This is a genomic window from Nocardioides sp. AE5 (genome assembly GCF_031844485.1).
GTDB lineage: Bacteria > Actinomycetota > Actinomycetes > Propionibacteriales > Nocardioidaceae > Nocardioides.
Genome location: NZ_JAUZVI010000002.1, coordinates 1 through 447251 on the forward strand (window position 1 = coordinate 1; position 447251 = coordinate 447251).

Below are 447251 nucleotides of genomic sequence, written 5' to 3' on the forward strand. Positions count from 1 at the left end.
TCGCTGGCGTGGTCGGCAGGCGAAACGTTGCGCATTCGAGCCGCAGCGAGCGCGCCGTCGGCCGTTGCAACCCGTTGCCGACGAGGTCGCGGCAGTTACGGGCCTGATCGATCAGTTGTCGGTAGGTCTCATATCGGCGGTTCCACTTTGCTGTGCTTGACCGCGAGCCGGCTCTGGTTAGGGAGTTCCAACGCGCCTCGGCGGACAATCCGTTGCGAGTCGGAGGTGAGTCGCAGGCTGTGGGCGTCGGGTTGGTAGTGCAGGTGGGCGAGCAGATTGTCTGCGCTTGCAGCACCGGACACGATGGCTGATCTGACGTGCTGCCCAAGACTATGATCATTGACATAGACTAGAACGACATGTAAATTCCGTCGAACAGGGGTCTTTCGGCCTTGGTCTGGAGCTGACGATGGCGCCGAGATGGCCGGTGAGGTCGCTGCAGCACGCGGTAGACCTTTCTGTCGAGAATATGTTGAATGTCATAGACTGAGCCTGGCGTTAGATCGCCGAATTGCATGGGGGCGGCTGCCGTCGTTTCTGATAGGAGTGGGTTGTAGTGGAGGACCTCAACGGCCGAACGGCCTTCATCACGGGTGGCGCCCGGGGCATTGGGCTTGGCATTGCCCGATCGTTAGCCAAGCAGGGCGTAAAGCTCGCCATTGTCGACATCGACCAAGCAACCCTGGACGCTGCCAAGGCCGAGTTGTCGGAGCTGGTGCCGACCGAGGCGTTCATCCTCGACGTACGCGACAGGGAGCGGTACGTTGAGGTCGCTGACGAGGTGGAGAGCAAGCTCGGCCCAGTGTCACTCCTGTTCAACAACGCTGGAGTCACTGGCGGTGAGTCGACTGCCAAGATGACTTACGAGTCTTGGGACTGGATGCTCGATATCAATCTCGGTGGTGTGATCAATGGTGTCCAGACCTTCATGCCTCGGATGATCGAGCGCGGCGAAGGTGGGCACATCGTCAACACGGCCTCTGGGGCCGGCCTCGTCGTGATCGGGGCAGGCGTGATGTACAGCGCAGCCAAGTTCGGCGTAGTTGGGATGTCTGAGGCGCTCTGGCATGGGCTGTCGAAGTACGGCATCGGCGTCAGCATCCTGTGCCCCGGGTATGTTTCCACCGGCATCGTGGACAACTCGATCGCGTTTCGTACCGGCGACGATGGTACGGATCCCGCTCCCGACACTGCAAAGCGCGAGAATTCGCGGCATTCCATCGAAGGTGGTGTCTCGCCGGACTTCGTCGGCGACATTGTTCTCAACGCCATCAAGGGTAAGCACCTCTACGTCTACACCGACCGCATGATCGAGCCGTACCTTGAAGAGCGGCACAAGATGCTGACGAGCGCATTCGAGCCGCTTGAAGCGCTCCTGGCGGTCGCTCCTGACGTCAAGCAGGAGACCAGCGCGTGAGCGAGAGCGATTGGGAGTCGATCCGTTACGACGTGCCGCTGCCGAAGGTGGCGCGTATCGTCCTGGGCCGCCCCGAGAAGCGCAACGCCCAGAGCTATCACTTGCTGTACGAGCTGAATGAGGCGTTCGATCGTGCTGCGCAGGATGACGACATCAGCGTCATTATCTTGGCCGCCGATGGCCCCGACTTCTCCGCGGGTCATGACCTCAAAGACACCCGTAGGATGCAGGCATTCGAGGACTTCGACACCGTTGGCACTTGGTGTGGTTTCGGATGCGGCGGGGCCGAGGGGCGCATGGCGATCGAGGCAGAGGTCTACCTCGGGCTCTCGGAGCGGTGGCGCAATATCGCAAAGCCCACCATTGCCGCGGTGCAGGGCAAGTGCATTGCTGGCGGACTGATGCTGGCCTGGCCGATGGATTTGATCGTGGCGGGTGAGACCGCGACCTTCCGGAACAACACCATGGAGATGGGCGTGGCTGGCACCGAGTTCTTCCACGAGCCGTGGGAACTCGGTGTCCGTAAGGCCAAGGAGTTGATGTTCACCGCCGATGAGTACAGCGCCCAGGAGGCGCACGAGCTCGGCATGGTCAATCGAGTTGTGCCCGACGCCGAGTTGCAGGACTACACCCTGGCCCTGGCCGAGCGGATCTCGAGAATGCAGCTGTTCGCGCTGAAGCTCGCGAAGGCGGCGGTCAACTCTGCACAGGACCGAATGGGCCGCAAGGACTCGCTGCAGATTGGGTTCGCCCACCACCAGCTCTCCCATGCGCACAACCAGGAACTGTTCGGCTACGGCATCGACCCGGCCTTCATGGACCAGCTCGGCTATGCCCGGCCAGCATCCAAGGCAGAAAAAGCGAAGAAGGAAGAAGGAGTCCAGTCGTGACTGGTACGGAAACGTCGGCAACGGAGTATGACTCGATCGTCTACGAGGTGCCTGTCCCCAAGGTCGCGCGCATCGTCGTCAACCGACCTGACAAACGAAACGCCCAGAGCTATCGGATGCTGTACGAGTTGAACCAAGCGTTCGACCGTGCCGCGCAGGATGACGAAGTCAGCGTGATCGTGCTGGCCGCCGCAGGGCCAGACTTCTCCTCGGGCCACGACCTCAAGGACACCGAGCGGATGGAAGCGCTGGAAGAGTTCGACACCGTCGGTACCTGGTGTGGTTTCGGCTGCGCTGGCGCCGAGGGGCGCATGGCCATCGAGGAGGAGTTGTACCTCGGGCTCTCGGAGCGGTGGCGCAACATCGCCAAGCCCACGATCGCCGCCGTTCAAGGCCGCTGTATTGCCGGCGGTATGCAGATCATCTGGCCGATGGACCTGATCATTGCGGCAGACGATGCCAGCTTCAAGATCAACCCGATGGAGATGGGGGTCGCGTGCGCGGAGTTCTTTCACGAGCCGTGGGAGTTGGGCGTACGCAAAGCGAAGGAGATGCTTTTCACTGCCGACTTCTTCTCAGCCGAGGAGGCACGCCAGTTCGGCATGGTCAACCGCGTCGTGCCAGCAGACGAACTGCAGGACTACACGCTTGCCCTCGCCGAGCGGATATCGCGGATGCAATTGTTTGCGCTGAAACTCGCCAAGGGAGCGGTCAACTCCGCACAGGATCGCATGGGTCGCCACGACTCCCTCCAGGTCGGGTTCGCCTACCACCAACTCTCCCACTCCCACAACCAAGAGCTCTTCGGTATCCCGGCTGACCCGACTTTCATGAAGGCTTGGGGGCGAGCGCCTCAATGAGTGCCGTTACTGAAGAAGTACTGCCTCCCGCAGTCCGCACAGAGCTACGCGGCAAGGTGCTGTGGGTCCACCTGCAGCGCCCCGAGGTGCTGAACTCGATCAATGAGGAGATGGTCGACGGTCTCGCCGCCGCGCTCGATCGTGCCAGCGCCAAGGACGTGCGGGTCATGGTCATCCGCGGCACCGGCCGCGCGTTCTGTGCTGGCGCCGATCTGGTGCAGGTGCCGGGCGAAGAGGTCGACACCTCGCGAATGGAACAGATCGTCGAACGAGTCGCTGCGGTGGTGGGCGGCATCGCGAAGCTGCCCAAGCCGGTCATCGCGGGCGTCAACGGGATCACTGCCGCCGGCGGCCTGGAGATTGTCCTCGCCTGCGACCTCGTGGTTGCGGTCGAGGGTGCTCGGATCGCTGACGCTCACAGCAATTACGGTCTGCTGCCGGGTGCCGGTGGCTCTGCCCGATTGCCGCGGGCGGTCGGTACGCCGATGGCCAAGCGCATGATGCTGACCGGCGACTTCGTGACCGCCGAGGAGCTGGTTGCCAGCGGCTTCGTGACCGCCGTCGTCCCCATTGACCAGCTCGATGAGTGTCTGGAGGAGTTGAGCACGTCGCTCGCGTTGCGGAGCCCGCGCGTGATGACGGCAATGAAGCACCTTGCCGATGGCGCCTCCGACATCACGCTCGCAGAGGCGTGCGATGCCGAAGCGGTGGCGCTAAGGGCTTACTTGAAGACTCCCGACGTGCACGCCGGTCTGGCTGCGTTCCGTGAAGGCAAGCGTCCCGAGTTCGAGGACTGAAAGGTAACCCGTGACCGAAGTACGAGTCGTCGGAGTGGGCATGACCCGCTTCGGCAAGTTCCCCGATCTCTCGCCGAAAGCGATGGCTGCCGAAGTCGTGGCGGCAGCGCTCGCCGATGCCGGCATGGCGCCGGAACGGATCGGGGCCGTGTACGTCAGCAACGTATTTGCCGCCAGTCTCACCGGTCAGGAGTCTGTGCGCGGCCAGGTCTGGCTCGACGACACGGCCCTGGCGGGCGTTCCAGTCTTCAATGTGGAGAACGCGTGCGCCAGCGGCAGTACAGCTGTCGCCCTCGGCCGCATCGCGATCGCCGCCGGTGAAGTTGAGAACGTGCTCGTGCTTGGCCTGGAGAGGATGACCCACCCGGAGAAGGGGCGGGCGCTGCGGGCCATGGAAGGCGCGATGGATCAAGAGCGCCTTCCCGAGCTGCGGCGTTCGCTCGGCCTCGAGGAGGGACAGGGGTCGCCGTTCATGCAGGTCTACGCCGAGTATGCCCGCGCGTACATGGAGCGCAGCGGGGCTACCCAGGAGGACTTCGCGTCTGCGGCATCCAAGAACCACGCGCACGGCGCGCTGAACCCACGCGCACAGTTCCGGGATCGGTTCAGCGTGGAGGAGATCCTCGCTGCCCGGCCAGTCACCGGGCCCCTCACGGTGCCGATGTGTGCACCGATCGGCGATGGCGCTGCCGCAGCAGTGCTCACCGGGGCGACTTCGAAGGACGCGATGGCACGCTCGGTGCGACTGTTGTCATCGGTGGTGGGCTCGGGCGTGCGGGGTAGGTCGGAGCAAGTCGTCACCGACACCGCCCGTCGCGCCTTCGAGCGCGCTGGCATCGAGCCTGCCGACATCGACGTCCTTGAGGTACACGATGCCGCGTCGCCCGCCGAGTTCATCGTGCTCGAGGAACTCGGCATCGTCGCTCCCGGGGACGCGCCCGGCATGATCCGCGCGGGCGAGACCACCATCGGTGGTCGCCTCCCCGTCAACCCCAGCGGTGGGCTGGTCAGCAAGGGACACCCGCTGGGTGCCACTGGATTGGCGCAGGTGTTCGAACTGGTCGAACAACTCCGCGGCGAAGCCGGCGACCGCCAGGTCGAAGGCGCCCGTATCGCTGTCGCCGAGAACGCCGGCGGATATCTGGGTCCAGAACCCGCAGCTGCGGCAGTCACCGTCCTGGCGCGCTGAACAACAACCAAAAATCAAGGAGATCCACGTGGAGTTGTCAGGACGCGTCGCCGTCATCACGGGCGCAGGTTCGGGGCTCGGTCGTGCGGCCGCCGTACGCTTGGCGAAGCAGGGCGCGCAGGTCGCGCTGCTCGACGTGGACGAGTCACGCGTGGCTGGATTGGTCGACGAACTCGGTGCCGATGCTTTCGCGGTGCAGGTGAATGTGGGTGACACGCAGTCGGTTGCGAGCGCGATCAGAGCCGTTCTGGAACGGTTCGGCCGCATCGATGTGTGCGTCAACGCGGCAGGTGTCGCTACGCCCGGGGCGATCACTAACGGCGAGGAACCGCTACCGTTGGAAACCTTCCGCAAGGTGATCGATATCAATCTGGTCGGCCTGTTCGACGTGATGCGGCACTGTGTCACCGCGATGGTCAAGAACGAGCGGATCGACGGGGAGCGCGGGGTTGTGGTCAACGTGACCTCCGGCGCTTGGGACCAGGGCCAGCGGGGACAGGCGGCGTACGCCGCGAGCAAGGCGGGCGTTGTGGGCCTCATTCTTCCGACGGCACGCGACGTTGCTCGCTACGGCATTCGCGTCGTTGCGGTCGCGCCGGGACTGTTCGACACCACGATGGCGAGTGGTCTGTCGGAGAAGGTGCGGGCAGGGCTGGAACAGATGATCTTGCAACCCTCGCGTCTGGGTGACCCCGATGAGTTCGCTGCGCTGGTGCAGCACGTCGTCGAGAACCAGTACTTCAACGCCACCACGATCAACCTCGACGCCGGTGTACGGATGAGTTGAGCGGGACCGATATGACCACGGGCGAGAGGATCGGAATGAAGCAACGAGCGTGGGATGAGCCAGGTGCTGAGCAGGTCCTCGACGGGGTTTTCCGAATCCCCCTTCCGCTGCCCGATGACGGGCTGCGTGCGGTCAACGTCTATGCGATCTCAGAAGGATCCAGTGTCACCATGATCGACGCCGGCTGGGCGCTGGCGGAGAGCCTCGCGGCGCTCGAGCGAGGCCTGGCTGAGGCCGGGCACTCGCTGTCCGACATCGAGCAATTCCTGGTGACCCACTCCCACGGCGATCATTACGCCCAGGCGGCCACCGTCCGAAGGATGTTCGGGAGCGAGGTCAGCATCGGCGCCGGTGAACGCGGCTCGATCGAGGCGATGGCTGATCCGGCCTTCGAACCGTTCTCGAGGATCGAGCAGAGCCTGAAGAGGGCAGGCGCCGAAGAACTCCTCTCCGACATGCTTGCTTGGCGTCGTGGAGCACGCGACAAGGGGCCACACGTGCCGTGGGAGTTGCCCGACCGGTGGCTGAGTGCGGGCACCATCAGTCTGAAGTCGCGTGACCTGGAGGTTGTGGACACGCCTGGCCACACTGCGGGGCACGTCGTGTTCCATGACCTCGTCGCCGGCGTGCTCTTCGCCGGTGATCACGTACTGCCACGCATCACTCCTTCGATCGGGTTCGAGCCAGGCGGGGCGGATCTGCCGTTGGCTGACTTCCTGGACTCGCAACGCGTCGTTCTGGAGCGTCCCGACGCGCGCTTGCTTCCCGCGCACGGACCTGTCACGGACAGTACACATGCTCGCGCCGAGGAGTTGATCGCGCACCACGAAAAGCGTCTCGACGAGACGGCCGCGGCCGTCGATTCCGGAGCGAGCACGACCTATGAGGTGGCGCAGCACTTGGGCTGGACCCGGCATGAGCGCCGGCTTGCGGAGCTCGACATGTTCAACCAGAACCTCGCGATCGGCGAGACACGAGCACACCTCGACGTCTGCGTGGTCCGTGGCTGGCTGGACGCAAGTGAAGGGACGGACGGGATCGTGCGATACACCCGCGCCTGACGTTGGCAGGTGTTGCCGCGCCGGGCGATCACTGCAATCAGACAGGGTGACGTGCCGTCCCCAGTGGCGGCGCCTCGCCCCTGCGCATTTGTGGCCGGACTGGACTTCAGCCCAACTTGAGCGAGCGGCCGATGATCTCCTTCATGATCTCGCTGGTGCCGCCGTAGATGCGCTGCACGCGTGCGTCCACATAGGCCCGGGCGATCGGATACTCGGGCATGTATCCGTACCCGCCGTGCAACTGCACGCATGCATCGACGACACGCCCCAGCACCTCTGTGGTCCAGAGCTTCGCCTTGGCAGCGTCGACAGCGGTGAGGCGTCCCGTGGTCAGTTCCATAACGGCTCGGTCGACGTATGACTGCGTGATGTCGACCTCGGTGACGAGTTCGGCTAACCGGAATCGGGTTGCCTGGAACTCGCCCACTGCTCTGCCGAACGCTTGGCGCTGCCTGACGTAGTCGCAGGTCCACGTCAGTGCCGCGCGTGCTGAGGCGATTGCAGCCAAGGCAACTGAGAGTCGCTCCTGAGGAAGGTTGTTGGACATTCCTATGAATCCGTCACCTTCCTTGCCGAGGAGGTTCGACGTGGGCACGCGAGCGTCGGTGAAGAACAGCTCGGCGGTATCTTGGGCGTGCTGGCCGAGCTTGTCGAGATTCCGGCCGCGTTCGAAGCCCGGCGTGCCGCGCTCGATGACGATGAGGCTGAGCCCACCGTGCCGGTCGTCGCCAGTGCGTACGGCTGCCACGACGAGATCTGCGTTGATGCCGTTGGTGATGAATGTCTTGGCACCGTTAATCACGTAGTGGTCACCGTCGCGCACTGCCCACGTCCGGATGCCTGCGAGGTCGGAGCCTGTCCCGGGTTCGGTCATGCCGATCGCCGTGATCGTCTCGCCGGTCGCGATGCCCGGAAGCCACCGTTGTTTTTGTTCGTCGGTAGTGAGGTCCAGGAGATACGGCATCACCACGTCAGCTTGCAGTGATGCGCCGAGGACGGCAGGTCCGACGCCGAGCGCTGCGCCTTCTTCGATCATGATCGCGTTGTAACGGAAGTCGGCGATGCCGGCACCGCCGTACGCATCGGGCACAGCGGCAAACGCGCCGAGTTCTCCGAGCTTGGCGAACAGGTTGCGCGGCACGATGCCTGCCCTGGCCCATTCCTCGTAGTGAGGAACGACCTCCCTTGCCAGAAGACTCCGCATGCTGCGCCTGTAGGCCTCGTGCTCTGCCTCAAAGATGTTGCGATCCATCAACGCTCCTAGTGGACTGTGCGACGACCTATGTCTGATGACATAGAATAAGTCATTGAACACTATCTAGGATAGTGTGCCTCGAGTGCGTGCCTCTTCCAGAACATCCACCAGGGCGATGGTGCCGGTCCTGGTCTTGGGCGGGATTGTCTCTGCGCTCCAGTCCACGCTCGTGGTGCCGTTGCTTCCAGAATTCCCAGGGCTGCTCGACGTGTCCTCTGACGACGCGGCTTGGCTCGTGACCATCACGCTCATCAGCGCGGCGGTGTCCATGCCGATCATGGGCCGGATGGCAGATATGTACGGCAGGCGCCGGATACTGCTGGTCTCAATCGGCGCGCTGGTGGCTGGCTCGCTTGTCTGCGCGGTGGCGCCGGGCTTCCCGATGATGATGATCGGCCGGGGCTTGCAGGGCTGCGGTGCGCCGCTGGTTGCGATCGGCATCAGCATCCTTCGCGACACGCTTCGCCCCCGACAAATGGCACATGCAATGGCATTGATGAGCGCGTCGATCGGGATCGGCTCTGCGCTTGGTCCACCGGTCGCGGGTCTGCTGGCCCACGGGCTCGGCTGGCGTGGAGTGTTCTGGTCATCCACCGGTTGCGGGATTCTGCTGTTCGTGTGTGTGTTGGCATTCGTCCCGGCGTCACCCCTGCGGGCTCGCGGGCGCTTCGACATTGGTGGGGCGGTATTGCTCTCGATCGCGCTCGTCTGTGTGATGCTGCCGATCACCAAAGGAGCCGCATGGGGCTGGACCTCATTGGTTGTGGTTGCTCTCGCGGTGGCTGGGGTCGTGCTACTGGGTGGTTGGGCGTGGTTCGAGTTGCGGCTGGTAGAGCCGATGGTGGACTTACGTGCCGCAGCACAACGAACGGTGGCGATGGTCCATCTCGCTGGACTGTTTGTGGGGATCGCAACGTTGATGAATTCATTGGTGACCACCCAACTCCTCCAGTTGCCGCACATTGGTCACGGACAGGGTTTGAGCATCCTGGACACCGGAATCGCGATGATCTTTCCCGGCACTGTTCTCGTGCTCGCCTCCCCGCTAGCGGGGATGATGCTGAATCGTTGGGGCGGTCGCACCTCGCTTCTGGTCGGCTCAGGCGTGCTTGCTGCGGCGTACCTCGCCCGGATTCCCTTGTCCGGAAGTGTTGTTCAGGTAGTCGTGTCGTCCTGCATTGTGAGCGTCGGCCTCTCGATCGTGTTCACGGCGTTGCCGAGCCTCATTCTTGGATCAGTGCCAGCGAACCAGACCGCCGCCGCGAACAGCCTCAACGCCCTGGTCCGGACGGTGGGTTCGGCTGTGGCGAGCACCTCGGTCGCAGTGGTATTGGGCGCGAGCGAGCGATTGGGGACCGTGGCCGGGGGGCCAGACGCGAGAACTCTAGGTTGGGTGCTTCTATTTGCCGCCGCAGCAGCGCTCGCTGCGATGGTCTCGGCGGCCCTGATCCCGTCGCGGCGTCGAGCGGCGCGAGTTGGCAAAGACCCGATAGTGGCAACTCTATGTTGATGGACACATACTCGAATAGCGTGTATAGATTTCCCCAGAACAACAGGATGTGGTCGGAGTTCGCTTTCGACCCGGCAGCACGGAGGACATAAAGTGATCGAAGAGTCGGGAATCCTGCGTGGCGAGGAATTCGTCACCCTGGATGCGCTCAATCAGCGAGCCAGGCAGGCGGCGAGCGCACTGAGCTCGATCGGCGTGAGCGCAGGAGACCGTGTGGCGTTGCTGTTGCGCAATGACATTCCGTTCTTCGAGGCCTCGTTGGCTGCCGGGATGGTCGGAGCTGCGCCCGTGCCTCAGAACTGGCATGGAAAGCCCGAGGACGTGCTCGGTATCCTGCTCGACTGCAAGGCCAAGGTGCTGGTGGCACACGCCGACCTGCTGCGTCCGGTGCTCGGCCTTCTGCCTGAGGGTTTGGAGGTGCGGGTCGTCCCAACGCCGTACGACATCGGCGAGAGCTACAAGATCCCTAAGGAGGCGTGGGATGTTCCGGACGGCACGGTCGAGTGGGGATCCTGGATCGACGGCTTCGGGCCACGCACCGACGACCCTGTCGCCGCACCCTCGGCGATGCTGTACACGTCCGGGACCACTGGCAAGCCCAAGGGTGTGCGGCGCGAGGCGATGACTGTCCCGACGCCGTACCTCGCTGATCTCGCGAAGCTCAGCGGGTTCGGCCCAGGCGTCCGCGCGGTCGTGACCGGACCTCTTTACCACGGCGCTCCGCTGGCGTGGGCGATGGGTTGGGTGCGCAGTGGCGGTCTCATCGTGCTCCAGAACCGGTTCGACCCGGAGGATCTGCTTCGCCTGATCGACGAGCAGCGAATCACGAACCTGATGCTGGTCCCGATCATGCTGAACCGGATGCTCCAACTGCCAGCCGAGGTGCGTCAGAGGTACGACGTGTCATCGCTGCGGCACGTCACCATGGGCGCCGCCCCCTGCCCGCGCCACGTGAAGCAGGCGATCATCGAGTGGTGGGGTCCGGTCCTCATGGAGCAGTACGGCAGCCTCGAGATCGGCGTGGTGACCGGCGCCACCAGCGAGGAGTGGCTGGCGCACCCGGGCACGGTCGGCAAGGCGCTGGTCGACGTGCAGATCAAGATCCTCGATGCAGACGGCAACGAGGTGGAGATCGGCGAGATCGGCGAGATCTTCACCCGGATCGAGGGACAGTCCGACTTCGTCTACGAAGGACGACCCGATGCGCGTGCTGAGATCGAACGGGACGGGTTCCTCACTGCCGGCGACGTCGGCTACCTGGATGCGGATGGCTTCCTCTATCTCTCGGACCGCAAGAAGGACATGGTGATCTCGGGTGGGGTGAACATCTTCCCGCCGGAGATCGAGGAGTGCCTGCTCGCCATGCCGGGGATCCGCGATGTCGCGGTCTTCGGGATCCCGGACGAGGAGTACGGGGAGGCTCTGGCTGCTGCAGTGGAACTCGACGGCACAACGACCGTGGCAGCAGACGACGTGCGGGGGTTCGTCCGTGCCCACCTGGCCGGTTACAAGGTTCCCAAGGTCGTCGATTTCCTTGACAAGATCCCACGCTTGGACTCCGGAAAGATCCTCAAGCGTCAGTTGCGAGAGCCGTATTGGGCTGCAGCGGGCCGCTCGATCTGAGGCCCATCAACACGGAGCCAGGCAGTTGACAACCATTCATCCACGGGTGGCGAGCGCGAGTGACGTGCGGCTATGACCGGTAGGTACGGAGGCATGAAGTGATCGAAAAGTCGGGAATCCTGCGGGGCGATGAGTTCATCTCATCCGAGGAGTTGGATCTGCGCAGCAAGCAAGCAGCGACAGCGTTGAGTTCCATCGGTGTGGGTGCCGGGGACAGGGTTGCGCTGCTGCTGCGCAACGACATCCCGTTCGTTGAGGCCGTCCTGGCCGCCGGCCTGATCGGCGCAGCCCCCGTGCCACAGAACTGGCATGGTCAGCCCGAGGACGTCCTTGGTGTGCTGGTGGACTCCAAGGCCAAGGTCTTGCTGGCGCATGCAGACCTGTTGCGCCCGGTGCTCGACTTGCTGCCCGAAGGTCTCGAGGTCCGCGTGGTCGCAACGCCGCGGGACATCGGCGAGGCCTACGGCATCCCCAAGGGGTCCTGGACGGTGCCCGAGGGCATGACCGAGTGGAACGCCTGGGTGGACAGGTTCGAGCCATGGAGCGATGATCCGGTGCCTGCGCCGGGCGCGATGATGTACACCTCCGGCACCACCGGCAAGCCGAAGGGTGTGCGCCGCAAGGCTTGGGGGGCCGAGGCCATGGACGAAGGGGGCTACTACCCGGAGATGGCGACCTACTTCGGCATCACCTCGGGCGCGCGCGCTGTGGTGACCGGTCCGATGTACCACGGTGCCCCGTTGTTCTGGGGGATGGGCTGGATCAAGGCGGGCGGTTTCGTCGTGCTTCAGGCAAAGTTCGACGCCGAGGGTCTGCTGCGGTTGATCGACGAGCAGAGGATCAACAGCTTGTACCTCGTGCCGATCATGTACAGCAGGCTGCTCAAGCTGTCGGACGAGGTGCGCGAGCGGTACGACGTCTCCTCCTTGCGGCATGTCACCAATGCCGCAGCGCCGTGCCCCAAGCATGTCAAGCAGGCGATGATCGATTGGTGGGGGCCGGTCGTCTACGAGATGTATGGCAGCCTGGAGACCGGTGTCTGCACCGGAGCCACCGCCGAGGAATGGTCGGCGCACCCCGGCACGGTCGGCAAGGCGCTCCACGGGGTGGAGCTGAGGATCCTCGACGCGGACGGGAACGAGGTGCCGGTCGGGGAGACCGGCGAGATCTTCACCCGGATCGCTGAGCAGCCCGACTTCGTCTACGAGGGTCGCCCCGACGCGCGAGCGGAGATGGAGAAGGACGGCTTCCTGACCGCAGGCGACGTCGGATACGTCGATGTCCACGGATTCCTGTATCTCTCGGACCGCAAGAAGGACATGATCATCTCCGGCGGAGTCAACATCTATCCACCGGGGGTGGAGGAGGTCCTGCTCACCATGCCGGGCATCCGCGATGTTGCTGTGTTCGGCGTCCCGGACGAAGAGTTCGGGGAGGCGGTGGCCGCGGCTCTCGAACTGGACGGCAGCCTGCCGGTGACGGCCGATGACGTAAAGGCATTCGTGCGGACCCACATGGCGTCCTTCAACGTGCCCAAAGTGGTCGACTTCGTCGACCAGATCCCGCGACTCGATTCCGGGAAGATCCTCAAGCGCCAACTGCGTGAGCCCTACTGGGCCGCTGCTGGTCGCACCATCTGACGCGGTGGCCGCGCGTTCTGCTCCGGCGGCGACCTGAAGGCGTTCGCGCTCGACGACCTCTACGCGCTCCCCGGCCGGCAGGCGCAGCGAAGCCTGATCATCCTTACGGAGAGTTGAAGTCCGATGCCAGCAGGCCACTGGCGTTGATGCGCAGCATCACCAAGCCGGTGATCGCGGCGGTCAACGGTCGACCCACGGGCCGAAAACTCGGTCCGGAAACTCGTATCGAAGTCGTCGTCCGCGCTGGCTACGGAGCCAGCGCGCCTGGTGCTGGGAAAGTGCGGCCGTCGAGGCGCACCTAACCGGCATGAAGATCTCAGAGACGATGATCGGCGGTGTCCTCCAGCCGGGCCGCAACCTTCCGGTCCTTGGCGTGGGTGCGGACGATCGCATCGATGTCGTGGTTGAGGACGGCGAGACGTTGGGCCTTCCAGTCCAGGGCGAACCACTCGTGGGAGTGGCCGGAGTTCCGCCGCCCGCTGTGGCAAACAAGGTCTCTTGCGCATCACGGTATTGTCACGAATAGATAACAATGCGGATCGAGCGATGGCCGGGCGAGGAGTTCTCCCATGCATACCGCGGCGGACGTACAAGGTGGCGGGACGCCCGTCGCCAGGCGCGGACGCGCCTCGATCGCCCTCCGGTGCCTCGATGCAGCGGCAGCGTTCTTGGCCTTCGGTGTCGTCGGCATGGTGGTGTGGTGGCGTTGCCTCCGGCGACCGCTTCCCATGGGCTCACGCCGCTCGGTGGTCGTGGCTCGAAGCGGCACCTATTTCTTGGCTGTCCTGGTCCTCCTGGGGGCTGGCCTCGCCGTGCACCAACAGGCTCAAGGCCATGGACTGGCCTCTTGTGCCATCCATCTCGTCGAGCCGCTGCCGCGGCCCTGGAGATCATGAGCCGCTTCGCGGTCGACCCGCGCTGGCTCATCTACCTGCCGCCGACCATGTCGCCGGTCGCCACCTCCAGGCTTGATGGCTATCTCGAGCACCCCGCGCAGGCCTTCGACGAGTACGCCGGCTGGGGCGTCACCCGAGTCGTCTGCGAGGAGAAGCACATGGGCTCGCGTGCTGTTGCCGTCATCGCCCAGGATGCAGACGCTGCCGAGCGACGCTTCGGTGTCGCCGACGGGACCACAGGCGTCCTCTACACCCGTACCGGCCGGCCGTTCTTCGCCGACACCATTGAGCTCGTCGACCGGCTCACGAGGGCCGCGGCCCCGCTCTTCGAGTCGCTGGAGACCGACTGGCTCGCGCTCGACTGCGAGCTCTTGCCGTGGTCGGCCAAGGCCGTCGAGTTGATCAAGGACCAATACGCCTCGGTCGGGGCGGCGGCCCGCAACGTGCTGCCCGAGGCCCAGGCGCTCCTCGCGCAGGCAGCCGAGCGGGGATTGGACGTTGCGAGCCGGTCCGCCAAGGTCGACCGCAGGTTGGAGAACGCGCTGGCGTTCCGGGATGCCTACGCCGCTCACGTGCATCCGACAGACGGGCTCGACGGTGTCACGCTCGCGCCCTTCCAGATCCTCGCTGCCCAGGGGCGGGCACTCGCCCTGACCGAGTCGCATGAGTGGCATCTGGCTGAGCTCGCCAAGCTTCAGGGTGAGCTGATCACGCCCACCCGGCACCGCTTCGTCGACCTCTCGTCGGCCGAGGAGCGAGAGGCAGCCACCCAGTGGTGGCTCGACCTCACTGCCGGGGGAGGGGAAGGCATGGTTGTCAAGCCCGCCCACCTCACCGAGGGGCGCGTCCAGCCCGGGATCAAGGTCCGGGGACGGGAGTACCTGCGCATCATCTACGGACCCGACTACAGGGATGCGCTCGACGTGCTCCGCGAGCGCCACCTCGGCAAGAAGCGCCATCTCGCGCTGCGCGAACACGGTCTCGGACTCGAAGCGCTCACCTCGTTCGTCGACGGCGAACCGCTGTGGAAGACACACCAGGCAGTCTTCGCCGTCCTGGCGCTCGAGTCCGAGCCCGTCGACCCGCGGCTCTGAAGAGGGTCGGGGTGGAGTGCATCCTCGCCCTCCCGCGACTCACTGGAAGTCGCGGGAGGCATGCCGGGCCCGCAGCGCCTGCCCGGCTGCGGGGTGGACCGACTCCAGCGGCGCCAGCCGGTCGGCGACCAGGTTGGTGACGCCCTCGTTCCGTTCCAGGATGCCGCGGATCACCATCGCCGCGGAGTTGCGCGCAACGCGGCGGTAGCGGTGCCACAGGCCGACGCTGCAGACCACGTTGAGCATGCCGGTCTCGTCCTCCAGGTTCAGGAAGGTCACCCCGCCGGCGGTGCTGGGACGCTGCCGATGGGTGACCATCCCGGCCACGTGCACCCGGCGCCTGGGCTCGACCCCGGCGAGCTCGGCGACCGCCTTGACCCCGTGGTCGCGGAGCAGTTCGCGGAGGTGGTCGAACGGATTCGAGTCCGGGGTGATCCGGGTGGCCCACAGGTCGGCCAGGGTCTCCTCGATCGCACTCATCCCGGGCAGCGGCGGGGTGACCAGCCCGGGTGTGGCGCCCGGCAGGTGCTCCTCGGACTCGGTGCGCCCGGCATGCCAGAGCGCCTCGCGCCGCGTGTGCCCGAATCCGGCCAGCGCCCCGGCGGTGGCCAGCGCCTCCAGGTGCCGTTCGTCCAGCGCGGCCCGGCGGGCCAGGTCGACCAGGTCGGCGAAGGGACGCTCCCGACGGGCGGTGACGATCCGCTCGGCCACCTCGCGACTGACGCCGCGCACCGAGTCCAGCCCCAGCCGGACGGCGTACGCCGTGTCCCTGCGGTGTGCCGGGGTCGGGTCAGGCGTGCCGGGGACGAACTCGGTCCGCTCGTGGTCGCCGGCCAGGCACCCGGCGAGCCCGGTCGGCGACGGGGCGGAGCCGTCGATGAGTTCCAGGTCAGCGACCGCGGCCGAGCGTGCGATGTCGGGGCGGAGCACCCGTACGCCGTGGCGACGCGCATCGCCGACCAGGGACTGCGGGGAGTAGAACCCCATCGGCTGGGCCCGCAGCAGCCCGGCCAGGAAGGCGGCCGGATAGTGCAGCTTGAACCACGAGCTGTGATGGACGAGCAGCGCGAAGCTGAGCGCGTGCGACTCGGCGAAGCCGAAGTTCGCGAACGAGAGGATCTGCTTGTAGAGCGCGTCGGCGACCTCCCCGACCAGGCCGCGCTTCGCCATCCCGGCGAACAGTTGCTCCTTGATCGAATCGATCCGCTCGATGCCACGCTTGGAGCCCATCGCCCGGCGCAGCAGGTCGGCGTCGTCGCGGCTGCAGTCACCGATCACCACCGCCATCTCCATCAACTGCTCCTGGAAGAGTGGGATCCCCTTGGTCCGCTCCAGGGTGGGCACCAGGTCGTCGTGCACATAGCTGACCGGCTCCTTGCCGGTGGCGCGGCGGATGTAGGGATGCACGGAACCGCCCTGGATCGGTCCCGGGCGGATCAGCGCGATCTCGATGGCCAGGTCATAGAACTCGCGGGGCTTGAGCCGGGGCAGGGTGCCGATCTGGGCGCGGCTCTCCACCTGGAAGACGCCGATCGAGTCGGCCCGGCAGAGCATGTCGTAGACGGCCGGCTCCTCACGAGGGATGGTCTCCAGCGTCCAGTGCTCGTCGAGGCGCTCGCCGACGATCCGGATCATCGCGTCCAGGGCGCCGAGCATGCCCAGGCCGAGCAGGTCGAACTTGACCAGGCCCATCCAGGCAGCAGCGTCCTTGTCCCACTGCAGCACGGTGCGCTTCTCCATCCGGGCCCGCTCGATCGGGCAGACCTCGCTGATCGGCTGCTCGGTGAGGACCATCCCGCCGGAGTGGATGCCCAGGTGGCGCGGCGCCCCCAGCAACTGGGTGGCCAGGTCGACCACCGGGGCAGGGATGTCATGCTCCTCGCCCTCGGTGGCGATCCGGCTCCAGCTGTGGATCTGCTTCGACCAGGCGTCCTGCTGGCCGGGGGAATGGCCGAGCGCCTTGGCGGCGTCGCGGACCGCCATCTTGGGGCGATAGGTGATCACGTTGGCGACCTGGGCGGCGCACCGCCTGCCATAGGTCTCATAGACCCACTGGATCACCTCCTCGCGCCGGTCGGAGTCGAAGTCCACGTCGATGTCGGGCTCCTCGTCACGGTGCTCGGAGATGAACCGCTGGAATGGCAGGTTGTAGAACACAGGGTCGATCGCGGTGATCCCGAGCACGTGGCAGACCGCCGAACTGGCCGCGGATCCCCGTCCCTGGCACAGGATGCCCTGCCGGCGGGCGAAGGCGACGATGTCGTGGACGATGACGAAATAGCCGGCGAACTCCTTGCGCTCGATCATCTCGAGTTCGTGGGCGATCCGCTCCCGGGCCTCGGCCTCCAGGTCACGCGCGCCGTGCCGCTTGCCGCGATAGACGCGCTCGAACCCGGCCGCCACCAGCGAACGCAGGTGGCTGATCGCGGTCTCTCCCTCGGGGATCTGGTGCTGGGGCAGCCGCGGCCTGGCCTTCGCCAGGTCGAACCCGACCTCGTCGGCGATCTCCACGCTGCGCGCAACAGCACCCGGATGGCGGGCGAAGCGGCGCGCCATCTCCTCACCCGAGCGCAGGCAGGCGGCACCCCATGGCGGCAGCCAGCCATCCATCTCGGCCATGCTCCGCCGGGCCCGGATCGCCGCCATTGCGGCGGCCAGGCGATGCTCGGCAGCGGTGGCGTAGTGGACGTTGTTGGTGGCCACCATCCGCAGCCCGCGATCCTGGGCCAGCGCGGCGAGCAGGTCGTTGCGCTCGTGGTCGCCCGGCAGGCCGTGGTCGGTCAGTTCGACCACCACGTGCTCACTGCCGAAGAGGTTGACCATCCGGTCCAGCGCCGCTGCGGCCGCCCGTGGCCCGCCGGTGGCCAGGGCGGAGCGGACCATGCCCTTGCGACAACCGGTCAGCAACAACCAGTGCCCGCGCCCCTGCTCGGCCAGTTCGGCCAGGTCGTGGATCGGGCGCCCCTTGACCGCGCCGCCGTCGTCAGGGTCGCCGCGCAGGTTCGCCTCGGTGATCGCGGAGGCGAGGCGGTGATAGCCCTCGACGTCGCGGGCCAGCACCAGCAGGTGGCTGCCGCCGGGATCGGGTACGCCGCCCTGGGGGCCACTCAGCCCCAGGGAGAGTTCGGCGCCGTGGACGGTGACCAGACCGGCGTACTTCTGGGCGGTCTCGGCGAAGAGCGGTGCCCCGGCGAAGCCGTCGTGGTCGGTGAGCGCCAACCCGTGCAGGCCCAGCCGGACCGCTTCCTCGACCAGGCGGTCGGGACCGCTGGCGCCGTCGAGGAAGCTGAAGTTGCTGTGGCAGTGCAGTTCCGCATAGGGCACCACCGGGCCCTCGGGGCGGCGTACGTCGGCAGCGGGCTGGTAGGCCCTCCGCTTGCGGGAGCCGGGGCCCTGGTCGGGGGCAGCGTCCACAGTCCGCGCGGAGCGGGGACGCCCGGAGAGCCGGGTCTCCAGTTCCGACCAGGGCATGGCCGGGTTCTGCCAGCCCATCAGTGCACCTGCCTATTCATAGCCCGCCTCGGTCCACCACTGCCCGCCCTGGCAGCGCATCAGCCAGGCGGTGCCGTCGACGCCGACCACCTGGAAGCGGACGACCAGCGTGGATGCCGACGCCCCGGCGGTGGGCTCCCACCAGCCGGTCTCCACCGGCCATGGCCCCGCCCAGGCAGAGACCGGCTGCCAGGGGCCCTCGACGCCACGGTCGGGCCGGAACCAGGCAGGGGGACGGGCAACCATGCCCCGGTCGCTGACTCGCACCTCGCCGCCCTGCTGGTCGACCACGGCAGCCGGCCACGGCTCGGCAAGGACCCGGGTCGGCGCCGGTGGCGGGATGCTGCCCGGCCAGGGCAAGTCGCGGGGGCGCAGGCCCACCGGGCGCGTCCCCCAGGGCACCAGCGCCTGCCGCTCGGCGGGGGAGCGGCCGCCCTGCAGCACCGGCGCCACTACGGCGTCATGGCCCAGGAGCGCCTGCACCTTGGCGATCCCGCGGGCGACCCGCTCATCGCTGTTCCCGCCGAGCAGCGTCTCGGCATGGTCCGCGGCCGGTTCGACGGTCTCGGGGAGCAGCCGGAGGCGGCCAACCGGCCCGGGCATCGGCTGGCCACGCAACTGCCAGTGCACCCGGTCGATCAGGTCGACGGAGCCGAACCAGCTCGCATGCACCCAGCTCCGTGCCGAGGCGATGACGGCATCGCACTCGATCTCGATCCGGACCGCGGTGGCGACCAGGTGCCGCTCGGCCAGTTGCGCGACGAACCGGTCCGCGGTGCGCCGGGTGCTCATGCAGACCGTCTCGATCGAGGCCAGGGGCGGCTCGAAGGTGACCTCGCAGTCCAGGTCGGGCGGCGGGACGCGACCGGCCAACGGGCCTTGCACATCGCCCCGGGCCAGCCGGTGGATCCGGGCGCCGTACGCACCGAAGCGCCCCTGGACGTCACCGGCAGGCAGGGCCGCGAGGTCGCCGAGGGTGTGCAGGCCCAGGCGGCGGAGCAGGCTCACCGTCTCCGGATCGTCGAGTACGTCGACCGGCAAGGGCCCCAGGAATCGTGCCGCCCCCCCGACAGGGACCACCACGTTGTCCTGCTGCTCGGCGCGACGGGCGGCCTGCTCCGCGGTGAAGAGGTCGTCGGCGATGCCGATCCGGCAGTCCCACACACCCGCCTCGACGACCCGTTCGGCGATGATCGCGGCAGCGTGGGCCTCGCCGCCGTAGAAGCGTCCCGGGGCACGGAGGGCCAACAACCCCGGACGCATCGGCGCCACGCCGGGGCGGAGTTCCTCCACGGTGCGGATCACCGGCTCGAACGCCCGCGCGGTGCGCTCGGGGTCGTCGTCGAAGAGGGCAAGGTCGGGGCAGCGGGACTGGGCGTCGCGCCGGCGCATGCCGCGGCGTACCCCCTCGGCCCGGGCGGCGTCGTTGCAGGCGGCCACCCCGCCCTTGGCCAGGACTGCTGCCGGCGTGCCGCGGGGCAGGTCCGCGTCGGCCAGCGCCGCGACCACCATCCAGTCCGGGCACCAGAGCACCAGGGTCCGGGTGCGCCGTGCCGCGCTCATCCGGCCCGCCCGGCGAGCCCGCCCGCGAAGGCGTCCATGGCGGCAGGAGCGACAGGGGCGGACGTACGCCGTTGCTCCCGGTCCGGCCACGGGTGGAAGGTCGGCGTGGCCCCGGCACGGCGTACCGCGACGACGGCCCGGCGCTGCTGCAGGCGTCCGTGGCCCGGGCCGATCCCGGACCAGGTGGCGTCCTGCAGGCCCAGGCGGGCCTCGCACCCGGGCCACTGCCAGGTCGTCGTCCCCGGCCCCGACCTGGCGCTGGGCGGCCGAGGCACGTGCACCACGAGCACCGCGCCGTGCTTGCGCAGGCGTGCCCCGAGACGGCTGGCCAGGTGCGGATCGACCCCGGTCCGCAGGGTTGTTTCCGGAGGGCGCAGCACCAGGAGCTGGACCACGCCGAGCAGGGCCGCTGTCGCCTCCACCCAGTCCGGCCCCGGGTCGGGGACCAGCACGGTGCGGGAGAGGTCGACCCCCAGTTCCGTCGCCGCTTCTGCGCCGAAGTCGGGGGCGCCGACCACCGCACCCCACCCGCCGGCCGCCGACGGTCCGGCGAGCAGGGCCAGCGCCAGGGTGGCGTCATCGACCTGGTAGCTCCCCCCGGCCCGCAACCGGAGCGCCCCGGCCAGGGCCGGATGGGTGGGCAGGGCCTCCGGCGCCTGGCGTGCCTGGATCCGGTCGATCCGGTTGCGCAGGTGGGCGAGCACGGTCCCGCGGTCGGAGCCGGCAGGGGACAGGGTGGTGAGGGGCTCCATGCCCCCATGATCGAACAGGTGTTCGAATCTTGCAACTGGTCGCCTGCCCGGATCGCCGCCGGAGGAAACTCACTGCCGGGCCGGGGGCTCCATCCCCTCCGGCGGGGTCCAGTCCTCGGGCGGAGTCCCCATCTCGTCCGGGGGAGTCCAGCCCTCCGGCGGGGTGCCCATGCCCTCGGGCCGCTCACCGCCCGGACCACTGTCCGAACCGCCGCCCGGACCGCCAGCCGGTCGGCCGCCGCCCGGACCGCCGAACCCGCCGGCGTACTCGTTGGCCGTCGCCGTGGCGACGTCAGCCAGTTCGCCCGCCGCGCCGGCGCGGACGGTGTACGTCGCGCCGGCCTCGATGCCGGGGGCGGAGACGATCAGGGACGAGGTCTCCTGGGTGGCGGTGTGCGAGGCCACCGTGGTGCCCTCCGCGTCGACCACCTCGAGTTGCTGCCCGGTGGCCACCGTGGTCTCCAGTGAGGCAACGACCCAGCCCTGGTCGGAGTCGGCGCTCGGCGCGCCGGAGAGGCCACCGGTGGCGACCAGGGTCCCGCCGGTGATGTCGAAGGTGCCGTTGACGTCGATCGAGCCGTCGCCGCCTCCGCGGGCCGCGCTGTGCACGGTGACGCTGCCGCCGCTGAGCACCGCATTGCCGTTGGAGTCGATGCCGTCGGAGCCGGCCGCCACGGTGACCTCGGCGCCGGCCAGGGAGAGGAGTACGCCGTCCTGGACGGCCTCGCCGCCGTTGCCTGCCGTCGCGTTGAGCCCGTCGTCGGAGGCGGTCACGTCGACGGTGCCGCCGGCCAGGGTGATCTGGCGGGCCTCCAGACCCTCCACGGAGGAGGCGATGGTGAGCTCACCGGCGGTGACGTTGAGGGCGCCTTCGGCATCGATCCCGTCGTCGCCGGCATCGATCGTCACGGTGCCGCCGTCGAGCTGGAACCAGCCCAGTTCCTTGGCCTTGCCGCTGGAGGTCTCGGTGGACTCGTTGTCCGCCTTCAGTCCGTCGCCCTGGGCGTCGACGGTGATCGTGCCGTCCTCGATGACCAGGTAGTCCTTGCCGCGGATCCCGTCATCGACCGAGGTCACCTCGATGGTGCCGGACAGGATCACCAGCCCGTCCTTGCTGGTGATGGCGTCGTTGGTGTTGCCCGCGACCCGCAGCGTCCCGGTGCCGGCGATGGTGAGGTCGTCGCGGGAGAAGAGGGTGGCGTTGGGGTCGTCGGATTCCTCATCGCTGGACTCATCGGCGGACTCGTCGGTGGCCCGTGCGGTGGCGGTGTCGGCCAGGGTGTTCGTCGAGCCGTCGGCCAGGATCACCACGGTCTCGTCGGACTCCTCGACGACCAGCGGCGACGTGGTCGTCGAGGTGATCGAGACGCCGTCCAGGACGAGCTTGACCTTGCCGTCGGCGCTGCTGGAGACCACCACCTGGCCATCGGTCAGTTCGCCGCTGAGCAGGTAGGTCCCGGGTGCGGTAATGGTGACCAGGTCGCCGGTCGTCCGGACGGCATCGGCGCCGCTCCCGCTCGCCGAGGAGGCGCCGTCGGCGAGGTCGATCCGGGTGGCGTCGTCGACGTCGTACTCCCCGTCGTTGGTGTCGGCATGGGTGTCATCGAGGGAGGCGAGGCTGGCGACCGCAGAGGTGGTCGCGGAGGCATTGCTGGCCTCGTCGTTGCTGGTGCCGCAGGCGCCGAGGACGATCAGGGCGGCAGAGGCCGCGACGGCGGCACTCAGGCGGCGGCGGAGGGGGGACTGGTGCTTCATCTGGGTTTCCGTTCGTTGTGTGGAGGGGGATCAGTTGCTGCGGGGCAGGGAGAGGTGCTGGCCCAGGACCCGGTGCCACTTCAGGCGTGGCAGCGCGGGATCCAGTGCGGCCATGCCGACGCCGTACTTGGAGATCCGGAGTGGTCGGTGCCCGCGCCGCCACAGCAGGTGGTCGACGGGGGAGGGCGTGGAGCCGGTCTTCGTCTCCACGATGGCCACGCCGGGCCGTTCCAGGTCGCGGGGCGGCGCCTGCGGCGCCAGTGCCGTCCAGCCGAGGTCGACGTCGAGGGTGACCCGGCTCGCCGACTCGGGCAGGAAGAGGGTGGTGCGGTGATATCCGGTGACCAGGACGGGGTGGATCCGGTCGGCCACGGCGGTGCCGACGATGTCGGCCACGAAGCCATGTCCTGCCTCGGTCAGGGGAGCGACCTGTGACTCCGCCTCCGGGTGCTCGATGCGTTGCTTGAGGGTGGCGCCGCGGGCGGAGCGGGTCTTCACCTCCAGCCAGGTGCCCCCGGTGTCCAGGTAGGCGCGGGTGCGCACCTTCCAGCGGCGCCGGTGCCCTCGGCCGGCGGAGAGGTAGCTGTCCCGCTCCGGTGTGTCGAGGTACGTCGACCGGTAGCCGAAGCCGCGCCGGCCCGCGATCTCCAGGACCCGGGTGCTGGCCGGGACGGCGCGCAGGATCTCCTCGGCGGCCCGCACCGGGACGACGTACTTGCGGTCCACCCGGGTGAGCAGTTCGGCACGCTCGACGAGTTCCTCGAGCCCGATCGGGGCGAGCGTGTCCAGTGCGGTCGCGGCAAGCGTCGTCATCGCAGCACCTCCCGTGCCGGCACGTGCGCCTCCCGGTGGCGGACCAGGACCAGGGTGGTGTCGTTGACCAGGTCGACGCGGCGCACCTTGACCGCCAGCACCTCGGCGCCGAGCAGTCCGGCCAGGTGGTCGACCAGGGTGTCCTGGTCGGTGATCGCGCGGTCGAGCAGCAGTTCCTGGCTGCTGGTGCCGCGGCCGGGGACCAGCAGGTCGCCAATGCCGACCGCGATCACGACCGCGGCCATCAAGCCCACCTCGCGCAGGCCGGGGGACTGATTGAGCCCGGCCAGCAGGCCCAGGGTGAGCGCGGCGAAGTAGTAGGCGATCTCGCTCTGGGCCAGTTCCTCGGAGCGGAGCCGGATGATGGAGAGCACGCCGAACAGGCCCAGTCCCAGGCCGGCGCCGATGGTCGAACTGGCCAGTGCGGTGGCCACCGCCATCACACCGACGTTGACCGTCAGGAAGGCGACGACCAGGTCGGGGCGGCGGTGCCGGGGCAGGAAGAGGCCGAAGACGAGGATGCAGATCGCGATCAGGTCGATGGCCTGGAGGAGGTGGGGGGACAAGGTGGGCTCCCGTAGGTCGGTGATGTGTCGACCTCCAGTACGCCGCGCCCGGTTGTGGCCAGTCCCGGAGCCACCTGTGAGCCGGCTGTGGATCGCCTCTTGCGTCTGTGCTGTCGGCGCCGGGTGGCAGAGTGCAGTCGTGGCCCGGAAGAGAGAACGTCCCGACGTACCCGTGGCGATGCTCGAGCACCTGCGCGCGATCTTCGCCCGGCTGCCCCGATGTCATGAGGAGGATGCCTGGGTGGGGGTTCGCTGGCGTCCGGACGGCTCGACAGCCACCATCGCCCACATCTTCGGGGGCGAGGACCAGCGGTTCCGCATCGTCTTCCGGGCCGAGCCCGATGAGGTGATTGCTTTCGAGAACCTGGGCGAGCCCTATTTTCGCGGCGAGTGGGGAGGGAATCTGGTCGGCATGCTCCTCGATGACGACACCGACTGGGAGGAGATCGCCGAGTTGCTCACCGACTCCTTCTGTCTCCAGGCGCCCAAGGCGCTGGCCGCTCTCGTCGACCGCCCCGACCGAGGAGAGTGAGTCACAGTGGCCGGTCACCAGCTCGATCGACCCGCCTGAGGTCCAATCGCCCGGCAATCGCCGCTCGCGGCGATATCCTGTCCGTCGTCGGGCACACCGCCCACCACCTGCACTGATGGAGGACCCCATGGCCAACGTGATCGTGACCGGAGTCGACGGCAGCGAGCCGGCCGCTGCCGGCGCCCGGAAGGCCGCCGAGCTCGCCCAGGCCTTCGGCGCGAAGCTCCACATCCTCTCCGCCTATGGCGACTTCGAGGCGGAGACGCTGGAGGTCGGCTCGGAGAAGATCCTGCTCAGCAACGAGCAGGAGGCCGAGCAGACCGCGCAGCAGGTGGTCAACCAGCTCCGCCGCGACTTCCCGGAGGTCGAGATCATCGCGGCCCCGGCCGAGGGCAAGCCGGGCGAGGCACTGGTCAGGGCGGCAGAGGCGCTGGACGCCGACATCATCGTTGTCGGCAACAAGCGGGTGCAGGGCATGGCCCGCGTCCTGGGCAGCATCGCCCGCGACGTCGCGGCACACGCCTCGTGCGACGTCTACATTGCGCACACCCACCAGCGCTGACGGATGGCCAGGGGAGGGCGTGACCAGCGCGAGCCCATGGAGCGGCTGGTGCGGATCATGTCCGTGCTCAGCCAGGCCGGTCCGGACGGGGTCTCGGCCGAGGACCTGATCGAGGTCGGCCGCTTCGGCGACAAGGACCCGATCTCCCAGCTGACCCGTGAGTTCCGGCACCTGCGCAGCCAGGGCTGGACGATCGAGAACGTTGCCCCCACGGGCGCCGCTGCGCGCTACCGGATCCTCAAGGGCGACAACCGGTTGCGACTCGCGTTGACCCCGGGGCAGCAGGCTGCCCTGCAACGGGCCGCGCTGCTGGCCAACCGCGACGACCTGGTCGCCACGCTGGGCCTGCCCGACGCCGCCCGGCCGGCGGACATCTCCACCGACACGGTCGTGGTCTCCGGCGGCGAGGCGATCGAGACCGTGGCCAGGGCGGTGCGGCGCAACTGCCTGCTCACCTTCCGCTACAAGGGCAGTGCCCGCACCGCGCACCCGGCCTCGCTGGTCCACCGCAACAACACGTGGTACCTCACCGCCCTCGAGGAGGGCAGCACCGCCACCAAGAACTACGTCCTGGCCCGGATGAGCGAGGTCGCAGCCGGTGCTGCTGGTTCGGCCCGGCCGGTCGAGTCGGCGCAGCGCCTGGACCTGCACCCGATGCGGTGGCTGGTCGACGAGCCGACCCAGGTCACCTTGCGCACCCCCGTGCGCCACGTGCCCGACGTACGTCGCTGGCTGGGGGCCCCGCAGGCGGAGGAGGTCGACGGCGACGACGCAGTGCTGACGTACGTCGTGACCCACCGGGCCGCGCTCCGCTCGCGCCTCTATGTGCTGGGCACCCGGGTGGAACTGGTCGGCCCCGACGACGTACGCGAGGAAATGCTCGAGGAACTGCGCGAAATGGCAGGTGTGTGATGGCCGCAGTGCCGCAGTACGTTGCCCGGATCGCGCGCCTGCCCGGCGTCCTGGCGGAGCTGGCCGAGCATCCCGGGGGGATGCGCCTGGCCGACCTGGCCGTCGCTGTGGGTGCCGACGCCGACGAGTTGCGCGAGGACCTGCTCGCCTACTTCACCGCGGACCCGATGTGGACCCTGGGCCTCTCTCGCCCCTCCGTGCTGGAGTTCCTGGGCGCCGACGGCACCGAGGACGACCCGGCAGCGGCCGAGGTGGTGCGGGTGGTCTCCGAGGACGAGGACCTCGGCGTCGAGCACCTGTCCGCCGATGAGCTGGCGCTGATTTACTCGGCAGCCGTGGCCCTGCTCGACGTCGACCCCGACGACAAGGACCTGGCGGCGGCCACCGAGGTGATCAGCGCGACCATGCTGGGGACGGCGGACGCACCGGTCTCCGCGGAGTGGAACCATGCAGTGCCCGCCTTCCAGGAGGCGGTCGCGGACCGGCGCCGGGTCCGGATCACCTATTCACGGGCCTGGCACGTGGGCGTCGACGAGCGGGTGATCGAGCCGTTGCGCCTGGTCCAGACCCGGCGCGGCTGGGAAGTGGATGCCGGCCCGGTCGGCACGAATGGCGCCCTGCGCACCTACCTGCTCTCCAACGTCCGTGCCGCGGAGTTGACCGACGAGGTCTTCGAGCAACCGCCCGGGGTGGAGGCGCTGCTGGCCGAACAACGCCGGACCACCCGGGTGCGGATGGAGTTGCCGCACGACGCCCGCTGGACGGCCGACATGTACGCCGAGTCGGTCCACGTGGTCGGCGACGACGACGCCACCTTCACCGCTGACCTGGACCTGCTCGAGCCGGTCGGCTGGCGGGTCGGGCTGCTGATGCTGGCCGGGGGCCCCGAGACCCGGGTGCTCGACCCGGCCGGCCTGATCAGTGCTGGCCCGGAACTGGCCCGCGAACTGCTCGAGCACCACCGCGCCTGACGCCGCACGTCGGCCCCCCGGGCCAGGCGTCTGGCTCAGGCGTCGGGGGCGCGGCCCTTGTTCCGCTCGTGCTCGATGAAGACCATGCCGTGGTGGACCACGATCGCGGCGATGGTGCCGAGCGCGATGCCGGTGAAGGTGAGGTCGCCGCCGGTCAGGGTGAGGTCGCCGATGCCGATGATCAGGGCGATTGCTGCCGGGTACTGGTTGGCGGGGCGGGAGAAGTCGACCTGGTTGTCGATCCAGATCTTCACGCCGATCAGCCCGATCAGGCCATAGAGCGCGACCGTGACACCACCCAGCACGCCCCACGGGATGGTGCCCAGCAGGGCGCCGACCTTGGGGGAGAGGCTGAGCAGGATCGCGACGATGGCCGCCACCCAATAGGCGGCGGTGGAGAAGACCCGGGTCGCGGTCATCACGCCGATGTTCTCGCCGTACGTCGTGGTGGCCGAGCCGCCGCCGAAGCCGGCGAGGCCGGTGGCCAGGCCGTCGGCGATCAGGGCGGTGCCGGTGCGCTCGTTGATGGAGTCGTCGGAGACCAGGTGGGCCACCGAGCGGACGTGGCCGACGTTCTCGGCGACCAGGACCAGGACCACCGGCAAGAACATCGGCAGCACGGTCCAGGAGACCTCGGGCGTGGTGAACTCGGGCAGTCCGAACCAGTCGGCGTTGCGGACGGTGGCGAACGAGATGTCACCGGCGATGGCGGCCGCGACATAGCCGACCACCACGCCGATCAGGATCGAGAGCCGGGCCAGCAGCCCGCGTGAGGCGACCGCGACCACGACGATGGTGGCCAGGGTGAGGGTCGCCAGCCACGGGGCGGTCTGGTAGTTGTCGGTCGCGACGCCGCCCAGGTTGAAGCCGATCAGGGCCACGATCGCACCGGTGACCACTGGGGGCATGAGTGCGTCGAGCCAGCCGGTGCCGACTTCGTTGACGATGAAGCCGACCGCGGCCAGGAGCAGGCCGGTGACCATCACGCCGAAGAGAGCGACGCCCATCCCGCCGTCGGTCATCGCGGCCTGGATCGGGGCGATGAAGGCGAAGGAGGAGCCGAGATAGCTGGGCACCTTGTTGCGGGTGAGCACCAGGAAGAGCATGGTGCCGATGCCGGAGAAGAAGAGCGTCGTGGTGGGTGGGAACTCGGTCAGCAGCGGGACCAGGAAGGTCGCGCCGAACATGGCCACCACGTGCTGGGCGCCGAAGCCGATGGTCCGCGGCCAGCTCAGCCGTTCCTCGGGGCGGACGATCTCTTCGGGGGAGACGGTGCGTCCGTCTCCGTGCTTGATCCAGGGCACCGATGCCTCCAGGTTGGTCGTTCCCGGTGTGGCACCGGTGTGGGCGCCCGAAGTCTAGCGATTTCTCCGGGGCACGGTGGTGCGGGTGCAAGCCAGCGGCATCCGGCTTGATCAGGTACCCCCTAGGGGTATATGGTCGAGACTGGAAAGGGGACTAGATGACCGAGCATCATCACGGCTACATCCACGACAAGGATGCCTACCTCAAGAGGCTGCGCCGCATCGAGGGACAGGCCCGTGGCCTGCAGCGGATGGTCGAGGAGGAGAAGTACTGCATCGACATCCTGACCCAGGTCTCCGCGATGAACAGCGCCTTGCGTGCCGTCGCCCTGGGGCTGCTCGAGGAGCACCTGTCCCACTGCGTCGTCGACGCCGCCCGCCAGGGCGGTCCGGAGGCCGAGGAGAAGGTCCGCGAGGCCTCCGCCGCGATCGCGCGACTGGTCAGGTCCTGACCACCACATCCACCACCAGGACAGGGAGAAGAAGATGAACACCAGCACCTACACCGTCACCGGGATGACCTGTGGCCACTGTGTCTCCTCGGTCAGCGAGGAGATCGGCGAGATCTCCGGCGTCTCCGGCGTCGAGGTCGACCTGTCCACGGGACGGGTCACCGTGGTCTCCGAAGCGCCCCTCGATGACGCAGCCGTCAAGGCCGCCGTCGAGGAAGCCGGCTACCAGTTGGCGTGATCACGATGGAGACCAGCGCACCACTCCGCCTCCTGGGCTTCGCAGGCCTCCTGGTGATCGCCTTCCTGCTGGCCTTCGGGCTCGGCCGGGCCGTCGGCCCGTTCCAGGTCGAGCCCGCCGACGAGCACGGCACCCACGGCGCCCACGCCGCGGCGTACGACGGGATCCTCGAGGCAGGGAGCCAGCAATGACCACCGACGTCGAACTCGAGATCAGCGGGATGACCTGCGCCTCGTGCGCCAACCGCATCGAGCGGAAGCTGAACAAGCTCGACGGGGTCAGTGCCACGGTCAACTACGCCACCGAGAAGGCGAAGGTGAGCTTCCCGGACGGGATCACCACCGACGACCTGCTCGCCACCGTGGAACAGGCCGGTTATGCCGCACGGATGCCCGCCGCGGACGGCGAGGAGACGGCTGCGCCGGAGCACGATGCGTTGCTGCACCGCCTGCTGGTCAGCGCGGCGCTCTCGGTGCCGGTGATCGCGATGGCGATGGTCCCGGCCTGGCAGTTCGAGAACTGGCAGTGGCTCTCGCTCACCCTGGCCGCGCCCGTGGTCGTCTGGGGCGGCTGGTCCTTCCACAAGGCGGCCTGGGCCAACCTCCGCCACGGCACCTCGACGATGGACACCCTCGTCTCGATGGGCACCCTGGCCGCACTCGGCTGGTCGCTCTATGCGCTCTTCTGGGGCACCGCCGGTACGCCGGGGATGACTCACGCCTTCGAGTTCACCGTCGCCCGCACCGATGGCGCCGCCAACATCTACCTCGAGGCGGCAGCCGGGGTGACCACCTTCCTGCTCGCCGGCCGCTGGTTCGAGCACCGCGCCAAGCGCCAGTCCGGCGCCGCACTGCGGGCACTGCTGGAGATGGGCGCCAAGGAGGTGACCGTCCTGCGCGACGGCACCGAGCAACGGATCCCCGCCGAGGACCTGCGGGTCGGCGAACAGTTCGTGGTCCGGCCCGGGGAGAAGGTCGCCACCGACGGCGAGGTCGTCTCCGGCACCTCCGCCGTCGACGCCTCGATGCTGACCGGCGAGTCCGTCCCGGTCGAGGTCGGCCCCGGCGACGCCGTCGTCGGAGCGACCGTGAACGCCGGCGGACGACTGGTGGTGCGCGCCACCCGCGTCGGCGGCGACACCCAACTGGCCCAGATGGCTCGCCTGGTCGAGGACGCCCAGAACGGCAAGGCCCAGGTGCAGCGGCTCGCCGACCGGGTCTCCGGGGTCTTCGTGCCGATCGTGATCGCCCTGGCCGTCGCCACCCTCGGCTTCTGGATCGGCGCCGAAGCGGGACTGCCGGCCGCGTTCACTGCCGCTGTCTCGGTGCTGATCATCGCCTGCCCCTGCGCCCTGGGGCTGGCTACCCCGACCGCGCTGATGGTCGGCACCGGTCGGGGAGCCCAACTCGGCATCCTTATCAAGGGCCCCGAGGTTCTGGAGTCCACGCGCACCGTCGACACGGTGGTGCTGGACAAGACCGGCACGGTCACCACTGGCCAGATGGCGCTCCGCGAGGTCATCGCCGCCCCCGGCGAGGACGCCGCCGAAGTGCTCCGGCTCGCCGGGGCGATCGAGGACGCTTCCGAGCACCCGATCGCGCGGGCCATCGCGGACGCCGCCCGGGAAGCCTCCGGCACGCTGCCGGGCGTCGAGGAGTTCAGCAACGTCGTCGGCCTCGGCGTCCAGGGAGTCGTGCTCGACCAGGACCGCAGCCACGCCGTCCTCGTGGGGCGGCCCCGGTTGCTGGAGGAGTGGTCGCAACCACTGCCCCCCGAACTGGTCGAGCGACTGGAGCAGGCCCGGGCAACGGGCGGCACCGCCGTTGCGGTCGGCTGGGACGGACGCGCCCGCGGTGTGGTCGTCGTCGCCGACGCGATCAAGCCCACCTCACCCGAGGCGATCCAGCGACTCCGCGACCTCGGGCTCACCCCGGTCCTGCTCACTGGTGACAACCGGCAGGTCGCCCTTGCCGTGGCCGCCGAGGTCGGCATCGAGGAGTCCGCGGTGATCGCCGACGTACTCCCCGAGGAGAAGGTCGACGCGGTACGCCGCCTGCAGGAGCAGGGCAAGGTCGTCGCCATGGTCGGCGACGGCGTCAACGACGCCCCCGCGCTGGCCGCTGCCGACCTCGGCCTGGCCATGGGCACCGGGACCGACGTCGCGATCGAGGCCAGTGACCTGACCCTCGTCCGCGGCGACCTGAGGATCGCTGCCGACGCGATCCGCCTCTCCCGGCGCACCCTGGCCACGATCAAGGGCAACCTGTTCTGGGCCTTCGCCTACAACGTGGCCGCCCTGCCGCTGGCCGCCGCGGGGCTGCTCAACCCGATGCTGGCCGGCTTCGCGATGGCCTTCTCGTCGGTCTTCGTGGTGACCAACAGCCTGCGGTTGCGGGGCTTTCGAGCCCTGGGTTGAGGGTCCGTTTCCGCTCCTGCCTCAGTCGGCGGGGACCTGGTTCCGCGCCGAGGTGGAGCGGCCGAGGCGACGTACTTCCTCATCCATCTGCGGCAGCAGCGTGGCGGTGTGCTTGACCATTTCCCGGTCCACCAAGGGGCTGACCAGCAACGCGCGCCCCTTGCCGATCGCGCCGACCCAGCCGGGCACGAAGACCCGCCGCTTGCGCCCGGCCAGGCCCTTGACGAACCCGTCCACGCAGGCATCGACCGAGGTGGTCTGGTTCAGCGGGTAGGGCATCAGGTCGAGCATCTTGCGGAACGCGCTGAGGTCCTTCTTGGCATCGCGGACCAGCGGGGTGTCGATCCACGACATGTGCGCGATGCCGACCTCGACGCCCTGGTGGGCCACCTCCAGGCGCAGTGCGTTGGCGAAGTGCTCCACGCCGGCCTTGCTCGCGTTGTAGGCGGCCAGGCCGGGCACCGGCGTGAAGGCGGCCAGCGAGGAGACCACCAGGATGTACCCCTTCCGCTCGATCACCGAGGGCAGCGCCGCGCGCACGGTGTGGAAGACGCCGGTGATGTTGATGTCCACCACCCGGCGGAAGGTGGCCGGGTCGACGCCGAGCACGGAGCCATAGCTGGCGATGCCGGCATTGGCCAGGACCAGGTCGATGCCGCCGAAGCGGGCCACCGCCTGGGCGACGGCATCCTCCATCGAGGCCAGGTCGACCACGTCGCAGGCCACGGCCAGCACCCGGTCGGCGTCCAGCCCGGCGGCCGTCTCGGACAGCGCGGCCTCGTCGACGTCGGTGAGCACCACCCGGGCTCCGGCAGCGACCAGCGCCTTGGCGGTCTCGGCCCCGATGCCGCGGGCGCCGCCGGTGATCAGGACGACCTTGTCGGACAGGTTCTTCATCGATCCTCCCGGATCAGTCGGTGGGTGGGTTGGTGGGAAGTACGTCGCCGATCACGGTGTCCGGGTCGAGGGTGACCCCCAACCGGTTCGCGGCCTGGGAGAGCATGTCCCAGACGGCGTCACAGAGGAAGGCCGTCACCTGGGCGCCGCCCACCCGGGGCTGTTCCTGGCTGGTCCAGCGGTTCACCGCACCGTCGACCAGGCCGACGATGGAGAACGCCACGGTGTCGGCCAGCACGACGTCCTGGTCGAAGTGGGTGGCCATCGCCTCGATCAGGTGGGCGATGGTGAGCCCGATCGCCAGTCGGGTGCTGCTCAGCGCCGCGGAACCGTTCGTCCCGGAGACGCCTGCGCCGAGGAAGGCGTGCAGGCGGGGATGGTCGCGCACCCATCCGACGTACGTCGTCACGGCATGGTCGATGCCGCCGCGCACCGTGCCGCGGGGCTCGAGCGCCGGCGCCAGTTCCAGCATCAGGTGCTCGGTGATCCGGACCCGGATCTGCTCGTCGAGGTCGGCGCGGTCGGTGAAGATCCGGTAGACCACCGAGCGTGGCACCCCGGCACTGGTGGCGATCGCTTGGACGCCCGTGGCCTCGCCCTCGCGCTCGATCAGGTCGATCGCCGCGCCGAGGATCTTCTCCCGCCGCTCGGCCTTGTGCTGGTCCCAGCGCGTGGTGCGGCCATCGGTGCCAGGGTCCTCGCCGGGGGTGTCGGGATGGGACTTGTCGCCGGTCTTGGTCGCGGCATCGCGCAACTGGGCAAGTCGGCCGGGCAGGTGGGGCAGGTCGGCGAGCGCTGGCAGGTTCGGCAGGTTCGGGAGCGGGGGCTTCGGCAAGGGCATCGTGGGCTCCACCCTAGGGGAAGGGCTTGACTGGACACAATGTCCCACTTAGTTTGGTGCGACAAGGCGTCCAAGACAATCTCAGGCAATGAGGTGCCAGATGACCACCACCGCGCAGGCCAACAGTTCCCAGACCTACGAGGAGAAGCTGCAGACGCTCTCGGAGGCCTCGGTGCACCAGCACTTCGACGCGTTCGTCGACATCGACTGGGACAACCCCGACTACGCGATCCACCACGACGACCCGCGCTGGATCCTCCCCGAGGCAGACGTGCTCGGGCGCCATCCGTGGTACCAGGCCCAGTCGCGCGAGCGGCAGATCGAGATCGGGCTGCTCCGCCAGGCCAACGTCACCAAGGTCGGCCTCCAGTTCGAACAGGTGCTGATCGGCGGGATCATGCAGCACGCCTTCTCGCTGCCCAACGGCTCGCCGGAGTTCCGCTACTCCACGCACGAGGCGACCGAGGAGTGTCACCACACCCAGATGTTCCAGGAGTTCGTGAACCGCGCCGGGGTCGACGTCCCCGGGGGCAACCGCTTCTTCCGGACGGTCGCGCCGTTCCTGCCGCTGGCCGCGGCCGTCCTGCCCGAGGTCTTCTTCGTCGGCGTCCTGGCCGGTGAGGAACCGATCGACCACGTCCAGAAGTCCATCCTGCGCGCCGGCGACGACCTGCACCCGCTGCTGCAGCGGATCATGCAGATCCACGTCGCCGAGGAGGCCCGCCACATCGGCTTCGCCCACGAATACCTCGCCCAGCGGATCCCCGAGCTCTCCGGCCCGCGCAAGGCGCTGCTCTCCGTGCTCTACCCGGTGATCATGCGCACCCTGTGCGACATCATCCTGGTCCCCGGCAAGGAGATCACCGACCAGATGGGGATGCCACGCTCGGTGATCCGCGACGTCTACTGGAAGCAACCCGAGTCGCAGAAGGTGCTCCGGGACATCTTCGGCGACGTCAGGATGCTGGCCGAGGAGACCAAGCTGATGAACCCGGTCTCGCGTCTGGTCTGGAAACTCTGCCGGATCGACGGTCGGCCCTCGCGCTTCCGCAGCGAGCCGGCCTCGGCCGCAGCCTGAGCGAGACGCCATGCCCCACGTCGTCACCCAGTCGTGCTGCGCCGACGCCTCGTGCGTCCTCGCCTGCCCGGTCAACTGCATCCACCCCGCGCCGGGCGAGCCCGGCTTCGCAGAGGCGGAGATGGTCTTCATCGACCCCGGCTCCTGCGTGGACTGCGGTGCCTGCGTGACGGCCTGCCCGGTCGGTGCGATCAAGCCGCACACGAAGCTGACGGCAGCGGAGGAGCCGTTCCTCGCGCTCAACGGTGAATACTTCGTCGCCGAGCCGCACGCCGACCGGACACCGCTGGCCCTGGTCCCACCGCAGCGCCGACTCACCTCCCGCGCACCGGTCAGGGTCGCGATCGTCGGCGCCGGCCCGGCCGGTCTCTACGCCGCCGACGAACTGCTCAAGCACCCCGAGGTGAGCGTCGACGTCTTCGATCGGCTGCCCACCCCGCACGGACTGGCCCGCCACGGCGTGGCTCCCGATCACCAGACCACGCGGCAGGTTGCCGACCTCTTCACCGCGATCGCCGACCAGCCCGGCTTCACCTATCGCCTTGGCGTCGAGGTCGGCCGCGACATCAGCTTTGCCGACCTCTCCGAGCGCTATCACGGCGTGATCGTCGCGGTCGGCGCCTCGGCCGACAAGAGGCTCGGCATCGAGGGTGAGGACCTGCCCGGCAGTACGTCGGCGACCGACGTGGTCGGCTGGTACAACGGACACCCGGACCACCGCATCGCTCCCGACCTGGACTGCGAGCGGGTGGTGGTGGTCGGCAACGGCAACGTCGCCCTGGACGTGGCCCGGATCCTCACCACCGACCCCGACATGCTGGCCGGCACCGACATCGACCTTGACGCCCTGGCGGCGCTGGACTCCAGCCGGGTCCGCGAAGTGGTCGTGCTCGGCCGCCGCGGCCCCGCCCAGGCGGCGTTCACCACCCCGGAACTGATCGGCCTGGCCGCGCTGGACGATGTCGACGTCCTCGTCGAAGACGGAGGGGTGGCGATCGAGTCGACCACCACCGCGACCAAGGTGCTCGCCGAACTCGCCTCACGGCGACCGCGCCCGGGCCGTCGCCGGATCGTGCTCCGCTTCTGCGCCCAGCCCGAGCGCATCCTCGGCCCGGACCGCGTCACCGGCCTGGAGGTACGGCGTACCCGCCTGGTCACAGTGGACGGTGCGGTCACCGCCGAGCCGACCGGGGAGACCGAGGTGATCGAGGCCGGGCTGGTGCTCCGCTCGGTCGGCTATCGGGGGCGTCCGCTGCCGGACCTGCCGTTCGACGAGGCCCGCGGCATCGTGCCGAACCAGTCCGGCCGGGTCCGGCCCGGGCTCTACGTCACCGGCTGGATCAAGCGCGGACCGACCGGCTTCATCGGCACCAACAAGACCTGCGCCGCCGAGACCGTGGCTCAACTCCTCGACGACCTCGACGCGGGCGAGATCCGGAGCGTCGGCGCATTCGCTACGCCGCCACGACGTAAGCGTGCGTTCGTTCGCAGATGAGTGGAAACCGTTGCTCAGTCCGGCACTGAAGATGTCTCGACATGGGTCGCGTCGACAATGATCGAGAACGACATGACAGCGCCGTCAGGTCTTACGACCTCGTGGCCGAGCAAGGCGCCGGTCACCGGATCCGCATAAAGGATGTAATCGTCATCCCCAATGTCGCCGGGAATGAAGAGGCCCGTGCTGGGGCGGCCGATCCGATCTCGCGTCGGGCCGAGAGTCCGGACGTCAGCGCTCATCGTCAGCGCCTGCCACACCGCGGACATGGACCGTGGCGGGATGGCACCGTCGATCCGGGCAGTGATGATCGCTGTGACCAGGCAATGAGCCGTGCTGGTGCACTTCGCGGGATCCGACAGGAGTGTCGACGTCAGTGAGTCGGGGTCTGCCGGAAGTTCTTGAAGCGAGCCAGGAAGGGCTGAGGGACGTTTCGTTCTGGTGGCTGGCCCGGGGGTGTTCCACGTGGAGTCGGGGGGCAATGACACGCGCCCGCGGTCGTCCCAGGAGGCACCAGAAGCGCTGGTTGTCGTCGTAGTAGTTCCGTCGGATGACAGATATCGAGTAATCAGTTCGGGAGAAGGTTGGCTGGCGCTCTGCAAGGAACTCCAGTGGATGAGTCGAACTCGGGTGGTGCCGTCGGAGACCCGCAGCCAGGGTGCTTGCAGCGTGGCTTGGGCAAGGTCGTCGAGCACGGCGACAGCATCAGGGGCATCCAACATTCCGGAGCGATCCGTTGAGTCCAGTGGCGCCACCATGGGAGGGGGTGCGCTTGCTACCTCACGGTCCGGGGGCACCGGTTCCTCTGGAGGATCCACGACTGCCCAGAGCAACGCGATCGACAGCCCCATCGCGGCTGCAGCACAGACGATGCCAGTCAATGGGCGGAGCCAGTGACCCATGCCCAACGGTCGAGGACGCCACGCGCGTGGAGTGCCCACGATCGTGGTGTACGCGGCGTTCGACCGCGTGTCGGGCTCGTGGGAGGGCGCAGCACGGTCTCGATCCTTGTCTGCATAGTCCGGAGGGAGGCCAGCATCGTGCAGGAGGGCGAGTATCTCGGCTTCGAGCTCCTGCTGGGACGGGTGACCTGTGATCCTCCGGCCACGGTTCGGCTGCTGCTTCATGTTCCCTCCTCCTTGCGCCGGTATCGGAGCATCCGGGCGAGCCGGTCCTTGGCTCTCGCCAACCGCATGCTCGTGGCACCCGGACTTATGTCGAGTGCTTCTGCGATCTCATGGACGTGATAGCCCTCCATCACGAGCATCACCACCTGGCGATGTTTCGGTCTCAGCTGGCCAAGGAGCCAGTCGATCTCAGTGGCATCGCAGGCATCAACGATCTCCTGCGCGGGATCGGGCGAGACAGAGATTGAGGAACTGATCGTGACGCGCTCCACGAGTCGTGATCGGCGCGCCTGACCACGCTGCTTGTTGCGTATCTCCCCGAGGAGAAACGTGAACGTCCATGCTTCGAGTCGCAGGCGATCCGTGCGCGATGTGGGCGCAGGGAGTCTCTTGGTCCATACCGTGGTGAGTGCCGAGGAGGCAGCTTCATGTGCGTCGTCCGGGCACAGGCTCAGTTGGGCTCGCCGAAGCAGCCGCGGATACATCGCGGCGAAGAACTCCTCGAACTCAGCCTCGTTCAATGGCGCCTCTGGATGAGGGTAGTGGACGCTGACTCGCCTCGTAACCTCATGGGAAGGACGGGGGTGGAGCCTCGGAATCAACTGTCATGGCTATATGCAGTATTGAGGTCCGTGAAGTCAGCCGACGATCCGTCAGTCTCGTTTCCCAGCGGCCCAGTCCGCATGCAGCTGGCGGCAGATGAAGCCCGATGAGTCAAACCGATCGCATGCCCCATCTCGTGACACACCAGTTCCAGGCGATTGTTGTACGTAGCACCTGAGCAGCCAGAATCCACATAGACCTCGGCTGAGGTGATGTGAACGCCGCTGACAGGCGCGTAGGTGACCCCATACAGGGGTCCACACCCACTGCCGTCGAGTTGGGAAGCATAGAAGGGAACGCAATGGCTGCTGGTGCATGACGAATTTGACGTCACATAGACGAGGTCCAGCTTGGGAGCCTGATCCCAATCGATCGCAGCGGTATACACGGGCCAGGGGGCAGGAGCATAGTCATGGATGTACGCATAACCACGCGGGTAACCGGGCTCATAGTCATCCCAATGGCCGAACGTCCCTCCAAAGGCGGTGGCCCCGGTGAAGCACAGAAGGAACGAGGCGCAGAGAACGGAGAAAGTACGCATCTCAACCCACCTTGCCAAGCAGTCGAGGGTGCCCTGCTCGGGGCAGATCTCCGAGGCAGATGGTCTCGGTTATTGGGGTTGCGTCGGCGCTGCGGTGGTACGTGACGCGGGCGCAGTGACCATTGTCCTCGTCCAACGTGATGGTGGCGATGCGAGCACCGACCCCGCAGGGGCCCTCCACAGAGGTCGGCCCTTCTGGATCCGTGGTGCGGATGAATGCCCGGGCGCACTGGCTAACTGGCTCGGAGCTCGGCTCATCCGTGGGGAGTAGGACGCCATGGCCAGGCTCTGGGAATGGATCACACGGACCCACCGGCAGATGTGCTGCCTTGAGCCGGGTCACTGTCTCCTCGTCCGGGCAAGGGGGCGCGACTTCGCCTGGTTGGCCCTGGGATGCCTCTGACACCTCTGATAGGGACATGTCGTCTGAGTACCATTCTTCTGCCGTCACTGGATCGGGGCCAGAGGTCGGGGACCCCTCCAGTGCAACTGCAGCTCCGGTCGCCGCGCCGGCCAAGCCGACGACCGCCACTGCCGCGATCAGGTGTCTGTGGAGCATCTCGTCCTCCTCGGTGGATCCGTCCATCTGATCGGTACTGTCCGGGAGGGCGGGGAATCTCACGGTTCCCGTGAAATCAGTCGGTACGTGCAACGGCGCGCCACAACGTATGCACGCCCGGGAAGCCCTTCAGCTCCACGCTGACCGGGTCCACGAAGTCGAGGAACGGGTCGTCGCCGACGATCTCGCGCACCTCCTCGCTGACCAGGATCCGCTCGGCATCGGCCTGGGCGGCGACCCGCGCGGCCATCGCCACGTTGCGGCCGAACCAGTCGCCGTCGCGTTCGATGGCGGTGCCCACGTGCATGCCCATCCGGACCGAGACCGGCAGGCCGCGTCGTCCCTCGCTGAGCTGGGCCAGGCGGTCCTGGATGCCCAGTGCGGTCGCGATCGCGTCGGCCGGATCGGCGAAGACGACCATGAACCCGTCGCCCTGGGTCTTGACGACGTGGCCCCGGTGGGCGGCGATCTGCTTGCGCACCAGGGAGTCGTGGCGCTCGAGCACCTTGATCCAGGCCTGGTCGCCCAGCTTCTCGTTCATGGCGGTCGAGTCGACGATGTCGGAGAAGAAGATGGTGATGGTGCCGTCGGCGCCGGTCAGTTGGGCGATCTCGGACCGGTTGGCGATCGCGATCCCGGTCAACTCCTCGATCGAACTGGCCAGGAAGCCGGAGACGCCCTGCTCGCGGACCTTCGCCGCCGTGTCGACCACGGTGCGCAGGGCATGGGTGGTGACCTGCGTGGCCTGGCGGGCCAGGCTCGGCGGCCGTCCGGGACGGCGGTTGCTGGCCAGTTGCCGGCGCAGCGCAGCCAGTTCTCGGCGGGTGCGGGAGAGGCGCACCTGCAAGGTGATGGCCACGCCGAGGGAGGCCATCAGGGCGATGGCCAGGACGAGGGCGAGCACTTGCGCAGTCGGCACGCTTCGAAAGGTTACTGCCACGACGGCCGGGTTGCGTGCTGTCTCGCCGCCACCTGTCAGACTCGGCGGGCGATGACTTCGATGATCACTCCCGGGGTGGAGAACGACGAGGCCCGGCTCAGGGCGCTACGACGGATGCAGGGCGTTGCCCTCGGACTGCTGGTGCTGGCCGCAGTGGTCTATGTGCTGACCCGCGACCAGGACGGCTTCCTCGGGTTCGTCAACGCCGGCGCCGAGGCCAGCATGGTCGGCGCCATCGCCGACTGGTTCGCGGTCACCGCGCTCTTCCGCCACCCGCTGGGCCTGCCGATCCCGCACACTGCCCTGATCCCGCGCCGCAAGGACGACCTGGGCCGTGGCCTGGAGGAGTTCGTGGGGGAGAACTTCATGGCCGCCGACATCGTCCGCGAGCGGGTGCTGGCTGCCGAGCCGACCCGCCGGATCGGCGCCTGGCTGGCCGACCCTGCCCATGCCCGCAAGGTCACCGACGAGGTCACCGAGGTGGCCGCCGTCGCGCTCGGCAAGGTCCGCGACGAGCACATCGTCGAGGTCGTCGAGGCGGTTCTCGTGCCGCGCTTCCGGGAGGAACCGATCTCCCCGATCCTGGGCACCTTCGTCACCGAGGCGGTCCGCGATGACCTGCACCACGGTCTGGTCGACCTGGCCCTGGAGGAGCTCCACGGGTGGCTGGTGGAGAACCATGACACCTTCACCGAGGTGCTGGGGGAGCGGGCCCCGACCTGGGTGCCGCCCCGGATCAACGAGGCAGTCACCAACCGGCTGCACGCCGAGGCGGTCCGGTGGCTGGCCGACATCCGCTCCGACCCCGACCACCGCGCCCGCCGGGCACTCGACTCGATGCTCGCCCAGCTCGGCCAGGACCTGCTCTTCAATCCCTCCACCCAGGAGCGGGCGGAGAACCTCAAGCTCCGGCTCCTCGACCACCCCCAGTTCGCTGCCACCGGGATCTCGCTGTGGAAGGCGCTGCGCAATGCCCTGCTCGGTGCGCTGCAGGACGAGTCCGGCCCGCTCAAGCAGCGGCTCGCCGACGAACTGGTCGCCGTCGCGATCCGGTTCCGCGACGAGCCCGCGATGCAGCAACGGCTGGACGGGCTGGCCGCCGATGCCGTCGTCTTCGGGGTCAACCGCTATGGCAAGGAACTGACCACCGTGATCACCACGACCATCGAGGGATGGGACGGCAAGGAGGCCGCGAAGCGGATCGAGCTCCACGTCGGGCGGGACCTGCAGTTCATCCGGATCAACGGCACCATCGTCGGTGGCCTGGTCGGCGTACTGATCCACGCCATCTCGGTGCTGCTGCCCTGAGCCCGGTCGCCGTACGTGGTGGGACGCGCCGTACGCCGGCACTTGTGCGGTGCTGTTGACGAAATCGTGCGTCACAGCACTACTCAAGCGACACGGACCCCGCGTTACAACGGGGAGGAGGGTGCGAGAATCGCCGCCATGAGCAGCGACGTACCGATCCGTGATGACTCGATCCGCCTGGGGCAGTTCCTCAAGCTGGCCAACCTGGTCGAGGACGGCGCCGAGGCCAAGGCCGTGATCGCCGATGGCCAGGTGCACGTCAACGGTGAGGTCGAACTGCGCCGTGGTCGCCAGTTGGCGATCGGCGACCGGGTCACGCTCGGCGCGGACTCCCACGGGCCGGGCGCCACGGTGGCCGCCTACGACCCGGACGCAGACGACGGCCTGCCCTGGTAGGGACAGGCCGTCGGCAGGTGGTGTGCGTGCTCAGGAGACCTTGAGCAGGTCCACCACGAAGATCAGGGTCTCGCCGCCCTTGATGACGCCGCCGGCGCCGCGGTCGCCGTACCCCAGGTGCGGCGGGATGACCAGCTGGCGCCGGCCGCCGACCTTCATGCCCTGCACGCCGGTGTCCCAGCCGGAGATGACCTGGCCGATGCCGAGGCGGAACTGGAGCGGGGCGCCACGGTTGTAGGAGGCGTCGAACTCCTCACCGGTCGAGTGGGCGACCCCGACGTAGTGCACCGAGACGGTGTCGCCCGCCTTGGCCTCGTCGCCGTCGCCCTCGGTGATGTCGGTGATCACCAAGTCGGCCGGCGGCTCCGGGTCGAAGAATTCGATCTCGGGCTTCTCGTTGCTCACAGGGTGCCTCTCGGGTCTGGTTCGGGGTGGCGCAGGTTCAGGTCTGGTGCAGGTAGGTGTCGAGCTGGTCGCGTTCGAACTCGAGCTCGCCGATCCGGCTCTTGACCACGTCGCCGATGGAGATGATGCCAGCCAGCGAACCCTCGGCCAGCACGGGGATGTGCCGCACCCGGTGCTCGGTCATCACCTGCATCAGTTCGGTGACCGCGCTGGTGCCCTCGCAGCTGTGCACCACCGAGGTGGCGATCGCCGAGACCGGGGCATCGAGGAGGTCGGGGTCGTCGTTGAGGCGCCGCACCACGTCCCGCTCGGAGGCGATGCCGTCCACCGAGGAGCCGTCGCGGGAGACGATCAGCGCACCCACGTTGTGCTCGGCCAGCAGGGCGACCAGTTCCCGCACCGTGGCATCCGGCGCGACGGTGACCACATCCTGGCGGGGTTTGGCCCGCAGTACGTCGTTGATGAGCAAGGTGACCTCCTGGCGCAGGGGCTGTGACACGGGTCACGCTAGCGGGCGCCGAAGAGTTTTGAACAGGGTGCGCCCGCAGTGTGGGCCGTGATCAGTCGTCGCCCTCGCGGCGCCGCGAGCGCAGGTCGTGCACCGAGCCGCCCTGGTGCTCTTCGAGGGAGTCGGTCTCCGCGGCCGAGCCGAGGAAGGCCAGTGCGGCCTCGTGCAGGTGGGTGTTGCTGGCCACGGCATTGCCGCCGAACGGGCCGTCGGTGCCGTCCAGGGACGTGAACCGGCCGCCCGCCTCGCGCACGATGATGTCGAGCGCGGCCATGTCATAGAGCTCCAGTTCCGGCTCCGCGGCCAGGTCCACGGCCCCCTCGGCGACCATCATGTAGGACCAGAAGTCCCCATAGGCCCGGGTGCGCCAGCACCGCCGGGTCAGCGCCAGGAAGTCCTCGAGCCGGCCCCGCTCGTCCCAGCCCGACAACGACGAATAGCTCAGCGAGGCGTCCTCGAGGCGGCGTACGTCGGAGGTGTGGATCTGCTGCGCCTTGAGCAGGGAACGCCCGGTCCAGGCGCCGTTCTCCTTCGAGGCCCACCAGCGGCGCTGCAGCATCGGGGCCGAGACGACGCCGAGCACCACCTCGTCGTCGACGACCAGGGAGATCAGCGTCGCCCACACCGGTACGCCGCGCACGAAGTTCTTGGTGCCGTCGATCGGGTCGATCACCCACCGGCGCTGGCTGTGCCCGGTGGTGCCCTGCTCCTCGCCGACGACGGCGTCGCGGGAACGGACCCGGGACAGGGTGCGCCGGATGCCCTCCTCGACGGCCTGGTCCGCGTCGGTGACCGGGGTCAGGTCCGGCTTGCTCATCACGTGCAGGTCCAGGGCCTTGAACCGGGCCTGGGTGATGGAGTCCGCGTCATCGGCCAGCACGTGGGCCAGCCTCAGGTCGTCGGTGTAGTCGATCGCCATGGCAGCAGGCTATTACCTCCCGGCGCCCGCCCACCCACTGCGCTCGATGGGCGCAGCGGACCGATGACCCGATAGCGTTGCCTCCCATGGAGCTCAACGGACTTCCGGTCCACCCCCTCATCGTGCACCTGGCCGTGGTCCTGGTCCCCGCCGCGGCGGTGCTGGCCGCCCTCTATGGCACCGTGCCCGGATGGCGCTGGGCCCTGCGCTGGCCGACGGTCTGGGTGTCGCTGGGTGCGGTGGTCTCGGTCGCCTATGCCTGGGTCTCCGGTCGTGACCTGCTGGATAGGAAGCCGGAACTCGAGCCGATCATCCAGCCGCACCAGGAGCGCGCCGACATCCTCTTCTGGTGCGCCATCGTCTTCTTCGTGGTGGTCGTGCTGAGCGCCTTCTGGATGGGTGGGCCCTCGGGCCTCGTCTCCGGGAAGGGGGAGCGCCGTCGCCGCCCACCGGTGATCGAGCTGAGCCTGGCCGCGATGCTGGTGATCTTCGCGATCGTGTTGATCACGATGACGTTCGCCACCGGGGAGCAGGGCGCCCGCCTGGTCTGGGGCTGAGCCCGGGCCGACTCAGTCCGCGGCGGCCTCGCGGGAGGCCAGCAGTCGACGGAACGACTCCACCCGCTCGCCGTCGACCTCGCCCGCGGCCAGAGCGTCGTCCAGGCCGCACTCGGGTTCGTCCATGCCGTGGGTGCAGCCGCGCGGGCACTCCTCGGTCATCTCGTCCAGGTCCGGGAACGCCTCGATCAGGTTCTCCGGCTGCACATGGGCCAGCCCGAAGGAACGGATCCCCGGGGTGTCGATGATCCAGCCGTCGTCGTCGGGCAGCGGCAGCATGTACGCCGACGTCGAGGTGTGCCGCCCACGGCCTGTCACTGCGTTCACCACGCCGACCTCGCGCCGCGCCTCGGGGACCAGGGCATTGACCAGGGTGGACTTGCCGACCCCGCTGTGCCCGACCAGCACGCTGGTGCGCCCGGCGAGGACCTCGCGCACCGCCGCCACGTCGCCGCCGCGTTGGGTCACTACCCACGGGACCCCCAGCGAGCGGTAGGTCGCCAGCAGCGTCTCCGGGTCGGCCAGGTCGGCCTTGGTCAGGCACAGCACCGGCTGCATTCCCGCGTCGTACGCCGCGACCAGCGCCCGGTCGATCAGCCGCGGGCGCGGTTCCGGGTCGGCCAGGGCCGCCACCACCACCAGTTGCGACGCGTTCGCGACGATGACCCGCTCGACCGGGTCGTCGTCATCGGCGGTACGCCGCAGCGTCGTGGACCGCTCGCAGACCTCCACGATCCGGGCCAGGGAGCCGTCTGCACCCGAGGTGTCACCCACCACCCGGACCCGGTCGCCGACCACGACGCCCTTGCGGCCCAGCGGGCGCGACTTCATCGCCATCACCCGGGTGCCGGCCAGGTCCAGGGTGAACCGGCCCCGGTCCACGGTGACCACCAGCGCCTCGAGCGCATCGTCATAGGTCGGCCGGTCCTTGGTCCGCGGCCGGGTCCGCCGCCGGGGGCGGTCGTAGTGCTCGACGTCGTGCTCGTGGTAGCGGCGGCTCATCCCAACAGGCCGCCCCAGAACGAGGCGAAGTCGGGGAACGTCTTCGACGTGGTGTCGATGTCCTCGACCAGGACACCGTCGACGGCGGCGCCGATCACCACGCCGGCGTGGGCCATCCGGTGGTCGGCGTAGGTGTGGAAGGTGCCGCCATGGAGGGTGGCCGGCTCCAGGGAGAGCCCGTCACGGTGTTCGGTGACGCGGGCTCCCAGGGCACCCAGTTCGGTAGCGAGGGCGGTGAGCCGGTCGGTCTCGTGGCCGCGGATGTGCTCGATGCCGCGCAGGTGCGAGGGAGATCCGGCCAGGGCGCACAGGGCCGCCACGGTCGGGGTCAGTTCGCCGACGTCGTGCAGGTCCAGGTCGATGCCGGTCAACTGGTCCGGGCCGCTGACCCGCAGGCCGGCCTCCGACAGGGTCACCGTGCACCCCATCAGGGTGAGGATCTCGCGCAGCGCGTCGCCGGCCTGATGGGTCGCCGCGGGCCAGTCACGCACCGTCACGGTGCCGCCGGAGACGGCGGCCAGGGCCAGGAACGGGGCCGCGTTCGACAGGTCCGGCTCGATCAGGTGGTCCACCGGGGCGATCGGTCCCGGCGCGACCGTCCAGCGGTTGGCCTCGGAGTCGTCGACGTCGACACCGTGCTGGCGCAGCATCGCCACAGTCATGTCGATGTGCGGCAGTGAGGGCACCGGCTTGCCGTCGTGGCGTACGTCGATCCCGCGGTCATAGCGGGCGCCGGCCAGGAGCAGCGCAGAGATGAACTGGGACGAGGCCGACGCGTCGACCACCACGGTGCCACCGGCCACCGACCCGGTGCCGGTGACGGTGAACGGGAGCCGGTCGCCGTCCGAGACGTCGACACCGAGGCCACGCAGTGCGGTGAGGATCTCCCCGATCGGGCGGTTGCGCATGTGCGGGTCGCCGTCGAAGGCAATCCGCCCCCGGGCCAGTCCCGCCACCGGCGGCACGAACCGCATCACGGTGCCGGCCAGGCCGCAGTCCACCTCGGCATCGGCCTCGAGGGCGCCCGGGGTGACACTCCAGTCGTCGCCCGCGGTGTCCACGTGCGCGCCGAGCGACGTCAGGGCGGCGGCCATCAGCAGGGTGTCGCGCGAGCGGAGGGCGCGGCGTACCACCGAGGGCCCTTCGGCCAGCGCGGCCAGGACCAGGGCCCGGTTGGTCAGGGACTTCGATCCGGGCAGGGAGACGGTCACGTCGAGGCTGCGTGACGCCCGCGGTGCGGGCCAGTGCTGGGGGAGGGAGGAAGGGGTGACCACGGTTCGAAGGGTATCCGCAGCCACGCTCAGCCGATCAGGCCGGAGGACCAGGTGACGGTGTTGTTGCCCGGGTCGGCGTCGGTGAAGTTGTCCGCGGACACGGTGGCATGCACCTGCGAGAGGACGGCCAGGACCAGGACCACGGTGACCGACGGGCTCTCGGAGGTGACCGGGCAGGTGACCGCGTTGCCGGCCCTGGTGCACGAACCGGGTGCGACGCCGGCGGTGAGCAGGTTGCTGGTCAGGGTGATCGTGGCGGTGTCACCTGCCACCATCCCGGAAGCGGTGAAGGTCAGTTCGGTGCGCAGGCCCAGGCCAAGGGGGCGCTCGCTGACGGCGATCGTCAGGTCGTGGACCGGCTCCGGTTCCGGGGTCGGCTCGGGATCGGGAGTGGGGTCCGGGGTGGGATCAGGTGCGGGCGTCGGCTCGGGCGTGTGCGTCGGTGAAGCACTCGGCGGCGGCTGCGGCGTGGGCTCCGTTGTCGGGGGAGCCACCGGTGACGGCGGCGCGACCGCGCTCGGGCTGGCCACCGGTGCGCTGGACGCCGGAGGTACGACGACCGGCGCGCTCAGCGTGGGTGAGGCCGGTGCCTCGGACGAGGGCGCCGGCTCGACCGGTGCCGGGGATGCGGGGGCCGGGGCGGCCTGCGTCGGATCGGCCGGTGCAGTGGCCACAGGCGTCTCCAAGTCGGCCTGCGCCACCGGGTCGTCGTTCATGGTGACGGCGAGCGAGACACCGGCCACGGCAGTCACTGCGGCGACCGAACTGATCGCGGCGACCTGGCTGTTGGCGACGATGGCGTCCTTGAGCCGGCCCAGCAGGAGCAGCAGCCCACCCTTCCCGGCGATGGCGCCCACCGCCGAGGTGGCGCCGCCCAGGTAGGCGGCGCCGGCAACACCGCCGAGCAGCAGCGGCGCGAGCAGCGCACCGAGGTTGGAGTTCACCTCGGTGAGTTCGAGATAGATCGCCATGCATCCGCGGCACTCGTCCAGGTGCTGCTCCACCTTGGTGGTGTCCCGCTTGGCAAGGCCCTTGCGGACGTAGGCGCCGAGGTGTTCGTGGGTCCAGCGGCACTGTGCGTCATCGAGTTCTTCGGCATGGGAGTTCAGGAACGCCTGGCGCAGGCCCTCGCGGGCGCGGTAGGCCAGTGCCGAGACGGAGTTGGCGCTCATCCCCAGCAGGGGCGCCACGTCGGCCGGCTTGTGACCCTCCACCTCGGTGTGCCACAGCACCAGTTGCCACCGCTCGGGCAACGAGGCGAAGGCCTTGGCCGCGGCGACTGACTCGAACCCCTCCACGGCGGTGTCGCGGAACGGGACCCCGGGGTCGAACGGCTCCAGGTCGTCGGTGGTGTGCAGCCGCTTGGTGGCCCGGACCCGGTCGATGTGGAGGCGGCGTACCGAGGTGAGCAGGTAGGCACGGAAGGCCAGGTCCGGCCCGCCGCCGTCCTGGAGCACCTTGAGCACCTTGACGAACGCCTCGGAGACCAGGTCGTCGGCATCGGTCGGGTTGGTCAGTTGCCGGGCCAGGCGCCGGGCGGCATCCGCATGCCGCTCGAAGAGATCGCCGTACGCCGACAGGTCGCCGCCCCGGACGGCCGAGATCAACTCGGCATCGCCCGGTCCGTCGATCTCCGCAAGCGTGCTGGTCACACTCTTCCCAACGATCAAGGCCACAAATGATGACGCAACCAGACTAGGCCGTGTGGATGGCCTGCTCGCCCCGGTGCTGGCAGGGTGGTCGGGTGCGTCCACTGCTGCTCGTCGTCCCGGCCCTGGCGGTGCTGCTCGCTGCGGCGTGCAGCAGCGTCGACTCCGGCGGTCCCGGAACCGACGAGCCAAGCGGCAGGGCTGCCCTGGGTGCGTACGACGGCCTGTGCGGGTGGGCGCCGAGCCGCGAGGTGGAGCGGATCTTCGACGGGCCGGTGGTCATCACGGGTGGCCGGGAGTGCCGGATCGCGGCCGAGGGAGACCTGGAGCGCACCGGCGTCTTCCACTTCGTCCTCGAGCAGCACACCGGCCTCGACGACCTGCGTGACGAGGTCCGGGTCAGTGCCACCCGGGGCGGGTTCACGCTCTGCGGTGACGAGGCCGTCGAGTCCCACGGGATGCGGGTGCTGCGGATGCTCACCTGCCCGGGATCGAAGCAGGACGGCTGGGACTTCCGGGTGATGGTGGAAGTCGCCGACGGCAGGGTCCTTGCCTCCCGGCCCCAGGAGCATCCCGACGCAGGGGCGGCCGAGGCCGCGAGCCAGCGCTTCGTCGAGCTGCTCGAGGTGTACGCCGTCCACCTGCAGGGACAGCCACTGGTCAACGAGGTCAGTCCGGGGGAGTGGGTCGAGCTCTACAACCCCGGCCCGGAGCCCGTCGACGTGGGTGGGTGGCAGGTGGTGGCCACCGACCGGCGGGTGGCGTCCACCGCGGGTGGGGAGTCGGCCAGCCCCGCGGCCGGCGCCCATGCGGTCACCGTGCCCAGCGGGTCCACGGTGCCACCCGGCGGGCACCTCGTCATCGACCTGGGCGCCCTGGAGCCCGTCCCCGGCAAGGCACCCATGGTCGCGTTGGTCGATCCGGGCGGGCTCTGGGTGGACGAGGCCGCCGTCGGATTCGTCGACGCCGGCGAGGTGATCCGGCGCAACGGCGACGGCCAGCCCTTCTGCGGATTCGGCACCGACGGCGCCACGCCCGGGACGGCGAACCCGGTCTCGACGACCCGGTGTTGAGGTTGCCTCGGAATCGCCGTGAACTTTTCCTGCAGAACCGCGTCATGAACCATTCCGGCGCCCGTTCCACTCCTGACAGACCTGGGAGCAGGACACCGAGGGAGGAGCAGCCGTGGGGTTCTTTGCGACGCGATCGCGAACTGCCGCCACGGCGGATCCCGAGGCGAGGCCGGAGCTGGATCGAAGCGCGTTGGACATCCCCCAGCGCTTCGCAGCAGTAGGGGAGGCCCTCGCCTCGGGATCGGGCTCCGTCGGCCCCTGTGAGGTCGCCGGCACAGCCCTCGCTCAGGACGGCGCCTCGCTCGACGAGGCGCTGGACCAGTTGCACCGCACCACGCAGGCGGTGCTCGGCCAGGACCCGTCGTTCGACGACGTACGGGCGCTGTCGCGGGGATGGAGCGAGACCGCACTCGCCTATCTGCACCAGCTCAGCTGCGAGGACCCGCTGACCGGCCTGTCCAGCCTGGCCCACATCCGCAGCCGGCTCTCCGAGCTCTACCGGGGCACCGCCGACCCCGGCTCCGACCATGCCCTGGTCGTCCTGGACCTGCCCGACGCCGAGGCCACCGACGACTCGTTCACCCGCGCCATGCGGATGGCCCGGCTCGGCGACGTGGCCCGCACCGTCTTCGCGGGCAGCGAGAGCATCGGCCGCTGCGGGGAACGACGTATCGTGCTGCTCGCCGGCCGTGACGCCCGCCTGGGCCGCCGGGTGGCGTTGCTGCGCACCATGGTCACCTTCGGCGATCGTCCGGCCCGGCTCTGGATCGAAGGACTGCCGCCGAGCGACGAGGCCGCCGGGTTCCTGCTCGACGAACTGTGCCGGGGCTGACGCCGGACCCACCGTAGGCTGGGGGCATGTGCGGTCGTTATGCCTCCTCGCGCCAGGTCACTGACCTGGTCGACGAGTTCGATGTCGCGGAGGCGATGGTCGAGACACCCCTGGAGCCCGACTACAACGTGGCGCCGACCAAGGAGGTGTACGCCGTCCTGGAGCGCCCCGAACGGGCCGACCGGCCCCAGCAGCGCCAGCTGCGCGTGCTCACCTGGGGACTGGTCCCGTCCTGGGCGAAGGACCCGGCGATCGGCAACCGGATGATCAACGCACGGATGGAGACCGTCGCCGAGAAGCCGGCGTACCGGAAGGCCTTCGCCGCGCGCCGGTGCCTGCTGCCCGCCGATGGCTACTACGAGTGGTACCCGACCCAGGAACTGACCAAGGCCGGCAAGCCGAAGAAGCAGCCCTTCTTCATCCGGCCCGCCGACGGAGGAGTGCTGTCGATGGCCGGGCTCTACGAGATCTGGCGCGACCCGGCCCTGCCCGACGACCATCCGCACCCGTTCCGCTGGACCTGCACCGTGATCACCACCGACGCCGAGGACGACCTAGGCCACATCCATGACCGGATGCCGTTGATGGTGCCCGCCGACAACTGGGGGAGCTGGCTGGATCCGACCACGTCGGGCGCCGACCTGCTCGATCTGCTCGAACCGGCCGCTCCCGGCCGGCTGGTCGCGCATCCGGTCTCCGCGCTGGTGAGCAACGTGCGCAACAACGGTCCCGAGCTCACCGCACCCCTGCCCCTCGAGCCCGACCACACCGAGCACTGACGGAGCGCCCCATGCCCACCACCCGCATCATCGAGACACCGCACGGGCCCGGACGCCTGGTCTCCTCACGCTCCCCGAGTCCGTTCGCCACGCTGCTCATCAGCCACGGCGCAGGCGCCGGGATCGACACCCACGACCTGGCCGCGCTGGCCAGGCACCTGCCCGGGCAGGGGATCACCGTGCACCGCTTCGAACAACCCTGGGTGGTGGCCGGGCGGAAGGTGGCCACCCCGCCGCGCACCCTGGACGACGGGCTGATCGCGGCAGCGAGCAAGATCCGCACCCGTACGCCGTTGGTCATCGGGGGACGCTCGGCCGGGGCACGCTCGGCCTGTCGCTGTGCCCGTGACCTGGGTGCCTCCGGCGTCCTCGCCCTCTCCTTCCCGCTGCACCCGCCGGGCAAGCCGGAGAAGTCCCGGGTGGCGGAGTTGACCGGTGCCGGACTGCCCACCCTGGTGATCCAGGGAGCCCGCGACCCGATGGGGCGCCCCGAGGAGTTCCCCGGCGACACCAACCTGGTCGAGGTGCCGGGGGGCGACCACTCGCTGCGGGTGGGCAAGACCGCGGGCCTGGACATGAAGGAGGCCACCGCCCTGGTGGTGGAAGCCGCACTGGAGTGGATCGGCCGCGAGATCGGCCGCTGAGCACCGGTGGAATCAATCGGGCGGCGCCGCTGTTGGAACAGACATGCTCGCCACACTCGATCGAACCGAAGCGCCCTCGGCGCTAGTCTGGGACGCGATGACTGAATCCCTGACCAGCGACGTCGAGATGACCGAGCGCGACTTCGCCCAAGAGACCGATGCCGAGCGCTCGATGCGCTTCGAGCGCGACGCCCTGCCCTACCTGGACCAGCTCTATTCGGCCGCGATGCGGATGACCCGCAACCCCGCCGACGCCGAGGACCTGGTGCAGGAGAGCTTCGCCAAGGCATTCTCGGCGTTCCACCAATACAAGCCGGGCACCAACCTGAAGGCCTGGCTCTACCGGATCCTGACCAACACGTTCATCAACAACTACCGCAAGAAGCAGCGGCAGCCGCAACAGTCCATGGCCGAGGACGTCGAGGACTGGCAGCTCGCCCGTGCCGAGTCGCACCAGTCGACCGGCCTGAAGTCCGCGGAGATGGAAGCGCTCGAGCACCTGCCCGACTCGCAGGTCAAGGACGCCCTGCAGGCGCTGCCGGAGGAGTTCCGCCTGGCGGTCTACCTGGCCGACGTGGAGGGTTTCCCCTACAAGGAGATTGCCGAGATCATGGAGACCCCGATCGGGACCGTGATGTCCCGCCTGCACCGTGGCCGACGGCAGTTGCGCGCGATGCTCAGTGACTACGCACGCGACAACTACCTGTTGCGCCACAACGAGGAGGGCGAGGAGTCGTGAACCAGGAGAGCCAGGACTGTGCCGACTACCTCGAGCGCATCGTCTACCTGATCGACAACGAACTCGACGAGGCCGACTGCTCCGTGGTCCGGGCACACCTTGAGGAGTGCGGCCCCTGCCTGCACAAGTACGACCTCGAGCGCACGGTCAAGGCCGTGGTGGCCCGTTCCTGCAGCGAGTCCGCGCCCGATGGCCTGCGCCAGCGGGTCCTGGTGCAGCTGCGCCAGGTGCAGGTCCAGATCACCGAGGGTTGAGCCGGACCGGACCCGATTCGCGGATGGTGGCCACTTCCTGAGAAGATGGCCGCCGCAGACCTGTCAGGAGGACACGATGAGCAAGCGCGGACGCAAGCGCAAGGACCGCCGCAAGAAGGGCGCCAACCACGGCAAGCGCCCCAACGCCTGAGTCCTGCAGCGTTGGACCGGACCCCCGAGCCCATTGGCACGGGGGTCCTGCCGATTTCAGCCGACGGGCACAATCGACTCCATGGCCACTGCTGATCTGAACGCGAAGCGCACCTTCACCGTCACTGCCACCGACACCGCCGAGGCGGTCGGTTCCGGCTCGCTGCCGGTGCTCGGCACCCCACGGCTGCTGGCCTGGTGCGAGGCCGTCACCTGCGACGCGATCGCGCCGACGCTCGGCGAGGGGCAGACCTCGGTCGGCACCCGTGTCGCCCTGGAGCACCTGGCCGCCTCCCCGGTCGGGGCCGAGGTCGAGGTCGATGCCAGCGCGGCGTACGTCGACGGGCGCCTGGTCAGGTTCACCGTCGCTGCCCGGATGGGCGGCAAGCTCGTCGGCAACGGCGAGGTGACCCGGGTCGTCGTGGACGCGGAGAAGTTCCTCTCCCGGCTCTGAGGTGGAACCCCGCCGGCTGGCCGGCGCGTCTGTCAGGGTGAGGACCCACGACAGGAGTGGGCCGAGCCGGAAGGGTGCCGTGGACGCCGAGGACGAGTTCAGCGAGTACGTCGCTGCGCGCTGGGCACGCCTGGTCCGCGCGGCGGTCCTGCTCGGTGCCTCTCCGGCCGAGGCCGAGGACATCACCCAGACTGCGCTGACCCGCTGCCTGGTGCGCTGGTCGAAGGTACGCCGCGCCGCCGATCGGGACGCCTATGTGCACCGGGTGCTGGTCAACACGTTCATCTCGGCCCGACGCCGACGCTGGACCGGTGAGCGGCCGACCTCTGAGGTGCCGGAGCAGGCCAGCGGTGACCACGCCGAGCAGGTGGAGACCGCCGATCTGGTCTCACGCTCCCTGGCCCGGCTCAGCGACGAGCAGCGTGCGGTCGTGGTGCTGCGCTACTACGCCCACCTGGGTGAGGCGCAGACCGCGGCCGCGCTCGGAATTCCCGCTGGCACGGTCAAGAGCCGCCTGGCCCGGGCGTTGAAGGTCCTCAGCAACGATCCCGACCTGAGTGAGCTGCGCGGGCGATGAGCGAGGAGGAGTCGATGAGCGAGGAGAAGCTCGAACAACTGTTGGCCCAGAGTGCCGACCGCGTGCCGGTGGGTGAGCCGCCACTGGCGGCGATGCTGGCCGATGCCCGACGTAGCACTCGCCGCCGTCGCCTTGGCGTTGCGCTGGGCTCGGCAGCGGCGGTGGTCGCCGTCACGCTGGGTGCCTCCGTGCTCCCGGGCCTGGTTTCCGGACATGATCCGGAGCCGTCCGTTCCCGACCCCACCGGGGCGGCCAGCGGCACTGACGAATCGCTGCCCGGCCCCGGGATGCGCCTGGTCGGGATCGCGGACGTGGTCGTGGAAGTCCCCGAGGAGTGGGGGACCAATGAGACGCACTGCGGCACCCCGATGGCCGACACCGTTGTCGTCGACGAAGGGGTCATCGGGTTGTGCGCTGTTCTCCGACAGCCTGAGGTGACCAGCGTCCACCTCTCGGCGGGCCGCGCGCCTGTCGAGTTCCACCCGGATGTCGATGCCGAGGTGGATGGCGTTGCCGTACGTCGTGAGTCCACGAGTTGCGGGGATGCCTTCCACGGGGTGCTCACCTGTGCGAGCACGCTCTACTTCCCGCAGCGTGAGGTCTATGTGCGGGCGGAGTCCTCATCGGAGTCCGAACCGGAGGCGCGGCGCGAGGTCGAGGAGGCACTGGCCCGGGTCCACGTGCTTGCTGATCGGGTCGCGGTGCCCGGCTGGCGCTCGCTCACCTTCGATGAGCAAGGTGACGGTGCGGACGCGTACCTCGCCCTGCTCGCGGACCTGGGCCTGGAGGCCGAGGTGGTGGAGGAATCACACCCGGGCATGCCGCCCGGATTCGTGCTGGGCGCTTCTCCCGATTCCGGCACGGTTGTCGAACCAGGCAGCACGGTCACGGTGACCGTGGTGGCTCCCCAGGACCGGCTCGCCGAACGGATGTCCGCCGGGGTCAGCACCGACACACCTGAGGAACCGGACAGTATGCGCGAGGTCACCGACGCCGAACTGAGGGCAGGTGCCGACCTCACGGTGGCCGTCGGCGACACGGTCTGGGTGACCTGGAACGTGGAGCACAAGACGCTCCGGGTGACCAGCGAAGTGACCGGTGAGGACGTGCTCCGCACGGAGGAGTGGACCTGGGACAAGTGGACCGCCAGCGCCCCCGGGCAGGCCACGATCACGCTCTACGTCGAGGACGGCACCGAACGCGAACGCCTGGGCGAGGTCCGGGTGACGGTTCAGTAGGCGAACCGGAAGGCGACCAGTTCCACCCCCGGCGCCGGTGACCAGTCCCGCTCGGGTACCCGGAGGAAGCCGAATCGTTCGTAGAGGCGGTGGGCGGCAGCCATGCGCGGCAACGAGGAGAGCACCATCGCCCGGTCCCCGTCCTCGCGCGAGCGGTCCAGGCAGTGCTGCACCAGCACGACGCCGACCCCCCGCCCCTGTGCAGTGGGTGCCACCGCGAGCATTCGGAACTCGCCCTCGTCCTCGGTGCCGATCTCGCGCCAGGGCGACCCGTGCGGGCAGCGGGTCACCGACCCCAACAGCTGTCCGCCGTCCTCGGCGACCCACAGCTCCGCCTGCGCCGCCCGGGCCCCGGCACCACGGAGCTTCTCCAGGTAGGGATCGTCCGGGCCCAGGGTGAAGTCGGCGTACGCCGCCGCGGTGATGTCGCCGATGGCGGCGTACTCCTGCGGCGTCGCCAGCCGGACCCGCATCAGATCCCGAAGGTGTTGCGCGGGTACGCCGCATCGACGTCGGTGATCACGTTGACCAGGTAGGGCACCCCGGAGGCGAAGGCACGGTCCATCGCCGGACCGATCTGGGCCGGGTCGGTGACTGTCTCACCGGCGCCACCGAGTGCGGTGACCACCTCGTCGTACTTGGTGCGCTGGGCGAGGTCGGCGGCCACGTCATAGCCGTAGAGCATCTGCATCGGGCCCTTCTCCAGGCCCCACGCGGAGTTGTTGCCGCAGACCATCACCACGGGCAGGTCCTGACGGACCAGCGAGTCGACGTCCATCAGCGAGAAACCGGCCGCGCCATCACCGAGCAGCAGCACCACCTGCGAGGACGGGCGGGCCAGCCGGGCCGCCATCGCGGCGCCGAGGCCGGCGCCCAGGCAGCCGTAGGGGCCGGGGTCGAGCCAGCCGCCGGGACGCTTCGGTTCGACGAACTTGCCGGCGAAGCTGACGAAGTCGCCGCCGTCGCCGATCACCACGGCATCGTCGGCCAGGCGCGGCACCAGTTCGCCATAGATCCGCGCCGGGTGGATCGGGTCCGCCTCGGCGGTGAGCAGTGCGGAGTCGCGCTCGACCGTCGCGGCCACGGTCTCGGCCAGCGTCGCCACCCAGGGCTTCCAGTCCGGCTTGCGGACCACGTGGTCGAGCGCGTCGGCCAGGCCGGTGAAGGCCAGGGAGAGGTCGCCGTACGCCGAGGCGGCAAGCGTCGCGTGGCCGGAGACCTGGGCCTCGGAGTCGGCGATGTGCACCACGTCGGCCGGCTTCGCGCCGTCCTTGCCGCCGAACACCCCATAGCCGAGCCGGAAGTCCAGGGGAGTGCCGACCACGATCACGAGGTCGGCCTGCCCGAGCGCCTGGCCGCGCGCCTTGGTGACCAGCAGCGGATGTCCGCCGGGGATCACGCCGCGGCCCATCCCGTTGGTGATCGTCGGGATGCCGACCTGTTCCACGAACGCCAGGGCGGCCTCGTCGGCGCGGTCCATCCACACGTCGGTGCCCAGGATCAGCACCGGCCTGCTGGCGCCGCCGAGCAGTTCGGCGATCGCGGAGAGGGCATCCGGGTCGGGGGCCTGCGGGCTTGCTGCGCCCGGGCCGGGCCAGGGCACCTCGGCGGCGTTGAAGAACTCGTCCATCGGCACGTCGACGAAGACCGGGCCGCGGTGCGAGGAACCGGCCACGGTGAACGCCTCGTCCAGGCCCGGCGCGACATCGGCGGCGGTGGGCAGGGTGCGCGCCAGCTTGGCGACCGGGGCCAGGATCGGCGGCTGGTCGAGTTCCTGCAGGCTGCCGGTGCCCCATCTGTTCTGCGGTGCCCGGCCACCCACGACGACCATCGGGGAGCCGGCGAACTGCGCTTGCGCGATCGCGCTGACGCCGTTGGTCACGCCCGGGCCTGCCGTCAGCACCGCCAGACCGGGGGTCCGGGTCAGCTTCCCGGTCGCCTCGGCGGCGAACGCCGCGGTCTGCTCGTGGCGCACGTCCACGATCCGCATTGGGGGATCTGCCTTCACCGCGCCGTCGTACATCGGGAACACATGGGCACCGGAGAGGGTGAACATGGCCTCGACGCCGTGGGCGCGGGCAACGTGGACGGCGTGTTGGCCGGAGTGTCCGGAGAGTGTGACGTCGCTCATATGAGGAGGTTAGCGGGCCTCACCCACGGCGGGCACCCGCGGTCTCAACGCGGGCCGAGGTATTCGGCGTTCGTGGTGCGCAGCGCCTCGTTCAGGCCCAGCAGCAGGTCGGCGCGGATCGCCGGACGCGGGTTGGCCAGGGTCAGTTGCAGGTTCACCGAGCGCAGGAACGCCTGCGCATGGAACGCCGGTACGCCGGGTTCGAACGCGCTCGCCTGCACGGCCAGCCGGGCCACCCAGGGCTCGGCGACGGTGAGCGGCACCAGGTCGCGCCGGAGGATCTCCAGGGTTGCCGAGGCCAGGCGGTCGAGTTCGCCCTCGACCAGGGCCTGCTGGGTCGGTGCGAGGACCCGGTCGGCGATCACGTCGAGGAGCACGGTCAACTCGGGTGCGCGGATGCCCGGCGTCCCGGCCAGCGCGGCCAGGGCATCCGCGCCGTGGGCCACCGCATGCGCCCATCCCTTCCCCGGGACGATGCCGCGCAGGTCCTGTTCGGCCAGGAGCCACCCGGCCAGTCGGTCGCCCCAGGCATAGACCCGATCGGGCGGGAGGAGGTCGAGCTTGTTGTTGCGGCGCAGGCACTCGGCCATGACCAGCGCGGAGAAGCTGCGCCGAAAGACGGAGTCGGTGCCGGATTCGCCGAGGCCGACGTCCAGCCCCGTGGCCACGCCATCGCCCAGGCCGGCCAGGAGGTCGTCGTACACGCCCCGGGAGATCCAGGTGGCCAGCACCAGGAAGGCGGTGTCGTCACGGCGCACCGGATCGATGCTGCCCAGCATCGTGGTGAGCTCGACGGTGAGCTCATCCAGGGGCCGGTCTTCTGGCACCCGGAGCCCGCTGGCCCGAACCTGATCCCAAGACGTTCGTTCCATACCGACAGTTTGCCAGTGTGGCCCTGGAACGGAAGGGGTGGGTGCGCCCCTCCCACTAGGCTGTGCGCGTGCCCACACTCGACGAGCTCGCCGCGGCCCATACAGATCTCGACGCGGCCGATGTCGACTGGCTGCACCGGCTGATGGCCGACTGGCAGGTGATCGCGGACCTGGCCTTCGCGGACCTCGTGCTGTGGATGCCGGACCATGCGGGGAAGGGGTACTGGGCCGGGGGACAGATGCGTCCCACCACGGCGCCGACGGCGTTGCTCGACGACGTGGTCGGCACCTTCGTGGCCACCGGGCGCCGGCCCGAACTCGACCAGGCGATGGCAACCGGCGAGGTGGTCCGCCAGGGCGACGGTACGACGCGCAACGACGTACCCGTGCGGCTGGAAGTGATCCCGGTGCTGCACCGGGAGCGGGTGATCGCCCTGGTGGCGCGCAACACCAACCTGCTCGGCGTACGCACCACCAGCCGCCTGGAACTCGCCTACCTGCAGACGGCGGCCGACCTGGCCCAGATGATCAGCAAGGGGCACTTCCCCTCACCCGGCGAGCGCAGCGACCATGCCGACACCCCCCGGGTGGGCGACGGATTCGTCCGGGTCTCGGCCAAGGGCGTAGTCAGTTATGCGTCCCCGAACGCGCAGAGCATTTACCGCCGCCTGGGCCACACCGGCGACCTTGCCGGGCGGGTGCTGGTGGACCTGACCCGGCAACTGATCCCGCCGCGGCGCCGGCCGGACGAGGAGACGCTCAGCGCGGTGCTCGGCGGGCACCAGAACAAGGACGCCGAGATCGGCAGCGACGGGCTGGTCCTGGTCGCCCGTGCCATTCCGCTGCGACCGGCAGGGGAGCGGATCGGCGCGCTGATCCTGATGCGCGACGTCACCGACATCCGGCGCCGCGACCGCGAACTGGTCACCAAGGACGCCACCATCCGCGAGATCCACCACCGGGTGAAGAACAACCTGCAGACGGTGGCGGCGCTGTTGCGCCTGCAGGCCCGCCGGATGGGGACCCCGGACGCGAAGGCGGCCCTGGAGGAGGCGGTCCGACGGGTCGGCTCGATCGCGATCGTCCATGAGATCCTCAGCCAGGCGGTCGAGGAGTACGTCGAGTTCGACGAGGTCGCCGACCGGCTCGGGCGGATGGTGACCGAGGTCAGCGCCGTGGGCGAGCGGGTGGTGGTGCGCCGCAGCGGCACGTTCGGGGTGGTCTCCTCAGAGACGGCCACGAAGCTGGCGATGGTGCTCACCGAGGTGCTCCAGAACGCCGTGGAGCACGGCTATCGAGCCGGCGACAGCGGGCGGATCACACTGGAGGCGCAGCGCCTGGTCGGCAGGCTACACGTCACCGTCGAGGACGACGGCCACGGCTTGCCCGAGGGGTTCGACCTGGACTCGTCGATCAACCTGGGGCTCTCGATCGTGCGCACGCTGGTGGAGTCAGAGTTGGATGGTCAGCTCCACCTCGGTCCGGCGCGCCCGCCGGCGCCCAGCGGCACCCGGGTCCAGGTGGATCTTCCACTCGACTGATCCGAGGAGTGAGCCGGAGGTACGCCGAGGAACGAGGTGTGCCGCAGGTGAGCCCCGCAGGCATCAGGCCAATCCAGAACTGGATTGAGGCTCAGATCGAGCTGCGGACCCGTGCGCGCGCGTTGCGCCGCTTGAGGGCGCGGCGCTCGTCCTCACCGAGACCGCCCCAGACTCCGTGGTCCTGCCCTGCCTCCAGCGCCCAGGCGAGGCACTGTTCGCGCACCTCGCAGCGTCGGCACACCTGCTTGGCCTCCTCGATCTGAAGGATCGCGGGACCGGTGTTGCCGATCGGGAAGAACAACTCCGGATCCTCATCCAGGCACGCGGAGCGATGGCGCCAATCCATGGCGGGGCATTCCCTCTTTCGTCTGTCGTCGTCTGCGGCCGGGCCGCGGAAGTTTAGTGGTGCGCAGGGGCGTAGATCGCCCGAATCAGGCGCACGGAACAGGTTCGCAAGAGAATTGCTCCAAGACAACCCCTTACTGGGGTCACTTTGGTCACAAGTAGAGTTTCCCCCGTGACTCCCAGTGATCTGCCCGGCTCCGGTGCCCGGCCCCCGGCGCCGCTCCTGGTGGCGGCCAGCCTCACTGCGATCGAGGCCCTGGTGCTGGTCGGCTACGGGATCCTGGAGGTCGCGAACACCTCGACCGAGCGGCTGGCGATGGGGCTCACCTCGGCCGTCTTCTTCGTCGGCTACGGCGCCGCGCTGATGTGGGGAGCGTGGCTGCTGCAGCGCGGATCCAGCGGAGCACGGGCACCTATCGTGCTGACCCAACTCATCGTCCTGGGCGTGGCCTGGAGCTTCCGCGGAGGCGAGACGGCCGCCGTCTCGGTGGCCCTCACCGTGGTGGCGGTGGTGACCCTCGTCGGAGTCTTCCACCCGGCCAGCATCCGCTTCGTGGAGGATCCCGGGCTGCCCGAGGGCGAAGCCACCGCGGACTGACCTACCGCTGACTGACACCGAGGTCGGGGCGGCGCTCAGCTCTCCGCCAGCGCCTCGCGCAGGTGGTCCAGCGTCTTGGACAGCAACCGCGAGACGTGCATCTGGCTGACGCCGACCTCCGCGGCGATCTGGGACTGCGTCATGTTCTTGAAGAAACGCAGCATCAGGATGTTCTTCTCCCGAGGAGGCAACCGCTCCAGCAGGGGCTTGAGCGACTCGCGCAGTTCGACGTGTTCGAGCCCGGCATCCTCGATCCCCATCGTGTCGAGCATGCTCATCGCGCCGTCCTCGCTGCTCTCGCTGCCGGCGTCGAGGGAGAGGGTCGAATAGGCGTTGCTCGACTCGATGCCCTCGATGATCTCCTCGACCGGGCAACCGATCGCCTCGGCCAGTTCGGAGGGCGTGGGGGAGCGGCCCAGTGACTGGTTCAGTTCGGCCGTGGTGGCGCTGATCTGCATGCGCAGTTCCTGCAGGCGCCGGGGCACCCGGATCGCCCAGCCCTTGTCCCGGAAGTAGCGCTTGATCTCACCGATGATCGTCGGGGTGGCGTACGTCGAGAACTCCACGCCGCGATCGGTGTCGAAGCGGTCGACTGCCTTGATCAGGCCGATGGTGCCGACCTGGACCAGGTCCTCGAACGGCTCGCCGCGGTTGCGGAACCGGCGGGCACAGTGCTCGACCAGGGGCAGGTGCAACTGGACGAGTTCGTCGCGGGCCATCGAGCGGGCGGCCTCGCTCAGGTCGGCGTCCGCGATCTTCGTGAAGAGGGCGGCGCTGGCCTGCTTCACCGCGGAGAGCGGGGACTCCGGGGAGCCTTCGGTCTCGGCGCTCATCTCAGGCGTCAACCGTCGAGTGCATCGTCATGGCAACGACAAGGTTGCCGCCGTCGCGGCGCACTTCGGCATGCGTGGTCAGTGCACTGAGCACCTGCCAGGCAAAGCCCTCCTCCTCCGGCAACTCGGCACTGGCGCTGGGGACCGAGAGGGTGACGGTGAGCTTGCCGCTCTCCATGTGGAAGGCGCAGGTGAGGTCGGACCCGGGGGTGGCCGAGGGCAGCACCATGGCCGAGGCCTCTCCGACGGCCATCCGCAGGTCCTCGATGTCGTCGAGGGTGAAGTCCAGCCTGGCCGCCAGGCTCACGGTGGTGGCGCGCAGGACGGAGACATAGGCACTGTCCACGGGGATTCGGAGCTCGACGTCGGGTCGCATGCGCCCAACATATCGCGCGGGCCACCAGTTGCTCACGGCGTACGCCGTCGCGCCGGAAGCAGTGACCGCCGCCCACCCGGTCGGGTGGACGGCGGTCACGGGAATGGCTTCGTGCCTCAGGCCTTCTTGTTACGCCCGCTTCGCATACTCAGCGGCCGATTCAAGACCAAGAGGGCCTTCGTGCCTCAGGCCTTCTTGGTCTCCCAGAAGATCTCGGCGATCTCGTCGATCTTCGCCAGCAACTGGTCGGCCGCCTCGGGGTCCATGGTGCCCTTGGTGCCGCCGGCACCGGCGAGCTTGGTGGCCTCGTTGACCAGGGTGTGCAGCTGCGGGTACTTCTCGAAGTGCGGGGGCTTGAAGTAGTCGGTCCACAGCACCCACAGGTGGTGCTTGACCAGCTCGGAGCGCTCTTCCTTGATCAGCACCGCGCGGGTGCGGAAGTCGGGGTCGTCGCTGTCGTTGGCCTTGGCGATGACGGCCTTGATCGACTCGGCCTCGATGCGGGCCTGCGCGGGGTCATAGATGCCGCACGGCAGGTCGCAGTGGGCCGAGACCTCGACGGTGGGGGCGAACAGTCGCTGGAACATCCTGCGTCCTCTCATCAGACGGAACATGCATGTGACTGCGACACTACTCGGTGTGCAACAGCGTCGTCAGCCCGGTCCTGCCGAATCCGGATGCCGTCGTCCCGGCCTGGCCGTGGTCCGCGGACGGTCCATGGAGCCTGCCCTGCGCGAGGGCGATCGACTGCTGGTCCTCCACGGTGCACGGGTGCGCCCGGGAAGGATGGTCCTGGCCCGCTTCGTGGACGGGACACTGGCCGTCAAACGGGCGGTCGAACAGCGTGCCACCCGCGACGGGCGCCCGGGCTGGTGGCTGCTCAGCGACAATGCCGCAGAGGGCATCGACTCGCGCCATCGCGGCGTCGTACCGGCGGAGGACGTGGCCGCCGTCGTGCTGGCCCGGGTGTGGCCGCCGCGCCTACCGGGGAGTACGCCGAGCCGGCCCGGCCACGCGGGGTGACGCGCGTCTCATTCCGGGCGTGGCAAGGCTTGGCAACATGCATGCGCAGGTCCCACTGTGCGAGAATCCGGGCAGGGCGATCCCCTGGTCCGACAAGTTCCGCGAACCACCTCTGACGCGTCGAGCTGGGCCTGACCCACCACCCCTGTTCCCCGGAAAGATCCGCCATGCCTGCCTCTGAGAATGCCAACCCCACGGAGCACCCCTACAAGGGCGATCCGGTCTTCGACCTCCACGTCGGTGGGAAGATGGGCATCCACTCGGCAGTACCGCTCGCCGGTGCGGACGAACTCTCCCTGGCCTACACGCCCGGCGTGGCGCGGGTCTGCGAGTCGATCGCCGAGCACCCTGAGATGACCCGCCACTACACGTGGGTGCCGAACACGGTCGCCGTGGTCAGCGACGGCACGGCCGTGCTCGGTCTGGGGGACATCGGCCCCGCCGCGGCGATGCCGGTGATGGAGGGCAAGGCAGTCCTGTTCAAGCAGTTCGGCAACGTCGACGCGATCCCGATCTGCCTGGCCACCACGGACGTCGAGGAGATCATCGAGACCGTGGCCCGGCTCGCCCCCTCCTTCGGTGGCATCAACCTGGAGGACATCTCCGCCCCGCGCTGCTTCGAGATCGAGCAACGCCTCAAGGACCGCCTGGACATCCCCGTCTTCCACGACGACCAGCACGGGACAGCGGTCGTTGCACTGGCCGCGTTGAAGAACGCGCTCCGGCTCACCGGGCGCCCGGCCGAGAACACCCGGGTGGTCATCTCCGGCGCCGGCGCGGCCGGTGTCGCGGTCACCCGGATCATGCTCGAGGCCGGGATCCGCGATATTGCCGTCGTCGACCGCCAGGGCGTGTTGAACTCGGAGCGCTCGGACCTCACCCAGGTCAAGCGGGACCTGGCCCGTGACACGGCCGACAACTTCGGCCGCAGCGGTTCGCTCGCGGATGCGATGAAGGGCGCCGACGTCTACATCGGGGTCTCCGGTGGCAACGTGGAGGAGGAGATCGTGGCCTCCATGGCCGACGACGCGATCATCTTCGGCCTGGCCAACCCCACGCCCGAGGTGCACCCCGACATCGCCCACCGCCACGCCCGCGTGGTCGCCACGGGCCGCTCGGACTACCCGAACCAGATCAACAATGTGCTTGCCTTCCCGGGCATCTTCCGGGGCGCCTTCGACGTGCACGCCACGGCGATCACCGAGGGCATGAAACTGGCCGCGGCCGAGGCACTGGCCGCCCTGGTCGGCGATGAGCTGAGCGAGGACCTGATCATCCCCTCGCCATTCGACCCACGCGTGGGCCCCGCCGTTGCCGCAGCGGTCTCGGCCGCAGCCCGCCGCGACGGGGTGGCCCGGGTCCCGGCCCCGTAGTCGTCCCGGCCGCTAGACTCGCGCCATGTTCGCTGTCTACGCCGAGAGTTTCTCCAACGACGACCCGCTGAACGGGCTGGTGATCGGGGAGCGACCCGACCCGGTGGCACCCGACGGCTGGACCACGGTCACCGTCAAGGCCGCTTCGCTCAACCACCACGACCTGTGGTCGCTGCGTGGCGTCGGGCTGCGCGAGGAGTCGCTGCCGATGATCCTCGGATGCGACGCTTCCGGGCTCGACGAGGACGGCAACGAGGTGCTGGTCCATGCCGTCGTCTCCGACCCGGACTGGAGCGGTGATGAGACCTTCGACCCGAAGCGCTCGCTCCTCTCCGAGCGTCACCAGGGGACCTTCGCCGACAAGGTGATCGTGCCGCGGCGCAACGTGATCCCCAAGCCCTCCTCGCTCTCGTTCGAGGAGGCTGCCTGCCTGCCGACCGCCTGGCTCACTGCCTACCGGATGCTCTTCAGCCAGGGCAACCTCAAGGCGGGGGAGACCGTCCTGGTCCAGGGCGCCGGAGGCGGGGTTGCCACCGCACTGATCGTGCTGGCCCGGGCCGGCGGGCTCAAGGTCGTCGCCACCAGCCGTGACGAGGCTAAGCGGGCACGCGCCTTCGAGCTCGGCGCCCACGAGGTCTTCGAGTCGAACGCCCGCCTGCCGTTCAAGGTCGACGCCGTCATGGAGACGGTCGGCAAGGCGACCTGGTCGCACTCGATCCGGTCCCTGCGCCCGGGCGGACGGATCGTGATCAGCGGGACCACCTCGGGACCGAAGCTCGACGACGCCGAACTGACCCGGATCTTCTTCCTTCAGCTCAGCGTGATCGGCTCGACCATGGGCACCCGCGGCGAACTCGCTGCCCTGACCCAGATGCTGGACAGCACCGGCGCCCGCCCGCTGATCGACCGCACCCTGCCGATGAGCGAAGCCCGCGACGGATTCGCGGCCATGGCCCAGGGCGACCTGTTCGGCAAGATCGTCTTCACCCGCTGATGGCTCTGACCCACCTGGTCACCGGCGCCGGGTCCGGGATCGGTGCCTCGGTCGCCCGGGCCCTCGCGGCCCGCGGTGATGCGCTGTGGTTGCTGGCCCGCAACGACGAACGCGCTGCCGACCTGCGCGCTGACTTCCCGACGGCCCGTGTCGTGACGGCCGACCTGGCTGATCCCGAGGCGCTGGCCGGGCAACTGGGCCAGTTGCCGCAGCGGCTGGACACGCTCCTCCACGTCGCCGGGGCGGTCGACCTCGGCACGGTGGCCGAGCAGCCGATCGCGCAGGTACGCCGCCAGGTCGACGTCAACCTGCTCGCTCCGATGGAACTGACCCGGCTGTGCCTGCCGGCACTGCGTGCCGCCCGGGGCCTGGTCCTGGTGGTGAACTCCACCTCGGGGATCACGGCCAATCCCGATTGGTCGGCGTACGCCGCGTCCAAGTTCGGCGCCCGCGCCTTCACCGATGCGCTGCGCGCCGAGGAAGCAGCCCACGGGGTCCGGGTGACCTCGGTGCACCCCTCGCGGACCGCGACCCCGATGCAGGCCGAGGTGCACCGCCAGGAGGGGCGTGACTACGACCCCGACAGGTTCATCGCACCGGACACGGTGGCGGCGACCATTCTGCACGTGATCGACCTGCCCCGGGATGGGACCATCACCGAGGTGACGGTGCGTCCGGGGCCTCGGTGAGCGTGGCCGACGGCTCGGCGGCAACGCCTGTGTCGCGGACCAGGTAGATCCAGGGGAAGGCCCGATAGGCGACCTCCCAGCCATCCGGGCGATGGCGGGCGAGGCTGGTCCACCAGATCCGCTTGTGCTCCCACTGGGTCGCGGTCCTGACCATCTTGTGCCGCATCAGGCCGAGCTCGACACTGCGCCACCCCATCCGCCCGGCCACCTCGAGTTCACGCATCTCGTCGAAGGCGGTCACTGGGCCGAGCCAACGCTCCTCCGGGGGCAGGTCCAGCGCCTCGGGTTGCTGGCCGAACCGCTGCTGCGCAGCCTGCCGGGTCATCGCCAGTTCGGTCCCGATCGCGGCCCAACTGTGGCCCTCGCTGCGTGCTGCGCCCACCGCCTGCTGGAGCATCGTGCGCACCGATGCCTCGGCAGCGACCGTGGTGCGGAGCAGGGCGAGCGAGTCGGGGTGACCAGACCCGTTCACTGCCGACGTCATGGCCTCGTCGGACCGGGCGCTGGCGAGGATGGCCGCGCCGATGGCGTCGTCGAGGCTCGTCCGGTCCCCTTCCGGGTGCGGATCAGTCATCGTCGCGCTCCCGACTCGGCAGCCAGGCGTCCTTGCGGAACGAGCTCGCCAGGAAGTAGACGCCCAGGATGATGAGTGCGATGCCGGCCCCTTGCGCCATTCCCTTGACGAAGCCGTCGAAGTGGGGCGCCACGAACTGGGCCGTGGCGATGCCGAGGATGATCATGGCGATCCCGCTGGTGGTGGTCAGGGGAGCCGGTTGGTTCTTGGTCGTCATGATGTCAAGCATTGATTGACATCGCGACATTGTCAACCCACGGTTGACAATGTCGGTCGCGCCGGCCCGGAACGTTTGGACTGCTGGGGCGGTGGGAACCCGTGATGGCAGCGAAGACCACCCGGGGCCGTAGGATTCGGGCGAGGTTGTCTGATCAGAGAGGGGTGGATCCGGGTGGCAGGCCTGCCGCAGGAAGGACAGAGCTTCGGTCGCTACGACATCAGTCGTCGCATCGGCCGGGGCGGCATGGGCGTCGTCTATGCCGCTGTCCAGCGAGGCCTGGGTCGCGAGGTTGCCCTCAAGGTGCTTTCCTCCGACCTCTCCGACAGCGAGGAATACCGCCACCGGTTCCTGCGCGAGGCCGAGGTGCTGGCCCGGCTGGACTCGCCGCACATCATCCAGGTCCACGATGCCGGCGAGGAGGACGGATGGCTCTACATCGCCACCCAGTACGTCCCCGACGGCGACCTGCAGCAACTCCTCGCGGATTCCGGTCCGCTGGATCCCGCCCTGGCACTCGACCTGACCGGGCAAGTGGCCGACGGCATCGAGGCCGCCCACCGGGCCGGGATCATCCACCGCGACATCAAGCCCTCCAACGTGCTCCTGCGCCGCCGCGGTGACGACGAGATCCAGGCCTACGTCTGTGACCTCGGCATCTCCCGGGTGATGGATTCCCAGCACACCAAGACCCAGGGCGTGATCGGCACCTTCGCCTACATGGCGCCCGAGCGGCACGAGGGCCTCGATGCCACCGAGGCCTCCGACGTCTACGCACTGGGCTGCCTGCTGTGGGCCACCCTCTCCGGCCAGGCGCCGTACCGCGGCACCGATGGCCAGGTGCTGATGGGGCACCTGCAGGGAGCCATCCCGCAACTGCCCGCCACTGACGCGCGCAGCCGTGCGATCAACGACATCCTGCTCCGTTCGATGGCCAAGGCGCCCGGCGAGCGCTACCCGTCGGCCGAGGAGTTCCGGGCCGCCTGCGCCGCTGCCGCCCGGCTCGACGTGTCCGGCCCTGCCGTGCCGCCGGCACCGCTCAACTGGCCCGCGCCGCAGCAGCCGTTCCCGTCCGGCACCCAGCACCAGTCCGGACCGCAGGCGTCGCAGCATCAGTCCGGCCCCCAGCAACCGCCGTCGGGGCAGCAGTTCCAGTCCGGGCCGCAGCAGCATGCGGGTCCGCACTACCAGTCCGGACCGCAGACCTTCGCGGCCCAGCACCTGGCGCCGCAGCCTGCCCAGCAATGGTCCGCCCCCGCACGCCAGGGCAACGACAACAAGTGGACCTGGATCATCGGCGGCCTGACCGCAATCGTGCTGGTCATCGGAGTGGTCGTGGTGGTGGCGCTCAACGTGGGCGGCGACGACCCGTCATCGCCCGGCGGGGGCGGTGGCACGGGAAGTGTCGCCGACGCACCGAAGGACGCATCGGTCGACGACTTCTGCGCCCACTTCCCGGACACCCAAGGCACCGACTTCGACGCGATCAGGGCCGCCTATGCGGACCTGGTCGAGGTGGGCACCCCAGACGACATGACGGCCGCGCAGCGCAAGGGGTTCGAGCACTCCGCCGAGTCCGCACTCAACAGCAGTGACCTCAACGACTTCCAGGTCACCATGGGCGACCTTGCGCCCTCGGAGCGCACGGACGCCTACTCCTTCGACCTCTACGGACTGGGCGCCTGCAACTGACCGCCGCAAGCCCCGGCCACCTGGCCGGGGCGGGCTTCAGTCCTCGGGGTCGTCGAGCCGCGCCAACCAGGTGGCGAAGCGCTCGACCGGCACCTCGAACTCGGGGAAGGTGTCGGTGAACTCCTGGAGCCGATCGGCGATCCACGCCAGGGTGACCTCCTCGTCACCCCGGCGCTTCTCCAGCTCCTCGATGCCTCGATCAGTGAAGTACAACGCCAGTCACCTCGCTCAGTCGAACGCGGCGTCGATCAGGTTGCGCTGCTCCTCCTGGTGCCGCTTGGCGACACCGACGGACGGAGACGACGACGCCTTGCGGGTGATCGGCTCGACGGTCAGGCCCAGTTCGTTCCACACGTTGAGCGCGTAGTGCGGCCAGGGGCCCATGTTCCGCGGCTCGTCCTGCACCCAGCGGATCCGCTTGAGGTTCGGGAACTTCGCGACCTCGGCCTTGATCTCCTCGTCCGGGGTCGGGTAGAGCCGCTCCACGCGGGCGATGGCGAACTTCTCGCCGTCCTCGCGCTTCTTGCGCTCCACCATCAGGTCCCAGGTGACCCGGCCCGAGCAGAGCAGCAGCGTCTCGACCTTGCTCGCGTCGGCCTCGTCGTCGCCGATCAGCGCCCGGAAGGAGCCACTGGTGAAGTCCTCGGGCTGCGAGGCGGCTTCCTTCCGCTTCAGCATCGACTTCGGGGTGAAGACGATCAGCGGGCGGTGCTCCTCGCCGAGCGAGTGGCGGCGCAGCAGGTGGAAGTACGACGCGGGGGTCGAGGGCTGGGCCACGACCATCGCGTCCTCGGCGCACATCTGCAGGAACCGCTCGATGCGGGCCGAGGAGTGGTCCGGCCCCTGGCCCTCATAGCCGTGGGGGAGCAGCAGTACGACGCCGGACTGCTGGCGCCACTTCGCCTCGCCGGAGCTGATGAACTCGTCGATCACGGTCTGGGCGCCGTTGACGAAGTCACCGAACTGCGCCTCCCACAGGACCAGCGCGTCCGGCCGCGCCACCGAGTAGCCGTACTCGAAACCGAGTGCGGCGTACTCCGAGAGCAGCGAGTCATAGACGTAGAACTTCGCCTGGTCCTCGGAGAGGTAGCGCAGCGGCGTCCATTCGTCGGCGTTCTTGCGGTCGATGATGGTGGCGAACCGCTGCACGAACGTGCCACGGCGCGAGTCCTGGCCGGCCAGGCGCACCGGGCGGCCCTCCATCAGCAGTGAGCCGAAGGCAAGGATCTCGCCAGTGCCCCAGTCGATCGGGCCCTGCGTGATCGCCTTCGAACGCCGCTCGAGCTGCGGCATCACCTTGGGGTGCGGGGTGAACCCCTCGGGAGGCGTCACGTAGGCATCGGCGATCCGCTTGAGGACGTCCGTGCTGACGTGGGTGACGGCCTCGCCGGCAGGCTTCTCCGGATAGTCCGGCACCGTCGTCCACTGGTCCGGGACGCTGGTCGCCTCGCGCACCTCGGTGAAGACCCGCTCCAGTTGCTGCTGGTAGTCACGCAGCACCTGCTCGGCTTCCTCGATGGTGATGTCGCCACGACCGATCAGCGACTCGGTGTAGAGCTTGCGCACCGACCGCTTCTGCTCGATCAGGTCATACATCAGCGGCTGGGTGTACGACGGGTCGTCACCCTCGTTGTGACCGCGGCGGCGGTAGCAGACCAGGTCGATGACGACGTCCTTGGAGAACGCCTGGCGGTATTCGAAGGCCAGTCGGGCCACCCGGATGCACGCCTCGGGGTCGTCGCCGTTGACGTGGAAGATGGGCGCCTGCACCATCCGCGCCACGTCGGTCGCATAGAGCGACGAACGGGACGAGCCCGGCGAGGTGGTGAAGCCGACCTGGTTGTTGACGACCAGGTGGATCGTCCCGCCGGTGCGGTAGCCGCGCAGCTGGGAGAGGTTGAGCGTCTCGGCGACCACGCCCTGGCCGGCGAACGCGGCGTCACCGTGCACCAGCAGGGGGAGCACCGGGTAGAAGTCCGAGCCCCGGTCGAGCACGTCCTGCTTGGCGCGGGCGATGCCCTCCAGGACCGGGTCGACCGCCTCCAGGTGGGAGGGGTTCGCGGCGACCGAGACCTTGATCCGGTCACCGGAGCCGGCCACGAACTCGCCCTCGGCACCGAGGTGGTACTTCACGTCGCCGGAGCCCTGGACGGTGCGCGGGTCGATGTTGCCCTCGAACTCGCGGAAGATCTGGGAGTAGTTCTTGCCGACGATGTTGGCCAGCACGTTGAGCCGGCCACGGTGGGCCATGCCGATGGTGACCTCGTCGAGGGCAGCCTCGGCCGCGGCCTCGCAGATCTCGTCGATCACCGGGACGGTGGTCTCGGCGCCCTCCAGGCTGAACCGCTTCTGGCCGACGAACTTGGTCTGCAGGAAGGTCTCGAAGGCCTCGGCCTGGTTCAGCTTCAGCAGGATCCGCAACTGCTCCTCGCGCGGCACCTTGCTGTGCGGGATCTCGACCCGCTCCTGGATCCAGCGGCGCTGCTCGGGGTCCTGGATGTGCATGTACTCGATGCCGGTGGTGCGGCAGTAGGAGTCACGCAGGATGCCGAGGATGTTGCGCAGCTTCATGAAGCGACGGCCCTCGCCACCGAAGGAGCCGGTGGCGAACTCGCGGTCCAGGTCCCACATGGTCAGCCCGTGGGTCTCGACCTCGAGGTCGGGGTGGCTGCGCTGGCGGTATTCCAGCGGGTCGGTGTCGGCCATGATGTGGCCGCGCACCCGGTAGGCGTGGATCAGTTCGAGGATCCGGGCCTGCTTGGAGATGTCCTCGTCGTGGCTGGTGGCGATGTCCTTGGCCCAGCGGATTGGCTCATACGGGATCCGCAACGACTGGAAGATGTCGTCGTAGAAGCCGTCCTCGCCGATCAGCAGGCCGTGCAGGCGCTTGAGGAACTCACCGGACTGGGCACCCTGGATGACCCGGTGGTCATAGGTGGAGGTCAGGGTCATCACCTTGCTGATCCCGTTGCGGGCCAGCACGTCCTCGGAGGCGCCCTGCCACTCGGCGGGGTATTCCATCGCTCCGACACCGATGATGGCGCCCTGGCCCTTCATCAGGCGGGGCACGGAGTGGCTGGTGCCGATGCCGCCCGGGTTCGTCAGGGAGATCGAGGTGCCCTGGAAGTCGGCGACGGTCAGCTTGTTGTTCCGGGCCTTGCGGACAACCTCTTCGTACGCCGTCCAGAAGCCGGCGAAGTCGAGGGTCTCGGCCGCCTTGATGGCCGGCACGAGGAGTTGGCGGGTGCCGTCCGACTTCTGCACGTCGATGGCCAGGCCCAGGTTCACGTGGGCCGGGGTGATCAGGTTGGGCTTGCCGTCGACGACGTCGAATCCGGCGTTCATCTCCGGCATCGACCGGACGGCCTTGACCATCGCGTAGCCGATGATGTGGGTGAAGCTGACCTTGCCGCCGCGGGCGCGGGCAAGGTGGTTGTTGATCACCGTGCGGTTGTCCCACAGCAGCTTGACCGGGACGCTGCGCACCGAGGTGGCAGTCGGCACGGTGAGGGAGACGTCCATGTTCTGCGCGGTCCGCGCCGGGGCACCACGGAGCACGGTGAAGGTCGGCTCGTCGTCGTCCTCGGTGCGCTCGGCGGGCTTGGCGTCGCGCGGGGCCGGGTTCGAGGTGCCCTTGGCCGGCTCGGCGGCCTTGCTGACAGGCCGCGGCTTCGCCTCCGGGGCGGGGGCGGACTTCGGCTTGGCCTGGGCGGGTGCCGGCTTGGCGGGAGCCTCGGCCTTCGCGCCGTTCGACTCCGCCTTGGCAGGTGCCGGCTTGGCGGGGGCCGGGCTGGCCTGGGCAGGCGCCTTCGCCTCCGCGGCGGCGCCGTTGGAGCCACCCTGGTCCTTGAAGTACGCCGCCCACTCGGGGCCGACGCTCCCCGGATCCTGTTGGTATTGCTCAAACATCTCGTCGACGAGCCACTCGTTGGCTCCGAAGTCAATGAGCGGGTTGTTCTGAGAAGACTCAGCCACGGCTTGGTTCGCCTCTTCCGGTGCGGCAGATCGTGTGTGGTTCAGGATTCAAGCCACAAGGCTAGACCCACCGGACAACAAATGCGGAGTCTGGTCCGCCTTGTGTTGCAAGGTGTCTCCAGCGCCTTGTGAAGGAGGCTCGTTCCCCATGCCAGACCGGTCCCGAATCCGGCGTCCCCACCGGGCCCTCCGGGCAGTCGCGGCACTGCTCCTGGCAGGCCTGGTGACGGCCTGTTCCGGTGCCGGTGCCGGTGCCGGTGACAGTGGGCAGGCGGCTGCCCCCGACCCGCTCAAGTCCGGCCCGTCGGTCGGCGTGGGGGAGGAGCGGGTGGCGCAGGCCGTCCTGGACGCGGACCTCTCGGTGGCCACCGGCAAGATCGGTACGGCGTACGCGCGCGACGTGGCCCAGGACGTGGCCGGGGTGGTCGACGACTGGTTCGTGCGCGCCTATCTCTCCGGGCCGTGGCCGCGCACCGACTTCTCCTCGGCCTGGCGCAACTTCTCCCGTGACCTCGCCGCCTGGGCGAAGCAGGAGCGCTCGGTCACCTCCAATGCTGCACTCGGCGCACGCATCGACGCGGTCCGGGCGGAGCAGCGGGTGGTGCGCGTCGACGTACTCGGGGTGGACAGCAAGGCAGTCGGGGCGACGGCGCGGGTGCGCCTGGTCTTCGTCACCGACGGTGACGTCCGGTTGCGGGTGACCATCACGGGCGAACTCAACCTGCTGCCGTCCGGCGACACCTGGGCGGTCTTCGGCTACGACCTCCAGCGCACCCAGGAAGAACTTGCCACCCCGACACCGTCCGCGCCGGCGTCGCCGTCGCAGGAAGGGGCCACGCCATGACCCGCCGTACGCCGTTCCTGGTGGCACTGCTCGCTGTCGTGCTGCTCTGCGTCCCGAACAGTTCGGTCAATGCCACCAACGCGGTGCTGGTCGAGGTCGAGCAGGCCAACGGGGTCGATCTCACTCCGGACGTCACCTGGATCCTGGTGCTCGGCTCGGATGCGCGTCCGGGCCAGGCGATCACCCGCCAGCGGGCGGACGCGATCCAGCTGGTCGGCATCAACTCGAAGACCGGGGCGGCCACGGTGATCGGCGTGCCGCGCGACTCCTGGGTCTCGATCCCGGGGCGGGGCAACAACAAGATCAACGCGGCGATGTCGCTGGGCGGGCCGCAGTTGATGGCGCGCGCGGTCCAGGGACTGATCGGCATCGAGCCGGACTTCGTGATGGTCGCGGACTTCGTCGGCTTCCAGAAGATGATCGACGCGATCGGCCCGATCACGATCAACTCGCCACGTGCGTTCTCCTACCCCAACTTCGACCGCGGCCGGTTCGTCAAGGGGGCGAACCAGGTCAAGGGAAAGCGGGCACTGATCTTCGCGCGCGAGCGGAAGAACCAGCCACGCGGTGACTTCGACCGCTCGGCGAACCAGCAGGCGGTGATCCGGGCCATCCATGCCCGGATCCAGCAGAAGCAGACCACGCCCGGCTTCCTGGACAAGGGGGTGTGGGCGGTGCTGCGCAACATGGACATGCAGGTCTCGCCCGCGCAGGCCTACAAGTTGTCGCGTGCCATTGCCGCGGTGGACCCGAAGAAGATCACCGGGTGCGTGGTCGGGGGATCCGAGGGCACGACCGGGGGCGGGGCATCGGTGGTCTTCCCGAACCGTTCCCAGGCCCAGCGCTATGGCAAGGACGCCCGCGACGACGCGGTGTTGAAGTGTTGAGCGCCTCCGGCAGGATTCGAACCTGCGGCACCTGGTACCGGAAACCAGTGCTCTATCCCCTGAGCTACGGAGGCATGCGACCGGAAGACTACCGGTCGATACTGGAGTGAGGGAAACCGAGGTCCGCCGATAGGCTTGGCGGGTGACTCCCGAACAGCTTTCCACCGCAGTCGTCGACGCCCTCACCTCGCTCGTCGCCGAAGGGGCCCTGGCCCTCGACGGCGACCTGCCCACCCAGGTGACGATCGAGCGCCCCCGGCAGAAGGGCCACGGGGACTACGCCACCAACGTCGCGCTGCAACTGGCCAAGAAGGCCGGGACCAACCCCCGCGCGCTGGCCGAACTGGTCGCGGCCCGCCTCGGCGCGACCGAGGGCATCGCGGGTGTCGAGGTCGCCGGGCCCGGCTTCCTGAACATCACCGTCGACGCCGGTGCGCAAGGAGAGGTGGCCGCCCAGGTGGTCGCCGCCGGTACGTCGTACGGGTCCTCGACCGCGTTCGCCGGGGAGAAGATCAATCTGGAGTTCGTCTCGGCCAACCCGACCGGACCGATCCACCTCGGTGGCGTCCGCTGGGCAGCGGTCGGCGACGCGCTCGGCCGGATCTTCGAGATGACCGGGGCCGCGGTCACCCGGGAGTACTACTTCAACGACCACGGCGGTCAGATCGACCGGTTCAGCAACTCGCTCCTGGCCAGCGCCAAGGGCGAGCCTGCCCCCGAGGACGGGTACGGCGGCCAGTACATCCACGACATCGCCGCCGCGATCACGGCCCAGCACCCCGACGTCCTCGACCAGGCCGACGACGCGGCCCGGGAGACCTTCCGCGCGGTCGGGGTGGAGATGATGTTCGCCGAGATCAAGAAGTCACTGGCCGACTTCCGGGTCGACTTCGACGTCTATTTCCACGAGGACAACCTGCACACCAGCGGAGCGGTGGCCCGCGCCGTCGAGCGGTTGACCGAACTGGGCAACACCTACGAGGACGACGGCGCCATCTGGTTGGCCACCGAGAAGTTCGGTGACGACAAGGACCGGGTGATCATCAAGTCCGACGGCAAGGGCGCCTACCTCTCCGGCGACCTGGCCTACTACCTGGACAAGCGGGAGCGCGGCTTCGACCGCTGCTTCATCATGCTCGGCGCGGACCACCACGGCTACGTGGGCCGGATGATGGCCATGTGTGCGGCGTTCGGTGACACCCCCGGCGTGAACCTGGAGATCCTGATCGGCCAGATGGTCAACCTGCTCCGCGACGGCGAGCCGGTGCGGATGTCGAAGCGGGCCGGCACCGTGGTCACCATCGACGACCTGGTCGGTGCGATCGGTGTCGATGCGTCACGCTACGCGCTCTCGCGCTACAGCACGGACTCCCCGATCGACATCGACCTGGACCTGTGGACCAGGGCCACCAATGACAACCCCGTCTTCACCGTGCAATACGCCCACGCCCGGGTGGCCAGCCTGATGCGCAACGCCGCCGACCTCGGCGTCGAGGCCGCCAACCACCCCGACCTGCTCACCCACGAGAAGGAGGGCGAGCTGCTCCGGGCGCTGGCCGAGTTCCCGCGGGTGATCAAGGCCGCCGCCGAGCTGCGCGAGCCGCACCGGGTGGCCCGCTACCTGGAGGAGCTGGCCGGCACCTATCACCGCTTCTACGACAACTGCCGGGTGCTGCCGCGCGGCGACGAGGAGACCACCGACCTGCACCGCGCCCGGCTGCTGCTGGTCGACGCCACCCGGGTGGTGCTGGCCAACGGGCTGGGCCTGCTCGGCGTCAGCGCCCCGGAACGGATGTGAGCTGAGGATGCACGCACACGAAGCAGGGTGGGCCCATGCCCAGGGAGCCCGCGGCCCGTCCTGGCTGCAGGTGCCCGAGGACACCAACGCGCTGGTCCAGCACCTCTGGTCGAGCACCGCGCACAAGAACGACGACGGCGCCCTGGTCGTCGGGGGAGTGGACCTGCGCGACCTGGTCGCCGAGCACGGGTCCGCGGCGTACGTGCTGGACGAGGCAGACTTCCGGGCCCGCGCCCGCGCCTTCCGCGACGCCTTCTCCGACCAGGCCGGATGGGACGTCTACTACGCCGGCAAGGCATTCCTGTGCACCACCGTCGCCCGGTGGATCGTCGAGGAGGGGCTCTGCCTCGACGTCTGCTCCAACGGTGAACTGAGCGTGGCGATCCGCGCCGGGGTGGACCCCGCCCGGATCGGCTACCACGGCAACAACAAGACGGTTCCCGAGCTGGCCCGCGCACTCGACCTGGGCGTCGGGCGGATCGTGGTCGACTCCTTCCACGAGATCGAGCGCCTGGCCGCCCTGGTCGAGCAGACCGGGAAGCGCGCCCGGGTGATGGTGCGGGTCACCGCCGGTGTCGAGGCACACACCCACGAGTTCATCGCCACTGCCCACGAGGACCAGAAGTTCGGCTTCTCGATCACCTCCGGCGACGCCTTCGAGGCCGTACGCCGGGTGCTGGCCGCCCCGGGCCTGGAACTGCTCGGGCTGCACAGCCACATCGGCAGCCAGATCTTCGATTCCGCGGGCTTCGAGGTGGCCGCCCGCCGCGTCCTGGCCCTGCACGCCCGGATCATCTCCGAGTTGGGCGTGGAGCCGCCGGAGATGGACCTGGGTGGGGGGTTCGGCATCGCCTACACCACCCAGGACGACCCGTCCACGCCGGAGCGGCTGGCCGCGGAGATGCTCGCCATCGTGGCGCGCGAGTGCAGCGACCTGGGCATCGCGGCACCGCGGCTCTCCATCGAGCCGGGCCGCGCCATCGCCGGCCCGAGCACCTGCACCGTGTATGAGGTGGGCACCGTCAAGGAGGTCGCCCTCGACGGCGGGGCACGGCGTACGTATGTCAGCGTCGACGGCGGGATGAGCGACAACATCCGCACCGCGCTGTACGACGCCGACTACTCGGCGACCCTGGCCTCGCGACGCTCGGACGCGCCGCCGCTGCTGGCCCGCGTGGTCGGGCGGCACTGCGAGTCGGGTGACATCGTGGTCAAGGACGAGTTCCTCCCCGCGGACATCGCGCCCGGTGACCTGGTCGCGGTGCCCGGCACGGGCGCCTACTGTCGCTCGATGTCGAGCAACTACAACCACGCGCTGCGTCCGCCGGTGATCGCTGTGCGGGACGGAGTCGCGCGAATCATCGTCCGACGGGAGACTGAGGACGATCTTCTGGCAACCGACATGGGAGCAGTGCAGTGAGTCAGGCAGGACAGGGTGAGGACGCGAAGCGGCTGAAGGTGGCCGTCCTCGGGTGCGGTTCGGTGGGTTCCCAGGTGGTGCGCCTGCTCACCACCCAGGCCGACGACCTGGCCGCCCGGATCGGTGCACGGGTGGACCTGGTCGCCGTCGCCGTACGTCGCCTGGACGCGCCCCGCGAGGTCGAGGTGCCCGAGGGCCTGCTCACCACGGATGCCGACGCGCTCGTCGCCCGCGGCGACCTGGACCTGGTCATCGAGGTGATCGGCGGGATCGAGCCGGCCCGTGGCCTGATCCTCTCCGCGCTGGAGCACGGCGCCTCGGTGGTGACGGCGAACAAGGCGCTGGTCGCCGAGGACGGCCCGACCCTCTTCGAGGCGGCCGAGAAGGCGGGGCGTGACCTCTTCTACGAGGCCGCGGTCGCCGGTGCCATCCCGATCCTGCGCCCCCTGCGCGAGTCGCTGGCCGGCGACCGGGTCACCCGGGTGCTGGGCATCGTCAACGGCACCACCAACTTCATCCTCGACAAGATGGACACCACCGGTGCCGGCTTCTCCGAGGCGCTCGAGGAGGCCCAGGAGCTCGGGTACGCCGAGGCGGACCCGACTGCCGACGTCGAGGGGTTCGATGCCGCGGCCAAGGCCGCCATCCTGGCCAGCCTGGCCTTCCACACCCGGGTCGGTGCCGCCGACGTCTACCGCGAGGGCATTGCCGACGTCACCGCCGCCGACGTCGCCTCGGCGCGCGAGATGAAGTCGGTGGTGAAGCTGCTGGCAATCTGCGAGTTGCGTGACGGGGCGGTCTCGGCCCGGGTGCACCCGGCGATGATCCCGCTCAGCCACCCGCTGGCCTCGGTGCGCGAGGCCTACAACGCGGTCTTCGTCGAGTCGGAGGCCGCGGGCCAGTTGATGTTCTACGGCCCCGGCGCCGGCGGATCGCCGACCGCATCGGCCGTCCTCGGTGACCTGGTCACCGCCGCCCGCAACCGGGTCAACCAGACCCAGGGCCCGGGGGAGTCGGCGTACGCCGACCGGGTGGTGCTGCCGATGGGGGAGACGCTGACCCGCTATCACGTCGGCATCGACGTCGAGGACAAGGCCGGCGTGCTGGCCGCGGTGGCCACCGCCTTCGCCGAGCACGGCGTCTCGATCCAGACGGTGCGCCAGGAGGGCCGGGGCGCCGATGCCCAGTTGGTCGTGGTCTCGCACCGGGCCACCGATGCACAGTTGCGCGCCACGGTCGAGGCGCTGCAGGAGATGGACATGGTTCGCGAGGTCACCTCGGTGATGCGCGTGGAAGGGACGAACGAATGACCGGCACCGATGCCGCCCCCCGCCACCAGTGGCGTGGCGTGATCGAGGAATATCGCGAACTCCTCGACATCCCGCAGGACACGCCTGCCGTGACCCTGGGTGAGGGCGGCACGCCCCTGGTCGAGTCGCTGTGGCTCTCCGAGGTCACCGGCGGCAGCATCTGGCTCAAGGTCGAGGGCAACAACCCGACCGGGTCGTTCAAGGACCGCGGGATGACCACGGCCCTTTCCGTCGCCGTCCACCAGGGCGCCAAGGCCGTCGTCTGCGCCTCCACCGGCAACACGTCGGCATCGATGTCGGCCTATGCCGCCAAGGCCAGGATCAAGCCGATCGTGCTGGTGCCCGAGGGCAAGATCTCCGCGGGCAAGATGGCCCAGGCGATCATGCACGGTGCCCAGGTGATCATGGTCCGCGGCAACTTCGACGACTGCCTCACGCTCTCCCGCGGCCTGGCCGAGGACTATCCGGTGGCCCTGGTCAACTCGGTCAACCCGATGCGCCTGGAGGGCCAGAAGACCGCCTCCTTCGAGGTGATCGACCGCCTCGGTGACGCACCGGACTACCACCTGCTCCCGGTCGGCAACGCCGGCAACATCTCGGCGTACTGGCTGGGCTACAAGCAGTACGCCGACCTGGGGCGCGCCACCAAGCGCCCGGTGATGCGCGCCTACCAGGCCGAGGGTGCCTCGCCGCTGGTCACCGGCAAGCCGTTCCCGAACCCGGAGACCAAGGCGACCGCGATCCGGATCGGCAACCCGGCCTCGTGGAAGCTGGCCGAGGCCGCGGCCGCCGAGTCGCACGGGCGCTTCGCCTCGGTCACCGACGAGCAGATCCTCGCCGCCCAGTTCCAGCTCTCCAGCAACGACGGCGTCTTCGTCGAGCCCGCCTCGGCAGCCGGCATCGCCGGCCTGCTGCAGGACCTCGAGCGCGGGGAGTCGTACGCCGGCAAGACCGTGGTCATCACGGTCACCGGCCACGGCCTCAAGGACACCGTCACCGCGCTGGAGGGCTTCGGCGACGTGGTGGACAACGTGGTGGACGTGAGTGTTGAGGACGCCGCTGCGGCAGCCGGTCTCACCTGATGGCACGGTTCGTCGACGGTGAGGTGAGCGTCTCGGTCCCGGCCACCTCCGCCAACCTCGGCCCTGGCTTCGACGCGCTCGGCCTCGCCCTCGCCCTGCGCGACGAATTGACCGCCCAGGTCACAGACGGCGGGCTGGAGGTCGTGGTCGAGGGGAGCGGAAGCCAGGACGTGCCGCGCGACGAGTCGCACCTGGTGGTGCGGGCGATGCGCGCGGCCTTCGCGGCGATGCATGCCGATCCGCCGGGCCTGCGCCTGGTCTGTCGCAACGTCATCCCGCACGGCAGGGGACTGGGTTCCTCTTCCGCAGCGATCGTCGGGGGGATCGCCCTGGCCCGGGCGCTCGTCGCTGGCGGGATGTTGCTGATGGACGACACCGCTGCATTCGAACTGGCCGCGGGCATGGAGGGTCACCCGGACAACGTGGCGCCGGCCTGGTTCGGCGGCTTCGTCATCTCCGGCGAGCAGGACGGTGCCTGGTTCGCTACGAACTCGGCCCTCGATCCGCGCATCTCGGCCGTCGTCTTCATCCCTCCGATCCCGTTGGCCACCGAGACCGCCCGGGGATTGTTGCCCTCGACGGTGCCGCATGCCGATGCCGCGGCCAACGCCGGCCGGGCAGCGCTGCTGGTGGCCAGCCTGGCCTCGCGCCCGGAGATGCTGCTGCTGGCCACCCGCGACTACCTGCACCAGGACTACCGCGCGGCCGCGATGCCGGAGTCACTGGAACTGGTCCACCGGTTGCGTGCCGCGGGCCACCCGGCCATCGTCTCGGGCGCCGGGCCCACGGTGCTGGCCTTCACCGACGGGCCGATGCAACCGCTGAGCGACTGGTCACCCGGGCCGCGGGTGCTGCTCGAGCAGTGCCCGCCGGGATGGCAGGCCATGCCCCTGGACCTGGCCACGCGTGGCGTCGAGGTCCTGGGCTGAAGAACCGCCCCGTGAACGGCGCCTCGGTGGGTGCTAGGGTCGCTGCTGCGCCATGATCATCCGGCGCAGGCATCCGTGGTTCTGACCCTCGGATGCGGAACTCTCCAACACATCCCTCCCACATCGGCCCGCGTCTGCGTCGCATCGTCGACCGGCCGAACGGGAGCCACGAGCAGGCAAGGACCTCACGTGAGCGAATCCCCTGAACCGACCACCCCCACGGCCGACGCACCCGCGGCGAAGAAGCGCGGTGGCGGGCTGAACGCCATGCTGCTGGCGGACCTGAAGGCGATGGCTGGCGGGCTCGGGATCAGCGGAGCGGCCCGGATGAAGAAGGCCGACCTGGTCGCTGCGATCAAGGCGGCCCAGTCCGGTGGCAAGCCGTCCGGTGCTCCGAAGGTCGAGGCGCAGCAGGATCGGGCCAAGCAGGGTGAGGTTGACCGGGCCCCGGCCAAGGCTGGCGAGCCCAAGGCGAACGAGGGCCAGGCACGCGAGGGCCAAACCCGCGACGACCAGGCGCCAGCCGCCGGCCAGGGCGACGAGGGCCGCAACCGCACCCGGAACCGCAACCGCGACCAGAAGCAGGACCAGCAGCAGTCGAACCAGGGCCAGAACGAGAAGCAGCAGTCCAGCCAGGGTGACAAGCAGCAGAACGACAAGCAGGCCCAGGGCGACAAGCAGCAGCAGAACGAGAAGGGTCGCTCCGGCCAGGGCAAGCAGCAGCGCAACCAGAACGACAACCAGGCCCAGGGCGACAAGCAGGCCCAGAACGACAAGCAGCAGCACGACGGCGGGGACGACGAGGGCTCGGGCCGCAGCCGGCGTCGCCGCGGGCGCGACCGCACCGGGCGGGGCAACCGCAACGAGCCGGACACCACCATCCTCGACGACGACGTCCTGGTCCCCGCTGCGGGCATCCTGGACGTGCTCGACAACTACGCGTTCGTGCGCACCAGCGGCTACCTGGCCGGCCCTGACGACGTCTACGTCTCGCTCTCGATGGTGCGCAAGCACGGCCTGCGCCGCGGTGACGCCGTGGTCGGCCAGGTCCGCCAGCCCCGCGAGGGTGAGCGCCGCGAGAAGTTCAACCCGATGGTGCGCATCGATGCCGTCAACGGGGCCGACCCCGAGGCGATGGCCGAGCGGGCCGACTTCGACAAGCTGACCGCGGTCCACCCCTCCGAGCGGCTCCGGATGGAGACCACGGCCAGCGACGTGACCGGCAGGTTGATCGACCTCGCCGCACCGCTCGGCAAGGGCCAGCGGGCACTCGTGGTCTCCCCGGCGCGGGCCGGGAAGACCACCCTGCTCCGGTCGGTGGCCCACTCGATCAGCACCAACAACCCGGAGTGCCACCTGATGGTGGTCCTGGTCGACGAGCGCCCCGAGGAGGTCACCGACTTCCAGCGCTCCATCAAGGGCGAGGTGATCGCCTCGACCCTGGACCGCCCCGCCCTGGACCACACCACGCTGGCCGAACTCGCCATCGAGCGGGCCAAGCGACTGGTCGAACTGGGCCATGACGTGGTGGTGCTCCTCGACGGGATCACCCGCCTCGGCCGCGCCTACACGATGGCCAACCCGGCCAGCGGCCGTGTCCTCTCCGGCGGCGTGGACGCCGCCTCCCTGCACCCGCCGAAGAAGTTCTTCGGCGCCGCGCGGAACGTCGAGAACGGCGGCTCCCTGACCATCCTGGCCACGGCCCTGGTCGACAGCGGATCGCAGATGGACGAAGCGATCCTGGAGGAGATCCAGGCCGCGGGCAACGCCGAGATCCGGCTGCTCGGTGACCACACCGAGCCGCGCAGCCTGCCGGCGATCGACCTGGCCTCCTCGGGCACGCACCGCGAGGACCTGTTGCTCGGCGACCAGGAGATCGGCCTGATCAGGACGCTGCGCAGCCACGTCGCCGGCCTCGGTGGTCGGGAGGGGCTGGACTTCCTGCGCGAGCGCCTCTCCGGGTCGCAGAGCAACGTCGAGTTCCTGATGCAGTGGCAGCGCGACGGAGCCAGTCGCTGACGCACGGTCGGGAAGAAGGCACCCGGGAACAAAACCGGGTGACCGGCGGTTGACGAGGGTCGTGACACAGTCCCTCCCGACACAGACCGCCGCCGTGGCACCGACGACGCTCGAGGCCCCGCCGCGTCGGTTCCAGGTCGTCCTGGTCCTGGGCCTGTTGATCTCGCTGGGCCCACTCAGCATCGACATGTATCTCCCGGCCTTCCCGGAGATCAGTGACGAGTTCACCGCTGCCGAGTCGCAGGTGCAGTTGACCCTCACCGGCATGCTGCTCGGCCTGGCGTTCGGGCAGTTGGTGATCGGCCCCCTCTCGGATGCCTTCGGGCGCAAGCGCCCCCTGGTCGTCGGCCTTAGCGTGCACGCACTGGCCTCGGTGCTGTGCCTGCTGGCGCCGTCGGTGGAGGTGCTGGCCGGCGTACGGATCGTGCAGGGGTTCGCCGGCGCCGCCGTGACGGTCACCGCGATGGCGATGGTGCGTGACCAGTTCGCGGGCATCGAGGTGGCCCGGACCATGTCCCGGTTGATGCTGGTGATGGGTGCGGCGCCGATGCTGGCCCCGACCCTGGGCAGCCAGGTGCTGCGCTGGTCGGACTGGCGCGGGATCTTCGGGGTCCTGGCCGTGGTCGCGCTCGCACTGGTCACCCTTGCCCTGTTCGCGTTGCGCGAGACACTGCCGCCCGCGCGACGCCGCCCGGCCCGGGTGCGGGCCAGCCTGGCCACCTACCGCTCGTTGCTGGCGGACCGCGCCTTCCTGGCCGTGGCCCTGATCGGTGGGCTGATGATGGCCGCGATGTTCAGTTACATCGCCGGGAGTTCCTATGTCTTCCAGGACGGATTCGGCGCCAGCGAGCAGCAGTTCGCGGTCATCTTCGGGCTCAACGCGCTGGCGCTGATCACCGCCACCCAGGTCAACCCCACCCTGCTGCGCCGCTGGCGGATCATGGACGTGATGACCGCAGCCATGGTCGTCTCCGCCCTGGCCTCGACGTCCCTGGTCGTCCTCGGTGCGACGGGCGTGGGCGGCATCGCCGGTGCGGTGGTGCCCCTGGTCGTGGTGCTGGCCTGCAACGGCCTGGTCTCGCCGAACGTCCCGGCGCTGGCGCTGAACCGCCACGGTGAGGCGGCCGGTTCCGCGGCCGCGGTGCTGGGCTTCCTGCAATTCGGCATCGGGGGAGCGGTGGCGCCGGTGGTCGGGCTCTTCGACAGCGTCACCACCGTCCCGATGGGCGTGGTGATGGCGTCGGTCGTGCTCACCGCCCTGGCGCTGATGGTCTTCGTGGTCCGCCGCGACGAACAGGTGCGCACCTTCGCCTGAACGCAACGGTGCAGGTGCACCCGATCGGCCCCTGCGCGCGAGATTTCGGGGCCGATTCGGTGCATGTGCGTCGCGGGAATGTCCCGATTGGCGCGCGCGTTGACCGCAGTGGCACACTTGTGCGCTGGTTCCGGTTCACGCGTCCGCATCCGGCGGGAGCGACCCGGCGACCCTGAAGTGAGGACACCATGCAGAAGGACATCCACCCCGAATACGTGGAGACCCAGGTCAGCTGCACCTGCGGCAACACGTTCACCACGCGCAGCACCAAGACCGACGGCATCATTCGCGCCGACGTCTGCTCCGCGTGCCACCCGTTCTACACCGGCAAGCAGAAGATCCTTGACACCGGTGGTCGCGTCGCCCGCTTCGAGGCCCGCTACGCCAAGAAGGCTGACGCCAAGAAGTAGCTTCTCCACAGCGCCGGTCCCCGCCCACGCGGGTGACCGGCGCTGTCCATTTGGCATCAATCGGTCGGCAAGGGGAGGTTCTGGGTGTTCGAGGCAGTGGAGGGCCTGGCGGCCGAGCATGCCGACGTGGAGCAACGACTCGCCGAGCCGGAGACCCATGCCGACCAGCGCCTGGCCAAGCGGCTGAACCAGCGGTACGCCGAACTCTCGGCGATCGTGCGGACCTGGCACGAGTGGCAGCAACTCGGCGACGACGCCGAGGCGGCCCGCGAACTGGCCGGTGAGGACGCCTCCTTCGCCGACGAGGCCGAGGCGATCGAGGAACGGCGTACGGCGGTCGCCGAGCGCCTGCGCCACCTGCTGGTGCCGCGCGACCCGAGCGACGCCAAGGACGCGATCCTGGAACTGAAGTCGGGGGAGGGCGGCGAGGAGTCGGCCCTCTTCGCCGGTGACCTGCTGCGGATGTACACCCGCCACGGCGAGCAGCGCGGCTGGTCGCTGGAGATCCTGGACGCGACCGCCTCCGACCTGGGCGGCTACAAGTCGGTGACCGTCGCGGTGAAGGCGAAGGGCACCCCGGAGCCCGGCGAGGCGCCGTACGCACTGCTCAAGTTCGAGGGCGGGGTGCACCGGGTCCAGCGGGTCCCGGTCACCGAGTCGCAGGGGCGCGTGCACACCTCTGCAGCCGGGGTGCTGGTCCTGCCCGAGGCCGAGCAGGTCGACGTCGAGGTCGACGAGAACGACCTGCGCGTCGACGTCTTCCGCTCCAGCGGACCCGGCGGCCAGAGCGTCAACACGACCGACTCGGCGGTGCGAATCACCCACCTGCCGACCGGGATCGTGGTCAGTTGCCAGAACGAGAAGTCGCAACTGCAGAACAAGGAGTCCGCGCTGCGGATCCTGCGCGCACGCCTCCTGGCTGCGGCCGAGGAGGAGGCGATGGCCGAGGCCAGCGAGGCCCGCAAGTCGCAGGTGCGCACGGTGGACCGCTCCGAGCGGATCCGCACTTACAACTACCCGGAGAACCGGATCTCCGACCACCGCACCGGCTACAAGGCCTACAACCTTGACGCCGTCCTGGACGGTGACCTCGGGCCGGTGATCGACAGTTGTGTCCAGGCCGATCTGGCCGCCCGGCTGGAGGCGCTGGAGTCATGAGCAGTCGCAGGGTCAGTGCCGTGCTCCGCGATGCCGCGAGCCGGCTGGAGGAGTCCGGGGTCGCCAGTCCCGACCACGACGCCGCCGAACTCCTGGCCCACGTGCTGGGCACCACGCGCTCCCGGCTGCCCTTGGTCGACGACCCGGGAGCCGACCAGGTCGCCGAGTTCGGGGCACTGGTCGAGCGCCGCGCCGCCCGCGAGCCACTGCAACACCTCACCGGCCTGGCCGGCTTCCGGCACACCGAGCTCAAGGTAGGCCCCGGCGTCTTCGTCCCGCGCCCGGAGACCGAACTGCTGGCCGGCTGGGCCATCGAGGCCGCACAACAGGTGCTCGGCGAAAGCGGGCGCGCCCCGGTCGTGGTCGACCTGTGCACCGGCTCGGGGGCGATCGCCCGCTCACTCGCCCAGGAGGTCCCCGAGGCCCGGGTGTACGCCGTGGAGCTCGACGAGGGCGCGCACGCGTGGGCGACGCAGAACCTGGCCGGCACCGGGGTCGAGTTGCGCCACGGGGACATGGCCGACGCGTTCGACGACCTGGCCGGAACCGTCGACGTGGTGGTCTGCAACCCGCCGTACATCCCGCTCGAGGCATGGGAAACCGTGGCCGCCGAGGCCCGCGACCACGACCCGCACCTGGCCCTCTTCTCCGGCGACGACGGGCTGGATGCGATGCGGGTGCTCGAGCGCCGCGCCGCTGTCCTGCTCCGCCCGCGCGGGGTTGTCGGTGCCGAGCATGCCGACGTCCAGGGGCTGGCGGCGCCGCAGGTCTTCGTCGACGCCGGTCGGTGGAGCGACGTACGCGACCATCTCGACCTGGCAGGTCGTGCGCGCTACCTGACGGCGCGGCTGGCACGATGAGTCCCATGCGCTACCCGACCGCGGACGAGGCCGAACTGGAGGCTGCCGTCGAGGCCGCCACCGTCGCAGTACGCCGTGGCGAGCTCGTCGTGCTGCCCACCGACACGGTCTACGGCCTGGGCGCCGATGCGTTCGACCCGGCCGCGGTGGCCGCCCTGCTCGCCGCCAAGGGCCGGGGACGCGACATGCCCCCGCCGGTCCTGATCAGCGCGCAGACCACCCTGGACGCGCTGACCACCGACGTCCCGGCGTACGCCCGGACCCTGGTCGAGGCGTTCTGGCCCGGCCCGCTGACCATCGTGTGCCACCAGCAGCCCTCCCTGCAGTGGGACCTGGGTGACACCCGGGGGACCGTCGCGGTGCGGATGCCCGACCACCCGGTCGCGCTGGCACTCCTGGAACGGACCGGTCCGCTGGCCGTCAGCTCCGCGAACGTCACCGGCGAGCCGGCCGCCAGCACCGCCGAGGCCGCGGAAGAGATGCTCGGCGGCGCGGTCGCCGTGGTCGTCGACGCAGGTCCCTCCAGCGGCGCCGAGCCGTCCACCATCGTGGATGCGACCGGGCCCCAGGGGCGGATCCTGCGCCGCGGAGCGCTCTCCCTGGCCGAGCTGAACGAGGCGCTCGAACCATTCGGGGTGACCCTCGTGGACGAGGGCTGAGGGGGCCCGGTGCGGGAATACCTCCTCGTCTTCCTGGTCGCGGGCTCGGTGACCTATCTGCTCACCGTGCTCGCCCGCGAGTTCGCGATCCGGACCAAGGCCGTCGCCCAGGTCCGCGACCGTGACGTGCACGTGATCCCGATTCCCTACTTCGGCGGGCTGGCCATGCTCGGTGGCCTGGTCGCTGCCTACTTCGTCGCCCGCCAGTTGCCCTTCTTGTCGCTGAGTTCCCCGAACGTCTTCCGCGACGCCGGGGTGGTGCTGGTGGCCGGGGCGCTGATCTGCATGGTCGGGGTGCTCGACGACCTCTACGAGATCGACGCCCTGACCAAACTGGGCGGCCAGGTGCTCGCGGCCGGCTTCCTGATCGGGTTCGGCGTGCAATACCGCTTCTTCCCGGCGCCCGGGGACGGGCAGTTCGCCCTCGACCCGTCCCAGGCCGCCCTGCTCACCGTCTTCACCGTCGTCGCGACCGTCAACGCGGTCAACTTCGTCGACGGACTGGACGGGCTGGCCGCTGGCGTGGTCGGGCTGGGCGCGATCGCCTTCTTCCTCTTCTGCTACCAGATCGCGAACCTCAACGGACAGTCGCTGGCAGTCACCGGCGCCCTGCTCTGTGCGGCCCTCGGTGGTGCCTGCGCGGGCTTCCTGCCGCACAACTTCTATCCGGCCCGGCTCTTCATGGGCGACAGTGGCTCGATGCTGCTGGGGCTGGTCCTCTCCGCCTCGGCGCTCACCCTCTCCGGGCAGTTCTCGGTCACTGATGTCACCCAGGGCGGTGGCGGCTCGGACGCGAGCCTGGTGCCCACCCTGCTGCCGATCATCGTGCCGCTGTCGATCCTGGTCGTGCCGTTCGCGGACCTGGTCCTGGCGGTGGTGCGGCGTACCGCGCGCGGCCAGATGTTCTACCACCCCGACAAGCAGCACCTGCACCACCGGATGCTGGAGATCGGCCACTCGCACGGTCGCGCCGTGCTGATCCTGTGGCTGTGGGCCAGCCTGATCGGCTTCGGCACCGTGCTGATCAGCCTCTATTCCAGTGGCCTGACCTGGGTGGTGGTCACCGTCTGGCTGCTGGTGACGATGGCGCTCACCTTCCTGGTGCCGCGGATGAAGGGCGGCGACGTCGAGGTGCCGGCCGGCCGCTGATCCGGGCCTGCTGGGCGGTCGCGGCGACCCCGGTTTGGGGGAGCGGGGGGCGCTTGTGCTAACTTTCACAAGCGCTTTCCGAGCGCTTCTTGACCCCTAGAGGAACGGCCGCCGTGATGACGACCGAGTTGCAGCCCGCGAGTGCCCGCACCGGCGCCTCCGTGCTCCTCCTCGTCTCGGCCTCCACCCTCGCGATCGGACTGGTCGCCACGCTCGTCGGCGCGTTCGCCGCCGGCTCGTCGGCTGCCTGGGGTGCCCTGGCTGGCACGCTCCTGGTGCTGGTCGTCCTCGGTGGCGGCACGTACGTCGTCTCCGTGGTGGCACAGGTGATGCCCTCGATGTCGCTGCTGATCGCGATGCTCACCTACCTGTTGCAGGTGGTGCTGATGGGGCTCGTGTTCCTGGCCATGAGCCGCTCCGGCGCCCTCGACGGACCGGTCGACGCGCGCTGGCTCGCCGGCGTGGTGATCGTCGGGACGCTGCTCTGGCTGGGTGCCCAGATCGTGCTGACCACCCGTTTGCGCCTGCCGGCGTACGACCTGACCGATGCGAGTGCGCGATGAGGCCGCAGGGCTGCTATTGTCCGGTGCGCGATGGCTCAGCAGAAACCTCCCACCGAGCACACCGGCAGTTCTCCCGAATCGACCACCGATCAGCCCAAGGGCGATCCATGGCACGCGTTCGGATACCTGGTCTCCGGCGTGTTCGTCTACGGAGCGCTCGGCTGGGGTCTGGATCGCTGGCTCGGTACGACGTACCTGGTCGCGATCGGAATCCTGCTCGGGGCAGTGTTCGGGATCTACATGACCTGGGCCAGGTTCAGACAGCCGTCCACAGACCAGAAGTAGCAGTGCTGCCGATACAGGAGACACCGTGAGTTCGATCGCGACGTCCGATCTTCGCGCCGACGGCTTCGTGCCGCCGAGCCCGGGGGACTTCAACCTCCCCCCGATCGGCCCTGACAAGACCTTCGAGTTCCTCGGCGAGACGCACTACCTCGGGGTCACCAAGCCGATGATCCAGCTGGTCATCGTCGCTGGCGTGGTCTTCCTCCTCTTCTGGGCGGCCTCGCGCAAGCGCGCCATGGTGCCCAGCCGCCTGCAGTACGTCGGCGAGGCGGGCTATGGCTTCGTGCGCAACTCGATGGGCCGGGACCTGATCGGGTCCCAGGACTTCCAGCGGTTCACGCCGTACCTGTTCGCCCTCTTCTTCTTCATCCTGTTCAACAACTTCCTGGGCAGCATCCCGTTCTTCCAGTTCCCGACCTTCTCCAGGTCCGGTCTGGTCTATTCGCTGGCGCTGCTCAGTTGGGCGATCTACAACTACGTCGGGATCCGCAAGCACGGCTTCGGTGGCTACCTGAAGTTGATGTGCGTCCCGTCCGGGGTCAGCCCGGTGATGTACCCGCTGCTGGTGCCGCTGGAGTTCATGTCGAACATCCTGGTCCGCCCGGTCACCCTGGCCCTGCGTCTGTTCTGCAACATGTTCGCCGGCCACATGCTGCTCATCCTCTTCGCGCTCGGTGGTCAGTACCTGATCGTCGAGATGAGCGGCGCCTACGTGATCCCCGGCGTCCTGGCCTGGCTGCTCTTCGCGATCGTCACGGTCTTCGAACTGCTGATCCAGTTCCTGCAGGCCTACGTCTTCGTGCTGCTGAACGCCATGTACATCCAGGGCTCCCTGGCAGACGAGCACTGATCCGCTCCACCCAAGACTGCAACACCCAACACCCATAGTTTTCCAGCAAGGAAACAACCGAAAGGAACCCCGCCGTGGACGGCAACCTCAACATGATTGGTTACGGTCTGGCTGCGATTGGCCCCGGTATCGGTATCGGTCTGATCTTCGCCGCCTACATCAACGGTGTGGCGCGCCAGCCGGAGGCCCAGAGCCGCCTGCAGACCATCGCCATCCTGGGCTTCGCGCTCGCTGAGGCGCTCGCGATCATCGGTATCGCCCTCGCGTTCGTTCTCTGACCCAGCCTGAAGTAGGACCCGGAAGAAGGACCTGCCCATGCAGACACTGACCATCGTCGCCGCGGAGGGTCATGAGCTGAACCCGCTCATTCCCCACCCGGTCGAACTGGTGCTGTCCCTCGTCGTCTTCGGGATCCTCTTCTTCGCCGTGAAGAAGTGGATCGTGCCGAACTTCGAGGCGACGTACGCCGAGCGCACCTCGGCGATCGAAGGCGGCCTGGCCGCGGCCGAGACCAAGCAGGCCGAGGCAGACGCCAAGCTCGCCGAGCTGGACGCCCAGCTCGCCGAGGCCCGCCACGAGGCCGCGCGCATCCGTGAGGAAGCGCGCGAGCAGGGCGCGGCGATCGTGGCGGAGATGCGGGAGCAGGCCCAGGCCGAGTCCAACCGCATCGTCGAGCACGGCAAGGCCCAGATCGAGGCGGAGCGCCAGCAGGCGGTCACCTCGCTCCGCGCCGAGGTCGGCACCCTGGCGACTGGCCTGGCCGGCCGGATCGTCGGCGAGAGCCTGGACGACGAGGCTCGCCAGAGCCGCGTGGTCGAGCGGTTCCTGGCCGAGCTCGAGGCCGACGGTGCCGCGAACGGGGCGCGCTGATGTCCTTCCGTGGTGCTTCTGCCGGTGCCTTCGCAGCACTCCGTGACGACCTGGACTCGATGCTCGCCGGCGACCCGGCCAGTGCCGCCCAGGTCGGCAAGGAGCTGTTCGGGGTCTCCGGTGTGCTCCGCAGCGAGGCGAGCCTGCGTCGCGTGGTCACCGACCTGTCGGTGGCCGACGAGGCGAAGGTCGGCCTGGTCCGCGAGGTGTTCGGGGCGAAGGTCTCCGAGGCAGTGGTGGCCCTGGCCAGCGCCGCCTCGGGCCGTCGCTGGACCGCTCCGCGCGACCTGGCCGACGCATTGGAGCAGCTCGGCGTGCTCGCCATCGTGAAGTCGGCCGGTGATGACGCCGGTCGCCTCTCGGACGAGCTCTTCGAGGTGGGGCAGTTGGTGAAGACCAACCCCGAGTTGCGTGACGCGCTCTCCGACCCGGCCCGTTCCCAGCAGGACAAGGGCACGCTGGTCCGCGCCCTGCTGGAGGGCAAGGCGCTGCCGGCCACGATCGACCTGGTCGAGCAGTCCCTGGCCGGCACCCACCGCACCGTCGGGGTTGCCCTGGCTGCCTACCAGCAGGTGGCTGCCGAGGCGTACGGCCAGTCGGTTGCCGAGGTCCGGGTGGCTCGCCCGCTGTCCGATGCCGACCGGCAGCGGCTGGAGGGTGCGCTCTCGCGCCAGTACGGTCGTGCCATCCACCTGAACGTGGTCGTCGACCCGGACGTGATCGGTGGTCTCCGTGTGGAGATCGGCGACGACGTCATCGACGGCACCGTTTCCAGCCGGCTCAGCGACGCCGGCCGCAAGCTCGCCGGCTGACACCAGCCCGGCGCCCAAGACCTGAACCGAGCAGACTCAGAGATAAGGAAGAGTGATGACGGAGCTTTCGATCCGTCCGGACGAGATCCGGGATGCGCTGCAGCGCTTCGTGTCGGACTACAAGCCCGAGACCGCAAGCCGTGAAGAGGTCGGCACCGTTGCCGAGGCCGCTGACGGCATCGCCCGGGTCAGCGGACTTCCGTCCGTCATGGCCAACGAGCTGCTCGAGTTCGAAGACGGCACCCGCGGCCTGGCCCTGAACCTCGACACCCGCGAGATCGGTGTCGTCGTGCTGGGTGACTTCGCCGGCATCGAGGAGGGCCAGTCGGTCCGCCGTACCGGCGAGGTCCTCTCGGTCCCCGTCGGTGACGGCTACCTCGGCCGCGTGGTCGACCCGCTCGGCAACGCGATCGACGGCCTCGGCGAGATCGCGACCGAGGGCACCCGCGCCCTCGAGCTCCAGGCGCCCGGCGTGATGGAGCGCAAGTCGGTCCATGAGCCGCTGGCCACCGGGATCAAGGCGATCGACGCGATGACCCCGATCGGCCGTGGCCAGCGCCAGCTGATCATTGGTGACCGCGCCACCGGCAAGACCACCATCGCGATCGACACGATCATCAACCAGAAGCAGAACTGGGAGTCCGGTGACCCGGACAAGCAGGTTCGCTGCATCTACGTCGCGATCGGCCAGAAGGGCTCGACCATCGCCTCCGTGCGTGGCGCCCTGGAAGAGGCTGGCGCGCTGGAATACACCACGATCGTGGCGTCCCCGGCCTCTGACTCCGCCGGGTTCAAGTACCTCGCCCCCTACACCGGCTCGGCGATTGGCCAGCACTGGATGTACGGCGGCAAGCACGTCCTGATCGTCTTCGACGACCTGACCAAGCAGGCCGAGGCCTACCGCGCCGTGTCGCTGCTGCTGCGCCGCCCGCCGGGTCGTGAGGCTTACCCGGGTGACGTCTTCTACCTGCACAGCCGCCTCCTGGAGCGTTGCGCGAAGCTCTCCGACGAGATGGGCAAGGGCTCGATGACCGGCCTGCCGATCATCGAGACCAAGGCCAACGACGTCTCGGCGTTCATCCCGACCAACGTCATCTCGATCACCGACGGCCAGATCTTCTTGCAGTCGGACCTCTTCGCGGCCAACCAGCGCCCGGCCATCGACGTCGGTGTCTCGGTCTCCCGCGTGGGTGGTTCGGCGATGACCAAGGCGATGAAGGCGGTCACCGGTTCGCTCAAGGTGGACCTGGCCCAGTTCCGCGCCATGGAGGCGTTCGCGATGTTCGCCTCCGACCTCGACGCGGCCTCGCGCCAGCAGCTCGACCGTGGCCAGCGCCTGATGGCCCTGCTCAAGCAGCCGCAGTACTCGCCGTACCCGATCGACGAGATGACCGTCTCGCTGTGGACCGGTACGTCGGGTCGCCTGGACCGGGTGCCCACCGACGACGTGCTCCGGTTCGAGAACGAGTTCCTCGACTACCTGCGCCGCTCGCACGAGGGCATCCTGGCGGGCATCCGTGAGTCCCTGAAGTTCGAGGACTCCACCGAGGACCAGCTCGCTGCGGCCTACGACTCGTTCCTCGACCAGTTCGAGACCTCCGACGGCCAGTCGATCAAGGCCGGCAAGGAAGAGCACGAGGCCCTCGAGGACGACGAGCTCGAGCAGGAGCAGATCGTCAAGCAGAAGCGGGGCTGACCATGGCCCTCTCGGTGCGCGAATATCGCGCGCGGATCCGATCGACGGAGTCGATGAAGAAGATCACGCGCGCCATGGAGCTCATCGCTGCGTCGCGGATCATCAAGGCACAGCAGCGGGCCCAGGCGGCAGCGCCGTACGCCCGCGAGCTGACTCGCGCGGTCTCGGCCGTGGCCACGTTCTCCAACGTGGACCACGCCCTGACCACGGAGCCGGAGAACCCGAAGAAGGCCGCGGTCCTGATCGTGACCAGCGACCGTGGCCTGGCCGGCGCCTACTCCTCGAGCGTGCTCAAGGAGGCCGAGCGCCTGCTGGAGAAGCTGCGCAGCGAGGGCAAGGAAGCCGACCTCTACGTCTCCGGGCGCAAGGGTGAGGCCTACTTCAAGTTCCGCAACCGCCCCGTGGTGCAGGCCTGGACCGGATTCTCCGACCAGCCGACGTACGACGTGGCGCACGACATCGGCGAGACCCTGATCCAGGCGTTCCTCAATGACGACGAGACCCCCGTCGAGCCCGGCGTGGCTCCCGGGGTCGACGAGGTGCACGTGGTCTACACCCGGTTCCGCTCGATGCTGGTCCAGGAGCCGACCGCCGTACGCCTCCTCCCGCTGGAGGTCGTCGAGGGGGAGGAGCCGCCGGAGGAGTCGGAGCTGCTGCCGCTCTACGAGTTCGAGCCGTCGCCCGCCGACGTGCTGGACTCCCTGCTCCCGCGCTATGTCCAGAGCCGGATCTTCTTCGCCCACCTGCAGGCGGCCGCCTCCGAGCTGGCCGCCCGCCAGAAGGCGATGAAGTCTGCCACGGACAACGCCGATGAGCTCATCAAGAAGTACACCCGTATTGCCAACCAGGCTCGCCAGGCTGGCATCACCCAGGAAATCAGCGAGATTGTCGGTGGCGTGAACGCACTTGCCGACGCCAACGCCGGCCAAGACTGAAGCGGAGAAGTGAGAAGACTATGACTGCCACTGTGAACGAGGGCACCCAGACCACTGCGGGTGGTGTCGGCCGGATCAGCCGCGTCATCGGCCCGGTCGTGGACATCGAGTTCCCGACCGACGCGATGCCCGGCATCTACAACGCACTCGAGTGCACCTTCGACCTGGGCGGGGAGTCCAAGACGATCGTGCTCGAGGTTGCCCAGCACATCGGTGACGGGATGGTCCGCGCCATCTCGATGAAGCCGACCGACGGACTGGTCCGTGGTGGCCAGGTCGTTGACACCGGTGAGTCGATCACCGTGCCCGTGGGTGACGCCACCCTGGGCCGGGTGTTCAACACCACCGGTGACTGCCTCAACCTCGACGAGGGTGAGACCCTGGAGATCAACGAGCGGTGGGGCATCCACCGCAAGGCTCCGGCGTTCGACCAGCTCGAGTCCAAGACCCAGATGTTCGAGACCGGCATCAAGGTCATCGACCTGCTGACCCCCTACGTGCAGGGTGGGAAGATCGGTCTGTTCGGTGGTGCCGGTGTCGGCAAGACCGTGCTGATCCAGGAGATGATCGCCCGTGTCGCCAAGGACCACGACGGTGTGTCGGTCTTCGCCGGCGTGGGTGAGCGCACCCGTGAGGGCAACGACCTGATCGTCGAGATGCAGGAGGCCGAGGTCTTCGACAAGGTCGCCCTGGTCTTCGGCCAGATGGACGAGCCGCCGGGCACCCGTCTGCGGGTCGCCCTCTCTGCGCTGACCATGGCGGAATACTTCCGCGACGTGCAGAAGCAGGACGTGCTGCTCTTCATCGACAACATCTTCCGGTTCACCCAGGCCGGTTCCGAGGTCTCCACCCTGCTGGGCCGGATGCCGTCGGCGGTGGGTTACCAGCCGAACCTGGCTGACGAGATGGGCCTGCTCCAGGAGCGGATCACCTCGACCCGTGGTCACTCGATCACCTCGATGCAGGCGATCTACGTGCCGGCCGACGACTACACCGACCCGGCCCCGGCGACCACCTTCGCCCACCTGGATGCCACCACCGAGCTCTCCCGTGAGATCGCCTCGCTCGGCATCTACCCCGCGGTGGACCCGTTGACGTCGACCTCGCGGATCCTCGACCCGCAGTACATCGGCAACGACCACTACAACACCGCGGTCCGGATCAAGCAGATCCTGCAGCGCAACAAGGAACTGCAGGACATCATCGCGATCCTCGGTGTGGACGAGCTCTCCGAGGAGGACCGGGTCATCGTCTCCCGGGCCCGCCGGATCCAGCGGTTCCTGTCGCAGAACACCTACGTTGCCAAGCAGTTCACCGGCATCGAGGGTTCGACCGTCCCGGTCAAGGACACCATCGAGGCGTTCAACAAGATCGCCGACGGTGAATACGACCACGTGGCCGAGCAGGCGTTCTTCATGTGTGGTGGTCTCGACGACGTCGAGGCCAAGTGGGCCGAGATCCAGAAGAACCTGTGATGGCTGACGCACTGCGCGTGGAACTCGTGGCGGCCGACCGCCTGGTGTGGTCGGGCGAGGCCAAGATGGTCGTCGCCCGCACCACCGAGGGTGACGTCGGTGTGCTGCCGGGACACGCTCCCATGCTGTCCCTGCTGATCGAGGGCGTCGTCGACATCCAGACCCCCGAGGGCGAGACCTGGATCGCGGCCGTGGCACAGGGCTTCCTGTCCGTGGCCAACAACCGGGTCTCCATCCTCTCGGAGTACGCCGAGATGTCGCACGAGATCGACCTGGAGAAGGCGCGCCAGGACCTGGAGCGTGCCCATGCTGCAGGTGAGAACGACGATGCCGCCGAAGAGGCCGTCCGGCACGCCGAAGCGCGGGTCCGGGCCGTCGAGAAGGCCTCCTGAAGCAACCCCGATTCACCCTCCCGATAGAGTGACGCCCAGTCGCTTTGTTGGGAGGGTGAATGCCGCTCTGGCAGTGGATCGTGGACGGGCTCCTGGTGCTCGTCGCGGCGCTCGTCATCGCTGCCATGGCACTGGTCGTGCGCCGTCGCCTCATTTCCCGCGACGGCGGTACTTTCGAGCTCAGCATCCGGGCCCGCTCGGCCCAGGCTGGCCGCGGCTGGGTCCTCGGACTGGCCCGCTACCACGGTGACGAACTGCAGTGGTTCCGGATCTTCTCCCTGGCGCCGCGTCCCAAGCGCTCATGGCACCGCACCGACCTGGTCCAGACCGGGCGTCGCGACCCGGGCGGGGTGGAGCAGATGTCGTTGTACGCCGACCACGTGATCATCCTGGTCGACAGTGACGCCGGCCCCCTCGAGATGGCGATGAGCCCGTCCACGCTGATGGGCTTCCAGTCCTGGCTGGAATCGGCGCCCCCCGGGGCGGACTGGACCCAGCGTCCTCGTCGCTGAAAGACCCCGTCGTGCGCGCCTTGGCGGGCCCGATTAGGCTCGTGGCGACCTCATGGATCCCAGGGAGAGGACGATCGTGCAAGGCGCGACGCTCGAGATCAGGAACCTGACCAAGACGTTCGGCCCGGTGCGGGCCGTCGATGACCTCAGCTTCAACGTCCAGCCCGGGCGGGTCACCGGCTTCCTCGGCCCCAACGGTGCTGGCAAGACCACCAGCCTGCGGATGCTGCTCGGCCTGGTCGATGCCGATGGCGGCACGGCGACCATTGACGGCCAGCGGTACGTCGACCTGCCCAGCCCGGCGTCCGTGGTCGGGGCCGCACTGGAGGCAGCAAGCTTCCACCCGGGCCGCTCGGCCCTGGACCACCTGCGGGTGCACGCCCCGTTGGCCGGCGTCTCGGACGCCCGGTGCCATGAGGTGCTGGACCTGGTCGGCCTCGGTTCGGTGAAGGGACGCAAGGCCGGCGGCTTCTCGCTCGGCATGCGCCAGCGACTCGGCCTGGCCACGACCCTGCTGGGCGATCCCGGCGTACTGGTCCTGGACGAGCCCGCCAACGGCCTCGACCCGGAGGGCATCGTGTGGATGCGTGGCTTCCTGCGCCACCTGGCGCACAGCGAGGGGCGGACGGTGCTGGTCTCCAGCCACGTGCTCGGTGAGGTGCAGGCCACCGTCGACGACGTGGTGGTGATCGCCGGCGGACGCCTGGTCCACGAATCCTCACTGGCTGATCTCGTCGCGATGGCCGCCGACAAGGTCAAGGTGGTGACCCCTGACGTCGAGGGATTCACCCGGCTGGCCACCGAGCGGGGCTGGGAGTTCGAAGCGGTGAGCGGGGGACTGGTGATCCTCGGAGCGGCTCCGGCCGAGGTAGGGGCCGCTGCGTTCGCGGCGGGACTGGAGATCCACGGACTGGCGGGTGAGGGCCAGGGCCTGGAAGAGGTCTTCCTCTCCCTGACCGCCCCGCGTGAGGCGGAGGTGGCGGCATGATTGCCACGCTGCGCAGTGAATGGCGCAAGGTCGTCAGCACCCGGATGTGGTGGATCCTGGCGCTGGTCATGTTCGGCTACATGGCCTTCCTGGGTGCCGTGATCGGCTTCTCGGTGAGCCAGGCCAGCGGTTCCGGGGGTGGCGCCGGCATGGACGGCGGCGCCCTGAGCGGCCTGGAGGCCGCTCAGTCGACGTACACCATCGGCGCCTCGCTCGGCTATGTGTTCCCGCTGATCGTGGGAGCGCTGGCGATGACCGGTGAGTTCCGCCACCAGACGATCACGCCGAGCTTCCTGTTCCAGCCGCGCCGCGGGGTGGTGCTGGGGGCAAAGCTCCTGGTCAACCTGGGCATCGGTGTGATCTATGGCGTCGTCGGCACGCTGGGTGCTGTGCTGGGCGGGGCGCCGCTGCTCGCCACGCTGGGCGACGGGCTCTACCTCGGCAACGGCGAGGTGCTGGGCAACCTCTTCTTCTCCGTCATCGCGCTGGCCATCTGGGCCGTGATCGGGGTCGGCCTGGGCACGATGCTGCCCAACCAGGTGGCCGCGATCGTGGTGATCCTGGCCTTCACCCAGTTCGTGGAACCGATCCTGCGGATCGGCCTGATCGCCGGTGGCGACGCCGCCGACGTCCCGGCACTGGGTGACGTGGCGATGTTCCTGCCCGGCGCCGCGGCCGAGGCACTGGTCGGGTCGTCGTTCTATGCCGCCTCCGGCATCGGCCTGCTCGACCGCTGGGAGGGTGCGCTGGTGCTCGTCGCGTACGCCGTGGTCTTCGCCGTGGTCGGCCGGTTCACCACGCTCAAGCGCGACGTGACCTGAGCGAGGCCGTCAGGAGCGCTCGTCGGGCAGTCGCTCCATGGCCACGATCGGTATTTCTGGGTCCATCAGCCACGTGACGTCAACCCGAAAGGCGTCCGCCACCGCATAGATGGTGCTGAGTCGCGGATTCGCTGGACCGACCTTGCCGGTCTCGGGGTCGCGCTGATTGTTCCGGCTCCGCTCGATGTTCTGGACATGGTTGCGGCTGATGCCGGCCCGGTGGGCGAGTTCCTCCTGGGTCATTCGCCGGGCCTCGCGCGCAGCCTGCACCTTCCGCCCCAGCACTGCTGACACATGGGCGATTGCGGGATGGGTGGGTCTGCTTCGCACGGTCTCAACCTTACTCAAGCCCGGGCGCGCGGTGACTGGCATCGAATTGAAGGTGGCCCTGGGATCGAGATGACGGGACCTCAGCCGGTGGCTCGTGCCCGGTGCAACTCGATCGCCTCGCGCATCGCGTCGCGGACATAGGTCGGCACGGCGAGCCCCTGGCGCTTGGCCCAGAGCAGGTCGTGCTCGACGCGGCTGATCTCGGTGACGAAGACGTCCAGGTCGCCCTCGACGCCGAGGCTGGTCAGGACCCCACCGAAATCGGCCTTCTGCTCGTCGTTGTTGGCGCCGACGGGGGCGAAGGAGATCCGGCGAAGGCGGCCGGTGAGCCAGCGCTGCCACGGGCGCAACTGCTCGTCGAGGGCGGTTGCCGAGAGGCGGTAGAACGCGTAGTGCCCAGGCTCCTGGCGGCGGATCGGGGCGACCACCGTCTCCGCGATCGCGGTCTCCTCCAGTTCGCGCACCCCGTCGTACAACCGGTTGTAGGCCAGCACGGCCGAGCGTTCGGTGGCCATGCCGGTCAGGTAATAGAGCATCCGGACGATGTCATGGATCGGGGAGAGGTGTGCCAGCGCGCCGAGGATCCGGATCTTCGGTGAGACCGTCGTGGTGTCGGTGACCGCCGGCGGGCGACCGAGCCGGGTCTGCAACTCGTCCAGGATCAGGCCGTGGTGGATCTCCTGCGGCTGCCACACCTCGCCATAGAACCGCCGGTCGATGTCGGAAGCGCTGGGCAGCATCGCGGTCAGTTCGAGGACGTTGCGATCGACTTCGAGCTCGACCCGGGCCAGGTAGTCGAAGACATGGCCGAACCGCTCGCCCAGCACCTCGGGGCGGCGTACGGAATAGTCCACCAACTCCAGCGGCACCGGCGGGTGCTCGTCCTCGATCCGGTCGACGTGCGCACGCAGGCGGGCCTCGGCCGTGGGGGAGGTCATGGCGCCACACTAGTCTGGCGCCATGGCGACCCCAAGGATCGAGATCACCTTCTGCACCCAGTGCAAGTGGCTGCTGCGCGCCCAGTGGTACGCCGGGGAGTTGCTGCAGACCTTCGCCGACGAGGTCGGCGAGGTAGCCCTGGTCCCGGCCACCGGTGGCATGTTCCGGATCGACATCGACGGCACCGCGGTGTGGAACCGCAAGCGCGACGGCGGTTTCCCCGAGATCACCGACCTCAAGCGCCGGGTCCGCGACCTGATCGCGCCGGAGAAGTCACTGGGGCACGCTGACCGCAACGATTGAGCTTTCGCGCATCAACGAGTGAGCGTTCGTGGGTTCGCGCTCCGCTCGTACCTCGCTATCCGCGCTCGCCGCCGGGGACCCAGAGGACGTCGCCGTTCTCCCGGTTCGCGTGGCGGGCCAGGATGAAGAGCAAGTCGGAGAGGCGGTTGAGGTACTTGATGGCGAGGATGTTCATCGTCGCCTCGTGCTCGGCCCAGGCGGCCCAGCCAGCACGCTCGGCACGGCGTACGACGGTGCGCGCCACGTGCAAGTGGGCGGCAGCGGCGGTGCCTCCGTTGAGGATGAACGAGCGCAGGTTCGGCAGGTCCGCGTTGAACTCGTCGCACCATCCCTCGAGGCGGTCGATGTAGTCCTGCTCGACGCGCAGCGGGGGATATTCCGGGTCCTCGACCACCGGGGTGGACAGGTCGGCGCCGACGTCGAAGAGGTCGTTCTGCACCCGGGTCAGCACGGTGGCCACCGCCTCGTCGAGTTCGCCGGTGGCCAGGGCCACCCCGACGAAGGCGTTCGCCTCGTCCGCGGTCGCGTAGGCCTCCAGGCGCAGGTCGGTCTTCGAGGTGAGGCTCATGTCGCTGAGCCGGGTCTGGCCGGCATCGCCGGTGCGGGTGTAGATGCGGGTGAGGTTGACCATGTCTGGAGCGTAGTCGGCCAGCGCGGCCGCGTGCCGGACGCTCGCAGGTCGAAATCACATCAGCCACTCCAGTCACATAGCGGACACGGGCAGGGAGAAACGTCCGCCCTTGTGACGAAACCGGTCAGGGAAAAGAAATCCGTCGATTGGGACAACCCAATGAGTCCCCGACGCGTCATAGTGGTGAGAAGGAGTTCGCACGTGGGTGCTCGGGCATCCACGACGGAGGGAGAACGACAATGGACATCCGCTTCGATGGTCCGGCGCTCGTCCTGGCTGGGCACTTCGACGCCCGCAGCACGATGGAGGCACGTGCTGCCATCTATCAGCACATCGAGCAGTGCGAGGGTGACGAGGTGATCATCGACCTCACCGACGTGGACGGGGTCGACGTCACGGCGCTCAAGGTGCTCGCGGTCGCCACCCGCAGCGCGGGCCGCGAGGGGCAGCACCTGCGGTTGCGTGGCTGTGGCCCCGCCGTACGCCGCCTGCTCCACGTCTCCCACCTCTTCCGCCTGGTCGAGGTGGAGCGCGCCGCCTGAGCGACGGAGCGGCTGGCCCGGCGTTCAGCGGTTGAGGAGCGCAGCGATGTCCGGCGCAACGGTGAGCAGCACGCTGCCGAACAGGTAGACCACGGCGCAGGCGGAGATGGCCTGCAACGGCGGCGCCCAGCGGCGTACCGGGCGATGCAGGCGCAGCAGGCAGAGGACCACCGCCGAGGCGAGCCACACGGCGAGTCCGGCCGCCAACAAGGTGACGGCCACGCCCCCGACGACGGCAGCGACGAAGCCGTTGTGGAACAGGCTGCCGAAGAAGTCGACCGGTTCTCCGGAGAATGCCCCCATCAGCACCAGCAGCAATCCGATGAGGACCACCGCGGCGAAGAGGAGCATCGCCACCAGGGCTGCAGAGGCCAGGAAGCTGAACAGCCCGGTCCACAGCAGTGGTCGGTGCCACGTCGTCTCGGGGCTGCGCGGTGGGGGAACCGGCCACGGGTTGGTCACCCGCCGATGATGCCCGGATGTAGCCATCCCCACACGCGGACACGGTTACCGATCGGTCACGGACGTTCTAGGCTTCGCCCATGAGCACTCCTGAAGAGAAGCCCGTCACCAAGGATCGCCCCTGGGTGATGCGCACGTACGCCGGTCACTCGACCGCCGAGGCGTCGAACGCGCTCTACCGCACCAACCTGGCCAAGGGGCAGACCGGCCTCTCGGTCGCCTTCGACCTGGTCACCCAGACCGGCTATGACCCGGACAGCCCGATGGCGCGTGGCGAGGTCGGCAAGGTCGGCGTGCCGATCCCGCACCTGGGCGAGATGCGCAAGCTCTTCAAGGACATCCCCCTGGTCGAGATGAACACGTCGATGACCATCAACGCCGTCGCGATGTGGATGCTCGCGATGTACCAGGTGGTCGCCGAGGAGCAGAACCCCGAGATGGAGCCGGACGAGGTGGCCAAGCTGCTGGCCGGCACCACCCAGAACGACATCATCAAGGAATACCTCTCCCGCGGGACCTATGTGTTCGGCCCGGAGGCGTCGCTGCGCCTGATCGCGGACACGATCGCCTACACGGTGAACTACATCCCGAAGTGGAACCCGATCAACATCTGCAGCTACCACCTGCAGGAGGCCGGCGCCACGCCGACCCAGGAGCTCGCCTACGCGCTGTGTACCGCGATCGCGGTGCTGGACCAGGTGAAGAACTCCGGCCAGGTCAGCGACGATGACTTCGAGAAGGTCGTCGGCCGGATCTCCTTCTTCGTCAACGCCGGGGTGCGCTTCATCGAGGAGACCTGCAAGATGCGGGCCTTCACCGAGTTGTGGGACGAGATCACCCAGGAGCGCTACGGCGTCCAGGACCCGAAGATGCGCCGCTTCCGCTACGGCGTCCAGGTCAACTCCCTGGGCCTGACCGAGGCGCAGCCGGAGAACAACGTGCAGCGCATCGTGCTGGAGATGCTCGGCGTCACGCTGTCCAAGAGCGCCCGCGCCCGCGCCGTACAGCTCCCGGCCTGGAACGAGGCACTCGGCCTGCCGCGCCCTTGGGACCAGCAGTGGTCGCTGCGGCTGCAGCAGGTGCTGGCCTTCGAGTCCGACCTGCTCGAATACGAGGACATCTTCGACGGCTCCCACGTGATCGCGGCCAAGGTGGCCGAGCTCAAGGAGGGCGCCCGCGCGGAGATGGACCGGGTGCAGGCTCTGGGCGGCGCGATGGGCGGCGTCGACTACATGAAGTCCGAACTGGTCTCCTCCCATGCCCGTCGCCGGGCGCGGATCGAGGCGGGCGAGGAGATCATCGTCGGCGTCAACAAGTACGAGACCACCGAGCCGAGCCCGCTGACCGCGAACCTCGACGACGCGATCATGACCGCCGACCCCGGTGCCGAGGCCGCTGCCAAGGCCTCGGTCGAGGCGTGGAAGGCCGAGCGTGACGAGCAGGCGGTCGCCGACGCGCTGGCGAACCTGGCCGCGACCGCCAAGGGCACCGAGAACCTGATGCAGGCGACCCTGGCCGCGGCCCGGGCGGGTGCCACCACCGGCGAGTGGGCCGGCACGCTGCGTGAGGTCTTCGGCGAGTTCCGCGCCCCGACCGGTGTCACCGGTGCGGTCGGCGTGGCCGAGGCCGGCGCCGAACTGACCACGGTGCGCAAGCGGGTCAAGGCGACCGGTGAGGAACTCGGTGGTCGACTCCGCCTGCTGGTCGGCAAGCCCGGCCTGGACGGACACTCCAACGGCGCCGAGCAGGTCGCCGTACGGGCCCGCGACGCCGGGTTCGAGGTGATCTACCAGGGCATCCGGCTGACGCCCGAGCAGATCGTGGCGGCCGCGGTTGCCGAGGACGTGCACTGCGTGGGCCTCTCCATCCTCTCCGGCTCGCACATGGAACTCGTGCCTGCGGTGCTGGAGGGCTTGGCCGAGGCTGGCATGGACGACGTGCCGGTGATCGTCGGCGGGATCATCCCCGACTCCGACGGCAAGGCCCTGCTCCAGGCGGGCGTGGCTGCGGTCTACACCCCCAAGGACTTCGGCCTGACCGAGATCATGGGCGGGATCGTGGACGTGATCCGCAAGGCCAACGGCCTGGACGAGGAATGAGCCTGGACTGATGTCCGACCTGCAGTGCCCGGCACGGGTGTACGTCGTCCCCGGCAGCGTCCCGTCCGCGGACGCGGTGCCGGGCCTGCGGGAAGCAAACGTGGCGCGGGTCTATGGGGACTCGCTGGGGCTGGCCCGGGCGGTCACGCTGGCCGATGAATTGGACGCGCCCGTCGAGTTGCGCCTGGACCTGCCCCACCTGGCGGCGGACTCGCCGATCCCTGCGGTCCTGGACGACCTGGCCGACGTACACCGCGGCGAGGCGATCGCGCTGGTCGTCGACGTACCGGAGGCGCTGGTCTGCGATCGGGACATGGCGGGGTGGCGGATCCGGCCGATTGCTGCGACCTGAGTCACAGAAGGCAAGGCATCCCTAAGCCGGGCGGTATGCTCCTGCCATGGGCAAGGGCAAGAAGGTGAAGCCGAAGAGCAAGTGCTGCGAGTCGAAGGACCGCTGCACCCGCTGCCCCATCCGGATGCTCAAGGAAGGCACCCTGCCCGAGGGCTACACCGTCAAGAAGCGGAAGCTGGTCAAGGTCAAGGACCTGCCGAAGAAGGACCAGAAGAAGCTCGCCAAGGTCGCCTGATCCCGCGCGCCGCGGGCGCCGGTTCTGACAGACTCCTGCCATGGCACGTGTCATCGTCGTCGGCGCGGGCGTCGTCGGGCTCACCTGCGCCGTCCGCCTGCTCGAGCGCGGGCACGCGGTCTCGGTGGTCGCCCGCGACCTGCCACTGGAGACGACCAGTGCCGTGGCCGGTGCCTTCTGGTATCCCTACCGCGCGCTTCCCCGCGAGCGCGTCACCGCCTGGGCGGCTGCGTCGTACGCCGAGTACGTCGGCCTCTCCGCTGATCCCGCGAGCGGCGTGCGGATGCTGTCCGGCACCGAGGTGTCGCGTGAGCGACTGCCGGATCCCTGGTGGCGCGAGGCGGTGCCCAGCCTGGCCCGGGAGGTCGACGTGCCGCCCGGCTACGTCGACGGCTACACCTTCCGTACGCCGGTGGTCGACATGCCGGTCCACCTGCGCTGGTTGGTCGCCCGGATCGATGATCTCGGCGGCACGATCACCCGGATGAACCTCTCCGCGCTGCCCACCGGCGGTGACCTCGTGGTCAACTGCGCCGGCCTGGGTGCGCGCCACCTGGCCACCGACCGCACGCTGACCCCGGTGGCCGGCCAGGTGGTCGTGGTGGAGCAGTTCGGCCTGGACCGGTGGTGGCTGGATGCGGCCGGACCGACGTACGTCGTGCCCCGCGGTGAGGTGGTCGTGGTCGGCGGCACGGACGCGCCGGGGGAGTGGAACCGTACGCCGTCCCCGGAGGTGGCCGCCCGGATCCTGGCCCGTGCAGCGCGCCTGGTGCCCGCACTGGCGGATGCCCGGGTGGTGCGCCACAAGGTCGGGCTGCGCCCGGTCCGCCCGGCCGTGCGCACCGAGCGGGTCGGCGACGTGATCCACTGCTACGGCCACGGCGGCGCGGGGGTCACCCTGGCCTGGGGCACCGCCGACGAGGTCGCGGCGCTGGCCTCGCGCGGCTGAGGGTCAGGCCGCCAGGTCTCGCCTGCGCCGTCGCGCCCGGGCCACCGGGATGCAGAGCCCGATCGCCACCGCGGCGCCGGCGAGCAGGCACCACAGGCCGGCCTTGTCGCCCCAGATCCCGATCCCGGCGAAGCCGGCGATCATCGCGAAGACCATCACGAAGACGGCCGCCCCGATCCGGAACGAGAACTCGGCCAAGAACTCGCTCATCAGGGTGCGCTGGGGCGCCGGTGCCGGCGTCCGGCCGGGAACCGGGCCGACCGACACCACGGCCGACGGGTTCAGCGGGCCGTGGATGTGCGGGAAGGTGTCGTCGCCGACCGGCTCCTCGCGCCACGGCGAGGTGAGCTTGTCGGTGTCGATGGTGAGCAGCACCAGCGGTGTGCGTACGTCGGCGTAGTAGCGCTGCACGACGCCGGCCACCTGGTCCTCGCGCGAGGCGTGGATGAAGCCCTCCTCCTCGAGGGTGCGGTCCAGGGTGGACTGCGCATAGGAGCCGGCCAGCAGGGCGGCCTCCCAGCGGGACTTCTCGGCGACGTGGAAGATCAGCATGGGGGAGATGGTCTCATTCCCCGGCGGCCAGGGTGACCACGGTGATGTCCGACGGTGCGCCGACGCGGGTCGGCGGACCCCAGGCGCCGGCGCCGCGACTGACCACCAACTGGGTCGGCCCGTGGCGCTCGAGCCCGGCCAGGGTCGGGTTGACCCAACCGGCGACCAGCGGACCGGGCCAGACCTGGCCACCGTGGGTGTGCCCGGAGAGTTGCAGGTCGACGCCGCGTCGGCGGGCCTCGTGCACCTGGACCGGCTGGTGGGCCAGCAGCACCACCGGCCGGCTGGTGTCGCGACCGGCAAGGGCCCGGTCATAGTCCGGCCCGTCGTCGAACTGCTTGCCCATCTCGTCGTTGACCCCGGCCAGGTCGAACCACTCCAGCGCGACGTGCTCGTTGCGCAGCGGCGTGATCCCGAGGCTCGGGAGGTGGTCCACCCACTGGCGGGCGCCGGAGATGTATTCGTGGTTGCCGGTGACGAACCAGGTCCCGTGCGGTGCCTCGAGGCCGGTCAGTGGGGCGACTGCGTCCCGCAGGTCGTCGACATCCCCGTCCACCACGTCGCCGACCACGGCGATCAGGTCCGGGCGGGTGGAGTTGACCGTCTCCACGACGCGGGTCGCGAACCCGCGGCCCAGGGTCGGGCCCAGGTGGAGGTCACTGACCAGCACGATCCGGAACCCGTCGCCGCCGGGCGCGAGACGGGCCAGGGGCACCGTGACGTGGTTGACGCGGGGGCCGCGCAGCACGGCGTACGTGCCGCGGGCGACGGTCGCCGAGGAGAGGCCGAGGGCGCCGATCGCCACGGCCCGGGTGACGAACGCGCGGCGGGAGGTCGTCCCGGGCTCGGGCTCGGTCGCTCGTTCCGGCGCCTCGGGCGGCGCGGGTACGGCGGCCGGCCGGCGGGTCCACGCGAGGCGGACGAGATCGGCCACGACCAGCAGGCCCACGGCGTACATCAGCACCACCGGCCACAGCCAGCCCGGCCAGGCGAGCACCTGGCGCAGCGGGAACGGACCGCCGGACAACTGCATTGCGATGGTGGCGACCAGGCAGAGCGGTCCGAGCAGGAAGAGTGCGGCGAGTCCGTGGCGCAGGGTGCCGGGACGGGTCGTGTCGCGGACCAGGCGACGCCCTGCGTACCAGTGCGCGCCCACCACGAGCGCCAGGACGACCGCGAGCGCGAGCACGGCGAGCACCACCGTGGCGAGCGTTTTCATCCGGTCAGAAGAGGCGTTCGGTGGGGTCGTCCATGCCGCGCAGGGCGTCGTAGTCGACGGTCACGCACTGGATGCCGCGGTCGCCCGCGAGCACCTTCGCCTGGGGCTTGATCGCCTGGGCGGCGAAGATGCCGCGCACGGGGCCCTTCGCGGTCAGCAGCGGGTCGCGGTTGAGGAGTTCGAGATAGCGGGTGAGTTGCTCGACCCCGTCGATCTCGCCGCGGCGCTTGACCTCGATGGCGACCGATCCGCCGTTGGGGTCCTTGCACATCAGGTCGACCGGACCGATGGCGGTGGGATATTCGCGACGGACCAGGGTGAGGCCGTCACCAAGGCTGGAGGGGTGGTCGGCGAGCAACTCCTGGAGGTGCTTCTCGACGCCGTCCTTCTGCAGGCCGGGGTCGATGCCGAGGTCGTGCTCGGAGTCGGAGTGGATCTCCTCGAGCAGGATGCGCAGCGTGTCCGCGGGTCCCTTGCCCGAGGCCCTGCTGGTCACCGTCCACTCGATCTGGCCGTCCTCGGTGACGCCCTCGGTCAGCTTGCAGGGTGGGGACATCCAGTTCAGCGGCTTGTAGGAGCCGCCGTCGGAATGGACCAGGACGGACCCGTCGGCCTTGATCATCAGCACGCGGGTCGCCATCGGCAGGTGGGCGGAGAGGCGGCCTGCATAATCGACCTGGCACCGGGCTACGACGAGTCTCACGGGAGGCGAGGCTACCCGGTAGGTGTGCGGGTCCTGTGACCAGCATCTCGCGGGTGCGTATCGATTCGTGGAACAACGGGGTTACCAGTCGGTAGAACACGTGTCACAATCGGGCGCATGACTGACACCGCAGCCACGAACGAGCAGATCGGCAACGAGCTGGTCCTGCCCTACCTGAACCACGCCGTCCGCATGTTCGAGAGCGGTTATGCCTCAGCGGCGGACATCGACAACGCCATGCGCTTCGGCTGCGGTTACCCGCAGGGTCCGCTGGCCACCATCGACGAGATTGGTGTGCAGGTCGTGCGCGACCAGCTCGCCGCCCGCTTCGCCGAGAGCGGCGACAACCTGCACAAGCCCGCCGACCTGCTGGAGAAGCTCGCCGCCGAGGGCGCTACCTTCGCCTCTTCCGCCGGCGCCGCATCGGAGGCGACCCCCGAGTTCCAGCACGAGATCGCGCGCGTCGGCGTGGTCGGCACCGGGACGATGGCCTCGGGCATCATCCAGGTCTTCGCCCAGGCCGGCTATGACGTCGTCTTCATCGGTCGCGGCCAGGAGAAGCTCGACGGCGTGCGCGCCTTCATCGACAAGGGCCTGACCCGTCTGGTCGACAAGGGCAAGATCGACGACGCCGAGAAGCAGGCCGTCCTAGACCGCGTCCAGGGATCCACCAGCCGTGAGGACCTGGCCGACGTGGACATCGTCGTCGAGGCGATCGCCGAGGACCTGGCGATCAAGACCCAGCTCTTCGAGGACCTGGACCGCATCTGCAAGGACGGGGCGATCCTCGCCACCACCACCTCCTCGATGCCCATCACCAAGCTCGGTGAGGCCACCAAGCGCCCGGCATCGGTGATCGGCATGCACTTCTTCAACCCGGCCACCGTGATGAAGCTGGTCGAGGTCGTCACCACCGAGGCCACTGACGCAGCCGTGGACCAGACGGTGCTCGCGCTCTGCGCGAAGATCGGCAAGGTTGCGGTCTCCTGTGGCGACCGCTCCGGCTTCATCGTGAACTGCCTGCTCTTCCCGTACCTCAACGACGCGGTCAAGATCGTCGACGAGGGCCGTGGCGACATCACCACCATCGACGCGGCGATCAAGGAGCAGACCGGTTTCCCGATGGGTCCCTTCGCACTGCTCGACGTGGTCGGCAACGACGTGTCGCTGGCCATCCAGCAGGAGCTGCACGCCGAGTTCGGCGAGCCGGGCTTCGCCCCGGCGACCGGCCTGGAGAAGGTCGTCGCCGACGGCGCCCTCGGTCGCAAGACCGGCAAGGGCTTCCACGACTACTCCTGACCTCACGCAACAGCGCCCGCTGTCACGACCCCTCGCTGGTCGTGGCGGCGGGCGTTGTCCATGAAGCAGGCGTCGCGAGGATGGATGGACAGGTTCGTTCCTGACGGAACGGCCAGGCGCTCCAGGTGGATTGCCGCGTACCAGTCGCCGGGCGGCCGCAACGCCAGGCGGACCCGTACGCCGGCGTTGTTGGTGCTGCGACGGGCAACGTGTCCTTGTTCTGCGTCCACCGGAGCGATGCCAGCCACCTCGGCACCTGCCACCACGAACCCGGCCACGGTGGCGACGTACGGGATGGGGTGGCCGAGCTTCACCGCAAACCGGAGCAGGGCCGCCGTGATGAGGGCAATGTTGACCTCGGTCTTCATGCCCTGGCTGGTCGCGCGAGCGGGCACGCCCAGGTCGGGTCCGGTGGTGAGCGCTCCGACGATGACGCCGTTGTGCAGGGGTGGTGGGAGCGCGTCGGGGTCGAGTGCTGGCTTGACCAGCGACCGCACCCGGTCTTCGCGGTAGAGGAGCGCGCCGGCAGACCGGATCGGGCGGCCGGCGATCCCGGCCAGCAGGGCTCGGCGCGCGCTCTGGCGCGAGATGCCGAGCGTGCCCAGCATGGATGATGCCTGCCGTGCGCTCACGAGTTCGGGGGCGTTGGGGTGGGGTTCTGTGGTTTCCATGCCGGGACGGTAGGGCCAGGGGCCGACACTGACTGCACCACCGACTGTGCTGGCAGTTTGGGGAACCCGGCATGCGTGGAGTCAGGTGGGCCCGCGCGCGTGCTAAACCATGTGGACCACGTGGTCCACATGGTTTAGCAACCACTCGACTCCCTGTTCCGCCACCGCCTCAGCGCGGTGGATCGACCCGCTTGAGAGGATGGTTCCGTGACCACAATCGACCTCCACGTGACCGAACTGGGTGAACAGGGGCCGCGCGTCGTCTTCTGCCACGGCCTCTTCGGCCAGGGCAAGAACTGGACCACGATCGCCAAGGCGCTGGCGGATAACCATCGCGTCACCCTGGTGGACATGCCCAACCACGGGCGGTCCGGCTGGACCGAGCACCTGGACTACGTCGAGATGGCGAACCAGGTGGCGACCCTCTTCGACGCGAGTGACCCGGTTGCCCTGATCGGCCACTCGATGGGCGGCAAGGCGGCGATGCTGCTCGCCCTGCTCCACCCGGACCTGGTCGAGCGCCTGGTGGTGGTGGACATGTCGCCGGTCGATTACCACGGCCAGAGCGAGTTCGCCGGCTACATCGCCGGCATGCAGGCGATGGACCTCTCCGCGATCGAGAGCCGGGCCGATGCCGACGCGGCACTCTTTGCGGCCGCTCCGAACCGCACCGTGCGCAGTTTCCTGCTGCAGAACCTGCGCCGCGACACCGGGACCAGCCAGGACCCGAGCAGCCCGGGCTGGCGCTGGATGCCCAACCTCGACCTGCTGGGGCGCGAACTCTCCGTCCTCGGTGGCTGGCCGGAGGAACAACTCGGGGACACCGCGCCGTACGACTCTCGCGTGCTGTGGATCGGGGGCGCCGACTCGCCGTACGTGAAGGACGCCTATGCCCCGGCGATGGAGAAGTGGTTCCCGCGGGTACGCCGCGTGACGATCAAGGGGGCCGGACACTGGGTGCACTCGCAGCAGCCAGAGGTCTTCACCGAGGTGGTGCGGCGGTTCCTCGATGCAGACTGAGGTCCCCACCTCGCGCTTCGCCGCGGGGCTCGGGTTCGCGATCGCCTCGGCAGCCTCGTTCGGGCTCTCCGGCTCGCTGGCCCGCGGCCTGCTCGAGAACGGCTGGACGGCAGGCGCCGCGGTCACCGTCCGGGTCTGTGTGGCCGCGCTGGTCCTGCTGGTCCCCGCCTGGCTGGCGTTGCGCGGGCGCTGGGGGATGCTCCGCAGCCAGGCCGGCACGGTCCTGCTGTACGGCGTGATGGCCGTGGCCGGTGCGCAGCTGTGCTACTTCTACGCCGTCGAGCACCTGCAGGTCGGCATCGCCCTGCTCATCGAATACACCGCGCCGGTCGCCGTCGTGGTCTGGATGTGGCTGCGCCACGGGCACCGGCCGGGACGACTCACCCTGCTGGGTGCGCTCGTGGCAGCGCTGGGGCTGGTCCTGGTCCTCGACATCGTCTCGGGGGCCGATCTCAACGTGATCGGCGTGCTGTGGGCGCTCGGCGCGATGGTCGGGGCCGCGACGTACTTCGTGGTCTCCGCCGACGAGGGCAATGGCCTGCCACCGATGGTGCTCGCCGGCGGTGGCCTCGCCGTGGCCGCTGCCGTCCTCGGGGGAGCGGGCCTGGTCGGGGTGTTGCCGATGGCAGCCAACCTCGACGATGTCAGCTATGCCCCCGGGACCGTGCCGTGGTGGGTGCCCGTGCTGGCACTGGGCCTGGTCACCGCGGCGATGGCCTACACGACCGGGATCGCAGCGGCCCGTCGGCTCGGGTCGCGGCTGGCCTCGTTCATCGCCCTCTCCGAGGTGGTGATGGCGCTGGTCGCTGCCTGGATCCTGCTCGACGAACTGCCCCGGGCGGTGCAACTCCTCGGCGGCGCCTTCATCCTGCTCGGCGTCGTCCTGGTCAAGCTGGGGGAGCGGACGATCGAGATTGACGAGACAGAAGGGTTGCCCGTCGTCTGACGGTTCTCAGTCAGCGTCGCCGAAGCCGGACATCACGTCGCGCAGCGCGCCCAGCTGGGCGGTGATCGCGTCGCGCCGCTTGGCGAGGCGGTCCACCTCGGCGCGCACGGCTGCCAGTTCGCGGTCGGCGTCGGCCTGGCCGGTGGCGGTCAGGCTCTCGGCCTGGCTGCGCGCCGAGGTCACGATCTGCTCGGCCTCGCGCCGGGCACGGGTCAGCAGCGCCTCGGACTCCTCCTGGGCCTGCTGGCGCTGCGCCTGGGCCTGGTTGGCGGCCTCGGTGGCACGCTCCTCGGCGGCCGCAGCGCGCTGCTCGGCCTCCTCGACCAGGCGCCGGGTCTCGGCGGTGGCGCTGGCGTGGTAGTCGGCCGCCTCGCGGGCCAGGCGCTCCTTCTCCACGGCGAGGGTGCGGCGGGCCTCCTGCAGTTCGCGGTCGGCGCCCGCCCGGATCTTCTCCGCCTCGCGCTGCGCGGTCATCTTGAGGTCGTTGCTCTCCTGCTCGGCGGCGAGGCGGACCTGGTCGCTCTCCCGCTTCGCGCTCGCCTTGAGGTCGGTCGCCTCGGTCCGGGCCAGGGTGCGCTCCTGCTCGGCGTCGGCGATGATCCGGCCGCGCTGCTCGTCGAGCTCGGCGAGCTGGACCACCCGCATGTCCTCGGCCTCGCGCTTCGCGTCGGCACGGATCGCCTTCGCGTCGGCGTTCGCCTGGGAGCGGATCTCGGTGGCCTCGCGGACGGCCTGGTTGCGGATGTCCTCGGCCTCCTCCTCGGCGAGCCGGAGGAGCTCGTTGGCACGGCCGCCGAGTCCGGCGTACGAGGGGCTCTTCGACTCCGCGAGTTGCCTGCGCAGCGCCTCGGCCTCGCCCTCCAGTTCGATCACCCGCTGCTCGGAGATGCCCAGGCTGTTGCCCAGGCCCGCCTTCTCGGAGGTGAGCTGGCTGAGCAACTGGTCGACGGCGGCCTTGTCATAGCCGTTGCGGCGCACCACCGGGAGCGGCGGCAACGCCTGGGAAGCCGCGGCAGGGGCGGACGGGGTAGCGGCGACCGACCGGGCAGGGGCTTGGGCGGCAGCAGGCCGGGCCGGCGCCTGGGCGGGAGTCCGCTGGGGCTGGCCGGCAGGCGTGGCAGGCGGCCGCGCTGCGGAGCGCTCGGAGGTGGTCTCTGCGGCGGCCGGCTTCTGCTCCGCGTCGTCGCGCACCGCAGGGATCACCTGGGTGGCGTCCTCGGGCCCGGTGGGCGTGGTGCCGTCGGTCGGGGTGTCGTCGAAGATGGACAGGCCGTCGTCGCTCAATGCAATTTCCTTCATCAGTGGTGTCCGCCGCCAACAGTCTTGCCGATGGCCGGTAAAGAACCCACCCCGGCTCGCGCACGGGAGCGCGAACCGGGGTGGAACGTGGTGCTTTTTGGGATGGTTCAGATGTTGCGGAAGATGTTGATCTGGTCCAGGTGCTTCTCGCGCAGCTCATTGTCGAGGACGCCGAGGCCCTCGCTGGGAGCCAGGGCGAGGACGCCGACCTTGCCCTGGTGCTTGTTGTGGTGCACGTCCAGGGCAGCCTGGCCGACCTCGTCGAGGGTGTAGGTGCGCGACAGGGTCGGGTGGATCTTGCCCTGGGCGATGAGGCGGTTGGCCTCCCACGACTCGCGGTAGTTGGCGAAGTGGCTGGAGACGATCCGCTTCAGGTTCATCCACAGGTAGCGGTTGTCGTATTCGTGCATGTAGCCGGTGGTGGAGGCACAGGTGGTGATGGTGCCGCCCTTGCGGGTCACGAAGACGCTGGCGCCGAAGGTCTCGCGGCCCGGGTGCTCGAAGACGATGTCGATGTCCTCGCCGCCGGTGAGCTCACGGATCTTCTTGCCCAGGCGCAGCCATTCCTTGGGGTTCTGCTTCGTGCCCTCTTCGTTCCAGAACTGCCACTTCTCCTCGGAACGGTTGATGATGAGCTCGGCGCCCATCTTGCGGCAGATCTCGGCCTTCTCCTCGTTGGAGACCACGCAGATCGGATTGGCGCCACCGTTGAGGGCGTACTGGGTGGCGAAGCCGCCCAGGCCGCCGGAGGCGCCCCAGATCAGGACGTTGTCGCCCTGCTTCATCTGGCCACCGTTGCGCGAGACCAGCTGGCGGTACGCCGTGGAGTTGACCAGTCCGGGCGAGGCGGCCTCTTCCCAGGTCAGGTGCTCGGGCTTGGGCATCAGCTGGTTGGACTTGACCAGGGCGATCTCGGCCAGGCCACCGAAGTTGGTCTCGAAGCCCCAGATCCGCTGCTCGGGGTCGAGCATCGTGTCGTTGTGGCCGTCGGCGCTCTCCAGCTCCACCGAGAGGCAGTGCGCGACCACCCGGTCACCGGCGTTCCACTTGGTCACGCCGGGGCCGGTCTTCAGCACCACGCCGGACAGGTCGGAGCCCACGATGTGGTAGGGCAGGTCGTGGCGCTTGGTCAGCTCGGAGAGGCGGCCGTAGCGCTCCAGGAACCCGAAGGTCGGCACCGGCTCGAAGATCGAGGTCCAGACGGTGTTGTAGTTGATCGCCGAGGCCATCACCGCGACGTACGCCTCGCCCGGGCCGAGCTCCGGCAGCGGCACCTCGTCGAGGTGGAGCGACTTGCGCGGGTCCTTGTCCCGCGTCGCGACGCCCTCGAACATGTCCACCTCGTCCTTGTGCACGGTCACCGCACGGTAGGACTCGGGAAGCGCGAGGTTCGCGAAGTCCTCCGCACTGGTGTCACCGGCCTGGATCGCATCAAGAATGTGCTGCACTGAGAAAGCTCCTGGAGAAATTAGTGGGCGAGTCCGGCACAAGATACCCGTGGGTAACGCCCGGTGGGGTGAGGTGAGACCGAGGTCTCAGTGTGTTGCGTCGGCCGCGGGCTCGACCAGCTCGACGAGGACGCCGCCGGCGTCCTTGGGGTGGATGAAGTTGATCCGCGAGTTGGAGGTGCCCCGCTTCGGCTCGGGGTAGAGCAGGCGCAGGCCGCGCTCACGCAGCACTGCGGAGACCTGGTCGATGTCGGCGACCCGGTAGGCCAGTTGCTGCAGGCCGGGACCCGAGCGGGCGATGAACTTCGCGATCGTCGACTCGTCGTTGAGCGGGGCCAGCAACTGGATCCGCTGCGTCGTGGTGTCGCCGCCCTCGCGGTTGATCTGGACCATGGCCTCGCGCACGCCCTGCTCCTCGTTCACCTCCTCGTGCGCGACGACCATGCCGAAGCTGTCGCGATAGAAGGCGATGGCCTCGTCCAGGTCAGGCACGGCGATGCCGACGTGGTCGATGCACAGGAACAGGTTGTCGGGGATGTCGAGGGGTGCGTTCATGCCCCCATCGTGGCCCGTCCGCCCGTCGCCGCGTGACCACGTCCACATCAGGGACACATGTCCGGGGTGGTCCTCGCCGGGTTAGGCTCGGCGCCAGTACCAACCAGTCACATCCGTGAACCACCAGGAGGAACCACACATGTCGTCCACGTCCGGCGGATCCGTCATCATCGCTGGGGCCCGTACCCCGGTCGGTCGCCTCCTCGGTGGCCTCAAGTCCCTCTCCGCCGCCGACCTCGGTGGCGTCGCGATCAAGGGAGCACTGGAGAAGGCCGGCGTCTCCGGCGACCAGGTCGACTACGTGATCATGGGCCACGTGATCCAGGCCGGCGCCGGCCAGATAACCGCCCGCCAGGCCGCGGTCAAGGGCGGAGTCCCGATGGACGTCCCGGCGATCACCATCAACAAGGTCTGCCTCTCCGGCATCAACGCCATCGCCCTGGCCGACCAGCTGATCCGTGCCGGCGAGCACGAGGTCGTGGTGGCCGGCGGCATGGAGTCGATGACCAATGCGCCGCACCTGCTGCCGAAGTCCCGCGAGGGCTTCAAGTACGGCGACACCGCCTTGGTCGACTCGATGGCCTACGACGCCCTCTATGACCAGTTCACCGACCAGCCGATGGGCACGCTGACCGAGGCGACCAACGCCGACGGCGCCAGCCTGACCCGCGAGGAGCAGGACGAGTTCTCGGCCCGCTCCCACCAGCTCGCTGCCCAGGCATGGAAGAACGGCCTCTTCGACGACGAGGTCGTCCCGGTCACCATCCCCTCGCGCAAGGGCGACATCACCGTCAGCCAGGACGAGGGCATCCGCGGCGAGACCACCGCCGAGTCGCTGGCCGGCCTGCGCCCCGCCTTCTCCAAGACGGGCACCATCACCGCCGGATCCTCCTCGCAGATCTCCGACGGTGCTGCCGCCGTCGTGGTGATGAGCAAGGCCAAGGCCGAGGAGCTGGGCCTGACCTGGATCGCCGAGATCGGTGCCAGCGGCCAGGTCGCCGGCCCCGACTCCACACTGCAGCTGCAGCCCGCCAACGCCATCATCAAGGCGGCCGAGAAGGAGGGCATCGAGGTCTCCGACATCGACCTCTTCGAGCTCAACGAGGCGTTCGCCGCGGTCGGCATCGAGTCGGCCCGCAAGCTCGGCGTCGACGTGGACAAGGTCAACGTCAACGGTGGCGCCATCGCGATCGGTCACCCGGTCGGCGTCTCGGGCACCCGGATCGTGCTCACCCTGGCGCTGGAGCTGCAGCGCCGCGGTGGCGGCACCGGCGCGGCCGCCCTGTGTGGTGGCGGTGGTCAGGGCGACGCCCTGATCATCAAGGTCCCGGCCAAGGCCTGAACCAGCCGAAGCACACAATCCATTGGCTGAACAGCACGGAACCCCGACGGCCGGCCGACCCCGTGGTCGGTCGGCCGTCGCCGTTCCCGAACTCGTCGAGCGCGCCCGCAGTGGTGACCCGCGCTCGGTGGCGCGCCTGATCTCGCTGGTCGAGGACGCCTCGCCGCTGCTGCGCGAGGTGATGGCCGCGCTGGCGCCGTACGCCGGCAACGCCATCACCGTGGGCATCACCGGCGCCCCGGGCGTGGGCAAGTCGACCTCCACCAACGCACTGGTCACCGAACTGCGCAAGAGCGGCAAGCGGGTCGGCGTACTCGCCGTCGACCCGTCCTCGCCGTTCTCCGGCGGCGCCCTGCTCGGCGACCGGATCCGGATGGGGGACCACGCCACCGACAAGGACGTCTACATCCGCTCGATGGCCTCGCGCGGCCACCTGGGCGGACTGGGCTGGAGCACCCCGCAGGCGGTGCGGGTGCTGGATGCGGCCGGGTGCGACGTGATCCTGGTCGAGACCGTCGGCGTGGGCCAGAGCGAGGTCGACATCGCCGGACTGGCAGACACCACGCTGGTCCTGCTGGCGCCGGGGATGGGCGACGGCATCCAGGCTGCCAAGGCCGGCATCCTGGAGATCGGCGACCTCTACGTGATCAACAAGGCCGACCGCGACGGCGCCAACGCCGTACGCCGTGACCTGCGCAATGCCCTGGCCCTGGCCCAGCGGGAGGAGGACGCCTGGCGCCCGCCGATCCTGATGACCACCGCCGCCAATGGCGAGGGCGTCGCCGAGGTGGTCACCGAGATGGAACGCCACGCGGACTGGCTGCGCGCCAGCGGTGAACTGGCGCGCCGCCGGGCCCGCCGGGCCCGCGACGAGATCGAGGCGATCGCGCTGACCACCCTGCGCGAGCGGTGGAGCAGCCTGGGGTCGCACGAGTCCCTGGCCGGGCTGGCCGTCCGGGTGGCCGAGGGGACGACGGACCCCTACGCCGCAGCCGATGAGCTGCTCGACACGGTGGTCACCTAGCCGGCACCGATTCGGGCGCGCCGGGCGCGCCTCCCGCGCGAAACCCGGTCGGCTTGTTACAAATGGTGCTGAAGTGTCGGGAGTGTCCCGGCCCTGCCGTGCCCGCAACAGGATGGAGAGACGAGATGGACGCCAAGAAGGGCGTGCTCGCCGTCGTCGTACTGTTCGTCGGATTCTGGATGTTCAAGGACCCCAGCGGACTGGCCGACCTGGCCAGCTCCGGCGCCGGCAACGGCTGGAGCCTGCTCACCCAGTTCTTCGAGGCCACCATCAACTTCATCAACGAGCTGCTCTAGCAACGCCATGGGTGTGGTCCAGGCCCTGTCGGATCCCAACATCCGCAAGCACCTGCTCCGCGACGAGGGCGAGGTGATCGTTGACGAGGTGATGCACCACTGGGTGGTCTACGTGGTGCCAGCGCTCGAGATCCTGCTGGCCCTGGCCATCCTGGTCGCGATGCCGTTCGTGGACATCAACCTGGCCTGGTTCCCGTTCCTGCTGGCACTCGCGATCGCGGCACACGGCTGCTACAAGGGGCTGGCGCACTATCGGGACCGCTTCGTGATCACCAACATGCGCGTCTTCCGCGTGCACGGCGTCTTCACCTCCAACCTGGCCACGATGCCGATGAGCCGGATCCTCGACATCACCGTGGTCAAGCCGTTCCACGGACGCATCCTCGGCTTCGGCCACTTCGTCTTCGAGTCCGCCGCCCAGGCCCAGGGGTTGCGCGACATCCGCCACGTCGCCCGCCCCGACGAGCGCGATCTCTCCATCCAGCGGGTGGTCCAGCGCTCGGGCCTGCGCGGGCCCAAGGTGAACTGAGGCAGCGATGGCACTGGACTTCGACCCGATCGACGAGGCCGCACGACAGTGGGGCCTGCGCTGGGACGGCGTACCCCAGATGCATGCAGTGACCTCGCTGATGCGCGTGCAGCAACTCGTGCTCGCCCGCCTCGACGCACTGCTGCGGCCACACGGTCTCACCTTCGCCCGCTATGAGGCGCTGGTGCTGCTGACCTTCTCCAGCCGCGGCGAGTTGCCCCTGGGCAAGATGGGGGAGCGGCTCCAGGTGCACCCCACCTCGATCACCTCGATCATTGCGCGGCTGGTCGACTCCGGGCACGTCGTACGCCGACCGCACCCGCACGATGGCCGGGCCGTGCTGGCCGCGATCACCGATGCGGGTCGCGCCGTGGTGGAGGCGGCGACCGCTGACCTGGTCGGCGCCGGCTTCGGCCTGGAGGCGATGTCGGAGCCTGACCTGGCGCAACTCTCGGACCTGTTGCGTCCGGTTCGTCACTCTGCCGGTGATTTCTGATTCGAAGTGGGTAGGGTGCCGCACGTGAAACGCGTCCGCCTCCTGCTCGCTGCCCTGATGGTTGCGCTCCTGGCCACGGTGGGAACCGCCCCATCGGCCCTTGCCGACCAGGCAGTGCTCGACGGCGAGCCGGTGCCGGGCCTGAGCACCGATCCGGAGAACCCGGTGGACCTGACCGCTGGGCGCTGGCAGGCCACACTGGAGCCGACCGGCTCCGACCTCCAGTTCTCCTACACCCGCACTTCGCGTGACTCGAGCGTCTTCATCGCGGTCAACGGGGCGAGCACGGAGTCCGACCAGGGCTACGAACTGCGCACCTATGCCACCAACGCCGACCGGACCACGTGCGGGGATTCGCGCGTCTCGTCCTCGATGTCGATGCCGGCCCAGGTGCTGGGCGTCAACGTCGTGGTCGGTCCGAAGGAGCACGGCAGCCGGGACTCCCAGTGCCTGATCACCGACGTGGTCCGGTTCACCATCGGTCGCGGCAACGCGTCCTTCGACGAGCCACTCCCGCTCTCGATCACCATCGTGGAGGAGAGCCCGCTGCAGAACGCGTACGAGTCGCTGCCGACCCCGCCCGACGAGGATCCTGCCTTCGTCCCCCCGACGTCCTCGGAACCGACCGAGGTGGTCGGTGGCACCACCCTGGCCGATGCACCGCTGCTCGAGGACGGATCGGTCACCGGGACCATCGCCGAGGGCCAGCAGCTCTTCTACCGGGTGCACCTGGACTGGGGGCAGTCCGTGGCCGCCCAGGTCGACGTCGAGGCCCTGGACGAGGAGCAGCAGGAGATCGTCGGCGGCTGGTCGGTCGATGTCGGCATCTGGGGCTACAACCCGGTGCGCCGCAGCACCGGCTCACTCCTCGATGACACCGACACCTCGGGGCGGATCGGCGAGGAGGGCGACACCCTCACCTATGGCTACGGCCCGGTGCGCTACCTGAACCGCTATGGCGTCAACAGCGCCTATGCCCCCGGTGACTACTACCTGGTGGTGGGGGTCCCGCCTGCCGATGACCGGGAGGCGGTGACTCTCTCCTACACGTTGACCGTCGAGGTCCAGGGCGAGCCGGTCGCCGGTCCGACGTACGTCGAGGACGAGCCGTTCCTGATCGGTCCCGAGCAGCGCTCCGCCGTGGTCTCGGGGACGCCCCGGATGTCCGGGGACGAGTCGGACGCCTGGTTCACCGGCCGTCGGATCACCGGGCTGGGCCTCGGCGTCCTCGGCCTGGTCTGCCTGGGCGTGGGAGCCCTGCGCCTGCGCCGCTGAGCAGCGCCCGACCTGTGATCCCTGAGCAGTCCTAGGCCAGCAGGAACCCGGCGCCGACCAGGCAGAGCAGCCCGACCAGCAGCAGGAGGACGGCAGGCACCCGGGAATGGGAAGTGTCTGCACCGGGTGGCACGGGCTGGTGCATCGTCGGTGCGCCGTGGTCAACCCGCGTCATCGGCCGATGTCCCGGCGCCGACGACACGAGGGTCGAGGAAGCGGTGAGCGCGGCCGTCCCGCCGGGGCCGCCGACGGTGCCGGCCACGGTGGCCCCGTCCGGCGTGGTGGGCACGGGCGCCCTCTGGGCGAAGTGGTCGCGGATGAAGATCGACTCGTCCGGCGCCGGGGGCAGGGTCGTCGACCCCAGCGCGGCCAGTCGCTGCCGGAACTCGCTGGCGCTGGCAGGACGACGGGTGGCGTCCTCGTCGGCCGCCTCGCCGAAGAGTCGCAGCAGGGCGTCGTGGTTCGCCTCGCCGGTGGCCAGGGAAGTGACGTCGACGCCGTGGTTCTCCGCCGAGGGCCGCTCGCCGGTCAGCATCTCGATGCCGACCCGGCCGGCGGAGTAGATGTCGGAGCGGAAGTCCGGGTCCCCACCGCGCCACTGCTCGGGCGACATGTAGCCGGGGCTGCCGATCACCACCGAGGCCCGGGTCATCCGCGGCTCGTCCAGGGGCGCAGCGATCCCGAAGTCGGTCAACCGCAGGTGCGGCATCCGGTGCCCGGTGGGCTCCAGGAGCAGGTTGGCCGGCTTCACGTCGCGGTGCACGATGCCGGCAGCGTGGACGGCTTCGAGCGCCTGCAGCGTCTGGTCCACCAGCAGGGCGGCCCAGCGGACCGGGAGGACGCCGTGCTCCTTGATCAGGCCGGCCACCGAGCCACCGCGGACCAGGGGCATGGTGAAGAGCACCCGGTCGTCCATGCCGGCCCACGACTGTGGGGTCACCACGTGGTCATGGTCGATGCGCATCGACTGCTCCCGCACGAACCGGAGCAACGAGGCGGCATCCGACTGGCGCAGGATCTTGGCGGCCTTGACCTGGCCGTCCTGTTGGTCCAGGACGCACCAGACCGTGCCCATCCCGCCGGTGGCGATCGGGTCGAGCAGTTCATAGCGTCCAGCGAAGACTTCACCCACGGGTGTGACCCTACCCAGATCGAGCCCGTTTACCCCCGTCGGGGAAGATGGTGTCCATGAGCCAACAGCCGTTCTCCCGACCCGGTGCCATCGACCTGTCCGGACTGCGCAACCAGCCTGCCGCGGCGCCCGGGGCCGCGGCCCCTGGCGCCGAAGGCTCGACCGGCGGCGCCTACAGCGTCGTGGTCGACGAACAGAACTTCCAGGGCCTCCTCGAGTCGTCCCGCACCGCCCCGGTGGTGCTGGTCTTCCACGCCCCGTCGCGCTCTCCGGAGAGCAGCCAGATGGCCCGCGACGTGGAGACGGTCGTGGCCGAGCACGAGGGCCGGTTCCTGGCCGGCAGCGTCGACATCGACGCGGTGCCGAGCATCGCCCAGGCCATGCAGATCCCGCAGGTCCCGCTGATGCTGGTGATCCTCGACGGCCAGCCGGTCACCCAGCCGATCCCCGGGCCGGCCCCGATCGACAGCCTGCGGACCATGTTCACCCAACTCGCCCAGCAACTGACCGCCCAGGGCATCACCGGTCGCCACGCGCCGCGCTCGGGAGCCCCCAGCGCAGAGGGCGAGGAGCCCGAGGCGGACCCGCGATACGCGGCCGCCCAGGACGCGCTCGGCGAGGGCAACATCGACCTGGCCGTCGCCGAATACCAGAAGCTCATCGACGCCAACCCTGCCGATACCGAGGCCGCTGCCGGCCTGGCCATGGCCAAGGTGCTCCAGCGCACCCAGGGCGTGGACCTCAATGCCGCCCGGGAGGCAGCGGCGCAGGCGCCCGACGACATCGACGCGCAGACACTGGTCGCCGACCTGGACCTGCTCGGTGGGCACGTCGAGGACGCCTTCAACCGCCTGGTCGAGCTGGTTCGGCGTACTGCGGGGGATGAGCGGAACAAGGCCCGCACCCACCTGATCGGCCTCTTCGACGCCGTCGGCAACGATGACCCGCGGGTGATCCGCGGCCGGCAGAACCTGGCCTCCGCCCTCTTCTGAGCCCCGCATCTCCCAGCTGTAACGCGGGGGAACTGTCGCTTGAGTAGTGCTGTGCGCCTGATTTTCGTCAACACCACCGCACAAGGAGGAGGAGTGTGGGGTGCGGCGCTCAGGCCCCGCGTCCGGACTCGGTGTACGCCGGCCCCCGGCCGTCCAGGGCGGCCAGCGCCGCCTCGATCCGGCGGGCGGTGAAGTCCGCGGCACGCTCGTGCACCTCGGCGAGGGTGAGGAACTCGGCCGAGACGATCTCGCGCTCCTGCTTCACGATCCCGTCCAGCAGGCCGGGGTCGTGGACGCCACCGTCGAAGACGAGGCAGACCGCGTCGTCCCAGCCGCCCCACGGCGGCAGCCAGTCGGTGAGCACCAGCGGGCCGGCCTCGATCTCCAGGCCGAGTTCCTCGGTGAGCTCGCGCGAGGTCGCCAGCCGTGGCGACTCGCCCACCTCGACCACGCCGCCGGGCAGGTCCCAATCGCGCTTGTAGGTGAGCTGGCACAGCAGCACGCGCCCGGCGGTGTCGCGGATCAGCATCTGGCCGATCGCCCGCTTGCGCGGCAGGAACGAGTTGAGCAGGGTGCGGAAGGTCGAGGGATCGCTGAGCGGGGGATCGGTCGCCAGCCGTGCGGAGACGACGTACCCGGTGGTGGCCGACCGCTCCCCGGAGCCCGGCGCGATCCGGCTCAGGCCCTCACGCAGCAGTCCGGAACGGCTGGCCAGGCGCAGCGAGGCGTCGTCGTCGGAGGGCACCAGTGCCTCCACCCGCGACAGGCCCAGGCCACCCTGTCCGGCCTCGGTGAGGGCCCAGTCGGTGAGCAGGCGGACCGCGCGTACGCCGTTGCCGCGGCCCCGGTGGCGGGGATCCAGGCGCCAACTCAACCGGCCGGTGCCCTCGTCGAGCACCCGCACGGCGACCACGCCGACCGGCTCACCGGCGCGCTCCACGTCGAAGGAGTGGGCGCCGGTCTCGGCCGGGTCATGGGCCCGCAGTTCGACGGATCCGTCGCTCAGATTGGGCTGGTCGTCACTCACGCCGCCCACCCTAGACGGCAAAAAGCAGGCGACAGGTGTTGGCCGGCCCGGTTAGCCTCGTGGTCATGCATGGACCCATCGCTTCGATCAGGCTCCGCACCCGCCGCTGACGGCGGGACCGAGCCCTGATTCCTCCCGCCGATCCGGACCTTCCCGGGCGGCGGTCTCGTGCTGCCCGGATCCTCTCGATCCCAGGAGCTTTCCATGCACGACAACACCCAACATCCGGCACCAGTGGACCTGCCCGTCCCGGCCCGCGCTTCGGCACAGATCGTGGCGGAGTCGGTCCACCTGACCCGCGGTGGCCACCCGGTGCTCACCGGACTCGACCTGCGGGTCCCCACCCGCTCGCGGATCGCCGTGGTCGGTGAGAACGGTCGCGGCAAGACCACGCTGCTGCACCTGCTGGCCGGAACCTTGGCACCGGACTCCGGCCGGGTGCGCAGCATCGGGACGATCGGCGTGGCGGAGCAGGAACTCGCCATCGATGAGGAGACCACCGTTGGCGACCTGATCGGGGTCGCCCTGCACGGTCCGTGGACGGCGCTGGCCGCCCTGGACCGAGCCACCTCGGCCTTGGCCGACGGTGCCGCGGGCGCGGACGACGCCTATGCGGTCGCGCTGGACCTGGCCGAGCGGTTCGATGCCTGGGACGCGGAGCGCAGGGTCGACCTCGCCCTGGCCAGCCTCGGGGCCTGTGCGGATCGGCAGCGCCGCCTGGCCACGCTCTCGGTCGGCCAGCGCTATCGGGTCCGACTGGCCTGCCTGCTCGGCGCCGAGCACGACTTCTGGCTCCTGGACGAGCCGACCAATCACCTCGACGCCGCCGGCATCACCTTTCTCACCGAAAAGATCCGCAGCCACCCGGGCGGCGTCGTCCTGATCTCCCACGATCGGGCGTTGCTGCGCGACGTCGCCGACGCCTTCGTCGACCTCGACCCCAGCAGCGATGGCCTGCCGCGGATCCACGGCGGGGGCTACGAGTCCTGGCAGGAGATGCGACGCGGTGACCGCGAGCGTTGGGAGCAGGAGTACGCCGCCCAGTCGCGCGAGCACCAGCGGCTGGAGGAGTCTGTCCGCGCCGCCCAGGACCGGCTCAGCACCGGTTGGCGACCGGAGAAGGGCACCGGCAAGCACCAGCGCCAGTCCCGCGCCCCGGGCGTGGTGCAGGCGGTGCACCGGCAGCAGGCAGCCCTGGAGGCACACCGGGTCACCGTGCCCCCGCCGCCGTTGGCCCTGGCGATGCCGCAGGCACGGCGACTGCCCGGAATCATCCTGCTCCGTGCGGACTCAGTCGCGCTGGCCGGTCGACTGGAGCCGACCTCGGTGGCCGTGGAGCCGGGGGAGCGGCTGCTGGTCACGGGCCCGAACGGGGCGGGCAAGTCCACCCTGTTGCGGCTCCTGGCCGGAGAACTGGCACCGACCACGGGACACGTGCAGCGTGCGCGCACGGCCCGGATCGGGCTGCTCGCCCAGGAGTCGGGAGTGGCGACCAGCAGCCGGAGCCCCGAGCAGGTGTACGCCGCCGAGATGGCAAGCCTGGTCTCCGCAGGCGCACTCACCGAGCGGGAGGTGGTGCCGCTGGGTGCCCTGGGGCTGCTGGAGGGTGCTGCCCGGCGTACTCCCGCACGGCACCTGTCCCAGGGGCAGCAACGCAGGCTGGACCTGGCCCTGGTGCTGGGCAGCAGGCCGGACGTGCTGCTGCTCGACGAGCCGACCAACCACCTTTCCATCGCCCTGGTCGATGAACTCACCGAGGCATTGCGGGGCACCGGCGCGGCGGTGCTGGTGGCCAGCCACGACCGGCAGATGCTCCGCGACCTGGCCGGCTGGCCGAGGCTCGAGCTCGGTTAGGGGCGCCGCCTATGCCCGGTCGGCGACCAGACGCTCGATGCCGCGCAGCGGGATCGGCAGCCACGTCGGGCGGTGCGTGGCCTCGTGCACGCACTCGATGACGGCCCGCTCGGCCAGGTAGGCGTCGAGCAGGATCTCGCGGTGGTGGCTCAACCCCTCGGGCGCATAGGCGGCCAGGAAGCCCTCGGCGGCGTCCCGGGCCCAGGCGTCGGCCACGTCCTCGGCGCCGGGGAAGACGCGGGCGACCACGTTGGCCGCATAGTCCAAGGAGCGCACCATCGAGGCGACGTCGGCCCACACCGAGTCCGGCCGCAACCGGTCGGCGAGCGACAGCTCGGGTTCGCCCTCGAAGTCGATGAAGCGCCATCCCTCCCCGGTGCGCAGTGCCTGGCCCAGGTGCAGGTCGCCGTGGACGCGCTGCACCCGTACGCCGTCCAGCGTCCGCACCCGCTCGAAGATGGCCGACAGCCCGTCGCGATGGCCAGCGAGTTCGGGCACCACGCCGAGCGCGTCGAGCAGTCGCTGCTGCATCCGCGAGCACAGGTTGGCAGCCTCGGTGCCGCTGAGCACGTCAGTGGTGAACGCATCGGCCAGCAGGCCGTGCACCCGCAGGAGCGCCGCGCCGAGCAGCGGCGCCTCGGCGGAGAAGTCGACATCGGTGGACGCGCCCGGCGTGGGCGGTACGTCGTCGGTCGACGCCTCGGCGCACAGCGTGCGCACCGCGGCCGTGGCCAGGTCCCATCCGCCCGCACTGTCGTCGAGGAACTCCTGGAGCACGGCCAGGTGGAGCACCTGGCCGGTCGGCTCGTCGACGGTGTCGAGCCACCCGATCATCGCGGCCACGTCACCGGAGCCGGCCGCGGTCAGGGCACGGGGGAGTTCCACGTCGGGGTTCGGCCCGGCCTCGACCCGGCGGAAGAGCTTGAACATGGACTCATCGCCGAAGGCGACCAGCGAGTTCGACTGCTTGCCGGTGAAGGCACGCGCCCGGGCTGCGGTGTTGACCGCGCCCTCACCGATCCGGTGGAAGCCCAGCCCCGGGGCCGGGTCCCCGGCGAGGGCGGCCTGCGCGAAGGCGGCGATCACCTGGGCCATCGCCTCAGGATCGGCGATGGCGTCATAGGCGTGGGACCGTCCGTGGTCAGGGTCCTCCCAGACCCCGATCAGCGCCGCGGCCAGGCGCTCGTCCTCGGAGGGCCGCAACGAGACCAGCACCTGGTAGCGGTCGCTGGTCCCGTCGGGGAAGGTGACCGTGACCAGGTCGACCACCACGGCCGGTCCCTCCTCGGGCAACGGGAGGGCGCCCACCCGGCGTACGTCGGCAACGGTGAAGTCCTGCTCCGCACCGACGAACCAGTCGGCGGTGTGCAGGAAGTGCCGCAGGCCTGGCCTCATCGGATGTTCCCTTCGTCGGGCGGGAGCGGCGAGCCGTCCGGGGCCAGCCGGAACCAGTAGAACCCATGGCCGCCCAGGGTGAGCTGGTAGGGGGAGTGGTCAATCGTCGGGAACGGCACCCCGCCGGTCAACTCCACCGGCACCCGCCCGGCCCAGGGGGCCAGGTCCAGCGTGACGGGCTGCGGGGAGCGGGAGAGGTTGTGCACGCACAGGATCGCCTCGTCGTCGAGTTCGCGCACATAGGAGAAGACGGCCGGGTTCGAGCCGCCGAGGTCGATGAAGCTGCCCAGCCCGAACGCCGGGTGGTGGCGGCGTACGTGGATCATCCGGCGCGTCCAGTGCAGCAACGAGGACGGGTTCTCCACGCCGGCCTCCACGTTGACCGCCTCGAAGCCGAAGATCGGGTCCTGCACGGCCGGCAGGTAGAGCTTGCCGGGTGTGGCCGCGGAGAAGCCGCCGTTGCGGTCCGGGCTCCACTGCATCGGCGTGCGTACGGCGTCGCGGTCGCCGAGCCAGATGTTGTCGCCCATCCCGATCTCGTCGCCGTAGTAGAGCACCGGCGAGCCGGGCAGCGAGAGCAACAGCGAGGTGAAGAGTTCGATCTGATTGGTGTCGTTGTCGAGCAGCGGGGCCAGGCGGCGCCGGATGCCCATGTGGGCACGCATCCGGGGATCCTTGGCATATTCGGACCACATGTAGTCGCGGTCCTCGTCGGTGACCATCTCCAGGGTCAACTCGTCGTGGTTGCGCAGGAAGATGCCCCACTGGCAGTTGTCGGGCAGGGCCGGTGTCTGGGCGAGGATCTCCGAGATCGGCGCCCGCGATTCACGGCGTACGGCCATGAACAGGCGCGGCATCACCGGGAAATGGAAGGCCATGTGGCACTCGGTGCCGGCCATGCCGCCGGCGCCGTCCGGCTCCGGGCCGAAGTATTCGACCAGGTCACTGGGCCACTGGTTGGCCTCGCAGAGCAGCACCCGACCCGGATAGGAATCGTCGAGCAAGGCACGGACCTTGCGCAGGAACGCGTGCGTCTCGGGCAGGCTCTCGCCGTTGCTGTCCTCGCGCTCGTAGAGGTAGGGCACCGCGTCCAGCCGGAAGCCGTCCACGCCGCGGTCCAGCCAGAACTGCATCGCCTCGACCAGGGCTTCGTGGACGGCGGGGTTGTCGAAGTTCAGGTCGGGCTGGTGGCTGTAGAAGCGGTGCCAGTAGTGCTGCTTGCGGACCGGGTCCCAGGCCCAGTTGGACGTCTCGGTGTCGGTGAAGATGATCCGCACGTCCGGATAGCCGGTGTCGTCGTCGGCCCACACGTAGAAGTCGCCGTACGGGCCGTCGGGGTCGGCGCGGCTCGCCTCGAACCAGGGGTGCGCATCGCTGGTGTGGTTGAGCACGAAGTCGGTGATCACCCGCATCCCGCGCTCGTGGGCCTGGTCGACGAAGTGGGTGAAGTCGTCCAGCGTCCCGACCTCCGGGGCCACCTCGGTGTAGTGCGCCACGTCGTACCCACCATCGCGCAGCGGGGAGGGATAGAACGGCGGCACCCACAGGCAGTCCACGCCGAGCCAGGACAGGTAGTCCAGTTTCTCGGTCAGGCCGGCGAAGTCGCCGACCCCGTCACCGGTGGAGTCACGGAAGGAGCGGACCAGGACCTCGTAGAAGACCGCCGTGCGGAACCAGTCGTCACCGGGCATGCGGGCAAGCCTCGCCGATCACCCGGCACCGCGCAAAATGTCCGCTCAGGTGAGCCGCCCCGATGCCTTGGTGAGCTTGTTGCTGCCCGCCTTCGACTGCCAGGATGCGCCGTGGGTGAGCCCGCTGTCCGGGTCGGCCATGTCGTCGACGTGGAACCAGTCCGCCTGGACCCGCTGGGTGGTGAAGTCGACCACCATGCAGCCGGTGCTGAACCCCTCGCTGTACTTCACCCAGGGGTTGGCCAGGGCGTTGTTGGTGGTGAGCACGGTGTCCAGCACGTTGCCCACCCCCGGGACCACCTGGTTGATCATCGTGGCGACCGACGGGGAGGCGACGCCGGGGGTGATGAACTCGACGGCGACCGCCTTGCGGTCGAGCAGGTAGTGGTTGGTGCGCCGTGGGATCTCGGCGGCGAACGACTCGTGGACGTCGCCGGTCAGGATGACCACTCCGTCGACCCCGGCCATGCCCTCGACCAGGCGCCGGTGCTGGGCCAGGAAGCCGTTCCAGTCCTCGACATAGATCTGCGCGATCGGGTCGGCGAACATCTGCGACAACTGCGGGCCGAGCAGGTCGGTGACCTGCCCCGGGACATTGCCCAGGAGTTGCTGGGGGAAGAACGGCACCTGGTTGCCCAGGACCTTCCACCGCGAGGTGCTCGCGGAGATCCCCGAGATCAGCCAGTGCTCCTGCTCGGAGCCGATCATCGTCGCCTCCGGGTCACTGGAGCCCTTGCCCAGGTAGCCGTAGCCGAGCAGCAGGCTCTTGGGCGCCTCGCTGCGGAAGCGCCGTTCGTCGAGCATCCACAGGTCCACCGTCTTGCCGAACTGGACCCGGCGGTTGATCCGTGCCCAGTCGTCGGGATCGGTGTGCCGGATCGGGAGCCACTCCAGGAAGGCGCGCCGCCCGGCATCAGCACGGGTGGCCCACTCGCCCTCGGTCTGCGGGTCGTGGTTCTCGGCACCCTCGCGCCAGGTGTCGTTGGCGATCTCGTGGTCGTCCCAGACCGCGATCATCGGGTGCGCGGCGTGGAGCGCCTGCAGGTTCGCCTCCAGCTTGTAGCAGCCGTGGCGGGTGCGGTAGTCGCCCAGCGTGATGCACTCGTGCAGCGGGTCTGCGTTGCGCGGGTTGGCGGGATAGTCGGCGATCACGCCGCCGGGGGCGTATTCGTAGACGTAGTCGCCCAGGTGGAGCACCGCGTCCAGGTCCTTGCGCTGGGCGAGGAACCGGTAGGGCGCGAACCAGCCCCAGTCATAGTTGGCGCACGAGACCACGCCGAAGCGGATCGGCGTACTGCTGGCGGGTGCGGGCGAGGTCCGGGTCCGGCCGGTCCGCGAGGTGGCACCGAGGGCGGAGAAGCGATACCAGTACGTCGTGTGGGGAGCCAGCCCGCGCACGTCGACGTGGACCGTGTGGTCCCGCTCGGCGGTGGCCGTCACCTGCCCGCTGGCAACCACCTGGCTGAAGGCCTGGTCGCGGGACACCTGCCACGTCACCGCCACGGCCGGGCCCACCCCGGATCCCGGGACCGCCTCGACCGACGGGGTCACCCGGGTCCACAGCACGACCCCGTCGGGCAGCGGGTCCCCGGAGGCGACACCGTGCACGAAGGGAGCCCCTTCGGCGACCGCTTGCGGCCACTGCGCCAGCGCCATCACGGCGCCGGCGCCCAGCGTGCCGGCGATCAGGGTACGGCGACCGATCCCGGTCGTGACGATGCTGTTCATCCCAACTCCCCTTCCCATTTCAACTCCCGATGCTGGGCAGGTGGAAGGAGCAACGCACCTTGCGCGGATGCTCCGGGTCGAGTGCGTTGAGGACCAGGTCGGCAGCGGTGCGCGAGGAGACCACGGAGAGGTGGTCGGAGAAGTCGATCGCGCACGTGTCCTGGACCACGATGTTGGTCATCCCCTCCTCGATCCCGCTGGTCCACGGGATCACCACGTTGTCGTAGCGGGTGACGATGTTGGTGTAGGTGATGCCCTCGGTGGCCACCCCGCCGTCACGGATCGAGTCCAGGAACTCGGACGGGGGAGTCAGTTGCAGGCACGCCTTGCAGACCGGGCTCGCCTCGATCGCGTCGAAGCCGAAGGCGGCAGCCAGGGCCGGCAGGCCCAGGTTGGTCAGGGTGCCGTGCCAGGCCGAGGCCAGGCCGATGTAGTCATCGACGTACTCCGCGCCGCCGAGGAAGCGGACGTAGTACTGCGGCATCACGGTGCCCTGCGAGTGACCGATCAGGTCGACCTTCTCCGCACCGGTGGCGGCGAGCACCTGCTGCACGAAGTCGGCCAGCTCGGCGGCGCTGTCCTCGATCCGGTCCTGACCGCCGAGCAGTTCGCCGGGGGAGGAATTCATCCCGTAGTTGAGGGCGAAGACGCAGTAGCCCTCGTTCTTCAGCAGCGGGCCGTAGGTCTGCCAGTTGGTGGCCCGGTTGCCGAAGGTGCCGTGGACCAGGATCACCGGGTCCGGGTGCGCGGCGCTGGGCGTGCAGTCCCAGTCGTTGGTGCCGGGTGCGTTCGCGCCGGGCATGCCGCCGGCGATCACCGTCGGCAGGAAGGTGTAGGGGACCGGCAGGTCCTTCCCGGAGTCGTCGGCCGAGGCCGTGCCCCCACCCAGCAGGGAGAGGGCGAGCGCTGCCGCGGCGGCGCAGGCGAGCAGGGGACGGCGCATGGAGGTCCTTCCGGCAGGGAGTACGTCGCTGGGTCAACGATGCCGGTGTGATGCCGGTTACGCCGTGGGCTCGGTGGGGTCGGTGGCCGCGACCTGTTCGGCGACCGTCTCGGCGGCCGGTGGCTCCCAGGTGCTCGCCTCCACCGTGGCCTCCTCGGACTCGACCGTCTTGCGGGCCGCGCGGGCGCTGAGCAGCGCGATGATCCGGGCCACGACCAGGGCCAGGTAGAGCATCCCGGCGATCTGCTCCAGCATCACGATCGACCTGGCCTGGGGCCGGACCGGGACGATGTCGGAGAGGCCGGTGCTGGTCAGCGTGGTCACCGAGAGGAAGAGCAGTTCGGTCCAGGTGCGTGCCTCGTCGGCGGCGACCGCGGCGGTGAACGAACCCGGCCAGACCACCTGGGTGGCGGCGTACATGTAGGCAAAGGCCCAGGCCACCACGGTGAAGGTCGCGCCGGTGGCCCAGACCTCGTCGGCGGTGACCACGTCGTCGGAGAACATGTAGCGGATCAGCGCATAGGCGGTGTAGCAGTAGAAGAGCGCGTGCGAGACCGCCGACCAGAGCACCAGGGCGTCGTTGTCGGGGTGGATCACCTCCAGGATGGTCAGCACCACCACCGGGATCCCGATCCCCACCGCGACCCAGCTCAGGGCCGGGGTCATCCGCACCGCCATCACGGCGACCACCAGGACCAGCAGCGCGAAGATGCTGAACGCGGCCCGCCCGGCCGGCTGGTCGCCGAGCAACGGATAGACCACGATCCCCAGCAACTGGACCGCGAGCAGCACTGCGCAGGGGGTACGTCGGGCGCTGGCCAGCCACTGGGTCATGGTGGTTGATCCTGCCTCGCTAGAGTCGCACTGTCACCCCGGGGCCCGGCGCGGGCGCCCGGACCCCCACGACAGGAGATGTCAGGAGCCATGGGCGAATTCGTCAACCTCGAGGTGTCCGACGGCGTCGGCACCATCCGCCTCGACCGTCCCAAGATGAACGCGTTGAACATGCAGGTCCAGGAGGAGTTGCGTGCTGCCGCGCACGAGGCGACCGCGCGTGACGACGTCAAGGCCGTCGTCATCTATGGCGGGGAGCGGGTCTTCGCCGCTGGCGCCGACATCAAGGAAATGGCCGACATGTCCTACACCGACATGGTCGACCGCTCCGCCGGGTTGCAGTCCGCCTTCACCGCCGTCGCCGACATCCCCAAGCCGGTGGTCGCCGCGGTCACCGGTTATGCGCTCGGTGGCGGGTGCGAACTGGCGCTCTGCGCCGACATCCGGATCGCCGCCGACAACGCCACCCTCGGGCAGCCCGAGATCCTGCTCGGCATCATTCCCGGTGCCGGCGGCACGCAGCGCCTGACCCGACTGATCGGCCCGAGCAAGGCCAAGGACCTGGTCCTGACCGGTCGCTTCGTCAAGGCCGACGAGGCGCTCGCGCTGGGCCTGGTCGACCGGTTGGTGCCGGCCGGGGAGGTGTACGCCGCAGCGGTGGAGTGGGCGAGCCAGTTCGTCGGCGCCGCGTCGTACGCCGTACGGGCGGCCAAGGAGGCCATCGACCGCGGCCTCGAGGTGGACCTGCGCACCGGCCTGGAGATCGAGCGGATGCAGTTCGCAGCGCTCTTCGCCACCGAGGACCGGACGATCGGGATGGAATCGTTCCAGGCCAACGGCCCCGGGAAGGCGACCTTCAAGGGCGCGTGAGCGTATAGGGTGCCTGCGGAGAGCATCCGAGACGGAAGGATCGGCAGTGGCCGAGACGAACGACGAGAACGACGAAGAGGTTGCCCAGTCCCAGGGCCGCAACCGCATGACCAGGGGCGCCGACATCGACGTGGACCTGATCCGCACCCGGGTTGCCCAGGTGCTGTGGTTCCTGTGCGCCCTGTTCGCGCTGATCCTGGCGCTCGGGGCTCTCACGTTCGCGCTGAAGGCGAACACCGACAACAGCCTCGTCGGCTTCATCCGCGACACCGCCGACACCCTGGACCTGGGGATCTTCGGGATCACCAACGGGATCAAGGAGTTCGACGGTGAAAACGCCGAGGTCAAGAACGCCCTGTTCAACTGGGGCCTCGGTGCCGTCTTCTGGCTGATCCTGGGCCGTCTCGCGGACCGCTTCATCCGTCCCTGAGGCCCTCGGGCCAGCACCGCTGTGATGGATTGCACGCCGTGCTCCGGTTCACCCGGGGCACTACCACCTAGTAGCCTCACCCCGATCCCCCGGGATTGAGCAGGTCGCGCTGCGACCGTGCCGAAATCGACTGCACAGGAGGGGCCGAACCGGCCAACCACCATGAACATTGTTGTCCTCGTGAAGCATGTCCCCGACGCCACCGCCGACCGGCGGTTCGAGTCGGACAACACCGTTGACCGCGCTGGCGTCGACGGACTTCTGTCGGAACTCGACGAGTACGCCGTCGAGCAGGCTCTCCAGATCAAGGAGAAGTCCGACGGTGACGTCACCGTGACCGCGCTGTCCGTCGGCCCGGAGCAGGCTGCGGACGCGGTCCGCAAGGCGCTGCAGATGGGTGCCGACTCCGGCGTGCTGGTCTCCGACGACGCGATCGCCGGCTCGGATGCCGTTGCCACCTCGCTGGTCCTGGCCAAGGCAGTGTCCAAGATCGGCGAAGGCGGATCCGTTGACCTCGTCGTCACCGGCATGGCCTCGACCGACGCCGGCACCAGCCTGGTCCCGGCGATGCTGGCCGAGCGCCTCGGCCTGCCGCAGGTCACCTTCGCCTCCGTGGTGGAGACCCAGGGCGACCAGATCCGCGCCAAGCGCGACGGCGACGCCGCCACCGAGGTCATCGGCGCCACCCTGCCGGTGCTGCTCTCGGTGACCGACCAGACCGGTGAAGCCCGCTACCCGTCGTTCAAGGGGATCATGGCGGCCAAGAAGAAGCCGCTGGACACCTGGTCGCTGTCCGACCTGGGTGTCGATGCCGGCGAGGTCGGCCTGGACGCCGCGTGGACCGCGGTCGAGGAGACCACGGCCCGCCCGCCGCGCACTGCCGGCGAGATCGTCACCGACGAGGACGGCTCGGGCGCCACGGCGCTGGCCGAGTTCCTTGCCTCGAAGAAGTTCATCTGAGGAGCTGCGAAGAATGTCTGAAATCCTGGTTCTCGTCGACCATGTCGACGGAAGCGTCCGCAAGACCACCAACGAGCTCCTGACGATCGCCCGCCGCCTGGGCGAGCCGTCGGCCGTCTACATCGGCTCGGGTGAGGCCCCCGTCGACGCGCTGAAGAGGTTCGGCGCCGAGAAGATCTACGCCGTCGACGACGCGGAGATCAAGGGCTACCTGGTGGCCCCCAAGGCCGAGGTCCTGGCCCAGCTGGCCGAGAAGACCAGCCCCGGCGCGATCCTGATCCCGTCCTCCGCGGAGGGCAAGGAGATCGCCGGTCGCCTGGCCATCAAGATCTCCTCCGGCGTGATCACCGACGCCGTGGACGTCGCCGACTCCGGCGTCACCACCCAGTCGGTCTTCGCGGGCTCCTTCACGGTCTCCGCCAAGGTCACCAAGGGCACCCCGATCATCACCGTCAAGCCCAACTCGGCAGCGCCCGAGGAGGTCGACGGTGCCGGTGCCGTGGAGCAGTTCGCGGCCACCATCTCCGACGGTGCCAAGACCGCCCAGATCGTGGCCTCGCAGCCGCGCCAGTCAACCGGTCGTCCCGAGCTGACCGAGGCCGCCATCGTGGTCTCCGGTGGCCGTGGCACCGGCGGTGACTTCTCCGCCGTCGAGGCGCTCGCCGACGCCCTCGGTGCCGCCGTCGGTGCCTCGCGTGCCGCCGTCGACTCCGGGTGGAAGCCGCACACCTTCCAGGTGGGCCAGACCGGCAAGGTCGTCTCCCCGCAGCTGTACGTCGCCAACGGCATCTCCGGCGCCATCCAGCACCGCGCCGGCATGCAGACCTCGAAGACCATCGTGGCCGTCAACAAGGACGACGAGGCCCCGATCTTCGAGCTGGTCGACTTCGGCGTCGTGGGTGACCTGCACACGGTCCTCCCCGCGCTGACCGAGGAGATCAACAAGCGCAAGTGACACCCTGACGACGGCCGCCCTCCTGGATCCAGGATGGCGGCCGTCGTCATTTCCACGAACGCTCAATGATTGATGTCCGAAAGCTCAATCATTGCTGTGCCCGGGGGCGAGGACGGAGCGGATCCATCAACGATTGAGCGTTCGAGGCTCAACAGGTGAGCGTTCGTGTGTCCCCGGCGTACGTCGACCTAGGCTTGGCCGGGTGAGCATCGAACAGGACGTCAACGAGACCGCCCGGCGGGCGCGGGTGGCCAGCCACGACCTGGCCACCGCATCGCGGGCAGCCAAGGACACCGCCCTGGCCGCCATGGCGGACGCACTGGTCGCCAACGCGGCCCGGATCATCGAGGCCAATGCCGGCGACATCGCCCGCGCCGAGGCAGGCGGCACGCCACCCAACATCATCGACCGGCTCCGCCTGGACCAGGCGCGCATCGAGGCGATGGCCCAGGGCCTGCGCGAGGTCGCCGGGCTGGCCGATCCGGTCGGCGAGGTGATCCGGGGCGGCAACCTCGCCAACGGGCTCGAGTTGCGCCAGGTCCGGGTCCCGTTCGGGGTGGTCGGCATCATCTACGAGGCCCGTCCCAACGTGACCGCCGACGCGGCCGGGATCTGCCTGAAGTCCGGCAACGCCGCCCTGCTCAAGGGATCCAACAGCGCGCTGGGCTCCAACACGGCGATCGTCGACGTACTCCGGGGCGCCATCGAGGCGGCCGGCTTGCCTGCCGATGCGTTGCAGCTCGTGCCCGGTGACGGCCACGAGGGCGCGAAGGTGTTGATGCGGGCCCGCGGGTTGGTCGACGTGCTCATCCCGCGTGGGGGAGCGGGCCTGATCCGCAGCGTGGTCGAGGAGTCGACGGTCCCCGTGATCGAGACCGGCGTGGGCAACTGCCACGTCTATGTCGACGCCGGCGCCGACCTCGACAAGGCCGCCGCGATCGTGCTCAACTCCAAGACCCACCGCTCCAGCGTCTGCAACGCCGCCGAGTCGCTGCTGGTCCACGAGGACATCGCCGACGAGTTCCTGCCCCGGATCATCGAGGAACTCCACGACGCCGGCGTCACGATCCACGGCGACGCCCGGTTCTGCGAATACGACCACGTCGTCACCGCCAACGAGGCGGACTGGGACACCGAATACCTGGCCCTGGACCTGGCCGCGAGCGTGGTCAGTGACCTCGAGGCCGCGATCGATCACATCCGGCGCCACTCCAGCCAGCATACCGACGCCATCGTCAGTGAGGACCAGGCCGCCGTACGCCGTTTCGTCGCCGCAGTGGACTCGGCCGCGGTGATGGTCAATGCCTCCACCCGGTTCACCGACGGGGGAGAGTTCGGCTTCGGCGCGGAGATCGGGATCAGCACCCAGAAGCTGCATGCGCGCGGGCCGATGGGGCTGCAGGAGATGACCAGCACCAAGTACGTCGTGACGGGCGACGGGCATATCCGCTGAGCCACGGGGTACGGTTCGGTCCGTGCCGAAGAAGGAACGGGCGATCCACGCCGACGCCACCGCCGAGCGGTTGTTCACCAGCGCCACCGTCCTGACCTTCATCAGGACGATCGCCTCGCTGGTGCTCTGTCTGCTGGCGGTACGCGAGGAGTCGCTGACCCTCCTGGTCGTCGGGTTGGCGACGTACTGGATCGGGGACACGCTGGACGGCGAGATCGCCCGCTGGCGTGACTGCGAGACCCGCACCGGTGCGGTGATGGACATGCTCTGCGACCGGATCAACTGCGCGGCCTTCTACATCGGCTTCGCCTGGCTCGAGCCGATCATGGCGATCCCGGTCGGGATTTACCTCTTCGAGTTCATGGTGATCGACTTCTTCCTCTCCCTGGCCTTCCTGGCCTGGCCGATCCGCAGCCCCAACTACTTCTACGTCGTCGACCGCCGGATCTGGCTGTGGAACTGGTCGCGGCCGGGCAAGGCGCTCAACTCCGGCCTCTTCGCGGTGATGCTCTTGGTCACCGGCTGGTGGTGGCTCGGCGTGATCATCGCGATCGCCCTGCTCGCGCTGAAGTGCCTGTCGCTGAAGTGGCTGATGGACCTGGGGCTCCCGGTGCCCGAGGGCCGGATCGATGCTGCCCACGGGCAGGCCCCGGCCTGATGGGCCTCCTGGCGGCCACGTTCGGGCTCAGTGTCGCCTCTGCGCTGCTGCCGTTCATCAACATCGAGGTCTACCTCGCTGCGGTCGCCACCCAGGTGGGCACCGCTGGCGCACTCACCCTGGCGGTGGCGGCCGGCATCGGCCAGACGATCGGCAAGCTGGTCTGGTACTACGCCACCCGGCGAGGGATGGACAGCGCCTGGATGCGCAAGAAGCTGGAGAAGCCCAAGGCGAAGGCGTCGCTGGAGAAGTGGCAGGCGCGCGCCGACGGCCGGCCCTGGTTCATGGGCACGATCATCTTCCTTGCCGCCTCGGTCGGGGTGCCCCCGATGCTGGTGATGGCGGCGGTCGCGGGCACGGTGCGAATGAACGTGACGATCTTCGTGGTGACCTGCCTCGTCGGCCGGACGATCCGGTTCTGGGTGATCCTGGCCGGCGTGGGCTGGCTCTGGTTCTGAGGTACGCCGTGGCGCACGGGCAGACCTCGGCGCGCGGGGCCCGGGGGCTTCGGTAGGATTCCTCCCATGTCCTTGAACGCACTGGTCCTCTCCGCAGCCGAGAACTCCGGCGATGGCTCCATCCCGCCCATCGTGGTCGGTGGCGTCGCCCTCGGCATCCTCCTCTTCGCACTCCTGGTCGTCGTCGCGATCGGTGGCGGGCGCGAGCACAGCTGACCATGGCCGCTCGGCGCGTGGGGGTGATGGGTGGCACCTTCGATCCCATCCACCACGGCCACCTTGTCGCCGCCAGCGAGGTCCAGTCCTGGTTCGACCTCGACGAGGTCGTCTTCGTCCCGACCGGCGACCCCTGGCAGAAGTCGGAGCGGAAGGTCTCGCCGGCCGAGGACCGTTACCTGATGACGGTCATCGCCACGGCATCCAACCCCCGCTTCACCGTCTCCCGGGTCGACATCGACCGCGACGGTCCGACGTACACCATCGACACCCTGCGTGACCTGGGCGAGCAGCTGCCCGACGCCGAGCTCTACTTCATCACCGGCGCCGACGCGCTGGCCAACATCTTCACCTGGCGCGATGCCGAGGACCTCTTCGGCTTGGCCAACTTCGTTGGCTGCACCCGGCCCGGCTATGAGATGGAGGCGAAGATGCTCGCCGAGATCCCGACCGACCGGGTCACCATGGTGGAGATCCCCGCCCTGGCGATCTCGTCGACCGACTGTCGGCTGCGCACCCAGCGCGGTGAGCCGGTCTGGTACCTGGTCCCCGACGGCGTCGTGCAATACATCGCCAAGCACCACCTCTACCCACCTGGAGCAACCTCGTGACCGCAACCGAACGGGCCGTCGAACTGGTGCATGCCGCCGCGCGCGCCGCCTCCGACAAGCTGGCCCGCGAGATCGTCGCCTTCGACGTCTCCGACCAGTTGGCGATCACCGACGCGTTCGTGCTGGCCTCAGCGCCCAACGAGCGCCAGGTCAAGGCGATCGTGGACGAGGTGGAGGAGCAACTGCGCCGCCTCGACGCCAAGCCGACCCGCCGCGAGGGGGAGCGCGATGGCCGCTGGGTGCTGCTCGACTACGTCGACATCGTGGTCCACGTGCAGCACGAGGAGGAACGCGAGTTCTATGCGCTCGAGCGGTTGTGGAAGGACTGCCCGGTGATCGCACTGCCGGACGACGTCGTCTCCGCCGAGTCGTGAGCCGTCGCCTGATCCTGCTCCGCCACGGCCAGACGGCGTGGAACCTCGTTGGCCGGATGCAGGGCCACTGCGACGTCGAACTGGACGCCACCGGGCACGAGCAGGCCGCGGCAGCTGCGCCGTACGTCGCGGCGTACCAGCCGTCAGCCCTGTGGACCTCCGACCTCTCCCGGGCCGCCCGGACCGCGGCGTACGTCGCCCGGGAATGCGCCCTGGAGCCCCGGGAGGACGCGCGCTTCCGCGAACTCGACCTGGGGGAGTCGGCCGGTGTCCTCAAGGCCGACTATGCCCGCGACGAGCCGGACCTGTACGCCGCCCTGATGGCCGGTGACTTCAGTCGGATCCCCGGCGCAGAAGATCTCGCCACGATTGCGCAGCGCTTTGGTGCCGGGATCGACGAGGTGATGGCGAACCTGGGCCCGGCGCAGACCGCGGTCGTGGTCTCGCACGGTACGGCGATCAGGGCCGGCATCTGCCATGCCGTCGGCTGGCCCGCAGAGCTGGCCGGGACCCTGGCCGGGCTGGGCAACTGCCACTGGGCGGTGCTCACCGAACACCAGGGCCCGGGACGGTTCCGCCTCGAGACCTATGGCCTCGGGCCGGGCGACCCCCCGATTTCGCATCCGTGAACGCCTGTGGTTAAACTTCCCGACGTTGCTCAGCGTGAGCTGGCAATGGGGCTGTGGCGCAGCTGGTAGCGCATCTGCATGGCATGCAGAGGGTCAGGGGTTCGAGTCCCCTCAGCTCCACCGGTAGATGTCCGCAGGACGGAGACAGAAAAGGTCTCTGACCTGCGGACTTCGTCGTTGTGGGCCAGGTTGTCAGCGCAGTGCGTTCCGGTGTGACCCGTGCTCGCCATGGACAGGTTATGCTTACCTAACTTCATCGACTCGGGCGGTTGCCGGGCAAAGAAGCCTGGATGGCGTTGATGAGATCGACCAGGAAGCTTCGACGTGGATGCTGCGCCGCAGGGGTTGACGATGGACGCCCCCACGCATCACGCGCAGCCCAGGCCACCCAAGGTTCCCCGCTCCACTCCCGCTCCCCGGGTGGAGGTGCCGGTGGATCCGCAGCGGTGGGCGGAGGCATCCACGCCGCTGCTCGACGTAGGCAGTGATGGCCTGGTCCGGGTCAGCTTCGTGCTGCACGAGCCGGACGCGCAGGCGGTGCTGCTCTTCGTCAACCGGCTCACCGACGAGCGCAACCCGGACGCCAGCCTGATGACGCCGGCCGGGGACGGCTGGTGGACCCTGGGCTATCTGATGGAACCGGACTGGCGGGCCTCCTACTCCTTCATCGTGCACCGCGGCACCGGGGCCGGGCCGCGCCGTGGGAGGGCCGCGAGCAAGGAGTCCTGCGCTCGATCCTCGACGCCGGTGTGCCGGACCCGCGTGGCCGGCTCACCAGCCGCAACGGCCGCGGCCACCTGCTATCCGTGGTCGAACTGCCCGCGGCGCCCGCCCAGCCCTGGCGCTCCGGCCCGTCGTCGCGGCGTACTGCCGGGGAACTGGTCGCCGGACGGCGGGTGTGGCGCCACCGTACGCCGGGTGCCTCGCCCGCCGCCCCGACCTGGTCGGCGCCGCCGTGGCCCAGTCAGCCTCGCTGTGGCGCTCCTGGCCCGGCGAAGCGCTGGCCGCGGCCGGACCGGTGCGGGCACGTCTGGAGGTAGGCCGCCAGGAGTGGGTGCTGCTGGAGCCGAACCGACGTCTGGCCGCCGAGTTGACTGATGCGGAGGCCGAGGTGGAACTGGTCGAGTTCAACGGCGGCCACGACTACGCCTGCTGGCGAGGTGGCCTCATCGACTCCATCGCAGCGCTGCTGACCAGGACCGATGAATCGGAGGTACGCCGTGCCTGACATCGCTTGGTTGCCGCTGCTGGGGTGGGCGACGGTGATCGCGCTGGCCTGCGCCGTGGTGATCGTGGTGGGCCTGCTGGCTGCCTCCGACGCCTTGCTCAGCGACTATCCGCCGGAGCTGCAGGAGCGATATCGCGAACTGCACGGCGAGCAGTCGCGGCGTGGCCGGATCGTCGACGCCGTGCTGGGCACGCTGATGGCCGTGCTCGCGCTCGGACTCGGCGTCCTGGCCCTCGCGGATCTCGCCCCGGGCACCGGCCGCACCGGCGACTTCATCACCGGCGTCCTCCTGGGGCTGGGGGCGGGCGTCCTGCTCGTGGTCATCGACACCGTGGTGATCGACTGGGGGATCTTCTGTCGCCTCCAGCCCGGATTCGTGGTGCTGCCCGGCACCGAGGGCGACCCGGCCTATGCGGACTACTGGTTCCAGGTGCGGGTGATGTGGCCCGGCATCACGGTGTTGCTGGCGGCCATCGGCGTTGGCTATGGCCTGCTGGCCCTGGCCGTGACGGAGCTCGGGAAGGCCATCGGATGAAGATGAACGGCAATGATGGGGCAGGGGAGCAGCCCGCGGTCAACGCCCGGGCACAGGCAGAGTGGGGGACCAAGGCATCGCGGTGGGTGCGGGACGCGCGCCTGCTGGACCACGCGTTCGCGCCGTTCACCGACGCGGTCGTCCAGGCGGCCGACCTTGGTACGGCGTGGCGGGTGCTCGACGTGGGTTGCGGCACCGGCACGCTGCTCGAGGCCTCCGTGGAGCGGGGCGCCCGCGCCGTCGGTGTCGACATCTCCCTCGACATGGTGGAGGCTCCCGGCAGCGGGTGCCCCAGGCGCTGGTGCTCCGTGGCGATGCCCAGAGTGCCGACCTGCGGCGGATGACACTGGGCCGTCCCTTCGACCGTGTGGTCTCCCGGTTCGGGGTGATGTTCTTCGACAACCCGATCGCCGCGCTGGCCAACATCCGGACCGCCACGGCACCGGCGGGAACCCTGGCGTTCGTCTCCTGGCGGGCTGAGGAGGAGGACATGTTCTGGCATGGACTGCGCCGGATCGCCGCCCATCTGCCGGATCCGCCACCGCGACCGCCGGTGCGCCAGTCAGGCCCCCTGGGGTTGGCAGAGGCCGACCACATCCACCAGGTCCTCGCCGGCGCGGGATGGTCCGACGTGGTCCTCGAGCCGTTCGAGGCGGTGTGCGACTTCTGCCTCGACGGCAGCGACGGAGTGGAGCACCGCCTGGGATGGCGCTCTCTGGCACCCTGGGCTCCGCCGTACGACGAGCGGTGGCCGAGCACCGCCCCGACCTGGTGTGGGACGACCTGGTCGAGGAAGCACGAGTCGAACTGCGTGACCGGGCGGTCGAGGGTGGGGTCCGGTTCACGGCGCGGACCTGGTTGGTGACTGCTCGCAACCGATGACGGAGGCAAGAATCCCCGCCGGCGGGATCAGCCGTTTCCCGGACAAGCGTGCGCCGACCGTGATTGAATTTTTGCCTCGCTGCCTGACTGGAGGGACCCCCGACCGTGTACAGCCGATTCCTGCCATCCCTGTTCGCAGTTGCGCTCGGCGCAGCGCTCCTGACCGCGTGCGGGGGTGATGACGGTGGCGGTGGATCCGGTTCGGGTGGATCCGGGGATGACTCGTGGCACATCAACAACAAGCAGACGAGGTACCAGGACGTCTACTTCACCGATGAACAGGTCACGGCTGGCCTGGACCGGATGGTGCAGGAGGTGGTCGTGCCGAGGGCCGAGCGCAATGGCCGCGATGCCTCGGGTGCGCTCTGCTGGATGGTGGTCAACGAGGAGGGCATGCTGCGCCAGATGATGTGGTGCGGTCCGTTGGTCAACCCCGACGGCGTCGATGAGTGGTCGGCCTACCCCTTCGCAACCGAGGGGAAGGAAAGCGAGGGCGAGGAGATGCGGATCGTCCACGCCCCCATGCTGCGGGACACGGTGGGCACCAGGCTGGCCCCGAGCGACCAGCTGCGTCGCCCGGACGGCAAGGAACCTCCCGGGGGCGGCGGGCCGGGCGAGGCGCCCCAGGCAGCTGCCACGCCGGTGCCGAAGGAGGACTGTTCCGTGACCGGGACAATTGACTACGAGGGCACCAAGATCGACGTCGGACAGGCCGACTACGTCGACATCGAGACCACCGTGAAGCGGAACTCGCTGGTCGCTGCCGGTCAGCCGAGTGAATACATCATCGATCACCGGATCCGGGTCTGGGATGACGAGTCGGACTCCGGCCACCGGCTGAACCTCTCCTCGAACGGTCCCGTCGACGGGCCCTTCCAGGCCCGGTCGGTCTCGATCGATCCCTACCTGCAGACTCGCGAGCAGATGGAGCAAGGGCTGGGATCGAACCAGTCACTCTCGGCGCCCGTCTCGGGACCTGGCACCTTCGAGATGGCCGGGGTCGACGGCGCCCGGGTCGTCGCCGACGCAAGCCGGGAGACCTTCTCCGACCCGGTCGTCGCAGCGATCGACATCGAGGTCACCTGCCGGTGACCCAAGACGTTGGGCCAGCCTCCTCACGTGAGGTCAACTCGTCCACGCTGGCAAGGGTGCCTTGGAGTCGGGTGCCCTGAACGGGCACAATGAGGCATGGCCCCAACACAGGACAACCTGATCCGTGAAGTCGTTCCCAACGGTGGCGTCGTCGTCGGCGACGATGGGTCGCGACATGCCTCGCTGGCGGTGCGCTATGCCGTCGAGGAAGCCGCCCGTCGTGGCACCACCCTGCACGTGGTGCGCGCCTGGACGATCATGAGCTCGGTCCATCCCGCAGGCGTGCCGCTGGGGATCACCCCCTCCGTCCTGGAGATGGAGGAATCGACGCTGGCCGCGGAACAGGAACGCGTCGCACGGATCGTGGGCGACACCGTGGCCACGGTGCAGGTGCACACGGCCTACGGGCCCTCGGCCCAGGCGCTGATCAAGGCGTCCGAGACCGCAGAGGTGCTGGTGGTGGGCAGCCGCGGACGCGGCGGGTTCAAGACCCTGGTGCTCGGCTCGGTTGCCGATCAGGTGATCCGGCACGCCCAGTGCCCGGTGATCGTGGTGCGCAACTGGGGCAACCTCGACAAGGCCATCGAGGAGACCCAGCCGGCGCAGGCGTGATGACTACGCCGTCTGGTCGGTGACCAGGCGGCGCAGGCCGGGCGTCACCTCGACATCCGAGGTGGTGACCACGGCATGCGTGACCCGCATGCCCGACGGCAGCCCCGGGGCCACGAACGGTGCGCCATCACCGACCGAGGGCAGGGCTGCCACCGGATGACCGGTGATCCGGCGCCGGAGTTGCTCCTCGACGGCGTCACGCAGTGCCGGCCCGTCGAGGGCGGAACCGACCGGCAGCGGTGCGGACGCCTCGATGACCGCCTCGACCTGCAGGTGGGCGGTTGCCCCGTCGGCGGTGTTGGCCCGGGCCACCGCCCAGATCTGCCACGGTCCACCCCGCGCCACCCTGCGGCGCTGCCGGATGAGCAGGACGGCGGCAACGGAGAACACGACGACCGTGATCGCGACTCCCAACAACACCTGGCCCATGGCACCATCGTGGCCGCCCCGGTCCGGCGAACCCATGGGGTGGAGTGCCCATCTGGCACAGTTGCCCCATGGTCCGCAGGCACGGCTTCTCCCTCTCTGCGCGGGTGATCCTGCTCAACGGGGCCCTCTTCGCCCTCGGCACTGCCCTCCTCGTCTTCACCCCGGCCACCGTCTCGGCGCGACCACTGCTCTCCGAGGGCGTGGTGCTCCTGGTCGGCCTCGGCGTGATGATCCTGGCCAACGCCGTGCTGGTGATGGGACTGCTCCGCCCGCTCGAGCAGTTGACCCGCGACGTCGAGCGGGCCCGCTCCACCGAACCGATCGACCGCGTCCCGGTGCCAGGGACCGGCATCGCCCGCGAACTTGCCACCGCGATCAACGAGTTCCTGCGCCGCCTCGAGGTCGGCCAGCGCGAGGGGCAACTCGCCGCCCTGGCCGCCCAGGAGTCGGAGCGGGCCCGGATCGCCCAGGAACTCCACGACGGTGTCGGCCAATCCCTGACCGTGGTCCTGCTGGAGCTCAAGGCGATCGCCGCGACCACCAGTGACCCGGCCACGGCCGCGAGCCTGGAGCAGACCCGTGAGGTGGCGCGCACCAGCCTCGACGAAGTACGCGGCGTGGCCCGGCAATTGCGCCCCCATGTGCTGGAGGACCTCGGCCTTCACAGTGCCCTGGCCTCGCTGACCACCAGGCTCTTCGCCGGCCGCACCCACGTGGTGCGTGGCATCGCCCCGGGCCTACCCGCGCTGGACGACGACGTCGAACTGGTCGTGTTCCGGGTCGCCCAGGAGGCCCTGACCAACGTGGCCCGCCATGCCGAGGCGGACACCGTCGAGTTGACGCTCACCCGGGTTGGCGCCGACGTGGTGCTCAGCGTTGCCGATGACGGACGTGGACTCCCACCCGGTGCCGACGGGACGGGGCTGCGCGGCATGGGTGAACGTGCGGCGCTGGTCGGCGGCAGGCTCGACGTCGGTCGCCGCGACGGCGGTGGCACCATGGTGCGCCTGACGGTGCCGCACCGCGACCTTGCCGAGGAGGCACGATGAGCGCCCCCGCCCGGATCCTCCTGGCCGACGACCACGCCCTGGTACGCCGTGGTGTCCGGATGATCCTGGACCAGGAGCCGGACCTGCAGGTCGTGGCGGAGGCCGGCGACGGCGCCGAGACGATCCAGGTGCTCCGCGAGGTGGAGGTTGACCTCGCCGTCCTGGACGTGGCGATGCCCCGGTTGACCGGGCTCCAGGCCGCGCGGGAGATCTCCCGCCGCAAGGAACCACCGAAGATCCTGATGCTCTCGATGCACGACAACGAGCAGTACTTCTTCGAGTCGCTGCGGGTCGGCGCCAGTGGATATGTGCTCAAGTCCGCGGCAGACCGGGACCTGGTCGATGCCTGCCGGGCCGCGCTGCGAGGTGAGTCGTTCCTCTATCCGGGTGCGGAGTCGGCACTGGTGCGCGACTACCTCGGCCGGATCAAGCGGGGCGAGCGCCTGCCCAACGCGGTGCTGACTCCGCGCGAGGACGAGGTGGTCAAGCTGATCGCCGAGGGCTACTCGTCGCGCGACATCGCCGCAGAGCTGACCATCAGCGTGAAGACGGTCGACCGGCACCGCGAGAACGTGCTCGGCAAGCTCGGCATGCGTGATCGCACCGAACTGACCCGCTATGCGATCCGGGTCGGCCTGATCGAGCCCTGATCGCGCGCCATGCGCGTTGTCGTGTCGGCTGCAGTCACTGGGTGACAGCAGACGACATCGCAACTCGTCTCCACACTCCTCGCTCACACGGGGTTTGTTTCGCGCGAGGCTGCGGGGCTCGCCTGCGGCACGCCTCGTTCCTCGGCGTACCTCCGGCTCACTCCTCGCTCACGCTGGGCTCACGCGATGGTCATCCCACCATCGACCGGCAGGGTCTGCCCGGTGATGTAGCCGGCAGCGTCCGAGGCCAGGAAGACCGCGGTCGCGGCGAGTTCGCGGGGGTCGCCCTTGCGGCCGGTCGGGATCCGGGTCTGCTGCTGCTCCAGGTAGCCGGGCGGGTACTGGTCGGTCATCTCGGAGGTGAAGAAGCCCGGCGCGATCGCGTTGACCCGGATCCCCTTGCGGCCGGTCCACTGCTGGGCCAGGTCGCGGGTGAGGCCGATCAGGCCGGCCTTGCTCGCGGCGTACGCGGCCTGGGGGAGGCCCGCCGTGGTGATGCCGAGCACCGAGGAGATGTTGATGATCGAGGAGCCCTGGCCCATCACCCGGCCACAGGCCTGCGCCATCCAGTAGCAACCGTTCAGGTTGACGTCGATGACACTGGTGAACTGCTCAGGGGTTTCCCGCGTGGCCGGGACCGCAGTGCCGATGCCGGCGTTGTTGATCAGCACGTCCACTCGACCAAACTCCGCCATTGCCGCGTCGACGAGGGCCTGGCAGTCCGCCTGGACGGCCACGTCGGTGGCATGGGTGAGCACCTTACGGCCCGCGTTGCGGACGAGCTGGGCGGTCTCCTCGAGGCGGTCGACGCGACGGGCGCCGAGCACCACGTCCGCCCCGGCCTCGGCGAATCCCTGGGCGAAGGCGACACCGAGGCCGCTGGAGGCGCCAGTGACGATGGCGACCTTGCCATCGAGTCGGAACATGTCAGTGAGGGTCATGGCCGCCACTATAGGCAGCGCGTGCCCGGGAACCGACCGCTCCCGGGCACGCGCTGTCGAACTGGTGGCGCCGGATCAGGCCACGACGTCCTCGTCAAGACGACGACGCATCACCATCAGGGTGGTCCCGAGCAGCACCGTGCCGGCGGCACCGCCGAGCAACCACGGGCTCATCGAGGCGCCGGTGGGCGGCATGTTGCCCTCCAGGTCCTTGTCGTCGCCTCCCTCGGCAGCGACCAGGCGGAGTTCGGCCCAGCCGATCAGGGCGCCGGTCGCGTCCTGGACCACCAGGCGGTGCGTGCCCAGTGCCGCATCGGTCGGGATCGTCACCCGGGCGGTGTCGTTGGCGCCCACCACGGGGCTGCCCAGCAACACCGGGTCCGAGTGCAGCCACACGTGCACCGACTCCCCGGCTGCGCCGGGAACGGTGACGGTGATGGTCTCGCCCGGGCGTGCCGTGGCGGGAGCCTGCACACCACCCCGGTTCGCGTCGACCAGGTCGTCCTCATCAGTGGCCGTCGGCTTGTTCGGGTTGGTGACCGGCGGGTCGACGATCGGGCTGGTCGCCGCGCAGTCACCAGCGGCCCGGCGCAGCGAGACACCGTCGTGCGGGGTGTCGGAGATCCACAGCACCGTGGGTACGCCGTCGGGTTCCCCGGCACACCACTGGATGGCCAGGCCCTCGTTGGTGAAGCCCGGGTTCATCCCGGTCGGCGCGGCGTACGTCCCGGCCAGCGTCAGGGTGCCGCCGTCGAAGACATACCGGGCGTGCCGGTTGTCGCAGAGCTCGTCGCACAACGCCCACAGTTCGTTGCCGCCGGCGCGCCAGTCGAGGCCCATCACGACCTCGACCGCCTCGGTGGAGGTGACCTCCTGGAGCAGCGTGACCGTGCCGTCGGCCTCGAGCACGACCACCATCAGCGCGCCGGTCTGCTCCACGGCCACGGTGAAGATGCCGCCGAAGTGGTCGCCGAAGTCGGCGGGGGAGTACGCCGCCCCCGTGCTGTCGGTGATGCCGAGGCGGGTGGCGTCGGCATCCGCGATCCACTCGATCGCCTCGATCCCGGCATTGGAACCGATCTCGCCGACCAGGCTGGTCAGGTTCCACTCGTGGGTGGTCTCGCTGGCCCCGTCGGCGCCGGGCACGACCCGCAGCACCGAAGGACGGGAGACGTTCTTGAACTTGTTGTCGCGCTCGGTGGAGAGGAAGATCGCGCCGTCTCCGGCAACGGTGATGCCCTCGGCGTCCGGCTGGCCCGAGCCGTCCGGATAGGTCGGCACCCACGAGGCGGCGATGGTGAAGATCCCGTCCTTCTCGACGAGTTCGAAGATCTCCGCGTTGTCGTTGTTGACGCCATAGACGGTGCCGTCGGCGGCGATGTCCAGGCCGGACATGTCCTCGCCCCAGGTGCCGGGCGCGACCGCCTCGGTGATCTCGTTGCCGAACGGCCAGGCCTCGGTCTCGAAGACCGGTTCCTCGACCTCGGCGCACGCGTTGGCCATCTCGAAGGTGGACTCCGCCGTCGTGGCGAACGCACCGGTCATGTCGGGGCAGCGGCCATAGGTGGTGGTGGCGTGGGACTCCCAGGCGAAACTGGCGACGAGATTGCCCTCGGCGTCACGCAGCGTGACGGCGTCGTTGCCGCCGAGCCCGAAGTCGGGCTCGGTGAAGATGGCCTTGTAGCCGCCGGACTCGATGGTGGTGCCGGCCGGGAACACGATCGGGTCGTGGCTCGGGTCGTTGTCGACCAGGGTCCAACCGGAGATGTCAGCGGTGTTCACCGTGTCCCGGTTGGCCAGTTCCACCCAGTCGCCGCGGCTGTCGCCGTTGGACTCGACCTCGTTGATCGTCACCGGAGAGTCGATCGGGCGGGGCAGGTTGGCGGCACCCCGGGTCGGCTCGGTGTCGACGAAGTCGCCGGTGCCGTCGGGCAGGCGGCCCTCGGAGAAGGCGTGGTCGGTCCACGCATAGGAGTCGACCAGCCCCAGGCCATCGGTCAGGTAGAGGCGGATCATGTCGGCCTTGCCGAGCCCGAAGCCGGCGTCGGTGGCGCTGGTCTCGATCACCAGGAATCCGCCCGCCGCGATCACGGAACCGCTCGGCAGGACCAGGTTGCTCAGGTCGTCGTCATCGCGCAGGACCCAGCCGGAGACATCGACCGGTGCGGTGCCGGTGTTGAACAACTCGACCCAGTCCTCGCCGCCGAGCGGGTCGTCGGACATCACTTCGTTGACCACGACCGGTGAGTCCGCGTCGTACGTCTCCTGCGCGGCGCGGGCGACGTTGGGGGCGCCAGGCGTTGGCTCGGTGTCGACGAAGTCGCCGGTGCCGTCGGGCAACCGGCCCTCGGAGAAGGCGTGCTCGGTCCAGCCATAGGAGTCGACAAGTTGGCCATCGGGGGTGAAGATCCGGGCCAGGTCCTCCTTGCCCAGCCCGAAACCGTCGGCGCCGGATTCCGGCTCGACCACGTAGTAGGCGCCGGGCTGCACCACGGTGCCGGCCGGGATCCGCAGGTTGCGGCTGTCGTTGTCGTCACGCACGATCCAGTCGGAGATGTCGACCGGTGTGGTGCCGGTGTTGATCAGCTCGATGAAGTCCGGTGCGCCCAGCGCACTGTTGGACTGGACCTCATTGATGCGGATCTGGGCGTCGGCCGCGTGGGATGGGCCCATCATGGCCAGTCCGCCGACCAGCGCGGCGAGCGCTGTGGCGGAGAGGGTACGTCGAAGCACGAGGACTCCTTGATCTCGGGGACGAGCGGAGTCTGGGAGCGGCGTACGAACAGGTGGTGAATCAGCCGCCAACGCCAGGCACACGCCAGCGGGCGGTCTGGCGCCAGGTCAGCGCCACTCGACGGGGGCACCGTCGATCGCGTCGTACGCCGTGCCGGTGGACGCGAAGCGCGCCGCTGTCACGGCGCCGTCACTGCCGACCACGACGGTGCGGCAACTCTGCACCGCGGTGCCCGGTGCGGCGCCAGCCGCGAACGCGTGCGCGTCGCAGCCGGTGATCGGCGCCACCCCGACCAGGGCACCCGCCGGCCCATCCGGGCCGAGGCCGTCGACCAGCCTGGCCGGGTCCAGTCCGCCCGCCTCGCCGGAGACGAGTTCTGCGCTCACCCGCAGGTGGACCGGGGTGACGCTCGCCGGATCCACCTCCAGGCCGAGGGCGGTGAGGTCCTCATTGCTGCCGGCCACCACGGCGGTGACGGTGAGCCGCACCACCACCTCGCCGCCCCCGTGCTCCACCGGGAGCAGGGCTTCCTGGCCCCAGGCCAGCGTGGTCCCCGCAGCGGTCATCGCTTCGCCGCCCATCCCGTCGGTCGGGCTCGCCTCGGCGCTCGGCTCGAGGGTCGCCTCCGCGCTGGGCTCCTCGGCCGGCGCGGAACTGCCCGGTTGCTCGGGTTGCACACCGGGCTCGTCGCTGCCGGAGCAACCGGCGACGGCCAGGGCCACCGCGAGGGTGAGGCCGCCCAGCAGGTGCGCCGTGGACATGGGTTCCTCCCGGTGGACGATGGGTGGTGCTGGTGGCGAGGGTAGACGACGGACGCTGCGCTATCATCGGGCCCATGCGAAACCTGCTCCTCCTTGACCAGCCGCGCTGAGGACACGAACCGGTTCACCGCCGGAGGCAGCGCGGCCGCCCTCCTGTCCGGAGGGTTTTTTTGTGCCCGGGCAGCGCCCGGGGTGGAGCAGGCACCGCCAGAGACGATGAAGGGACCCAGATGAGCGAGCAGGCAACCGACGGTTACGACGCCGAGGCGATCCAGGCCAAGTGGCAACCGGTCTGGGAAGAGCTCCAGCCGTTCGTCGCCGCCGACGACTCGCCGCGCGAGAAGCGCTATGCGCTCACGATGTTCCCCTACCCCTCGGGCGACCTGCACATGGGCCACGCCGAGGTCACCGCGCTGCACGACGTCCTGGCGCGCTACTGGTGGCAGCGCGGCTATGAGGTGATGAACCCGATCGGCTGGGACTCGTTCGGCCTGCCCGCGGAGAACGCCGCGATCCGCAACAACGAGCACCCGGCGACCTACACCTACGGCAACATCGAGACCCAGGCCGAGTCGTTCCACAAGTACGCCGTCTCCTTCGACTGGTCGCGCCGACTGCACACCTCCGACGTGGAGTACTACAAGTGGACCCAGTGGCTCTTCACCCGGTTCCGCGAGCGCGGACTGGCCTACCGCAAGGCATCCCCGGTCAACTGGTGCCCCTCGGACCAGACCGTGCTGGCCAACGAGCAGGTGCTGGCGGACGGCACCTGTGAGCGCTGCGGCGCCACGGTCACCAAGCGCGAACTGACCCAGTGGTACTTCAAGGTCACCGACTATGCGCAGCGCCTGCTCGACGACATGGACGCACTGGTCGGCAAGTGGCCCGACCGGGTGCTGACCCTGCAGAAGAACTGGATCGGCCGCTCCGAGGGCGCCCACGTCGACTTCGTGCTGAACCTGGCCGACGGCTCGACGAAGGACGTCACCGTCTACACCACCCGACCCGACACCATCTTCGGCACCACCTTCATGGTCGTCGCCGCCGACGCGGCTCTGGCCGGTGAGATCGTCGCCCCGCAGCAGCGGGCGGCGTACGAGGCGTACCTGGAAGAGGTGCGCAAGGCCTCCGACATCGACCGCCTGGCGACCGACCGTGCCAAGACCGGCGTCGACCTGGGCATCACCGCGACCAACCCGGTCACCGGCGCACAGATCCCGGTCTGGGCGACCGACTATGTGCTGGCCGACTACGGCACTGGCGTGGTCATGGGCGTCCCCGGTGGCGACCAGCGCGACTGGGAGTTCGCCACCGTGATGGGCCTGCCGATCGTGCGGACCACGCAGCCACCGGCCGACTTCGACGGCGAGGCGTTCAGTGGCGAGGGCCCGGCGATCAACTCCCCGGCAGCCGGCACGACCGCCGGCCTGGACATCAACGGGCTCGACGTGGAGGCGGCCAAGCGGGCCACCATCGACCACCTGGAGCAGCAGGGCACCGGCCGCGGCGCGGTCAACTTCCGGCTGCGCGACTGGCTGCTGTCACGCCAGCGGTTCTGGGGCTGCCCGATCCCGGTGATCCACTGCGCCACCTGCGGCGAGGTCGCCGTCCCCGACGACCAGCTGCCCGTCGTACTGCCCGACCTCAAGGGCGCCGACCTGAAGCCGAAGGGCGTCTCGCCGCTGGCCGCCGCGACCGACTGGGTCAACGTCGACTGCCCCTCCTGTGGCGGCCCGGCCCAGCGCGACACCGACACGATGGACACCTTCGTCGACTCGTCCTGGTACTACCTGCGCTACTGCTCGCCGCACTACGACCAGGGCCCCTTCGACGTCGAGGCGGTGCGCCAGTGGGGCCCGATCGACCAGTACGTCGGCGGCGTGGAGCATGCGGTGCTGCACCTGCTCTACTCGCGCTTCTTCACCAAGGTGCTCCACGACATGGGCATGGTCGACTTCGTCGAGCCCTTCACCGCGCTGCTCAACCAGGGCGTGGTGATCAACGAGGGCAAGAAGATGAGCAAGTCGCTGGGCAACGGCGTCAACCTCGGCGAGCAACTGGCCGAGTACGGCGTCGACGCGATCCGGCTGACCCTGGTCTTCGCCGGTCCGCCGGAGGACAACATCGACTGGGCCGACGTGTCGCCGGCCGGGTCGCTGCGCTTCCTGCAGCGGGCCTGGCGGCTGAGCGGCGACGTGACCAGCGAGCCGGGCGTCGACCCGGCCAGCGGTGACGTGGCCCTGCGCAAGGTCACCCACAAGATGCTGCACGAGGTCGAGACCCTGGTCGAGGCGCACCGCTTCAACGTGGTCGTGGCGCGCACCATGGAACTGGTCAACGCCACCCGCAAGGCGATCGACTCCGGGTGCGGCCCGGCCGACCCGGCAGTGCGCGAGGCCGTGGAGGCCGTCGCGATCCTGTTGTCCCTGGTCACGCCGTACACGGCCGAGGAGATGTGGGAACGCCTGGGCCACCAGCCGACCGTGGCCCGTGCCGGTTGGCCCACCGTGGACCCTGCGCTCCTGGTCGAGGACGCGGTCACTGCGGTGGTCCAGGTGCAGGGCAAGGTCAAGGCCCGCCTGGAGGTCTCGCCCGACATCAGCGCCGCGGACCTGGAGGCCGCCGCCCTGGCCGACCCGGCGATCGCCGCGCTGGTCGAGGGCAAGACGGTGCGCAAGGTGATCGTGCGGGAGCCGAAGCTGGTCAATCTCGTCGTGGGGTGAGAGGCGCTAGGATCCCTGCCATGACGGATGGGCGGATTGTCGTGGTCACCGACTCGACCGCGTCCCTGCCCGCCGACGTGGTCGAGGCCTCGGACGTGGTGGTGATCCCGCTCCAGGTCGTGATCGGCGCGAACTCCTACAGCGAGGGCGTCGACGACGGCGCCAGCCCCGCGATGGTGGCCGCGGCGCTCAAGGAGTTCACCCCGGTCTCCACCTCGCGCCCCTCGCACACGGTGATGCTGGAGGTCTACGAATCGCTGGCCGCCGAAGGCGCCACCGAGATCATCTCGATCCACCTCTCCGGCGAGATGAGCGGGACCTTCGACTCGGCGTACGTCGCCTCCGGCCAGGCCCCGGTCCCGGTGTACGCGGTCGACTCGCGCCAGGTGGGCCCGGCCACCGGGTACGCCGTACGCGCGGCGTTGCAGGCACTGGCCGATGGAGCGACGGCAGCCGAAGCCGCCGAGGCGGCCCGGGAGCGCGCCGAGGCGTCGTCGTCGCTCTTCTATGTGGACACCCTCGAATACCTGCGCCGTGGCGGCCGGGTCGGCGGCCTGGCTGCCCTCCTCGGTGGTGCCCTGGCGGTGAAGCCGTTGCTGCGCATCGAGGACGGCAAGATCGACTCGTTCGAGAAGGTGCGGACCGCCGGCAAGGCACTCGGCCGCCTGGAGGACCTCGCCGTCGAGGCCGCCGCCGATGAACCCGTCGAGGTCACCGTGGCGCACCTGGCCAGTCCGGCCCGCGCCGACCAGTTGGCCACGCGGCTCACCGCGCGCCTGGACCTGGTCGCGCCGGTGCGGACCACCGAGCTCGGGGCGGTCCTCGGCGCGCACGTCGGACCGGGCATGGTCGCGGTCTGCGTCGCCCCCGCCCTGGCCGTCGACGTGGAGCAGCGCTCCCTCGAAGCGGCCCGGGAATCCGAGGGCGAGGAACCCGACGGACCGGGCGACGCAGAAGAGTCGGCACCGGCCTGAGACCGCCTCCGTGCAGCAAGATGCACGGATTCCACGCGGTTGTCCACAGGCTGGCCGAGGGGTCCTTTCGCGGGCGCGGCAGGCGTCCTAGTTTCGGCGCATGCTTTCGCGAGGCCGTTCACCAGAGCGCAACGAGGCGGTTGCCCGCCGGCTTGCCCTGCTCAGCGCCGAACTCGGCGTACCCGATCCGGGCGAGGAACACACCCGGGTGCGCCAGGTGCACGCCGTGGAGTGGACCGGCGACGAGGGGGAGATGGCGCTCGCCGACGACGGGGGCAGGGGAGCAGACGACCTGGTTGAACCGGGCGAGCCGGCCGAGCCGCCGCAGATCCGCGCTCCCGGGCGCCATGCGGCCCCGCGACGCTCCCGCTGGGTCGACGCGTCGTTCCTGCGGGGCCGCGTCGCCCTGACCGCGGCCCATGTCGCAGTGCTGGCGGTGGTGGCCGCGCTCGCCCTGGCGATCACCACCTGGTGGGTGCTCCGCGACGGCCCGGGGACCCCGCTGGTGGCGAGCAGTTCGAGCGCTTCACCCCTCGCCTCGGGGATGCCGTCGGGAGCGGTCGCCCCCGATGGGACGATCTCCGGTGCGGCGCCGGAAGCGGACCCGGCCGCCGACCTGGTCGTCGACGTCGCCGGCAAGGTACGCCGCCCCGGCATCGTCGTCCTGCCACCCGGGTCGCGGGTCGTGGACGCGATCGAGGCCGCTGGGGGACCTGCCAAGGGGGCTGACCTGACCGGGCTCAACCAGGCCCGCCTGCTGGTCGACGGGGAGCAGATCCTGGTCGGCGTCCCGCCGCCACCCGGCGTCGCGCCCTCGGCGGCGGCAGCGCCCGGCGGTGGTCCCGGGGCAGAGGGGCTGGTCAACATCAACACGGCCGCAGCGGCACAGCTCGAGGCGCTGCCCGGGGTCGGCCCGGTGACCGCGCAGGCGATCGTCTCCTGGCGTGAGGCGAACGGCGGCTTCCGCAGCGTCGACCAGTTGCTGGAGGTGGACGGCATCGGGGAGAAGACCCTGGCGCGGATGGCGCCGATGGTGACCCTCTGATGCCCGAGCTCGAGCCGGACCCGCTCCCGCCGGTCCGGGACTTCCGGATGCCCGCGGCCGGGCTGGCCGCGTGGGCCGGGGGCATCGGTGGACTCACCGCTCCGGCCCTGGCGCCCCTCGTGCTGGCGTTCGTGGCGCTGCTCGGCCTCTTCATGGCCCGCGGCCAGGGCCGCTCCGGCGTACGCCGGGCGATCGTGGTCTGGGCGGTGATCGCCCTGGCCGTGGGTGCCAGTGCGGCCTTCCGCAACGCCTCGGTGCGCGACAGCACGGTGGCCGAACTCGCCTCGTTGCGCAGCATGGTCGAGGTGCGGGTCACCATCACCTCCGACCCACGCCAGGCGCGCAGCCGGTTCGCCACCTCGGTGGTGATGCGTGCCGTGGTCACCGAGGTGCGCGGCGACGGGGAGGCCCATCCGGTGCACACGCCGGTGCTGGTGATCGCGGACTCCACCTGGCACGCGACCGAACTGGGCAGCGACCTGCTCGTGTGGGCACGACTGGGCCCAGCAGAGGGCCACGACGTGGCGGCGGTGCTGACCCCGCGGGGGCCACCCACGGTCATCGCCCCACCATCGTTCCTGTGGCGCGGCTCGGCCGTGTTGCGCGCCTCGATCCGCGACGGCGTCGCCGGCCAGCCGATGCCGCAGCGTGCCCTGGTCCCTGCCCTGGTCGACGGCGACGACACGGCGATGCCGGAGGAGGTCCAGGAACAGTTCCGCACCACCGGCCTGACCCACCTTCTCGCCGTTTCCGGGACCAACCTGACCCTGGTCGTCGGGTGCCTGCTCGTGCTGGGCCGCTGGTGCGGCGTACGGGGGCGATGGCAGTACCTGCTCGGCGCGCTGGGCATCGTCGGGTTCATCCTGCTCGCGCGCACCGAGCCGAGCGTGGTCCGCGCCGCCGCGATGGGGACGGTGGCGCTGATCGGGATGGGCGCCAACGGCACCGACCGCGGCGTACGGGCCCTGGGCGTGGCCGTGGTGGCCCTGATGGTCTGGGACCCGTGGTGGGCGATCACCGTGGGATTCGCGCTCTCGGTGCTCGCCACGGCCGGGATCCTGTTGCTGGCACCGGCCTGGGCCGAGGCGATGTCGGGCTGGTTGCCGCTGCCGGTCGCGCAGGCGATCGCGATCCCGGCCGCGGCCCAACTGGCCTGTACGCCGGTCGTCGCGGCGATCTCCGGGCAGGTGAGCCTGGTCGCGGTGATCGCCAACCTGGCCGCCGCGCCCCTGGTCGCACCGGCCACCATCGGTGGGCTGCTCGGGGGAGTCCTCGGCCTGCTCTGGGCGCCGCTGGGCAGCGCCTGCGGCTGGGTCGCGTGCTGGGCGGCGAAGGGCATCATCGCGATCGCGGAAACGTGTAGCGGGCTCACCCTGCCGGCGATCGACTGGGGTACGTCGCTGTGGCCGCTGGCCCTGCTCACCGTGCTGTGCGCGGTGCTCGCCGTGACCGCCGGACCGTTGCTGGCGCGTCCCGCCACCGGGGTGGGCTGTTGCGTGCTGATGGTGGTCGTGGTCCTGGTCCCGATGCCGACCCCCGGTTGGCCGCCGGGCGGCTGGGTCATCGCCGTGTGCGACGTCGGCCAGGGTGATGCGGTGGTGCTCAACGCCGGGAACGGCAACGGGGTGCTCATCGATGCCGGACCGGACCCGGCGGCGGTGGATCGATGCCTGGCGCGCCTGGACGTCGAAGCGCTGCCGGTGATCGTGCTCAGCCACTTCCATGCCGACCACGTCGACGGCCTCGCCGGGGCAATCGACGGGCGACTGGTCGGCGACGTCCTCATCAGCGCGCTGCGTGACCCACCGGCCCAGGCCACCACGGTGGCCGAAGTGCTCACCCGGGCAGGGAACGGCGGCGCCCGGGTGCCGTCGTACGGCGAGGCCATCGAGGTGGGCCAGGTCCGGATGCAGGTGGTCGGCCCGGTGCCCGGTCTGGTCTTCACCGGCAACGCGAACAACTCCTCGCTGGTGGTGCTCGCCGAGGTCCGGGGCGTCAGCGTCCTGTTGACCGGGGACGAGGAACCCCAGGCGCAGGCCGCCCGGGCACGGGCGCACCCGGGGATGGTCGTCGACGTGCTCAAGGTGCCGCACCACGGCAGCCGCAACCAGGACCTCGACCACCTGCTCTCCCTGCAACCGCGGGTCGCCATCGCCTCGGTCGGCGCCGACAACGACTACGGCCACCCGTCCCCGCAGACGATGGATCCGCTCGCGGAGGCCGGCGCCGCGACCTATCGCACCGACCGCGACGGCGATGTCGTGGTGGTCCGCTCCGGGGAGGGGATCCTGGTGCGGACCCGCGGATGATCCCGGCGTCCCTCCGGTGCAGTCGTGTCGGTGCCATGTGGCAGGCTGTCGCCCGATGGCAGGCAATCGAGCAGCAGAGGTGTTGGGCCGGGTCACCCTGGTCACCGGTCCCGAGGAGTTCCTCAACGAACGCGTGGTGATGGATGCCCGCGCCCAGGTGCGTGCCCACGACGCCGAGGCCGAGTTCTCCGAGGCAGCCGGTGGCGACCTCTCCCTGGCCACGCTCGGCGAACTCGCCGCACCCTCCCTCTTCTCCACCACCCGCTGCATCGTGGTGCGCCAACTGGAGAACCTGCCCGAGGAGTCGGTGGCCGGGCTGCTCGACTACTGCGCCGACCCCGCCCCCGACATCGCCCTGGTGCTGGTCCACAGCGGCGGCCAGAAGGGCTCCGGCGTGCTGAACAAGCTGCGCAAGGTGGCTGCGGTCAGCGAGCACAAGTCGGCTGCCTTGAAGGCATCGGAGTTCCCGCGCTTCGTCAGCGCCGAGGTGCGTCGCCACGGTTCCCGGATCGATGACGAGGGCGCCGACTTCCTGGTCCAGGCGGTCGGCTCGGACCTGCGTTCGCTCTCCGCGGCCGCGCACCAGCTGGTCAACGACTTCCCCGGCGAGGGCCTGGACGCGGAGAAGGTGAAGCGCTACTTCGGAGGCCGGGCCGAGGCCAAGTCGTTCGCGGTCGCCGACAACGCGTTCTTCGGGCGCCGCGCCCGCGCCCTGGAGGAGCTCCGCTGGGCGCTGGACGGCGGCACCTCACCGGTGCTGATCACCTCGGCGTTCGCCGGGGGCGTGCGCGGCCTGGCCCGCTATGTCGCGGCGCCGCGGGGGATGCGGGATGCGGACCTGGCCCGGGAGGTCGGCGTGCCGCCATGGAAGCTGCGCACCCTGCGTGACCAGTCGCGGTCGTGGTCCCCGGCCGGCCTGGCCTCGGCGATCCGGGCGGTGGCCCAGGCCGATGCCGACATCAAGGGTGCCGCACATGATGCGGCGTACACGCTGGAGAAGCTGGTGCTCACCGTCGCCAGCCTGCGCGACCAGCGCTGACGCGCCCGGAAATGCAAACGAGGCGCCGACCCGTCAGGGTCGACGCCTCGGAGGCAATGATCAGAGAGCGGCGGCGCGCTTGGAGATCGAGGACTTGCGGTTGGCGGCCTGGTTCTTGTGGATGACACCCTTGGAGGCGGCCTGGTCCAGCTTGCGGTTGGCCTCGCGACCGGCGGCCAGGGCGGCGTCCTTGTCGCCGGCCTCGGCGAGCTCGCGGAACTTGCGGACCGCGGACTTCAGGCCGGTCTTGACCGCCTTGTTCCGCTCGCGGGCGGCCTCGTTCTGGCGGTTCCGCTTGATCTGGGACTTGATGTTCGCCACGTTGCTGCGCTTTCAGTTGGTGGGACGGGATGGAAGTTGATGGTGGACCGGCGGGAACTACGGTCCGCGGCACGTCAGCGAAGAGGGCGCCAGACATGCAAGGCGAGACTCTATCAGCGGCCCGGATCCGCCCCAAATCCGCTCAACTGCCCCACCCGCGCCGCTCGGTGAGCCATTCCCACACCACTTCGCCCTGCCAGCGCTGGGTGTCGCGCAGGTGCGGGGAGGTGGGCGGCACCGGGTCGCCGGCGGACTTCAGGAAGTGTCCCGCGAGCAGCGCCAGGACGACGTCGACGTGCTCGGCCGGTACGTCGCGGGTCAATGCACGCGAGGCAAGCACCGCCTCCACATCCAGGCCGTCGGCGCGGGGGCCGATCAGGGCGGAGACCGTGTCGAACCACGGCGCCGCCAGCACCGGCCAGTTCCAGTCACAGATCCACAACCGGTCCTTGGTGACCAGGACGTTGTCGTCGCGGATGTCGGTGTGCTGCACCGTCTCACCGGCCAGCACCTCGGTGAAGCGGGCCGCCAGCGCCGCGGCTTCCTCGGCATGGACCAGGTCGGGGTGGCGCTCGCGGATCGTCTCCCAGTACGCCGGCAACCCGGCCAGGTCCTCGCCGATCGGGTCCAGCCGCGCGCCGGCAGGCACCGGGGTCGAGGCGACCTGCTCGAGCGCGTCCAGGAGCAGGTCCAGTTCGTCGCTGCGCCACGGGCGTCGCGGCAGCGAGCCGGCGACGTACTCGAAGCCGAGCACCACCCACTCGTCGTCGTGCGACCAGAGCAGGCGCGGAGCCGGGACGAGCGGTCCGAGGAACCGCAGTTTGCGCGCCTCCTCGCGGTAGGAGTGGGCGAACATCCGCTGCGCCTTCACCGACGCGGCCTTGACGAAGTGCTGCGAGCCGTCGGCACAGGTGAGCACCGAGGCGAACCCGGGGGTGAAGCCGCCGTCCCGGGAGTCGGCGCTGACCACGGGCGATCCGCAGTGCCGCTCGACCAGGGCGCGGATGTGCGGAGGGAGGAAGCGCCACTCGAGGCGGCGTGCGGTGCGGCCGCTGGGCGGCGGGTCGATGGTGGGGCTCACGGCGACAGATTCTGCCGGGTATCCGGTTGCGCCACGGCAGGCGGATGCGATCTGCTGCCCCCATGCCCGCACTCGTCCGCCCCACGCCCACGGTGATGGCGTCCTTCCTCGAGGCCATGGAGGAGTTCGCCGCCGAGGGGGCCAAGGGCACCCAGACCACGACCTGGATCCAGTCACACGGCGACACCTGGCGCACGCCGGACGGCTTCGTCGCCTTCACCGAGCGGATCAACGCCGAGGCGACCAACCCTGCGGTGCTGCCACCCGGCTGGGTGCTCACCACCACCCGGTGGCTGGTCGAGGGGGAGACCTACCTGGGCCGGATCGCGGTGCGCCACGAACTGAATGCCTTCCTGGCCGACGTCGGTGGCCACATCGGGTACGACGTACGCCCCTCGGCACGGCGCCAGGGACACGCCACCACGATGCTGCGCGACGTACTCCCGGTGGCCGCCGGGCTCGGGATCGACCCGGCCCTGGTCACCTGCGACGACGACAACACCGGCTCGATCAAGGTGATCGAGGCGTGCGGGGGAGTGCTCGAGGACATCCGCGGATACAAGCGGCGCTACTGGGTGCCGTCCGGGTGAGTGCACCGGTTCGGTGCTGGGGCGGGTGCATGGGAGAATGCCCGGAACCCGATCCATGCACGTCCGCTTGTGCCGAACTGTCCGAAAGGGCCACGTGAGCCTCAAGAATGCCCCGCAGCCCGGGCACACCGATCCCGCGATCATCCGCAACTTCTGCATCATCGCGCACATCGACCACGGCAAGTCGACCTTGGCCGACCGGATGCTGCAGCTCACCGGCGTCGTCGACGAGCGCGCCGCCCGCGCGCAATACCTGGACCGGATGGACATCGAGCGCGAGCGCGGCATCACCATCAAGTCCCAGGCCGTGCGGATGCCGTGGACGGTGAGCGCGGAGTCTGCCGACGCCCACGACGACCTCGACGCCGGCACCTACGTGCTGAACATGATCGACACCCCCGGGCACGTCGACTTCACCTACGAGGTCTCCCGCTCCCTGGAGGCCTGCGAGGCAGCGATCCTGCTGGTCGACGCCGCCCAGGGCATTGAGGCGCAGACGCTGGCCAACCTCTACCTGGCGATGGGTGCGGACCTGCACATCATCCCGGTGCTCAACAAGATCGACCTGCCCAGCGCCAACCCCGAGAAGTACGCCGCCGAGCTCGCCGGGCTGGTCGGCTGCGAGCCGTCCGACGTGCTCCAGGTCAGCGCCAAGACCGGGCTCGGCGTCGCGGCGCTGCTCGACGAGATCGTCCGGCAGACCCCGGCCCCGGTCGGTGAGGCGGAGAAGCCGGCCCGTGCGTTGATCTTCGACTCCGTCTATGACACCTACCGCGGCGTGGTCACCTATGTCCGGGTCGTCGACGGCGAGCTCACCCACCGCGACCGGATCAAGATGATGTCCACCGGCGCCACTCACGAGATGCTCGAGCTCGGCGTGATCAGCCCGGAGCAGGTCAAGGCCGGCAAGATCGGCGTCGGCGAGGTGGGCTACCTGATCACCGGCGTGAAGGACGTGCGCCAGTCCCGGGTCGGCGACACGGTGACCACCCAGAACCACGGCGCCACCGAGTCGCTCGGTGGCTACAAGCACCCCAACCCGATGGTCTATGCCGGGCTCTACCCGATCGACGGCGACCAGTTCGGCGACCTCCGCGAGGCGCTGGAGAAGCTGCAGCTCAACGACGCCGCGCTCACCTATGAGCCGGAGACCTCCGGCGCACTGGGCTTCGGCTTCAGGTGCGGCTTCCTCGGCCTGCTGCACATGGAGATCACCCGCGACCGGCTGGAGCGCGAGTTCAACCTCGACCTGATCTCGACCGCACCCAACGTGGTCTACGAGGTGAAGATGGAGGACGGCAGCGAGCACGAGGTGACCAACCCCAGCGAGTTCCCCGAGGGGAAGATCGCCGAGGTCCGCGAGCCGGTGGTGCGCGCCACGATCCTCTCCCCGTCCGACTACATCGGCGCGATCATGGAGTTGTGCCAAGCCAAGCGGGGCAACCTGCAGGGGATGGACTACCTCTCCGAGGACCGGGTCGAGATGCGCTACACCCTGCCGATGGGCGAGATCGTCTTCGACTTCTTCGACCAGCTCAAGTCGCGGACCAAGGGCTATGCCTCGCTCGACTACGAGCGGACCGGCGACCAGGCCGCTGACCTGGTCAAGGTCGACATCCTGCTGCAGGGCGAGCCGGTGGACGCCTTCTCCGCGATCGTGCACCGGGATGCGGCGTACTCCTATGGCCTGATGATGGCCGGCAAGCTGAAGGACCTGATCCCGCGCCAGCAGTTCGAGGTGCCGATCCAGGCAGCCATCGGCGCCCGGGTGATCGCCCGCGAGACCATCCGCGCGATCCGCAAGGACGTGCTCGCCAAGTGCTACGGCGGCGACATCTCCCGCAAGCGGAAGCTGCTCGAGAAGCAGAAGGAGGGCAAGAAGCGGATGAAGATGGTCGGCCGGGTCGAGGTGCCCCAGGAGGCCTTCGTCGCAGCGCTGTCCACTACCCAGCCCACCGAGGGAGCCGGCAAGAAGTGAGCTGGCAGAACCGGGTCGTCTGTGGCTTCTTCCGGGTTGCCATGCGCCCCGCGTTCACCACTGCGGAGAAGGGCGAGCAGATGCTCGCCCATGCCCAGGGCCCCGGTACGCCGCCACGACGGCTGCTGCGCCGTCACCCGGTCACCTCGCGCCGCGTCGCGGGCCACGACGTACACACGGTGGAGCCGGCTGCCGGGATCCGCAGCGACGCGATCGTCCTCTACCTGCACGGCGGCTCCTACATCAACCAGGTCATCAAGCAACATTGGGACCTGATCGCCGACATTGCCGATGCCACCGGGTGCGCGGTGGAGGTCCCGATCTATCCGCTGGCGCCGTCGGCGACGCTGCCGCAGATGCTCGACTTCCTGCTGGAGGTGGTCGACACCCTTCCCGCAACGAAGATCCGGGTGGCCGGCGACTCGGCGGGCGGCGGCCTGGCCCTGCTGCTCGCCCAGCGGTTGCGTGATCGCGGCACCTCGCCGGTGGAGTCGGTCGTGGTGATGGCGCCCTGGCTCGACCTGGCCATGGACAATCCCGGGATCGACGCGGTCGAGGCGATCGACCCGTGGCTGGCCCGGCCGGCGATGCGCCCGATCGCGGCCGCGGTCGCCGGCGACGTGCCCGTCGACGACCCGCGGGTCAGCCCGGTGCGCGGTGACCTGGCCGGTCTGCCGCCGATCACGGTTCACGTCGGCACCCGCGACATCACCCTGCCCGACTGTCGCCTCCTCGTCGAGCGGGTGCATGCCGCGGGAGGGGCCGCCGAGCTCGTCGAGTCGCCGGGCTCGCCACACGTGCACCCGATGCTGCCCACACCCGAGGGGCGGGCAGCGCGCGCATCCCTGCTCTCCACGTTGGCCGCAGGCGCCCGATGAACGCCTCGGTGCTCCAGATCAGCGTGGGCCTGCCCCGCGACGAGGAGTGGGCCGGCAAGTTGAAGCGCACCGCAATCGACAAGCGTGCGGTCACCGATCCCGTCGTCGTACGTCGCCTGGGCATCGTCGGTGACCAGGTCGCCGACACCGTCCATCACGGCGGCGCTGACATGGCGGTCTATGCGTTCGCCCGCGAGGACCTGGACCGCTGGGAGCGCGAACTCGGTGCCCCGATCCGCAACGGCGCGTTCGGGGAGAACCTGACCACGGTCGGCATCGACGTCAACGAGGCCCTGGTGGGGGAGCGGTGGCGGATCGGGGAGGTGCTGCTCGAGATCGCCAAGGTGCGGATCCCGTGCAACGTCTTCAAGAACTGGATGGGGCTGGGCGGCTATGACGACACCGCCTGGGTCAGGCGGTTCACCGCCGACCAGCGCCCCGGGCCCTATCTGCGGGTCCTGGAGGAGGGCCGGATGCGGGCCGGCGACGAGATCGTCGTCGAGCACCGCCCGGAGCATGGGGTCACCGTGTCGCACATGTTCCGGGCACTGACCACCGAGCAGCACCTGGCCCCCGACCTGCTCGCCATCGAGGGCCTGGCGGAGTCCGTGAGGGCCCGAATCATGGGGTGAATCCCCCAAATCCTGCCAACTCTGGTGAGATGCCGTGTACCTGCGGGTAATAGTGATCTAGGTTACGTGTCATGCCGATCAATCACGACGCTTCCTTCATCGAGACGATGCCCAAGAACGTCGCGGTCCAGTTCCTCGACCGCGTCAAGAAGTCCGGCCCGCACGAAGCCTTCCGCTATCCGGTGGGCGATGACTGGGAGTCGGTCACCTGGACCGAGGCCGGGAAGCGGGCCAGCAACCTGGCCGCCGGCCTGATGTCGCTCGGCATCGAGCCCGAGCAGCGCGTCGGGATCGCCTCCACCACCCGTTATGAGTGGATCCTGGCCGACCTGGCCGTCACCCTCTCGGGTGCGGCCACCACGACGGTCTACCCGAGCACCAACGCCGAGGACACGGCGTACATCCTGGGCGACTCCGAGTCGCGGGTGGTCTTCGCCGAGGACGACTCCCAGATCGCGAAGCTCGTCGAGCACAAGAACGAACTCCCGCACCTGACCAAGGTGGTCACCTTCGACGGCGCCGCCGACGGCGACTGGGTGATCTCCCTGGCCGACCTGGAGGCGCTGGGCGAGGCCTACCTGGCCGAGAATGCCGACGCCGTCGTCGAGCACGCCGAGGCGATCCGCCCCGACCAGCTGGCCACCCTGATCTACACCTCCGGCACCACGGGCAAGCCCAAGGGCGTCCGGCTCCAGCACCGGGCGTGGGTCTTCGAGGGCGAGGCGATCGCCAGCCAGGGCATCCTCGACGAGTCCGACCTGAACTTCCTGTGGCTGCCGATGGCGCACTCCTTCGGAAAGGTGCTGCTCTCGGCGCAGATGGCCTGCGGGTTCGCCACCGCCATCGATGGCCGGATCGACAAGATCATCGACAACCTGGCGGTGGTGAAGCCGACCTTCATGGGCGCGGCACCGCGCATCTTCGAGAAGGCCTACGGCCGCATCGTGACCATGCAGGAGGCCGAGGGCGGCCTGAAGGAGAAGCTGTTCAACAAGGCGTTCGCGGTCGGCCTCGAGGTCGACCGGCGCAAGGCCGAGGGCAAGTCGATCCCGTTCCTGCTCAATCTGCAGCACGGCCTCTTCGACAAGTTGGTCTTCAGCAAGGTCCGCGAGCGCTTCGGTGGTCGGGTCCGCTTCTTCATCTCCGGCTCGGCCGCGCTGAACCGCGAGGTCGCCGAGTGGTTCCACGCCGCCGGCATCCTGATCCTCGAGGGCTACGGGATGACCGAGAACGCCGCCGGTGCTGCCGTCGGCCACCCGGACGCCAACAAGATCGGCACCGTGGGCACCCCCTTCCCGGGCACCGAGATCAAGATCGCCGAGGACGGCGAGGTCCTGGTCCGCGGCCCGCACGTGATGGAGGGCTACCACAACTTGCCCGAGCAGACCGCCGAGACGCTGGTCGACGGCTGGCTGCACACCGGTGACATCGGTGAACTCGACGCCGAGGGCTACCTGCGGATCACCGACCGCAAGAAGGACCTGTTCAAGACCTCTGGCGGCAAGTACATCGCACCCTCGGCGATCGAGTCGCAGTTCAAGGCGGTCTGCCCCTACGCCAGCCAGTTCCTGGTCGTCGGCAACGAGCGCAACTACTGCGTCGCGCTGATCACCCTCGATCCGGACCAGGTCGCCGGGTGGGGCGAGGCCAACGGCATGGCGGGCAAGTCCTACACCGAGATCGTGCAGAGCCAGGGGATGAAGGACCTGATCGCCGGCTACGTCGAGGAGCTCAACGGTCGCCTGAATCGTTGGGAGACGATCAAGAAGCACGCCATCCTGGACAACGACCTCAGCGTCGAGACCGGTGAGTTGACCCCATCGCTCAAGGTGAAGCGGAAGGTCGTGGAGTCGAAGCACCAGGACGTCATCGACGCGCTCTACGCCTGATCCCCTCCGGGACAGCCGCCGGGCGGCTGGGAGGATGGCACCATGCCTCCTGCCCTGCCGCCCGGCGACCCGGCCCCTGCCGACGGTTCGCTGCCGGACACCGCCTTCGACGGTGCTGAGCGGCGCCGGTTCGGCTTCTATGTCCACGTGCCGTTCTGCACGGTGCGCTGTGGCTACTGCGACTTCAACACCTACACCGCAGCCGAGCTGGGCGAGGGCGCCAGCCGGGCGACGTACGCCGAGACCGCGATCGCCGAGGTCCGGATGGCCCGCCGCGTGCTGGGCGACCTGGACCGGCCGGTGGAGACGGTCTTCTTCGGCGGAGGTACGCCGACGCTCCTGCCGCCGGCCGACCTGGTCGCCATCCTGGGCGCGATCCGCGACGAGTTCGGGCTGGTCGATGACGTCGAGGTGACCACCGAGGCGAACCCGGACAGCGTGGACCTGGCCGACCTGGAGCGCCTGCGTGAGGGCGGCTTCACCCGCCTCTCCTTCGGCATGCAGTCGCACCTGCCGCACGTGCTGGAGGTGCTTGAGCGCACCCATGACCCGCGTCGGGTGCCGACGGTGGTGCAGTGGGCCCGCCAGGCGGGCTTCGAGCAGGTGAGCCTGGACCTGATCTATGGCACGCCGGGGGAGTCGATGGCCGACTGGCAGGCCTCCCTGGCTGCGGTGCTGGCCTGTGGACCCGACCACGTCTCGGCGTACTCCCTGATCGTCGAGGAGGGCACCGCGCTGGCTCGGCGGGTGCGTCGTGGCGAGGTGCCGATGACCGATGACGACGACCTGGCCGACAAGTACCTCGTCGCCGATGCGGCCCTGCAGGCGGCCGGCCTGGGCTGGTACGAGGTCTCCAACTGGGCCACCGAACGGGGCCAGCGCTGCGAGCACAACATGCTCTACTGGTCCGGCGATGACTGGTGGGGTGTCGGCCCGGGTGCGCATTCGCACGTGGGCGGGGTGCGTTGGTGGAACGTGAAGCATCCGGCGGCGTACGCGCAACGGCTCGCCGGCGGGGTGAGCCCGGCGCTGGCGCGTGAGGTGCTCGACGAGGAGACCCGGCGGGTGGAGCGGGTGCTGCTCGAGGTGCGCCTGGCCGATGGCCTGGCGCTCGACGTGCTCGACGAGGTGGGCCGGGGTGCGGTGGCCGACCTGGTGGCACGCGACCTGGTCACCGTGGCGGGTGACCGGTTGGTGCTGACCACCGAGGGGCGCCTGCTGGCCGATGCGGTGGTCCGCGACCTGGTCTGAGCGGCGGCCGGTGGCGTCGGCCGGGACCTCAGGTGGTGACGAAGTCGATCAGTTCCTCGACCCGGCCGAGCAGCGCCGGATCCAGGTCCTGGAATCCGCGTACGCCGCCGAGGATGTGCTTCCAGGCCCGGGCGATGTCGGTCTGGTTGCGGTGCGGCCAGCCGAGTTGCTGGCACACGCCGTACTTCCACTCGATGGTGCGCGGCACGTCCGGCCACCGCTCGAAGCCGAGCCGCTGCGGCTTGACCGCGGCCCAGATGTCGATGAACGGGTGGCCCACGATCAGCACGTGCTTGCCGACCGGTGAGTGCGCGATCGAACTGGCGATCCGGCTCTCCTTGGACCCCTTGACCAGGTGATCGACCAGGACGCCGACCTTCCGGTCCGGTCCCGGCTTGAAGTCGCGCAGGTGGTCGGAGAGGTCGTCGACGCCGCCGAGGTACTCCACCACGACGCCCTCGATCCGCAGGTCGTCGCCCCAGACCTTCTCGACCAGTTCGGCATCGTGGCGGCCCTCGACGAAGATCCGGCTGGCCCGCGCCACTCGCGCCCTGGCGTCATGGACCGCGATCGAGCCCGACGCGGTCCGGGTCGGCTTCGCGGGCGCCTTGAGCCGGGTCGGGCGGGTCAGGATCACCGGCTTGCCCTCGAGCAGGAAGCCGGGCCCGAGCGGGAACGTACGCCGCTTCCGGCAGCGGTCCTCCAGGGTCACCGTGTCGATGTCGCGGTCGACGGCGACCACTTCGCCGCACCAGTCGGTGGTGATCTCCTCGAGCACCATGCCCAGGTCGGCCTCGACTTCCACGGCACGGCCGTTTCTGGGGGCACGCCAGTCGGTGGAGAGTACGTCGGAGCCATAGCGATCGCGCGGGGAAGTCACCCGACCGAGGCTAGTTCGTTCAGATCAGCGGGAGGCGCTTCGACGCGCGGGGCAACTGGTGATAGCCACGGCGTACGGCGTGCTCCAGGCGGTCCTGTGGCCAGGGCCACTCACCCTGCGCCAGGGCCTGCGAGGCCGGTACGCCGCGCCCGGCCAGGTCGCGGATGGTCTCGGCGACGATGCCGATCCCGGCCCGTTGCTCGTGCACGAAGTCGAGGCCGACCACTGCGCCGTGCCCGGGGATGACGACGGTGGTGTCGGTCATCAGTGCGATGACCAGGTCCAGCGACGTCGGCCATTCCATCGGCCAGCAGTCATCGCCGTACGCCGGGGGAGCGGACTCCTCGACCAGGTCACCGGCGACCACCACGTCCGCGTCCGGCACGCGGACCACCAGGTCGCCGGCGGTGTGGCCGCGCCCGGGATGGAGCAGTTCGACCTGGCGGTCGCCGAGGTCGAGCACGCGCGCCGAGGAGAAGGTATCGGTGGGCACCGCCACCGGTGATGCGTCGATCTCCGCCGCCCGCTCGCCACCGCCCTCGCTGCCGTCGTACGGCGCCCGGTTGGCGCCGAAGGCGACCAGCGCCTCCGCGGTGGCCTCGTGGGCATGGATCGGGACCGCGCCCAGGGCGGCGTTGCCCAGGACGTGGTCGAAGTGCGCGTGGGTGTTGACCGCGGCGATCACCGGGCCGGCGCCGAGGCGCTCGATGGCGGCCAGGGTGCGGGTCATCTCCCGGCTGGAGGCCGTGGTGTCCACCACGACCACGCCGTGCTGGCCGCCGATCACCGTGGTGTTCACGTCGAACCACGGGTGGCGGATCACCCAGATGCGGTCGGCGACTTCGCGCGGCAAGGCAGGGGAGGAGGGCACAGGTTCAGGGTAGCCACCGCAACGATTGAGCTTTCGCGCATCAACGATTGAGCGTTCGCGACGCAACGAGTGAGCGTTCGTGGGTCAGCAGATGCCGGAGTGCAGATGGGAGCTGAGCAGGGCGGCGAGTTCCTCGGGGTCGCGGGCCGGGCGGGGGAAGTCGATCCTGCTCATGTGGCCGCCCTCGGGCTCGAGCCAGGAGAGGCGCAGGCCACTCGGGGTGAGGTCGTGCACGGCGACGCCCAACACGTTGCCGACCCGCTGCCCGGTCGCCATCGCGACCGCCTGGCGCAGTTCGTCCTGGTGGCACTCGTTGGCATGCGCCATCGTGCCGCGCAGGTAGCCGGCGTTGAGCCGGTGGGCGGGGCTGCGGAACTCGCGGGTCGGCACCGTGGTGTGGCGCTCGGCGCCGTTGCTGGTGGAGACCAAGGTGACCAGGCCGATCTCCAGGGTGATCACCCGGACCACCTGCTGGTGGGCACATCCGCCGGCCAGGCGCAGCCGCCCGGCCAGGATCACCGACTCGTCGCCCGGCGCCAGGTCGCTGGAGATCCGCAGCAGGGCGTTGCTGGCCTGGGACGCGGCGCGGTCCAGGACGCTGTCGATGGGGGCCAGGAAGGTCGGGATGCCGCAGTCGTCCTGGACGGTGACGCCCTCGGAGAGGTCGTACGCCGCGCCCTCGACGACCAGGTCCACCGCCGAGGGGGCGGCCAGGATGCTGCGGGCGTGGCCGGCCAGGGCTGCAGGGTCGTGCGAGGGTTGGGTGATCGGCATGTAGGGATCTCCTTCGTGATGACTAAGGTGAGCCTAACCTCACTTCAGCGTGATCGGCAACGGTGGTCCGCCATTTTGCCGACGGGCGAGTAGGATTGGCACTCGAAGTTGATGAGTGCCAGACGGATGGCGCAGGAACGGACCGGACCAGACAGGAGTGCTGCAGATGATGGAAGATCGTCGCCTCGCCGTGCTCCGGGCGATCGTCGAGGACTACGTCTCCACCGAGGAGCCGGTCGGGTCCAAGGCACTGGTCGAGCGCCACCAGCTCGGCGTCTCGCCGGCCACGGTTCGCAACGACATGGCCGCCCTCGAGGACGAGGGGCTGATCCACCAGCCGCACACCAGTGCCGGCCGGGTGCCCACTGACAAGGGCTACCGCCTCTTCGTCGACAAGCTCACCACGCTCAAGCCGATGAGCGCACCCGAGCAGCGCGCCATCGCCAACTTCCTGGAGGGCTCGGTCGACCTCGACGACGTGGTCCAGCGCAGCGTGCGCCTGCTCGCCCAGCTGACCCGCCAGGTCGCCGTCGTGCAATACCCGACACTGAGCCGCAGCACCGTGCGCCACGTCGAGTTGGTGGCCCTGGCCCCGACCAGGCTGCTGATCGTGCTCATCCTCTCCACCGGGCGTGTCGAGCAACGACTGGCGGATCTGGCCGACGAACTCGACGATGAGTCACTGGCAGTGCTGCGCAGCGCGGTGAACCTGGCCATCACCGGCGAGATCATCGCGGAGGCGGTCATGGCACTCGACGGCGTACCGGAAGCGGTCGAGCCGACCGTGCGGCCGGCCGCGGAACTGGTCTGCGCCACCCTGGCCGAGGCGATGAGCGACCACCGCTCGGACGAGCGGATCCTGGTCGGCGGCACCTCCAACCTGGCCCGGTTCGGCGAGGGGTTCGACACCACCCTCCGGCCACTGCTCGAGGCGCTCGAGGAGCACGTGGTGCTGCTCAAGCTCCTCGGCGAGACCGGCGCCGCGGGTGCCCTGACCGTGCGGATCGGTCACGAGGGCCCCTACCAGGAACTGGCCGGCACCAGCGTCGTGGCGACCGGCTACGGTCCCGAGGACCAGGCGGTGGCCTCCCTCGGCATCGTCGGCCCGACCCGCATGGACTATCCGGGGACGATGACGACCGTGCGGGCCGTGGCCCGCTACATGTCACGGATCCTCGACGAAGCGTGAACCACACCAGCAACGAGAAGGACTCATGAGTCAGGACCTCTACCAGCTCCTCGGCGTGCCCCGTGACGCCGAGCCGGACGCCATCAAGAAGGCCTACCGCAAGTTGGCCAGACAGCTGCACCCGGACGTGAACCCGGACCCCGAGACCCAGGAGCGGTTCAAGGAGGTCTCGATGGCCTACGAGGTGCTCAGCGACCCGCAGAAGCGCGCCGCCTATGACCGCGGCGGCGACCCGTTCGGGGGCGGCGTGGGCGCCGGTGGCTTCGGCCAGGGCGCCGGCTTCTCCTTCACCGACATCATGGATGCCTTCTTCGGCGGCCAGGGCGGCGGAGGCGGTGGCGGTGGCCGGGGGCCCCGCCCGCGCGTACGCCGGGGCCAGGACGCCCTGATCCGGCTCGAGGTCGAGCTCGCCGAGGCCGCCTTCGGGGTGACCCGCGAGCTGAAGGTCGACACCGCCGTGGTCTGCGAGACCTGCCACGGCGACGGTGCCGCACCCGGCAGCAAGCCGGTCACCTGTGAGACCTGCCGCGGCCAGGGCGAGGTGGCCCAGGTGCAGCGTTCCTTCCTCGGCGAGATCCGGACCCTGCGCCCGTGTGCGGCCTGCCGGGGCTTCGGCACGATCATCCCCGACCCGTGCCGCGACTGCTCCGGTGAGGGCCGGGTCCGCTCGCGCCGCAACCTGACCGTCAAGATCCCCGCCGGTGTCGACGAGGGCACCCGCGTCCAGCTCAGCGGTCAGGGCGAGGTCGGCCCCGGCGGCGGTCCCGCCGGCGACCTCTTCGTGGAGATCCACGTCGCCGCGCACAAGACCTTCACCCGCCACGGCAACAACCTGCACTGCGAGGTCACCGTGCCGATGACCGCAGCCGCCCTCGGGGTCACCCTGACCCTGCCCACGCTGGAGGCCGACCTGGCTGGGCCGGACTCGGAGCTGGAGACCTCCTTCGACCTCGAGATCAAGCCCGGCACCCAGTCCGGCACCGAGCAGGTGCTGCGCGCGAAGGGCGTCCCGGGCCTGCGCAACGTCGGTCGCGGCGACCTGGTCGTCACGGTCGCGGTGGAGACCCCGACCCGCATCGATGCCCGTCAGGAGGAACTGCTCCGCGAGCTGGCCGCGCTGCGCGGCGAGGAGCAGCCGGACGGCGGCGTCCAGGCCACCCAGAAGTCCGTCTTCGGGCGCCTGCGCGACGCGTTCCACTGATGTCGCTCCCGGTCCACCTGGTCCCGGCACTGGTCGGCGTCGCCGTCGGTGATGTGATCGAGGTGACCGGGGATGAGGCGCACCATGCCGTCGCGGTACGCCGGATCCGCGTCGGCGAGCAGGTGGTCCTCACCGACGGTGCCGGGATCGCGGCCACCGGCACCGTGACCGGGACCGGAAAGCGCCGCCTCGACGTCGAGGTCACCGCGCTCGAGGAAGCGGCCTTGCCGACGCCGCAGGTCACCGTCGTCCAGGCCCTGCCCAAGGGGGACCGCGGCGAACTGGCGGTCGAGGTGCTCACCGAGATCGGCGTACAGCGGATCGTGCCGTGGGCCGCCGAGCGCTCGGTGGCCGTGTGGCGCGGTGAGCGGGCGGCGAAGTCCCACGCGAAGTGGGCGAACACCGCCCGGGAGGCCGCGAAGCAGGCCCGGCGCTCGTGGTTCCCCGAGGTCACCGAGTTGGCAGGCACCGCCGCGGTGGTGGAGATGCTGGCCGGCGTGGACACGGCGGTCGTGCTGCACGAGGCGGCCACGGTGCCCCTGGTCGACGTACCCCTGTCGGCATCGGGCACGATTGCCCTCGTCGTCGGCCCCGAGGGTGGGATCAGCGACAAGGAGCTCGAACTCTTCACCGCAGCAGGTGTCACGCCGGTGCGGATGGGGCAAGAGGTGATGCGGACATCCACCGCCGGCGTTGCCGCGGTGGCCGCGCTCCTCTCCCGCACCGCCCGGTGGGGGAGCTCCCCGGACCATTGAGAAGATCAGGAACGCTGGAGACATGATGCAGATCAAGCGACGGGTGCTCGGACTCGTCCGCGGCGCCTTGCTCAAGGTGATGCCCGCCCAGACCATCGACCTCTCCCGCCTGGACAAGGTCCCCGAGTCGATGGGGTGGCCGCTGAAGCGGGACGGCTTCGACCCGACGCCCCGGATCGCCGAGACCCGCACCACCGAGCCGGTCCACCACCTCACCTCGCTGATGGGGATGGGGATCTGGCTGGTCACCGGCATCGACGAGGGGCGGGCGGTGCTGCAGGACACCTCCTACAGCACCGACATCCGTCCGTACGTCGGAGCGCGCGGGGCGGCCGACGGCGACATCGGCGGCCTTGGCTTCACCGATCCGCCCGACCACACCCGGCTGCGGAAGCTGATCACGCCCGAGTTCACCATGCGCCGCCTGGCCCGGATCCAGCCGATGATCGACGCCATCATCGAGCGCCAGCTCGACGAGATCGCCGCCGCCGGGGCGAACGGCGAGGTGGTGGACCTGGTGCCGACCTTCGGCTTCCCGGTGCCGTTCCTGGTCATCTGCGAGCTGCTCGGCCTGCCCGACCGCGACCGGCAGACCTTCATGGACCTGGGCAGCGCCCGCTTCGACGTCACCCAGGGCGGCACCGGCTCCCTGGGCGCCATCTCCGAGTCGCGGGAGTTCCTCAAGGAGGCCACCCGCAAGCAGCGCCTGGATCCCGGTCCCGGCCTGATCGGCCAGATCATCCGCGACCACGGCGACGAGATCAGCGACTACGACCTGGCCGGCCTGGCCGACGGCGTCTTCAACGGCGGCATGGAGACCTCGGCCTCGATGCTTGCCATGGGCACCGCCGTGCTGCTCGGTGACCGGAAGTCCTGGGACCGGATCCGCACCGACGAGGCATCGGTGGACCCGATCGTCGAGGAACTGCTCCGCTATCTCTCCGTGGTCCAGGTGGCCTTCCCACGGTTTGCCAAGCAGGACGCGCTGGTCGGCGACAAGCAGGTCCGCAAGGGCGACGTGGTCCTGGTCTCGCTGCCCGGCGTCAACCGGGACCCGGCCTTCGGCGATGCGCCCGACTCCTTCGACCCCGACCGGGTGCCGGACCGCTCACACCTGGCCTTCGGCCACGGCCTGCACCGCTGCGTCGGTGCCGAGCTGGCCCGGATGGAGCTCCGCGCCGCCTTCCCCAAGCTGGCCCAGCGCTTCCCCGACATGGAACTGGTCACCTCGGGAGTCGACGATTACGGATTCCGTGAGTCGTCCATCGTGTACGGCGTGGAGTCGGTGCCGGTGCGCATCACTCGATGACGATCGTCCGGGTGTCCTCGGCCGGGCCGTTGCCCTCGGCGCCACCGGACGGATCGTCGTTGAAGGCGCGGAAGGTGTAGCTGCCCGGGGCCAGGTCGGAGACGTCGATCTCCTCGCTCTGCCAGGCCCAGAGGCGTTCCTCATAGGCGCCCTCGGCCATGCCGAACCCCTCCTTGACCACGGTGCCGTCGGCGTCGATGATCTCCCAGCCGAACCAGGCCTCGAAGCCGTTGTTCACCCCGGTTGCGGTGAACGATGCGGAGACGGCCTCGCCCTCGGCCGGGGTGGTGATGTTCATCAACGACAGGGTCTGGGTCAACTGGCCGTTGGCGAGCGGTTCGGCGGTCGGTACGCCGAGCACCATGTCGGTCGGTTCGCCGTCGAGCAGGATCTGCACCGGGTGGCGACCGGAACCGATCGCGGCCTGGGCGGTGTAGATGAGCTGCTCCACCGACAGTGCCGCCTCACGCTCGTCCATCCCCGAGGGGCGCTCGCGCAACGGCGTCTGTCCGGAGCGGAGCCGGACGGTCAGGATCTCGCCGGAGATGTCGCCGTCCTGCGGGGTGTCGATGGTGGTGCCGACCGGCCAGGCGTGGCGATAGTCGGGGTCGACCGGGTCCGCGGAGACAGCAGCCGACAGTGCTCCCTGGAACCGGTCGGCCCTGTTCTCCGGGTCAGGGATCCGGACCTGGTGGAACTCGCGGAAGAGGACCGCCTGGCCGGGGCCGTCGCCGAGGTAGTAGACCGGCAGCGCGACCGGCGTACCGGTCTCCTCGGGGCCGTCAGGACCGTCCGGGTCACCGGAGGCATCGGGGGAGGGCGGGGTGGTCTCCTCGCCGCCGTCGGTCTGGCTGGTGGCCGGGCCCGGCTCCTGGGAGCTGGGGGCGTCGTTGTTGCCGAGCACGGCAACGGCGGTGACCGTGGCTGCCGTGGCGACCACGGCTCCGGTCACGGCATAGATCCAGGGGCGACGGTTCTCCATGCTGCTCACCTTCTTCGTCTGGTGGCGGATCGCCTCGAGGCGATCGCCGGGCTCCACATCACTGACTGCGTCCTCGAGCAGCCGGCGGATGGCCTCGGTGGACTCCGGCCGGCCCGTGTCCTTGTCGTGTGAGCTCATCGGTCCTCCTCCATGGCTTCGCCGAGCTGCTTGCGCAGCGCTTGGGTGCCACGCGATGCGTGGCTCTTGACCGACCCCGGGCTGATGCCGAGGGTCGCTGCGATCTGGGCCTCGGTGAGGTCCAGGTAATGACGGAGCACCAGGACCTCGCGTTGCCTGCGGGGCAGCGCGGCCAGGGCCTCGAGCACCGCCGTACGTCGTTCCGCGGCCAGCACCCCGGCATCGGCACCGGGTGCGGTGAGCGGCGCCTGGTCGGCCTCCTGCTGCACGTGGCGGTCGACCACCTTGCGGTGGCGTAGCACCGAACGCGACCGGTTCACCACGGCCTGGCGCAGGTAGGCGAGCGCCTTGTCGGGTTCACGGAGCTTGTTCCAGCGACCGTGCATGGCGACGAAGGCGTCCTGGACCACTTCCTCGGCGGTGCCGAGGTCGCGGACCAGCAGCACCGAGAGCCGGACGAGGGAGCGCCAGTGGGCGGCGTACAACTCCTCGACGGCGGCGTCGGCGTCCGTCGCATCGGGCACGGTCATCGCGCCGATCGCTCTGGAATCTGCTGCATGGGTCATCACGCTAGTTGCACGCGCGAACTGGACAGATGGTTTACCGCGGTGTCGGAAGAAATCTATGCTCGCCACCATGAACGCCCCCACCCCGGACCCCGACTGCATCTTCTGCAAGATCGTCGCCGGCGAGATCCCGGCCACGATCGTGCACGCCAGCGACGACTCGGTCGCCTTCCGTGACGTTGCGCCCCAGGCGCCGACGCACGTGCTGGTGATCCCGCGCTCACACTACGAGAACGCGGCCGCCCTGGCCGACCACGAGCCGGCGACCCTGGCTGACCTGTTCACCACCGCCCGGGCGGTTGCCGAGGCCGAGGGGCTGGCGGGATATCGCGCCGTCTTCAACACCGGAGCGGCGGCCCAGCAGACCGTCTTCCACGCCCACCTGCACGTGATCGGCGGCCGGGAACTGACCTGGCCCCCGGGCTGAGGCGAAACTGGGTGTGGGTCGCGGCGCTGCCCGCCGTAGCATGGAGGACCTGATGACAGATTCCTCCGCAACCCGCTCCAGCGTCCCGAAGACGAAGCACACCGTCGTGGTGCCCGCCAGCGTCAACATGGTCAGCCTGCTCGGCCCCAACGACGAGCACCTGGCTCTGGTCGAGCGCGCCTTCGCTGCCGACGTACACGTGCGGGGCAACCAGATCACCTTCCACGGCGAGCCGTCCGAGATCGCCCTGGCCGAGCGCCTCCTCGACGAACTGGTGACGATCATCCGCACCGGGCAGCCGGTGACCCGCGAGAGCGTGGAGCGCTCCATCGACATGCTCCGTGCGGACACCGCCGAGAGCCCGGCGGACGTGCTGTCGATGAACATCCTCAGCAACCGTGGACGCACGATCCGCCCCAAGACGCTGAACCAGAAGCGGTACGTCGACGCGATCGACGAGCACACGATCACCTTCGGGATCGGGCCTGCCGGCACCGGGAAGACCTATCTGGCGATGGCCAAGGCGGTCCAGGCGCTCCAGGCCAAGGACGTCAGCCGGATCATCCTGACGCGTCCGGCCGTCGAGGCGGGGGAGCGGCTCGGCTTCCTGCCCGGCACGCTGAGCGAGAAGATCGACCCCTACCTGCGGCCGCTGTATGACGCGCTGCACGACATGCTCGACCCGGAGCTGATCCCCAAGTTGCTCGCTGCCGGGACCATTGAGGTGGCGCCCTTGGCCTACATGCGCGGGCGGACATTGAACGACTCCTTCATCATCCTCGACGAGGCGCAGAACACCTCGCCGGAGCAGATGAAGATGTTCCTGACCCGGCTCGGGTTCGGATCCAAGATCGTGGTCACCGGTGACATCACCCAGGTCGACCTGCCGTCGGGGGTGAAGTCGGGGCTGCGGATCGTCGAGGGGATCCTGGACGAGGTGAAGGACATCTCCTTCCAGCGCCTCAGCGCACACGACGTGGTCCGCCACCGCCTGGTCGGCAAGATCGTGGCCGCCTATGACGAGTACGACGCCAAGGGAGAACGCCGGTGAGCATCGAGGTCCTCAACGAGTCCGGTCACGAGCTGGACGTCTCGGCACTGGCCGCGCTGAGCCGCTTCGTGATGGACCAGATGCGGGTCCACCCCGAGGCCGAGCTCTGCATCAAGGCCGTCGACGAGGAGACCATCGCCGAGTTGAACGAGCGGTGGATGGAGAAGGAGGGGCCGACCGACGTGCTCGCCTTCCCGATGGACGAGCTGCGGCCCGGGCTGGTCAACGAGGAGCCGGAGGAGGGCGTCCTGGGCGACCTGGTCCTCTGCCCCGCGGTGGCCGCACGCCAGGGCGAGACGGCCGGCCACGACACGGAGGCCGAGATCGAACTGCTCACCGTGCACGGCATCCTGCACCTGCTCGGCTATGACCATGCCGAGCCCGAGGAGCACAAGGAGATGTTCGGACTCCAGGACGAACTGCTCGTCCGGTGGCGCTCGGCGGAGCGACAACAGTGACCGGAGCGGACGTCTGGCTGCTCGGCTCGGCGGTGGTCCTCGTCGTGCTGGCGGGGGTCTTCTCCGCGGCCGACGCGGCGCTCTCGTCGTTCTCGCGGGCCCGCGCCGAGGAGATCTCCGCGGAGGGGAAGGCGGGCGCGAAGCGGCTGATCGAGATCATCGACGACCCGGCACGCTACCTGAACACCGCGCTGCTGCTGCGGTTGCTCTGCGAGGTCTCTGCGATCGTGCTGGTGGCGCGGTTGGTCTCGGAGAACCTGGCCGGCTGGTGGCTGAGCCTGGGCGTGTCGATCGCGGTGATGCTGGTGGTCTCGTTCGTGGTGATCGGGGTTGCGCCGCGGACCCTGGGTCGCCAGCACTCCACCACGCTCTCGCTGTTGCTGGCCGCTCCGATCCAGTGGGTGACCCGGATCCTGGGGCCGATCCCGCGGGTTCTGATCCTGCTCGGCAACGCGCTCACCCCCGGCAAGGGATTCAGCGACGGCCCGTTCTCGACCGAGACCGAACTGCGCGAACTGGTCGACATGGCCGAGGCGTCCAGCCTGATCGAGGACGTCGAGCGGAAAATGATCCATTCCGTCTTCGAGCTCGGCGACACCACCGTGCGCGAGGTGATGGTGCCGCGCAACGACGTGCTCTACATCGACCGCCACAAGAACCTGCGCCAGGCGCTGTCGCTCTTCCTGCGCAGTGGCTATTCGCGGATGCCGGTGATCGGGGAGAACCTTGATGACGTGGTGGGATTCGCCTATCTCAAGGACGTCACCAAGCGCGTCTTCGACCACGCCGAAGCGGAGACGACCGAGCGGATCGACCAGTGGATGCGGGCGGTGCACTGGGTGCCGGACAGCAAGCCGGCCGACGACGTACTCTCCGAGATGCAGGCCCGGCGCCAGCACATAGCGGTGGTGGTCGACGAGTACGGCGGGACCGCCGGGATCGTCACGATCGAGGACGTCCTGGAGGAGATCGTCGGTGAGATCACCGATGAGTACGACCAGGGCGAGGTGGCCATCGAGGCGTTGGAGGACGGCAGCATCCGGGTCTCTTCGCGCTATCCGGTCGATGACCTGGATGAGTTGTTCCCCGGGCTGGTCCTGGTCGAGGACGACGTGGACAGTGTTGGTGGCCTGATGGCCAAGGAACTGGGTCGGGTGCCGATCCCGGGATCGACGGTGCAGGCGCACGGGTTGCGGTTCCTGGCCGAGGAGTCGACCGGGCGGCGCAACAGGATCTCGACGGTGCTGATCCGCCTGGTGGAGCCGGTCGAGGAGGAGTCCTCGTCGGCTGACTACGCTGAGCCCCATGCCTGAACCCGAACTCACTGCCGAGGACCGCAAGCTGGTCACCCTGGCGCGTGCGACCCGCGCGCGCATCGGTGCCGCCGAGGGTGCGGCGGTGCGCGACGAGAACGGTCGCACGTACGCCGCCGGAACGGTCGACCTGCCGTCGTTGCAGGTGAGTGCGGTGCAGGTCTGCGTGGCGATGGCGATCTCGTCGGGGTCGGCAGGCCTCGAGGCCGTCGTGGTGCTGGGCGAGTCGGGCCAGGTGGCCGCTGGTGATCTCGCCGTGGTGCGGGAGTTCGCCGGGGCCGGGGTGCCGGTCCATGTGGGCGATGCCCGCGGGAAGATCAGCGACTCGGCCTCATCCTGAGTTGTCCACAGGCTGCGTGGGACGCCTTTCCGGATTGTCGGGTTCGTTCTAGGGTCTTGGGTGTTTTCGCCGTTCGTTGTTGTCTCGGGAAAGTGGACGGTCTGATGGGTTTGATGCGACGGGTCGCGGTAGTCGTGGCGTGTGTGCCGGTGTTGGTGCTGGCTGGTTGTAGTGACGACGAGCCGTCCGAGCCGGTGGAGTTGCCGTCGTTGTCGCCGTCAGCAGTGGGGTCTGCGTCTCCGTCGCCGAGTGCGTCGGAGTCGGTAGGGGTCGAGGAGTTGCCGGCGAGCGAGGTGGAGCCGGAGGAGTTCGTGCGTGCGTGGTTCGAGGCGTACAACGAGTTGGTCCTGACCGGCGACGGAAGCAGACTGCGAGCACTCAGCGTCGAGACGTGCGGGACGTGCGAATCGATTGTCGAGGCTTACGCACAGGTCTACGCAGACGGTGGCGAGATCAGCATTGCCGATGGTGCACCACCTGTGGAGGTCATCTCGTTGGAAACCGAGGAGAGTGAGGAGAGTTCGGAGCGCGTCGAGGTACGGGTGGTGAACAAGGCGAACCGAGGGTCGATTCGTCAAGATGCAGCTGGTGACAGTGAGGAGTTCCCGGCCGAGACCGATACGTGGGGATTCTTTCTGACCACGACGGATGGCTTCTGGCGCGTCCTTGAAATTGGGATTGAGTGAGATGCATTGTTCCAACGCGCGTCGGGTCTTGGTGGGCGTCGCGTCAATCCTGATTGCTTTCTTGTCTATGGCGACATCGGCAGATGCTGACGAAGGCTCGTCCCCCAGGAACGCCGAGACCTCTCCCTGCGCCGAGCGAATGGACGCTGCGGTCGGACGGCACGGCGTACGACTCAAAGCGCACCAGCTATCGGGTTGTAGCGGTGGTCGGGCAACCACTGCTGTGCCGAGGGTGGAGTGGCGTCGTACCTCGGTGCCGACCGTGGTGGGGTCGTTGGAGTGGGAGCACTGTTTCCAGTTCTTCGAGCAGGTGGGCAATGCGGATCGTCGTACGGTGACGAATCGTTGCGCTGAGATGGTCGAGGGTGGCGTGGACACGGCGACCTTGGTGCGGCAGGCGTTCGAGGATGTGGTGATCCCGGCGTCGGCGGTGGTGGTGCAGCCGCCGGGTGGGGTGACGTTGGTGAATCTGGAGACGTTGTTCCGCACGGAGGCGGCGCCGTTCGAAGAATCGGTGTCGTTGTTGGGGCGTCAGGTGGTGTTGCGGATCCGTCCGGTGGAGTTCGTGTGGCATCCGGGCGATGGGTCGTCGTTCTCGACGACGTCGCCGGGGAGGGTGTTCGAGAAGGGGCGTCCGATGAGTGATTACGTCTCGCATACCTACCCGGATGTGCATGAGCAGGTGATGGTGAGCGTGGATGTGGTGTGGGCTGCGGAGTACAGCGTGGACGGTGGTCCGTTCCTGCCGGTCGCAGGCACGGTAACCACCAGCGGTCCCGGTGTCGGGTTGCAGGTGAAGGAAGCGGTTCCGGTCCTGGTCTCGGGTGGTTGAGGTCGGATGGGTGTAGTGCGACGGGTCGCGGTGGTCGTGGCGTGTGTGCCGGTGCTGGTGCTGGCTGGTTGTGGCGATGACGAGCCGGCCGAGCCGGTGGAGTTGCCGTCGCTGTCACCGTCGGCGGGATCGTTGCCGGGCGTGTCGGCGTCGCAGGGTGCGGAGGACCTGCCGGCGAGTGAAGTGGAGCCGGCGGAGTTCGTGCGTGCGTGGGTGGATGCGTACAACGCGGCCACGCTCGATGGGGACACGACGCGGATGCGCGCGATGAGCGCTGAGGAGTGCATGACGTGCGACGGGTTTGCCACGCAACTTGAGGTGATTTACGGCGCCGGAGGATCAATCACGACTTCTGATGAGCCAAACGTCGTGCTCTCCGTGCGGGAGAAAGCAGGGGAGACGTCCGCCCCTGGCATGACGCGCATGTTGGTCGAACTGCGCTCCAACGCTGGCCGGACGGAACCCGGCGATGGTCAACCCACGATTGACTTCGAGGAGACGGAGGAGTCATGGATCATCGACCTGCAACGATCGACGGCGTGTGGCGCGTCGACGAGATCGGCGTGTGAGTGGTACTGACCAGGGCAGCGCAACCTAGCGCTTGATCTCGGGAAGAGCGCAGTCTGATGAGGTTCGTACGGCGGGTCGCGGTGGTCGTGGCGTGTGTGCCGGTGTTGGTGCTGGCCGGTTGTGGTGACGACGAGTCGGCGGGTGAGCCGGTGGAGTTGCCGTCGTTGTCGCCGTCGGTTCCGGAGTCGCCGAGCGTGTCGGGGGCGCTGGGGGTTGAGGAGTTGCCGGCGAGCGAGGTGGAGCCGGAGGAGTTCGTGCGTGCGTGGGTGGATGCGTACAGCGAACTCGTCCTCACCGGTGACGGGACCCGGCTCCGAGCTATAAGCGCCGACTCGTGCAGTGGCTGCGACGAGGTGACTGGCGCTTATGAGGCGATCTACCAAGCAGGGGGCAGCATCAAGACTGACGGCGAGCCGAACACTGTGACGGCGGTGGTCGCGGATGAAGCAACAGAGAATGGGGTTCGGCTCGTTGTCGACTTCACGTCGGCTCCCGGTCGTGCCACCAAGAGCGCGGGTTCTGACGAGGTCGAGTTCGATGCCACCGCTTCATCGTGGGTCCTTGACCTTGATTCCAGCGCAGGGAACTGGAGAGTCCTGAGGCTGGCTGTCGAAGGGTGAACTGCCTCGTTTCGACTGACCCTGTCGAACGGGAAGGCTGGGTCAGGTGAGGGTGATCTGCTCCGCCAGCCACATGCCGTCCTTGAAGACCAGGGCGACCTGCATGCGATAGTTCCGGGGAGACCCATCGGGGATCGCCGTGTTGGTGATTTTTCCGCTGGCAACCACCACGGCCAGGGCACGGTTCGGTTCGAAGGTGGCGAGCCCGACCACGGAGACCTCGCTGATCTGCACCGTCTCGGCCTCGACCACCGCGGCCTTGACATCGTCCAGGGACCCTTCGTACTCCTCCCGGAACGCCCCCGTGGTGAGGGCCAGCAGTCGGCTCATGTCGTCATCAACCGTCCGGTGGTCGATGTTCGTGAACACCACGGCGATCTCGGCGGCCGCATCCATCGCGGCGGCGCGTTCGGGATCACCCTCGTCTTCCTGCGGAGCGGTCTCGCCCTCGGTCGCCATTGAGTCGATGAGCCAATCGCCATCGACCCGCACGAGGCCCGTCACGATCGATGACGTGACGACCTTGGGCTCTGCGCCGTCCGGTTCGGTGGTCTGGTCCATGAACAGCACCACGGTCGCTGCGTCCTCAGCAATACCGACCAAGCCAGCATCCACGACGGTGGTCGTCGTACGCGCCTTCTGGGCAGTGATCTCGGGCAGGATGGACTCCCAGATCTCCTCCCACTCCGCGTAGTAGGAATCGGTCAGCAACGATTGAACGGTCGCGGCCTGCGTCTGGCTCGACTGCCAGTCGTAGCTGAAGAGGGTTTCTGCGCCAGACGTGGCCGCGGCAAGGCTCTCGGCGCGATCGGCATCAGTGGGCTGCGTTGGAGTTGGCGCCTCTCCTGCTGGAGAACTGCTCGATGGCGCGCTCGCCGCCGGACCCATCACCGCGACGGCGCCGTCCTCGGATCCGCACGAGGACACGAGGGGAGCGAGGAGGAACACGATGAGTACGCCGAGGCGCGCCGAGCTCTGCACGCGCCGATGCTACTACGCCTCGGGTGTGCGTCTGGGTGTTGTGTCGGGGGTGTGTGCGAGGGTTGAACATGGTGACCCATGCGATGAGCTGAAACATGGTCTGACCTGCGGAAACAATCCCCACAACCTCCCTCAAAAGTATTGTTTTCGAACACCCGTCCGCGGTAGAATCGGGCCCATGACCATCACCGATCACACCCACCGCCACGGCCCCGTTCCGGGTGCTGGTGACGTGCTGGGTGATGCGGTCCGGTGGCGTTGGGTGGCCGACGATGCGGAGCGTCAACTGCTGGTCACGGCGGTGGCGTGGGCGCACGCACACCCCGCCGACGGTGACGAGGAAGCCGTGACTGGGCCGTGCCTGGTCGACGGCACCGAAGTGCCGGACTGGGATGAGTTGCCGGCAGTGGCGTGGGACGCAGGTGTCGAGTTCGCCGCCGCGCTGGGGATGTCACAGGCCGCGGGGGAACGGCTACTGGTCGAGGCGTTGGAGTTGCGGCACCGGCTGCCTGGTGTGTGGGGTGAGGTGCTGGCCGGTCGGGTCCAGGCGTGGCGGGCCCGTCGGATCGCGCAGCACACCCTCGGCCACCCCGGTGATGTGGCGGCGTGGGTCGATGAGCGGGTAGCTCCGGTGGCGGCACGGGTGGGTGTGGGCAAGCTGGACAAGTTGTTGGACGAGGCGATGTTGCGGTTGCATCCTGCGGAGCGGGAGGCAGCGGACAAGGCTGCGTTGGATGCGCGGCAGGTGCGGATGTTGGCGAATGTGTCGGCCTCGATGGTGGCGCACATCGTGATCGATGCTGACTTCAAGGACTGTGATGACTTCATGTCCACCGTCAACGCGCTGGCGGCGCGGTTGGGGGAGGCAGGGTGTGAGGAGTCCCTGGACGTACGACGGTCGCTGGCGGTGGGGATCCTCGCGGACCCGGAGGCTGCGTTGACGCTGCTCAACAGCAGCCCCGACACCGACACCGACACCGACGAGTCTGCTGCCGCGCCGCAGTCCACCAAGCCGGCGCGGCCCGGTGCCCGGCGCAAGCAGATCCGTCTGGTGGTGCACCTGTCCGCGGACGCCCTCACCCGCCACAGCCACAGCCACAGTGACTGCGGGTGCGGGTGCGGGTGCCCGGACGCGGTCGCGTTGGGGCGCCTGGGCCGTGAGGATGTTGCGGTGTTGGCGTCGATGGTGGCGAACTGGTGCGGCCGTTCGGATACTGATCTGGTGGTCACCCCGGTGATTGATACCGGTGAGCACATCCACGTGGATCGTTACGAGATCCCCGACCGCCTTGTCCGCCAGGTCGAGCAGGCCCATCCGACGTGCGTGTTCCCGTGGTGCACCCGAGCGGCCAGGGCATGCGACAAGGACCACATCGTCCCCCACGGCGAGGGCGGCGCGACCTGCAGTTGCAACCTGGCGCCGTTGTGCCGGCGTCATCACCGGTACAAGACGTTGACGGGGTGGGATTACCACCAACCCAGTGCGGGGGTGTTCGTGTGGACCTCCCCGCGGGGCAGGTGTTACCTGCGTGACCACAGCGGCACCGTCGACCTCACCGCACCCACCGGGCCCACCGATGGCTGCGCCGAGCGTGCCGCCGCGCACGAACGGGCCGCGGGACGCGTGGTCGAGCACCAGTGGACACCAGATGACCTACGCGAGCACCGCGAACACCTCCAGACCAACCTCGCCGCCGTCGCCAGTGCGTACGGTCCGCCGGGGTGGCCGATCGACCCACCCGATGACCTGTGCCACCGCGGTGAATACGAACACGTCCCCGAACCGTGGGAACCCGAATGGGACCAGTACGCCAGCCCCGGCACCCCACCCTGGGACCCACCACCAGCAGCAGTCGACGACGACACCCCACCCTTCTGACGAACACCGAGGCCTGCCGCGCGTTTCCTACACTCGGGGGCGTGGAAGCCGATCGCCCTGAACCGCTACCCGAGCCGATGGCCCGGGTGCTGGGCGACTACGAACGCCACCTCGCGGTCGAACGAGACCTGAGCGAGCACACGGTCCGCGCCTATCTGGGTGATCTGGAGTCGATGCTCGAACATGCCCACCGGCTCGGGCACGAGGACGTCACCACCATCGACCTGAGGGCGCTGCGCAGTTGGCTGGCCAAGCTGCAGAGCATGGGCATGGCCCGCACCACGATCGCGCGGCGCGCGACCGCGGTCCGGGTCTTCACCACCTGGCTCGCCCGCACCGGACGCGCCCCGCTCGACGCCGGCCAGCGCTTGGCCAGCCCCAAGGCCCACCGCACCCTGCCCGAGGTTCTCCGGGCCGACGAGGCCATCTCGCTCGTCGAGCAGGCAAGTGAACTGGCCGACGACGACAGCCCCCTCGGGATCCGGGACGTCGCCATCCTCGAGTTGATGTACGCCACAGGCATCCGCGTCGGAGAACTCGTCGGGCTCGACATCGACGACATCGACTTCGACCGCAACGTGATCCGGGTCCTCGGCAAGGGACGCAAGGAGCGCACCGTCCCGTTCGGGCAGCCAGCCGCGGCAGCGCTCAAGCGCTGGCTCGCCGGCGCGCGCGCAACCGTACGCCGCGACGGTGCCGGCCCGGCGCTCTTCCTGGGCGCTCGCGGGCAGCGGATCAACCAGCGCGCCGTCCGCACCCTCGTGCACCAGCGCATCGCCGACGTCGACGGAGCGCCCGACATCGGCCCCCACGGACTCCGCCACTCCGCGGCGACCCATCTCCTCGAAGGCGGTGCCGACCTGCGCACTGTCCAGGAGCTGCTCGGCCACGCCTCCATGGCGACGACGCAGGTCTACACCCACGTCAGCAGCGAACGCCTCCGCTCGGCGTACAAGCAGGCGCACCCGCGCGCCTGAGCGAGCGCGCCCGGGGGAGCGCAGATCACCTGCGTGCGTCCAAGGCGCCGCCGAGAGCAGTCGGCGAACCGGAAGCGCCCGGTGGTCCGGGGCCGTCGCGCGGCACGCCGTCCAGCGGCAGCAACCGGACGCGTCGTACCCCGACCAGGTCCAGTGGATCGAGGTATTCCTCCCCGCGCAACCACCCCCAGTGCAGGCACGCGGCCGGTGCACAGTGCGAACCGGCCAGTTCCAGCCACCCGATGGGCTGGGCACCGGCAACCTCGTCACCGACCGACACCATGGCAGCCACCGGTTGGTACGTCGTCCGGGTGTCGCCATGGTCGACGACCACCACGCCCCGCCCGGCCAGTGGACCGGCGTACGTGACCGTCCCGGGCAAGGTGGAGCGGACCACCTGGCCTGCGGTGCCAGCCAGGTCGACGCCCCGGTGACCCGCGCCCCAGCGGACATCCAGGGGAGCGAAGGGCTGGATGACCGTGGGGCGCGGATCGAGTGGCCAGGCTCCGGGGGGAAGAGCCTGGCCACCCGGGTCTGCGGCCGCGCCGGGAAGCCCGACGAGGAGGCTGGAGACCGCGCAGGCCAGCCACGTCACCAGGGTCAGGAAGCGCATCCGCATGCGGCAACACTGCCCCCGCGCTGCCCGGTCCGTACGACGTACGCCGGCGCCTGTGGAAAACTCGGCCGGGGAGCGAGCCTGTGGACGGAAAGCGGGTTCATCGCGGGCACCTGCGGCCCGCCGCCCTCCGATTCGCCCTGCATTGCCCGGATCAACTAGGCTGATCACTGCAATCCGCATGGATTGACTTCGCACGCTCGCAGACCACGACCCAGTCGTGGGCGACGGTCCTCGGTCCCGATGCAGATCGGGTCGGATCTTCGCGCGACGTCAGGGCAACCGGCACCCGCCGAGTTGCAGCAACTGAAAACAACGCTGGCCGGTGCTCGGCCTGCCTCCCGATCGGTCCGCGAGGGCCGGATCCGGGCCAAGGCAGGCACCACGAGGACGGGCCACACAACTGAAAGAAGGACCATGGCAGTCGTGACCATGCGCCAGCTCCTCGAGAGCGGCGTCCACTTCGGGCACCAGACCCGTCGCTGGAACCCGAAGATGAAGCGCTTCATCATGACCGAGCGCAACGGCATCTACATCATCGACCTGCAGCAGTCGCTGGCCTACATCGACCGCTCCTACGCCTTCATCAAGGACACCGTCGCCAAGGGCGGCGTGATCATGTTCGTGGGCACCAAGAAGCAGGCCCAGGAGGCCATCGCCGAGCAGGCCACCCGCGTCGGCATGCCCTACGTCAACCAGCGCTGGCTGGGCGGCATGCTCACCAACTTCTCGACCGTGCACCAGCGGATCAACCGCCTCAAGGAGCTCGACGACGTCGACTTCGACAACGTGGCGGGCTCCGGTCGCACCAAGAAGGAACTGCTCCAGATGAAGCGCGAGCGCGACAAGCTCGACCGCACCCTGGGCGGCATCCGTGAGATGACCCGTACGCCGTCCGCCGTCTGGATCGTCGACACCAACAAGGAGCACCTGGCCGTCGAGGAGGCCCGCAAGCTGCGGATCCCGATCATCGGCATCCTGGACTCCAACTGCGACCCCGACCTGGTCGACTTCCCGATCCCGGGCAACGACGACGCCATCCGCGCGGTCGGCCTGCTGACCCGCGTCGTCGCTGACGCCGTCGCCGAGGGCCTGATCGCCCGCTCCGGCGCCAAGGCCACCAACGACGAGGCCGCCGAGCCGCTCGCCGAGTGGGAGCGCGAGCTCCTCGAGGGTGACGCGGACAAGGCCGCGGTCGAGGCCACCGGTGGCGACGCCGAGAAGACCGACACCCCCGCCTCCGAGGCGACCGGTGCGGCTTCCGAGGCTGCAGAGGCCGCCGAGGTCAAGCCCGCCGAGGCCAGCGGCGACTCCGCCCCGGCCAACGAGGACGGCTCCGGCCCCGAGGGCTTCGAGATCAAGGGCAACAAGGACTCGATGAAGTTCCACGCCCCGACCAGCCCCTGGTACGACCGCACCAAGGCCGAGGTCTGGTTCAAGACCGCCGAGGCTGCCGAGGCCGCAGGCTTCGTCAACGCCGAGAACAAGGCCTGACCTTCAGCGCCATCGCCTGAAGAGAAGGCAAACGCTTCACCGGCGGCCGTGCCCGGACCGGGCACGGCCGCCGTTCCAGATCACGCACCGAATTCCAGGAAGCAGGACAATGGCTAACTTCTCCGCCGCCGACGTCAAGAAGCTCCGCGAGCTGACCAGCGCCGGCATGATGGACTGCAAGAAGGCTCTCGACGAGGCCGACGGCGACTTCGACAAGGCCGTCGAGATCCTCCGCGTCAAGGGCGCCGCCAAGGCTGCCAAGCGTGGCGAGGAGCGCGAGGCCTCCGCTGGCCTGGTCGCCCACTCCGGTGGCGCCCTGGTCGAGCTGAAGAGCGAGACTGACTTCGTCGCCAAGAACGACGACTTCGTCGCCACCGCGCAGCGCATCGCCGATGCCGCCAACGAGGCGAAGGCCAGTGACACCGAGGCGCTCAAGGCCGTTGCCCTCGACGGCAAGACCGTCGGCGAGGTCGTCGAGCAGCTCGCGATCACCATCGGTGAGAAGATCGAGCTGGGCGAGGTTGCCTACTTCGAGGGCAAGTCGGTGGTCTACCTCCACCGTCGCGCCGCCGACCTGCCGCCCGCCGTCGGCGTACTCGTCGAGTACGAGGGCGACAACGAGGAAGCCGCCCGTGGCGCCGCGATGCAGATCGCTGCCATGCGTCCGCGTTACCTGACCCGCGACGAGGTCCCGGCCGACGTCGTGGAGAAGGAGCGTGCCATCGCCGAGGCCACCTCGCGCGAGGAGGGCAAGCCCGAGCAGGCCATCGCCAAGATCACCGAGGGTCGCCTCAACGGCTTCTTCAAGGACATCGTCCTGCTCGAGCAGGCCTCGGTGACCGAGTCCAAGAAGACCGTCAAGGCCGTCCTCGACGAGGCTGGCGTGACCGTTACCCGCTTCGCGCGGTTCGAGGTCGGCGCCTGAAGTACCACGACAGGCAGTAGGGTTTGATCGGTTCCGCATCCGGGACCGACAGACCACGAGGAGGCCGGTCCCAGATGATCACCACATCATCACCGGGCCGGCCTTCTTGCTGCACCGGCACCATCGAAGGGAACAACGGGTGAGCTACAAGCGCGTCCTCCTCAAGCTCTCGGGCGAAGTATTCGGCGGAGGGGAAGTCGGCGTCGACCCAGACGTCGTACAGAAGGTGGCCCGCGAGATCGCGGCCGTCGTCGAGGCCGGCACCCAGATCGCCATCGTCACCGGCGGGGGCAACTTCTTCCGCGGCGCGGAGCTCCAGCAGCGCGGCATGGACCGGGTCCGTGCCGACTACATGGGCATGCTCGGCATCGTGATGAACTGCCTGGCGCTGCAGGACTTCCTGGAGAAGGAAGGCATCGACACCCGCGTCCAGACCGCCATCACCATGGGCCAGGTGGCCGAGCCGTACATTCCGCGCCGGGCCATCCGCCACATGGAGAAGGGGCGCGTCGTGATCTTCGGCGCCGGCATGGGCATGCCGTTCTTCTCCACCGACACCGTGGCCGTCCAGCGGGCGCTGGAGAGCCGGTGCGACGTCGTACTGGTGGCCAAGAGCGGCGTGGACGGCGTCTACACCGCCGACCCCAAGAAGGACCCGAACGCGGTCAAGCTGGACTCCGTCACCTATGACGAGGCGATCGCCCAGGGCCTGCAGATCATGGACCAGACCGCGTTCGCCCTGTGCGGGGAGAACAAGCTCCCGATGGTCGTCTTCGGGATGCAGCCCGAGGGGAACATCCTGCGCGTCGTCCAGGGTGAGAAGATTGGCACACTGGTCAGCGCTTCCGCATGACCCAGCCCACGTCCCAGACCGGGACAACCGCAATGCCTGAGGAGAAACCGTGATCAACCAGGTCCTGTCCGAAGCCGACACCAAGATGGGCAAGTCGGTCGATGCGACGCGCGAGGAGTTCGCGGCAATCCGCGCCGGCCGGGCACACCCGAGCATGTTCTCCAAGCTCGTCGCCGACTACTACGGCACGCCCACGCCGATCCAGCAGCTCGCCTCCTTCACGGCTCCCGAGGCGCGGATCATCCTGATCCAGCCCTACGACATGGGTGCCATTGCGGCGATCGAGAAGGCGATCCGTGACTCCGACCTGGGCGTCAACCCGGCCAACGACGGCAAGGTGCTCCGCTGCGTCTTCCCTGAGCTGACCGAGGAGCGCCGCAAGGAGTACATCAAGGTCGCCCGCGCCAAGGCCGAGGACGGCAGGGTCTCGGTCCGCAACGTCCGTCGTACGGCGAAGCAGGGCCTGGAGAAGATGGAGAAGGACGGCGAGGTCGGCAAGGACGACGTCACCGGGGCCGAGAAGAAGCTCGACGCGACCACCAAGAAGCACACCGACGCGATCGACGAGATGCTCAAGAACAAGGAAGCCGAACTGCTCGAGGTCTGAGGACCCGAGGAGGAGACATCCATGACGTCAGCCAAGCCGGCCGTGCCCGGGGACGAGAAGCCGGCCAAGGACCACGGCCGCGCGGGCCGTAACCTCCCCGCAGCGATCGGCTCCGCTGCCGTCCTCCTCTCGGCAGTCGCGCTCTCGCTGGCCTTCTGGAAGACCGGCTTCCTGATCATCGTCGGGATCGCCCTGGTCGCGGCCATCTGGGAGATGCGCCAGGGCCTGCTGCCCAAGGGCATCGACCTGCCCGAGCAGCCGCTGATGATCGGCGGCGCGGTGATGATCGCAGTCGCCTACTTCTGGGGTGCCAACGCGCTGGTCACCGCCACCGCGGTCAGCGCCCTGGTGGTGATGCTGTGGCTGCTGCGCCGCGGCATCGACGGCTTCGTCAAGAACGCCACCGCAGCGGTCTTCACCCTGATCTACATCCCCTTCCTCGGCTCCTTCGCCGCCCTGATGCTCGCCGAGGGCGGGACGGTCGACTTCGAGCGGTGGGACAACGGGGTCAAGGGGATCATCGCCTTCGTCCTGGTCACCATCGCCTCCGACACCGGCGGGTACGTCGCGGGCGTGCTGTTCGGCAAGCACCCGATGGCTCCGGTCATCTCGCCCAAGAAGTCGTGGGAAGGCTTCGGCGGTTCGCTGGTGGCCTGCGTCGCGGCCGGCATCGTGCTGGTCCTCTGGCTCGAGGGCGACTGGTGGGTGGGGGTCTGCCTCGGCCTGATCGCGGTGGTGATGGCCACCCTGGGCGACCTCGTCGAGTCGGTGATGAAGCGCGACCTGGGGATCAAGGACATGAGCCAGATCATCCCGGGCCACGGTGGCGTGATGGACCGCCTTGACTCGCTGCTGGCCACGATCGCGCCGATCTGGCTGCTGCTGCACTACCTGGTCTTCTGACCCCGGACTCGCTCAGCCCAGCTGGACGCGGACATCCGCGGTCAGCTTCTCCCACTCCGCCTCGGACCACTCGTCCTCGGGTGCGGCGTACTGCAGGACCAGGACGTTGGTGTCCAGCGACCTGACCAGCATCCGCGAGTGGTACGTCGTGCCGTTGGTGGTCGTGTACTGCACTTCCTGGCTCAGGAACTCCAGGTCGCCCCGGTCCGAGGGCAGGGTCGTCGTGGTGGGGTCTGCGGCGCTGACGGACTCGACGCCGGGGGAGTTCTGCTGCGCGCTGTAATAGGTGTCCAGGTAGGCCCTCGAGTTGCCTTCGTCGTCGCCGCCCTGGGTGCCCTGGTCGAGCTGGAAGCTGGTGAAGAGCCCGCCGGCCCTGGACAACTGGTTGACCCCGTCCTGGTCGATGACCGTGAGCGTCCAGCCGTCCACGCTGAGCGGGAACTCCCACACCGGGCGAGTGCTCCCGGTGGTGAAGTCGTCGGCGAGGCTGATCCGGTCCGCGGACGTGGCTGCCTCGCTGGCGGGTCCGTCGGTGGTCACCGCGTTCTCGTTGGTGCTGTTGCCGCAGGCGCCAGCGAGGAGCAAGGTCGCCAGTGCGAGCGCGGGGGCTGCCAGCAGGGTGGTCGATCGGGTCGATGCCATGCCATCGAGTCTGCGCGGTTCGGTGTGGCTCGAAACCAATCCGACGCCAGGAACGTCACACTGGTGAGGAGAGGAAGGTGTCCCGTGAAGCTCTTGCCCCGCACATCGTCGTACGCCGTGTTGCCCGCGGTGGTCCTGGCCCTGCTGCTGTTCGCCGCCTGTGGTTCCTACCAGGGCATGACCCCCGGCACCGACCCGGTTGGCAGTTGGGTGGTCACCTCGATCGTCGAAGCGGGCGAGGTGAAGGAGCCCGTGGACGGCACCGAGATCGGCATCGAGTTCACCGATGACGAGGTGCGGCTCCAGGCCGGGTGCAACTCGATCAGCGGGCGCTGGACGCTGTCCGGCGACGAACTCAACGCCGGGCCGATGATGCAGACCGAGATGGGGTGCGACCCGCCGCGGATGGAGCAGGATGCCTGGTTGGTCCGCTTCTTCGGCGCACCGGTCACGATCGGCGCCGATCCGCTGACGCTCACCTCGGGTGACACCACCCTCACGCTCACCCCGCGCGGCACGGTCCACCCGGATCGCGACTTCACCGGGGTGACCTGGCACCTCGACACGATCATCGAGGGCGAGTTGGCCAGTTCGGTGCCGGCCGGCGTCGAGGCAACGTTGGCCCTTGACGAGGACGGCAACGTCTCCACCCATGACGGCTGCAACGGCGGGAGCGGCACGGCCACGGTGAGCGCCGACACCATCACGTTCTCGGGGATGATGAGCACCCTGATGGGATGCATGGATGCCCGCGGCGAGGTCTCCACGACGTACCGCAGCGTCCTGACCGGGACGGTGACCTGGCAGATCAGCGGCGACCGGCTCAAGATCACCAACGGCGAGCGGACGCTCGGTTTCGTCGCCGGCTGAGTCGTCGTGGGAGACTGGTCGGGTCATGACTGAACCGACCAAGACCGAGCCGATCAAGACACTGCCGCTGGTCTTCGACGAGCCCCGCGGGCGCCGGAAGCCACCGCGCCACCTTGCCGACCTCGACGAGGCCGGCCGCAAGGCGCTGCTCACCGACGCGGGCCTGCCGGGCTTCCGGGCCAAGCAACTCTCGAACCACTACTTCGCGCGCCTGGTCGACGACCCCGCGGAGATGACCGACCTGCCAGCCGGTCAGCGCGACGAACTCGTCTCCGCGCTGCTGCCGAGCCTGATGACGCCGGTGCGGACGATGGAGGCCGACAAGGGCGCCACCGTCAAGACACTGTGGAAGCTCTTCGACGGGTCCCTGGTCGAGTCCGTGCTGATGCGCTATCCGGGCCGGGTGACGATGTGCGTCTCCAGTCAGGCTGGTTGCGGGATGGCGTGTCCGTTCTGTGCGACCGGCCAGGGTGGACTGCAGCGGAACATGTCCACCGCCGAGATCGTTGAGCAGGTGGTCGCCGGCGCCCGGGCGCTGGCCCGCGGCGAGGTTGCCGGGGGAGTGGGCCGCGTCTCCAACGTGGTCTTCATGGGCATGGGCGAGCCGATGGCCAACTACAAGGCGATGATCGGCGCCGTACGTCGTCTCACCGATCCGGCGCCTGCCGGGCTGGGCATGAGCGCCCGCCACGTCACCGTCTCCACCGTCGGCCTGGTGCCGCGGATGCTGCAACTGGCCGACGAGGGCATCCCGGTCACCCTGGCGCTCTCCCTGCACGCGCCCGACGACGAACTGCGCAACGAACTGGTCCCGATCAACACCCGCTTCTCCGTGGCCGAGACCGTGGACGCCGCGCACAACTACTTCGCGAAGACCGGGCGCCGGGTCTCCATCGAATACGCCATGATGCGCGACATCAACGACCAGGCCTGGCGCGCCGACCTGCTTGCCGACGTGCTCAACGAGCGCGGCCGCGGCTGGGCCCATGCGAACCTGATTCCGCTGAACGAGGTCCCCGGATCCCAGTTCACCCGCTCGCGCGAGGAGGACATGGAGGAGTTCGTACGCCGTCTCGAGGCGAAGGGCATCTCCACCACGATGCGCGATACGCGGGGCAATGACATCGACGCTGCTTGTGGGCAGTTGGCTGCATCGGAGTAGATCGGCCGGTATGCGTCTCAGCCGTTCGAGACGACGAGCGGTGCATACGTGCCATGAGTGGCGGAAGCCCCGGTTACAGTGCCGACATGGCGAACGCGAAGGACCTTCGGGCTGATCCGGCATACCAACAGTTGATCGATCTGGCTCGAGTGACGGGAGACATTGACCTAATCAAGGCAATGGAGCACCTGGGTCACAATTCTCGTCTCGACAAGAACTTCGTGATCTACAGCCGCACTAGCGGTGTGGGCAAGGCCGCTTTCAAGACGTTGGGGCTGCCGCCCGCAGGGATTACCGTTCGCCAAGCCCTAGAGCGGGCATACGCCTACGCAAATTCGCGCGGTGGCCGCGACAATGAGGAATTCGCCGATGCGCTACGTAGGTATATCGGCGTTGCGGAAGGGTCAACGTCGACGGAGGCTGTTCCAGACGTCAACCAACGCCGTATTGACTACATCGAACTACGTTTGCCGACTCACAAGTTGCCGCCCCTTGGCCTGGACACCGTCCGTGATGGCGTACTCATCGTGCCTCCTCACGTTGCCGTGGTTCGACATGCTGCATGGGAAACCTGGACTCCGGGAGCCACGTGGCAGAACAGGACCCATTGGGGTGGGAAGATCCCGTTGGGCCTTGAAAGCGAGGGCAGCATCCGGCACGACGTTGCGCGAGCATTGGCGGCCCATGACTCGCACGAGCTAGCGGCGCTTGCAGCTCATCCCGGGTGGGAATGGGCAGCCAGTTTGATGCCATCCGTGTCGGGGGAACCGCCGGCAGGCGATGTTCCTGTGGACTCCGGCTCTGTGGAGAGGTATGGGGCAACGGGCGGTGACGTCGGAGGCGCTCCCTATCGGCGTCAGGAACGCCAACCCGCCCCACATGATGAGGCGAAGGTGTTTTTGCGGAACCCGGATCTGATCGATCGGGGGACGGTAGCTCACATGGACATGCAGGATCTTCTAGGCGACATCGTTGAAAGCCGCGGACTCGCGCCGCTCCAGCCGCTCGGCGGTGATCCACAGTTCGACCTAGCCTGGCGCGATGGTTCCTCGGTAGTCGTCTGCGAGATTAAGAGTTTGACCGTGGACAACGAGGTCTCACAACTCCGGTTGGGATTGGGGCAAGTTCTCAGTTACGTCTACAAACTCGATTGGCTAAGGGTCGATAAGGTCCGAGCCGTTCTTGTCGTTGAGCGTGAACCTGTCGACCCCGATTGGGTAGGCATTTGCGCCGACAATGGCGTCACATTGACCTGGGCTCCGGACTTCCCGGGCCTGTTCCAGTCTGGGGTGCCGACGCAGCAGGAGGAAGGTTCGCCTGGCGAAGGCCCCGGCGGGGGCAAGTCGCGAAACCTTCATCACAGGGTCTTTCCGTATATGGATCATTTCGTGCAGTACGCAAACGACCGCGGGCCAGAAGCCTCGCCCTGGATTGTGCGGGATCGGTCGACGGCACTGAGAAACGAACGGCAGGGGCGAGGCCGCGCGCTTGGTCGGCGCTGGGCTCCTGGCGAATGGGAACAGGTCATCAGCAGTTCGCCGGCGGACGAACGGTGAGCGCCGCTTGTCGGTTGATGACCAGGTCGGTGCTGCCGCGTAGCATGTATCTATGACTGTTCCGGCTGAGGTTCTCGACGCAGTCCTCGGTCTGCCCGAGGAGGTGCAGGACGAGTTGGTGCACGAGCTCGCGGCTCGCCGCCACGGTGGCACACCTGCGGACCCTGCGTGGGACGTCGAGATCAGTGACCGGGTGGATGACATCGTGAGTGGTCGCGTGGAGACGATTCCGCTGTCGGAGATCAAGGCGGAACTCGCCGCTCGACGGGCTGCACGCGGCGCATGAAGGTCGACCCCGGGTTCCACCCGGAGGCGCGTGCTGAGTTGCTGGCGGAGATTGACTATCTCAATCACGAGCGGCCAGGTCTCGGTGACGAGTTCGAGCAGGCGCTCTACGCGGCGGCGGACATGATCGAGATGTGGCCGAACGCCGGCGCGATATGGCCAGATCTGGCGACGAGCGTCAACGTGCGGTCACTCGGAGTTCGGCGCTTCCCCTTCCGCGTTGTCTACATCAACGAGGGCAATCCGTTCACAGTCGTAGCAGTCGCGCACACGTCGCGGGAGCCTGGCTACTGGAAGCATCGTGTCACGTAGCCAGGGTTCACTCCTGGGTGGTCTCTAGCGATTGTTCATCCCGTTGAACGAGGTCCCCGGATCCCAGTTCACCCGCTCGCGCGAGGAGGACATGGAGGAGTTCGTACGCCGCCTCGAGGCGAAGGGCATCTCCACCACCATGCGCGACACGCGACACCCCGCCGACCTGTCTCACGGTCATACGCTTGACCCATGAATGATCCGGTGAGCGTTCGAAACCTCCGCAATCGCGGTGGGGCCGTCCTGGATGCGGTCGCCCGCGGAGGCGCTGTCGTCATCACGCGTGACGGTGTGCCCGTGGCGGAACTGCGCGCGGCCGCGGGCACCTCCCCGAGAGGCCCCTGATCACCACCGTCACGCTGGCAGAGTTGTCCGTCGGCCCGTTGGTGGCAACGGACGACCTCGAGCGGTCCCGTCGCCAGGCGAGCCTGCGAGCACAGGGCCGGAAGCCTGCTGCGCGCGCCTATGACGCGCTCATCGCGGCGACCGCATTGGCTTCGTCGCTGCCGCTCTACACCTGCAACCCGGACGACTTCGCGGGCATCGAGGGTTTGCACGTCCACCCCGTTCCGGGCCCGCCCCGGGCTGCCCCACCAGCGGCTGAAGACGTTGGCGTGACGTTCACGCGGGCGCAACACGCACCGCACGCTCCGTTCCGGAGAGGTTCCTAACTTCAGCTGTGGACAATGCCTCCACCCTGAAGGGGAAGCCATGCGCCTGCGTCACTCCGACCGCCTCCGCGTCCTGATCGTCTCCGAGTCCTTCCTTCCGCAGATCAACGGCGTCACCAACTCCGTACGCCGTGTCCTGGAGCACCTGGCACGTGAGGGGCACGAGGCACTGCTGATCGCTCCCACGGGACCCGAGGAATACTGCGGGTTCCCGGTGATCACCGCGCGCGGGGCCAGCCTGCCGTTCTACCAGGATTTCCGGATCGGCCTGGAGACCCGACGCCGGCTGCGCCACGAGATGCTGCGCTTCGACCCGGACGTGGTCCACATCGCCTCGCCGGCCACGCTCGGCCACCAGACCGTCCAGGCCGCGAACGACCTGGGCATCCCCACCGTCGCGATCTACCAGACCGACCTGGTCGGCTTCGCCGAGCAATACCGGATCCCCGGCGGCCCGCAGGCGATGGCCGCCCTGACCAGGCGGATCCACACCCGGGTCACCCGCACCCTCGCCCCGTCCACCGCCAGCCTGTCCCAACTCGACCGCCTCGGCATCAGTGACCTCGCCCTCTGGCCGCGCGGGGTGGACCTCGACCAGTTCGACACCCACCGCCGCGACGCAGACCTCCGGACACGGCTCGCCCCCAACGGCGAACTCCTGGTCGGCTACGTCGGACGCCTTGCCGCCGAGAAGGAACTTCACCTGCTGACCCACCTGGACGACGTCGACGGCATCCGCCTGGTGCTGGTCGGTGGCGGACCCGAGGAGGACCACCTGAAGCGGCTCCTGCCGAACGCGGCCTTCCTCGGCGTCCTGCACGGCGACGAACTCGGCGCGGCGTACGCAAGCCTCGACGTCTTCGTCCACACCGGCCGCCACGAGACCTACTGCCAGTCCGCCCAGGAAGCCCTCGCGGCCGGCGTACCCGTGGTGGCGCCCCGGGCCGGCGGCCTGATCGACGTGGTTGCCGAAGGAGCCGGCTTCCTCTACGCCCCCGGAAGCGGCGTCGACCTGCGCGGCCACGTCACCCGGCTGGCCGGGGACCCGCTGCTGCGCCAGCGGATGGCGATCACCGCACGCCGCAGCGTCGAGGAACGCTCCTGGCCGCGGGTCTGCGACCTGCTCATGGAGAACTACCGCCAGGTCATCGTCGGAGGCGACGGAGTCCGGGCCGTGGCGTGAGGCCCGGAAGCGGGTTTCGACCAACCACCTGCGTGGCATGCTTCCCTGCGGCACTGACCGGAACCGCAGGAGGAACGCATGTCGGCAACACCCCGCACCATCGAGCAGGTGGAGCTCACCAAGGCGAAGGGGATCCTCGACGAGATCTCCGGCGCCTTCTCCAAGCGGGTTGTCGGCCAGGAGCAGCTGCGCACCTCCCTCCTGGTCGCGATGATGGCCGAGGGGCACATCCTGCTTGAGAGCGTCCCGGGGCTCGCCAAGACACTGGCCGCCTCCACCCTGGCCAAGGCAGTCCGTGCCGACTTCGCCCGGATCCAGTGCACCCCCGACCTGCTGCCCTCCGACATCATCGGCACCCAGGTCTATGACCCCCGCAACCACGAGTTCGAGACCCAACTCGGCCCGGTCCACGCCAACTTCGTCCTCCTCGACGAGATCAACCGCGCCAGCGCCAAGACCCAGTCTGCGATGCTGGAGGCGATGCAGGAACGCCAGACCTCCATCGCCGGCGTGATCCACCCGCTGCCCACCCCGTTCATGGTCCTGGCCACTCAGAACCCGATCGAGGAGGAGGGCACCTACCTGCTGCCCCAGGCGCAGATGGACCGCTTCCTACTCAAGGAAATCGTGGAATATCCCCGCGACCACGAAGAACTCGAGGTCCTCAACCGCTTCGACAGTGGAGCACTCGGCACCGGCAGCACCATCGCCTCGGTGGTCACCCCCGACCAGGTCGGCTACCTGCAGCGCCTCGTCGAGCGGGTGTACGTCGACCCGGTGATCAAGCGCTACATCGTCGCCCTGGTCCACGCCACCCGCGACACCGCAAACGTGCTCGGCCCCGGCTTCGGCAACTGGGTCGAGATCGGCGCCAGCCCCCGGGGCACCATCGCCTTCTACCAGGTGGCCCGCGCCCTGGCCATCCTCGCCGGCCGCAACCACGTCATCCCCGAGGACGTGCGGCACCTGCGCCACTCCATCCTGCGCCACCGTATCCACCTGACCTTCGAGGCGCTCGCCGAGCGGGTCATGCCGGAGACGGTGATCGACGCCGTCTTCGCCGCCGTACCGGCGCCCTGAGGAACCGCGGATGACCACCCACCTGACCCGGGTCAAGGCCCGCATGACCATCCACGCACACCGCAAGGTGCGCGGGTTGCTGGAGGGCGAATACGCCTCCCTGCAGACCGGTCGCTCGATGGACTTCAACGACCTGCGCGAATACGTGCGCGGCGACGACGTCAAGGACATCGACTGGAAGGCGTCGGCGCGCACCCGCGCCCTCCTGGTCAAGAGGTACGCCGCGGCCCGCAAGCACAACATCATGCTCGTCGCCTCCACCGGTCGCTCGATGGCCGCGATGAACGACCTGGCCGTGCCCAAGCGCGACCTGGCCATCACCGTCGCCGGCGTGATCGGCTATCTCGCGGTCAAGCACGGCGACCAAGTCGGCCTGGTCCACGGCGACGCCGACCGCTGCCGCCAACTGCCGCCGGCCGGGGGAGAACTCAACCTCGAATACCGCCTGGCCGCCCTGCACGACGCGATCGACGTCGCCGCACCGCCCACCGACCTCAAGGCGGTGCTGCGCCACGTCACCCGCACCGTGCGCCGGCGCACCATCATGTGCGTGATCTCCGACGAGTACGACGTCGACGAGGAGATGCGCCAGATCCTGCGCCGCCTCGTCGTCCAGCACGAGATGCTCTACGTCTCGATCGGCGACCTCGACCCGACCAGAGCCGCCGGCGCCTCGGCCCTGGTCGACATCGACTCCGGCGGGCTGGTTCCCGACTGGGCGCGCGACGACGAGCAACTGCGCGCCGAGTACGCCGCACTCCTGGCCGGCCAGTCCAGCGACATGCGCCGCGAACTCGACGGGCTCGGCATCGTGCACCAGAGCGTCCATGACCACGAGAGCGCCGTGCACGCGGTGCTCGCCATGCTCGAGAGGCACCGCCATGCCGGCCGCCGATGAATTCACCGGCCCGGTCGGCTACTCCTCGCTGTGGGTGTGGCTCTCGATCCTCGCCGTCATCGCCCTCGGACTGTGGTTCCTGGGCGTGTGGGCATGGTCGATCAGCGGCCACCCCAAGCCCCCGCCACCCCGTGACCCGGCCCGCGCGCGCGGCGAGGCGCTCGGCGAACTGGACAGGATCGGCCACCGGGTCGCCACCGGTGAACTGGGCGAGCGCGAGGGTTACCAGCAGATGAGCGGCGTGGTGCGCGGCTTCGTCGCCGAGGCGACCGGCCTGCCCACGCACACGATGGCCCTGGCCGACCTGCGCGCCCTGGGCATCGAACCCGTGGCGGAGACGATCGCGCTGATGTATCCACCCGAGTTCGCCCCGGAGGACGACGCGGCCCCCGAACCGCTGGCCGACACCCTGGCTCGTGCCCGGAACGTGGTGGCGACATGGAACTGAAGTGGACCTGGCTGGTCATCGTCCTGGTCGTCGTCACGATCGCCTGGATCCTGCTCTGGTCGTTCCCCTCGCCGTTGAACCGCGCGCCGCGCAACGCACTGCCGGTCGCGCACGCCGCACGACTGCGCCGGATCCCGCGCTACCGGACCCTGGCCGCGCGCCGACGGGTGGAGATGGCGCTGCGGGTCGCCGCAGTGCTGGTCCTGATCGCCGGCTGCATCCTGCTCTCCGGTCGCCTGGTGGAGACCAAGACCCACCAGGCGGAGAACACCAACCGCGACATCATGCTCTGCCTGGACGTCTCCGGATCGATGATCGATTACGACGCCCAGGTGGTGGAGGAGTTCCAGCGGATCACCGAGGGCCTGGAGGGCGAACGGATCGGGCTCACCATCTGGAGCGGCGTCGCGGTCACCGTCTTCCCGCTCACCGACGACTACGAGTTCATCGTCGACCAACTCGACCTGGCCACGGAGAAGTTCAACTCCTACGACTACAACTACGTCGCCGGCACCTACCTAGGCGACGAGCGCGCCTCGCTGGTCAGCGACGGACTGGTCTCCTGCGTCGAGCGCTTCGACCGGCCCGACGAGGAGCGCGGGCGTGCCGTCGTACTCGCCTCCGACAACGACCCGCAGGGTGAGCCGATCTACACCTTCGACGAGGCCGCGCAGTACGCCGCCGACCGCAACGTCGTCGTGCACGGACTGGGTACGCCGGAGATGGACTACCTGCCCGGCTCCGTCGAGGAGTTCGAGCGGGCGATGAAGACCACCAAGGGCACCTTCTCGGTCTTCGGTGAGGACGGTACGGCGGCGAGCATCGTCGACCAGATCAACACCCTCGAGCAGGCCCGCAGCAAGCAACCGGCCCGCACCACCATCCTGGATCGCCCCGGCCTCGGCGCCGCCCTGATGGGGGCCGGGCTGTTGCTGGTGGTCGCGGCCGGCGTGAGGAGGAAGTCATGACCAGCGTCCTCCTGCTCCGCCCGATCATCCCCGCCTGGCTGGTGCTCCTGCTGGCGTTCGCCCTGCTCGGCGTGGCGGCGTACTTCCTCCAGACCCGTCCCCGTGAACGGACCACCTGGGTGATCCGCGCCCTGATGATCGTCGTCGGCGCCACGGTCCTGCTCCGTCCCGGAGTGGGGCAGGCACACGTCGAATCGGTCAACACCAACCTGGAAGTGCTCGTCGTCGTCGACCGCACCACCAGCATGTCGGCCCTGGACTGGGACGGCGACCAGCAGCGACTCGACGGCGTACGCGAGGACCTGGCCGCAATTACCGAGGCGCTGCCGGGCGCCCGCTTCGCCCTGCTCACCTTCGGCCGCTTCGTGCGCACCGAACTGCCGTTCTCCAGCGACAGCGGGGCGTTCCTCGCGGCTGCGGAGACGATGCGGCGCGAGGAACCGTTCGACGGCGTCGGCTCGACCCCCTCCATCGCCCTCGACGAGATGATCGCCACCCTGGAACGCTCCGCGGACCAGCACGAGGACCGCGAGCGGGTGGTCATCTTCATCTCCGACGGGGAGAACACCAGCGAGAACCCGCAGGAATCCTTCGCCCCCGTCGCGGACCTGATCGCCGGGGGAGTGGTCCTCGGCTACGGCACCACCGAGGGCGGCAGGATGCAGATCGACCTGGAACGCCCCGACGCCGGGTGGGTGCGCGACGAGGCCCGCGCATCCGACGCACTGTCGAAGATCGACGAGGAGAACCTGTCCCGGATCGCTGACGAGATGGGCGTCTCCTACCTGCACCGCACCGGACCGGGCGGCCTCGACGAGTGGGCCGAGGACTTGCGCAGTGACTTCCGTGCCGCCGGTGGCGGGGATGCCCAGGCCAAGCACGAGCTCTACTGGATCTTTGCGCTGGTCCTCTTCGGCCTCGCCCTGGCCGAGTTGAGGATCAGCTGGCGCGGGTTGCGCGCCGCGCACAAGGAGGTGGCCTCGCTGTGAGCATGACGAACCGGGCCCGGGCCCACACCCGCAACATCCTCTTCGCCGTCGGCATCGTCCCGGCGGTGCTGGTCCTGGTCTTCGTGACCAAGGTCGGCCTGATGCTCTCCGCGCAGGCCGCCGGCGACTCGGCGTACGACGATGGCGACTACACCAAGGCCGGTGAGGAGTTCGATGCCAACACCGGCACCAACATCTTCCAGTCGTGGATCGCCCACTTCAACCGCGGTGCAGCGCTCTTCCAGGCCGAGGACCACGAGGGCGCCATCGCATCCTTCGAGAAGGCACTGGCCAACGTCCCCGACGACAAGGAGTGCAAGGTGCGGATCAACATCGCCCTTGCCCACGAGGCGATCGGTGACGGACTGGTCGAGACCGACCCCCAGGGCGCGATCGATCGCTGGCAGTCCGGGCGGGACGTGCTCGCCGAGGGCGAGTGCCCCGACCGGGACGAGGACGCGAAGACCGTCGACGAGCGGCTGAAGAAGAAGATCGAGCAGGAGCAGAAGAAGCAGGAAGAGCAGCAGGACCCCGACGAGAACGACCCCGAGGAAGAGAAGAAGAAGCAGGAAGAGGAGGAGAAGAAGAAGCAGGAGCTCGAGGAGCGCAACAAGCAGGGGCGCGAGGACCGCAAGGACCTCGAGCAATACGAGGAATACCCCTACGAGGAGCGCCAGCCCGGCTACAGCTGGTGAGCCTCAGCCGATGATTGCGGCGGCCTCGTCGAGCGAGTCGACCAGGTGCACGTGCTCGCCCATCTCCCGCTCGGCGGCCAGCGCCTGCAGCAGCGGCCAGGCCGGCAACTCCCGGGTCCAGTGGTCCACCCCGACCAGCACCATCGGTGCCACCGAGTCGGCGTCGGCGTAGTAGTTCTCGCACGCGTCCTGGAAGATCTCCTGCACCGTGCCGGCCGCACCCGGCAGGAAGACGATCCCGGAGCGGCAGATCTCCAGCAGGATCGCCTCGCGCGTGGCGTTGCGGAAATACTTCGCGATCGCGGTGGGGAACGCGTTCGGCGGCTCGTGGCCGTAGTGCCAGGTCGGGATGCCCAGCGACTCGCCGCCCGCGGGCCACCGCTCGCGCACCGCGAACGCGGCCCCCACCCAGGCGCCGACGTCGGGCCGGAAGTCGGGCACCCGCCCCAGCAGCGCCAGCGCGGCGTCCAGGTCGGCCTCCGGGGTCCCGGCAAGCCAGGCACCCAGGTTCGCCGCCTCCATCGCGCCGGGCCCGCCGCCGGTGGCCACCGTGTGGCGTGCCCCCAGCAACTGCCCCAGCCGGGCGGCCCCGGCGTACGCCGGAGTGTTGCGCGCCAGGGCATGCCCGCCCATCACGCCGACCAGGCTGCGCCCCTGCACCCATTCGCCCAGCGCGTCGTCCATCGCGTGGTCGTGCAGGGCACGGGCCAGGGTGGTGTCGGTGTTCTCCGGCTGTTGTGACCAGCCATAGACCCGCGCATCGAGGGAGTCCGGATAGGCAGCCGTGTCGTAGAGGTCGCCGGCGGTGTAGAGGCGCCCGCGATAGGTGTCCAGCGGCACGTCGGGGATCGTCGGGAAGACGATGCCGCCGCGCGCCCGCACCGACTCCTCGTCGCCCTCGGCGAAGGTGCAGCCCAGGAAGAGGGCCCCGGCCACGGGCACCTGGGCCAGTTCGGCGCTGCGTTGCGAGACGTCCACCGACTGCAGGTGCCAGCCGGCCAGCGACCGGGCACGCATGATGCGACGATCGAAGTCGGCCAGCGACTCGACCTCGATGACGGGACCACTGCTACGGCGCACGAGACGAACCTAGCGGCTCAGAACGCCCCTGCGACCAGGTGGGCGAAGAGGGCGTCCTCGTCGGCGATCTCCGGGGCGAGTCCGTGGTGGCGGAACCAGGTGCACACGTTGCGACAGTCGCGCATCAGGAAGTCCAGGCCCTGCCGGTTGCCGGCCAGGTCGACCGCCTGCGGCAGGTCGATGACGACCAGCCGTTCACCCGTGGCCAACAGGTTGTACGCCGAGAGGTCACCGTGTGCGATCCCGTGCCGGGCCAGGATGGCCAGGGCGGCCCGTAGCTGCTCGAAATAGTCGCGGAGGAGCCCGGGCCCGGGCCGTGCCTGCGCGAGGCGCGGTGCAGGCAGCCCGTCCGTGTCCGTGATGAACTCCATCAGGATCTCGGTGCCGTCGAGCTGGACCGGGTAGGGGACCGGTGCGCCGGCCAGCCAGAGTCGACACAGACATTCCCATTCAGAGGCCGCCCACTGACCGACCGCGACGTGGCGCCCGAAGTTGGACTTGGCCTTGATCGCCCTGGCGTCCCGGGAGCGTCGGGTGGACCTGCCCTCGGTGTAGACCTCGCTGCGGTGGAACGCCAACTGGTCACGGCCCTTGTACCGCTTGGCGGCCAGCACCACGCCCGGTTGGCCGGGAACTGCGCGCTCGAGGAGGAAGACCTCGGCCTCCTTGCCGGTCTTGAGGATGCCCAGCTCGGTGTCGAGTGCACCCTGGCTGGTGACCACCCACCCGGGCCGGGGCTCGGGACCACGGCACAGTGGCTCGACCGAGGCCCAGGTGGACCAACGCTGGTCAGCGCCGGGTTCGTCGAGTGGTTGGAAATCGAAGTGGAATGTCATGCGAGGAGCTCCGAACGTGAGAGGTGTGGTCTGCGGACAGGCCAAGGACGCTGGGTGACATGTCAGCTCCTCTCAGTCGGCACGGGTCCTCGCCGGGACGCCGTAAGGTTGCCCCGAGTCTTGTCCCGCCATCGGGACAGCGCAACTGAATTACCCGAGGAGGAGACCGTGCCCCTGGCGTGGTTCCGCACCCCGAGCGGCGAGGAGCCCGGTTCCCTGAACCTGGCCTACAACGCCGTGGACCTGCCCGTGATCCGGGGGCAGGCCGAGGAGCCGGCCCTGATCGGCGACGAGCCGATGGACCGTGCCGGGTTGCTCGAGGTCTCCGCGGCCCTGGCCGGTGCGCTGAAGGCGCTGGGCACCGCGCCCGGCACCCGCGTCGGCGTGGCACTGGCCGATCCGGTCCGCGAACTCCTGGTCTTCCTCGCTGTCGCCCGCCTCGGCGCGGTCCACGTCGACCTCACCCCGGACCCGGTGGCACGCCTGGCGGAGCACGCGCCCCATGTCGTGGTCACCGACCGGCCACTCGACCTCGCCGGCCACGCTCCCGCAGCCGTGGTCACCCTCGACATCGACGCCGTGGACGGACCACGCGAGGAGGCACGTGACCTGGACTGGGAGACGGCGCTGCGGGCCGGCCGCACCGACCCGGCCGGATGCGAACCGGTGGCGCCGGGCACCACGGCGTACGTGCTGGAGGCCGCGGTGGTGCTGGGCGACGAACTGGCCGATGACCGGTTCGGGGCGATGATCGCGGACCTGGCTGCAGGACGGCCCGTGGACCCGGCTGGCAAGATGGGCCGGTGACTTCCCGCGACATCGTCATCCTCGGCTCCACCGGCTCCATCGGCACCCAGGCGCTCGACCTGGTCCGTGCCAACCCGGACCGGTTCCGTGTCGTCGGCCTGACCGCGGGCGGGTCCAACCCGGAACTCTTCGAGGCCCAGGTCGCCGAGTTCTCACCCGTCTTCTCCGGGCTGGGGGAGGAGGCCTCCGTGAAGGCTGCGTCGATGGGATGCGACGTGGTGCTCAACGGGATCACCGGCGCCGTCGGCCTGCGGCCCACCCTGGCTGCCCTCGACGCCGGCACCACGCTGGCCCTGGCCAACAAGGAGTCCCTGATCATCGGCGGCTCCCTGGTCACCGACCGCGCGGCACCCGGCCAGATCGTCCCGGTCGACAGCGAGCACTCGGCGGTGGCGCAATGCCTGCGCGGCGGCACGCCCGACGAAGTACGCCGCCTGGTGCTGACCGCCTCCGGTGGCCCGTTCCGGGGCCGCACCCGGGTCGAACTGGACGGCGTCACCCCCGAACAGGCGCTGAACCACCCGACCTGGTCGATGGGCCCGGTGATCACCGTCAACTCCGCGACCCTGGTCAACAAGGGCCTGGAGGTGATCGAGGCCCACCTGCTCTTCGGCATCGACTTCGACCGGATCGAGGTGGTCGTCCACCCGACCTCGGTGGTCCACTCGATGGTGGAGTTCGTCGACGGCTCCACGCTGCTCCAGGCCAGCCCGCCGACGATGATGATCCCGATCGCGCTCGGCTTGGACTGGCCCGACCGGGTGGCCGACGCGGCACCGCCGGTGGACTGGTCGCGCCCGGAGACCTGGCAGTTCTTCCCACTCGACGACGATGCCTTCCCCGCGGTCGGCCTCGCCCGGCGCGCCGGACAGGCGGGCGGCACGGCACCGGCCGTCTACAACGCGGCCAACGAGGTCTGCGTCGAGGCGTTCCTCTCCGGACAGCTGGCGTTCAACGGCATCGTCGACACGGTGGCGGGTGTTCTGGCGGCGTACGACGTAGATTTGGGCCAGGAGATGACCGTCGAGACGGTCCTGGCCGCAGACGCCTGGGCCCGCCAGGCGGCAGCAGACGCGATCACCGCAGCAGGCGAAGGGAGCCACCGGGCATGACGGCGCTCTACTACACGCTCGGCGTGGTGATCTTCGTCGTCGCGATCCTCGTCTCGATCGCCCTGCACGAGCTCGGCCACATGGTGTGGGCCAAGAAGTTCGGCGGCAAGGTCACCCAGTACTTCGTTGGGTTCGGCAACACGCTGTGGTCCAAGCGGATCGGCGAGACCGAATACGGCATCAAGGCCATCCCGCTCGGCGGGTTCGTCAAGATCGTCGGCATGCTTCCCCCGGAGAAGGAGGCGAGCGCCGAGACCGTCATCGATGAGCACGGCAACGAGGTGGTCCGCCTCCGCCAGTCCAACACCGGCATCTTCACCCAGCTGATCAGCGACGCCCGCTCGGCCGAATGGGAGCTGATCCAGCCCGAGGACTCCGACCGCCTGTTCTACAAGATGCCCTGGTGGAAGAAGGTCATCGTGATGGCGGCCGGACCGTCGGTCAACATCCTGATCGCCTTCTTCATCTTCGCGGCCCTCTTCGCCAGCTACGGCAACATCGGCGACCAGCGCTCGGACCCGGTGGTGCGCGCCGTCCAGCCGTGCATCGTGCCGTACGCCGAATCCGGCCGCGAGTGCACCGCCGACGACCCGGTCAGTCCCGCCGTCGATGCCGGCCTGCAGATCGGCGACGAGATCGTCGCCTTCAACGGCACCGAGATCGACGGCGACTGGGCCCTGCTCACCCAGATGATCCGCGACAACGCCGACGGCGCAGCAGCGCTGACCGTGGTCCGTGACGGCCAGCGGGTCGAGCTCACCACCAACACCGTGATCAGCGACCGACCCACCTCGATGACGGACGAGACCCTGCGCGCGGTCGGCTTCCTGGGCGTGGTCCCCGAGTCGCACCTGGCCACCGGAGGTGTCCTCTACACCCTGGACCAGATGGGCGACATGACGGTGCGCACCGTCGAGGCGCTGAGCACGCTGCCGGCCAAGGTCTGGGACGTCGGCCAGGCCATCATCGGCCTGGAGGAGCGCGACCCCGAGGGCCCGATGAGCCTGGTCGGTGGTGGCCGGATCGCCGGCGAGACCGCCGCGCACCAGGAGTTCCCGGTCAAGGAGAAGGCAGTCCTGCTGCTGATGCTGATCGCCGGGTTCAACTTCTTCATCGGCATGTTCAACTTCGTGCCGCTGCTGCCGCTCGACGGCGGCCACATCGCCGGAGCGCTGTGGGAAGGGTTCCGCCGCCGGCTGGCGAAGATCTTCAAGCGGCCCGACCCCGGCTATGTGGACGTGGCGAAGCTGCTGCCGATCGCCTATGTGGTCGCCGGCGCCTTCCTGTTGATGAGCGTCGTGCTCATCATCGGTGACCTGGTGGTCCCGATCTCGATCAGTTGACCACCAAGAAGCCCCCGATCCCCTCGGAGATCTGGGTCCTGGTCGCCGCAGCGTTCGTCATCGCGCTCGGCTATGGCCTGATCTCCCCGGTGCTGCCGGCCTATGCGCGCAGCTTCGACGTCGGGGTCGCGGCCGCCTCGGTGGTGGTCTCCGCGTTCGCCTTCTTCCGGCTCGTCTTCGCCCCCGCCGGGGGCGCCCTGGTGTCCCGGCTGGGGGAGCGGCCCGTCTATCTCACCGGCCTGCTGATCGTGGCCGCCTCCTCGTTGGCCACCGCCTTCGCCCAGTCCTATGCGCAACTGCTGGTGCTGCGCGGCCTGGGCGGGATCGGGTCGACCATGTTCACCGTCTCGGCGATGGCGCTGCTGGTGCGCCTGGCCCCGCCCGCGATCCGGGGCCGGGTCAGTTCGGCGTACGGCTCGGCCTTCCTGGTCGGCGGGATGATCGGTCCGCTGGTCGGGGGTGGCCTGGCCGGATTGGGGCTGCGGGTGCCGTTCATCGTGTACGCCGCGGCGCTGGTGGCGGCCACCCTGGTGGTGGGCATCCGCCTCTCGGGCACCCGGCTGCGCCCCGACCCCACCCGATCGGCGCCGCCGCCGATGCTGCTCGCCGAGGCGCTGGCCTCGCCGACCTATCGCGCAGCGCTGGCCTCCGCGTTCGCCAACGGCTGGTGCAACTTCGGGGTCCGGGTCGCGGTGCTGCCGCAACTGGCCGTGGCCATCCACGACGACACCTGGGTGGCCGGCGTGGCCCTGGCCTGTGCCGCGGTCGGCACCGCGATCACGCTGCAGTTCAGCGGCTCCCTGGCCGACCGGCTCGGGAGGCGGCCGATGGTGCTGGCCGGGCTGGTCGTCACCGCCGTGGGGCTGGGCGTCATCGGGCTGGTCACCGACCTGGCCGGCCTCCTGGTCCTCTCCGCCTTCTCCGGGGTCGGTGCCGGCCTGCTCAACCCGGCCCAGCAGGCGGCCGTGGCTGACGTGGTGGGCCAGGACCGCTCGGGTGGCAAGGTGCTCGCCACCTTCCAGATGGCCCAGGACGCCGGCGCGATCGTCGGACCGGTGCTGATCGGGGTGGTCGCCGACCAGGCCGGCTATGACTGGGCGTTCATCGTGACCGGTGTGGTGGCGCTCGTCGCCGTCGTACCGTGGCTGAGGGCACCGGAGACCGCACCTGTCCCACCGGGCGCAGCCACGTAGACTCGCCACCATGACCGCGATCAGCCTGGGCATGCCTGAAGCCCCACCACCGGTGCTCCATCCGCGTCGCAAGAGCCGCAAGATCAAGGTCGGCAAGGTCGACGTGGGCGGGGACGCGCCCGTCTCGGTGCAGTCGATGACCACCACCGTGACCTCGGACGTGAACTCCACGCTGCAGCAGATCGCCGAACTCACCGCCGCCGGGTGCGACATCGTCCGGGTCGCCTGCCCCAGCCAGGACGACGCGGACGCGTTGCCGGCGATCGCGCAGAAGGCGCAGATCCCGGTGATCGCCGACATCCACTTCCAGCCGAAGTACGTCTACGCCGCGATCGACGCCGGATGCGCTGCCGTCCGGGTCAACCCGGGCAACATCCGCCAGTTCGACGACCAGGTCAAGGAGATCGCGCGCGCCGCGAAGGACGCCGGCACCTCGATCCGGATCGGCGTCAACGCAGGCTCGCTCGACAAGAGGCTGCTGGCCAAGTACGGCAAGGCGACCCCGGAGGCGCTGGTCGAGTCCGCGGTCTGGGAGGCCAGCCTCTTCGAGGAACACGACTTCCACGACTTCAAGATCTCGGTCAAGCACAACGACCCCGTGGTGATGTCGCGGGCCTACGAGATGCTCGCCGAGCGCGGTGACTGGCCGCTGCACCTGGGCGTCACCGAGGCCGGGCCCGCGTTCCAGGGCACGATCAAGTCCAGCGTCGCCTTCGGCTACCTGCTCGGGCAGGGGATCGGCGACACCATCCGGGTCTCCCTCTCCGCACCCCCGGTGGAGGAGGTCAAGGTCGGCATCCAGATCCTGCAGTCGCTCAACCTGCGCCCCCGCAAGCTCGAGATCGTCTCCTGCCCGTCCTGTGGACGCGCCCAGGTGGACGTCTACAAGCTCGCCGAGCAGGTCACCGCCGGCCTGGAGGGCATGGAGGTGCCGCTGCGGGTCGCCGTGATGGGGTGCGTGGTGAACGGGCCCGGCGAGGCACGCGAGGCCGACCTGGGCGTCGCTTCCGGCAACGGCAAGGGCCAGATCTTCGTCAAGGGCGAGGTGATCAAGACCGTGCCGGAGTCGCAGATCGTGGAGACCCTGATCGAGGAAGCGATGCGGATTGCCGAGACCCTCGAGCCGGTCGAGGGCGGCGCTGCCGAGGTCACTGTCGGGTGAACCCGGTTCGGGTGCTCGGGCCCGAGGACGTCGAGGCGTTCCTCGCCCTCACCGCCCAGGACCCGGTGGTCAACGTCTTCGCGGAGTTCCGCGCTCGCACCACGCGCCTGGACCCCCGCTGGCTGGGCGGCCAGGTGGTCGGACTGCATCGCAGCGGTGAACTCGTCGGTGCGCTGCACCTGGGCGCGAACCTGGTCCCGGTCGGCATCCAGACCGACGACGTAGCGGCGTTCGCCGAGGCGGCCATGCGGGCCCGGGGGAGGGTCTCCACCATGGTCGGCCGATCGGCGCCGGTCGAGGCGATCTGGCGCCAGGTGGGCCCACGCTGGGACGAGCCACGCGACGTACGCCCGGGCCAGTTGCACATGGAGATCGCCGGGCCGGCCCAGGTTGAGCCACACCCCGACGTACGGCGGACCAACGCGGACGACTTCGACGCCGTCTATCCGGCATGCGTGGCGATGTACACCGAGGAGGTCGGGGTCTCGCCGGAGCTCGGCGGCGCCGCGATGTACCAGACCCGGGTGCGCCAGCTGATCGGGCGCGGCTGGCAGTTCGCGATCATCGAGGGCGGCCGCGCCATCTTCAAGGCCGAGGTCGCCTGTGCCTCGCCGTACGCCGCCCAGGTCCAGGGCGTGTACGTCGTCCCCGACCGCCGCGGGGAGGGCCTGGCCAGTCACGGGATGGCGGCGGTCGCGGAGATGATCCGCGCCGACGTCGCGCCGGTCGCCTCGCTCTACGTCAACGCGCACAACCTCTCGGCCCGGCGCGCCTATGAACGGGCCGGCTTCACCGAGACCGCGAAGTTCACCACGATCATGTTCTGAGCGCGCTGGCGCCCGATCAGGATGACCCGGTGAGCATTCCCACGGACGTCCTCGGCCTGGCCGGCATCTTCGCGGTCTCCGGCACCATCCACCTGGTCCGTCCCCAGGTCTACGAACCGATCGTTCCGAAGTTCGTCCCGGCGCACCGTGAGATGGTGCTCGGGTCCGGCGTGGCCGAACTCGCCTGCGCCGCTGGGCTGCTCCACCCGCGCACCCGGCCGGCCGCCGGCTGGGCCAGCGCGGCGCTGCTGCTCGCGGTCTATCCGGCCAACTTCAAGATGGCCGCCGACGCCCAGCGCAGCCACAACACCGCGCTCAAGGTCGGCACCATCGCCCGGCTGCCGCTGCAAGTGCCGATGATCCGTTGGGCACTCAAGGCGGCACGTGGGACGGACCGGGCCTAGGGCTGCCAGACCACCTCGAACTCCTCCAGCACCACCATCGTCTCGTCGGTGACCTCGGGTTCGGCGCCGGTGATCGCGGCAGTCTCCGCGAAGAAGGCACGGTGCACCTCGCGCCAATGCGCCAGGCTCAGGTCACCCTCGCCCTCGCGACGGGCATGCTCCTCGTCGACCGTGCCGAACGGGACCACCCGCACCCCGGTGGTGGCGATCAACACCCGGGGCCGGCCCGAGCCGTCCAGGATGATGGAGAGGTTGCCGGTCCGCGGCAGTTCTTCCTCGCCGTAGTCGCGCAGCGCCGAGGCGGTGGCCGTCTTGGTGCCGTCGAGCACCAGTTCCACCAGTTCGTCGGCGGTCTCCGGATCCGCGCCGAACGCCCAGGCCGGCGGACGCATGGCCTTGCCGGGGTCGGCGCCGAGGTAGAAGCCGAGCGGATTGACCCGGGCGTGGACGTGCGCGTCCTCCCAGAAGGCTTCGATCCAGGCGTCGTTCCCGGGCTGGTCCGTCTCCTCGTCCATGGTCGGAACCCTACGGGTGAAACCCGGATGAATGCGGCAGCGCGCGGCGGATAGCCTTGCCGCCATGAGTGAAACCACCGGGACAGGTCGATCCGCTCGCGTCCTGCGCATGTCGAACCTCTTCGTCCGCACGCTTCGCGACGACCCCGCTGACGCAGAGGTGCCCAGCCACCGGCTGCTGGTGCGGGCCGGCTACGTACGCCGTGCCGCGCCGGGCATCTACACCTGGTTGCCGCTGGGCCTGCGGGTGCTGCGCAACGTCGAGGGCATCATCCGCGACGAGATGGACGCGATCGGCGCCCAGGAACTGCAGTTCCCCGCGCTGCTGCCGCGCGAGCCCTACGAGGCGACCAACCGGTGGACCGAGTACGGCGACGGCATCTTCCGGCTCAAGGACCGCAAGGAGGCCGACTACCTGCTCGGCCCCACCCACGAGGAGATGTTCACCCTCGCGGTCAAGGACATGTATTCCTCCTACAAGGACCTGCCGGTCTGGCTCTACCAGATCCAGAACAAGTACCGCGACGAGGCGCGCCCCCGCGCCGGGATCCTGCGCGGGCGTGAGTTCGTGATGAAGGACTCCTACTCCTTCGACACCACCGACGAGGGCCTCGACGCGTCGTACGCCGCCCACCGCGACGCCTACATCAAGACGTTCGACCGCCTCGGCTTCGAATACGTCATCGTCAAGGCCACCTCCGGTGCCATGGGTGGCTCCCGCTCCGAGGAGTTCCTGGCCAAGGCGGACGTCGGCGAGGACACCTACGTCCGATGCACCGACTGCGACTACGCCGCCAACGTCGAGGCGGTCGCCGTACGTCCTCCTGCGAAGCAGGCGTACGACGACGCACCCGCGGCCCACGCGGAGCAGACCCCCGACACGCCCACCATCGAAACGCTCGTGGCACACCTCAACGAGGCGTTCCCCCGTGACGACCGGCCCTGGGCTGCAGGTGACACCCTCAAGAACGTGCTCGTGGTGCTCAAGCACCCCGACGGCACCCGCGAGCCCCTGGCGATCGGCGTGCCCGGCGACCGCGAGGTCGACCAGAAGCGCCTCGAGGGACAGTTGGAGCCGATCGAGGTCGAGCCGATGGACGAGGCCGAACTGCGCAAGCACCCCGCCCTGGTGAAGGGCTACATCGGCCCCGCCGTGCTCGGCGAGGAGTCGCAGTCGAAGATCAAGTACCTGGTCGACCCCCGCGTGGTCGAGGGCACCCGCTGGGTCACCGGCGCCAACGTCGACGGCCAGCACGTCATCGACCTGGTCGCCGGTCGCGACTTCACCCCCGACGGCACGATCGAGGCCGCCGAGGTGCGCGACGGCGACGCCTGCCCCAACTGTGAGTCCGGCACACTCCAGGCCGCGCGTGGCATCGAGATGGGCCACATCTTCCAGCTGGGTCGCAAGTACGCCGAGGCGCTCGACCTGAAGGTGCTCGACGAGAACGGCAAGCTGGTCACGGTGACCATGGGCTCCTACGGCATCGGTGTCTCGCGTGCGGTCGCCGCGATCGCCGAGGGCAACAACGACGAACTGGGCCTGGTCTGGCCCCGCGAGATCGCCCCCGCCGACGTGCACCTGGTCGCCACCGGCAAGGACCCGGACGTGTACGCCGCAGCCGAGCGGATCGCGGCCGACCTGGCCCGTGCCGGGGTCGAGGTGCTCTTCGACGACCGCCCGACCAAGGTCAGCCCCGGCGTGAAGTTCAAGGACGCCGAACTGATCGGCGTCCCCACGATCGCCGTGGTCGGCCGGGGCCTGGCCGAGGCCGGCACGGTCGAGGTCAAGGACCGCCGCACCGGCGAGCGGCAGGACGTGCCGCTCGGCGACATCGTCCGCCACCTGACCGAGATCGTCCGGGGCTGAGCCGACAGCGTGGTCGCCGACCTGCTCCGGGTGGCGGGCGCGCTGGCGCTCCTGGCCCTGCTCGTCTGCCTGCTGCTGGCGCTCTTCGGCAAGGGGCCGGTCGGGCGTGAGGTGGCCCGGCGGAGCAGGGAGCGCCGCGACGACCTGGCCCGGATGGCTGCCGGGCACGGGTGGTGGAGCGGCCAGGACGACGACGTCGCGGATCGGGCCTGGGACGACACGCTCTCCGGCTCGCGTGCGCCGCTGTGCTGTGAACTCCTGATCGACGGGGGAGACGACGGGTTCGTTGCCGAGACGTGGCTGCTCCCCGGCAGGCACCACCAGCACCTGCTGCGCCTGCCGTGCCCGGGAGCGGGGAACTTCCTGGTCCGCGGGCTGCCGCGCAAGGACGAGTTGCGCCTCTTCCCGGCCAGGTTCCGCAACGATGCCGGTTTCGTCCAGTTCCACACCCCGATGCTGGTCGGCGGCGACTTCGCCGGCGTCCAGGACCGGCTGGGCCCCTTCATCGAGGCCATCGAGGCCAGCCGCGCCTGGGTGGTCGGCACCGGGGACGAACTGGTGGTGATGACCGGCAGCGATCCGAGCCCGGCGGACTTCGAACTGCGCCTGGCCCTGGGACGTGCCCTGGTCCGGGCCCTGGCCGGCGAGGATCGGGTGGATTCCTCGCCACCAGGTGACTGAGAATCCACCCGATCATGCTGCCAGTGCGCAGCGTGGGCAGGGTCGGGGTGCGCCGGCCCAGCCGCGAAGCTGCAGGAGGCGCCCGATCTTGGCGGCCGTGGCGCATGCCCGGTCGAAGACCTGCCCCCACCCCAGGCGCACACTGGCCAGCGCATCGATGGCGGCATCGAGGTCGCGGTCGAGGTCGGCGTCGCGTTGGTGGGGACCTGCATGGAAGATGCGTCCGTCCAGTTCGACTATCTGGCCGAAGTCCTCGTAGAGGACGTCGCGATACAGGGACTCCTGCCCGGGAGGTCGTGCCTGGCGCACGGCACGGGGCAAGCCATGGGGACGTTCGACGAGGGTGAGATAGCCGTGCTCCAGCACGGAGCAGGTTCCCTGGGTGACATCGGTGAGCACGCCGTTCAGGAAGGTACGCCGGCCCACGCGGCTCCGACGGGACAGTGCCGCCAGCAGGCGGGGCGCTGTCGTCTGGCGCGCGGAGACCACACCGGCCAGCACGCCAATGGCATCCAGGTCGCACCTCGCGGCCGCAGCAAGGTCAATGGCGGCTTCCTCCAGGCGCATCCGTGGTGGCGACAGGTTCCACTGGACCCGCTCGTCGAACTGGTGGGTGCGATGGATGACGATGCCGGGCCTGCTGACCACCGTGCGACGGTGGTCGATGGCCACGTGGATGGCATGGTGCTCGCGCAGGATCGGCGAGGCAAACCGCGAGGCCGGTTGGGCTGCGCGCATCGCAGACTCGTGCGAGAGCACGGCGGGCCATGCGTAGAGCACCGCGGCCCACGCCTCCTGCAGCCAGGTGAGCGGTCCGGTGTGATCGGCGTAGACGCCTGGGTGCACGGCCCTGAGGTCGTTGTGCCGCAGGAGCCGGCGCAGGTCGTGATCAGCGAAGCCGTGTGCCAGCGCCTGTTGCCGGCTGATCATGCCTGACTGGCGATGGCTGAGTTCCGAGATGCTTTCCATCCCTCGATCGTCGTCAGTCGAGCGCTGGGGCGCCACCGCGATCTGGCGACCTGTGGACAACCGCGCACCGCCTCCCGAGGATCGGGTGGATTCCTCGCCACCAGGTGACTGAGAATCCACCCGGTCAGGGATCCGCGGCGGCATCCCAACAGTTGCGGAAATGTGCAATGCAAGAACCTGCAGCAGACAAACAGTGGGTTTTGCATGGGTTGTAGGGAAAGATCATTCCCGGCGGTGTTCACATCCTGGTGGACACACCGACGTCGGGGCAGGTCTCGGGGCTACCCCGGCGTCGGTACACCGCCCCATCGCCTCGGTGTCAGTCCGGAATGCCGGGCAGGACCCGCGCAGTCCCGCCGAAGGCCATCTCCCGCTTGGCGGCATCGACCAGGGCGCTGATCGCCCAGGTCCGCAGGTGGTCGCTGGAGCGGCCGACCAGGTCGGCGTACGCCCGGGCGCAGCCCTGCTCCACCGACTGCGCCGTGGCCTGGATGCCAGCAGGGGTGGCGACGTCATGCGTCAACTCATAGGCGACCTCGGCGGCGACCGGGTCCTGGTCGAGGTCGCGGATCCACCGGATCACCTGGTCGCGCCGCCCGCGGTGCACCGTGTAGGCGCCGGTGATCGCGGCGGCCAGTGCCTCCTGGCTGGAGCGGGAGACCTGTCCACCGAGCACGCCGTGGATCCACACGGCAGCGTGCTCGGCGGCCAGGGTCGTCTGGAGTGCCTCGATGCTCACGCCTGCTCCTCGGGTGGCGGCGGCAGGGCCGCGATGTGCTGGGCCACCCCGGCAGCCATCGAGGCCAGGACCCGCGCCAGCGGCCCGCTCCCCACCGATCCGGCGAGCCGGACCAGCGTCTTCTGCAGTTCGTCCTCGCTGAGCACGACCAGCTTCCGACCGTCGCGAGCGGTCTGGGGCGGGGCGGGCGGCTCCGAGGCGCCCGCGGACGGCGGGGCCGATGCGTCCACGGCGGGAGGCGCTTCGAGCAGGGCCAGGTCGGCCGCATGCATCGCCGCCAAGGGCGCCAGCGCGTCGGCCAACACCGGCAGCGCAGCCTCCACGTCGACCAGCACGGCGTCCGCGGCCCGCAGTGCGGCGATCGCCTCATCGACCTGTGCGTCGTCGTCCGGCTCGGGCGGTTGCTCCGCCGTCGGGGAAGGGCTGCCCTCGGTCCACTTGCAGGCAGTCAGGGCCGCCAGCAGGGGTGCCCCGACCAGCGTCGTACGACGCAGCACGGGGACGGGGGAGGACGGCACGCGCAGACTCTAGCGCCCGGTGTGCGCCGCTGGGGCAAGCCGCTATGGTTGTCGCTCACAACAGCACACGGAGGTCGCCCATGAGCAGCGCCAAGCCTGACGCAACCAGGGAACGCATCGAAGCGGAACTCACCGACCCCCTGTCAGCCCTCGGCCTCGACGTCGAGGCGGTCGAGATCACCCCGGCCGGCAAGCGCCGCGTCCTGCGGGTCGCCGTCGACAAGGACGGCGGCGTCACCCTCGATGACGTGGCCGCCGCCACCCGCGAGGTGGAGCGGGTCCTCGACGAGGGAGACGCGATGGGGGAGCACCCCTACACCCTCGAGGTCACCTCCCGCGGTGTCGACCGTCCGCTCACCTTGCCGCGCCACTGGCGCCGCAACGCGGACCGCCTGGTCAAGGTGGACCTCGTCGAGGGCGACGGCTTCGAGGGCCGGATCCAGGAGGCCGCCGAGACATCCGCCACGGTGCTGGTCGACGGTGCCGTGCGCGAGGTCGCCTATGCCGACGTGGCAAGGGCGAAGATCCAGATCGAGTTCAACCGAAAGAGTAAGGACGCCTGATGGACATCGACATGAGCATTCTCCGCATGCTGGAGAAGGAGAAGGAGATCAAGTTCTCCGTCCTCGTGGAGGCCATCGAGCAGGCCCTGCTCACGGCGTACCACAAGACACCCGGCGCCCAGCAGCGTGCGCGGGTCGAACTGAACCAGAAGACCGGCCACGTCACGGTGCTGGCAGCCGAGGTCGACGAAGAGGGCAACGTGCTCACCGAGTACGACGACACTCCCGACGGGTTCGGCCGGATCGCGGCGACCACGGCGAAGCAGATCATGCTCCAGCGCCTGCGTGACGCCGAGGACGAGGTGAAGTTCGGGGAGTTCTCCGGCAAGGAGGGCGACATCATCTCCGGGATCATCCAGCAGGGGCGCAACCCTGACGACGTGATGGTCGACCTGGGCAAGCTCGAGGCGATCCTGCCGCTGGGCGAGCGGGTGCCGGGGGAGAACTATGACCACGGCACCCGGATCAAGTGCATGGTGGTCTCGGTGCGCAAGGGCATGCGTGGCCCGCAGATCACCCTGTCGCGGACCCACCCCAACCTGGTCCGCAAGCTCTTCGCCCTCGAGGTCCCCGAGATCGCCGACGGCACCGTCGAGATTGCCGCCATCGCCCGCGAGGCCGGCCACCGCACCAAGATCGCGGTGCACTCGAAGGTCCCCGGCGTCAACGCCAAGGGGGCCTGCATCGGGCCGATGGGCCAGCGGGTGCGCAACATCATGTCCGAGCTGCACGGCGAGAAGATCGACATCGTGGACTGGTCCGAGGACCCCGCCGAGCTCGTCGCTGCGGCGCTCTCGCCGGCCCGGGTCAGCAGCGTCGAGATCGTCTCGCTCGCCGAGCGGTCGGCGCGCGTAGTGGTCCCGGACTTCCAGCTCTCACTGGCGATCGGCAAGGAGGGCCAGAACGCCCGCCTCGCCGCCCGCCTGACCGGGTGGCGCATCGACATCCGCTCGGATGAGGCGTGAGGGCCGGTTCGGTATCGGCGCGGCCAGGGGCTAGACTGACCGACGGTGGATTCCACGACTGACATTCCTGCGCGCCCCGGCCCGGTCCGGACGTGCATCGGGTGTCGGACGAGGGCCGCCAAGGCTGAGTTGATGCGGGTCGTTGCCGGCTCGGATGCGCACGGGACAACCGTCGTACCCGATCCTGACGGCACGGCCCACGGTCGCGGTGCGCACCTGCACCCCACGGCCGCATGCTTCGCACTGGCACAGCGCAGACGTGCTTTCGGAAGGGCCCTGAGGCTCACCGGAGGCGCTGACGCGAGTGCAGTCGGGGCGTGGATCGACGCGCTGGAAGAGAATCCGTGATCAACCGACCAGGAACTGGAGCAGCAGCTCATGAGCACTCGATGAGTACTTCCCGATGAGTTTGCACACCCACTAACGGCCGCGCATCACCCTCCCTGCACTCGGCAGGGACCGGGGCGTGGCCAGAAGGAGAAACGTGGCCAAGCCCCGAGTACACGAACTAGCCAAGGAATTCGGCGTCGAGAGCAAGGTTGTTCTCGAGAAGCTGAAGGAGATGGGCGAGTTCGTCAAGTCCGCTTCGTCGACCGTGGAGCCCCCGGTCGCCAACCGGCTCAAGAAGGAATACGGCGAGCAGTTGAAGTCTGCTGCCGCTCCTGCCGAGCCCGCTGCCAAGAAGGCAGCCCCCAAGCCTGCCAAGAAGGCAGCAGCCAAGAGCGCCGAGCCCGAGGCGACCGCGGCAGCCCCCGCCGAGGAGGCTCCTGCGGCGAAGAAGGCCGCGCCCAAGCCGGGCGCACCCAAGCCCGGCCCCCGCAAGGCTGCGCCGGCCGAGGAGCCGCCGGCACCGGTGGAGGAGAAGGCGTCCGCGCCTGCGCCCGAGGCCCCGAAGCCCGCGCCCAAGGCTCCGGCCCCCAAGGCGCCTGCGCCGCGTCCGGTCGGCAAGCCCGGCGGTACGCCGCGCCCGGGCAACAACCCGTTCTCGTCCAGCCAGGGCATGGGCCGCCGACCCGCCCCGGCCGACCGTGGACCGGGTGCCGGCGCCGGCGACAACCGTCCGCCGCGCCCGCCTGCCGCGCGTGAGGGTGGCGGTGCCCCGGGTCGTCCCGGCATGCCCCGCCCCAACCCGGCGATGATGCCCAAGTCCCCGGCAGCCTTCGGCTCCGGCCCCGGTGGCCGTGGTCCCGGTGGCCGTGGTCCGGGCGGCCCCGGCGGCCGTGGTGGCGCACCCGGTCGTGGTGGCCCCGGTGGTCGCGGTGGCGCACCCGGTGGCGGTGGCGCTCCGGGCCGTCCCGGCGGCTTCGCCGGTCGTCCCGGCGGCGGTGGCCGTCCCGGCCAGCGTGGCCAGACCCAGGGTGCCTTCGGGCGTCCGGGTGGTCCGTCGCGCCGTGGTCGCAAGTCGAAGCGGGCGCGTCGCCAGGAATTCGAGGCCATGCAGGCCCCGACGATCGGCGGTGTGCGGGTCCGCAAGGGCGACGGCGAGACCGTGCGCCTGGCCCGCGGTGCGTCGCTGACCGACTTCGCGGAGAAGATCAACGTCGACGCGGCTGCCCTGGTGCAGATGCTGTTCTCGCTCGGCGAGATGGTCACGGCCACCGAGTCGGTCAACGACGAGACGCTGGAGCTGCTCGGCGAGGAGCTCAACTACGTCGTCAAGATCGTCTCGCCCGAGGACGAGGACCGCGAACTGCTGGAGTCCTTCGACCTCGAGTTCGGCACCGACGAGGGCGACGAGGAAGACCTCGAATACCGTCCGCCGGTGGTCACCGTGATGGGTCACGTGGACCACGGAAAGACGCGCCTGCTCGACTCGCTCCGCAAGGCCAACGTCGGCGCCAAGGAAGCCGGTGGCATCACCCAGCACATCGGTGCCTACCAGGTCTCCACCGAGGTCGACGGCGAAGATCGCCGGATCACCTTCATCGACACCCCGGGCCACGAGGCGTTCACCTCGATGCGTGCCCGTGGTGCCCAGGCGACCGACATCGCGATCCTGGTGGTCGCAGCCGATGACGGCGTGATGCCCCAGACCGTCGAGGCGTTGAACCACGCCAAGGCGGCCGAGGTGCCGATCGTGGTCGCGGTCAACAAGATCGACAAGCCCGACGCCGACCCGACCAAGGTCCGCGGCCAGCTCTCCGAATACGGCCTGGTGCCGGAGGAGTACGGCGGCGACACCATGTTCGTCGACGTCTCGGCCAAGGCCGAGCTCAACCTGGACAAGCTCCTCGAGGCCGTCGTGCTCACCGCCGACGCGTCGCTGGACCTGCGGGCCAACCCCGACCAGGACGCCCAAGGCCTCGTCATCGAGGCGCACCTGGACCGCGGTCGCGGCCCGGTGGCCACGATCCTGGTCCAGCGCGGCACGCTCCGGGTCGGCGACTCGCTGGTCGCCGGTCCGGCCCACGGCCGCGTCCGGGCCATGCTCGACGAGTTCGGCGAGAACATCGAGGAGGCCGACCCGTCGCGCCCCGCCATGGTGCTCGGCCTCAACACCGCTCCCGGTGCCGGCCAGAACTTCATCGTGGTCGAGGACGACCGGATGGCCCGCCAGATCGCCGAGAAGCGTGAGGCGCGCGAGCGTGCGGCCATGCAGGCCAAGCGCCGGGTGCGGCGTACCCTCGAGGACTTCATGGCCTCCATGGAGAAGGGCGAGAGTCAGGAGCTCAACCTCATCCTCAAGGGCGACGTGTCCGGTTCGGTCGAGGCCCTCGAGGACTCGCTGGCCCAGATCGACGTCGGCGACGAGGTCTCCCTGCGCGTCATCGACCGCGGTGTCGGTGCGATCACCGAGACCAACGTCGACCTGGCCGCTGCCTCCGACGCCATCATCATCGGCTTCAACGTCCGCCCGCAGGGCAAGGCGAGCCAGATGGCGGACAAGGAAGGCGTCGAGATCCGCTACTACTCGGTCATCTACCAGGCGATCGAGGAGATCGAGGCAGCGCTCAAGGGTATGCTCAAGCCGGAGTTCGAGGAGGCCCGCCTGGGCCAGGCGGAGATCCGCGAGATCTTCCGCTCCTCCAAGACCGGCAACATCGCGGGCTGCATGGTCACCGAGGGTGTCATCCGCCGCAACGCCAAGGCGCGCGTCCTGCGCGACGGCTCGGTGGTGGCGGACAACCTCGACCTGGCCTCGCTGCGCCGCGAGAAGGACGACGCCTCCGAGGTTCGCGAGGGCTTCGAGTGTGGTCTGGTGTTGAAGAACTTCGGCGACATCAAGATCGGCGATGTCGTGGAGTCCTTCGAGATGCGCGAGATCCCGCGCAGCTGATTCACCCCGGATGAGTGCCCAGGTGGTTGCTGCGGCGACCACCTGGGCACTCGCCCCTTTTCTGAGAGAGTAGGAACATGGCCAGCCCACGAGTCCGCAAGATCGCCGACCGGATCAAGATCATCGTCGCCGAGATGTTGGAGCGCCGGATCAAGGATCCCCGCCTCGGCTTCGTGACGGTCACCGATGTCCGGGTCTCCGGCGACAGCCAGCACGCGACCATCTTCTACACCGTCCTCGGTGAGGAGGAGTCGCTGGCCGGCACCGCCGCGGCACTGGAGTCGGCCAAGGGTGTGATCCGCTCAGAGGTCGGCAAGCAGCTCGGCATCCGCCACGTGCCGAGCCTGGAGTTCATCCACGACGCGCTGCCGGAGACCGCCCGCCAGCTCGACGACGTACTCGCCCGTGCCCGGGCCATCGACGAGCAGGTGGCCGCCACCCGGGCCAACGCGCAGTACGCCGCGGGGGAGGACCCCTACAAGAAGCCGCGCGCGGTCGAGGAGGATCCGGCCGAGGATGACTGAGGTCACCGACGGCCTGGTCGTCGTCGACAAGCCCGCGGGCATCACGTCACACGACGTGGTCTCGCGGGTTCGTCGTCTGGCCGGCACCCGCAAGGTGGGCCACGCCGGCACCCTGGACCCGATGGCCACCGGGGTCCTGGTCCTGGGCGTCAACCGTGCCACCCGGCTGCTGGGCCACCTGATGCTCACCGAGAAGGCCTACGACGCAACCGTGCGGCTCGGGGCCTCCACGACCACCGACGACGCCGAGGGGGAGGTGCTGGCCACCACGCCGGCCGGGCACCTCACCGATGCCGCGGTGCGGGAGGCGATCACCGCGTTCGTCGGTGACATCGAGCAGGTCCCGACTGCCGTGTCCGCGATCAAGGTGGACGGCAAGCGCGCCTACCAGCGGGTGCGCGACGGCGAGGAGGTCGCGTTGAAGGCCCGGCCGGTCACCGTCCACGAGATCGTGGTGGGGCAGATCCGTCGCCCCGACGAGGCAGGACTCGACGCGGACCTCTCGGTGCGCTGCTCCAGTGGCACCTACATCCGGGCGATCGCCCGCGACCTCGGCGCGGCCCTCGGGGTCGGCGGACACCTCACCGCCCTGCGTCGCACCGCGGTCGGCCCCTACGCACTGGAGCAGGCGCACACCCTCGACGAGCTCGCCGACGAGTTCCGGCTGCTGCCGATCGGCGAGGCCGCGCGCCAGTACTTCCCGGCCGTCGACCTTGACGCGGAGCAGGCAACCGATGTCGGCTTCGGTCGCAAGATCGACCTGGCCCTCGACGGGCTGACGGCGCTCTTCTCCCCGGAGGGCGACTTCCTCGCGCTCTACGAGCCGCGTGGGGGGCAGGCGGCCGCAGTCGCCGTGTTCCGATGAGCAGCCTGCTCTGGCTGCGCCGAGACCTCCGGCGCCTCGACCTGCCAGCACTGGGTGCCGCCCGCGACGAGGGCGGGCCGGTGGCGGTCGCCTTCGTGGTCGATCCACGGTTGTGGAACGCGGCAGGGGCCGTACGACGCGCCTGGGTGGCCGCCAACGTGCTCGCCGTCGCGGAGCGTTTCGACCAGCAGCTGGTGCTGCGTGTGGGGAACCCGGCCGAGGTGCTTCCCGCGTTGGTGAGCCAGCTCGAGGTCGGCGGCGTCCATGTCAGCGCCGAGACCACGCCGTACGGAGCTGCCCGAGACGCCGAGGTCGAGCGAGCCCTGTCGGTGCCGCTGGTGCGCACTGGATCGCCCTACGCGGTGGGCCCCGGCCTGGTTCGCAACGGGACCGGCGGCCGCTACAAGGTGTTCACGCCCTTCTCTCGCGCCTGGCGCGAACGTGGTTGGCCCGATCCGGCGCCCGAGGTGCGTGCGCTGGAGCTGGTCGAGGCCGGCAGCGGCAACGAGCAGCGCCACGCCGAGAAGCTGCTGCGCGACGCGGTCGCGGACTGTCCGATCGAGCTGCCCGCAGCCGGCGAGGAGGCCGCCCGCCGCCGGTGGCGGGAGTTCCTCGACGAACGCCTGGATGCCTATGCCGGGGCGCGCGACAACCCCGCTGTCCCCGGGACGACCGGGCTCTCGCCGTACCTCAAGGTCGGCGCGATCCACCCCCGCACGATGCTCGCCGACCTGGCCGGGGAGCAGGCAGAAGGCGCCCGGACGCTGCGCGACGAGATCGCGTGGCGTGAGTTCTACGCCGACGTCGTGCATCACGAGCCCAACAGCGCCTGGCGTGACCTTCGCCCGCTGGGCATCGAGTACGACGACCCGCGCGACGCCGCCGGGCTGGTGCAGGCCTGGCGGGAGGGACGCACCGGCTTCCCGATCGTGGATGCCGGCATGCGCCAGCTCGCCGCGACTGGCTGGATGCACAACCGGGTACGGATGATCACCGCCAGCTTCCTGACCAAGGACCTGCACCTGTGGTGGCCCGTGGGAGCGCGGCACTTCCTCGACCTGCTCATCGACGGCGACCTCGCCTCCAACAACCACGGCTGGCAGTGGGTGGCCGGCACCGGCACCGACGCGTCGCCGTACTTCCGGGTCTTCAACCCGGTCACCCAGGGGCTGCGGTTCGACCCGAACGGCGACTACGTGCGTCGGTGGGTGCCCGAGCTCGCGGGTCTCGCCGGCAAGGCTGCCCACGAACCTTGGAAGCACGGGGGATCCCCCGGTTATCCCGAGCCGATCGTGGACCACGCCCAGGAGCGGGCCGAGTCCTTGGAGCGCTACGGCAGGCGGTCCGGATGATCGGCTGGCTGCACAACACGCTGTGGCACCAGGTGCCCCGTGACCACCGCGACGCACCGCACGTGCTGCGCCGACGCCAGGTCGTCTGCGTGGTGGTCGTGGTCCTCGGCGCGGTCCTGCTGGGCGTCGCGCTGCGGATCCCTCCGGGTGACGATGCGTTCCTGTGGTCCTCGCTGGCGCTCAGTGCGCTGTGGATCGCGGGCGGGTTCGCCTCGGGACCGTTGCACCTCGGCTTCGTCACCGACGACGAAAGACTGGTGCGCCCGGTCGTTCCGGCGGTGGCCCTCGGCCTCGCGCTGGCCGGCATCTTCTGCGTCGGTGGCCTGGTGGTGCGCGAGATCCCGTGGCTGGGGGAGCAGGTGCGCAACGTGCTCGAGCACGGGTCCCAGGGTGCGGGCCCGGCGGTGCTCGTGGTGGCAGTGCTCACCGGCATCGCCGAGGAGGTCTTCTTCCGGGGCGCCGTCTATGCGGCCGTGCCCAGGCGGCCCCTGCTGGTCACCACCGTGGCCTACGTGGTGGCCACGCTGGCCACCGGCAACCCGATGCTGGTCTTCGCCGCCGTTGTCCTCGGGCTGGTGGTCGGCCTGCAGCGGCGTGCCAGCGGTGGGGTGCTGGCGCCGATCCTCACCCACGTCACGTGGTCGGTGGTGCTGTACTTCGCCCTGCCGCAGATCTTCGGGGTCTGAACCACCGCCTCACTCGCGGTGCCCGCCCTCCTCGAGCGCACGACGTACGGCCTCGGCGTAGTCGACCGGCTCGCCCGGGACGATCTCCCGGATCGAGTCGTCGGTGACCACGACCTCGATGTCCATCGAGTCGATCAGGTTGCGCCCAGTCGTGATGTCGACGTCGGTGACCAGGGCGAGCCAGTAGGACGAGAGCCGAGGGGTGAGCACCGGGACGGAGACGATCGGGCGACGGCGGCCGGTGCCGACCTCCGAGGCAACCTGGAGCATCTGCACGTAGTCGAGTGCGTCCGGACCGCCGATCTCGAAGACCCGGTCCAGTGCCTCGGGGCGGCCCAGGACACCGGCCAGGTAACGGATCACGTCGTCGACCGCGATCGGCTGGGTGCGGGTGCGCGCCCAGCGCGGCGTGACCATGGCCGGAAGGTTCTTGACCAGCTGCCTGGTGATCTCCCACGAAATGCCCCCGGCGCCGACGATGACCGCTGCCCGCAGCACCGTGACCGGCACCGTGCCGGACTGCAGGATCCGCTCGACCTCACGGCGCGAGCGCAGGTGGGCCGAGAGCTCGTCGTCCTCCGCCCCCAGGCCACCGAGATAGACGATCTGCTCCACGCCACCCGCCTCCGCGGTCGCGACGAAGTTGCGCGCGGCCCGCGCGTCGACCTCCTCGAAGTCGGGCCGGTCCAGCGAGTGGACGAGGTAGTAGGCCACCCGGACCCCGTCGAGGGGCTCGATCAATGACTCGGCGTCGGAGACGTCACCGTGCACCGCGGTGCCGGGACCGTCGTAGTCCGACGGATGGCGCGTCATCGCACGCACGTCGTGACCGTCCTCGACCAGTTGCTCCACCAGTCGGGAGCCTATGAATCCGGTGGCGCCCGTGACCAGGACCGGCGATGTGGATGGCATGCGCGCCATCCTCGCACGCGGTCCGAAACGGCCTCGGTATTGTGCAGCCCGTGCAGATCTGGCGTTCACTGGGCGAGGTGCCCGACGACCTTGCGTCGACGGTGGTGACCATCGGCAACTTCGACGGCGTCCACCTCGGCCACCAACACGTCGTACGCCGTGCCCGCGAGGTGGCCGAGGAGCGTGGCTGCAGCACGGTTGTCGCGGTGACCTTCGACCCGCACCCGATGGCGGTCCTGCGCCCTGAGCACGCCCCCAGCATGTTGACCACCGTCGAGCAGCGGGCCGCCCTGTTGGGCAAGGCTGGCGTCGACCACGTCCTCGTCGTTCCGTTCGACAGGGAGATCGCCGGCTGGACGCCGGAGGAGTTCATCGACCGGATCCTCGTGGACGCCCTGTCCGCGTGCGCCGTCGTGGTGGGAGCCAACTTCCGCTTCGGGAACCGGGCCCGCGGGGACGTCGCGACGCTGGCCGCTGCCGGCGCCGAGCGCGGCTTCACTGCCGAGGGCATCGAGCTCGATGGGGGGCCGCAGGTCTGGTCCTCCACCTATGTCCGCACCTGTCTGGCGGCAGGAGACGTCACCGGAGCGGCCGAGGCGCTCGGGCGCCCGGTGACGGTGCGCGGCGCGGTCGTCAAGGGGGACCAGCGCGGTCGAGACCTCGGCTTCCCGACCGCCAACCTGCCCTCCCTGGACGGTGGTGGGGTGCCGGCCGACGGGGTCTATGCGGGCTGGTTGAGGCGGCTCGACACCGACGAGACATTCCCTGCCGCCATCTCCGTGGGCACCAATCCCACCTTCGACGGAGAGCGCGACCGCCGGGTCGAGTCCTACGTCCTGGACCGGACCGACCTGGACCTGTACGGCGTGGAGGTCGAGGTGACCTTCGTCGAGCGGATCCGTGGGATGGTGCGGTTCGAGGGTGTCGAGAAGCTCGTGGAGACGATGAAGGACGATGTGGTCAGGACCCGCGAGATCCTCCACGCGCCGCCGACGACGCCGTAATCTGGCGCGATGAGCTCGGGAATCACAGACGGATCAACGCAACGACAGGTGCTGCTGCCAGGGCTGGCCGTGGGCGTGTCCGTGGTCGTCGCGATCGTCGGCACCCTCGTCAGCGAAGTCCTGGCCAAGAGCTGGGACCGGTTCGTCGAGGACTACGAGAGCGTGCTGGCCGTCTGGGTCCTGCACTCGTTCACGCTCTTCGGCGTCAGCGGCCTGGTGGTCGACCAGCCCGAGTTCGTGTCCGGCGGGTTCCCCGGGTTCGTCGCCGGCATCCTCGTCCTGGCCCTGGTCGGCTTCGGGGTTGCGGCGATCGGCACCATCATGGCTTCTCCGCGTGGCTGCCCGGCTATCTCGTCGGGGCGGTGGTCTTCGCGCTCGTCGTGTTCCTGATGACGTGGGCGGGGCTGCGTCGGGGCGCGTCCGAGGTGACGACCCTGGTCCACACCTGGCTGGGCGTGGTGATCGGCGCTGCCGCAGGCGTACTGGCCGTGGCGAGCATGCGGGTCCTCGACAACGAGCTGAGCGACCGCCAGTTCACCGACTGGTCGTTGCTGCTCATCGGGGCGCTGCCCGGCGGCTACTACTGGGGCATGGTCGCCGGCCTGCTGGTCGGCGCGTTCGCGATGGTGGTCGCGGCCGTGACGGGCTCGAGACGACGCAGGGCCGAGTGGGCGGCGTCGAGTGCCCCTGATTCGGAGAACCACCTTCCGCACTGATAATCTCGTCCGGTTGCCCGCGAGGGCACGACTGTTGACTGCCGTGAAACGGCCGCGGATCCAGAGAGCCCCGGGGACAAGCCCCGGAGCGCCGCGCAACGGAGAACCCGGAAGGAGCCCGCAGATGTCCATCGGTACCGACGCGGAGACCAAGAAGAAGATCATCGCTGAGTACGGCAAGTCTGAGGGCGACACCGGTTCGCCCGAGGTCCAGATCGCTCTCCTGAGCCACCGCATCTCGCACCTGACCGAGCACCTCAAGCAGCACAAGCACGACCACCACAGCCGTCGTGGCCTGCTGCTCCTGGTCGGCCAGCGCCGTCGTCTGCTGAACTACCTGCAGAAGACCGAGATCGAGCGCTACCGCTCGATCGTCGAGCGCCTCGGCCTCCGCCGCTGATCCTTGAGGGAGCGGTCACCCGCCACGGGTGACCGCTCCTTCGCTTTTGTCGGGTCCGGGCGATAGAGTCGGCCCCGGCAACACAACTGAAAATCCAGAATCATCACCAGGAGCGACCCGCACCACGTCCGGCCCGGTCCTCGGTAGTGGCCTTCAGAGCAACAGTTCTGCGGGCCTCGATCGAAGACCGGCCCCAGTCCCGCAGCAGCGGGACAGGCGGGAAGCACTTCGATGCACCGCACATCGGCGGGCCCCTCCGCGAGAGGGGTCAATCGAGGCGGACGCGCGGATCGCTCCGCGAACAGAACAGGGATTGAACCCTTGACAGAAATCAACGCGGACGGACCCGTCATCTCCGCAGTCGAAACCGTTCTCGACAACGGCAAGTTCGGCACCCGCACCGTCAAGTTCGAGACCGGGCTGCTGGCCCGCCAGGCCGCCGGATCGGTGACTGCCTACCTCGACGACGAGACGATGCTGCTCTCGGCCACCACGGCCGGCAAGCACCCCAAGGACCACTTCGACTTCTTCCCGCTCACCATTGACGTGGAGGAGCGGATGTACGCCGCGGGCCGGATCCCCGGCTCGTTCTTCCGCAGCGAGGGCCGCCCGGGCGAGGACGCGATCCTCACCTGCCGTCTCATCGACCGCCCGCTGCGGCCCACCTTCAAGAAGGGCCTGCGCAACGAGGTCCAGGTCGTCATCACGGTGATGGCGCTGGACCCCGACCAGCCCTACGACGTGCTGGCGATCAACGCCGCGTCGCTCTCCACCCAGCTCTCCGGCCTGCCGTTCTCCGGCCCGGTCGGCGGCACCCGGATGGCGCTCATCGAGGGCCAGTGGGTGGCATTCCCGACCCACAGCCAGCTCGAGCAGGCCGTCTTCGACATGGTCGTCGCCGGTCGGGTCACCGAGTCCGGTGACGTCGCCATCATGATGGTCGAGGCCGAAGCCACCGAGCAGACCTGGGACCTCGTCCAGTCCGGTGCCCAGGCGCCGACCGAGGAGATCGTGGCCAGCGGCCTCGAGGCAGCCAAGCCCTTCATCAAGCAGCTCGTCGCCGCCCAGGCCGAGCTCGCCAAGGAGGCCGCCAAGCCGGTCGCCGAGTTCCCGATCTTCCTCGACTTCGAGGACGACGTGTACGCCGCGGTCGAGGCCGAGGTGGGCGAGGCCGCTGCCGAGCTGTTCAGCGTCGGCGGCAAGCGTGAGCGCACCCTGTCCAAGCAGGAGCGTGACGACGAGCTCGAGAACATCAAGGCCCACCTGGTCGAGAAGATCGCCGGCCAGTTCGAGGGTCGCGAGAAGGAGATCGGTGCCGCGTTCCGTGCGCTGACCAAGAAGCTGATCCGCCAGCAGGTGCTGCGCGACAAGGTCCGCATCGACGGCCGTGGCCTCGCCGACATCCGCCCGCTGCACGCGGAGACCGCGGTCATCCCGCGGGTTCACGGCTCGGCCCTCTTCGAGCGTGGCGAGACCCAGATCCTGGGTGTCACCACGCTGAACATGCTGACCATGGAGCAGAAGCTCGACACGCTCTCCCCGGAGACGAGCCGCCGCTACATGCACAAGTACGTCTTCCCGCCGTTCTCCACCGGTGAGACCGGCCGGGTCGGCTCCCCGAAGCGTCGTGAGGTCGGCCACGGTGCGCTGGCCCGCCGCGCGCTGCTGCCGGTGCTCCCGACCCGCGAGGAGTTCCCCTACGCGATCCGCCAGCTCTCCGAGGCGATGGGCTCCAACGGCTCCACCTCGATGGGCTCGGTCTGCGCCTCGACGCTGTCGCTGCTGCAGGCCGGTGTGCCGCTGCGCGCTCCCGTTGCCGGCATCGCGATGGGCCTGATCTCCGACCAGGTCGACGGGGAGACCCGTTATGTCGCACTGACCGACATCCTCGGCGCCGAGGACGCCTTCGGCGACATGGACTTCAAGGTCGCCGGCACGCGTGACTTCGTCACCGCGCTCCAGCTCGACACCAAGCTGGACGGCATCCCGGCCGAGGTCCTGGCCGGTGCGCTGACCCAGGCCCGCGAGGCTCGCCACGCGATCCTGGACGTGATGGCCGAGGCCATCGACGCTCCCGAGGAGATGTCGGTGCACGCCCCGCGGATCATCAGCGTGCGGGTGCCGGTCGACAAGATCGGCGAGGTCATCGGCCCCAAGGGCAAGGTGATCAACCAGATCCAGGACGACACGGGCGCCACGCTCTCCATCGAGGACGACGGCACGGTCTACATCGGTGCGACCAACGGCGAGGCCGCCGAGGCTGCCCGCCAGGCCGTCAACGCGATCGCCAACCCGACCATGCCCGAGGTCGGCGAGCGCTACCTCGGCACCGTCGTCAAGACGACCAACTTCGGTGCGTTCGTCTCGCTGCTGCCGGGCAAGGACGGGCTGCTGCACATCAGCAAGCTCCGCGCCCTGGCCGGTGGCAAGCGGGTCGACGCCGTCGAGGACGTCGTCTCCGTGGGCCAGAAGGTCCAGGTCGAGATTGCCGAGATCGACGACCGGGGCAAGCTCTCGCTGATACCCGTGGTCGAGGAGGCAGACTCCACCGACGAGGCAGCCGAGGCAGTCGAGGACGGCGCCGAAGGCTGAGCGTGACCACGAAGAACAACCCGTCGACCGGCCAGCAGGCAACTGCTGGCCGGTCTTCGGTTCCCCAGACCCAGCCCCAGGCCCAGCGCCGGCCCCGGCAGCAGACCTCGACCGTGCTCACCGTCACCGACGACACCGGCCAGGTGACCTCCACCGTGCGGCGTACGGTGCTGCCCGGAGGGCTGCGCGTGGTCACCGAGCAGATGGTCGGTGTCCGCTCCACCGCGATCGGGGTCTGGGTGGGCGTCGGTTCCCGCCACGAGACCCCGCGGCTGCACGGTGCCTCGCACTTCCTCGAGCACCTGCTCTTCAAGGGCACCTGGGAGCGCTCCGCGATGGACATCTCGGTTGCCCTGGACGAGGTGGGTGGCGAGTTCAACGCCTTCACCGCCAAGGAATACACCTGCTTCCATGCGCGGGTGCTCGACCACGACCTGCCGATGGTCATCGACGTGCTGGGCGACATGATCACCAACTCGCTGATCACCGCCGAGGACGTCGAGGCCGAGCGTGAGGTGATCCTCGACGAGATCGCCATGCACGACGACGACCCGGACGACGTGGCGCACAACCTGTGGGCAGCCCAGGCCTGGGGGAGTACGCCGCTGGGGCGCCCGATCGCCGGCACCGAGTCCTCGATCCGCGGCCTGGGCCGCGACCAGATCGCCCGCTTCCACCGCACGCACTATCGCGGCGACAACATGGTCATTGCCGTCGCCGGCAACCTGGACCACGCCACCGTGGTGCGCCAGGTCCGGGCCGCCTTCGGCCGCAACGGCTTCCTGGCCGGCGCCGGGGCGCCGCGCACCGTGCGCACCGCGGCCAGGCCACGCCGGCTCACCCCGGGCGTGGCCCGGGTCCAGCGTCCCTTCGAGCAGGCGAACGTGGTGCTCGGGGTCAACGGCCTGGTCCGCGGCGACGAACGACGCTTCGCGCTCGGGGTGCTCAACACCGCGCTGGGCGGGGGCACCTCGTCGCGCCTGTTCCAGGAGGTCCGCGAGCGACGCGGACTGGCCTATTCGGTCTTCTCCTTCGCCAGCCACCACGCCGATGCCGGCATGGTGGGCGTCTCGGTGGGTTGCCTGCCGGCGCGCCTGGACGAGGTGCTGGCAGTGGTGCGGGCCGAACTGGCCACCGTCGCCGAGCACGGGATCAGCGCCGAGGAACTCGAGCGCGGCAAGGGCATGCTGCGCGGGGGACTGGTGCTCGGCCTGGAGGACTCCGGGTCACGGATGTCGCGCATCGGCAAGGCCGAACTCGTCGGTGACGAACTGCTCGGCCTCGACGAGGTGCTGGCGCGCATCGATGCGGTCACCCTGGACGACGTACGCCGGCTGGCGGCGGACTTGTTCGCCCAGCCGGAGGTGCTGGCGGTCGTCGCTCCCTGACCCCGCTGGGCCTCAGGCGGCCAGGGCGAGCCAGGCGGTGCCGGCGCAGGCGCTGGCCCACAGCACGCTGGAGAAGGTGCCGATGATGAACCGCTCGGCTGCGCCCGGCGTCTGGCTGCGTAGTTCCGCATAACGGCCCAGGCCCTTGAGCGCGAGGATGATCGCCAGTCCGCTGGGCCAGCCGGCGACCACGCAGACGAAGACGCCGGCCCGTTCCAGGCCTCCGATCCATGCCCCGCCGCGCAGCACCTCGCCGGCCTGGCGCATGGATCCCTCGGCTGCGGTCTCCTTGCCGTCGATGAGCCGGAAGATGCTGGTGGTGACCACGCCGCCGCCGGCGATGGCGAGCAGTCCCAGCAGCGCCACCGTGCAGGAGAGGCGGAAGTCGTCGCCGGGCAGGGCCGAGGCCCGGAAGCCGAGCAGGGCTGCACTGGTGGCCAGGCCGGCGACGAGCAGGAGCGAGAAGGCTGCCTGGGCGAGGCCGGGGACCCGCCACGAGGCGAGCGCGACGGCACAGGTGAACACCAGCAGCGCCAGCACGAGCACGTCCACGCCTTCCTCCTCCTCCTCCTCCTCCTGTGTTCGTCCTATCTTGCCGGGTCGGCCAGGGCTTCGCCGATCAGGTCGGTGACCAGGCTCCGGGCCCGCTGGTCCTCGACCAGTCCGGCGGCCCGACCGCGCTGGCTGACCGCGGACTGGCTGACGCCGAGCCGTTCGGCGACCTGGGTGTGGGTCAGGCCCTCGGCGACCAGGTCCGCAACCTCCCACCCGCCGCGGGTACGCCGGGCGAGGAGTGCGGCCCAGAGCCAGAGCACCGTCTCCAGTCGTTCACCGTAGTCGCTGTCGGTGACGACACTGATCCGGCCGGGTGCGTTCTTCGCCCGGGTCACGGCGCTGCGCGCGTGGACGTACGCCGTGCCCCGGCCGGCACGGGCCGAGTCGGGGAGTGGTTCGTCCACGGCGCCGATGCCGATGCCGATGTGCCACGCGTCGCTGCGGATCAGGTCGGCCAGGGTGGTGGCCACGGCCCCGGGGTCGACGAAGAGCGCCTGGATCTCGTCGCCCGCGGTGCGCTCGAAGCCAAGCAGGGCGCCGGCGCCGTACTGGGTCACCGCGTCGGGGACCAGGTCAGTCCCGGCGCGGCTGGAATGCTGGTCGACGGTGAGTACGCAAGCCTTCATCCACCCTCCATAAGGTTGTAACCTGATATCAGATCATATCAGGAAATAAACTTATGAGTCAGCGGCGACCGATCAGGCCGACGGCGGCCGGGTTCTTGCTCTCCACCACCGAGACCCGGAACCCCGCCTGGACCAGCGCCTGGGAGGCCTTCTCCAGGGCAGTCGGGAACTGGTCGGGACGGGCTGCGTCATAGAAGAGATGGATGCTGCCGCCGGGGGAGAGGCGCTCGTGGAGCAGGGTGAGTTCGTCCTGGCAGTCGCGCACCCAGAAGAGGTTCACGTTGAAGGCGAAGACCTTGTCCAGGCGCTTGACCGGGATCCGCAGGGTGGCCAGGTCGATGTGGCGCACGGAGAGCCGGCCGGCTGCGACGTACTCCGCGCAGCGCCGCTTGGTGCGGTCCACGCCGGACTCGGAGCGGTCGATGGCCAGCAGCTTCCCGGTCTTCAGGCGGCTGCAGATGACCTCGGCGGCGTACCCCTGGCCGCATCCCACTTCGAGCACCTGGTCGGCCGGCTGGACGTCGAGGACGTCCACGGCCCAGAGGATGCGTGCTGGAATTGTCTGCCTCACCATGGGCACAAGATTGCCACTAGTCGGTGCGGATCGGCTGGACTGACCCCCGGAACGCGATTCGGGTCGCGTAGGTTTGCCCCCGTGACTGCACAGATTGCGAAGGTGGGCGTGCTCGGTGCACGCGGCAAGGTCGGCGCGGAGATCTGCCGTGCCGTCGAGGATTCCGACCGCTTCGAACTGGTCGCCCAGATCGACGTCGGGGACGACATCGCTGCCCTGGTCGAGTCCGGGGCCGAGGCGATCGTCGACTTCACCCACCCCGACGTGGTGATGGAGAACCTGCGCTTCTGCATCGAGAACGGCATCCATGCCGTGGTCGGCACTACCGGCTTCGACGAGGAGCGCCTGGCCCGGCTGCGCGCCCTGCTCGACGATGCGCCCGGGGTCGGCGTGCTGATCGCGCCGAACTTCTCCATCGGCGCCACCCTGATGATGCGCTTCGCCACCATCGCGGCACCCTTCTATGACTCGGTGGAGGTCGTCGAGCTGCACCACCCGACCAAGGCCGACGCGCCCTCGGGGACCGCCCGGCGTACGGCGGAACTCATCGCCGCGGCCCGGCGCGAGGCCGGCTGCGACCCGATGCCCGACGCGACCTCGACCGCCCTGGACGGCGCCCGCGGCGCGGACGTCGACGGCGTTGCGGTGCACAGCCTCAGGATCCGCGGCATGGTCGCCCACCAGGAAGTCGTGCTCGGCGGCCCGGGGGAGACCTTGACGGTGCGCCACGACTCGATGGACCGCGCCTCGTTCGCCCCTGGCGTACTCACCGGCCTGCGCGAGATCGCGGCACACCCCGGCCTGACCGTCGGCCTGGAGCACTTCCTCGACCTCGACTAGCCCACGAACGCTCACTCGTTGATGTCCGAAAGCTCAATCGTTGATGGGTTCGTGAACGCATCGGGAGCGTTTTGCGGCGTTTTGCAGTTTGTCGCAATGCAGGAACCTGCAGTGGCTCTGCCCTTCACAGTTACCCGGGGGTAATGGAACGCTGGTGGTGGGGAGGGAGACCCCGCACTGCAACGGAGGCTCAACCACCATGCGAATCACTCCAGCTTGGGCAGGACTCGGTCTGGCCACGCTCGCCACCGGACTGCTGTTCAGTACGCCGGCCACGGCCGACCCGACTGACCCCGGCTCTGAACGTCCGACGGCCGTCGACGCACTCCAGGCGAACCCGGAGGCGGCGCTCGACTCCGACGGACAGGCATTCACGGTCAGCCAGGTGATGACCGACCCGGACGGCACCACCCACGTGCGCGTCCAGCGCAGCTATCGCGGCCTCGAGGTCGTCGGTGGCGACATGGTCGTCCATCAGGCCGCGGACGGCACACTGGAGGCGGTCAGCCAGAGCCTGGAGCGGGTGCTCAACCTCGGCGTCAAGCCGACCGTGCACGGCACCACGGCCGAGCGTACGTCGCTCGCCGGGCTGCTCGACTCGATCACCGGACTGGAACTGCTGGAGAAGGCCACCCTGCTCATCGACGCCACCGGCGCCACCCCCACGCTCGCGTGGCGCGTCGTCACCGGCGGGATGCAGGCCAACGGCACCCCGAGCCGCCTGGCCACCTATGTGGACGCCAAGACCGGCAAGGTGATCCGCGAGGAGCAGCAGATCGTCAACGTGGAGGGCGAGGGCCACACGCTCTACAGCGGCACGGTGGACCTGCACGTCACCCAGTCCGGCTCGTCGTACACCCTGACCGACCCGGTGCACGGCAATGCCAAGGTGACCGACATGGGTAACGGGACTGACAGCATCCTGTGCACCCTGCTCGGCATCGGGTGCAGCAACGGGTCGACGATCACCAGCAGCGACCCCGTCTTCGGCAACGGATCGAACTCGGACCGGCAGACCGCTGCTGCGGACGCCGCCTATGGCCACGCGCAGACCTACGACTACTTCAAGAACGTCCACGGTCGCAACGGGATCTTCGGCAATGGCGCCGCGGCACCGAGCCGGGTCCACTACGGCAACAACTACGCCAACGCCTTCTGGGACGGCGAGAAGATGACGTACGGCGACGGCGACGGCGTCAACGTCGGTCCGCTGGTCTCGCTCGACGTCTCCGGGCACGAGATGAGCCACGGCGTCACCGAGAACACCGCCAACCTGACCTACTCCGGTGAGTCGGGTGGCCTCAACGAGGCGACCTCGGACATCTTCGGCACGATGGTCGAGTTCCACGCCAACAACTCCGTGGACCAGGGCGACTACTACATCGGTGAGCAGTTCGACCTGAAGAACGGCGTCGGCTTCCGCCGGATGGACAAGCCCAGCACGGACGGCAACTCCCAGGACTGCTGGACCACCGGCACCAAGAACCTGGACGTGCACTACTCCTCGGGCGTGGGCAACCACTTCTTCTATCTGCTCGCCGAGGGTTCGGGCGCGAAGACGATCGGCGGCAAGGCGCACAACTCGCCGACCTGTGACGGGTCGACGATCAACGGCATCGGCCGCGAGAAGGCCGCCGCCATCTGGTTCCGCGCGCTGACGACGTACTTCACCTCCAGCACCAACTACGCCCAGGCCCGCACCGCGACGTTGAACGCGGCCAAGGACCTGTACGGCGCTGGCAGCACCGAGTACAACGCCGTCGCCGCGGCCTGGACCGCGGTGAATGTGAACGGCTGAAGCCTCGCTCAGAGCGAGGTGTGCAGCCGCACCTGCTTGACCTGCACGGCGCCGTCGCCGTGCAGGTCAAGTTCGCGGTGGGCCGAGTCCGGCGCCCAGCCGGACTCGGTGAGGAAGCCACGCAGTACGTCGTCGGTGGCGTTCACCCAGACCACCGCGCGGGTGAACCGGTCCGCGGCCAGGGTGTCGGCACAGGCCTGCAGCAACCGGGATCCGTGCCCGCGACGCCGCTCGGCAGGGTGCACGTGGAACTCTCCGACCTGGCCATCGGCGACCGGATCGGCGTCGGGGTCGCCGGCAGGGGAGGTGACCGCGAAGCCGACCACCCGGTTGCGCTCCAGCGCGACCAGCACCCGGTTGCGCGCGTCACCGGGGCGACCCAGCGCCTCGGACCAGGTGCGTGCGAAGTCATCGGTGTCGAGCCCGGCCAGCACGTCTGCTGGCAGCAGGTCGGCGTACACCTGGCGCCAGGCGGCCACCTGGACGCCGGCAATGCCCGCGGCGTCGTCGCGCCAGGCGATCCGGACGGAGACGTCGGCTGAGGGGCGGTCCATGCCGGCCATCCTGACAGGTGGTTGTCGCTCCCGGCGGCCCCGGGCCGGACATCTTGTTACGCACGCCCTCGTCGGGTGGACAAATTCGTAACAAGGACTGTTACCCTCGTCACATGTACGGCAACGACTTCTCGACCCCTGTCACCGGGGAGCAGGGGACAGAGTCGTTCCGTCGGGTCCTGGCCGATGGTGGCCGGATCGAGCCCCGCGACGAGATGCCCGAGGGCTACCGTCGCACCCTGGTCCGCCAGATCGCCCAGCATGCCCACTCGGAGATCATCGGGATGCAGCCGGAGGGCAACTGGATCTCCCGGGCGCCGAGCCTGCGGCGCAAGGCGATCCTGATGGCCAAGGTCCAGGACGAGGCAGGGCACGGGCTCTACCTCTACGCGGCTGCGGAGACGCTTGGTGTCGACCGCGCGGACCTGCTCGACCAACTCCACGACGGCCGGCAGAAGTACTCCTCGATCTTCAACTACCCGGCGCTGACCTGGGCCGACACCGGCGCCATCGGCTGGCTGGTCGACGGCGCAGCGATCGTCAACCAGGTGCCCCTGTGCCGCTGCTCCTACGGCCCCTATGCGCGCGCCATGGTCCGGGTCTGCAAGGAGGAGTCGTTCCACCAGCGGCAGGGCTTCGACATCCTGCACACCTTGGCCCACGGCACCCCGGCCCAGAAGGCGATGGCCCAGGACGCGGTCGACCGCTACTGGTGGCCGAGCCTGATGATGTTCGGTCCTCCCGACGACGACTCGCCCAACTCGGCACGCTCGATGGCCTGGGGGATCAAGCGGTTCAGCAACGACGAGTTGCGCCAGAAGTTCGTCGACATGACGGTGCCCCAGGCGCAGGCCCTCGGCCTCACCCTGCCCGACGACACGATCGCCTGGAACGACGAGCGCGGCCACTACGACTTCGCCACCCCCGACTTCGCCGAGTTGTTCGACGTCGTCGCCGGCAAGGGCCCGTGCAACGCCCAGCGGATCGCACACCGGGTGCAGGCACATGCCGACGGCGCCTGGGTCCGCGAGGCCGCCGCGGCGTACGCCGAGCGGCAGGCCACGCAGGAGGGTGCCGCATGAACCGCGAACCGTTGTGGGAAGTCTTCATCCGTTCCCGGCGCGGCCTCTCCCACGTCCACGCCGGATCACTGCACGCCGCCGACGCCGAGATGGCGCTGCGCAACGCCCGCGACGTCTACACCCGCCGTCAGGAAGGCGTCTCGATCTGGGTCGTCCCCTCGGCCCAGGTCACCGCGAGCAGCCCGGACGAGAAGGACTCCTTCTTCGACCCTGCAGCGGACAAGGCCTATCGCCACCCGACCTTCTACGAGGTCCCCGAGAGGGTGCCGCACCTGTGACCACCCGGCTCCACCCCGACACCGCCACCTATGCACTCGCGCTGGCCGACGACGCCCTGGTCTCGGCCCAGCGACTGGGCTGGTGGATCAGCCGGGCACCGATGCTGGAGGAGGACGTGGCGCTGGCCAACATCGGCCTCGACCAGCTCGGCCAGGCCCGCGCCCTGCTCTCGTACGCCGGCACTGCCGACGGGCGTGACGAGGACCAGTTGGCCTACTTCCGCGACGAGCGCGAGTTCCGCAACGTCTGCCTCGTCGAGCGGGAGCAGGCGGACTTCGGGGTGACGATGGCACGCCTGCTCGTCCTCGCCACCTGGCAGCACACGCTGTACGACGCGCTGCGGGGGAGCAGGGACGCCACCCTGGCCGCGGTCGCGGCCAAGGCCGTCAAGGAGACCGCCTACCACCTCGACCACGCCCGCTCCTGGGTCGTGCGGTTGGGGGACGGGACGGAGGAGTCCCACCGGCGCATGCAGGCAGCGCTGGACCACGAATGGCCGTGGCGCGAGGAGCTCTACGACAGCTCCTTCGTCGCGGGAGAGTTGATCGAGTCAGGCGTGGCTGTCGACCCGGCCGCCCTGCGGACATCAGTGGAGGAACAGTTGGAACAGGTCCTGGCCACCGCCACCCTTGCCGTCCCCGACGTGCCACCGGTCATTTCCCGGGGCCGCAGCGGACTGCACACCGAGTCCATGGGCTACCTGCTCGCCGAGATGCAGCACCTTGCCCGGTCCCACCCGGGAGCGACGTGGTGAGCGCCCCCAGCATGGTCCGCACCCGTGCCTGGTCCCTGGTCCGCTCCATCCCCGACCCGGAGATGCCGGTGGTGACCATCGAGGACCTGGGCATCCTGCGTGACGTCGTGGAGCACGACCAGGGATCGGTCCACGTGACGATCACCCCGACCTACTCGGCCTGCCCGGCGATGGAGACGATCCGCGATGACATCATCCGGGTGCTCACCGAGGCCGGCTTCTGGCATGTCGACGTCGAGTTCGTGCTGGCCCCGGCCTGGAGCAGTGACTGGGTGACGCCGCTCGGTCGCACCAAGCTGGCCGCCAACGGGATCGTCCCGCCGCAGCGGGCCCCGGGCGCCCGTGGTCAGGCCGCCAGCGATCCGGTGGCGCTGCCCCTGGGTGCCCGGTGCCCGCGGTGCGACAGCAGCCGGACCAGGGAGACGAGCCGCTTCGGGGCCACCTCCTGCAAGGCGCTGTGGGTGTGTCGCGACTGCCTGGAGCCGTTCGAGTCGTTCAAGGCCATCTGAATGGCAGGCCCCGCCACCAGCCACGCCCTGCTGGTGGCCCGGGTGGAGCCGCTTGCCGAGGACGCGATGGCGCTGACCCTCGACGTACCCCCGGAGCTGGCCGACGCCTTCGCCTTCGAACCCGGCCAGCACCTGACCCTGTGCTGCGCCGACGGCGTACGCCGCAGCTACTCGATCTGCGCGAGCCCGGCCGCCGGCCAACTGCAGGTCGGCATCCGGCAACTTCCTGACGGCTGGTTCTCCACCGGCGTGCTGCCGCACCTGCACCCGGGCGACACGCTCGAGGTGATGACGCCGACCGGCCGGTTCGTTGCCCGCCCGGAGGTCGGTGCCTGCAAGGAGTACGTCGCGATAGCGGCCGGCTCGGGGATCACCCCGGTGCTGCCGATCGCCCGGGCCCTGCTCGAGGGCGAACCTGCCTCCCGGGTGACCCTGGTCCAGGCCGACCGCACCCATGCCTCGGCGATGCTGCTGGACGAGGTCCACGAGGTGAAGGACCGGTTCCCGGACCGCTTCCGGGTGGTGCACGTGCTCTCCCGCGAGCAGCAGGAGGCCGAGCTCCTCTCCGGACGGCTCGACGGCGAGCGGCTACGGCAGCTGGCCGCGACCCTGATCGACGTCGACACGGTCGACGAATGGTTCCTGTGCGGTCCGCAGGCGATGGTCGTCGACCTTGCCGCGACCCTGGCCGACCTCGGGGCCACCCGGGTGCACACCGAGCTCTTCCATGCCGAGCCCGGCCCCAGACAACCGGGGAAGGTTGGCGCCGCGGTGGATGAGGGGAGCGGGGCGGCGGAGTGCGAGGTCACCATCCGCCTCGATGGACGCAGCACCACGCTCTCCCTCGACGGCGCCGGTGAACCGGTGCTCACCGCGGCACTGGCCCGCCGGGGCGACCTGCCGTTCGCCTGCCGCGGTGGTGTCTGTGGCACCTGCCGCGCCCGCGTGGTCGAGGGCACGGTGGAGATGGAGACCAACTGGGCCCTGGAGCCCGATGAGGTCGCGGCGGGGTACGTGCTCACGTGCCAGGCCCACCCGACCTCGGCCAGGGTGGTCCTCGACTACGACGGCTGAGGCCGCGGGTGGATCAGCGGTAGCGCTCGGGCAGCGCCTCGCCGATCTTCCGCTGCGGCTTGGGCAGGCGCAGGAAGCGCATGTTCACCGCACGCATCACGGCGTACCAGACCACGCCCTTGAGCGACTCCTCAGGGAAGCGGGCCCGCACCTCGCGCCGCACCCGGAACCGGAGCCAGCCGATGTCGAGGATGACCAGGATGATCGTGACGATCCACAGCGTGGAGGAGAAGAGGCGCATGTTCTCGCCCAGGACCCCCGTGCCGAGGATGATGATCAGCAACAGCATCGGGGCCAGCAGTTCGGTGAAGCCCAGGCGCGAGTCCACGAAGTCGCGGATGAAGCGGCGTACCGGCCCCTGGTCGCGGGCGGGGAGGTACTTCTCGTCGCCCGACTTGAGCGCCTGGCGGACCTGGCGGCTCGACTCGACGCGCATCTCGCGCTGCTTCTTGCGCATCGCCTTGGGGTCCTGGGCGAGCTTGGCGCGCTCCCGTGCCGCGGCCTCGGCCTCCTTGCGGGTCGGCGTCGGTCGGCCCTTGCTGCCGGGGCGCTCGGGGCGGGGCTCGGTCTGCGCGGGCACTTCTTCGGTGGTCTTGCGACGGAACAACTCAGGCGGCCTTTGTCGGGAGGGGATGCGGCGGTCGGCCCAGCCTACCGCGCCCCCGCCTGTCGCCCGGCTTGGCGTTTGGCCCTAGGGTTGACGGGAGAAAGAGCCATCCCGACCAGACAACACACGTCGTACGACGACGAACCAGAGGGGATCCGCATCCGATGAGCCTGTGGCAGCGATTCACGATGATCTTCAGGTCCAAGGCCAACGCCGCCCTGGACAGGGCCGAGGACCCGCGCCAGACGCTGGACTACAGCTACCAGCGGCAACTGGAACTGCTCTCCAAGGTACGCCGTGGCGTGGCCGACGTGGCCACCAGCCGCAAGCGCGTCGAGTTGCAGATCAACCAGCTCGAGCAGCAGCAGGCCAAGCTCCAGTCCCAGGCGCAGAAGGCGTTGGACATGGGCCGCGAGGACCTCGCCCGTGAGGCGCTGACCCGCAAGTCCGCCCTGACCAGCCAGATCAACGACCTCAAGGTGCAGCACGCGAACCTGCAGGGCGAGGAGGAGAAGTTGACCCTGGCCCAGCAGCGACTGAACGCCAAGATCGAGTCCTTCCGCACCCGCAAGGAGACGATCAAGGCCAACTACACCGCTGCCGAGGCCCAGACCAAGATCAACGAGGCGCTCTCCGGCATCGGCGAGGAGATGGGCGACGTCGGGATGGCGATCCAGCGCGCCGAGGACAAGACGGCCAGCATGCAGGCACGTGCCGGCGCCATCGACGAGTTGCTCGCCAGCGGCGCACTCGACGACATGTCGAACCCCGGCGGACAGGACGACATCGCCCGCGAACTGGAGTCGATGAGCTCCCAGGCCGACGTCGAGGCCGAACTCGCTGCCCTCAAGGGTGGCGGCGCGGCCCCGCAGGCCATCGACGCACCTGCCGCCGAGGGGGACATCCTCCGTGCCGAGGGGCAGAAGGTCGAGGAGTCGAACGGGGGCCAGGCATGATCGTCAGGATCCTGGGCGAGGGCCAGTTCGACGTCGCCGACAGCGCCAACGACCGACTCAACCGTCTCGACGAGGCGGTCGAGGCCGCCGTCGAGTCGGGTGACGAGACGGCCTTCCGGGCCGCCCTCGGCGAGCTGCTCGAGGTGGTCCGCAACATCGGCAGCCCGCACGACGCCGAAGGGCTGGAGACCTCCGACGTGGTGCTGCCGCCGGCAGACGCCACCATCGACGAGGTCCGCGACATGCTCAACGACGATGGCCTGATCCCCGGGTGAGCTGACCGCACGTGGCGCATTCGAGATTCATCAAGGATCGTGGCCTCACCTTCCGGATGACGGTCACCATGTTCTTGCTGGGGGCGCTCTTCGTCGTCTTCATGGTGGTCCTGATGGGCGCCGCATGGGGTTCGGGCAACGCCGGCCTGGTCCCGATCATCGGCGTGATCGGGCTCGGCATCGCCTTCTACCAGTGGTGGAGCTCGGACAAGGTCGCGATGCGGGCGATGCGCGCCCGCGAGGTCTCCCCGGCCGAGGCCCCCGAGTTGCACGGCATGATCGACCGGCTCTGCGCCATGGCCGACATGCCCAAGCCGCGGGTGGGCGTGGCCGACATGGACCTCCCCAACGCGTTCGCCACCGGGCGCTCGCCCGAGCGCGCCGTGGTCTGCGTGACCACCGGCATCCTGCGCACCCTTTCGGCCGAAGAGCTCGAGGGCGTCCTGGCCCACGAGCTCTCCCACGTGGCGCACCGTGACGTGATGGTGATGACCGTCGCTTCCTCGGCCGGGATCGTGGCCGGCATGATCACCCAGTCCATCCAGTACGGCGGACTCTCGCTGCTCGGCGGGCGGGGCCGGAGCAACAACAACAACAACGGTGCGCTGCCGTTCTACCTGGTGGCGATCCTGGTCAGCCTCATCGTTTACGCGGTCAGCTTCGTGTTGACCCGGATGCTCTCGCGCTATCGCGAACTCTGCGCGGACCGGGCTGGTGCCTACCTGACCATGAAGCCTGCCGCACTGGCTTCGGCGCTGCAGAAGATCACCGGCGAGATGGCCGCTATCCCGCAGAAGGACCTGCGCGCCACCGGCGCGATGAACGCGTTCTTCATCGCCCCGGCGATCAGCGGTGCGAGCCTGAAGACGCTCAGCTCCACCCACCCCTCGCTGGAGCAGCGCCTGGAACAACTGGCGCGGATCCAGGCCGAGCTCGGAAGGCAGATGGGCTGATGGGCTTCTGGAGTTCCGTGCTGGGCCGTTCGAAGCAGGCGCCGGCGAAGCTCGACTCGCTCTTCATGGTGCCCAGCGCCGCGGTGACCCTGCAGACGGCGGCCGGCCTTGCCCCGACCGGGACCGGGTCGGTCTGCTATCGGGCAGTGGTCGGTGCCGCCTTTTCCCAGGCGCAGGAGGAGATCGTCTCCCTGCTCAACGACGCCCCGGACGCGCCTGCGGTCGAGGTGAGCACGGACTCCTACGGCTACACCTGGCTGGTGGTGCACCGTGACCCCGAGGACACCGCAGGGTTGTGCACCGACCTGCACGCGGTCAACACCATCCTCGAGCAGCAGGGGTTCGGCAGCGGCCTGCTCTGCTCCCTGATCTCCTTCGCGGACGCATCGGGGCGCCGGGCCGGACTGGTCTACCTCTACAAGCAGGGCACGTTCTATCCGTTCGCCCCGCAGGACACCGACGGGCAGCGCCGCGACAACCTGCTCGAGATCCAGGTCCGCGACACACTCGCCGCCGAGTTGCCGATGGAGAAGGAACTCTCCCGGTGGCTGGCCCTCTGGGGCGCACCCGGCCTGTGAGGGACACCAACCGCTAGGGTTGGCGCCATCCAAACGGGGAAAGGTGCCTGGCGTGTTCGCGTTTCTCATCATCGGTGCCGTCGGCATCCTGCTCCTGGTCTTCTCGCTCGTCCTGGGCGACCTGCTCGACGGTCTCTTCGACTTCGGCGGTGACCTCTTCTCCGGTGCCGCACTGGCTGGCTTCCTCGGCGCCTTCGGGTTCGTCGGCGCGTTGGCCTACGACAGCACTGACAACCTGATCGCCTCGATGGCGATCGGCATCGTCTCCGGCCTGGTCGTCGGCGCCGGCGCCGGCTTCGCGTCGTACCGGCTCAAGCAGGGCGGCGACGAGGCCAACGTGCGCACCGGTGACCTGACCGGTCACCCCGGCACGGTGATCAGCACCATCCCCGACGACGGTTATGGCGAAGTCTCCATCGTGGTCGCCGGTCACATCACCAAGCTCAACGCCCGCGCCGAGGGCGGACTCGCGACCGGTACGCCGGTCACCATCACGGCCATCCTCTCCGCCACCGCGGTGCTCGTCGAGCGCCGCGCCTGATCCCACCCAGGAGTCCCCATGTCCCCGACCCTGCTTGCCGTCGTCGGCATCATCGTCCTGCTGGTCCTGCTCGGGGCCCTGGTCACCACCCGCTACAAGGTGGCTGGTCCCAACGAGGCCTTCATCATCACCGGCCGCAAGGGCAAGGCGGTGAAGAACCCCGAGACCGGACAGATCTCCACCGACCTGTCCGGCCAGAAGGTGGTGATGGGTGGCGGTGTCTTCGTCATCCCGTTCGTGCAGAAGGCACACACGCTCGACCTCTCCTCGCGCCGGATCATGGTGCAGATCCGCGGGGCCATCTCCGGCCAGGGGGTCAAGCTCAACCTCGAGGGCGTTGCCATCGTCAAGGTGGGTGGCAACGAGGACTCGATCCGGGCTGCCGCCCAGCGCTTCCTGACCCAGCAGTCCGAGGTGGAGACCTTCACCCAGGAGACCCTGGCCGGGTCGCTGCGCTCCATCGTCGGATCGCTGACCGTGGAGCAGATCATCCGTGACCGGGCCGCCTTCGCCCAGCGCGTCGCTGACGAGGCCGAGGCCTCGCTCACCGGCCAGGGGCTGGTCCTGGACACCTTCCAGATCCAGGACATCACCGACGACGGCTCCTACCTGGCCGACCTGGGCCGCCCCGAGGCAGCGAAGTTGATCCAGATCGCCTCCATTGCCGAGGCGGAGGCACGGCAGGCCTCCGAGCAGGCCCGGATCGCGGCCGAGCAGGAGATCGCTATCGCGCAGCGGGAGTTGGCGCTGAAGGAGGCCGAGATCAAGGCCGAGACCGATGCCGCCCTGGCCACTGCTGCCGCGGCCGGCCCGCTGGCCCAGGCCGATCGCGACCAGGCCATCCTGGCCGAGCAGGAGAAGGTCGCCGAGCGCCAGGCCGCGCTGAAGGAGCGCCAGCTGGACACCGAGGTCCGCAAGCCCGCCGACGCCGAGCGCTACCGGGTGGAGACCGAGGCGGAGGGGCGTCGCAACTCGCAGGTCTTCGACGCTGACGCTGCCAAGCTGGCCGCGATCGCCAAGGCCGAGGCCGAGGCCGAGCGTGACCGGCTCACCGGTGTCGGTGAGAAGTCGCGGCGTGAGGCGCTCGCCGAGGCCGAGGCGATCGAGGGCGCCAAGCGCGGTGAGGCCGAGAAGGCCCGTCGTGTCGCGGAGGCCGATGCGGTCCGTGCCGAGGGTGAGGCAGAGGCTGCTGCGATCCTGGCCCGCGGTGAGGCCGAGGCCGAGGCGATGAACAAGAAGGCGGAAGCGTTCGAGCAGTACAACGACGCGGCCGTGCTGCAGATGCTGATCGAGATCATGCCCAAGGTGGCCGGCGAGGTGGCGGCCCCGATGTCCAACATCGACAAGCTGACCATCGTCTCCACCGAGGGCGCCGGCGAACTGCCCCGGCAGGTCACCAACAACATGTACCAGGTCATGGAGTTGCTCAAGAACATGACCGGGGTTGACGTGGAGCGGATGCTCCAGGGGTTCGCCCAGCGCGCAGAGGGCGAGCCGGGGCAGGACGCCCAGGGCGACGTCGTACCCCTCGGGGAGGCCTGAGGCCCCGGCCGCCTCAGTCCTTCGCCGCGGTCCGGCCGGGCAGGTCGAGCATCCGCTGCAGGGCGACGTCGGCCTCGCGCATGGTCGCGGGATCGACCTCGATCACGTTGACCTCGTTGCCCTCGACCAGCGACTCCAGGGTCCAGACCAGGTGCGGCAGGTCGATCCGGTTCATCGTGGAGCAGAAGCAGACGGTCCGCTCGAGGAAGGCGATGGACTTGTCCGGGTGGGCGTCGGCCAGGCGCTTGACCAGGTTGAGCTCGGTGCCGATCGCCCAGCTGGAGCCGGCAGGCGCCGCCTCGATGGTCTTGATGATGAACTCGGTCGAGCCGACGTAGTCAGCCTTGGTCACTACCTCGTACTTGCACTCGGGGTGGACCAGGATGTTGATCTCGGGATCCTGGGCGCGCAGCTCGTCGATCACGTCGGGGCTGAACCGCCCGTGCACCGAGCAGTGGCCCTTCCACAGGATCATCTTCGCCGCGCGCAACTGCTCGGCACTGAGCCCGCCGCCGGGCAGCAGCGGGTTCCACACCACGCAGTCGTCGAGGGAGAAGCCCATCTTCAGCACGGCGGTGTTGCGGCCCAGGTGCTGGTCGGGGAAGAAGAGGACCTTCGCGTCCTCCTTCTGCTCGAACGCCCACTCCAGGGCGACGTCGGCGTTGGACGACGTACACACGGCGCCGCCGTTGCGCCCGCAGAACGCCTTGATGTCGGCGCTGGAGTTCATGTAGGTGATCGGCACGACCCGGTCCTGCACCCCGGCATCGGCCAGCGCGTCCCAGGCGTCCTCGACCTGGCCCAGGCGGGCCATGTCGGCCATCGAGCAACCGGCTGCCAGGTCGGGCAGGATCACCTTCTGTGCCGGCGAGGTGAGGATGTCGGCCGACTCGGCCATGAAGTGCACACCGCAGAAGACGATGTATTCGGCCTGCGGACGCGCCGCCGCGTCGCGGGCGAGCTTGAAGGAGTCGCCGGTGACGTCGGCGAACCGGATGACCTCGTCGCGCTGGTAGTGGTGGCCGAGGATGAAGACCTTGTCACCGAGCTTCGCCTTGGCCGCCTCGGCACGCGCGACCAGGTCCGGGTCGGAGGCCGGCGGCAGGTCGCCGGGGCACTCGACGCCACGCTCCGCGTCGAGGTCCTTGTCCTTGCCGAGGGGGAGGAGGGGGAGTTCCACGGTGGTCATGCGCCCCATCCTAGGCCCGCCCCCTTCTGCTCAGAGCAGCGAGCCGTGGTGGATGTACGGCGCAGGCGGCTTCATCCCACGCAGGCACAGGTAGCCGCCCTGATGGATCGAGAGGCGCGCCGCCACGGCGACGTCGAGTGCCCACGCATTCACATCGGTCAGGTGGGCGATCTCTAGGGGCACCTCGGGGGAACTGGCGGCCAGCGCCTCCCAGGCCAGGTCCACAGCAGTACGCCGCGTGGTGGCGGCGAGCAGCACCGGCGCGCCGGTGGCGTCGACGTACGCATACCCCTGGCCACTCGGACGATCCGCGACCAGCAGGCGGTATTGGGCCAGCAGCAACTCGTGGTCGCTCAGGTGTGCGGCGCCCCGGGTGCGCCGATCGAGTGAGTCGAGCAGGTCGACGTCGCCGGCGCTGCCCTCACGGACCCGGTCGACCACCGGCAGCACGCTGCGCTCAACGGTCCCGCGCACCTGCATCTGCGGGTGCAGGGTGAAGCCGGCCAGGCGATAGCGGCGCACCGCGGCCGGATCGGCGGAGGCAGCCAGCATTCCCCGCAGGCAGTGCTCGCCGTGCTGCATCGAGGCAGCCAGCAACTGGGCACCGATGCCCCGGCCCTGCAATTCCGGGGAGACGGCGAAGGACGACAGGATCCACATCAGTTCCCGGACCCGGGAGATCGCGCAGCCGACCACCTCGGAGTCGACCTCGGCCACCCAGCAGCCGCCCGGATCGGTGCGCAGGGTGTGCCGGGTGCGACGGATCCAGTTCGCTCCCGCTGCGGCGGTGCGTTGCTCGGGCACCGGGAGTTCGCGGGGCATCAACCGCTGGTCGACCAGGTGGAAACTGAGCGCAGTGAGACGCTCCATGGCCTCCAGGTCATCCTCGCGGGCAGGGCGGATCAGCATGATGGCTCAAACCATGCCAGATCCGGTGGCGCCGGGCCCCGGGTGCAGGATGGGGCCATGCGTGTCCTCATCGCCCCGGACAAGTTCGCCGGCACCCTGACCTCCCTGGAGGCGGCCGAGGCGATCGCGACCGGCTGGGCCGAGCATGCGCCCGATGACGAACTCGACCTGTGCCCGATGGCCGACGGCGGCCCGGGGTTCGTCGACGTACTCCACGCCGCCCTGGGCGGGGAACTCCTCGCGGTGACGGTCCGGGGGCCGTTCGACTCCCCGACACCGGCCACCATCCTGGGTGTCGGGGACACCTTCTATGTCGAGTCCGCGCAGGCCTGTGGCCGCGACCTGGTCGGCGGCCGGGATGCGGAGCGGGCCAACACGTACGGCGTGGGCGAACTGCTGGCGCGTGCCGTCGACGCGGGTGCCCGCACCGTCGTGGTGGGCCTGGGCGGTTCGGGGACCAACGACGGGGGAGCGGGCCTGCTCGCGGCGCTCGGCGCGGTGGGGGACGAGCCGCTCGACCAGGGGGTGGCCGGGCTGATCGGCCTCTCCACCCTGGACCTGTCCGGGGCCGCGGACAGGGTCGACGGCGTACGCCTGGTGGTCGCCAGCGACGTGGACACCGTGTTGACCGGGCTCTTCGGCGCCACCAAGACCTTCGGCCCGCAGAAGGGGATCAGCGAGGAGCGACTGGTTGCTGTCGACGCGATCCTGACCGAGTACGCCGCGGTGGCCGGTCGGCGGATGGCGCTGGAGAAGGGCGCGGGCGCGGCCGGCGGACTGGGTTTTGCGCTGATGTTGCTCGGCGCCACCCGTACGCCGGGCATCGAACTGGTCGCCGACGCGGTCGGCCTGGCCGAGCGGGCGCGCCGGGCGGACCTGGTGATCACCGGCGAGGGCGCCTTCGACTTCTCCAGCCGCTCGGGCAAGGTGCCCCACGGCGTCGCGACGATTGCCGGCGAGGCGCTGCGCCCGTGCGTGGCGCTGGCCGGGCAGGTGATGATCGGGGCGCGCGAGATGCGCGCGCTGGGCATCGAGTCGGCGTACTCGGTGGTGGACCTGGTCGGCGCCGGGCCGGCGTTCGCCGAGCCGGGCCCGTCCCTGGCCCAGCTCGCCCGGCGGGTGGCGCGCTCCTGGTCCCCACAGTGAGGTTCGCAATGATTCGGTCGCAGCTGGGGGAATAACCACGCGTGTGGGAGGATTGGGTCCATTGAAGAGCCAAGATTCCTTGGGCGACACCTGATTGGGAGCAGAGATGACTGAGCAGCTCGACACGGCCGGCGAGCACCGCACGGACCAGATCAACCTTTCGTCGGTGGCGGCGACCAAGGTGAAGAGTCTCCTCGAGCAGGAGGGCCGCGATGACCTGGCCCTGCGGATCTCCGTGCAGCCCGGTGGCTGCTCGGGCCTGCGCTACCAGCTCTTCTTCGACGAGCGGAGCCTCGACGGCGACGTGGTCACCGACTTCGACGGCGTCAACGTCGTGGTCGACCGGATGAGCGTTCCCTACCTCAACGGTGCGGTGATCGACTTCGTCGACACCATCGAGAAGCAGGGCTTCACGATCGACAACCCCAACGCCACCGGCTCGTGTGCCTGCGGCGACTCGTTCCACTGAGCCGAAGCGGCACAGACGAAGCAACACAGACGAAGCAACACAGAGGAAGCAACACAGACGAAGCCCCCGCCGAACATCGGCGGGGGCTTCGTCATGGGTGCCCGGCGCGCGGGTGAGGGAGGGGCCCAGGGAGAGGGGCTTGCGCGCCGGAAGTCTCAGTCGAGGTGCAGGTGCAACCCCGAGGCGAGGTGGGCTGCCCGGTCCGAGACCTGCCACTGGGTCGGCGGGTGCTCGACGGGGGCCGCGGCGCGGTCGACGGCCCGGGGTGCGGGGATCCGCAGGCGGGCACCGACGGCCCGGCAGTCGGCGTGCATCTGGGTGGGCGTCTCGGCCTCTGCGTACGGCGTGCTGCTGCCGGCAAGAATGCTCATGACGTCGACGCTATTCGTTACCAATTGGTACTCCAACCGGTACCGACTAGTAGTGTTCGGCAACATGTCACTGCTGATTGCGGGCTCCATCGCGACCGACCACCTGATGACCTTCCCGGGCAAGTTCTCCGACTCGCTCGTGGTCGATCAACTGGACAAGCTGAGCGTCTCCTTCCTGGTCGAGGACCTCGAGGTACGCCGCGGTGGCTGCGCCGCCAACATCAGCTTCGGGCTCGGCAACCTGGGCCTGCGCCCGATCCTGGTCGGCGCCGTCGGCGAGGACTTCGCCGACTACCGCGCCTGGCTGGAGCGGCACAACGTGGACTGCGACTCGGTGCACGTCTCCGAGACCCGGCACACCGCCCGCTTCGTGTGCACCAACGACGCCGCCCACGCCCAGATCGCCTCGTTCTATGCCGGGGCGATGAGTGAGTCGCGTGAGATCGAGCTCAAGCCGATCGTGGACCGCGTCGGCGGTCCGGACTACGTGCTGATCGGGCCGGACGACCCGGAGGGGATGCTGCGCCACACCGACGAGTGCCGCTCGCGCGGCTACCGCTTCGTCGCAGACCCGTCCCAGCAACTCGCCTTCGGCGAGGGGCCGCTGATCCGCCAGCTCATCGACGGTGCGCACATCCTCTTCTCCAATGAATACGAGGCCTCGCTGATCACCCAGAAGACCGGCTGGTCCACCGAGGAGGTCCTGGACCGGGTGGGCACCTGGGTGGTGACCCTGGGCGCCGCGGGCGTCCGCATCGAGCGCAAGGGCGAGGAGACCATCACGGTCGCCGCGGTCCCCGACGTACAGGCAGTCGAGCCCACCGGCGTCGGCGACGCCTTCCGTGCCGGCTTCCTGGCGGCCCTGACCTGGGACCTGGACCTCACCCGCGCGGCCCAGTTGGGCTGCCTGCTGGCAGTGCACGTGGTGGAGCAGGTCGGCACCCAGGAATACACGCTGGGCCGGGCGGCCTTCCTGCAGCGCCTCGAGGACACCTACGGTGCCGAGGCGGTCAAGGACATCGAGCCGCACCTGGTCACCATCCGCGGCTGACGCGGGGCGGGGGTCAGCGGGCGTCGGTCCGGCGGACCAGGAAGACCGGTACGCCGTCGTCGGCGGTGGCCTCCCCGGCGTACTCGTGGCCCCGCATCCGGCACCACGCCGGTACGTCGATCCGTGCGGCGACGTCCGTGGCCGCGACCCCGATGAGCTGGCCGACCGCCACGTCGCCGATGTGGCGGGCGAGTTCGATGATGGGTGCCGGGCACCGCATCTGCCGGCAGTCCAGTTCCAGCCATTCCTGGGCCCCCGGGGCGCCGTCCGTTCCGTTCACAGCCCGGCCTCCGCACGCAGGTCGCGTACGACGTCGGGCAGCGCGGCCAGGAAGGCGGCCACGTCCTCCCGGGTGGCATCGCGGGTCAGGGAGAGGCGGACGTTGCCGTGGGTGAGCACGCCCATCGCGGCCAGGACATGGCTCGGTTCCAGCGCGGAGGAGGTGCAGGCGGACCCGGAGGCGATCGAGAAGCCGCGCCGGTTGAGCTCGCCCACCAGCGCTTCGCCGTCGACGTAGAGGCAGGAGAAGGTGACCAGGTGCGGCAGGCGGTCGTCCGGGTCGCCGACGACCTCGACGTCGGGGACGGTGCGGGCCACCTCGGCGCGGATCTCGTCGATCAGGGCCGCCTGGTGGGCCGCGGTCTCCTCGCGCTCGGCGACCACGGCCTGGAGTGCGGCTGCTGCGGCGAGTGCAGCGGGGACGTTCTCGAAGCCGGTGCCGTGCTCGTCGACCCGGTCGTCGCCGGGGAACGGGTTGCGCCACCGGGTGCCCTTGCGGACCAGGAGTGCCCCGACGCCGGCCGGGCCTCCCCACTTGTGCGCCGAGACCGCGGCGGCGGCCCACCCTTCCGGGAGCGCGACGCGGCCGGCCGAAGCGCACGCGTCGGTGAAGAGCGGAGCGTCGGTGGAGGCGGCCACCTCGGCGACGGGCTGGAGGGTGCCGACCTCGTGGTTGGCGCTCTGCAGGGCGATCACTCCGACCGGCTCGTCGGGCAGGCCGGGCTGGACGCGTCCGGTGGCGTCCACCTCGATCCGGGCCACCCGGCCGCCGCGGGCCTCGTGCCACCTGCCGGCGTGCACGACCGAGGAGTGTTCGACCGCGCTGTGCACCAACAGGTCGCTGGTGCGGGTGCGGGCGGCCAGCAGGCCGAGCACGCCCAGGTGGACGGCGTGGGTGCCGCTCGGGGTGAAGGTCACCTCGTCGGCACGGACCGCCAGGCAGTTCGCGATCACCTCGCGTGCGTTCTCGAGCATCAGGCGGGAGTTGCGGGCCTGGTCGTGCAGGCGGCGGGGGTCGGCGTACCCGTGTTCCAGGGCGGCCAGGAGCGTGTCACGGGCCGCCGGATGGAGCGGCTCGGAGGAGGCGGAGTCGAAGTATCGGGAATCAGCCACGAGGGTTGGGCTCCGAGGTTTTGCTCACAGCCGGGAACATACCCGTGCCCTCCTGCCCCAACCCGGCTCGGGGTCCGCTAATGTTCGTTGTAATTCCGTGAAGTCTTAGAGAGAGGCTCGTTCGTGGGTCTGCAACTCCCGAAGCGTGTCCAGCGGGTGGCAGCTGGCACGATGCTGGGTTCCAGCCTCCTGCTCGTTGGTTCCTGTTCCGCCGAGGACAAGGCCCAGGCAGAGCGCTGGGCCATGCCGGCGACGTCGCCTGCCACCGAGCAGGCCGTCCACATTGCCGAACTGTGGAAGTGGGCGTGGATCGCGCTGCTGATCACCGGTGCCGTGGTCTGGTTCCTGATCTTCTTCGCTTCCTGGCGCTTCCGGCGCCGCAGCGAGGACGAGATCCCGGTGCAGACGCGCTACAACCTCCCGGTCGAGGTCTTCTACACGATCTTCCCGGTGATCATGGTCCTGGTCTTCTTCTTCCACACCGTAGAGGTGCAGAACAAGATCCTCGAGCACGACCCGGACCCGGACCACGTGGTCCAGGTGGTCGGCCAGCAGTGGTCGTGGACCTTCAACCACAGCGATGACCCGAAGGACCTGGAGGGCCCGGTCCACTACACCAGCGGCACCGCCTCCAAGATCCCGACGCTGGTCCTCGAGGTGGACAAGACCACCGAGTTCAAGCTCTCCTCGCCCGACGTGATCCACTCGTTCTGGATCCCGGCGTTCCTGATGAAGATGGATGTCATCCCCGGCCAGGCCGGTGAGGAGCGCAACTCCTTCCAGGTGACCCCCACCAAGGTCGGCACCTTCAAGGGCAAGTGCGCCGAGCTGTGTGGCACCTACCACTCCCGGATGCTCTTCGATGTCAAGGTCGTCACCGCTGACGAGTACGCCGCCTACCTGGCGCAGCTCGAGGCCGACGGCTTCACTGCAGACGCGCCGCTTCTCGGTGGTTCGGACGCCGTCACGCAGGCAAATGCCAACACCAACCACGGAGGCGAAGAGTGACCGCCACTGCCGCACGGCCATCCACTGATGTGGAACTGCCCGAGCGCAAGCCGCTGGGCAAGCAGATCTTCAAGCTGCTCACCACCACCGATCACAAGCTGATCGGCAAGATGTACCTCGTCACGTCGTTCGCCTGGTTCATCCTGGGCGGCATCATGGCGCTGATGATCCGCTCGGAGCTCGCGTTCCCGGGCAACCAGGTGGTCTCCGACGAGACCTACAACCAGCTCTTCACGATGCACGGCACGATCATGCTGCTGCTCTTCGCGACGCCGCTCTTCGTCGGCTTCGCGAACGTGATCATGCCGATCCAGATCGGGTCGCCCGATGTGGCCTTCCCGCGCCTCAACATGTTCAGCTACTGGCTGTTCCTGTGGGGCGGCCTGATCGCCGCAAGTGGCTTCCTGACCCCGCAGGGCGCGGCCTCGTTCGGCTGGTTCGGCTATGCACCGCTGTCGAGCTCGCTCCGCTCGCCGGGCATCGGTGGCGACCTGTGGATCATGGGCCTGTGGATGGCCGGTATCGGCACCATCCTCGGTGCGGTCAACTTCATCACCACGATCGTGTGCATGCGCGCACCGGGCATGACCATGTTCCGGATGCCGATCTTCACCTGGAACGTGCTGATCACCAGCCTGCTCGCCCTGCTCGTCTTCCCGATTCTCGGTGGCGCACTGCTGATGCTGGAGGCCGACCGAATACTGGGCGCCCATGTCTTCGACGCCAGCCATGGCGGCGCGATCCTGTGGCAACACCTGTTCTGGTTCTTCGGACACCCAGAGGTGTACATCATCGCCTTGCCGTTCTTCGGCATCGTCACCGAGATCCTGCCGGTCTTCAGCCGCAAGCCGGTCTTCGGGTACGTCGGCCTGGTCGGCGCCACCCTGGCGATCGCGCTCCTCTCGGTCGCCGTGTGGGCGCACCACATGTACGTCACCGGTGAGGTCAACCTGGCCTTCTTCTCCGGCATGACATTCCTGATCGCCGTGCCAACAGGTGTGAAGTTCTTCAACTGGATCGGGACGATGTGGGGTGGATCCATATCCTTCGACACCCCGATGCTGTGGACCGTCGGCTTCCTGACCACCTTCCTCTTCGGTGGCCTGACCGGCGTCATCCTGGCCAGCCCGCCGCTGGACTTCCACGTCTCGGACTCCTACTTCGTGGTGGCGCACTTCCACTACGTGGTCTTCGGCACCGTCGTCTTCGCGATGTTCGCCGGCTTCTACTTCTGGTGGCCGAAGATGACCGGCAAGATGCTCGACGAGCGACTGGGCAAGCTCCACTTCTGGCTGCTCTTCGTCGGCTTCCACCTCACCTTCCTGGTCCAGCACTGGCTGGGTGTCGAGGGCATGCCGCGCCGCTACGCCGACTACCTGCCCGATGACGGCTTCACCGTGTTGAACCAGGTCTCCACCGTGGGTGCGTTCCTGCTCGCGGCCTCGACCCTGCCGTTCTTCTACAACATGTACATCACCTCGAAGAAGCCGATGGTGAACGTCGACGACCCGTGGGGTTGGGGCCGCTCGCTCGAGTGGGCCACCAGCTCGCCGCCGCCGCGCCACAACTTCCACTCCATCCCGCGGATCCGCTCGGAGTCGCCTGCCTTCGACCTCCACCACCCGGAGATCGCAGCGCTGGAGCTCGAGGAGAACGACGCGATGCGCGAGGGTGAACTGGCCGACGCGCCGACCGTCGATGGCCGTGAAGCCATGCTCGACGAGCGCACGAACGACAAGCCGGAGGGCAACGCCTGATGAAGTCAGAAACACTCGTCTTCGCCGCCTGCACGATCTTCTTCGGCCTGGTGGCGCCGGCGTACTGGTTCATCACCGAGGCCGGTGACACCGGCGCGGACTGGACCGGCACCACGGCCCTGGTGATGACCACCCTGCTGGTCGGCATGATCACCATCTACCTGGGGCTCCACGCCCGCAAGATGGACGCCCGTCCCGAGGACCGCAAGGACGGCGAGATCGCCGACGGCGCCGGAGAGCTCGGCTTCTTCCCACCGTACTCCTGGTGGCCGCTGTGGTGCAGCGTCACGATGGCGACCTGCACGATCGCGGTGGCGTTCGCCGCCTGGTGGCTGCTGATCATCGGGCTCGCCTTCGGTGTCCTGGCCCTGTGCGGCTGGATCTTCGAGTACTACCGGGGCGAGTTCGCCCACTGATCGACCCGTTGCGGATCCCGCGGAGCGTGTGAGCACCTTCACCCGGTCCGCGGGATTCGTGCTGTCGGTGCTGGCGAGTACCCTGTGATGGTTGCGCCGACCGCGCACATCCCTCCAGTCCGCCCCCGGGAGCACGAGAATGTCCCCATCGCTGGCGCACCAGCGCCTCCGCCGTACGCTCGGCATGGCCGCTGCGACGGCCCTCGTCGTCGGTGCCCTCTCTGCCTGCACCGGTGCTGATGCGGACCAACGCAGCAACGCCCCCGGTGACACGCGTTCCTCGCACGAGCCGAGCCCGACGACCGAACCGGTCCAGCTGGCGTCGAATGTCGATGACATGGCCGAGGTGCCGGTCGACACCCTGGTCAGCTTCGAGGCGATCGGCGGCGTGCTGGAGAAGGTCACGCTGAGTGACGGCGAGGGCAACCAGATTGCAGGGGACCTTGCCGAGGCGGGTGCCGGATGGACGGCCAGCGAGCGCCTCGAGCCCGGCACGACGTACACCCTGGCCGCGGTGGCCCGCAACGAGGCCGGTGGCACCGAGCAGTTCTCACGCGAGTTCACCACCGAGGAACTCACGCTCGACCAGCAGACCTTCGCCTCGATCGCCCCGCTGGACGGCGAGACGGTCGGGATCGGCATGCCGGTGGTGGTCCACTTCGACCTCGCGGTGAGCGACCATGCCACCTTCGAGGAGCACATGAGCGTGACCAGCACGCCTGCCCAGGAGGGATCCTGGCACTGGGTCAGCGACCACGAGGTGCACTACCGCCCGGCCGAATACTGGCAGCCGGGCACGAAGGTGCAGGTCGACCTCGACATCAACGCGCTCCCGGCCGGCAACGGCATCTATGGACAGGACGCGCGCAACATCTCCTTCGACGTCGGGGAGGCGGTGGTGAGCAAGGTGGATGCAGCCGCGCACACCATGCAGACCTACGTGAACGGCAAGCTCGTGCGCACCATGCAGATCACCACCGGCAAGGACGGGTTCACCACCCGCAGCGGCGTGAAGGTGATCATGGAGAAGCACCGCCGCAAGCGGATGAACTCCGAGACCGTCGGCATCCCTGCGGGTTCCGCAGAGTCCTATGACATCGCGAACGTCGAATACGCCATGCGGGTGACCAACAGCGGGGAGTTCATCCATGCCGCGCCTTGGTCCGCCGGCTCCCAGGGCAGCGCCAACGTCTCACACGGGTGCACCGGGATGAGCCTGGCCGACGCAAAGTGGCTCTACGACCTCTCCAAGCGCGGTGACGTCGTGGAGTTCACCGGCACTGACCGCCCGATGACCCTCTACAACGGCTACGGTGACTGGAACGCATCCTTCTCCGAGTACGCCGAGGGTTCAGCGCTCTAGCTCCATCCGGGTCAGGCGGACCTCGTCCGCTGCAGGTACGACGGTGATCACCACGTTGGCCGGGCTGCCCAGGTCACGGCGTACGCCGGGCACGTCGACCATCCAGCCGTCAGCGGTCTCTCGTGCCGTGGCGGGTTCGTTGTTGACCCGGAAGGCGACCGGTCCGTCGGCAGTCCCGGTGAGCCGCACCTGCAGGTCGCGTCCGGCCAGGTGGTCGGCGAAGCCGAGGCTGGCTGGACCGGTCGCGGTGATCCAGGTGTTGCCGCTGGGTCCGCCCCAGCCATCCAGCAGCCAGGGAGTGGTGCTCTGGGTGGGTGCCAGGTCGACCGGGCCCCGATAGGGGGGCAGCACCAGGGGGCACAGGAATCCGCGCGACATGATCACGTCGGTCAGCAGCCGCTTGCGGGTGACGCGCCCGATTTCCTCACACCCCTGGATCTCCTGGTCCGGATAGATGGTGAACGCGACGAAGTCAGCATCCACCATGCCGTCGTCGGTCGACGGCTCGAGGAAGGGGGCCAGGACGCTGAGCGGGCCGCGCGCGCAGTCGTGGCCCAGGACCAGCCAGGACTGGCCCCCGGGCGGCATGTGGCGCAGCGGCCGACCAGCAGCATCCGCCATCACCCCACAGACGATGAACGAACCCGCCGGCAGGTCATCGGCATACTCGCGCAGGCTCGCCTGCCAGAAGTCGGGCGCGGACTTCTGGACGTCCAGGAACGATGAGGAGACGTTCGCGTACCCGTAGGCGTAGGGGAAGAGTTGCACCATCGCCACAGTCGGCAACAGCATGCCGGCGACAGCGACCCCGGAAACCGCCTGGCGCGCCCGGGCACGGAAGGTTCCCATCAGCGTGGCGGTGCCGAGGGTGATCAGGATGGCGACGGCCGGGATGGCGAAGAGGACGTGCCGCAGGCCGCCGCTCACATGGGAGGCCTGGAGCCAGATCAGCGTGGGCAGCAGGAGCGCTTGCGCGGCCACCATGGCCACCTTCGTGTGTTGCGCGTCCCACCTGGGGAGCCGCAGGCACCAGGCACCGAAGCCAACCAGGCAGCCCACCACGCCCAGGAGCAGGAGCAGGTCCGGGACCGTGCCCACGGCATAGCCCGGCAGCAGCGTCCAGGAGCGCACGCCCTCATAGCCGGCGGATTCGGTGGCGGAGTCGAGGAGCCAGTGGGGGTTTGTGTAGAGGTTGGGGTAGGTGAGGGCGAGGGTGGTGAGGGCGAGTGCGGTGGCGACCAGGGGTGGGGTGAGGGGGCGCCAGGGGTGGGGGGTGGTGGTGCGGTGGAGGGTGAGGTGGAGGACGAGGAGTGCTCCGGTGGCGCCGAGGCCGGGCCAGAGGGCGGGGCGGGTGCCGAGGGTGAGGAGGATGCCGGTGTAGGCGAGGGCGAGGGTGGTGAGGTGGTGGCGCCAGGGGCGCTGGTGTGTGTGGGTGAGGGTGTGGATGCAGGCGAGGGTGAAGAGGGTGTAGCCGGTGGCGACGGGGATGTCCTTGATGTTGAACATGGCGTGGCCGGTCCACATGGGGAGGCTGAGGAGGATGGCGGTGGTGATGAGGGCCCAGCGCCAGGTGCCGGTGATGATGCGGGTGATGGTGGCGGTTGCGGTGGTGCCGGCGATGGCGATGGTGGCGATGGTGAGGTGGCGGATGAGGTAGGCGTTGGTGGTGGTGGAGACGGTTGTCCAGGTTTCGTTGCCGGTGAGGGTGTTGGCGAGGTGGGCCAGGAGTGCGGTGATGGGTCCGTAGACGTAGCGGTCTTCGACCCAGGTGCCGGGGGTGCCGTGGGTGGTGAGGTCGTCGTCGAGGAGGTACCAGCCGTGGGTGAGGTAGTTGTGGAGGCGGGCGGTGTGGAAGGTTTCGTCGACGGTGACGCCGGTGCGGATGGCTCCGGTGATGAGGATGGCGAGTCCGGTCAGGCTGATCGCGCCGGCGATCCAGAGGAGCCACACTGGCGGCGCCGGCCACCTGCTGCCTGCAGCGGCCGGTTTCGTCTCCTCGTGCACGCCTGTCCTCGTCGTCGTGGGCATCGCTCCCACATCCTAGGCGGAGCCTGATCAGCCGCCGATGACCTCCACCCGGGTGAGCCGCACCTGGTCGCCTGCCGACGGGTCCGCGCCGTGCGTGGGGTCGACGGTGATCACCACGTTGCCGGCCATGCCCACCTCGGGACGGTCGCCAGGGACCTCCAGGATCCACCCGTCGGCGACGGGCGTGACCGCGGCGGGTTCGTTGTTGATCCGGAACGTCGGGGCACCCTCCGCGGTGCCGGTGACCATCACCCGGACGCCGCCGTCGTAGGGGAGGTGGAAGCCGAGGCTGGCCGGTCCGGTCGCGGTGATCCAGCCATCTCCACCCGTGCCACTCCACCCACCCAGCAGGGTCTCCGCCCCGTTGCCGGCACCGTCGAGGGCGACCGGTCCGGCGTACGTCGGCAGCACCAGGGGACAGCGCCACGCGGTGGCGATCCGGACGCGCTCGGCGAGGCGGTGGCGGGTGACCCGGGCCAGTTCGGTGCAGCCACGGACCGGGTGTTCCTTGACCACGACGGCGATGAACTCGCCCTCCACCCGCTCGTACGACGACCCCGCGTCACGCCACGGCGCCAGTTGCCCGGTGCCGGGATGGGCGCAGTCCTGAGCCAGGTCGAACCACGACTGGCCACCGAAGGCGACCATCCGCAACGGTCGTCCGACCTCGTCGACGTCGGGGCTGCAGACCACGAAGGCGTCAGCTGGGAGCGCCCGGGCCACTTCGCGCATGCTGGCCCGGTAGTCATCGGGAGGCAGGCTGAAGCTGCCCGGGGGATCGAACCCGGAGGAGGCCAACACGTTCTGGTAGGCGTACGCATACGGGAAGAGCTGGACGCTCACGATCATCGGCGCCACCATCCCGAGACCGATCAGGGATGCGGTCCACTTGGGGCGGGATCGAAGCAGGTGCGCACAGCCGAGGGTGATCAGGACGGCGACCGCAGGCGCGGCGAAGAGGACGTGGCGCAGGCCGCCGCTGATCGGCGCCGCCTGGAGCCAGACCAACGTGGGCAACAGGAGTGCCTGCGCGGCCACCATCGCCACCTGGGCATGTCGGGCAGACCAGTCCCGCTGGCGTAGCCACGCCGCCAGGCCCGCCAGGGTGCCCACCACGCCCAGGACGAGCAACAGCAACGGCACCGTCATCACCACCGCTGAGGGCAGCATCCACCACGAGTTGGTCCCGCGATATCCGGCGGATTCGGTGGCGGAGTCGAGGAGCCAGTGGGGGTTTGTGTAGAGGTTGGGGTAGGTGAGGGCGAGGGTGGTGAGGGCGAGTGCGGTGGCGACCAGGGGTGGGGTGAGGGGGCGCCAGGGGTGGGGGGTGGTGGTGCGGTGGAGGGTGAGGTGGAGGACGAGGAGTGCTCCGGTGGCGCCGAGGCCGGGCCAGAGGGCGGGGCGGGTGCCGAGGGTGAGGAGGATGCCGGTGTAGGCGAGGGTGGCGGTGGTGAGGTGGTGGCGCCAGGGGTGGTGGGGTGTGCGGGGGTGGGTGAGGGTGTGGATGCAGGCGAGGGTGAAGAGGGTGTAGCCGGTGGCGACGGGGATGTCCTTGATGTTGAACATGGCGTGGCCGGTCCACATGGGGAGGCTGAGGAGGATGGCGGTGGTGATGAGGGCCCAGCGCCAGGTGCCGGTGATGATGCGGGTGATGGCGGCGGTTGCGGTGGTGCCGGCGATGGCGATGGTGGCGATGGTGAGGTGGCGGATGAGGTAGGCGTTGGCGGTGGTGGAGACGGTTGTCCAGGTTTCGTTGCCGGTGAGGGTGTTGGCGAGGTGGGCCAGGAGGGCGGTGATGGGGCCGTAGACGTAGCGGTCTTCGACCCAGGTGCCGGGGTTGCCGTGGGTGGTGAGGTCGTCGTCGAGGAGGTACCAGCCGTGGGTGAGGTAGTTGTGGAGGCGGGCGGTGTGGAAGGTTTCGTCGACGGTGACGCCGGTGCGGATGGCTCCGGTGATGAGGAGGGTGAGGCCGGTCAGGGTGATGGCGCCGGCGAACCACACCAACCACACCGGCGGCACCGGCCACCGATGATCGTTGGTCGGCGACGTCGCCGAGCGGTCCTGCTCCTGCACGCGGTGCAGCCTAGCCGCCGGCCCGGTCGGCGCCTCGCTCAGCCGATCAGGGCTCGCACCCGGGGGAGCACCTCAGTGCCGTAGAGCCCGATGGAGTCCATCAACTGGCCGTGCGGCATGGTGCCGTTGCTGTACTTGAGGTCGAAGCGCTCCAGCCCGAGCGTCTCCACGGTCGTGGCGATCTTCTTCGCCACTGTCTCGGGTGAGCCCACGAAGAGGGCCCCGGAGTCCGCCTCGGCCTCGAACTGCTCGCGGGTCACCGGCCCCCAGCCCCGTTCGCGCCCGATCCGGTCCCGGTTGGCCTTGAAGTGCGGGTAGAGCTGCTCCCGGGCCAGCGCGTCGGTCGCGGCGACGTGGCCGGGGGAGTGCGCCCCGATCGGAAGCGGTGTCGAGCCGAACTCGTCCAGGGCACGGCGATAGAGATCGGCGTACGGCGCGAAGCGGGCCGGGGCGCCGCCGATGATGGCCAGCATCATCGGGATCCGGTGGCGTGCAGCACGCACCACCGACTCGGGCGAGCCGCCGACACCGACCCACGCCGCCAGTGAGCCGGCCTCGGTCTTCGGGAAGACCTGGGTGAGCGGCAGTGGCGCCCTGGTCGTGCCCTGCCAGGCGATGGGCTCCTCGGAGCGCAGCCGGGCGAAGAGGTCGAGCTTCTCCTCGAAGAGGACCTCGTAGTCGGCAAGGTCGAAGCCGAAGAGCGGGAACGACTCGGTGAACGAACCGCGTCCCAGGGTGACCTCGGCGCGGCCGTTGGAGAGTGCATCCAGGGTGGCAAAGCGTTCGTAGACGCGGATCGGGTCATCGGAGCTGAGCACCGTCACGGCGGTGCCGAGGATGATCCGTTCGGTGCGGCTCGCCGCTGCGGCAAGGACCATGTCGGGGGAGGAGACCGCGAAGTCGTCGCGGTGGTGCTCGCCGACGCCGAACGCGTCGACCCCGACCTGGTCGGCCAGGGTGATCTCCTCGACCACGTTGCGGATCACCTGGGCATGGCTCAGCGGTGCGCCGTCCTGGTCATGGGTGACGTCGCCGAAGGTGTCGAGTCCGAACTTCACGTGCTGGGCCATGGGGTTCCTTCCAAAGAGGTTGAAGGATCAACCACAAGGGGTGTGTAGTTCATTCCCGGAGACGTGGAAGGCCCCGTGCCCCCAACGGGGACACGGGGCCTTGGATCACGCTCGATCAGTGATCGCCGCGCAGGGTCTCGCCCTCGACCTCGTGGCGGCCATCGAACTGGTGGCCGTCCGCGGAGTGGTCGAGGCCCGCCTCGTGCTCGTGCTCGAGTTCGTGGGCCAGGTGCTCGGCCCCCTCCTCGATCTCGGCCGTGGTCGGCTTCTGGACGTTGTCGCCGAACATGTACGCCGACAACTTGCCGCGCAGGCCGTCCATCTTGCCGGCGCCCCCCTCGACGCCATTGGCGTCCTCGGAAGCACCGGGCACGTAGACCTCGTCACGCTCACGCGCAGTGAGGGTGTAGGCACGCTCCGGGTCGATCGGCAGGTGCCGCTCGGAGTAGCCGCCCTCGGGCGAGCGCATGATGATGCCCGACTCATAGCCGTGGGTGAGCATCTCGTTGTCGTGGCGCTGCAGCGAGATGCACCAGCGGCGGACGAGGATGAACACCAGTGGCGGGATGATGAAGATGGCAGCCCGCATGAAGTACGTGATGTGGTTCAGGTTCAGGTGGAACAGGACCGCAACCACGTCGTTTCCGCCAGCGATCCACAGCAGGCCGTACAGCGACATCAGCGAGACCAGGAACGCGGTCCGCGTCGGTGCGTTGCGGGGCCGCTGCAGCAGGTGGTGTTCCCGCTTGTCGCCGGTCACCCAGGCTTCGAGGAACGGCCAGGAGAGCACCAGTGCCAGCAGCGCGATCGGAGCGAACATGCCGGGCAGGAAGATGTTCCACGAGATCGTGATCCCGAAGATGTGCGACTCCCACCCGGGCATGATCCGCAGCATGCCCTCTGCGATGCCCATGTACCAGTCGGGCTGGGATCCTGCGGTCACCTTCGATGGGTCATAGGGACCGTACTTCCAGACCGGGTTGATGGTCATCAGCCCACCCATGATGGCGCTGGCGCCGAACACGATGAAGAAGAAGCCACCGGCCTTGGCCATGTAGACGGGGAGCATCGGGAAGCCGACGACGTTCTCCTCGGTGCGGCCGGGGCCAGGCCACTGCGTGTGCTTGTGGTAAACGAGCAGCAGCATGTGGGCCGCGATCAGGGCCAGGATCAGCGCCGGCAGCAACAGGATGTGCGCCATGTAGAGGCGCGGGATGATCACGTCGCCGGGGAACTCGCCACCGAACATGAAGAACGACATGTAGGTGCCGACCACGGGCGTGGCCTGGACCATGCCCTGGGCGATGCGGAGACCGGTGCCGGAGAGCAGGTCGTCGGGGAGTGAATATCCGGAGAAGCCCTCGACGATGCCGAGCAGGATCAGCAGGCCACCGATGACCCAGTTGATCTCGCGCGGCTTGCGGAACGCGCCGGTGAGGAAGACGCGCATCATGTGCACGAGCATCGAGGCGATGAAGAGCATCGCCGCCCAGTGGTGCATCTGGCGCACCATCAGGCCACCGCGGATGTCGAACGAGATGTCCAGCGAGGAGGCGAACGCCTCGGACATGTACATCCCGCGCAACTGGTCATAGGTGCCCATGTACTGCACCTCGGCCATCGACGGCTTGAACCAGAAGGTCAGGAAGACGCCGGTGATCAGCAGGACCACGAAGCTCCACAGGGCGATCTCGCCCAGCATGAAGGACCAGTGGTCGGGGAAGACCTTGCGCAGGTTCTTCTTGGCAGCGGTCGCCAGTCCGAGTCGCTCGTCGGCCCAGCCGACGACCTTGCCGCCCTTGCTGGCCTTCTTCGGCGCAGCAGCGGTCTTGCCGTTGGTCGTGGCAACGGTTTCGGTGCTCACTTCGAGTCACGCTCCCAGTAGCTCGGGCCGACAGGTTCGGTGAAGTCGCTCTGGGCGACCAGGTAGCCGTCCTCGGAGACCTTGATCGGCAGCTGCGGCAGCGCCCGGGCGGCGGGCCCGAACACGACTCGACCGCTGTCGGCGAGGTCGAAGGTCGACTGGTGGCACGGGCAGAGCAGGTGGTGCGTCTGCTGCTCGTTGAGCGAGATCGGGCAACCCACGTGGGTGCAGATCTTGGAGTAGGCGACGATGCCCTGGTGGGTCCAGTTCTCGCGGCCCTTGCCGTGGGTGATGTCCTTCGGCTCCATCCGGAGCAGGATCAGCGACGCCTTGCCCTTCTCGATGTGCAGCGGAGCACCTTCGAGGTAGTCGACGCCCTCGCGCTTGAGGGAGGCGTCGTGGAGGTGGACCAGCCCCTCGGGCTGGGCGTTGAGCAGGTCACCGACCTCGAGGTCCTCTGGGCGGATCGGCGTACCGGTCACGTCCCGCACGATCCGGGTGCCCTCCTTCCACACCGTCTTCTCGAGCGTCTTGCGCCGCACGCTGGAGGTCGCCACCGGCCCCAGGTCGGTCAGGCCGACGATCAACGGCAGCCCGGCGAAGGCAAGGGCACCGAGCAGGGTGTTGCGGACAAGGGGGCGCCGGGCGATGCCCGACTCCTCGAGGCCGGCCTGCAGGGCGGCGAGGGTCTCCTCGCGGTCCTCCTCGGAGGAGGCGGCCGGGTGGCGCTGCTCGCTGATCTCCACGTCGGACATCAGCTTGCGGGCCCAGTGGATGACACCGATGCCGATGAACATCATGGTCAGGCCGAGGGTCACGCCCAGCGCGACGTGGGAGGCACCGAGGCCCCAGAAGGTGTCGGTCGCCTCGCGGGTGCCGTCCTCCTCGAGCTTGCCGAGGTCGAGGCTGAAGTAGGCCACGACGAACAGCACGGCCATCACCATGGAGAGCAGGAAGAAGAAGGCCACCTGCCTCTCGGCACGGCGCTCCGCCTTGGGATCGATGTCCGTGGGGCGCGGGGTGTGCGCGGGGAGACCTGGGTCAGCGATCGGTTCCTGGACTGCTGGCAGGTTGTCGGAGTGGTCGCTCACGCCTCTTCTTCCTTCTTCTGGGAGCGAGTGGTGTGGGCCGCGATCCAGTAGGCGAAGCCCACCAGTCCGCCGATGCCCACCAGCCACGCGAACATGCCTTCACTGACGGGGCCGAGACCGCCGAGGCTGAAGCCACCGTAACCGGGGTTGTCCTCGATCGAGTTCAGGTAGGCGATGATCGCCGCCTTGTCCTCGGGGGCGATGTTGCCGTTGGAGAAGACGTCCATCTGCGCCGGGCCGACCAGCATGGCTTCGTAGATGTGCTTGTCCGAGGTGTTCTTCAGCGTCGGTGCCACCTTGCCCCACGGCATGGCGCCACCGGAGGCGTCGAAGTTGTGGCACGCCGAGCAGTTGGCCAGGAAGAGCTGGCCGCCCTTGACGATGGCTTCCTGGCGCTCGTCGCCGGTGAGGTTGAGGGTGTATTCGCTCTCGTCCGGGATGGCGGGGCCGGGGCCGAGCGAGCCGACGTACGCCGCGATCGCCTCGATCTCGTCCTGGGTGTAGACCGGGTGCTTGGGCGGGCCCTGCTGGCCGGGGATCTGCAGTGGCATCCGGCCGGTGCCCATGAAGAAGTCGACCGAGGCGGGGCCGACACCGATCAGCGAGGGGCCGTACTGGCCGTTCTGGCTGCTGACGCCCTCGCCGTTCTGGCCGTGGCAGAAGGAGCAGCCGACCAGGAAGAGGTCACGACCTTCCTGGATGAGTGCCTCGTCGCTCTTGGCCTCGTTGTCGGCGTTGGCCGGCGAGAACGCGGCGTACAGGGATCCAGTGAGGAGCAGCCCGAGCAGCATGACCATCAGGCCAGCAAGGGGTCCGCGGCGGAGTCGTGAGACACGGCCGGCGGAACGATTCAGGAGACGCACGAAATCAGTCCTAGTTCCTAGTACGGAGTTACTGGATCAAGTAGATGGTCGCGAACAGGGCGATCCACACCACGTCGACGAAGTGCCAGTAGTAGGACACGACGATCGCGCTGACGGCCTGCTCGTGGGTGAACTTGCGGGCCAGATAGGTGCGCCCGAGCACGAAGAGGAAGGCGACGAGCCCACCGAACACGTGGATGCCGTGGAAGCCGGTCGTCAGGTAGAAGACCGACCCGTAGGCGTTCCCGCTCATCGTCACGCCGTGGTGGACCAGCTCGGCGTACTCGAGGGCCTGGCCGCCGATGAAGACGGCGCCCATGATGTACGTGAGGATGAACCACTCACGCAGGCCCCAGCCGCGCACGTTGAGGATGGACCCAGTGCGCCCCACCTGGCCGCGCTCGGCAGCGAAGACACCGAGCTGGCAGGTCACTGAGGACAGCACCAGGATCGAGGTGTTCGTCGCCGCGAACGGGAAGTTGAGCAGCGCGGTCTCGCTGGCCCACAGGTCAGGGCTCTGTGCCCTGATCGTGAAGTAGGCAGCAAACAGCGCAGCAAAGAACATCAGCTCACTCGAGAGCCAGATGATCGTGCCCACGCTGACCATGCTGGGACGGTCATGATGCCCGTGTAGACGGGACGCCGGAATCGCAGTTGCAGTCGCCACGGGCCTCATTATGGCTGTTCCTCGCGCCGAGGGCACCCCGACCCCCTGAACTTGTACGTCATAAAGTTCACACTGTGCTGAATTTTGCCTCGATCGTGCCGTTGGTGAGCGAGCTGGACCTGCCTCGATTCACCTTCTCCAGGGTCTTCACGGAGTGGGCCATCGACCCGTTCCTCTTCGTGGCGACGGTCTGGGTGACCGGTGCCTACCTGATCGGGGTGGAGGTGCTCCGGCGCCGGGGGGACCGCTGGCCGATCGGACGCACCATCGCCTTCGTCGGGCTCGGGATGGGCGGATTCTTCCTCGCGACCACCTCGGGCGTGTCGGTCTATGACACGACCCTGGTCAGCGTGCACATGGTCCAGCACATGATCCTGTCGATGTGGGTGCCGATGTGGCTGGCGCTGGGTGCGCCGGTGACGCTGGCGCTGCGCACCCTGCCGGCCACGCCGCGCCGCTGGCTGCTCGCCGTGCTCCACTCGCGGGTGGTGAAGGTGCTCTCCTTCCCGCCGCTCACCCTGGTGCTCTACATCGTCTCCCCGTGGGCGCTCTACTTCTCCGGTTGGTACGACGCCTCGCTGGCCTCGACGTACGTCCACGAGATGATGCACGTCCACTTGGTGCTGGTCGGGGCGCTCTTCTTCTGGCCGCTGATGGGCGTCGACCCCATCCCCGGTCGGGTCGCCTATCCGTTCCGGCTCCTGCTGATCTTCATCACCCTGCCGTTCCACGCCTTCCTGGGCGTCACGATCATGGGCCAGGGCACGGTGATCGGCGAGGAGCACTACACGATGCTGCGCGAATCGACGCCGATGGCGGCCTGGTTGCCCGACATGCTCGCCGACCAGAAGGTTGCCGGCGGCATCCTGTGGAGTTCCGGTGAGTTCGTCGGCCTCTTCTTCTTCGGGGCGCTCTTCGTGCAATGGATGCGCCAATCCGTGAAGGAGGCCGAACGGGAGGACCGACGCCTCGACCGGGAGGACGCGCGGGCCGCGGCTGCAGCGCGCAAGCAGGACGGCTAGCATCGACCTCGTGACCGACACCACTCCGCTCCAGATCCTGGTCTACAGCGACGACGTCGACACCCGCCAGCAGGTGATCCTCGCGCTGGGCCGCCGCCCGCACCCGGACCTGCCCGAGTTCGAGTACGTCGAAGTCGCCACCGAACCGGTCGTGATCCAGCACTTGGACGCCGGCAACATTGCGCTGGCGATCCTCGACGGTGAGGCGGTGCCGGCTGGCGGCATGGGTATCGCGAAGCAACTCAAGGACGAGATCTTCGAATGCCCGCCGGTGCTGGTGCTGATCGGCCGCCCCCAGGACGCCTGGCTGGCGACGTGGTCGCGTGCCGAGGCTGCGGTATCGCACCCGATCGATCCGATCGAGCTCTCCACCGCCGTCGTCGACCTGCTCCGTTCTCGGACCCCGGTGCGATGAGTGCACTGAACTGGCCAGACGTCCTCACCACGGCCGTCGGCCGGATCGACCTGTCGAGCGAGCAGACGCGCTGGGCGATGGGCGAGATCCTCGCAGGTGAGGCGACGCCGGCACAGGTGGCTGGTTTCGCCGTGGCGCTGCGAACCAAGGGGGAGACGGTCGACGAGGTCACCGGCCTCGTGGAAGCGATGTTCGAGAAGGCGGCGCCACTCGACATCACGGGACGCAGCCTCGACATCGTCGGAACGGGAGGGGACCGCTCCTTCTCGGTCAACATCTCCTCGATGTCGGCCATCGTGGCCGCCGGTGCCGGTGCACAGGTGGTCAAGCACGGCAACCGATCCGCGTCGTCGAAGTCCGGGTCCGCTGACGTACTCGAAGCACTCGGTGTCCGCCTCGACCTCGATCCTGCCGGCGTGGCCCGGGTGGTCCAGGCTGCAGGCATCACGTTCTGCTTCGCCCCGATCTTCCACTCCGCCCTGCGCCATGCCGCCGTGCCGCGCAAGGAACTGGGCATCGCCACCTTCTTCAACCTGCTCGGCCCTCTGGCCAACCCGGCACGACCCGCCGCCCAAGCCATCGGCTGTGCGGACCAGCGACTGGCGCCGGTGCTGGCTGGTGTCTTCGCGCAACGCGGTGTCGATGCCCTGGTCTTCCGCGGGGATGACGGACTGGACGAACTGACCACGACCACCACCTCGGCGGTCTGGGCGGTCCGTGACGGTCACATGGAGCGGACCACTGTCGATCCGCGTGAGTTCGGCATCGCGCTCGCGACTCCCGAGGACCTGCGTGGCGGCGACACCAGCCACAACGCCAACGTCGTACGCCGCCTCCTGGACGGGGAGACGGGGCCTGTGCGTGACGCGGTGGTGCTCAACGCGGGTGCTGCCCTGGCGGTCTACGACTCCTATGGCGATGACCTGCAGACCGCGCTGGTCGCCGGGATCGCCAAGGCGTCGGAGGCCATCGATTCAGGCGCCGCCAAGGCAGCGCTTGACCGGTGGGTCGAAGCCTGCGCGCAGGCCTGAGTCGGGGGCTCAGGGCCCCTGGAAGCGTGGTTTGGCTGCAGGAGACGGCGTGCGCGTGATGGAATCACGCCATGGTTGCGTTCACGTCGTCGACTCGGCGCTCGGCATGCGCAGTCTTCGTGGTCCTCTTCGGGATCTTCGGTCTGACCGCTCACGCGTCCAGCTTGGACGTGGCCAGCGCCGATTTCGCGGCCTGGCAGGTAGCAACCGCAGGCGAGCGAACCTTCGTGGGTGACAGATGGCCGGGGCTGGATGAACACCCGATCCGTCACATCTGGATCGTGGACAATGCCAGCGGTGACGAAGCGATCGGGAGATCGTCTGGGGTCATCGCAGCTTCCATCCCGGCCTATTGGCTGACGCAACCGGACAACCTGGTCCACTGGCCCGCGAACCTGACGGCTGCTGGCCTGAGCGCAGTCGCCATCACCCTCTTCTACCTCCTGTTGCTCCCGCGATTGGGCCAGAAGAACGCCATGGTTGGTGCGGCTGTCCTGGGGCTGACCACTCCGGTCTGGAGCGTCGCAGCTGACGGGATGTGGCCGCACACACTGACAGTGCTCGGGATCATCGGCATGGCCTGGGCCGCGGACAGGGAACGCTGGTGGCTCGTCGGGTTCTTCGGGGGAGTCGCCCTATGGGGACGATTGCATGTTGCGCTGATCTGTGCGGTCCTCGGCATCGCCGTAGCACTGGCCAGGAAGTCGCCGATCATCGCGGTGAAGGTGGGTGCGGCGAGTAGCGCCATGCTGGCCTTGAGTTGCGTGTGGACCCGCTGGTTCTACGGCACCTGGGACCCGACTGCCGGATACCGCGTCGGTGACTTCGGGGACTACGCCAGCTCCAACCGGTTCGACGTCCTCAACCACCTCGGCTTCTGGCTAGCCCCCGATCGAGGACTCCTCGTCTGGACTCCGATCATCCTGGTGCTGGCTCCCTCCCTGATTCGAGGTTGGCGTGAACTTCCTGACTGGTCGCGTCACCTGCTGCTCGGTGGACTCGCCTATCTGGTCCTGCAAGGTGCGATGAATCGCTACAGCGGCGGGAGTTCCTTCTTTCCCTACCGACTCCAACTTGAGACGTTGGCCGCTGCCGCACCGGCCTTGGCGTTCTCGGCAGTTCGGATGACGGCAGTGACCAAGCGAATGTTCGCCGACGTCGCCATTCTCCAAGGCGGCGTCATTGCGGCGGGCGCGGTCGGCCTGCTCGTGATGGGTGAGGTGAACGGCGACCGGAACGAACTGCTGTTGCAGGCAACCACGCTCGCGTTCCTGGTGGTGGTGTCGTTCCTGGCATGGCGCTTGGCCCAGTTCGTGGTGCGCCGCGAGGCGGCGTTAGTGCCTCGGACTGAAGGGGAGGGCTGAGGTCGTGCGTATTGTCGTGCAGGTGCCGTGCCTCAATGAGGAGGAGACGCTGCCCAGCGTGCTTCAGGCGATTCCTGACAGCATCCCGGGAGTGGACGAAATTCTGGTGCTCGTCATTGATGATGGGTCAACCGATCGCACATCGGAGGTTGCACGGGCGCATGGGGCGGACCGGGTGCTCCGGCACACTGCGCCCCAAGGCCTCGCACGATCGTTCCATGACGGGGTGCGGGTGGCTCTTGAGATGGGCGCGGACATCCTGGTGAACACGGACGGCGACAATCAGTATCCCTCCGAAAGTATTGGGGATCTGGTGGCTCCCATCGTCGCCGGTGAAGCCGACATCGTCGTTGCTGATCGTCAAGTGCACCTGGTCGAGCACTTCTCCCGCACCAAGGTCTTCCTTCAGCACCTTGGCAGCCGTGTGGTCAGTCGGGTGGCAGGGGCGACGATCCCGGACGCAGCGAGTGGTTTCCGCGCCTACTCCCGCGAGAGCCTCATGCGGCTGAACTCCGTCACCCGGTTCAGTTATGCCATGGAGACGATCATCCAGGCTGGCAGTCAACGGTTGGCGATCGCCAGTGTGCCGATCCGGACGAACCCAAAGACGCGCGAGTCACGCCTGTTCAAGTCCACCGGCCAGCACGTAACCAAGTCAGCCGCGGCGATCATCCGGTCGTACATCATGTACAAGCCGTACACGATCTTCGGGTTCCTGGCGGCAGTCGCCGCCATCCTGGGCATCACGCCGTACGTGCGGTACGCGATCCTGCTCTATCTCGGTGAGCAAGGCGGACACCTTCAATCGCTGCTCGTCGGCGCAGTCCTCCTCATCCTCGCGTTCCTGGCCGGGATGCTGGGCATCGTCTCTGACCTGATTCGCACCAACCGGATCTTGCTGGAGGCGGGTTTGGAGCATGCCAAGCGAAACGAGTTCGAGCGCAGGTCACTCGGTGGTGGGCGGCTTCATGAGGACCACGCCATCTGACTCGCGCGACACGGTCCAGCCCGAGGTATGGATGAGCGCATAGGCAAGGCGCGACTCTGCGTCGAGGAGGGCAACCGTTGGCCCGATCTCGTCGAGGCGGCTGTCCCACCCGGGGTCAACCTTGGTCAGCGTGACGTTCCGGTCGAGTTCCTCGGTGGTGTAGATGTCGCCGTAGCCGCTGACCACGAAGTCGAGTTCGGGGTGCTTCCACATCAGGTAGCCGCCCCACTTCCATTCGTTCAGTACGACGGCCCCGGCGGGGAGGGCAGCGAGGTCCTCCTCGATGCGGTCGGGGAGTTCTGGCCCCACTTTGAGGGTGTGCGGGGCGATCAGCGGCAGGGCTGCGACAGCCACCACCCATCCGACCCACGCGAGACGGCGATCGCTTCCGGTGGTGGCTTCATCCTGTTCGGGGACCAAGCGAGTTAGTGCGGCCGCCGCTACCGGAGCGACGAGAGCGGCACCGACGGGAACAGTGCGCATCGAGTAGAGGCACCACGCCCCGGCGATCAGGAAGAGCAAGCCGTGCAGCCAGCTCACCTGGCCGGTGCGGAACCAGGCCAGCAGGACGAGCGCCAGCAGTGCGCTGAGGATCATGGGTGAGCCGTCAGTGAAGTCGGTCGGTCCCCACTCGGCGAAGTAGCTCCCTCGAGAGTTCACGGTGAGCACCTCGGTCAGGAGGCGAGGTCCGACCGGGGTGAGTGCGCAGGCCAGCAGGCTTCCCAGCGGGACGAGCAACGCCTTGAGGCGCCGCAGGTCGCGTTCATCGAGGCTGATGCCCACCGCCGCAACCACGGAGATCACGATGCCAACTGGCCACAATCCGTGCAGGCTCGCCCACGCCCACGTCATCGGGATCAGCCACCACCGGAGTTTCCCGTCACGTGCGGTGGCCAGCCATGCGCCAACGGTGCAGGTGATCAGGACGTAACTGATCACCTGTGGTCGTGCCGAGAGCCCGTAACTGGATCCCAGGAAGGCCGCGCCCGCGACCAGGGTTGCTACCAGCGGTGCAGACCACGCACGACAGGTCAGATAGAGGACCAGCAGGTAGGTCACGTAGGCGACGCCAGCTAGCACGGCAACTGCGGTGGTTCCGCCCGGATCCTCGGTCCGCGCCATGGTCATCTGGCTGAGCCACTGGGTGGGGACCCAGTCACGGGTTCCGAAATCGGTGACGCTGCCGGGGGAGCGGATGCTCCAGTCGGCCAGGAACTCGGATCCGAACCGCAAGTGGAAGAACGTGTCGTCGTTGGTGAGAGTCAGCGCTGCACGTCGTACTGCCACAGCGAACAGGATCGCCAGCGCCACGAGGGGGAGGACCTGGCGCACCAGGCGCGTCACGAGATCAGGCGCGGGAGGGGTCTCTGCGGGGTGGTCCACCGGCACACCTTCCCACGATGATGTGCTTCCCGAGGCTGCTTTGGTCAATCGAGCCCGAGGGAGAAGGCCGACTCCAGATCGTGTTGGGAGTAGGCACGGAAGGCGATGTGCGTCTCGGTGGCGAGGACGCCATCGACCTTGTTGAGCTTGTCCGCCACCACCGAGGCGATGGCCTCGTGGTCGCTGACCCGGATCATCGCGATCAGGTCGATCTGTCCAGTCACCGAATAGACCTCACTGACGCCGTCGAGGGCGGCGATCTGCTCGGCAACTTCCGGGATCCGATCGACATCGGCGTTCACGAAGACAATGGCTGTGATCACGCCCACCACCGTAGCGGGTGAGGGCCTGTTCAGCGGGCAGGTTGATGGACCGGAGTGACGTCGCGCCTGTCGTCGAAGGGGACCAGGTCGCGACGCGAAGCCTCGACTGCTTCGTGAAGGGCCACATGACTCCGGGCCCCGCCGAGGGGACTCGACCACTCGCCGATGACCTCCACCAAGCGGATGCCCTCGCCCTCCAGCCAGCCGAGCACCTTCTCCGACTCCTCGGCCGAGGCTGCAGGGACAGGCCCAGGGCCACCCATCACGGTCTCGGCGCTCGCCCTCAACTGTTCCACGAAGACCTGCGCGTCCATCCCAGATGGGATCACCCCGGCCGCGGCCAAGCGGCCGAACCTGGCCACGTGGACATGCCAACGGCCATCTGCCTCCCGGCGGGCTGCGACCAGTTCTGGGCACTGGGTCAGGGCGCGCAGGCGCTGTGTCCGCGCCGCGGCACGGATGAAGGCAGCCAGCCGGTCCCGGTGGATGGTGGCCTCCTCATAGCGCTCGTCGGCGACATGATCCGCCATCCGCTTGTTCAGCGCATTGATGACCGGTGCGGGGTCGCCGTGCAGTGCATCCTTCAGGTTGGTCACGACGGTGGCGTAGTCCTGCGGATCTACGCTGCCGTCGCACGGTGACAGGCAGCGTCCCATCTCGGCCAGGACGCAGGCGCTCCGCGAGGGCGCCAGGGGCAGGCGGCCGCTGCACTGGCGGATCGGGAACGCCTCGTGCAACGCGGCAAGACAGCGTTCGGCCGACGGGCGCGATCCGAAGGGGCCCAGGTAGTCAGCATCGTCATCGAGGACCTTGGTGACGATGGACAGGCGCGGCCAGGGTTCCCGGGTCACCTTGATGAAGCGTCCCTTCTCGGGAAACTTCGAGCGTCGGTTGTAGGGCGGCTTGTGCTCGGCGATCAGGCGGAGTTCGCGGACCTGCGCCTCGAGGACGGTGGCGCACTCGATGCCGGTCACCTGCTCGGCAATCGCGACCATCTCACCCATCCGTGAGCGGGTCTCCGAGGCAGTGAAGTAGGAGCGGACTCGGGTCCGCAGGTCGCGTGACGTCCCGACGTACAGCACCCGGTCCTGGCGGTCACGGAAGAGGTAGACCCCGGGAGCGTGGGGGAGCGGATCGGCCAGGTGCCGCTTCTTCCGCTGGGCCGTGGTCACCTTGGACGTGAAGGTCTGCAGTTCCTCCAGTGTCACCACCCCGAGGTTGCCCAGCCGCTCCATCAGGCCATGCAGCACGTGCACGGTTGCCTGCGCGTCGGCCAGTGCGCGGTGGTTGGGCGTGGTCGGGCTGTTGAACAGGGCCGCAAGCGAGGAGAGCTTGCAGTTGGGGGCGTCATCGCGCGTGATTACCCGGCGGGCGAGACGAGCGGTGTCCACCACCTCGAACTTCGGCCACGGGCGTTCCTGCTGGGCGGCGAAGTGTTGCAGGAACCCGACGTCGAACGGGGCATTGTGGGCGACCAGGACACACCCCTGGGCGAACTCGAGGAACGCGGGCAGGGCAGCCTCGATTGGCGGTGCCGTGGCCACCATGTCGTTGGTGATCCCGGTCAGCACTGCGATGAACGGCGGGATGTGGCCATGGGGGTTGACCAGGGTCTGGAACTCGCCGAGCACTTCGCCGCCGCGCACCTTGACCGCGCCGATCTCGGTGATCATGGAACCGGCCGCGGCCGATCCACCTGTCGTCTCGAGATCCACCACGCAGAAGGTGATGTCGCGCAGGGGACGACCAAGTTCGTCGAAACTGCGTTGCGCCTCCCAGCGCGAGGACACAATCTGATGGGTGCTGCTCATGTCCACCGACGCTAGACGTGGGCACCGACAGAACCCGGCAACCACGCCCCCTAGGCTTGGAACGTTCGCCCAGAGACACGACCAAGGAGTCACCGTGACCGTTGAGATCCCCGACACCACCAACCGCTGGCGGTGTGGCGGCTGTGGAAACCTCACGCGCTTCGACGTGACCCGCACCCGCAAGACCGAGGAGTACTGGCACTTCGACCTGGCCGGTGAACCGGTCATCGAGTCCACCGAGGTCAAGGCAGAGGTCGTCGAAGAGGTCACCTGCCGCTGGTGCGGCCGTAGCGATGCGATCGAACTGATCGCGCGCAACGACGCGCCGGTCGCCGACGACCCGGCCAAGGACGCCGACGGAGCCTGACCCGATGAACAGTGACGTACCGACCCCGGGGCCGATGCCCGCGGCGGTGCGTCTGCGTTTGATCACGCTGACGGCCGACGCGTTGCCGGCGATTGGAGATCCTCCTGCCGCGCTGCGGAAGGTGGCAGACTTCGCCCCCGCCAAGCGGGCCCGGTTGGGCGGCAACCAGATCGCGGCCGCACTCGAGGCTGACCCGGACTTCCGGTCGCATGTCGCGACCCAGGTGGCGCTCGTGCTCCCGGCACTCTCGGAGTGGGTGGAGCAGGGGCAGGTGCCCCAAGCCGCGGACCCCGTCGATACGGCGGTGGTGCTGTGGTTGAAGCGGCCCCAGGGCTGGGAGGAGGCCTATACGGACGCCCTGCGCGGCGTACAGGTGGCAGGTGCACCCCAGGACAACTCGCGGCTTGGGAAACTCGAAGCGCGCCTGGCCAAGGCTGAGCAGGCCACACGGGACTTGAAGAGTGAGCACCGGGCGCGGATCGACGAGATCAAGGCCGAGAACACCGCCCTGCGGCGCAAGCTGGGGGAGGCCCGAGCAACGCTGCGCGGCTCGGGTGAAGAAGCCCAGGAACAGGTTCGCCAAGCCCAGGAGAGGGCAGAGCGTGCCGAGGCGGAGCGGGCCACGGCTGAGGCCGAACTGCGACGGGTCAAGGCCACCCTTGCCGAGGCGCAGTCACAACTCGGCGCGGTGCGCTCCGAGGCACGGACCGAGCGTGACGCGACGGCGTTGCGTGCCCGGTTGCTCCTCGACACCCTGCTCGAGGCAGGCCAGGGCCTGCGCCGCGAACTTGCCCTGCCGGCCGTGTCGGGGAGCCCGGGTGAGCACGTGGAGGCAGAGGTCGCCGCAGCAGGCACCCGCGAACCCTCCAGCGCCGGTGCGCTTGGACCGGCAAGCCCGGCGTTGCTCGAGCAGCATCTGGCGATGCCACGGGCGCGGTTGATCATCGACGGTTACAACGTCTCCAAGTCGGCCTGGCCCACCTCGTCACTGGAAGCGCAGCGAGTCCGGTTGCTCACTGCGCTGGGCCCGGTGGTGGCGCGCTCAGGAGCCGAGACCACTGTCGTCTTCGACGCGGCCTCCCAGAGCCACCGCGGCGTCGCCAACGCGCCGCGCGGGGTGAAGGTCCTCTTCAGCCCTGAGGGCGTGATCGCCGATGACGTGATCCGTGATCTCGTTGCTGCCGAGCCGCAGGGGAGGGTCGTGGTCGTGGTGACCTCGGATCAGGAGATCGTGCGCGACGTACGGCGGAACGGCGCGCGAGCAGTGGCATCAGCCGCGTTGATAGCGCTGCTCGGAGGGTGAACCGGGGCGATCGCCGAGCAAGTGTCGGTGCCCTCTGCGAGTCTCTGGACAGCCGGGATCCCTGCCCGGAACCCTTCGAGACGAGGAGCAACGGATGACCTTGCGAATCGATTGCGACACCTGTGAGGTGCGCGGCCTGGCCTGCCACGACTGTGTCGTCACTGTCCTGCTCGGGCCACCTCCGGAACTGGCCTTCGACGACGAGGAATGCCGGGCACTGGATGTGCTGGCCTCCTCGGGCCTGGTGCCGCCGCTGAGGATGGTAACGCCAGTGAGCGGACCCCAGGTCGAATCGGCCTGACCAGCGGCACTCCGGGAGTGACGAATGGGACGGATGTGACACACGTCATCTGAAATGCTGAAATTCATCCACGACATGGGTCACATGGGTTTGCTCGGGCCTGCTGCCCCGTCTAGCCTGTGTGCTTGGTTGCCTGTACCAGTTGGTCACACCGGACCAGCTCAGGCGCCACGCCGAATCCAGACCCGTGTGGCGGGGAAGTCGTGTCGGGTCTGGAGCCGGGGAACCAATCCCCTGGGGTGAATCACGCACGAGGCAGCACCACTGCGGAATGCGTGTAGGGAAACTTTGTGCCCGAACCCGACAGCTCACCTGGTAGGCGTAGAGCAAAGAGGAGTACGTCCGCCCCCATGCATCACGGACGGAAGCGTGCCATCGCGGCACTCGCCAGCACCACCGCAGTCCTTGCAGTTAGCCTCATGCCGGCCGCTCCGAGCTTCGCCGACCCGGACATCGATGACGTCCGCGCGCAGGTGGACAAGCTCGAGCACGAGGCCGAGGCTGCCACCGAGCGCCACCACGACGCCAAGCTCAAGCTGGACGAACTGACGGCCGACCTCAAGGCACTCAAGGCCGACGAGGCAGCCCAACAGGCCACCGTCGACGAGCTGAGCGAGTCGGTCTCCGACTCGATCGCCGCGCAGTACGAGGGCCGCACCCTGTCCAACGCCGGACGCCTCGTGCTCTCCGCGGACCCCGAGCAGTTCCTCGACGACCTCACCACCCTGTCCGCCTACAACGACGTCCAGGCGCAGCGTCTCGAGAGCTACAACCGCGAGGTCACCGCGCTGGAGATTCGCCGCGAGGCCACCCAGAAGCGGGCCGACGAGCTGGCCTCGACCGAAAAGACGCTGGCCGCCAACAAGGCCGAGGCAAAGGAGAAGCTGGCCAAGGCCGAGCAGCTCCTCTCCCGCCTCAGCGCCGCCGAGCGCGCCACCCTTGCCGCTCCGGCGGGAGGCAACTCCACCAGCAACTCCGCCTCGCGCAGCACCGAGCGCGTCGAGATGAACGTGGAGGTCTCGGGCCGCGCTGCTGATGCGGTGAACTACGCGCTCGCCCAGGTGGGCAAGGGCTACCGCCACGCCGGGGTTGGCCCCAGCTCGTTCGACTGCTCCGGCCTCACCATGAAGGCATGGGCCCAGGCCGGCGTCAGCCTGCCGCACTCCTCGCGCGCACAGATGGGTTCCGGCACCCGGGTCTCCATCGACGCGCTGCAGCCAGGTGACCTGGTCTTCTACTACAGCCCGGTCAGCCACGTTGGGATCTACATCGGCAACGGCAAGATCGTCCACGCGGCCAACCCGCGTACCGGGGTCGCTGTCGCCGGCGTTCGCTCCATGCCGTACAGCGGCGCCGTCCGACCCGGCTGATCCAGCTGAACAGTCTCCTGCCGAAGGCCGGCCGTCCACGATGGTGGATGGCCGGCCTTCTGCTCGTGTTGGCAGCAGTGCTGCTGGCCGTCCTGTTCGCCGTGGTGGGCCGCGACGCCGAGCCCCTCACCGACCCGCGCCTCTCCTCGCCCGCGGGACGACAGGATCTCGCGGCTGTCGCGCTCTCCGGTGTCGTGGACGGCGTACGGACCGGCGATGCTGCCGACTTCCGCGCGGTGGCGACTCCCGAGGTGGCGCAGCGCTTGTCTGACAATGCCCAAGCGCTGCACGTGGCGGATTTCTCACTGCGCTATGTCGACGAGGACCGCGCCCTCTCGGCCGGCCTCCAGCAGGGACAGTGGGCAGCCGCTGTCGATGCCAGTTGGCGCTTCGACGGATTCGACCCCGGCCCGGCCTGGGCGGAGATCACGGTGACCTTCGCGCTCGAGGACGGCCAGGCGCGTATCACCGGGTTCGGCGGTGGCTCCCGGCGTACTCCGTTGTGGCTGTTGGCTGGCCTCGCCGTTGATCGCACCGATGACGCACTGGTGATGGTGGCGGGGGAATCCGTGGGTGAGTACGCCACGCAGGCGCGCGAAGCCGTCCGGGTGGTGCGGGCCATGCTCCCGGACACCGAGCAGGGACTCGTCGTCGAGGTGCCCGCCAACACCGGCCAACTCAACGCGATGCTCGACGCCGACGAGGGCGAGTATGACAACATCGCCGCCGTGACCACGACCGTGGACGGATCCCTGACACCAACATCGCCCGTGCACGTGCTGGTGAACCCGCAACTGTGGTCGGGCTTGAAGGCGCAAGGTGCCCAGGTCGTGATGAGCCACGAGGCGGTCCATGTCGTCACCGGAGCCGCGACCACATCGGGAGTGCCCCTGTGGCTCCTGGAGGGATTCGCCGACTATGTGGCGCTGCGTGACGTGGACCTGCCGCTGACCACTGCCGCAGCCCAGGTGATCGCCCGGGTGCAGGAAGAAGGTGTCCCCGATGCGTTACCCGGCAGCGTCGAGTTCAACTCGCGCACCAGCCACCTGGGTGCCGCCTATGAGGCGGCATGGCTCGCCTGCCGGGTCCTGGTCGGCGAGGGCGGCGAGGATGCGCTGGTGGACCTTTACAACGACGTCTCGGCAGGGGCGTCGCTGCCCGATGCGCTGCAGGAACACTTCGGGCTGACCGAGGATAAGTTGGTCGGGCTGTGGCAGGACGAACTCGAGGCTCTGGCGCGATGACGGACACGCCTGCACACCACACACGGGTCGCCTGGCTGGTGACGGCCGTCGGGGCAGTGGGCTTCCTCGGCATGGCCGCCCTGCTGGTGCCGTGGAACCCGGCGCCGGGAGGATGGCCCGAGCCGGCGGCGGCAGCCTCCGTCTTCTCTGCCGATGAGGTCGCGCGCGGCGAGGAGTTCGCTCGCTGGAATCGGGTATTGAGTTGGAGCGCGCTGGGCGTTTCGTTGCTGGTGGCTTGCGGGCTCGGGTTCACTCGGGTTGGTGCTGGACTCCTCGGTGGGCGTGCAGAGCAGGGATGGCGCAGTCACTGGACAGTCAAGGTCACGTGCCTGAGTGCTGTCGTCCTGCTCATCGGCGAACTCGTCACGCTTCCCTTCGGGCTCGCCCTGCGCTCCCGACGGGTCAACCACGGGCTGACCCAACAGGCGCTCCCTGACTGGGCGGTGGACCAGGTTAAGGGCTACCTGCTCTCGGTGGTGGTCGCCGCTGTCGCCTTGATCGTGCTGGTCGGATGTGCGCGCAGGTGGCACCGATGGTGGCCAGCGGTGGCCGGGGGGATCTGCGCGGGGTTGGTTGTGGCCGGCTCCTTCGCCTATCCAGTGGTCGTCGAGCCCCTCTTCAATGACTTCGCCTCGATGGAAGAGGGACCGCCGCGTTCCGAGATCCTCGACCTAGCTCGGGTCGAAGGAGTCGCGGTGGACGACGTGCTGGTTGCCGATGCCTCCCGTCGGACCACCACGTTGAATGCCTATGTCTCGGGCTTCGGAAGCACCCGGCGCGTGGTCGTCTATGACAACCTGCTCGAGTCGCAACCCGAGGACCAGGTGCTCTCCGTGGTGGCCCACGAACTGGCCCATGCCAAGCACGACGACGTGCTGGTCGGCACGGGACTGGGCGCGTTCGGCGTGATGGTCGGGATCGGCCTGCTGGGAGTGATCACCGGCAGCGGCCTGGTGCGGCGCCGGTCCGGGACAGACGGACTGCGTGACCCGCGCTCGGTGGCGCTGGTCCTGGCCTTGATGGCGGTGGCGACGGTGCTCTCCAGCCCGGTGCAGTCGACGATCAGTCGCCACGTGGAGATGCGGGCGGACACGGACGCACTTCGGGTGACGGCACCGGAGGCGATGGTGGAACTGCAGCGGCAGTTGTGCCTGCGCTCGCTCTGCGATCCGACGCCGCCAGCGTGGTCGCAGTTCTGGTTCGGAAGCCACCCGACGGTCCTGGAACGGGTCGCATTGGCGCGCGTCGCAGCAGGGGATCAGTCGGAGGGATAGACCGACTCGATCTCGGAGGTGTCGAAGAGGTCGAGCACCTCGCGGCCGAAGAAAAAGACGGCGGCGAGGATCACAATGGCGATCAGGGTCACCAGCAGCGCGTATTCAGTCGCGGTCGCGCCGCGCTCGTCCCGCTGGCGATGCGGGTCTGCTGGTGCCATGAGGATCCCCAAGCCGTGGGCGGTCGATGTGTTCAGCGAAATTGCGACTGCGGCCACGCGGGGTGCGTGGCCGCAGTCGATGACCGGATGAGGTCAGTTGCCTGTCGGGTTGTCGATGGAGGAGCCTGCCTCGGTGAACATGTCGCTGAGGGTGCCACCCAGGAAGTAGACCGCGGCGATGATCACGACGGCGATCAGGGCGACCAGGAGGCCGTACTCGACGGCGGTGGCGCCGCGCTCGTCGCGCTTGTTCTGCTCGACGGTCATGAAGGCCAGGAACTTGGCGTAGAACTCGATCATTTTGTTTCCCCTTAGAGATGAAGCGAACCCACATGTTCGGCTTGTTTTCTCGAGCCCCTCGACTCGAACAAGACAATCATCACCCGTCGGGGACACCCGGTACATCGGGAGTTCAGCCGCGAGGACATAGTCATTTATGACTATTCCGCGCCTAGTCATTTCAGGGTGAGACCGAGCTGAGCAGGTTGAGCCGCATCGCCGTGACAAGAGCCTGGGCCCGGTTGGTGGCTCCGAGTTTCTGGTAGATCTTCGCGATGTGCGTCTTCGCCGTTGACTCGCTCATGTAGAGCTTCCCGGCGATCGCAGCCGTGCCCAGGCCCTCGGCCAGCAGCGTCAGCACCTCCTGCTCCCGCTCGGAAAGGCGTGGACGGTCGTCGTTGGCGCGCCGGAGCATGGCGCCGGCCAGATTGGAGCACAGGAACGTCTTGGGGGAGACCGCCGCGTGCTTGGCGGCGCTCACCACCTCCTTCGACGGTGCGTCCTTGCCGACGAAGGCAGAGGCGCCGGCCTCCATGGCGGCGAAGATCTGGTCGTCGCCCGAGTGCATGGTGAGCACGACCAGGCCCATCTCCTGGTTCTGCTTGCGGATCGCGCGGATGATGTCCAGGCCGGTGCCGTCTGGCAACTGCAGGTCGGTGACCACCACGGTCGGACGCTGGGCGGAGATCACGCTCAATGCCTGGGCGACGCTGCCGGCCTGTCCGACGATGGTCATGGCTGGGTCCCGCTCGAACGAACGGGCGAGCCCGGTCCGGATCAACTCGTGATCGTCCACCAGCACGACCGTGGTCGTGGGTTCAAGGTTCTCCTGGGCAGTCATGACTGCCATCTTGCCGGAGATCAGGCGCGCGTGGGAGAGTTCTGCGCCGACAAGGTCACGGTGAGTTCGACCCCGCCGTGCTCGGTCGAGTTCTGCAGGGTCAGCTCGGCACCGACCCGGCGGGCACGCTCCCGCATGATCCGCAGCCCGTGCGAGTCGTCGCGTGCCGATTGCAGGCCCCGACCATCGTCCACGACCCGGATCATCGCGTGCGGCGGATGGACCGTGCAGTGCACGATGATTCGCGATGCCCGGGCATGCTTGACCGCGTTGTTCATCGCCTCCTGGGCGATCCGGAGCAACTCCGACTCCACCCCGGCACGGAGCCGGGTCTCACCCTCGTCGAGGACGACCTCGACCGGGATCCCGGCACGGCTCTGGATGTGTCCGGCCAGGGCCCGGATGCCCTCGCCCAGGCTCGCCGCGCCGGCGGCATCGTTGCGCAGGCTGAAGATGGAGCGACGAAGCTCAGCCACCACCCGGGTCAACTCGGTGCGCAACTCATCGACCTGCTCAGTCTGCTCCTGATCGGTCGCGGTCTCCTCGAGGCCGTCGATCAGGTAGCCGAGTGCCGCCAGGTCCTGCGCCACGCCGTCATGCAGGTCGCGGGCCAGCCGGTGCCGTTCCTCGGCGGTGGCCTCGTCGCGCACCGTGGTGAAGAGGAGCGCCGTGTCGAGCTGGATCGCCTCGGCGGCGAACTTCCGGCTCAACTCCTCCATCTCTGCCTGCAGGCGTGACGCGTTGGGGCGATCGTCGGCCAGGATGCCCCCGACCACGGCCACCACGCCGGCGTCGGTGAGCAGTGGAAAGGCGAGTTCACTGCCGTCCTGGACGGGAGCAGCCGTGGTGAAGACGCGATCGATGAGAGACTCGCGCAGCGCCATGCCGCTGGTCTTGACGTCCCCCTCGACCAGCGGCGTCGGACCATAGAGGGAGGGCGTGTAGAGCACCGCACCCACCAGGGGGAGTTCCTCACGTGCCTGGTCGAGCACGTTCTGACTGATCCCCACCGGATCGAGGCCGTCGACCAGGTCACCCGACAATTCGATCAACTGCGCGATCAGGGCGCGTGCGTCGCGATAGGAACTGGCCGTGGTCGGTGCCTGGAAGCGCAGGTTGTGTACCAGCGCCGCGATCGCGCCGAACCCGAGTCCTACCATCAACCAGGTGAAGACGGCGAAGAAGGTCTCCGAAGTCTGCTCGATGCCGGAGTTGGGGACGATAGTGGCCACCAGCACGACCACCTCGGCCAGCGCGACCTCCAGCATGCCCCTGCTGCCGCGGACCATGCCGCCGATGAAGATGGGCAGGGCAATTGCCGGGAGCAGCACGCGGGAATCGGCAAGCGTCCAGGCAGCGAGGAAGGTCACCAGGCTCGCCTCGAGGACGAGTGCCGGCATCACCGGGATCCGGTGCAGGCCTTCGACGAAGATGGCCCCCATCCAGACTGCCGCGACCAGGATCACGTTGAGGATCGGCCCGTATTCGCCGGTGAAGGCGACCGGGGCGGCCAGGAGGATCAGGGCGAAGACCCGGGCCCCGGCTGTCACCGAGGCATAGCGGGACCTCTCGTCGACCTCGGTCATCGGTCGGAGAATGCCTCGATCATGCTCAGGATGCCTGGCCCCATCACCACGATCATCAGGCAGGGCAGGATGAAGAGGATCACCGGGACCATGATCTTCACCGGCACCTGGGCGGCCTTCTCCTCGGCGCGCTGGCGTCGCTTGGTCCGCATCTCGTTCGACTGCACCCGCAGCACCTGGGCGACCGGGATGCCGACCGCATCGGCCTGGACCATGGCACTGGTGAACGACTTCAGGTCGGGGACCGTGCTCCGCTCACCGAGTCCGCGCAGGGCATCGCTGCGGCTCCGTCCGATCTGCATCTCCTGGAGCGCCCGGGTCAGTTCGCCGGCCAGGGGGCCGCCGGTGTTGCGGGCGACCTGCTGCAGGGCGGCATCGAAGCCGAGGCCGGCCTCCACCGAAATGGTGAGCAGGTCGAGCGCGTCAGGCAGGTCCTTGAGGATCTGCTCGTTCCGCTTCTCTGCGGTGTTGTAGAGGTAGATGTTCGGCGCATAGAAGCCGAGCACCAGGCAGACTGCCGCGATCAGCACGCTGATCGGCCACGGCGGGCCAGCCAGCAGGATGACGTACGCCGCCAGGCCCGCCCCGACGAAGGTGCCGAGGATCTTGCCCGAGGAGACCCGGTCCACGGTCCACCCCTTGGGGTTGCCGGCCCGGTCGAGTTGGCCGCGGATCCGTTCGGCCTGGTCCGCACCGGTGATCCGCCGACCGAAGCGCTGCAGGCGGTCGAGCAATGGGTTGAGCACCCGCTCGGTGAACGGCTTGTCCGCCTCCTTGGTCAGTTCCTCGGGGCTGCCGGTCATTGCCTCCAGCACCTCGAGCGAGCGGCTGACCCCGCTCCGCTCGGGGGAGAGGCCCCCGATCGCGGCGAAGACGATGAAGAGGGCGACGAAGATCAGGATTGCGCCGAGCAAGAGTTCCATCTCAGACCTCCACCTTGACGATCTTCTTGATCACGACGCCGCCCAGCGCCAGGGCAACCACGGCAGCGACCAGCATCAACAGGCCCAGCGGTTCACTCCACAGGCGGCTCACGTATTCGCGACGGAAGAGCAACATGTAGAAGAACATCCCCACCGGAAGCGCAGCCAGGATCCATCCCGACAGGATGCCCTCGGCGGAGAGGGTCTTCACCTGGCGCCGCAGGTAGTCGCGCTCGCGCAGCGTGTTGGCGACCGTGGAGAGCAGTTCGTTCAGGTTGCCGCCGACCTGGCGCTGGATCCGGATCGCCATCACGACCCAGGCGAAGTCCTGGCTCTCGGTGCGCACCGCGACCTCTTCGAGGGCGTCGACCAGCGGCACTCCGAGACGGCTCTGGACCAGCGCCTGCTTGAACTCGCCGGCCACGGGCTCGCGGCCCTCCTTGACCACGCTGTCGATCGACTGCGCCAGTGACATCCCGGCGGAGAGCGACCCGGAGATCAGCGTGAGGGTGTCGGCCAACTGCGAGTTGAACGCATCCATCCGCTTCTTGCGCTGCCTGCCCAGCCACAGCCACGGCACCAAGCCACCGACCGCCAGGAAGAGGATGATGAAGAGCGGGTCGCCCTGGCCGAGCAGGGCACCGATCAGGCCCGCGACGATCGTGATGCCACCGTGGATCAGCACCCACTCGGCTGCCTTGAGCTGTGATCCGGCTGCGACCAGGCGCTGGCTGATCCGGGCCTCGAGTCCCTTGTTCCGCTGCAGCATCGAGGCCGCGGCACTCTTGGCGTTGTCGAGGGTGAGCACCGGCTCGCCGCCCTGGCTGGCGGCAGCGGCAGCGGCCTCACTGCTGCCGCCCATGCCGTACGCCGCGATCCGCTGCTCGGCGGTCGGGCCCTTCTTGGGCTTGCCGGCCGACCACATCAGGCTGCCCAGGACCACCAGGAGACCCAGGCCGATGGCCGCCAGTCCGGCGTACATCATGTTCTTGCTGATCGTGGTGCCCGAGCCTTCGGAGGTATTGTCGGTCTCCGCCGGGGCGACAGGCTCCGGCAGCGCCTCGTCGCGGATCTTGGCGTGCGTGCTCGTGCTCAGCTCGCCCGCGCTCACCTCGATCGTGGCCGCCGTGCCGCGGATCGCCTCCGGGATGGTCGCCGTCACCACGAGTTGCCGGTTCAGGGACTCCGCCTCGGCCTCGAACGCGTCGGTGAGTGCTTGCGCATCGGCGGCGATGACCTCGCCGCCACCGGCCGTGGCGAGTTCCTGGAGCGGGGCCAGCTCGTCGTCGTCGAAGTCGAGGGCGACCACGTCGACCCGGACCCCGGCTTCCTGGACTGCGGAGATCGCGGCGGCGGCCTCGGTCTGGCTGTTGTCCTCGCCATCGGAGAGCAGCAGGATGTTCCGCTGACCCTCAGTGCCAGCCAAGGCGGCGGCCGCGATCAGCGCGTCGTTGAGGTAGGTGTCCGCGCCCAGGTCGAGGTCCTCGATGATGGCCCGGGCGGCGTCGCGATCGGTGGTCGGCTCCAGGGCTGTGGCCACCGTGCCGTTGAAGGTGACGATGCCGACCCGGACGTCCTCGGGCACCGAGTCGAGGAAGGTGGTCGCCGCCTCCCGCGCCGAGGAGATCCGGCTGCCCGACATGCTGGTGCTGGTGTCGATCGCCAGGATCGTGGTGCGCTGGATCTGCGGCGCCCCGCCAACGGGGGCCACCTCGATCTCGGCGGGTTCCCCGTCGAAGGTGACGCTCAGGTCGTCCGCGGTGACCGAGCCGTCCTCGGGCGTCGAGACGAGCAGCTGGACCGTCTCGCCCTCCGGCTGCACGTGGGCGATGGCCAGTTCGTCGGCGGCAGCGGCAGGGGACAGGCCCAGGAACGTGGCGCCCAGGCCGACCGCAGCAGCCGCGGCGATGGCGCGCAGGCCACGCACGGTGCGGGTGGCGTCCGAGCGGGACGAGGTGGCCATCAATTGCCGTCCACGGCAAAGAGCACCGGGTCGACGGTGACGTTGGAATAGGCCATCTTCTCCAGGAACTTCGGGCGCAAGCCGGTCGAGCGCAGGTGTCCACGCGAGCGTCCGCTCTCGTCGAATCCTGCCGAGTGGTCATAGACGAAGACGTCCTGGAGGGTGATCACGTCACCCTCCATCCGCTCCACCTCGGTGATGTGGGTGATGTGGCGCGAGCCGTCCTTGAAGCGGGTCTGGTGCACGATCAGGTCAACCGCCGAGGCCACCTGCTCCCGGATCGCCTTGATTGGCAGGTCCATCCCGGCCATCAGCACCATCGTCTCGATGCGGGACAGGGTGTCGCGCGGACCGTTGGAGTGGACCGTGCAGATGGAGCCGTCGTGACCGGTGTTCATTGCCTGGAGCATGTCCAGTGCGGAGGCGTCACGGACCTCACCGACGATGATCCGGTCGGGCCGCATCCGGAGGCTGTTCTTGACCAGGTCGCGGATGGAGACGTCGCCGCGGCCCTCGATGTTGGCCGGGCGGGACTCCAGGCGCACCACGTGCTCCTGCTTGAGCTGCAGCTCGGCGGCGTCCTCGATGGTCACGATCCGCTCGTCGCTGGGGATGAACGAGCTGAGCACGTTGAGCGTGGTCGTCTTGCCGGCGCCGGTGGAGCCGGAGACGATGATGTTCAACCGGCCCCGGACGCAGGCGTCCAGGAAGTCGGCGGTGCGCTGGCTCAGCGAGCCGAACGAGATCAGGTCGGCCACGGTCAGCGGGTCGGCGGCGAACTTGCGGATCGTCAGTGCCGATCCGTCGATCGACAGGGGTGGGATCACCGCGTTGACCCGGGACCCGTCGGGCAGGCGGGCGTCGACCAACGGGCTCGACTCGTCCACGCGGCGACCGATTCGGGAGACGATCTTGTCGATCGTGCGGCGCAGGTGCAGTTCATCGGCGAAGCGGGCGTCCACGGCTTGGAGGCGACCGTGCTTCTCCACGAAGACCATGTGCGGGCCGTTGACCATGATCTCGGTGACCTCAGGGTCACGCAGGAACGGCTCGATCGGCCCATAGCCGAGGATGTCGTCGGTGATCTCCAGGGTGACCTTGGTCCGGTCGGCGTTGCTCAGCGGCCGCTCCTGGGAGCTGAGCACGTCCTTGAGGACCTGGCGGACCCGGCTCTCCAGCTCGGCCTGGTCCAGGTTGGCGTCGTACAACTGGGGACCCAGTTGCTTGAGCAGCTCGGCATGCACGTTGCCCTTGAGTTCTTCGAGGCGGTCCTGCTGTGCGCTGGCGGCACTCGCCAGGCGACGGCTGACCACCGTCTCCACCTCCGGAGCGGCGGGTGGCGGGGTGGCCACGCGCTTGCCGGTCACCGGGGTGGCGGGCGCGGCGGGCTCGGCCTGGTGGCGCGGGTTCGGCTCTGCCGGAGCAGCATGGCTGCCGGCGCCAGCATCGGTGCCGTCGGCTGCGGCCCGGGCCCGGGCGATCCGATCTCCGAGACTGCTCATCAGGTCACCTCTTGTTCCGGCGCCAGCGACCGCGTCGCTCGGCTTCGTCGTGGTCGGCCACGCGTGCGCTGGCCAGGGTCGGAGTCGGGACAACGGGCTTCAGGGAGTCGCCGACGCCCTCGGCCAGTGTCGTCGCCAGCGCGTTGAAGGCCTTGCTGGCAGGGTGGGACGGGTTGCTGATCACGATCGGCTTGCCGGCATTGGTGGCTGCGGCAATGTCGGTCGACGACGGGATCATCGTGGTGATCGGCATGCCGAGGATCTGCTGCACCTTCTCCGGGTCCAGGCCCACTGCGTCGTCGGCGCGGTTGAGGATCAGGTGGCGACTGCCCTGGGCGATGTTGAGCAGGTCGAGTGTCTCCAGGGCGACCTTGACGTTCTTCAGCGTCGGCACGTCCAGGGTCGCCACCACGACGCAGTCATCGGTCTCGTCGAGCGCCTGCAGGGTCTGCTCGTCGAAGTTGGGGCAGGTATCGACCACGATGTAGTCGAACTCGTCACGCAGGGTGCGCAGCATCCGGGAGACCAGGGTCGCGGTGACCCGGTCGCGGGCGTCGGGCAGGCTCGGCGCGGCCAGCACCATCAGGGACTGTTCGTGGCGGGTCAGCAGTGACTCGACCATGGTGAAGTCGATGACGTTCTCGCCGCCGATCGCCTCCTCGATGGTGTGGGCCGGGAAGAGCTGCATGGTGATCGCCACGTCGCCGAAGGCCAGGTCGAGGTCCACCAGGCAGACCTTGCGCGCGCCCTTGTTGGCCAGGGCTAGCGCCAGGTTCACCGACGTCGTCGTCTTCCCGACACCGCCCTTGGGGGAGAAGACGGTGATGATGTGGCCGGTGCGCGGCTTGGCTGCGGCAGCAGCGGCCGGGCCGGTGTGCAGCGCGGACCACAGCTGGTGGGCGCGCGAGATCGCGTTGGTGATGCCGTCGTAGTCGCTGGTGCGTACGACGTCACGACATCCCGCCTGCATCGCCCGGTAGAGCAGGTCGGTGTCCACCTCGTGGCGGACCAGGATCACGCTGGTCGACGGGCGGGTGTAGCGCAGGCTCTCCGACAGGGTCGTCGCTTCCTCCAGTGCGACACCGGGGCCGATCACCACGGCGTACTCCTCGCCCTGGTGGGCGAGCCAGGAGTGCAGCGTCTCGCTGCTGTCGACCACGTGCGAACCTGCCGGGAGCAGGGCACTGAGCTGGTCGACGGTTGTCGGGTCCTTCTCGACGATGACTGGCATCAGTTCCTCACTGGAAGAGGTTCTCTCCGTTGACTCCGCTACCGCGGCGGTTGACCTCGCTGCTCTCGGTGAGCAGGCCGAAGGCGAGGTCGCCGTTGCTGGTGGCGAAGATGACCTTCTCCGCATCCTGCTGGCTCAGCGCCAGGGTCAGCAACGTCTTGGGCAGCTGTTCGGTCGTGGCCTGTCCGGACCCGTCGACCCGGGTCGAGGTGATCGTCGACGTGGTGCCCACGCCGAGCACCTGGACCCGCTCCAGCAGCAGCTGGGTGGCCGGGCCGCCGGTGGTGGTGGCGGTCAGGAAGACGGCCACCTCCGAGCCGGGGCTCACGAAGCCGGCGACGCGGGCCGGGTCGCTCAGGTTCACCGAGATCGCCAGCATCCCGTCCGGGATGGCCAGGGACGTGTTCTCCACGGTGCCGCCCCAGCGGTTCGCGGTCAGCTGCTCACCCTGGAAGATCCGGGTCACCGCGATCTGGCCGCTGAGCGCCTCGAGGTCGGTCTGGGCGCCGTCGAGGACCTGGTCGCGCGGGACCGGCGTCATCTGGAACTTGCCGGCCGCCACGGCGTCGTCGAACTTCTCGCCGGGCTCGATCGGCTTGATCACCTTGAGCACGTCGGTCGCCTCGATCTCCTCCTTTGCACGATCGTCGGCAGCCTGCACGTAGAGGAACACCAGCAGGGTCCCCAGGGCAGCGATGACCGCAGCGAGGACGAGGAGGATCTTCCGACGGTCCATGACACCTTCTTCGAGGTCGAGCGTGGTTGAACACCGACAACGGCCGGACCGTGGGGACCGGACGCGTCATCATTGTGGTGGTTGTTACTGCAAGGTTCCACCATCTGCCCCACACGTGACCACAGGTTTCGTCCATATAGCCCAGATGGACTAGTCCTATCTAGTCATTTCGGATAGGGCTGCTCCCCAATATGGGAGCCTCAGCCGTCGTAGAGCGCGGCCACGTCATCGCGGTGCTCGCGCATGACCACGTTGCGCTTCAACTTCAGCGACGGCGTCAACTGGCCGTCCTCCTCGGTCCAGTCGATCGGCAGGATCGTGAACTTGCGGATCGACTCGGCCTTGGAGACGGCCTTGTTGGCCTCGTCCACGGCGCCCTGGATCTCGGCGACCAGGTCCGCATCGTCGACGTTGTCGCCGATCGACCCGGACTTGCCGTTCTCCTTCGCCCAGTGCTCGAAGTGCTCCGGGTCGATGGTGACCAGGGCGGCGATGAACGGCTGCCCGTCGCCGACCACGACGCACTGGCTGACCAGCGGGTGCGCCCGGAGCCGGTCCTCGAGCACCGCTGGGGCAACGTTCTTGCCGCCGGCGGTCACCAGGATCTCCTTCTTGCGGCCGGTGATCTTCACGAATCCCTCGTCGTCGAGCTCGCCGACGTCCCCGGTGTGGAACCAGCCATCGACCAGGGTCTCGGCGGTCGCCTTCTCGTTGTTCCAGTAGCCGGCGAAGACCTGGCCACCCTGGAAGAGGATCTCGCCGTCGTCGGCGATCCGTGCCGTGGTGCCGCCGAGCGGACGGCCCACGGTGCCGACCTTCTGGGCATCCGGCAGGTTCACCGTCAACGCTGCGGTGGTCTCGGTCAGGCCGTAGCCCTCGAGCACGTTGACGCCGATGCCGCGGTAGAAGTGGCCCAGCCGCTCGCCCAGCGGCGCCCCGCCGGAGACGGCGTACTCACAGTTCCCGCCCAGCGCCGCGCGCAACTTGCCGTAGACGAGCTTGTCGAACAACGCGTGCTGGCCGCGCAGCAGCAGCGGGACCCGCCCACCGTCCTGGGCCCGGCTCCACGCGATCGCCGTGGCGGCTGCCTTCTCGAAGATCTTGCCCTTGCCATCGGCGGCTGCCTTCTGCGAGGCGGTGTTGAAGACCTTCTCGAAGACCCGCGGTACGGCGAGGATGAAGGTCGGCTTGAAGACCCCCAGGTCGTCGACCAGGTTCTTGATGTCGGCCGAGTGGCCCAGGCGCACGCGTGCCTTGATGCAACCGACCTGGATGATCCGGGCGAAGACGTGGGCCAGCGGCAGGAAGAGCAGCGTCGAGGCGTCCTCGTCACCGAAGAGGCGCTCCAGTTCGTGCACGGCAACGCCGAGCTCGAACATGAAGTTGCCGTGGGTCAGCATGCATCCCTTGGGGCGGCCGGTGGTGCCGGAGGTGTAGATGAGCGTGGCCAGGTCCAGCGGCGTCGCCGTGGTACGCCGTTCCTCCAGCGCCTCGTCGCTGACGTCGGCACCCAGTTGGGCCAGGGTGTCGACCGCGCCGTCGTCGATCGACCACACGTGTGCCAGCTCGCCCAGTCCCTCGCGCAGCGGCTCGACGCGGGAGAGGTGGTCGGCGCCCTCGACGATGATCGCCCTGGCGCCGGAGTCCTCCAGGATCCACTGGATCTGGTCGCTCGAGGAGCTCTCATAGATCGGCACCGTTGCCGCACCGGCGAACCAGATGGCGTAGTCCAGCAGGGTCCACTCATAGCGGGTCTTGGCCAGCAGGGCGACCCGGTCACCGACCCGGACGCCGGCAGCGATGAGCCCCTTCGCCGCGGCGACGACCTCGTCGTGGAACTCGGACGCGGTCACATCGCTCCACCCGGAGCCGTCATTGCGGCTGAAGACGACCGTGGTGCCATGCTCACGCGCATTGGTCACCACGTCATCAGTGAGGTTGCCCGTCGCGGGGATCGTGACGGGCAGCGGCGAGGCGAATTCGCGCATGTCGGTCTCCTGGAAGTCCGGTGGAAGCTGTCATCGGAACGTTACCGCCACGCGGCGTGACCGGGGGATCCGGTACGCTCGCCCCAGCAGCGACCCAGCCCACCACGGGAGCCCGGAATGGCCGAACAGACTTCTTCCTCGATCGTCGTCGACGCGCCTCCGGCCGCGGTGATGGACGTGATCGCCGACTTCCCGGCGTACCCGGCCTGGGCGAAGGGGATGAAGAACGTCAAGGTCGTCGAGGACGGCGCCGAGGGACGCGCGAAGCAGGTCTACTTCGAGCTCGACGTCGCCCCGATCAAGGACGACTACACACTGGCCTACACCTGGGACGGCGACCGTGAGGTCACCTGGACCCTGGTCGAGGGCAAGATGCTGCGCGCACTCGACGGCACCTATGCCCTGCGTGACCTCGGCAACGGCTCGACCGAGGTGACCTATCGCCTCGCCCTCGACGTCGCGATCCCGCTGATCGGCATGCTCAAGCGCAAGGGCGAGAAGATCCTCATCGACACCGCGCTCAAGGGACTGAAGAACCGCGTCGAGTCGCTGTGAGCGACCACTGAGCGTGCGGATCCTCCTCTTCACCGGCAAGGGTGGCGTCGGGAAGTCGACGGTCGCTGCCGGCACCGCGGCCCTGTCCGCCTCCCGGGGCCTGCGCACGCTGGTCCTCTCCACCGATGCCGCGCATTCCCTGGCCGACGCCTTCGCCGCACCCGTCGGGGCGGAGCCGACCCGGGTGGCCGAGAACCTCTTCGTTCAGCAGGTCGATGCCCAACGCCGCTTCGAGCAGTCGTGGGCCGACATCCAGGGCTATCTGCTGACCGTGCTGGACGTGGTCGGCGTGGACCCGGTCGCAGCCGAGGAACTCACCGTCATCCCCGGGGCGGAGGAGATCTTTGCCCTGCTCGAGTTGCGCCTCCACGCGAGCTCGGGGGAGTGGGACGTGATCATCGTCGACTGCGCCCCGACCGCGGAGACGCTGCGCCTGCTGGCCTTGCCTGAGGCGCTGGGGTGGTACATGGAGCGGATCTTCCCCTTCGGGCGCCGGATGGTGCGCACCCTCAAGCCGGTGCTCTCCAAGGCGGCCGGCGTGCCGATGCCCGAGGACACCGTCTTCGATGCCGTGCAGCGCCTGCACGGGGAACTGGACGAGGTCCGCGCCCTGCTCAGCGGCCCCGGGGCCAGTGTCCGGGTCGTGCTCACGCCGGAGACGGTGGTGCTGGCCGAGGCCCGGCGTTCGTTCACCACGCTCTCCCTCTTCGGCTACCGCGTCGACGGCGTCGTGGCGAACCGGATCTTCCCCGACGAGGGCGGTGACGCGTGGCGCTCGGGCTGGGTCGCGGCCCAGGAGAAGGTGCTCCTCGAGATGGAGCAGTCCTTCGCCGGCCTGGCCCGCTGGCGCTCCACCTATCGCACCGGTGAACCGGTCGGCGTCGAGGCGCTGCGCCTCCTGGCCGAGGACGTGTACGCCGGCACGGATCCGCTCGCCGAGCCTTCCGGCGACGGGCCGCTGCGGGTGGAGCGGACCGCCTCCGGTGCCGTGCTGAGCCTGGCCCTGCCGTTCGTGACCAAGGGTGAGGTGGATCTCAAGCGGCACGGCGACGAACTGGTCGTCACCGTGGCGTCGTATCGTCGGCTTCTCTCCCTGCCCGCCGGGCTGGCCCGCTTCCGGGTCAGCGGTGCGCGTGTCGAGGGTGGAGCACTGCAGGTTCGATTCGAGGAGACGGCAACGTGAGCGACGACCACAAGGGTCCCGACGAGGTCGGCTCGGTCGCGGAAGAGGCGGCCAAGCTCTTCGGTGCGCTCTCGGAGTGGGCCAAGGAGAACGGTGACGGCATGGCCGACGGTGTTGCGGGCATGGCCCAGGGCGCCGCGCACGCGTTCAAGGACGCGAGCGAGCACATCGCCACCGACGCCGAGGAGTGCAAGTTCTGCCCGGTGTGCCGCACCATCCACCTGGTCCGTGACCTGAGCCCCGAGGTGAAGACGCACCTGGCCGTGGCCAGTGCGTCCCTGATGCAGGCCGCGGCCGCCCTGCTGGCGACGGCTGTGCCCGACGAACAGAAGGCCTCCTCGGCGCGCGGCGACGACATCGAGCCGATCGACCTGGACCAGGACTGGCCCGAGGACTGATGGGCGCCACCATCGGCATTGACGTCGGCGGCACCAAGATCGCCGGGGCTGTCGTCGACGACCGGGGCACGATCGGTGAGCGGCTCCAGGTGCCCTCGCCGGCAACCGACTCCGACGCCCTGGTCGACGCGATCAGCGACATGGTGGCAACGCTGCAACGCGGGGGCCGGGCCGACGCGGTCGGGATCTCGGCCGCCGGGTTCGTGGCCGCGGACCGCTCCACGATCCTCTTCGCCCCGAACCTGGCCTGGCGCAACCTGCCCCTCGGCGCCGAGATCGCCCGGCGTACCGGCCTGACCGCGGTCGTCGAGAACGACGGCAACGCCGCCGCCTGGGGCGAATACGTCCACGGAGCAGGTGCCGGGACCGGCTGTCGCGACCTGCTGCTGGTCGCCATCGGCACCGGCGTCGGCGGCGGCATCGTCATGGACGGAGCCCTGCAACGCGGCGGCTTCGGCATCGCCGGCGAGATCGGCCATGTGCGCCTGGTCCGCGATGGATTGCCCTGTGGGTGCGGCCGCCGTGGCTGCCTGGAGCAGTACGGGTCCGGCACCGCGCTGGTCCGGTCCGCGCGGGCCGCTGCCGCTGCGCACCCGGAGGCCGCTGCGGCCCTGGTCACGGCAGCCGGAGGCAGGGTCGAGGAGATCGATGGCCCGGTGATCACCGACCAGGCACGACAGGGCGACCCGTTCGCGGTCGACCTGCTGGCCGGGCTCGGCACCTGGCTCGGTGAGGGACTGGCGCAACTGGCCTCGGTCCTCGACCCGCAGCTGATCGTCGTCGGCGGCGGAGCAAGCGATGCCGGCAACCTGCTGCTGGCGCCGATGCGTACGACGTACGCCGAACACCTCGGTGGCGGGAGCAGCCGTCCGGTCGCACCGATCGTCGTGGCCACGCTGGGCAACCAGGCCGGCATCGTCGGCGTGGCGCACCTGGCAGCACGGGCCGCGGGCGCCGACGCCTGACAGGATGGGGCGATGGGCGTCTACATCGGCATCGACGTCGGCGGCACCAAGGTGCTGGCCGGTGTGGTCGACGCACGCGGGCGGGTGGTGCGCACCGTCCAGCGCTCGACCCCGGGACGCAGGGTTGACCCGGGCCTGGTGGAGCAGGCACTGAGCGACGCACTTGTCGAGGTCGCCGGCGATGACGAGGTGCTGGGCGTGGGCCTGGCTGCTGCCGGCTTCGTGGACGCTGCCGGACAGAAGGTGATGTTCGCCCCGCACCTGCCGTGGGTCGAGGCGCCGGTCCGCTCCCGCCTCGAGGAGTGCTGGGGCGTGCCGGTCGCACTGGAGAACGACGCCACCGCAGCGGCGCATGCGGAGATGACGCACGGCGTGGCTGCCGGTGCCGAGGACGCGATCATGGTCACCCTGGGCACCGGCATCGGCGGGGGACTGGTCATCGGCGGTCGCCTGCATCGGGGGCGCAATGGGATGGCCGGCGAGTTCGGCCACATGCAGGTCGTGCCCGACGGCGCCGAGTGCGAGTGCGGCGGACGCGGTTGCTGGGAGCAGTACTGCTCGGGGCGGGCCCTGGTCCGCTTCGCGCGTGACCGGTTCGGGAGCCAACCCAGCGTGCTGGAGGAGTCCTGCGGCGGCAATCCCGGCGCCCTGACCGGGCCGATGGTGACCGACGCAGCGGGCGAGGGAGACCTGCTGGCACTGGCGGCGTTCCGCCACGTGGGTGACTGGCTCGGCGTCGGCCTGGCCAACCTCAGTGCTGCGCTCGACCCGGACTGCCTGGTCGTGGGCGGGGGAGTCTCTGCCGCCGGTGACCGGTTGCTCGCCCCAGCGCGCACGGCGCTGCAGCGCTCACTGGTCGCTTCGGGTCATCGACGGGTGCCGCCGCTGGTGGCGGCACGGTTCGGCCCCCAGGCCGGCCTGGTCGGGGCTGCCGACCTGGTCCGCCAGCAGGTCGCCCGGGCCGGGCAGTGAGGACCCTCAGAGGCGGGCGCCGTCGTCGCCCGGGCGTCGCGGCTCGTCCGACATGGTCTTGACCAGGTAGACGAATCCACCCACGAACGCCGCCGCCAGCAGCACCGCCCAGATCCCGCGGAACGGGCGACCGGCCACCAGCGCGACCAGCATCAGGAGCGGTGCGCCGAAGAGGCCGAGCCAGGCCAGCAACCGGCCGGGTTCCGGTGCCGGCACCGGGGGTGGTGGTGGCGGCACGAAGCGGTCGTCGCCCTCCCAGACCGACCGCAGCGGGTCCGGGTCGGGTTCGGCGTCAGGTTCGGGTTCGGGATCGGGCTCCGGGTCGGGGGTCGGCGGCTGCAACCGGAGGGTGAACGAGATCCGTACGCCGGGGCTGGGCTCAGGCGGGTCCTCCACGGAGGGCACGTCCCCGTAGTTCTCGACGATCTCCTTCCAGAGTTCGTCCTCGTCGCGCGGATCCACGCCACCAGCCTACGTGCGACTCGGTGGCCGGCTCAGGCGTTCTCGGGGCGCAGGGGGTGGGTGACGGCGTGGATGAACTCCAGCGACTCCTCGAAGATCACCGGGGCGTCGTTGTCCAGGGTGGCCACGTGGTAGCTGTTGCGTAGCACCCGCTCGACGACCTCGTGCGAGCTGACCGAGGCGGCGATGATCCGGGCGGACGACGGGTCCACCACGTGGTCGACCGCGGAGCGGAAGAGCCGGATCGGCGCCACCACGCGCGACAGGTCCGCCCGCAGCGGCTTCCACGCCTGCACCATCGAATGCAGGGCGTGCAGCGGGGTGCGGTCATAGCCGCCCTCGTCGACGCCGGGCTTCTTGATGTCGTTGCCGATGCCGGGCATCGACGCGAGCACCTTCTTGACCAGCGGCACCGCCAGCAACTGCTTGTTGTTCGAGGCCACCGCAGGGTTCACCAGGAGCAGGCCGGCCACGTCGTCGGGCCGGTCCACGGCCAGTTGCAGCGCCAGGGCGCCGCCCATGGAGAGGCCAGCGACGACGACCTTGTCATTCTCGGCCAGGAGCTTGTCGAAGGCCCGGGTCACCTCGGCGTACCAGTCGTCCCAGCGGGTGTCGTTCATCTCCTGCCAGGTGGTGCCGTGGCCGGGCAGGCGCGGCACCTCCACGGCGTACCCCTGGAGGGCGAGGAACTCGCCCCACGGGCGCATCGAGGCCGGGGAACCGGTGAAGCCGTGGCTGAGCAGCACCCCGACACGCTGGGTGGGCGCGCGGGTCGCCTCGGGTCGGGCCGGGATGGAGAGCGGGGCTAGCCGGTCGTCAGTGGGCACGCCTGTGATTGTGCACCATGCGGACCGTCGAGGGGGACTGAGGTGGTTGATGGGATTTGCGGCTACTGTTTCCGTGTCACCGCATCGGCGGCGATGTTCCGCGTACGTCCCGGGAGGTCAAGGCGAGTGTTCTACTGGTTCCTGAAGTTGATCGCTCTCGGGCCGTTGTTGCGTGTCATCTTCCGGCCGACGTCACAGGGGCTCGACAACGTCCCCGCCGACGGTCCGGCCATCCTGGCCAGCAATCACCTCTCCTACTCCGACTGGCTCTTCATGCCGCTGACCCTGCCGCGGCGGGTCTCCTTCGTGGCCAAGGCGGAATACTTCAACACGCCGGGCATCAAGGGCTGGTTCCAGAAGCACTTCTTCCGCGGCTCGGGCCAGATCCCGATCGACCGCTCGGGTGCCAATGCCGCCGAGGGCGCGCTGATCTCGGCCAAGCAGGTGCTGGGTCGGGGAGAACTGTTCGGGATCTACCCCGAGGGCACGCGCTCGCACGACGGCCGCCTCTATCGCGGCAAGACCGGTGTCGCCCGCCTGGCGCTGGAGACCGGCGTCCCGGTGATCCCGGTGGCCGTGGTCGGCACCGACGTGGTCGCCCCGCCCGGCAAGACCTTCGGCAAGTTCACCCGGCCAGAGGTCCGCTACGGCGCCCCGCTGGACTTCTCCCGCTATGAGGGCATGGAGAACGACCGCTACATCCTGCGCTCGGTGACCGACGAGATCATGTACGAGATCATGCGTCTGTCCGGGCAGGAGTACGTCGACATGTACGCCGCCCGCGCCAAGGAGGAGTCCAAGCGCCAGGAGAAGGCGGCCCGCCAGGCGGCGGAAGGCTCCCCGGGCGCGGACGAAAAGAAGGCGTCCTGAGCGCCACCACCGTGGCGCCAGGCCGACCGGCGGACGTTGCCGTCGAGGATCGGCTCTTCCGCGGACTGGCCGTCCTGCGGATCATCCTGCTGGCCAACGCCATCGGGGTGAACCTCTACCGGCTCGACAACTTCCACCATCCGCGGATCGGCCTGGCCGTCGTGGCGGCGATGGCGCTCTGGACGGGCGTGGCGATCTGGCTCTTCGCCGACCACGCCCGTCGTACGCCGTTCTGGCTCGGCGTCGACCTGGCGCTGGCCCTGGCCGCGCTGGTCGCCACCCCGGTGGTGAAGACGGAGTGGTTCAACGCCTCCATCCCCGGCTTCTGGATCGCCGGGGCGCTGCTGGCCTGGGCGGCCCACTGGCGCCTGCCTGGCGGGCTCTTCGCGGCACTGCTGCTGTGCACCGCGGACCTGCTGTTGCGCAAGGAGATCAGCCAGACCAACTATGGCCACGTCTTCCTGCTGGTCCTGGCCGGGTCACTGGTCGGCGACCTGTGCGGGTCGCTGACCAGGATGGCCCGCGAGCGTGACGAGGCCGAGCGCGCGGCGGCGGTGGCGAGCGAGCGGGAGCGCCTGGCCCGGGCTGTCCATGACGGTGTGCTCCAGGTGCTGGCGCTGGTCCAGCGCAAGGGTGTCGACCTCGGCCCCGAGGGCGCCGGCCTGGCCCGGTTGGCGGGGGAGCAGGAGGAGGCGCTGCGCGCGATGATCCGGCAACAGGACACCCTGGCCACCCCGGATGCGCTCACCGACCTGGCCGGAGCCCTGGAGCGACTGGGCACCCGGCAACCACCGCACACGCGTGTGGTCACCCCGGGCCACACCCTCGACCTGCCCGCGCACACCGTGGCCGAGGTGGTCGCGGTGGTCCAGGCCTGCCTGGACAACGTGGTGGCCCACGTCGGCGAGGACGCACCGGCCTGGGTGCTGCTGGAGGACCTGGGCGACACCGTGGTGGTCACCGTCCGCGACGAGGGCCCGGGCATAGCGGAGGGCCGCCTCGACCAGGCTGCGGCCGATGGCCGCCTCGGCGTCACTTCCTCGATCCGTGGACGGATCGCCGACCTCGGTGGCACCGCCACCCTGGTCACCGGCCCGGGGCAGGGCACCGAGTGGGAGTTCACCCTGGCCCGGCAGAACCCCTAGGTTGGCCTCGTGACGATCCACAAGGAGCACCCCTTCCTCGAGCCCGAGGCGAACCGGGATCCGGTACGCCGCCTGCGCGGTCGCCTGGGCGGCCCGGTGACGCTGTGGACCAGCGGGGAGGACGGGAGTCGTGCCGGGCTCACCGTCTCCTCGATCATGGTCGCCGCCGGGGAACCAGGGCGCCTGATCGGCCTGATCGACCCCCACGCGGACCTGATGGACCGCCTCGAGGAAACCGGCCGGGCGGTGATCCAGTTGCTCCACTATCCGCACCACAACCTGGCCGACGTCTTCGCCGGGCAGGTGCCGGCGCCGGGCGGGATGTTCGCGCAGGCATCGTGGAGCGAGAGCGAGTGGGGCCCGGTGCTCGACTCGGTGACGTCGTGGGCCGGCGTACGCCTGGAGTCGGCGACCGAGGTCGGCTGGTCGAACCTGGTCACCACCGTGATCGAGCACGCCGTGATCGGCGAGGAGGACGACCCGCTGGTCCACCGGCGGGGGCGTTATCTGGCCCCGTCGCGGACCCGCACCTGAGCACCCTGCCCAACCTGCTGGAGGAGAGCCTGATGGACCCGATCCGGGTGATGGTCGTCGACGACCACCCGATGTGGCGCGACGCGGTCGAGCGCGACCTGGCCGCCGCCGGCCTGCAGGTCGTGGCGGTGGCCGCCAACGGCGCCGAGGCGCTGGCCCGCTTCGGTGCGGCCCGGCCCCAGGTGGTCGTGCTCGACCTGCAGATCCCGGCGCCCAACGGCGTCGAGGTCACCGCGGAGATCGTGCGCCAGGACCCCTCGGTGCGGGTGCTGATCCTCTCTGCCTCCGGCGAGCAGGCCGATGTCCTGGCAGCGGTCAAGGCCGGCGCTACCGGCTATCTGGTCAAGTCCGCCTCCCGGGAAGAACTGCTCGACGCCGTGGGGCGGGTGGCCGCCGGTGACACGGTCTTCACGCCGGGGCTGGCCGGACTGGTGCTGGGTGAATATCGCCGGATGCTCAGCGAACCGGACGCCAACGACCAGCCGCAGTTGACCGAGCGGGAGACCGAGGTGCTGCGCCTGGTCGCCAAGGGGTTGTCCTACAAGCAGATTGCCGAGCGGCTGGTGCTCTCCCACCGCACCGTGCAGAACCATGTCCAGAACACGCTGCGCAAGTTGCAACTGCACAACCGGGTGGAGTTGACCCGCTATGCCATCGAGCAGGGCCTGGACGACTGATCCGTCCCGTGCCGGCGTCAGTGGGCGCGCGCGGGGTGTGCCTTGCCGCCTGCAGGTGAGTCGTCGACCAGGTCGTGCTGTACGCCGTACCGGGTGCGCAGCCGCTCGTCCTGCTTGTCGCGATAGCGCAGACCCAGGCGGGTGCGCAGTGGCTTCACGCCCGGCATCCGGTCGAGCAGTGCGTTGAGGGTGGCCAGGATCGGGCCGAGCACCCGCAGCACCGCGGTCATCCGTGGGGCCCGGTCGACCCCCAGTTCGTCCGCGATCTGGTCGCCCAGGAAGATCCGCTCCAGCGCGGCCACTGTCGGGGGTGCCATGTGGTGCAGTTGGCGGGGGAGGATCTCCTCGATCTCGGGGACCAGGAACTCCTCGTTGATCGCGGCGACGAGGCTGCGGCAGTAGTCGTCGACCTCGGGCCGGGTGAGCAGGTAGAGGTCTTCGAGCACCTCCTGGTCGTGCTGGTTGACCGGCAGCAGGTTCTCCTCGATGCCGAGCAGGTGCCCCACATAGCGCCACGAGCGGTAGTATGCCTCGACCTCGTCGGGCTGGTACGGCGCGCCGATCGCGCGCATTCCGCGCAGCGGGATCAGGCAGAACTCGATCAGGGTGTAGGCCAGGAATGCCTGGCAGATCGGCACGCCCCAGGCGTCCTCGTCCCATTCGGGGGAGCGGGAGAGGCTGTGCCGGACCAGGGCATGGATGATCCGCACCCGCACGGTCAGTTCGAACCCGTGGGAGTAGCGGCGCAGCCCGCCGCGCTCGTTGATCGCGATCAGCCAGGAGCCGACCTCGATGGTGCGCATGCCGGCGTTCTCCACATAGCGGCCGGTCAGTTCCAGGGGCCGGGAGGCTGCCGAGTTGGCATAGCCGCTCACCAGCGAGGCAGCACCCAGGGTGATCCCGGCCTGGCGGGTGTAGCGCGGCAGGTGCCGGGTGTGGTCATCGATCCAGTCGAGGTCCAGCCAGGCGGGGATCGTGTCGAGTTCGGCGAAGAGGTCCCGCAGCGACTGCGGCGCGTTCGGCACGGCGTCGATCCCCTTGCGGCAGGCGGTGCGCAGCATCTTCATCGCCTTGCCGTGGCCGATCTCGGCGAAGTCGGCGACGAAGGCGTCGGCGAGTTCGTCGCCGCGCCACATGCCGGCGAAGTAGGTCTCGGCCTTGGCGCCGAAGCGACGCACCGCCTCATCGACGTTGCGTGCGGTGGTCGGGATCTCCGGGTGGGCCTCGGGGCGGATCTGTGGTGTGGCTACCATGCAGTGATCATAAAAGTGGATAACTCTCATCTTCTATTCACTTTTTCTGGCAGGTCGACCATCGGAGCGAGGCGGCACTTCCATGGCTCAGAAACAGCGGATCAGGCCCCGGCAGGAGCGCGCCATCCAGATGCGGCGCGACCTGCTCGATGCGACTGTGCAACTTCTGGGTACTGTCGGGGCGGATCGATTGACCACCTCGGCCATTGTCGCGCAGGCGCATGTCAGCTCGGGCACGTTCTATCGCTACTTCAACGACAAGGCCGAGATCCTCGAAGTGCTCCGTGACGAGGCGGTGGTCGCGATCCGGGCGGACCTGATGGCTGGCGTGGCCCGGGCCATCGACATGGAGTTGCACGCCGCGATCCACGAGGTGGTCCAGACGCTGGTCGTCGCCTTCGAGCAGCACCGCGATGTGCTGGCGGCGATGGTCAACTCGGTCGCCAGCGGGACCCAGTCCAACATCATGCCCGAGCTCGAGCACGACCTCTTCCAGTTGGCTCGGGTGATCCCGGCACGCCACCTGCCGGAACTCCCGCCCGGGCAGATCGACGAACTGGTCTTCATGACGATGGGCGTCACCAACGCCACCTGCCTGCGGATCGCTCTGGACCGTCCCGAGGGTGCCTCGCGGGAACGCCTGATCGACATCGCCGCGGCCATGCTCGCCGCGGGCTTCACGGCGTCCGCCTGATCGACCTGCCTAGAATCACCCAGGTGACGACGCTGCTCGAGGCTGCCGATGGGCTCTATGCGCTGCCGCTGCCCGAGTTCACGCAGGCGCGCGACGCGCTGGCCCGCCAGGTGCGCGAGGAGGACCGTGACCTGGCCGCCCGGGTCAAGGCATTGCGCAAGCCGTCCACCGCTGCCTGGGTGGTCAACCTGGTCGCCCGGCGCGAGGCGGAACAGGTCGACCAGGTGATCAGCATCGGTGCCGCGTTGCGTGAGGCGCAGTCCGGCCTCGACGGCGACGAACTGCGTGCGCTGACCCGGCAACGGCGCCAGTTGACCGCCGCGCTGGCGCGCCAGGCCCGCGGTCTCGCCTCGGGGCACGGCGTACGGGTCAGCGGCGCAGTGGCCGACCAGGTGGAGGCGACCCTGACCGCGGCCATCCTCGACCCGACGGTGGGCGCAGCAGTGCGGAGCGGGCTGTTGGTCGCACCGGTGGTGGCCACCGGCGTCGGCGAGCTCGACCCGGGCACGTACGTCGCCGTGCCCGACGCACTCGGCTTCACCCCGATCCCTGTTGCCGAGCCGGTGCCCGGCCCGCCGGACCTGCACGTGGTGCCGGACCCGGACGCGGAGGCGAAGCGGATCGCGGCCGCACGCGAAGCGCTCGCCGAGGCAGACGCCGACCTGGCCGGTGCCGAAGAGGCCGTTGCCGCCGCCACCGCCCAGGTGGACGAACTCGAGGCCCACACCCTGCAACTGCAGGCAGAGATTGACGAACTGCGACGGCGGGTCACTGAGCTCGAGACCGAGCAGGACGAGATCGACGACGAGCTCGGCGAGGCCCGGAGCGTGGTGGCCGAGGCCAATGATGAGCTCCGGGCCGCACGCGCAGCACGCGACAGCGCCGCCGCGAGGCTGGACCGGCTCACCTGCCGCCTCGGCGTCCTCAGGTGTCAACTGGTGCCGTCTCGGCGCAGGTCAGGCCCAGCCCTTCGAGCGCTCCACCGCCTCCAGCCACCGTGCATGTGCCGCCTCGGCCTTCCCGCGGTCAGTGGCCGGGGTGAAGTCACGGTCCAGCTGCCAGGTCTGGCGCAGGTCATCGGTGGAGTCCCACACCCCCGTGCCGAGCCCGGCCAGGAACGCAGCGCCGAGGGCTGTGGTGTCCACGATCCGGGGACGCTCCACGGTGATGCCGAGCTGGTCGGCCTGGAGCTGGCAGAGCAGGTCGTTGCCCGCAGCGCCGCCGTCCACCTTGAGGCGGCTGACCTCGGGCATCGTAGCGAGCACGTCGCGCACCTCGAAGGCGATCGCCTCGAGGGTGGCCCGCACGATGTGGGCCCGGGTGGTGCCGCGGGTCAGGCCGATGATCATGCCGCGCGCCTGCGGGTCCCAGTGGGGGGCGCCCAGGCCGGTCAGGGCCGGGACGAAGACGACCCCGTCGGAGGAGTCGACGGTGCCGGCGATCGCGGCGGTCTCCGAGGCCGAGCCGACGACCTGCAGGCCGTCGCGCAGCCACTGCACCGCGGCGCCGGTGACGAAGATGGATCCCTCGAGCGCATAGGTCAACTCACCGTCAGGCGAGCGCCAGGCCGCGGTCGAGAGCAGCCCGGCATCGCTGCGTTCGAGGGTGGTCCCGGTGTTGGTCAGGATGAAGGACCCGGTGCCATAAGTGCACTTCACCTCGCCGGGATCGAAGCAGGTCTGCCCGAAAAGGGCCGACTGCTGGTCCCCGGCCAGGCCGGCAATGGGCAGGGAGAGGCCGCAGAACGACTTCGGGTCGGTGACGCCGACCTCACCCCAGTTCGGCACGATCTCGGGCAGCGCGTCACGCGGCACCCCGAAGAGGTCGCACAGCTCCTCGGACCAGTCGCCGGTGGACAGGTCGAGGAGCAGCGTGCGGCAGGCGTTGGAGACGTCCGTGACGTGCCACGTGCCCCGGGTCATCCGGGCGACCAGGTAGGACTCCACGGTGCCGATCGCATAGCGGCCCGAGGTGACCAGCGCCCAGGTGTTCGGCTCGTGCTCGGCCAGCCACATCAGCTTGGTCGCAGAGAAATACGGGTCCAGCCGCAGCCCGGTCAACTCACGAACCCGGTCCTCGTGGCCGGCGTTGCGCAGGCGCTCGCAGATGTCCGCCGTACGCCGGTCCTGCCACACGATGGCGCGCCGCGGGGAGCCGAGCGTCTCGCGGTCCCAGAGCATCACCGTCTCGCGCTGGTTGGTGATCCCGATCGCGGTGAGCTCCCCGTCGTACGCCGCGAGCACTTCGCGGGTCGCCTCCAGGGTGGCCTGCCAGATCTCCTCGGGTGCGTGCTCCACCCAGCCGGGTTGCGGGAAGTGCTGGGCGAACTCCTGGTAGCCGCGGGCGGCGATGGTGCCCTCGGGGGTCACCGCCAGGGCGGTCACCCCGGTGGTCCCGGCGTCGATCGCGAGGATGCTCACTGGTCCGCTCCTGTCGTGGGTCCGGAGGCGCGCAGGATCGCCAGCACCCGCCGGTCGATCCACGACCCGGTCGGCGCGACCCGCATCTCGTAGTTCTCGGTGCCAGCCCACTCGAGCAGGTCGTCGTGGCCCAGGGCCCGGACCAACGCGGTGATCTCGGCATCGAGTTCCTCGGTGACCGGGATCTTGTCCTCCTCCACCGTGGCGGTCAGGAAGAGGTCGTTGAGCTCGAGGAGGCGGGCGAGCTCGGGGATCGGGGTCGCGTGGTCATCGACGCGCAGGTCGACCGCCACGTCGTCGTGGCCGCCGTACCCGGCGCCGTCACGGACCACCAGCAACGCTGCGGACTGCCGGCCGCGGCGATCGCCACCGGCATCGTCACCGGCGCGCAACGCCGCCAGCAGCCGGTCAGCCAGTGGCGCACCGGGATCGGAAGCGGCCCAGGCCTGCTCCATCGCCTCGACCACCTCGGGGCCGGTGAGGATGTTGCCCTGGATCGCGTAGCCGTCACCGACGATGCCGCCGGCCCAGTCGTGGCACGCCGGCCCGGTGTGCGAGGCAGCGACCCCGTCCATGTCCACGATGCCGACCTGGCGATGGTCGCGGTCGGGATCCTCGACGAGCAGGTGGTCCAGCGCCACCGGCGCGGTCGCGCCCTCGTCGAGATGGGCCAGGGCGAGCCCCTTGTACGCCGTGTTCGCATTCGCCTGGGTCGCCACGGCACCGATGCCCGCCACTGCCGCCGGGACGGCGTTGCCCACCGCGAGGAACTTCGAGGCAACCGCCACGCCCCAGGACTCACCATCTGCCGACCTGGCCACGATCGAGAACGTCATGGCAGGGAGCCTATCCGCACCTCGCGCGACACACCGGCGGCACGAGGGGGTGCCCAAGAACGCCGATTGGCGACATGATGGGGGAATGCGGCACCGGTGCACCGGTGCCGACGGATCTTGGGAGGACCTGATGTCTGCAGCGTCGGAAGAGAGCACGGAAGCATCCGGAATCGGCGAGACCGAGCTCAACCGGGCCATCGGGCCCAGGTTGTTGTTGCTCTTCATCGTCGGGGACATCCTCGGCACCGGCATCTATGCGCTCACCGGTGACGTCGCGGGCCAGGTCGGCGGTGCCGCCTGGGCCCCGTTCCTGGTGGCCTTCGCCGTGGCGACCGTGACGGCGTTCTCCTACCTCGAACTGGTCACGAAGTATCCCCAGGCCGCCGGTGCGGCGCTCTACACGCACAAGGCTTTCGGGATCCACTTCGTCACCTTCCTGGTCGCCTTCACGGTGATGTGCTCCGGGATCACCTCCGCCTCGACGGCGGCCAGTGCGGTGGCCGGCTTCTTCAGCGATGCGTTCCAGCTGGGCTACGAGGCCGGCAGCACCCCGCTGCTGCTGATTGCGCTGATCTTCATGGTGCTGATCGGCCTGCTCAACCTGCGCGGCGTCAGCGAGTCGGTGATGGCCAACGTGGTGCTGACCCTGGTCGAGCTCTCCGGACTGCTGATGATCATCTTCATCGGCCTCTATGCGATGAGCGACGGCAAGGCCGACTTCTCCCGGGTGGTGGTCTTCGAGGCGGCCGGCGACAAGTCGCTCTTCCTCACCGTGACCACCGGCACCGCGCTGGCCTTCTTCGCGATGATCGGGTTCGAGGACTCGGTGAACATGGCCGAGGAGACCAAGGACCCACAGCGCGACTTCCCCAAGATGATGCTCAGCGGACTGGGCCTCGCTGCAGTGATCTATGTCCTCGTCGCGGTCACGGCGGTGGCACTGGTCCCGGTCGGTGACCTCACCGACCCGGACAAGCCGAGCGCACTGACCCAGGTGGTCGCGGCCGGGGCGCCGGGCATGCCGTTCGACCGGATCTTCCCGTTCATCGCGATGTTCGCCGTCGCCAACACGGCACTGATCAACATGCTGATGGCCAGCCGGCTGCTCTATGGCATGGCGCGCCAGGGCGTGCTGCCCGCAGCGCTGGGCAAGGTGCACCCGGGGCGGCGTACGCCGTGGGTGGCGATCCTGTTCACCACCGCGCTGGCCATCGGCCTGATCACCTATGTGGTGCTGGCATCGCGCTCGGAGTCGTCGGCCAACACCGTCAAGCTCCTGGGCGGCACCACCGCGCTGCTCCTGCTCGCCGTCTTCACCGTGGTCAACATCGCGCTGCTGATCCTGCGCAAGGACAAGGTCGCCCACAAGCACTTCAAGTCACCGACGGTGTTGCCCTACGTGGGTGCGGTGACCTGCGCCTTCCTGGTCGGGCCGTGGGCACGGACCGAGGACCAGATGGACCAGTACGAGATCGCCGGCATCCTGATCGCGCTGGGTGTGTTGTCGTGGCTGATCACCTGGGCCTTCACCCGTGGCAAGCGGAAGGTCGAATACACCGGGGAATGACCGTGGCGGCGCCGACGTAGGATCGCGGTGTGATCCCAGACCTCGCTGCCCTGCACGCCCAGGGCGCCGCACAACAGCCGACGTATCCCGACCCGACTGCGGTCGACGCAGCGGTTGCGCGCCTGCGCAGCTTCCCGCCGTTGGTCTTCGCCGGGGAGTGCGACGACTTGAAGGGGAAGCTGGCGGCCGTCTCCCGCGGCGAGGCGTTCCTGCTCCAGGGCGGCGACTGCGCCGAGACCCTGGCCGGAGTCACCGCGGAGAACGTGCGCAACAAGCTGCGCGTGCTGCTCCAGATGGCCGTCGTGCTTACTTATTCCGGCTCCGTTCCGGTGGTCAAGCTCGGCCGCCTCGCCGGCCAGTACGCCAAGCCCCGCTCGAGTGACTTCGAGACCCGCGAGACCCCTGAGGGTCCGGTGACCCTGCCTGCCTACCGTGGTGACGCGGTCAACGGGTTCGACTTCACCGCCGAGGCGCGGATGCCGGACCCACACCGCCTGGTCGACGTCTATAACGCCTCCGCGGCTACGCTGAACCTGATCCGTGCCTTCGTCAACGGTGGGTACGCCGACCTGCGCCAGGTCCACACCTGGAACACCGACTTCGTCCGCGAGTCGCACCATGCGCAGCGCTATGAGCAGATGGCCAACGAGATCGAGCGGGCGCTGACCTTCATGAAGGCGATCGGTGCGAACCCGGACGAGTTCCATCGCGTGGACTTCTACTCCAGCCATGAGGCGCTTGTCCTGGAATACGAGCACGCGCTGACCCGCATCGACTCGCGCACGGATCTCCCGTACGACGTGTCCAGCCACTTCGTGTGGATCGGGGAACGCACCCGCCAGATCGACGGCGCCCATGTCGAACTGCTCAGCCGGATCCAGAACCCGATCGGGGTCAAGCTCGGGCCGACCACGACTGCCGACGACGCCCTGGCGCTGGCCGCGAAGTTGAACCCCGCCAACGAGCCGGGCCGGCTCACCTTCATCACCCGCTTCGGTGCCGACAAGATCCGTGAGGGCCTGGCGCCGGTCGTGGAGAAGGTCACCGCCGCGGGCACCAACGTGGCCTGGGTCTGCGACCCGATGCACGGCAACACGTTCACCGCCTCCTCGGGCTACAAGACCCGCCGCTTCGACGACGTGATCGAGGAGGTCCAGGGCTTCTTCGATGTCCACCGCGCCCTGGGCACCTGGCCCGGAGGCGTACACGTGGAACTGACCGGCGACGACGTGACCGAGTGCGTCGGCGGCGGCGAGGAACTGGCCGAGATCGACCTGGGCAACCGCTATGAGTCGGTCTGCGACCCGCGTCTGAACCGGGTCCAGTCGCTCGAGTTGTCGTTCCTGGTCGCGAAGATGCTGCGCCAGGCCTGAGCGGACCAGTCACCCGGCGGACCGAACGGGTGCACATGCACCGGAACGGCCCCGGAAACCTCGCTTCAAGGGCCGATCGGGTGCACATGCGCCGGTGCGCGCTCGGCGGCGTACGCCGGTGCGGCAGGATGGTCGGGTGAGTGACATCGTTGACCTGCGCAGTGACACCGTGACCAAGCCGACGGCGGCGATGAGGGCCGCCATGGCCGCTGCCGAGGTGGGTGACGACGTGTACGGCGAGGACCCCACCGTCCGCCAACTCGAGGAGCGGGTCGCGGACCTCCTCGGTCACGAGGCAGCACTCTTCACCCCCTCAGGCTCGATGGCCAACGTGCTCGCGGTGCGCACCGTGGCCGGGGTCGGCCAGGAGGTGCTGTGCGAGGCTCGCGCCCACATTGCCCGTGCCGAACTCGGTGCGCACGCGGCGCACACGGGGGTGACCATGCGCACCTGGAGCGATCCCGGGGGTGGCATCGACCTGGCCGCGATCCGCGACCTCTATGCGCCGGACATGGGGCCGTTCTTCGTGCCCACCGCGGCGATCTCCGTGGAGAACACGCACAACTTCGCCGGGGGAGCGGTGCTGCCCTGGGAGGACCTCGAGGCATTGCGCACGTACGCCGACGACACCGGCGTCGCGATCCACCTCGACGGGGCACGGATCTGGAACGCCCACGTGGCCACCGGCCGGTCGCTTGCCGACTATGGGCGCATCGCCGACGTGGCGGCGGTCTGCCTCTCCAAGGGTCTGGGGGCACCGATCGGGTCCCTCATGGTCGGCTCGGCCGAGGCCATCGCGGAGAGCAGGGTGTGGCGCAAGCGGATGGGCGGCGGGATGCGCCAGGTCGGCATCCTGGCGGCCGCCGGCCTGCATGCGCTGGACCACCACATCGATCGGTTGGCCGAGGACCATGCGCATGCAGCGATCCTGGCCGAGGCGATGGGAGTCACCAGCAGCACCAACATCATCCTCGCCGAACACCCGGAGGCGGCGCGCGTGGTGGCAGAGGCCGCGGAGGAGGGCATCCTGGTCTCCGCTGTCGGCCCGACCTCGGTGCGCGCCGTCACCCACCTGGACGTGGACCGGTCAGCGGTCGAGCGTGCCGCTGTCGTGCTCGCGCGGATCTTCGCCCAGCAGTGAGGTTGCCTGCGGCTGGCTCGGGGGAGGGGCGGAGGATGCTGTCTGCGGTGCAAATGACCGACAGCCGCCGGCCACGGGAGTGGCCGACGGCTGCCGGTGCGGTTCGCTACTGCTGCGGGGGAGGCTGCTGTCCCCACTGCTGCTGGGGCGGCTGACCGCCCTGCGGCGGGGGCTGCTGGCCCCACTGCTGCGGCGGCTGGCCACTCTGCGGGGGAGGCTGCTGGCCCCACTGCTGCTGGGGCGGCTGACCGCCCTGCGGAGGAGGCTGCTGACCCCACTGCTGCTGCGGTGGTGCCTGCGGGGGAGGCTGCTGGCCCCACTGCTGCTGGGGCGGCTGACCGCCCTGCGGCGGGGGCTGCTGTCCCCACTGCTGCTGCGGCTGGCCCTGTCCGCCGGCCTGCTGCTGGACCGAGTTGGCCATCCCCTTGGCCTTGGCGCTCAACGCGTTGAGGTCAAGGTTGTTGGTGACCAGCAACAGGATCGCGCCGATCACGAGCGAGAACAGGAAGATGAACGCGGTCGTCTGGACAGCTTCCAGGCCTATCCAGGTCGTTGACTTGGTGTCGTCGTCCCTGTACGCGACGTGGGCGTTGGAGAAGCGAACCAGGAACGGGATGAAGACCAGCAGGCCCCCGACATAGACGAGCACGTTGCGCAGCACGCGCGACTGGTCGGTCGACTTCCAGATCACCACATAGAGGGCCACCGCGATCACGGCCAGGGCAATGACGGGGGAGATCCACATGAAGCCGTTCTCGTCACCGATGTCGCCGAGGCGATCCAAGTTGTCCTTGGACTTGTTGTCCCCGCCGTATCCGCTACCGAACCCGGCAAAGACGCCGATCCCGGTCATCCACGTTCCGAGGGCTGGCAGCAGGGCCAGCATGCCCATGAACTCGGGGAAGCCTCGGCTGTCGTCGTCGCCGATCATGATCGCGGCGATGAAGAAGAGCCCGGCCACCAAGGCAAGCGCCACGAAGGCGACGTAGCCGAGCAGCGGGGTGGCAACCCAGTCGTGGACCACCGCGAACTTCGCGGAGAGCCAGTCACGGCGCGCCAGGATGGCCAGGGCGAGCAGGGTGAGCAGGAGGAAGAAGCCCAGGAAGATGGCACCGGGGATGGACGACCAGGTGCCGTCGCCGCCGCCGGGCATGGACAGGGGGGTTTCCGCATACGCGTCGATCTCCGGAGACCAGATCCGCAGCGCGATCATCAGCACAACCAGTCCACCGGTCAGCACCAGTGCGGCGCGGATCGCGTCGAAGAGCGCGTCCTTGGCATTCGGGTAACCCGCGGTGACCTTGCGGAACAGGAAGACCGCGGCCCCGAGGGCGAGCACGGTGGCCAGGAACGGGTGTTGGCCGATCGAGAGGCTGGCGTCATCCCCATGGCTCTCGACGATGTTCACGCCGAACGCGGCTCCGGTCAGCATCAGGGTCATTGCCAGGCCCTGGACGAAGTCGAAGTCGTCCATCGTGGTGAAAGCGGCCAAGGCGCCGAGGAGCAGGGCGACGCCGAGTGCGGCGCCGGCAACCAGGGCCATGCCACCCCAGTTGCCGACCAAGAGCTTGGAGAAGTCGAACTGCGGCGCTGCATGCGGCGGCGGGGTGAACTGCGGTCCCTGCGGACCACCCTGCGGGGCGCCGTACATCGGCTGGTCCTGCTGCTGTGGCTGTCCCCACTGCTGCTGGCCCTGCGGAGCGCCCTGCTGCGGTGCACCCTGGGGAGCGCCGTACGCCGGCGGAGCAGCTGGCGGTGGGCCCGGGGGAGCGGCCGGGGGCGGCGTCCACTGCTGCTGTGCCGGTGGCTGGTTCTCTGGCCGGCCCGCGGGCCGGACCTGGGTCACGTCCTCACTGCTGGCCTGCGGGGCGAGGGAAGCGCCGCAGGAACCACAGAAGGGACTGTCACCGCCGACCTGCGCACCACACTGGGGGCACTGGCTCATGGTTGACTCCGATCATTTCTCGTCGGGGAGAGAATTTCTTCATCGACACCCTAGACGGTGCAGCGCCCCGTAAGGGCAGGAGTCGACCAATTGGAGGCCTTCCTACCCAGTGAAGAAGCGGAGAAACCGTCAGCCGGTTCGTCCGCGCACCACAACCTCGCCCATCGCAGTCACGTCCTTGGCCAGCTCGCCGGTCGGCTCGTCGCTCACCTTGGTGATCTTCATGATGACCTTGCCCGAAGCGATGGAGTTGACCGCCAGCACCTGCATCTCCGTGGTCTCCGCCAGGGTCTGGGTGACCGTGGTCCCGTCGTCGAAAGTCCACTCGACCTCGAGCACCCGGCGATTGCGGTCATACCAGTCAACGGTGCGGTCACCGGCCTTGTCCTTCTTGGCGTAGCCGTTGACCAGGCCGACCTCCATCACCGTGGTCCCTGCGGGCAGGGTGAAGGTGACCGTCGCGCCGCTGGCATCGCCGGCCAGCCGGTATGCGGTCGAGGGGTCGCCGTCGAGGAGGTTGGTGGCCGGGTAACTGACCTTGTCGCCCTTGAGGTCGACCCCGGGCGCGATCGGGTCCGGGCCACTGGCCTTGACCTGCTTGCTGATGTCGAGCGGGGGACCGCCGGGGTTGGTTGGTGCGGTCGGCTCGTCCTCGTCTTCGCTGGGCGGTTCGCTCGCAGGTGGGTCCGAGGGGTCCTCGTCATCGGGCTCGGCATCCGCCGGGGAAGAGGGAGTGTCCTTCGCGACCGTGTTGTCGGAGTCGTCGTCGCGGGTGGCCAGCCAGATGCCACCTGCGGTGAGTAGGAGCAGCACCAAGACCAGGGGAACGGCCCACAGGGCCGGACTGCGGCGGCGTTCTTCGTCGTCGGGGCCGCGATGGATGCCCCCTGCGGGGGCGGGTTCCGGATTGCTGAGCCATGCCGGAGGAGCCTGGTACGACGGGGACTGGGGCGGCGCGGCGTGTGGCTGCGGGGCCTGTGGTGGTTCGTCGGCGAAGAGTGGATAGCGTGCGCCGGTGGCCGCGTCAGGCTGCACGGCGGGCATCCGCGGATTGGTCCGCTCCGCGGGGCTCTCCTGGTGGTTTCCGGGAACAGCCGGCGCGGCGGGGGAGACGGCAGCGCCACAGTTGGTGCAGAAGCGGCCGACGCCCAGCACGGCGCCGCAACTCTTGCAGAAACTCATGGTCCTCCCTCGTGTCAGCGAGGCAAAGCCTAGGCGACACCCCGAAACGGACGAAATGCAGATCCTGGACCGGGAGAGGCTCAGCCCTTCCGCGCCAGGGACGACGAGTCCACGCGTCCGAGGGCCGGCGGGAGTTGCCGCACAGCCTTGGCCAGGTCACGCAACTCGGTGCCCAGGAGGGCCTGGGGACCATCGCACAGTGCAGTCTCGGGCTGTGGGTGCACGTCGACGATCACCCCGTCCGCGCCGACGGCAATCGCAGCACGCGACAGGGGTACCACCAGGTCCTTGCGCCCGGCCGCATGCGACGGGTCGACGATCACCGGCAGGTGCGTGGTGGCTTGGGCCACTGGAACCGCGGAGATGTCGAGCGTGTTGCGCGTGGCCGGTTCGAAGGTACGGATCCCGCGCTCGCACAGGACGATGTCGAGGTTGCCCCGCTGGGCGACGTACTCCGCGGCCATCAGCCACTCCTCGATGGTGGCACTCATCCCGCGCTTGAGCAGCACCGGCTTGCCGGCCTCGCCGACGGCCTGGAGGAGGCCGAAGTTGGCCATGTTGCGGGTGCCGATCTGCAGCAGGTCGGCGTGCTCGGCAACGGCCGGTACGTCGCGTGCGTCGACGACTTCGGTGACGATCGGCATCCCGGTCGCCTCGCGCACGCTGGCCAGGATCTCCAGGCCCCGCTTCCCCAGGCCCTGGAAGGCGTAGGGGGAGGTGCGCGGCTTGTAGGCACCGCCGCGCAGGATCGTCGCGCCGGCCGACTGCGCCATCCGGGCCGCCTCGACGGTCTGCTCGGCCGACTCCACGGCACACGGACCGGCGATGAAGGTGAACGAGTCCGGGCCGATCGGCACCTGGTTGCCCTTCGGGCCGATCCACACCGTCGAACGCGCCGGGTGGTGCTGGCGGCTGACCAGTTTGAACGGATCGGAGATCCGGTGCACGTCGGCGACACCGGCGAAGGTGCGCAGGTTTAGGTGGTGGAACGACTCGATGTCGCCGACCAGGCCGATGATGGTGCGCACCTTGCCCCGGGAGACGAACGCCTCCCCGCCCACGTCCTCCACCCGCGAGACGACACGCTCGATGTCCTCTTCGGTGGCTTCGGGAGACATGACGACGACCATGCCTCGAGCCTAGTGGCGCGGGACGTCGCCGGCCGCGCGGAATCAGGATGCGGGACTACCGGGCAGTAATCACGGCAGGGCGGAGCCGCCGCGGGGCGAGGCGCCGGAGGGTGCCGGTCAGCCTGCCTGTTCGCGGAGCTTCTTGAGCAGGTCCACGTCCGGGTTGCCCGCCTCGCGCGAGCCCGGCGTCTCCAGGATGAACGGCACGCCCTCGGTGGCCGGGTGGGCGAACAGGTCCCGGAACGCGTCCTCGCCGATGTGTCCGGCGCCGATGTTCTGGTGGCGGTCCTTGAAGGCGCCTCGCACATCCATCGAGTCGTTGGCGTGGATCAACCGCAGGCGCTCCGGCCCGCCGATCTCCACGATCCGCTCCAGCGTCGCCGCGGTGCCGCCCGGTTCATCCAGCGGTGCTCCCGCGGCGAAGACGTGGCAGGTGTCCAGGCAGATGCCGGCCTTCGGGTGGAAGTCGACCGCCGCCAGGTAGGGGTCCAGGTCGTCGACCCCGGCGCACAACGAGCGCCCCTGCCCGGCGGTGGGCTCGAGCAGCAGCCACGGGGCGTCGTCGTCCTCGAGCGTCTCCAGCAGGGGCAGCAGTCCTTCGCGCACCTGGCGCATAGCCGCGTCGTACTTCTCGCTCGAGTTGCTCGGATCGACGTACGACCCGGTGTGCACCACCACGCCCTCGGCGCCGATCTCGGCGGCACGCTTCAGGTTGTGCGCCACGGTCGCCACGGACTTCTCGTACGTCGAGGCGGTGGGCGAACCGAGGTTCACCAGGTACGGCGCGTGGATGAACGAGCGGATCCCGGACGCCGCGCACTCCTCACGGAACCGTGCGTCCTGGGCCGGGTTGCCCGCAGAAGCCGCCCAGCCACGCGGGTTGCCGACGAAGACCTGGAGCGTCTCGCAACCGAGGTCGCGCATGTCGGCCAGCGCCCCGGAGGCCAGTCCCTTGCCGACGGTGACGTGGGAGCCGATGGGGTTGCGGAGCGAGAGATCAGGCATGGGAGGAGCCTAGCCCGGCTCACTCCTCTCACACGATGCTGATGGGTGCGAGCCTGCGGGGCTTGCCTGCGCCGGACCTCCTCCGTCGGCCCGACTCCGGCTCACTCCTCGTCTCACACGATGACAATCGTCACCGTGCTGCCCTTGGGTGCCTTGCCGCCGCTCGGCGACTGGGTGAGCACGAAGTGCAGGCCCACATAGTTCTGGTGCTGCTCGACCTTCACCTTGAACCCGGCATCCTCCAGCGCCTTGGTGGCAGCCTCCACACCCATCCCGCGCACCCGTGGCACGTCGACCATCTGCGGTCCCTTGGAGACCTCGAGGGTGATCGTGTCGCCCTTGAACACCTCGCCGCTGCTGGGGGACTGGCTGATCACGTTGCCCTCGGCGACGCTGTCACTGAACGCCTCGGTGGTCTCCACCTTGAGGTCCAGTTCCTCCAGGGCCTTGGTCGCCTCGCTGGCCTTCTTGCCGGTCCAGTCGACCACCGGGATCGGTTCGGGGCCCTTGCTCACCGTGATGTCCACGGTGGTGCCCGGCTTGAGTGAGGTCCCGGCCGCCGGATCGCTGTCGATGACCTGCCCCTCGGGCACCTCGTCGTGGTAGACCTCGATCGCCTTGCCGAAGTCGAGGTTCGTGTCCTGGATCGCCTTCTGGGCCTCGTCGACACTCATCCCCTCGACGGTGGGCACGTCATAGCGTTCCTTGCCCAGGGAGAGCACCACCGTCACCTCGCCGCCGTCGAGGACCCGGTCGCCGGGCTTGGGGTCGGTGCTGATCACCAGCCCCTTCTCCACGGTCTCGGAATAGACCGGATCACCCTCGACATAGGTCAGCCCGGCGCCCTCGAGGCGATCCTTGGCATCGGCGGCGGAGAGGGAGAGCACGCCGGGAGTCGTGGTGTAGCGGGCGAAGCCGAACCACCACGCCCCCAGGCCCACGGTGAGTGCCAGCACGATCGCCACCAGCACCACGACGAGTCCCTTGCGCGAGTGGCGCTGGGATGCGTCGGGGGCTTGCTCCGGTGCGGCACCGGGACCGACCGGCCCTGCGGCGTACGGGCCCTGGGGAGGGGGCGTCGCGCCGACGGCGATCATGCTGGTGTGCTCCGCGGCAGGGGCGGCGCCAGACTCCTCCAGGGGATCCTTGGCCGTGTCCTCGCGGGGAGCCGGCGGCGCCGGGACGGGCGCCGCCACGTCCTGGTCGGCGGCATCGGGGGCGTCCTCGACCTCGCGCGGAGTCGCGGCCGGGGAAAGGTCGGCGACCAGGTCCGGATCGTCGACGACGCCCTCGGCCAGGGCCTGCTGCACCCGGTGCACCTGGTGCAGCAGCACGCCGGCGTCGGCAGGTCGCAACTCACGATCGCGTGCGGTAGCCCGGGCGACCAGTGCATCGACGTACGCCGGGATCCCCGGCGCCAGTGCTGAGGGGGGACCGATGTCCTCGTGCACGTGTTTGTAGGCCACCTGGATGGGGGTCTCGCCCTCGTGTGGCTTGCGGCCGGTGAGCAGTTCGTAGAGGACCACCCCGGCGGCGTACACGTCGGCTCGGGCGTCGGCGCGACCGTCGACGACGAGTTCCGGAGCGAGGTAGGAGACCGTGCCGATCAGCACCCCACCGGTGGCCGTGTGCTGGGTGTCGGCGCTGATCGCCTTGGCGAGGCCGAAGTCGGCCACCTTGATCCGGGGGGCGGCTCCGTGGGAGGCGCCGGTGTCCTCGGCGATCAGCACGTTCTCCGGCTTGATGTCGCGGTGGATCAGGTTCGCCCGGTGCGCCGCACGCAGGGCGGAGAGGACGGGCTCGATCAGCGCCAGTGCCTTCTGCGGCGCCATCGGTGCGTCCTTGGTGATCACGTCACGCAGGGTGTGCCCGGGCACGTACTCCATCGCCAGGTAGACGGTGCCGTGCTCCTCGCCCTGGTCGAAGACGTTGACCACGTTGGGGTGCGAGAGCCGTGCGGCGTGCCGGGCCTCGCGCACGAAGCGGGCAGCGAAGTCGCCGTCCTCGCCCATGCCGGGGTGCATCACCTTGAGCGCCACGACGCGGTCCAGGCGCTCGTCGTGGGCCTCGTAGACCGAGGCCATCCCACCGCTGGCGATCCGCGCATCGATGCGATAGCGCCGGTCCAGGACACGCCCGATCAACGGGTCGCTCGGATCCCGTTGGGTGCCTGGCTCCACTGTTCGACCTCCGTGCACGGCTGGATGGGGAAGGATCCGCCTCGCCCAATCCTACGGATCGGGCGATGGTGACCGTCGCCATGAGGCCGTTCCGGCGTGGCGTCCGTGGTACGCCGGAACGTCTGCGGAGCGGGTCAGGCGGGGTTCCAGCCGCCCTTGAGGCGCTCGCGGAGTGCCTTGACGTTCTTCACGTATGGCTTGCTCGCCTGGTAGATCCCGTGGCGGCGGACCGCCCCGATGCCCTGGTAGTACGCCGCGATCTGGTTGTCGAGGCTGGACGTCTGGCGATCGAGCACCTTGAGCAGGAGGACGCCGGCCAGGACGTTGTCCCGGGTGTTGCGCAGGTCCAGTTTGCAACCGGCGTACTGCTCCATCCAGTCACCGGTGCTCGGCAGCACCTGCATGGCGCCGATCGCGTTGGCCGAGGAGACGTGGTGCATCCGCCAGCCGGCCTCCTGCCACGAGATGGCGAGCGCCAGGTAGGGGTCGACGCCCTGCGCCCGGGCGGTGTCGATGATGATGCGGCGTACCTCCGCGCGGGACGGATCGGACGCCTTGGGGGTGGCCTTCGCCGGCTGCTTGCGCGTCGCGTCGTTCTTCTGCGAGTCCGCCTTGGGCTTTGTCGTGCCGACAGCAGCGTCCACCACCGGGATCTTGATCTCCTGGCCGACCCGAAGGGTCCCCTTGGAGTCCAGGTTGTTGTAGCTGATCAGTTCCCTGGTCCAGGCGCGGTACTTGACGGCCAGGCCGGTCGCGGTGTCGCCGGGCTTGACCGTGTACGGGACCAGTGTGCGGCCGGGCGGGAGTTGCTCGTCAGCCGAGGCGGAGGAGGTCAGGCCCGGTGCGAGGGTGACCATCAGCAGGCCGGTCAGCACAGCGGCGGCGCCCCTGGCCAGGCGATGGACCGAGCGCGGGGCACCGGGGTTTCGACGGTTGCGGGCAGTGGGCTGCATGGCGCGGTCCCTTCGTCCGTCGCCCGGTGCCCGGAGATCCGAGTCCTCCGTCTGGTGCACGAGGGCAACCCCACGACGGTAACGGAAGTGGCTGCTGATGCTCAAGGGGTGCATGTGGCGGGACGGATCGTGGGCCGAGGATGTGGAAGAGTTGGCCCCATGAATGACCTCGCTTCCCTGGTCGACGAATGGCTCGACTGGTCCCAGGCCGCAACCGCGCTCGGCGTCAGCGTCAACAAGGTCCGCACCATGATTCGCGAACACGACCTGGCGGCTGCGGTGCCTGCCGAGGGTGCTGGACAGCAGGTGCCTGCGCTCTTCATCCAGGACGGTGTCGTGGTCAAGGGACTCCCCGGCCTGCTCACCCTCTTCCACGACGGAGGATGGGACGACCGGGAGTGCATCGAATGGATCTTCACCGACATGGACCTGCCCGGACGCCCGATCGACGCCTTGCGCGAGAACCGGGGCTCCGAGGTGAAGCGGCGCGCCCAGGCCGCCGCACTGTGAGGCAACCCCAGTGATCCTCGACCAGCGCTCCGGCTGGCAACGCTGGGCGATCACGGTCGTGGTCGCCCTCGTCGTGGGCCTGGGCTGGTTCCTCACCACCGACTGGTCCGGTGACCCGGACCAGGAGGAGCGCACCGACCCGGTCTCCGGGCTGGCCTGGGTCGACGTGGACGACCTCCCCGTTGAGGCACACGACACCCTGGAACTGATTGACGCCGGTGGACCGTTTCCCCATGACCGCGACGGGATCACCTTCGGCAACCGCGAGGGGATCCTGCCCGAGGCCCGACGCGGCCACTATCGTGAATACACCGTCGAGACGCCGGGCCTGGACCACCGCGGCCCGCGGCGCATCGTGACCGGGGGCGAGGACGCGGGCCACCCCGACGAGTTCTACTGGACCGAGGACCACTACGAGTCCTTCGAGAGGATCGCCCGATGAGTGGGTTGGCGCACCGATGAGCGGGTTGGCGGGGCTCCTGGCCGGCCACGACGCACCGGCAGTCCATCTCTGGGAGGCGGCCTTCCCCCCGGAGGAGGTGGCTGCGGCGGTCGACGGCGCCGGCTGGTCGTTCGGGTACGTCGACGGGTGGCGCGACCAGGAGAAGCGCGCCGTCCTGGCTGCGCTCGGCGAGGCGCTCGGGTTCCCGGCGTACTACGGACGCAACCTGGACGCGCTGGCCGACTGCCTGGCGGACCTGGAGCACGACACCGTGCTGCTCTGGGACGGATGGGCGACACTGGCCCGAGGCGACCACGGATCGTTCACCGCACTGCTGGAGGTGCTCGCCGAGCGGACCCGCGCGACGGGCCCCCGGTTCGCCGTCCTGCTGCGGGGGAGGGGACCGGAACTGCCCGGGGTCACCCTGTTGCAGTAGCCCCCGGCCGGTCAGATCACCCGTTGGGTGACCGCGGCGGAGAGCAGGCGGAGCGCGTCGCGCGCCTCCTCGCGCAGGGGGGCACGCTCGAGAGCCGCCACCGAGTCGCGGGCCAGGTCGGCGATCATCTCCTCGACCCGGTCATGGGCGCCCGAGTCGACGATGATCCGGCGCAGGCGGTCCACCGTGGCCAGGTCCAGGTCCTGGCCGAGGGAGGAGTCGAGGAGGGCAGCCTCGTCGGCCGGACTGCTGGACAGTGCCTCGGCCACCAGGACGGTGCGCTTGCCCTCCACCAGGTCGTCCCCGGCCGGCTTGCCGGTGACCTCCGGGTCGCCGAAGACCCCGAGTTGGTCATCGCGCAACTGGAACGCCTCGCCCAGCGGCAGGCCGAATCCGGTCAACGCGGTGATCATCGCGTCGTCGGCCCCGGCGAGCGCTGCCCCGATGTGCAGGGGACGCTCGATCGAATACTTCGCGGACTTGAAGCGCAGCACCGTCATCGCGGTGGCCACGTCCGCCTTGCCCCGCGCCTGGACCGAGACGTCGAGGAACTGGCCGGCGACGACTTCGGTGCGGCAGATGTCGAACATCCGCATCGCGGCCTCGACGCGTTCGGGAGGCAGGCCGCAGGTGCGCAGCATCTCGTCGGCCCAGGTCAGCAGCAGGTCGCCGAGCAGGATGGCCGCCGCCGCGCCGTACTGCTCGGGGTTGCCACGCCAGCCGGCCGTGCGGTGCTCGCCCTCGAAGGCGCGGTGGGTGGCGGGGTGGCCCCGGCGGGTGTCGGAGGCGTCCATGTAGTCGTCATGGACCAGGGCGCTGGCATGGAGCAATTCCAGGCTGGCGCACGCCTTGAGGAGGGCGGTCTCCTCGTCGGGGGAGGGCGCGGCGACCGCGCGGTATCCCCAGTAGCAGAAGGCGGCGCGGAACCGCTTGCCGCCGGTGATCGCCTCGCGGGCGGCATCGAGGAGTCGGGCAGCATCCGGGCCGAGCGGCGCCAGGCGCGTGGTCTGTGCGGTGAGGAAGTCGTCCACCACCGCCTGGAGTCCGGCCCGGAACGCGTCGGTGTCGGCGGCGGGGGTTGCGCTGGCTTCGGTCACGCCTCGACCCTAGCCAACGGTGTTCTGACGGGTGGACAGCGGCTGGGGCGTACGGGAGTGCTCCCTATGCTTCGGCCATGGACACCGACGAACGCCCCGGCATCGGGGAGTTGATCCGCACCGGCGAGCGCTCCTTCTCGTTCGAGTTCTTCCCGCCGAAGGACGAGGCCGGCGAGGCCCAGTTGTGGCAGGCAATCCGCGAGCTCGAGCCCTATCGCCCCACCTTCGTCTCGGTGACCTATGGCGCTGGCGGCACCACCCGTGACACCACGGTGGCGATCACCGGACGGATCGCCCGGGAGACCGCGATGGTGCCGTTGGCCCACCTGACCTGTGTCGGACACACGGTCGAGGAACTCCGCGGCGTGGTGACCTCGCTGGCCGAGTGCGGCGTACGCAACGTGCTCGCCCTGCGTGGGGACCCGCCGGGCGGCCCCGGCTCGCCCTGGGTGGCCACCGACGGCGGGGTCGACCACGCCTCCGACCTGATCCGGGTGATCAAGGAAGCCGTCGACGTCACGGTCGGCGTCGCAGCATTCCCCGAGGGGCACGTGGATGCACCTGACCTGGATGCCGATGTCGCCGTGCTCAAGGCGAAGCAGGACGCAGGCGCGGAGTTCGCGATCACCGACATGGTGCTGCGCGCCTCCGACTACTTCGGGCTGCTGGAGCGCGCTGCCGCGGCAGGCGTCGACTTCCCGATCATCCCCGGTGTGATGCCGATCCTGAACATCAACTCGATGCGACGGATGGCCGAGTTCTCCCGCCGCGAGATCCCCGCCGAGGTCGTTGACCGCCTCCGTCCCTTTGAGGACGACAAGGACGGACTGCGGGCCGAGGGGATCCGGATCGCGACCGAGATGTGCGACGAGATGCTCGCTGGCGGCGCGCCAGGCCTGCACTTCTACACGCTGAACCGCTCCAAGGCGACCCGGGAGATCTTCGAAGCACTCAAGATCACCGCCTGACCTTCCCGGTTCAGCCGGCGCGCTCGATCTCCTGCACGACCAGGGCTGCGGAGAGGCCGACGAAGGGGATGCCGGCGCCCGGAGTGGCGTGGGTCCCGGCGGCGTACACGCCCGGGATCGGGGTCGTGGTCTGGAGCCGGTGGCGCAGCGTGTTGCGCCCCTGCCACAGCACGCCCATCGGGGAACCGTTGAACTCGCTGACCTGGGTCCGCGGCGAGCGGTCCACGCGGACCTCCACATGGGGGCGGATGTTGATGCCCTTGCGTTGCAGCCCGAGCACGATGTCCTCGGCGAGCAGGCCTCGGCCGAAGAGGGTCCACGCCTGGCCGCCGTCGGGTGCGGTCCCGGAGCGACGGACCACGATCAACGGATCGCCGTGGAAGACGGTCTCGTGGCCGAGTTCGGGGATGTCGTCGCCGGTCAGGCCGACATGGCAGACTACCGGCGGGATGGCCGGCATGGTGCGGCGTACGTGCGTGGCCAGGGCAGGGATCTGGCGTGGGTCGACGGCGCAGACCACCACGTCGGCGTCCACTTCTCCCTCAGGGGTCGCCACCGCCACCGCACGACCGCCACGGACGACGATGTCGGTGGCCGGGGTGTTGAGCCGGACGGTGACGCCGCGGGTCTCCAGTCGCTTCGTGAGGACGTCGGCCAGGCGCCCCAGCCCGCCCTCGATCCGCCAGCCGCCGAAGCGCTGCTCGATGTAGGCCTCCATGCCGAGCCAGGCCGGTACGTCGCGGGGGTCGTGGCCACCGAAGACGAACGGATGGGCGGCGACCTGGCGCAACCGGTCGTCCTTGAGGGACTTCTTCAGCCGCTTGGCGAGCACCTCGCGGGTGAACAGCCTGGCGGTGAGTTCCTTGTCGGCCAGGTCGGCGATCCAGGGGCGCTCCAGGTAGTTGCGGCGGATCGCCTCCCAGTCCTCGGTGAAGGACTCGACGTGGTCGCACCAGCGTTGCCCCAGACCGGTGCCGAGCTCCTCGAACGCGTCGTACTGGGCGGCGCGGGAGCCCCCGGGCAGGGCCAGGACGCTGCCGTCGGTGAAGTGGTGCTCGCGCAGGACGTCCTGCGGGACCAGGTCGATCTCGCGCTCGAGCGGTCGTCCGGACTTGCGGAAGAGGTCACGTACGACGCCCGGCAACAAGGTGGTGGAGGGGCCGGCGTCCCAGGTGAAGCCCTCGGCGGAGACCGTGCCCAGCGCGCCACCGAGGCTTTCGCGTGCCTCGAGGAGGGTGACCTCGTGGCCGAGCTTGGCCAGCCGGGCAGCCGTGGCCATGCCACCGAAGCCGCCACCGATCACCACTGTTCGCGTCATGCGCCGAAGACTAGTGGTCACCATCCGTGGTTCAGGGGAGGGCCGCACGGCGCCGTTGCCGACGCCGTTGCCAGAACCGGCGGACCAGCCGCGCGACGTAGGCGAGCACGACCATTCCGATCAGCAGGAAGGCGGCTGCGAGGCAGGCCGCGGCGATCGGATGCTCGATGGCGAACCAGACCACACCGATCACTGCCGCGTCCTCGACCAGGCTGGCGAAGATGTTGCTGGCAGGTTCGGGTGAGGTGTTGATCGCCATGCGCCCCCCGGTCTTGACCAGGTGCGAGGCCAGGGCGGAGCCGCCGCCGACGACACCGCCCACGGCTGCATTGAGGGAGTCGGCATCGCCAGCGAGCATGATGCCGACCACGGCGCCGGCGATGGGCCGGATCGCGGTGGAGATGATGTCCCAGGCGGAGTCGACCAAGGGAATCTTGTCGGCCACGAACTCCATGCAGTAGAGCAACGCCGCCACGCCCAAGACGTCCCAACGCCCGAGCACGTCGGGCACTTCGGTGAAGTTGCCGAAGCGGTCACTCAGCCCCAGGACCAGGACCACCAGATAGGCATTGACGCCGCTTGCCCAGCCGCTGGAGAAGACCAGGGCGAGTGATTCCATGTCGTGTTCCCGGCACGGGCCGGCTCAGGCCCCGGTGACCCGGGCCAGGGTCTCCTCGTCGCGGGCGATGACCGCGGTGCCGTCGTCGAGCGTGATGATCGGGCGCTGGATCAACTTCGGGTGCTCGGCCAGTGCCTTGATCCAGTCCGCACGGTGCTCGGCGTCCTTGGGCACCTGCTTGAGGTTGATCTCGCGGGCGATCGGCTCGTTCATCCGGACGATGTGCCACGGTTCCAGGTCCAGGCGGGCGAGCACGTCCTCGATCTCGGCCACCGTGGGAGGGGCGTCCAGGTAGCGCCGCTGGGTGTACTCCGCGCCGGCCTCGTCGAGGGCCCCGACGGCAGTGCGGCACTTGGAACAGGCCGGGTTGATCCAGATCTCCATGTCCTCAATCCACCTCGATCTCGGTTGCGCCGGTCATGGTGACCAGCTCGTCGTACGTCGTGCTGAAGACCGCGGCCGGATGGCCGGCGGCAGCCCAGATGGTGTCATGGCGGCGCAGCCAGCCGTCGACGTACGTCGTGATCGGGGTGGGGTGCGCGATCGGGGAGACGCCGCCGATCACCTGACCGGTGGCGGCCTTGACGAAGTCGGGCTTGGCACGCCGCAGCGGGCCGGGCAGGGCGGTGCCGAGCCTCTGCTCAACGGCGGCCGTGTCGACCCGATGGGCGCCGCTGGTCAGGATCAGGACAGGGGTGTCGGAGGCATTGAAGAGCAGGCTGTTGGCGATCGCGCCCACCTCGCAGCCCAAGGCCTCGGCGGCCAGGGCGGCTGTGTGCACGGAGTCGGGGAGCACGACGATCTCGCCGCGTCCACCCTTTTCGGCCAGGGCGTGGCGGAACCTCGCGATCGAGGGGTGTTCGGACATGTCCCGAGACTAGTCCGGGAGAAGAAGGGGTTGAGCGGCGGGCGCAGGAGGTATACCTTGGACTTGTTCGAACGTGTGTTCGAACTGCTCCCGGCGGGGCGCCCTCGACCCCCGCCCCCGCCGGGAGCAACTGTCGGGGGTGGGTGGTGACCTCGGGGCAGACGCGCGACAAGGAACCCAAGGAGACGACGATGACCATGGCCCCCAACCCGTACTGCCTTCCCGCGACCACCCACTCCTACCTTGAGCGAGCGGCGGAGTCGTTGCGCGAGGCCATCACGACCACCGAGGTCCCGACCCGTTATGCCTGCGCCCATGTGGCGGCACTGCGGGCAGCGGCCGCCCTGATCGCAGCCCGGTCGGTCCCGGTGGCCGCAGGCAAGCGCCGCCGGCCGCAACGGAACGCCTGGGTCCTGCTCGCCGACCTGGCGCCGGACCTTGCCGAGTGGGCGGGGTTCTTTGCAGCCGGCGCCAGCAAGCGGGCCGCGGCGGAGGCAGGATCGAGTCGCGCCGTGACCGAGCGTGAAGCCGACGACCTGGTCCGTGAAGCCGATCGCTTTCTGGCGATCGTCGAGCAGCACCTCGGCCTGGCAGCCCACGTGCCCTTCGAGCAGCAATTGCCCTGGCGCCCCGGGCTCAGCGCCTGACCTGCTCCGTGCGGCGACTCGTCCAGTGGCGATTCGTCTAGTGTTGACGGCATGTCAGCCAGTGAACGCAGGGGAGCCGCCCGGACGTCGATCGTGTGGGAGTCGCTGCAGGGGATCCTCGGGTCCGACAGTGACGTCCTCGACATCGGGGGCGGCACCGGAGGCTTCGCGGTCCGGGTGGCTGAACTCGGTCATCGGGTCCGTGTCATCGACCCCAGCCCGGACGCACTGGCCGCGCTCAGCCGACGGGCCCAGGAAGGTGATGTCGCCGACCGCGTCACCGGGCAGCAGGGAGACATCTCGACCCTGCTCGAAGCAGTCGGCCCGGAGAGCGTCGACGTGGTGCTGTGCCATGGGGTGCTGGAGGTCGTCGACGACCCTGCATCCGCCCTCGCCACACTTGCCCAGGTGCTCCGCCCGGGAGGCACCCTCAGCGTCCTGGCCAACCAGCGCCACGCGGCCGTGGTGGCCCGCGCCATTGCCGGCCACTTCGGCCAGGCCCGCGAGATCCTCGACGGGGCTGCAGTGGGCCGCTCCGGGCACCGCTTCACCAGTGACGAGATCACCGGCCTGCTGGACGGTGCCGGCCTCCGGGTGACCTCGATCCATGGCATCCGGGTCTTCGCCGACCTCGTTCCCGGATCGTTGCTCGACCTCGAACCCGGCGCCACCCAGGCACTGCTGGACCTGGAGCGCGCCGTGGCCACCCGGAGTGAATACCTGCCCCTGGCCACCCAGGTGCACGTGCTCGCCACGCGCTGAATCCGGCGCGGCATGAACGTCGTGTGTGTTCGTGCAGTGGTCAATTTCGCCCGGGAGGTACCACCTTTGCGTGGGGCTGCCTAGACTTGGCCATGAAGGACCACATCCACGCACCGCGCAGGGGAGGAAACCGTGCCGCTCTCGGAAGAAGAATTGCGTCTGCTCGAGCAGATGGAGCGCGCCCTCTCCGAGGAGGACCCCAAGTTCGCCTCGGCGCTGCGCGGGACCACGTCGCGGCAGGCCGCACGCCGTAAGGCCGTCGCCTCCGGTGCGGTCTTCATCGTCGGCATCGCCCTGCTCATGTCAGGCGCGATCTTTGCGGTGATCCCGCTCGGCATCATCGGCTTCATCGTGATGCTGGCCGCTGCCACCTATGGACTGGCCGCCCTCCGCGGCGGAAACGCCGCGCCCAGCGCCGAGGCGCGTCCCAGCGGACGCGACGGCTTCGGTGTCATTGACGGGGGTCGTGCCCACCGCACCCGCAAGCCGCGCTCGTCCACTCCGTTCATGGAGCGGATGGAAGAGCGCTGGCGTCGCCGGCGTGACGACGGCGGCTTCTGAAGCGGGAGCCTCCCGGTCAGTCCGCGTGGTCCCCGACCAGGGGTTCGTCCTTGTCGTCCAGCGGTACGTCGCGACGCAGCAGTGAGCGCGGGGTCCAGGTCGCGCGGATCCGGGTGTCGCGACTGACGCCGTTCTCCAGTGCCTGTGTGCAGAGGGCGACGTCGCTGCGCAGCACGCTCACCTCGTCCTGATCGGGGCGGGCCGCATAGCGGTGCGCCTCCAGTGCGACGACCAGTCGCCGGATGGCCGCCGTCGCTTCGGGATTGATCTGGGGACCGGTCTGGGGGAGTCGCACCGTCCGGTCCTGCTCGGGCGGGCCGAACCACCGGGTCACGGCGGCTCCGGTGGCGCGCGGCGACTTGCCCGCGGGCCAGCCCCGACCCAGGTCCAGGCACACGTCACGCAACTCGGACCATGCCGCCTCAATGGGGGGCAGGTCGCCGTTCCAGCGCCGGGCAGTGCGACCGCGGCGCAGCAGGCGAGGTGCGAGCAGCAGGGCGACCAGGACGAGCAGGATGCCCAGCACCCACAGCACAGGGGTCCAGGAGAAGTTGTCCTGGTCCGTATTGCCCTGGGCCTCGGGGACGTCGGGGGCCTGGCTCGGCGCGGCGGAGGACGGGGCTGCCGAAGTGGGTGCTTCGGTGGGTTGATCGGTGGGTGCCTCGGTGCTGGTCGGATCGTCGACTTCATCGGTGGTGTACGGCGGGACTGTGCCGATGTGGGAAGCGGGGGTCGGCTCGAAGCGCACCCAGCCATAGCCCGCGAAGTAGAGCTCGGGCCATGCATGCAGGTCGTGCGAACTGAACTCATAGAGCCCGTTGTCGAGCACCTCGGCGCGGTAGAACCCCACCGAGACGCGGGCCGGGATGCCGAGGTGGCGCGCCATCACGGCCATGGCCGAGGAGAACTGCTCGCAGTAGCCGACCCGGTCCTCCAGGAACTCGGCCAGGGCGTTGTTCCCGTTGCCTGCGTTGGGCTCCAGCGAATAGGTGAAGCCCCCGGAGTTGCGGAACCAGTCCTGCAGGGCGAGGGCCTTCTCGAAGTCGGTCTCGGCGCCCTCGGTGACCTCCTCAGCCGCCGCCGCGACGGAGCCCGGGAGCCCCGCAGGGGGAGCCCCATAGGTGCTGTTGATCCGCGAGGGCGGATCACCGGCCTGGGCAAGGTCATCACCGGTGATCCGGGGAATCATCTCGGTCAATGAATAGGTGAGCCCTGCGGTGGTCGTCCTGCTGTTCGCGGAGTGGATGTCCAGCACCGCGGCGTCATAGCGCCAGTCCTTGCCGGCGCGGACCGCGCTCACCGAGCCGGGGGTGGGCAACCAGAGGGACTTGAGTTCGGGGAGTGCCGCGATCGTCCACTCCTGGCTCGACGTGGGCACGTCGAAGCCGAGTCCGATCGGACGGGGCATCTCGCCGTCGGCGGTGTTGTTCTCCGAGAGCGAGCGGTCACCGGGGCGCCATGCCTCGCCGTCATAGACGGTGAGCACGGCGGTGCGCAGGTATTCCGGCTCGGCTCCGGTGGTGCGCACCCGCAGCAGTCCGATGTCCTCGCCGCGGACCAGGTCGCGCCGCAGGTCGGTCATCGGGTTCATGATCCGGATCTCGTCGTCGCCGGGGTTGTTGCCGTCGTCGGACCCGAGGAGGTCCAGCCCCATGGTGGGCAGGGCCAGCGGGACCACCAGGGCGAGCAGGACCGCCGCGACGCCGAGGGTGAGTGGGTGGCGCTGTGGGTCGTGCGACGCAAGGGGGCCAGTGCCACGGGTGGTGCCGTCCGCGCCGAAGCCACGTCCCCAGCGGCCCACGACACTGTTCTCCTCCAGCGCCAGCATGGCCATGAAGCCGACCGCGGCGAGCACGAAGACCCACCACTGCACCGACCGTTCCAGGATGCTCACAGGCAGCGCGTGGACCACGAGCAGGGGCAGTCCGGCCAGTGCGGCTCGCCCGATGGTCACGGCCAGCAGGTCGACGAACAGGTGGCACAGGAGGCCACCGCCGACCAGGACGGGCAGGGCGTGGTGCAGTTCGGCCGGGACAGGGGCCGCATAGGTCTGCAGGATGTCGACGGAATCGACGAATGCCTGCGATGTGGTCCGCACCGAAGCAGGGGTGGGCAGCGGGCCCGATCCCCAGATCCCGTTGAGGTAGACGAGGATCCCCAGCAACTGGCTGCTCACCACGAAGGGCAACGGCATCCGCACCCGGCGGGCGACGGCCCCGACCGCCGAGGTCAGCCCGATGCCGAGCAGCAGGAGGACCAGCAGCTTCGAACTCGGCGCAGCGAAGCCGCGCCAGGCCAGCAGGGCGACCCACGACGTGGCGGCAGCGGTGAGGACGATGGCGGCGGTGGCCAGCCCGGACCGGCGTCGACTCATGGCGTGCCCGCCTTCGGGGCCGTCGTACGGCGTTGGGCGAGGTCCTCCCACAGTCGTGGCAGGCGGTCCTCCGGTCCGGCAACCACCACGCGCCACCCGAGACCGGCCAGGCGGGTGGCCGCGGCGTCCCCGGCCTGGGCCAGCTGCTGGCCCCTGCCCGTGCCCCAACGGCCGACGTCCAGTGCCACGGCCATCGGGTTCGAGCCGTTCAGGCGCATCCTGCGCAATGCCTCGTGGTCGTGGTCGTCCATGGCTCCGAGGATCCCCACCAGCATCCCGGTCCTGGAGGAGTCGCCCATCCAGGACGTGTCCAGGTGTGCCTGGTGGGACAGGTTGACGACGGCGAGTGCTTCGAGCAGCGGGAGGACGTTGGCCGAGGTGCTCCGTTCGTGCCACGGGATCGAGGGGTCCTCGCCCTCGGCCGTGACCAGGCGGACGATGAAGCCGCGCTGGGCCAGGTGGACCGCGACGGAGGCAGCCATCGAGACGGCCGTCTCCAGGGATGAGGCTGCACCGCGGCCCTGGTGGGCGCTGGAGCGGTTGTCCAGGAAGATGGTCGCCCGTGACTGCCAGGGCTGCTCCTCCCGGCGCACCATGAGTTCGCCGGACCGGGCCGAACTGCGCCAGTGCACCCGCCGCAGGTCGTCGCCGTGGCGGTATTCCCGGACGGTGACGTCCTCGGCAGAACCCGTGGCGAATGCCCGGGGGCGGTTGTCCCCGGACCCGGTCCAGGCCCCGGCGATCGGGACCGCGGGCAGGTCGATGGTCCGTGGCGTGACGGTCACGGGCACGGTCGCGTGGAAGGCGCGCACCACCTCGACCAGGCCGAACGGGTCCCGCAGGCGAACCGTCATCGGACCGACCGGGAAGCGGCCGCGGACGTCGGAGCGGATCTGATAGGTCACCGTGCGGCGTTCCCCGGGGCGCACGCTGGGGAGGACGAACCGTGGATGGGATCCGAGGACGAAGGGCAGGGTGTCCTCGAGCAGCATCAGTCCGGTGCGGCGACGCCCCTCGTTGACCAGTTCCAGGTGGACCTGGGACGTCGCGCCTGCGCCGACCAGTTGGGGTTCGACGGTGCGGGTCAGTGCGAGTTGGTAGCGACTGCGACGGACCACCAGCACGGCGACCAGGGCGAGCGCGGCCACCAGTACGCCGATCCGGGCCAGCGAGCGCTGGTCCAGCAGGATGGCGCAGACCACTGCCGTCGCACCGGCCGCGACGAAGGCGCGGCCGCGGACGGTCAGGGTGGAGCTTCGCGCAGCCATCCGGCGCCTAGGAGGTGGGGACCGGGACCGAGGCGAGGATGCCGTCCACGATGGCGCCGGTGTCCCGGTTGCCCATCGATGCCTCGACGCTGGGGATGAGCCGGTGGCTGAGCACCGGGCGGGCCATGGCCGCGATGTCGTCGGGGATCACGAAGTTGCGGCCCGCCATGGCCGCGGTGGCCTTGGCTGCCCGGACCAGTTGGAGCGAGGCCCGTGGGGAGGCGCCGAGGTTCAACTCGTGGGTATTGCGGGTGGCCGTTGTCAGGTGGACGGCGTAGCGCAGGACCGACTCCGCGGTGTGCACTTGGCTGACCACGTCCACGGCCCGGCGGATCTCCTGGGCGGTGGTCACCGCACGCAGGTCGTCCAGGGGGCTGTGGAGGGAGTGGGAGGCAAGCATGGCGATCTCGGAGGAGACCACGGGATAGCCCATCGAGACGCGGGCCATGAAGCGGTCGCGCTGGGCCTCGGGTAGGGCATAGGTGCCCTCCATCTCGATCGGGTTCTGGGTGGCGATCACCATGAAGGGAGCCTCGAGTTCCCAGGTGCGGCCATCCACGGAGACCTGCCGCTCCTCCATGCACTCCAGCAGTGCGGACTGGGTCTTGGGGGATGCCCGGTTGATCTCGTCGCCGACCACGATGTTGGCGAAGATGCCACCGGGGCGGAACTCGAACTCGCGCGTGTCCTGGTTGAAGATGCTGACTCCGGTCACATCCGAGGGGAGCAGGTCGGGGGTGAACTGGATCCGCTTCACGGTCGAGTCGATGGAGCGGGCAAGCGCCTTGCTCAACATCGTCTTGCCGACGCCGGGCACGTCCTCGATCAGCAGGTGGCCCTGGGCCAGCAGGACGGTGACGGCGGTGTTGACCACCTCGTCCTTGCCGGCGATGACTGCGTTGATGTTCTCGCGGACCAGGTCGGCCACGTGCCTCACACCGGAGACGTCTACCTCCACCGCCACGGTCATGTCCTTCCGGGAGTCGCTGCGGCAGCCCTGTCGGGGTGGGTGCCGGATCCGTGCCAGTCAAGCCTAGGGGTGGTTGACCCGGACGCCGATCTCGCCACCCGACACCGGAAGTCCTGCCGCGGCGCACCACTTTGCTCCACCACCGCTCGCCATTTCTCCCCACCGGCACACCACCATTCTCGGTCGATGGCCCGAAAACCGGCCCTGGCCTGCGCAAACGCAGATCCGGGGCCAGGCATTGCCGAGCGAGGGCTGCGGGCGAAGTGCGCGATTCCCGGGCGAGAAACGCAGAAAAACACGCATGGAATGGTTGACGGGGGAGGGAAGTGGAGTAAAGTGGTGCGCAGTGGAGGAAGACGGGCTCGAAGGGGTGGTGCCGGATGTTCTTCGGCACCTACACGCCAAAGCTCGACGAGAAGGGCCGGCTCTTCCTCCCGGCAAAGTTCAGAGAGGACCTGGCCGAGGGCCTGGTGGTCACCCGAGGGCAGGAGCGCTGCCTGACGGTCTGGTCGCTGGAGGACTTCGGACGCCTGACCGACCGGCTCCGCGAGGCGCCGGTGACCAACAAGGGCACCCGTGACTACGTCCGCATGTTGTTCGCGGCCGCGTCGCAGGAAGTCCCGGACAAGCAGGGTCGGATCGGCATCCCGGCAGTGCTGAGGGAGTACGCCTCACTCAGCAAGGACGTGATGGTGATCGGCGCGATGAACCGGATCGAGATCTGGGATCCCGCCTCGTGGCAGTCCTACTCGGAGGAGCAGGAGCAGAAGTTCTCCGAACTCAGCGACGAGGTCTTCCCCGGGATCTGAGCCAGGCCCGACACAGCACGACTCAACTCAACAACGGATCGCAGGACGAGGTCTCGAGCCCGCTCCCCGCACGTCGTCTGGGGCACCTTCCCCGGTTCCAGAAGACAACTTCCCCCTTGGGGAGCGGGCAGGGACCTGGCCTTGCGATCCGGATCAGCACCTTCTTGATGAACCACGCAGTCCTACAACCACCAGCCAGGGGTCGAGACCATGAGCCTGAGTGTCAGCGGCACAGCACGACCGACACCACGTGTGCGCCACCAGGTGCGCGACGCGGTGAGCGTGATGCTCTTCTCGGTCGGTGCCTCGCTCGCCCTGACGGCTCTCCTGGCCGTGGTGATGACGTTCGGGCAGCTGGGCTGAGCAGATGACCAGCCCGCAGCACGTCCCGGTCCTCCTCGACCGGGTCGTGGAGCTCATGGCTCCCGCCCTCGAAACTCCCGGCGCCATCATGGTCGATGCAACCCTCGGCCTCGGCGGCCACAGTGAGGCCCTCCTGGAGGCATTCCCCCAGGCCAGGTTGATTGGCATCGACCGCGACACCGACGCGCTCGCCCGGGCCGGTGCCCGGCTGGCGCCGTACGCCGACCGGACCGACCTGGTCCACGCGGTCTATGACGAACTGCCCCGGGTGCTGGCCGAGCGCAACCTCGACCACGTCGACGCGGTCCTCTTCGACCTCGGCGTCTCCTCGATGCAACTCGACATGGCCGAGCGTGGCTTCGCCTACGCCCAGGACGCCCCGCTCGACATGCGGATGAACGACCAGGACCCGCGCACCGCAGCCGACGTCCTCAACACCTACCCGCTCGACGAACTGACCCGGATCCTGCGCGACTACGGCGAGGAACGGTTCGCCCGGCGGATCGCCCAGCACGTGGTCCGCGAGCGCGAGCAGGCGCCGTTCACCACCTCGGGCCGCCTGGTCAGCCTGCTGTACGACGCCATCCCGGCGCCGGCGCGGCGTACCGGGGGACACCCGGCAAAGCGCACCTTCCAGGCGCTGCGGATCGAGGTCAACGACGAGATCAACGTGCTGCGCCGCGCGATCCCGGCAGCCCTGGCCGCCATCGGCCCCGGCGGACGCGTCGTGGTCGAGGCCTACCAGTCGCTGGAGGACCGGATCGTCAAGCAGGCGTTCGCCGAGGTCTCCAGCAGCGACGTACCGCCCGACATGCCCTTCATCCCGGCCGGCCACGAAGTGGACTTCCGCGTCGTCACCCGTGGCGCGGAAAAGGCAGTGGAACCAGAGATCACCAGCAACCCACGCGCCGCCTCGGTCCGGCTGCGCGCCATCGAACGCCTGCAGGCCCGGGGCGGAAAGGACAAGGCATGAGCAGTCCGCTTCCCCTGAGCAGGGTCCGCGTCCAGCGGATCGCCGAGTCCGCCGTCGAGCGGGCCCGCCTCAGCGTCGTGCCGCGCCTTGACCCGCACGCGCCGCGGGTTCCGTTCGTCACCCTGGTCAGCCTGCTCCTGGTCGCCGGGGTCGTCGGCCTCCTGCTCTTCAACACCACCATGCAGCAGAACGCGTTCGCCAACACCGCCCTGGAGAAGCAGGCGCGGGAGCTGAGCGACCGCCAGCAGGGGCTCCAGATGGAGCTCGACGAACTGCGCAACCCGCAGCGGGTGGCCGAGAAGGCACAGGAGCTGGGCATGGTGCCCTCCCTCAACCCGGCGTTCATCAACCTCTCCGACGGAACGATCCTCGGCAACCCCGTGCCGGCCAAGGCCGAGGACGGCATCGACGTACGTCCGCCGGAGGCCAAGAAGCCCGCTGAACTCGACCCGGCCCCGCTGGTGATCAAGGTGCCCGCACAGCCCGAGGCGAGCGCCGACACGGACCCAGCCTCACCGGATCGGGACGCGGCGGCGGGTAGTAATGACTCGTCCAGCAACGACCGAGGAGACCGGAGCAGCCAGTGAGCCGTCGACCACCTGCGGCCCGCACCCGTGGTGCGCGCCCGGGCGACGCCGACCGCGGCAGGGCGATGTTCCGGCTCCGATTCGGCTTCATCATCATCGCGATGGTGCTCTCGGTCTTCGGTGCCCGGCTGGTCCAGCTCCAGGGCCTCGACCCCAACGCGTACGCCGCGATGGCGGCCGCGGAGGGCATCGTCAAGGTGGAGTTGCCGGCCACCCGTGGTGCGATCGTGGACCGCAACGGGGTGGAACTGGCCAGCTCCATCGACGGCATGATGATCGTCGGCGACCCGCAGATGACCCGCGCGCACGCTGCCGAGATCGCCACCCGCCTGGCTGACGAGGTCGGCGTCGACTACTTCACGGTCCTGGACCGGTTGCGCCGCCAGGACACCCGTTTCCAGTACCTGGCCCGGCGGGTCCCGGCGACCCTGGCCACCAGGGTGGTCCGCGAACTGACCGCCGAGGGGTACAAGGGTCTCTCCACCCGGCGCGACCCGATGCGTGACTACCCGGCCGACGACGTGGCGGCCAGCCTGATCGGCTTCATCGGCGAGGACGAGGCCCTGGCCGGCTTCGAGCGGACCTTCGACGAGCAACTCTCCGGTGTCGACGGCTCCACGACCTACCAGGTCGGCGCCGGCAACCGGATCCCACTCGGGGAGAACACCACGGTCAACCCGGTCAACGGACAGGACCTGGTCCTGACCATCGACCGCGACCTGCAGTTCTATGCCCAGCGGGTCCTGGCCGAACGGGTCCGCGAGGTCAAGGGGGAGTCCGGCACGGTGATCGTGATGGACACCCGCAGCGGCGAGATCCTGGCGGCCGCGGACTATCCGACCTTCGACGCCAACGATCCGCTCGGCTCGCCCAAGGAGGACCTCGGCGTCCGGTCAGCCAGCGAGACCTACGAGCCCGGCTCGGTGCAGAAGGTGCTCACCTTCGCGTCCCTGATCGATGCCGGCAAGATCACGCCGCGCACCCGGCTCGAGGTGCCCGAATCCCTGCGCCGCAACGGCCACACCGTCCGTGACCACTGGTCCCACGGCGACATCCGGTTGACCGCAGCCGGCGCCCTGGCCAAGTCCTCCAACATCGGGACGATCCTGGCCGCGGAGGAACTCGGCCACGAGGAGCTCTACGACTACCTGAGCAAGTTCGGCCTCGGCCAGCACACGGACCTTGGCATCCGCGGCGAGACCCGTGGCGTGCTGCCGGCTCCCGAGACCTGGTCGGCGATCAGGCACGCCACGATCGCCTTCGGACAGGGCCTGAGCGTCAACGCCTTCCAGATGACCGCAGCGATCAATGCCATCGCCAATGACGGCGTCCTGGTCAGCCCCAGCCTGATCCAGGGCAAGGCAGTCACCGACAGTGGCAATGAGGTCGGCACCGACACGACGACGCGCACCCGGGTGGTCAGCGAGGACGCAGCCCGGCAGACCGCGGAGATGATGGAACTGGTCACCGATGCCGAGGACGGCATCGCCAAGGTCACCAACATCCCCGGCTACCGGGTCGCCGGCAAGACCGGCACCGCGCAGCGGGTGGGCAAGGACTGCGGCTGCTACGACGGCACCTTCACCGTCTCCTTCGGCGGCTTCGCGCCGGCCGACGACGCCCGGTTCACCGTCTACGTGATGATCCAGAACCCGGCCAAGGGGTACGGCGGTGGTTCCGCCGCCGGTCCGGTCTTCAAGAAGGTGATGACCCACCTGCTCAGCAAGTACGCCGTCCCCCCGACCGGCACCCCCGATCCGGCCCTGCCCGTCGAGTGGTGAAGCAGGAAAGCGGCGCACGCCGCGATAGCCTCGCGCCGTGGTGAGCAGTGACGCCCTGCGGGCGACCCGACCGAGTGCTCCGACCGCGTCGACGCTGGCGCAGGTGGCGCAGTGGCTGGACCTGCCGTCCCCGGACGATGCCGGCACGACCCGGGTCACCGGCCTGAGCCTGGGCTCGCAGCGCGTGCTGCCCGGAGACCTGTACGCCGCCCTGCCGGGCGCCCGCGTCCATGGTGCGACGTACGCGCGTGATGCGGTGGCTGCCGGCGCGGTGGCGATCCTGACCGACCCGGCCGGCGCAGCACTGCTCCGCGACCCGGCCGGAGGGCCGGGCAATCCGGGCGTGCCCGTGCTGGTCGTCGACGACCCCCGCGACAGGCTGGGTGCGCTCGCCGCGCGCGTGCACGACAACCCGGCAACCAACCTGGCGATGATCGGGGTCACCGGGACCCAGGGGAAGACCACCACCACCCGGTTGCTGGAGATCGCCCTGCAGGCCGCCTCCGTCCCGGCGGCCGTGGTCGGCACCGTCGGCACCCGCATCAACGGTGTCGACATCCCCACCACGCTGACCACGCCGGAGGCACCCGACCTGCACGCGCTGTTCGCGTTGATGGTCGAGCAGGGCGTGCACACGTGCGCGATGGAGGTCTCCAGCCACGCCCTGGTGATGGGGCGGGTGGACGGCATCGTCTTCGATGTCGCCGTCTTCACCAACCTGGGTCGCGACCACCTCGACTTCCACACCGACGTCGAGGACTACTTCGCCGCCAAGGCACGGCTGTTCACCCCGCAACGGGCCCGGCGCGGGCTGGTCAACCTCGACGACGACCACGGCCGGCGCCTGCGCGACGAGGCCAAGATCCCGATCCGCACCTTCGCGCTCAACGACGCCTCCGCCGACTGGCGTGCGGTCGACCTCGACCTGCAGCCCCAGCGCTCGGAGTTCACCGTGCTCGGGCCGGACGGGATCCGGGTGCGCACCTCGGTGCCGATCGCGGGCGACTTCAACGTCGCCAACGCACTGGCCGCGATCGCCGCGGCAGCGGAGGCCGGGCACGACCCGGAGCAGGTGGCGCAGGGCATGGCCCGCGGTGGCGGTGTCCCCGGACGTCTGGAGCGGGTCGAGGTCCCCGGCGGGATCACTGCCGTGGTCGACTACGCCCACAAGCCCGACGCGGTCGAGGCCGCGCTGACCACCCTGCGTCCGCTGACCAGCGGCCGGCTCATCATCGTGATCGGGGCCGGCGGCGACCGGGACAGTGGCAAGCGTCCGGTGATGGGCGAGATCGCTGCGCGCCTGGCCGACCTGGTCGTGGTCACCGACGACAACCCGCGCACCGAGGACCCGGCCGCGATCCGCAGCCAGGTGCTTGCCGGTGCGGCCGGTCCCGGCGAGGTGATCGAGGTGGCCGGCCGCCGGGCCGCGATCCGGTCTGCACTGGAACAGGCCGTGGCCGGCGACATCGTGCTCGTGGCCGGCAAGGGCCACGAGACCGGACAGGAGATCAACGGGGTGGTCCACCCCTTCGACGACCGCGTCGTGGTCGCCGAGGAGGCCGGTCGATGATCACGATGACCCTGGCCGAGATCGCCACCGCCACTGGCGGCACCGTCGACGGCGATCCGCACCTCGAGGTCACCGCACCGGCCAGCCAGGACAGCCGCACCGTCGAACCCGGCGGGCTCTACGTGGCCATCGTCGGCGAACGGGCCGATGGCCACGACTTCGCGACCCAGGCGGTCCAGGGCGGCGCAGCGGCAGTCCTCGGCACCCGCGTCACCGGCGTACCGACCGTGGTCGTCGATGACCCCGTCGTCGCACTCGGGCGCCTGGCCCGCCACCTGCTGACCCGCCTGCCCGACGTCACAGTCCTTGCGCTGACCGGCAGCCAGGGCAAGACCGGCACCAAGGACTACCTGGCCCAGGTGCTGGCCCGCTCGGGGGAGACCGTGGCCACCGCAGGCAACAACAACAACGAACTCGGCGTGCCGCTCACCGTGCTCCGCGCCACGGCCGACACCCGCTTCCTTGTCGTGGAGATGGGAGCGCGGGGCGTCGGCCACATCGCCTACCTGTGCTCCATCGCCCCGCCCGACGTAGCCGCCGTGGTCAACGTCGGCAGGGCGCACCTGGGCGAGTTCGGCTCGCGCGAGGCGATCGCGCAGGCCAAGGGGGAGATCATCGAGGCGCTGGGCGCCGACGGGGTCGCCGTACTCAACGGGGACGATGCCCTGACCGCGGCGATGGCCGAGCGGACCGCCGCCCGGGTGGTCCGCTTCGGTACGACGCCCGGCTGCGAGGTCACCTGGGCCGACGCCCGCCGCGACGACCTGGGCAGGCCCGGCGCGACGTTCGGGATCGGCGCGGAGACCGGCTGGGTCCAGTTGCGCCAGATCGGCGACCACCAACTGGCCAATGCCGCCGCCGCAGCGGCCATGGCCACCGCAGCCGGCCTCGCCCCCGACCAGGTGCGCGAGGGACTGGCCGAAGCCGTCTCGCTGTCGCGCTGGCGGATGGAGACCACCGAGGTGCCCGGGGGGCCGGTGGTGATCAACGACGCCTACAACGCCAACCCCGACTCGATGCGGGCCGCCGTCGCCACCCTGGCCTCGATCGGTGCTGCCCGGGGCAGCCGCACGGTCGCGGTGCTGGGCGAGATGCTGGAACTGGGCGAGGCCACCGAGGCCGAGCACCGGGCGCTGGGGGAGGCCGTGGTCGCAGCCGGCATCGACGTGCTCGTGGTGGTCGGGGCCGAGGACGGAGGAGCGGCACCCATCGCAGCAGGTGCGGAACGCGTCACATCCGACCACACGCTCGTGGTGTCCGCGCCGGATCGTGACCTGGCTCTGGCATGGTTGCGGCACAATGTTGGTGCCGGAGACGTGGTCTTGGTGAAGGCATCACGCGGACCGGCGCTCGAAACGATCGCCGACGGCCTCGTGGCTGCCGCCCGACCAGGACCAGGAGCGGAGGAACCCCAGGCATGAGAGCAATCCTGTTCGGTGGCGGGATCTCGCTGCTGGTCTCCCTGATCGGGACCCGCTATGCGATCCGCCTGCTCGCTGCCAAGGGGTATGGCCAGGAGATCCGTGAGGACGGACCGACCAGCCACCACACCAAGCGCGGCACCCCGACGATGGGCGGCATCGTCATCATTGCCGCCACGGTCCTCGGCTACACCTTCGCCAAGCTGATCACCCGGGACCTGCCCACCGCCTCGGCATTGCTGCTGCTCTTCCTCTTCGCCGGGATGGGCCTGGTCGGCTTCCTCGACGACTTCATCAAGATCTACAAGCAGCGCAACCTCGGCCTGCGCAGCAAGGCGAAGATGATCGGCCAGACGCTCATCGCGCTGGTCTTCGGCATCCTCGCGCTCTCCCCGTGGCTGGAGGACGGCCGCGGACAGACCCCGGCCTCGCAGCACCTCTCCTTCATCCGCGACACGTCGTGGGTGCTGCCCAGCGTGCTGGTCGTCGCTCTCTTCTGGGTGATCATCACCGGCACCAGCAACGCGGTGAACCTCACCGACGGACTGGACGGGCTGGCAGCCGGCGCCTCGGCACTCGTCTTCGGTGCCTACACCCTGGTCAACATCTGGCAGAACAACCAGTGGTGCGGCCAGGCCGACATCAGCTATGGCCAGTGCTACGAAGTGCGCGATCCGCTCGACCTGGCCATCGTCGCGGCCGCGATCACCGGGGCCTGCTTCGGCTTCCTGTGGTGGAACGCCTCGCCGGCACAGATCTTCATGGGCGACACCGGATCACTGGCCCTGGGGGGCGCGCTGGCCGGACTGGCGATCCTGACCCGCACCGAACTGCTGCTCATCGTGATCGGTGGCCTCTTCGTCATGGAGACCGTCTCGGTGATGCTCCAGGTGGGCTTCTTCAAGCTCAGCAAGGGCAAGCGGATCTTCCGGATGGCGCCGATCCACCACCACTTCGAGATGCTCGGCTGGGAGCAGGTCACCGTGGTGATCCGGTTCTGGATCATCACCGGGCTCTGTGTCGCCGGTGGGCTGGGCATCTTCTATGCCGAATGGGTGGCCGGCACCTGATGGTCGACCTGGACTCCCTGGGCCGCAACGACTCGTGGGACACCGTCACGGCTGCCGTGGCCGGCTTCGGTGTCTCGGGATTCGCCGCCGCCGACAACCTGCTCTTCCTCGGGGCGACGGTGATCGCCCTGGACGAGAACCCTGCCGGCAAGGAGGAGAAGGCTGACCTGCTGCGCACGCTGGGGGCCGACATCCGCCTCGGCCCCGGGGCCACGGCGACCCTGCCCGACGGCGTCGACGTCCTCGTCACCTCACCCGGGTGGCGCCCCGACGCACCGCTGCTGGCCCAGGCCCGCGAGCGCGGCGTACCGATCTGGGGCGAGGTCGAACTGGCCTGGCGGCTGCGTGACCCCGACCATCCCGCACCCTGGCTCGCGGTGACCGGGACCAACGGCAAGACCACCACGGTGCAGATGCTCGACTCGATCCTGCGGGCAGCCGGCCTGCGCAGCGTCGCCGTCGGCAACGTCGGCCTGCCGATCGTGGAGGCGGTGATGGACCCGGAGCCGTACGACGTCCTGGCCGTCGAACTCTCCAGCTTCCAGCTCCACTACACCGACTCGATGAGCGCCCATGCCGCCGTGGTGCTGAACCTCGCCGAGGACCACCTGGACTGGTACACCGGCCCCACCGCGATGGCCGACTATGCCGCGGACAAGGGCCGCGCCTACGAGCACGTGCAGCGCGCCTGCATCTACAACGTCGCCGACCCAGCGACCGAGGAACTGGTCCGCGAGGCCGACGTGGTCGAGGGCGCCCGGGCGATCGGGTTCACCCTCGGCATGCCGGCCGTGGGGCAGGTCGGGATCGTCGAGGACCTGCTGGTCGACCGCGCCTTCATCGAGCAGCGCGAGTCGAGCGCCGCCGAACTGTGCCGGATCGGCGACCTGGCCTCACCCGCCCCGCACTTCGTGGCCAACGCACTGGCCGCTGCGGCGCTGGCCCGGGCCCACGGCGTGGACCAGGCAGCCGTCCGCGACGGGCTGCGCGCCTTCCGCCCCGACGGCCACCGGATCGCCCACGTCGCCGAGCACGCCCAGGTCACCTGGATCGACGACTCCAAGGCGACCAACCCACACGCCGCGCTCTCCTCGCTCCAGGCCTTCGAGCCCGTCGTCTGGGTGGCCGGGGGACTGGCCAAGGGGGCACGGTTCGAGGACCTCGTCTCCCGGGTCCGCGAGCGGTTGCGCGGCGTCGTACTGATGGGGGCGGACCGCAACGTGATCGCCGACGCGCTGGCGCGACACGCACCGGATGTGCCCGTCATCGACATCACGGACGGGGAGACTGGGGCCGAGGAGGATCCTATGGATCGCGCCGTTGTGGCGTCCGCCGGGCTGGCACAGCCGGGGGACACCGTGCTGCTCGCCCCGGGATGCGCCTCGATGGACATGTTCGCCAACTACGGTGAGCGAGGAGACCGGTTCGCCGCCGCCGTGCAGCGGTGGATCGCACGACAGACCTGAGGGAGGGCAGCCAGGTGGCCACCACCACGTCCCAGCGGACGACGAAGCAGGACCAGGCCACGCAGCCCCCGAACCGGATCGCGGCGACCCTCGCCTCGCTGCGGGCCGCGCTGGACCGCCCGCTCACGTCGTACTACCTGCTGCTGGGCGCCTCGGCGCTGCTGCTCACCGTGGGCCTGATCATGGTCCTCTCCTCCTCCAGCGTCTATTCGTTCCGCGAGTCCGGGGACTCCTACGCGGTCTTCAAGCGCCAGTTGACCTGGGTCGCGATCGGGCTGCCGCTGGCGTTCGTGGTCTCCCGGATGCCCCGGGCGGTGCTGCGCAAGCTCACCTGGCTCGGCCTGGCCGGCGCCCTGGTCCTGCTGGCGCTCACCATCGGCCCGATGGGGCTGGTCCGCAACGGCCAGAAGAACTGGCTCGGGCTGGGCCCGATCGTCATCCAGCCCTCCGAGATGGCGAAGCTGGCCGTGATCCTGTGGGCCTCCCACGTGTACGCCGTCAAGCACCGCCGGCTGGACCAGCTCGGCCACGTGCTGATCCCGGTAGTGCCCGGCATGGCCGCCGTGGCTGCCCTGGTGGTGTGGCAGCGCGACCTCGGCACCGCCCTGGTCGTCTTCGCGATCATGCTCGCGATGCTCTGGGTGGTCGGCGCGCCGGGCAAGCTCTTCGCATTGACCTTCTCGGTGATCGCGGTGGGCGCCTTCTACATGGCCACCACCAACGACAACCGGCGCGGACGCCTGCTCAACTTCATCGACCCGTTCGCCGACTACCACGACGCCGGATGGCAGCCGGCCCACGGCCTCTACGCGCTCTCCACGGGAGGCTGGTTCGGCCAGGGCATCGGCGCCAGCCAGCAGAAGTGGGGCGACCTGCCCGAGGCGCACACCGACTTCATCTTCGCGGTGCTCGGCGAGGAACTGGGCCTGGTCGGCACCCTGCTGGTGCTGATGCTCTTCCTCACCATCGCCTTCGCCGCGATCCGGGTCGCCTCCCGGACCCAGGACCCGTTCGTGCGCTACACCAGCTTCGGGATCACCGTCTGGCTGCTCGGGCAGATGATCATCAACGTGGGCATGGTGCTCGCCTTGCTGCCGGTGATCGGCATCCCGCTTCCCCTGATCTCCTATGGTGGATCCGCGCTGCTGCCCTCCCTGATCGCGCTGGGCCTGCTGATCGGGTTCGCCCGTTCCGAACCGGAGGCAGCACGGGCCCTGGCCGCCCGCAAGCGCAGCCGCTCCGCCGGCCTGTCGGCCGGCACGTCACGACGAGGAAGATGATGAGAGTCCTGCTCGCCGGTGGAGGATCCGCCGGCCACACCTCACCCCTGCTCGCGACCGCCGCCGCACTGGCCCGGCTGGAGCCAGCAGTGGAGATCACCTGCCTGGGCACCCGCGAGGGCCTGGAGGCACGCCTCATCCCCGAGGCCGGCTACCCGCTGGAGTTCGTGAACAAGGTGCCGCTGCCGCGTCGCCCCAACGCTGACCTGCTCCGGGTGCCCGGCCGGCTCCGCGGCGCCCGCAACGCGGCACTGGAAGTGGTGGACCGGATCCGCCCCGACGTCGTCGTGGGCTTCGGCGGCTACGTCTCGGTGCCCGCCTATCTCGCGGCCCGCAAGCGTGGCATCCCGATCGTGGTGCACGAGGGCAACGCACTGCCCGGCATCGCCAACAAGCTCGGCGCCCGGATGACCACCTCGGTGGCCACCTCCTTCCCCGACACCGACCTGCGGCACGCGACGTACACGGGGTTGCCGATCCGGCGGATGATCAGCCAGCTCGACCGCTCGGCGCTCCGCGCCGAGGCGCGGACCAGCTTCGGTCTCGACGCCGAACGGCCCACCCTGCTGGTCACCGGCGGGTCGCAGGGCGCCCGGCGGATCAACCAGGCAGTCGCGGGTGCCTCGGCCCAGCTCGGCGCGGCCGGTGTCCAGGTGCTGCACGTGGTCGGCCCGCAGGGGGAGGCCTCGCCGGAGCAGACCGGAGTGCCCTACGTGGTGCGCAACTACGTGGACCGGATGGACCTGGCGTACGCCGCAGCGGATGCGGTCCTGTGCCGCTCCGGCAGCAACACCGTCACCGAGGTCTCCGGGGTCGGCCTGCCGGCCGTCTACGTGCCCCTCCCGATCGGCAACGGCGAGCAGGCCCTCAATGCCCGCCCGGTCGTCGACGCCGGCGGCGGCCTGCTGGTCAGTGACGCCGCGTTGAGCCCGGAGTGGATCGGGACCGCACTGGCCGAACTGCTCACCGACGCCGACCGCCTGGCCGCGATGGGCGCCGCAGCAGCAGGCGTGATCCCCCTCGACGCCGACGAAAAGCTGGCCCGGATGATCCTGGCGGCACGCCGATGAGGGTGCCGATCCCACAGACCATCCCGGCCGCGGAGGACCTCGGACGCGTCCACTTCATCGGCATCGGCGGCGCCGGGCTCTCCGCGATCGCCCGGATCCTGCTAGCGCGCGGCGTCACGGTCAGCGGAAGCGACGGCACCGACTCCCCGGTCCTGGCCGCGCTGCGCGACCTGGGCGCCCGGGTGCACGTCGGGCACGCCGCCGACCATGTCCGCGACGTCGACACCCTGGTCGTCTCCACTGCCATCCGCGAGGACAACCCGGAATACCTCGCCGCACGCGAGCAGGGCTTGCTGATCCTGCCCCGCTCGGCGGCGATGGCCTCGATCATGGCCGGCCGCCGGGCGATTGCGGTCGCCGGCACGCACGGCAAGACGACGACGACCTCGCTGCTGACCGTGGCACTCCAGGCCGCCGGTGAGGACCCGACGTACACGATCGGCGGCGACCTGGCCAGCTCCGGAGTCAACGCTGCCGAGGGCACCAGCGACGTCTTCGTCGCCGAGTCGGACGAGAGCGACGGGGCCTTCCTGGTCTATTCGCCCGCGGCGGCGATCGTGACCAACATCGATGCCGACCACCTCGACCAGTGGGGCACCGAGGCGGCCTACCAGGCCGCGTTCACCGACTTCCTCGACCGGATCGACCCCGGCGGGCTGCTGGTCACGTGGGCCGACGACGACGCCACCCGCCGCCTGGCAGCAACCGCCCGCGACAAGGGCCTGCGGGTGATCACGTACGGCGAGTCGCCTGACGCCGACCTGGTCGCCGAGGGGTTGCGCCACGAGGGGACCACCACCACCTTCGCGGTACGCCGTGGCGGTGAGGTGCTCGGCGAGATCACGCTGCGCGTGCCGGGCCGGCACTACGTGCACAACGCGCTGGCCGCGCTGGCCATCGGACTCGACCTGGGACACGGCTTCGCGGACCTGGCCCGGGGCCTGGCCGGCTTCACCGGGACCCGGCGCCGGATGGAGTTCAAGGGCGAGGCCGGCGGCGTACGCGTCTATGACAGCTATGCGCACCACCCCAGCGAGATCCGGGGCGACCTGCAGGCGGCCCGCTCGGTGGCCGGCGAGGGCGCGGTCGTGGTGGCCTTCCAGCCCCACCTGGTCTCGCGGACCCGGATCTTCGGCACCCGGATGGGCGCCGAGCTCGGCGCGGCCGACCGGGTCGTCGTCCTGGACGTCTACCTGGCTCGCGAGGAAGCCGACCCCGAGGTGACCGGAGCGATGGTCGCGGCGGCGGTGCCGCTGTCGCCGGACGACGTCAGGTTCGAGCCGGACTTCGACCGCGTGCCCGCGGCACTGGTGGAGCTGGCTTCGCCGGGCGACCTGGTGCTGACCCTGGGCGCCGGGACGGTGACGGCCTTGGGCCCGGTCGTCCTCGACGCACTGTCCCGTCAGGCGGCGACGGAGAACAATGCTTGAGCGTTGGCGCCGGGAGCGGCCCGACGAGGCGGAACTGACCCGGCGGCGGTTCGCGCGGCGCCAGTGGGCCGGTCGCTGGTTGCGCATGCGTGCGGTGGTGGTCGCCGCCGCGGTGCTGGTCGTCCTCGTGATCGGCGCCTGGGCGGTCTTCTTCTCCTCCTTGCTGGCCGTCGACGGCGTCGAGGTCGAGGGCAATGACCTGCTCACCGTGGAGCAGGTCGAGGCCGCAGCCGCAGTGCCCCACGACGTACCGCTGGCGCGCACCGACCTGGATGCGATCCGCGACCGGGTGGAGGAGTTGCCAGCAGTCCGTACGGCGGACGTGTCGCGCAAGTGGCCCGACGCGATCCTGGTCAAGGTCACCGAACGGGTCGCGGTGGCCGTGGTGGAGGCCGGCGGCGAGTTCCGGGGCATCGACGCCGAGGGCGTCGCCTTCCGTGACTTCGCCGAGCAGCCCGAGTCGCTGCCGCTGATCAAGATCGACGAGGACACCGCCGCCGACGCCCGGGCCGAGGGTGCCGCGGTGATCGCGGCACTGCCCGACGACATCGCCCAGCAGGTCGAGCACCTGGAGTTGCACAGCATCGACCAGATCAGCCTGCAGTTGCGCGACGGGCGCGTGGTCCAGTGGGGGAGTGCGGAGGATTCGGCTGACAAGGCCCGGGTCCTGGCGGTCCTGCTGGACGAGGTGGAGGCCAAGGAGTACGACGTCACCGTGCCCGGCCAGGCCACGACCCGCTGATTTCTTCAGCTTTTCTCGCCACGCGCCGCGTGTCTGCGTGATTCGTGGCTCCGCGCTGCCTACTGTCTTCGGCATCGAGAGGTTGACATAACTATAACCCTCTACTTCAGGGTTAGGGTTTCGTTCCAGCCGATCGTCTTCCCCGCCCAACCAGCCAGGCCCACACCGGACACGAGTCCACCGTGGGCACACACAACGATCAGCGAGAGGCGAAATCGCCGTGGCAGCAGCACAGAACTACCTGGCCATCATCAAGGTCGTCGGCATCGGTGGGGGTGGGGTCAACGCCGTCAACCGGATGATCGAGGTCGGCCTCAAGGGTGTCGAGTTCATCGCGATCAACACCGACGCGCAGGCGCTGTTGATGAGCGATGCCGACGTCAAGCTCGACATCGGCCGTGAACTGACTCGCGGCCTCGGCGCCGGCGCCAACCCCGAGGTCGGGGCCAAGGCGGCCGAGGACCACGCCGACGAGATCGAGGAAGTGCTCAAGGGCGCCGACATGGTCTTCGTCACCGCAGGCGAGGGCGGCGGCACCGGCACCGGCGGGGCCCCCGTCGTGGCCCGGATCGCCCGCTCCCTGGGCGCCCTGACCATCGGTGTGGTCACCCGCCCCTTCGCCTTCGAGGGACGCCGCCGGGCCAACTCTGCGGAAGAGGGCATCTCCCAGCTGCGCGAAGAGGTCGACACCCTCATCGTGATCCCCAACGACCGGCTCCTGTCGATCTCGGACCGCAACGTCTCCGTGCTGGACGCGTTCAAGCAGGCCGACCAGGTGCTGCTCCAGGGTGTCTCCGGCATCACCGACCTGATCACCACGCCCGGCCTGATCAACCTCGACTTCGCCGACGTGAAGTCCGTGATGGCCAACGCCGGGTCCGCCCTGATGGGCATCGGATCCGCGCGCGGGGAGGACCGTGCGGTGGCCGCGGCGGAGATGGCCGTCTCCTCGCCCCTGCTGGAGGCGAGCATCGAGGGCGCCCACGGCGTGCTGCTCTCCATCGCCGGCGGTTCGGACCTGGGCCTCTTCGAGATCAACGAGGCCGCCGCACTGGTTGCCGAGTCCGCGCACAACGAGGCCAACATCATCTTCGGTGCCACCATCGACGACGCACTCGGTGACGAGGTGCGGGTGACGGTGATCGCTGCCGGGTTCGACGGCGGCATGCCCCAGCGGCGCAACGAGGGGACGGTGCTGCGGCGCCAGGCGCCGCAGCAGACCCAGGGCGAGACCCGGGCCGCGGCCCAGGCCATTGCCGGCCAGCGCCAGGCCCAGCAGGGCAATGGCCAGGGTGCGGAGCAGGGCTCGCGTGGCCCGGCCACCCCGGCCGGCCAGCCGGCGACGTCTGCAGGATCGGCCCCGGCGCAGCAGGCCCAGCAGGGTGGCCAGGGTCGTCCGCCGGCCCAGTCGCCGTCCAACCCGGGCCAGGCCCCGGCCCAGCCGCGCCAGCAGCCACGCCAGGTCCAGTTCGACGACGACGAACTGGACGTGCCGGACTTCCTGAAGTGACCGCCTGAGCCGTGTTCGCCCATCGCGAGGCCCGAGCCGGCGGCGTCGACACCGTCGGTCTCGACATCGCCTTCACGGATCGCCACGGCATCACCGGTGCGCTCGACCTCCAGTGGGAGGGGGCGCCGGGATCGGCTGCGGACGGTTCCGGGCTCGAAGCCATCGCGCAGAGCATCGGCGGCCCGGTCGTCGGGATGCGCCAGGTCCATGGGACCGCCGTGGTCGAGGTCGATGGCGCGGTGGCGGACGCATCCGTCGAGGCGGATGCGATCCTCACCCGCACCCCTGGCGTCACCCTCCTGGTCCGGGTGGCCGACTGCGTCCCGATCCTCCTGGCCGACCAGCGGGCCGGGGTGGTCGGAGCGGTCCACGCCGGACGCCAGGGCGTGCTGCTCGACGTGGTCGGGGCGGCAGTGGAGCGGATGCGCGCGCTCGGCGCGCAGGAAATCGAGGCATGGGTGGGGCCGCACGTGTGCGGCGTCTGCTACGAGGTACCCGGCGCCATGCAAGACGAGGTCGTTGCCGCCATCCCCGCGACGAAGAGCGTCACCTCCTGGGGCACGCCGGCGCTCGACCTCGGGGCCGGGGTCCGCGCCCAACTCGAGGCGGCCGGGGTCCCGAGCCACTCCGTCGACCGGTGCACCCGCGAGGACGAGGACCTCTGGTCCTACCGCCGCCAGGGGGCGGACGCCGGGCGCCTGGGCGGACTGATCAGGATGGTGCCATGAGCCAGGCACGCCACGACGAACTCTCCACCAACCTCGACGACGTACGACGCCGGGTCGCCGCGGCATGTGCCGCTGCGGGCCGGGGGAGCGACGAGGTGTCGATCACCGTGGTCACCAAGTTCTTCCCCGCCAGCGACGTCCGCATCCTGGCCGGGCTCGGCGTCACCGACGTGGGGGAGAACCGCCACCAGGAAGCCGTCGAGAAGTCGGCCGAGTGCGAGGACCTGGGCCTGCGGTGGCACTACATCGGCGGACTCCAGTCCAACAAGGCCGCCGCGGTCGCGGCGTACGCCGACGTGGTCGAGTCGGTCGACCGGCCCAAGCTGATCGGCCCCCTCGCCCGTGGCGCCGAGGCCCGCGGGCGCCCCCTGGACTGCCTGGTCCAGGTCAGCCTGGACCCGCCGGGCACCCAGCACCGGGCCGGCGTACTGCCCGACGACCTGACCGCGCTGGCCGCAGGCGTCGCCGGGAACGAGTTCCTCAACCTGCGCGGGCTGATGGCGGTGGCCCCGCTCGGCGAGGACCCCCGGGCCGCCTTCGATCGCCTCTCCGTGATCGTGGACCGGTTCCGCGCGGACCACCCCGGGGCGAGCGTCCTCTCGGCCGGGATGACCCAGGACATGGAAGAGGCCATTTCATGCGGCGCGACACACGTTCGTGTCGGCCGCGCGGTGCTCGGTGAGCGCCCCACGATCAAGTAGTGTCCACAACACAGAAGCGCTCGAACCCGGGCGCGGATTTCGGAGGAAAGTCACATGAGCGGCGCGATGCGCAAGATCGGTGAGTACCTCGGCCTGGTCGAGGACGCTGGTCGGTACCCTGACGACGAGGCCTATGACGAGTACGCCGAAGACCGCGGTGGCCACGAGGAGCCGCGTCCGGCCCCGGTGTCCAGCATCTCCGAGCGCCGTCGTCCCCAACCCGTCGCGAGCCCAGGAGTGGTTGCAGAGTTGTCCCGGATCACCACGCTGCACCCCCGCACCTACAACGAGGCGCGGACGATCGGCGAGAACTTCCGGGACGGCGTCCCGGTCATCATGAACCTCTCCGAGATGGACGACAACGACGCCAAGCGCCTCGTGGACTTCGCTGCCGGCCTTGTCTTCGCCACCCGCGGCACGATCGAGCGGGTCACGAACAAGGTGTTCCTGCTCTCGCCGCCCAACGTGACGGTGGCCGCAGAGGACAAGGAGCGGATCGCCGAGGGCGGTTTCTTCAACCAGAGCTGAGCCGACACTCGTGGAACTCATCGGGACGATCCTCTATGTCGTCCTCTTCTCCTTCATGGTCCTGCTCTGGACCCGTTTCATCTTCGACTGGGTGATGGTCTTCGCGCGATCCTGGTCACCCAAGGGACCGCTGCTCGTGGTCCTGGAGATCGTGTATTCGATCACCGATCCACCGATCAAGGCGCTGCGCAAGGTGATCCCGCCGCTGCGGCTGGGCAGCATTGCTCTGGACCTCAGTTTCCTGATCGTGCTGGTTGGCACCTACCTTTTGATGCGCCTCAACTACGTGATCTTCCTGAGCGCCTGATTGCTCTGGTGACTTCGCGACAGGCGTGGGGCAGGCGCTATTGTTTCGAACGACAGAACTTCCGATGACTATTGAGAATGGGTGAGGTCATGCCGCTGACGCCTGAGGACGTGAGCAACAAGCGCTTTACTCCGGTCCGGCTCCGTGAGGGCTACGACATGAGTGAAGTCGATCAGTTCCTCGATGAGGTGGAGGCCGAACTGGCACGGCTCACCAAGGAGAACGACGACCTGCGGGCCAAGCTGGCTGCCGCCCAGTCCGGCGCCCCGGCCGCGGTGCCGACCCCGGCCCCCGTGCAGGAGAAGAAGCCCGAGCCGGTCCCGGAGCCCGCGCCGGTCGCGGCTGCTGCGCCCGCGGAGCCCGAGACTATCCGCGTCGAGACCGTCGCCCAGGCGTCGAACGCCGCTGCTCGCCTGCTCGAGCTCGCCACCCGCAACGCGGACGAGCTGGTCGACGAGGCCAAGAATGAGGCGGACCGGATCGTCGGCGCTGCCCGCACCAAGGCCGAGCGCCTCGAAGCCGAGGCCAAGACCAAGGCGGACCGCCTCGAGTCCGACGCCCGGACCCGTTCGCAGATGCTCGACTCCGAGACCGCCGAGAAGCGCCAGCAGATGTTCGGCGACCTGGAGAAGGAGCGGGACAAGCTCAACGCAGAGGTCGAGACGCTGCGCTCGTTCGAGCGTGAATACCGCTCGCGCCTGAAGAGCTACTTCTCCCAGCAACTCGAGGCGCTGGAGGTCAGCCCGGAGAGCGGCTTGCCCGCCGGCTCTTCCGACGCGCAGCCCCCGAAGCGGCTCCGCTCGATCCTCGGCGAGGACGAGGGCTGAGGTCCCTGCAGCACTGATTCGTCGACTGGCCGGTCCCGCAGGGGACCGGCCAGTCGTCATTTGTCCACCATTGCTGCGCGGCGGTTTGAGTCACCCCCGGCGGTGCACTAGCCTCCGTGCCACTTGACTGTGGTTCCTGCCACACTCACCACGGCCACGAGGAGGCCCTTTCCATGGCACGCAGCACGAAGAAGTCGTTGGCGGGCACGGCAGCTGCTGCAGCGAAGAAGGTCCTCTCCCGCAGGCCGCGCAAGGCCGCCGCCACGGACGCGCCCGCGAAGAAGGCCGCACCCGCCAAGAAGACTGCGCCGGCCAAGAAGACTGCGCCCGCGAAGAAGACTGCGCCCGCGAAGAAGGCGGCGCCCGCGAAGAAGGCAGCACCGGCCAAGAAGGCGGCGCCCGCGAAGAAGGCCGCACCGGCCAAGAAGGCCGCACCGGCCAAGAAGGCCGCACCGGCCAAGAAGGCCGCACCGGCCAAGAAGACTGCGCTGGCCAAGAAGACTGCGCCCGCGAAGAAGGCCGCGCCGGCCAAGAAGGCCGCGCCCGCGAAGAAGGCAGCGCCCGCGAAGAAGGCCGCGCCGGCGAAGAAGGCCGCGCCGGCGAAGAAGGCTTCGCCGGCGAAGAAGGCTTCGCCCGCCAAGAAGGCCGCGCCTGCCAAGAAGGCCGCGCCTGCCAAGAAGGCAGCACCCGCCAAGAAGGCAGCACCCGCCAAGAAGGCAGCACCCGCCAAGAAGGCGGCACCCACGAAGCTCAAGGTCCGTGAGGACGAAAGCGCCTGGACCAAGGCCGAACTCGGCGAGGTCGTCAAGGACCTCAACGAACTGGCCGCCCGCCTGCACGGTGAGATCGAGGAGCAGGAGCAGGAACTCGCCGACCTGATGCGTGACGCCGGTGATGGTGCCGGGCACGACCAGGCCGACATGGGCGCGACCAGTTTCGAGCGCGACCACGAGTTGACGCTGGTGGCGAACTCGCGGGAGATGCTCACCCAGATCGACCGCGCCCTGGCCCGCATCGACGACGGCACCTACGGCATCTGCGAGTCCTGCGGCAACCCCATCGGCAAGAATCGGTTGATGGCCTTCCCGCGTGCGACACTGTGCATGTCATGCAAGCAGCGAGAAGAGCGCCGCTGAACAGCGGGGAGTCGGACGAGCCGGCACACGACGTCGAGGACGAGACCACGGCGGACGATGCGCCCGAGCAGCCCCCTGCTCGCCGTACGCCGTACCTCCTGCTCTTCGCACTGATCGCGGCACTCGGACTCGGCCTCGACCAGTGGACCAAGCACTGGGCCGAGAACAGCCTCGAGGGCCGCGGCACCGTCGAGGTCGTCGGCAGGTGGCTCGGCTGGCACCTGACCTACAACTCGGGTGCCTCCTTCAGCATGGGCACCAGCTATACCGAGGTGCTCAGCGTGATCGCCATCGGTGCGGTGTTGGTGGTCCTGTTCATCGCCCGCCGCCTGGCCAGCACGACCTGGGCCGTCGCGCTCGGCGTCCTCCTGGCCGGTATCGGCGGCAACCTGACCGACCGCATCTTCCGGGCGCCCGGTGTGCTCGAGGGCCACGTGGTCGACTTCATCCGCCTGCCGAACTGGCCCATCTTCAACATTGCCGACATCTGCATCACCGTGGCTGCCGCACTGATCATCATCCAGACCATCCGCGGCATCCGCGTCGACGGCCTGCGCCACGAGTCATGAGCGACCACCGGACAGTGCTGGTCCCCGAGGGGCTGGCCGGGGAGCGTGTCGACGCGGCGATGGCCCGGATGTTTGGCGTCTCCCGGACCCGCGCAGCCGAACTGATCGCCGAAGGGCACGTGCAGGTCGACTCCGGTGCGGTGGCCAAGTCGGACCGGGTCCATGCCGGCGCGATGCTCGAGGTCACCTTCCCCCAGCGCCCGGATCCGCTCGCGGTGAAGGCCGAGATCGTCGAGGGGATCAAGATCATCCACGATGACGACTCGATCGTGGTGATCGACAAGCCGGTCGGGGTCGCCGTACACCCGTCGATGGGGTGGACCGGACCGACCGTGGTCGGCCACCTGGCCGGGGCCGGCTACCGGATCGCGACCAGCGGCGCCTCCGAGCGCCAGGGCATCGTGCAGCGGCTCGACGTCGGTACGTCGGGAGTCATGGTGATCTGCAAGTCCGAGCACGCCTACTCGGTGCTCAAGAACGCCTTCCGCCACCGCACCGTCGACAAGACTTACCACGCGCTCGTGCAGGGCCACCCGGACCCGCTCAGCGGCACCGTGGACGCACCCATCGGGCGCCACCCGAAGTCCGACTGGAAGTTCGCGGTGATGGCGGACGGCAAGCCGAGCATCACCCACTACGAACTCCTCGAGGCACACCGGTTCGCCAGCCTGCTGGAGATCCACCTGGAAACCGGCCGGACCCACCAGATCCGGGTGCACATGTCCGCGCTCAAGCATCCGTGCGTGGGCGACCTCACCTACGGCGCCGATCCCACCCTGGCCCGCCGCGTGGGCCTGGAACGGCAGTGGCTGCACGCGGTCAAGCTCGGCTTTGAGCACCCCGACACCGGCGACTACGTGACCTACGAGTCCAGCTATCCCGACGACCTCGCTGCTGCGCTGGACACCATCCGGGACGCCCACTGACATCGTTGCTTGCCAATTGAGAGGATCGCGGCATGCCAGCCGAGTTCTCCCTGCGCCGCGCCGACGCCGCTGACCTGCCCGCGATCGCGACCGTCCTCATCCAGGCGCGTGCTGCTGCGGTCCCGGCGATGCCCCCGGCCGCCCACGACGCCGACGCGACCGTGGCCTGGGTCCAGGGCTGGGACCTCGCCGAGCGCGAGGTGTGGGTGGCCGAGGCAGGCTCCGGCGACGGGGTGGTCGGCTTCCTCGCGCTGACCCCGACCTGGCTGGACCACCTGTACGTCGCCCCCGCCGCCCAGCGCCACGGCGTCGGCAGCGCCCTCCTCGACGTAGCCCTCGCCACCCGGCCCCGTGGGTTCGGGCTGTGGGTCTTCGAGACGAACGAGCCCGCCCGGCGCTTCTATCGCCAGGCCGGCCTGATCGAGCTGGAGCGGACCGACGGTTCGGAGAACGAGGAGGGCGCGCCCGACATCCGGGTGGTGTGGCCCGGCGAGCGGCCGCTGGAGTTCCTGCGCTCCGAGATCGACCAGGTCGACGGGCTCCTGGCCGACCTGCTGGCCCGCCGGGTCGCCCTCACCGCGGCCGTCCAGGTCCGCAAGCCCGTCGGCGGCCAGGCCGGCCGCGACCCCGTGCGGGAGCGCGAGATCGCCGACCGGATGGCGGCCCGCGTGCCCGCCCTCGGTCCGGAGCGGGTGGCCCGGATCGTGGACGCGATCATCACCGAGAGCCTGGACGCCACGCACCGCTGAGGCCGCGAACACGGTCGAGGTGGATCGAGTGTCGGTGGGTCGACGTACTCTCGTTCCGAGCATCACCTAGGCTGGGATCCTTCCCCGCCGAAGGCCCGGCAGGCCTCCTGCCAGGCTCGCTCCACGCGACGTCCGAAAGGTCATCCCAGCTCCATGTCAGCAGCCTCCGGCGACGGGTTCGCGCACCTGCACGTGCACACCGAATACTCGATGCTGGACGGCGCGTCCCTGCTCGACGGCCTCTTCGCCCGGGTGCGCGACCTGGGCATGACGTCGATCGCGATGACCGACCACGGCAACCTGCACGGCGCCTACGACTTCTGGTCGAAGGCGAAGAAGTACGACGTGAAGCCGATCATCGGGATCGAGGCCTACCTCACGCCCGGCACCCAGCGCGGTGAACGCCGCCGGGTCCGGTGGGGCAAGGGTGACGTCGCCGAGGAGGGCGGCAACGACGTCGCCGGTGGCGGCGCCTACACCCACATGACGATGTGGTCGGAGTCCACGGAGGGGATGCACAACCTCTTCCGTCTCTCCTCGCGCTCCAGCCTGGAGGGCTACTACTTCAAGCCCCGGATGGACAAGGAGATCCTGGCAGAGCACAGCAAGGGGATCATCGTCTCCACCGGGTGCCCCAGTGGCGCCATCCAGACCCGGCTCCGGCTGGGCCAGTACGACGAGGCCGTCCGCGAGGCCGGCGAGTTGCAGGACATCTTCGGGCGCGACAACGTCTTCCTGGAGTTGATGGACCACGGCATCGACATCGAGAAGCGGGTCCGCGACGACCTGCTCCGGCTGGGCAAGCAGATGGGCCTGCCGCCGATCGCCACCAACGACTCCCACTACAACAACCCCGAGGACGCCGACGCCCACGACGCCCTCATCTGCGTTGCCTCCGGCAAGCGGATCGCCGACCCCAACCGGCTCAAGTTCGACGGCGGCGGCTACTACATCAAGTCCGCAGCCGAGATGCGCGAACTGTGGGCCGACCGCTTCGGCATGCCGGAAGCGTGCGACAACACGCTGCTGATCGCGGAGCGCTGCCAGGTCGAGTTCACCGAGTCCACCGGTGGCTACATGGCGCGCGCCGACATTCCCGCCGGCGAGACCGAGGAGTCGTGGTTCACCAAGGAGGTGTGGCGCGGCATCGAGGTGCGCTACCCCGGTGACCGGCTCACCCAGGAGGTCCGCGACCGCGTCGAGATGGAACTCGCGATCATCTCGCAGAAGGGGTACTGCGGTTATTACCTGGTGGTCGCCGACTTCATCCAGTGGTCCAAGGCCAACGGCATCCGGGTCGGCCCCGGCCGCGGTTCCGGTGCCGGATCCATTGCGGCGTACGCACTGAGCATCACCGACCTGTGTCCCCTGGAGCACGGCCTCTTCTTTGAGCGCTTCCTCAACCCCGAGCGCCCCTCGATGCCCGACTTCGACATTGACTTCGACGATGCCCGCCGCGGCGAGGTGATCGCCTACGTCACCGAGAAGTACGGCGCCGAGCGGGTCGCCCAGATCGCCACCTTCGGCCGGCTCAAGGCGAAGGCCGCGATCAAGGACGCCGCCAGGGTGCTCGACCACGGCTTCGCCATCGGGGACCGGATCACCAAGGCGTTCCCCGCCGACGTGATGGGCAAGGGCGTCCCACTCAAGGAGCTGTTCAACCCCGACCACAAGCGGTACGGCGAGGGCGGCGAGTTCCGGGCTCTCTACGAGCAGGATCCCGACGTCCGCAAGATCTACGAGACGGCGGTCGGCCTCGAGGGCCAGATCCGCAACTGGGGCGTCCACGCCGCCGGCGTGATCATGTCCAGCGAGCCGCTGATCGACATCGTGCCGATCATGTCGCGGCCCCAGGACGGCGCGGTGATCACCCAGTTCGACTACCCGATGTGCGAGTCGCTCGGCCTGGTCAAGATGGACTTCCTGGGCCTGTCCAACCTGCGCATCCTCGAGGACGCACTGGCCAACATCGAGCTCAACCGGGACGAGAAGGTGGTCCTGGAGGAGCTGCCCTTCGACGACCGCGCCACCTATGAGCTGATGGGGCGCGGCGACACGCTCGGCGTCTTCCAGCTCGATGGTGGCGGGATGCGTTCCCTGCTGCGCTCGATGCAGCCGGACAAGTTCGCCGACATCACCGCCGTCAGCGCGCTCTACCGCCCCGGACCGATGGGCGCCGACTCGCACAACAAGTACGCCCGCCGCAAGAACGGCCGCGAGCCGATCGAGCCGATCCACCCGGCGCTCGAGGAGGCGCTGGAGCCGGTGCTGGGGGAGACCTACGGCCTGATCGTCTACCAGGAGCAGGTGATGGCGATCGCCCAGGTCCTGGCCGGGTTCACCCTGGGCGCCGCTGACAACCTGCGCCGCGCCATGGGCAAGAAGAAGAAGGAAGAACTCGACAAGCAGTACGCCGGGTTCCAGGCCGGCATGCTCGAGCGCGGCTATCCGCAGGACGCGATCGACACCCTGTGGGCGATCCTGCTGCCGTTCTCCGACTACGCCTTCAACAAGTCGCACTCCGCGGCGTACGGCGTGATCACCTACTGGACGGCGTACCTCAAGGCGAACTACCCGGCCGAATACATGGCCGCGCTGTTGACGTCGGTCAAGGACGACAAGGACAAGATGGCGATCTACCTCAACGAGTGTCGCCGGATGAAGATCAAGGTCCTCCCGCCCGACGTCAACGAGTCCGCCCACAACTTCACGCCTGTCGGCACCGACATCCGCTTCGGCCTCACCGCGATCCGCAACGTCGGGTCCAACGTGGTGGCCGGCATCGTCGAGGCCCGCGAGGAGAAGGGTCGCTACACCGACTTCAACGACTTCATGGACAAGGTGCCCGCGAGCGTGTGCAACAAGCGGGTGATCGACTCCCTGGTCAAGGCCGGGGCGTTCGACGACATGAAGCACAAGCGCCGGGCGCTGGTGGCGATCCACGAGACGGCGGTCGACCAGTACGTCGACATCAAGCGCAACGAGGCGATCGGCCAGGACTCCCTCTTCGCGGGGCTGGACGGGCTCGACGAGGCCGACGCCGGATTCGGGATCAGCGTGGCCATCCCCGAGATCGACGAGTGGGACAAGATGACCCTGCTGGGCCACGAGCGCGACATGCTCGGCCTCTACGTCTCCGACCACCCGCTGATGGGCCTGGAGCACGTGCTGACCCAGGGCACCGACTGCAGCATCGGTGAACTCGTGCTCGACGAGGAACGCCCGCACGGTGCGCAGGTGACGGTCAGCGGACTGGTCACCACCGTGGCCCGCAAGATCACCAAGCGCGGTGACCCGTGGGCCACCGTCACTCTGGAGGACCTGGACGGCGCCATCGAGGTGCTCTTCTTCCCGAGTAGCTATCAACTGGTCAGCCCCTACCTGGCCGAGGACTCGATCATCCGGGTGCGTGGCTCGCTGAGCCGCGACAAGGACCAGCCCGAGCTCCGCGGTCAGGAGGTGAGCCTGCCGGACATCAATGAGGGGCCGGGCGGACCGGTCACCGTCTCGCTGCCCTCCACCCGGTGCACCGCCCCGGTGGTGGAACAACTGGCCGAGGTGCTCCGCACCCACCCGGGCATGTCCGAGGTGAGGCTCAAGCTGCTCAGCCGCGGCTCGACCACCGTGATGAAGCTCGACGACAAGCTGCGGGTGACCCCCACCCCGGCGCTCTTCGCCGACCTCAAGCAACTCCTCGGGCCGGGCTGCCTTGGCCAGTGAACGGACGGCCCGCGCGCTGCGCCAGGCCCTTGTCGTCGTGCTCACCTTCATCGTGGCCGGTGTGGTGTGCGGCTGGTTGTGGCACCAGGTGTGGGCACCCGCACCCGAGGGCTTCGTTTATCAACACGTGCCGCGGTTCGAGGACGACGAGGTGATCCGGAGCACCGGGCTCTACTTCCTGATCGCCGCCGCAGCCGGGTTGCTCCTCGGCCTCGTGCTGACCTGGTGGTTCGAGGCGGACGAGGTGATCACCCTGGCCGCGGTCGTGCTCGGCGCGCTGGTGGCTGGTTGGGTGATGATCGGGATGGGCGCCTGGCTGGGGCCCGAGTCGATGGAGAAGGTGGCCGCCGGCGCGGAGGACTGGACCGAACTGAAGGCCTCGATGGAGGTCGCCGGCGCGGCCCCCTGGGTGGCCTTCCCGGGCGGCGCGCTGGCCGGGGCGTTCGTCATCCTGGTCTGCTTCCGCAGCCGCGCCGAGGCAGCAGCCCGGGCCCGGGTCAACGCGTTCGACGAATCGGCGCCGTGACGGCACCGGTCACCCGGGCCAGGTCCGTGGGGGCCAGGCCCAGGTCCAGGCCGCGACGTCCACCCGAGACATAGACCACCGGGTGGGCCAGCGCCGAGTCGTCCAGCACCGTCGGCAGTGCCTTCCTCTGCCCGATCGGAGAGATCCCGCCCACGACGTACCCACTGCTGCGCCGGGCCCGGGCCGGGTCGGCCATCGCACACCGGGAGGCGCCCAGGGTGCGTGCCAGCGCCTTGAGGTCCAGCTCACCGGCGACCGGCACGATGGCGACCACGAGGCGTCCGTCCGCGTCGGCCAGCAGGGTCTTGAACACCTGCTCCTCCGCAAGCCCCAGCGCGGCCGCGGCCTCCGCGCCATAACTGGCCGAGCGCGGGTCATGGTCATAGGTGTGCACGGTGTGCTCGATGCCCGCCACGGCCAGCGCCACGGTTGCCGGGGTGCCCGCGCTGCCCTTTGACTTCTTCGCCATCTCCAGCTCAGTTCGGTGACCAGCCGGTGCGCGACACCTCGGTGGCGGGCAGGGAGGGCAGGGCCTGCATGGCCCGGATCTCCTCGTGCATCATCTCGGTGAGCATGGCCAGGCGCAGGGCGGTGTCGGTGGCCTCCAGCAGTTCCTGGCGCTGGGCGAGGGTGAGCAGGCAGGTCGCGGCGAGCACCCACGACAGGTACGTCGGGTCGTCGGGCAGGTCGCCGCTGAGGACTTCCTCGCCGCGGATCTGGCTGAGCACGGTGCGATAGTCGTCGAAGGCCTGCAACGCGCGGGCCGTGATCAGCGGGTCGACGCTCTCCTCGTCGTCGGGCAACACCTCGATCTCGCCGGCCAGGAACTCCCCGGTGCTCTCCAGGCTGTCGAGGCGGAGCCGGCTGCGGCCCACGGCGACGATGTCGAAGCTGCCGTCGGGGTGTTGGGTGACCTCGGTGAGCTGCAGCACGCAGCCGATCCGGTGCAGTGACTGGCCGCCGCGCTCGCCGACCTCGTAGCCCTCCCGGATGGCGCACGAGCCGAAGACGCGCTCGGCGGGGTCGTCGATGCGCAGCAACTGGTGGACGAGTGCACGATAGCGGTCCTCGAAGACGTGGAGCGGGATCGTGATGCCGGGGAACAGCACGGTGTTCAGGGGGAACAGCGGCAGCTTCTCGGTCATCCGGTCAGCCTATCGGCTGTCCGGACGACCTTCTGGTTGCCTGCCTGGTTGTGCGACAGGGCAGGATGGCGCCTGTGCCGGATGTGTATCCCCAGGAGGACCGATGAGACGTGTGATCGCGGTTGCGGCCGGAGCCTGGCTGCTGATCGACCTGCTCCGGGTCTGGGCGCCGTCCTTGATCACGATCTTCGGCCAGGCCGCGTCCACCCCGGCCGAGTTGATGGGCGCGTTCGCGCTGGGCTGTGTCCTGGCCGGCCTGCTGCCCCGGATGGCGGTCCGGCTCGGGGTGCCACCCATGCCGGTGCTGCGCGGCGTACTCGTGGTGGCCCTGGCCGCCCGGGCCGGGCTGGCGTTCACCGACGGGGGAGCGGCGCAGCTCTGGGTCGCCTCCGTCGGAGTGGCTGCGGCCGTGGCCTGGACGGTGCTCGCCGCGGAGCACCTCGGTGCCGAACTCGTCGAGGGCTGGTTGGTCGGCATCGCGCTGGCCACCGTCACCCATGCCGGGCTGGGCACCTGGGGTGCGGTGTGGCGCGACGACGCCTGGGGCTGGTCGCTGCTCGCGCTACAGGTCGTGCTGGTCGTCTCCACGCTGCGCGAGGAGCCGTCCGGTCCCGCCCCGGCGCGCCTGGCGCTGGCGATGCTGCCGGCCTGGCTGGTGGCGGGCATCTGGGCGGCCAACCCGGCCCGCGCCTCGGTCGCCTCGCCCGACGCCGGCCCGATGGTGGTGGTGCTCGCCGTCCTGGTCGCCGTGGGACTCGCTCGTTGGGCACCCGCCCGCCCCGACCTGACCCGCCGGGCGCTGCCGGTGGCGGCAGCAGTCCTCACCCTGGCCTCGGCGCTGGTGCTCCTGCCGGTCAACTCACCGCCCTGGTTCCTGATCGCCTTCGCGCTGGGCATGCCCGCACTTGCCGTGGTGCTGGTCGGGATCGACCTGGTGGGGCGCGCCGGTGGCACCGGCGGAGCCGTGGCATGGGCCGCCTCGGGCGGTGCGCTGGCGTGGGTGGTCCTCTTCTTCGTCTACTACGCGGGCTATGACCTCGGCTATCGCGCGGACCTGGCGATCGTGGTGCTCTGCGTCGCACTGGTGGCGCTCGGGGTCACCTCGGCCGAGGTTGCGCAGACCGCAACGGACACGACGTACGCCGGGGTGACCCGGGCGCGTTCGGGCCTGCGCGCCGGTGCCGGGATGGCCGCAGTCTGCGTCCTGGTCGCGCTCTTCGGCCCGCACGTCACAGTGGCGCCGGTCACCGACGGAGTCACCGGCGACACCGACGGCGGCCTGCGGGTGGTCGCGTGGAACCTGCGGATGGGCTATGGGATCGACGGCCAGTTCGATCCGGCGGCTGTGGCCCGCGAGATCGCCGCCCAGGACCCGGACGTGGTGCTGCTCAGCGAGGTGGACCGCGCCTGGCTGCTCAACGGCGGCCAGGACCAGTTGCAGGTCCTGGCCCGACTCCTGGACCTGGACGCCCACTTCGGGCCCGCCGCGGACGCGGTCTGGGGCGACGCGATCCTGACCAACCTGCCGATCACCCGGGTCAGGTCACAGCCGCTGGACTCCTTCGGAGCGGTCACGGGTGCGCAGGTGCTCGCGGGCACCGTCACCAAGGACGGACAGGCCTGGGACGTGCTCTCCACCCACATCCAGCCCCATCCGGTCGACGAGGGGGAGGACGGCTCGCTGGCCCAGGCCCTGATCATCTCCGGCCTGGCCCTGCGCATGCACGAGAGCGGCAACCCGACGATCGTCGGCGGCGACTTCAACCTCGAACCGGGCGACCCGTCGTGGGACGTGATGACCGGCACCGGCCTGGTCGACGCGCTGGACGGGGCCAGGCCGCTGCCCACCTCGCCCGCGGACGCCCCCGAGCAGCAGATCGACCACGTCTTCACCAGCCCGGACCTGGCCGCCAGCGACGTGGTCGCCTTCGGCCGGCAACTCTCCGACCACCTGGGCGTGGCGGTCACCTTGCGACCTGCCCGGTGAAGCCACGGTGAGCGGCGCCACTCGCCGGGTGTCGCCCCTCGAAACCCGGTCGAGTCCACCGGTCCGGCCCGCCTAGAATCACCACCATGATCCGACGCATCGACCTCCGTGGAAGCAGCGCTGCTCCCGTCGACTACCGGAGCGTGGTCCCGCGCTCCGAGTTCGACGTGGAGGCCGCCCTCCATGTGGTGCGCCCGATCTGTGACGACGTACGTGACCGGGGTGTCGAGGCGATCCTCGAATACTCCGCCCGCTTCGACGGCGTGGAGCAGTCCGACATCGCCGTGCCGCGCGACGCGCTCCGCTCCGCGCTGGCCGCACTCGACCCCGCGGTCCGGGCCGGGCTGGAGGAGTCCATCCGGCGCCTGCGCGCCACCTGCGAGGCCGAACTCGAGCACGACGTGGTCACCGACCTCGGCCCCGGTGCCACGGTGACACACCGGATGGTCCCCGTCGAGCGGGTCGGGCTCTACGTGCCCGGGGGCCTGGCGCCACTGGTCTCCAGCGTGATCATGAACGTGGTGCCCGCTCAGGTCGCCGGCGTCTCCTCGATCGCGCTGACCTCCTCGCCGCAGGCCGAGCACGGCGGACTGCCGCACCCCACCATCCTGGCCGCCTGCGAACTGCTCGGCATCGACGAGGTGTACGCCGTCGGCGGCGCCCAGGCGATCGCCATGTTCGCCCACGGCGCCGGCCCGTGTCGCCGCGTCGACCTGGTCACCGGACCGGGCAACATCTACGTGGTCTCCGCCAAGCGCCTGCTCAAGGGCCTGGTCGGGATTGACTCCGAGGCCGGGCCCACCGAGATCGCCGTGCTCGCCGACGACACCGCAGACCCGGCGTACGTCGCGGCCGACCTGATCAGCCAGGCCGAGCACGACCCGCTCGCCTCCGCAGTGCTGGTCACCGACTCCGAACAACTCGCCGCCGACGTCGAGGCGGAACTGGACAAGCAGGTCGCGGTGACCCGCCACGTCGAGCGGATCCGCACCTCGCTGTCCGGCCAGCAGTCCGGGATCGTCCTGGTCGACGACCTCGAGCAGGGCCTTGCCGTCGTCAATGCGTACGCCGCGGAGCACCTGGAGATCCAGACCCGCGACGCGTCCGCCCTGGCCGCCCGGGTCCGCAACGCCGGCGCGATCTTCGTCGGATCCTTCGCCCCGGTCTCCCTGGGCGACTACTGCGCGGGTTCCAACCACGTGCTGCCCACCGCCGGCTGCGCCTGCCACTCCTCGGGGCTCTCGGTGCGCTCGTTCCTCAAGGCCGTGCACGTCGTGGACTACACCCGCGACGCCCTGGCCGAGGTCGCCGACCACGTGGTCACCCTCGCCGAGGCCGAGGACCTTCCCGGCCACGGTGCCGCGGTCCGGGTCCGCTTCGAGAGCGGGAGCTGAGCATGCCCGCGACCTTCCCGCCGCTGCGCGAGGAGTTGCAGGGCATCGAGCCGTACGGCGCCCCGCAACTCGACGTACCCGTGCAACTCAACGTCAACGAGAACCCCTACGGGCCCTCGCCGGCCGCGGTCGCCGACATCGCCGCCGCCGTCGCGGCAGCGGCCGGCACCCTGAACCGCTACCCGGATCGCGAGTTCACCGAACTGCGCACCGGGCTGGCTGCCTACCTCAACACCGACGGCGGCTCCGGGATCACCCCGGAGATGGTCTGGGCGGCGAACGGGTCCAACGAGGTGATGCTGCAACTGCTGCAGGCCTTCGGTGGCCCGGGCCGGACCGCGCTGAGCTTCGCACCGACGTACTCGATGTATCCCGAATATGCCCGCGACTCCAACACGACCTGGGTCGTGGGGCACCGGGAGGGCGACTTCTCCCTCGACCTGCACCACGCCCGCGCCCTGATCGCCGAGCACCAGCCCCACGTCGTCCTGCTGCCCTCGCCGAACAACCCCACCGGTACGGCGCTGCCGCCCGAGGTGGTCGGGGTGCTCTGCGAGGCGCTGGCCGCGCTGCCCCACGGTGGGATCCTGGTCGTCGACGAGGCGTACGGCGAGTTCCGCCGCGAGGGCACCCCGAGCGCACTCGAGTTGCTGCCCGTCCACCGCAACCTGGTGGTGTCGCGGACGATGAGCAAGGCCTTCGCCCTGGCCGGTGCCCGGCTCGGTTACTTCGCCGCGGCGAAGGAGATCTGCGACGCGATCCGAGTGGTCCGTCTGCCCTACCACCTCTCCGCGGTCACCCAGGCCACCGCGATCGCGGCCCTGCGCCACGCCCCCGAACTGCTGGGCCGGGTCGACGACCTGCGCCGCGAGCGGGACGAGTGCGTACGCTGGCTCCGTGGACAGGGCCTGCAGGTCGCCGACAGCGACGCGAACTTCGCGTTCTTCGGCACCTTCGCGGACCGGCACGCCGTCTGGCAGGGTCTGCTGGACCGCGGCGTACTGATCCGGGAGACCGGACCCGACGGATGGCTCCGGGTGTCGATCGGCACCCCGGAAGAGATGACGGCCTTCAGGGACGCCCTGACCGAGGTCATGAAGGAGAACGAGGCATGAGCAGGACCGCGCGGATCGACCGGGAGACCAGCGAGTCGAAGATCCACGTCGAGCTCGACCTGGATGGCACCGGCAAGCACCAGATCTCCACCGGGATCGGGTTCTACGACCACATGCTGACCGCGTTCGCCCGTCACTCCCTGGTCGACCTGGTCGTGCACGCCGGCGGCGACACCCACATCGACTCCCACCACACCGTCGAGGACACCGCGATCGTGCTCGGCCAGGCGATCCGCCAGGCGCTTGGCGACAAGAAGGGCATCCGCCGCTTCGGCGACGCGACCGTGCCGCTCGACGAGGCGCTGGTCCAGGCCGTCGTCGACGTCTCCGGGCGCCCCTACTGCGTGCACACCGGCGAGCCCGAGGGCCAGGAGCACGTGCTGATCGGCAACCCGGCCGGCAACTTCTTCCTCGGCTCGCTGACCCGCCACGTCTTCGAGTCGATCAGCTTCCACGCCCACATCGCCCTGCACGTGCGGGTGCTGGCCGGCCGCGAACCGCACCACATCGTGGAGACCCAGTTCAAGGCATTCGCCCGCGCCTTCCGCGACGCGATCGCCTTCGACCCGCGCGAGACCGGAGTGCCCTCCACCAAGGGTGCCCTGTGACCGGGAAAGCACTGTGACCCGACCGCACGTGGCGGTCCTCGACTACGGCTCGGGGAACCTCCGCTCCGCGGTGCGCGCCATGGAGCGGGCCGGCGCCGAGGTGACGCTGACCTCTGACCGCCAGGTCGCCCAGGAGGCCGACGGGTTGCTGGTCCCCGGAGTCGGGGCGTACGCCGCCTGCATGGCGGGGCTGAGCGCCATCCGCGGCCAGGAAGTCATCGGCCGGCGCCTGGCCGGTGGACGCCCGGTGCTCGGCATCTGCGTCGGCATGCAGATCCTCTTCTCCCGCGGCGTCGAGCACGGCGTGGAGACAGCCGGTTGTGATGAGTGGCCCGGCACCGTCGAGCGGCTGCAGGCACCGGTGGTGCCGCACATGGGGTGGAACACCGTCGAGGTGCCCGCCGAGAGCCGCCTCTTCGCCGGGATCGCGGACGAGCGCTTCTACTTCGTCCACTCCTACGGTGTGCGTGAGTGGGAACTGGTCACCAACGACCGCACCCGGGCACCCCTGGTGACCTGGACCGAGACCGGACCGGACGCCGAGCGCGGCGACCGGTTCGTCGCCGCGGTGGAGAACGGTCCGCTCTCGGCGACCCAGTTCCACCCGGAGAAGTCCGGCGATGCCGGGGCTGCGCTGCTGCGCAACTGGGTGCTTTCCCTCTGAGCGCACCGCCCACAAGGCAGGACATCGTACGGGCCGGCACCGCGCTCCGCCTAGGATCAGCGCCATGAGTGACTACCTCGAGCTGCTGCCCGCCGTCGACATCGCAGGGGGCCGGGCCGTCCAGCTGGTCCAGGGCGTGGCCGGGTCGGAGAAGGTCTTCGGCGACCCGATCGAAGCGGCCCTGCGCTGGCAGGAGGCCGGTGCGGAGTGGCTGCACCTGGTCGACCTCGACGCCGCCTTTGGCCGTGGCAACAACCGCGAGCTCCAGGCGAAGATCGTCGGCGCCCTGGACATCAAGGTCGAGATGAGCGGTGGCATCCGCGACGACGACTCCCTCAAGGCGGCGATGGACGCCGGCTGCCGCCGGGTCAACATCGGCACCGCCGCGCTGGAGCAGCCCGAGTGGTGTGCCCGCGCCATCGCCGAGTACGGCGACCGGGTGGCGATCGGCCTCGACGTCCGCGGCCGGACCCTCGCCGCGCGCGGCTGGACCCGCGAGGGCGGCGACCTCTACGAGGTGCTCGCCCGGCTCGACTCCGAGGGCTGCGCCCGTTACGTGGTGACCGACGTGAACAAGGACGGCATGCTGCAGGGCCCCAACCTGGACCTGCTCCGCGATGTCTGTGCCGCCACCGACGCACCCGTGGTCGCCTCCGGCGGCGTCACCGAACTGGCCGACCTGGAAGCACTGCAGGGCCTGGTCGCCGACGGTGTCGAGGGCGCCATCATCGGCACCGCGCTCTATGAGGGCCGCTTCACCCTGGAGGACGCCCTCGCGCTGACCCTGCCCGGGCGGGCCTGAGCCGATGACCCTCGCCGTACGGGTGATCCCGTGCCTGGACGTGGATGCCGGCCGGGTGGTCAAGGGGATCAACTTCAAGGACCTGCGCGACGCCGGGGACCCGGTCGAACTGGCCCGTACCTATGACGCCGAGGGTGCCGACGAGCTGACCTTCCTCGACATCTCCGCCTCCCACGAGGGGCGCGCCACCACGATGGAGATCGTCTCGCGCACCGCGGAAGAGGTCTTCATCCCGCTCACCGTCGGCGGTGGCGTCTCGTCGGTCGAGGACGTGGACCGCCTGCTGCGGGCCGGCGCGGACAAGGTCGCGATGAACACCGCCGCGATCCGCCGCCCCGAACTGATCGCCGAGGTGGCCGACCGGTTCGGCAACCAGGTGCTGGTCCTCTCGGTGGACGCGCGTCGCGCCGCCGGCACCGACTCCGGCTTCGAGGTCACCACCCACGGTGGGCGCCAATCCGCGGGACTGGATGCGATCGCATGGGCCGCCCGTGCCACCGAACTCGGTGCAGGCGAGATCCTGCTCAACGCGATGGACGCCGACGGCACCCGGGACGGATTCGACCTGGAATTGCTCCGCGCCGTACGCCGGGAGGTCACCATCCCGGTGATCGCCTCCGGTGGCGCCGGCGCGGTGGAGCACTTCGCACCGGCCGTCGACGCCGGGGCCGACGCGGTGCTCGCCGCCACCGTCTTCCACTTCGGCACGCTGCGCATCGGCGACGTCAAGGCGGCCCTGGCCGAAGCAGGCCACCCGGTCCGCTGATCCTGGCCCTCGCCACACGGTAGGGCTCCCCAGAGCCTGGCGGGGCGTGCCACGATGGTGAGGAGACTGGATGTGTCACTGCGGTCAGGAGATGTCATGTCAACGGACGCCTTGCAGCGCACCCCGATGCCCTTGGCGGACTACCTCGCGCTGCCGGAAGGCATCCGGGCCGAGTGGGTCGACGGGATCGCGATCGTGACCCCGACGCCAACGGCGCCGCACCAACGCATCTCGTTTCGACTCGCGAACGCCATCGACGAAGGGTGCCCCGGGCTGTTCATGGTGGAGGCGGTTGGCTGGCGCACCTCGGCGACTCGTTACCGGATCCCCGACATCATTGCGACCACCGAGCCCTTCGACGGCTCCTGGGCCACCACGACACCGGTGATCGCGGTCGAGATCCTCTCGCCCGGCACCCGAACCGAGGACACCGTGCGCAAGTCGCACGAGTACGCCTCCGCGGGCGTGGCGCACTACTGGATCGTCGACCGGGAGCGCCACATCCTTACGGCGCTGGTCAACAGCGGCGACGGCTGGGAAATCCTTCTCGAACTCACCGCGGAGCAGCCCGACGGCAGCATCGGCGTCGGAGACCACGGCACGGTCGAAATCCGCCTCGACCGCCTGTTCGCGACCTGACCTGCCGGGCCCACCGCGGGCCCTGCACTCGGGAATGCCCGGAGCCCAGGCGTGGTTGGGCATGCTGGCTGGTGCAACAGCCGTGGCGGAAGGGACAGGTTGAGCAGGGGCACGCGTACGTCGACGATGCGGGACGGTTTCCGCGTCCTCGGTGTGGCGATCCGCAAGGAACCCTGGATCTTCACCCTCTCCACGCTGGGCAGCATCCTCTTCGGAGCACTCACCGTCGCGGACGCATGGGTGCTCGGCTGGGCCACCGAGCATGCGGTGATCCCCGCCTTCGAGACCGGTGAGATCGATGCGGGCATCCTCTGGGCGGTGCTGGCGCTCTTCGTCGGCGTCGCGATCCTGCGGGCCGTCGGCATCGTCGCCCGACGCCTGGGTGCCGGGATCATGCAGTACCGGATGCAGGCGCACACCCGCCGTGCCGTCACCCGCCAATACCTGGACCTCCCGATGGAGTGGCACCAGCGCCATCCCACCGGCCAGTTGCTCTCCAACGCCAACTCCGACGTCGAGGCGGCCTGGTTCCCGATCGCGCCGCTGCCGATGGCGGTCGGCACCGTGGCGATGATGGCGATCGCGATCGTGCAGATGCTCGTCGCCGACCTGGTCCTGGCCCTGGTAGGCCTGCTCGTCTTCCCGGTGGTGATCGCCGCCAACATCGCCTATCAGCGTGCCTCCTCACCGCTGATGTCGCGGGCCCAGCAGTTGCGCGCCGAGGTGAGCGAAGTCGCCCACGAGTCGTTCGACGGCGCGATGGTGGTCAAGACCCTCGGCCGCGAGGGCGAGGAGACCGACCGGTTCGCCGCCAAGGTCACCGACCTGCGCGACGTACTGGTCCGGGCCGGCCGGATCCGGGCACTCTTCGACCCGGCGATCGCGGCGCTCCCGAACCTGGGCGTCCTGGTCGTCCTCGGTGTCGGGGTCTCCCGGGTGCTCAGCGGTGCCGCCGACGCGGGCTCCGTGGTCACCGTCGCCTACCTGCTCACCATCGTCTCCTTCCCGATCCGGTCGATCGGCTGGCTGCTGGGCGAGTTCCCGCGCAGCGTCGTCGGCTATCAGCGGGTCCGCTCGGTGCTCGATGCCACCGGTGAGATGGAGTACGGCGAAGCCCGGCTCCCACGGGCCACGGCCGGTGCCGCGCTCGGCGTCACCGGCGTCGCCTATGCGTACGACGCCGACCAGGCACTGCTGCGCGAGGTGAGCTTCGACGTCGCTCCCGGCCGGACTGTCGCCCTGGTCGGACCCACGGCAGCAGGGAAGAGCACGCTGACCAACCTGCTCACCCGGCTGGTCGACCCGGACGCGGGCACCATCCGGATCGACGGCGTGGACCTGCGCGACCTCGCCCGGGGCGAACTGGCCAGCGCCGTTGCCGTCGTACCGCAGACCGCCTTCCTCTTCGACGACACCGTCCGCGACAACATCACCCTCGGTGCCGACGTCACCGACGAGGAGGTCTGGGCCGCGTTGCGGACCGCGCAGGCCGATGGATTCGTGGCGGCACTGGCCGACGGCCTCGACACCCGGCTGGGGGAGCGGGGTACCTCGCTCTCGGGCGGCCAGCGCCAACGCCTTTCCCTGGCCCGCGCACTCGTCCGCAAGCCCCGGCTGATGATCCTCGACGACGCCACCTCCGCCGTCGACCCGGACGTGGAGGCCCGGATCCTCGCCGCACTGCGCGAGGACGGCCAGGACACGACCCTGGTCGTGGTCGCCTATCGCAAGGCGACCATCGGCCTCGCCGACGAGGTGCTGCACCTGGACCGTGGCCGCATCGTCGACCGCGGCACCCATGCCGACCTCGTGGAGCGGAGCCCCGACTACGCGCGCCTGGTGAACGCCTACGAGCAGGAGGCAGGTGAGCGCCGATGAGCACGGGCGTCGACTCCGGCGAGTCCATCAAGGCGATGGCCACCATCCGTCGCGGCATGGAGATCTCTCCCGAGCTGCGGCAGGGCCTGGGCGGGACGCTGGCCCTGGCGGTGCTCTCCACGCTCGGCCAACTGGTGGTCCCGATCGTGGTGCAGCAGACCCTCGACAAGGGCCTGGGCGCCGAGGGCGGGCCGGACACCGGCTTCATGCTGCGGATGGGACTGCTGGCGGCGGTCGCGATCGTGGCGACCAGCGTGGCGTCGTACCTGATGACGGTCCGGCTCTTCCGGGCAGCCGAAGGAGGCCTGGCCACGCTGCGGACCAAGGCGTTTCGCCACGTGCATGACCTGCCGCTGCTCACCCAGAACACCGAGCGGCGCGGATCGCTGGTCTCCCGGGTCACCGGGGACGTCGACACGGTGAGCCAGTTCCTGGTCTTCGGCGGCGTGATGATGATCGTCTCGATCGGGCAGGTCTTCGTGGCCACGCTGTTGATGGCCTACTACTCCTGGCAACTGACCATCGTGGTCTGGGTCTGCTTCGCGCCGTTGCTGCTCTCGTTGCGCTACTTCCAGCAGAAGCTCTCCCAGGCGTACGGCGTGGTACGCCGCCAGGTCGCCGCGATGCTCTCCGCCGTCTCCGAGCCGGTGGTCGGCGCCCAGGTGGTGAAGTCGTACGCGATCGAGGCCCGCACCCAGGTGCGGATCGACACCGCCATCCGGGCCAGCCAGATGGCCGCCACGAAGGCGCAGGGCTTCACGGCCTTCTCCTTCTCCCTCGGCGGACTGTCGGGCGGGTTGGCCAACGCAGGGGTGATCATCGTCGGGATCTGGCTCGGCTTCGCCGGTGAGATCACCGCTGGTGAGGTGGTCGCCTTCGCGTTCCTGGTCACCCTCTTCGTCTCCCCGATCCAGATGGGCACCCAGATCCTCACCGACGCTCAGAACGCGATCGCCGGGTGGCGCAGGGTGATCGGCATCCTCGACACGCCCGCCGACCTGGTCGACCCGGGCGCGGACGGCGCCGTACTCCCACGCGGGCCGATCGACGCCGAGTTCCGCGGCGTCACCTTCGCCTATCCGGGCGGTCCCGACGTGCTCCATGGGGTCGACCTCCGGATCGAGGCAGGGGCCCGGGTTGCAATCGTGGGGGAGACCGGCTCCGGCAAGTCGACCTTCGCCAAGCTGCTGACCCGGCTGATGGATCCGACGTACGGCGAGGTGTTGCTCGACGGCGTCGACCTGAGGGACATCCGACAGTCGTCGCTGCGCAGTTCGGTGGTGCTGGTGCCGCAGGAGGGCTTCCTCTTCGACGACACCCTGCGCGCCAACGCCCGCTATGGGCGCCTCGATGCGACCGATGACGAGATCCGTGCCTCGGCCGCGGAACTGGGGCTCTCCGCCTGGCTGGACGGGTTGCCCCGCGGCCTGGATACCCGGGTCGGCCAGCGCGGCGAATCGCTCTCGGCAGGGGAGCGCCAACTGGTCGCCCTGCTCCGGGCGCACCTCGCCGACCCCGACCTGCTCGTCCTCGACGAGGCGACCAGTGCAGTCGACCCGCAACTGGAGATGCAGATCGGCCGGGCGCTCGAGCGCCTGATGAGCGGGCGTACGTCGGTCACCATCGCGCACCGGATGAGCACCGCCGAGAACGCCGACGAGGTCGTGGTCGTGGACCAGGGGCGCGTGGTGCAACGCGGACCGCACGCCAGCCTGGTCACCGAGGGCGGCGCTTATGGGCGACTGCACGCGTCGTGGGTTGCCCAGCAGGGGAGTTGACGCCCACTCGGGACCGGTGACTGTTTCGCGGGGGAGTTGTGTCGGGCCCCTCTGATGGACTGTTCGCATGATCGATACCGACGCAGCTCTGGCCCCGTTCGAGGTGGATGACCTCGACGGTGACGTGCTGCTCGATCTGATCTCGGACAACACTGACCAGGAGTGGCGGGCCGAACGCCGCCGGCTCCGGCTCGCCTACCAACTCTGCGTCACCCATCCTGCCGTCGAAGACGATCCAGCCTCATGGGCCGACGGGATCCCGGACCTGGCTGGCTACACCGACACGCTGGGCGGCGAAGGGACCCCGGAGGTGGCGGCGTTCACGGTCGAACTGTGGGCCACCGCCGCCGGTGTCTCCACCTGGTCAGCCAAGCGGACCCTGGCTGCCACGCTGGATCTGCACCACCGCCTGCCGTGCACGTGGGCGGCTGTTGAGGAACTCCGTATCCCTGGTTGGAAGGCGTGCCGGGTCGCTGAGGACACGAACCGCTTCTCGCTTGAGGCTGCGACGTGGGTGGATGTGGAGTTGGCGCGGCGTGGGACGTGGGGGTTGCCGACGATCGAGAAGACGATCAAGGCCGCGATGGCGATGTTCCACCCCGATCTGGTCAAGAACAACGGGCTGCCGGGGCGTGATGACTGGGACGTCACCGTCGACCACGCTGCTGGCGTGGACGGGACCAGCCGCCTCGACGCCATCGGCGACAGCGTGGATCTGGAGACGTTCCACTCGCTGCTTGCTGATGAGGCAGCCACCATGGGACGCCTCGGCGACACCGACACGCTCGGGCAGCGGAAGGCCAAGGCCCTCGGTGTGTTGGCGGACCGGCAGGCGACTGCCGACCTGCTGGGCTTGCTCGACAACAGCGGCACCGCCAGCGGCAGCGGCAGCAGCAGCGGCGAGACTGGCCACGGCGCGGGCGAGGACCCCAACAACCCGGCCGGTGGCCTGGTGCACCCCGTCACCGGCAAGCCCGTCACCCGACGCCGCTCGTACCTGAAGACCCGCCTCTACGTACACCTCACGCTGACGGATCTCGCCACGATGGCCGGCGCGGCTGCGGATGGTTACGTCGCCGCGACGAACCTCTTCGGCACCGTCCACCTCGACACCCTCACGACCTGGCTACGCGACCTCGGCACCAACGCCCGCGTCACGCCCGTCATCGACACCAACCGTGACTGGGCGGTCGACCACCACGATCCACCCGAAACCATGCGCGAACAAGTGATTCTCCGGGATCGCCACTGCGTCTTCCCGTGGTGCACAGTCGATGCCCGCAACTGCGACCTCGACCACATCGAGCCCTACGACGAACACGGCCCACCCGACCAGACCAGGCCCGACAACCTCGCGCCGCTCTGCCGGCGTCATCATCTGGCCAAGACCCACGGGACGTGGCGCTACGTCCGCAACCGCGACGGCACCTACACCTGGACCAACCACACCCACACCTGGCTCGTCACCCACGACGGCACCACCAGCCTCACCGATCCCTGAATGCCCTGCCCCGTCCCCCGGGAACAGCGCGAACCGCCCACAGCGAACCGCACCCCCGGGGACACAGGCATGCCATCGCACCCCTCGCGGCCATGCCCGCGACAGGACGGCGGATAGGCTTGCCCACCGTGACCACCCTCGATCCAGCGATTGCCGCACGACTCAAGCGCACCAGCGGAGCCCTCGTGCCCGCCATCGTGCAGCAGCACGACACCGGCGAGGTGCTGATGCTCGGCTGGATGGACGACACCGCCCTGGCCATGACCCTGGAGACCGGCCGGGCGACGTACTGGTCCCGCTCGCGCGGCGAGTACTGGATTAAGGGCGAGACCTCCGGGCACCGGCAGTGGGTCAAGGAAGTCCGCCTTGACTGCGACGGCGACACACTCCTGGTCAAGGTCGACCAGGAGGGCGCCGCCTGCCACACGGGGGACCGGACCTGCTTCGACGCTGACAGGCTCGACTGAGGATGGACGCCCGGCGGACCTTCGCGCCACTCGTCCTGCTCGGACTGGCCAGCAGTGCCGCGACCGCTGTCGCGGGAAGTCGCCGGTTGATGGTGGTCGCCAACGACGCACTGGTCAGCGCCGGGGTCGAGCCCAGCACCCTGGACCGGATCCAGGGCGACACGGATGCCGAAGTGATCACCGGCAGCGCCAGCGTCGCTGGTGACCTGCCCCTGGTCGGCGCCCTGGCACTGGTCCTCCTCGCACTGTGGGGCGTCCTGCTGGTCACCCGGGGACGCGTCCGGGTGGTCACCGCGTGGGCAGGTGTCCTCGCGGCCGCCGGCACCCTGGCCGCGCTGGTGGCCGGCTTCGTCACCGGCACCGACGGCTACGCCGAGGCACTGTGGGCGGCCACCGGCCACCCTGGCGGGCAGCGCCCGGAGATGGACGTGGAGGCGACCACCTGGTTCTGGGTCGGCTGCGTCGCGGCCGTCCTGGCACTGGTCGTGACGCTGCTCGCCACCCGCATGGTGGCCCACTGGCCGGCGATGGGCTCGCGGTACGACGCCCCCGGCAGCCAGTCCAGTCCAGCAGCGCCGGATCCGGCCACCGCAAGCAGCACCGACCTGTGGAAGTCGCTCGACGAGGGACACGACCCGACCGCCTGACCCACGCGCCGGGTCACCTGCATAGACTGTCCCCGTCAGACCACGCGCAAGAGGAGCCACCCAACATGTCTTCCAACCACGGCAACACCCCTGCGGCCTGGACCGCGGTCGTCATCGGCCTGGCCGCCTTCGTGGTTGCGGGCATCGGCCTGATGATGTCGCCGATCAACATGCCCGTCTTCTGGGTCGGCGCGATCCTGCTGCCGGTCGCGGCCGTGGTGTTCGTCGTGATGACGAAGATGGGCCTTGGCGAACAGCACTGACCTCACGGTCCGCGCGCAGCGCTCCCGCGGAGCGCGGATCGCCGCACCCCTGGCACTGGCCGGCGCGACGCTGGCCGCCACGGTTGCCCTGCACTACCGCGACCCACACGTCGAGGGCTCGTGGGGCCAGTGCCCGCTGAACTACGTGCTCGGGGTGGACTGCCCCGGCTGCGGTGGACTGCGCGCGGTCAACCTGCTGACCAACCGCGACCTGGTCGGCGCCGCGTCGAGCAACCTGCTCTTCGTGGTCTCGATCCCGCTCCTGGTCGGCCTCTGGTTCGTCTGGCTGCGCCGCGAGTGGCGCGGCGAGCGACCACTGCGGCTCAGCACGCCGGTCGTCGCGGTGCTGCTGGTCACGGTGATCGGCTTCGCGGTGGTGCGGAACCTGCCCTTCGCCTCATGGCTGGCCGCCTGAACCAAGACCGGTGGAGCCTGCACAGCGGGCGCGCTGTGCAGGCGCAACCGGGCAGGTGACAAACTTGGCCCGTCCGATGAACCTGGAGGTTTGTGCATGTCCGTGCTCGACGACATCGTCGCGGGTGTGAGGATCGACCTCGCCGAGCGCGAGCAGCAGATCAGCTTCGACGAGATCCAGGCGCTGGCCCAGCAGGCACCGGCGCCGCTGGACCCGATGCCGCACTTCCGCTCGGACCACATCAGCGTCATCTCCGAGGTGAAGCGCAAGTCACCCAGCAAGGGCGACCTGGCCCAGATCCCCGACCCGGCCGTCCTCGCCACGGCGTACCAGCGCGGCGGCGCAGCCGCGATCAGCGTGCTCACCGAGCAGCGGAGGTTCAACGGCAGCCTCGACGATCTGCGTACCGTCCGGGCCGCGGTCGGCGTACCGGTGCTGCGCAAGGACTTCATCGTCACCAGCTATCAACTCCACGAGGCCCGCGCCAACGGCGCCGACCTGGCGCTGCTCATCGTCGCCGCCCTGCCCCAGTCCGACCTGGAACGCCTCCACGCCGAGGCGCGCTCCCTGGGGCTCACCGTGCTGGTCGAGGTGCACGACGCCGAGGAGACCCGCCGCGCCGTCGACCTCGGTGCCGAACTGATCGGTGTCAATGCCCGCAACCTCAAGACCCTCGCCGTCGACAACGACACCTTCGGGCGCCTGGCCTCGCTGATCCCCGACGACCGGGTCAGGGTCGCCGAGTCCGGCATCTCCGGGGTCGCCGACGTCGAGCGCTTCGCCGCGGAGGGAGCCAGCGTCGTGCTGGTCGGCGAGGCACTGGTCAAGGACGGCGATCCCGAGGCGGCGGTCCGGGCGATGAGCGCGGTGCCGACCGACCACCAGAGCACCACCAACCAGCAGTGAGCAGGAGACAGATGAGTGCCTTCGACGCCGACGAGCGTGGCTTCTTCGGGAACTTCGGTGGGCGCTTCATGCCCGAGGCGCTGGTCGCCGCGCTGGACGAACTGACCGTCGCCTGGACCGAGGCGATGGCGGACCCCGAGTTCACCGACGCCTTCGCCACCATCCTGCGCGAGTACGCCGGTGCCCCCAGCCCGCTCTACCACGCCGAGCGCCTCTCGAAGCGGGTCGGCGCGAGGATCCTGCTCAAGCGCGAGGACCTCAACCACACCGGCGCCCACAAGATCCGCAACGTGCTGGGCCAGGCCCTGCTCACCCAGCGGATGGGCAAGACCCGGGTGATCGCCGAGACCGGCGCCGGCCAGCACGGCGTCGCCAGCGCCACCGCGGCGGCGTACTTCGGGCTCGACTGCACCGTCTACATGGGCGCGGTGGACACCCGCCGCCAGGCCCTCAACGTGGCCCGGATGGAACTGCTCGGCGCCAAGGTGATCCCGGTCGAGTCCGGCTCGGCCACCCTCAAGGACGCCATCAACGAGGCCCTGCGCGACTGGGTCGCCAGCGTCGACCACACGGCGTACCTCTTCGGCACGGCCGCCGGCCCGCACCCGTTCCCCTCGATGGTGCGCGACTTCTGCCGCAGCATCGGCGACGAGGCCAGGCAACAATCCCTGGACCAGTACGGCGCCCTGCCGGACGCCATCGCCGCCTGCGTCGGCGGCGGGTCGAACGCGATCGGCCTCTTCACCGCCTTCCTCGACGACGCCGACGTGGCGATCTATGGCTTCGAACCCGGGGGAGAGGGGATCGAGACCGGCCGCCACGCCGCCACCATCGGCGCCGGGGAATCAGGGGTGCTGCACGGCGCCCGCACCTATGTGCTCCAGGACGAGGACGGGCAGACCATCGAGTCGCACTCGATCTCCGCCGGGCTCGACTACCCCGGCGTGGGTCCCCAGCACTCGCACCTCTCTGAGATCGGGCGGGCACGCTACCTCCCGGTCACCGACGCCGAGGCGATGGAAGCGCTCGCCCTGCTCAGCCGCACCGAGGGGATCATCCCGGCGATCGAGTCCGCCCACGCGGTCGCCGGTGCGCTCAAGGTCGCCGAGGAACTCGCCGCGGAGAAGGGCCCTGATGCCACCGTGCTGATCAACCTGTCGGGACGCGGGGACAAGGACATGGGCACCGCCGTGGAGTGGTTCGGGCTGAACCGACCCGACGGCGCCGACATCGACGGAACGGATGGGGGAGCGGCATGAGTGCGGCCACCGCCTTCGCAACAGCCCGCGCCGAGGGGCGCAGTGCCCTGGTCGGCTACCTGCCTGCCGGGTTCCCGGACGTGGACACCTCGATCGAGGCAATGCGCGTGATGGTCGATGCCGGGTGCGACGTGATCGAGATCGGCCTGCCCTACAGCGACCCGGTGATGGACGGTCCGACCATCCAGGCCGCGGCGCAGCAGGCACTGGACGCAGGCATGCGGACCCGCGACGTCTTCCGGGTGGTGGAGGCCGTCGCCGCCACCGGCATGCCCCCCCTGGTGATGACCTACTGGAACCCGGTGGAACGCTACGGCGTCGAGCGGTTCGCCGCCGACCTCGCCTCTGCCGGGGGAGCCGGCCTGATCACCCCCGACATCACGCCCGACTACGGTGCCGAGTGGATCGCCGCAGCCGACGCGCACGACCTGGACAAGGTCTTCCTGGTCGCACCGTCCTCGACCGATGAGCGGATCGCGATGACCACCGCGGCCTGCCGCGGCTTCGTCTACGCCACGGCCGTGATGGGCGTGACCGGCACCCGGACCAGCACCAGCGACCTCGCCGGCCCGCTGGTGGCCCGGACCCGGGAGTTCAGCCCCGCAGGCGGCGACCTCCCTGTCGGCGTCGGGCTCGGCGTCTCCAACGGCGACCAGGCCGCGGAGGTGGCGGCGTACGCCGATGGCGTCATCGTCGGTTCCGCCTTCGTGCGCACCCTGCTCGACGCCGGCAACGACCGCGCCGCAGGACTCTCCGCGCTGCGCGCCCTGACCGCCGACCTGGCCCAGGGGGTACGCCGTGGCTGAGCGCCGCAGCGCCGGACTGCTGACCGCCGCCGCGATGTCCCTGGCGCTCCTGCTCGGCGGGTGCGGGGACACCTCCGAGCCCGGCGTCATCCAGGGCGGCCAGGAGACCCGCGCCGACTGGACGGTCGCCGACACCACCCTGAACGACACCTCGGGCGCTGACTTCCAGTTGACCCGGGACGCCGACAAGAAGGTCACTCTGGTCTTCTTCGGCTACACCAACTGTCCCGACATCTGCCCGATGGTGATGGCCAACCTGGCCTCGGCGATGACCCGCCTCGACGACGACCAGCGCGCCAGGGTCGAGGTGCTCTTCGTCACCACCGACCCGGCGCGCGACACCGAGGAAGTGCTGCGCGGCTACCTGGACCGCTACGACCCGTCGTTCATCGGGCTGACCGGTGACCTGGCCAGCATCCTTGAACTCGGTGGCTCGTTCCACATCGCCATCGAAGAGGGTGAGAAGCTGCCCAGCGGCGGGTACGACGTGGCCCACGGCGACCAGGTCTTCTTCGTCGAGGAGGACGGCTCGATCCCGATGTACTGGTCGCGCGAGACGTCGTCCGCCGTGTTCGCCAACGACATCGCCACCCTGCTGGAAGGCTGATCCATGATCCTGCACACCATCCCCAGCCCCGCCGAGGGCGTGTGGCACCTGGGGCCGTTCCCGATCCGGGCCTATGCGCTGTGCATCATCCTGGGTGTCATCGCGGCCATCTGGGTCGGTGAGCGCCGCTGGGTGGCCCGCGGCGGGCAGGCCGGCCAGATCCAGGACATCGCGATCTGGGCGGTGCCGTTCGGCCTGGTCGGCGCGCGCCTCTACCACGTGATCACCGACTACCACCTCTACTTCGGGGAGGGGAAGGACCCGATCACCGCGCTCTACGTCTGGCGCGGTGGCCTGGGCATCTGGGGCGGCATCGCCATGGGTGCCCTCGGTGCCTGGATCGGTGCCCGGCAGATGGGCCTCCGCTTCACCCCGGTGATGGATGCGCTGGCGCCGGGACTGATCCTGGCCCAGGCGATCGGCCGCTGGGGCAACTACTTCAACCAGGAACTCTTCGGCCGGCCCACCGACCTGCCCTGGGGCCTGGAGATCGACGTTGCGCACCGCCCGGTCGGCTATGTCGACCAGGCCACCTTCCACCCGACGTTCCTCTACGAGTGCCTGTGGAACCTGGCCATCTTCGCGCTGCTGATCTGGGCCGACCGGCGCTTCCGCCTCGGCCACGGCAAGGTGATGGCGCTCTACATCGCCGGCTACACCGCCGGGCGCGGCTGGATCGAGTACATCCGGGTCGACAGCGTCCAGATGGACGACGTGGCGGGCCTGCGCCTCAACGTCTGGGTCTCGATCGCACTCTTCGCCCTGGCCATGGCCTGGTTCGCCTGGCTGGTGAAGAACCGGCCCGGGCGCGAGGAGAGCGTGCTGCGTGCCCCGGAGTCGGCTGCGGCTTCGGATGCGGAGTTGGCCGACGCTGACACCGACACGGACACCGACACGGACGTCGACGCCGATGCCGAGGAAGAGAAGGCCACGGCCGACACCGACGCAGACGACGAAGCCCCTGCCCGGGAGGAATGAGCGCAGCCTCTCCTTCGGTGCGCCAGCGCCCGGGGAGGACTAGCGTCAGGCCATGGCGCAACCCTCGGTGCATGTCGACGACCACGACCATGGCGACGTCACGGGCGGCTGGTTGCGCCCTGCCGTCTTCGGGGCGATGGACGCGCTGGTCTCCAACGCGGCACTGATCGCCGGGGTCGCCGGAGGCACCCAGGGCAGCGGTGACACCACCGCCATCGTGCTCGCCGGGCTGGCCGGCCTGGCGGCAGGCGCCTGTTCGATGGCCGCCGGGGAGTATGCGTCCGTGGCCAGCCAGGCCGAGGCCGCCGAGTTCGAGGTGGACAAGGAGCGGCGCGCGATCACGGCGAACCCGCGCGGCGAGCAGGCCGAACTGGCCGCCATGCTCGAGCAGAAGGGCCTCGAGGAGGAACTGGCCGCCGAGGTGGCCGAGCAGGTGCACCGCGACCTCGACAGCGCCGTAGCGGTGCATGCCATGGAGGAGTTCGGCGTGGACCCGGACGAGCTCGCCTCACCCACCGTGGCGGCCGGATCGTCGTTCCTCGCCTTCTCCCTCGGCGCGCTGGTCCCGCTGCTGCCCTACCTGCTCGGCGTCGGGTCCTTGTGGCCGGCGATGGTGGTGACGCTGGTCGCGCTCTTCATCTGCGGCGCAGTGGTGACCCGGGTGACGATCCGCCCGTGGTGGTTCGGCGGCGGGCGCCAGGTGCTGCTCGGCGCAGTCGCCTTCGCGGTGACCTACCTGGTCGGGCTGGCCGCTGGTGGCACGATCGCGTAACTGAGTGTTAGGGTTCTCTGCGCGAGGGCCAATGTCGTCCCCTGCAGAAGCAATACCTTGCACTGCCAGTTCGTCGCCGGGTTTCACCCGTTGCGACGCAGATGACGACAGGAGAGTGCCGATGCATGCATTCCCTCCGGCCCAGGGCCTGTACGACGGCGCCCACGAGCACGACGCGTGTGGTGTTGCGTTCGTTGCCACGCTGACCGGTGAGGCGAGCCACGACATCGTGGCCAAGGCCCTGACCGCCCTGCGCAACCTCGAGCACCGTGGCGCCGCTGGCGCGGAGCCGAACTCCGGCGACGGCGCCGGCATCCTCCTCCAGGTCCCCGACGCCTTCCTGCGCGCCGTGGTCGACTTCGATCTGCCGGCCGCCGGCACGTACGCCGTGGGCACCGCATTCCTGCCCGGTGACGAGGCAGCGGTGGCCGCAACCCGGGCCCGGATCGAGGAGATGGCCGTCGAGGAGGGCCTCACCGTCCTCGGCTGGCGTGAGGTGCCGGTCAACACCGAGCCGCTCGGTGCCACCGCCCTCGAGTGCATGCCGACCTTCGTGCAGCTCTTCGTCACCGCGGACGTGGCCGGCGACCAGATGGCGCTGGAGCGCCTCGCCTTCTGCCTGCGCAAGCGCGCCGAGCGGGAGACCGACGTCTACTTCCCCTCGCTCTCCTCCCGCACCCTGGCCTACAAGGGCATGCTCACCACCGACCAGCTCGACCAGGTCTTCGGCGACCTGACCGACGAGCGGATGGCCTCGGCCATTGCCGTGGTCCACTCCCGGTTCTCCACCAACACCTTCCCCAGCTGGCCCCTCGCCCACCCGTTCCGGTTCATCGCCCACAACGGCGAGATCAACACGGTCAAGGGCAACCGCAACTGGATGCGTGCCCGCGAGGCACTCCTTGCCTCCGATGCCATCCCCGGCGACCTGGCCCGGCTCTACCCGATCTGCGACCCGCAGGCCTCGGACTCCGCCTCCTTCGACGAGGTCCTCGAGCTGCTCCACATGGGTGGGCGTTCGCTGCGCCACGCGGTGATGATGATGATCCCGGAGGCGTGGGAGAAGAACCCGGCGATGGACCCGGCCCGCAAGGCCTTCTACGAGTTCCACTCCACGGTGATGGAGCCCTGGGACGGCCCGGCGTGCGTCGTGTTCACCGACGGCACCCAGGTCGGCGCGGTGCTGGACCGCAACGGCCTGCGCCCGGCCCGCTACTGGGTCACCGATGACGGACTCGTCGTGCTCGCCTCGGAGGTCGGCGTCCTCGACCTGGACCCGGCCACGATCGTGCGCAAGGGCCGGCTGCAGCCGGGCCGGATGTTCCTGATCGACACCGAGGAGCACCGGATCGTCGAGGACGAGGAGATCAAGTCCGCACTGGCCGCCGAGCACCCCTACCAGGAGTGGCTCGACGGGGGACTGATCCACCTCGACGACATCCCCGAGCGCGAGCACATCGTGCACACCCACTCCTCGGTGACGCGACGCCAGCAGGTCTTCGGCTACACCAACGAAGAACTCCGCGTGCTGCTCACCCCGATGGCGAACACCGGCGCCGAGGCGATCGGTTCGATGGGCACCGACAGCCCGATCGCTGCCCTGTCACAGAAGCCGCGGCTGATCTTCGACTACTTCGCCCAGCTCTTCGCCCAGGTCACCAACCCGCCGCTGGACGCGATCCGGGAAGAGCTCGTCACCTCGCTCAACGGGTCGATCGGCCCGGAGTCCAACCTGCTCGAGCCGAGCGAGGACTCGTGCCGCCAGGTGGTCCTGCCGTTCCCGGTGATCAGCAACGACGACCTGGTCAAGATCCGCCACATCAACCGCGAGGGCAAGTACCCGGGGTTCGTCACCCACGTGGCCCGCGGCCTGTACGACGTGGAGGAGGGCGGCGCCTCCCTGGCGGCACGCCTGGACGAGATCTGTGCCGAGGTGTCGGCGGCGATCGCCGACGGCGCCCGGGTGATCGTGCTCAGCGACCGCCACGCCGACCAGTTCAAGGCCCCGATCCCGTCGCTGCTGCTGACCGCCGCGGTCCACCACCACCTGGTCCGGGAGAAGACCCGCACCCAGGTCGGCCTGATCGTCGAGGCCGGCGACGTCCGCGAGGTGCACCACGTGGCGCTGCTGATCGGGTTCGGCGCGGCCGCGGTGAACCCCTACCTGGCCATGGAGACCGTCGAGGACCTGGCCCGCGACGGTCGCTACGTGACCACCGACCCCGAGGTTGCCGTGAGCAACCTGATCCACGCCCTCGGCAAGGGCGTGGTCAAGGTGATGAGCAAGATGGGCATCTCCACGGTCGCCTCCTACACCGGCGCCCAGGTCTTCGAGTGCGTCGGCCTCTCCCAGGAAGTGGTGGACCGCTACTTCACCGGCACCACCTCCAAGCTCGGCGGCATCGGCATCGAGGAGATCGCCCGCGAGGTCAAGATGCGCCACGACGTGGCCTACCCGGTCAGTGGCATCCAGACCACGCGTCGCGAGCTGAACGTCGGTGGCGAATACCAGTGGCGCCGTCCGGACATCAGTGGCGGTGGCGAACCGCACCTCTTCGACCCGGAGACGGTCTTCCGCCTGCAGCACGCGACCCGCGCCGGTCGCTACGACGTGTTCAAGCAATACACCGCGCGTGTCAACGACCAGTCCGAGCGGCTGATGACGCTGCGCGGCCTCTTCCGGTTCAAGGATGCGGCCGAGACGGGCCGGGCCCCGATCCCGATCGACGAGGTGGAGCCTGCCTCCGAGATCGTCAAGCGCTTCTCCACCGGGGCGATGTCCTACGGCTCGATCAGCCAGGAGGCGCACGAGACGCTGGCCATCGCGATGAACCGGCTGGGCGCCAAGTCCAACACCGGTGAGGGCGGCGAGGACCCCGAGCGCCTGTACGACCCCGAGCGCCGCTCGTCGATCAAGCAGGTCGCCTCCGGCCGGTTCGGCGTCACCTCCGAATACCTCACCAACGCCGACGACATCCAGATCAAGATGGCCCAGGGCGCCAAGCCCGGTGAGGGCGGCCAGCTGCCCGGGCACAAGGTCTATCCGTGGGTGGCCAAGACCCGGCACAGCACTCCGGGGGTGGGACTCATCTCCCCGCCGCCGCACCACGACATCTACTCCATCGAGGACCTCGCCCAGCTGATCCACGACCTCAAGAACGCCAACCCGGTCGCCCGGGTGCACGTCAAGCTGGTCGCCGAGGTCGGTGTCGGCACGGTCGCCGCCGGCGTCTCGAAGGCACATGCCGACGTCGTACTGGTCTCGGGCCACGACGGCGGCACCGGCGCGTCCCCGCTGACCTCGCTCAAGCACGCCGGGGGTCCCTGGGAGCTCGGCCTGGCCGAGACCCAGCAGACGCTGCTGCTCAACAACCTGCGCGACCGGATCGTGGTCCAGGCCGACGGTCAGCTGAAGACCGGACGCGACGTGGTGATCGCTGCGCTGCTCGGTGCCGAGGAGTTCGGCTTCGCCACCGCGCCGCTGGTGGTCTCGGGCTGCATCATGATGCGCGTGTGCCACCTGGACACCTGCCCGGTGGGCGTGGCCACGCAGAACCCGGTGCTGCGTGAGCGCTACAGCGGCAAGGCCGAGTACGTCGTCAACTTCTTCACCTACATCGCCGAGGAGGTCCGCGAACTCCTCGCTGAGCTGGGCTTCCGCAGCATCGACGAGGCGGTCGGCGCCGTGGAGTCACTCGACGTCGCGGAGGCAGTGGAGCACTGGAAGGCGGCCGGTCTCGACCTCACGCCGATCCTGCACCTGCCGGGCCTGCCCGAGGGTACGGCGCGGCGCAACACCACCGGCCAGGACCACGGCCTCGACAAGGCGCTCGACAACGAGCTGATCCGGATCGCTGCCCCGGCCCTGGAGCGCGGTGAGCCGGTGCGGGCCCAGGTCGAGGTGCGCAACGTCAACCGCACCGTCGGCACGATGCTCGGCCACGAGGTCACCAAGCGCTATCGCGGCGAGGGCCTTCCCGACGGCACCATCGACATCACCTTCACCGGGTCGGCCGGGCAGTCGTTCGGGGCCTTCGTGCCGCACGGCGTCACGCTGCGCCTGGAGGGCGATGCCAACGACTACGTCGGCAAGGGCCTGTCGGGCGGTCGCGTGGTGGTGCGCCCCGACCGGAGCGCCACCTTCGACGCGGGCCAGCAGGTGATCGCCGGCAACACGATCGGCTACGGCGCCACGTCTGGCGAGATCTACCTGCGTGGACGCGCGGGGGAGCGGTTCTGCGTGCGCAACTCAGGTGCGGTCGCCGTCGTCGAGGGCGTCGGTGACCACGGGTGTGAATACATGACCGGTGGACGGGTCGTCGTGCTCGGCCCGACCGGTCGCAACTTCGCTGCCGGCATGTCCGGCGGCATCGCGTTCGTGCTGGACCTCGACCAGGCCCGGGTCAACCTCGAACTGGTCGACCTCGGTCCGGTGGACGGCGAGGCAGCCGACGAACTCAAGCAACTGGTGACCAGGCACCTGGAGGAGACCGGGTCCACGATCGCCGAACAGTTGCTGTCCGACTGGTCAGGCCCCGCAGGCGGCCTGTCCCGATTCACCGAGGTCATGCCCCGGGACTACAAGCGGGTCCTCGACGCGCGCGCGGCAGCGCTCGCCGAAGGACTCGACGAGGACCAGGCAGCGGCCCGGATCATGGAGGTGCTTCATGGCTGACCCGAAGGGTTTCCTCAAGGAGGGACGCGAGGTCGCGACCCGTCGCCCCGTCGACGAGCGGGTCCAGGACTGGAAGGAGGTCTACCCGGACGGCATCGGGCGGGCCCTGCTTCCGATCATCAACACCCAGGCCAGCCGCTGCATGGACTGCGGGATCCCGTTCTGCCACCAGGGTTGCCCACTGGGCAACATCATCCCGGAGTGGAACGACCTGGTCTGGCGCGACGACTGGCACGGTGCCACCGACCGGCTGCACGCGACGAACAACTTCCCCGAGTTCACCGGCCGACTCTGCCCGGCGCCGTGCGAGACCGCCTGCGTCCTGGGGATCAACCAGGACCCGGTGACGATCAAGAACGTCGAGGTCTCGATCATCGACCGCGCCTGGGAGTCCAACTCCGTGCGGCCCGAACCCCCTGAGTGGCTGACCGGCAAGCGCGTCGCAGTGGTGGGCTCCGGTCCGGCCGGGCTGGCCGCGGCCCAGCAGCTGACCAGGGCCGGGCACACGGTCGCCGTCTACGAGCGGGCCGACCGGATCGGCGGCCTGCTGCGCTACGGCATCCCCGAGTTCAAGATGGAGAAGGCGCACATCGACCGTCGCCTGGACCAGATGCGCCGCGAGGGCACCATCTTCCGCCCCGGTGTCGAGGTGGGGGTCGAGGTCACCGGTGAGCAGTTGCGGGACCGGTTCGACGCCGTTGTCCTGGCGATCGGGTCGACCGTGCCGCGCGACCTGCCGGTGCCGGGCCGCGAGTTCGGTGGCATCCACCAGGCCATGGAGTTCCTCCCGCAGGCCAACCGGGTCGCGGTCGGTGACGAGGTCGCCGACCAGATCACCGCGACCGGCAAGGACGTGGTGATCATCGGTGGCGGTGACACCGGCGCCGACTGCCTGGGCACCTCCCTGCGCCAGGGTGCCCGGTCGGTGACCCAGCTGGAGATCATGGGGATGCCTGGCAGCCACCGGCCCGCCAACCAGCCGTGGCCGACGTACCCGATGCTCTACCGCGTCTCCTCGGCCCACGAGGAGGGCGGCGAGCGCGTGTACGCCGTCTCCACCACCGAGTTCCTCGGCGACGAGGACGGCAACGTCCGTGCCCTGAGCCTGGTCGAGGTGGACGACAAGTTCCAGCCGATCGAGGGGACCGAGCGCGAGATCCCCGCCCAGCTGGTCCTCTTCGCGATGGGGTTCGTGGGGCCCGAGCGCGAGGGCCTGCTCGAACAACTGGGCGTGGACCTCGACGAGCGCGGCAACGTGGTGCGGGACAAGTCGTACGCCACCTCGGTCGAGGGCGTCTTCTGCGCCGGTGACGCAGGGCGTGGCCAGTCGCTGATCGTCTGGGCGATCGCCGAGGGCCGTTCGGCCGCGGCGGGCGTGGACGTCTGGTTGTCCGGTGCCTCCACCCTGCCGATGCCGATCCCCCCGACCGCCCGACCGCTGATGGCCTGAGGCAGATAGGCTCGGGGCGTGCGTAGAGCAAAGATCGTCTGCACCCTCGGCCCCGCGACGTCGACCCCGGAGATGATCCGGAGCCTGGTGGATGCGGGGATGAACGTGGCCCGGCTCAACATGAGCCACGGCACGCACGAGGACCACCGCGCGGTCTATGAGCGGGTCCGCGAGGCGGACGAGGCGACCGGCAAGGGGGTCGGCATCTTCGCGGACCTCCAGGGCCCCAAGATCCGCCTCGGCCTCTTCGGGCAGGGGCCGGTGCGCCTGGAGAGCGGCGACCGCTGGACGATCACCACCCGCGACGTCGACGGTGACGCCCAGGTGGGGTCGACGACGTACGCCGGCCTGCCCGACGACGTCGCGCCCGGCGACCCGATCCTGATCGACGACGGCAAGGTGCGCCTGCGGGTGGTCGCCGTCGAGGGACCCGACGTGGTCACCGAGGTCGTCGTCGGCGGGCTGGTCAGCAACCACAAGGGGATCAACCTGCCCGGGGTTGCCGTCAACGTGCCGGCGCTCTCGGAGAAGGACGTCACCGACCTGCGCTTCGCGCTGCAGTTGGGCGTCGACGCGATCGCACTGAGCTTCGTGCGCAACGCGGCGGACGCTGACGACGTACGCCGGATCATGGACGAGGAGGGCGTCCACGTCCCGGTGGTCGCCAAGATCGAGAAGCCGCAGGCGATCGAGAACATCGACGGCATCATCAAGGCGTTCGACGCCCTGATGGTGGCCCGCGGCGACCTCGGCGTGGAGTGCCCACTCGAGGACGTGCCGTTCCTGCAGAAGCGCCTCATCGAGAAGGCGCGCCGCAACGCCAAGCCGGTGATCGTGGCGACCCAGATGCTCGAGTCGATGATTGCTGCCCCTGCGCCGACGCGGGCCGAGGCGTCCGACGTCGCCAACGCCGTACTCGATGGCGCGGATGCGGTGATGCTGTCGGGGGAGACCGGCATCGGGCAGTATCCGATCACCACGGTGGAGACGATGGCACGGATCGTTGCCTCCACCGAGGATCACGAACTGCACAACATGGCCGCGATCGCCTGGAACCCGCGCACCCGCGGGGGAGTGATCGCCAAGGCGGCGGCCGAGGTCGCCACCCGGGTCAACGCCAAATACCTGGTTGCCTTCACCCAGAGCGGCGACTCGGCCCGGCGGCTCTCCCGCTACCGCGGCGCGATCCCGGTGCTGGCGTTCACGCCGCTGGCCTCGACCCGGGCCCAGTTGGCGATGACCTGGGGCGTGGAGACCCTGAAGACCGCGCCGGTGGAGCACACGGACGAGATGGTGCGCCAGGTCGACGTACAACTGCTGCGCAGCGGCCGGGTCGAGGAGGGGGACCTGGTGGTGATCATCGCCGGCTCGCCGCCCGGCATCCCGGGCTCCACGAACGCGTTGCGGATCCACCGGATGGGCGACGCCATCAACGAGATCGCGCCTGCCTACCGCCGTCCGGGCGAACGCCAGGAGTAGGACGGCTCAGCGCTTCGGGCCGATGAGCGCGTCCAGGCGTGCCACTCCGGCCCGGGTGGAGACCGCGGTGACCTTCGCCGAGGGTCGGCGCCACGGCACCCCGGCGAGGTCCAGTGCGTGCTGGCACAGGGCATGGATGTCCTCGGACCGGTTGCTGAACTCCCAGCGGGGATAGTCATAGCGCCGCAGCACGCCGGCAACCTCGCGCCGGGCCCAGTTGTTCGTCCGGGAGCCGTCGGAGTGGAAGAGCCCGCGCAGGAAGTCGCCGGGGTGGGTGGCGACGATGGCCTCCTGCCACTCCTCGAGTGCGATCGTCCGCTCGTGCTTGCGGCCCGGTCCGTGCTGGGGGAAGAGGCACAGCCAGTGCTTCCAGCCCGCCTGCACCACGATGACACCGGGGGCCCGTACGCGGAACACAGTCCTGCCGGGCACGATCCTGGCGACCAGGTGCGCGACATCATCGACTAACGCTGGCAGGGCCGCGTCGCAGGAGACCCGCAGCACCGCCTTGCCATGATGGGTCGAGAGGCATCCGTCGCCGAGGTAGAACCCGAGCAGGGCAGCATAGGCGGATGGATCTGCCCGTGCATCATCACTGCAGCGGAAGCAGGTGGTGGCTGGCGCAACTGGCTCGGCCTGCCAACTCCGGAGCGTGGAGCGCGCCACGCCGAGCATCCGTGAGGCCTCGGACAGGGTGGCGTGCCCGCCGAGCAGGGCCAACGCCTGGTCACGCACTTCTTGCGGGTACATGGACCCATCATGTGCGCACGCACCGACAGATGCGGGCCCGGAGCCGACGCTGGTTGTTGGTACCCCGGGTGGGATTCGAACCCACACTGTATGCAGTTTGAGTGCATCGTCTCTGCCGTTGGACTACCGGGGCGCGGCGCAGCAAGGTTACCCGACCTGCCTGCAGCAGGTGGCGTTCGGGCCAGCATTTCGACGCGGTCCGTGCCGCCGCCATATCCTTGTGCTCGTGAACCAGCCCCATGCCGCCAGCGCCGTACGCCGCGTCGTCATCGCCGAGGACGAGGCGCTGATCCGGATGGACCTCGCCGAGATGCTCGCCGAGGAGGGGTACGACGTCGTGGGCCAGGCAGCCGATGGGGAGAGGGCCATCGAACTGGCTGAGGAACTCCGCCCCGACCTTGTGGTCCTCGACGTGAAGATGCCCAAGCTGGACGGCATCTCGGCGGCGGAGCGGATCGCGGCGCAGCGGATCGCCCCGGTCGTCATCCTCACCGCCTTCTCCCAGCGCGACCTGGTGGAACGGGCGCGCGACGCAGGTGCGATGGCCTACCTGGTGAAGCCGTTCTCCCGCGACGACCTCGTGCCCGCGATCGAGATGGCGCTGAGCCGCTTCACCGAGATCGCCGCGCTGGAGCAGGAGGTCGTCGACCTCAACGAGCGCCTTGCGGTCCGGCGTGCGGTCGAGCGCGCCAAGGGGGCCCTGCAGGCAGAACTCGGCCTCTCGGAGCAGGATGCCTTCCGGTGGATCCAGAAGACGGCGATGGACCTGCGCCTCTCGATGCGGCAGGTGGCCGAGGGCGTCATCGAGCACGGCGTCGAGGCCACCGGGTCTCCGGCGGGCGACGACGACTGACCGGCCAAGGTCACGAATTCGCAACGGGGTGGGCGTTGCGCTCAAATCAAGGCCCTTTGGCGTTAGGTTGCTCACATCAGGCCGTGCCGCCGGCATGGCGAAACCTGACACATCGGAGGGTCCATGATCCGTCCCAACAAGAAGTTGCGCCTCGGCACTGCGATTGCAGTCGGGGCCGTGCTTGCCCTCGGTGCCTCGTGCGGCAGCGACGACCCGGACGAGAACAACGCATCCGGGAACAGCACCAACCAGGCCACCGAGGGCGAATCGGGCGGCAGCGGCGGGGATGCCCCGGACTGCTCGGCCAAGCAGGTCCCCGACGTCAAGGGTGACGGCGTACTCAAGTTCGGCACGCTGCTGCCGCAGACCGGGTCGCTCGCATTCCTCGGGCCGCCCGAGTTCGCCGCGGTCAACCTGGCCGTCAAGGACATCAACGAGGCGGGCGGCGTGCTCGGCAATGACGTCGAGGTCGTCCACTCCGACTCCGGTGACGCGCAGAACCCGATCGCTTCGCAGTCCGTGGACAGCCTCATCGCTGCGGACGCGGACGTCGTGATCGGTGCCGCCTCCTCGAGTGTCTCGCTGCTGGTGATCGACAAGATCACCGACGCCGGCATGGTGCAGCTGTCCCCGGCCAACACCTCGGACCAGTTCAGCAGCTACTGCGACGGCGGGCTCTACTTCCGCACCGCTCCGCCGGACGTCCTGCAGGGTCGGGTGCTGGCCGAGCAGGTGATCGCGGACGGCAACGCCACCGTGGCGATCCTGGCCCTCCAGGACGCCTACGGCACGGGTCTGGCCGACCAGGTGGAGAAGAACGTCAAGGCTTCCAACGGTGAGGTCGTCAAGAAGATCATCTACGACCCCAAGGCCGCCAACTACGCGACCGAGGTGTCCGAGGTCAAGGGTGACGACCCGGAGGCCATCGTGCTGATCGGGTTCGACGAGACCAAGAAGATCATCCCCGAGCTGGTCAAGCAGGGCATCGGCCCGGCGACGAAGAAGATCTACCTGGTCGACGGCAACCTGAGCGACTTCTCCAAGGACTTCGACGCCGGCACCATGGGCCCGAACGTCAAGGGCTCCCTGCCCGGCGTGGCAGCCACGGACGAGCTCAAGCAGCGCCTGGCCACGGTCGACAGCAACCTCACCGACTGGAGCTATGCAGCCGAGTCGTACGACGGGGCGATCCTGATCGCACTGGCGGCGATCGCTGCCGAGTCCGACGCTGGTCCGGACATCGCCAAGGAGCTGGTGAACGTCTCGAAGGGCGGCACCAAGTGCACCTCATTCGCCGAGTGCAAGGAGCTGCTGGAGAACGGCGAGGACATCGACTACGACGGCTACAGCGGTCCGGTCGACTTCCTCGAAACCGGTGACCCGGGCACTGCCTTCATCGGTATCTACCAGTACAAGCCGGACGGCACCTACGAGTTCGTCGAGGCTCAGCAGGGCCAGATCTCCGAGGACGACATCGGCTGATCACCCCGGTCCCAACACGGACGGGGCCGGCACGGGAAATCCCGTGCCGGCCCCGTTTGGTGTTTCGTCAGGCCTTGGCCAGCGTGCCCAGGTAGAGGCCGATGACGTGGGGGTCGTTCATCAGGTCCGAACCGGTGCCGGTGTAGGCGTTCTTGCCCTGGTCCAGGACATAGGCACGGTCACAGATCTGCAGGCAGCGACGGGCGTTCTGCTCGACCATGACGACGCTGACCCCGGTGCGGTTGATCCGCTTGGCCAGGATGAAGACCTCGTCCTGCAGGACGGGGGAGAGCCCCGCCGAGGGCTCGTCCAGAAGCAGCACCGACGGCTCCATCATCAGGGCCCTGGCCATGGCCACCATCTGCCTCTCACCACCGGAGAGCGAGCCAGCGCGTTGCTTGCGGAGGTCCTCCAGGCGAGGGAAGAGGCTGGTGGCGTAGTCCCAGCGCTCCTCGAACTTCTTCGGCCGGAGGAAGAGGCCCATCTGCAGGTTCTCCTCCACGGTCAGGGTCGGGAAGATGTTCTCGGTCTGGGGCACGAAGCCGACGCCCAGTTCCACGAGCTGGTTGGCCTTGCGGCCGACCAGCGACTCGCCACGCAGCGTGATCTCTCCGGAGCGGGTCTCCACCAGGCCGAACATGGCCTTGAGCAGGGTGGACTTGCCGGCGCCGTTGGGGCCGATGATGCCGACGAGTTCACCCTCGCTGACGTGGAAGTCGCAGCCGTTGAGGATGTTCACGCCGGGGATGTATCCGGCGCTCAGGTCATCGACCCGGAGGAGGGCGCCCTCAGCGGCGGACAGGTGTTCCTCGCGGTCGATCCCGACGGACCCGCCGTCGCCGTACGCGTTGGATCCGGTCTTCTTGCTCACGAGGTCTCCTCCTCGGCTTCGCGGGCCGCCTCGTCCTCGGCAGCCTCGAGTTGCGCCTCTTCTTCCTCCAGGGACAGCGGCGCATCGTGATGCGCACCCAGGTAGGCATCGATGACGGACTGCTGGGCCATCACCTCCTCCGGCGGCCCCTCGGCCACCACCTTGCCCTGGGCCATCACGATGACCCAGTCGGAGACGTCACGGACGACGTCCATGTCGTGCTCCACGAAGACTACGGTCATGCCTTCCTCACGCAGGCCCCGGATGTGGTCGTTGAGAGTCTGGCGCAGGCGGGGGTTCACCCCTGCCATCGGCTCGTCCAGCATCACCATCTCGGGGCTGGCCATCAGGGCGCGGGCCATCTCGAGGAGCTTGCGCTGGCCCCCGGAGAGGCTGCCGGCGAAGTCATCACGCACCCGGACCAGGTTGAAGTGCTCCAGCAACTCCTCGGCCCGCTCGGTGATCGCTCGTTCCTCGTCGCGCCACAGGAACGGCAGGATCGAGGCCCAGAGGCGTTCCCCACGCTGCTCCTTGGCGCCCAGGCGCAGGTTCTCCAGCACCGTCAACCGGGCCAGGGACTTGGTCAGCTGGAAGGTGCGGACCATGCCCTGCCGGGCGACCTTGTACGCCGGCAGCTTGGAGATGTCCTGGCCGTTGAACGTCCACGTCCCGGTGTCCGGCTGGTCGAAGCCGGTCAACAGGTTGAAGAACGTGGTCTTCCCGGCCCCGTTCGGGCCGATCAGGGCAGTGATGGAGCCACGCTGGATCTCGACGTGGTCGACGTCGACGGCCTTGAGGCCGCCGAAGGTGCGCACCACGTTGTCGGCGACAAGGATCGGGTCGGGCTTGGAGCCGCCGGCCACGGCCTCGGCCCCGGCCAGCGCCTGGACCGCTGCTGTGGCCCGGGCCCCTGCCCGGTTGCTGGTGGTTTCGACTCCGCCGGTGGCGGGTGCGTCGTTCTCAGCGGGCATCGAGCTGCAGCTCCTTCTTGTCGCCGAAGATCCCTTGCGGGCGATAGATCATCAACAGCATCAGGACCAGGCCGACCATCATGAAGCGGACCTGTCCGATCTGGTTTTCGTTCATCAGCCATTCGGGGATGAGGCCGGCACCCACCGCGTTCTTCAGCACGGCGTCGAGCAGCACCAGGGAGCCCCAGAAGATGACCGCACCGACCAGCGGGCCGAACACCCGCGCTGCGCCGCCGAGGAGCAACACGGTGTAGGCGAAGAACGTGTACTGCGGGGCGAAGTTGTCCGGGTTGGCCGACGAGTTGGCCAGGGCGATCACCATGCCGGCCGCGGCGCCGAAGAGGCCACCGATGATCAGGCTCTGCATCTTGTAGGAGAAGACGTTCTTGCCCAGGCTGCGTACGGCGTCCTCGTCCTCGCGGATGCCCTTGATCACGCGACCCCACGGGCTGCGCATCAGCAGCCAGGTCAACAAGATGCCGCCGCCTACCAGGATCCATCCCACGGTGACCACCCACAGGGTGTGCTGGCCGAGGTGGAAGGGCCCGATGTTGAGGCCACCCGAATAGGGGTTGAGGCTCTTGAACTGCGTGGTGAAGACGGGCGAGCCCTGCAGTCCGTCGGAGCCACCGGTCCACTCGCTCAGCGACGCCGAGCGGAAGAAGAGGCGCAGGATCTCACCGGCCGCAATGGTGACGATGGCGAGGTAGTCGGCCCGCAACCGGAGCGTCGGGATGCCCAGCAGGAGCGCCAGGAAGACAGTCCAGGCGATGGCGAACAGCAGTGCCACCGGCAGGGAGAGTCCGAAGGTGGAGATGCCCATGGCCACGCCGTAGGCACCCATGGCCATGAAGCCTGCCTGGCCGAAGTTGAGCAGTCCGGTGTAACCGAAGTGGATGTTCAGGCCCATTGCCGCCAGGCAGTAGGCGACGACCTCCCACCCGATCAGGGCCGAGAGCGTCTGTGAGGCGATTGATCCCCAGTCCATGTCTATGTCCTCCTCAGCCGACTCGCTCGGACCGGCCCAGGATGCCCTGGGGTCGGACCAACAGGATCAGGATCAGTACGGCGAATGCCGGGATGTACTTCAACTCCGGTGGGATCCACAGCGTGGAGAGCGTCACGAAGAGCCCGACCACCAGGCTGCCCACCAGGGCGCCGAAGGCGGTTCCCAGCCCGCCGAGGATGACGCCGGCGAAGATCAGCAGCAGCAGGTTGAAGCCCATCTCGAACTTGACCTGCTGGGAGAGGCCGAGCAGCACGCCGGCCAGGCCCGCCATCGCGCCGCCGAAGACCCAGACGAAGAGGATCACCCGGTTGACGTCGATGCCGGAGGCCGAGGCCAGCGCCGGGTTGTCGGAGACCGCCCGCATCGCCTTCCCCATCCTGCTGCGGACCACGAAGAGTCCGGCAAGGACGAGGATGATCAGGGCCAGCGCCATGCTCCACAGGTCGCGCGGCGCCAGGGAGACGGGGCCGAAGTTGATCCCCTCCTGGACCACGTAGTTCTTGTAGGTCTTGTTCTCCCCGCCGATCAGGAACTGGATCGCGAACCGGAGGAAGATCGACATCCCGATGGTGATGATCATCATCGAGATCAGTCCGGTCTTCCGTCTGCGCAAGGGTTTCCACAATCCGACCTCCTGTGCTCCACCCAGCAGGGCACATGCGATGACCGCCACCACGGCGGCCAGGAGGAGATGGAGTCCGGCGACGTTGAGCGACCAGGCCACCACGGCGCCGATGGTGATCATCTCGCCGTGGGCGAAGTTGACCAGGCCGGTGGTGCCGAAGATCAGGGAGAGGCCCAGCGCAGCCAGCGCCAGGAGCAGGCCGAAGCGGATGCCCTCGACGGTCAGCTGGAGTGCCTTGTCGAAGGTGCCCAGCACGCGGCGGTTGTCCTCACCCATCGGGAAGAGCACGGTCCGCTGGACGCCGGAGTTGATCGCGACATTGACCTCGGAGCTGTAGCCCTCGCGGACGAAGACGCCTTCGGGGAGGTTCTCGGTGTCGACGTACACCTTGTACTGGCCCGGGCCGGGCAGGAAGACGGTCCACTCGCCTTCTTCGTCGGAGGTGGCCGTCTCGTTGAACGAACCGTCGCTGGACTCGACCACGATCGGTACGCCGGCGACCGGGTCCTTGGCGTCGCCGACCTGGTTGAGGATGGTGCCGCTGATGGCCTCCGTGAGACGGAGCTGGATCTCGAGGATCGACTCGGTCGGCAGCGTCACGCTGATGCCCTCGCTGGCCCGCTCGGGGACCATCACCCCGGGCGGGACGTTGTCGGGGTCGACGGTCGCGACGTACGTGCCGGGACCGGGCGTGGTCACCGTGAAGATGCCCTGGGCGTCGGTCACCGCCTCGGTGGAGAACGACCCGTCCTCGGAGGTCACCGCGACCGGGACCTCGGGCACGGCAGCGCCGTTGATGTTCACCACGCTGCCGGTGAGGGTCTCCTCAGCAGCGTGGGCCGGGAGGGTTGTCGCGATGCCGGCGACGAGCGCCATCGCCCCCAAAAGCATGCTCAGGATTCGGGCTGTTCGCCTTTGCACAAGGGCTCCTGTCGGTTCGGTTGCCGGGCGGTCGCGCGAGGCCGGTCTGGCCCCCGGGACGGTGCCGGACTATATCCATAGCGTGACGCAGGTCATAGCATTATGCGGCAGTCGTCACCGACTTGTAGCCAAAATGTGTCATGGGCCTTCAGCGGAGCATGGCCACGATCTGGACCAGGGCCGGGGCCACCAGGAGCGCCGGCAGCAGGTCTGCGACGGGGAGTTCGCGGATCCGCAGCAGTCGCAGCGCGACGGCGACCAGGATCAGTCCGCCCACGGCCGTGATCGCGGCCAGGTGCGCCTCGGGCAGGGCGTCGCCCAGGGTCATGCCCACCGCGGTCAGTGACCCCTGGACCACCACCAGGGTCAGCACGCTGGCCATCACGCCCCAGCCGAACGCGGCAGCGAAGGCGATGGCGGCGAACCCGTCCAGTGCGGACTTCAGGAAGAGTTGGTCGGCGCCGTTGCCCAGGCCGTCGTTGAGCGACCCGAGGATGGTCAGCGGACCGGTGCAGAAGACCAGCGAGGAAGTCACGAACCCTTCGATGAACCGGTGCCGCTCCACCGAGTCACCGTCTCCCTGCAGCCGTCGCTGGAGCCAGCCCCCCAGGGCTTCCACGCGCGTCTCGAGGCGCATCAGCGATCCGGCGATCCCGCCGAGCAGCAGGGAGCCGAGGACGACCAGCATCGTTGCACTGGTGCCCACCCGGGCGGCCAGGTCCGGACTGAGCACGTCCATCGCGCTGACGGCGGCGATCAGCAGGGTGACCAGCCCGAGCGCATCGGTGACCAGGTCCCGGGTGCGTTGCGGCAGGCGGTTGCCCAGGAGCAGGCCGAGGAGAGCGCCGACCACGACGGTGGCGATGTTGACGAGCGTGCCGATGCCGGGCATGGGGGCTCCTGTGACAGATGGGGCGGGCTGAGCGTAGTCTCCGTGTGACAACCGAGCGAGGAGGAGCCGATGAGCCGGACGCCGGCGCTGCTGCGCAAGGCAACTCCGGGTGACGCCTCGGCGCTCGTCCTGTTGTGGGGTGAGTTGTTGCATGCGCCGACCGCCGATCCGGTGGCCGAGATGCTCGCCACCATCGACCGGATCGCGGCCAGCGAGGACCAGCGGATCGTGGTGGCCGAGGTCGGCGGAGAGGTGGCCGGGGCAGTCGTGCTGAGGGTTGAGGCGATCACGCCGTTCGGTGACGAGGTGGCGGTGCAGGCGATCACGCCGTACGTGTCCCCCGACTTCCGGCGCCGCGGCATCGGGAAACTGCTGATCGAGGCCGCCGTGCTGTACGCCGAGGAGCACGGCATCGGGCACGTCAGCGCGGCCTCGATGAGCAATTCACGCGACGCGCACCGCTTCCTGGCCCGGATGGGCCTGGCGCCGCAGGCGGTGCTGCGGTTGGCCCCCACGGCCGTGGTCCGGGCGAAGGTGTCGGGGCGCCGTACGGCCGGCAGCACACATCGCCAACCGCTGGGGCAGGTGCTGGCGCAGCGACGCTCGATGCGCCGCCAGCGCGACCTCGCCTGAGCTGCCGATCTGGCCGGATGCCTCAGGCAGGTGCCGCGATCAGCGCGCAGGTGATCCGGGAGGTGCACACGCGCTTGCCCCGCTCGTCGCTGATCACGATCTCCCAGGTGCAACTCGTCCGTCCCTTGTGTGCCGGGGTGGCGACACCGGTGACGGTGCCCGAGGTGGCCGAGCGGTGGTGGGTGGCGTTGATGTCGACGCCGACGGCGATCTTGTCCGGCCACGCGTGCAGTGCCGAACCCATCGACCCCAGGGTCTCGGCGAGCACCACGGATGCCCCACCGTGCAACAGGCCGTAGGGCTGGGTGTTGCCCTCCACCGGCATGGTCCCCACGATCCGGTCCGGGGTGACCTCGATGATCTCCACGCCCATCTTCTCGTTGAGGCTGCCCTGGCCGTCCGGCATCGAGGCCAGCAGGTTCTCGATGGCCTCGGCGCTGATGGTTTCCTTGTCCATGCAGTCATTCTGCCCAACGGGTCCACCGCCGGGCGCACCGCCCATCGCCGCCACTGGATAGAGTCGTCGCGTGCCACAGAACCAGACCAGCCCGGACCGTCCACGCCTGCTGCTCCTCGACGGGCACTCCCTCGCCTATCGCGCGTTCTTCGCCCTGCCGGTGGAGAACTTCTCGACGACGACGGGCCAGTCGACCAATGCGGTCTATGGCTTCACCTCGATGCTGATCAACGTGCTCCGTGACGAGCAACCGACCCATGTCGCGGTCGCCTTCGACCTCTCCCGGCAGACCTTCCGGCTCGCCGAATACAGCGACTACAAGGCGAAGCGGAACAAGACCCCCGACGAGTTCAAGAGCCAGTTGCCGCTGATCCAGGAGGTGCTCGACGCCCTGCGGATCACCTGGCTGACCAAGGAGGAGTACGAGGCCGACGACATCCTGGCCACCCTCACCCGCCAGGCGCTCGCCGACGGGATGGAGGTGCTGCTGCTCACCGGGGACCGCGACTCGCTGCAACTGGTCACCGAGTCCTCGACCGTCCTGTACCCGATGCGTGGCGTCTCCGATCTGGCCCGGATGACCCCGGATGCTGTCGAGGCGAAGTACGGCGTGCCACCGCACCGCTACCCCGAGATCGCGGCCCTGGTCGGTGAGGACTCCGACAACCTGCCCGGCATCCCCGGCGTCGGCCCGAAGACCGCCGCGAAGTGGATCACCACCTATGACGGGCTGGAGAACATCATCGCCCGCGCCGACGAGGTCAAGGGGAAGGCGGGGGAAAACCTGCGCGCCCACCTGGGCGACGTGATCCGCAACCGCAGGCTCAACCGCCTCGTCGACGACCTGGACCTCCCCGTCGCCCCGGGCGACCTCGCAGTCAAGCCGTGGGATCGCCACGAGGTGCACACCCTCTTCGACAGCCTCGAGTTCCGCGTCCTGCGCGATCGCCTCTTCGAGACCCTCGAGTCGGAGGAGGAGATCGACGAATCCGGCTTCGAACTCGACACCACGCGCCTGGGGTCCGACGAGGTCGAAGGCTGGCTCCAGGCGCACGCACGCGACGGTGAGCGGGTCGGTGTCTCGGTGCAGGGCACCTGGCGCGCCGGGACCGGCGACGTACACACGGTGGCACTGGCAGCGGTCGACGGCGCCGCCGCGTGGTTCGACGCCGGCGAGGCGACGCCCGGTGATGACGCCGCGCTCCAGGCCTGGTTCGGCGACGCCGACGTGCCGAAGGTGCTCCACGACGCGAAGGGCCCGATGCTCGCGCTGGCAGCGCGTGGTTGGGCGCTGCGCGGGCTCCGCAGTGACACCGCGCTGGCGGCGTACCTGGTCCGACCCGACCAGCGCTCCTATGACCTGGCCGACCTGGTGTTGCGCTACCTGAAGCGGGAGCTGAAGCAGGGCGCAGCCGACGCCGGACAGCTTGCCCTCGACGACCTGGACGACTCCGGCGCCGCCGACACCGCGATGCTCCGCGCCCGCGCCGTGCTGGACCTGGCCGACGCGCTCGACACGGAGGTCGCCGATCACGGAGGGACCCACCTGCTCAGCGACGTCGAGCTGCCGCTGGTCGACAACCTGGCCGCCATGGAGCAGGTCGGCATCGGCGTCGACCTGACCCACTTGCAGGGCCTGGAGGCGGAGTTCGCCGGCCATGTGAAGCAGGCAGCAGAGGACGCCTATGCGGTGATCGGCAAGGAGATCAACCTCGGCTCGCCCAAGCAGCTGCAGGTGGTGCTCTTCGACGAACTGGAGATGCCGAAGACCAAGCGGACCAAGACCGGCTGGACGACGGACGCCGATGCGCTCCAGCAACTCCACGACAAGACCGGGCACCCGTTCCTGGAGCACCTGTTGCGCCACCGCGACGTGACCCGGCTTCGCCAGACCGTCGAAGGGCTCCTCAAGACCGTCGCCGACGACACCCGCATCCACACCACGTTCAACCAGATGATCGCCGCGACGGGACGACTCTCCAGCACTGACCCGAACCTGCAGAACATCCCGGTCCGCACCGAGGAGGGGCGCCGGATCCGCGAAGCGTTCGTGGTGGGTGAGGGATACGAGTCGCTGATGACCGCGGACTACAGCCAGATCGAGATGCGGATCATGGCGCACCTGTCCGGCGACAACGAGCTGATCGAGGCCTTCCGCTCAGGACGCGACTTCCACTCGATCACCGCAGCGAAGGTCTTCGAGGTCGATGCGGAGGCGGTGACCCCCGAGATGCGGGCGAAGATCAAGGCGATGAACTACGGCCTGGCCTACGGGCTCTCCGCCTTCGGGCTGGGCGGCCAGCTGAAGATCGCGCCGTCGGAGGCCCGGGTGCTGATGGACGAGTACTTCGAGACCTTCGGCGGGGTCCGCGACTACCTTGCCGGCGTGGTCGAGGAGGCCCGGCGCACCGGCTTCACCGAGACCATCATGGGACGACGGCGCTATCTCCCGGACCTGACCAGCGACAACCGGCAACGCCGCGAGATCGCCGAGCGGATGGCGCTCAACGCACCGATCCAGGGCTCGGCCGCCGACATCATCAAGGTGGCCATGCTCAACGTCGACACGGCAATCAAGGACGCCGGGCTCACGTCACGGATGCTGCTGCAGGTCCACGACGAACTGGTCCTCGAAGTGGCGCCGGGGGAGCGGGACGCCCTCGAGGAACTGGTACGCCGCGAGATGGGCGCAGCGGCCGACCTGGCGGTGCCGCTGGACGTCTCCGTCGGCACGGGGCGCAGCTGGCACGACGCCGCTCACTGAACCGGGCTGGGCTCCTCGTCCAGGTCGGGGGCCGGGTGGCGGAGGATGACCAGGCTCAGCGCGAAGAGGACCACCAGCAGGGTGGTGTCCACGGCGACCACCACGGCAAGCAGGCCACCGAGCGAGTCGACGTTCATGCCCAGTGCGACGACAACCAGGAGCGCCGCCCAGACCAGGTAGATCGAGCGCTGCCCCTGCCGGGCCAGAACTGAATAGACCAGCAATTGCAGCATGGCCAGGGCGGTGCCGAGGATCGCGAAGAGCCAGAGCCGGTCCTCGATCTCGCGATAGCTGCTGCCGCCGACGAAGATCATCGCGACCTTCGACAGCACGATGGAGCCGCCCACCGCGCAGGCACCGAGGACGGCCATCAGCGACAGGCTCCGGGTCAGTGCCCGGCGTCGTTCGCTGGCCGAGGCCATCGCCGGGAAGGCGAGCACCACGATGAACTGGGGCAGGAAGAGCACGGCCTTGGTGAGGATCAGCCCGCCGGCATAGAGCCCGGCGGCGTGCGAGTCGAGCACGTTGCGGGCCACGATGATGTCGACGTTGGACAGGGCGAAGAAGGCGAAGAGGGCCTGCGAGTTGTGGATCGCCTCGCGGACCACGGGGCGGGCCCGGTGGCGGGTGCTGCTGGCGCCGGGGCTTCGCTGGTGGCGGCGCAGCGCGAACCAGCCGACGGCGACGGGCACCATCTGGCCCAGGACGACGGCGAGCATGGCAACGAACTCGGTCGGGCGCCAGGCGATGAGGGCGAGCCCGATCACCAGACGCGGTACGCCGTTCGCGAGGTAGACCAAGGCCAGCGGCAGCCAGCGTCTTTCGCCCTGCAGGATCCCCGCCTGGCCGCCCATCACCGTCATCGGCACCACAGCCACGGCAACCAGCACGGCAGTGAGCAGCCCGTCCAGGCGCAACACCTGCTTGATCACCGGGGAGAGGAGCAGCAGCAGGAGCCCGAGGGCGAGCGCGGCCCGGTAGGAGACCCGCAGGATCGTGGTCTCGATCTGCCCCACGTGGTCAGGATCAGCCGAGATGCGGCGAGCGGCCGTGGCCTGCAGGCCCAGTTGCAGCACCCCGAAGACCAGGAGGGTCGCCATCAGGCTGGCCAGCGCGCCGTACGGCTGGGGCCCGAGCATCCGCGCCGCGATCATGGTGAAGGAGTACGTCGCGATGTTCATGATGCCGATCGCGACGGCGATCGAGCCACCGCCGACCACCCAGCGGGGCAGTCGCTCCCTCATAGAAACCACGGCGTGAGTGTGTCACACGCACACCACTGCCGCGACGTCCGCACGGGCGCTCCCGTGCGACATAGGGTTGGCGCCATGACGGGAGCGGCAGTGGATCCAGCAGTACGTCGAGCACGGGAGGTGGTCGGCCTCTACGGCGACACCGACCTGACGTGGAGCATCATGCTGACCCTGCGCCTGGCCGACCCGCTCCAGGGTGACCAGGTCGTCGAGCGGCTCGTCGAACTCGTGCGGGCCTACCCGGACCTTGGCCGGCAACCCGAGTTGGTCCGTGTCGGACCGGACGAGCTCAACGGAATCGAGGAAGGGTTCGCCAACACGCCCTACGGCGACCACGATCCCTTGGTGCGGGTTGCGCTGGGGGACGACGGACGGGATCTCGTCGTGGCCATGCATCATGGCGCCGGTGACGGTTTGGGAATGCTTGGAGTGGCGGCAGTCGTGACTGGCCTTCCCCTGACGACCGGGGCTCGTGGGATCGAACGCAACTCCGAGCCGCACAACTTCGTGTCCCGTTCGGTGCAACGGGTGCTGGAGGCATTGCTTCGTCCGCCTGCCCGATTCGCACCCTCGGGAACCGAGGGACAGCCGGGGGATCATCTCAGGCATTCGTGGGGCTCCGCAGGCAAGGTGAACACCGCATCGCTGGTGAGCGCTACGGTCGCTGCACTCCGTGACTGGAACCGGACGCGGGATCCATCTCGGCGTGGGCGCCGTGTGGTCGTCTCCATGGGATTGTCGCGTCGGCCGGGAACCCCCACGCCAACCCCAACCAGGGATACTGCGTTCGCTCGCTTCCGTGCCGACCGGATCTGGTCGGCGCAGGACGCCCGCGAGGTGATGCGTGGGGTTGAGCCCGAGCCGGAGTTCCCGGCCCGCGCCGAACCCGGCCTCGTGGGCCGGGCGGTCAAGGTGCTCGAGGGACGGCTCGGCGCAACGGTCCTGGTCTCCAACCTCGGGCTGATCGATCACCCCGGCGTGACGAGGGCGCGGTTGTGGCCAGCACCGGCAGGACCTGCCGGGGTCGCCGTCGGTCTGGTCGGCACGAGGTCCGGGACCGGGGTCACCCTCAGGGTGCGCCGGGGGTGGTTCGGACCGACCGAAGTGGATGAACTCCTGACGATGGTGGTGGATCAGCTCCGGGCCAACCCCGGTCAGTAGGGGTCGTAGGGGGAGTCATGTCCGACGAGGCGGGCGATCGGCCGCAGCCGCAGTCGTAGCAGCACCTTGATCGCCACGTTGCGTAGCCACCACGGCACTTCGGCCAGGATCCGGAGCCGGTCGCGCCGGGTCGGTCGACCAATCCGGAAGAGCGCCTGCGAGTCGCTGCGGCGTTCATAGACGATGCGGTCCGAGAAGAGGACGTGGCGCAGGATGCCCAGGGTCACCCCGATCGAGGAATAACAGTCGTGGATCACGATCGCTCCGCCCTCGGGGAGGTGGACCGACCAGTGCAGGTCGTCGGAGAGCGTCCAGTAGTCGTGCTTGCCGTCGATGTAGAGCATGTCGAAGCCGCGTGTCCACGTCGGACGCAACGCAGTGCTGTAGTCCGCGACCAGTTCGACGACTCCGCCCAGGTCGTTGGCCGCGATGTTCGCCTCGAACTTGTCCCGGGTCGGCGTCCCACCGAAGAGGCGCCCCTCCACGAACGGGTCGACGGCGATCACCGTGCCACCGGTCGGCCGCAGTGCCTCACCGAGGACGACGGTGGAACGACCCTGGTGGCTCCCGATCTCGAGCACGGTGGCTCCGGCGGGCAGGGAGACGGCCTCGTCCCAGAGGATCCTTGCCTGACCCGGCTTGAGCCAGCCGGGGATACCGTCGGCGGCTTCCCAAACGCGGTCGAAGTCGGCTGCCTCGGGGGTTCCGGTCACAGGGATGCCAATCAGTTGGACGGTTACACTTTCCGGCGGCACCCTACTGGACATGGTGGCCCGTGATCTTGGGAGGGATCTCATCGACGCCCGACGGACCTTCGCGCACGGTCGCTGGTTCTGGGTGCTCCTCGTGCTCGGATCCTTCCTGCAACAACCCGGACGCACCACCTTCGACACCAAGTACGACCTGACCGAATCGCCCGGCGGCCTGCTCGAGGGTGCACTCCACCTGTGGAACCCGGACATCGCGATGGGCACGCTGCAGAACCAGATCTACGGGTATCTGTTCCCACACGGCACCTGGTTCCTGGTCCTCGACTGGTTCCGGGTGCCGGACTGGATCGCCCAGCGCCTGTGGAGTGCGCTCCTCCTGGTCGTCGCCTATGAGGGGGTGCGTTACGTCGCGCGGGCCCTGGGCCTTCCGACGTACGCAGGGGTGCTGGCAGGACTGGTCTATGCCCTTTCACCGAGGCTGCTCGGTGCCACGGGGGTGATCACCGGCGAAGTCCTCCCTGTAGCGCTGATGCCGTGGATGGTGTTGCCACTGGTCCTGGCCCGTCGAGGACGCCTCGGGCCAGCCTCGGCAGGCCTGTTGTCAGCAGTGGCGGTGCTGGGCATGGGTGGGGTCAATGCGGTCGGGACCCTGGCCATGTTGCCTGCCGGGTTCTGCGTGATCGTGCTCGGGTTGCGAAGTCGTGACGGTCGCAGCCTCGCGCGATGGTGGGCGCTGGGACTGTTCCTGGCCACCGCATGGTGGATGGTGCCCTTGTTGCTGCTGGGCAAGTACAGCCCGCCGTTCCTCGACTTCATCGAGACTGCGGCTGCCACCACAGGAAGCACGGGCTGGTCGAACGCACTCCGCGGCACCGATCACTGGGTCGCCTACGCGGAGGTCAATGGCATTGCCTGGTGGCCGGGAGCCCACACGCTCGTCACCAACCCGGTTCTGGTCATCATCGGGGGACTGATCGCAGGTGTGGGCTGCTACGGCGTGACGCATCACAGGATGCCGCATCGCGGAGCGTTCGTGTCCCTCGTCGTCGTCGGCGCGCTCTGCCTGGTCGCGGGGAGCGCCGCGACTGGTGGTTCGCTGGTCGACGGCACCGTCCGGGGACTTCTTGACGGCGTCCTGGCGCCGCTGCGCAACGTCCACAAGGTTGATGCCCTCGTCCGCTTCCCGCTGGCACTGGGCGTGGGCCATGCCGCGGTCCTGGTCGCCCGCGAGCTGGAGCGCCGCTCCGGCACGACCCCGGCTGCTCTGGAACGGCGGTCCCTGGCCGGGCGTGGCCTCTTCATGGCGATGGTCCTGATGGTCCTCGCTTCTGGAGGGCCGCTCTTCTCCGGAGACCTGCGAACGCCCGGCTGGAAGGCGACACCAGACGCCTGGTCGCAGGCGGCCAACTATCTCGATGCGCAGGGAGACGCCAGGGCATTGGTCACGCCGGGCTCAGGATTCGGTCTGCAGACCTGGGGGTGGACCATCGACGAGCCGATCCAGGCCACCGACGCCGCATGGGTCACCCGCAGTCAGGTGCTGATGATGGCCGGGCCTGCGGCGCGGGTCCTGGTCGACCTCGAGGAACGAATCTCTGCGGGCCAGCGGAGTGACGCGCTTGCTGCGATGCTGCGCCGGATGGGTATCACCCATGTGGTGCTGCGCCGGGACCTCGACCCTGCCGCGACGGACGCGGTACGCCCGGAACAGGCGGCAACCACGCTGTCCTCAAGCCCGGGAATCCGCCGAGCGGCCTCGTACGGAAGTGCCGAGTCCGGCCAGGCACTGGTCGAGATCTATGAAGTGACCGGGGCCAGCGCGGCCCCGGTCCTGGTGCCCTTAGACGACGCGATCCGTCTCGACGGCGCCCCCGAGGACGTCCTGGCCGCCGTCGACCTGGGCCTGGTGGGGGACGAGCCCATCCTCGTGACGCCAGGGGGAGCCGGGATCGCCAGTGATGGCATGCGTCGGGTCGAGCGCCAGTTCGGACGGATCCAGGACGCCGTCGGGCAGACGATGTCGAAGGATGAACTAGCCCGCAGTGGCCGGGTGCGCGACGACTACCCCGGAGTGGACGGCGTCGCCCTGGTCACCGCTGAGTACGTCTCGGACGTCGAAGTGAGCGCGACCTCGTCACAAGGCTATGTCGACGTCCTGGGCGGGCTCCGGCCCGACGAAGGGCCAGCCGCGGCGTTCGACGGCCGGTTGGAGACCGCATGGCGGTCGGCGTGGTTGACCCGCCCGGTGGGACAGGGACTCCAATTCACGATGGACGTGCCCGTCCGGTCCGGGGCGGTCGTGGTTCGCTTCGATTCCAGTGGCGCCACCACAGCGGTGACCCGGGCCCGGATCACGATGGACGACCGGAGCCAGGTCTGGGCGGTGCCCGCTGACGGAGTGCTCGCCGTGCCGGTCGCGGAGCCGGCCTCACGGATCGGGATCGAGGTGGTCCGGACAGCGGCAGGCGACCCGGAAGTCGGACGGGTCGGCATCTTCGAGGTCGAGATCCCGGGCGTGGTTCCCGGACGTACCTTCGTCATGCCGCAGTCGATTGCGCCCGGTGCAGACCTGCTGATGCGGACCGCATCCCCGGTGAAGGCGTGCCAACACACCACCGCAGGCCTTGCTTGCGACCAGCACCGGGCGAGGATCCCCGAGGACCACGGCACGATCGACCGTACCTTCACCACGACCAGCACCCAGTCCTGGCGCCTGGACGGAACGGTGGTTGCGACCCTCGGTCCTGGCGCTGCTGCGCTGCTGCAGCCGCTCGGCGAGGACACGGTCTCCGCGGTCGCGGACAGCACGCTCAGGGGCGACCCGAGCGTTGCCGCCGTCCATGCCGTCGACGGTGACGACGAGACCTACTGGCTGGCGGAGTCGAGCGCGGACGAGGTGCACTTCACCCTCACGTGGAAGGGCGGCCAGGTGCTGTCCCGCCTGCGGATTGCGCCCCCACCCGGCGCGATACGTCCGCGTTGGGCAACCATCACCTCCGCGGCCGGGACGAGGCGGGTCGACCTCAACGGGACGGGCTCGTTCGAACCGCTGGAGGCAGAGGGCGGCATCAGCCTCGTTCTCGAGCGCGGAGAGGTCTCGTCCGAGGAGGACCGGCCGATGGGAGCCAGGGAGCTCCTCCTGGACGGGCTCGACATCGTTCGTCATGCACCGGACCCGACGTGGCCCACCGGCGCCACCTGCGGGCTGGGGCCATTGGTCTGGGTCGATGGCCAACCGTTCCAGACCGAGGTGTCCGGGACTGTCCGCGACCTCCTCGAGGGGACCGGTCTCCGTTGGGCGGTGTGCGATGCAGGCGCAGTGACCCTGCCCGCCGGCACCCACCGGGTCCGGGTCGATCCCACAGTCCAGTTCACGCCCACGGCACTGGCGTGGCGCAACACCGCCTCGGACGTATCGGCTGGCCTCGGACTGGTCGCATCGGCGAACAGCAAGGGCGCCGGGGCGGAGCGCACGATGCAGGTCGTGGAGTGGGAGGCGACCCATCGCAGGGTCCGGATCAGTGCAGGCGATGCAGCGATCCTCCGCGTGCCGGAGATCCACAACACCGCGTGGCGGGCCACCATGAACGGGCAGGAACTGGCTCCGATCATCATCGACGGCTGGCAACAGGGGTACGTCGTACCAGCCGGGGCCAGCGGAACAGTCGCCCTCGAGTTCGTCCCGGACCGCTCCTACCGATGGGGCCTGCTCATCGGCTTCGTGCTCGGTGCGCTGTTGCTGCTCGCAGCGGCGTGGGCAGCACTTCGGGAGTATCGAACGGGACGGGCCGCGGTGGCGATCCCTGATGCAGCGATCCGTCCGGGGCGTTGGGAAGGCGCCGTTGCCTGGACGCTCGGCGGGGCATTGCTCCTGGCCGGTGGACCGATCGCAGCACTCGGGTGGATGGCAGGCCGCTGGGGACCACGACCCGCACTGCTCCGGGTCGCAGGAGCGGCCAGCGTGGCGTTGAGCGGGGTGGCGGTCGTGGCCCTGTCCCGCAGCGGCCGGATCGACCCGGGACTCCTGCCGAACGGACTGGCCGCGCTGGGTGCCGGACTGCTCCTGGGCACCGTGGTGCGCTCGGCGAAGCCGTTCCGCAAGTTCCCGATCCGGATACGGCGTCCTCGTTGGGACTGGCTGGGGGGCGCCGCCCTCGCCCTGGTCGGACTTCAGGCTGCCGTCCATGTGGCAGTCGCGAAGGACTCCTACTTCCGGCACGACGACTTCCTGCACCTCTCCCTGCTCCAGGAGTTCGGCCTCGGATCGGACTACCTGGTGCGCGACCACGGCGGCCACGTCGAGATCGGGCAGTACCTCCTGATCTGGATGCTCGGACATGAGGCGACGACGTCGTTCAGCATCGCGGTCGCCTCGCTCGTCGTCCTCCAGGCGATCGCCTCGTTGCTGCTGTGGCACGTGGTCCGGCTGACGTTCCGCCGGTCCTGGTGGCTGCTGGTGCCGTTCGTGGTCTACCTCTTCACCCCGCTGGGCCTCGTCGCAACCACGTGGTGGGCGGCCGGGATCCAGGCCTATCCACTCCAGATCTGCATGCTGGGCCTGCTGATCTGCTGGGTGCGTCTCCGCGGTCACGCGCCGGGCTGGCGTTGGTGGGGATCCGGAAGCCTTCTCGCGCATGCGACGGGCCTCTTCTTCTGGGAGAAGGCCGCCCTGCTCCTGCCGCTCCTCCTCGCCTTCGACCTGCTCGTGCTGTGCGCAGGCCTGGGATGGCGTGCGAGATGGCGACGTCTCGTCGAGTTCAGGCACTGGTGGGCTGGGCACGCGGTGGTCCTGACGGCGTACGTCGCCATCTACCTGTCTGTCATCGGCGGCGATGGGGCCGGGGAGGTGGCGCGTACCCGGGGACTCTGGTCGACCATCGACCAGATGGTGTTCCGGATGTTGCTCCCGGGACTCGTCGGCGCCCCGTGGTCGACACGGGGAAGCGCGAGCACGATCTATCCGGAGACTCCACTGGTGATCGCCAGCGGGGTCCTGGCACTGGTGGTCTTCCTGGTCCTGGCCAGCGTATGGATGCGTGGTCGCACGGCCATGGCGGGCTGGATCCTGATCGCAGGCTTCGTCGCCGCAGATGTCCTCCTGCTCTTCCTGGGGCGGGCTGACTTCCTGTTCCTCCTGGTGCGCGATCCGCGTTACGTCACCGATGCGTTGCCCGTGGTCGCCATCGGCCTCTGCGCTGCCTTCGTCCCGCCTGGCAGCAGGCGCATCAGGTGGCGATCATCCGCCCGGCTGTGGGATCCCGGCCTGGCCCTGGTCACCACGAGTGTCCTCCTGACCAGCCTCCTCGTGACCACGCACCTGATCGCCCCGGAGGTCCAGCACCGGGCGTCCCGCTCCTATGTGTCGAACCTGGCCGGGGACCTCGAGCGGTATCCACACGCATCGTTGGTCGCGCTGCGGATCCCGGTCGAGGTCACTGTCAGCACCGACCTCGCGGGCATCCTGCGCGCCGTGGGTCGCCCGGGCGGAGTGGCCCAACCCTCCAGCGACCTTCGGATCGTGGACGAAGAGGGGCGCATCCAGCCGATCGTCCTCCTTGAGCACGAACCACTGCTGCCACGGCCCATCGGGGACTGTTCCTGGGCGGTCTCGGGCAGCCCGAGCAGGATCGCGGACCTGTCCTGGCCCAGGTATCCACGCGTGGTGCACCTTGAATACATCAGTGGCACCGAAGCAGTCGTCAACGTCGCCTTCGGCGGCACGGTCCAGGCGTTGCACATCCCCTCAGGCGCAGGGGCGATGTGGTTCATGCTCCCGGTCAGTTCTGGACCGTTGGAGGCCTGGACCAGTGACTCGACGACGGGGGTCTGCATCACCCAAGCAACCGTGGGGACGCCGTGGCCGAACGATTGAACCTTCGTGACGCTGCCCTTGCTGCGGTCCTGGCGGTGCTGGCGCTGGGGCCCGCGATCCTGTTGCCCGGCTATGTCCTGGTGGGCGACATGGTCTTCGTCCCCGACCAGCCCTGGAAGTCGACCTGGCTGGGCGCCGATGGTTCCGTGCCGCGAGCGGTTCCGTCGGACGCGGTGATCTCCCTGCTGGGTTGGGCGTTGCCGGGCAGCCTGGTCCAGAAACTGGTCCTCTTCCTCACGCTCTTCGGGGCCGGGTTGGGCGCCGCCCGCCTGGTGGGGGACCGCTCGCAGGTGGCCCGCCTGGCAGCGATGGTGCTCTTCGTCTGGAACCCGTTCGTCTACGGGCGCCTGGCCATCGGGCACTGGGCGCTGCTCGTTGGGTACGCCGCGCTGCCGTGGGTGGCGAAGGGGGCCCGCGACCTGCGCGCCGGCACAGGAGCAGGTTGGCCCGGCCTGGCACTGTCCCTGCTGGTCGCCGCCTGGTCCAGCCCCACAGGTGGAGTCCTGGCTGCGGGAGTCGCCCTCCTCTTCCTGCTCCCCTCACCGCGCCTCCTGATCGGCACCCTGGCAACCGTCGTGCTGGCGAACTTGCCCTGGCTGGTGCCCGGGATGGTGAACTCCCGGGTCCGCGTCGCGGACGGCTTCGGCGTCGACGCCTTCGCCGCCCGTGCCGACACGCCGTGGGGAGTGCCGGGCTCGGTGCTTGGACTGGGCGGGATGTGGAAGGAGTCGATCGATGCTCCGGGGCGTGGCTCGCTCCTGCTCAGCGGCGCCGGCCTGGCGGTGGTGGCCGCGGGCCTGGTCGGCCTGTTCGTGCTCCGCCGGCGCGAGCACTGGACGGCGATTGCCCTGTCCGGGGCGACCATGCTCGGCCTGGCACTTGCCCTGCTGCCCACGTTCGCCGCAGGGGAGCAGGTGGCAAGGTGGCTCGTCGGGGAGGTGCCCGGTGGCGGGCTGATCCGGGATTCCCAGAAGTTCGTGGCCCTGGTGGCGCTCGCCGCTGCGGTGGGGATCGCCTACGGGATGGACTGGCTCCGCGAACGCATCGCCGGGGCGGGTCCAGTGCCCTTCGTGGCGCTCGCGGTGCTCCCCGTCCTGGTGCTGCCAGGTCTCGGTTGGGGGCTCCTGGGGAAGTTCGCGCCGGTCCAATACCCGGCCGAGTGGGAGCAGGTGCGCTCGGTGATGCAGGAGCAGGGGGCGGAGGCCCAACGCACGGTCGTGCTTCCGTTCTCCCTCTACCGCCGGTTCGACTGGAATGCCGACAAGGCGGTGCTGGACCCGGCGCCACGCTTCTTCCCCGGGGAGGTGGTCATCGACGACGCCCTGGTCGTGCGCGGCGGCACGGTGGCGGGGGAGGACCCGCTCGCCGCCCGCATCCGCGCCGCCGGTGACTCTCCGTCGGCGTTGGCGGCAGTGCTGCAGGAGGAGGGGATCGCCTGGGCCCTGGTCCACGTGGAGGGTCCGGGGGACGTGACCTTGCCGCCGGGCGAGGTGGTCCATCGCGGCGACCGACTCGCATTGGTCCGGGTTGGTGGTGACGGACCCGCTCGTACGTCGCAGTGGGCACCGGCGGCCGTGACCGCCAGCGTCGTCTCGGCGCTCTTCGGGTTGGCAATGTTCGGGATGTCGTTGCGACGGACCTGGCGTGCGTATACTCACGGCAGGGAGAATCATCAAACGCGCGGAGGGCACGGATGAACAACATTTTCGGAGCGGTCGTCGGGGCAGTTGTCGGCGCCATCGTCGTGATCGGCGGTGTCAGCGCCTATGGCTCGATCTCCACGGACAAGGCATCCGTGCCGAAGATCGTCAACGGGAGCAACGTGACGTACGCCGACGAGTGATGCGTCGGAACGCGACCGCGCTGGCCGGACTGGCCAGCGCGGTCGTTGCGATTTCGGGCACTGTCAGCAGGCCCGCAATGGCGCCGCCGTTCAGCTGTCGAGCGCCTCGGCGACGGTCTCGGCACTGGCGCGCCAGGTGAGTTGCCCAGCGCGGTGCCGGGCCTTGGCGCCCATTTCGGAGCGGAGCTCCTCGTCGGAGAGCAAGCGCGCCACCTGGGCGTTGAAGTCGGCCCGGTCGTGGGCCAGCGTGCCGGTCACCCCGTCCAGGACGGAGTCGCGGACGCCGCCGGCACTGGCATAGGCCACCGTCGGCACGCCGGTCTGCGCCGCCTCGATGACCGAGATGCCCCATCCTTCCTTGATCGAGGGCAACAGGTGCACCCAGGCGCTGGACAGGACGGCGTACTTGGTCTCCTCGTCCACGTGCCCGAGGAAGGCCACCGCATCTCCCAAGTCGAGCTCGGCGACCCGGCGGGTCAACTCGTCGTGCCACCAGCCGGAGCCCATGATGACGAGGCGGAGCCCGGGGAAGTCCGGGCGGAGCGCGGCGACGGCCTCGATCGCGTGCTCCACCTGCTTGTGGGGGACCAGGCGCCCCAGCACGACCAGGGTCGGCTCCGGGGCAGGGCCGGCATCGACGTACGCCGGCACCGGCGGCTGGCCGTTCCAGGCGATGCTGATCCGGTGCTGGTCGACACCTAGCTCGACCAGTTCGTCCCGGGTCACGCTGCTGACGGCGACGTAGCGATTCGCCCGGTTGGCCCGGACAGCGACCCGGGATTCCAGGAACCAGCCGATGCGCGCCACGCGCGGACCAAAGATGGGCCACTGCTCCCGGTGCACGTGGTGCACCAGGACGGTGACCGGTGCCTTGGTGAACAGGGTGGCCAGGAACGGCATCCCGTTCTGGACCTCGAGGACGGCGTCCACCTTCCCGAGGCGACGCGTGGCCAGGGCCCAGGCGGCCCTCAGGTAGACGCTCAATCGACCGCCACGACGTACGTAGGTGACGCCGTTGTGCTCACTGCACCGCGGCGCGCCCGGATAGTGCGCCGTGAAGACCGTGACGCGCATGCCTGCGCCGACGAGTTCCTCGGCAATGTGCTGCACGTAGACCTCCGAGCCACCACCCTCGGGGTGCCACGGATCGCGCCAATTGAGCATGGCGACGTGCCTTCTTCCGTCCCTCGGACGGTCCCTCCAATTGCGCACCTGGTGTCCCTCCCCGGTAAGCGTGACTCAACGGTAACATCCGCGGGGTGTCTTCCATCACTCCTGCGTGGCGCGACAACTGGGCGCGCTCGGTCCGCCTCTTCCGCTCCTTCCTGACCGAGCAGACGGATCCGGTCGGCTTCTATTCGCTGATCGCCGAGGACACGGTCGAGTTGATGCGCAAGCACATGGAGCTCGACGGCCGGGTGGTCGCCGACTTCGGGGGCAGCTCCGGCTACTACTCCGCTGAGTTCCGCAAGCACGGCGCCACCAGCGTTGTCATCGATGCCTCGTACGACGAACTGCGCCTGCACGGCACCCAGGACCCGTGTGCCATCCAGGCCCTCGCGGAGCAGAGCCCGCTGGCCGATGCCAGCGTGGACATTGCGTTCTCCTCGAACCTGCTCGAGCACGTGCCGGACTTGGCCGCGGTCAGTGACCAGATGGCCAGGGTGGTCCGTCCGGGTGGGTACGTCGTGCTGTCCTACACGGCCTGGTTGGGGCCGTGGGGTGGCCACGAGACCTCGCCGTGGCACTACTTGGGCGGCCATCGGGCGGCCCGTCGCTACCAGCGCCGCCACGGCCGGCCACCCAAGAACGTCTTCGGTGAGTCGATGTACGCCGCCTCGGTGGCCGAGGGGCTGCGCTGGGCGCGGAACCAGCCCGGTTTCGAACTGGTCGAGGAGCGACCGCGCTACCTGCCGCCGATCAGCCGCTTCCTGCTGCGCATCCCGGTCCTGCGCGAATTCCTGACCTGGAACCTGTGGCTGGTGCTGCGCCGCAAACCGTGACGCGCACGTGACCGCCACCGAGGTGACTTGCTGGTAGTGTCAGCGCGACGTGTGGGAGACACGGGTCACAAATCATGCTTTGGGAGGAGCACGAAAGTGCGAGGAAAGACAACGCAGATCCTTTTCGGGGTGGGAGCCTTCTGCCTCGTGGCCGCGGTACTGCTGCGCTTCTATGCCTACGACAAGGTGGCCGTTGCGCCGGTGGACCAGAACTCGGTCTCGACCCTGGTCGGGCCGAATGCCACCGTGTTCGACACCGGTGAGCTCGAGGAGATCCAGACCGAGTTGACCACCACGGCGAAGACCGTGGGCGACATCGACGCGACCGAAAAGGCGCCCGACAACGTCGTTGTCTGGATCACGACCAGTTCGACCAAGAGCGCCGACGGCGTGATCCGTTCGCGCAGCGTGGAGAAGATCGCCTTCGACAAGGTCACTGGCGAGGCAGTCAACTGCTGTGGCGAATACATCGAGAGCGATGAGGGTGCGCGCGAGAACGTCCGCCGCAAGGGCCTGCTCGTCAAGTTCCCCTTCCGCACCGAGAAGAAGACCTACCAGTGGTGGGACGACTCGGTCGGTGACGCGGTGCCGATCAAGTATGTGAAGACCGAGAAGGTCGAGGGCCTGGAGACGTACATGTTCCAGCACACCATCGAGCCTGTGGTCACCTCGACGATCGACCTGCCTGCCGAGATGCTGGGCGAGGTCGGCGACGAGACCCTCACCGCCGAGATGACCTACTCCAACGTCCGCACGCTCTGGGTCGAGCCGGCCACTGGCGTGGTGATCAAGCGTTCGGAGAAGCAGCACAACACCATCCGCTACAACGGTGAGGACAAGATTGTCACCACCGACGTGGACACCGGTTTCGACGCGAAGACGATCAAGGAGAACGCCGACACCTACGGCAGCCTGGCCACGATGCTCGGCCTGGTCCGGACCTGGATCCCGTTGCTGTTCCTGCTGCTCGGGCTCGGCCTCATTGCGTTCGGTGTGGTGCGAGTTCGCCAGGAGTCAGTCGAGGCCTGACCCCGGCCCGTCAGCCGACCGGCACGCGGGCGGCTCACCGCAGGACTGCGACGAAGATCGCGGTCCCCGGGGTGAGCCGCCCGCGTGTTTGCGACCAGCCGCCCCAGACTCGCTCGTGGCCCTCGGGCCACTCCGGTTCGTCGAACCGGACCAGTGACATCCCGGCGTCGGCGAGCAGGGAGACCCAGTCGCCGATGGTCCGGTGGTGCTCCACATAGGCCACCTCGCCGGTGTCGTCATTCACCTCGACGTACGGCGTACGGTCCCAGTACGACTGGGAGGCGACCAGTCCTTCCTCGCCGGGGTCGTCGGGGAACATCCAGCGTGTCGGGTGGGTGACGGAGAAGGCGAAGCGCCCGGCCGGGCGCAGCACCCGTGCCACCTCGCTCACGGCGTCGGCGATGTCTGCCACGAACTGGAGCGCGCCGAACGACGAGAAGACGATGTCGAAGGAGGCGTCGCGGAAGGGGAGCGCGGTCGCCGTGCCGCAGACCGAGGGGACCGCGATGCCGGTCTGGTCGTCGATGCGCAGGCCGTGCTGCAGTTGCCGCTCGGACAGGTCCAGGCCAAACCCGCGACCCCCCTGGGAGCGCACCCAGCGCGAGCACTGCCCGGCGCCCGAGCCCACCTCGAGGACGTCCTTGTCGCGGACGTCGCCGAGGACCTGGATGGTTGCCTCGGTATGGCCCTCGGGGCCCCAGACGAAACCGGCGTCCCCGAGGAACTCGCCGTGCGTGGACTGGTATTCATCGGCGTAGCGGTCCCAGTCCCGACGGTTCGCGTGACGCGAGGTCTCTTCGTCGACCGGCACCCGCAGGACCTGCAGGTTGTTCACGCCGGGAGTCTAGTCCCCGCCGGTGGCGGAGGCGCCCGGGCCAACTGTTCCCGCTGCTAGCCTGACCTCCATGTTTGCCATGGGAGGGCCGGTACGTCGTCGTGCCAGGGGCATCCTGAATGCCCTTGCCATCCACCGCCCACCTGAGGTGGACCGTCGACTGGCCCGGATGCGTACCCTCGTCGAGCGGGCCGATCCGTCACTCTTCGAAGCCGGTGACCTGACGCCCCATGAGTTCAAGGTCTTCTCACAGAACGGTGAGGACGGCGTCATCGTCGAGATCTTCAACCGGATCGGGGTGACCAACCGCTTCTTCGTCGAGTTCGGCATCCAGACGGGCGTGGAGGGCAACTGTGTCCTGCTCGCCGACGTCCTCGGCTGGAGTGGGCTCTTCATCGAGGCGGACCGGGACGACTTCGAGCACCTGCAGCGCAAATACGACGGCACCGCGGTGTCGACGCTGCATGAGTTCGTCACCGCCGACAGGTTCGACGCGATCCTGGCCGCAGCCGGGGTTCCCGAGGAGCCGGACCTGCTCTCGATCGACATCGACGGCAACGACCTCTATGTCTGGGATGCCTTGCACCAGTTCCGCCCGCGCGTGGTGATCGTCGAATACAACTCGGGGGTCTGGGTGGATGCTCCGGTGGCGCAGCCGCATGAGCCGACCCGGGGCTGGGACGGGACCGGTGCCTATGGTGCGAACCTGGCCGCGCTGGAGGTGGTGGCTGCCCGGCAGGGATATCGGCTGGCGCACACCGACCTGGCCGGGGTGAACGCGTTCTTCGTGCGCGATGACCTGTTCCCGGACCTGGGGGTGGACCGGGTGCCTCGCCGTTCCCAGAACTATGGACTGACCGGCATCACCAGGCCGCCGGCAACGCCTGAGGGAGGGTGGCAGCGCATAGGGGAGTGATCCCGGTTGGACGTGAGCCGTCGGCTGCGCGTAATCTTTAGGTTGCGCTTCAAGTCTGCCTGCGTCCCATACGGAGTGGACTCTCGCTCGTTGTCGCTCCCGGACCGCTCGCACTCGACCGGCGCCGGAGGCAGATCAGCGGAACAAGGACTTGTCGCGTTTCCGCACGATCCCATCCATCCAAGGAATCATTTCCCCTATGACGAGCACCATCTCCACCCCTTCCAGCACCGACTGGAACAGCGACGCCCCCCAGGTGGCAGTCAACGACATCGGTTCGGAAGAGGAATTCCTCGCCGCGATCGACGCGACCATCAAGTACTTCAACGATGGCGACATCGTCGACGGCACCATCGTGAAGGTGGACCGTGACGAGGTGCTCCTCGACATCGGTTACAAGACCGAGGGCGTCATCCCCTCCCGCGAGCTGTCGATCAAGCACGACGTCGACCCGTCCGAGGTCGTTTCCGTTGGCGACAAGGTCGAGGCCCTGGTCCTCCAGAAGGAGGACAAGGAAGGCCGGCTCATCCTGTCCAAGAAGCGCGCCCAGTACGAGCGCGCCTGGGGCACCATCGAGCAGGTCAAGGAAGAGGACGGCGTCGTCGAGGGTTCGGTCATCGAGGTCGTCAAGGGCGGCCTGATCCTGGACATCGGCCTGCGCGGCTTCCTGCCCGCCTCGCTGGTGGAGATGCGTCGCGTGCGCGACCTGCAGCCGTACGTCGGCCAGACGCTCGAGGCGAAGATCATCGAGCTCGACAAGAACCGCAACAACGTGGTCCTCTCCCGCCGTGCCTGGCTCGAGCAGACCCAGTCCGAGGTTCGCCAGGGCTTCCTGACCCAGCTCCAGAAGGGCCAGATCCGCAAGGGTGTCGTCTCCTCGATCGTCAACTTCGGTGCCTTCGTGGACCTCGGTGGCGTCGACGGCCTGGTGCACGTCTCCGAGCTCTCCTGGAAGCACATCGACCACCCGTCCGAGGTTGTCACCGTGGGCGACGAGGTCACCGTCGAGGTGCTCGACGTGGACATGGACCGCGAGCGCGTCTCGCTGTCCCTCAAGGCCACCCAGGAAGACCCGTGGCAGCACTTCGCCCGGACCCACCAGATCGGCCAGATCGTGCCCGGCAAGGTCACCAAGCTGGTGCCGTTCGGTTCGTTCGTCCGGGTCGAGGAGGGCATTGAGGGCCTGGTCCACATCTCCGAGCTGGCCGAGCGCCACGTGGAGATCCCGGAGCAGGTCGTCCAGGTCAACGACGACGTCATGGTCAAGATCATCGACATCGACCTCGAGCGTCGCCGGATCTCGCTCTCGCTGAAGCAGGCCAACGAGACCACGGCCGCTGCGGACGCCGAGGAGTTCGACCCGACCCTCTACGGCATGACCGCGTCGTACGACGAGCAGGGCAACTACATCTACCCCGAGGGCTTCGACCCGGAGACCGGCGAGTGGCTCGAGGGCTACGACGAGCAGCGCGCCGCGTGGGAAGAGCAGTACGCCAAGGCGCACGCCCGCTGGGAGGCCCACGTCAAGCAGCAGGCCGAGGCGAAGGTTGCCGAGGCCGAGGCTGGCGAGGCCACCTCGTACTCCAGCGGCGGCGGTTCCTCGGACGCCAGCCAGGCGCCCGCCGAGTCCAGCGGCTCGCTGGCCTCCGACGAGGCTCTCCAGGCGCTCCGCGAGAAGCTCACCGGCGGCAACTGATCGCCCGGTGATCAGCTGATCACAGCAAGGCACGAGGCCCGTCCCACCACAAGGTGGGGCGGGCCTCGCCGCATTGTGGCTGCCCTGATGGTGCCAACGCTCCGGACCGGGCACCGCAGCGCTACTGTCTGTGCCTCCGGGCCCTGGTGTTCCCCAGGGCTGAGCAGGAAGGGCAGGCAATGGCATCCACCCAGTTCACCGTGCGCGGCGAGGCGGCCCGTCGTACGCCGCCACAGCAGGCGACCGTACGCCTCACGATCGCGTCCGAGGACGACCAGCCCGGCGTGGCGCACGACGCCGTCGCACGCTCGCTGGAGCAGGTGGTGGCCACGATCACCGCACTGCACGATCCCGAGGCTGGTCCGGTCACCTGGTTCTCCCAGGCCCAGTTGCGCACCTGGTCGAACCGGCCGTGGCACCCGGAGGGTGAGCGCCTGCCGCCGGTGCACCACGCCAGCGTTCCGCTGCAGGTCCGGTTCATCGACTTCGTGGCGCTGGGACAGTGGATCAGCGGGGTCATTGACGTGCCCTGCGTCGCGGTCGACGGCGTTGACTGGGCGCTGGCCGAGCAGGACGAGAAGAGCCTGGAAGCCGAGGTGCGCGCCGATGCCGTACGTGATGCACTGGCCAGGGCCCAGGGGTACGCCGATGCACTGGCGCTCGGGGCAGTGCGGCCGATCCACCTGGCCGATGCCGGGATGCTCGACGGCCAAGGCCGGGACGGCCACCAACCCATGGCGTTCGCCGCACGGGCCGCAATGCCATCGGACAGCCCCGACTTCTCCTTCGTCCCGGAGGACATCGTGGTGCGCGCCGTCGTCGACGGACGGTTCGCCACGGACTGAGGCGGCAGGCGCTGGCCTCTGGAGCCTGTAGGCATGCCGGTGACCCCGGGAGGATGGTTCTCCCAGGGTCAGGGGCGGCACGTTCAGGGGTCGGTAAGGCTGGTGGTGCCGTGATGGGTGACGAGCCAGGTGTGGGTGTGGTTGGTCCAGGTGTAGGTGCCGTCGCGGTTGCGGACGTAGCGCCAGGTTCCGTGGGTCTTGGCCAGGTGATGTCGTCGGCAGAGCGGCGCGAGGTTGTCGGGCCTGGTCTGGTCGGGTGGGCCGTGTTCGTCGTAGGGCTCGATGTGGTCGAGGTCGCAGTTGCGGGCGTCGGTGGTGCACCACGGGAAGACGCAGTGGCGATCCCGGAGAATCACTTGTTCGCGCATGGTTTCGGGTGGGTCGTGGTGGTCGACCGACCAGTCGCGGTTGGTGTCGATGACGGGCGTGACGCGGGCGTCGGTGCCGAGGGCTTGTAGCCATGTCGTGAGGGTGTCGAGGTGGACGGTGCCGAAGAGGTTCGTCGCGGCGACGTGACCATCCGCAGCCGCGCCGGCCATCGTGGCGAGATCCGTCAGCGTGAGGTGTACGTAGAGGCGGGTCTTCAGGTACGAGCGGCGTCGGGTGACGGGCTTGCCGGTGACGGGGTGCACCAGGCCACCGGCCGGGTTGTTGGGGTCCTCGCCCGCGCCGTGGCCAGTCTCGCCGCTGCTGCTGCCGCTGCCGCTGGCGGTGCCGCTGTTGTCGAGCAAGCCCAGCAGGTCCGCGGTCGCCTGCCGGTCCGCCAACACACCGAGCGCCTTCGCCTTCCGCTGCCCGAGCGTGTCGGTGTCGCCGAGGCGGCCCATCGTGGCTGCCTCATCAGCGAGGAGGGAGTGGAACTTCTCCAGGTCCACGCTGTCGCCGATGGCGTCGAGGCGGCTGGTGCCGTCCACGCCAGCGGTGTGGTCGACGGTGACGTCCCAGTCATCACGGTCCGGTAGTCCGTTGTTCTTGACCAGGTCGGGGTGGAACATCGCGATCGCGGTCTTGATGGTCTTCTCGATGGTCGGCAACCCCCACGTCCCCCGCCGTGCCAACTCCTCATCCACCCAGGTCGCTGCCTCGAGGGAGAGGCGGTTGGTGTCCTCAGCCACCCGGCACGCCTTCCAACCGGGGATACGGAGTTCCTCCACAGCGGCCCATGTGTGCGGGAGGCGGTGGTGCAGATCCAGCGTGGCAGTCAGGGTCCGCTTGGCTGACCACGTGGAGACACCGGCGGCGGTGGCCCACAACTCGACCGTGAACGCCGCCACCTCCGGCGTTCCTTCGCCACCCAGCGTGTCGGTGTAACCAGCCAGGTCCGGGATCCCGTCCGCCCACGACGCTGCATCCGCCTCCACCGCCGGATGCGTCACGCACAGCTGATACGCGAGCCGCAGCCGGCGACGTTCGGCCCGCCACTCCTGATCAGTGTTGTCGGAGATCAGATCGAGCAGCACGTCACCGTCGAGGTCATCCACCTCGAACGGGGCCAGCGATGCGTCGGTATCGATCATGCGAACAGTCCATCAGAGGGGCCCGACACAACTCAGGTCAGCCCAGTTCGCGGCGCAGCACCTTCCCGGTCAGCGTGCGCGGCAGCACTGGGAGGGCGGCGTACTCCTTGGGGCGCTTGGGCGGCGAGAGGTGCTCGCGTGCCCACCGGTCCAGTTCCTCCGGCGTCGCCGTGCCGACGACGGCGGCCACCACCCGGTGGCCCCATTCGTCATCGGGCACGCCATAGACCGCGATGTCGTCCACGCCAGGTGCCTGGCTGAGCACGTTCTCCACCTCGACCGGATAGACGTTCACCCCGCCGGTGATGATCAGGTCCTCGCGCCGCCCGTCGAGGTACAGGTAACCCTCGTCGTCGAGGCGCCCCAGATCGCCCGCGGTGAAGGCCGGACCGGCCTCCGACTCACGCCAGGCGGCGGCGGTCTTCTCCGGATCATCGAAGTAGGTGAAGCGGGCATACTCGGGCACCGCACACCAGATCAACCCGTCGCTGTCAGCGAAGAGGGTGCGCCCCGGGCGAGCGCGTCCCACCGTGTCGGGGCGGTTCAGCCACTCCTCGGTGCTGCATGCGGTGAACTGGCCCTCCGTGGAGCCGTAGAACTCCCAGGTGCTGCCCTGCGGGAACAGTGCGGCCATCCGGTGCTTGACGGCCGGGGGACAGGCCGCGCCGGCGTGGGCGACCAGCCGGAAGCAGGACAGGTCCGGCACCCCGACCTCGTCCCAGTGGGCGAAGAGCCGTTGCAGGTGGACCGGGACACAGAACATCGTCGTCGGACGATGCTCGAGGATCGCTGCCGTCACCCGTTCCGGGTCGAACGGCCCCGGCACCACGATCTCACCGCCCGCGAGCAGGGTGCCCATCGCGAAGCGCAGCGGCGCCGAGTGGTGCAGCGGGCTGAGGACGAGGTTCACGTCGTCGGCCGCGAACCCCCACAGGTCACGCTCCTCGGCGAGCAGTGCTTGGGCGGCGGCTTCGTCCAGCACACCGCTGTAGACACCCTTCGGCGTACCGGTGGTGCCGCTGGTCACGTGCATCGGCCGGGCACGGGGCAGGGAACGTCGCGCCGCCGGGGGCAGTGAGGCGAGAAGCTCCTGGGCGGCCGCGGGATCCTCGAGCACCAGGTGCGGACGTACGCCGGCCAGGATCCGCTCCCGCTCGCCTGCAGTGAGCCGGGGATCCAGGGGGATCGGGATGATGCCCTGGGCCAGCAGGGCGAGCACGAGGTCGACGTACGCCGCGGAGCCGGGGAGCAGGAGCGCCACCCGGTCGCCCGTGGCGGGGACAGCACGTGCTGGTTGCGGTGGCGCCATGGCCGCATCCTGCCAAACGCTGGCTTGCCATCGACGAGGAGGATGCGGGAGCGTGTCGCTCGTGTCCGAGACCTGGCGAACAATCCTCGACGCCCTGGCGGGTGTCGGCCCGGCTGAATACCTCGCGATCGTGGTGGTCCTGGCGGTCGTCTCCCAATGGGCCGCCTGGCAGGTGCGACTCCCGTCGATCCTGATCCTGCTCCTGATCGGATTCGGGCTCGGCCAGGTGATCGCGCCCGAGGACGTGCTGGGTCGTGACGTCCTCTTCGGCGGGGTCACCATCGCGGTCGGCGTGATCCTCTTCGAAGGCGCGCTCTCCCTACGCCTACGCCATGTCCGTGACCTGGGCAAGCCGGTGTGGCGGCTCTGCTCGGTGACCGTGCTGGTGGCGTGGGCACTGATCACCGCGGCAGCACTCCTGGTCGGCTTCGCCTTCGAAGTGGCGCTCCTGGTCGGGGCGATCCTGGTCGTCACCGGCCCCACCGTGATCGCACCGATCCTGCGTTCGCTGCGACCCACCCGCCGGATCGCCTCGCTGCTGCGCTGGGAAGGCATCGTGGTCGACCCGATCGGTGCCGTGCTCGCGGTGCTGGTCTTCACCGGCGTCCTGGCCGGCGGCGGAGGGGACGCGGTGGGCCAGATCGTGCTCACCCTGGGCGCCACCATCGTCGTCGCGTTCGGCATCGCGCTGGTCCTGGGCTGGACCCTGACGCAGTTGATGCTGCGCCACGCCATCCCCGACTTCCTGCACGGCGTTACCTTCCTGGCCGCGGCCGTGGGCGCGATGGTGGGGTCGAACGCCGTACAGTCTGAGAGCGGCCTGCTCACCGTCACCGTCCTCGGCGTCTACCTGGGCAACCAGCCGCGCCTCCACCTCGAGCACGTTGCCGAGTTCAGCGAGCACCTCCAGGTGCTCCTGGTCGGCATCCTCTTCATCGTCCTGGCCGGCCGGATCTCACCGAGCCAGCTCGCGGACGTGGCGGTCCCTGCGCTGGTCTTCCTGGCCCTGCTGGTGGTCGTCGTACGCCCGGTCAGCATCGCGCTCGGCCTGTGGGGCACCAAGGTCACCAGCGAGGAGAAGCGCCTGCTCGCCTTCATGGCGCCGCGCGGCATCGTCGCGGCGGCGGTCACCAGCATCTTCGCCCTCGAGTTCGCCCACGCGGCCGAGTCGGCGGCGGCCGCGGCCCAGGACGCCTCGGGGGAGCGGGCCCAGGAGTTGCTGGCTACCTCCGAGGAACTCTCCCGCCTCGCCACCGAGGCCGGCGAGATGGTGCCGCTGGTCTTCATCGTGATCGTCTGCACGGTCGCGATCTATGGCCTCGGCGTCGGCCGGCTCGCCGAGAGGCTCGGCCTGGCCAGCACCACGCCGCAGGGCATCATCTTCGTGGGCGGCCAGCAGTGGGTGGTCGATGCGGCCAAGATGCTCGAGGAGCAGGGCATCACCACGCTGCTCGTCTCGCGTGACTACGCCAAGCTGGCCCGTGCGCGGATGGCCGGGCTCACCACGGAGACCGCGAACATCCTCAGCGACTACGCGGTCAAGGACATGGACCTGGCCGGGATGGGCTCGCTGATCGCCTGCACCGATTCCGACGAGGTCAACGCCACCGCGGCTCGCGAGTTCGCCCACGTGCTCGGCCGTGCCGGCGTCTACCAGGTGCGGCGTACGGAGGAGAACGACGTACGGCGTGACCGCCGCCGCCAGGCCGCGGGCCACCTCAGTGCCCAGTCGGTCTTCCTGCCCTCACGCACCCACGAGGAGATGGCCTCGCTGGTCGCCAGCGGCATGCAGGTCAAGCGGACCCGGCTCACCGAGGAGTTCGACCTGGACGCCTTCCTGGCCCACTACGGGGAGGAGACCGTGCTGATGTTCACCCTGCGCGACGGTGAAGTGACGGTGCTCCACTCCGGGTCGAAGCCACCACGCTCGGGGGTGACCGTGGTGGCCCTGGTCCGCGAGCGTGACGAGGTCACGCCGCCGTCGACAAGCTGAGGGCAACGGTCGAGACGAGCCGAACCCGGGCCAGTCGCGCTGTCATTCGACCAGCCAATCCTTGATGCGCCACCTGTTATCGGTGACCACGAGTTGCAAGATCCATGTCTCGGTGACGGCAGGGACCGAGATCGGGTCGGCGCCCGACGCCATGGTCGTCGTGCCTGCAGACCGACGCGCCTCGAAGGTGACGACCGTGTCATCAGCATCGTCCGGCGACGTTGCCACTTGCCCCTGAACGACCAGGGGTACCTGGCCGAACTCTGTCTTCCCACCCGCGCCCCAGATGTCATCGAGTTCTTCAATGACATCTGCGCACACCTCACATGACTCAAGGGACAGCTCCTGCAATCTCGACGTGTCGCCACTGCTGATCGCTGCACCATAAGCATCGACAAACGCGCGCACGAGCTCCTCCGGTTGGACCTCGTCAGCCGGCAAGTGGTCGACTCCGATGTCGCGAACACGCCATGACCCTTCTTCCATGATCAGGAAGAAGGACCACTCGTTGTCTGACTCGAAATCCACAGGGTCGGCTCCAGCGCTCTCCCAACTCTGCCCGGGGCCCAGATGGATATTCGCGACAACCTCTGCGGTGGTCGAGTTCTCGGATTCCCTCTCCTCGGTTGAGGTGAGGACCGCGTAGGCTCCGTCTGCTTCGATCCGGCCGCCCGCCGCGTAGACGTCTTCGATTGAGCTCGCGAACGAGTTGCAGGTAAAGCACTCGCCGCTGCTCAGCGCACGCATCTCGGTCGTGTCGCCACTCAGTGCGCCAGCTGCGAAGGCCTCCACCCATGCACGTACGAACTCCTCAGGCTCCACCTCGTCGGCCGGCAACTCTTCGACCCCCACCGACGTGGACGTACTCGGCGCAACCGGAGCCGACGGTGACATCGCCGGCGCCGCCGCGGGTGCGGGTGAAGAAGCTGAGCGGCTGGCGCTGCAGGTGTGCGAAGAGGTCGCTGCGGAGCCGGTGCATGACCTGCTGGCCGACGGTGGTCGACATCCAGGTCTGGACCACGCCGATGGCGGCACTGGCCACCGCGACGCCGATCATCCCGCCGACCAGCCACAGCAGCAGGGTGACTTCCTGGCGGGGCAGGGCGTCATCGATGGCGTGGCGGACCAGAAAGGGCTGGGCCAGTCCGATCACGGAACTGGTGACGATGAGGGCGACGATCACGAGCAGGCGGGCCCGGTAGGGGCTGAAGAGGCGCAGGATGCGTCGCAGGCTGACGGGGGAGTCCTCGAGCTGGCGCCGATCGGCGGGGTCGAGGCGGGATCCGCGGGAGCGGTTGTTGGTGTCCATGGGGTTCTGCATGTGCACTCACCCCTTTCATGGAAGTTCATTTCATGTAGTGAGGATACCTCACTATGAGGGAATCGACCTAATCGGTTACGCTGGACCCATGTCCGAGAACCCGACCGAACTGCTGATGGCAGCAGCCCGCCAGCTGCGGAGTCGCCATGGGGCAGCGCTGGCCCCCTGGCAGGTGACACCGGCCCAGGCACGCGCGCTGCGACTGGTCTGCCGGCTGGACGCGCCACGGCCGTCCGAGCTCGCCCGGCGCCTGCGGATCGCACCACGCTCGGCGACCGAGGTGATCGACGCCCTCCAGGAACGCGGACTGGTGGTGCGTGAGCAGGACGCGGGGGACCGGCGCGCGATCTGCATCCGCCCCACGCCCGAGGGGGAGGCGATGAACCGGGAGATCGACGCCGCCCGCCGCGAGGCGGCCGACGCCTTCCTGGCGGTGCTGGCACCGGCCGACCGAGCCGAACTGGACCGGATCCTGGCGATCCTGGTCGATCAGCCAGACTGAGCAGGCAACCCCAACCCCGGTACGTCGAGGAGTTCACAGATGCATGTCGGACTGACTGGAGGCGTCGCCTCCGGCAAGAGCACCGTCTCGGCGATCCTGGCCGACCTCGGGGCCGTGATCATCGACGCGGACCTGCTCGCCCGCGAGGTGGTCGAGCCGGGCACCGAGGGACTGGCCGAGATCGTCGCCGCCTTCGGCCCCGACGTGCTGACCGCCGAGGGCACCCTGGACCGACCGGCGATGGGCGCGATCGTCTTCGCCGACGAGGCCCGGCGCCGCGAGCTCGAGGCGATCATCCATCCCAAGGTGGGGGCCCGCTCCCTGGAGATCATGGCCGGGGCCGGCGACGACGCCATCGTCGTCCACGACATCCCGCTCCTGGTCGAGACCGGCCAGCCGGGCAACTTCGAGGCGGTCCTCGTGGTCGACGTACCCGAGGAGGTGCAGGTCGCGCGGATGGTCGACAACCGCCAGATGAGCGAGGCCGACGCGCGGGCCCGGATCGCCGCCCAGGCCACCCGCGAGCAGCGGCTCGCCGCGGCCACCCACGTCATCGACAACACCGGCACCCTCGAGGAACTGCGCGCCCGCGTCGAGGCAGTGTGGCGCGAACTCACCGGGGCGTGAACGAGCCGCGGCGTACAACCCGGTCCGGAGGAAGCAACTCTGGAGACGGGGCTGTACGCCGCGGCGAATCGTGGGCTCAGGCAGCGAGGTCCGGGTCGGCGAAGGTGCGCAGCTTCTGCAGCGCCTCGCGCTCGAGCTGGCGGACCCGCTCGGCGGAGATGCCGTGCTTGGCGCCGATGTCGGCCAACTTGTGCTGGCGACCGTCGGAGAGCCCATAGCGGGAACGGATGATGTCCGCGGCCCGCTCGTCGAGCTGGGAGACGAGCCGGTTCAACCGGTCACGGCTCTCGGTGTCGAGCACCTCCAGGTCCGGGCTGGGCGTGGTCTCCTGCGCCATTAGGTCACCCAGGGACGTGTCGCCGTCCTCATCGACCGGCGTGTCCAGGCTGACGTGGTCGCGGCCCCAGCGGATCAGGTCCAGCACCCGCTCCAGCTCCATGCCGAGCTCGGTGGCGATCTCCTCGGGCTCCGGGTCGCGGCCCAGCTGGCGCTCCAGCGTGCGGCGCGCACTGCCGACCTGGTTCAGCTCCTCGACCACGTGGACCGGGAGGCGGACCACCCGGGCCTGCTGGGCGATGCCGCGGGTGATCGCCTGACGGACCCACCAGGTGGCATAGGTGGAGAACTTGTAGCCCTTGGCGTAGTCGAACTTCTCGACCGCGCGGATCAGGCCGGTGTTCCCTTCCTGGATCAGGTCGAGCATCGGCATCTGGGCGCGGCCGTACTTGCGGGCGATGGAGACGACCAGGCGCAGGTTGGCGTTGATGAACGTGCGGACGGCGCGGCGGCCCTCCTCGGCGAGCCACTCGAGCTCTTCCTGGGTGGCGCTCTTGGGGGCACCGCCCTTGCGGCGACCGATCCGTCCCTCGGCCAGCAGGTGCTCGGCCATCAGGCCGGCCTCGATGGTCTTCGACAACTCGACCTCGGTGACGGCGTCGAGCAGCGGGGTGCGTGCGATCTCGTCCAGGTAGAGCCCGACGCTGTCGCGTCCTTCGATCTCGCGGGTTGCTGTGGTTGCGGCCATGCCCATCGCCCTCCTTGTCGGTGGCGCCCCTGTGGGTGTGGGGCGACCACGCATCAGTTCCAACACCCCACCTGCCCGGTTGATTCCCGGTCAGGACCAGTGATTCCCGGCGGGGACCAGTGGCAGGTGGTGGTACCCAAGATGACGCTTGGCGAGCCCGGAAAGTTGCCGCGGCGCGGACTTCTCAGGGACTTCTCAGGCGATGTTGGGGAAGGCCCCCGGGCCTCTCAGGAAGAGGTCCGCGAAGGCACCTCGGCCAGCCCCATCCGGTCCAGGATCCAGGCCAGCGAGAACGCCCGGTCGGTCCACGCCTTGTAGCGTCCCGACACCCCTCCGTGGCCGGCCGCCATCTCGGTGCGGAGCAGGAAGTCGCGGCGCCCCACCGCCCGCTCCCGCAGCCGGGCCACCCACTTGGCCGCCTCGACGTACAGCACCCGGGTGTCGTTGAGCGACGTCTCGGCCAGGATCGGCGGATAGTCCACCGCGGCCACGTTCTCGTACGGCGCGTAGTCGCGGATCCGGGCGAACGCCTCGGGGTCGCCCTCCGGGTTGCCCCACTCCTCGTATTCCAGCACCGTCAGCGGCAGGCTCGAGTCGAGCATTGTGGTCAGGATGTCCACGAACGGCACCTGGGCCACGAAGCCGGCGAAGAGTTCGGGGGCCTGGTTGGCCACCGCGCCGATCAGCAGGCCACCGGCGCTGCCGCCCTCGGCCACGATCCGGTCCGGCGAGGTCCACTGCTCCTCGACCAGGTGGCGCGCGCAGGCGATGAAGTCGGTGAAGGTGTTCTGCTTGTGCTCCAGCTTCCCGTCGTCGTACCAGTGCCGTCCCATCTCGCCGCCACCGCGGATGTGGGCGATCGCGAAGCCGGCGCCGCGGTCCAGCAGCGAGAGGCGGGCGATCGAGAAGTACGGGTCGATCGACGCCTCGTAGGCGCCGTACCCATAGAGCAGGATCGGCGTCGTCCCGTCCTGGGGCGCATCCTTGGGCAGCACCAGCGAGATCGGCACCCGTACGCCGTCCGGCGCGGTCGCCCACAGTCGCCGCTCGGTGTAATCCGCCGCGTCGTAGCCGCCCAGCACCGGCGTCTCCTTGAGCAACTGCAACTCCCGCGTGCGTACGTCGTAGGAGTGCACCGACCCGGGCCGGGCCAGGGTGGTGTAGCCCAGGCGCACCACCGGCTGGTCGAACTCCGGGTTGCCGCCCGAGCCAATCGTGTAGACCTCGTCGGCGAACTCGACCTGGTAGTCGTCGGCCACGCCGATGCCGTCGAGTTCCAGGATCCTCAACTGGGTCAGCCCCTGGCTGCGCTGGTGCACCACCAGGTGCGTGGCGAACGCGTCCACGTCGTCGAGGCGGACCTGCGCATCATGCTCGATGAAGGGCGCCCAGTCCGCCCGCGGAGTCGGCGTGATCGGTGCCCGGGCCACCTCGAAGTTCGGGCCGCCGCCGTTGTGCAGCACCAGGAAGCAGTCCTGGCCGCCGATCACCGCGTGCTCCAGGGAGTATTCGACGCCGCTCTCCCGCTCGGCGTACACCTGGAAGCCGGCAGCGTCATCGGTGGTGTCCAGGACGCGGTATTCGGAGGTGGTCTTGGCGCCGGAGACGATCATCACGAACCGGTCCGAGCGGGTCCGTCCCACGCCCACCCAGAACCGGGCGTCGGTCTCGTGGAAGACGAGTTCGTCGCTGTCCTGGCTGGTGCCGAGCCGGTGGCGCCAGATCTTGTCGGCACGCCACGACTCGTCGACGGTGGTGTAGAAGAACGACTGCCCGTCCGGGTGCCAGGTGGCGCCGCCGAGCACGCCGGTGATCTCGTCGGCCAGCACCTCGCGGGTGGCCAGGTCCAGCACCCGGATCGTGTAGCGCTCGTCGCCGACCACGTCACTGGACCAGGCCAGCCGGGCACCGTCCAGGCTGATGCTGGAGCCACCCAAGGAGAAGAAGTCGTGGCCCGCGGCGAGTTCGTTGAGGTCCAGCAGGATCTCCTCGCCCGGCAGCGCCGGCTGGTCGACGTGTGCGTCGGTGGCCGGCACCGGGGGAGTCCAGTCCTCAGGGTCGGCGACCGGGACCCGGCACGATGCGCCGTACTCCTTGCCCTCGAACGAGCGGGAGTAGTACCAGTGGCCGCGGATCCGGGTCGGCACCGACAGGTCGGTCTCCAGGGTGCGTGCCTTGATCTCGGCGAAGATCGACTCACGCAGCCTGGCCAGGTGTGCGGTCCGCTGCTCGGTCCACGCGTTCTCCGCCTCCAGGTGCGCCAGCACCGCCGGATCCTCCTTGTCGCGCAACCACTCGTATTCATCCACCAGCGTGATGCCGTGGTGGGTGGCGGAGGACGGGCGACGGTCTGCGATCGGCGGCTGCATGGTGCGGAGCCTATGAGACCGGGTGCAGGCAGGGCAGGATGGGGAGCGTGAGCCGCACCATCGACCTGAACGCCGACCTCGGCGAGGAGATCACCGACGACGAGGCGTTGCTGGGTGTCGTGACCAGCGCCAACGTGGCCTGCGGCGGCCATGCCGGCACCCCGGAGACCATGCGGGCCGTCTGTGCCGGTGCCGCCCGGCTCGGGGTCGCGGTCGGGGCGCAGGTCAGTTATGTCGACCGCGAACACTTCGGGCGCCGCCGCCTCGACGTCGACCCCGCGGTGCTGGCCGATCAGGTCGCCGCCCAGATCGCCGAACTGGACCGGATTGGCGCCGAGGAAGGCGCCCCGGTGGTCTACGTCAAGCCCCACGGCGCCCTCTACAACCGCGTCGTCGACGACCCGGAACAGGCCGCGGCGGTGCTGGCCGGCTCCGGGGACCTCCCGGTGCTCGGCCTGCCCGGCGGCGTCCTGCTGGCCCAGGCCGCGGCCGCCGGGCGCACCACCTGGCGCGAGGGGTTCCCCGATCGCGGCTACACCGCCGACGGGCGCCTGGTCCCGCGCGGGGAGCCCGGCGCCCTGCTGGCCGGCGACCAGGTGGTCGGCCAGGCGCTGGCCCTGGCGCCCGGCGTGGACTCGCTGTGCCTGCACGGTGACTCGCCGGGCGCAGTCACCCACGCCACGCACGTACGCCGTGCACTGACGGCCGCGGGGTGGCGCCTGCGCCCCTTCGCGGAGGCGTGATGGCGCCACGCATCCGCCCCTTCGGCGACCACGCGCTCCTGGTCGAGGTCGAGGAGACCGCGGAGGCACTGGACCTCGCCCTGTGGGCCCGCGAGCAGGGACTGGCCGACGACGTGGTGCCGGCGACCCGCACGGTGCTGCTCGACGGCGTACCGGACCTGGCCGCAACCTGCGACCAGCTCGCCACCTGGCGCCCCGGCGCCGCGCCCGCACCCGGACCACTGGTCGAGGTCCCGCTCCGCTACGACGGCCCCGACCTGGCCGCGGTGGCGCGCGGGTGGGGGATGGCGCCCGACGAGGCGGTCGCCCGCCACACCGGCGCCGACCACGTGGTCGCCTTCTGCGGGTTCGCGCCCGGCTTCCCCTACCTGACCAGCGACCTGGCCCTGCCCGACGTACCCCGGCTCGACTCGCCGCGGGCCCGGGTGGAGCCCGGATCGGTCGGCCTGGCCGGGCCGTTCACTGGCATCTATCCGGGCGCCTCCCCGGGCGGGTGGCAACTGATCGGACACACCGACGAAGTGCTCTGGGACAGCACCCGCGCCAAGCCGGCACTGCTGCCGCCCGGCACCCGGGTCAGGTTCGTGGCCCGATGACCCTCACCGTCACCCGCGCCGGCGCGCTGAGCACCTGCCAGGACCTGGGCCGGATCGGGCACGCACACCTCGGCGTGCCGCGCGCCGGCGCCCTCGACCAGCCCGCGGCCGCCCTGGCGAACCGGCTGGTCGGCAACCCGCGTGAGGCTGCCGTCATCGAGACCACCCTGGACGGCGTCGCACTCCACACCAGCGCAGATCACTGGTTCGCCGTCACCGGCGCACCCTGCCCGGTCACCGTCGCCGGTCGGGCCGTCGCCCACGGCGAGCCCGTCTTCGCCCCCGCCGGCAGTGAGGTGGTCGTCGGTGCGGCGCTGCGCGGCGTCCGTTCCTACCTGGCCGTCGCCGGTGGCGTCGCGGTGGCGCCGGTGCTGGGCTCACGCTCCACCGACACCCTGGCCTGGGTCGGACCACCCCGCCTGGTCGTAGGCATGGAACTGGCCGTCGGCACCCCGAGTGGCGAGATCCGCCCCCTCGACGTACCCCCACCGGTCCGCGGCCGTGCGTTGCGGGTGATTGCCGGGCCGCGCCTGGACTGGTTCGCACCCGAGGCCTGGCGCACCCTGTGCACCGCGACGTGGCGGGCGGGCGCGGAGTCGAACCGGATCGGGCTGCGGCTGGGCGGACCTGCGCTGGAGCGCTCGCGGACCGGGGAACTGGCCAGCGAGCCGATGGTGCTCGGCGCGGTCCAGGTGCCGCCGTCGGGCCAACCGGTGGTCTTCCTGGCCGACCACCCGGTGACCGGCGGCTATCCGGTGATCGCCGTCGTCCTCGCCGACGACCTGCACCACTGCGCCCAGGCGCGGCCGGGGGACGAGGTCACCTTCACTCCGGCTCCTCGAGGATGACCGGGCGCAGGTCCGGGTCGTCGACACGGAAGCTGCGCACCGGGCCCGGCCCGGTCTCGGCCGTCTCGAACCGGACGGTGACCACGCCCCGCCCGGACCCCCACACCCAGCCGCGGCCCATCTCGGTGTGCTCGACGTCGCGCCCCGGCGCCCAGGTCCGGTGGCGGGCGTTGAGCACGGCCGACAGGTCCGGTACGTCGTCGGACTCCTCGTCACCTGCCGCACTGGTCGCGTCGGAGCTCTCCGCGGCAGCGTCGGTGAAGAGGTCGTCCTGGACCCAGTCGGCCAGGCCCGAGACACCTACCCCCAGCAGCCGCACGCCGGCACTGGTGTCCAGGCCGGCCAGCAGCGCGCGGGCGTGGCGGGCGATCACCGCGGCATCGTCGGTGGGGGAGTCCAAGGTGTGCGAGCGGTTCAGCGTGGTGAAGTCATACAGGCGCACCTTGATCGTGACGGTCCGCCCCGACATCTGCCCCTTGGCCAACCGCTCGGCCACGGTGCGGGCCTGGCGGGTGAGCAGGTGCTGCAGCATCGTCGGGTCGACCAGGTCGGTCTCATAGGTTCCCTCGACGCTGACCGACTTCGTCTCGCGGACCGGCTCCACCGCACGGTCGTCCTGGGCGCGGGCCAACTGGTAGAGCCCCTGGCCGTGCGCGTTGCCGACCAGGCGGATGAGTTCGTCCAGGCTGACCGCCTCCAGGTCGGCCACCGAGGTGATCCCGGCGCGGCGCAGGCGCTCCTTGGTGGCCGGCCCGACGCCGGGGATCACCGAGACCGGCATCGGGCGCAGCAGTTCCTGCTCGCCACCGGGCGGCACCACGACCAGGCCGTCCGGCTTGTCGAGGTCGCTGGCCACCTTGGCGATGAACTTGGAACTGCCGATCCCGACGCTGGCGCTCAGGCCGCCGGTCGCCTCGCGCACCGCCTCCCGGATCTCGGCACCGAAGGCGCGCACCGAGGCCACGTCGTACGACGCCAGGTCACTGGCCCGCAGGTCGACGAACGCCTCGTCGATGGAGAGCGGCTCGACCAGCGGGGAGGCGGCCCGGAGCAGGTCCATCACCACCTTGCTGGTGGCGCGGTACGCCGGGAAGCGGCCGGAGAGGAAGGCGGCGTTGGGGCAGCGCGAGCGTGCCTCGCGGGTCGACATCGCCGAGCGGATCCCGAAGGCACGCGCCTCATAGGAGGCGGTCGCCACCACCCCGCGGCCGCCGACGCCACCGATCACCACCGGCTTGCCGCGCAGGGACGGCTTGTCGCGCTGCTCGACCGCGGCGAAGAAGGCGTCGAGGTCGAGGTGGAGGATCGAGGCGTCGGACCTCATCGGCCCGCTCCACTCCCGCCGTACCCGTCGCTCACACGGCGAACCTATCGCGGGTGAACCCGGTTTCTGTGCACAGGCAGCGCCGACCCGGAAGTTATCCACAGGCGCCGCCGGTGCGCCCCCGCGCGGCCCGGTGAGCCAGCAGGCTGGGCGCCATGATGAATCAGAAGATCACCGTCCGGACCACAGAAGACATCCTCGCCCTGGTGCCGTGCATGCTCGGCTTCCACCCGGAGGATTCCATCGTGATGCTTGCCTTCGGCGGCAAGGAAGGAGCATTCCAGGCCCGCGTCGACCTGCCCACCAGGAAGGAGGACGTGGCCGAACTCGTCGCCGTGCTGGCCGACCCCGCCCGACGGTACGGCGCACCCCAGGCCGCGCTGGTCGCCTACGGGGCGGAGTCGGACCTGGTCACCACCAGCATGACCGCGCTGGCCGACGAACTCGAACAGTGCGGCACGCAGGTGATCGAGCTGATCCGGGTCGAGGGGGAGCGGTGGTTCGAGATCCGCGAGGAGGACCGCTTCCTCTGCCCCGACGGCGTGGTCTTCGACCTGGCCTCCCATCCGCTCACCGCCCAGTGGGTGCTCGACGGCAAGGTCACCCATTCCCGGCGCCAGGACTTGGCCGATTCACTGCTGCCCGAGGGGGCCGAGGTGGTGGGCGAGGTGGAGGACGCCGCCTTCCGGGCCGCCGGTCGGCGCCACTTCGTCCAGCCGGTGGCCGAGCGGCGATGGGTGACGGACCGGGTCGTCAACCACGTAGCGCACCGGACGGTGCCCGCCGCCGAGGAGCTGGGACGGTTGCTGGTCGGCCTCCAGGAGGTCCGGATCCGGGAGGCGACCTACGTGGCGATGACCCGCGAGACGGCCTCGCTGTACGTCGACTTCTGGCGTGCCGTGGTGCGGCGCAGCCCCGAAGCGCTCGTGGCGGCCCCTGCCGGGCTGCTCGCGCTGGCCGCGTGGCTCGACGGGGACGGGGCGCTCGCCTGGTGTGCGGTGGAGCGGTGCGCGGCATCCGAGCCGGACCACGAACTGGTGCGGGTGGTCTCCGGGATGCTGATGGCCGCGGTGCCGCCGAGCAAGTGGGACCCGGCGATGGACGCGTTGATGGCGGAGAAACTGGCCGAATAGCGGATCGGGCCGTCTACGCTGGGGCCATGGGATCCGAGGTCGAGGCGCAGGAGTTCTCCAGGGCGGACCGCACGCGTCACCGCGAGAAGGTGCGCCAGTGCCTGGACGTCTTCGCCCGGATGCTGCGCGAGGCAGCCTTCGACACCGACGACCCGATGACCGGGCTGGAGATCGAGCTCAACCTGGTCAACGACCTGGGTGACCCGGCGCTGAAGAACGCCGAGGCGCTGGCGCTGATCGCCGACGAGGACTTCCAGACCGAGCTGGGCCAGTTCAACGTCGAGATCAACGTGCCGCCGCGCCACCTGCGTGACGGCGGGTTCGCGGCGTACGAGGAGGGGCTGCGGCGCAGCCTCAACGACGCCGAGTCCAGATCTGCCCGGGCCGGCGCGCACATGGTGATGATCGGGATCCTGCCCACCCTGGCCGAGGGGCACATGAGCCCCGCCAGCCTGAGCAGCAACCCGCGCTATGCGCTGCTCAGCGACCAGATCCTCGCCGCCCGCGGTGAGGACATCGTGATCGACGTCCAGGGCGTCGAGCGGCTGCGGACCACCGCCGACTCGATCGTGCCCGAAGCGGCGTGCACCAGCACCCAGTTGCACGTGCAGACCTCGCCGGAGGAGTTCGCGCCATACTGGAACGCCTCCCAGGTGATCGCAGCACTGCAACTGGCGGTCGGCGCTAACTCGCCCTACCTGCTGGGCAAGGAGCTGTGGCGCGAGACCCGGATCCCGCTCTTCGAGCAGGCCACCGACACCCGCAGCGAGGAGTTGAAGGCGCAAGGGGTCCGGCCGCGGGTCTGGTTCGGCGAGCGCTGGATCACCTCGGTCTTCGACCTGTTCGAGGAGAACGTCCGCTATTTCCCGGCGCTGTTGCCGGTGACCGAGGACGAGGACCCGCTGGCGGTGCTGGAGGCCGGCCAGGTGCCCGAGCTCGCCGAGCTGCGGCTGCACAACGGCACCATCTATCGCTGGAACCGCCCGGTCTATGACATCGCCGGGGGAGTGCCGCACCTGCGGGTGGAGAACCGGGTGCTGGCCGCCGGCCCCACGGTGGTCGACACGATGGCCAACGCGGCCTTCTACTTCGGGCTGGTCCGCTCCCTGGCCGGTGCCCAGCGGCCGGTCTGGTCGCGGATGTCGTTCAGCGCGGCGGAGGAGAACTTCCACGTCGCCGCACGGCAGGGGATCGACGCCCAGGTCTACTGGCCCGAGGTGGGTCAGGTGCCGGCCACCGAACTGGTGCTGCGCCGGCTGCTCGACCAGGCCCACGAGGGACTGGCCGCGTGGGGTGTGGAGAGCCAGGAGTCGGACCGCCTGCTCGGCATCATCGAGCAGCGCTGCCTGCAGGGGACCAACGGGGCGGAATGGTTCGCCTCCCGGGTGCGCAGCCACGGCAGCGCGATCACCACCGAGGAGGCGCTGCGCCGCACCCTGGTCGAGTACCGCGACCTGATGCACACCAACGAGCCGGTCCACACCTGGCCCGCCTGAGCCTCACGGGCCGCCGCCGAACGGGTCGTACCACCCGTTCTTGGTCACCACCACGGCACAGGCCGCCACCAGGCCGAGCTCGGCCAACCCACGGCGTACGACGGGCAGCCAGGCGACGTCGAGGTCGTGCGGCTGGGGCCAGCCCATCCGGGTCAACCAGGCAGCCGGCCGGTCAGTGATCGCCGCGGCGCGCTGGGCCAGTTCGACGGCCAGGTCGCTGCGCAGCCCCACGTCGGCGGCCAGCAGGTCGTCGTCCAGGGCGAGGGTGACGTGCTCGCCGCCGAGCGTGCCCAGGTGCAGTGCAGGGGTGAACGTGCGCTGCGGCGTACTGGCCCGGAGCGCGTGCACGCACAGGCGCAGCGCTGCCTGGGTCGGTTCGTCGAGCATGCCCACCACCTTGCCGTACGTCGGGCCGGCCCGCAGGCGTCCTCCACAGGCCCGTCCTCACCCCGGATGGCAGGATGGATCCATGGCCATCAACATCACCGGGGACCCCACCGCCGACAAGGTCCTCACCGACGACCCGTTCGCCCTGCTGGCCGGGATGCTGCTGGACCAGCAGTTCCCGATGGAGCAGGCCTTCGCCGGCCCGGCGAAGGTGCTGGACCGCTTCGGCTCGCTCGACCCCGAGCTGATCGCCAACGCGGACCCGGAGCAGTTCGCCGACCTCTGCGCCCAGACCCCGGCCGTGCACCGCTTCCCAGGATCGATGGCAGCGCGCCTCCAGGCGCTGGCCGCCCTGGTGGTGGAGCGCTACGACGGGAAGACCGAGCGCCTGTGGCAGGAAGCCGGTTCGGGCAAGGAACTGCTCAAGCGGGTCCAGGAGCTGCCGGGCTTCGGCAAGCAGAAGGCGCAGATCTTCGTGGCATTGCTCGCCAAGCAACTCGGCGTACGTCCCGACGGGTGGGAACAGGCCGCCGGTGACTACGCGCTGGAGGGCCGCCGCTCGGTCGCCGACGTGGTGGATGCGCAGAGCCTGCAGGAGGTCCGCGACCACAAGAAGCAGATGAAGGCCGCCGCGAAGGCAGCTTCCGCCAAGTCGTGACGCCCCCGACGCGCCGTCGTTGGAGGGGCAGGGGTGGGATCCTGTTCCCGCCGTGGCAGAATGGCGGGGCGGCTCTTGACGTTACCGGGATTTGCCGTGCCCCAATTGTTTTTCCGAGAGGTGTTCGTGTCTTCGAGCTCGCGCAAGATGCTCCCCGCTGACGTGCTGACCCATCCCGAGATCGTCGGGTTGGTCGCCTCGGCCGAGTCCACCGGCACCGTGACGCCCGAGGCGGTACGCCGTGCCTCAGAGGCGGCCGCCATCGAGCCGCGCCACCTGCGCGCGTTGATGACGCACCTGGCCAGCCAGGGGATCACCGTGGTCCTCGACCCCGAGATCCACGCCCGCGCCGTGGCCGCCGCCTCGGCCGGCCGCAAGGGGACCACCGCGACGGCCAAGAAGACCGCCGCCAAGAAGGCTCCGGCCAAGAAGGCCGCAGCGGCTGCCGAGCCGGCCCCCGCCAAGAAGGCGGCTGCGAAGAAGACCGCTGCCAAGAAGGCCGCCACCAAGGCTCCGGCGAAGAAGGCCGCTGCCGCGAAGGCCACCGACGAGGCCGTCGAGCCGGTCGTGATCGGGCCGGACGGCAAGAAGGTGCTCCCGGACATCTCCGACGAGCAGTTCGAGAAGGACGTGAAGTCGGACCCCTCCATCAAGGAGGACGAGAAGCAGGCGTTCACCGTCTCCGCCGCCGATGACACCGACGAGCCGGAGCAGCAGGTCATGGTGGCCGGCGCCACCGCCGACCCGGTGAAGGACTACCTGAAGCAGATCGGCAAGGTCCCGCTGCTGAACGCCGAGATGGAGGTCGAGCTCGCCAAGCGGATCGAGGCAGGCCTCTTCTCCGAGGAGAAGCTGGCCGCCGGCGGCCGGATCTCGGCGAAGATGCTCGAGGAGCTCGAGTGGATCGTCGAGGACGGGCGCCGCGCGAAGAACCACCTGCTCGAGGCCAACCTCCGCCTGGTCGTCTCGCTCGCCAAGCGCTACACCGGCCGCGGCATGCTCTTCCTGGACCTGATCCAGGAGGGCAACCTGGGCCTGATCCGTGCGGTGGAGAAGTTCGACTACACCAAGGGCTACAAGTTCTCCACCTATGCGACGTGGTGGATCCGCCAGGCGATCACCCGCGCCATGGCCGACCAGGCCCGGACCATCCGGATCCCGGTCCACATGGTCGAGGTCATCAACAAGCTGGCCCGCGTCCAGCGCCAGATGCTCCAGGACCTGGGCCGCGAGCCCACGCCCGAGGAGCTGGCCAAGGAACTCGACATGACCCCCGAGAAGGTCATCGAGGTGCAGAAGTACGGCCGCGAGCCGATCTCCCTGCACACCCCGCTGGGTGAGGACGGCGACTCCGAGTTCGGTGACCTGATCGAGGACTCCGAGGCGATCGTCCCGGCCGACGCGGTCAGCTTCACCCTGCTCCAGGAGCAGCTGCACGCGGTCCTGGACACGCTCTCGGAGCGTGAGGCGGGCGTGGTCAGCATGCGCTTCGGCCTCACCGACGGCCAGCCCAAGACGCTCGACGAGATCGGCAAGGTCTATGGCGTCACCCGTGAGCGGATCCGCCAGATCGAGTCCAAGACGATGTCCAAGCTGCGCCACCCGAGCCGTTCCCAGGTGCTGCGCGACTACCTGGACTGAGCCAAACTCTTCCAGATTCACGTTTCCGCAGGTAGATCGGTGTTTCGGGGCCTTGCGAAGACACACAGTACACCGGTACAGCGCTTCTAGTCCAGATATTCATCTAGACTATTCGACGTGAACCCTTCCGACATGACCGTCGAGGACGCCAAGGCGCTGGCTCGATCATGGCAGTTGGCGCTCCGGGCTGAACGGAAGTCCGAGCAGACCCTGAAGCAGTACGGCGACGGCGTACGGTTCCACTTGGCGTGGTGCGCGGACCATGATGCCGCGCCGTTGGCGCGCTCCAGTCTGAACCTGTTCGTCAACTCACTGCTCGACAAGGGGCAGGCGCCGGCGACGGCCCGCAGCCGCCAGTTGGCCGTCAAGCGTTTCACCGCCTGGCTGGTCGAGGAAGGGGAGATCGACTCCGATCCATTCCTTGGCATGAAGCCGCCCAAGCTAGATGAGACGGTGGTTGAGCCGCTGACCGACGACGAACTGCGGGCCCTGATCAAGGCATGTGCCGTCCCGCGCGGAGCCGATCCCAAGGTGGCGCTGCGCCACCGACGTGACGAGGCCATGATCCGGCTGATGCTCGAAACCGGGATGAGAGCCGGCGAGGTGGTTGCCCTCGAGCTCGACGACGTGAACCTGAGCACCGGCGCCATCGTCGTACGCCGCGGGAAGGGGGGCAAGGGCCGCATTGTCTCCATCGGCCCGGAAGCGACCCTGGCACTGGATCGCTATCTGCGTCTGCGCCGGGGCCACCGCCTCACCGACCGGCCAGCCTTGTGGCTGGGGGATCGGGGCAAGGGCTTCACCTACGACGCGCTACACAAGTCGCTGGGAGAACGTGCGACGGCCGCGGGCATCGAAGGATTCCATCCTCACAAACTGCGCCACACCGCCGCCCATCGATGGCTGGCGGCCGGTGGTTCCGAATCCGGCCTGATGGCCGTGGCCGGCTGGACCCGACCCGACATGCTCATGCGTTACACCAAAGCGCAGGCATCGGCCCGGGCTGCCGAGGAAGCCCGCAAGCTGAATTTGGGGGAGCTGTGATTTCCGACGGGCGCCGCGTAGCGAATGAACCAGCTGGGAAAGCCCCAGGGCTGTGGGAGGGGTTGGGTGGCAGGCCGGCACCCAACGACTGGAAGCCTCCACGGGGGCGGTGGTTGCTGAAGGTCGTAGACCAATGCGGAAGGATGCTGGCTCAGGTGTGGCAGGAGCCAAGCTTTCCGATGGTTGTTGTGCCGGGGCAGTCTCTGACGAAGGCAGCCACAGCCACGGTGATCTTCGACCAGGTGATCGAGGACATCGAAAGCATTGCGGCGGGCCGAGTTGAGGTCGCTTCGGAGACCGAGTTGCACATGCTCACAGATCTGCTTGAACTGCTTCATCCTGATCGTGACCACGGCAGGTTGCCGCGTCTGCGCGTGCCGGAGTTTCGTGCGGACCTGCATGTGCTCGCAACCGCGATGGCAGACGCGCGACCTGTGGCGCACTCCAAGGGGGTTGCGTTGGAGCAATACGTAGGCTTCGGAGTTGCGTGCCAAAGATGCGGTGTTGGGTACTACGTGGCAGAGCATCTCGTCGAATGGTTCGAGATGGACGGCCGAGACGGTATTGACACTGTGGTCATCCAAGAGCAAGACAAGTGGAGCAAGAGCCGGAGTTGGACATTCCCCGAGGCTGAGTACGGTCGGCGTGTCCGTACGTATGGCCAGCTGTTAGCGCTGATACAGTCGTCTTAGTACAGCGCGGCGTATCTCGCCGAACTAGTTCTGTGAAGTAGCGGCCACAGGCGACTCGTCAAAGGACGTTTCGTCATGCCTGATCCGTTACTGACTCTTCGATCTCGAATCGCAGCCCATGAATCTTGGGCCAACACAAAGAACCGTTCTGCTCGCACGGCACCCGCCCGAGCCGCACTTGAGCAGAAGTTCCTCGACCAGGCGGATGGCGATCCCGTCCGCGCGCATCACCTGAAGAAGGCGCACTTCGCCCGCCTCGCGCTGAAGTCGGCTCAGGCGCGACGGAAGGCCAAGGAGCTCACTGCCGCGGCCGAGGCCGCCGAGGCCGAGCTTGCCGAGGCGGGTGGTCCCGATGCGGCCTGAACGAGAAAGCCGCCCGGCGGGCAACCGGACGGCGACATCCTCGACGGCGATCAAGAACAAGGCCATCGTACCGCCGAACAGTGAAGTTGCACGTTGTTCGGTGTGTGGTCATCGGATCACGGCGCCGGACAGTCTGGCTGTTGGTATTGGTCGGGATTGTCGTCGTGCGCTTCGCCGGGCCCAGGCTGATGTGCCCAGCGTCGCCCGGCATGAGCGTGATCTGGTCGAGACGCGTACCGGTGAGCGTGTCGTGGTCGACGGGACCACTTCAGTGCCGGTGGGTGTGCCCGCTGGCGTGGTGGTGCTGCCGCAGCGGGAGATCGTGCTGACGGTTGGGCGACGGGGCTGGTTCCTGTCGCCGCGGGCCGCGCTGGATCTGTTATGTGATCTGGCCGAGGTGATCTCTCAGGACGACGACATGGCGGATCGGGTCGCCGAGTTGGTGCTCGGGGGTGGTTCGCGATGACTGCGCTTATCAGGCAGGCCAGACAAACTAATCAGGTAGGCCAGATAAAACGGTCGAGGCCGACCAAGCTGGAGCTGGAGCACCGCCGCGAGGCACTGGTCCGGTTGGCCGAGGAGGTCAAGCCGGCGTCGGTGCGTCACATCTACTACCGCGCTGTCGCGGCTGGTCTGGTGGAGAAGAAGGAGTCGGGCTACAACAAGGTCGTCTATGACCTGGGCATCCTGCGCAGCCAGGGCCGGATTCCCTACAACTGGATCGTCGACAACGGTCGCCGTGGTCACTTCCCGCTGGTGAGTCGCTCCCCGGAGTCCGCTCTCCGTAGGACGGCTCACCTGTATCGGCGTGACCCGTGGCAATACGACGACGCACCGAATGTGGAGATCTGGTGTGAGTCCAGGTCGATTGCCGGTGTGCTGATGGACCTCAAAGATCAGTACGCCGTGCCGATCTTCCCCACCGGCGGTCAGACCTCGGAGACGTTCGCCTATGAAGCCGCGACGTCGTATCGGCGGACCACCATCGTGTTGTACGCCGGCGATTATGACCCTGCTGGCTTGCAGTGTGGTGCTCAGCTCGAGGCGAAGTTGCGCAAGCACGCCGACCCCGAGGTGAACATTGAGTTTCGGTTGCTGTCGATCACCGACGCGCAAGCCGCCACGATGCAGGCGCTGGGCACGCCACCGAAGTCGGACTACTGGGTAGACCAGCACGGGCAGCGGCACGATTTCGTGGGACAGGCCATCGAACTGGAGGCCGTCGACCCGAACGTGATGCGCCGACTGTTCGCTGAGGCCATCGAGCAGATCGCCTACGACCACATCGGGCACGACATCTTCACCGAGAACCGCGAGATCGAGGCCGGCGAACGTGACCGGCTCGAGGAGCTCGCCGAAGGGTGGTGGTCTGCATGATCACCACGGTTCCGATCTTCTGGTGCAGAACCAACGAAGAGCTGCGCGATGTCATCGGCAAGTTGTACGGGGTGACGCCGGGCTCGAAGGTCATCTTGAACGTGGGCAAGTTGGCACCGGTCGACCTGAGTTCGGTCCGCCTGCTGCAGGAGTACGTTCCGAGTCTTCATCTGGAGTTGCAGGGCGAGGTCTATGCCCTGCAGTTGTGGGAGAAGTCGCTGCGCGGCGAAGACCCGTGGGGTGCGCTATGAGTACCCGGCGTAGGGCCGTCGTCGAGATCGACGGCAAGACGTTCGTCTTTCGTGGATGGAGGTCGGCTGAGCTTGCTCGGGAAGCTGGGTTGAAGCCGATCTGGTCGGTGTCGGGCAAGGGGTGGCGCATGGACACCAAGAAGCTGCCTGACCTCTTGGCCTACCTGGCGTACCGCAATGTCGGGGTCCGCGTGATCGAGGCCGGTGAGGGGTCATGAGTATCGACTTCGATCCTTGGGGCAAGGAAGCCGAGGCCGCCCGATGTGAGCCCGACGTGGCCGAACGGCAGCATCGCGGTCAGGCGAGGATGGCATACCGGTTGGCTCGCACGCACGCTGACCGGCTGATGTACGTCTATGGCCTGGGCTGGCTCGCCTATGACGGCACTCGGTGGCTGGAGGATCACCGCGGTGAGGCCAAGCGAGCCGTGCTCGACGTGCTCAGGTCGGCGTTGGCCGAATCGGTGGACGACAAGGAACTGCGGGCCGACGTACGCAAGTGCGAGTCCGCCGCGGGCGTGAACGGCGTGCTGGACATCGCTGCCGCGCTCGAGCCGTTCGCGTTCACCGTCGCCGACCTCGACGCCGACCCGTACCTGTTGAACTGCGCGAACGGAACACTGGATCTACGGACTCGTCGGTTGCGTGCCCACGATCCCGCTGACCGGCTCAGCAAGGTCACCACGGGCGCCTATGACCCGACGGTGGATCGAGCCGTGTGGGAGGCGTTCCTGGCCAGCGTGCTGCCCGATCAGGACGAGCGGGAGTACCTGCAGCGGGTGATCGGCCAGTGCGTCTATGGCCGGGTCCGTGAGCACCTGTTCCCGGTGTTGATCGGCACGGGTGCCAACGGCAAGGGCACGGCGTACGGCGCGATCACCAACGCGCTGGGCGATTACGCCAAGGTCATCAACCCGGACCTGTTGATGGTCCGCGAGCGCGGTGGCATCGGTGGCCCGGAGATGATGACGCTGCTCGGTGCCCGGCTGGTGATCGGCTCGGAGACCGAGGAGGGCCGCAAGCTCGACGAGGCCACGATGAAGAGGCTCACTGGCGGGGACGAGCTCACTGCCCGCAACCTCTACAGCCCGCCGGTGTCGTGGCAGCCCACGCACCAGTTGGTGTACGTCACCAACGCGTTGCCGAAGGTGAAGGGCAACGATCCGGCCGTGTGGCGACGCATCCGCGTGGTTCCGTTCGATGTCGTGGTTCCGCCCGAGGACCGTGACCCGGCTCTGCCCGAGACGCTCGCCTTGTACGCCGATGCGGTCCTGTCCTGGGTGATCGATGGCCACTTCGACTACGAGGACAACGGTGGCATGCGTGAGCCGGCCTCAGTGCTGCGCGCAACAGATGCCTACCAGACCGATTCCGATGCGGTCGCACGGTTCATCGCCGAGGAATGCGAGACCGGACCCTACGTGCATGCCACGACGCGGGAACTGTTCGGCGCGTGGTCTTCGTGGGCGATTCGGGACGGCGCCGAGAACCTGAGCGAGAGGGCCTTCTCGGCGGAGCTGGAGCGACTCGGTTACGACTCCAAGCGCACCAAGTTCGGCAAGACCTGGAGTGGCCTGAGACCCCATCCGGAGCAGTCCGAAATCGAGGGTGGTGACGCATGGTGACGCTTCTATGTAAACCTCCTCACGTAGGGGTGTATAAGAAAGTTCGCATTCATCCGTCACCATGCGTCACCCAACCCGCTGACCTGCGGAAACGCATTCGGCGACTTCGCGTGAGGTGGTCGAAATGACCCGCGAAATCGGCATCCGAACCGAGGTCAGCAAGCAGTGGGCCGACCTCACCGCCAAGCTCGACGAGATGGCTGACCGAGGCCAGCAGACACCCTGCCAATCCGACCCCGAACCGTACTTCAGCGACGCGTCCAGCGAGCGCCGAGAAGCCTGCCAAGCCTGCACCTGGTGCCCGGCTCGAGGTGCTTGTGCTGCGTTCGCTGTCGCCAACGCCGAGCAGGCAGGAGTCTGGGCTGGGACCGATCGGCAACTCACCTCGAAGGCGAAGGCCGGGCAGGAGGGTGGCCGATGCTGATCGGAGTCAATGGGCCCGGTGTCGTCCTCGATGCGCGGACCTGTGCGTGGCTGGAGGGACATGCCGGCCTGACCTCCTTGCGGGTGCGGGTCCGTGGCACAGACCCAGAGATCTCTCGCCAGCTCGTCGAGATCCGCGCTGCGGCGATGGCTTGGCGTGGTTCCGCAACCGGAACCGAGGACGACACCAAACCGGAACCAGTCACAGACTCGGGTCAGTGGTTGAGCACGGGCCAGGCAGCACAACTGGCGGGGGTCACCGGCCGAGCGATTCGCAAGGCGATCAACGAGCAGCGGCTGCCCGCCACCGAGGCAGGTGGCAGGTACCGCATCAGCCGCGAAGACATCGAACACTTCAAGGCCGCACGGACGGCAAGATGAGGAGCTGGGACATGAGCATCACCTACGACGAGGCCCGCAGGAAGCTTGTGAAGGCCGGCAAGTCGAAGGAGGCATCGGAGATCATCCAGCGCTGGGTGAACAAGGCGAATGCCGCCTACGACGAGATTCGTAGCGACTCGACGATCTCGGAGGAGTACCGACTGAAGTCCTTGGCGGTTGTCAGCATCCAGCACCGACGAGCTCTGGAGGATGAGATCATTTCGTTGGCCGAGCGGACAGTGCTCACGGACCGCGACGACGCCCAGAAGGTCTTCGGGATCGCCGGCATACCCGGCGACCAGGCCACGCTGGTCATCTCCCGCCGCGACGCCGGGGATCGAGTCGCCACCATCGCGCGGGGTGAGGAATTGCGGGAACTGCTCGCTAGGGCCACCCGAACCGGTGACGAGGTGATGGCCCGCGCCATCGCCGAGCGTGCCCTGGAGATGGGTTCCGCCGACACCCTCAACCAGTTCACAGCCGACCGCCCAGAGATGGACAGCGCAGTCGAGCGCCTGTGGAACATGGAGCGACGCCGGGGCGACGCCATGGCGCTGACCGTTGCGATGGTGGGGATGAAGCCCGCCGAACTGGAGGGCCGCAGCCTGGAGGCGGTGGCCAATGGATGAGTATTCGGAACGCAGGGCAATGCGCGAGTTCGCCCGGCAACTCTTCGGGGAAGACGGGGGCCAGTCGCAGGAGCCTGGCCGCGGCAACTACTCACCGCGCGAGGGAAATCCGCCACCAAGGCCACAGCGGGACAACTCGGAGATGGGCGAGTTCGTGCGCGACCTGCTCGAACTTACTGGGTGGCCCGAATGACCTGCGTGACCGTGACGAGGGGGCCATCCCCCTCCCCGCCCCGTCAGAAGGGACTGCGGGAGATAGGAATTCTCTCTCTCCGCGAAATCCTCTGACCAGTTGAAAGGACAAGGACATGACCAAGAACAGTGCAACTCCGCTGCGCAGCGTCACTTGGGCGCTCGAGCACGGTTCCCGACGGGACTTCCTGGTCGCCCTGCGCGACAAGCTGTGGCAGGCGCTGCACGACGAGCGCACCCAGCCGCGTGATCTGTCGCCGCTGTCCTTGCGCCTGAAGGAGCTGCATGCCGAGATCGAGGCTTTGGACGAGGTCGAAACCCCAGAAGTCGCCGCCGAAGACGGGTCCTTTGACCCCAACGCTGTGTAGAGGAGAACCACATGAGTGACCCGAAGTTCCGCGACGTCGACGACGAGCATCCGCTCAAGGAGCGTCTTGGCGACCTGATGACGGCGTTGGGTGCGTTTGGGCCGTTGCTGCCGTTCTTCGTGCTGGGCCAGCGGGACATGGCCGTGGGTGCGAGGGCTGGGGGGATGGTCGAGGTTGCTGATGCGTGGGAGGCGTTGGCCGCGTTGGGTGAGGCCGTGGTGGTCGACCTGAAGCGCATGGAGGAAGAGGAGAAGCGCCGTGGCTGATCGGGCCGTAAGTTACAAATTCCAGGCCGATATCGGGAACCTGAAGGGTCAGCTCGCTGCAGCGGGTGTGTCGGTGAAGGACTTCGGCACGAAGCTCACCGCCCTGGATCGTGATGGCGAGAGGATGCGCGCCGGGTTAACGGCAGTGGGTGGTGTCGCTACGAAGTTTGGTTTGGCTGTCTCGGGTGGGCTGGCATTGACGGCCAAAGCGGCGATGGATTGGGAATCGGCTTGGGCTGGGGTCACGAAGACGGTGGACGGGTCGGTTGCTCAGATGGCAGCGCTCGAAGAGGAGTTGCGGAAGCTCGCCACGACCGAACTCCCGGCCAGCCACACTGAGATTGCCGCCGTGGCTGAGGCTGCTGGTCAGCTCGGTATCGCGCGGGAGAACGTCGTTGACTTCACGCGGACGATGATTCAGCTCGGCGAGACCACGAACCTGTCGGCTGAGGACGCAGCGATCTCGATTGCTCGTTTCGTTGCAGTGATGGGTACGGCTCAAGGTGACATTGATCGGGTCGGGTCGAGCGTGGTGGCGCTCGGCAACAACTTCGAGACCACCGAAGCGGAGATCGTCACGCTCGGCCAGCGGATGGCCGCCGCGGGCGCGATCGCTGGCCTGACCGAGGCTGATGTCCTCGGCTTCGCCGCCGCCCTCTCGTCCGTCGGCGTCGAGGCCGAGGCCGGCGGCACCGCGATGAGCAAGGTGTTCACCTCCATGCGTGACGCCGTGCTTGATGGTGGCGAGAAGCTGGAGACGTTCGCGATGACCGCCGGCATGACTGCCAAGGACTTCGCGGCAGCATGGCAGCGCTCGCCCTCGCAGACCATCAACTCCTTCATCCAGGGCCTCGGGAAGATGAACGCCGAAGGCAAGTCGACCACGCAAGTGTTCAAGGATCTCGGACTGACCGACCAGCGCCTGATGCGTGCGTTGTTGTCGACTGCACAAGCCGGTGACAAGTTGACCGATGCACTCGACATGTCGGGCACGGCGTGGTCAGAGAACTCTGCCTTGGCTGACGAGTTCGCCAAGCGGCTCGGGACTAGTGCGTCCCAGGTCACCTTGGCGTGGAATGGCGTGAAGGACGCCGCGATCGACGCGGGCGCTGTTCTGCTGCCGATCATCGTGGAGGTCGCACAGGCTGTCTCCGCGATGGCTGGCGCATGGCAGAAGGTGCCCGACGGCGTCCAGAAAGCGGTGGTCTACATGGCCGGTTTCGGGGCCATGGCGGGCTTGGGCGTTGGCGCCTTGACGAAGTTGGTCAACGCCACAGCTGCCGCCCGGTTGGCGATGGCAAACCTAAGGGGTGAGACGGACGCTGCTGCAGCAGCCTCAACACGCTTGTTCACCAAGTCCGGGCTTGCGCGAGGGGCCGGGACATTGGCCGCCGTTGGCATCGCGGCATCAGGTGTGGGCAAAGACATCGGCCTGATGAACACCGCCATGCTGGGCAGTGCCGGACTCATGGTCGGCGGCCCGTGGGGCGGTGCCATCGGTGGCGGTATCGGTCTTCTGATCGACTTCGCCAAGTCAGGCGACCAAGCCAAAGCTGCTGTGGAGAAGTTCAACCATGCACTGGATTCCTTCGACCTGAAGAAGGCTAGCGCCGCGGTCGAGGACATGAAGAAGGAACTCGCAGACCTGCCCGGCCCATTGCGCGACGGAATGTCGGACGCGAACAACGAGATCACTCGGATCGAAGATGCGATCGCCGCACTAGCCGATGTCTCACCACGTGCCAGCGAGGCGATGGAAGCGCTGGGCATCACCACCGCCAAGTGGATCCAGATGACCTCACTGGAGAAGCTTGAGGCAGAGGCCGCGATCCGTCGCTGGATCAACGAGTCGGGCACAGCCGAGGGTGCCACCAAAGAACTCGGCAAGGCGTTCGGAGACATGGCCGACGAAACCATCACGGCCTCTGATGCAGTTGATGCCCTGAAGGCGGCACTGGATGCCTACCTCGACCCCGCCATGGGCGCAGAGCGGGCCAACCTCAAGTGGTTGGAGTCGATCCGCAACCTCAAGGCCGACCTGGCCGAGAACTCCCGCTCACTGAAGGAGAACACCGACGCCGGGCAACAGAACCGAGAAGCCCTGCTGGACCGCGTGGATGCATTGAGTTCCACCATCGCCAGCGATGCCGCCTTCTACGCCTCCCAGAACCAACTCGAGGAGAAGACCAGCGAGCTGTCCGAGAAGCTACGCGAAGGCCGCCAAGCCATCCTCGACTCTGCTGAAGCCAACGGACTCAACCGCGCCACCGTCGACGAACTGATCAGCAGCTGGGGACTCAGCGTCGGTGCCCTCGACGACCTGATCAACAACCTCCGGATCGCCGACTCCACCAACGCCAACCCGAACCTCACGGTGAACGGCCTCCAAGGCGCACTGTCCGGCCTCGGGTCTGCCCTGGGCATGCTGAACGACATCGACGGCAAGCGCGTCAGCGCGAAGATCCACATCTCCAGCACCGTGGCCGACCAGAACGTACGGCGCCTCAACGCCGGCATCGGCGCCTTCGGAAGCTACGCGGATGGCGGAACGGTGGGCCTTGCTGCCGGCGGCCGGGTCCAGTGCCCCCGAAGGTCTGGAGAGCACAACCCATTGATCCAACTCATGAAAGGCGCCCAGCCATGACCCTGATCGCAGTCGCCTGCTACGGCGACCACGCGGAGATCGTCACCGACTCCATCCAGTACTCCCGCAACGCCAGCGTGCTGGGGCACAGCACCAAGACGCTCGCCATCCACCACCTCGACAGCGCGGTGGTCACCCAGGGCAGCGTCGAGTTCGGCATCCACGCCAAGACCTACCTTGCCGTCGCCGGAGCCGACTGCGCATCCCTGGACGAACTGACCGACGCTGCACCGGAAATCCTGCGCACCCTGTGGGACGCGCTCCAGCCCACGGAACCGATGGCGACCGTGCTCATCGTCGGATGGTCACCACGAGCACAGGCATTCCGAACGACCTGCTTCGCCGCAGAGGACAACTTCGCGCCACGCCCGGCCGGAGACATGTTCCTCATCCCGACCCCGTGGATCTACCGCCCCTCGGACCTTGAGTGGGATCGCGTCCGCACGTCCTGGGCAGAGGAAGACGACTTCGAGAAGCGAGTGGGACACGACCCGTCGATGCTGCTGGCCAAGTGGCGCTCCATGCCCGCGCTGACACCACCGCAGGGAGCCGAGGGGTGGATCGACCTCGCCGAGGTGGTGCGCCTGCACCGAGCACTGGACGGCCTGGAGAAGGTACTGGTGGCCGGCAATCTGTTCCACACTCGTCTGGGTCGCGGCTGCGTCACGACACGGGTGGTGCACCAGTTCAAGGACCAGGGCGAGGAGTTCCTCAAGCTGGTCCAGGGCACCTCGCATCCCATCGCGCAGGCCCTGGCCTGTGGGTGCGGTTCCGGGCGTCCCTACGGCGACTGCTGCCTGATGAAGTACCACGCAGACAAGCCATGCAGCTGTCTATCCGGCAAACGCTTCGAGGACTGCTGCAAGGTCACCTTCGCCGCCAGTGCTGAAGCGGATTCTTCAATCAGTCGGGCTATTGCCTGATCCAA

General features: G+C 69.2%; 450 protein-coding genes, 3 tRNA genes, 1 pseudogene and 1 riboswitch (1 of these 455 running past the window's edge). Of the genes and pseudogenes, 311 read left to right on the plus strand and 143 right to left on the minus strand.

Annotation, left to right across the window (positions count from 1 at the left end; translation table 11 throughout):
- The first annotated feature begins 556 nt into the window (after positions 1 to 556).
- The 7 genes from Q9R27_RS03035 to Q9R27_RS03065 are packed head-to-tail and all read left to right on the plus strand — an operon-like array spanning position 557 to position 7001.
- Positions 557 to 1417: an SDR family NAD(P)-dependent oxidoreductase gene (locus Q9R27_RS03035; protein WP_311250858.1), complete on the plus strand. Its 861-nt coding sequence runs from the start codon at positions 557 to 559 to the stop codon at positions 1415 to 1417.
- Positions 1414 to 2307, plus strand: coding sequence for an enoyl-CoA hydratase (locus Q9R27_RS03040; RefSeq protein ID WP_311250859.1), 894 nt, complete (start codon positions 1414 to 1416; stop codon positions 2305 to 2307). Before Q9R27_RS03035 ends, Q9R27_RS03040 begins: the two co-directional genes overlap by 4 nt.
- A complete protein-coding gene (locus Q9R27_RS03045; protein ID WP_311250860.1) occupies positions 2304 to 3167 on the plus strand; it encodes an enoyl-CoA hydratase in 864 nt (287 codons plus the stop codon). Before Q9R27_RS03040 ends, Q9R27_RS03045 begins: the two co-directional genes overlap by 4 nt.
- A 56-nt stretch (positions 3168 to 3223) precedes the next feature.
- Positions 3224 to 3964, plus strand: a complete 741-nt coding sequence (locus Q9R27_RS03050; protein ID WP_311250861.1) for an enoyl-CoA hydratase/isomerase family protein — start codon at positions 3224 to 3226, stop codon at positions 3962 to 3964.
- Positions 3965 to 3974: 10 nt separating this feature from the next.
- Positions 3975 to 5153 carry a thiolase family protein gene (locus tag Q9R27_RS03055; protein WP_311250862.1) on the plus strand — a complete coding sequence of 393 codons (1179 nt, stop codon included), beginning with the start codon at positions 3975 to 3977 and terminating at the stop codon, positions 5151 to 5153.
- 28 nt (positions 5154 to 5181) lie between these two features.
- Positions 5182 to 5940 carry an SDR family NAD(P)-dependent oxidoreductase gene (locus tag Q9R27_RS03060; protein ID WP_311250863.1) on the plus strand — a complete coding sequence of 253 codons (759 nt, stop codon included), beginning with the start codon at positions 5182 to 5184 and terminating at the stop codon, positions 5938 to 5940.
- A gap of 35 nt (positions 5941 to 5975) precedes the next feature.
- Positions 5976 to 7001 carry an MBL fold metallo-hydrolase gene (locus Q9R27_RS03065; RefSeq protein ID WP_311250864.1) on the plus strand — a complete coding sequence of 342 codons (1026 nt, stop codon included), beginning with the start codon at positions 5976 to 5978 and terminating at the stop codon, positions 6999 to 7001.
- Between the two features lie 106 nt (positions 7002 to 7107).
- Here Q9R27_RS03065 and Q9R27_RS03070 read toward each other — a convergent pair whose 3' ends face one another.
- Positions 7108 to 8253, minus strand: a complete 1146-nt coding sequence (locus Q9R27_RS03070; protein ID WP_311250865.1) for an acyl-CoA dehydrogenase family protein — start codon at positions 8251 to 8253, stop codon at positions 7108 to 7110.
- 118 nt (positions 8254 to 8371) lie between these two features.
- On the opposite strand from Q9R27_RS03070, the gene Q9R27_RS03075 reads away from it, so the two are divergent.
- The 4 genes from Q9R27_RS03075 to Q9R27_RS03090 all read left to right on the plus strand — a co-directional run bounded on the left by Q9R27_RS03075 (position 8372) and on the right by Q9R27_RS03090 (position 15019).
- Positions 8372 to 9766: an MFS transporter gene (locus Q9R27_RS03075; protein WP_311250866.1), complete on the plus strand. Its 1395-nt coding sequence runs from the start codon at positions 8372 to 8374 to the stop codon at positions 9764 to 9766.
- A gap of 93 nt (positions 9767 to 9859) precedes the next feature.
- Positions 9860 to 11389 (plus strand): AMP-binding protein, encoded by a 1530-nt coding sequence (locus tag Q9R27_RS03080; protein WP_311250867.1) that lies wholly within the window; start codon positions 9860 to 9862, stop codon positions 11387 to 11389.
- Between the two features lie 98 nt (positions 11390 to 11487).
- Positions 11488 to 13029 (plus strand): AMP-binding protein, encoded by a 1542-nt coding sequence (locus Q9R27_RS03085; RefSeq protein ID WP_311250868.1) that lies wholly within the window; start codon positions 11488 to 11490, stop codon positions 13027 to 13029.
- A 532-nt stretch (positions 13030 to 13561) separates the two neighbouring features.
- Entirely contained in the window at positions 13562 to 15019 is a 1458-nt protein-coding gene (locus Q9R27_RS03090; protein ID WP_311250869.1) for a hypothetical protein, read from the plus strand.
- 39 nt (positions 15020 to 15058) lie between these two features.
- On the opposite strand, the gene Q9R27_RS03095 is transcribed toward Q9R27_RS03090, so the two are convergent.
- The 6 genes from Q9R27_RS03095 to Q9R27_RS03120 form a co-directional block, all read right to left on the minus strand.
- Positions 15059 to 18511, minus strand: a complete 3453-nt coding sequence (locus Q9R27_RS03095) for an error-prone DNA polymerase (protein ID WP_311250870.1) — start codon at positions 18509 to 18511, stop codon at positions 15059 to 15061.
- Positions 18512 to 18523: 12 nt separating this feature from the next.
- Entirely contained in the window at positions 18524 to 20074 is a 1551-nt protein-coding gene (locus Q9R27_RS03100; RefSeq protein WP_311250871.1) for a DNA polymerase Y family protein, read from the minus strand.
- A complete protein-coding gene (locus tag Q9R27_RS03105) occupies positions 20071 to 20826 on the minus strand; it encodes a hypothetical protein (RefSeq protein ID WP_311250872.1) in 756 nt (251 codons plus the stop codon). The genes Q9R27_RS03100 and Q9R27_RS03105 overlap by 4 nt, the downstream gene beginning before the upstream one ends.
- 69 nt (positions 20827 to 20895) lie before the next feature.
- Positions 20896 to 22581: a carbohydrate-binding domain-containing protein gene (locus tag Q9R27_RS03110; protein WP_311250873.1), complete on the minus strand. Its 1686-nt coding sequence runs from the start codon at positions 22579 to 22581 to the stop codon at positions 20896 to 20898.
- Positions 22582 to 22611: 30 nt separating this feature from the next.
- Positions 22612 to 23394, minus strand: coding sequence for a polyphosphate polymerase domain-containing protein (locus Q9R27_RS03115; RefSeq protein ID WP_311250874.1), 783 nt, complete (start codon positions 23392 to 23394; stop codon positions 22612 to 22614).
- Positions 23391 to 23960: a DUF4956 domain-containing protein gene (locus Q9R27_RS03120; RefSeq protein WP_311250875.1), complete on the minus strand. Its 570-nt coding sequence runs from the start codon at positions 23958 to 23960 to the stop codon at positions 23391 to 23393. The genes Q9R27_RS03115 and Q9R27_RS03120 overlap by 4 nt, the downstream gene beginning before the upstream one ends.
- 139 nt (positions 23961 to 24099) lie before the next feature.
- On the opposite strand from Q9R27_RS03120, the gene Q9R27_RS03125 reads away from it, so the two are divergent.
- The 4 genes from Q9R27_RS03125 to Q9R27_RS03140 all read left to right on the plus strand — a co-directional run bounded on the left by Q9R27_RS03125 (position 24100) and on the right by Q9R27_RS03140 (position 26937).
- The gene (locus Q9R27_RS03125) at positions 24100 to 24492 is read left to right on the plus strand and encodes an MmcQ/YjbR family DNA-binding protein (RefSeq protein WP_311250876.1); all 393 of its coding nucleotides are present in this window, start codon (positions 24100 to 24102) and stop codon (positions 24490 to 24492) included.
- 127 nt (positions 24493 to 24619) lie between these two features.
- Positions 24620 to 25054: a universal stress protein gene (locus Q9R27_RS03130; RefSeq protein ID WP_311250877.1), complete on the plus strand. Its 435-nt coding sequence runs from the start codon at positions 24620 to 24622 to the stop codon at positions 25052 to 25054.
- A gap of 57 nt (positions 25055 to 25111) precedes the next feature.
- A complete protein-coding gene (locus tag Q9R27_RS03135; RefSeq protein WP_311251386.1) occupies positions 25112 to 25966 on the plus strand; it encodes a WYL domain-containing protein in 855 nt (284 codons plus the stop codon).
- Entirely contained in the window at positions 25966 to 26937 is a 972-nt protein-coding gene (locus Q9R27_RS03140; RefSeq protein ID WP_311250878.1) for a WYL domain-containing protein, read from the plus strand. The genes Q9R27_RS03135 and Q9R27_RS03140 overlap by 1 nt, the downstream gene beginning before the upstream one ends.
- A 35-nt stretch (positions 26938 to 26972) precedes the next feature.
- Here the strand turns inward: Q9R27_RS03140 and Q9R27_RS03145 are convergent, their stop codons facing one another.
- Positions 26973 to 28241: a solute carrier family 23 protein gene (locus Q9R27_RS03145; RefSeq protein ID WP_311250879.1), complete on the minus strand. Its 1269-nt coding sequence runs from the start codon at positions 28239 to 28241 to the stop codon at positions 26973 to 26975.
- 158 nt (positions 28242 to 28399) lie between these two features.
- Here Q9R27_RS03145 and Q9R27_RS03150 point away from each other — a divergent pair, with 158 nt between their 5' ends.
- From Q9R27_RS03150 to Q9R27_RS03165, 4 genes are read left to right on the plus strand one after another with little or no spacing between them, the layout of a single operon-like run.
- Positions 28400 to 28693, plus strand: coding sequence for a metal-sensitive transcriptional regulator (locus Q9R27_RS03150; RefSeq protein WP_311250880.1), 294 nt, complete (start codon positions 28400 to 28402; stop codon positions 28691 to 28693).
- A gap of 34 nt (positions 28694 to 28727) precedes the next feature.
- Complete coding sequence (locus Q9R27_RS03155) at positions 28728 to 28931, plus strand: copper ion binding protein (protein WP_311250881.1); 204 nt, start codon at positions 28728 to 28730, stop codon at positions 28929 to 28931.
- A 5-nt stretch (positions 28932 to 28936) separates the two neighbouring features.
- Positions 28937 to 29122, plus strand: a complete 186-nt coding sequence (locus Q9R27_RS03160; protein ID WP_311250882.1) for a hypothetical protein — start codon at positions 28937 to 28939, stop codon at positions 29120 to 29122.
- On the plus strand, positions 29119 to 31347 hold the full coding sequence (locus tag Q9R27_RS03165; protein WP_311250883.1) for a heavy metal translocating P-type ATPase: 2229 nt from the start codon (positions 29119 to 29121) through the stop codon (positions 31345 to 31347). The genes Q9R27_RS03160 and Q9R27_RS03165 overlap by 4 nt, the downstream gene beginning before the upstream one ends.
- A 21-nt stretch (positions 31348 to 31368) precedes the next feature.
- Here Q9R27_RS03165 and Q9R27_RS03170 read toward each other — a convergent pair whose 3' ends face one another.
- Positions 31369 to 32244 (minus strand): SDR family oxidoreductase, encoded by an 876-nt coding sequence (locus tag Q9R27_RS03170; RefSeq protein ID WP_311250884.1) that lies wholly within the window; start codon positions 32242 to 32244, stop codon positions 31369 to 31371.
- 13 nt (positions 32245 to 32257) lie between these two features.
- Complete coding sequence (locus Q9R27_RS03175) at positions 32258 to 33085, minus strand: TetR/AcrR family transcriptional regulator (protein ID WP_311250885.1); 828 nt, start codon at positions 33083 to 33085, stop codon at positions 32258 to 32260.
- A gap of 100 nt (positions 33086 to 33185) precedes the next feature.
- On the opposite strand from Q9R27_RS03175, the gene Q9R27_RS03180 reads away from it, so the two are divergent.
- Together Q9R27_RS03180 and Q9R27_RS03185 are read left to right on the plus strand one after the other, a co-directional pair.
- Positions 33186 to 34163 (plus strand): diiron oxygenase, encoded by a 978-nt coding sequence (locus tag Q9R27_RS03180; protein ID WP_311250886.1) that lies wholly within the window; start codon positions 33186 to 33188, stop codon positions 34161 to 34163.
- Between the two features lie 10 nt (positions 34164 to 34173).
- Positions 34174 to 35658 carry an FAD-dependent oxidoreductase gene (locus Q9R27_RS03185; protein ID WP_311250887.1) on the plus strand — a complete coding sequence of 495 codons (1485 nt, stop codon included), beginning with the start codon at positions 34174 to 34176 and terminating at the stop codon, positions 35656 to 35658.
- Positions 35659 to 35672: 14 nt separating this feature from the next.
- On the opposite strand, the gene Q9R27_RS03190 is transcribed toward Q9R27_RS03185, so the two are convergent.
- The 3 genes from Q9R27_RS03190 to Q9R27_RS03200 all read right to left on the minus strand — a co-directional run bounded on the left by Q9R27_RS03190 (position 35673) and on the right by Q9R27_RS03200 (position 39407).
- Positions 35673 to 36785, minus strand: coding sequence for a hypothetical protein (locus Q9R27_RS03190; protein WP_311250888.1), 1113 nt, complete (start codon positions 36783 to 36785; stop codon positions 35673 to 35675).
- Positions 36782 to 37306 carry a sigma-70 family RNA polymerase sigma factor gene (locus tag Q9R27_RS03195; RefSeq protein WP_311250889.1) on the minus strand — a complete coding sequence of 175 codons (525 nt, stop codon included), beginning with the start codon at positions 37304 to 37306 and terminating at the stop codon, positions 36782 to 36784. The genes Q9R27_RS03190 and Q9R27_RS03195 overlap by 4 nt, the downstream gene beginning before the upstream one ends.
- A 1258-nt stretch (positions 37307 to 38564) precedes the next feature.
- Positions 38565 to 39407 carry an adenylate/guanylate cyclase domain-containing protein gene (locus tag Q9R27_RS03200; RefSeq protein ID WP_311250890.1) on the minus strand — a complete coding sequence of 281 codons (843 nt, stop codon included), beginning with the start codon at positions 39405 to 39407 and terminating at the stop codon, positions 38565 to 38567.
- 72 nt (positions 39408 to 39479) lie between these two features.
- Here Q9R27_RS03200 and Q9R27_RS03205 point away from each other — a divergent pair, with 72 nt between their 5' ends.
- The gene (locus Q9R27_RS03205) at positions 39480 to 40736 is read left to right on the plus strand and encodes a DUF445 domain-containing protein (protein ID WP_311250891.1); all 1257 of its coding nucleotides are present in this window, start codon (positions 39480 to 39482) and stop codon (positions 40734 to 40736) included.
- Positions 40737 to 40874: 138 nt separating this feature from the next.
- Entirely contained in the window at positions 40875 to 41132 is a 258-nt protein-coding gene (locus Q9R27_RS03210) for an RNA-binding S4 domain-containing protein (RefSeq protein WP_311250892.1), read from the plus strand.
- A gap of 30 nt (positions 41133 to 41162) precedes the next feature.
- Here Q9R27_RS03210 and Q9R27_RS03215 read toward each other — a convergent pair whose 3' ends face one another.
- The 3 genes from Q9R27_RS03215 to hisN form a co-directional block, all read right to left on the minus strand.
- Positions 41163 to 41537, minus strand: a complete 375-nt coding sequence (locus Q9R27_RS03215) for an FKBP-type peptidyl-prolyl cis-trans isomerase (protein ID WP_311250893.1) — start codon at positions 41535 to 41537, stop codon at positions 41163 to 41165.
- Between the two features lie 37 nt (positions 41538 to 41574).
- The gene (locus Q9R27_RS03220) at positions 41575 to 42036 is read right to left on the minus strand and encodes a CBS domain-containing protein (protein WP_311250894.1); all 462 of its coding nucleotides are present in this window, start codon (positions 42034 to 42036) and stop codon (positions 41575 to 41577) included.
- 61 nt (positions 42037 to 42097) lie between these two features.
- Positions 42098 to 42964 carry a histidinol-phosphatase gene (gene hisN / locus Q9R27_RS03225; protein WP_311250895.1) on the minus strand — a complete coding sequence of 289 codons (867 nt, stop codon included), beginning with the start codon at positions 42962 to 42964 and terminating at the stop codon, positions 42098 to 42100.
- An 86-nt stretch (positions 42965 to 43050) separates the two neighbouring features.
- Between hisN and Q9R27_RS03230 the strand changes: the two genes are divergently transcribed.
- Positions 43051 to 43521, plus strand: a complete 471-nt coding sequence (locus Q9R27_RS03230; protein WP_311250896.1) for a DUF2231 domain-containing protein — start codon at positions 43051 to 43053, stop codon at positions 43519 to 43521.
- A gap of 12 nt (positions 43522 to 43533) precedes the next feature.
- Here Q9R27_RS03230 and rsgA read toward each other — a convergent pair whose 3' ends face one another.
- Genes rsgA through Q9R27_RS03245 form a run of 3 tightly spaced genes read right to left on the minus strand, consistent with a single transcriptional unit; the run spans position 43534 to position 47449 of the window.
- Positions 43534 to 44523 (minus strand): ribosome small subunit-dependent GTPase A, encoded by a 990-nt coding sequence (gene rsgA, locus Q9R27_RS03235; protein ID WP_311250897.1) that lies wholly within the window; start codon positions 44521 to 44523, stop codon positions 43534 to 43536.
- Positions 44520 to 45797 carry a 3-phosphoshikimate 1-carboxyvinyltransferase gene (gene aroA / locus Q9R27_RS03240; protein WP_311250898.1) on the minus strand — a complete coding sequence of 426 codons (1278 nt, stop codon included), beginning with the start codon at positions 45795 to 45797 and terminating at the stop codon, positions 44520 to 44522. The genes rsgA and aroA overlap by 4 nt, the downstream gene beginning before the upstream one ends.
- A gap of 26 nt (positions 45798 to 45823) precedes the next feature.
- Positions 45824 to 47449, minus strand: coding sequence for a sigma-70 family RNA polymerase sigma factor (locus tag Q9R27_RS03245; RefSeq protein ID WP_311250899.1), 1626 nt, complete (start codon positions 47447 to 47449; stop codon positions 45824 to 45826).
- Between the two features lie 92 nt (positions 47450 to 47541).
- Between Q9R27_RS03245 and Q9R27_RS03250 the strand changes: the two genes are divergently transcribed.
- The 10 genes from Q9R27_RS03250 to Q9R27_RS03290 all read left to right on the plus strand — a co-directional run bounded on the left by Q9R27_RS03250 (position 47542) and on the right by Q9R27_RS03290 (position 54186).
- The gene (locus Q9R27_RS03250; RefSeq protein WP_311250900.1) at positions 47542 to 48519 is read left to right on the plus strand and encodes a lamin tail domain-containing protein; all 978 of its coding nucleotides are present in this window, start codon (positions 47542 to 47544) and stop codon (positions 48517 to 48519) included.
- Positions 48520 to 48709: 190 nt separating this feature from the next.
- A complete protein-coding gene (locus Q9R27_RS03255; protein WP_311250901.1) occupies positions 48710 to 49351 on the plus strand; it encodes a hypothetical protein in 642 nt (213 codons plus the stop codon).
- A gap of 26 nt (positions 49352 to 49377) precedes the next feature.
- Entirely contained in the window at positions 49378 to 50130 is a 753-nt protein-coding gene (locus Q9R27_RS03260; protein ID WP_311250902.1) for an SOS response-associated peptidase, read from the plus strand.
- Positions 50131 to 50141: 11 nt separating this feature from the next.
- Positions 50142 to 50774, plus strand: a complete 633-nt coding sequence (locus tag Q9R27_RS03265) for an alpha/beta family hydrolase (protein WP_311250903.1) — start codon at positions 50142 to 50144, stop codon at positions 50772 to 50774.
- Between the two features lie 97 nt (positions 50775 to 50871).
- On the plus strand, positions 50872 to 51513 hold the full coding sequence (locus Q9R27_RS03270; protein WP_311250904.1) for a sigma-70 family RNA polymerase sigma factor: 642 nt from the start codon (positions 50872 to 50874) through the stop codon (positions 51511 to 51513).
- Positions 51510 to 51767 (plus strand): mycothiol system anti-sigma-R factor, encoded by a 258-nt coding sequence (gene rsrA, locus Q9R27_RS03275; protein ID WP_311250905.1) that lies wholly within the window; start codon positions 51510 to 51512, stop codon positions 51765 to 51767. The genes Q9R27_RS03270 and rsrA overlap by 4 nt, the downstream gene beginning before the upstream one ends.
- Before the next feature lie 76 nt (positions 51768 to 51843).
- Positions 51844 to 51918 carry a 50S ribosomal protein bL37 gene (locus tag Q9R27_RS18720; protein ID WP_370513275.1) on the plus strand — a complete coding sequence of 25 codons (75 nt, stop codon included), beginning with the start codon at positions 51844 to 51846 and terminating at the stop codon, positions 51916 to 51918.
- A gap of 81 nt (positions 51919 to 51999) precedes the next feature.
- Positions 52000 to 52371: a thioesterase, FlK family gene (locus Q9R27_RS03280; protein ID WP_311250906.1), complete on the plus strand. Its 372-nt coding sequence runs from the start codon at positions 52000 to 52002 to the stop codon at positions 52369 to 52371.
- 79 nt (positions 52372 to 52450) lie between these two features.
- Positions 52451 to 52948 carry a SigE family RNA polymerase sigma factor gene (locus Q9R27_RS03285; protein WP_311250907.1) on the plus strand — a complete coding sequence of 166 codons (498 nt, stop codon included), beginning with the start codon at positions 52451 to 52453 and terminating at the stop codon, positions 52946 to 52948.
- Positions 52949 to 52962: 14 nt separating this feature from the next.
- Entirely contained in the window at positions 52963 to 54186 is a 1224-nt protein-coding gene (locus Q9R27_RS03290) for a PASTA domain-containing protein (RefSeq protein ID WP_311250908.1), read from the plus strand.
- Here Q9R27_RS03290 and Q9R27_RS03295 read toward each other — a convergent pair.
- Genes Q9R27_RS03295 through Q9R27_RS03305 form a run of 3 tightly spaced genes read right to left on the minus strand, consistent with a single transcriptional unit; the run spans position 54180 to position 57189 of the window.
- A complete protein-coding gene (locus tag Q9R27_RS03295) occupies positions 54180 to 54659 on the minus strand; it encodes a GNAT family N-acetyltransferase (protein WP_311250909.1) in 480 nt (159 codons plus the stop codon). The genes Q9R27_RS03290 and Q9R27_RS03295 overlap by 7 nt on opposite strands.
- Positions 54659 to 56317: an acetolactate synthase gene (locus tag Q9R27_RS03300; RefSeq protein ID WP_311250910.1), complete on the minus strand. Its 1659-nt coding sequence runs from the start codon at positions 56315 to 56317 to the stop codon at positions 54659 to 54661. The genes Q9R27_RS03295 and Q9R27_RS03300 overlap by 1 nt, the downstream gene beginning before the upstream one ends.
- A 44-nt stretch (positions 56318 to 56361) precedes the next feature.
- Positions 56362 to 57189: a DUF2785 domain-containing protein gene (locus tag Q9R27_RS03305; protein WP_311250911.1), complete on the minus strand. Its 828-nt coding sequence runs from the start codon at positions 57187 to 57189 to the stop codon at positions 56362 to 56364.
- 68 nt (positions 57190 to 57257) lie between these two features.
- Here Q9R27_RS03305 and Q9R27_RS03310 point away from each other — a divergent pair, with 68 nt between their 5' ends.
- A complete protein-coding gene (locus Q9R27_RS03310; RefSeq protein WP_311250912.1) occupies positions 57258 to 58730 on the plus strand; it encodes a histidine kinase N-terminal domain-containing protein in 1473 nt (490 codons plus the stop codon).
- A 91-nt stretch (positions 58731 to 58821) separates the two neighbouring features.
- On the opposite strand, the gene Q9R27_RS03315 is transcribed toward Q9R27_RS03310, so the two are convergent.
- Positions 58822 to 59076: a WhiB family transcriptional regulator gene (locus Q9R27_RS03315; RefSeq protein ID WP_311250913.1), complete on the minus strand. Its 255-nt coding sequence runs from the start codon at positions 59074 to 59076 to the stop codon at positions 58822 to 58824.
- Between the two features lie 171 nt (positions 59077 to 59247).
- On the opposite strand from Q9R27_RS03315, the gene Q9R27_RS03320 reads away from it, so the two are divergent.
- On the plus strand, positions 59248 to 59673 hold the full coding sequence (locus Q9R27_RS03320) for a hypothetical protein (protein WP_311250914.1): 426 nt from the start codon (positions 59248 to 59250) through the stop codon (positions 59671 to 59673).
- Positions 59674 to 59708: 35 nt separating this feature from the next.
- Here the strand turns inward: Q9R27_RS03320 and Q9R27_RS03325 are convergent, their stop codons facing one another.
- From Q9R27_RS03325 to sodN, 3 genes are all read right to left on the minus strand, one after another.
- The gene (locus Q9R27_RS03325; RefSeq protein ID WP_311250915.1) at positions 59709 to 60506 is read right to left on the minus strand and encodes an RNA polymerase sigma factor SigF; all 798 of its coding nucleotides are present in this window, start codon (positions 60504 to 60506) and stop codon (positions 59709 to 59711) included.
- A 1-nt stretch (position 60507) separates the two neighbouring features.
- Positions 60508 to 60882, minus strand: a complete 375-nt coding sequence (locus tag Q9R27_RS03330) for an anti-sigma factor (RefSeq protein ID WP_311250916.1) — start codon at positions 60880 to 60882, stop codon at positions 60508 to 60510.
- 185 nt (positions 60883 to 61067) lie between these two features.
- Positions 61068 to 61469, minus strand: coding sequence for a superoxide dismutase, Ni (gene sodN, locus Q9R27_RS03335; protein ID WP_311250917.1), 402 nt, complete (start codon positions 61467 to 61469; stop codon positions 61068 to 61070).
- A 52-nt stretch (positions 61470 to 61521) separates the two neighbouring features.
- On the opposite strand from sodN, the gene Q9R27_RS03340 reads away from it, so the two are divergent.
- From Q9R27_RS03340 to Q9R27_RS03355, 4 genes are all read left to right on the plus strand, one after another.
- Positions 61522 to 61905 (plus strand): S24/S26 family peptidase, encoded by a 384-nt coding sequence (locus Q9R27_RS03340; protein ID WP_311250918.1) that lies wholly within the window; start codon positions 61522 to 61524, stop codon positions 61903 to 61905.
- A gap of 167 nt (positions 61906 to 62072) precedes the next feature.
- Positions 62073 to 63278 (plus strand): NADP-dependent malic enzyme, encoded by a 1206-nt coding sequence (locus tag Q9R27_RS03345; RefSeq protein ID WP_311250919.1) that lies wholly within the window; start codon positions 62073 to 62075, stop codon positions 63276 to 63278.
- 25 nt (positions 63279 to 63303) lie between these two features.
- Positions 63304 to 64272 (plus strand): zinc-binding dehydrogenase, encoded by a 969-nt coding sequence (locus Q9R27_RS03350; RefSeq protein WP_311250920.1) that lies wholly within the window; start codon positions 63304 to 63306, stop codon positions 64270 to 64272.
- Positions 64272 to 64961 (plus strand): SDR family oxidoreductase, encoded by a 690-nt coding sequence (locus Q9R27_RS03355; protein WP_311250921.1) that lies wholly within the window; start codon positions 64272 to 64274, stop codon positions 64959 to 64961. The genes Q9R27_RS03350 and Q9R27_RS03355 overlap by 1 nt, the downstream gene beginning before the upstream one ends.
- Here Q9R27_RS03355 and Q9R27_RS03360 read toward each other — a convergent pair.
- Both Q9R27_RS03360 and Q9R27_RS03365 read right to left on the minus strand, forming a co-directional pair.
- Positions 64927 to 65535: a hypothetical protein gene (locus Q9R27_RS03360; RefSeq protein WP_311250922.1), complete on the minus strand. Its 609-nt coding sequence runs from the start codon at positions 65533 to 65535 to the stop codon at positions 64927 to 64929. The two genes, Q9R27_RS03355 and Q9R27_RS03360, sit on opposite strands and share 35 nt — an antisense overlap.
- A complete protein-coding gene (locus Q9R27_RS03365; protein WP_311250923.1) occupies positions 65528 to 65752 on the minus strand; it encodes a hypothetical protein in 225 nt (74 codons plus the stop codon). The genes Q9R27_RS03360 and Q9R27_RS03365 overlap by 8 nt, the downstream gene beginning before the upstream one ends.
- A 174-nt stretch (positions 65753 to 65926) precedes the next feature.
- Here Q9R27_RS03365 and Q9R27_RS03370 point away from each other — a divergent pair, with 174 nt between their 5' ends.
- Positions 65927 to 67444, plus strand: a complete 1518-nt coding sequence (locus Q9R27_RS03370) for a protein kinase domain-containing protein (protein ID WP_311250924.1) — start codon at positions 65927 to 65929, stop codon at positions 67442 to 67444.
- Positions 67445 to 67480: 36 nt separating this feature from the next.
- Here Q9R27_RS03370 and Q9R27_RS03375 read toward each other — a convergent pair whose 3' ends face one another.
- Positions 67481 to 67657 carry a DUF6104 family protein gene (locus Q9R27_RS03375; protein WP_311250925.1) on the minus strand — a complete coding sequence of 59 codons (177 nt, stop codon included), beginning with the start codon at positions 67655 to 67657 and terminating at the stop codon, positions 67481 to 67483.
- 15 nt (positions 67658 to 67672) lie between these two features.
- The gene (locus Q9R27_RS03380) at positions 67673 to 71419 is read right to left on the minus strand and encodes a multifunctional oxoglutarate decarboxylase/oxoglutarate dehydrogenase thiamine pyrophosphate-binding subunit/dihydrolipoyllysine-residue succinyltransferase subunit (RefSeq protein WP_311250926.1); all 3747 of its coding nucleotides are present in this window, start codon (positions 71417 to 71419) and stop codon (positions 67673 to 67675) included.
- Between the two features lie 148 nt (positions 71420 to 71567).
- Here Q9R27_RS03380 and Q9R27_RS03385 point away from each other — a divergent pair, with 148 nt between their 5' ends.
- Positions 71568 to 72263 (plus strand): hypothetical protein, encoded by a 696-nt coding sequence (locus tag Q9R27_RS03385; RefSeq protein WP_311250927.1) that lies wholly within the window; start codon positions 71568 to 71570, stop codon positions 72261 to 72263.
- On the plus strand, positions 72260 to 73150 hold the full coding sequence (locus Q9R27_RS03390; protein ID WP_311250928.1) for an LCP family protein: 891 nt from the start codon (positions 72260 to 72262) through the stop codon (positions 73148 to 73150). Before Q9R27_RS03385 ends, Q9R27_RS03390 begins: the two co-directional genes overlap by 4 nt.
- Position 73151: 1 nt before the next feature.
- Here Q9R27_RS03390 and Q9R27_RS03395 read toward each other — a convergent pair.
- Positions 73152 to 73224, minus strand: a tRNA-Arg gene (locus Q9R27_RS03395).
- A 68-nt stretch (positions 73225 to 73292) separates the two neighbouring features.
- Between Q9R27_RS03395 and argS the strand changes: the two genes are divergently transcribed.
- The 25 genes from argS to Q9R27_RS03520 all read left to right on the plus strand — a co-directional run bounded on the left by argS (position 73293) and on the right by Q9R27_RS03520 (position 97458).
- On the plus strand, positions 73293 to 74948 hold the full coding sequence (gene argS, locus Q9R27_RS03400; protein WP_311250929.1) for an arginine--tRNA ligase: 1656 nt from the start codon (positions 73293 to 73295) through the stop codon (positions 74946 to 74948).
- A gap of 7 nt (positions 74949 to 74955) precedes the next feature.
- The gene (lysA, locus tag Q9R27_RS03405; protein ID WP_311250930.1) at positions 74956 to 76368 is read left to right on the plus strand and encodes a diaminopimelate decarboxylase; all 1413 of its coding nucleotides are present in this window, start codon (positions 74956 to 74958) and stop codon (positions 76366 to 76368) included.
- On the plus strand, positions 76365 to 77678 hold the full coding sequence (locus Q9R27_RS03410; RefSeq protein WP_311250931.1) for a homoserine dehydrogenase: 1314 nt from the start codon (positions 76365 to 76367) through the stop codon (positions 77676 to 77678). Before lysA ends, Q9R27_RS03410 begins: the two co-directional genes overlap by 4 nt.
- Positions 77675 to 78760 (plus strand): threonine synthase, encoded by a 1086-nt coding sequence (gene thrC / locus Q9R27_RS03415; protein WP_311250932.1) that lies wholly within the window; start codon positions 77675 to 77677, stop codon positions 78758 to 78760. The genes Q9R27_RS03410 and thrC overlap by 4 nt, the downstream gene beginning before the upstream one ends.
- Positions 78760 to 79689, plus strand: a complete 930-nt coding sequence (gene thrB, locus Q9R27_RS03420) for a homoserine kinase (protein WP_311250933.1) — start codon at positions 78760 to 78762, stop codon at positions 79687 to 79689. Before thrC ends, thrB begins: the two co-directional genes overlap by 1 nt.
- A 189-nt stretch (positions 79690 to 79878) precedes the next feature.
- Positions 79879 to 81708, plus strand: coding sequence for a transcription termination factor Rho (rho, locus tag Q9R27_RS03425; RefSeq protein WP_311250934.1), 1830 nt, complete (start codon positions 79879 to 79881; stop codon positions 81706 to 81708).
- Between the two features lie 61 nt (positions 81709 to 81769).
- Complete coding sequence (locus Q9R27_RS03430; protein WP_311250935.1) at positions 81770 to 83023, plus strand: multidrug effflux MFS transporter; 1254 nt, start codon at positions 81770 to 81772, stop codon at positions 83021 to 83023.
- A 188-nt stretch (positions 83024 to 83211) separates the two neighbouring features.
- Entirely contained in the window at positions 83212 to 83433 is a 222-nt protein-coding gene (rpmE, locus tag Q9R27_RS03435) for a 50S ribosomal protein L31 (protein ID WP_311250936.1), read from the plus strand.
- An 84-nt stretch (positions 83434 to 83517) separates the two neighbouring features.
- Positions 83518 to 84591 (plus strand): peptide chain release factor 1, encoded by a 1074-nt coding sequence (gene prfA / locus Q9R27_RS03440; protein WP_311250937.1) that lies wholly within the window; start codon positions 83518 to 83520, stop codon positions 84589 to 84591.
- A complete protein-coding gene (gene prmC / locus Q9R27_RS03445) occupies positions 84588 to 85451 on the plus strand; it encodes a peptide chain release factor N(5)-glutamine methyltransferase (protein ID WP_311250938.1) in 864 nt (287 codons plus the stop codon). Before prfA ends, prmC begins: the two co-directional genes overlap by 4 nt.
- Before the next feature lie 5 nt (positions 85452 to 85456).
- Positions 85457 to 86110: an L-threonylcarbamoyladenylate synthase gene (locus Q9R27_RS03450; RefSeq protein ID WP_311250939.1), complete on the plus strand. Its 654-nt coding sequence runs from the start codon at positions 85457 to 85459 to the stop codon at positions 86108 to 86110.
- 9 nt (positions 86111 to 86119) lie between these two features.
- Entirely contained in the window at positions 86120 to 87259 is a 1140-nt protein-coding gene (locus Q9R27_RS03455; protein WP_311250940.1) for an MraY family glycosyltransferase, read from the plus strand.
- A 116-nt stretch (positions 87260 to 87375) separates the two neighbouring features.
- Complete coding sequence (locus Q9R27_RS03460; protein ID WP_311250941.1) at positions 87376 to 87822, plus strand: hypothetical protein; 447 nt, start codon at positions 87376 to 87378, stop codon at positions 87820 to 87822.
- A 30-nt stretch (positions 87823 to 87852) separates the two neighbouring features.
- Positions 87853 to 88107, plus strand: a complete 255-nt coding sequence (locus Q9R27_RS03465; protein WP_311250942.1) for an AtpZ/AtpI family protein — start codon at positions 87853 to 87855, stop codon at positions 88105 to 88107.
- Positions 88108 to 88132: 25 nt separating this feature from the next.
- Positions 88133 to 88957 (plus strand): F0F1 ATP synthase subunit A, encoded by an 825-nt coding sequence (gene atpB, locus Q9R27_RS03470; RefSeq protein WP_311250943.1) that lies wholly within the window; start codon positions 88133 to 88135, stop codon positions 88955 to 88957.
- A gap of 92 nt (positions 88958 to 89049) precedes the next feature.
- Positions 89050 to 89235 carry an ATP synthase F0 subunit C gene (gene atpE, locus Q9R27_RS03475; protein ID WP_174267494.1) on the plus strand — a complete coding sequence of 62 codons (186 nt, stop codon included), beginning with the start codon at positions 89050 to 89052 and terminating at the stop codon, positions 89233 to 89235.
- Between the two features lie 37 nt (positions 89236 to 89272).
- Positions 89273 to 89827, plus strand: coding sequence for a F0F1 ATP synthase subunit B (locus Q9R27_RS03480; protein WP_311250944.1), 555 nt, complete (start codon positions 89273 to 89275; stop codon positions 89825 to 89827).
- Positions 89827 to 90639 carry a F0F1 ATP synthase subunit delta gene (locus Q9R27_RS03485; RefSeq protein WP_311250945.1) on the plus strand — a complete coding sequence of 271 codons (813 nt, stop codon included), beginning with the start codon at positions 89827 to 89829 and terminating at the stop codon, positions 90637 to 90639. The genes Q9R27_RS03480 and Q9R27_RS03485 overlap by 1 nt, the downstream gene beginning before the upstream one ends.
- Positions 90640 to 90694: 55 nt before the next feature.
- A complete protein-coding gene (gene atpA, locus Q9R27_RS03490; protein WP_311250946.1) occupies positions 90695 to 92335 on the plus strand; it encodes a F0F1 ATP synthase subunit alpha in 1641 nt (546 codons plus the stop codon).
- 2 nt (positions 92336 to 92337) lie between these two features.
- Positions 92338 to 93270 (plus strand): F0F1 ATP synthase subunit gamma, encoded by a 933-nt coding sequence (locus Q9R27_RS03495; protein ID WP_311250947.1) that lies wholly within the window; start codon positions 92338 to 92340, stop codon positions 93268 to 93270.
- Between the two features lie 20 nt (positions 93271 to 93290).
- On the plus strand, positions 93291 to 94745 hold the full coding sequence (gene atpD, locus Q9R27_RS03500; protein WP_311250948.1) for a F0F1 ATP synthase subunit beta: 1455 nt from the start codon (positions 93291 to 93293) through the stop codon (positions 94743 to 94745).
- A complete protein-coding gene (locus tag Q9R27_RS03505; RefSeq protein ID WP_311250949.1) occupies positions 94745 to 95137 on the plus strand; it encodes a F0F1 ATP synthase subunit epsilon in 393 nt (130 codons plus the stop codon). Before atpD ends, Q9R27_RS03505 begins: the two co-directional genes overlap by 1 nt.
- Before the next feature lie 59 nt (positions 95138 to 95196).
- A complete protein-coding gene (locus Q9R27_RS03510; protein ID WP_311250950.1) occupies positions 95197 to 95649 on the plus strand; it encodes a DUF2550 domain-containing protein in 453 nt (150 codons plus the stop codon).
- Between the two features lie 52 nt (positions 95650 to 95701).
- Positions 95702 to 96637, plus strand: a complete 936-nt coding sequence (locus Q9R27_RS03515; RefSeq protein ID WP_311250951.1) for an ATP-binding cassette domain-containing protein — start codon at positions 95702 to 95704, stop codon at positions 96635 to 96637.
- The gene (locus tag Q9R27_RS03520) at positions 96634 to 97458 is read left to right on the plus strand and encodes an ABC transporter permease subunit (protein WP_311250952.1); all 825 of its coding nucleotides are present in this window, start codon (positions 96634 to 96636) and stop codon (positions 97456 to 97458) included. Before Q9R27_RS03515 ends, Q9R27_RS03520 begins: the two co-directional genes overlap by 4 nt.
- A gap of 9 nt (positions 97459 to 97467) precedes the next feature.
- Here the strand turns inward: Q9R27_RS03520 and Q9R27_RS03525 are convergent, their stop codons facing one another.
- Positions 97468 to 97788 (minus strand): helix-turn-helix transcriptional regulator, encoded by a 321-nt coding sequence (locus tag Q9R27_RS03525; protein ID WP_311250953.1) that lies wholly within the window; start codon positions 97786 to 97788, stop codon positions 97468 to 97470.
- A gap of 80 nt (positions 97789 to 97868) precedes the next feature.
- A complete protein-coding gene (locus tag Q9R27_RS03530; protein WP_311250954.1) occupies positions 97869 to 98726 on the minus strand; it encodes a GTP-binding protein LepA in 858 nt (285 codons plus the stop codon).
- 22 nt (positions 98727 to 98748) lie between these two features.
- Between Q9R27_RS03530 and Q9R27_RS03535 the strand changes: the two genes are divergently transcribed.
- Positions 98749 to 99030 (plus strand): SelT/SelW/SelH family protein, encoded by a 282-nt coding sequence (locus tag Q9R27_RS03535; RefSeq protein ID WP_311250955.1) that lies wholly within the window; start codon positions 98749 to 98751, stop codon positions 99028 to 99030.
- Positions 99031 to 99085: 55 nt separating this feature from the next.
- Here Q9R27_RS03535 and Q9R27_RS03540 read toward each other — a convergent pair whose 3' ends face one another.
- Positions 99086 to 99661 (minus strand): cob(I)yrinic acid a,c-diamide adenosyltransferase, encoded by a 576-nt coding sequence (locus tag Q9R27_RS03540; protein ID WP_311250956.1) that lies wholly within the window; start codon positions 99659 to 99661, stop codon positions 99086 to 99088.
- 239 nt (positions 99662 to 99900) lie between these two features.
- On the opposite strand from Q9R27_RS03540, the gene Q9R27_RS03545 reads away from it, so the two are divergent.
- Positions 99901 to 100203 carry an STAS domain-containing protein gene (locus Q9R27_RS03545; protein WP_311250957.1) on the plus strand — a complete coding sequence of 101 codons (303 nt, stop codon included), beginning with the start codon at positions 99901 to 99903 and terminating at the stop codon, positions 100201 to 100203.
- Between the two features lie 24 nt (positions 100204 to 100227).
- On the opposite strand, the gene Q9R27_RS03550 is transcribed toward Q9R27_RS03545, so the two are convergent.
- Positions 100228 to 100665 (minus strand): hypothetical protein, encoded by a 438-nt coding sequence (locus Q9R27_RS03550; RefSeq protein ID WP_311250958.1) that lies wholly within the window; start codon positions 100663 to 100665, stop codon positions 100228 to 100230.
- An 80-nt stretch (positions 100666 to 100745) separates the two neighbouring features.
- Here Q9R27_RS03550 and Q9R27_RS03555 point away from each other — a divergent pair, with 80 nt between their 5' ends.
- Genes Q9R27_RS03555 through Q9R27_RS03570 form a run of 4 tightly spaced genes read left to right on the plus strand, consistent with a single transcriptional unit; the run spans position 100746 to position 104300 of the window.
- Positions 100746 to 102764, plus strand: coding sequence for a protein meaA (locus Q9R27_RS03555; RefSeq protein WP_311250959.1), 2019 nt, complete (start codon positions 100746 to 100748; stop codon positions 102762 to 102764).
- 10 nt (positions 102765 to 102774) lie between these two features.
- The gene (locus Q9R27_RS03560) at positions 102775 to 103116 is read left to right on the plus strand and encodes a hypothetical protein (protein WP_311250960.1); all 342 of its coding nucleotides are present in this window, start codon (positions 102775 to 102777) and stop codon (positions 103114 to 103116) included.
- A 46-nt stretch (positions 103117 to 103162) separates the two neighbouring features.
- A complete protein-coding gene (locus Q9R27_RS03565; RefSeq protein ID WP_311250961.1) occupies positions 103163 to 103351 on the plus strand; it encodes a hypothetical protein in 189 nt (62 codons plus the stop codon).
- 40 nt (positions 103352 to 103391) lie between these two features.
- Positions 103392 to 104300, plus strand: coding sequence for an FAD-dependent oxidoreductase (locus Q9R27_RS03570; protein ID WP_311250962.1), 909 nt, complete (start codon positions 103392 to 103394; stop codon positions 104298 to 104300).
- A 3-nt stretch (positions 104301 to 104303) separates the two neighbouring features.
- On the opposite strand, the gene Q9R27_RS03575 is transcribed toward Q9R27_RS03570, so the two are convergent.
- The 3 genes from Q9R27_RS03575 to nucS are packed head-to-tail and all read right to left on the minus strand — an operon-like array spanning position 104304 to position 106774.
- The gene (locus Q9R27_RS03575; protein ID WP_311250963.1) at positions 104304 to 104852 is read right to left on the minus strand and encodes a DUF952 domain-containing protein; all 549 of its coding nucleotides are present in this window, start codon (positions 104850 to 104852) and stop codon (positions 104304 to 104306) included.
- Between the two features lie 13 nt (positions 104853 to 104865).
- Entirely contained in the window at positions 104866 to 106071 is a 1206-nt protein-coding gene (locus Q9R27_RS03580) for a metallophosphoesterase (protein ID WP_311250964.1), read from the minus strand.
- Between the two features lie 4 nt (positions 106072 to 106075).
- Positions 106076 to 106774: an endonuclease NucS gene (gene nucS / locus Q9R27_RS03585; protein ID WP_311250965.1), complete on the minus strand. Its 699-nt coding sequence runs from the start codon at positions 106772 to 106774 to the stop codon at positions 106076 to 106078.
- A 117-nt stretch (positions 106775 to 106891) separates the two neighbouring features.
- On the opposite strand from nucS, the gene Q9R27_RS03590 reads away from it, so the two are divergent.
- Complete coding sequence (locus Q9R27_RS03590) at positions 106892 to 108073, plus strand: 3-hydroxyacyl-CoA dehydrogenase NAD-binding domain-containing protein (protein WP_311250966.1); 1182 nt, start codon at positions 106892 to 106894, stop codon at positions 108071 to 108073.
- 2 nt (positions 108074 to 108075) lie between these two features.
- Here Q9R27_RS03590 and Q9R27_RS03595 read toward each other — a convergent pair whose 3' ends face one another.
- On the minus strand, positions 108076 to 108744 hold the full coding sequence (locus Q9R27_RS03595) for a hypothetical protein (protein ID WP_311250967.1): 669 nt from the start codon (positions 108742 to 108744) through the stop codon (positions 108076 to 108078).
- A gap of 207 nt (positions 108745 to 108951) precedes the next feature.
- Between Q9R27_RS03595 and Q9R27_RS03600 the strand changes: the two genes are divergently transcribed.
- Together Q9R27_RS03600 and Q9R27_RS03605 are read left to right on the plus strand one after the other, a co-directional pair.
- Complete coding sequence (locus tag Q9R27_RS03600) at positions 108952 to 109764, plus strand: alpha/beta fold hydrolase (protein ID WP_311250968.1); 813 nt, start codon at positions 108952 to 108954, stop codon at positions 109762 to 109764.
- Complete coding sequence (locus Q9R27_RS03605) at positions 109754 to 110710, plus strand: EamA family transporter (RefSeq protein ID WP_311250969.1); 957 nt, start codon at positions 109754 to 109756, stop codon at positions 110708 to 110710. Before Q9R27_RS03600 ends, Q9R27_RS03605 begins: the two co-directional genes overlap by 11 nt.
- 6 nt (positions 110711 to 110716) lie before the next feature.
- Here the strand turns inward: Q9R27_RS03605 and Q9R27_RS03610 are convergent, their stop codons facing one another.
- The 3 genes from Q9R27_RS03610 to mce form a co-directional block, all read right to left on the minus strand.
- Entirely contained in the window at positions 110717 to 112009 is a 1293-nt protein-coding gene (locus Q9R27_RS03610) for a hypothetical protein (RefSeq protein ID WP_311250970.1), read from the minus strand.
- A 107-nt stretch (positions 112010 to 112116) separates the two neighbouring features.
- The gene (gene ccrA, locus Q9R27_RS03615) at positions 112117 to 113457 is read right to left on the minus strand and encodes a crotonyl-CoA carboxylase/reductase (protein WP_311250971.1); all 1341 of its coding nucleotides are present in this window, start codon (positions 113455 to 113457) and stop codon (positions 112117 to 112119) included.
- A gap of 87 nt (positions 113458 to 113544) precedes the next feature.
- Positions 113545 to 114012 (minus strand): methylmalonyl-CoA epimerase, encoded by a 468-nt coding sequence (mce, locus tag Q9R27_RS03620; protein WP_311250972.1) that lies wholly within the window; start codon positions 114010 to 114012, stop codon positions 113545 to 113547.
- Positions 114013 to 114151: 139 nt separating this feature from the next.
- Between mce and Q9R27_RS03625 the strand changes: the two genes are divergently transcribed.
- The 6 genes from Q9R27_RS03625 to Q9R27_RS03650 all read left to right on the plus strand — a co-directional run bounded on the left by Q9R27_RS03625 (position 114152) and on the right by Q9R27_RS03650 (position 118974).
- Entirely contained in the window at positions 114152 to 115354 is a 1203-nt protein-coding gene (locus tag Q9R27_RS03625) for an acetyl-CoA C-acetyltransferase (RefSeq protein WP_311250973.1), read from the plus strand.
- Positions 115355 to 115376: 22 nt separating this feature from the next.
- Complete coding sequence (gene meaB / locus Q9R27_RS03630; RefSeq protein WP_311250974.1) at positions 115377 to 116378, plus strand: methylmalonyl Co-A mutase-associated GTPase MeaB; 1002 nt, start codon at positions 115377 to 115379, stop codon at positions 116376 to 116378.
- A gap of 125 nt (positions 116379 to 116503) precedes the next feature.
- Positions 116504 to 116674, plus strand: a complete 171-nt coding sequence (locus Q9R27_RS03635) for a hypothetical protein (protein WP_311250975.1) — start codon at positions 116504 to 116506, stop codon at positions 116672 to 116674.
- 7 nt (positions 116675 to 116681) lie between these two features.
- On the plus strand, positions 116682 to 117203 hold the full coding sequence (locus Q9R27_RS03640; RefSeq protein ID WP_311250976.1) for a PH domain-containing protein: 522 nt from the start codon (positions 116682 to 116684) through the stop codon (positions 117201 to 117203).
- Between the two features lie 7 nt (positions 117204 to 117210).
- Complete coding sequence (locus Q9R27_RS03645; protein WP_311250977.1) at positions 117211 to 117699, plus strand: MarR family transcriptional regulator; 489 nt, start codon at positions 117211 to 117213, stop codon at positions 117697 to 117699.
- A 24-nt stretch (positions 117700 to 117723) separates the two neighbouring features.
- Positions 117724 to 118974, plus strand: a complete 1251-nt coding sequence (locus tag Q9R27_RS03650; RefSeq protein WP_311250978.1) for a hypothetical protein — start codon at positions 117724 to 117726, stop codon at positions 118972 to 118974.
- A gap of 31 nt (positions 118975 to 119005) precedes the next feature.
- Here the strand turns inward: Q9R27_RS03650 and Q9R27_RS03655 are convergent, their stop codons facing one another.
- On the minus strand, positions 119006 to 120106 hold the full coding sequence (locus Q9R27_RS03655) for a serine/threonine-protein kinase (protein WP_311250979.1): 1101 nt from the start codon (positions 120104 to 120106) through the stop codon (positions 119006 to 119008).
- A 56-nt stretch (positions 120107 to 120162) separates the two neighbouring features.
- Here Q9R27_RS03655 and Q9R27_RS03660 point away from each other — a divergent pair, with 56 nt between their 5' ends.
- On the plus strand, positions 120163 to 121098 hold the full coding sequence (locus Q9R27_RS03660; RefSeq protein WP_311250980.1) for a tetratricopeptide repeat protein: 936 nt from the start codon (positions 120163 to 120165) through the stop codon (positions 121096 to 121098).
- Between the two features lie 109 nt (positions 121099 to 121207).
- Here the strand turns inward: Q9R27_RS03660 and Q9R27_RS03665 are convergent, their stop codons facing one another.
- The gene (locus Q9R27_RS03665; protein WP_311250981.1) at positions 121208 to 122125 is read right to left on the minus strand and encodes a GNAT family N-acetyltransferase; all 918 of its coding nucleotides are present in this window, start codon (positions 122123 to 122125) and stop codon (positions 121208 to 121210) included.
- A 204-nt stretch (positions 122126 to 122329) separates the two neighbouring features.
- On the opposite strand from Q9R27_RS03665, the gene Q9R27_RS03670 reads away from it, so the two are divergent.
- Positions 122330 to 123979: an ABC-F family ATP-binding cassette domain-containing protein gene (locus tag Q9R27_RS03670; protein ID WP_311250982.1), complete on the plus strand. Its 1650-nt coding sequence runs from the start codon at positions 122330 to 122332 to the stop codon at positions 123977 to 123979.
- Between the two features lie 9 nt (positions 123980 to 123988).
- Here Q9R27_RS03670 and Q9R27_RS03675 read toward each other — a convergent pair whose 3' ends face one another.
- The 5 genes from Q9R27_RS03675 to Q9R27_RS03695 are packed head-to-tail and all read right to left on the minus strand — an operon-like array spanning position 123989 to position 130570.
- Entirely contained in the window at positions 123989 to 125374 is a 1386-nt protein-coding gene (locus Q9R27_RS03675; RefSeq protein ID WP_311250983.1) for a maltokinase N-terminal cap-like domain-containing protein, read from the minus strand.
- Positions 125371 to 127065: a maltose alpha-D-glucosyltransferase gene (treS, locus tag Q9R27_RS03680; protein WP_311250984.1), complete on the minus strand. Its 1695-nt coding sequence runs from the start codon at positions 127063 to 127065 to the stop codon at positions 125371 to 125373. The genes Q9R27_RS03675 and treS overlap by 4 nt, the downstream gene beginning before the upstream one ends.
- A gap of 45 nt (positions 127066 to 127110) precedes the next feature.
- Positions 127111 to 128793 carry an alkaline phosphatase D family protein gene (locus tag Q9R27_RS03685; RefSeq protein ID WP_311250985.1) on the minus strand — a complete coding sequence of 561 codons (1683 nt, stop codon included), beginning with the start codon at positions 128791 to 128793 and terminating at the stop codon, positions 127111 to 127113.
- 19 nt (positions 128794 to 128812) lie between these two features.
- The gene (locus tag Q9R27_RS03690; protein WP_311250986.1) at positions 128813 to 129736 is read right to left on the minus strand and encodes an alpha/beta fold hydrolase; all 924 of its coding nucleotides are present in this window, start codon (positions 129734 to 129736) and stop codon (positions 128813 to 128815) included.
- Between the two features lie 57 nt (positions 129737 to 129793).
- Positions 129794 to 130570 (minus strand): potassium channel family protein, encoded by a 777-nt coding sequence (locus tag Q9R27_RS03695; protein ID WP_311250987.1) that lies wholly within the window; start codon positions 130568 to 130570, stop codon positions 129794 to 129796.
- 90 nt (positions 130571 to 130660) lie between these two features.
- Here Q9R27_RS03695 and Q9R27_RS03700 point away from each other — a divergent pair, with 90 nt between their 5' ends.
- The 19 genes and pseudogenes from Q9R27_RS03700 to Q9R27_RS03785 all read left to right on the plus strand — a co-directional run bounded on the left by Q9R27_RS03700 (position 130661) and on the right by Q9R27_RS03785 (position 142533).
- The gene (locus Q9R27_RS03700) at positions 130661 to 131440 is read left to right on the plus strand and encodes an enoyl-CoA hydratase-related protein (RefSeq protein ID WP_311250988.1); all 780 of its coding nucleotides are present in this window, start codon (positions 130661 to 130663) and stop codon (positions 131438 to 131440) included.
- 46 nt (positions 131441 to 131486) lie between these two features.
- Complete coding sequence (locus Q9R27_RS03705) at positions 131487 to 131870, plus strand: hypothetical protein (protein ID WP_311250989.1); 384 nt, start codon at positions 131487 to 131489, stop codon at positions 131868 to 131870.
- A 162-nt stretch (positions 131871 to 132032) separates the two neighbouring features.
- Complete coding sequence (locus Q9R27_RS03710) at positions 132033 to 132830, plus strand: electron transfer flavoprotein subunit beta/FixA family protein (RefSeq protein ID WP_311250990.1); 798 nt, start codon at positions 132033 to 132035, stop codon at positions 132828 to 132830.
- A 13-nt stretch (positions 132831 to 132843) separates the two neighbouring features.
- Positions 132844 to 133785, plus strand: coding sequence for an electron transfer flavoprotein subunit alpha/FixB family protein (locus tag Q9R27_RS03715; protein ID WP_311250991.1), 942 nt, complete (start codon positions 132844 to 132846; stop codon positions 133783 to 133785).
- Positions 133786 to 133987: 202 nt separating this feature from the next.
- Positions 133988 to 135238, plus strand: a complete 1251-nt coding sequence (locus tag Q9R27_RS03720) for a glutamate-5-semialdehyde dehydrogenase (protein ID WP_311250992.1) — start codon at positions 133988 to 133990, stop codon at positions 135236 to 135238.
- A gap of 22 nt (positions 135239 to 135260) precedes the next feature.
- Positions 135261 to 135896, plus strand: coding sequence for a CDP-alcohol phosphatidyltransferase family protein (locus Q9R27_RS03725; RefSeq protein ID WP_311250993.1), 636 nt, complete (start codon positions 135261 to 135263; stop codon positions 135894 to 135896).
- Positions 135896 to 136354 (plus strand): VTT domain-containing protein, encoded by a 459-nt coding sequence (locus tag Q9R27_RS03730; RefSeq protein ID WP_311250994.1) that lies wholly within the window; start codon positions 135896 to 135898, stop codon positions 136352 to 136354. The genes Q9R27_RS03725 and Q9R27_RS03730 overlap by 1 nt, the downstream gene beginning before the upstream one ends.
- A 66-nt stretch (positions 136355 to 136420) precedes the next feature.
- Positions 136421 to 136570, plus strand: coding sequence for a hypothetical protein (locus tag Q9R27_RS03735; RefSeq protein WP_311250995.1), 150 nt, complete (start codon positions 136421 to 136423; stop codon positions 136568 to 136570).
- A 2-nt stretch (positions 136571 to 136572) separates the two neighbouring features.
- A complete protein-coding gene (nadD, locus tag Q9R27_RS03740) occupies positions 136573 to 137181 on the plus strand; it encodes a nicotinate-nucleotide adenylyltransferase (RefSeq protein ID WP_311250996.1) in 609 nt (202 codons plus the stop codon).
- Positions 137178 to 137555, plus strand: coding sequence for a ribosome silencing factor (rsfS, locus tag Q9R27_RS03745; protein ID WP_311250997.1), 378 nt, complete (start codon positions 137178 to 137180; stop codon positions 137553 to 137555). The genes nadD and rsfS overlap by 4 nt, the downstream gene beginning before the upstream one ends.
- Positions 137552 to 138184: a histidine phosphatase family protein gene (locus tag Q9R27_RS03750; protein WP_311250998.1), complete on the plus strand. Its 633-nt coding sequence runs from the start codon at positions 137552 to 137554 to the stop codon at positions 138182 to 138184. The genes rsfS and Q9R27_RS03750 overlap by 4 nt, the downstream gene beginning before the upstream one ends.
- Positions 138185 to 138231: 47 nt before the next feature.
- Positions 138232 to 138304: transfer RNA gene (locus tag Q9R27_RS03755), tRNA-Ala, on the plus strand.
- 231 nt (positions 138305 to 138535) lie between these two features.
- Positions 138536 to 138844, plus strand: a pseudogene (locus tag Q9R27_RS18725) (hypothetical protein); the annotation flags it as partial.
- A gap of 238 nt (positions 138845 to 139082) precedes the next feature.
- Entirely contained in the window at positions 139083 to 139412 is a 330-nt protein-coding gene (locus tag Q9R27_RS03760; RefSeq protein WP_311250999.1) for a hypothetical protein, read from the plus strand.
- Entirely contained in the window at positions 139405 to 139947 is a 543-nt protein-coding gene (locus Q9R27_RS03765) for a hypothetical protein (RefSeq protein WP_311251000.1), read from the plus strand. The genes Q9R27_RS03760 and Q9R27_RS03765 overlap by 8 nt, the downstream gene beginning before the upstream one ends.
- Before the next feature lie 2 nt (positions 139948 to 139949).
- Positions 139950 to 140291 carry a class I SAM-dependent methyltransferase gene (locus Q9R27_RS03770; protein WP_311251001.1) on the plus strand — a complete coding sequence of 114 codons (342 nt, stop codon included), beginning with the start codon at positions 139950 to 139952 and terminating at the stop codon, positions 140289 to 140291.
- Entirely contained in the window at positions 140234 to 140812 is a 579-nt protein-coding gene (locus Q9R27_RS03775; protein ID WP_311251002.1) for a hypothetical protein, read from the plus strand. Before Q9R27_RS03770 ends, Q9R27_RS03775 begins: the two co-directional genes overlap by 58 nt.
- Positions 140813 to 140934: 122 nt before the next feature.
- Positions 140935 to 141921, plus strand: coding sequence for a hypothetical protein (locus Q9R27_RS03780; RefSeq protein ID WP_311251003.1), 987 nt, complete (start codon positions 140935 to 140937; stop codon positions 141919 to 141921).
- Positions 141922 to 142017: 96 nt separating this feature from the next.
- Entirely contained in the window at positions 142018 to 142533 is a 516-nt protein-coding gene (locus Q9R27_RS03785; protein WP_311251004.1) for a universal stress protein, read from the plus strand.
- 3 nt (positions 142534 to 142536) lie between these two features.
- Here Q9R27_RS03785 and Q9R27_RS03790 read toward each other — a convergent pair whose 3' ends face one another.
- Positions 142537 to 142962: a hypothetical protein gene (locus tag Q9R27_RS03790; RefSeq protein WP_311251005.1), complete on the minus strand. Its 426-nt coding sequence runs from the start codon at positions 142960 to 142962 to the stop codon at positions 142537 to 142539.
- Positions 142963 to 143030: 68 nt separating this feature from the next.
- Here Q9R27_RS03790 and Q9R27_RS03795 point away from each other — a divergent pair, with 68 nt between their 5' ends.
- Positions 143031 to 144011 carry a sensor histidine kinase gene (locus tag Q9R27_RS03795; protein ID WP_311251006.1) on the plus strand — a complete coding sequence of 327 codons (981 nt, stop codon included), beginning with the start codon at positions 143031 to 143033 and terminating at the stop codon, positions 144009 to 144011.
- A complete protein-coding gene (locus Q9R27_RS03800) occupies positions 144008 to 144661 on the plus strand; it encodes a response regulator transcription factor (RefSeq protein ID WP_311251007.1) in 654 nt (217 codons plus the stop codon). The genes Q9R27_RS03795 and Q9R27_RS03800 overlap by 4 nt, the downstream gene beginning before the upstream one ends.
- A 179-nt stretch (positions 144662 to 144840) precedes the next feature.
- Here the strand turns inward: Q9R27_RS03800 and Q9R27_RS03805 are convergent, their stop codons facing one another.
- The 3 genes from Q9R27_RS03805 to Q9R27_RS03815 all read right to left on the minus strand — a co-directional run bounded on the left by Q9R27_RS03805 (position 144841) and on the right by Q9R27_RS03815 (position 149097).
- Positions 144841 to 145602 carry a 3-oxoacyl-ACP reductase family protein gene (locus tag Q9R27_RS03805; protein ID WP_311251008.1) on the minus strand — a complete coding sequence of 254 codons (762 nt, stop codon included), beginning with the start codon at positions 145600 to 145602 and terminating at the stop codon, positions 144841 to 144843.
- A gap of 75 nt (positions 145603 to 145677) precedes the next feature.
- Positions 145678 to 148335, minus strand: a complete 2658-nt coding sequence (locus Q9R27_RS03810) for a lamin tail domain-containing protein (protein ID WP_311251009.1) — start codon at positions 148333 to 148335, stop codon at positions 145678 to 145680.
- 108 nt (positions 148336 to 148443) lie between these two features.
- A complete protein-coding gene (locus Q9R27_RS03815; RefSeq protein ID WP_311251010.1) occupies positions 148444 to 149097 on the minus strand; it encodes a hypothetical protein in 654 nt (217 codons plus the stop codon).
- Between the two features lie 230 nt (positions 149098 to 149327).
- On the opposite strand from Q9R27_RS03815, the gene leuS reads away from it, so the two are divergent.
- The 5 genes from leuS (at position 149328) to holA (ending at position 157187) form a co-directional block, all read left to right on the plus strand.
- Positions 149328 to 151820, plus strand: a complete 2493-nt coding sequence (leuS, locus tag Q9R27_RS03820) for a leucine--tRNA ligase (protein WP_311251011.1) — start codon at positions 149328 to 149330, stop codon at positions 151818 to 151820.
- 20 nt (positions 151821 to 151840) lie between these two features.
- A complete protein-coding gene (locus tag Q9R27_RS03825; protein WP_311251012.1) occupies positions 151841 to 152794 on the plus strand; it encodes a DegV family protein in 954 nt (317 codons plus the stop codon).
- Positions 152795 to 152894: 100 nt separating this feature from the next.
- Positions 152895 to 153839, plus strand: coding sequence for a ComEA family DNA-binding protein (locus Q9R27_RS03830; RefSeq protein WP_311251013.1), 945 nt, complete (start codon positions 152895 to 152897; stop codon positions 153837 to 153839).
- Positions 153839 to 156148 (plus strand): ComEC/Rec2 family competence protein, encoded by a 2310-nt coding sequence (locus Q9R27_RS03835; protein WP_311251014.1) that lies wholly within the window; start codon positions 153839 to 153841, stop codon positions 156146 to 156148. The genes Q9R27_RS03830 and Q9R27_RS03835 overlap by 1 nt, the downstream gene beginning before the upstream one ends.
- 55 nt (positions 156149 to 156203) lie before the next feature.
- Positions 156204 to 157187 carry a DNA polymerase III subunit delta gene (holA, locus tag Q9R27_RS03840; RefSeq protein ID WP_311251015.1) on the plus strand — a complete coding sequence of 328 codons (984 nt, stop codon included), beginning with the start codon at positions 156204 to 156206 and terminating at the stop codon, positions 157185 to 157187.
- Between the two features lie 60 nt (positions 157188 to 157247).
- On the opposite strand, the gene rpsT is transcribed toward holA, so the two are convergent.
- Complete coding sequence (rpsT, locus tag Q9R27_RS03845; protein WP_311251016.1) at positions 157248 to 157508, minus strand: 30S ribosomal protein S20; 261 nt, start codon at positions 157506 to 157508, stop codon at positions 157248 to 157250.
- A gap of 142 nt (positions 157509 to 157650) precedes the next feature.
- A complete protein-coding gene (locus tag Q9R27_RS03850) occupies positions 157651 to 158589 on the minus strand; it encodes a hypothetical protein (protein ID WP_311251017.1) in 939 nt (312 codons plus the stop codon).
- Between the two features lie 62 nt (positions 158590 to 158651).
- Here Q9R27_RS03850 and Q9R27_RS03855 point away from each other — a divergent pair, with 62 nt between their 5' ends.
- The 6 genes from Q9R27_RS03855 to hemW all read left to right on the plus strand — a co-directional run bounded on the left by Q9R27_RS03855 (position 158652) and on the right by hemW (position 165807).
- Complete coding sequence (locus Q9R27_RS03855) at positions 158652 to 159179, plus strand: GNAT family N-acetyltransferase (protein ID WP_311251018.1); 528 nt, start codon at positions 158652 to 158654, stop codon at positions 159177 to 159179.
- A gap of 55 nt (positions 159180 to 159234) precedes the next feature.
- On the plus strand, positions 159235 to 161157 hold the full coding sequence (gene lepA / locus Q9R27_RS03860; RefSeq protein ID WP_397219641.1) for a translation elongation factor 4: 1923 nt from the start codon (positions 159235 to 159237) through the stop codon (positions 161155 to 161157).
- Entirely contained in the window at positions 161154 to 162035 is an 882-nt protein-coding gene (locus tag Q9R27_RS03865) for an alpha/beta hydrolase fold domain-containing protein (RefSeq protein ID WP_311251020.1), read from the plus strand. The genes lepA and Q9R27_RS03865 overlap by 4 nt, the downstream gene beginning before the upstream one ends.
- Positions 162032 to 162667, plus strand: a complete 636-nt coding sequence (locus Q9R27_RS03870; RefSeq protein WP_311251021.1) for an MOSC domain-containing protein — start codon at positions 162032 to 162034, stop codon at positions 162665 to 162667. The genes Q9R27_RS03865 and Q9R27_RS03870 overlap by 4 nt, the downstream gene beginning before the upstream one ends.
- Positions 162668 to 162738: 71 nt before the next feature.
- The gene (locus Q9R27_RS03875) at positions 162739 to 164556 is read left to right on the plus strand and encodes an AMP-dependent synthetase/ligase (RefSeq protein ID WP_311251022.1); all 1818 of its coding nucleotides are present in this window, start codon (positions 162739 to 162741) and stop codon (positions 164554 to 164556) included.
- 42 nt (positions 164557 to 164598) lie between these two features.
- Entirely contained in the window at positions 164599 to 165807 is a 1209-nt protein-coding gene (gene hemW / locus Q9R27_RS03880) for a radical SAM family heme chaperone HemW (RefSeq protein ID WP_311251023.1), read from the plus strand.
- Positions 165808 to 165835: 28 nt separating this feature from the next.
- On the opposite strand, the gene Q9R27_RS03885 is transcribed toward hemW, so the two are convergent.
- The 3 genes from Q9R27_RS03885 to Q9R27_RS03895 form a co-directional block, all read right to left on the minus strand.
- Positions 165836 to 166687 (minus strand): DUF3097 domain-containing protein, encoded by an 852-nt coding sequence (locus tag Q9R27_RS03885; RefSeq protein WP_311251024.1) that lies wholly within the window; start codon positions 166685 to 166687, stop codon positions 165836 to 165838.
- A gap of 19 nt (positions 166688 to 166706) precedes the next feature.
- Complete coding sequence (locus Q9R27_RS03890) at positions 166707 to 167558, minus strand: MBL fold metallo-hydrolase (protein WP_311251025.1); 852 nt, start codon at positions 167556 to 167558, stop codon at positions 166707 to 166709.
- Between the two features lie 84 nt (positions 167559 to 167642).
- On the minus strand, positions 167643 to 168332 hold the full coding sequence (locus Q9R27_RS03895; RefSeq protein ID WP_311251026.1) for a hypothetical protein: 690 nt from the start codon (positions 168330 to 168332) through the stop codon (positions 167643 to 167645).
- Between the two features lie 166 nt (positions 168333 to 168498).
- On the opposite strand from Q9R27_RS03895, the gene hrcA reads away from it, so the two are divergent.
- Genes hrcA through Q9R27_RS03915 form a run of 4 tightly spaced genes read left to right on the plus strand, consistent with a single transcriptional unit; the run spans position 168499 to position 172786 of the window.
- Complete coding sequence (gene hrcA, locus Q9R27_RS03900; protein ID WP_311251027.1) at positions 168499 to 169521, plus strand: heat-inducible transcriptional repressor HrcA; 1023 nt, start codon at positions 168499 to 168501, stop codon at positions 169519 to 169521.
- Between the two features lie 25 nt (positions 169522 to 169546).
- Entirely contained in the window at positions 169547 to 170722 is a 1176-nt protein-coding gene (dnaJ, locus tag Q9R27_RS03905; protein WP_311251028.1) for a molecular chaperone DnaJ, read from the plus strand.
- A complete protein-coding gene (locus tag Q9R27_RS03910; RefSeq protein ID WP_311251029.1) occupies positions 170722 to 171477 on the plus strand; it encodes a 16S rRNA (uracil(1498)-N(3))-methyltransferase in 756 nt (251 codons plus the stop codon). Before dnaJ ends, Q9R27_RS03910 begins: the two co-directional genes overlap by 1 nt.
- Positions 171478 to 171499: 22 nt before the next feature.
- Positions 171500 to 172786: a cytochrome P450 gene (locus Q9R27_RS03915; protein ID WP_311251030.1), complete on the plus strand. Its 1287-nt coding sequence runs from the start codon at positions 171500 to 171502 to the stop codon at positions 172784 to 172786.
- On the opposite strand, the gene Q9R27_RS03920 is transcribed toward Q9R27_RS03915, so the two are convergent.
- Both Q9R27_RS03920 and Q9R27_RS03925 read right to left on the minus strand, forming a co-directional pair.
- Positions 172776 to 173906, minus strand: a complete 1131-nt coding sequence (locus Q9R27_RS03920; RefSeq protein ID WP_311251031.1) for a Gmad2 immunoglobulin-like domain-containing protein — start codon at positions 173904 to 173906, stop codon at positions 172776 to 172778. The genes Q9R27_RS03915 and Q9R27_RS03920 overlap by 11 nt on opposite strands.
- On the minus strand, positions 173903 to 174436 hold the full coding sequence (locus Q9R27_RS03925; RefSeq protein ID WP_311251032.1) for a SigE family RNA polymerase sigma factor: 534 nt from the start codon (positions 174434 to 174436) through the stop codon (positions 173903 to 173905). The genes Q9R27_RS03920 and Q9R27_RS03925 overlap by 4 nt, the downstream gene beginning before the upstream one ends.
- Before the next feature lie 106 nt (positions 174437 to 174542).
- Between Q9R27_RS03925 and Q9R27_RS03930 the strand changes: the two genes are divergently transcribed.
- The 9 genes from Q9R27_RS03930 to Q9R27_RS03970 all read left to right on the plus strand — a co-directional run bounded on the left by Q9R27_RS03930 (position 174543) and on the right by Q9R27_RS03970 (position 180769).
- Positions 174543 to 174899 carry a histidine triad nucleotide-binding protein gene (locus Q9R27_RS03930; RefSeq protein ID WP_311251033.1) on the plus strand — a complete coding sequence of 119 codons (357 nt, stop codon included), beginning with the start codon at positions 174543 to 174545 and terminating at the stop codon, positions 174897 to 174899.
- A gap of 52 nt (positions 174900 to 174951) precedes the next feature.
- Positions 174952 to 175950 (plus strand): PhoH family protein, encoded by a 999-nt coding sequence (locus Q9R27_RS03935; RefSeq protein WP_311251034.1) that lies wholly within the window; start codon positions 174952 to 174954, stop codon positions 175948 to 175950.
- Entirely contained in the window at positions 175947 to 176408 is a 462-nt protein-coding gene (gene ybeY / locus Q9R27_RS03940; RefSeq protein ID WP_311251035.1) for an rRNA maturation RNase YbeY, read from the plus strand. The genes Q9R27_RS03935 and ybeY overlap by 4 nt, the downstream gene beginning before the upstream one ends.
- Positions 176405 to 177721 (plus strand): hemolysin family protein, encoded by a 1317-nt coding sequence (locus Q9R27_RS03945; RefSeq protein ID WP_311251036.1) that lies wholly within the window; start codon positions 176405 to 176407, stop codon positions 177719 to 177721. Before ybeY ends, Q9R27_RS03945 begins: the two co-directional genes overlap by 4 nt.
- Positions 177714 to 178061 carry a cytidine deaminase gene (locus Q9R27_RS03950; protein WP_311251037.1) on the plus strand — a complete coding sequence of 116 codons (348 nt, stop codon included), beginning with the start codon at positions 177714 to 177716 and terminating at the stop codon, positions 178059 to 178061. Before Q9R27_RS03945 ends, Q9R27_RS03950 begins: the two co-directional genes overlap by 8 nt.
- Before the next feature lie 92 nt (positions 178062 to 178153).
- Positions 178154 to 178747, plus strand: a complete 594-nt coding sequence (locus tag Q9R27_RS03955; RefSeq protein WP_311251038.1) for a DUF6318 family protein — start codon at positions 178154 to 178156, stop codon at positions 178745 to 178747.
- A gap of 274 nt (positions 178748 to 179021) precedes the next feature.
- Positions 179022 to 179579 (plus strand): hypothetical protein, encoded by a 558-nt coding sequence (locus tag Q9R27_RS03960; protein ID WP_311251039.1) that lies wholly within the window; start codon positions 179022 to 179024, stop codon positions 179577 to 179579.
- A gap of 15 nt (positions 179580 to 179594) precedes the next feature.
- Positions 179595 to 180158, plus strand: a complete 564-nt coding sequence (locus Q9R27_RS03965) for a hypothetical protein (protein WP_311251040.1) — start codon at positions 179595 to 179597, stop codon at positions 180156 to 180158.
- A 47-nt stretch (positions 180159 to 180205) separates the two neighbouring features.
- Positions 180206 to 180769 (plus strand): DUF6318 family protein, encoded by a 564-nt coding sequence (locus tag Q9R27_RS03970; RefSeq protein ID WP_311251041.1) that lies wholly within the window; start codon positions 180206 to 180208, stop codon positions 180767 to 180769.
- A gap of 42 nt (positions 180770 to 180811) precedes the next feature.
- Here the strand turns inward: Q9R27_RS03970 and Q9R27_RS03975 are convergent, their stop codons facing one another.
- Entirely contained in the window at positions 180812 to 181750 is a 939-nt protein-coding gene (locus Q9R27_RS03975; RefSeq protein WP_311251042.1) for a hypothetical protein, read from the minus strand.
- Between the two features lie 178 nt (positions 181751 to 181928).
- Between Q9R27_RS03975 and Q9R27_RS03980 the strand changes: the two genes are divergently transcribed.
- Both Q9R27_RS03980 and Q9R27_RS03985 read left to right on the plus strand, forming a co-directional pair.
- Positions 181929 to 183629: a hypothetical protein gene (locus tag Q9R27_RS03980; protein WP_311251043.1), complete on the plus strand. Its 1701-nt coding sequence runs from the start codon at positions 181929 to 181931 to the stop codon at positions 183627 to 183629.
- 77 nt (positions 183630 to 183706) lie between these two features.
- Complete coding sequence (locus Q9R27_RS03985; RefSeq protein WP_311251387.1) at positions 183707 to 184606, plus strand: tyrosine recombinase XerC; 900 nt, start codon at positions 183707 to 183709, stop codon at positions 184604 to 184606.
- 25 nt (positions 184607 to 184631) lie between these two features.
- On the opposite strand, the gene Q9R27_RS03990 is transcribed toward Q9R27_RS03985, so the two are convergent.
- Positions 184632 to 185225, minus strand: a complete 594-nt coding sequence (locus Q9R27_RS03990) for a M23 family metallopeptidase (RefSeq protein WP_311251044.1) — start codon at positions 185223 to 185225, stop codon at positions 184632 to 184634.
- Positions 185226 to 185639: 414 nt separating this feature from the next.
- On the opposite strand from Q9R27_RS03990, the gene rpsB reads away from it, so the two are divergent.
- The 5 genes from rpsB (at position 185640) to Q9R27_RS04015 (ending at position 190004) form a co-directional block, all read left to right on the plus strand.
- Entirely contained in the window at positions 185640 to 186716 is a 1077-nt protein-coding gene (gene rpsB / locus Q9R27_RS03995; protein WP_311251045.1) for a 30S ribosomal protein S2, read from the plus strand.
- A 109-nt stretch (positions 186717 to 186825) separates the two neighbouring features.
- The gene (gene tsf, locus Q9R27_RS04000) at positions 186826 to 187641 is read left to right on the plus strand and encodes a translation elongation factor Ts (protein WP_311251046.1); all 816 of its coding nucleotides are present in this window, start codon (positions 186826 to 186828) and stop codon (positions 187639 to 187641) included.
- Between the two features lie 139 nt (positions 187642 to 187780).
- Positions 187781 to 188494: a UMP kinase gene (gene pyrH / locus Q9R27_RS04005; protein WP_311251047.1), complete on the plus strand. Its 714-nt coding sequence runs from the start codon at positions 187781 to 187783 to the stop codon at positions 188492 to 188494.
- A gap of 52 nt (positions 188495 to 188546) precedes the next feature.
- Positions 188547 to 189101, plus strand: a complete 555-nt coding sequence (gene frr, locus Q9R27_RS04010) for a ribosome recycling factor (RefSeq protein ID WP_311251388.1) — start codon at positions 188547 to 188549, stop codon at positions 189099 to 189101.
- A 21-nt stretch (positions 189102 to 189122) separates the two neighbouring features.
- A complete protein-coding gene (locus Q9R27_RS04015) occupies positions 189123 to 190004 on the plus strand; it encodes a phosphatidate cytidylyltransferase (RefSeq protein ID WP_311251048.1) in 882 nt (293 codons plus the stop codon).
- 12 nt (positions 190005 to 190016) lie between these two features.
- Here the strand turns inward: Q9R27_RS04015 and Q9R27_RS04020 are convergent, their stop codons facing one another.
- The gene (locus tag Q9R27_RS04020; protein WP_311251049.1) at positions 190017 to 190646 is read right to left on the minus strand and encodes a hypothetical protein; all 630 of its coding nucleotides are present in this window, start codon (positions 190644 to 190646) and stop codon (positions 190017 to 190019) included.
- Positions 190647 to 190730: 84 nt separating this feature from the next.
- On the opposite strand from Q9R27_RS04020, the gene Q9R27_RS04025 reads away from it, so the two are divergent.
- The 14 genes from Q9R27_RS04025 to Q9R27_RS04085 all read left to right on the plus strand — a co-directional run bounded on the left by Q9R27_RS04025 (position 190731) and on the right by Q9R27_RS04085 (position 201763).
- Complete coding sequence (locus Q9R27_RS04025) at positions 190731 to 191516, plus strand: META domain-containing protein (RefSeq protein WP_311251050.1); 786 nt, start codon at positions 190731 to 190733, stop codon at positions 191514 to 191516.
- A 25-nt stretch (positions 191517 to 191541) separates the two neighbouring features.
- Positions 191542 to 192678, plus strand: a complete 1137-nt coding sequence (gene rlmN, locus Q9R27_RS04030) for a 23S rRNA (adenine(2503)-C(2))-methyltransferase RlmN (RefSeq protein ID WP_311251051.1) — start codon at positions 191542 to 191544, stop codon at positions 192676 to 192678.
- A gap of 86 nt (positions 192679 to 192764) precedes the next feature.
- Positions 192765 to 194234, plus strand: a complete 1470-nt coding sequence (locus Q9R27_RS04035; protein ID WP_311251052.1) for a hypothetical protein — start codon at positions 192765 to 192767, stop codon at positions 194232 to 194234.
- 52 nt (positions 194235 to 194286) lie between these two features.
- The gene (locus tag Q9R27_RS04040) at positions 194287 to 194520 is read left to right on the plus strand and encodes a hypothetical protein (protein ID WP_311251053.1); all 234 of its coding nucleotides are present in this window, start codon (positions 194287 to 194289) and stop codon (positions 194518 to 194520) included.
- Positions 194517 to 194831 (plus strand): type II toxin-antitoxin system RelE/ParE family toxin, encoded by a 315-nt coding sequence (locus Q9R27_RS04045; protein ID WP_311251054.1) that lies wholly within the window; start codon positions 194517 to 194519, stop codon positions 194829 to 194831. Before Q9R27_RS04040 ends, Q9R27_RS04045 begins: the two co-directional genes overlap by 4 nt.
- A 31-nt stretch (positions 194832 to 194862) precedes the next feature.
- Entirely contained in the window at positions 194863 to 195027 is a 165-nt protein-coding gene (locus tag Q9R27_RS04050; RefSeq protein WP_311251055.1) for a hypothetical protein, read from the plus strand.
- Positions 195024 to 195176, plus strand: coding sequence for a type II toxin-antitoxin system Phd/YefM family antitoxin (locus tag Q9R27_RS18730; RefSeq protein ID WP_397219642.1), 153 nt, complete (start codon positions 195024 to 195026; stop codon positions 195174 to 195176). The genes Q9R27_RS04050 and Q9R27_RS18730 overlap by 4 nt, the downstream gene beginning before the upstream one ends.
- 366 nt (positions 195177 to 195542) lie before the next feature.
- Positions 195543 to 196685: a glycosyltransferase family 1 protein gene (locus Q9R27_RS04055; protein ID WP_311251056.1), complete on the plus strand. Its 1143-nt coding sequence runs from the start codon at positions 195543 to 195545 to the stop codon at positions 196683 to 196685.
- Between the two features lie 78 nt (positions 196686 to 196763).
- Positions 196764 to 197765, plus strand: a complete 1002-nt coding sequence (locus tag Q9R27_RS04060; protein WP_311251057.1) for a MoxR family ATPase — start codon at positions 196764 to 196766, stop codon at positions 197763 to 197765.
- Positions 197766 to 197775: 10 nt separating this feature from the next.
- On the plus strand, positions 197776 to 198663 hold the full coding sequence (locus tag Q9R27_RS04065; protein ID WP_311251058.1) for a DUF58 domain-containing protein: 888 nt from the start codon (positions 197776 to 197778) through the stop codon (positions 198661 to 198663).
- Entirely contained in the window at positions 198647 to 199111 is a 465-nt protein-coding gene (locus Q9R27_RS04070; RefSeq protein WP_311251059.1) for a hypothetical protein, read from the plus strand. Before Q9R27_RS04065 ends, Q9R27_RS04070 begins: the two co-directional genes overlap by 17 nt.
- Positions 199102 to 200079, plus strand: a complete 978-nt coding sequence (locus Q9R27_RS04075) for a hypothetical protein (protein WP_311251060.1) — start codon at positions 199102 to 199104, stop codon at positions 200077 to 200079. The genes Q9R27_RS04070 and Q9R27_RS04075 overlap by 10 nt, the downstream gene beginning before the upstream one ends.
- Positions 200076 to 201068, plus strand: a complete 993-nt coding sequence (locus Q9R27_RS04080; protein ID WP_311251061.1) for a VWA domain-containing protein — start codon at positions 200076 to 200078, stop codon at positions 201066 to 201068. The genes Q9R27_RS04075 and Q9R27_RS04080 overlap by 4 nt, the downstream gene beginning before the upstream one ends.
- Before the next feature lie 2 nt (positions 201069 to 201070).
- Positions 201071 to 201763, plus strand: coding sequence for a tetratricopeptide repeat protein (locus Q9R27_RS04085; protein ID WP_311251389.1), 693 nt, complete (start codon positions 201071 to 201073; stop codon positions 201761 to 201763).
- 3 nt (positions 201764 to 201766) lie between these two features.
- On the opposite strand, the gene Q9R27_RS04090 is transcribed toward Q9R27_RS04085, so the two are convergent.
- Together Q9R27_RS04090 and Q9R27_RS04095 are read right to left on the minus strand one after the other, a co-directional pair.
- A complete protein-coding gene (locus Q9R27_RS04090) occupies positions 201767 to 202843 on the minus strand; it encodes a Rossmann fold nucleotide-binding protein (protein WP_311251062.1) in 1077 nt (358 codons plus the stop codon).
- 17 nt (positions 202844 to 202860) lie between these two features.
- Positions 202861 to 203679 (minus strand): RIO1 family regulatory kinase/ATPase, encoded by an 819-nt coding sequence (locus Q9R27_RS04095; protein WP_311251063.1) that lies wholly within the window; start codon positions 203677 to 203679, stop codon positions 202861 to 202863.
- 168 nt (positions 203680 to 203847) lie between these two features.
- Here Q9R27_RS04095 and Q9R27_RS04100 point away from each other — a divergent pair, with 168 nt between their 5' ends.
- The 7 genes from Q9R27_RS04100 to Q9R27_RS04130 are packed head-to-tail and all read left to right on the plus strand — an operon-like array spanning position 203848 to position 210527.
- Positions 203848 to 204486, plus strand: coding sequence for an AMP-binding protein (locus Q9R27_RS04100; protein WP_311251064.1), 639 nt, complete (start codon positions 203848 to 203850; stop codon positions 204484 to 204486).
- On the plus strand, positions 204483 to 205598 hold the full coding sequence (gene dxr, locus Q9R27_RS04105) for a 1-deoxy-D-xylulose-5-phosphate reductoisomerase (RefSeq protein ID WP_311251065.1): 1116 nt from the start codon (positions 204483 to 204485) through the stop codon (positions 205596 to 205598). The genes Q9R27_RS04100 and dxr overlap by 4 nt, the downstream gene beginning before the upstream one ends.
- The gene (locus tag Q9R27_RS04110) at positions 205595 to 206941 is read left to right on the plus strand and encodes a site-2 protease family protein (RefSeq protein ID WP_311251066.1); all 1347 of its coding nucleotides are present in this window, start codon (positions 205595 to 205597) and stop codon (positions 206939 to 206941) included. Before dxr ends, Q9R27_RS04110 begins: the two co-directional genes overlap by 4 nt.
- Positions 206938 to 208134 (plus strand): MFS transporter, encoded by a 1197-nt coding sequence (locus Q9R27_RS04115; RefSeq protein ID WP_311251067.1) that lies wholly within the window; start codon positions 206938 to 206940, stop codon positions 208132 to 208134. The genes Q9R27_RS04110 and Q9R27_RS04115 overlap by 4 nt, the downstream gene beginning before the upstream one ends.
- Positions 208135 to 208144: 10 nt before the next feature.
- A complete protein-coding gene (ispG, locus tag Q9R27_RS04120) occupies positions 208145 to 209296 on the plus strand; it encodes a flavodoxin-dependent (E)-4-hydroxy-3-methylbut-2-enyl-diphosphate synthase (RefSeq protein WP_311251068.1) in 1152 nt (383 codons plus the stop codon).
- Entirely contained in the window at positions 209293 to 210123 is an 831-nt protein-coding gene (locus tag Q9R27_RS04125; RefSeq protein WP_311251069.1) for a GNAT family N-acetyltransferase, read from the plus strand. The genes ispG and Q9R27_RS04125 overlap by 4 nt, the downstream gene beginning before the upstream one ends.
- 29 nt (positions 210124 to 210152) lie before the next feature.
- Positions 210153 to 210527, plus strand: coding sequence for a hypothetical protein (locus Q9R27_RS04130; protein WP_311251070.1), 375 nt, complete (start codon positions 210153 to 210155; stop codon positions 210525 to 210527).
- Here the strand turns inward: Q9R27_RS04130 and Q9R27_RS04135 are convergent.
- Positions 210524 to 211042, minus strand: a complete 519-nt coding sequence (locus tag Q9R27_RS04135; protein WP_311251071.1) for an ASCH domain-containing protein — start codon at positions 211040 to 211042, stop codon at positions 210524 to 210526. The genes Q9R27_RS04130 and Q9R27_RS04135 overlap by 4 nt on opposite strands.
- Positions 211043 to 211106: 64 nt before the next feature.
- Between Q9R27_RS04135 and Q9R27_RS04140 the strand changes: the two genes are divergently transcribed.
- Both Q9R27_RS04140 and Q9R27_RS04145 read left to right on the plus strand, forming a co-directional pair.
- The gene (locus Q9R27_RS04140; RefSeq protein ID WP_311251072.1) at positions 211107 to 212912 is read left to right on the plus strand and encodes a proline--tRNA ligase; all 1806 of its coding nucleotides are present in this window, start codon (positions 211107 to 211109) and stop codon (positions 212910 to 212912) included.
- A 9-nt stretch (positions 212913 to 212921) separates the two neighbouring features.
- On the plus strand, positions 212922 to 213593 hold the full coding sequence (locus Q9R27_RS04145; RefSeq protein ID WP_311251073.1) for a hypothetical protein: 672 nt from the start codon (positions 212922 to 212924) through the stop codon (positions 213591 to 213593).
- Positions 213594 to 213605: 12 nt separating this feature from the next.
- On the opposite strand, the gene Q9R27_RS04150 is transcribed toward Q9R27_RS04145, so the two are convergent.
- The 3 genes from Q9R27_RS04150 to Q9R27_RS04160 form a co-directional block, all read right to left on the minus strand.
- Complete coding sequence (locus tag Q9R27_RS04150) at positions 213606 to 214562, minus strand: type IV toxin-antitoxin system AbiEi family antitoxin domain-containing protein (protein ID WP_311251074.1); 957 nt, start codon at positions 214560 to 214562, stop codon at positions 213606 to 213608.
- A gap of 319 nt (positions 214563 to 214881) precedes the next feature.
- The gene (locus Q9R27_RS04155; RefSeq protein WP_311251075.1) at positions 214882 to 215301 is read right to left on the minus strand and encodes a ferritin-like domain-containing protein; all 420 of its coding nucleotides are present in this window, start codon (positions 215299 to 215301) and stop codon (positions 214882 to 214884) included.
- On the minus strand, positions 215298 to 215819 hold the full coding sequence (locus Q9R27_RS04160) for a hypothetical protein (protein WP_311251076.1): 522 nt from the start codon (positions 215817 to 215819) through the stop codon (positions 215298 to 215300). Before Q9R27_RS04160 ends, Q9R27_RS04155 begins: the two co-directional genes overlap by 4 nt.
- 80 nt (positions 215820 to 215899) lie before the next feature.
- Here Q9R27_RS04160 and rimP point away from each other — a divergent pair, with 80 nt between their 5' ends.
- The 8 genes from rimP (at position 215900) to Q9R27_RS04200 (ending at position 224051) form a co-directional block, all read left to right on the plus strand.
- Positions 215900 to 216382 carry a ribosome maturation factor RimP gene (rimP, locus tag Q9R27_RS04165; protein ID WP_311251077.1) on the plus strand — a complete coding sequence of 161 codons (483 nt, stop codon included), beginning with the start codon at positions 215900 to 215902 and terminating at the stop codon, positions 216380 to 216382.
- Positions 216382 to 217347, plus strand: a complete 966-nt coding sequence (nusA, locus tag Q9R27_RS04170) for a transcription termination factor NusA (protein ID WP_311251078.1) — start codon at positions 216382 to 216384, stop codon at positions 217345 to 217347. Before rimP ends, nusA begins: the two co-directional genes overlap by 1 nt.
- Before the next feature lie 45 nt (positions 217348 to 217392).
- A complete protein-coding gene (locus tag Q9R27_RS04175) occupies positions 217393 to 217695 on the plus strand; it encodes a YlxR family protein (RefSeq protein WP_311251079.1) in 303 nt (100 codons plus the stop codon).
- A 136-nt stretch (positions 217696 to 217831) separates the two neighbouring features.
- Positions 217832 to 220624 (plus strand): translation initiation factor IF-2, encoded by a 2793-nt coding sequence (infB, locus tag Q9R27_RS04180; RefSeq protein WP_311251080.1) that lies wholly within the window; start codon positions 217832 to 217834, stop codon positions 220622 to 220624.
- A 77-nt stretch (positions 220625 to 220701) separates the two neighbouring features.
- Positions 220702 to 221148: a 30S ribosome-binding factor RbfA gene (gene rbfA / locus Q9R27_RS04185; RefSeq protein WP_311251081.1), complete on the plus strand. Its 447-nt coding sequence runs from the start codon at positions 220702 to 220704 to the stop codon at positions 221146 to 221148.
- Entirely contained in the window at positions 221141 to 222013 is an 873-nt protein-coding gene (truB, locus tag Q9R27_RS04190) for a tRNA pseudouridine(55) synthase TruB (RefSeq protein WP_311251082.1), read from the plus strand. The genes rbfA and truB overlap by 8 nt, the downstream gene beginning before the upstream one ends.
- The gene (locus tag Q9R27_RS04195; protein WP_311251083.1) at positions 222010 to 223365 is read left to right on the plus strand and encodes a deoxyribodipyrimidine photo-lyase; all 1356 of its coding nucleotides are present in this window, start codon (positions 222010 to 222012) and stop codon (positions 223363 to 223365) included. The genes truB and Q9R27_RS04195 overlap by 4 nt, the downstream gene beginning before the upstream one ends.
- Positions 223362 to 224051, plus strand: coding sequence for a CPBP family intramembrane glutamic endopeptidase (locus Q9R27_RS04200; protein WP_311251084.1), 690 nt, complete (start codon positions 223362 to 223364; stop codon positions 224049 to 224051). The genes Q9R27_RS04195 and Q9R27_RS04200 overlap by 4 nt, the downstream gene beginning before the upstream one ends.
- Before the next feature lie 9 nt (positions 224052 to 224060).
- On the opposite strand, the gene Q9R27_RS04205 is transcribed toward Q9R27_RS04200, so the two are convergent.
- The gene (locus Q9R27_RS04205) at positions 224061 to 224963 is read right to left on the minus strand and encodes an NAD(P)H-binding protein (RefSeq protein ID WP_311251085.1); all 903 of its coding nucleotides are present in this window, start codon (positions 224961 to 224963) and stop codon (positions 224061 to 224063) included.
- 50 nt (positions 224964 to 225013) lie between these two features.
- Between Q9R27_RS04205 and Q9R27_RS04210 the strand changes: the two genes are divergently transcribed.
- From Q9R27_RS04210 to Q9R27_RS04235, 6 genes are all read left to right on the plus strand, one after another.
- A complete protein-coding gene (locus Q9R27_RS04210) occupies positions 225014 to 225967 on the plus strand; it encodes a bifunctional riboflavin kinase/FAD synthetase (RefSeq protein ID WP_311251086.1) in 954 nt (317 codons plus the stop codon).
- Positions 225968 to 225976: 9 nt separating this feature from the next.
- Positions 225977 to 226357: a hypothetical protein gene (locus Q9R27_RS04215; protein WP_311251087.1), complete on the plus strand. Its 381-nt coding sequence runs from the start codon at positions 225977 to 225979 to the stop codon at positions 226355 to 226357.
- The gene (locus tag Q9R27_RS04220; protein ID WP_311251088.1) at positions 226357 to 226683 is read left to right on the plus strand and encodes a hypothetical protein; all 327 of its coding nucleotides are present in this window, start codon (positions 226357 to 226359) and stop codon (positions 226681 to 226683) included. The genes Q9R27_RS04215 and Q9R27_RS04220 overlap by 1 nt, the downstream gene beginning before the upstream one ends.
- Positions 226684 to 226807: 124 nt before the next feature.
- The gene (gene rpsO, locus Q9R27_RS04225; RefSeq protein WP_224125380.1) at positions 226808 to 227083 is read left to right on the plus strand and encodes a 30S ribosomal protein S15; all 276 of its coding nucleotides are present in this window, start codon (positions 226808 to 226810) and stop codon (positions 227081 to 227083) included.
- 321 nt (positions 227084 to 227404) lie between these two features.
- Complete coding sequence (locus Q9R27_RS04230) at positions 227405 to 229675, plus strand: polyribonucleotide nucleotidyltransferase (RefSeq protein ID WP_311251089.1); 2271 nt, start codon at positions 227405 to 227407, stop codon at positions 229673 to 229675.
- A 2-nt stretch (positions 229676 to 229677) separates the two neighbouring features.
- Positions 229678 to 231063: a pitrilysin family protein gene (locus Q9R27_RS04235; RefSeq protein WP_311251090.1), complete on the plus strand. Its 1386-nt coding sequence runs from the start codon at positions 229678 to 229680 to the stop codon at positions 231061 to 231063.
- Between the two features lie 12 nt (positions 231064 to 231075).
- Here Q9R27_RS04235 and Q9R27_RS04240 read toward each other — a convergent pair whose 3' ends face one another.
- The 3 genes from Q9R27_RS04240 to Q9R27_RS04250 are packed head-to-tail and all read right to left on the minus strand — an operon-like array spanning position 231076 to position 232779.
- Positions 231076 to 231615: a hypothetical protein gene (locus Q9R27_RS04240; protein ID WP_397219643.1), complete on the minus strand. Its 540-nt coding sequence runs from the start codon at positions 231613 to 231615 to the stop codon at positions 231076 to 231078.
- Between the two features lie 35 nt (positions 231616 to 231650).
- Complete coding sequence (locus Q9R27_RS04245; RefSeq protein ID WP_311251091.1) at positions 231651 to 232244, minus strand: transposase; 594 nt, start codon at positions 232242 to 232244, stop codon at positions 231651 to 231653.
- Between the two features lie 58 nt (positions 232245 to 232302).
- Positions 232303 to 232779, minus strand: a complete 477-nt coding sequence (locus Q9R27_RS04250; RefSeq protein ID WP_311251092.1) for a class I SAM-dependent methyltransferase — start codon at positions 232777 to 232779, stop codon at positions 232303 to 232305.
- A gap of 132 nt (positions 232780 to 232911) precedes the next feature.
- On the opposite strand from Q9R27_RS04250, the gene dapB reads away from it, so the two are divergent.
- Both dapB and Q9R27_RS04260 read left to right on the plus strand, forming a co-directional pair.
- On the plus strand, positions 232912 to 233658 hold the full coding sequence (gene dapB / locus Q9R27_RS04255) for a 4-hydroxy-tetrahydrodipicolinate reductase (protein WP_311251391.1): 747 nt from the start codon (positions 232912 to 232914) through the stop codon (positions 233656 to 233658).
- A 199-nt stretch (positions 233659 to 233857) separates the two neighbouring features.
- Entirely contained in the window at positions 233858 to 235456 is a 1599-nt protein-coding gene (locus Q9R27_RS04260; RefSeq protein WP_311251093.1) for a M4 family metallopeptidase, read from the plus strand.
- 8 nt (positions 235457 to 235464) lie between these two features.
- On the opposite strand, the gene Q9R27_RS04265 is transcribed toward Q9R27_RS04260, so the two are convergent.
- Positions 235465 to 236010 carry a GNAT family N-acetyltransferase gene (locus Q9R27_RS04265; protein WP_311251094.1) on the minus strand — a complete coding sequence of 182 codons (546 nt, stop codon included), beginning with the start codon at positions 236008 to 236010 and terminating at the stop codon, positions 235465 to 235467.
- A 113-nt stretch (positions 236011 to 236123) separates the two neighbouring features.
- On the opposite strand from Q9R27_RS04265, the gene paaA reads away from it, so the two are divergent.
- Genes paaA through Q9R27_RS04290 form a run of 5 tightly spaced genes read left to right on the plus strand, consistent with a single transcriptional unit; the run spans position 236124 to position 239708 of the window.
- Positions 236124 to 237092 carry a 1,2-phenylacetyl-CoA epoxidase subunit PaaA gene (paaA, locus tag Q9R27_RS04270; RefSeq protein WP_311251095.1) on the plus strand — a complete coding sequence of 323 codons (969 nt, stop codon included), beginning with the start codon at positions 236124 to 236126 and terminating at the stop codon, positions 237090 to 237092.
- Positions 237089 to 237370: a 1,2-phenylacetyl-CoA epoxidase subunit PaaB gene (gene paaB / locus Q9R27_RS04275; RefSeq protein ID WP_311251096.1), complete on the plus strand. Its 282-nt coding sequence runs from the start codon at positions 237089 to 237091 to the stop codon at positions 237368 to 237370. The genes paaA and paaB overlap by 4 nt, the downstream gene beginning before the upstream one ends.
- Positions 237367 to 238125: a 1,2-phenylacetyl-CoA epoxidase subunit PaaC gene (gene paaC, locus Q9R27_RS04280; protein ID WP_311251097.1), complete on the plus strand. Its 759-nt coding sequence runs from the start codon at positions 237367 to 237369 to the stop codon at positions 238123 to 238125. The genes paaB and paaC overlap by 4 nt, the downstream gene beginning before the upstream one ends.
- Positions 238122 to 238634 (plus strand): 1,2-phenylacetyl-CoA epoxidase subunit PaaD, encoded by a 513-nt coding sequence (paaD, locus tag Q9R27_RS04285; RefSeq protein ID WP_311251098.1) that lies wholly within the window; start codon positions 238122 to 238124, stop codon positions 238632 to 238634. Before paaC ends, paaD begins: the two co-directional genes overlap by 4 nt.
- A complete protein-coding gene (locus tag Q9R27_RS04290; RefSeq protein ID WP_311251099.1) occupies positions 238635 to 239708 on the plus strand; it encodes a 2Fe-2S iron-sulfur cluster-binding protein in 1074 nt (357 codons plus the stop codon). It abuts the gene before it with no gap.
- A 13-nt stretch (positions 239709 to 239721) separates the two neighbouring features.
- On the opposite strand, the gene Q9R27_RS04295 is transcribed toward Q9R27_RS04290, so the two are convergent.
- Positions 239722 to 240315 carry a DUF3043 domain-containing protein gene (locus Q9R27_RS04295; protein ID WP_311251100.1) on the minus strand — a complete coding sequence of 198 codons (594 nt, stop codon included), beginning with the start codon at positions 240313 to 240315 and terminating at the stop codon, positions 239722 to 239724.
- Positions 240316 to 240479: 164 nt separating this feature from the next.
- On the opposite strand from Q9R27_RS04295, the gene Q9R27_RS04300 reads away from it, so the two are divergent.
- From Q9R27_RS04300 to Q9R27_RS04325, 6 genes are read left to right on the plus strand one after another with little or no spacing between them, the layout of a single operon-like run.
- Positions 240480 to 241271 carry a PspA/IM30 family protein gene (locus tag Q9R27_RS04300; protein WP_311251101.1) on the plus strand — a complete coding sequence of 264 codons (792 nt, stop codon included), beginning with the start codon at positions 240480 to 240482 and terminating at the stop codon, positions 241269 to 241271.
- The gene (locus Q9R27_RS04305; RefSeq protein WP_311251102.1) at positions 241268 to 241546 is read left to right on the plus strand and encodes a PspA-associated protein PspAA; all 279 of its coding nucleotides are present in this window, start codon (positions 241268 to 241270) and stop codon (positions 241544 to 241546) included. Before Q9R27_RS04300 ends, Q9R27_RS04305 begins: the two co-directional genes overlap by 4 nt.
- 11 nt (positions 241547 to 241557) lie before the next feature.
- Positions 241558 to 242499, plus strand: a complete 942-nt coding sequence (gene htpX / locus Q9R27_RS04310; protein WP_311251103.1) for a zinc metalloprotease HtpX — start codon at positions 241558 to 241560, stop codon at positions 242497 to 242499.
- Positions 242499 to 243077 carry a PspA-associated protein PspAB gene (locus Q9R27_RS04315; RefSeq protein WP_311251104.1) on the plus strand — a complete coding sequence of 193 codons (579 nt, stop codon included), beginning with the start codon at positions 242499 to 242501 and terminating at the stop codon, positions 243075 to 243077. The genes htpX and Q9R27_RS04315 overlap by 1 nt, the downstream gene beginning before the upstream one ends.
- Positions 243078 to 243129: 52 nt before the next feature.
- A complete protein-coding gene (locus tag Q9R27_RS04320) occupies positions 243130 to 243618 on the plus strand; it encodes a hypothetical protein (protein WP_311251105.1) in 489 nt (162 codons plus the stop codon).
- A gap of 18 nt (positions 243619 to 243636) precedes the next feature.
- Complete coding sequence (locus Q9R27_RS04325; RefSeq protein ID WP_311251106.1) at positions 243637 to 245160, plus strand: SPFH domain-containing protein; 1524 nt, start codon at positions 243637 to 243639, stop codon at positions 245158 to 245160.
- Between the two features lie 13 nt (positions 245161 to 245173).
- Here the strand turns inward: Q9R27_RS04325 and nadA are convergent, their stop codons facing one another.
- Both nadA and Q9R27_RS04335 read right to left on the minus strand, forming a co-directional pair.
- Positions 245174 to 246349: a quinolinate synthase NadA gene (nadA, locus tag Q9R27_RS04330; RefSeq protein ID WP_311251107.1), complete on the minus strand. Its 1176-nt coding sequence runs from the start codon at positions 246347 to 246349 to the stop codon at positions 245174 to 245176.
- Between the two features lie 30 nt (positions 246350 to 246379).
- Entirely contained in the window at positions 246380 to 247258 is an 879-nt protein-coding gene (locus tag Q9R27_RS04335) for a GNAT family N-acetyltransferase (protein WP_311251108.1), read from the minus strand.
- Between the two features lie 57 nt (positions 247259 to 247315).
- On the opposite strand from Q9R27_RS04335, the gene Q9R27_RS04340 reads away from it, so the two are divergent.
- On the plus strand, positions 247316 to 248404 hold the full coding sequence (locus tag Q9R27_RS04340) for a glycerate kinase (protein ID WP_311251109.1): 1089 nt from the start codon (positions 247316 to 247318) through the stop codon (positions 248402 to 248404).
- 106 nt (positions 248405 to 248510) lie between these two features.
- Positions 248511 to 248873 carry an iron-sulfur cluster insertion protein ErpA gene (erpA, locus tag Q9R27_RS04345; RefSeq protein WP_311251110.1) on the plus strand — a complete coding sequence of 121 codons (363 nt, stop codon included), beginning with the start codon at positions 248511 to 248513 and terminating at the stop codon, positions 248871 to 248873.
- Positions 248874 to 249028: 155 nt separating this feature from the next.
- Here erpA and Q9R27_RS04350 read toward each other — a convergent pair whose 3' ends face one another.
- Entirely contained in the window at positions 249029 to 249244 is a 216-nt protein-coding gene (locus Q9R27_RS04350) for a hypothetical protein (RefSeq protein ID WP_311251111.1), read from the minus strand.
- A gap of 64 nt (positions 249245 to 249308) precedes the next feature.
- Here Q9R27_RS04350 and Q9R27_RS04355 point away from each other — a divergent pair, with 64 nt between their 5' ends.
- A complete protein-coding gene (locus Q9R27_RS04355) occupies positions 249309 to 250295 on the plus strand; it encodes a carbohydrate kinase family protein (RefSeq protein ID WP_311251112.1) in 987 nt (328 codons plus the stop codon).
- 13 nt (positions 250296 to 250308) lie between these two features.
- Here Q9R27_RS04355 and Q9R27_RS04360 read toward each other — a convergent pair whose 3' ends face one another.
- Both Q9R27_RS04360 and Q9R27_RS04365 read right to left on the minus strand, forming a co-directional pair.
- Positions 250309 to 250575: a sulfurtransferase TusA family protein gene (locus Q9R27_RS04360; RefSeq protein ID WP_311251113.1), complete on the minus strand. Its 267-nt coding sequence runs from the start codon at positions 250573 to 250575 to the stop codon at positions 250309 to 250311.
- Positions 250572 to 251687 carry an aminotransferase class V-fold PLP-dependent enzyme gene (locus tag Q9R27_RS04365; RefSeq protein ID WP_311251114.1) on the minus strand — a complete coding sequence of 372 codons (1116 nt, stop codon included), beginning with the start codon at positions 251685 to 251687 and terminating at the stop codon, positions 250572 to 250574. The genes Q9R27_RS04360 and Q9R27_RS04365 overlap by 4 nt, the downstream gene beginning before the upstream one ends.
- 123 nt (positions 251688 to 251810) lie before the next feature.
- Between Q9R27_RS04365 and coxB the strand changes: the two genes are divergently transcribed.
- The 4 genes from coxB (at position 251811) to Q9R27_RS04385 (ending at position 256231) form a co-directional block, all read left to right on the plus strand.
- Complete coding sequence (coxB, locus tag Q9R27_RS04370) at positions 251811 to 252695, plus strand: cytochrome c oxidase subunit II (RefSeq protein ID WP_311251115.1); 885 nt, start codon at positions 251811 to 251813, stop codon at positions 252693 to 252695.
- 110 nt (positions 252696 to 252805) lie between these two features.
- Positions 252806 to 254452: a cytochrome c oxidase subunit I gene (gene ctaD / locus Q9R27_RS04375; protein WP_397219646.1), complete on the plus strand. Its 1647-nt coding sequence runs from the start codon at positions 252806 to 252808 to the stop codon at positions 254450 to 254452.
- Positions 254452 to 254868, plus strand: a complete 417-nt coding sequence (locus Q9R27_RS04380; protein ID WP_311251116.1) for a cytochrome c oxidase subunit 4 — start codon at positions 254452 to 254454, stop codon at positions 254866 to 254868. Before ctaD ends, Q9R27_RS04380 begins: the two co-directional genes overlap by 1 nt.
- A gap of 184 nt (positions 254869 to 255052) precedes the next feature.
- On the plus strand, positions 255053 to 256231 hold the full coding sequence (locus tag Q9R27_RS04385; RefSeq protein WP_311251117.1) for an Ig-like domain-containing protein: 1179 nt from the start codon (positions 255053 to 255055) through the stop codon (positions 256229 to 256231).
- Here Q9R27_RS04385 and Q9R27_RS04390 read toward each other — a convergent pair.
- The 7 genes from Q9R27_RS04390 to Q9R27_RS04420 all read right to left on the minus strand — a co-directional run bounded on the left by Q9R27_RS04390 (position 256220) and on the right by Q9R27_RS04420 (position 265896).
- The gene (locus tag Q9R27_RS04390) at positions 256220 to 258259 is read right to left on the minus strand and encodes a hypothetical protein (RefSeq protein ID WP_311251118.1); all 2040 of its coding nucleotides are present in this window, start codon (positions 258257 to 258259) and stop codon (positions 256220 to 256222) included. The genes Q9R27_RS04385 and Q9R27_RS04390 overlap by 12 nt on opposite strands.
- A 27-nt stretch (positions 258260 to 258286) precedes the next feature.
- Positions 258287 to 260332 carry a hypothetical protein gene (locus tag Q9R27_RS04395; protein WP_311251119.1) on the minus strand — a complete coding sequence of 682 codons (2046 nt, stop codon included), beginning with the start codon at positions 260330 to 260332 and terminating at the stop codon, positions 258287 to 258289.
- A gap of 38 nt (positions 260333 to 260370) precedes the next feature.
- The gene (locus tag Q9R27_RS04400) at positions 260371 to 261402 is read right to left on the minus strand and encodes an LLM class flavin-dependent oxidoreductase (protein WP_311251120.1); all 1032 of its coding nucleotides are present in this window, start codon (positions 261400 to 261402) and stop codon (positions 260371 to 260373) included.
- A gap of 115 nt (positions 261403 to 261517) precedes the next feature.
- Positions 261518 to 263266 (minus strand): cytochrome bc complex cytochrome b subunit, encoded by a 1749-nt coding sequence (locus tag Q9R27_RS04405; RefSeq protein ID WP_311251121.1) that lies wholly within the window; start codon positions 263264 to 263266, stop codon positions 261518 to 261520.
- Complete coding sequence (locus Q9R27_RS04410; protein WP_311251122.1) at positions 263263 to 264357, minus strand: Rieske 2Fe-2S domain-containing protein; 1095 nt, start codon at positions 264355 to 264357, stop codon at positions 263263 to 263265. The genes Q9R27_RS04405 and Q9R27_RS04410 overlap by 4 nt, the downstream gene beginning before the upstream one ends.
- On the minus strand, positions 264354 to 265154 hold the full coding sequence (locus Q9R27_RS04415) for a c-type cytochrome (RefSeq protein WP_311251123.1): 801 nt from the start codon (positions 265152 to 265154) through the stop codon (positions 264354 to 264356). The genes Q9R27_RS04410 and Q9R27_RS04415 overlap by 4 nt, the downstream gene beginning before the upstream one ends.
- 94 nt (positions 265155 to 265248) lie before the next feature.
- Positions 265249 to 265896, minus strand: a complete 648-nt coding sequence (locus Q9R27_RS04420) for a heme-copper oxidase subunit III (protein ID WP_311251124.1) — start codon at positions 265894 to 265896, stop codon at positions 265249 to 265251.
- 65 nt (positions 265897 to 265961) lie between these two features.
- Here Q9R27_RS04420 and Q9R27_RS04425 point away from each other — a divergent pair, with 65 nt between their 5' ends.
- The 5 genes from Q9R27_RS04425 (at position 265962) to Q9R27_RS04445 (ending at position 270707) form a co-directional block, all read left to right on the plus strand.
- Complete coding sequence (locus tag Q9R27_RS04425) at positions 265962 to 266909, plus strand: cytochrome c oxidase assembly protein (RefSeq protein WP_311251125.1); 948 nt, start codon at positions 265962 to 265964, stop codon at positions 266907 to 266909.
- Positions 266910 to 266919: 10 nt separating this feature from the next.
- Positions 266920 to 267324 carry a hypothetical protein gene (locus Q9R27_RS04430; protein WP_311251126.1) on the plus strand — a complete coding sequence of 135 codons (405 nt, stop codon included), beginning with the start codon at positions 266920 to 266922 and terminating at the stop codon, positions 267322 to 267324.
- Positions 267321 to 268355, plus strand: coding sequence for an anthranilate phosphoribosyltransferase (gene trpD, locus Q9R27_RS04435; protein ID WP_311251127.1), 1035 nt, complete (start codon positions 267321 to 267323; stop codon positions 268353 to 268355). The genes Q9R27_RS04430 and trpD overlap by 4 nt, the downstream gene beginning before the upstream one ends.
- A 71-nt stretch (positions 268356 to 268426) precedes the next feature.
- Entirely contained in the window at positions 268427 to 269719 is a 1293-nt protein-coding gene (locus Q9R27_RS04440; protein WP_311251128.1) for a hypothetical protein, read from the plus strand.
- 4 nt (positions 269720 to 269723) lie between these two features.
- Entirely contained in the window at positions 269724 to 270707 is a 984-nt protein-coding gene (locus Q9R27_RS04445; RefSeq protein WP_311251129.1) for a glycosyltransferase family 2 protein, read from the plus strand.
- On the opposite strand, the gene Q9R27_RS04450 is transcribed toward Q9R27_RS04445, so the two are convergent.
- Genes Q9R27_RS04450 through Q9R27_RS04460 form a run of 3 tightly spaced genes read right to left on the minus strand, consistent with a single transcriptional unit; the run spans position 270666 to position 274224 of the window.
- On the minus strand, positions 270666 to 272090 hold the full coding sequence (locus Q9R27_RS04450; RefSeq protein ID WP_311251130.1) for a hypothetical protein: 1425 nt from the start codon (positions 272088 to 272090) through the stop codon (positions 270666 to 270668). The genes Q9R27_RS04445 and Q9R27_RS04450 overlap by 42 nt on opposite strands.
- A 44-nt stretch (positions 272091 to 272134) precedes the next feature.
- Entirely contained in the window at positions 272135 to 272413 is a 279-nt protein-coding gene (locus Q9R27_RS04455; protein ID WP_311251131.1) for an Lrp/AsnC ligand binding domain-containing protein, read from the minus strand.
- Between the two features lie 29 nt (positions 272414 to 272442).
- Positions 272443 to 274224 (minus strand): DEDD exonuclease domain-containing protein, encoded by a 1782-nt coding sequence (locus tag Q9R27_RS04460; protein ID WP_311251132.1) that lies wholly within the window; start codon positions 274222 to 274224, stop codon positions 272443 to 272445.
- A 94-nt stretch (positions 274225 to 274318) separates the two neighbouring features.
- Between Q9R27_RS04460 and Q9R27_RS04465 the strand changes: the two genes are divergently transcribed.
- The 6 genes from Q9R27_RS04465 (at position 274319) to Q9R27_RS04490 (ending at position 280083) form a co-directional block, all read left to right on the plus strand.
- Positions 274319 to 274591: a hypothetical protein gene (locus Q9R27_RS04465; RefSeq protein ID WP_311251133.1), complete on the plus strand. Its 273-nt coding sequence runs from the start codon at positions 274319 to 274321 to the stop codon at positions 274589 to 274591.
- 121 nt (positions 274592 to 274712) lie between these two features.
- A complete protein-coding gene (locus Q9R27_RS04470; RefSeq protein WP_311251134.1) occupies positions 274713 to 275894 on the plus strand; it encodes an NYN domain-containing protein in 1182 nt (393 codons plus the stop codon).
- 94 nt (positions 275895 to 275988) lie between these two features.
- A complete protein-coding gene (locus Q9R27_RS04475; protein WP_311251135.1) occupies positions 275989 to 276195 on the plus strand; it encodes a hypothetical protein in 207 nt (68 codons plus the stop codon).
- Between the two features lie 161 nt (positions 276196 to 276356).
- Positions 276357 to 276534: riboswitch (cyclic di-AMP (ydaO/yuaA leader) on the plus strand.
- 80 nt (positions 276535 to 276614) lie between these two features.
- Positions 276615 to 277565, plus strand: a complete 951-nt coding sequence (locus Q9R27_RS04480; protein ID WP_311251136.1) for an NlpC/P60 family protein — start codon at positions 276615 to 276617, stop codon at positions 277563 to 277565.
- Between the two features lie 47 nt (positions 277566 to 277612).
- A complete protein-coding gene (locus tag Q9R27_RS04485) occupies positions 277613 to 278809 on the plus strand; it encodes a hypothetical protein (RefSeq protein WP_311251137.1) in 1197 nt (398 codons plus the stop codon).
- Positions 278806 to 280083 carry a M48 family metallopeptidase gene (locus tag Q9R27_RS04490; RefSeq protein ID WP_311251138.1) on the plus strand — a complete coding sequence of 426 codons (1278 nt, stop codon included), beginning with the start codon at positions 278806 to 278808 and terminating at the stop codon, positions 280081 to 280083. Before Q9R27_RS04485 ends, Q9R27_RS04490 begins: the two co-directional genes overlap by 4 nt.
- Here the strand turns inward: Q9R27_RS04490 and Q9R27_RS04495 are convergent.
- The 10 genes from Q9R27_RS04495 to Q9R27_RS04540 form a co-directional block, all read right to left on the minus strand.
- Positions 280068 to 280301, minus strand: coding sequence for a Flp family type IVb pilin (locus Q9R27_RS04495; protein ID WP_311251139.1), 234 nt, complete (start codon positions 280299 to 280301; stop codon positions 280068 to 280070). The genes Q9R27_RS04490 and Q9R27_RS04495 overlap by 16 nt on opposite strands.
- A gap of 36 nt (positions 280302 to 280337) precedes the next feature.
- Positions 280338 to 280544 (minus strand): Flp family type IVb pilin, encoded by a 207-nt coding sequence (locus Q9R27_RS04500; protein ID WP_311251140.1) that lies wholly within the window; start codon positions 280542 to 280544, stop codon positions 280338 to 280340.
- A 160-nt stretch (positions 280545 to 280704) separates the two neighbouring features.
- A complete protein-coding gene (locus tag Q9R27_RS04505) occupies positions 280705 to 281364 on the minus strand; it encodes a response regulator transcription factor (protein WP_311251141.1) in 660 nt (219 codons plus the stop codon).
- A gap of 20 nt (positions 281365 to 281384) precedes the next feature.
- Positions 281385 to 282950, minus strand: a complete 1566-nt coding sequence (locus Q9R27_RS04510; protein ID WP_311251142.1) for a histidine kinase — start codon at positions 282948 to 282950, stop codon at positions 281385 to 281387.
- Complete coding sequence (locus tag Q9R27_RS04515; protein ID WP_311251143.1) at positions 282947 to 283873, minus strand: type II secretion system F family protein; 927 nt, start codon at positions 283871 to 283873, stop codon at positions 282947 to 282949. The genes Q9R27_RS04510 and Q9R27_RS04515 overlap by 4 nt, the downstream gene beginning before the upstream one ends.
- 1 nt (position 283874) lies before the next feature.
- Complete coding sequence (locus Q9R27_RS04520) at positions 283875 to 285836, minus strand: type II secretion system F family protein (protein WP_311251144.1); 1962 nt, start codon at positions 285834 to 285836, stop codon at positions 283875 to 283877.
- A complete protein-coding gene (locus Q9R27_RS04525; RefSeq protein ID WP_311251145.1) occupies positions 285836 to 287338 on the minus strand; it encodes a CpaF family protein in 1503 nt (500 codons plus the stop codon). Before Q9R27_RS04525 ends, Q9R27_RS04520 begins: the two co-directional genes overlap by 1 nt.
- 4 nt (positions 287339 to 287342) lie before the next feature.
- Positions 287343 to 288569 (minus strand): AAA family ATPase, encoded by a 1227-nt coding sequence (locus Q9R27_RS04530; RefSeq protein ID WP_311251146.1) that lies wholly within the window; start codon positions 288567 to 288569, stop codon positions 287343 to 287345.
- 7 nt (positions 288570 to 288576) lie between these two features.
- Positions 288577 to 289305 carry a Flp pilus assembly protein CpaB gene (cpaB, locus tag Q9R27_RS04535; RefSeq protein WP_311251147.1) on the minus strand — a complete coding sequence of 243 codons (729 nt, stop codon included), beginning with the start codon at positions 289303 to 289305 and terminating at the stop codon, positions 288577 to 288579.
- A 200-nt stretch (positions 289306 to 289505) separates the two neighbouring features.
- Positions 289506 to 291293, minus strand: coding sequence for an AMP-dependent synthetase/ligase (locus tag Q9R27_RS04540; RefSeq protein WP_311251148.1), 1788 nt, complete (start codon positions 291291 to 291293; stop codon positions 289506 to 289508).
- Between the two features lie 117 nt (positions 291294 to 291410).
- On the opposite strand from Q9R27_RS04540, the gene Q9R27_RS04545 reads away from it, so the two are divergent.
- The 5 genes from Q9R27_RS04545 to Q9R27_RS04565 are packed head-to-tail and all read left to right on the plus strand — an operon-like array spanning position 291411 to position 295366.
- A complete protein-coding gene (locus tag Q9R27_RS04545) occupies positions 291411 to 291848 on the plus strand; it encodes an SRPBCC family protein (protein WP_311251149.1) in 438 nt (145 codons plus the stop codon).
- Positions 291849 to 291861: 13 nt separating this feature from the next.
- A complete protein-coding gene (locus Q9R27_RS04550; RefSeq protein ID WP_311251150.1) occupies positions 291862 to 293031 on the plus strand; it encodes an ArsA family ATPase in 1170 nt (389 codons plus the stop codon).
- Positions 293028 to 293429 (plus strand): hypothetical protein, encoded by a 402-nt coding sequence (locus Q9R27_RS04555; protein WP_311251151.1) that lies wholly within the window; start codon positions 293028 to 293030, stop codon positions 293427 to 293429. The genes Q9R27_RS04550 and Q9R27_RS04555 overlap by 4 nt, the downstream gene beginning before the upstream one ends.
- On the plus strand, positions 293429 to 294394 hold the full coding sequence (locus Q9R27_RS04560) for an ROK family glucokinase (RefSeq protein WP_311251152.1): 966 nt from the start codon (positions 293429 to 293431) through the stop codon (positions 294392 to 294394). The genes Q9R27_RS04555 and Q9R27_RS04560 overlap by 1 nt, the downstream gene beginning before the upstream one ends.
- 12 nt (positions 294395 to 294406) lie before the next feature.
- Positions 294407 to 295366 carry an ROK family protein gene (locus Q9R27_RS04565; RefSeq protein WP_311251153.1) on the plus strand — a complete coding sequence of 320 codons (960 nt, stop codon included), beginning with the start codon at positions 294407 to 294409 and terminating at the stop codon, positions 295364 to 295366.
- Positions 295367 to 295372: 6 nt separating this feature from the next.
- Here Q9R27_RS04565 and Q9R27_RS04570 read toward each other — a convergent pair whose 3' ends face one another.
- Positions 295373 to 295828, minus strand: coding sequence for a hypothetical protein (locus tag Q9R27_RS04570; RefSeq protein ID WP_311251154.1), 456 nt, complete (start codon positions 295826 to 295828; stop codon positions 295373 to 295375).
- A 32-nt stretch (positions 295829 to 295860) separates the two neighbouring features.
- Positions 295861 to 296655 (minus strand): alpha/beta fold hydrolase, encoded by a 795-nt coding sequence (locus tag Q9R27_RS04575; RefSeq protein WP_311251155.1) that lies wholly within the window; start codon positions 296653 to 296655, stop codon positions 295861 to 295863.
- A 126-nt stretch (positions 296656 to 296781) separates the two neighbouring features.
- Here Q9R27_RS04575 and Q9R27_RS04580 point away from each other — a divergent pair, with 126 nt between their 5' ends.
- The 4 genes from Q9R27_RS04580 to Q9R27_RS04595 are packed head-to-tail and all read left to right on the plus strand — an operon-like array spanning position 296782 to position 299881.
- Positions 296782 to 297525 (plus strand): lysophospholipid acyltransferase family protein, encoded by a 744-nt coding sequence (locus Q9R27_RS04580; protein ID WP_311251156.1) that lies wholly within the window; start codon positions 296782 to 296784, stop codon positions 297523 to 297525.
- Between the two features lie 11 nt (positions 297526 to 297536).
- Positions 297537 to 298670 (plus strand): MacS family sensor histidine kinase, encoded by a 1134-nt coding sequence (macS, locus tag Q9R27_RS04585; RefSeq protein WP_311251157.1) that lies wholly within the window; start codon positions 297537 to 297539, stop codon positions 298668 to 298670.
- 9 nt (positions 298671 to 298679) lie between these two features.
- Complete coding sequence (locus Q9R27_RS04590) at positions 298680 to 299204, plus strand: flavin reductase family protein (RefSeq protein WP_311251158.1); 525 nt, start codon at positions 298680 to 298682, stop codon at positions 299202 to 299204.
- 32 nt (positions 299205 to 299236) lie between these two features.
- On the plus strand, positions 299237 to 299881 hold the full coding sequence (locus Q9R27_RS04595; protein WP_311251159.1) for a response regulator transcription factor: 645 nt from the start codon (positions 299237 to 299239) through the stop codon (positions 299879 to 299881).
- 17 nt (positions 299882 to 299898) lie between these two features.
- On the opposite strand, the gene Q9R27_RS04600 is transcribed toward Q9R27_RS04595, so the two are convergent.
- Complete coding sequence (locus tag Q9R27_RS04600) at positions 299899 to 301134, minus strand: oxygenase MpaB family protein (protein WP_311251160.1); 1236 nt, start codon at positions 301132 to 301134, stop codon at positions 299899 to 299901.
- 82 nt (positions 301135 to 301216) lie between these two features.
- Between Q9R27_RS04600 and Q9R27_RS04605 the strand changes: the two genes are divergently transcribed.
- Entirely contained in the window at positions 301217 to 301828 is a 612-nt protein-coding gene (locus tag Q9R27_RS04605) for a TetR/AcrR family transcriptional regulator (protein ID WP_311251161.1), read from the plus strand.
- A 55-nt stretch (positions 301829 to 301883) separates the two neighbouring features.
- Here Q9R27_RS04605 and Q9R27_RS04610 read toward each other — a convergent pair whose 3' ends face one another.
- From Q9R27_RS04610 to Q9R27_RS04620, 3 genes are all read right to left on the minus strand, one after another.
- On the minus strand, positions 301884 to 302369 hold the full coding sequence (locus Q9R27_RS04610; RefSeq protein WP_311251162.1) for a hypothetical protein: 486 nt from the start codon (positions 302367 to 302369) through the stop codon (positions 301884 to 301886).
- Positions 302370 to 302784: 415 nt separating this feature from the next.
- Positions 302785 to 304248, minus strand: coding sequence for a glycerol kinase GlpK (gene glpK / locus Q9R27_RS04615; protein ID WP_311251163.1), 1464 nt, complete (start codon positions 304246 to 304248; stop codon positions 302785 to 302787).
- Complete coding sequence (locus tag Q9R27_RS04620; protein ID WP_311251164.1) at positions 304245 to 305084, minus strand: DUF1028 domain-containing protein; 840 nt, start codon at positions 305082 to 305084, stop codon at positions 304245 to 304247. Before Q9R27_RS04620 ends, glpK begins: the two co-directional genes overlap by 4 nt.
- Before the next feature lie 130 nt (positions 305085 to 305214).
- Between Q9R27_RS04620 and Q9R27_RS04625 the strand changes: the two genes are divergently transcribed.
- The 3 genes from Q9R27_RS04625 to Q9R27_RS04635 all read left to right on the plus strand — a co-directional run bounded on the left by Q9R27_RS04625 (position 305215) and on the right by Q9R27_RS04635 (position 309165).
- The gene (locus Q9R27_RS04625) at positions 305215 to 306651 is read left to right on the plus strand and encodes an APC family permease (protein WP_311251165.1); all 1437 of its coding nucleotides are present in this window, start codon (positions 305215 to 305217) and stop codon (positions 306649 to 306651) included.
- A gap of 29 nt (positions 306652 to 306680) precedes the next feature.
- Entirely contained in the window at positions 306681 to 308024 is a 1344-nt protein-coding gene (locus tag Q9R27_RS04630) for a class II 3-deoxy-7-phosphoheptulonate synthase (RefSeq protein ID WP_311251166.1), read from the plus strand.
- A 136-nt stretch (positions 308025 to 308160) separates the two neighbouring features.
- Entirely contained in the window at positions 308161 to 309165 is a 1005-nt protein-coding gene (locus tag Q9R27_RS04635) for a threonine aldolase family protein (RefSeq protein ID WP_311251167.1), read from the plus strand.
- A 106-nt stretch (positions 309166 to 309271) separates the two neighbouring features.
- Here the strand turns inward: Q9R27_RS04635 and Q9R27_RS04640 are convergent, their stop codons facing one another.
- The 6 genes from Q9R27_RS04640 to Q9R27_RS04665 all read right to left on the minus strand — a co-directional run bounded on the left by Q9R27_RS04640 (position 309272) and on the right by Q9R27_RS04665 (position 317560).
- The gene (locus tag Q9R27_RS04640; protein WP_311251168.1) at positions 309272 to 311110 is read right to left on the minus strand and encodes a zinc ribbon domain-containing protein; all 1839 of its coding nucleotides are present in this window, start codon (positions 311108 to 311110) and stop codon (positions 309272 to 309274) included.
- Positions 311111 to 311239: 129 nt separating this feature from the next.
- Complete coding sequence (locus Q9R27_RS04645; protein ID WP_311251169.1) at positions 311240 to 312292, minus strand: NADase-type glycan-binding domain-containing protein; 1053 nt, start codon at positions 312290 to 312292, stop codon at positions 311240 to 311242.
- Positions 312293 to 312372: 80 nt separating this feature from the next.
- Positions 312373 to 313422 carry a 3-deoxy-7-phosphoheptulonate synthase gene (aroF, locus tag Q9R27_RS04650; RefSeq protein WP_311251170.1) on the minus strand — a complete coding sequence of 350 codons (1050 nt, stop codon included), beginning with the start codon at positions 313420 to 313422 and terminating at the stop codon, positions 312373 to 312375.
- Between the two features lie 117 nt (positions 313423 to 313539).
- The gene (locus Q9R27_RS04655) at positions 313540 to 314427 is read right to left on the minus strand and encodes a deoxyribonuclease IV (protein ID WP_311251171.1); all 888 of its coding nucleotides are present in this window, start codon (positions 314425 to 314427) and stop codon (positions 313540 to 313542) included.
- A 113-nt stretch (positions 314428 to 314540) separates the two neighbouring features.
- A complete protein-coding gene (pknB, locus tag Q9R27_RS04660; protein ID WP_311251172.1) occupies positions 314541 to 316607 on the minus strand; it encodes a Stk1 family PASTA domain-containing Ser/Thr kinase in 2067 nt (688 codons plus the stop codon).
- A 134-nt stretch (positions 316608 to 316741) separates the two neighbouring features.
- Positions 316742 to 317560, minus strand: coding sequence for a transglycosylase SLT domain-containing protein (locus Q9R27_RS04665; RefSeq protein WP_311251173.1), 819 nt, complete (start codon positions 317558 to 317560; stop codon positions 316742 to 316744).
- A 159-nt stretch (positions 317561 to 317719) separates the two neighbouring features.
- Here Q9R27_RS04665 and Q9R27_RS04670 point away from each other — a divergent pair, with 159 nt between their 5' ends.
- Genes Q9R27_RS04670 through Q9R27_RS04680 form a run of 3 tightly spaced genes read left to right on the plus strand, consistent with a single transcriptional unit; the run spans position 317720 to position 318948 of the window.
- Positions 317720 to 318070 carry an Rv2175c family DNA-binding protein gene (locus Q9R27_RS04670; RefSeq protein ID WP_311251174.1) on the plus strand — a complete coding sequence of 117 codons (351 nt, stop codon included), beginning with the start codon at positions 317720 to 317722 and terminating at the stop codon, positions 318068 to 318070.
- A gap of 10 nt (positions 318071 to 318080) precedes the next feature.
- Entirely contained in the window at positions 318081 to 318512 is a 432-nt protein-coding gene (locus tag Q9R27_RS04675; protein WP_311251175.1) for a ribonuclease domain-containing protein, read from the plus strand.
- A 16-nt stretch (positions 318513 to 318528) separates the two neighbouring features.
- Positions 318529 to 318948, plus strand: a complete 420-nt coding sequence (locus tag Q9R27_RS04680) for a barstar family protein (protein ID WP_311251176.1) — start codon at positions 318529 to 318531, stop codon at positions 318946 to 318948.
- A gap of 11 nt (positions 318949 to 318959) precedes the next feature.
- On the opposite strand, the gene Q9R27_RS04685 is transcribed toward Q9R27_RS04680, so the two are convergent.
- Positions 318960 to 320045 carry a polyprenyl synthetase family protein gene (locus Q9R27_RS04685; RefSeq protein ID WP_311251177.1) on the minus strand — a complete coding sequence of 362 codons (1086 nt, stop codon included), beginning with the start codon at positions 320043 to 320045 and terminating at the stop codon, positions 318960 to 318962.
- A gap of 77 nt (positions 320046 to 320122) precedes the next feature.
- Here Q9R27_RS04685 and metF point away from each other — a divergent pair, with 77 nt between their 5' ends.
- A complete protein-coding gene (metF, locus tag Q9R27_RS04690) occupies positions 320123 to 321013 on the plus strand; it encodes a methylenetetrahydrofolate reductase [NAD(P)H] (protein WP_311251178.1) in 891 nt (296 codons plus the stop codon).
- A gap of 10 nt (positions 321014 to 321023) precedes the next feature.
- On the opposite strand, the gene Q9R27_RS04695 is transcribed toward metF, so the two are convergent.
- The 4 genes from Q9R27_RS04695 to Q9R27_RS04710 are packed head-to-tail and all read right to left on the minus strand — an operon-like array spanning position 321024 to position 323818.
- Positions 321024 to 322331, minus strand: coding sequence for an NAD(P)/FAD-dependent oxidoreductase (locus Q9R27_RS04695; RefSeq protein ID WP_311251179.1), 1308 nt, complete (start codon positions 322329 to 322331; stop codon positions 321024 to 321026).
- A gap of 31 nt (positions 322332 to 322362) precedes the next feature.
- On the minus strand, positions 322363 to 322950 hold the full coding sequence (locus tag Q9R27_RS04700) for a DUF4126 domain-containing protein (RefSeq protein ID WP_311251180.1): 588 nt from the start codon (positions 322948 to 322950) through the stop codon (positions 322363 to 322365).
- A 24-nt stretch (positions 322951 to 322974) separates the two neighbouring features.
- Positions 322975 to 323334 (minus strand): ArsC/Spx/MgsR family protein, encoded by a 360-nt coding sequence (locus Q9R27_RS04705; RefSeq protein WP_311251181.1) that lies wholly within the window; start codon positions 323332 to 323334, stop codon positions 322975 to 322977.
- 4 nt (positions 323335 to 323338) lie between these two features.
- Complete coding sequence (locus Q9R27_RS04710) at positions 323339 to 323818, minus strand: YbaK/EbsC family protein (RefSeq protein ID WP_311251182.1); 480 nt, start codon at positions 323816 to 323818, stop codon at positions 323339 to 323341.
- Between the two features lie 191 nt (positions 323819 to 324009).
- Between Q9R27_RS04710 and Q9R27_RS04715 the strand changes: the two genes are divergently transcribed.
- The 3 genes from Q9R27_RS04715 to Q9R27_RS04725 all read left to right on the plus strand — a co-directional run bounded on the left by Q9R27_RS04715 (position 324010) and on the right by Q9R27_RS04725 (position 325788).
- Positions 324010 to 324465 carry an SAV_6107 family HEPN domain-containing protein gene (locus Q9R27_RS04715; protein WP_311251183.1) on the plus strand — a complete coding sequence of 152 codons (456 nt, stop codon included), beginning with the start codon at positions 324010 to 324012 and terminating at the stop codon, positions 324463 to 324465.
- 51 nt (positions 324466 to 324516) lie between these two features.
- A complete protein-coding gene (locus Q9R27_RS04720; protein WP_311251184.1) occupies positions 324517 to 325227 on the plus strand; it encodes a methyltransferase in 711 nt (236 codons plus the stop codon).
- Positions 325228 to 325359: 132 nt separating this feature from the next.
- Positions 325360 to 325788, plus strand: a complete 429-nt coding sequence (locus Q9R27_RS04725) for a DUF3040 domain-containing protein (RefSeq protein WP_311251185.1) — start codon at positions 325360 to 325362, stop codon at positions 325786 to 325788.
- 16 nt (positions 325789 to 325804) lie between these two features.
- Here Q9R27_RS04725 and Q9R27_RS04730 read toward each other — a convergent pair whose 3' ends face one another.
- From Q9R27_RS04730 to Q9R27_RS04740, 3 genes are read right to left on the minus strand one after another with little or no spacing between them, the layout of a single operon-like run.
- Positions 325805 to 328162 (minus strand): DUF3488 and transglutaminase-like domain-containing protein, encoded by a 2358-nt coding sequence (locus tag Q9R27_RS04730; RefSeq protein ID WP_311251186.1) that lies wholly within the window; start codon positions 328160 to 328162, stop codon positions 325805 to 325807.
- On the minus strand, positions 328159 to 329430 hold the full coding sequence (locus tag Q9R27_RS04735) for a DUF58 domain-containing protein (protein ID WP_311251187.1): 1272 nt from the start codon (positions 329428 to 329430) through the stop codon (positions 328159 to 328161). The genes Q9R27_RS04730 and Q9R27_RS04735 overlap by 4 nt, the downstream gene beginning before the upstream one ends.
- 7 nt (positions 329431 to 329437) lie before the next feature.
- Complete coding sequence (locus tag Q9R27_RS04740; RefSeq protein WP_397219647.1) at positions 329438 to 330388, minus strand: AAA family ATPase; 951 nt, start codon at positions 330386 to 330388, stop codon at positions 329438 to 329440.
- Positions 330389 to 330780: 392 nt separating this feature from the next.
- Here Q9R27_RS04740 and mraZ point away from each other — a divergent pair, with 392 nt between their 5' ends.
- The 25 genes from mraZ (at position 330781) to Q9R27_RS04865 (ending at position 357189) form a co-directional block, all read left to right on the plus strand.
- Entirely contained in the window at positions 330781 to 331209 is a 429-nt protein-coding gene (mraZ, locus tag Q9R27_RS04745; RefSeq protein WP_311251189.1) for a division/cell wall cluster transcriptional repressor MraZ, read from the plus strand.
- Positions 331210 to 331419: 210 nt separating this feature from the next.
- The gene (locus Q9R27_RS04750) at positions 331420 to 331572 is read left to right on the plus strand and encodes a hypothetical protein (protein ID WP_311251190.1); all 153 of its coding nucleotides are present in this window, start codon (positions 331420 to 331422) and stop codon (positions 331570 to 331572) included.
- 4 nt (positions 331573 to 331576) lie between these two features.
- Complete coding sequence (gene rsmH / locus Q9R27_RS04755) at positions 331577 to 332545, plus strand: 16S rRNA (cytosine(1402)-N(4))-methyltransferase RsmH (protein ID WP_311251191.1); 969 nt, start codon at positions 331577 to 331579, stop codon at positions 332543 to 332545.
- Positions 332542 to 333132: a hypothetical protein gene (locus Q9R27_RS04760; RefSeq protein ID WP_311251192.1), complete on the plus strand. Its 591-nt coding sequence runs from the start codon at positions 332542 to 332544 to the stop codon at positions 333130 to 333132. Before rsmH ends, Q9R27_RS04760 begins: the two co-directional genes overlap by 4 nt.
- Entirely contained in the window at positions 333129 to 334913 is a 1785-nt protein-coding gene (locus tag Q9R27_RS04765; RefSeq protein WP_311251193.1) for a penicillin-binding protein 2, read from the plus strand. Before Q9R27_RS04760 ends, Q9R27_RS04765 begins: the two co-directional genes overlap by 4 nt.
- A 94-nt stretch (positions 334914 to 335007) precedes the next feature.
- A complete protein-coding gene (locus Q9R27_RS04770) occupies positions 335008 to 336483 on the plus strand; it encodes a UDP-N-acetylmuramoyl-L-alanyl-D-glutamate--2,6-diaminopimelate ligase (RefSeq protein ID WP_397219648.1) in 1476 nt (491 codons plus the stop codon).
- Positions 336480 to 337904, plus strand: a complete 1425-nt coding sequence (gene murF, locus Q9R27_RS04775; RefSeq protein ID WP_311251194.1) for a UDP-N-acetylmuramoyl-tripeptide--D-alanyl-D-alanine ligase — start codon at positions 336480 to 336482, stop codon at positions 337902 to 337904. Before Q9R27_RS04770 ends, murF begins: the two co-directional genes overlap by 4 nt.
- Positions 337901 to 338974, plus strand: coding sequence for a phospho-N-acetylmuramoyl-pentapeptide-transferase (mraY, locus tag Q9R27_RS04780; protein WP_311251195.1), 1074 nt, complete (start codon positions 337901 to 337903; stop codon positions 338972 to 338974). Before murF ends, mraY begins: the two co-directional genes overlap by 4 nt.
- Entirely contained in the window at positions 338956 to 340440 is a 1485-nt protein-coding gene (gene murD, locus Q9R27_RS04785) for a UDP-N-acetylmuramoyl-L-alanine--D-glutamate ligase (protein ID WP_311251196.1), read from the plus strand. The genes mraY and murD overlap by 19 nt, the downstream gene beginning before the upstream one ends.
- A 14-nt stretch (positions 340441 to 340454) precedes the next feature.
- Entirely contained in the window at positions 340455 to 341720 is a 1266-nt protein-coding gene (gene ftsW, locus Q9R27_RS04790) for a putative lipid II flippase FtsW (RefSeq protein WP_311251197.1), read from the plus strand.
- Positions 341720 to 342790, plus strand: coding sequence for an undecaprenyldiphospho-muramoylpentapeptide beta-N-acetylglucosaminyltransferase (murG, locus tag Q9R27_RS04795; protein ID WP_311251198.1), 1071 nt, complete (start codon positions 341720 to 341722; stop codon positions 342788 to 342790). The genes ftsW and murG overlap by 1 nt, the downstream gene beginning before the upstream one ends.
- Positions 342787 to 344220 carry a UDP-N-acetylmuramate--L-alanine ligase gene (murC, locus tag Q9R27_RS04800; RefSeq protein ID WP_311251199.1) on the plus strand — a complete coding sequence of 478 codons (1434 nt, stop codon included), beginning with the start codon at positions 342787 to 342789 and terminating at the stop codon, positions 344218 to 344220. The genes murG and murC overlap by 4 nt, the downstream gene beginning before the upstream one ends.
- The gene (locus Q9R27_RS04805) at positions 344213 to 344962 is read left to right on the plus strand and encodes an FtsQ-type POTRA domain-containing protein (RefSeq protein ID WP_311251200.1); all 750 of its coding nucleotides are present in this window, start codon (positions 344213 to 344215) and stop codon (positions 344960 to 344962) included. Before murC ends, Q9R27_RS04805 begins: the two co-directional genes overlap by 8 nt.
- A gap of 220 nt (positions 344963 to 345182) precedes the next feature.
- Complete coding sequence (gene ftsZ, locus Q9R27_RS04810) at positions 345183 to 346472, plus strand: cell division protein FtsZ (protein ID WP_311251201.1); 1290 nt, start codon at positions 345183 to 345185, stop codon at positions 346470 to 346472.
- Positions 346473 to 346483: 11 nt separating this feature from the next.
- On the plus strand, positions 346484 to 347200 hold the full coding sequence (locus Q9R27_RS04815) for a polyphenol oxidase family protein (RefSeq protein WP_311251202.1): 717 nt from the start codon (positions 346484 to 346486) through the stop codon (positions 347198 to 347200).
- Positions 347197 to 347901: a YggS family pyridoxal phosphate-dependent enzyme gene (locus tag Q9R27_RS04820; RefSeq protein WP_311251203.1), complete on the plus strand. Its 705-nt coding sequence runs from the start codon at positions 347197 to 347199 to the stop codon at positions 347899 to 347901. Before Q9R27_RS04815 ends, Q9R27_RS04820 begins: the two co-directional genes overlap by 4 nt.
- A gap of 54 nt (positions 347902 to 347955) precedes the next feature.
- Positions 347956 to 348429 carry a cell division protein SepF gene (locus tag Q9R27_RS04825; protein ID WP_311251204.1) on the plus strand — a complete coding sequence of 158 codons (474 nt, stop codon included), beginning with the start codon at positions 347956 to 347958 and terminating at the stop codon, positions 348427 to 348429.
- A 10-nt stretch (positions 348430 to 348439) separates the two neighbouring features.
- Positions 348440 to 348736, plus strand: coding sequence for a YggT family protein (locus tag Q9R27_RS04830; RefSeq protein WP_311251205.1), 297 nt, complete (start codon positions 348440 to 348442; stop codon positions 348734 to 348736).
- 89 nt (positions 348737 to 348825) lie between these two features.
- On the plus strand, positions 348826 to 349563 hold the full coding sequence (locus tag Q9R27_RS04835) for a DivIVA domain-containing protein (RefSeq protein ID WP_311251206.1): 738 nt from the start codon (positions 348826 to 348828) through the stop codon (positions 349561 to 349563).
- Between the two features lie 173 nt (positions 349564 to 349736).
- Entirely contained in the window at positions 349737 to 350699 is a 963-nt protein-coding gene (locus tag Q9R27_RS04840) for a TraR/DksA C4-type zinc finger protein (RefSeq protein WP_311251207.1), read from the plus strand.
- On the plus strand, positions 350672 to 351268 hold the full coding sequence (locus Q9R27_RS04845) for a signal peptidase II (protein ID WP_311251208.1): 597 nt from the start codon (positions 350672 to 350674) through the stop codon (positions 351266 to 351268). The genes Q9R27_RS04840 and Q9R27_RS04845 overlap by 28 nt, the downstream gene beginning before the upstream one ends.
- Positions 351265 to 352194: an RluA family pseudouridine synthase gene (locus tag Q9R27_RS04850; RefSeq protein ID WP_311251209.1), complete on the plus strand. Its 930-nt coding sequence runs from the start codon at positions 351265 to 351267 to the stop codon at positions 352192 to 352194. The genes Q9R27_RS04845 and Q9R27_RS04850 overlap by 4 nt, the downstream gene beginning before the upstream one ends.
- A gap of 32 nt (positions 352195 to 352226) precedes the next feature.
- A complete protein-coding gene (locus tag Q9R27_RS04855; RefSeq protein ID WP_311251210.1) occupies positions 352227 to 352943 on the plus strand; it encodes a GNAT family N-acetyltransferase in 717 nt (238 codons plus the stop codon).
- Between the two features lie 153 nt (positions 352944 to 353096).
- Positions 353097 to 356663 carry a DNA polymerase III subunit alpha gene (gene dnaE, locus Q9R27_RS04860; RefSeq protein WP_311251211.1) on the plus strand — a complete coding sequence of 1189 codons (3567 nt, stop codon included), beginning with the start codon at positions 353097 to 353099 and terminating at the stop codon, positions 356661 to 356663.
- Positions 356653 to 357189, plus strand: coding sequence for a hypothetical protein (locus Q9R27_RS04865; RefSeq protein ID WP_311251212.1), 537 nt, complete (start codon positions 356653 to 356655; stop codon positions 357187 to 357189). The genes dnaE and Q9R27_RS04865 overlap by 11 nt, the downstream gene beginning before the upstream one ends.
- Here Q9R27_RS04865 and ybaK read toward each other — a convergent pair.
- A complete protein-coding gene (gene ybaK / locus Q9R27_RS04870) occupies positions 357161 to 357658 on the minus strand; it encodes a Cys-tRNA(Pro) deacylase (RefSeq protein ID WP_311251213.1) in 498 nt (165 codons plus the stop codon). The genes Q9R27_RS04865 and ybaK overlap by 29 nt on opposite strands.
- Positions 357659 to 357665: 7 nt before the next feature.
- Positions 357666 to 358334 (minus strand): LON peptidase substrate-binding domain-containing protein, encoded by a 669-nt coding sequence (locus Q9R27_RS04875; protein WP_311251214.1) that lies wholly within the window; start codon positions 358332 to 358334, stop codon positions 357666 to 357668.
- 103 nt (positions 358335 to 358437) lie between these two features.
- Between Q9R27_RS04875 and Q9R27_RS04880 the strand changes: the two genes are divergently transcribed.
- The 24 genes from Q9R27_RS04880 (at position 358438) to pyk (ending at position 386190) form a co-directional block, all read left to right on the plus strand.
- The gene (locus Q9R27_RS04880) at positions 358438 to 360321 is read left to right on the plus strand and encodes an endonuclease/exonuclease/phosphatase family protein (RefSeq protein ID WP_311251215.1); all 1884 of its coding nucleotides are present in this window, start codon (positions 358438 to 358440) and stop codon (positions 360319 to 360321) included.
- An 86-nt stretch (positions 360322 to 360407) separates the two neighbouring features.
- Positions 360408 to 361715: a histidinol dehydrogenase gene (gene hisD / locus Q9R27_RS04885; RefSeq protein ID WP_311251216.1), complete on the plus strand. Its 1308-nt coding sequence runs from the start codon at positions 360408 to 360410 to the stop codon at positions 361713 to 361715.
- A 2-nt stretch (positions 361716 to 361717) separates the two neighbouring features.
- On the plus strand, positions 361718 to 362830 hold the full coding sequence (locus Q9R27_RS04890) for a histidinol-phosphate transaminase (RefSeq protein WP_311251217.1): 1113 nt from the start codon (positions 361718 to 361720) through the stop codon (positions 362828 to 362830).
- Complete coding sequence (gene hisB / locus Q9R27_RS04895; protein WP_311251218.1) at positions 362827 to 363438, plus strand: imidazoleglycerol-phosphate dehydratase HisB; 612 nt, start codon at positions 362827 to 362829, stop codon at positions 363436 to 363438. Before Q9R27_RS04890 ends, hisB begins: the two co-directional genes overlap by 4 nt.
- A gap of 13 nt (positions 363439 to 363451) precedes the next feature.
- Positions 363452 to 364102 carry an imidazole glycerol phosphate synthase subunit HisH gene (hisH, locus tag Q9R27_RS04900; RefSeq protein WP_311251219.1) on the plus strand — a complete coding sequence of 217 codons (651 nt, stop codon included), beginning with the start codon at positions 363452 to 363454 and terminating at the stop codon, positions 364100 to 364102.
- Between the two features lie 64 nt (positions 364103 to 364166).
- Entirely contained in the window at positions 364167 to 364904 is a 738-nt protein-coding gene (gene priA / locus Q9R27_RS04905; protein WP_311251220.1) for a bifunctional 1-(5-phosphoribosyl)-5-((5-phosphoribosylamino)methylideneamino)imidazole-4-carboxamide isomerase/phosphoribosylanthranilate isomerase PriA, read from the plus strand.
- A 4-nt stretch (positions 364905 to 364908) separates the two neighbouring features.
- On the plus strand, positions 364909 to 365670 hold the full coding sequence (gene hisF / locus Q9R27_RS04910) for an imidazole glycerol phosphate synthase subunit HisF (RefSeq protein WP_311251221.1): 762 nt from the start codon (positions 364909 to 364911) through the stop codon (positions 365668 to 365670).
- A 96-nt stretch (positions 365671 to 365766) separates the two neighbouring features.
- Positions 365767 to 366309: a Uma2 family endonuclease gene (locus tag Q9R27_RS04915; protein WP_311251222.1), complete on the plus strand. Its 543-nt coding sequence runs from the start codon at positions 365767 to 365769 to the stop codon at positions 366307 to 366309.
- 99 nt (positions 366310 to 366408) lie between these two features.
- Positions 366409 to 368187: an ABC transporter ATP-binding protein gene (locus Q9R27_RS04920; RefSeq protein ID WP_311251223.1), complete on the plus strand. Its 1779-nt coding sequence runs from the start codon at positions 366409 to 366411 to the stop codon at positions 368185 to 368187.
- Positions 368184 to 369965 (plus strand): ABC transporter ATP-binding protein, encoded by a 1782-nt coding sequence (locus Q9R27_RS04925; protein WP_311251224.1) that lies wholly within the window; start codon positions 368184 to 368186, stop codon positions 369963 to 369965. Before Q9R27_RS04920 ends, Q9R27_RS04925 begins: the two co-directional genes overlap by 4 nt.
- A 67-nt stretch (positions 369966 to 370032) precedes the next feature.
- Positions 370033 to 371466, plus strand: a complete 1434-nt coding sequence (locus tag Q9R27_RS04930; protein WP_311251225.1) for an HNH endonuclease signature motif containing protein — start codon at positions 370033 to 370035, stop codon at positions 371464 to 371466.
- 92 nt (positions 371467 to 371558) lie between these two features.
- Positions 371559 to 371933 carry a phosphoribosyl-AMP cyclohydrolase gene (gene hisI, locus Q9R27_RS04935; protein ID WP_311251226.1) on the plus strand — a complete coding sequence of 125 codons (375 nt, stop codon included), beginning with the start codon at positions 371559 to 371561 and terminating at the stop codon, positions 371931 to 371933.
- Positions 371934 to 371935: 2 nt separating this feature from the next.
- Positions 371936 to 372580 (plus strand): Trp biosynthesis-associated membrane protein, encoded by a 645-nt coding sequence (locus tag Q9R27_RS04940; protein ID WP_311251227.1) that lies wholly within the window; start codon positions 371936 to 371938, stop codon positions 372578 to 372580.
- A 65-nt stretch (positions 372581 to 372645) separates the two neighbouring features.
- Positions 372646 to 372843, plus strand: a complete 198-nt coding sequence (locus tag Q9R27_RS04945) for an HGxxPAAW family protein (RefSeq protein WP_311251228.1) — start codon at positions 372646 to 372648, stop codon at positions 372841 to 372843.
- Positions 372827 to 373258 carry a DUF2752 domain-containing protein gene (locus tag Q9R27_RS04950; protein ID WP_311251229.1) on the plus strand — a complete coding sequence of 144 codons (432 nt, stop codon included), beginning with the start codon at positions 372827 to 372829 and terminating at the stop codon, positions 373256 to 373258. The genes Q9R27_RS04945 and Q9R27_RS04950 overlap by 17 nt, the downstream gene beginning before the upstream one ends.
- A 96-nt stretch (positions 373259 to 373354) precedes the next feature.
- Entirely contained in the window at positions 373355 to 374164 is an 810-nt protein-coding gene (gene trpC / locus Q9R27_RS04955; RefSeq protein WP_311251230.1) for an indole-3-glycerol phosphate synthase TrpC, read from the plus strand.
- Positions 374161 to 375423: a tryptophan synthase subunit beta gene (trpB, locus tag Q9R27_RS04960; RefSeq protein WP_397219644.1), complete on the plus strand. Its 1263-nt coding sequence runs from the start codon at positions 374161 to 374163 to the stop codon at positions 375421 to 375423. The genes trpC and trpB overlap by 4 nt, the downstream gene beginning before the upstream one ends.
- Positions 375420 to 376229 carry a tryptophan synthase subunit alpha gene (gene trpA, locus Q9R27_RS04965; RefSeq protein WP_311251232.1) on the plus strand — a complete coding sequence of 270 codons (810 nt, stop codon included), beginning with the start codon at positions 375420 to 375422 and terminating at the stop codon, positions 376227 to 376229. The genes trpB and trpA overlap by 4 nt, the downstream gene beginning before the upstream one ends.
- Complete coding sequence (locus tag Q9R27_RS04970) at positions 376222 to 376836, plus strand: SCO family protein (protein WP_311251233.1); 615 nt, start codon at positions 376222 to 376224, stop codon at positions 376834 to 376836. Before trpA ends, Q9R27_RS04970 begins: the two co-directional genes overlap by 8 nt.
- Positions 376837 to 376839: 3 nt before the next feature.
- Positions 376840 to 377814 (plus strand): prolipoprotein diacylglyceryl transferase, encoded by a 975-nt coding sequence (gene lgt / locus Q9R27_RS04975; RefSeq protein ID WP_311251234.1) that lies wholly within the window; start codon positions 376840 to 376842, stop codon positions 377812 to 377814.
- Between the two features lie 52 nt (positions 377815 to 377866).
- On the plus strand, positions 377867 to 378586 hold the full coding sequence (locus Q9R27_RS04980; protein ID WP_311251235.1) for a VIT1/CCC1 transporter family protein: 720 nt from the start codon (positions 377867 to 377869) through the stop codon (positions 378584 to 378586).
- Between the two features lie 121 nt (positions 378587 to 378707).
- A complete protein-coding gene (gltB, locus tag Q9R27_RS04985; RefSeq protein ID WP_311251236.1) occupies positions 378708 to 383261 on the plus strand; it encodes a glutamate synthase large subunit in 4554 nt (1517 codons plus the stop codon).
- A complete protein-coding gene (locus Q9R27_RS04990) occupies positions 383254 to 384711 on the plus strand; it encodes a glutamate synthase subunit beta (RefSeq protein WP_311251237.1) in 1458 nt (485 codons plus the stop codon). The genes gltB and Q9R27_RS04990 overlap by 8 nt, the downstream gene beginning before the upstream one ends.
- A gap of 18 nt (positions 384712 to 384729) precedes the next feature.
- Positions 384730 to 386190 (plus strand): pyruvate kinase, encoded by a 1461-nt coding sequence (gene pyk / locus Q9R27_RS04995; RefSeq protein ID WP_311251238.1) that lies wholly within the window; start codon positions 384730 to 384732, stop codon positions 386188 to 386190.
- A gap of 6 nt (positions 386191 to 386196) precedes the next feature.
- Here the strand turns inward: pyk and Q9R27_RS05000 are convergent, their stop codons facing one another.
- Both Q9R27_RS05000 and Q9R27_RS05005 read right to left on the minus strand, forming a co-directional pair.
- Positions 386197 to 386940: a transcriptional regulator gene (locus Q9R27_RS05000; RefSeq protein ID WP_311251239.1), complete on the minus strand. Its 744-nt coding sequence runs from the start codon at positions 386938 to 386940 to the stop codon at positions 386197 to 386199.
- Positions 386941 to 386997: 57 nt separating this feature from the next.
- A tRNA-Leu gene (locus tag Q9R27_RS05005) sits at positions 386998 to 387073 on the minus strand.
- A gap of 93 nt (positions 387074 to 387166) precedes the next feature.
- On the opposite strand from Q9R27_RS05005, the gene Q9R27_RS05010 reads away from it, so the two are divergent.
- Both Q9R27_RS05010 and Q9R27_RS05015 read left to right on the plus strand, forming a co-directional pair.
- Positions 387167 to 387793, plus strand: a complete 627-nt coding sequence (locus Q9R27_RS05010; protein WP_311251240.1) for a response regulator — start codon at positions 387167 to 387169, stop codon at positions 387791 to 387793.
- 123 nt (positions 387794 to 387916) lie between these two features.
- Positions 387917 to 389275 carry an ABC transporter substrate-binding protein gene (locus Q9R27_RS05015; RefSeq protein ID WP_311251241.1) on the plus strand — a complete coding sequence of 453 codons (1359 nt, stop codon included), beginning with the start codon at positions 387917 to 387919 and terminating at the stop codon, positions 389273 to 389275.
- Between the two features lie 67 nt (positions 389276 to 389342).
- On the opposite strand, the gene Q9R27_RS05020 is transcribed toward Q9R27_RS05015, so the two are convergent.
- The 5 genes from Q9R27_RS05020 to Q9R27_RS05040 form a co-directional block, all read right to left on the minus strand.
- Positions 389343 to 390146, minus strand: a complete 804-nt coding sequence (locus Q9R27_RS05020; RefSeq protein ID WP_311251242.1) for an ABC transporter ATP-binding protein — start codon at positions 390144 to 390146, stop codon at positions 389343 to 389345.
- Positions 390143 to 391117 carry an ABC transporter ATP-binding protein gene (locus tag Q9R27_RS05025; protein WP_311251243.1) on the minus strand — a complete coding sequence of 325 codons (975 nt, stop codon included), beginning with the start codon at positions 391115 to 391117 and terminating at the stop codon, positions 390143 to 390145. Before Q9R27_RS05025 ends, Q9R27_RS05020 begins: the two co-directional genes overlap by 4 nt.
- Positions 391107 to 392105 carry a branched-chain amino acid ABC transporter permease gene (locus tag Q9R27_RS05030; protein WP_311251244.1) on the minus strand — a complete coding sequence of 333 codons (999 nt, stop codon included), beginning with the start codon at positions 392103 to 392105 and terminating at the stop codon, positions 391107 to 391109. Before Q9R27_RS05030 ends, Q9R27_RS05025 begins: the two co-directional genes overlap by 11 nt.
- Before the next feature lie 13 nt (positions 392106 to 392118).
- A complete protein-coding gene (locus Q9R27_RS05035; RefSeq protein WP_311251245.1) occupies positions 392119 to 393642 on the minus strand; it encodes an ABC transporter permease subunit in 1524 nt (507 codons plus the stop codon).
- Positions 393643 to 393820: 178 nt separating this feature from the next.
- Entirely contained in the window at positions 393821 to 394564 is a 744-nt protein-coding gene (locus Q9R27_RS05040) for a DUF554 domain-containing protein (RefSeq protein WP_311251246.1), read from the minus strand.
- 69 nt (positions 394565 to 394633) lie between these two features.
- Here Q9R27_RS05040 and Q9R27_RS05045 point away from each other — a divergent pair, with 69 nt between their 5' ends.
- Positions 394634 to 395197 (plus strand): GNAT family N-acetyltransferase, encoded by a 564-nt coding sequence (locus Q9R27_RS05045; protein ID WP_311251247.1) that lies wholly within the window; start codon positions 394634 to 394636, stop codon positions 395195 to 395197.
- A 22-nt stretch (positions 395198 to 395219) separates the two neighbouring features.
- Here Q9R27_RS05045 and Q9R27_RS05050 read toward each other — a convergent pair whose 3' ends face one another.
- Positions 395220 to 395654, minus strand: coding sequence for a hotdog fold thioesterase (locus Q9R27_RS05050; RefSeq protein WP_311251248.1), 435 nt, complete (start codon positions 395652 to 395654; stop codon positions 395220 to 395222).
- A 70-nt stretch (positions 395655 to 395724) separates the two neighbouring features.
- Between Q9R27_RS05050 and polA the strand changes: the two genes are divergently transcribed.
- Entirely contained in the window at positions 395725 to 398418 is a 2694-nt protein-coding gene (gene polA / locus Q9R27_RS05055) for a DNA polymerase I (RefSeq protein WP_311251249.1), read from the plus strand.
- On the opposite strand, the gene Q9R27_RS05060 is transcribed toward polA, so the two are convergent.
- Positions 398412 to 399662: a lipopolysaccharide biosynthesis protein gene (locus tag Q9R27_RS05060; protein ID WP_311251394.1), complete on the minus strand. Its 1251-nt coding sequence runs from the start codon at positions 399660 to 399662 to the stop codon at positions 398412 to 398414. The two genes, polA and Q9R27_RS05060, sit on opposite strands and share 7 nt — an antisense overlap.
- A gap of 84 nt (positions 399663 to 399746) precedes the next feature.
- On the opposite strand from Q9R27_RS05060, the gene Q9R27_RS05065 reads away from it, so the two are divergent.
- Positions 399747 to 400832: a hypothetical protein gene (locus tag Q9R27_RS05065; protein WP_311251250.1), complete on the plus strand. Its 1086-nt coding sequence runs from the start codon at positions 399747 to 399749 to the stop codon at positions 400830 to 400832.
- Here Q9R27_RS05065 and Q9R27_RS05070 read toward each other — a convergent pair.
- Positions 400826 to 401545 (minus strand): class I SAM-dependent methyltransferase, encoded by a 720-nt coding sequence (locus tag Q9R27_RS05070; protein WP_311251251.1) that lies wholly within the window; start codon positions 401543 to 401545, stop codon positions 400826 to 400828. The two genes, Q9R27_RS05065 and Q9R27_RS05070, sit on opposite strands and share 7 nt — an antisense overlap.
- Before the next feature lie 52 nt (positions 401546 to 401597).
- Here Q9R27_RS05070 and Q9R27_RS05075 point away from each other — a divergent pair, with 52 nt between their 5' ends.
- From Q9R27_RS05075 to Q9R27_RS05085, 3 genes are read left to right on the plus strand one after another with little or no spacing between them, the layout of a single operon-like run.
- Positions 401598 to 407414: an alpha-(1->3)-arabinofuranosyltransferase family protein gene (locus tag Q9R27_RS05075; protein WP_311251252.1), complete on the plus strand. Its 5817-nt coding sequence runs from the start codon at positions 401598 to 401600 to the stop codon at positions 407412 to 407414.
- Positions 407399 to 409111 (plus strand): hypothetical protein, encoded by a 1713-nt coding sequence (locus Q9R27_RS05080; RefSeq protein WP_311251253.1) that lies wholly within the window; start codon positions 407399 to 407401, stop codon positions 409109 to 409111. The genes Q9R27_RS05075 and Q9R27_RS05080 overlap by 16 nt, the downstream gene beginning before the upstream one ends.
- Positions 409108 to 409257 carry a hypothetical protein gene (locus tag Q9R27_RS05085; RefSeq protein ID WP_311251254.1) on the plus strand — a complete coding sequence of 50 codons (150 nt, stop codon included), beginning with the start codon at positions 409108 to 409110 and terminating at the stop codon, positions 409255 to 409257. The genes Q9R27_RS05080 and Q9R27_RS05085 overlap by 4 nt, the downstream gene beginning before the upstream one ends.
- A gap of 90 nt (positions 409258 to 409347) precedes the next feature.
- On the opposite strand, the gene Q9R27_RS05090 is transcribed toward Q9R27_RS05085, so the two are convergent.
- Positions 409348 to 410421 (minus strand): glycosyltransferase family 4 protein, encoded by a 1074-nt coding sequence (locus tag Q9R27_RS05090; protein WP_311251255.1) that lies wholly within the window; start codon positions 410419 to 410421, stop codon positions 409348 to 409350.
- Positions 410422 to 410516: 95 nt separating this feature from the next.
- Here Q9R27_RS05090 and Q9R27_RS05095 point away from each other — a divergent pair, with 95 nt between their 5' ends.
- Positions 410517 to 411260, plus strand: a complete 744-nt coding sequence (locus Q9R27_RS05095; RefSeq protein ID WP_311251256.1) for a class I SAM-dependent methyltransferase — start codon at positions 410517 to 410519, stop codon at positions 411258 to 411260.
- Between the two features lie 129 nt (positions 411261 to 411389).
- Positions 411390 to 412289, plus strand: coding sequence for a DUF3068 domain-containing protein (locus Q9R27_RS05100; protein ID WP_311251395.1), 900 nt, complete (start codon positions 411390 to 411392; stop codon positions 412287 to 412289).
- 34 nt (positions 412290 to 412323) lie between these two features.
- Here the strand turns inward: Q9R27_RS05100 and Q9R27_RS05105 are convergent, their stop codons facing one another.
- Entirely contained in the window at positions 412324 to 413124 is an 801-nt protein-coding gene (locus Q9R27_RS05105; protein WP_311251257.1) for a class I SAM-dependent methyltransferase, read from the minus strand.
- 70 nt (positions 413125 to 413194) lie between these two features.
- Between Q9R27_RS05105 and Q9R27_RS05110 the strand changes: the two genes are divergently transcribed.
- The 3 genes from Q9R27_RS05110 (at position 413195) to Q9R27_RS05120 (ending at position 416581) form a co-directional block, all read left to right on the plus strand.
- Positions 413195 to 414040, plus strand: a complete 846-nt coding sequence (locus tag Q9R27_RS05110; protein WP_311251258.1) for a hypothetical protein — start codon at positions 413195 to 413197, stop codon at positions 414038 to 414040.
- 199 nt (positions 414041 to 414239) lie between these two features.
- The gene (gene rpsA / locus Q9R27_RS05115) at positions 414240 to 415736 is read left to right on the plus strand and encodes a 30S ribosomal protein S1 (RefSeq protein WP_311251259.1); all 1497 of its coding nucleotides are present in this window, start codon (positions 414240 to 414242) and stop codon (positions 415734 to 415736) included.
- A 179-nt stretch (positions 415737 to 415915) separates the two neighbouring features.
- A complete protein-coding gene (locus Q9R27_RS05120) occupies positions 415916 to 416581 on the plus strand; it encodes an SIMPL domain-containing protein (protein ID WP_311251260.1) in 666 nt (221 codons plus the stop codon).
- 83 nt (positions 416582 to 416664) lie between these two features.
- Here the strand turns inward: Q9R27_RS05120 and Q9R27_RS05125 are convergent, their stop codons facing one another.
- Together Q9R27_RS05125 and Q9R27_RS05130 are read right to left on the minus strand one after the other, a co-directional pair.
- Positions 416665 to 418098, minus strand: coding sequence for an HNH endonuclease signature motif containing protein (locus tag Q9R27_RS05125; RefSeq protein WP_311251261.1), 1434 nt, complete (start codon positions 418096 to 418098; stop codon positions 416665 to 416667).
- A gap of 37 nt (positions 418099 to 418135) precedes the next feature.
- On the minus strand, positions 418136 to 419407 hold the full coding sequence (locus Q9R27_RS05130) for an AMP-binding protein (protein ID WP_311251262.1): 1272 nt from the start codon (positions 419405 to 419407) through the stop codon (positions 418136 to 418138).
- 52 nt (positions 419408 to 419459) lie between these two features.
- Here Q9R27_RS05130 and Q9R27_RS05135 point away from each other — a divergent pair, with 52 nt between their 5' ends.
- Complete coding sequence (locus Q9R27_RS05135) at positions 419460 to 421400, plus strand: cation:proton antiporter (RefSeq protein ID WP_311251263.1); 1941 nt, start codon at positions 419460 to 419462, stop codon at positions 421398 to 421400.
- 42 nt (positions 421401 to 421442) lie between these two features.
- Here the strand turns inward: Q9R27_RS05135 and Q9R27_RS05140 are convergent, their stop codons facing one another.
- Together Q9R27_RS05140 and Q9R27_RS05145 are read right to left on the minus strand one after the other, a co-directional pair.
- The gene (locus tag Q9R27_RS05140) at positions 421443 to 422252 is read right to left on the minus strand and encodes a DUF6318 family protein (RefSeq protein ID WP_311251264.1); all 810 of its coding nucleotides are present in this window, start codon (positions 422250 to 422252) and stop codon (positions 421443 to 421445) included.
- The gene (locus Q9R27_RS05145) at positions 422212 to 422721 is read right to left on the minus strand and encodes an ABC transporter transmembrane domain-containing protein (protein WP_311251265.1); all 510 of its coding nucleotides are present in this window, start codon (positions 422719 to 422721) and stop codon (positions 422212 to 422214) included. Before Q9R27_RS05145 ends, Q9R27_RS05140 begins: the two co-directional genes overlap by 41 nt.
- 88 nt (positions 422722 to 422809) lie before the next feature.
- Here Q9R27_RS05145 and Q9R27_RS05150 point away from each other — a divergent pair, with 88 nt between their 5' ends.
- Together Q9R27_RS05150 and coaE are read left to right on the plus strand one after the other, a co-directional pair.
- Complete coding sequence (locus Q9R27_RS05150) at positions 422810 to 423223, plus strand: MarR family transcriptional regulator (protein ID WP_311251266.1); 414 nt, start codon at positions 422810 to 422812, stop codon at positions 423221 to 423223.
- A 39-nt stretch (positions 423224 to 423262) separates the two neighbouring features.
- A complete protein-coding gene (gene coaE / locus Q9R27_RS05155) occupies positions 423263 to 423850 on the plus strand; it encodes a dephospho-CoA kinase (protein WP_311251267.1) in 588 nt (195 codons plus the stop codon).
- A 76-nt stretch (positions 423851 to 423926) separates the two neighbouring features.
- On the opposite strand, the gene Q9R27_RS05160 is transcribed toward coaE, so the two are convergent.
- Positions 423927 to 424874, minus strand: coding sequence for a sigma-70 family RNA polymerase sigma factor (locus Q9R27_RS05160; RefSeq protein WP_311251268.1), 948 nt, complete (start codon positions 424872 to 424874; stop codon positions 423927 to 423929).
- A gap of 227 nt (positions 424875 to 425101) precedes the next feature.
- On the minus strand, positions 425102 to 427243 hold the full coding sequence (locus Q9R27_RS05165; protein ID WP_311251269.1) for a S9 family peptidase: 2142 nt from the start codon (positions 427241 to 427243) through the stop codon (positions 425102 to 425104).
- A gap of 38 nt (positions 427244 to 427281) precedes the next feature.
- Here Q9R27_RS05165 and Q9R27_RS05170 point away from each other — a divergent pair, with 38 nt between their 5' ends.
- Genes Q9R27_RS05170 through Q9R27_RS05180 form a run of 3 tightly spaced genes read left to right on the plus strand, consistent with a single transcriptional unit; the run spans position 427282 to position 429430 of the window.
- Positions 427282 to 427986: a 5-oxoprolinase subunit PxpA gene (locus tag Q9R27_RS05170; RefSeq protein WP_311251270.1), complete on the plus strand. Its 705-nt coding sequence runs from the start codon at positions 427282 to 427284 to the stop codon at positions 427984 to 427986.
- Complete coding sequence (locus Q9R27_RS05175; RefSeq protein ID WP_311251271.1) at positions 427986 to 428582, plus strand: allophanate hydrolase subunit 1; 597 nt, start codon at positions 427986 to 427988, stop codon at positions 428580 to 428582. Before Q9R27_RS05170 ends, Q9R27_RS05175 begins: the two co-directional genes overlap by 1 nt.
- On the plus strand, positions 428579 to 429430 hold the full coding sequence (locus Q9R27_RS05180; protein ID WP_311251272.1) for a biotin-dependent carboxyltransferase family protein: 852 nt from the start codon (positions 428579 to 428581) through the stop codon (positions 429428 to 429430). The genes Q9R27_RS05175 and Q9R27_RS05180 overlap by 4 nt, the downstream gene beginning before the upstream one ends.
- Here Q9R27_RS05180 and Q9R27_RS05185 read toward each other — a convergent pair.
- Positions 429408 to 430754, minus strand: coding sequence for a DNA polymerase IV (locus Q9R27_RS05185; RefSeq protein WP_311251273.1), 1347 nt, complete (start codon positions 430752 to 430754; stop codon positions 429408 to 429410). The two genes, Q9R27_RS05180 and Q9R27_RS05185, sit on opposite strands and share 23 nt — an antisense overlap.
- A 155-nt stretch (positions 430755 to 430909) precedes the next feature.
- Between Q9R27_RS05185 and Q9R27_RS05190 the strand changes: the two genes are divergently transcribed.
- Together Q9R27_RS05190 and Q9R27_RS05195 are read left to right on the plus strand one after the other, a co-directional pair.
- On the plus strand, positions 430910 to 431887 hold the full coding sequence (locus Q9R27_RS05190) for a DUF4192 domain-containing protein (protein ID WP_311251274.1): 978 nt from the start codon (positions 430910 to 430912) through the stop codon (positions 431885 to 431887).
- 26 nt (positions 431888 to 431913) lie between these two features.
- Positions 431914 to 433383: a glutamate-cysteine ligase family protein gene (locus Q9R27_RS05195; RefSeq protein ID WP_311251275.1), complete on the plus strand. Its 1470-nt coding sequence runs from the start codon at positions 431914 to 431916 to the stop codon at positions 433381 to 433383.
- A gap of 3 nt (positions 433384 to 433386) precedes the next feature.
- Here the strand turns inward: Q9R27_RS05195 and Q9R27_RS05200 are convergent, their stop codons facing one another.
- Positions 433387 to 433770, minus strand: coding sequence for a hypothetical protein (locus Q9R27_RS05200; RefSeq protein ID WP_311251276.1), 384 nt, complete (start codon positions 433768 to 433770; stop codon positions 433387 to 433389).
- An 82-nt stretch (positions 433771 to 433852) separates the two neighbouring features.
- Between Q9R27_RS05200 and Q9R27_RS05205 the strand changes: the two genes are divergently transcribed.
- The 16 genes from Q9R27_RS05205 (at position 433853) to Q9R27_RS05280 (ending at position 447246) form a co-directional block, all read left to right on the plus strand.
- Complete coding sequence (locus Q9R27_RS05205) at positions 433853 to 434428, plus strand: HhH-GPD-type base excision DNA repair protein (protein WP_311251277.1); 576 nt, start codon at positions 433853 to 433855, stop codon at positions 434426 to 434428.
- A 147-nt stretch (positions 434429 to 434575) separates the two neighbouring features.
- A complete protein-coding gene (locus Q9R27_RS05210) occupies positions 434576 to 436069 on the plus strand; it encodes an RNA polymerase sigma factor (RefSeq protein ID WP_397219649.1) in 1494 nt (497 codons plus the stop codon).
- 132 nt (positions 436070 to 436201) lie between these two features.
- Positions 436202 to 437113, plus strand: coding sequence for a tyrosine-type recombinase/integrase (locus tag Q9R27_RS05215; protein WP_311251279.1), 912 nt, complete (start codon positions 436202 to 436204; stop codon positions 437111 to 437113).
- Between the two features lie 155 nt (positions 437114 to 437268).
- Positions 437269 to 437805, plus strand: coding sequence for a hypothetical protein (locus Q9R27_RS05220; RefSeq protein WP_311251280.1), 537 nt, complete (start codon positions 437269 to 437271; stop codon positions 437803 to 437805).
- A gap of 75 nt (positions 437806 to 437880) precedes the next feature.
- The gene (locus Q9R27_RS05225; RefSeq protein ID WP_311251281.1) at positions 437881 to 438168 is read left to right on the plus strand and encodes a hypothetical protein; all 288 of its coding nucleotides are present in this window, start codon (positions 437881 to 437883) and stop codon (positions 438166 to 438168) included.
- A complete protein-coding gene (locus Q9R27_RS05230) occupies positions 438158 to 438634 on the plus strand; it encodes a DUF6011 domain-containing protein (protein WP_311251282.1) in 477 nt (158 codons plus the stop codon). The genes Q9R27_RS05225 and Q9R27_RS05230 overlap by 11 nt, the downstream gene beginning before the upstream one ends.
- Positions 438631 to 439545 carry a hypothetical protein gene (locus Q9R27_RS05235; RefSeq protein ID WP_311251283.1) on the plus strand — a complete coding sequence of 305 codons (915 nt, stop codon included), beginning with the start codon at positions 438631 to 438633 and terminating at the stop codon, positions 439543 to 439545. Before Q9R27_RS05230 ends, Q9R27_RS05235 begins: the two co-directional genes overlap by 4 nt.
- Positions 439542 to 439796, plus strand: a complete 255-nt coding sequence (locus tag Q9R27_RS05240; RefSeq protein ID WP_311251284.1) for a hypothetical protein — start codon at positions 439542 to 439544, stop codon at positions 439794 to 439796. The genes Q9R27_RS05235 and Q9R27_RS05240 overlap by 4 nt, the downstream gene beginning before the upstream one ends.
- A gap of 214 nt (positions 439797 to 440010) precedes the next feature.
- Positions 440011 to 441420 (plus strand): phage/plasmid primase, P4 family, encoded by a 1410-nt coding sequence (locus tag Q9R27_RS05245; RefSeq protein ID WP_311251285.1) that lies wholly within the window; start codon positions 440011 to 440013, stop codon positions 441418 to 441420.
- A 124-nt stretch (positions 441421 to 441544) separates the two neighbouring features.
- Positions 441545 to 441844: a WhiB family transcriptional regulator gene (locus tag Q9R27_RS05250; protein ID WP_311251286.1), complete on the plus strand. Its 300-nt coding sequence runs from the start codon at positions 441545 to 441547 to the stop codon at positions 441842 to 441844.
- On the plus strand, positions 441838 to 442224 hold the full coding sequence (locus tag Q9R27_RS05255) for a helix-turn-helix domain-containing protein (protein WP_311251287.1): 387 nt from the start codon (positions 441838 to 441840) through the stop codon (positions 442222 to 442224). The genes Q9R27_RS05250 and Q9R27_RS05255 overlap by 7 nt, the downstream gene beginning before the upstream one ends.
- Positions 442225 to 442235: 11 nt before the next feature.
- Entirely contained in the window at positions 442236 to 442853 is a 618-nt protein-coding gene (locus Q9R27_RS05260) for a hypothetical protein (protein ID WP_311251288.1), read from the plus strand.
- A gap of 308 nt (positions 442854 to 443161) precedes the next feature.
- Complete coding sequence (locus Q9R27_RS05265) at positions 443162 to 443413, plus strand: hypothetical protein (RefSeq protein WP_311251289.1); 252 nt, start codon at positions 443162 to 443164, stop codon at positions 443411 to 443413.
- A gap of 11 nt (positions 443414 to 443424) precedes the next feature.
- Complete coding sequence (locus Q9R27_RS05270; RefSeq protein WP_311251290.1) at positions 443425 to 443679, plus strand: hypothetical protein; 255 nt, start codon at positions 443425 to 443427, stop codon at positions 443677 to 443679.
- On the plus strand, positions 443672 to 446323 hold the full coding sequence (locus tag Q9R27_RS05275) for a phage tail tape measure protein (RefSeq protein WP_311251291.1): 2652 nt from the start codon (positions 443672 to 443674) through the stop codon (positions 446321 to 446323). The genes Q9R27_RS05270 and Q9R27_RS05275 overlap by 8 nt, the downstream gene beginning before the upstream one ends.
- On the plus strand, positions 446320 to 447246 hold the full coding sequence (locus Q9R27_RS05280) for a hypothetical protein (protein WP_311251292.1): 927 nt from the start codon (positions 446320 to 446322) through the stop codon (positions 447244 to 447246). Before Q9R27_RS05275 ends, Q9R27_RS05280 begins: the two co-directional genes overlap by 4 nt.
- Here the strand turns inward: Q9R27_RS05280 and Q9R27_RS05285 are convergent.
- A protein-coding gene (locus Q9R27_RS05285) for a hypothetical protein (RefSeq protein ID WP_311251293.1) crosses the window boundary here: on the minus strand, positions 447236 to 447251 show its final stretch. It continues 647 nt past the right edge of the window; the window shows 16 of its 663 coding nt (coding positions 648–663); the start codon falls outside the window, past its right edge; it ends in the stop codon at positions 447236 to 447238. The two genes, Q9R27_RS05280 and Q9R27_RS05285, sit on opposite strands and share 11 nt — an antisense overlap.

What these genes read in the sequence shown, in the direction of transcription:
- hrcA (WP_311251027.1), top strand. Translation starts at nt 168,499, where the DNA reads ATGATGGAAGATCGTCGCCTCGCCGTGCTCCGGGCGATCGTCGAGGAC.
- Q9R27_RS04325 (WP_311251106.1), top strand. Translation starts at nt 243,637, where the DNA reads ATGTCCCCGACCCTGCTTGCCGTCGTCGGCATCATCGTCCTGCTGGTC.
- Q9R27_RS03805 (WP_311251008.1), bottom strand. Translation starts at nt 145,602, where the DNA reads ATGACCCTCACTGACATGTTCCGACTCGATGGCAAGGTCGCCATCGTC.
- Q9R27_RS04340 (WP_311251109.1), top strand. Translation starts at nt 247,316, where the DNA reads ATGCGTGTCCTCATCGCCCCGGACAAGTTCGCCGGCACCCTGACCTCC.
- rpsO (WP_224125380.1), top strand. Translation starts at nt 226,808, where the DNA reads ATGTCCATCGGTACCGACGCGGAGACCAAGAAGAAGATCATCGCTGAG.
- Q9R27_RS03555 (WP_311250959.1), top strand. Translation starts at nt 100,746, where the DNA reads ATGAGCACTCCTGAAGAGAAGCCCGTCACCAAGGATCGCCCCTGGGTG.
- Q9R27_RS04460 (WP_311251132.1), bottom strand. Translation starts at nt 274,224, where the DNA reads ATGAGCAGCACCCATCAGATTGTGTCCTCGCGCTGGGAGGCGCAACGC.
- Q9R27_RS05215 (WP_311251279.1), top strand. Translation starts at nt 436,202, where the DNA reads ATGACCGTCGAGGACGCCAAGGCGCTGGCTCGATCATGGCAGTTGGCG.
- Q9R27_RS04300 (WP_311251101.1), top strand. Translation starts at nt 240,480, where the DNA reads ATGAGCCTGTGGCAGCGATTCACGATGATCTTCAGGTCCAAGGCCAAC.
- rpmE (WP_311250936.1), top strand. Translation starts at nt 83,212, where the DNA reads ATGCAGAAGGACATCCACCCCGAATACGTGGAGACCCAGGTCAGCTGC.
- Q9R27_RS03580 (WP_311250964.1), bottom strand. Translation starts at nt 106,071, where the DNA reads ATGAAAACGCTCGCCACGGTGGTGCTCGCCGTGCTCGCGCTCGCGGTC.
- Q9R27_RS03925 (WP_311251032.1), bottom strand. Translation starts at nt 174,436, where the DNA reads ATGACCGTGCCCGATGCGACGGACGCCGACGCCGCCGTCGAGGAGTTG.
- truB (WP_311251082.1), top strand. Translation starts at nt 221,141, where the DNA reads ATGACTGAGGTCACCGACGGCCTGGTCGTCGTCGACAAGCCCGCGGGC.
- Q9R27_RS04890 (WP_311251217.1), top strand. Translation starts at nt 361,718, where the DNA reads ATGCCCGCGACCTTCCCGCCGCTGCGCGAGGAGTTGCAGGGCATCGAG.
- Q9R27_RS04505 (WP_311251141.1), bottom strand. Translation starts at nt 281,364, where the DNA reads ATGACTGCCCAGGAGAACCTTGAACCCACGACCACGGTCGTGCTGGTG.
- ctaD (WP_397219646.1), top strand. Translation starts at nt 252,806, where the DNA reads ATGTACCTCGTCACGTCGTTCGCCTGGTTCATCCTGGGCGGCATCATG.
- Q9R27_RS05170 (WP_311251270.1), top strand. Translation starts at nt 427,282, where the DNA reads ATGGGGAGCGTGAGCCGCACCATCGACCTGAACGCCGACCTCGGCGAG.
- Q9R27_RS03510 (WP_311250950.1), top strand. Translation starts at nt 95,197, where the DNA reads ATGCCGCTCTGGCAGTGGATCGTGGACGGGCTCCTGGTGCTCGTCGCG.
- nusA (WP_311251078.1), top strand. Translation starts at nt 216,382, where the DNA reads ATGGACATCGACATGAGCATTCTCCGCATGCTGGAGAAGGAGAAGGAG.
- Q9R27_RS03330 (WP_311250916.1), bottom strand. Translation starts at nt 60,882, where the DNA reads ATGCGACCCGACGTCGAGCTCCGAATCCCCGTGGACAGTGCCTATGTC.
- Q9R27_RS03280 (WP_311250906.1), top strand. Translation starts at nt 52,000, where the DNA reads ATGGCCACTGCTGATCTGAACGCGAAGCGCACCTTCACCGTCACTGCC.
- atpD (WP_311250948.1), top strand. Translation starts at nt 93,291, where the DNA reads ATGACTGCCACTGTGAACGAGGGCACCCAGACCACTGCGGGTGGTGTC.
- Q9R27_RS05190 (WP_311251274.1), top strand. Translation starts at nt 430,910, where the DNA reads ATGATGAATCAGAAGATCACCGTCCGGACCACAGAAGACATCCTCGCC.
- Q9R27_RS05045 (WP_311251247.1), top strand. Translation starts at nt 394,634, where the DNA reads ATGAGCCGGACGCCGGCGCTGCTGCGCAAGGCAACTCCGGGTGACGCC.
- Q9R27_RS03390 (WP_311250928.1), top strand. Translation starts at nt 72,260, where the DNA reads ATGACCCGCCGTACGCCGTTCCTGGTGGCACTGCTCGCTGTCGTGCTG.
- Q9R27_RS04980 (WP_311251235.1), top strand. Translation starts at nt 377,867, where the DNA reads ATGGCGCAACCCTCGGTGCATGTCGACGACCACGACCATGGCGACGTC.
- Q9R27_RS05040 (WP_311251246.1), bottom strand. Translation starts at nt 394,564, where the DNA reads ATGCCCGGCATCGGCACGCTCGTCAACATCGCCACCGTCGTGGTCGGC.
- atpA (WP_311250946.1), top strand. Translation starts at nt 90,695, where the DNA reads ATGACGGAGCTTTCGATCCGTCCGGACGAGATCCGGGATGCGCTGCAG.
- Q9R27_RS04060 (WP_311251057.1), top strand. Translation starts at nt 196,764, where the DNA reads ATGTCGGCAACACCCCGCACCATCGAGCAGGTGGAGCTCACCAAGGCG.
- Q9R27_RS04245 (WP_311251091.1), bottom strand. Translation starts at nt 232,244, where the DNA reads ATGAAGGCTTGCGTACTCACCGTCGACCAGCATTCCAGCCGCGCCGGG.
- Q9R27_RS03185 (WP_311250887.1), top strand. Translation starts at nt 34,174, where the DNA reads ATGCCCCACGTCGTCACCCAGTCGTGCTGCGCCGACGCCTCGTGCGTC.
- Q9R27_RS05025 (WP_311251243.1), bottom strand. Translation starts at nt 391,117, where the DNA reads ATGCCCGCTGAGAACGACGCACCCGCCACCGGCGGAGTCGAAACCACC.
- Q9R27_RS03625 (WP_311250973.1), top strand. Translation starts at nt 114,152, where the DNA reads ATGTCGTCCACGTCCGGCGGATCCGTCATCATCGCTGGGGCCCGTACC.
- sodN (WP_311250917.1), bottom strand. Translation starts at nt 61,469, where the DNA reads ATGTTCCAGCGACTGTTCGCCCCCACCGTCGAGGTCTCGGCCCACTGC.
- Q9R27_RS04045 (WP_311251054.1), top strand. Translation starts at nt 194,517, where the DNA reads ATGAAGGTCGACCCCGGGTTCCACCCGGAGGCGCGTGCTGAGTTGCTG.
- gltB (WP_311251236.1), top strand. Translation starts at nt 378,708, where the DNA reads ATGCATGCATTCCCTCCGGCCCAGGGCCTGTACGACGGCGCCCACGAG.
- Q9R27_RS03520 (WP_311250952.1), top strand. Translation starts at nt 96,634, where the DNA reads ATGATTGCCACGCTGCGCAGTGAATGGCGCAAGGTCGTCAGCACCCGG.
- cpaB (WP_311251147.1), bottom strand. Translation starts at nt 289,305, where the DNA reads ATGGACCGTCGGAAGATCCTCCTCGTCCTCGCTGCGGTCATCGCTGCC.
- Q9R27_RS05145 (WP_311251265.1), bottom strand. Translation starts at nt 422,721, where the DNA reads ATGCAGAACCCCATGGACACCAACAACCGCTCCCGCGGATCCCGCCTC.
- Q9R27_RS03970 (WP_311251041.1), top strand. Translation starts at nt 180,206, where the DNA reads ATGAGGTTCGTACGGCGGGTCGCGGTGGTCGTGGCGTGTGTGCCGGTG.
- Q9R27_RS05120 (WP_311251260.1), top strand. Translation starts at nt 415,916, where the DNA reads ATGGCATCCACCCAGTTCACCGTGCGCGGCGAGGCGGCCCGTCGTACG.
- Q9R27_RS04625 (WP_311251165.1), top strand. Translation starts at nt 305,215, where the DNA reads ATGTCTGCAGCGTCGGAAGAGAGCACGGAAGCATCCGGAATCGGCGAG.
- nadA (WP_311251107.1), bottom strand. Translation starts at nt 246,349, where the DNA reads ATGACCACCGTGGAACTCCCCCTCCTCCCCCTCGGCAAGGACAAGGAC.
- Q9R27_RS03130 (WP_311250877.1), top strand. Translation starts at nt 24,620, where the DNA reads ATGGCCAACGTGATCGTGACCGGAGTCGACGGCAGCGAGCCGGCCGCT.
- lgt (WP_311251234.1), top strand. Translation starts at nt 376,840, where the DNA reads ATGATCCTGCACACCATCCCCAGCCCCGCCGAGGGCGTGTGGCACCTG.
- thrC (WP_311250932.1), top strand. Translation starts at nt 77,675, where the DNA reads ATGACCGGCACCGATGCCGCCCCCCGCCACCAGTGGCGTGGCGTGATC.
- Q9R27_RS03300 (WP_311250910.1), bottom strand. Translation starts at nt 56,317, where the DNA reads ATGAGCGACGTCACACTCTCCGGACACTCCGGCCAACACGCCGTCCAC.
- Q9R27_RS03075 (WP_311250866.1), top strand. Translation starts at nt 8,372, where the DNA reads ATGGTGCCGGTCCTGGTCTTGGGCGGGATTGTCTCTGCGCTCCAGTCC.
- dnaE (WP_311251211.1), top strand. Translation starts at nt 353,097, where the DNA reads ATGTCAGCAGCCTCCGGCGACGGGTTCGCGCACCTGCACGTGCACACC.
- Q9R27_RS04850 (WP_311251209.1), top strand. Translation starts at nt 351,265, where the DNA reads ATGAGCGACCACCGGACAGTGCTGGTCCCCGAGGGGCTGGCCGGGGAG.
- Q9R27_RS05280 (WP_311251292.1), top strand. Translation starts at nt 446,320, where the DNA reads ATGACCCTGATCGCAGTCGCCTGCTACGGCGACCACGCGGAGATCGTC.
- Q9R27_RS04855 (WP_311251210.1), top strand. Translation starts at nt 352,227, where the DNA reads ATGCCAGCCGAGTTCTCCCTGCGCCGCGCCGACGCCGCTGACCTGCCC.
- Q9R27_RS05085 (WP_311251254.1), top strand. Translation starts at nt 409,108, where the DNA reads ATGAACAACATTTTCGGAGCGGTCGTCGGGGCAGTTGTCGGCGCCATC.
- trpA (WP_311251232.1), top strand. Translation starts at nt 375,420, where the DNA reads ATGAGTGCGGCCACCGCCTTCGCAACAGCCCGCGCCGAGGGGCGCAGT.
- Q9R27_RS03465 (WP_311250942.1), top strand. Translation starts at nt 87,853, where the DNA reads ATGGCTCAGCAGAAACCTCCCACCGAGCACACCGGCAGTTCTCCCGAA.
- Q9R27_RS03160 (WP_311250882.1), top strand. Translation starts at nt 28,937, where the DNA reads ATGGAGACCAGCGCACCACTCCGCCTCCTGGGCTTCGCAGGCCTCCTG.
- rlmN (WP_311251051.1), top strand. Translation starts at nt 191,542, where the DNA reads ATGACTGAACCGACCAAGACCGAGCCGATCAAGACACTGCCGCTGGTC.
- Q9R27_RS03610 (WP_311250970.1), bottom strand. Translation starts at nt 112,009, where the DNA reads ATGAAGGAAATTGCATTGAGCGACGACGGCCTGTCCATCTTCGACGAC.
- Q9R27_RS04605 (WP_311251161.1), top strand. Translation starts at nt 301,217, where the DNA reads ATGGCTCAGAAACAGCGGATCAGGCCCCGGCAGGAGCGCGCCATCCAG.
- Q9R27_RS04515 (WP_311251143.1), bottom strand. Translation starts at nt 283,873, where the DNA reads ATGGAACTCTTGCTCGGCGCAATCCTGATCTTCGTCGCCCTCTTCATC.
- Q9R27_RS03830 (WP_311251013.1), top strand. Translation starts at nt 152,895, where the DNA reads ATGCTTTCGCGAGGCCGTTCACCAGAGCGCAACGAGGCGGTTGCCCGC.
- Q9R27_RS05230 (WP_311251282.1), top strand. Translation starts at nt 438,158, where the DNA reads ATGCGGCCTGAACGAGAAAGCCGCCCGGCGGGCAACCGGACGGCGACA.
- Q9R27_RS04825 (WP_311251204.1), top strand. Translation starts at nt 347,956, where the DNA reads ATGAGCGGCGCGATGCGCAAGATCGGTGAGTACCTCGGCCTGGTCGAG.
- Q9R27_RS04480 (WP_311251136.1), top strand. Translation starts at nt 276,615, where the DNA reads ATGCCGGCCGCTCCGAGCTTCGCCGACCCGGACATCGATGACGTCCGC.
- Q9R27_RS05000 (WP_311251239.1), bottom strand. Translation starts at nt 386,940, where the DNA reads ATGTACCCGCAAGAAGTGCGTGACCAGGCGTTGGCCCTGCTCGGCGGG.
- paaA (WP_311251095.1), top strand. Translation starts at nt 236,124, where the DNA reads ATGTACGGCAACGACTTCTCGACCCCTGTCACCGGGGAGCAGGGGACA.
- rsmH (WP_311251191.1), top strand. Translation starts at nt 331,577, where the DNA reads ATGACCAGCCCGCAGCACGTCCCGGTCCTCCTCGACCGGGTCGTGGAG.
- Q9R27_RS05015 (WP_311251241.1), top strand. Translation starts at nt 387,917, where the DNA reads ATGATCCGTCCCAACAAGAAGTTGCGCCTCGGCACTGCGATTGCAGTC.
- Q9R27_RS04695 (WP_311251179.1), bottom strand. Translation starts at nt 322,331, where the DNA reads ATGACGCGAACAGTGGTGATCGGTGGCGGCTTCGGTGGCATGGCCACG.
- Q9R27_RS05235 (WP_311251283.1), top strand. Translation starts at nt 438,631, where the DNA reads ATGACTGCGCTTATCAGGCAGGCCAGACAAACTAATCAGGTAGGCCAG.
- Q9R27_RS03135 (WP_311251386.1), top strand. Translation starts at nt 25,112, where the DNA reads ATGTCCGTGCTCAGCCAGGCCGGTCCGGACGGGGTCTCGGCCGAGGAC.
- Q9R27_RS03070 (WP_311250865.1), bottom strand. Translation starts at nt 8,253, where the DNA reads ATGGATCGCAACATCTTTGAGGCAGAGCACGAGGCCTACAGGCGCAGC.
- Q9R27_RS04485 (WP_311251137.1), top strand. Translation starts at nt 277,613, where the DNA reads ATGGCCGGCCTTCTGCTCGTGTTGGCAGCAGTGCTGCTGGCCGTCCTG.
- Q9R27_RS03315 (WP_311250913.1), bottom strand. Translation starts at nt 59,076, where the DNA reads ATGGATTGGCGCCATCGCTCCGCGTGCCTGGATGAGGATCCGGAGTTG.
- hisD (WP_311251216.1), top strand. Translation starts at nt 360,408, where the DNA reads ATGATCCGACGCATCGACCTCCGTGGAAGCAGCGCTGCTCCCGTCGAC.
- Q9R27_RS05210 (WP_397219649.1), top strand. Translation starts at nt 434,576, where the DNA reads ATGCTCCCCGCTGACGTGCTGACCCATCCCGAGATCGTCGGGTTGGTC.
- Q9R27_RS04475 (WP_311251135.1), top strand. Translation starts at nt 275,989, where the DNA reads ATGACCTTGCGAATCGATTGCGACACCTGTGAGGTGCGCGGCCTGGCC.
- hisB (WP_311251218.1), top strand. Translation starts at nt 362,827, where the DNA reads ATGAGCAGGACCGCGCGGATCGACCGGGAGACCAGCGAGTCGAAGATC.
- trpD (WP_311251127.1), top strand. Translation starts at nt 267,321, where the DNA reads ATGAGTGCACTGAACTGGCCAGACGTCCTCACCACGGCCGTCGGCCGG.
- Q9R27_RS03170 (WP_311250884.1), bottom strand. Translation starts at nt 32,244, where the DNA reads ATGAAGAACCTGTCCGACAAGGTCGTCCTGATCACCGGCGGCGCCCGC.
- Q9R27_RS03670 (WP_311250982.1), top strand. Translation starts at nt 122,330, where the DNA reads ATGCACGACAACACCCAACATCCGGCACCAGTGGACCTGCCCGTCCCG.
- Q9R27_RS04540 (WP_311251148.1), bottom strand. Translation starts at nt 291,293, where the DNA reads ATGCGCGAATTCGCCTCGCCGCTGCCCGTCACGATCCCCGCGACGGGC.
- Q9R27_RS04305 (WP_311251102.1), top strand. Translation starts at nt 241,268, where the DNA reads ATGATCGTCAGGATCCTGGGCGAGGGCCAGTTCGACGTCGCCGACAGC.
- hisN (WP_311250895.1), bottom strand. Translation starts at nt 42,964, where the DNA reads ATGGCGATCGACTACACCGACGACCTGAGGCTGGCCCACGTGCTGGCC.
- Q9R27_RS03325 (WP_311250915.1), bottom strand. Translation starts at nt 60,506, where the DNA reads ATGAGCGCCGAGACCGAAGGCTCCCCGGAGTCCCCGCTCTCCGCGGTG.
- Q9R27_RS04990 (WP_311251237.1), top strand. Translation starts at nt 383,254, where the DNA reads ATGGCTGACCCGAAGGGTTTCCTCAAGGAGGGACGCGAGGTCGCGACC.
- murG (WP_311251198.1), top strand. Translation starts at nt 341,720, where the DNA reads ATGAGAGTCCTGCTCGCCGGTGGAGGATCCGCCGGCCACACCTCACCC.
- Q9R27_RS04510 (WP_311251142.1), bottom strand. Translation starts at nt 282,950, where the DNA reads ATGACCGAGGTCGACGAGAGGTCCCGCTATGCCTCGGTGACAGCCGGG.
- Q9R27_RS04665 (WP_311251173.1), bottom strand. Translation starts at nt 317,560, where the DNA reads ATGCAGCCCACTGCCCGCAACCGTCGAAACCCCGGTGCCCCGCGCTCG.
- Q9R27_RS03140 (WP_311250878.1), top strand. Translation starts at nt 25,966, where the DNA reads ATGGCCGCAGTGCCGCAGTACGTTGCCCGGATCGCGCGCCTGCCCGGC.
- Q9R27_RS03180 (WP_311250886.1), top strand. Translation starts at nt 33,186, where the DNA reads ATGACCACCACCGCGCAGGCCAACAGTTCCCAGACCTACGAGGAGAAG.
- Q9R27_RS03895 (WP_311251026.1), bottom strand. Translation starts at nt 168,332, where the DNA reads ATGCCGATCACCCAACCCTCGCACGACCCTGCAGCCCTGGCCGGCCAC.
- hisF (WP_311251221.1), top strand. Translation starts at nt 364,909, where the DNA reads ATGACCCTCGCCGTACGGGTGATCCCGTGCCTGGACGTGGATGCCGGC.
- holA (WP_311251015.1), top strand. Translation starts at nt 156,204, where the DNA reads ATGGCAGGCAATCGAGCAGCAGAGGTGTTGGGCCGGGTCACCCTGGTC.
- Q9R27_RS03730 (WP_311250994.1), top strand. Translation starts at nt 135,896, where the DNA reads ATGGGCCTCCTGGCGGCCACGTTCGGGCTCAGTGTCGCCTCTGCGCTG.
- metF (WP_311251178.1), top strand. Translation starts at nt 320,123, where the DNA reads ATGGACACCGACGAACGCCCCGGCATCGGGGAGTTGATCCGCACCGGC.
- ybaK (WP_311251213.1), bottom strand. Translation starts at nt 357,658, where the DNA reads ATGGCGAAGAAGTCAAAGGGCAGCGCGGGCACCCCGGCAACCGTGGCG.
- Q9R27_RS03915 (WP_311251030.1), top strand. Translation starts at nt 171,500, where the DNA reads ATGATGCAGATCAAGCGACGGGTGCTCGGACTCGTCCGCGGCGCCTTG.
- Q9R27_RS04070 (WP_311251059.1), top strand. Translation starts at nt 198,647, where the DNA reads ATGCCGGCCGCCGATGAATTCACCGGCCCGGTCGGCTACTCCTCGCTG.
- Q9R27_RS05060 (WP_311251394.1), bottom strand. Translation starts at nt 399,662, where the DNA reads ATGAGGGAGCGACTGCCCCGCTGGGTGGTCGGCGGTGGCTCGATCGCC.
- Q9R27_RS03105 (WP_311250872.1), bottom strand. Translation starts at nt 20,826, where the DNA reads ATGGAGCCCCTCACCACCCTGTCCCCTGCCGGCTCCGACCGCGGGACC.
- Q9R27_RS03715 (WP_311250991.1), top strand. Translation starts at nt 132,844, where the DNA reads ATGTCTGAAATCCTGGTTCTCGTCGACCATGTCGACGGAAGCGTCCGC.
- murD (WP_311251196.1), top strand. Translation starts at nt 338,956, where the DNA reads ATGGGTGGCCGGCACCTGATGGTCGACCTGGACTCCCTGGGCCGCAAC.
- Q9R27_RS03230 (WP_311250896.1), top strand. Translation starts at nt 43,051, where the DNA reads ATGGAGCTCAACGGACTTCCGGTCCACCCCCTCATCGTGCACCTGGCC.
- Q9R27_RS04315 (WP_311251104.1), top strand. Translation starts at nt 242,499, where the DNA reads ATGGGCTTCTGGAGTTCCGTGCTGGGCCGTTCGAAGCAGGCGCCGGCG.
- Q9R27_RS04710 (WP_311251182.1), bottom strand. Translation starts at nt 323,818, where the DNA reads ATGTCCGAACACCCCTCGATCGCGAGGTTCCGCCACGCCCTGGCCGAA.
- Q9R27_RS03355 (WP_311250921.1), top strand. Translation starts at nt 64,272, where the DNA reads ATGGCTCTGACCCACCTGGTCACCGGCGCCGGGTCCGGGATCGGTGCC.
- Q9R27_RS05075 (WP_311251252.1), top strand. Translation starts at nt 401,598, where the DNA reads ATGGTGGCCCGTGATCTTGGGAGGGATCTCATCGACGCCCGACGGACC.
- coaE (WP_311251267.1), top strand. Translation starts at nt 423,263, where the DNA reads ATGCATGTCGGACTGACTGGAGGCGTCGCCTCCGGCAAGAGCACCGTC.
- Q9R27_RS04020 (WP_311251049.1), bottom strand. Translation starts at nt 190,646, where the DNA reads ATGGCATCGACCCGATCGACCACCCTGCTGGCAGCCCCCGCGCTCGCA.
- thrB (WP_311250933.1), top strand. Translation starts at nt 78,760, where the DNA reads ATGGCACGGTTCGTCGACGGTGAGGTGAGCGTCTCGGTCCCGGCCACC.
- Q9R27_RS03875 (WP_311251022.1), top strand. Translation starts at nt 162,739, where the DNA reads ATGCCGATCAATCACGACGCTTCCTTCATCGAGACGATGCCCAAGAAC.
- Q9R27_RS03660 (WP_311250980.1), top strand. Translation starts at nt 120,163, where the DNA reads ATGAGCCAACAGCCGTTCTCCCGACCCGGTGCCATCGACCTGTCCGGA.
- Q9R27_RS03530 (WP_311250954.1), bottom strand. Translation starts at nt 98,726, where the DNA reads ATGACCTCCCCCACGGCCGAGGCCCGCCTGCGTGCGCACGTCGACCGG.
- Q9R27_RS04055 (WP_311251056.1), top strand. Translation starts at nt 195,543, where the DNA reads ATGCGCCTGCGTCACTCCGACCGCCTCCGCGTCCTGATCGTCTCCGAG.
- Q9R27_RS05065 (WP_311251250.1), top strand. Translation starts at nt 399,747, where the DNA reads ATGACGGGAGCGGCAGTGGATCCAGCAGTACGTCGAGCACGGGAGGTG.
- Q9R27_RS03345 (WP_311250919.1), top strand. Translation starts at nt 62,073, where the DNA reads ATGCCTGCCTCTGAGAATGCCAACCCCACGGAGCACCCCTACAAGGGC.
- Q9R27_RS03690 (WP_311250986.1), bottom strand. Translation starts at nt 129,736, where the DNA reads ATGCGCCGTCCCCTGCTCGCCTGCGCCGCCGCGGCAGCGCTCGCCCTC.
- Q9R27_RS04640 (WP_311251168.1), bottom strand. Translation starts at nt 311,110, where the DNA reads ATGAGCCAGTGCCCCCAGTGTGGTGCGCAGGTCGGCGGTGACAGTCCC.
- nadD (WP_311250996.1), top strand. Translation starts at nt 136,573, where the DNA reads ATGGCCGCTCGGCGCGTGGGGGTGATGGGTGGCACCTTCGATCCCATC.
- Q9R27_RS04095 (WP_311251063.1), bottom strand. Translation starts at nt 203,679, where the DNA reads ATGACATTCCACTTCGATTTCCAACCACTCGACGAACCCGGCGCTGAC.
- Q9R27_RS04500 (WP_311251140.1), bottom strand. Translation starts at nt 280,544, where the DNA reads ATGATCGAGTTCTACGCCAAGTTCCTGGCCTTCATGACCGTCGAGCAG.
- Q9R27_RS05185 (WP_311251273.1), bottom strand. Translation starts at nt 430,754, where the DNA reads ATGAGGTCCGACGCCTCGATCCTCCACCTCGACCTCGACGCCTTCTTC.
- Q9R27_RS04075 (WP_311251060.1), top strand. Translation starts at nt 199,102, where the DNA reads ATGGAACTGAAGTGGACCTGGCTGGTCATCGTCCTGGTCGTCGTCACG.
- Q9R27_RS03175 (WP_311250885.1), bottom strand. Translation starts at nt 33,085, where the DNA reads ATGCCCTTGCCGAAGCCCCCGCTCCCGAACCTGCCGAACCTGCCAGCG.
- Q9R27_RS03360 (WP_311250922.1), bottom strand. Translation starts at nt 65,535, where the DNA reads ATGACTGATCCGCACCCGGAAGGGGACCGGACGAGCCTCGACGACGCC.
- Q9R27_RS03675 (WP_311250983.1), bottom strand. Translation starts at nt 125,374, where the DNA reads ATGAGGCCAGGCCTGCGGCACTTCCTGCACACCGCCGACTGGTTCGTC.
- Q9R27_RS04355 (WP_311251112.1), top strand. Translation starts at nt 249,309, where the DNA reads ATGTCACTGCTGATTGCGGGCTCCATCGCGACCGACCACCTGATGACC.
- Q9R27_RS04595 (WP_311251159.1), top strand. Translation starts at nt 299,237, where the DNA reads ATGGACCCGATCCGGGTGATGGTCGTCGACGACCACCCGATGTGGCGC.
- Q9R27_RS04335 (WP_311251108.1), bottom strand. Translation starts at nt 247,258, where the DNA reads ATGCTGATCCGCCCTGCCCGCGAGGATGACCTGGAGGCCATGGAGCGT.
- Q9R27_RS04945 (WP_311251228.1), top strand. Translation starts at nt 372,646, where the DNA reads ATGTCTTCCAACCACGGCAACACCCCTGCGGCCTGGACCGCGGTCGTC.
- Q9R27_RS04220 (WP_311251088.1), top strand. Translation starts at nt 226,357, where the DNA reads ATGACGTGGGCGGGGCTGCGTCGGGGCGCGTCCGAGGTGACGACCCTG.
- Q9R27_RS05090 (WP_311251255.1), bottom strand. Translation starts at nt 410,421, where the DNA reads ATGCTCAATTGGCGCGATCCGTGGCACCCCGAGGGTGGTGGCTCGGAG.
- Q9R27_RS04380 (WP_311251116.1), top strand. Translation starts at nt 254,452, where the DNA reads ATGAAGTCAGAAACACTCGTCTTCGCCGCCTGCACGATCTTCTTCGGC.
- Q9R27_RS04545 (WP_311251149.1), top strand. Translation starts at nt 291,411, where the DNA reads ATGGCCGAACAGACTTCTTCCTCGATCGTCGTCGACGCGCCTCCGGCC.
- Q9R27_RS03495 (WP_311250947.1), top strand. Translation starts at nt 92,338, where the DNA reads ATGGCCCTCTCGGTGCGCGAATATCGCGCGCGGATCCGATCGACGGAG.
- Q9R27_RS03695 (WP_311250987.1), bottom strand. Translation starts at nt 130,570, where the DNA reads ATGACCCAGTGGCTGGCCAGCGCCCGACGTACCCCCTGCGCAGTGCTG.
- Q9R27_RS04560 (WP_311251152.1), top strand. Translation starts at nt 293,429, where the DNA reads ATGGGCGCCACCATCGGCATTGACGTCGGCGGCACCAAGATCGCCGGG.
- Q9R27_RS05165 (WP_311251269.1), bottom strand. Translation starts at nt 427,243, where the DNA reads ATGCAGCCGCCGATCGCAGACCGTCGCCCGTCCTCCGCCACCCACCAC.
- Q9R27_RS03930 (WP_311251033.1), top strand. Translation starts at nt 174,543, where the DNA reads ATGAACGCCCCCACCCCGGACCCCGACTGCATCTTCTGCAAGATCGTC.
- Q9R27_RS05200 (WP_311251276.1), bottom strand. Translation starts at nt 433,770, where the DNA reads ATGCTCGACGAACCGACCCAGGCAGCGCTGCGCCTGTGCGTGCACGCG.
- Q9R27_RS04845 (WP_311251208.1), top strand. Translation starts at nt 350,672, where the DNA reads ATGCAAGCAGCGAGAAGAGCGCCGCTGAACAGCGGGGAGTCGGACGAG.
- Q9R27_RS03210 (WP_311250892.1), top strand. Translation starts at nt 40,875, where the DNA reads ATGAGCAGCGACGTACCGATCCGTGATGACTCGATCCGCCTGGGGCAG.
- Q9R27_RS04840 (WP_311251207.1), top strand. Translation starts at nt 349,737, where the DNA reads ATGGCACGCAGCACGAAGAAGTCGTTGGCGGGCACGGCAGCTGCTGCA.
- Q9R27_RS03565 (WP_311250961.1), top strand. Translation starts at nt 103,163, where the DNA reads ATGGGCAAGGGCAAGAAGGTGAAGCCGAAGAGCAAGTGCTGCGAGTCG.
- Q9R27_RS04940 (WP_311251227.1), top strand. Translation starts at nt 371,936, where the DNA reads ATGGACGCCCGGCGGACCTTCGCGCCACTCGTCCTGCTCGGACTGGCC.
- Q9R27_RS04385 (WP_311251117.1), top strand. Translation starts at nt 255,053, where the DNA reads ATGGCCGCTGCGACGGCCCTCGTCGTCGGTGCCCTCTCTGCCTGCACC.
- Q9R27_RS04925 (WP_311251224.1), top strand. Translation starts at nt 368,184, where the DNA reads ATGAGCACGGGCGTCGACTCCGGCGAGTCCATCAAGGCGATGGCCACC.
- Q9R27_RS04415 (WP_311251123.1), bottom strand. Translation starts at nt 265,154, where the DNA reads ATGGTCATGCTGCTCGGGCTGCTCCTCACTGGATCCCTGTACGCCGCG.
- rbfA (WP_311251081.1), top strand. Translation starts at nt 220,702, where the DNA reads ATGGCCAGCCCACGAGTCCGCAAGATCGCCGACCGGATCAAGATCATC.
- mraZ (WP_311251189.1), top strand. Translation starts at nt 330,781, where the DNA reads ATGTTCTTCGGCACCTACACGCCAAAGCTCGACGAGAAGGGCCGGCTC.
- ispG (WP_311251068.1), top strand. Translation starts at nt 208,145, where the DNA reads ATGACCGCGATCAGCCTGGGCATGCCTGAAGCCCCACCACCGGTGCTC.
- mce (WP_311250972.1), bottom strand. Translation starts at nt 114,012, where the DNA reads ATGAACGCACCCCTCGACATCCCCGACAACCTGTTCCTGTGCATCGAC.
- murC (WP_311251199.1), top strand. Translation starts at nt 342,787, where the DNA reads ATGAGGGTGCCGATCCCACAGACCATCCCGGCCGCGGAGGACCTCGGA.
- Q9R27_RS04390 (WP_311251118.1), bottom strand. Translation starts at nt 258,259, where the DNA reads ATGCCCACGACGACGAGGACAGGCGTGCACGAGGAGACGAAACCGGCC.
- lysA (WP_311250930.1), top strand. Translation starts at nt 74,956, where the DNA reads ATGCACGCACACGAAGCAGGGTGGGCCCATGCCCAGGGAGCCCGCGGC.
- Q9R27_RS05050 (WP_311251248.1), bottom strand. Translation starts at nt 395,654, where the DNA reads ATGGACAAGGAAACCATCAGCGCCGAGGCCATCGAGAACCTGCTGGCC.
- rimP (WP_311251077.1), top strand. Translation starts at nt 215,900, where the DNA reads ATGAGCAGCGCCAAGCCTGACGCAACCAGGGAACGCATCGAAGCGGAA.
- Q9R27_RS18730 (WP_397219642.1), top strand. Translation starts at nt 195,024, where the DNA reads ATGAATGATCCGGTGAGCGTTCGAAACCTCCGCAATCGCGGTGGGGCC.
- Q9R27_RS04520 (WP_311251144.1), bottom strand. Translation starts at nt 285,836, where the DNA reads ATGGCCACCTCGTCCCGCTCGGACGCCACCCGCACCGTGCGTGGCCTG.
- Q9R27_RS04915 (WP_311251222.1), top strand. Translation starts at nt 365,767, where the DNA reads ATGTCAACGGACGCCTTGCAGCGCACCCCGATGCCCTTGGCGGACTAC.
- Q9R27_RS03265 (WP_311250903.1), top strand. Translation starts at nt 50,142, where the DNA reads ATGCCCACCACCCGCATCATCGAGACACCGCACGGGCCCGGACGCCTG.
- prmC (WP_311250938.1), top strand. Translation starts at nt 84,588, where the DNA reads ATGAGCAGTCGCAGGGTCAGTGCCGTGCTCCGCGATGCCGCGAGCCGG.
- Q9R27_RS03515 (WP_311250951.1), top strand. Translation starts at nt 95,702, where the DNA reads ATGGATCCCAGGGAGAGGACGATCGTGCAAGGCGCGACGCTCGAGATC.
- Q9R27_RS04260 (WP_311251093.1), top strand. Translation starts at nt 233,858, where the DNA reads ATGCGAATCACTCCAGCTTGGGCAGGACTCGGTCTGGCCACGCTCGCC.
- Q9R27_RS03155 (WP_311250881.1), top strand. Translation starts at nt 28,728, where the DNA reads ATGAACACCAGCACCTACACCGTCACCGGGATGACCTGTGGCCACTGT.
- Q9R27_RS04835 (WP_311251206.1), top strand. Translation starts at nt 348,826, where the DNA reads ATGCCGCTGACGCCTGAGGACGTGAGCAACAAGCGCTTTACTCCGGTC.
- erpA (WP_311251110.1), top strand. Translation starts at nt 248,511, where the DNA reads ATGACTGAGCAGCTCGACACGGCCGGCGAGCACCGCACGGACCAGATC.
- Q9R27_RS04400 (WP_311251120.1), bottom strand. Translation starts at nt 261,402, where the DNA reads ATGGCCCAGCACGTGAAGTTCGGACTCGACACCTTCGGCGACGTCACC.
- Q9R27_RS03595 (WP_311250967.1), bottom strand. Translation starts at nt 108,744, where the DNA reads ATGGAAACCACAGAACCCCACCCCAACGCCCCCGAACTCGTGAGCGCA.
- Q9R27_RS04565 (WP_311251153.1), top strand. Translation starts at nt 294,407, where the DNA reads ATGGGCGTCTACATCGGCATCGACGTCGGCGGCACCAAGGTGCTGGCC.
- Q9R27_RS05245 (WP_311251285.1), top strand. Translation starts at nt 440,011, where the DNA reads ATGAGTATCGACTTCGATCCTTGGGGCAAGGAAGCCGAGGCCGCCCGA.
- Q9R27_RS03065 (WP_311250864.1), top strand. Translation starts at nt 5,976, where the DNA reads ATGAAGCAACGAGCGTGGGATGAGCCAGGTGCTGAGCAGGTCCTCGAC.
- Q9R27_RS05250 (WP_311251286.1), top strand. Translation starts at nt 441,545, where the DNA reads ATGACCCGCGAAATCGGCATCCGAACCGAGGTCAGCAAGCAGTGGGCC.
- Q9R27_RS05160 (WP_311251268.1), bottom strand. Translation starts at nt 424,874, where the DNA reads ATGGCCGCAACCACAGCAACCCGCGAGATCGAAGGACGCGACAGCGTC.
- hemW (WP_311251023.1), top strand. Translation starts at nt 164,599, where the DNA reads ATGCCTCCTGCCCTGCCGCCCGGCGACCCGGCCCCTGCCGACGGTTCG.
- Q9R27_RS04645 (WP_311251169.1), bottom strand. Translation starts at nt 312,292, where the DNA reads ATGAGTTTCTGCAAGAGTTGCGGCGCCGTGCTGGGCGTCGGCCGCTTC.
- Q9R27_RS05125 (WP_311251261.1), bottom strand. Translation starts at nt 418,098, where the DNA reads ATGATCGATACCGACGCATCGCTGGCCCCGTTCGAGGTGGATGACCTC.
- Q9R27_RS03870 (WP_311251021.1), top strand. Translation starts at nt 162,032, where the DNA reads ATGAACGCCTCGGTGCTCCAGATCAGCGTGGGCCTGCCCCGCGACGAG.
- Q9R27_RS04085 (WP_311251389.1), top strand. Translation starts at nt 201,071, where the DNA reads ATGACGAACCGGGCCCGGGCCCACACCCGCAACATCCTCTTCGCCGTC.
- Q9R27_RS03295 (WP_311250909.1), bottom strand. Translation starts at nt 54,659, where the DNA reads ATGCGGGTCCGGCTGGCGACGCCGCAGGAGTACGCCGCCATCGGCGAC.
- Q9R27_RS03535 (WP_311250955.1), top strand. Translation starts at nt 98,749, where the DNA reads ATGGCGACCCCAAGGATCGAGATCACCTTCTGCACCCAGTGCAAGTGG.
- Q9R27_RS04080 (WP_311251061.1), top strand. Translation starts at nt 200,076, where the DNA reads ATGACCAGCGTCCTCCTGCTCCGCCCGATCATCCCCGCCTGGCTGGTG.
- Q9R27_RS03260 (WP_311250902.1), top strand. Translation starts at nt 49,378, where the DNA reads ATGTGCGGTCGTTATGCCTCCTCGCGCCAGGTCACTGACCTGGTCGAC.
- Q9R27_RS05270 (WP_311251290.1), top strand. Translation starts at nt 443,425, where the DNA reads ATGAGTGACCCGAAGTTCCGCGACGTCGACGACGAGCATCCGCTCAAG.
- Q9R27_RS04135 (WP_311251071.1), bottom strand. Translation starts at nt 211,042, where the DNA reads ATGGACGAGGAGACGGACCAGCCCGGGAACGACGCCTGGATCGAAGCC.
- Q9R27_RS05240 (WP_311251284.1), top strand. Translation starts at nt 439,542, where the DNA reads ATGATCACCACGGTTCCGATCTTCTGGTGCAGAACCAACGAAGAGCTG.
- Q9R27_RS04880 (WP_311251215.1), top strand. Translation starts at nt 358,438, where the DNA reads ATGAGACGTGTGATCGCGGTTGCGGCCGGAGCCTGGCTGCTGATCGAC.
- Q9R27_RS04760 (WP_311251192.1), top strand. Translation starts at nt 332,542, where the DNA reads ATGAGCAGTCCGCTTCCCCTGAGCAGGGTCCGCGTCCAGCGGATCGCC.
- Q9R27_RS03090 (WP_311250869.1), top strand. Translation starts at nt 13,562, where the DNA reads ATGCGGATCGAGCGATGGCCGGGCGAGGAGTTCTCCCATGCATACCGC.
- Q9R27_RS03985 (WP_311251387.1), top strand. Translation starts at nt 183,707, where the DNA reads ATGGCCCGGGTGCTGGGCGACTACGAACGCCACCTCGCGGTCGAACGA.
- Q9R27_RS03645 (WP_311250977.1), top strand. Translation starts at nt 117,211, where the DNA reads ATGGCACTGGACTTCGACCCGATCGACGAGGCCGCACGACAGTGGGGC.
- Q9R27_RS03350 (WP_311250920.1), top strand. Translation starts at nt 63,304, where the DNA reads ATGTTCGCTGTCTACGCCGAGAGTTTCTCCAACGACGACCCGCTGAAC.
- rsgA (WP_311250897.1), bottom strand. Translation starts at nt 44,523, where the DNA reads ATGAGCCGCCGCTACCACGAGCACGACGTCGAGCACTACGACCGCCCC.
- Q9R27_RS03100 (WP_311250871.1), bottom strand. Translation starts at nt 20,074, where the DNA reads ATGAGCGCGGCACGGCGCACCCGGACCCTGGTGCTCTGGTGCCCGGAC.
- Q9R27_RS03785 (WP_311251004.1), top strand. Translation starts at nt 142,018, where the DNA reads ATGGCCCCAACACAGGACAACCTGATCCGTGAAGTCGTTCCCAACGGT.
- Q9R27_RS03920 (WP_311251031.1), bottom strand. Translation starts at nt 173,906, where the DNA reads ATGAGCTCACACGACAAGGACACGGGCCGGCCGGAGTCCACCGAGGCC.
- Q9R27_RS03635 (WP_311250975.1), top strand. Translation starts at nt 116,504, where the DNA reads ATGGACGCCAAGAAGGGCGTGCTCGCCGTCGTCGTACTGTTCGTCGGA.
- Q9R27_RS04110 (WP_311251066.1), top strand. Translation starts at nt 205,595, where the DNA reads ATGACGGCGCTCTACTACACGCTCGGCGTGGTGATCTTCGTCGTCGCG.
- Q9R27_RS05225 (WP_311251281.1), top strand. Translation starts at nt 437,881, where the DNA reads ATGCCTGATCCGTTACTGACTCTTCGATCTCGAATCGCAGCCCATGAA.
- Q9R27_RS03570 (WP_311250962.1), top strand. Translation starts at nt 103,392, where the DNA reads ATGGCACGTGTCATCGTCGTCGGCGCGGGCGTCGTCGGGCTCACCTGC.
- Q9R27_RS03950 (WP_311251037.1), top strand. Translation starts at nt 177,714, where the DNA reads ATGCCTGAACCCGAACTCACTGCCGAGGACCGCAAGCTGGTCACCCTG.
- Q9R27_RS04525 (WP_311251145.1), bottom strand. Translation starts at nt 287,338, where the DNA reads ATGAGCAGTCTCGGAGATCGGATCGCCCGGGCCCGGGCCGCAGCCGAC.
- Q9R27_RS05030 (WP_311251244.1), bottom strand. Translation starts at nt 392,105, where the DNA reads ATGGACTGGGGATCAATCGCCTCACAGACGCTCTCGGCCCTGATCGGG.
- Q9R27_RS03480 (WP_311250944.1), top strand. Translation starts at nt 89,273, where the DNA reads ATGCAGACACTGACCATCGTCGCCGCGGAGGGTCATGAGCTGAACCCG.
- Q9R27_RS03290 (WP_311250908.1), top strand. Translation starts at nt 52,963, where the DNA reads ATGAGCGAGGAGAAGCTCGAACAACTGTTGGCCCAGAGTGCCGACCGC.
- trpC (WP_311251230.1), top strand. Translation starts at nt 373,355, where the DNA reads ATGTCCGTGCTCGACGACATCGTCGCGGGTGTGAGGATCGACCTCGCC.
- Q9R27_RS04820 (WP_311251203.1), top strand. Translation starts at nt 347,197, where the DNA reads ATGAGCCAGGCACGCCACGACGAACTCTCCACCAACCTCGACGACGTA.
- Q9R27_RS03450 (WP_311250939.1), top strand. Translation starts at nt 85,457, where the DNA reads ATGCGCTACCCGACCGCGGACGAGGCCGAACTGGAGGCTGCCGTCGAG.
- Q9R27_RS03990 (WP_311251044.1), bottom strand. Translation starts at nt 185,225, where the DNA reads ATGCGGATGCGCTTCCTGACCCTGGTGACGTGGCTGGCCTGCGCGGTC.
- Q9R27_RS05265 (WP_311251289.1), top strand. Translation starts at nt 443,162, where the DNA reads ATGACCAAGAACAGTGCAACTCCGCTGCGCAGCGTCACTTGGGCGCTC.
- Q9R27_RS04680 (WP_311251176.1), top strand. Translation starts at nt 318,529, where the DNA reads ATGAGCGGGTTGGCGGGGCTCCTGGCCGGCCACGACGCACCGGCAGTC.
- Q9R27_RS03910 (WP_311251029.1), top strand. Translation starts at nt 170,722, where the DNA reads ATGTCGCTCCCGGTCCACCTGGTCCCGGCACTGGTCGGCGTCGCCGTC.
- Q9R27_RS04150 (WP_311251074.1), bottom strand. Translation starts at nt 214,562, where the DNA reads ATGGAAAGCATCTCGGAACTCAGCCATCGCCAGTCAGGCATGATCAGC.
- Q9R27_RS04420 (WP_311251124.1), bottom strand. Translation starts at nt 265,896, where the DNA reads ATGAGGCCCGTGGCGACTGCAACTGCGATTCCGGCGTCCCGTCTACAC.
- Q9R27_RS04350 (WP_311251111.1), bottom strand. Translation starts at nt 249,244, where the DNA reads ATGAGCATTCTTGCCGGCAGCAGCACGCCGTACGCAGAGGCCGAGACG.
- Q9R27_RS04875 (WP_311251214.1), bottom strand. Translation starts at nt 358,334, where the DNA reads ATGACCGAGAAGCTGCCGCTGTTCCCCCTGAACACCGTGCTGTTCCCC.
- Q9R27_RS04655 (WP_311251171.1), bottom strand. Translation starts at nt 314,427, where the DNA reads ATGCCTGATCTCTCGCTCCGCAACCCCATCGGCTCCCACGTCACCGTC.
- Q9R27_RS05255 (WP_311251287.1), top strand. Translation starts at nt 441,838, where the DNA reads ATGCTGATCGGAGTCAATGGGCCCGGTGTCGTCCTCGATGCGCGGACC.
- mraY (WP_311251195.1), top strand. Translation starts at nt 337,901, where the DNA reads ATGAGAGCAATCCTGTTCGGTGGCGGGATCTCGCTGCTGGTCTCCCTG.
- Q9R27_RS04620 (WP_311251164.1), bottom strand. Translation starts at nt 305,084, where the DNA reads ATGACGTTCTCGATCGTGGCCAGGTCGGCAGATGGTGAGTCCTGGGGC.
- Q9R27_RS03640 (WP_311250976.1), top strand. Translation starts at nt 116,682, where the DNA reads ATGGGTGTGGTCCAGGCCCTGTCGGATCCCAACATCCGCAAGCACCTG.
- dnaJ (WP_311251028.1), top strand. Translation starts at nt 169,547, where the DNA reads ATGAGTCAGGACCTCTACCAGCTCCTCGGCGTGCCCCGTGACGCCGAG.
- Q9R27_RS04015 (WP_311251048.1), top strand. Translation starts at nt 189,123, where the DNA reads ATGACGTCAGCCAAGCCGGCCGTGCCCGGGGACGAGAAGCCGGCCAAG.
- Q9R27_RS03735 (WP_311250995.1), top strand. Translation starts at nt 136,421, where the DNA reads ATGTCCTTGAACGCACTGGTCCTCTCCGCAGCCGAGAACTCCGGCGAT.
- Q9R27_RS03815 (WP_311251010.1), bottom strand. Translation starts at nt 149,097, where the DNA reads ATGTCCACGGCGCACCTGCTGGGCGGCCTCACCCTCGCGGTGGCCCTG.
- Q9R27_RS03540 (WP_311250956.1), bottom strand. Translation starts at nt 99,661, where the DNA reads ATGGTCAACCTCACCCGCATCTACACCCGCACCGGCGATGCCGGCCAG.
- Q9R27_RS03800 (WP_311251007.1), top strand. Translation starts at nt 144,008, where the DNA reads ATGAGCGCCCCCGCCCGGATCCTCCTGGCCGACGACCACGCCCTGGTA.
- Q9R27_RS03935 (WP_311251034.1), top strand. Translation starts at nt 174,952, where the DNA reads ATGACAGATTCCTCCGCAACCCGCTCCAGCGTCCCGAAGACGAAGCAC.
- Q9R27_RS03270 (WP_311250904.1), top strand. Translation starts at nt 50,872, where the DNA reads ATGACTGAATCCCTGACCAGCGACGTCGAGATGACCGAGCGCGACTTC.
- Q9R27_RS04065 (WP_311251058.1), top strand. Translation starts at nt 197,776, where the DNA reads ATGACCACCCACCTGACCCGGGTCAAGGCCCGCATGACCATCCACGCA.
- Q9R27_RS03790 (WP_311251005.1), bottom strand. Translation starts at nt 142,962, where the DNA reads ATGGGCCAGGTGTTGTTGGGAGTCGCGATCACGGTCGTCGTGTTCTCC.
- Q9R27_RS03205 (WP_311250891.1), top strand. Translation starts at nt 39,480, where the DNA reads ATGACTTCGATGATCACTCCCGGGGTGGAGAACGACGAGGCCCGGCTC.
- Q9R27_RS04735 (WP_311251187.1), bottom strand. Translation starts at nt 329,430, where the DNA reads ATGGCTGCGCGAAGCTCCACCCTGACCGTCCGCGGCCGCGCCTTCGTC.
- Q9R27_RS04930 (WP_311251225.1), top strand. Translation starts at nt 370,033, where the DNA reads ATGATCGATACCGACGCAGCTCTGGCCCCGTTCGAGGTGGATGACCTC.
- Q9R27_RS04730 (WP_311251186.1), bottom strand. Translation starts at nt 328,162, where the DNA reads ATGAGTCGACGCCGGTCCGGGCTGGCCACCGCCGCCATCGTCCTCACC.
- Q9R27_RS03190 (WP_311250888.1), bottom strand. Translation starts at nt 36,785, where the DNA reads ATGAAGCAGCAGCCGAACCGTGGCCGGAGGATCACAGGTCACCCGTCC.
- Q9R27_RS05150 (WP_311251266.1), top strand. Translation starts at nt 422,810, where the DNA reads ATGTCCGAGAACCCGACCGAACTGCTGATGGCAGCAGCCCGCCAGCTG.
- Q9R27_RS04195 (WP_311251083.1), top strand. Translation starts at nt 222,010, where the DNA reads ATGAGCAGCCTGCTCTGGCTGCGCCGAGACCTCCGGCGCCTCGACCTG.
- Q9R27_RS05260 (WP_311251288.1), top strand. Translation starts at nt 442,236, where the DNA reads ATGAGCATCACCTACGACGAGGCCCGCAGGAAGCTTGTGAAGGCCGGC.
- Q9R27_RS04490 (WP_311251138.1), top strand. Translation starts at nt 278,806, where the DNA reads ATGACGGACACGCCTGCACACCACACACGGGTCGCCTGGCTGGTGACG.
- leuS (WP_311251011.1), top strand. Translation starts at nt 149,328, where the DNA reads ATGAGCGAGCAGGCAACCGACGGTTACGACGCCGAGGCGATCCAGGCC.
- hisI (WP_311251226.1), top strand. Translation starts at nt 371,559, where the DNA reads ATGCCCGCGACAGGACGGCGGATAGGCTTGCCCACCGTGACCACCCTC.
- Q9R27_RS05035 (WP_311251245.1), bottom strand. Translation starts at nt 393,642, where the DNA reads ATGCTTTTGGGGGCGATGGCGCTCGTCGCCGGCATCGCGACAACCCTC.
- Q9R27_RS03385 (WP_311250927.1), top strand. Translation starts at nt 71,568, where the DNA reads ATGCCAGACCGGTCCCGAATCCGGCGTCCCCACCGGGCCCTCCGGGCA.
- Q9R27_RS04035 (WP_311251052.1), top strand. Translation starts at nt 192,765, where the DNA reads ATGGCGAACGCGAAGGACCTTCGGGCTGATCCGGCATACCAACAGTTG.
- Q9R27_RS05205 (WP_311251277.1), top strand. Translation starts at nt 433,853, where the DNA reads ATGGCCATCAACATCACCGGGGACCCCACCGCCGACAAGGTCCTCACC.
- Q9R27_RS04205 (WP_311251085.1), bottom strand. Translation starts at nt 224,963, where the DNA reads ATGCCATCCACATCGCCGGTCCTGGTCACGGGCGCCACCGGATTCATA.
- atpE (WP_174267494.1), top strand. Translation starts at nt 89,050, where the DNA reads ATGATTGGTTACGGTCTGGCTGCGATTGGCCCCGGTATCGGTATCGGT.
- Q9R27_RS04040 (WP_311251053.1), top strand. Translation starts at nt 194,287, where the DNA reads ATGACTGTTCCGGCTGAGGTTCTCGACGCAGTCCTCGGTCTGCCCGAG.
- Q9R27_RS05180 (WP_311251272.1), top strand. Translation starts at nt 428,579, where the DNA reads ATGACCCTCACCGTCACCCGCGCCGGCGCGCTGAGCACCTGCCAGGAC.
- Q9R27_RS04290 (WP_311251099.1), top strand. Translation starts at nt 238,635, where the DNA reads ATGGCAGGCCCCGCCACCAGCCACGCCCTGCTGGTGGCCCGGGTGGAG.
- Q9R27_RS03365 (WP_311250923.1), bottom strand. Translation starts at nt 65,752, where the DNA reads ATGACGACCAAGAACCAACCGGCTCCCCTGACCACCACCAGCGGGATC.
- Q9R27_RS04200 (WP_311251084.1), top strand. Translation starts at nt 223,362, where the DNA reads ATGATCGGCTGGCTGCACAACACGCTGTGGCACCAGGTGCCCCGTGAC.
- Q9R27_RS03700 (WP_311250988.1), top strand. Translation starts at nt 130,661, where the DNA reads ATGGGCGAATTCGTCAACCTCGAGGTGTCCGACGGCGTCGGCACCATC.
- Q9R27_RS04140 (WP_311251072.1), top strand. Translation starts at nt 211,107, where the DNA reads ATGAGTGAAACCACCGGGACAGGTCGATCCGCTCGCGTCCTGCGCATG.
- Q9R27_RS03460 (WP_311250941.1), top strand. Translation starts at nt 87,376, where the DNA reads ATGACGACCGAGTTGCAGCCCGCGAGTGCCCGCACCGGCGCCTCCGTG.
- Q9R27_RS03110 (WP_311250873.1), bottom strand. Translation starts at nt 22,581, where the DNA reads ATGAAGCACCAGTCCCCCCTCCGCCGCCGCCTGAGTGCCGCCGTCGCG.
- Q9R27_RS03710 (WP_311250990.1), top strand. Translation starts at nt 132,033, where the DNA reads ATGAACATTGTTGTCCTCGTGAAGCATGTCCCCGACGCCACCGCCGAC.
- Q9R27_RS05130 (WP_311251262.1), bottom strand. Translation starts at nt 419,407, where the DNA reads ATGGCGCCACCGCAACCAGCACGTGCTGTCCCCGCCACGGGCGACCGG.
- Q9R27_RS03835 (WP_311251014.1), top strand. Translation starts at nt 153,839, where the DNA reads ATGCCCGAGCTCGAGCCGGACCCGCTCCCGCCGGTCCGGGACTTCCGG.
- Q9R27_RS03980 (WP_311251043.1), top strand. Translation starts at nt 181,929, where the DNA reads ATGACCATCACCGATCACACCCACCGCCACGGCCCCGTTCCGGGTGCT.
- Q9R27_RS03825 (WP_311251012.1), top strand. Translation starts at nt 151,841, where the DNA reads ATGACGGATGGGCGGATTGTCGTGGTCACCGACTCGACCGCGTCCCTG.
- Q9R27_RS04215 (WP_311251087.1), top strand. Translation starts at nt 225,977, where the DNA reads ATGAGCTCGGGAATCACAGACGGATCAACGCAACGACAGGTGCTGCTG.
- tsf (WP_311251046.1), top strand. Translation starts at nt 186,826, where the DNA reads ATGGCTAACTTCTCCGCCGCCGACGTCAAGAAGCTCCGCGAGCTGACC.
- Q9R27_RS03560 (WP_311250960.1), top strand. Translation starts at nt 102,775, where the DNA reads ATGTCCGACCTGCAGTGCCCGGCACGGGTGTACGTCGTCCCCGGCAGC.
- Q9R27_RS03485 (WP_311250945.1), top strand. Translation starts at nt 89,827, where the DNA reads ATGTCCTTCCGTGGTGCTTCTGCCGGTGCCTTCGCAGCACTCCGTGAC.
- priA (WP_311251220.1), top strand. Translation starts at nt 364,167, where the DNA reads ATGAGTGACTACCTCGAGCTGCTGCCCGCCGTCGACATCGCAGGGGGC.
- Q9R27_RS03795 (WP_311251006.1), top strand. Translation starts at nt 143,031, where the DNA reads ATGGTCCGCAGGCACGGCTTCTCCCTCTCTGCGCGGGTGATCCTGCTC.
- Q9R27_RS03590 (WP_311250966.1), top strand. Translation starts at nt 106,892, where the DNA reads ATGACTGACACCGCAGCCACGAACGAGCAGATCGGCAACGAGCTGGTC.
- paaB (WP_311251096.1), top strand. Translation starts at nt 237,089, where the DNA reads ATGAACCGCGAACCGTTGTGGGAAGTCTTCATCCGTTCCCGGCGCGGC.
- Q9R27_RS04265 (WP_311251094.1), bottom strand. Translation starts at nt 236,010, where the DNA reads ATGGACCGCCCCTCAGCCGACGTCTCCGTCCGGATCGCCTGGCGCGAC.
- lepA (WP_397219641.1), top strand. Translation starts at nt 159,235, where the DNA reads ATGCACGTCCGCTTGTGCCGAACTGTCCGAAAGGGCCACGTGAGCCTC.
- Q9R27_RS04750 (WP_311251190.1), top strand. Translation starts at nt 331,420, where the DNA reads ATGAGCCTGAGTGTCAGCGGCACAGCACGACCGACACCACGTGTGCGC.
- Q9R27_RS03150 (WP_311250880.1), top strand. Translation starts at nt 28,400, where the DNA reads ATGACCGAGCATCATCACGGCTACATCCACGACAAGGATGCCTACCTC.
- Q9R27_RS03095 (WP_311250870.1), bottom strand. Translation starts at nt 18,511, where the DNA reads ATGGGCTGGCAGAACCCGGCCATGCCCTGGTCGGAACTGGAGACCCGG.
- Q9R27_RS04600 (WP_311251160.1), bottom strand. Translation starts at nt 301,134, where the DNA reads ATGGTAGCCACACCACAGATCCGCCCCGAGGCCCACCCGGAGATCCCG.
- Q9R27_RS03165 (WP_311250883.1), top strand. Translation starts at nt 29,119, where the DNA reads ATGACCACCGACGTCGAACTCGAGATCAGCGGGATGACCTGCGCCTCG.
- Q9R27_RS03770 (WP_311251001.1), top strand. Translation starts at nt 139,950, where the DNA reads ATGAACGGCAATGATGGGGCAGGGGAGCAGCCCGCGGTCAACGCCCGG.
- Q9R27_RS04715 (WP_311251183.1), top strand. Translation starts at nt 324,010, where the DNA reads ATGACCATGGCCCCCAACCCGTACTGCCTTCCCGCGACCACCCACTCC.
- Q9R27_RS04805 (WP_311251200.1), top strand. Translation starts at nt 344,213, where the DNA reads ATGCTTGAGCGTTGGCGCCGGGAGCGGCCCGACGAGGCGGAACTGACC.
- Q9R27_RS04670 (WP_311251174.1), top strand. Translation starts at nt 317,720, where the DNA reads ATGAATGACCTCGCTTCCCTGGTCGACGAATGGCTCGACTGGTCCCAG.
- Q9R27_RS05175 (WP_311251271.1), top strand. Translation starts at nt 427,986, where the DNA reads ATGGCGCCACGCATCCGCCCCTTCGGCGACCACGCGCTCCTGGTCGAG.
- murF (WP_311251194.1), top strand. Translation starts at nt 336,480, where the DNA reads ATGATCACGATGACCCTGGCCGAGATCGCCACCGCCACTGGCGGCACC.
- Q9R27_RS04530 (WP_311251146.1), bottom strand. Translation starts at nt 288,569, where the DNA reads ATGCCAGTCATCGTCGAGAAGGACCCGACAACCGTCGACCAGCTCAGT.
- Q9R27_RS05195 (WP_311251275.1), top strand. Translation starts at nt 431,914, where the DNA reads ATGGGATCCGAGGTCGAGGCGCAGGAGTTCTCCAGGGCGGACCGCACG.
- Q9R27_RS04705 (WP_311251181.1), bottom strand. Translation starts at nt 323,334, where the DNA reads ATGGAGATCTGGATCAACCCGGCCTGTTCCAAGTGCCGCACTGCCGTC.
- Q9R27_RS04700 (WP_311251180.1), bottom strand. Translation starts at nt 322,950, where the DNA reads ATGGAATCACTCGCCCTGGTCTTCTCCAGCGGCTGGGCAAGCGGCGTC.
- Q9R27_RS03305 (WP_311250911.1), bottom strand. Translation starts at nt 57,189, where the DNA reads ATGGAACGAACGTCTTGGGATCAGGTTCGGGCCAGCGGGCTCCGGGTG.
- Q9R27_RS03505 (WP_311250949.1), top strand. Translation starts at nt 94,745, where the DNA reads ATGGCTGACGCACTGCGCGTGGAACTCGTGGCGGCCGACCGCCTGGTG.
- Q9R27_RS03545 (WP_311250957.1), top strand. Translation starts at nt 99,901, where the DNA reads ATGGACATCCGCTTCGATGGTCCGGCGCTCGTCCTGGCTGGGCACTTC.
- Q9R27_RS03115 (WP_311250874.1), bottom strand. Translation starts at nt 23,394, where the DNA reads ATGACGACGCTTGCCGCGACCGCACTGGACACGCTCGCCCCGATCGGG.
- aroF (WP_311251170.1), bottom strand. Translation starts at nt 313,422, where the DNA reads ATGGTCGTCGTCATGTCTCCCGAAGCCACCGAAGAGGACATCGAGCGT.
- Q9R27_RS04720 (WP_311251184.1), top strand. Translation starts at nt 324,517, where the DNA reads ATGTCAGCCAGTGAACGCAGGGGAGCCGCCCGGACGTCGATCGTGTGG.
- Q9R27_RS03855 (WP_311251018.1), top strand. Translation starts at nt 158,652, where the DNA reads ATGCCCGCACTCGTCCGCCCCACGCCCACGGTGATGGCGTCCTTCCTC.
- Q9R27_RS04440 (WP_311251128.1), top strand. Translation starts at nt 268,427, where the DNA reads ATGGTTGCGTTCACGTCGTCGACTCGGCGCTCGGCATGCGCAGTCTTC.
- Q9R27_RS05110 (WP_311251258.1), top strand. Translation starts at nt 413,195, where the DNA reads ATGTTTGCCATGGGAGGGCCGGTACGTCGTCGTGCCAGGGGCATCCTG.
- rpsA (WP_311251259.1), top strand. Translation starts at nt 414,240, where the DNA reads ATGACGAGCACCATCTCCACCCCTTCCAGCACCGACTGGAACAGCGAC.
- treS (WP_311250984.1), bottom strand. Translation starts at nt 127,065, where the DNA reads ATGCCCGGTGACGACTGGTTCCGCACGGCGGTCTTCTACGAGGTCCTG.
- rpsB (WP_311251045.1), top strand. Translation starts at nt 185,640, where the DNA reads ATGGCAGTCGTGACCATGCGCCAGCTCCTCGAGAGCGGCGTCCACTTC.
- Q9R27_RS03685 (WP_311250985.1), bottom strand. Translation starts at nt 128,793, where the DNA reads ATGAACAGCATCGTCACGACCGGGATCGGTCGCCGTACCCTGATCGCC.
- Q9R27_RS03575 (WP_311250963.1), bottom strand. Translation starts at nt 104,852, where the DNA reads ATGCTGATCTTCCACGTCGCCGAGAAGTCCCGCTGGGAGGCCGCCCTG.
- Q9R27_RS03605 (WP_311250969.1), top strand. Translation starts at nt 109,754, where the DNA reads ATGCAGACTGAGGTCCCCACCTCGCGCTTCGCCGCGGGGCTCGGGTTC.